This window comes from Fructilactobacillus sp. X2R6C1 (genome assembly GCF_059901295.1).
Genome location: NZ_JBWXUZ010000002.1, coordinates 1 through 362,990 on the forward strand (window position 1 = coordinate 1; position 362,990 = coordinate 362,990).

General features: G+C 36.8%; 361 protein-coding genes, 25 tRNA genes, 1 other RNA gene, 2 pseudogenes, 2 riboswitches and 3 other annotated features. Of the genes and pseudogenes, 170 read left to right on the top strand and 219 right to left on the bottom strand.

Annotated elements, in window-relative coordinates; translation table 11 throughout:
* The first annotated feature begins 2 nt into the window (after positions 1-2).
* The 8 genes from AC6UDF_RS02005 (at position 3) to AC6UDF_RS02040 (ending at position 799) form a co-directional block, all read left to right on the top strand.
* Positions 3-75 (top strand) — tRNA-Val (locus AC6UDF_RS02005).
* Between the two features lie 8 nt (positions 76-83).
* A tRNA-Asp gene (locus tag AC6UDF_RS02010) sits at positions 84-158 on the top strand.
* A 68-nt stretch (positions 159-226) separates the two neighbouring features.
* A tRNA-Phe gene (locus AC6UDF_RS02015) sits at positions 227-299 on the top strand.
* 6 nt (positions 300-305) lie between these two features.
* Positions 306-388, top strand: a tRNA-Tyr gene (locus tag AC6UDF_RS02020).
* Between the two features lie 10 nt (positions 389-398).
* Positions 399-469: transfer RNA gene (locus AC6UDF_RS02025), tRNA-Trp, on the top strand.
* Between the two features lie 14 nt (positions 470-483).
* Positions 484-556 (top strand) — tRNA-His (locus AC6UDF_RS02030).
* A 57-nt stretch (positions 557-613) separates the two neighbouring features.
* A tRNA-Cys gene (locus AC6UDF_RS02035) sits at positions 614-684 on the top strand.
* 30 nt (positions 685-714) lie between these two features.
* A tRNA-Leu gene (locus tag AC6UDF_RS02040) sits at positions 715-799 on the top strand.
* Between the two features lie 188 nt (positions 800-987).
* Here AC6UDF_RS02040 and AC6UDF_RS02045 read toward each other — a convergent pair.
* Positions 988-1,521: an Ltp family lipoprotein gene (locus AC6UDF_RS02045; RefSeq protein WP_500693614.1), complete on the bottom strand. Its 534-nt coding sequence runs from the start codon at positions 1,519-1,521 to the stop codon at positions 988-990.
* Positions 1,522-2,266: 745 nt separating this feature from the next.
* On the opposite strand from AC6UDF_RS02045, the gene AC6UDF_RS02050 reads away from it, so the two are divergent.
* From AC6UDF_RS02050 to AC6UDF_RS02080, 7 genes are all read left to right on the top strand, one after another.
* Entirely contained in the window at positions 2,267-3,631 is a 1,365-nt protein-coding gene (locus AC6UDF_RS02050) for a purine-cytosine permease family protein (RefSeq protein WP_500693615.1), read from the top strand.
* A gap of 1 nt (position 3,632) precedes the next feature.
* Entirely contained in the window at positions 3,633-4,868 is a 1,236-nt protein-coding gene (gene codA, locus AC6UDF_RS02055) for a cytosine deaminase (RefSeq protein ID WP_500710883.1), read from the top strand.
* Between the two features lie 77 nt (positions 4,869-4,945).
* Entirely contained in the window at positions 4,946-6,001 is a 1,056-nt protein-coding gene (locus tag AC6UDF_RS02060; protein WP_500693616.1) for a zinc-dependent alcohol dehydrogenase family protein, read from the top strand.
* 229 nt (positions 6,002-6,230) lie between these two features.
* Complete coding sequence (locus AC6UDF_RS02065) at positions 6,231-7,532, top strand: uracil-xanthine permease family protein (protein ID WP_500693617.1); 1,302 nt, start codon at positions 6,231-6,233, stop codon at positions 7,530-7,532.
* A 314-nt stretch (positions 7,533-7,846) separates the two neighbouring features.
* Positions 7,847-8,626 carry a transporter substrate-binding domain-containing protein gene (locus tag AC6UDF_RS02070; RefSeq protein WP_500693618.1) on the top strand — a complete coding sequence of 260 codons (780 nt, stop codon included), beginning with the start codon at positions 7,847-7,849 and terminating at the stop codon, positions 8,624-8,626.
* Between the two features lie 24 nt (positions 8,627-8,650).
* Positions 8,651-9,367: an amino acid ABC transporter permease gene (locus AC6UDF_RS02075; RefSeq protein ID WP_500693619.1), complete on the top strand. Its 717-nt coding sequence runs from the start codon at positions 8,651-8,653 to the stop codon at positions 9,365-9,367.
* On the top strand, positions 9,367-10,104 hold the full coding sequence (locus tag AC6UDF_RS02080; protein ID WP_500693620.1) for an amino acid ABC transporter ATP-binding protein: 738 nt from the start codon (positions 9,367-9,369) through the stop codon (positions 10,102-10,104). Before AC6UDF_RS02075 ends, AC6UDF_RS02080 begins: the two co-directional genes overlap by 1 nt.
* 37 nt (positions 10,105-10,141) lie before the next feature.
* On the opposite strand, the gene AC6UDF_RS02085 is transcribed toward AC6UDF_RS02080, so the two are convergent.
* Entirely contained in the window at positions 10,142-10,837 is a 696-nt protein-coding gene (locus AC6UDF_RS02085; protein WP_500693621.1) for a hypothetical protein, read from the bottom strand.
* A gap of 105 nt (positions 10,838-10,942) precedes the next feature.
* Positions 10,943-11,024: riboswitch (SMK box riboswitch) on the top strand.
* Here AC6UDF_RS02085 and metK point away from each other — a divergent pair.
* Together metK and AC6UDF_RS02095 are read left to right on the top strand one after the other, a co-directional pair.
* Entirely contained in the window at positions 11,022-12,209 is a 1,188-nt protein-coding gene (gene metK, locus AC6UDF_RS02090) for a methionine adenosyltransferase (RefSeq protein WP_500693622.1), read from the top strand. Its footprint overlaps the riboswitch before it by 3 nt.
* Before the next feature lie 61 nt (positions 12,210-12,270).
* On the top strand, positions 12,271-13,740 hold the full coding sequence (locus tag AC6UDF_RS02095; protein ID WP_500693623.1) for an MDR family MFS transporter: 1,470 nt from the start codon (positions 12,271-12,273) through the stop codon (positions 13,738-13,740).
* Between the two features lie 2 nt (positions 13,741-13,742).
* Here the strand turns inward: AC6UDF_RS02095 and mnmM are convergent, their stop codons facing one another.
* The gene (gene mnmM, locus AC6UDF_RS02100) at positions 13,743-14,312 is read right to left on the bottom strand and encodes a tRNA 5-(aminomethyl)-2-thiouridylate-methyltransferase MnmM (RefSeq protein ID WP_500693624.1); all 570 of its coding nucleotides are present in this window, start codon (positions 14,310-14,312) and stop codon (positions 13,743-13,745) included.
* Between the two features lie 87 nt (positions 14,313-14,399).
* Positions 14,400-14,593, top strand: a binding site (T-box leader).
* Positions 14,594-14,655: 62 nt separating this feature from the next.
* Here mnmM and leuS point away from each other — a divergent pair.
* Positions 14,656-17,073, top strand: a complete 2,418-nt coding sequence (gene leuS, locus AC6UDF_RS02105) for a leucine--tRNA ligase (protein WP_500693625.1) — start codon at positions 14,656-14,658, stop codon at positions 17,071-17,073.
* Between the two features lie 73 nt (positions 17,074-17,146).
* Positions 17,147-18,829, top strand: coding sequence for a putative polysaccharide biosynthesis protein (locus AC6UDF_RS02110; RefSeq protein WP_500693626.1), 1,683 nt, complete (start codon positions 17,147-17,149; stop codon positions 18,827-18,829).
* Positions 18,830-18,873: 44 nt separating this feature from the next.
* Here AC6UDF_RS02110 and AC6UDF_RS02115 read toward each other — a convergent pair whose 3' ends face one another.
* Positions 18,874-19,698, bottom strand: a complete 825-nt coding sequence (locus tag AC6UDF_RS02115; RefSeq protein ID WP_500710889.1) for an NAD(P)H-hydrate dehydratase — start codon at positions 19,696-19,698, stop codon at positions 18,874-18,876.
* 110 nt (positions 19,699-19,808) lie between these two features.
* Between AC6UDF_RS02115 and pepV the strand changes: the two genes are divergently transcribed.
* Entirely contained in the window at positions 19,809-21,212 is a 1,404-nt protein-coding gene (pepV, locus tag AC6UDF_RS02120; protein WP_500693628.1) for a dipeptidase PepV, read from the top strand.
* Between the two features lie 37 nt (positions 21,213-21,249).
* Here pepV and AC6UDF_RS02125 read toward each other — a convergent pair whose 3' ends face one another.
* Entirely contained in the window at positions 21,250-21,882 is a 633-nt protein-coding gene (locus AC6UDF_RS02125; RefSeq protein ID WP_500693629.1) for a deoxynucleoside kinase, read from the bottom strand.
* 169 nt (positions 21,883-22,051) lie between these two features.
* On the opposite strand from AC6UDF_RS02125, the gene AC6UDF_RS02130 reads away from it, so the two are divergent.
* From AC6UDF_RS02130 to AC6UDF_RS02140, 3 genes are read left to right on the top strand one after another with little or no spacing between them, the layout of a single operon-like run.
* Positions 22,052-22,726 carry a CPBP family glutamic-type intramembrane protease gene (locus tag AC6UDF_RS02130; protein ID WP_500693630.1) on the top strand — a complete coding sequence of 225 codons (675 nt, stop codon included), beginning with the start codon at positions 22,052-22,054 and terminating at the stop codon, positions 22,724-22,726.
* Between the two features lie 14 nt (positions 22,727-22,740).
* Complete coding sequence (locus tag AC6UDF_RS02135; RefSeq protein WP_500693631.1) at positions 22,741-23,367, top strand: hypothetical protein; 627 nt, start codon at positions 22,741-22,743, stop codon at positions 23,365-23,367.
* Between the two features lie 3 nt (positions 23,368-23,370).
* Positions 23,371-23,871, top strand: coding sequence for a phosphatidylglycerophosphatase A family protein (locus AC6UDF_RS02140; protein ID WP_500693632.1), 501 nt, complete (start codon positions 23,371-23,373; stop codon positions 23,869-23,871).
* Positions 23,872-23,903: 32 nt separating this feature from the next.
* Here the strand turns inward: AC6UDF_RS02140 and AC6UDF_RS02145 are convergent, their stop codons facing one another.
* A complete protein-coding gene (locus tag AC6UDF_RS02145; protein ID WP_500693633.1) occupies positions 23,904-24,131 on the bottom strand; it encodes an SH3 domain-containing protein in 228 nt (75 codons plus the stop codon).
* A gap of 588 nt (positions 24,132-24,719) precedes the next feature.
* Between AC6UDF_RS02145 and AC6UDF_RS02150 the strand changes: the two genes are divergently transcribed.
* From AC6UDF_RS02150 to AC6UDF_RS02160, 3 genes are all read left to right on the top strand, one after another.
* Positions 24,720-24,956 (top strand): hypothetical protein, encoded by a 237-nt coding sequence (locus AC6UDF_RS02150; protein ID WP_500693634.1) that lies wholly within the window; start codon positions 24,720-24,722, stop codon positions 24,954-24,956.
* 297 nt (positions 24,957-25,253) lie between these two features.
* Positions 25,254-26,525 carry a BspA family leucine-rich repeat surface protein gene (locus AC6UDF_RS02155; protein ID WP_500693635.1) on the top strand — a complete coding sequence of 424 codons (1,272 nt, stop codon included), beginning with the start codon at positions 25,254-25,256 and terminating at the stop codon, positions 26,523-26,525.
* 104 nt (positions 26,526-26,629) lie between these two features.
* The gene (locus tag AC6UDF_RS02160; RefSeq protein WP_500693636.1) at positions 26,630-27,475 is read left to right on the top strand and encodes a glycosyltransferase family 8 protein; all 846 of its coding nucleotides are present in this window, start codon (positions 26,630-26,632) and stop codon (positions 27,473-27,475) included.
* A 111-nt stretch (positions 27,476-27,586) separates the two neighbouring features.
* On the opposite strand, the gene AC6UDF_RS02165 is transcribed toward AC6UDF_RS02160, so the two are convergent.
* Positions 27,587-27,670, bottom strand: a tRNA-Leu gene (locus AC6UDF_RS02165).
* A gap of 131 nt (positions 27,671-27,801) precedes the next feature.
* On the opposite strand from AC6UDF_RS02165, the gene AC6UDF_RS02170 reads away from it, so the two are divergent.
* The 4 genes from AC6UDF_RS02170 to AC6UDF_RS02185 all read left to right on the top strand — a co-directional run bounded on the left by AC6UDF_RS02170 (position 27,802) and on the right by AC6UDF_RS02185 (position 31,994).
* Positions 27,802-28,260 (top strand): MarR family winged helix-turn-helix transcriptional regulator, encoded by a 459-nt coding sequence (locus AC6UDF_RS02170; RefSeq protein WP_500693637.1) that lies wholly within the window; start codon positions 27,802-27,804, stop codon positions 28,258-28,260.
* A 210-nt stretch (positions 28,261-28,470) separates the two neighbouring features.
* On the top strand, positions 28,471-30,018 hold the full coding sequence (locus AC6UDF_RS02175; RefSeq protein WP_500693638.1) for a UDP-N-acetylmuramoyl-L-alanyl-D-glutamate--2,6-diaminopimelate ligase: 1,548 nt from the start codon (positions 28,471-28,473) through the stop codon (positions 30,016-30,018).
* Positions 30,008-31,264 carry a carboxylate--amine ligase gene (locus tag AC6UDF_RS02180; protein WP_500693955.1) on the top strand — a complete coding sequence of 419 codons (1,257 nt, stop codon included), beginning with the start codon at positions 30,008-30,010 and terminating at the stop codon, positions 31,262-31,264. Before AC6UDF_RS02175 ends, AC6UDF_RS02180 begins: the two co-directional genes overlap by 11 nt.
* Before the next feature lie 4 nt (positions 31,265-31,268).
* On the top strand, positions 31,269-31,994 hold the full coding sequence (locus tag AC6UDF_RS02185) for an aspartate/glutamate racemase family protein (RefSeq protein ID WP_500693639.1): 726 nt from the start codon (positions 31,269-31,271) through the stop codon (positions 31,992-31,994).
* Positions 31,995-32,016: 22 nt separating this feature from the next.
* On the opposite strand, the gene AC6UDF_RS02190 is transcribed toward AC6UDF_RS02185, so the two are convergent.
* Positions 32,017-32,352 (bottom strand): DUF1516 family protein, encoded by a 336-nt coding sequence (locus AC6UDF_RS02190; RefSeq protein ID WP_500693640.1) that lies wholly within the window; start codon positions 32,350-32,352, stop codon positions 32,017-32,019.
* A gap of 91 nt (positions 32,353-32,443) precedes the next feature.
* Here AC6UDF_RS02190 and AC6UDF_RS02195 point away from each other — a divergent pair.
* The 7 genes from AC6UDF_RS02195 to AC6UDF_RS02225 all read left to right on the top strand — a co-directional run bounded on the left by AC6UDF_RS02195 (position 32,444) and on the right by AC6UDF_RS02225 (position 41,839).
* A tRNA-Gly gene (locus tag AC6UDF_RS02195) sits at positions 32,444-32,514 on the top strand.
* Positions 32,515-32,734: 220 nt separating this feature from the next.
* Positions 32,735-34,426: an arginine--tRNA ligase gene (gene argS, locus AC6UDF_RS02200; protein WP_500693641.1), complete on the top strand. Its 1,692-nt coding sequence runs from the start codon at positions 32,735-32,737 to the stop codon at positions 34,424-34,426.
* Positions 34,427-34,526: 100 nt separating this feature from the next.
* On the top strand, positions 34,527-36,641 hold the full coding sequence (locus AC6UDF_RS02205) for a transglycosylase domain-containing protein (RefSeq protein ID WP_500693642.1): 2,115 nt from the start codon (positions 34,527-34,529) through the stop codon (positions 36,639-36,641).
* A gap of 53 nt (positions 36,642-36,694) precedes the next feature.
* Positions 36,695-37,042, top strand: a complete 348-nt coding sequence (locus tag AC6UDF_RS02210; protein ID WP_500693643.1) for a YlbF family regulator — start codon at positions 36,695-36,697, stop codon at positions 37,040-37,042.
* Positions 37,043-37,101: 59 nt separating this feature from the next.
* A complete protein-coding gene (locus AC6UDF_RS02215; RefSeq protein WP_500693644.1) occupies positions 37,102-38,313 on the top strand; it encodes a metallophosphoesterase family protein in 1,212 nt (403 codons plus the stop codon).
* Positions 38,303-40,864: an AAA family ATPase gene (locus AC6UDF_RS02220; RefSeq protein WP_500693645.1), complete on the top strand. Its 2,562-nt coding sequence runs from the start codon at positions 38,303-38,305 to the stop codon at positions 40,862-40,864. Before AC6UDF_RS02215 ends, AC6UDF_RS02220 begins: the two co-directional genes overlap by 11 nt.
* A gap of 15 nt (positions 40,865-40,879) precedes the next feature.
* Positions 40,880-41,839 (top strand): 3'-5' exoribonuclease YhaM family protein, encoded by a 960-nt coding sequence (locus AC6UDF_RS02225; protein ID WP_500693646.1) that lies wholly within the window; start codon positions 40,880-40,882, stop codon positions 41,837-41,839.
* Positions 41,840-41,875: 36 nt separating this feature from the next.
* Here AC6UDF_RS02225 and AC6UDF_RS02230 read toward each other — a convergent pair whose 3' ends face one another.
* The 3 genes from AC6UDF_RS02230 to AC6UDF_RS02240 form a co-directional block, all read right to left on the bottom strand.
* On the bottom strand, positions 41,876-42,757 hold the full coding sequence (locus tag AC6UDF_RS02230; protein ID WP_500693647.1) for a peptidylprolyl isomerase: 882 nt from the start codon (positions 42,755-42,757) through the stop codon (positions 41,876-41,878).
* Positions 42,758-42,877: 120 nt separating this feature from the next.
* On the bottom strand, positions 42,878-43,168 hold the full coding sequence (locus AC6UDF_RS02235; RefSeq protein ID WP_500693648.1) for a hypothetical protein: 291 nt from the start codon (positions 43,166-43,168) through the stop codon (positions 42,878-42,880).
* Between the two features lie 3 nt (positions 43,169-43,171).
* On the bottom strand, positions 43,172-43,612 hold the full coding sequence (locus AC6UDF_RS02240) for an HIT family protein (RefSeq protein WP_500693649.1): 441 nt from the start codon (positions 43,610-43,612) through the stop codon (positions 43,172-43,174).
* A 115-nt stretch (positions 43,613-43,727) separates the two neighbouring features.
* Between AC6UDF_RS02240 and AC6UDF_RS02245 the strand changes: the two genes are divergently transcribed.
* Genes AC6UDF_RS02245 through trmB form a run of 3 tightly spaced genes read left to right on the top strand, consistent with a single transcriptional unit; the run spans position 43,728 to position 46,323 of the window.
* Positions 43,728-44,465: an ABC transporter ATP-binding protein gene (locus tag AC6UDF_RS02245; RefSeq protein ID WP_500693650.1), complete on the top strand. Its 738-nt coding sequence runs from the start codon at positions 43,728-43,730 to the stop codon at positions 44,463-44,465.
* Entirely contained in the window at positions 44,458-45,672 is a 1,215-nt protein-coding gene (locus tag AC6UDF_RS02250) for an ABC transporter permease (RefSeq protein ID WP_500693651.1), read from the top strand. The genes AC6UDF_RS02245 and AC6UDF_RS02250 overlap by 8 nt, the downstream gene beginning before the upstream one ends.
* 9 nt (positions 45,673-45,681) lie before the next feature.
* Positions 45,682-46,323 carry a tRNA (guanosine(46)-N7)-methyltransferase TrmB gene (gene trmB / locus AC6UDF_RS02255; protein ID WP_500693652.1) on the top strand — a complete coding sequence of 214 codons (642 nt, stop codon included), beginning with the start codon at positions 45,682-45,684 and terminating at the stop codon, positions 46,321-46,323.
* Here the strand turns inward: trmB and AC6UDF_RS02260 are convergent.
* Entirely contained in the window at positions 46,320-46,652 is a 333-nt protein-coding gene (locus tag AC6UDF_RS02260; RefSeq protein ID WP_500693653.1) for a hypothetical protein, read from the bottom strand. The genes trmB and AC6UDF_RS02260 overlap by 4 nt on opposite strands.
* An 82-nt stretch (positions 46,653-46,734) precedes the next feature.
* Between AC6UDF_RS02260 and AC6UDF_RS02265 the strand changes: the two genes are divergently transcribed.
* From AC6UDF_RS02265 to rpmF, 25 genes are all read left to right on the top strand, one after another.
* On the top strand, positions 46,735-47,058 hold the full coding sequence (locus AC6UDF_RS02265; RefSeq protein ID WP_500693654.1) for a thioredoxin family protein: 324 nt from the start codon (positions 46,735-46,737) through the stop codon (positions 47,056-47,058).
* Between the two features lie 19 nt (positions 47,059-47,077).
* Positions 47,078-47,716 carry a YtpR family tRNA-binding protein gene (gene ytpR, locus AC6UDF_RS02270; RefSeq protein WP_500693655.1) on the top strand — a complete coding sequence of 213 codons (639 nt, stop codon included), beginning with the start codon at positions 47,078-47,080 and terminating at the stop codon, positions 47,714-47,716.
* A 44-nt stretch (positions 47,717-47,760) separates the two neighbouring features.
* Positions 47,761-50,079, top strand: coding sequence for a DNA translocase FtsK (locus tag AC6UDF_RS02275; RefSeq protein WP_500693656.1), 2,319 nt, complete (start codon positions 47,761-47,763; stop codon positions 50,077-50,079).
* 77 nt (positions 50,080-50,156) lie between these two features.
* Positions 50,157-51,488, top strand: a complete 1,332-nt coding sequence (gene murC / locus AC6UDF_RS02280; protein WP_500693956.1) for a UDP-N-acetylmuramate--L-alanine ligase — start codon at positions 50,157-50,159, stop codon at positions 51,486-51,488.
* A gap of 12 nt (positions 51,489-51,500) precedes the next feature.
* The gene (locus tag AC6UDF_RS02285) at positions 51,501-52,202 is read left to right on the top strand and encodes a Bax inhibitor-1/YccA family protein (protein WP_500693657.1); all 702 of its coding nucleotides are present in this window, start codon (positions 51,501-51,503) and stop codon (positions 52,200-52,202) included.
* A gap of 93 nt (positions 52,203-52,295) precedes the next feature.
* Positions 52,296-54,959 carry a DNA polymerase I gene (polA, locus tag AC6UDF_RS02290; protein ID WP_500693658.1) on the top strand — a complete coding sequence of 888 codons (2,664 nt, stop codon included), beginning with the start codon at positions 52,296-52,298 and terminating at the stop codon, positions 54,957-54,959.
* Between the two features lie 12 nt (positions 54,960-54,971).
* Positions 54,972-55,814 (top strand): DNA-formamidopyrimidine glycosylase, encoded by an 843-nt coding sequence (gene mutM, locus AC6UDF_RS02295; RefSeq protein ID WP_500693659.1) that lies wholly within the window; start codon positions 54,972-54,974, stop codon positions 55,812-55,814.
* The gene (coaE, locus tag AC6UDF_RS02300) at positions 55,807-56,400 is read left to right on the top strand and encodes a dephospho-CoA kinase (protein ID WP_500693660.1); all 594 of its coding nucleotides are present in this window, start codon (positions 55,807-55,809) and stop codon (positions 56,398-56,400) included. The genes mutM and coaE overlap by 8 nt, the downstream gene beginning before the upstream one ends.
* A 17-nt stretch (positions 56,401-56,417) precedes the next feature.
* Positions 56,418-56,909 carry a transcriptional regulator NrdR gene (nrdR, locus tag AC6UDF_RS02305; protein WP_500693661.1) on the top strand — a complete coding sequence of 164 codons (492 nt, stop codon included), beginning with the start codon at positions 56,418-56,420 and terminating at the stop codon, positions 56,907-56,909.
* Positions 56,906-58,249, top strand: coding sequence for a DnaD domain protein (locus AC6UDF_RS02310; protein WP_500693662.1), 1,344 nt, complete (start codon positions 56,906-56,908; stop codon positions 58,247-58,249). The genes nrdR and AC6UDF_RS02310 overlap by 4 nt, the downstream gene beginning before the upstream one ends.
* A 2-nt stretch (positions 58,250-58,251) precedes the next feature.
* Entirely contained in the window at positions 58,252-59,178 is a 927-nt protein-coding gene (gene dnaI, locus AC6UDF_RS02315; RefSeq protein ID WP_500693663.1) for a primosomal protein DnaI, read from the top strand.
* Positions 59,179-59,439: 261 nt separating this feature from the next.
* Complete coding sequence (thrS, locus tag AC6UDF_RS02320; RefSeq protein WP_500693957.1) at positions 59,440-61,413, top strand: threonine--tRNA ligase; 1,974 nt, start codon at positions 59,440-59,442, stop codon at positions 61,411-61,413.
* A 17-nt stretch (positions 61,414-61,430) separates the two neighbouring features.
* Positions 61,431-61,555 (top strand) — a sequence feature (ribosomal protein L20 leader region).
* Positions 61,556-61,593: 38 nt separating this feature from the next.
* Positions 61,594-62,100 carry a translation initiation factor IF-3 gene (infC, locus tag AC6UDF_RS02325; protein WP_500693664.1) on the top strand — a complete coding sequence of 169 codons (507 nt, stop codon included), beginning with the start codon at positions 61,594-61,596 and terminating at the stop codon, positions 62,098-62,100.
* Between the two features lie 41 nt (positions 62,101-62,141).
* Positions 62,142-62,336: a 50S ribosomal protein L35 gene (rpmI, locus tag AC6UDF_RS02330; RefSeq protein ID WP_010021583.1), complete on the top strand. Its 195-nt coding sequence runs from the start codon at positions 62,142-62,144 to the stop codon at positions 62,334-62,336.
* Between the two features lie 34 nt (positions 62,337-62,370).
* Positions 62,371-62,727, top strand: a complete 357-nt coding sequence (gene rplT / locus AC6UDF_RS02335; RefSeq protein ID WP_010021582.1) for a 50S ribosomal protein L20 — start codon at positions 62,371-62,373, stop codon at positions 62,725-62,727.
* Positions 62,728-62,830: 103 nt separating this feature from the next.
* Complete coding sequence (locus AC6UDF_RS02340; protein ID WP_500693958.1) at positions 62,831-63,376, top strand: YqeG family HAD IIIA-type phosphatase; 546 nt, start codon at positions 62,831-62,833, stop codon at positions 63,374-63,376.
* Positions 63,376-64,494, top strand: coding sequence for a ribosome biogenesis GTPase YqeH (gene yqeH, locus AC6UDF_RS02345; RefSeq protein ID WP_500693665.1), 1,119 nt, complete (start codon positions 63,376-63,378; stop codon positions 64,492-64,494). The genes AC6UDF_RS02340 and yqeH overlap by 1 nt, the downstream gene beginning before the upstream one ends.
* Positions 64,495-64,506: 12 nt before the next feature.
* On the top strand, positions 64,507-64,818 hold the full coding sequence (gene yhbY, locus AC6UDF_RS02350; RefSeq protein WP_500695713.1) for a ribosome assembly RNA-binding protein YhbY: 312 nt from the start codon (positions 64,507-64,509) through the stop codon (positions 64,816-64,818).
* Positions 64,819-64,829: 11 nt separating this feature from the next.
* Positions 64,830-65,399, top strand: coding sequence for a nicotinate-nucleotide adenylyltransferase (locus AC6UDF_RS02355; RefSeq protein ID WP_500693667.1), 570 nt, complete (start codon positions 64,830-64,832; stop codon positions 65,397-65,399).
* On the top strand, positions 65,392-65,994 hold the full coding sequence (yqeK, locus tag AC6UDF_RS02360) for a bis(5'-nucleosyl)-tetraphosphatase (symmetrical) YqeK (RefSeq protein WP_500693668.1): 603 nt from the start codon (positions 65,392-65,394) through the stop codon (positions 65,992-65,994). Before AC6UDF_RS02355 ends, yqeK begins: the two co-directional genes overlap by 8 nt.
* Before the next feature lie 8 nt (positions 65,995-66,002).
* A complete protein-coding gene (gene rsfS / locus AC6UDF_RS02365; RefSeq protein WP_500693669.1) occupies positions 66,003-66,362 on the top strand; it encodes a ribosome silencing factor in 360 nt (119 codons plus the stop codon).
* 1 nt (position 66,363) lies between these two features.
* Positions 66,364-67,101 carry a class I SAM-dependent DNA methyltransferase gene (locus tag AC6UDF_RS02370; protein ID WP_500693959.1) on the top strand — a complete coding sequence of 246 codons (738 nt, stop codon included), beginning with the start codon at positions 66,364-66,366 and terminating at the stop codon, positions 67,099-67,101.
* A 5-nt stretch (positions 67,102-67,106) separates the two neighbouring features.
* On the top strand, positions 67,107-68,225 hold the full coding sequence (locus AC6UDF_RS02375) for a nucleotidyltransferase (protein ID WP_500693670.1): 1,119 nt from the start codon (positions 67,107-67,109) through the stop codon (positions 68,223-68,225).
* Positions 68,226-68,307: 82 nt separating this feature from the next.
* Positions 68,308-68,862, top strand: a complete 555-nt coding sequence (locus AC6UDF_RS02380; protein WP_500693671.1) for a YceD family protein — start codon at positions 68,308-68,310, stop codon at positions 68,860-68,862.
* A 42-nt stretch (positions 68,863-68,904) separates the two neighbouring features.
* Positions 68,905-69,084 (top strand): 50S ribosomal protein L32, encoded by a 180-nt coding sequence (gene rpmF / locus AC6UDF_RS02385; protein ID WP_010021570.1) that lies wholly within the window; start codon positions 68,905-68,907, stop codon positions 69,082-69,084.
* Positions 69,085-69,170: 86 nt separating this feature from the next.
* On the opposite strand, the gene yidC is transcribed toward rpmF, so the two are convergent.
* Together yidC and AC6UDF_RS02395 are read right to left on the bottom strand one after the other, a co-directional pair.
* The gene (yidC, locus tag AC6UDF_RS02390; RefSeq protein ID WP_500723789.1) at positions 69,171-70,142 is read right to left on the bottom strand and encodes a membrane protein insertase YidC; all 972 of its coding nucleotides are present in this window, start codon (positions 70,140-70,142) and stop codon (positions 69,171-69,173) included.
* 70 nt (positions 70,143-70,212) lie between these two features.
* The gene (locus AC6UDF_RS02395; RefSeq protein ID WP_500693673.1) at positions 70,213-70,497 is read right to left on the bottom strand and encodes an acylphosphatase; all 285 of its coding nucleotides are present in this window, start codon (positions 70,495-70,497) and stop codon (positions 70,213-70,215) included.
* A gap of 86 nt (positions 70,498-70,583) precedes the next feature.
* Here AC6UDF_RS02395 and AC6UDF_RS02400 point away from each other — a divergent pair, with 86 nt between their 5' ends.
* From AC6UDF_RS02400 to greA, 8 genes are all read left to right on the top strand, one after another.
* Positions 70,584-71,351 carry a TrmH family RNA methyltransferase gene (locus AC6UDF_RS02400; protein ID WP_500693674.1) on the top strand — a complete coding sequence of 256 codons (768 nt, stop codon included), beginning with the start codon at positions 70,584-70,586 and terminating at the stop codon, positions 71,349-71,351.
* A gap of 87 nt (positions 71,352-71,438) precedes the next feature.
* Positions 71,439-71,921 carry an HDIG domain-containing metalloprotein gene (locus AC6UDF_RS02405; protein WP_500693675.1) on the top strand — a complete coding sequence of 161 codons (483 nt, stop codon included), beginning with the start codon at positions 71,439-71,441 and terminating at the stop codon, positions 71,919-71,921.
* A 17-nt stretch (positions 71,922-71,938) separates the two neighbouring features.
* Positions 71,939-72,277, top strand: a complete 339-nt coding sequence (locus AC6UDF_RS02410) for a winged helix-turn-helix transcriptional regulator (RefSeq protein WP_500693676.1) — start codon at positions 71,939-71,941, stop codon at positions 72,275-72,277.
* Between the two features lie 262 nt (positions 72,278-72,539).
* Positions 72,540-73,577: a phenylalanine--tRNA ligase subunit alpha gene (gene pheS / locus AC6UDF_RS02415; RefSeq protein WP_500693677.1), complete on the top strand. Its 1,038-nt coding sequence runs from the start codon at positions 72,540-72,542 to the stop codon at positions 73,575-73,577.
* Positions 73,578-73,591: 14 nt separating this feature from the next.
* Positions 73,592-76,003 (top strand): phenylalanine--tRNA ligase subunit beta, encoded by a 2,412-nt coding sequence (gene pheT / locus AC6UDF_RS02420; RefSeq protein WP_500693678.1) that lies wholly within the window; start codon positions 73,592-73,594, stop codon positions 76,001-76,003.
* 13 nt (positions 76,004-76,016) lie between these two features.
* Positions 76,017-77,144 (top strand): endolytic transglycosylase MltG, encoded by a 1,128-nt coding sequence (gene mltG / locus AC6UDF_RS02425; RefSeq protein ID WP_500693679.1) that lies wholly within the window; start codon positions 76,017-76,019, stop codon positions 77,142-77,144.
* A gap of 12 nt (positions 77,145-77,156) precedes the next feature.
* Positions 77,157-77,831 (top strand): uridine kinase, encoded by a 675-nt coding sequence (udk, locus tag AC6UDF_RS02430; RefSeq protein ID WP_500693960.1) that lies wholly within the window; start codon positions 77,157-77,159, stop codon positions 77,829-77,831.
* 63 nt (positions 77,832-77,894) lie between these two features.
* Positions 77,895-78,371 (top strand): transcription elongation factor GreA, encoded by a 477-nt coding sequence (gene greA, locus AC6UDF_RS02435; RefSeq protein WP_500693680.1) that lies wholly within the window; start codon positions 77,895-77,897, stop codon positions 78,369-78,371.
* A gap of 45 nt (positions 78,372-78,416) precedes the next feature.
* Here the strand turns inward: greA and AC6UDF_RS02440 are convergent, their stop codons facing one another.
* On the bottom strand, positions 78,417-81,056 hold the full coding sequence (locus tag AC6UDF_RS02440) for a YfhO family protein (RefSeq protein WP_500723791.1): 2,640 nt from the start codon (positions 81,054-81,056) through the stop codon (positions 78,417-78,419).
* 147 nt (positions 81,057-81,203) lie between these two features.
* Here AC6UDF_RS02440 and AC6UDF_RS02445 point away from each other — a divergent pair, with 147 nt between their 5' ends.
* From AC6UDF_RS02445 to AC6UDF_RS02475, 7 genes are all read left to right on the top strand, one after another.
* Positions 81,204-83,267: a peptidoglycan D,D-transpeptidase FtsI family protein gene (locus AC6UDF_RS02445; protein WP_500693682.1), complete on the top strand. Its 2,064-nt coding sequence runs from the start codon at positions 81,204-81,206 to the stop codon at positions 83,265-83,267.
* Between the two features lie 122 nt (positions 83,268-83,389).
* On the top strand, positions 83,390-83,539 hold the full coding sequence (gene rpmG / locus AC6UDF_RS02450) for a 50S ribosomal protein L33 (protein WP_500693683.1): 150 nt from the start codon (positions 83,390-83,392) through the stop codon (positions 83,537-83,539).
* Positions 83,540-83,594: 55 nt separating this feature from the next.
* The gene (locus AC6UDF_RS02455; RefSeq protein WP_500693684.1) at positions 83,595-84,128 is read left to right on the top strand and encodes a 5-formyltetrahydrofolate cyclo-ligase; all 534 of its coding nucleotides are present in this window, start codon (positions 83,595-83,597) and stop codon (positions 84,126-84,128) included.
* A 10-nt stretch (positions 84,129-84,138) separates the two neighbouring features.
* Positions 84,139-84,813, top strand: coding sequence for a rhomboid family intramembrane serine protease (locus AC6UDF_RS02460; protein WP_500693685.1), 675 nt, complete (start codon positions 84,139-84,141; stop codon positions 84,811-84,813).
* A gap of 36 nt (positions 84,814-84,849) precedes the next feature.
* Positions 84,850-85,077, top strand: a complete 228-nt coding sequence (locus AC6UDF_RS02465) for a YqgQ family protein (RefSeq protein ID WP_010021549.1) — start codon at positions 84,850-84,852, stop codon at positions 85,075-85,077.
* A 1-nt stretch (position 85,078) separates the two neighbouring features.
* Complete coding sequence (locus tag AC6UDF_RS02470) at positions 85,079-86,041, top strand: ROK family glucokinase (RefSeq protein WP_500693686.1); 963 nt, start codon at positions 85,079-85,081, stop codon at positions 86,039-86,041.
* Between the two features lie 20 nt (positions 86,042-86,061).
* A complete protein-coding gene (locus AC6UDF_RS02475; RefSeq protein WP_500693687.1) occupies positions 86,062-86,466 on the top strand; it encodes a rhodanese-like domain-containing protein in 405 nt (134 codons plus the stop codon).
* 43 nt (positions 86,467-86,509) lie between these two features.
* On the opposite strand, the gene AC6UDF_RS02480 is transcribed toward AC6UDF_RS02475, so the two are convergent.
* Positions 86,510-86,686: a DUF3042 family protein gene (locus tag AC6UDF_RS02480; RefSeq protein ID WP_500693688.1), complete on the bottom strand. Its 177-nt coding sequence runs from the start codon at positions 86,684-86,686 to the stop codon at positions 86,510-86,512.
* 92 nt (positions 86,687-86,778) lie between these two features.
* Here AC6UDF_RS02480 and miaA point away from each other — a divergent pair, with 92 nt between their 5' ends.
* The 24 genes from miaA (at position 86,779) to AC6UDF_RS02600 (ending at position 106,162) form a co-directional block, all read left to right on the top strand.
* The gene (miaA, locus tag AC6UDF_RS02485) at positions 86,779-87,699 is read left to right on the top strand and encodes a tRNA (adenosine(37)-N6)-dimethylallyltransferase MiaA (RefSeq protein WP_500723793.1); all 921 of its coding nucleotides are present in this window, start codon (positions 86,779-86,781) and stop codon (positions 87,697-87,699) included.
* The gene (locus tag AC6UDF_RS02490) at positions 87,689-88,210 is read left to right on the top strand and encodes a hypothetical protein (protein ID WP_500693690.1); all 522 of its coding nucleotides are present in this window, start codon (positions 87,689-87,691) and stop codon (positions 88,208-88,210) included. The genes miaA and AC6UDF_RS02490 overlap by 11 nt, the downstream gene beginning before the upstream one ends.
* Before the next feature lie 74 nt (positions 88,211-88,284).
* Positions 88,285-88,358, top strand: a tRNA-Arg gene (locus AC6UDF_RS02495).
* 100 nt (positions 88,359-88,458) lie between these two features.
* Positions 88,459-88,531: a sequence feature (ribosomal protein L21 leader region), on the top strand.
* 16 nt (positions 88,532-88,547) lie between these two features.
* Positions 88,548-88,856: a 50S ribosomal protein L21 gene (gene rplU, locus AC6UDF_RS02500; protein WP_500693691.1), complete on the top strand. Its 309-nt coding sequence runs from the start codon at positions 88,548-88,550 to the stop codon at positions 88,854-88,856.
* Between the two features lie 5 nt (positions 88,857-88,861).
* Positions 88,862-89,182 (top strand): ribosomal-processing cysteine protease Prp, encoded by a 321-nt coding sequence (locus AC6UDF_RS02505; RefSeq protein WP_500693692.1) that lies wholly within the window; start codon positions 88,862-88,864, stop codon positions 89,180-89,182.
* Positions 89,183-89,208: 26 nt separating this feature from the next.
* Positions 89,209-89,505 (top strand): 50S ribosomal protein L27, encoded by a 297-nt coding sequence (rpmA, locus tag AC6UDF_RS02510; protein ID WP_010021538.1) that lies wholly within the window; start codon positions 89,209-89,211, stop codon positions 89,503-89,505.
* 114 nt (positions 89,506-89,619) lie between these two features.
* The gene (gene efp / locus AC6UDF_RS02515) at positions 89,620-90,180 is read left to right on the top strand and encodes an elongation factor P (protein ID WP_039143941.1); all 561 of its coding nucleotides are present in this window, start codon (positions 89,620-89,622) and stop codon (positions 90,178-90,180) included.
* Positions 90,181-90,223: 43 nt separating this feature from the next.
* A complete protein-coding gene (locus tag AC6UDF_RS02520; protein WP_500693693.1) occupies positions 90,224-90,652 on the top strand; it encodes an Asp23/Gls24 family envelope stress response protein in 429 nt (142 codons plus the stop codon).
* Entirely contained in the window at positions 90,649-91,047 is a 399-nt protein-coding gene (gene nusB, locus AC6UDF_RS02525; RefSeq protein ID WP_500693694.1) for a transcription antitermination factor NusB, read from the top strand. The genes AC6UDF_RS02520 and nusB overlap by 4 nt, the downstream gene beginning before the upstream one ends.
* 94 nt (positions 91,048-91,141) lie before the next feature.
* A complete protein-coding gene (locus AC6UDF_RS02530) occupies positions 91,142-92,005 on the top strand; it encodes a bifunctional 5,10-methylenetetrahydrofolate dehydrogenase/5,10-methenyltetrahydrofolate cyclohydrolase (RefSeq protein ID WP_500693695.1) in 864 nt (287 codons plus the stop codon).
* Positions 91,995-93,344 carry an exodeoxyribonuclease VII large subunit gene (gene xseA / locus AC6UDF_RS02535; protein WP_500723795.1) on the top strand — a complete coding sequence of 450 codons (1,350 nt, stop codon included), beginning with the start codon at positions 91,995-91,997 and terminating at the stop codon, positions 93,342-93,344. The genes AC6UDF_RS02530 and xseA overlap by 11 nt, the downstream gene beginning before the upstream one ends.
* On the top strand, positions 93,344-93,595 hold the full coding sequence (locus AC6UDF_RS02540) for an exodeoxyribonuclease VII small subunit (RefSeq protein ID WP_500723797.1): 252 nt from the start codon (positions 93,344-93,346) through the stop codon (positions 93,593-93,595). The genes xseA and AC6UDF_RS02540 overlap by 1 nt, the downstream gene beginning before the upstream one ends.
* Positions 93,582-94,454 carry a polyprenyl synthetase family protein gene (locus tag AC6UDF_RS02545; RefSeq protein WP_500693698.1) on the top strand — a complete coding sequence of 291 codons (873 nt, stop codon included), beginning with the start codon at positions 93,582-93,584 and terminating at the stop codon, positions 94,452-94,454. Before AC6UDF_RS02540 ends, AC6UDF_RS02545 begins: the two co-directional genes overlap by 14 nt.
* A 7-nt stretch (positions 94,455-94,461) precedes the next feature.
* Complete coding sequence (locus tag AC6UDF_RS02550) at positions 94,462-95,280, top strand: TlyA family RNA methyltransferase (protein WP_500693699.1); 819 nt, start codon at positions 94,462-94,464, stop codon at positions 95,278-95,280.
* A 12-nt stretch (positions 95,281-95,292) separates the two neighbouring features.
* Complete coding sequence (gene recN / locus AC6UDF_RS02555) at positions 95,293-96,999, top strand: DNA repair protein RecN (protein ID WP_500693700.1); 1,707 nt, start codon at positions 95,293-95,295, stop codon at positions 96,997-96,999.
* Positions 97,000-97,081: 82 nt separating this feature from the next.
* Complete coding sequence (gmk, locus tag AC6UDF_RS02560; RefSeq protein ID WP_500693701.1) at positions 97,082-97,699, top strand: guanylate kinase; 618 nt, start codon at positions 97,082-97,084, stop codon at positions 97,697-97,699.
* Positions 97,699-97,902, top strand: a complete 204-nt coding sequence (gene rpoZ, locus AC6UDF_RS02565) for a DNA-directed RNA polymerase subunit omega (protein WP_500693702.1) — start codon at positions 97,699-97,701, stop codon at positions 97,900-97,902. Before gmk ends, rpoZ begins: the two co-directional genes overlap by 1 nt.
* Positions 97,903-98,006: 104 nt before the next feature.
* The gene (coaBC, locus tag AC6UDF_RS02570) at positions 98,007-99,212 is read left to right on the top strand and encodes a bifunctional phosphopantothenoylcysteine decarboxylase/phosphopantothenate--cysteine ligase CoaBC (protein ID WP_500693703.1); all 1,206 of its coding nucleotides are present in this window, start codon (positions 98,007-98,009) and stop codon (positions 99,210-99,212) included.
* 20 nt (positions 99,213-99,232) lie between these two features.
* Positions 99,233-101,656 carry a primosomal protein N' gene (gene priA / locus AC6UDF_RS02575; RefSeq protein ID WP_500693704.1) on the top strand — a complete coding sequence of 808 codons (2,424 nt, stop codon included), beginning with the start codon at positions 99,233-99,235 and terminating at the stop codon, positions 101,654-101,656.
* A gap of 10 nt (positions 101,657-101,666) precedes the next feature.
* Positions 101,667-102,611, top strand: coding sequence for a methionyl-tRNA formyltransferase (gene fmt, locus AC6UDF_RS02580; RefSeq protein WP_500693705.1), 945 nt, complete (start codon positions 101,667-101,669; stop codon positions 102,609-102,611).
* Positions 102,598-103,938, top strand: a complete 1,341-nt coding sequence (gene rsmB / locus AC6UDF_RS02585) for a 16S rRNA (cytosine(967)-C(5))-methyltransferase RsmB (protein WP_500693706.1) — start codon at positions 102,598-102,600, stop codon at positions 103,936-103,938. Before fmt ends, rsmB begins: the two co-directional genes overlap by 14 nt.
* A gap of 9 nt (positions 103,939-103,947) precedes the next feature.
* Positions 103,948-104,853, top strand: coding sequence for a ribosome small subunit-dependent GTPase A (rsgA, locus tag AC6UDF_RS02590; RefSeq protein WP_500723799.1), 906 nt, complete (start codon positions 103,948-103,950; stop codon positions 104,851-104,853).
* 2 nt (positions 104,854-104,855) lie between these two features.
* Entirely contained in the window at positions 104,856-105,515 is a 660-nt protein-coding gene (gene rpe, locus AC6UDF_RS02595) for a ribulose-phosphate 3-epimerase (RefSeq protein ID WP_500693708.1), read from the top strand.
* Positions 105,516-105,517: 2 nt separating this feature from the next.
* Complete coding sequence (locus AC6UDF_RS02600; protein WP_500693709.1) at positions 105,518-106,162, top strand: thiamine diphosphokinase; 645 nt, start codon at positions 105,518-105,520, stop codon at positions 106,160-106,162.
* Between the two features lie 62 nt (positions 106,163-106,224).
* On the opposite strand, the gene rpmB is transcribed toward AC6UDF_RS02600, so the two are convergent.
* On the bottom strand, positions 106,225-106,410 hold the full coding sequence (rpmB, locus tag AC6UDF_RS02605) for a 50S ribosomal protein L28 (protein ID WP_500693710.1): 186 nt from the start codon (positions 106,408-106,410) through the stop codon (positions 106,225-106,227).
* A 193-nt stretch (positions 106,411-106,603) separates the two neighbouring features.
* Between rpmB and AC6UDF_RS02610 the strand changes: the two genes are divergently transcribed.
* The 15 genes from AC6UDF_RS02610 to rplS all read left to right on the top strand — a co-directional run bounded on the left by AC6UDF_RS02610 (position 106,604) and on the right by rplS (position 122,040).
* Positions 106,604-106,966, top strand: a complete 363-nt coding sequence (locus tag AC6UDF_RS02610; protein ID WP_500693711.1) for an Asp23/Gls24 family envelope stress response protein — start codon at positions 106,604-106,606, stop codon at positions 106,964-106,966.
* Positions 106,967-106,996: 30 nt separating this feature from the next.
* On the top strand, positions 106,997-108,697 hold the full coding sequence (locus AC6UDF_RS02615) for a DAK2 domain-containing protein (RefSeq protein WP_500693712.1): 1,701 nt from the start codon (positions 106,997-106,999) through the stop codon (positions 108,695-108,697).
* Between the two features lie 76 nt (positions 108,698-108,773).
* The gene (gene recG / locus AC6UDF_RS02620; protein ID WP_500723801.1) at positions 108,774-110,804 is read left to right on the top strand and encodes an ATP-dependent DNA helicase RecG; all 2,031 of its coding nucleotides are present in this window, start codon (positions 108,774-108,776) and stop codon (positions 110,802-110,804) included.
* 15 nt (positions 110,805-110,819) lie between these two features.
* A complete protein-coding gene (gene plsX / locus AC6UDF_RS02625; RefSeq protein ID WP_500693714.1) occupies positions 110,820-111,851 on the top strand; it encodes a phosphate acyltransferase PlsX in 1,032 nt (343 codons plus the stop codon).
* Between the two features lie 12 nt (positions 111,852-111,863).
* Entirely contained in the window at positions 111,864-112,136 is a 273-nt protein-coding gene (locus AC6UDF_RS02630) for an acyl carrier protein (protein ID WP_500693715.1), read from the top strand.
* A gap of 80 nt (positions 112,137-112,216) precedes the next feature.
* Positions 112,217-112,948 (top strand): ribonuclease III, encoded by a 732-nt coding sequence (gene rnc, locus AC6UDF_RS02635; protein WP_500693716.1) that lies wholly within the window; start codon positions 112,217-112,219, stop codon positions 112,946-112,948.
* Between the two features lie 13 nt (positions 112,949-112,961).
* Entirely contained in the window at positions 112,962-116,495 is a 3,534-nt protein-coding gene (smc, locus tag AC6UDF_RS02640) for a chromosome segregation protein SMC (RefSeq protein ID WP_500693717.1), read from the top strand.
* Between the two features lie 2 nt (positions 116,496-116,497).
* Positions 116,498-117,808: a signal recognition particle-docking protein FtsY gene (gene ftsY, locus AC6UDF_RS02645; RefSeq protein ID WP_500693718.1), complete on the top strand. Its 1,311-nt coding sequence runs from the start codon at positions 116,498-116,500 to the stop codon at positions 117,806-117,808.
* Positions 117,809-117,820: 12 nt separating this feature from the next.
* Positions 117,821-118,162: a putative DNA-binding protein gene (locus AC6UDF_RS02650; protein WP_500693719.1), complete on the top strand. Its 342-nt coding sequence runs from the start codon at positions 117,821-117,823 to the stop codon at positions 118,160-118,162.
* A 10-nt stretch (positions 118,163-118,172) separates the two neighbouring features.
* Positions 118,173-119,618, top strand: coding sequence for a signal recognition particle protein (ffh, locus tag AC6UDF_RS02655; protein ID WP_500693720.1), 1,446 nt, complete (start codon positions 118,173-118,175; stop codon positions 119,616-119,618).
* Positions 119,619-119,707: 89 nt separating this feature from the next.
* Positions 119,708-119,986: a 30S ribosomal protein S16 gene (gene rpsP / locus AC6UDF_RS02660; RefSeq protein ID WP_500693721.1), complete on the top strand. Its 279-nt coding sequence runs from the start codon at positions 119,708-119,710 to the stop codon at positions 119,984-119,986.
* 10 nt (positions 119,987-119,996) lie between these two features.
* On the top strand, positions 119,997-120,245 hold the full coding sequence (locus tag AC6UDF_RS02665) for a KH domain-containing protein (RefSeq protein ID WP_500693722.1): 249 nt from the start codon (positions 119,997-119,999) through the stop codon (positions 120,243-120,245).
* 55 nt (positions 120,246-120,300) lie between these two features.
* Positions 120,301-120,816, top strand: a complete 516-nt coding sequence (rimM, locus tag AC6UDF_RS02670; protein WP_500693723.1) for a ribosome maturation factor RimM — start codon at positions 120,301-120,303, stop codon at positions 120,814-120,816.
* A 2-nt stretch (positions 120,817-120,818) separates the two neighbouring features.
* Positions 120,819-121,571, top strand: a complete 753-nt coding sequence (gene trmD, locus AC6UDF_RS02675) for a tRNA (guanosine(37)-N1)-methyltransferase TrmD (RefSeq protein WP_500693724.1) — start codon at positions 120,819-120,821, stop codon at positions 121,569-121,571.
* A gap of 109 nt (positions 121,572-121,680) precedes the next feature.
* The gene (gene rplS, locus AC6UDF_RS02680) at positions 121,681-122,040 is read left to right on the top strand and encodes a 50S ribosomal protein L19 (protein WP_500693725.1); all 360 of its coding nucleotides are present in this window, start codon (positions 121,681-121,683) and stop codon (positions 122,038-122,040) included.
* Between the two features lie 41 nt (positions 122,041-122,081).
* Here the strand turns inward: rplS and yjeM are convergent, their stop codons facing one another.
* Both yjeM and AC6UDF_RS02690 read right to left on the bottom strand, forming a co-directional pair.
* Positions 122,082-123,605: a glutamate/gamma-aminobutyrate family transporter YjeM gene (gene yjeM, locus AC6UDF_RS02685; protein WP_500693726.1), complete on the bottom strand. Its 1,524-nt coding sequence runs from the start codon at positions 123,603-123,605 to the stop codon at positions 122,082-122,084.
* 58 nt (positions 123,606-123,663) lie between these two features.
* Positions 123,664-125,106, bottom strand: a complete 1,443-nt coding sequence (locus tag AC6UDF_RS02690) for a C69 family dipeptidase (RefSeq protein WP_500693727.1) — start codon at positions 125,104-125,106, stop codon at positions 123,664-123,666.
* A 137-nt stretch (positions 125,107-125,243) separates the two neighbouring features.
* On the opposite strand from AC6UDF_RS02690, the gene glpK reads away from it, so the two are divergent.
* Together glpK and AC6UDF_RS02700 are read left to right on the top strand one after the other, a co-directional pair.
* Positions 125,244-126,740 (top strand): glycerol kinase GlpK, encoded by a 1,497-nt coding sequence (gene glpK, locus AC6UDF_RS02695; protein ID WP_500693728.1) that lies wholly within the window; start codon positions 125,244-125,246, stop codon positions 126,738-126,740.
* Positions 126,741-126,755: 15 nt separating this feature from the next.
* Complete coding sequence (locus tag AC6UDF_RS02700) at positions 126,756-128,099, top strand: RsmF rRNA methyltransferase first C-terminal domain-containing protein (protein ID WP_500693729.1); 1,344 nt, start codon at positions 126,756-126,758, stop codon at positions 128,097-128,099.
* Between the two features lie 39 nt (positions 128,100-128,138).
* Here AC6UDF_RS02700 and fni read toward each other — a convergent pair whose 3' ends face one another.
* From fni to mvk, 4 genes are read right to left on the bottom strand one after another with little or no spacing between them, the layout of a single operon-like run.
* The gene (fni, locus tag AC6UDF_RS02705) at positions 128,139-129,164 is read right to left on the bottom strand and encodes a type 2 isopentenyl-diphosphate Delta-isomerase (RefSeq protein ID WP_500693730.1); all 1,026 of its coding nucleotides are present in this window, start codon (positions 129,162-129,164) and stop codon (positions 128,139-128,141) included.
* Positions 129,165-129,173: 9 nt separating this feature from the next.
* Positions 129,174-130,241 carry a phosphomevalonate kinase gene (locus AC6UDF_RS02710; protein ID WP_500701065.1) on the bottom strand — a complete coding sequence of 356 codons (1,068 nt, stop codon included), beginning with the start codon at positions 130,239-130,241 and terminating at the stop codon, positions 129,174-129,176.
* 16 nt (positions 130,242-130,257) lie between these two features.
* The gene (mvaD, locus tag AC6UDF_RS02715; protein ID WP_500693732.1) at positions 130,258-131,253 is read right to left on the bottom strand and encodes a diphosphomevalonate decarboxylase; all 996 of its coding nucleotides are present in this window, start codon (positions 131,251-131,253) and stop codon (positions 130,258-130,260) included.
* 11 nt (positions 131,254-131,264) lie between these two features.
* Positions 131,265-132,197 (bottom strand): mevalonate kinase, encoded by a 933-nt coding sequence (gene mvk, locus AC6UDF_RS02720; RefSeq protein ID WP_500693733.1) that lies wholly within the window; start codon positions 132,195-132,197, stop codon positions 131,265-131,267.
* Between the two features lie 163 nt (positions 132,198-132,360).
* Between mvk and AC6UDF_RS02725 the strand changes: the two genes are divergently transcribed.
* From AC6UDF_RS02725 to AC6UDF_RS02735, 3 genes are all read left to right on the top strand, one after another.
* The gene (locus tag AC6UDF_RS02725; protein WP_500693734.1) at positions 132,361-135,174 is read left to right on the top strand and encodes a helicase C-terminal domain-containing protein; all 2,814 of its coding nucleotides are present in this window, start codon (positions 132,361-132,363) and stop codon (positions 135,172-135,174) included.
* Positions 135,175-135,241: 67 nt separating this feature from the next.
* Positions 135,242-135,745: a cell wall elongation regulator TseB-like domain-containing protein gene (locus tag AC6UDF_RS02730; RefSeq protein WP_500693735.1), complete on the top strand. Its 504-nt coding sequence runs from the start codon at positions 135,242-135,244 to the stop codon at positions 135,743-135,745.
* Between the two features lie 26 nt (positions 135,746-135,771).
* On the top strand, positions 135,772-136,476 hold the full coding sequence (locus tag AC6UDF_RS02735; RefSeq protein WP_500723804.1) for a DnaD domain-containing protein: 705 nt from the start codon (positions 135,772-135,774) through the stop codon (positions 136,474-136,476).
* 141 nt (positions 136,477-136,617) lie between these two features.
* On the opposite strand, the pseudogene AC6UDF_RS02740 reads toward AC6UDF_RS02735, so the two are convergent.
* Together AC6UDF_RS02740 and recU are read right to left on the bottom strand one after the other, a co-directional pair.
* Positions 136,618-138,951 (bottom strand): annotated as a pseudogene (locus AC6UDF_RS02740) (PBP1A family penicillin-binding protein).
* Between the two features lie 12 nt (positions 138,952-138,963).
* Positions 138,964-139,590: a Holliday junction resolvase RecU gene (gene recU / locus AC6UDF_RS02745; protein ID WP_500693738.1), complete on the bottom strand. Its 627-nt coding sequence runs from the start codon at positions 139,588-139,590 to the stop codon at positions 138,964-138,966.
* Between the two features lie 107 nt (positions 139,591-139,697).
* On the opposite strand from recU, the gene AC6UDF_RS02750 reads away from it, so the two are divergent.
* The 5 genes from AC6UDF_RS02750 (at position 139,698) to AC6UDF_RS02770 (ending at position 143,475) form a co-directional block, all read left to right on the top strand.
* Positions 139,698-140,261: an SLOG family protein gene (locus AC6UDF_RS02750; protein ID WP_500693739.1), complete on the top strand. Its 564-nt coding sequence runs from the start codon at positions 139,698-139,700 to the stop codon at positions 140,259-140,261.
* 54 nt (positions 140,262-140,315) lie between these two features.
* Positions 140,316-140,756, top strand: coding sequence for a cell division regulator GpsB (gene gpsB, locus AC6UDF_RS02755; RefSeq protein WP_500693740.1), 441 nt, complete (start codon positions 140,316-140,318; stop codon positions 140,754-140,756).
* A 12-nt stretch (positions 140,757-140,768) separates the two neighbouring features.
* Positions 140,769-141,145, top strand: an RNA gene (gene rnpB, locus AC6UDF_RS02760) — RNase P RNA component class B.
* Positions 141,146-141,213: 68 nt separating this feature from the next.
* Positions 141,214-142,362 (top strand): THUMP domain-containing class I SAM-dependent RNA methyltransferase, encoded by a 1,149-nt coding sequence (locus AC6UDF_RS02765; RefSeq protein ID WP_500693741.1) that lies wholly within the window; start codon positions 141,214-141,216, stop codon positions 142,360-142,362.
* Positions 142,363-143,475, top strand: coding sequence for an NAD(P)/FAD-dependent oxidoreductase (locus AC6UDF_RS02770; RefSeq protein ID WP_500693742.1), 1,113 nt, complete (start codon positions 142,363-142,365; stop codon positions 143,473-143,475).
* On the opposite strand, the gene AC6UDF_RS02775 is transcribed toward AC6UDF_RS02770, so the two are convergent.
* Positions 143,472-143,876, bottom strand: coding sequence for a reverse transcriptase-like protein (locus AC6UDF_RS02775; RefSeq protein ID WP_500693743.1), 405 nt, complete (start codon positions 143,874-143,876; stop codon positions 143,472-143,474). The genes AC6UDF_RS02770 and AC6UDF_RS02775 overlap by 4 nt on opposite strands.
* A gap of 40 nt (positions 143,877-143,916) precedes the next feature.
* Between AC6UDF_RS02775 and AC6UDF_RS02780 the strand changes: the two genes are divergently transcribed.
* From AC6UDF_RS02780 to AC6UDF_RS02810, 7 genes are read left to right on the top strand one after another with little or no spacing between them, the layout of a single operon-like run.
* Complete coding sequence (locus AC6UDF_RS02780; RefSeq protein WP_500693744.1) at positions 143,917-144,312, top strand: EbsA family protein; 396 nt, start codon at positions 143,917-143,919, stop codon at positions 144,310-144,312.
* Positions 144,313-144,323: 11 nt separating this feature from the next.
* On the top strand, positions 144,324-145,982 hold the full coding sequence (locus AC6UDF_RS02785) for a formate--tetrahydrofolate ligase (RefSeq protein WP_500723806.1): 1,659 nt from the start codon (positions 144,324-144,326) through the stop codon (positions 145,980-145,982).
* Complete coding sequence (gene lspA / locus AC6UDF_RS02790) at positions 145,957-146,460, top strand: signal peptidase II (RefSeq protein WP_500693746.1); 504 nt, start codon at positions 145,957-145,959, stop codon at positions 146,458-146,460. The genes AC6UDF_RS02785 and lspA overlap by 26 nt, the downstream gene beginning before the upstream one ends.
* A complete protein-coding gene (locus tag AC6UDF_RS02795) occupies positions 146,450-147,367 on the top strand; it encodes an RluA family pseudouridine synthase (protein ID WP_500693747.1) in 918 nt (305 codons plus the stop codon). The genes lspA and AC6UDF_RS02795 overlap by 11 nt, the downstream gene beginning before the upstream one ends.
* 12 nt (positions 147,368-147,379) lie before the next feature.
* Positions 147,380-147,916, top strand: coding sequence for a bifunctional pyr operon transcriptional regulator/uracil phosphoribosyltransferase PyrR (gene pyrR / locus AC6UDF_RS02800; RefSeq protein WP_500693748.1), 537 nt, complete (start codon positions 147,380-147,382; stop codon positions 147,914-147,916).
* 12 nt (positions 147,917-147,928) lie between these two features.
* Entirely contained in the window at positions 147,929-149,002 is a 1,074-nt protein-coding gene (locus tag AC6UDF_RS02805; RefSeq protein WP_500693749.1) for a carbamoyl phosphate synthase small subunit, read from the top strand.
* A 4-nt stretch (positions 149,003-149,006) separates the two neighbouring features.
* Entirely contained in the window at positions 149,007-151,526 is a 2,520-nt protein-coding gene (locus AC6UDF_RS02810; protein ID WP_500693750.1) for a carbamoyl phosphate synthase preATP-grasp domain-containing protein, read from the top strand.
* 12 nt (positions 151,527-151,538) lie between these two features.
* Here the strand turns inward: AC6UDF_RS02810 and AC6UDF_RS02815 are convergent, their stop codons facing one another.
* The gene (locus AC6UDF_RS02815; protein ID WP_500693751.1) at positions 151,539-153,275 is read right to left on the bottom strand and encodes an Rqc2 family fibronectin-binding protein; all 1,737 of its coding nucleotides are present in this window, start codon (positions 153,273-153,275) and stop codon (positions 151,539-151,541) included.
* A 125-nt stretch (positions 153,276-153,400) separates the two neighbouring features.
* On the opposite strand from AC6UDF_RS02815, the gene AC6UDF_RS02820 reads away from it, so the two are divergent.
* The gene (locus tag AC6UDF_RS02820) at positions 153,401-153,820 is read left to right on the top strand and encodes a MarR family winged helix-turn-helix transcriptional regulator (RefSeq protein WP_500693752.1); all 420 of its coding nucleotides are present in this window, start codon (positions 153,401-153,403) and stop codon (positions 153,818-153,820) included.
* A gap of 14 nt (positions 153,821-153,834) precedes the next feature.
* The gene (locus tag AC6UDF_RS02825) at positions 153,835-154,698 is read left to right on the top strand and encodes a DegV family protein (protein WP_500693753.1); all 864 of its coding nucleotides are present in this window, start codon (positions 153,835-153,837) and stop codon (positions 154,696-154,698) included.
* A gap of 309 nt (positions 154,699-155,007) precedes the next feature.
* Here AC6UDF_RS02825 and AC6UDF_RS02830 read toward each other — a convergent pair whose 3' ends face one another.
* The 9 genes from AC6UDF_RS02830 to parE form a co-directional block, all read right to left on the bottom strand.
* Positions 155,008-155,322, bottom strand: a complete 315-nt coding sequence (locus AC6UDF_RS02830) for a hypothetical protein (RefSeq protein WP_500693754.1) — start codon at positions 155,320-155,322, stop codon at positions 155,008-155,010.
* Between the two features lie 376 nt (positions 155,323-155,698).
* Positions 155,699-156,832: an N-methyl-L-tryptophan oxidase gene (gene solA, locus AC6UDF_RS02835; RefSeq protein ID WP_500693755.1), complete on the bottom strand. Its 1,134-nt coding sequence runs from the start codon at positions 156,830-156,832 to the stop codon at positions 155,699-155,701.
* Between the two features lie 403 nt (positions 156,833-157,235).
* Complete coding sequence (locus AC6UDF_RS02840; RefSeq protein WP_500693756.1) at positions 157,236-158,189, bottom strand: Dyp-type peroxidase; 954 nt, start codon at positions 158,187-158,189, stop codon at positions 157,236-157,238.
* 141 nt (positions 158,190-158,330) lie between these two features.
* Positions 158,331-158,858 (bottom strand): peptide-methionine (S)-S-oxide reductase MsrA, encoded by a 528-nt coding sequence (gene msrA / locus AC6UDF_RS02845; RefSeq protein WP_500693757.1) that lies wholly within the window; start codon positions 158,856-158,858, stop codon positions 158,331-158,333.
* Between the two features lie 30 nt (positions 158,859-158,888).
* Positions 158,889-159,326 (bottom strand): peptide-methionine (R)-S-oxide reductase MsrB, encoded by a 438-nt coding sequence (msrB, locus tag AC6UDF_RS02850; protein WP_500693758.1) that lies wholly within the window; start codon positions 159,324-159,326, stop codon positions 158,889-158,891.
* A gap of 108 nt (positions 159,327-159,434) precedes the next feature.
* Complete coding sequence (locus AC6UDF_RS02855; protein WP_500693759.1) at positions 159,435-160,373, bottom strand: manganese-dependent inorganic pyrophosphatase; 939 nt, start codon at positions 160,371-160,373, stop codon at positions 159,435-159,437.
* The gene (locus tag AC6UDF_RS02860) at positions 160,366-161,397 is read right to left on the bottom strand and encodes a LysR family transcriptional regulator (protein WP_500693760.1); all 1,032 of its coding nucleotides are present in this window, start codon (positions 161,395-161,397) and stop codon (positions 160,366-160,368) included. Before AC6UDF_RS02860 ends, AC6UDF_RS02855 begins: the two co-directional genes overlap by 8 nt.
* Positions 161,398-161,462: 65 nt before the next feature.
* Complete coding sequence (parC, locus tag AC6UDF_RS02865; protein ID WP_500693761.1) at positions 161,463-163,925, bottom strand: DNA topoisomerase IV subunit A; 2,463 nt, start codon at positions 163,923-163,925, stop codon at positions 161,463-161,465.
* A 15-nt stretch (positions 163,926-163,940) separates the two neighbouring features.
* Entirely contained in the window at positions 163,941-165,902 is a 1,962-nt protein-coding gene (gene parE, locus AC6UDF_RS02870) for a DNA topoisomerase IV subunit B (RefSeq protein WP_500693762.1), read from the bottom strand.
* A gap of 172 nt (positions 165,903-166,074) precedes the next feature.
* Between parE and plsY the strand changes: the two genes are divergently transcribed.
* Entirely contained in the window at positions 166,075-166,722 is a 648-nt protein-coding gene (plsY, locus tag AC6UDF_RS02875) for a glycerol-3-phosphate 1-O-acyltransferase PlsY (protein ID WP_500693763.1), read from the top strand.
* A gap of 41 nt (positions 166,723-166,763) precedes the next feature.
* On the opposite strand, the gene AC6UDF_RS02880 is transcribed toward plsY, so the two are convergent.
* The 13 genes from AC6UDF_RS02880 to AC6UDF_RS02940 all read right to left on the bottom strand — a co-directional run bounded on the left by AC6UDF_RS02880 (position 166,764) and on the right by AC6UDF_RS02940 (position 180,375).
* Positions 166,764-167,648, bottom strand: coding sequence for an aldose 1-epimerase family protein (locus AC6UDF_RS02880; protein ID WP_500693764.1), 885 nt, complete (start codon positions 167,646-167,648; stop codon positions 166,764-166,766).
* Between the two features lie 46 nt (positions 167,649-167,694).
* A complete protein-coding gene (hslU, locus tag AC6UDF_RS02885; RefSeq protein WP_500693765.1) occupies positions 167,695-169,149 on the bottom strand; it encodes an ATP-dependent protease ATPase subunit HslU in 1,455 nt (484 codons plus the stop codon).
* A 16-nt stretch (positions 169,150-169,165) separates the two neighbouring features.
* Positions 169,166-169,708: an HslVU peptidase proteolytic subunit gene (gene hslV, locus AC6UDF_RS02890; protein WP_500695638.1), complete on the bottom strand. Its 543-nt coding sequence runs from the start codon at positions 169,706-169,708 to the stop codon at positions 169,166-169,168.
* A 20-nt stretch (positions 169,709-169,728) separates the two neighbouring features.
* Complete coding sequence (xerC, locus tag AC6UDF_RS02895) at positions 169,729-170,655, bottom strand: tyrosine recombinase XerC (protein WP_500693767.1); 927 nt, start codon at positions 170,653-170,655, stop codon at positions 169,729-169,731.
* Between the two features lie 76 nt (positions 170,656-170,731).
* Positions 170,732-172,861 carry a type I DNA topoisomerase gene (gene topA / locus AC6UDF_RS02900; protein WP_500693768.1) on the bottom strand — a complete coding sequence of 710 codons (2,130 nt, stop codon included), beginning with the start codon at positions 172,859-172,861 and terminating at the stop codon, positions 170,732-170,734.
* An 89-nt stretch (positions 172,862-172,950) separates the two neighbouring features.
* Entirely contained in the window at positions 172,951-173,823 is an 873-nt protein-coding gene (dprA, locus tag AC6UDF_RS02905; protein ID WP_500693769.1) for a DNA-processing protein DprA, read from the bottom strand.
* A 38-nt stretch (positions 173,824-173,861) separates the two neighbouring features.
* Positions 173,862-174,638, bottom strand: coding sequence for a ribonuclease HII (gene rnhB / locus AC6UDF_RS02910; RefSeq protein WP_500723808.1), 777 nt, complete (start codon positions 174,636-174,638; stop codon positions 173,862-173,864).
* A complete protein-coding gene (ylqF, locus tag AC6UDF_RS02915; protein ID WP_500693771.1) occupies positions 174,616-175,491 on the bottom strand; it encodes a ribosome biogenesis GTPase YlqF in 876 nt (291 codons plus the stop codon). The genes rnhB and ylqF overlap by 23 nt, the downstream gene beginning before the upstream one ends.
* 17 nt (positions 175,492-175,508) lie before the next feature.
* Positions 175,509-175,730: a YozE family protein gene (locus tag AC6UDF_RS02920; RefSeq protein WP_500693772.1), complete on the bottom strand. Its 222-nt coding sequence runs from the start codon at positions 175,728-175,730 to the stop codon at positions 175,509-175,511.
* A gap of 11 nt (positions 175,731-175,741) precedes the next feature.
* Entirely contained in the window at positions 175,742-176,236 is a 495-nt protein-coding gene (locus AC6UDF_RS02925) for a dihydrofolate reductase (protein WP_500693773.1), read from the bottom strand.
* Between the two features lie 9 nt (positions 176,237-176,245).
* A complete protein-coding gene (locus tag AC6UDF_RS02930) occupies positions 176,246-177,196 on the bottom strand; it encodes a thymidylate synthase (protein ID WP_500693774.1) in 951 nt (316 codons plus the stop codon).
* A 30-nt stretch (positions 177,197-177,226) separates the two neighbouring features.
* Positions 177,227-179,146, bottom strand: a complete 1,920-nt coding sequence (locus AC6UDF_RS02935; protein ID WP_500693775.1) for an ABC-F family ATP-binding cassette domain-containing protein — start codon at positions 179,144-179,146, stop codon at positions 177,227-177,229.
* A 20-nt stretch (positions 179,147-179,166) separates the two neighbouring features.
* Positions 179,167-180,375: a CCA tRNA nucleotidyltransferase gene (locus AC6UDF_RS02940; RefSeq protein ID WP_500706467.1), complete on the bottom strand. Its 1,209-nt coding sequence runs from the start codon at positions 180,373-180,375 to the stop codon at positions 179,167-179,169.
* Positions 180,376-180,489: 114 nt separating this feature from the next.
* On the opposite strand from AC6UDF_RS02940, the gene AC6UDF_RS02945 reads away from it, so the two are divergent.
* Positions 180,490-181,308, top strand: coding sequence for a site-specific integrase (locus AC6UDF_RS02945; protein ID WP_500693777.1), 819 nt, complete (start codon positions 180,490-180,492; stop codon positions 181,306-181,308).
* A gap of 38 nt (positions 181,309-181,346) precedes the next feature.
* Here the strand turns inward: AC6UDF_RS02945 and AC6UDF_RS02950 are convergent, their stop codons facing one another.
* The 17 genes from AC6UDF_RS02950 to dnaE all read right to left on the bottom strand — a co-directional run bounded on the left by AC6UDF_RS02950 (position 181,347) and on the right by dnaE (position 200,011).
* The gene (locus AC6UDF_RS02950) at positions 181,347-182,609 is read right to left on the bottom strand and encodes a tetratricopeptide repeat protein (RefSeq protein ID WP_500706466.1); all 1,263 of its coding nucleotides are present in this window, start codon (positions 182,607-182,609) and stop codon (positions 181,347-181,349) included.
* A 68-nt stretch (positions 182,610-182,677) separates the two neighbouring features.
* Positions 182,678-182,953, bottom strand: a complete 276-nt coding sequence (gene hbs / locus AC6UDF_RS02955; protein ID WP_010021419.1) for a non-specific DNA-binding protein Hbs — start codon at positions 182,951-182,953, stop codon at positions 182,678-182,680.
* A 209-nt stretch (positions 182,954-183,162) separates the two neighbouring features.
* Positions 183,163-184,470, bottom strand: coding sequence for a ribosome biogenesis GTPase Der (der, locus tag AC6UDF_RS02960; RefSeq protein ID WP_500706463.1), 1,308 nt, complete (start codon positions 184,468-184,470; stop codon positions 183,163-183,165).
* Between the two features lie 65 nt (positions 184,471-184,535).
* Positions 184,536-185,756, bottom strand: coding sequence for a 30S ribosomal protein S1 (gene rpsA, locus AC6UDF_RS02965; protein WP_500706461.1), 1,221 nt, complete (start codon positions 185,754-185,756; stop codon positions 184,536-184,538).
* A 64-nt stretch (positions 185,757-185,820) separates the two neighbouring features.
* Positions 185,821-186,522, bottom strand: a complete 702-nt coding sequence (gene cmk / locus AC6UDF_RS02970) for a (d)CMP kinase (RefSeq protein ID WP_500706459.1) — start codon at positions 186,520-186,522, stop codon at positions 185,821-185,823.
* A 30-nt stretch (positions 186,523-186,552) separates the two neighbouring features.
* Entirely contained in the window at positions 186,553-187,215 is a 663-nt protein-coding gene (locus tag AC6UDF_RS02975) for a LysM peptidoglycan-binding domain-containing protein (protein WP_500706457.1), read from the bottom strand.
* A 58-nt stretch (positions 187,216-187,273) separates the two neighbouring features.
* The gene (locus AC6UDF_RS02980) at positions 187,274-188,701 is read right to left on the bottom strand and encodes a RecQ family ATP-dependent DNA helicase (RefSeq protein WP_500706455.1); all 1,428 of its coding nucleotides are present in this window, start codon (positions 188,699-188,701) and stop codon (positions 187,274-187,276) included.
* Complete coding sequence (locus AC6UDF_RS02985; protein ID WP_500706453.1) at positions 188,694-189,761, bottom strand: helix-turn-helix domain-containing protein; 1,068 nt, start codon at positions 189,759-189,761, stop codon at positions 188,694-188,696. Before AC6UDF_RS02985 ends, AC6UDF_RS02980 begins: the two co-directional genes overlap by 8 nt.
* A complete protein-coding gene (locus AC6UDF_RS02990) occupies positions 189,758-190,402 on the bottom strand; it encodes an ECF transporter S component (protein WP_500696664.1) in 645 nt (214 codons plus the stop codon). Before AC6UDF_RS02990 ends, AC6UDF_RS02985 begins: the two co-directional genes overlap by 4 nt.
* A riboswitch (FMN riboswitch) is annotated at positions 190,397-190,517 on the bottom strand. (Overlaps the previous gene by 6 nt.)
* A gap of 6 nt (positions 190,518-190,523) precedes the next feature.
* Positions 190,524-191,249, bottom strand: a complete 726-nt coding sequence (locus AC6UDF_RS02995; RefSeq protein WP_500699459.1) for a pseudouridine synthase — start codon at positions 191,247-191,249, stop codon at positions 190,524-190,526.
* A complete protein-coding gene (gene scpB / locus AC6UDF_RS03000; RefSeq protein WP_500706450.1) occupies positions 191,242-191,814 on the bottom strand; it encodes an SMC-Scp complex subunit ScpB in 573 nt (190 codons plus the stop codon). Before scpB ends, AC6UDF_RS02995 begins: the two co-directional genes overlap by 8 nt.
* Positions 191,814-192,536 carry a segregation and condensation protein A gene (locus AC6UDF_RS03005; protein ID WP_500706448.1) on the bottom strand — a complete coding sequence of 241 codons (723 nt, stop codon included), beginning with the start codon at positions 192,534-192,536 and terminating at the stop codon, positions 191,814-191,816. Before AC6UDF_RS03005 ends, scpB begins: the two co-directional genes overlap by 1 nt.
* Positions 192,505-192,885: a riboflavin biosynthesis protein RibT gene (locus AC6UDF_RS03010; protein ID WP_500706446.1), complete on the bottom strand. Its 381-nt coding sequence runs from the start codon at positions 192,883-192,885 to the stop codon at positions 192,505-192,507. Before AC6UDF_RS03010 ends, AC6UDF_RS03005 begins: the two co-directional genes overlap by 32 nt.
* A gap of 45 nt (positions 192,886-192,930) precedes the next feature.
* Positions 192,931-193,818: a site-specific tyrosine recombinase XerD gene (gene xerD, locus AC6UDF_RS03015; protein ID WP_500693790.1), complete on the bottom strand. Its 888-nt coding sequence runs from the start codon at positions 193,816-193,818 to the stop codon at positions 192,931-192,933.
* Between the two features lie 6 nt (positions 193,819-193,824).
* On the bottom strand, positions 193,825-194,694 hold the full coding sequence (locus AC6UDF_RS03020) for a CvfB family protein (protein WP_500723811.1): 870 nt from the start codon (positions 194,692-194,694) through the stop codon (positions 193,825-193,827).
* 90 nt (positions 194,695-194,784) lie between these two features.
* Entirely contained in the window at positions 194,785-196,545 is a 1,761-nt protein-coding gene (gene pyk, locus AC6UDF_RS03025; RefSeq protein WP_500706444.1) for a pyruvate kinase, read from the bottom strand.
* Between the two features lie 115 nt (positions 196,546-196,660).
* Positions 196,661-200,011: a DNA polymerase III subunit alpha gene (gene dnaE, locus AC6UDF_RS03030; RefSeq protein ID WP_500706442.1), complete on the bottom strand. Its 3,351-nt coding sequence runs from the start codon at positions 200,009-200,011 to the stop codon at positions 196,661-196,663.
* A 125-nt stretch (positions 200,012-200,136) separates the two neighbouring features.
* Between dnaE and AC6UDF_RS03035 the strand changes: the two genes are divergently transcribed.
* Complete coding sequence (locus AC6UDF_RS03035; RefSeq protein ID WP_500693794.1) at positions 200,137-200,313, top strand: YjzD family protein; 177 nt, start codon at positions 200,137-200,139, stop codon at positions 200,311-200,313.
* A 45-nt stretch (positions 200,314-200,358) separates the two neighbouring features.
* On the opposite strand, the gene pepT is transcribed toward AC6UDF_RS03035, so the two are convergent.
* The 14 genes from pepT to rpsU form a co-directional block, all read right to left on the bottom strand.
* On the bottom strand, positions 200,359-201,597 hold the full coding sequence (gene pepT / locus AC6UDF_RS03040; protein WP_500699455.1) for a peptidase T: 1,239 nt from the start codon (positions 201,595-201,597) through the stop codon (positions 200,359-200,361).
* Between the two features lie 11 nt (positions 201,598-201,608).
* Positions 201,609-202,421 carry a Nif3-like dinuclear metal center hexameric protein gene (locus AC6UDF_RS03045; protein WP_500706440.1) on the bottom strand — a complete coding sequence of 271 codons (813 nt, stop codon included), beginning with the start codon at positions 202,419-202,421 and terminating at the stop codon, positions 201,609-201,611.
* Positions 202,408-203,112, bottom strand: coding sequence for a tRNA (adenine(22)-N(1))-methyltransferase (locus tag AC6UDF_RS03050; RefSeq protein WP_500693797.1), 705 nt, complete (start codon positions 203,110-203,112; stop codon positions 202,408-202,410). Before AC6UDF_RS03050 ends, AC6UDF_RS03045 begins: the two co-directional genes overlap by 14 nt.
* 57 nt (positions 203,113-203,169) lie before the next feature.
* Positions 203,170-204,435: an RNA polymerase sigma factor RpoD gene (gene rpoD, locus AC6UDF_RS03055; protein ID WP_500693798.1), complete on the bottom strand. Its 1,266-nt coding sequence runs from the start codon at positions 204,433-204,435 to the stop codon at positions 203,170-203,172.
* Between the two features lie 26 nt (positions 204,436-204,461).
* Positions 204,462-206,282, bottom strand: coding sequence for a DNA primase (gene dnaG, locus AC6UDF_RS03060; protein WP_500706438.1), 1,821 nt, complete (start codon positions 206,280-206,282; stop codon positions 204,462-204,464).
* Positions 206,283-206,327: 45 nt separating this feature from the next.
* Entirely contained in the window at positions 206,328-208,406 is a 2,079-nt protein-coding gene (gene glyS / locus AC6UDF_RS03065) for a glycine--tRNA ligase subunit beta (RefSeq protein WP_500706436.1), read from the bottom strand.
* A complete protein-coding gene (gene glyQ / locus AC6UDF_RS03070; protein ID WP_500696652.1) occupies positions 208,407-209,375 on the bottom strand; it encodes a glycine--tRNA ligase subunit alpha in 969 nt (322 codons plus the stop codon).
* 280 nt (positions 209,376-209,655) lie between these two features.
* Positions 209,656-210,429, bottom strand: a complete 774-nt coding sequence (recO, locus tag AC6UDF_RS03075) for a DNA repair protein RecO (protein WP_500723813.1) — start codon at positions 210,427-210,429, stop codon at positions 209,656-209,658.
* An 8-nt stretch (positions 210,430-210,437) separates the two neighbouring features.
* Positions 210,438-211,346 (bottom strand): GTPase Era, encoded by a 909-nt coding sequence (gene era, locus AC6UDF_RS03080; protein ID WP_500706432.1) that lies wholly within the window; start codon positions 211,344-211,346, stop codon positions 210,438-210,440.
* A gap of 10 nt (positions 211,347-211,356) precedes the next feature.
* Positions 211,357-211,752 carry a diacylglycerol kinase family protein gene (locus AC6UDF_RS03085; RefSeq protein ID WP_500706430.1) on the bottom strand — a complete coding sequence of 132 codons (396 nt, stop codon included), beginning with the start codon at positions 211,750-211,752 and terminating at the stop codon, positions 211,357-211,359.
* Positions 211,736-212,218, bottom strand: a complete 483-nt coding sequence (gene ybeY / locus AC6UDF_RS03090; RefSeq protein ID WP_500696650.1) for an rRNA maturation RNase YbeY — start codon at positions 212,216-212,218, stop codon at positions 211,736-211,738. Before ybeY ends, AC6UDF_RS03085 begins: the two co-directional genes overlap by 17 nt.
* A 2-nt stretch (positions 212,219-212,220) precedes the next feature.
* Entirely contained in the window at positions 212,221-213,195 is a 975-nt protein-coding gene (locus tag AC6UDF_RS03095) for a PhoH family protein (protein ID WP_500706428.1), read from the bottom strand.
* Between the two features lie 116 nt (positions 213,196-213,311).
* Complete coding sequence (locus AC6UDF_RS03100; RefSeq protein WP_500706426.1) at positions 213,312-213,755, bottom strand: GatB/YqeY domain-containing protein; 444 nt, start codon at positions 213,753-213,755, stop codon at positions 213,312-213,314.
* Positions 213,756-213,809: 54 nt separating this feature from the next.
* Positions 213,810-214,007 carry a 30S ribosomal protein S21 gene (gene rpsU / locus AC6UDF_RS03105; RefSeq protein WP_039142968.1) on the bottom strand — a complete coding sequence of 66 codons (198 nt, stop codon included), beginning with the start codon at positions 214,005-214,007 and terminating at the stop codon, positions 213,810-213,812.
* A 143-nt stretch (positions 214,008-214,150) separates the two neighbouring features.
* Between rpsU and AC6UDF_RS03110 the strand changes: the two genes are divergently transcribed.
* A complete protein-coding gene (locus AC6UDF_RS03110; protein WP_500696648.1) occupies positions 214,151-214,969 on the top strand; it encodes a pyruvate, water dikinase regulatory protein in 819 nt (272 codons plus the stop codon).
* Here the strand turns inward: AC6UDF_RS03110 and AC6UDF_RS03115 are convergent.
* From AC6UDF_RS03115 to aspS, 6 genes are all read right to left on the bottom strand, one after another.
* Complete coding sequence (locus AC6UDF_RS03115) at positions 214,950-215,885, bottom strand: deoxyribonuclease IV (RefSeq protein ID WP_500693809.1); 936 nt, start codon at positions 215,883-215,885, stop codon at positions 214,950-214,952. The two genes, AC6UDF_RS03110 and AC6UDF_RS03115, sit on opposite strands and share 20 nt — an antisense overlap.
* The gene (locus AC6UDF_RS03120; protein ID WP_500695604.1) at positions 215,878-217,101 is read right to left on the bottom strand and encodes a CDP-glycerol glycerophosphotransferase family protein; all 1,224 of its coding nucleotides are present in this window, start codon (positions 217,099-217,101) and stop codon (positions 215,878-215,880) included. Before AC6UDF_RS03120 ends, AC6UDF_RS03115 begins: the two co-directional genes overlap by 8 nt.
* Positions 217,102-217,112: 11 nt before the next feature.
* Positions 217,113-217,922, bottom strand: a complete 810-nt coding sequence (locus tag AC6UDF_RS03125; RefSeq protein WP_500693811.1) for an ABC transporter permease — start codon at positions 217,920-217,922, stop codon at positions 217,113-217,115.
* A 27-nt stretch (positions 217,923-217,949) separates the two neighbouring features.
* Entirely contained in the window at positions 217,950-219,017 is a 1,068-nt protein-coding gene (locus AC6UDF_RS03130) for a CDP-glycerol glycerophosphotransferase family protein (RefSeq protein ID WP_500695603.1), read from the bottom strand.
* Positions 219,018-219,174: 157 nt separating this feature from the next.
* Positions 219,175-220,053, bottom strand: coding sequence for a YitT family protein (locus tag AC6UDF_RS03135; protein ID WP_500693813.1), 879 nt, complete (start codon positions 220,051-220,053; stop codon positions 219,175-219,177).
* 101 nt (positions 220,054-220,154) lie between these two features.
* Positions 220,155-221,933, bottom strand: a complete 1,779-nt coding sequence (gene aspS / locus AC6UDF_RS03140; RefSeq protein WP_500706424.1) for an aspartate--tRNA ligase — start codon at positions 221,931-221,933, stop codon at positions 220,155-220,157.
* A gap of 348 nt (positions 221,934-222,281) precedes the next feature.
* Between aspS and AC6UDF_RS03145 the strand changes: the two genes are divergently transcribed.
* Together AC6UDF_RS03145 and AC6UDF_RS03150 are read left to right on the top strand one after the other, a co-directional pair.
* On the top strand, positions 222,282-223,133 hold the full coding sequence (locus AC6UDF_RS03145; protein ID WP_500696642.1) for an N-acetylmuramoyl-L-alanine amidase family protein: 852 nt from the start codon (positions 222,282-222,284) through the stop codon (positions 223,131-223,133).
* Positions 223,134-223,146: 13 nt separating this feature from the next.
* Positions 223,147-223,995 carry a fructosamine kinase family protein gene (locus tag AC6UDF_RS03150; protein ID WP_500693816.1) on the top strand — a complete coding sequence of 283 codons (849 nt, stop codon included), beginning with the start codon at positions 223,147-223,149 and terminating at the stop codon, positions 223,993-223,995.
* Here AC6UDF_RS03150 and AC6UDF_RS03155 read toward each other — a convergent pair.
* The 10 genes from AC6UDF_RS03155 to AC6UDF_RS03200 form a co-directional block, all read right to left on the bottom strand.
* A complete protein-coding gene (locus tag AC6UDF_RS03155) occupies positions 223,984-224,616 on the bottom strand; it encodes an HAD-IA family hydrolase (RefSeq protein ID WP_500706422.1) in 633 nt (210 codons plus the stop codon). The two genes, AC6UDF_RS03150 and AC6UDF_RS03155, sit on opposite strands and share 12 nt — an antisense overlap.
* 1 nt (position 224,617) lies before the next feature.
* Positions 224,618-225,073 carry a D-aminoacyl-tRNA deacylase gene (dtd, locus tag AC6UDF_RS03160; RefSeq protein WP_500706420.1) on the bottom strand — a complete coding sequence of 152 codons (456 nt, stop codon included), beginning with the start codon at positions 225,071-225,073 and terminating at the stop codon, positions 224,618-224,620.
* A gap of 6 nt (positions 225,074-225,079) precedes the next feature.
* The gene (locus AC6UDF_RS03165; protein WP_500706419.1) at positions 225,080-227,305 is read right to left on the bottom strand and encodes a RelA/SpoT family protein; all 2,226 of its coding nucleotides are present in this window, start codon (positions 227,303-227,305) and stop codon (positions 225,080-225,082) included.
* 6 nt (positions 227,306-227,311) lie between these two features.
* Positions 227,312-228,055 carry an RsmE family RNA methyltransferase gene (locus tag AC6UDF_RS03170; RefSeq protein ID WP_500706418.1) on the bottom strand — a complete coding sequence of 248 codons (744 nt, stop codon included), beginning with the start codon at positions 228,053-228,055 and terminating at the stop codon, positions 227,312-227,314.
* The gene (gene prmA, locus AC6UDF_RS03175) at positions 228,056-229,012 is read right to left on the bottom strand and encodes a 50S ribosomal protein L11 methyltransferase (RefSeq protein ID WP_500706417.1); all 957 of its coding nucleotides are present in this window, start codon (positions 229,010-229,012) and stop codon (positions 228,056-228,058) included.
* Between the two features lie 36 nt (positions 229,013-229,048).
* The gene (locus AC6UDF_RS03180) at positions 229,049-229,372 is read right to left on the bottom strand and encodes a hypothetical protein (protein ID WP_500695594.1); all 324 of its coding nucleotides are present in this window, start codon (positions 229,370-229,372) and stop codon (positions 229,049-229,051) included.
* Positions 229,373-229,524: 152 nt separating this feature from the next.
* The gene (locus AC6UDF_RS03185; protein ID WP_500693823.1) at positions 229,525-229,911 is read right to left on the bottom strand and encodes a VOC family protein; all 387 of its coding nucleotides are present in this window, start codon (positions 229,909-229,911) and stop codon (positions 229,525-229,527) included.
* A gap of 97 nt (positions 229,912-230,008) precedes the next feature.
* Positions 230,009-230,371, bottom strand: a complete 363-nt coding sequence (locus tag AC6UDF_RS03190; protein ID WP_500693824.1) for a hypothetical protein — start codon at positions 230,369-230,371, stop codon at positions 230,009-230,011.
* A gap of 20 nt (positions 230,372-230,391) precedes the next feature.
* The gene (locus AC6UDF_RS03195; RefSeq protein WP_500693825.1) at positions 230,392-230,706 is read right to left on the bottom strand and encodes an acetyl-CoA carboxylase; all 315 of its coding nucleotides are present in this window, start codon (positions 230,704-230,706) and stop codon (positions 230,392-230,394) included.
* Positions 230,699-231,997, bottom strand: a complete 1,299-nt coding sequence (locus tag AC6UDF_RS03200; RefSeq protein WP_500706416.1) for a Y-family DNA polymerase — start codon at positions 231,995-231,997, stop codon at positions 230,699-230,701. The genes AC6UDF_RS03195 and AC6UDF_RS03200 overlap by 8 nt, the downstream gene beginning before the upstream one ends.
* Positions 231,998-232,126: 129 nt before the next feature.
* On the opposite strand from AC6UDF_RS03200, the gene AC6UDF_RS03205 reads away from it, so the two are divergent.
* Together AC6UDF_RS03205 and AC6UDF_RS03210 are read left to right on the top strand one after the other, a co-directional pair.
* Entirely contained in the window at positions 232,127-232,576 is a 450-nt protein-coding gene (locus AC6UDF_RS03205) for a sunset domain-containing protein (RefSeq protein WP_500695590.1), read from the top strand.
* The gene (locus AC6UDF_RS03210) at positions 232,573-233,355 is read left to right on the top strand and encodes a DNA/RNA non-specific endonuclease (RefSeq protein ID WP_500706414.1); all 783 of its coding nucleotides are present in this window, start codon (positions 232,573-232,575) and stop codon (positions 233,353-233,355) included. Before AC6UDF_RS03205 ends, AC6UDF_RS03210 begins: the two co-directional genes overlap by 4 nt.
* Before the next feature lie 44 nt (positions 233,356-233,399).
* Here the strand turns inward: AC6UDF_RS03210 and pnuC are convergent, their stop codons facing one another.
* Positions 233,400-234,164: a nicotinamide riboside transporter PnuC gene (gene pnuC, locus AC6UDF_RS03215; protein ID WP_500693829.1), complete on the bottom strand. Its 765-nt coding sequence runs from the start codon at positions 234,162-234,164 to the stop codon at positions 233,400-233,402.
* 294 nt (positions 234,165-234,458) lie between these two features.
* Here pnuC and AC6UDF_RS03220 point away from each other — a divergent pair, with 294 nt between their 5' ends.
* Positions 234,459-234,728, top strand: coding sequence for a hypothetical protein (locus AC6UDF_RS03220; RefSeq protein WP_500701126.1), 270 nt, complete (start codon positions 234,459-234,461; stop codon positions 234,726-234,728).
* An 812-nt stretch (positions 234,729-235,540) separates the two neighbouring features.
* Here AC6UDF_RS03220 and AC6UDF_RS03225 read toward each other — a convergent pair.
* From AC6UDF_RS03225 to rpsB, 24 genes are all read right to left on the bottom strand, one after another.
* Entirely contained in the window at positions 235,541-236,026 is a 486-nt protein-coding gene (locus tag AC6UDF_RS03225) for a GNAT family N-acetyltransferase (protein ID WP_500706413.1), read from the bottom strand.
* A gap of 29 nt (positions 236,027-236,055) precedes the next feature.
* Positions 236,056-237,894 carry a translation elongation factor 4 gene (lepA, locus tag AC6UDF_RS03230; protein WP_500706412.1) on the bottom strand — a complete coding sequence of 613 codons (1,839 nt, stop codon included), beginning with the start codon at positions 237,892-237,894 and terminating at the stop codon, positions 236,056-236,058.
* A 126-nt stretch (positions 237,895-238,020) separates the two neighbouring features.
* The gene (gene dnaJ / locus AC6UDF_RS03235) at positions 238,021-239,166 is read right to left on the bottom strand and encodes a molecular chaperone DnaJ (protein ID WP_500693833.1); all 1,146 of its coding nucleotides are present in this window, start codon (positions 239,164-239,166) and stop codon (positions 238,021-238,023) included.
* 97 nt (positions 239,167-239,263) lie between these two features.
* On the bottom strand, positions 239,264-241,123 hold the full coding sequence (dnaK, locus tag AC6UDF_RS03240; RefSeq protein ID WP_500693834.1) for a molecular chaperone DnaK: 1,860 nt from the start codon (positions 241,121-241,123) through the stop codon (positions 239,264-239,266).
* A 39-nt stretch (positions 241,124-241,162) separates the two neighbouring features.
* Positions 241,163-241,744, bottom strand: coding sequence for a nucleotide exchange factor GrpE (grpE, locus tag AC6UDF_RS03245; protein ID WP_500706654.1), 582 nt, complete (start codon positions 241,742-241,744; stop codon positions 241,163-241,165).
* Positions 241,741-242,784 carry a heat-inducible transcriptional repressor HrcA gene (hrcA, locus tag AC6UDF_RS03250; protein ID WP_500693835.1) on the bottom strand — a complete coding sequence of 348 codons (1,044 nt, stop codon included), beginning with the start codon at positions 242,782-242,784 and terminating at the stop codon, positions 241,741-241,743. Before hrcA ends, grpE begins: the two co-directional genes overlap by 4 nt.
* Positions 242,785-242,874: 90 nt before the next feature.
* On the bottom strand, positions 242,875-243,825 hold the full coding sequence (gene ribF, locus AC6UDF_RS03255) for a riboflavin biosynthesis protein RibF (RefSeq protein WP_500701131.1): 951 nt from the start codon (positions 243,823-243,825) through the stop codon (positions 242,875-242,877).
* Positions 243,826-243,833: 8 nt separating this feature from the next.
* Positions 243,834-244,745, bottom strand: coding sequence for a tRNA pseudouridine(55) synthase TruB (truB, locus tag AC6UDF_RS03260; protein ID WP_500695581.1), 912 nt, complete (start codon positions 244,743-244,745; stop codon positions 243,834-243,836).
* A gap of 62 nt (positions 244,746-244,807) precedes the next feature.
* Positions 244,808-245,161 carry a 30S ribosome-binding factor RbfA gene (gene rbfA / locus AC6UDF_RS03265; RefSeq protein ID WP_500706411.1) on the bottom strand — a complete coding sequence of 118 codons (354 nt, stop codon included), beginning with the start codon at positions 245,159-245,161 and terminating at the stop codon, positions 244,808-244,810.
* Between the two features lie 21 nt (positions 245,162-245,182).
* The gene (gene infB, locus AC6UDF_RS03270; RefSeq protein ID WP_500706410.1) at positions 245,183-247,696 is read right to left on the bottom strand and encodes a translation initiation factor IF-2; all 2,514 of its coding nucleotides are present in this window, start codon (positions 247,694-247,696) and stop codon (positions 245,183-245,185) included.
* Between the two features lie 23 nt (positions 247,697-247,719).
* A complete protein-coding gene (locus tag AC6UDF_RS03275) occupies positions 247,720-248,019 on the bottom strand; it encodes a L7Ae/L30e/S12e/Gadd45 family ribosomal protein (RefSeq protein WP_500693840.1) in 300 nt (99 codons plus the stop codon).
* Positions 248,006-248,308: an RNase P modulator RnpM gene (rnpM, locus tag AC6UDF_RS03280; protein ID WP_500695579.1), complete on the bottom strand. Its 303-nt coding sequence runs from the start codon at positions 248,306-248,308 to the stop codon at positions 248,006-248,008. The genes AC6UDF_RS03275 and rnpM overlap by 14 nt, the downstream gene beginning before the upstream one ends.
* Before the next feature lie 19 nt (positions 248,309-248,327).
* Positions 248,328-249,440: a transcription termination factor NusA gene (gene nusA / locus AC6UDF_RS03285; RefSeq protein ID WP_500695578.1), complete on the bottom strand. Its 1,113-nt coding sequence runs from the start codon at positions 249,438-249,440 to the stop codon at positions 248,328-248,330.
* 13 nt (positions 249,441-249,453) lie between these two features.
* Positions 249,454-249,927: a ribosome maturation factor RimP gene (gene rimP / locus AC6UDF_RS03290; protein ID WP_500695577.1), complete on the bottom strand. Its 474-nt coding sequence runs from the start codon at positions 249,925-249,927 to the stop codon at positions 249,454-249,456.
* A 117-nt stretch (positions 249,928-250,044) separates the two neighbouring features.
* On the bottom strand, positions 250,045-254,355 hold the full coding sequence (locus AC6UDF_RS03295) for a PolC-type DNA polymerase III (protein WP_500706409.1): 4,311 nt from the start codon (positions 254,353-254,355) through the stop codon (positions 250,045-250,047).
* Positions 254,356-254,410: 55 nt separating this feature from the next.
* Positions 254,411-256,117 carry a proline--tRNA ligase gene (locus AC6UDF_RS03300; RefSeq protein ID WP_500695575.1) on the bottom strand — a complete coding sequence of 569 codons (1,707 nt, stop codon included), beginning with the start codon at positions 256,115-256,117 and terminating at the stop codon, positions 254,411-254,413.
* A gap of 18 nt (positions 256,118-256,135) precedes the next feature.
* The gene (rseP, locus tag AC6UDF_RS03305; protein ID WP_500695574.1) at positions 256,136-257,407 is read right to left on the bottom strand and encodes an RIP metalloprotease RseP; all 1,272 of its coding nucleotides are present in this window, start codon (positions 257,405-257,407) and stop codon (positions 256,136-256,138) included.
* Between the two features lie 24 nt (positions 257,408-257,431).
* A complete protein-coding gene (locus tag AC6UDF_RS03310; protein ID WP_500693847.1) occupies positions 257,432-258,220 on the bottom strand; it encodes a phosphatidate cytidylyltransferase in 789 nt (262 codons plus the stop codon).
* Between the two features lie 10 nt (positions 258,221-258,230).
* Positions 258,231-258,968: an undecaprenyl pyrophosphate synthase gene (uppS, locus tag AC6UDF_RS03315; protein ID WP_500723816.1), complete on the bottom strand. Its 738-nt coding sequence runs from the start codon at positions 258,966-258,968 to the stop codon at positions 258,231-258,233.
* 53 nt (positions 258,969-259,021) lie between these two features.
* Positions 259,022-259,435 (bottom strand): hypothetical protein, encoded by a 414-nt coding sequence (locus AC6UDF_RS03320; RefSeq protein WP_500706407.1) that lies wholly within the window; start codon positions 259,433-259,435, stop codon positions 259,022-259,024.
* A gap of 20 nt (positions 259,436-259,455) precedes the next feature.
* Positions 259,456-260,019, bottom strand: coding sequence for a ribosome recycling factor (gene frr / locus AC6UDF_RS03325; protein WP_500693850.1), 564 nt, complete (start codon positions 260,017-260,019; stop codon positions 259,456-259,458).
* 1 nt (position 260,020) lies between these two features.
* Positions 260,021-260,743 (bottom strand): UMP kinase, encoded by a 723-nt coding sequence (pyrH, locus tag AC6UDF_RS03330; protein ID WP_500695573.1) that lies wholly within the window; start codon positions 260,741-260,743, stop codon positions 260,021-260,023.
* Positions 260,744-260,870: 127 nt separating this feature from the next.
* On the bottom strand, positions 260,871-261,752 hold the full coding sequence (tsf, locus tag AC6UDF_RS03335; RefSeq protein WP_500693962.1) for a translation elongation factor Ts: 882 nt from the start codon (positions 261,750-261,752) through the stop codon (positions 260,871-260,873).
* 80 nt (positions 261,753-261,832) lie between these two features.
* Positions 261,833-262,588 (bottom strand): 30S ribosomal protein S2, encoded by a 756-nt coding sequence (gene rpsB, locus AC6UDF_RS03340; RefSeq protein WP_500693852.1) that lies wholly within the window; start codon positions 262,586-262,588, stop codon positions 261,833-261,835.
* A 220-nt stretch (positions 262,589-262,808) separates the two neighbouring features.
* Between rpsB and AC6UDF_RS03345 the strand changes: the two genes are divergently transcribed.
* Complete coding sequence (locus AC6UDF_RS03345; protein ID WP_500701140.1) at positions 262,809-263,507, top strand: HAD family hydrolase; 699 nt, start codon at positions 262,809-262,811, stop codon at positions 263,505-263,507.
* Positions 263,508-263,549: 42 nt separating this feature from the next.
* Here the strand turns inward: AC6UDF_RS03345 and AC6UDF_RS03350 are convergent, their stop codons facing one another.
* From AC6UDF_RS03350 to AC6UDF_RS03360, 3 genes are read right to left on the bottom strand one after another with little or no spacing between them, the layout of a single operon-like run.
* Positions 263,550-264,551 carry a D-2-hydroxyacid dehydrogenase gene (locus tag AC6UDF_RS03350; protein WP_500693854.1) on the bottom strand — a complete coding sequence of 334 codons (1,002 nt, stop codon included), beginning with the start codon at positions 264,549-264,551 and terminating at the stop codon, positions 263,550-263,552.
* A gap of 46 nt (positions 264,552-264,597) precedes the next feature.
* Complete coding sequence (locus AC6UDF_RS03355) at positions 264,598-264,879, bottom strand: GIY-YIG nuclease family protein (protein ID WP_500693855.1); 282 nt, start codon at positions 264,877-264,879, stop codon at positions 264,598-264,600.
* Positions 264,869-265,609 carry a tRNA1(Val) (adenine(37)-N6)-methyltransferase gene (locus AC6UDF_RS03360; protein ID WP_500693856.1) on the bottom strand — a complete coding sequence of 247 codons (741 nt, stop codon included), beginning with the start codon at positions 265,607-265,609 and terminating at the stop codon, positions 264,869-264,871. Before AC6UDF_RS03360 ends, AC6UDF_RS03355 begins: the two co-directional genes overlap by 11 nt.
* Positions 265,610-265,705: 96 nt before the next feature.
* On the opposite strand from AC6UDF_RS03360, the gene AC6UDF_RS03365 reads away from it, so the two are divergent.
* On the top strand, positions 265,706-266,350 hold the full coding sequence (locus tag AC6UDF_RS03365; protein ID WP_500693857.1) for a lysophospholipid acyltransferase family protein: 645 nt from the start codon (positions 265,706-265,708) through the stop codon (positions 266,348-266,350).
* Between the two features lie 12 nt (positions 266,351-266,362).
* On the opposite strand, the gene AC6UDF_RS03370 is transcribed toward AC6UDF_RS03365, so the two are convergent.
* Positions 266,363-266,581, bottom strand: coding sequence for a YneF family protein (locus tag AC6UDF_RS03370; protein WP_500693858.1), 219 nt, complete (start codon positions 266,579-266,581; stop codon positions 266,363-266,365).
* Between the two features lie 69 nt (positions 266,582-266,650).
* Complete coding sequence (locus AC6UDF_RS03375; RefSeq protein ID WP_500693859.1) at positions 266,651-266,902, bottom strand: DUF896 domain-containing protein; 252 nt, start codon at positions 266,900-266,902, stop codon at positions 266,651-266,653.
* 147 nt (positions 266,903-267,049) lie between these two features.
* On the opposite strand from AC6UDF_RS03375, the gene lexA reads away from it, so the two are divergent.
* Positions 267,050-267,685, top strand: a complete 636-nt coding sequence (gene lexA / locus AC6UDF_RS03380; protein WP_500706406.1) for a transcriptional repressor LexA — start codon at positions 267,050-267,052, stop codon at positions 267,683-267,685.
* 12 nt (positions 267,686-267,697) lie between these two features.
* Here lexA and AC6UDF_RS03385 read toward each other — a convergent pair whose 3' ends face one another.
* The 10 genes from AC6UDF_RS03385 to AC6UDF_RS03430 form a co-directional block, all read right to left on the bottom strand.
* Entirely contained in the window at positions 267,698-268,882 is a 1,185-nt protein-coding gene (locus tag AC6UDF_RS03385) for a hydroxymethylglutaryl-CoA synthase (RefSeq protein WP_500706405.1), read from the bottom strand.
* Between the two features lie 46 nt (positions 268,883-268,928).
* Positions 268,929-269,816, bottom strand: coding sequence for a triphosphoribosyl-dephospho-CoA synthase CitG (citG, locus tag AC6UDF_RS03390; RefSeq protein ID WP_500723818.1), 888 nt, complete (start codon positions 269,814-269,816; stop codon positions 268,929-268,931).
* A complete protein-coding gene (citX, locus tag AC6UDF_RS03395) occupies positions 269,809-270,351 on the bottom strand; it encodes a citrate lyase holo-[acyl-carrier protein] synthase (RefSeq protein ID WP_500706403.1) in 543 nt (180 codons plus the stop codon). Before citX ends, citG begins: the two co-directional genes overlap by 8 nt.
* A 60-nt stretch (positions 270,352-270,411) precedes the next feature.
* Complete coding sequence (gene citF / locus AC6UDF_RS03400; RefSeq protein ID WP_500706652.1) at positions 270,412-271,911, bottom strand: citrate lyase subunit alpha; 1,500 nt, start codon at positions 271,909-271,911, stop codon at positions 270,412-270,414.
* 28 nt (positions 271,912-271,939) lie between these two features.
* Entirely contained in the window at positions 271,940-272,854 is a 915-nt protein-coding gene (gene citE / locus AC6UDF_RS03405; RefSeq protein WP_500699429.1) for a citrate (pro-3S)-lyase subunit beta, read from the bottom strand.
* Entirely contained in the window at positions 272,854-273,147 is a 294-nt protein-coding gene (citD, locus tag AC6UDF_RS03410; RefSeq protein WP_500693865.1) for a citrate lyase acyl carrier protein, read from the bottom strand. Before citD ends, citE begins: the two co-directional genes overlap by 1 nt.
* Complete coding sequence (citC, locus tag AC6UDF_RS03415) at positions 273,137-274,189, bottom strand: [citrate (pro-3S)-lyase] ligase (RefSeq protein ID WP_500695568.1); 1,053 nt, start codon at positions 274,187-274,189, stop codon at positions 273,137-273,139. The genes citD and citC overlap by 11 nt, the downstream gene beginning before the upstream one ends.
* 24 nt (positions 274,190-274,213) lie before the next feature.
* Positions 274,214-275,182, bottom strand: a complete 969-nt coding sequence (locus tag AC6UDF_RS03420; RefSeq protein ID WP_500693867.1) for an AEC family transporter — start codon at positions 275,180-275,182, stop codon at positions 274,214-274,216.
* A gap of 11 nt (positions 275,183-275,193) precedes the next feature.
* The gene (locus AC6UDF_RS03425) at positions 275,194-276,384 is read right to left on the bottom strand and encodes an NAD(P)-dependent malic enzyme (protein WP_500706400.1); all 1,191 of its coding nucleotides are present in this window, start codon (positions 276,382-276,384) and stop codon (positions 275,194-275,196) included.
* 161 nt (positions 276,385-276,545) lie between these two features.
* Complete coding sequence (locus tag AC6UDF_RS03430) at positions 276,546-277,334, bottom strand: alpha/beta fold hydrolase (RefSeq protein ID WP_500706399.1); 789 nt, start codon at positions 277,332-277,334, stop codon at positions 276,546-276,548.
* A gap of 118 nt (positions 277,335-277,452) precedes the next feature.
* Here AC6UDF_RS03430 and AC6UDF_RS03435 point away from each other — a divergent pair, with 118 nt between their 5' ends.
* Positions 277,453-277,710 carry a hypothetical protein gene (locus AC6UDF_RS03435; RefSeq protein WP_500693870.1) on the top strand — a complete coding sequence of 86 codons (258 nt, stop codon included), beginning with the start codon at positions 277,453-277,455 and terminating at the stop codon, positions 277,708-277,710.
* Between the two features lie 40 nt (positions 277,711-277,750).
* Here AC6UDF_RS03435 and AC6UDF_RS03440 read toward each other — a convergent pair whose 3' ends face one another.
* On the bottom strand, positions 277,751-279,118 hold the full coding sequence (locus tag AC6UDF_RS03440; RefSeq protein WP_500693871.1) for an FAD-dependent oxidoreductase: 1,368 nt from the start codon (positions 279,116-279,118) through the stop codon (positions 277,751-277,753).
* A 235-nt stretch (positions 279,119-279,353) separates the two neighbouring features.
* Here AC6UDF_RS03440 and arsC point away from each other — a divergent pair, with 235 nt between their 5' ends.
* Positions 279,354-279,782, top strand: coding sequence for an arsenate reductase (thioredoxin) (gene arsC, locus AC6UDF_RS03445; RefSeq protein WP_500706398.1), 429 nt, complete (start codon positions 279,354-279,356; stop codon positions 279,780-279,782).
* A 148-nt stretch (positions 279,783-279,930) separates the two neighbouring features.
* On the opposite strand, the gene AC6UDF_RS03450 is transcribed toward arsC, so the two are convergent.
* On the bottom strand, positions 279,931-280,143 hold the full coding sequence (locus AC6UDF_RS03450; protein WP_500693872.1) for a helix-turn-helix domain-containing protein: 213 nt from the start codon (positions 280,141-280,143) through the stop codon (positions 279,931-279,933).
* Between the two features lie 276 nt (positions 280,144-280,419).
* Here AC6UDF_RS03450 and AC6UDF_RS03455 point away from each other — a divergent pair, with 276 nt between their 5' ends.
* The 8 genes from AC6UDF_RS03455 to AC6UDF_RS03490 all read left to right on the top strand — a co-directional run bounded on the left by AC6UDF_RS03455 (position 280,420) and on the right by AC6UDF_RS03490 (position 284,957).
* Complete coding sequence (locus tag AC6UDF_RS03455) at positions 280,420-281,046, top strand: helix-turn-helix domain-containing protein (protein WP_500693873.1); 627 nt, start codon at positions 280,420-280,422, stop codon at positions 281,044-281,046.
* A gap of 167 nt (positions 281,047-281,213) precedes the next feature.
* Positions 281,214-281,420: a hypothetical protein gene (locus tag AC6UDF_RS03460; RefSeq protein ID WP_500693874.1), complete on the top strand. Its 207-nt coding sequence runs from the start codon at positions 281,214-281,216 to the stop codon at positions 281,418-281,420.
* A gap of 182 nt (positions 281,421-281,602) precedes the next feature.
* The gene (locus tag AC6UDF_RS03465; protein WP_500693875.1) at positions 281,603-281,923 is read left to right on the top strand and encodes a hypothetical protein; all 321 of its coding nucleotides are present in this window, start codon (positions 281,603-281,605) and stop codon (positions 281,921-281,923) included.
* A gap of 129 nt (positions 281,924-282,052) precedes the next feature.
* Positions 282,053-282,865, top strand: a complete 813-nt coding sequence (locus AC6UDF_RS03470; RefSeq protein WP_500706397.1) for a PH domain-containing protein — start codon at positions 282,053-282,055, stop codon at positions 282,863-282,865.
* 166 nt (positions 282,866-283,031) lie between these two features.
* Positions 283,032-283,790, top strand: coding sequence for a hypothetical protein (locus AC6UDF_RS03475; protein ID WP_500693877.1), 759 nt, complete (start codon positions 283,032-283,034; stop codon positions 283,788-283,790).
* Positions 283,791-283,858: 68 nt separating this feature from the next.
* Positions 283,859-284,389 carry an Arm DNA-binding domain-containing protein gene (locus AC6UDF_RS03480; RefSeq protein WP_500723821.1) on the top strand — a complete coding sequence of 177 codons (531 nt, stop codon included), beginning with the start codon at positions 283,859-283,861 and terminating at the stop codon, positions 284,387-284,389.
* Positions 284,377-284,568: a site-specific integrase gene (locus tag AC6UDF_RS03485; RefSeq protein ID WP_500723823.1), complete on the top strand. Its 192-nt coding sequence runs from the start codon at positions 284,377-284,379 to the stop codon at positions 284,566-284,568. Before AC6UDF_RS03480 ends, AC6UDF_RS03485 begins: the two co-directional genes overlap by 13 nt.
* A 146-nt stretch (positions 284,569-284,714) precedes the next feature.
* Entirely contained in the window at positions 284,715-284,957 is a 243-nt protein-coding gene (locus AC6UDF_RS03490) for a tyrosine-type recombinase/integrase (RefSeq protein ID WP_500706396.1), read from the top strand.
* A 250-nt stretch (positions 284,958-285,207) separates the two neighbouring features.
* Here the strand turns inward: AC6UDF_RS03490 and AC6UDF_RS03495 are convergent.
* From AC6UDF_RS03495 to rnz, 5 genes are all read right to left on the bottom strand, one after another.
* A tRNA-Ser gene (locus AC6UDF_RS03495) sits at positions 285,208-285,296 on the bottom strand.
* 72 nt (positions 285,297-285,368) lie between these two features.
* Positions 285,369-285,890: an adenine phosphoribosyltransferase gene (locus tag AC6UDF_RS03500; protein WP_500695562.1), complete on the bottom strand. Its 522-nt coding sequence runs from the start codon at positions 285,888-285,890 to the stop codon at positions 285,369-285,371.
* A gap of 23 nt (positions 285,891-285,913) precedes the next feature.
* Positions 285,914-288,229, bottom strand: a complete 2,316-nt coding sequence (gene recJ, locus AC6UDF_RS03505) for a single-stranded-DNA-specific exonuclease RecJ (protein ID WP_500706395.1) — start codon at positions 288,227-288,229, stop codon at positions 285,914-285,916.
* An 18-nt stretch (positions 288,230-288,247) separates the two neighbouring features.
* The gene (locus tag AC6UDF_RS03510; protein ID WP_500706394.1) at positions 288,248-288,646 is read right to left on the bottom strand and encodes a LapA family protein; all 399 of its coding nucleotides are present in this window, start codon (positions 288,644-288,646) and stop codon (positions 288,248-288,250) included.
* On the bottom strand, positions 288,643-289,590 hold the full coding sequence (gene rnz, locus AC6UDF_RS03515; protein ID WP_500693883.1) for a ribonuclease Z: 948 nt from the start codon (positions 289,588-289,590) through the stop codon (positions 288,643-288,645). The genes AC6UDF_RS03510 and rnz overlap by 4 nt, the downstream gene beginning before the upstream one ends.
* A gap of 106 nt (positions 289,591-289,696) precedes the next feature.
* On the opposite strand from rnz, the gene AC6UDF_RS03520 reads away from it, so the two are divergent.
* Positions 289,697-289,975 carry a hypothetical protein gene (locus tag AC6UDF_RS03520; RefSeq protein ID WP_500693884.1) on the top strand — a complete coding sequence of 93 codons (279 nt, stop codon included), beginning with the start codon at positions 289,697-289,699 and terminating at the stop codon, positions 289,973-289,975.
* Positions 289,976-290,008: 33 nt separating this feature from the next.
* Here the strand turns inward: AC6UDF_RS03520 and obgE are convergent, their stop codons facing one another.
* Complete coding sequence (gene obgE, locus AC6UDF_RS03525; RefSeq protein WP_500723825.1) at positions 290,009-291,313, bottom strand: GTPase ObgE; 1,305 nt, start codon at positions 291,311-291,313, stop codon at positions 290,009-290,011.
* Between the two features lie 18 nt (positions 291,314-291,331).
* Complete coding sequence (gene uvrC, locus AC6UDF_RS03530; protein ID WP_500706391.1) at positions 291,332-293,140, bottom strand: excinuclease ABC subunit UvrC; 1,809 nt, start codon at positions 293,138-293,140, stop codon at positions 291,332-291,334.
* Between the two features lie 119 nt (positions 293,141-293,259).
* Here uvrC and AC6UDF_RS03535 point away from each other — a divergent pair, with 119 nt between their 5' ends.
* Positions 293,260-293,427 (top strand): SPJ_0845 family protein, encoded by a 168-nt coding sequence (locus AC6UDF_RS03535; RefSeq protein WP_500695557.1) that lies wholly within the window; start codon positions 293,260-293,262, stop codon positions 293,425-293,427.
* Positions 293,428-293,462: 35 nt separating this feature from the next.
* On the opposite strand, the gene yihA is transcribed toward AC6UDF_RS03535, so the two are convergent.
* From yihA to rpsO, 7 genes are all read right to left on the bottom strand, one after another.
* Positions 293,463-294,047, bottom strand: a complete 585-nt coding sequence (yihA, locus tag AC6UDF_RS03540; RefSeq protein ID WP_500693888.1) for a ribosome biogenesis GTP-binding protein YihA/YsxC — start codon at positions 294,045-294,047, stop codon at positions 293,463-293,465.
* A gap of 16 nt (positions 294,048-294,063) precedes the next feature.
* Positions 294,064-295,350 (bottom strand): ATP-dependent Clp protease ATP-binding subunit ClpX, encoded by a 1,287-nt coding sequence (gene clpX / locus AC6UDF_RS03545; protein WP_500699412.1) that lies wholly within the window; start codon positions 295,348-295,350, stop codon positions 294,064-294,066.
* Positions 295,351-295,493: 143 nt separating this feature from the next.
* Entirely contained in the window at positions 295,494-296,831 is a 1,338-nt protein-coding gene (tig, locus tag AC6UDF_RS03550) for a trigger factor (protein WP_500706390.1), read from the bottom strand.
* A 166-nt stretch (positions 296,832-296,997) separates the two neighbouring features.
* On the bottom strand, positions 296,998-298,185 hold the full coding sequence (tuf, locus tag AC6UDF_RS03555) for an elongation factor Tu (protein ID WP_500693891.1): 1,188 nt from the start codon (positions 298,183-298,185) through the stop codon (positions 296,998-297,000).
* Between the two features lie 178 nt (positions 298,186-298,363).
* Complete coding sequence (locus AC6UDF_RS03560) at positions 298,364-299,272, bottom strand: hypothetical protein (protein WP_500706389.1); 909 nt, start codon at positions 299,270-299,272, stop codon at positions 298,364-298,366.
* Positions 299,273-299,324: 52 nt separating this feature from the next.
* A complete protein-coding gene (locus AC6UDF_RS03565; protein ID WP_500723827.1) occupies positions 299,325-301,043 on the bottom strand; it encodes a ribonuclease J in 1,719 nt (572 codons plus the stop codon).
* Positions 301,044-301,215: 172 nt separating this feature from the next.
* Positions 301,216-301,485, bottom strand: a complete 270-nt coding sequence (gene rpsO / locus AC6UDF_RS03570; RefSeq protein ID WP_500693894.1) for a 30S ribosomal protein S15 — start codon at positions 301,483-301,485, stop codon at positions 301,216-301,218.
* 236 nt (positions 301,486-301,721) lie between these two features.
* Here rpsO and rpsT point away from each other — a divergent pair, with 236 nt between their 5' ends.
* A complete protein-coding gene (rpsT, locus tag AC6UDF_RS03575) occupies positions 301,722-301,985 on the top strand; it encodes a 30S ribosomal protein S20 (RefSeq protein WP_500695552.1) in 264 nt (87 codons plus the stop codon).
* 12 nt (positions 301,986-301,997) lie between these two features.
* Here rpsT and holA read toward each other — a convergent pair whose 3' ends face one another.
* The 13 genes from holA to AC6UDF_RS03640 form a co-directional block, all read right to left on the bottom strand.
* Positions 301,998-303,032, bottom strand: a complete 1,035-nt coding sequence (gene holA, locus AC6UDF_RS03580; RefSeq protein ID WP_500723829.1) for a DNA polymerase III subunit delta — start codon at positions 303,030-303,032, stop codon at positions 301,998-302,000.
* A complete protein-coding gene (locus AC6UDF_RS03585; RefSeq protein WP_500706387.1) occupies positions 303,029-305,068 on the bottom strand; it encodes a DNA internalization-related competence protein ComEC/Rec2 in 2,040 nt (679 codons plus the stop codon). Before AC6UDF_RS03585 ends, holA begins: the two co-directional genes overlap by 4 nt.
* A 218-nt stretch (positions 305,069-305,286) precedes the next feature.
* Positions 305,287-305,772, bottom strand: a complete 486-nt coding sequence (locus tag AC6UDF_RS03590) for a ComE operon protein 2 (RefSeq protein WP_500706385.1) — start codon at positions 305,770-305,772, stop codon at positions 305,287-305,289.
* Between the two features lie 65 nt (positions 305,773-305,837).
* Positions 305,838-306,521, bottom strand: a complete 684-nt coding sequence (locus AC6UDF_RS03595; RefSeq protein ID WP_500706384.1) for a helix-hairpin-helix domain-containing protein — start codon at positions 306,519-306,521, stop codon at positions 305,838-305,840.
* 42 nt (positions 306,522-306,563) lie between these two features.
* Entirely contained in the window at positions 306,564-307,619 is a 1,056-nt protein-coding gene (locus tag AC6UDF_RS03600; protein ID WP_500693900.1) for a SepM family pheromone-processing serine protease, read from the bottom strand.
* Positions 307,616-308,095: a pantetheine-phosphate adenylyltransferase gene (gene coaD / locus AC6UDF_RS03605; protein ID WP_500706383.1), complete on the bottom strand. Its 480-nt coding sequence runs from the start codon at positions 308,093-308,095 to the stop codon at positions 307,616-307,618. Before coaD ends, AC6UDF_RS03600 begins: the two co-directional genes overlap by 4 nt.
* 11 nt (positions 308,096-308,106) lie before the next feature.
* Positions 308,107-308,661, bottom strand: coding sequence for a 16S rRNA (guanine(966)-N(2))-methyltransferase RsmD (gene rsmD, locus AC6UDF_RS03610; RefSeq protein ID WP_500706382.1), 555 nt, complete (start codon positions 308,659-308,661; stop codon positions 308,107-308,109).
* Between the two features lie 9 nt (positions 308,662-308,670).
* Entirely contained in the window at positions 308,671-308,934 is a 264-nt protein-coding gene (locus AC6UDF_RS03615) for a YlbG family protein (RefSeq protein WP_500696605.1), read from the bottom strand.
* 9 nt (positions 308,935-308,943) lie between these two features.
* Positions 308,944-310,116 carry an FtsW/RodA/SpoVE family cell cycle protein gene (locus AC6UDF_RS03620; RefSeq protein ID WP_500706381.1) on the bottom strand — a complete coding sequence of 391 codons (1,173 nt, stop codon included), beginning with the start codon at positions 310,114-310,116 and terminating at the stop codon, positions 308,944-308,946.
* A gap of 113 nt (positions 310,117-310,229) precedes the next feature.
* Entirely contained in the window at positions 310,230-312,065 is a 1,836-nt protein-coding gene (typA, locus tag AC6UDF_RS03625) for a translational GTPase TypA (RefSeq protein WP_500693905.1), read from the bottom strand.
* A 99-nt stretch (positions 312,066-312,164) separates the two neighbouring features.
* On the bottom strand, positions 312,165-312,959 hold the full coding sequence (locus AC6UDF_RS03630) for an inositol monophosphatase family protein (protein ID WP_500706379.1): 795 nt from the start codon (positions 312,957-312,959) through the stop codon (positions 312,165-312,167).
* On the bottom strand, positions 312,956-313,252 hold the full coding sequence (locus AC6UDF_RS03635) for a UPF0223 family protein (protein WP_500693906.1): 297 nt from the start codon (positions 313,250-313,252) through the stop codon (positions 312,956-312,958). Before AC6UDF_RS03635 ends, AC6UDF_RS03630 begins: the two co-directional genes overlap by 4 nt.
* Positions 313,236-314,168, bottom strand: a complete 933-nt coding sequence (locus tag AC6UDF_RS03640) for a Rossmann-fold NAD(P)-binding domain-containing protein (RefSeq protein WP_500706377.1) — start codon at positions 314,166-314,168, stop codon at positions 313,236-313,238. Before AC6UDF_RS03640 ends, AC6UDF_RS03635 begins: the two co-directional genes overlap by 17 nt.
* Before the next feature lie 187 nt (positions 314,169-314,355).
* Here AC6UDF_RS03640 and def point away from each other — a divergent pair, with 187 nt between their 5' ends.
* The gene (gene def, locus AC6UDF_RS03645; protein ID WP_500693908.1) at positions 314,356-314,916 is read left to right on the top strand and encodes a peptide deformylase; all 561 of its coding nucleotides are present in this window, start codon (positions 314,356-314,358) and stop codon (positions 314,914-314,916) included.
* A gap of 25 nt (positions 314,917-314,941) precedes the next feature.
* Here the strand turns inward: def and AC6UDF_RS03650 are convergent, their stop codons facing one another.
* Positions 314,942-315,436, bottom strand: coding sequence for a hypothetical protein (locus AC6UDF_RS03650; RefSeq protein WP_500693909.1), 495 nt, complete (start codon positions 315,434-315,436; stop codon positions 314,942-314,944).
* Positions 315,437-315,620: 184 nt separating this feature from the next.
* Between AC6UDF_RS03650 and AC6UDF_RS03655 the strand changes: the two genes are divergently transcribed.
* Both AC6UDF_RS03655 and rnjA read left to right on the top strand, forming a co-directional pair.
* Positions 315,621-315,836 carry a DNA-directed RNA polymerase subunit epsilon gene (locus AC6UDF_RS03655; protein WP_500693910.1) on the top strand — a complete coding sequence of 72 codons (216 nt, stop codon included), beginning with the start codon at positions 315,621-315,623 and terminating at the stop codon, positions 315,834-315,836.
* Between the two features lie 2 nt (positions 315,837-315,838).
* Positions 315,839-317,518 (top strand): ribonuclease J1, encoded by a 1,680-nt coding sequence (gene rnjA / locus AC6UDF_RS03660; protein ID WP_500693911.1) that lies wholly within the window; start codon positions 315,839-315,841, stop codon positions 317,516-317,518.
* A gap of 108 nt (positions 317,519-317,626) precedes the next feature.
* Here the strand turns inward: rnjA and AC6UDF_RS03665 are convergent, their stop codons facing one another.
* The 28 genes and pseudogenes from AC6UDF_RS03665 to AC6UDF_RS03800 all read right to left on the bottom strand — a co-directional run bounded on the left by AC6UDF_RS03665 (position 317,627) and on the right by AC6UDF_RS03800 (position 345,073).
* The gene (locus AC6UDF_RS03665) at positions 317,627-318,622 is read right to left on the bottom strand and encodes an aldo/keto reductase (protein ID WP_500693912.1); all 996 of its coding nucleotides are present in this window, start codon (positions 318,620-318,622) and stop codon (positions 317,627-317,629) included.
* 21 nt (positions 318,623-318,643) lie between these two features.
* Entirely contained in the window at positions 318,644-319,603 is a 960-nt protein-coding gene (locus AC6UDF_RS03670) for a ribose-phosphate diphosphokinase (protein ID WP_500706376.1), read from the bottom strand.
* Positions 319,604-319,657: 54 nt separating this feature from the next.
* Positions 319,658-322,114, bottom strand: coding sequence for an SF1B family DNA helicase RecD2 (gene recD2 / locus AC6UDF_RS03675; protein ID WP_500706375.1), 2,457 nt, complete (start codon positions 322,112-322,114; stop codon positions 319,658-319,660).
* A 10-nt stretch (positions 322,115-322,124) separates the two neighbouring features.
* On the bottom strand, positions 322,125-322,856 hold the full coding sequence (locus tag AC6UDF_RS03680; protein ID WP_500706374.1) for a tetratricopeptide repeat protein: 732 nt from the start codon (positions 322,854-322,856) through the stop codon (positions 322,125-322,127).
* Between the two features lie 13 nt (positions 322,857-322,869).
* Positions 322,870-323,526: pseudogene (locus AC6UDF_RS03685) on the bottom strand (histidine phosphatase family protein).
* A 99-nt stretch (positions 323,527-323,625) separates the two neighbouring features.
* Entirely contained in the window at positions 323,626-324,750 is a 1,125-nt protein-coding gene (mnmA, locus tag AC6UDF_RS03690) for a tRNA 2-thiouridine(34) synthase MnmA (protein WP_500693917.1), read from the bottom strand.
* A 108-nt stretch (positions 324,751-324,858) separates the two neighbouring features.
* Positions 324,859-325,203, bottom strand: a complete 345-nt coding sequence (locus AC6UDF_RS03695) for a DUF1831 domain-containing protein (RefSeq protein ID WP_500711114.1) — start codon at positions 325,201-325,203, stop codon at positions 324,859-324,861.
* Positions 325,203-326,363 (bottom strand): cysteine desulfurase family protein, encoded by a 1,161-nt coding sequence (locus tag AC6UDF_RS03700; protein WP_500701165.1) that lies wholly within the window; start codon positions 326,361-326,363, stop codon positions 325,203-325,205. The genes AC6UDF_RS03695 and AC6UDF_RS03700 overlap by 1 nt, the downstream gene beginning before the upstream one ends.
* Positions 326,364-326,376: 13 nt before the next feature.
* Positions 326,377-327,078 carry a 5'-methylthioadenosine/adenosylhomocysteine nucleosidase gene (locus AC6UDF_RS03705; RefSeq protein ID WP_500701166.1) on the bottom strand — a complete coding sequence of 234 codons (702 nt, stop codon included), beginning with the start codon at positions 327,076-327,078 and terminating at the stop codon, positions 326,377-326,379.
* A 19-nt stretch (positions 327,079-327,097) separates the two neighbouring features.
* The gene (locus AC6UDF_RS03710) at positions 327,098-327,466 is read right to left on the bottom strand and encodes a hypothetical protein (protein WP_500699385.1); all 369 of its coding nucleotides are present in this window, start codon (positions 327,464-327,466) and stop codon (positions 327,098-327,100) included.
* 11 nt (positions 327,467-327,477) lie between these two features.
* Entirely contained in the window at positions 327,478-328,023 is a 546-nt protein-coding gene (locus AC6UDF_RS03715) for an NUDIX domain-containing protein (protein WP_500711116.1), read from the bottom strand.
* 54 nt (positions 328,024-328,077) lie between these two features.
* Positions 328,078-328,281, bottom strand: a complete 204-nt coding sequence (locus AC6UDF_RS03720) for a cold-shock protein (protein ID WP_500693923.1) — start codon at positions 328,279-328,281, stop codon at positions 328,078-328,080.
* A 50-nt stretch (positions 328,282-328,331) separates the two neighbouring features.
* A complete protein-coding gene (gene ileS, locus AC6UDF_RS03725) occupies positions 328,332-331,133 on the bottom strand; it encodes an isoleucine--tRNA ligase (protein ID WP_500723832.1) in 2,802 nt (933 codons plus the stop codon).
* 209 nt (positions 331,134-331,342) lie between these two features.
* A complete protein-coding gene (locus AC6UDF_RS03730; protein ID WP_500693925.1) occupies positions 331,343-332,023 on the bottom strand; it encodes a DivIVA domain-containing protein in 681 nt (226 codons plus the stop codon).
* Positions 332,024-332,034: 11 nt separating this feature from the next.
* Entirely contained in the window at positions 332,035-332,826 is a 792-nt protein-coding gene (locus tag AC6UDF_RS03735) for a YlmH family RNA-binding protein (protein ID WP_500711121.1), read from the bottom strand.
* Between the two features lies 1 nt (position 332,827).
* A complete protein-coding gene (locus AC6UDF_RS03740; protein ID WP_500693965.1) occupies positions 332,828-333,103 on the bottom strand; it encodes a YggT family protein in 276 nt (91 codons plus the stop codon).
* 11 nt (positions 333,104-333,114) lie between these two features.
* On the bottom strand, positions 333,115-333,531 hold the full coding sequence (locus AC6UDF_RS03745) for a cell division protein SepF (RefSeq protein WP_500693927.1): 417 nt from the start codon (positions 333,529-333,531) through the stop codon (positions 333,115-333,117).
* 20 nt (positions 333,532-333,551) lie between these two features.
* Positions 333,552-334,835, bottom strand: coding sequence for a cell division protein FtsZ (gene ftsZ, locus AC6UDF_RS03750; protein ID WP_500706367.1), 1,284 nt, complete (start codon positions 334,833-334,835; stop codon positions 333,552-333,554).
* Positions 334,836-334,855: 20 nt separating this feature from the next.
* Positions 334,856-336,211: a cell division protein FtsA gene (gene ftsA, locus AC6UDF_RS03755; protein WP_500723834.1), complete on the bottom strand. Its 1,356-nt coding sequence runs from the start codon at positions 336,209-336,211 to the stop codon at positions 334,856-334,858.
* A gap of 99 nt (positions 336,212-336,310) precedes the next feature.
* Positions 336,311-337,126 carry a cell division protein FtsQ/DivIB gene (locus AC6UDF_RS03760; protein ID WP_500721532.1) on the bottom strand — a complete coding sequence of 272 codons (816 nt, stop codon included), beginning with the start codon at positions 337,124-337,126 and terminating at the stop codon, positions 336,311-336,313.
* A gap of 12 nt (positions 337,127-337,138) precedes the next feature.
* Positions 337,139-338,251 carry an undecaprenyldiphospho-muramoylpentapeptide beta-N-acetylglucosaminyltransferase gene (gene murG / locus AC6UDF_RS03765; RefSeq protein WP_500706363.1) on the bottom strand — a complete coding sequence of 371 codons (1,113 nt, stop codon included), beginning with the start codon at positions 338,249-338,251 and terminating at the stop codon, positions 337,139-337,141.
* Positions 338,251-339,627 carry a UDP-N-acetylmuramoyl-L-alanine--D-glutamate ligase gene (gene murD, locus AC6UDF_RS03770; RefSeq protein WP_500721536.1) on the bottom strand — a complete coding sequence of 459 codons (1,377 nt, stop codon included), beginning with the start codon at positions 339,625-339,627 and terminating at the stop codon, positions 338,251-338,253. The genes murG and murD overlap by 1 nt, the downstream gene beginning before the upstream one ends.
* Positions 339,628-339,651: 24 nt before the next feature.
* Positions 339,652-340,608 (bottom strand): phospho-N-acetylmuramoyl-pentapeptide-transferase, encoded by a 957-nt coding sequence (gene mraY, locus AC6UDF_RS03775; RefSeq protein ID WP_500701174.1) that lies wholly within the window; start codon positions 340,606-340,608, stop codon positions 339,652-339,654.
* Positions 340,609-340,629: 21 nt separating this feature from the next.
* The gene (locus AC6UDF_RS03780; RefSeq protein ID WP_500723836.1) at positions 340,630-342,771 is read right to left on the bottom strand and encodes a penicillin-binding transpeptidase domain-containing protein; all 2,142 of its coding nucleotides are present in this window, start codon (positions 342,769-342,771) and stop codon (positions 340,630-340,632) included.
* Positions 342,768-343,151, bottom strand: a complete 384-nt coding sequence (locus AC6UDF_RS03785) for a cell division protein FtsL (protein WP_500693935.1) — start codon at positions 343,149-343,151, stop codon at positions 342,768-342,770. Before AC6UDF_RS03785 ends, AC6UDF_RS03780 begins: the two co-directional genes overlap by 4 nt.
* 12 nt (positions 343,152-343,163) lie before the next feature.
* Complete coding sequence (rsmH, locus tag AC6UDF_RS03790; RefSeq protein WP_500693936.1) at positions 343,164-344,108, bottom strand: 16S rRNA (cytosine(1402)-N(4))-methyltransferase RsmH; 945 nt, start codon at positions 344,106-344,108, stop codon at positions 343,164-343,166.
* A 16-nt stretch (positions 344,109-344,124) separates the two neighbouring features.
* Positions 344,125-344,550 carry a division/cell wall cluster transcriptional repressor MraZ gene (mraZ, locus tag AC6UDF_RS03795; protein WP_500693937.1) on the bottom strand — a complete coding sequence of 142 codons (426 nt, stop codon included), beginning with the start codon at positions 344,548-344,550 and terminating at the stop codon, positions 344,125-344,127.
* A gap of 133 nt (positions 344,551-344,683) precedes the next feature.
* Positions 344,684-345,073: a DUF3397 family protein gene (locus tag AC6UDF_RS03800; protein WP_500693938.1), complete on the bottom strand. Its 390-nt coding sequence runs from the start codon at positions 345,071-345,073 to the stop codon at positions 344,684-344,686.
* A 96-nt stretch (positions 345,074-345,169) separates the two neighbouring features.
* Here AC6UDF_RS03800 and AC6UDF_RS03805 point away from each other — a divergent pair, with 96 nt between their 5' ends.
* The gene (locus tag AC6UDF_RS03805; RefSeq protein WP_500693939.1) at positions 345,170-345,295 is read left to right on the top strand and encodes a DUF4044 domain-containing protein; all 126 of its coding nucleotides are present in this window, start codon (positions 345,170-345,172) and stop codon (positions 345,293-345,295) included.
* 49 nt (positions 345,296-345,344) lie between these two features.
* Here the strand turns inward: AC6UDF_RS03805 and AC6UDF_RS03810 are convergent, their stop codons facing one another.
* Entirely contained in the window at positions 345,345-347,738 is a 2,394-nt protein-coding gene (locus tag AC6UDF_RS03810) for an FtsK/SpoIIIE family DNA translocase (RefSeq protein WP_500723838.1), read from the bottom strand.
* 18 nt (positions 347,739-347,756) lie between these two features.
* Entirely contained in the window at positions 347,757-348,269 is a 513-nt protein-coding gene (locus AC6UDF_RS03815; protein WP_500693941.1) for a tRNA (cytidine(34)-2'-O)-methyltransferase, read from the bottom strand.
* Between the two features lie 129 nt (positions 348,270-348,398).
* Here AC6UDF_RS03815 and AC6UDF_RS03820 point away from each other — a divergent pair, with 129 nt between their 5' ends.
* Positions 348,399-348,980 (top strand): copper homeostasis protein CutC, encoded by a 582-nt coding sequence (locus AC6UDF_RS03820; protein ID WP_500693942.1) that lies wholly within the window; start codon positions 348,399-348,401, stop codon positions 348,978-348,980.
* Positions 348,981-349,060: 80 nt separating this feature from the next.
* Here AC6UDF_RS03820 and AC6UDF_RS03825 read toward each other — a convergent pair whose 3' ends face one another.
* From AC6UDF_RS03825 to AC6UDF_RS03845, 5 genes are all read right to left on the bottom strand, one after another.
* Positions 349,061-349,858: a MucBP domain-containing protein gene (locus tag AC6UDF_RS03825; RefSeq protein ID WP_500693943.1), complete on the bottom strand. Its 798-nt coding sequence runs from the start codon at positions 349,856-349,858 to the stop codon at positions 349,061-349,063.
* A gap of 72 nt (positions 349,859-349,930) precedes the next feature.
* Positions 349,931-352,465: an SH3 domain-containing protein gene (locus tag AC6UDF_RS03830; protein WP_500723840.1), complete on the bottom strand. Its 2,535-nt coding sequence runs from the start codon at positions 352,463-352,465 to the stop codon at positions 349,931-349,933.
* A gap of 248 nt (positions 352,466-352,713) precedes the next feature.
* Positions 352,714-353,595: an RluA family pseudouridine synthase gene (locus AC6UDF_RS03835; protein ID WP_500723842.1), complete on the bottom strand. Its 882-nt coding sequence runs from the start codon at positions 353,593-353,595 to the stop codon at positions 352,714-352,716.
* Positions 353,588-354,400: an NAD kinase gene (locus AC6UDF_RS03840; protein WP_500693946.1), complete on the bottom strand. Its 813-nt coding sequence runs from the start codon at positions 354,398-354,400 to the stop codon at positions 353,588-353,590. The genes AC6UDF_RS03835 and AC6UDF_RS03840 overlap by 8 nt, the downstream gene beginning before the upstream one ends.
* The gene (locus tag AC6UDF_RS03845; RefSeq protein WP_500693947.1) at positions 354,397-355,032 is read right to left on the bottom strand and encodes a GTP pyrophosphokinase; all 636 of its coding nucleotides are present in this window, start codon (positions 355,030-355,032) and stop codon (positions 354,397-354,399) included. Before AC6UDF_RS03845 ends, AC6UDF_RS03840 begins: the two co-directional genes overlap by 4 nt.
* Before the next feature lie 176 nt (positions 355,033-355,208).
* Here AC6UDF_RS03845 and AC6UDF_RS03850 point away from each other — a divergent pair, with 176 nt between their 5' ends.
* The gene (locus AC6UDF_RS03850) at positions 355,209-355,793 is read left to right on the top strand and encodes a DsbA family protein (protein WP_500693948.1); all 585 of its coding nucleotides are present in this window, start codon (positions 355,209-355,211) and stop codon (positions 355,791-355,793) included.
* Positions 355,794-355,843: 50 nt separating this feature from the next.
* Here the strand turns inward: AC6UDF_RS03850 and AC6UDF_RS03855 are convergent, their stop codons facing one another.
* The 5 genes from AC6UDF_RS03855 to AC6UDF_RS03875 form a co-directional block, all read right to left on the bottom strand.
* Positions 355,844-356,653: an aldo/keto reductase gene (locus tag AC6UDF_RS03855; protein WP_500693949.1), complete on the bottom strand. Its 810-nt coding sequence runs from the start codon at positions 356,651-356,653 to the stop codon at positions 355,844-355,846.
* An 80-nt stretch (positions 356,654-356,733) separates the two neighbouring features.
* A complete protein-coding gene (gene pepF / locus AC6UDF_RS03860) occupies positions 356,734-358,536 on the bottom strand; it encodes an oligoendopeptidase F (protein WP_500693950.1) in 1,803 nt (600 codons plus the stop codon).
* Between the two features lie 15 nt (positions 358,537-358,551).
* On the bottom strand, positions 358,552-359,628 hold the full coding sequence (locus tag AC6UDF_RS03865) for a competence protein CoiA (protein ID WP_500723844.1): 1,077 nt from the start codon (positions 359,626-359,628) through the stop codon (positions 358,552-358,554).
* 52 nt (positions 359,629-359,680) lie between these two features.
* Positions 359,681-360,385, bottom strand: a complete 705-nt coding sequence (locus AC6UDF_RS03870) for an adaptor protein MecA (RefSeq protein WP_500693952.1) — start codon at positions 360,383-360,385, stop codon at positions 359,681-359,683.
* 15 nt (positions 360,386-360,400) lie between these two features.
* Positions 360,401-361,141, bottom strand: coding sequence for an MBL fold metallo-hydrolase (locus AC6UDF_RS03875; RefSeq protein ID WP_500693953.1), 741 nt, complete (start codon positions 361,139-361,141; stop codon positions 360,401-360,403).
* Positions 361,142-361,298: 157 nt separating this feature from the next.
* Here AC6UDF_RS03875 and AC6UDF_RS03880 point away from each other — a divergent pair, with 157 nt between their 5' ends.
* A complete protein-coding gene (locus AC6UDF_RS03880) occupies positions 361,299-361,745 on the top strand; it encodes a hypothetical protein (RefSeq protein WP_500723846.1) in 447 nt (148 codons plus the stop codon).
* Positions 361,746-361,806: 61 nt separating this feature from the next.
* Here the strand turns inward: AC6UDF_RS03880 and AC6UDF_RS03885 are convergent.
* From AC6UDF_RS03885 to AC6UDF_RS03945, 13 genes are all read right to left on the bottom strand, one after another.
* A tRNA-Asp gene (locus AC6UDF_RS03885) sits at positions 361,807-361,881 on the bottom strand.
* A 4-nt stretch (positions 361,882-361,885) separates the two neighbouring features.
* Positions 361,886-361,959 (bottom strand) — tRNA-Met (locus tag AC6UDF_RS03890).
* A gap of 24 nt (positions 361,960-361,983) precedes the next feature.
* Positions 361,984-362,056, bottom strand: a tRNA-Glu gene (locus AC6UDF_RS03895).
* Between the two features lie 8 nt (positions 362,057-362,064).
* Positions 362,065-362,152: transfer RNA gene (locus AC6UDF_RS03900), tRNA-Ser, on the bottom strand.
* A gap of 2 nt (positions 362,153-362,154) precedes the next feature.
* Positions 362,155-362,229, bottom strand: a tRNA-Ile gene (locus AC6UDF_RS03905).
* A gap of 16 nt (positions 362,230-362,245) precedes the next feature.
* Positions 362,246-362,316 (bottom strand) — tRNA-Gly (locus tag AC6UDF_RS03910).
* 19 nt (positions 362,317-362,335) lie between these two features.
* A tRNA-Phe gene (locus AC6UDF_RS03915) sits at positions 362,336-362,408 on the bottom strand.
* Positions 362,409-362,415: 7 nt separating this feature from the next.
* Positions 362,416-362,490: transfer RNA gene (locus AC6UDF_RS03920), tRNA-Asp, on the bottom strand.
* A 4-nt stretch (positions 362,491-362,494) separates the two neighbouring features.
* Positions 362,495-362,568, bottom strand: a tRNA-Met gene (locus AC6UDF_RS03925).
* A 9-nt stretch (positions 362,569-362,577) separates the two neighbouring features.
* A tRNA-Ser gene (locus AC6UDF_RS03930) sits at positions 362,578-362,667 on the bottom strand.
* 66 nt (positions 362,668-362,733) lie between these two features.
* Positions 362,734-362,807: transfer RNA gene (locus tag AC6UDF_RS03935), tRNA-Ile, on the bottom strand.
* A gap of 9 nt (positions 362,808-362,816) precedes the next feature.
* A tRNA-Met gene (locus tag AC6UDF_RS03940) sits at positions 362,817-362,890 on the bottom strand.
* A 25-nt stretch (positions 362,891-362,915) separates the two neighbouring features.
* Positions 362,916-362,989, bottom strand: a tRNA-Pro gene (locus tag AC6UDF_RS03945).
* Between the last annotated feature and the right edge of the window lies 1 nt (position 362,990).

The following is a 362,990-nucleotide window of genomic DNA, read 5'->3' on the forward strand; positions in this document are numbered from 1 at the left end:
TTGGAGGATTAGCTCAGCTGGGAGAGCATCTGCCTTACAAGCAGGAGGTCACAGGTTCGATCCCTGTATCCTCCATAACATATGGTCCGTTGGTCTAGTTGGTTCAGGACGCCTGCCTGTCACGCAGGAGATCACGAGTTCGAGTCTCGTACGGACCGTTTGTTGTGGGTAACCCTTGCAACATTAATTAAATAGTTTTATTATTATAAATGTCATAAAAGACAATGGCTCGGTAGCTCAGTTGGTAGAGCAACGGATTGAAGCTCCGTGTGTCGGCAGTTCGATTCTGTCCCGCGCCATTATATGGAAGGATAGCGAAGTCTGGCTAAACGCGGCGGACCGTAAATCCGCTCCTTCGGGTTCGGTGGTTCAAATCCACTTCCTTCCATTTTATTTATAGGGATATCGTACAACGGTAGTATACCGGTCTCCAAAACCGTTGATGTGGGTTCAATTCCTACTATCCCTGTTTATGATGTTATGGCGGTAGTGGTGAAGTGGTTAACACATCGGTTTGTGGTACCGACACGCGTGGGTTCGATTCCCACCTACCGCCCTTTTGATTGCTTGGTTCCAGTAGGGAAGGGCAGTTGTTAAGGCTTAGTGCCTTTATGGCGGTATAGCCAAGTGGTAAGGCAGAGGTCTGCAAAACCTTCATCACCGGTTCAAATCCGGTTACCGCCTTTGTTTTACTGCTTTAGCAATCATTAGCATGCCGGAGTGGCGGAACTGGCAGACGCGCTGGACTCAAAATCCAGTGATCATTGCGATCGTGTGGGTTCGAACCCCACCTCCGGTATAACATAGTTATATAGCTTATCTTAGCAAATCAAGAACGTTGTTATGGCAACGTTCTTTTTTTATACTCTGATCTTACTGTGTATAGTTTATTTAATTTTTAAGTGGGTCACACCCTTTAAATACGTGTTATAAATAAAATGGCAAAATAAAAAGCCATCGTAAAATGACTTTTTATCTTATTATGTTTTATTGGTTAACTTGACCTAAGTTGTTTTTATTAATGGCATACTTAGCTTGTTCAGGGGTGTATCCCTCAGCTTCAGAAGTTAGCTGATCGTAAACTTGTTGAGCTGATAAATGTTGTTCTTTCGAATAGTTTTTTGCTGATTTAACCGCGTTTTCTTGATAATCTTTATCACTGAATTTATTAACGGCCGATTGAGCCGCTTCTGGTTTAAATTTATTTCCAGATTGTGATGTTAATTGAGTATATAAACGCTTCTTAGACATTGGAACAGATTCCATATAGCTTTTAGCGGTATTGTATGCATTATTGCTCTCAGTGTTTGCGCTATCAGTTGTTGAAATTGCCGACGCCGTTTTAGACGAACTCTCTAGTTTTACTTTTTGGGATGTTTGACTGCTGGATGTGGCAGAACTACTTTTCTTTTTATCACTGTTACTTCCAACAACGAAGATTACTACAAGTATGATGATTGCAATTATGATCCAAACCCAGAATCGTTTATACCATTTCTTTTTTTGTTTTTCCTTTGCCATAACAAACTCCTTATATTAGCTTTTAACGTCAATCGGTTTTGGACGTATTTTATAATCATACTGATTATTTATTATTTAGTGACACCCGAAACACTACCTATTTAGTATATCAAAGTAGCATAAATAAAAAAATCATCAACTTAATCTTTAGTTGCTGACACATAATTATTGATGATAAAGTAGTTTTGTCAAAATAGTTGACGTTCCTTATTCCACCGTACACGCGGCAAAGATTGAGGGAGAGGTCAGGTAATTAAGCTTTCTTCTTGCTAAGTAACACTGATGTGACATATACTAATAATGCAGGGATGAGTCCGGGTACATTAAGGTTCTGTTGATCCTTCATTGTTGTTAATTTATTAACTGCCCGGACTTAGACCTGTTTTTTGATGGCTAAGCTAATTATGATAATTGATGCATTAAGATGAAATAGGGATCACCATTTGGTGATCCCTATTTTCGTTTATTTCGAAGTTTTATTTTTAACTTTCTCAATTTTAATTTTTGTTTCTTAAGCTTTAACTTTTGTTTTTTTAATCGTAACTTTTCACGCTTAAGTCTTGCTTCACGTCTCCCAAGCATATTGATCAACCCCTTAATTGAACTAGTACTTATGATACACTCTTCTTTTTTATAATCCAATCATCATTTTCATAGCTAAATTTAGCTTTTAAATCACTTTAAGAATTACTATAATTGGTTCAATGTGAATTTTGGTTATCATTTTAATTCAAGGGAGGAAAAAATGGAAAACGAAAATAAGTACGAAGTTCATCCCATTCCAAAGAACGAACGCAACATGAGCTATTGGGATATGTTTGCTAACTGGTTTGGAGCAAACGCTAATAATGGAACTTGGTTTATTGGGGGTATTATTGCCGCTTGTGGTTTATGGGGCGGTTTTAGTGCTTTGGTGATTGCCTCAATTATTTCATATCTGTTTCTAAGTTTAATTGGATATGAGGGGTATAAAACGGGTTTATCGACGACAACTTTGAGTCGGGCGACATTTGGAATCAGGGGAAGCATGATCCCATCGGTTGTCAATTTAGTGATGTTTATGGGTTGGACCGCGGTTAATACTTTTATTGCGGCAACTTCATTATCCTATATTTTTAATTCATTCTTTGGATGGCCAATCTTTGGGAAGTCTGGTGGTACGTTCGGTTTAGTTGTTGGAATTCTGGTTATGAGTATTTTACATATTCTTAGTGTTATATCAGGGCAACGATCCATTAGAATTATTGAAAGAGTTGGAATTATTCTAGTTATAGTCTTTGTAATATGGGAAGTCTTGGTAGTGTTTAGAGATGTTTCGTTTACCCAACTTGCTCATTATATGGTTCCCAAAAGGGATCGGATGCCGTTTGGAGCAGCAATTGATAGTCTGGCTGCGTTTAACTTGGCATGGGTTACCAGTGGAGCTGATTTTACTAGATTTACTAATAAAAAGCGTGTTTCAACAAGTGCACCATTTTTGGGAGCTTTACTAGGGGCAGTCAGTTTTGCATCCATCGGATTATGCACTACCATCAGTATTGCCATTACGTCTGGAGTCTATGATCCCAATAATTCTGATCCAAGTACAGTGGCCAATAAATTGGGTCTAGGAATGATTGCAATGATTGTGATTGTCTTAACCAGTATGACTGCTAATGCTGTTAATTTACAGGCGGCTGGATCAGCATTAACGAATATGTATCATAAATTGACATTAAAACAGTCGTTGTTGATTGTCACCGTGGTGGCGATGATTTTAACCTTTACCCCACTTTTAAGTGGAAGCTTTCTTTCTGCTTTTACGGCCTTCCTTGATTATATTGGGATGTTTTTAGGCCCAATCATCTCCATCATGCTAGTAGATTACTTTCTTCTTAATGATCGTGACTACCGTTTGGAATCATTTGGAGATCCGAAAGGAGAGTTTTGGTATAGCCATGGAGTGAATTGGTTTGCGTTTTCACTTTGGATTTTAGGAGTTTTGTTATACTTAATGTTGAAAAATGTTGCAATTGTTAAAAATACCATTGGAGCAACTTTTATTGTAATGGCAATTATTGCTGTTCTCTACTACGTTATCGGTCGGGCGTTAGAAAGACGGGACAAATAAAATGATTATTAAACAGGGATATATTGAGAATTCGACAAAAAAACAAGACATTTTAGTTAAAGATGGAAAGATTAAAGAGATTGGTGATCACATTGATGATCTTAAAGAAGAGGTGATTGACGCGAATGGTAAATTAATTATTCCACCATTTATTGATTCACATGTCCATTTAGATTCGACTCTGACAGCTGGTGAACCCCGGTTTAATGAAAGTGGAACCCTATTTGAGGGTATTTCAATTTGGTCTGAGCGAAAACAAAGCTTATCTGAAAAAGACGTTAAGGAGCGCGCCATTAAAACGCTCAAGAATCAGGCTGAACATGGAATTCAGTTCGTTAGAAGTCACGTTGATACTACTGATCCCAATCTTACCGCTCTTAAAGCACTTCTTGAGGCAAGAGAACGGGTATCTAGTTTTATCGATCTCCAATTAGTTGCTTTTCCACAGGAGGGGATTCTATCATTTCCACATGGCAAAGATTTACTAACAGAAGCTGTCAAAATGGGAGTTGACGCCGTGGGTGGAATTCCCCACTACGAATTTAATCAATATTATGGGCGTGATTCACTAACGTTTTTGATGAACTTAGCTGAAAAATATGGCAAACTTGTTGACGTTCACTGCGATGAAATTGATGATCCCAATTCCAGAAATTTGGAAGTTCTAGCTACTTTGGCGTATGAATCAGGACTAAGTGATCGGGTGACTGCAAGTCATACAACGGCTCTTGGATCGTATAACGATGCATATGCCGATAAGTTGATGAGAATTCTTAAGATGTCAAAGATTAACATGGTAGCCAATCCACTAGTTAATATGCATTTGGGTGGTCGATTTGATACTTACCCTAAACGACGGGGTCTAACGAGAGTCAAGGAACTTTTAAAGCATGGAATCAACGTCTCGTTTGGAGAGGACGATGTAAAAGATCCGTGGTATCCAATGGGGAACGGTAACATGTTGGATGCGCTTTACGTTGGTATTTTAGCGAGTCAATTGATGGGGTACCATCAAATTATGGATTCATATAAATTGGTTACTACCAACGCTGCTAAAACTTTACATGTTAGTGATCATTATGGAATTGAAAAGGGGAAACCCGCTAGTTTCTTAATCTTTGATACAGATAATTTTTATAATGAAATTAACGAAAGAAGAACGCTTTTATACTCGATTAGAAACGGGAAAGTTTTGGTTAAAAAACAACCAGAAGAAGTTCAAACTCATTTTGATTAGGTTTTAGTCAGTGGACTTCACTTTCATTTTCTTTGTGATATGATGAACGTAAAGATTACATTGAGGAGGCAATTATAATGGTAGAAGAAGCTAATACCGAGATCCCTAAAACTATGAATGCTTGGGAAATTGTTAAACCTGGACCGATTAACGGAAGGAAATCTCCCTTAAAATATGTTAGAAAAGACGTTCCAGCACCTGGTGATGGTGAAGTCTTGGTTAAGGTATTAACGTGTGGAGTTTGTCACACGGATTTACACGTTACCGAGGGTGATTTACCAGTCCATAAAAAAGATCTAACTCCTGGACATGAAATTATTGGTAAAGTAGTTAAAAATGGTCCTCATACTCGTCGATTTAAAATTGGTGATCGAATCGGAATCCCATGGTTACGGAAAACATGTGGTGTATGTAAGTATTGTCGTTCTGGCAGAGAAAATCTATGTCCATATTCTAAATATACGGGATGGGATCATGATGGTGGCTATGAGGAGTATACAACCGTTCCAGAGGGATTTGCTTATCGAATTCCAGAACGGTTTAATTCGCTTCAAGCAGCCCCACTGCTTTGTGCTGGAATCATTGGGTATCGGGCTTTTGAACGTGCTAACATTCCAGCTGGTGGTACCCTTGGAATTTATGGCTTTGGTGGGTCTGCTCACATCACCGCGCAATTGGCGATTGATCAGGGAATTGACGTTCACGTCTTTACACGAGGTGAAGATGCCAAACAATTTGCCTTGTCACTTGGGGCAAAATCAGTAAATAACACATATGATATGTCGCCCGTTCCTCTAGATTCATCGATTATTTTTGCACCAGTCGGTGAGGCTGTTCCTAACGCGTTGAAAAGTTTAGCTTCTGGAGGGACTTTAGCATTAGCCGGAATTCATATGACTGATATTCCTCAGATGAGTTACGAAGATCATATTTTTCACGAAAAGAACTTAACGAGCGTTGAAAGTAATACGAGAAGTGATGGCGAAGAGTTTTTGACCTTAGCTGATCGGCTACACATCGAACCTGACGTTACTGAGTTTCCACTTTCAAAGGCGGATGAAGCATTGAAAAGGGTCGCAAAAGGTGATTTGAAAGGTGCGTGCGTTTTAAACGTCGGGTTAGAGAGTGATTAGTTTCTAAATAAAATAAAAGGGATCTACCAATTATAAAATTTTTCGGTTGGAAATTTTATTGACAAACAATCATATAAAATATATCATTTTAACTAAATAAATCTTTAAGTGTGTCCAGTGAGGCAGCAAGATTTCGAATTTTAAAGTGATACTGTGAAACTTTATTTAATCGAAGACTGTTGTCCACTTGGACAGCAGTTTTTTTATTAAAGAAGGGGAGTCAGTATAAATGTCTCAGAAAAAGGACTATGTATTAGGAATTCATGATCGTCCATCACCGTTAAAGTGGGTCGGACTTTCCTTACAACACATGTTTTCAATGTTTGGTAGTACAGTAATTGTTCCATTGTTGGTAGGTTTAAGCCCAAGTATTGCGCTCTTTGCATCGGGAATTGGGACCTTACTCCATGTTCTAATTACTAAGGGGAAAATTCCGGCATATATGGGTTCGAGTTTTGCCTTTGTGACTCCCATGATGGCGTTAATGAAAACGACCGGAATTTCAGGAGTTTCACAAGGAGTAGTTGCCGTTGGTTTAGTTTATGTGGTGGTTGCCACGATTATTTCATTTATTGGATCCGATTGGATTGATAAGATTCTACCACCAGTGGTAGTGGGACCAATCGTAATGGTGATTGGACTATCACTTGCAGGGAGCGCTGCTCAAAATGCAATGATGGATCATGGAAAATATAGTTTGGTTTTCTTTAGCATCGCGATGGCCACCCTGTTTTTAGCAATTTTTTTCAACGTTAAATTAAAGGGATTCTTGGGATTAATTCCGATTTTATTGGCAATTGTCTGCGGGTATTTAATTTCGATGGCGTGTGGATTAGTTGATATTCACGCAATTGCCACTGCTCCATGGTTTAAAATGCCTCCGTTTCATATCATTGGCACCGAGCGAGGCTTCAAGTTTGACTGGAATGCCATCTTGATTATGGCTCCAATCGCTTTTGTTACGATGACCGAACACATGGGTCATTTGATGGTACTCGGCGAAATGACTCACAAGAATTTCTTTAAGAATCCAGGTTTAAATCGAACGCTTGCTGGGGATGGAGCCGCATCGCTTGCAGCTGGAATTCTTGGTGGACCAGCGGTAACTAGTTATGGCGAAAATATTGGAGTCATGGCAATTACCAAAGTTTACAGTGTTTGGGTCATAATCGGAGCAGCGATTTTTGCCATGATCTTTGCGTTCGTGAATAAGTTAAATGTTTTAATCATGCAAATGCCGCTCCCAGTTATTGGTGGAATTAGTTTTCTCCTATTTGGGACAATTGCTGCTAATGGTGTCAAAGTGATGATTGACAATAAATTGGACATGGATAAGAAACGCAATTTAATGATTGCGTCGGTTATCTTGGTAATTGGAATTGGTAATGCATATATTCAAATTGGAAGTTTCCAGTTTACTGGAGTGGCTTTAGCAACTGTGATTGGAATCGTTTTGAATCTTCTCCTACCAAAAGACGAACATGATGATCCAGATCTTGAAGATCAATCTATTGACCCAGTGAAGAAATAGTAATATTATGATTTTATGTTAAAGAACACGAGAGGGGAAACTGACTATGTGTAAACCATGTTGTTGTAAAAAAGATTTGACAAAATCTGACAACACTTTTGGTATGCACTCAAAGGTTTCTCTATAAATGATATTAATTTATTATAATTATGAGAGGACTGGTGGATCCAGTCCTCTTTTTTGTGTTCTTTTGTGATTATTTAGGAGGTAGCATCATGAAAAAGTTACTTGTCTGTTTAAATTTTTAGAGTAAAATAAACATAGCGAGTTAGTTAATTTTGCACAATATATTTTAATGAATGGGGATTTTAATTATGAAGAAAAGATGGCCTTTACTTTTACTAACAGGAGTGGCCGCGTTGGCTCTTACCGTTACCGCATGTGGGAAACAATCTGAGACTAAAAAGCCTGGGACTTTGACGGTTGGTATGGAAGGAACTTATGCTCCGTATTCTTACAAGGATAAGAACGGTAAGTTAACCGGCTTTGAAGTTGATTTGGCTAATGATGTTGCTAAAAAGATGGGGATGAAGGTTCAATACAAGTTAACTGGATGGGATTCATTAATTCAGGGACTCAATTCTAATTCTTACGATGTTATTTTTAACAATATGGCAATTAATCCAGCTAGAAAAAAGCAGTATCGGTTTGCCACTCCATACATTTATTCAAAGGCAATCATGATTACTAAGAAAGATTCACCAATTAAAAATGCTCAAGACTTTAAGGGTAAGAAGGTCGCTGAAGGTACTGGGACTGATAACTGGAATAACGCCGAAAAGCTGCATGCTAAACCAGTTACTTCACCAGACTTTAATACTTCAATGCAAATGATTGATCAAGGTCGTGTTGTTGGTGCCTTAAATGCTCAACCAGCATGGCAAAGTTGGTATGCAAGCCATAAGAATACTGACCTTCAAGCTAAACTAGTTCCAACTAATGTTATTCCACAAAGTCAAATTGCTCCAATGATGAACAAGAAGTCTGCTAAGTTAAATAAACAGATGGACAAAGCAATTAATGAACTTCGAAAAGATGGTACCTTGAAACGATTATCAATGAAGTACTTTGGAGAGAATATTACCGATAAATAATATTAGTTAGGAGCTTAAAGAATTATGTGGGACATTATCATTTCATCATTACCGAGTCTCTTAGAGGCAATGATTAAATACACCATTCCACTAACAATTATTTCATTCTTTTTTGGTTTAATTCTTGCGATTGTTACCGCACTGATAAAGTTTTTAAAACCACATGGGAATGCATTTGTTAGAGTTATGTGGGGCATTTTTAGAGCCATTGCCGACGTATACGTGTGGGCTTTTCGTTCCACTCCATTGTTGGTTCAGTTGTTCATTATTTATTTTGGTTTACCGAATCTGCAAAATTTCATTCCCGGTTTTAATTTTGAAATTCCAGCCTTTACGGCAGCAATAATTGGGTTTTCGTTAAATACTGGTGCTTATGCTTCGGAAACCATTCGGTCAGCTCTGATGTCTGTTCCCCAAGATCAATGGGATGCTGCGTATACTCTGGGTTTTAGCACCACTCAAACCCTGTGGTACATTGTTTTACCACAAGCAGCACGAATCGTACTTCCTCCACTATCTAATGAATTTATTGGATTAGTTAAGGATACCTCTCTTGCAAGTACGATTACCATCACAGAGATGTTTCAGGTTAGTCAACAAATTGCGGCGCACAACTATCAGCCACTACTTATGTACACAGAAGTAGCTGCTCTTTACGCTATTTTGTGTAGTATTTTAACGATCCTTCAACACTATCTCGAAAAGCGTTCTTCAAGATACTTAAAGGGGGATGAAGGCTAATGATTAAGATTGAAGACATTGTAAAAAAGTACGATGGAAAAACCGTTCTGAATAAAATTAGTACGGAATTTCCTGAGGGAAAAACGACCGTAATTGTTGGCCCTTCTGGTTCTGGAAAGTCAACGTTGCTACGTTCACTGGACTTATTGGTTCATCCAGATTCAGGCGTAATTAGTTTTCCTAATTTTTCGTTAAACTACGCGGATAAGATTACCAGTAAACAAAGTAAGGAATTACGAGCACAGACTAGCATGGTCTTTCAAAATTGGAATCTTTTTCCTAATTTACGGGTGATTGATAACATCACAGCTGCACCAATCCATGTTCATAAGATTTCGAAAAAAGATGCGGTTGCTCAGGCAGAAAAATTATTGAAACGGGTTGGTCTTGAAAAATATGCTAATTTCTATCCCGATGAATTATCTGGAGGAATGCAACAACGAATCTCAATCTGTCGGGCATTGGCAGTCAAGCCTAAGTACATTTTATTAGATGAACCTACCAGTGCACTTGATCCGGAGTTAGAGACGCAAGTTTTAGAAATGCTGGAAGAGTTAGCCGATCAGGGACAGTCAATGATTATGATTACTCACAACATTGAGTTTGCTAAATTATCTGCTGATAAAATGTTATTCATCGAAAATGGGGAGAAGATTTTTGATGGATCAAAGGACGAATTTTTTAATAACCCTTCGCCAAGAATCAAAGAATTTTTAGATGCAATTTCTTTACAGTAAATAAAAATGAGGACTTCATATTTTGAAGTCCTCATTTTTATATGAAAGTTGCTAATCCAATAATTATAAATGAAAGTAAACAATTTTCTGGGGTTTCTTTTTCGCTGAAGATTTGAATTCCGTATGAGATTAATACTAAAGTAATTAAAATTGCACATTTTAATAAGGGAAAATTTGCTAGCAGAAGCGCTGCAAAGATTAAAATGAAGATAAAGTTTAATTTAGTTTCAAGTCGGTGATTAAAGAACGGAACAAAGAACAAACAGTATAAGCAAAATAGAATTCCAACGTTTACGAGGACACTTGATTCTAGGTATTGGTTATCGAGATAACAAAAAGAAATGACCGGAGCAATTGAATTTAAAAAGGAAAAGCAAACCAGTCCATAGTAATTTTCGAGTTTAAATTTGGGCATCATTACAATGATGTTGGTGATTCCAAGGATGACAAACAGGATGATTAATAAGATGGGAAACAAGGAGACAATCGCTAATAACACTGGGATGACGTTGAGAAATAAATTGATCCTCGGATCATAACGAATGATGAAAAGTAGAAGGGAAGCCGACCAAAGAAACTCTGATAGGATTAGCACCACCAGTCTGGTATTCCATTGTACTGATAGTAAGTCTACTTGCGAAGCAAAGAGCCATATTAGTGTATTCAAGATGATGAATACCGTAAGAATTAGGGCATGTAAGGTCGTTTGATTTTTTTCAATAAAAGTTTTCATAATATTGTCCTTTTTGTATTAATAAATCCATGTTAATCAATTATGTAAATTTGTTCAATGGAGGTTTTGTGTGCTTTTTAATTACTTGCGAATATGTTATTATTATAAAGTTATGAGCAGATTCCCGATAGGATTCACGAAGAGTGAAGTTGCCTTGTAACCACAAACAATAGGGGGAATAAGAATGTCAGAAAAGCGTTTATTTACTTCTGAATCAGTTTCAGAAGGTCATCCGGATAAAGTTGCCGATCAAATTAGTGATGCAATCCTGGATGCAATTTTAAAAAAAGATCCAGATGCACGAGTTGCCTGTGAAACCTCAGTTACTACAGGGCTTGTATTGGTGTTTGGTGAAATCTCAACTAGTGCCTATGTTAACATTCAAAAAGTTGTTAGAGATACAATTCGTGAAATTGGTTATAATGATCCTAAATACGGATTTGATGCAGACAGTGTTGCTGTGTTAGTTTCACTTGATGAACAGTCACCAGATATTGCGCAGGGAGTTGATGAGTCGGTTGAGACTCGTGGCGGAGACGTCGACCCCCTTGATAAGATTGGTGCTGGGGACCAGGGAATTATGTTTGGTTATGCAGACAGTGAGACCCCTGAGTTAATGCCACTCCCAATCTCATTGAGTCATCATTTAATGCAGAAACTCTCTAAGCTTCGTAAAAATGATTCTATTCCTTATCTTAGACCGGATGCCAAAGCGGAAGTAACGGTTGAATACGATCAAAATGATGATCCTAAGCGTGTTGATACCGTGGTTTTAAGTACTCAGCATGATCCTGATGTTACTCAAGAACAGATTCGAAAAGATGTTATCGAGAAGGTTATCAAAACGACGATCCCATCTAAGTATCTTGATGAGAACACTAAGTATTTAATCAATCCAACCGGAAAATTTGTGGTTGGTGGACCCGTTGGCGATGCCGGCTTGACTGGAAGAAAAATCATTGTTGATACATATGGTGGAGCAGCTCATCATGGTGGCGGTGCTTTTTCTGGGAAAGATGCAACTAAGGTTGATCGTTCCGCAAGTTATGCAGCGCGGTATATCGCTAAAAACATTGTTGCGGCTGGACTTGCGAAAAAGATTGAAATTCAGTTAGCATATGCCATTGGAGTTGCTGAACCGGTTTCAATTTCAGTTAATACGTTTGGAACTTCAAAGGTTTCAGACGATCAGTTAGTCGCTGCCATTAGAAAAGTATTTGACTTGCGACCGGCTGGAATTATTAAGATGCTTGATTTAAAGCGACCAATTTACAAGCAAACGGCTGCTTATGGTCACTTTGGGAGAACGGATGTTGATCTTCCATGGGAGCATACCGATAAAGTAAAAGAGTTACAGAATTATTTTAAATAGGATTTAAATGGCGACCTTCAATGGTCGTTTTTTATTGTATCAAATAGAAAGATGATGAAATATGAAGGGTAAAACAAACGTTAAAGTTGTGACAATTGCATTATTTGTTGCCACATTTATGAGCGCAGTTGAGGGAACCATTGTTTCGACGGCAATGCCCACGATTGTCGGTGATCTTCATGGGGTGTCGTTGATGAACTGGGTTTTCTCAATTTTTCTTTTGACAAATTCAATTGCCACCCCAATTTATGGGAAGTTAGCCGATCAATTAGGTCGTAAATCGGTTTTTATATTTGGTCTGGTGGTCTTTGTTATTGGCTCCATGTTGTCAGGAATGTCCAATAGTATGGGAACATTGATTTTATGGCGAGCAGTTCAAGGAGTCGGTGCAGGAGTGATTATGCCAGTATCATTTACCATTATTGCTGACATGTATTCTTTTGAAAAACGAGCTCAAGTGGTTGGTTTGAATGGATCAGCGTGGGGAATTGCCTCAGTGGTTGCACCATTACTAGGCGGATTTTTGGTTGACAACCTTTCTTGGCATTGGGTTTTCTTCATTAATGTTCCGATTGGGATACTGACGATTATTTTGATTGCATTATTTTTGCACGAACCAAAACGCAAGATTGAAAGTAAGATGGATTTACCTGGTGTCGTCTTGATTGCGGTTCTTTTGTTTTCAGTTATGTACATGTTTCAAGTCTTAAGTGAAGTTCCAATCAATTGGATAATGGTGACTGGATGTTTGGTGGTAGCAGTTATTAGTGGAATCTTATTTTATCGACAGGAGAAAAAAGCGACTGATCCACTAATTCCAATCCAGATGTTTAAAAGTCGAACATTTGTCACCCAGAATTTAATTGCAGCTCTGATTAGTGGTTTTATTTTTGGATATGAGGTTTATTTGCCGGATTGGACCCAGGGTATTTTAGGATTAAAGGCCACCATGGCTGGTTTTGCGATCACACCAAGTTCCGTTCTATGGCTGGTTGGTTCTTTTATTTCGGGAAAAATGATTCTGAAGTACCGGCCACAACAAATTATGAACTTTAGTTTGGCATTTGTTTTGCTAGGAGCAATTTGTATGGTCCTACTTCCGATTACTACGCCATTTTGGGTTTTCTTTGTTCTTTCAGCCGTTTTAGGAACTGGATTTGGAATTACCATTACTACTTCCACCGTTACGGTTCAAAACGAGGTCTCACCAGAACACGTTGGAGTAGCTTCTTCATTCAATACTCTGAGCCGAACTCTCGGTCAAACAATTATGATTTCTATTTTTGGAATTGTGATGAACACCTCGATGGCAAAAGGAGTTAGTGAACATCCAGGGACTAACTTAAAAATGATGAATACACTAATTAATCCCCAGACGGCGGTTAATTTATCCAAAAAAGTTCTGCCCGTACTGCATGAGATTCTTTACAGTGCCATTCATCATATCTTTATTTTGGCTTTATTATTAGTGATTTTATCGTATGTTGTGAACTGGTTTGACCATAAAAACACGCAAAAGAAAACGAACTAACATTACTTAGCTCGTTTTTGAATTGCCACTAGGATTGGTGGATCATTGATTTGATTGATAAATTGATATTTTAAAACGTGGTACCTGTGCTGATTGAGACTACTAGCAAATTTTAAAACCTGTTCCTTTTCCTCTTTGCCGCCAGCGTGACCATAGTACAGTACTAAAATGATGATTCCGTTAGGAGTTAAACATTCAAGAATATCACTAATAGCTTTAATGGTGGTTTTGGGTTTTGTTATGATTCTTTTGTCACCAGTGGGAAGGTATCCTAAGTTGAAAATTGCGGCCACAATTGGACTGTTCTGAACGTATTTCTTAACGTTTTCATGCCCATCAAGAATAACTTGACATTGTTTTTGCTCACCATATTTCGTTAAGCGTTGTTTGGTGGCTAAAACGGCATTCGGTTGAATATCAAAGCTAAAAACATGGCCGTTTTTACCAACGAGTTGAGCTAAATAAAGGGTATCGTGGCCTAGTCCGGCCGTTCCATCGATTACGGTTTCACCTGGTTTAACAATTTGTTTTAGTAGAGTATGGCTAAAATTTAATGCTGATTGTAGTTTCATTTGAAACACCTCACTAATTATTATATCAGTTGTTTGTGATTAACTTGTTTTTTTGGATAAAATTTGGTAGAGTTTATTTAATCATATAATATATCATGTAGGTGAAGTATTAGATTGTTTTATTTTTCAGAAACCAAGTGGGTGATGCAAACTTGGAAATAGAATGATTGAACTTATCATCGAAGTTTTAGCCGAATTAAAAGCTAAACGTTTTTCCGCGTTATGGAATCAAGGGTCTCTTATGAGAAATTTAGGTGGTACCGCGGAACCTCGTCCTATAGAATTGTTTTTCTATAGGCTTTTTTTATGGTGATTTTTAATGAACTAATAAGGAGTGAATTTGATGGCTTACGATCATTCAAAAATTGAAAAGAAATGGCAAAAGTATTGGGATGATCACCAAACTTTTAAAACCAGTGATAAACAAGAGAAAGATAAATATTACGTGCTAGACATGTTTCCTTATCCATCAGGTCAGGGGCTTCATGTCGGTCATCCAGAAGGTTACACTGCCACTGATATCATGGCGCGCTTTAAGCGAATGCAGGGTAAAAATGTCCTTCATCCAATTGGATGGGATGCCTTTGGGCTGCCGGCAGAACAATATGCGTTAAAGACTGGTCACAACCCACGTGATTTTACGAAGAAAAACATTGACAATTTTAGACGTCAGATTAAATCGCTTGGATTTTCCTATGATTGGGATCGTGAAGTCAATACTTCGGATCCTAATTACTATAAATGGACTCAATGGATTTTTGAACAGCTGTACAAAATGGGATTAGCCTATGAAGATGAGATTGAGGTTAATTGGGCCCCTGATTTCATGGGTGGAACCGTTGTTTCAAACGAAGAGGTTGTTAATGGAAAAACTGAACGTGGTGGTTATGACGTTTACAGAAAACCTATGAAACAGTGGGTTTTGAAAATCACTGCCTACGCTGACCGTTTGTTAGATGATCTTGACGATTTAGACTGGCCTGAAAGCATTAAACAAATGCAACGAAATTGGATTGGCCGTTCCGTTGGGGCTAGTATCTCATTTGATGTAAATGAAGAAGATGAAAAGATCGAAGTCTTTACTACTCGTCCTGATACTATTTATGGGGTGTCTTACCTGGTGCTTTCACCAGAAAGTCCGATTGTAGATAAAATTATGACACCAGAACAAAAGTCCGATGTAGAAAACTACCGGGCTAAAATTGCCTCTAAATCAGATCTTGAAAGAACTGATTTAAACAAAGATAAATCGGGAGTATTTACTGGAGCTTACGCAATTAATCCTGTGAACCAAAAGAGAATTCCAATTTGGATTGGTGATTACGTTCTGCCAAGTTACGGAACCGGTGCAGTCATGGCCGTCCCTGCTCATGACCAACGGGATTTTGATTTTGCTAAGAAGTTCGATTTGCCCATCATTCCAGTGATTGAGGGTGGTGATGTTGATGATGCACCTTACACGGGCGATGGGGTTCACATTAATTCCGGTTTTCTTGATGGATTGAATAAAAAACAAGCTATCGATAAAATTATCGAATGGTTAAAGGATCATCATGCTGGTAATAAAAAGGTTAATTATCGATTACGTGATTGGATTTTTAGTCGCCAACGTTACTGGGGTGAGCCCATTCCAGTAATTCACTGGGATGATGGCACAACTTCCTTAGTTCCAGAAGACCAGTTACCATTACGGCTTCCTAAAGCGGCTGACATTCAACCGTCTGGAACCGGAGAGAGTCCGTTAGCCAATCTTACTGACTGGGTGAACGTGACAGATAAGAACGGTCGTCATGGTAAGCGTGAGACTAATACGATGCCACAGTGGGCCGGCAGTTCATGGTACTACTTGAGATACGTTGATCCTCATAATGATAAAATGATTGCTGATCCAGAAAAATTGAAGTACTGGCTTCCAATTGATTTGTACGTCGGTGGTGCTGAACACGCTGTTCTTCATTTGTTGTATGCGCGGTTTTGGCATAAGGTGCTCTATGATTTAGGGGTGGTTCCAACAAAAGAACCGTTCCAAAAATTAGTTAACCAAGGTATGATTCTTGGTACTAATCATGAAAAAATGTCAAAGTCCAAGGGAAATGTAGTTAATCCCGATGACATTGTTAAACAGTACGGTGCTGATACGTTGCGACTGTATGAGATGTTTATGGGACCACTTTCTGAATCTAAACCGTGGAATACCGATGGAATTGTTGGTGCCAACCGCTGGATTAAACGAGTTTGGCGCTTGTACATGAATGATGATGACACGGTAAGTGATGTGATCGTTGATGATAATGACGGAAAGCTTGATAAGATTTATAACCAAACCGTTAAAAAGGTAACTGATGACTTTGAAAACATGCGTTTTAACGTTGCCATTTCTCAAATGATGGTATTTATTAATGAAGCCTATAAAGCACAAAGGTTACCTAAAAAGTACGCGGAAGGGTTCATTAAACTTCTTTCACCAATTACGCCACATGTTGCTGAAGAATTGTGGCAAAAGTTGGGTCATGATCATTCCATTGAACTTGCCAAGTGGCCAGAAGCTGACGAAAGTAAGTTAAAAGAAGACCAAGTTGAACTGGTGGTTCAGGTTAATGGAAAAGTAAGAGGTCACATTAAAGTTAGCGTGGATGCTGGAAAGGACGAGTCTGAAAAAGTTGCTTTAGATGATGAAAATGTTAAATCATTCCTTGATGGAAAGACTGTTAGAAAGGTAATCGTCGTTCCAAAGAAAATTGTTAATATTGTTGCAAATTAAGCTTGAATAAATTTGAAATTATTTTTCGAAATGGTTAAAATTTATATTTGTAACGTGAAAGTAGGGGAAATTTGTGAACAACGATTTCGAACAAGATGAATTAGAAAAAGAAGAAATTGAAGATAGTGAAAGATCACAAGGTAAGATGGTTAAAGGATCAGCCTGGATGACCATTGGAAGCATCCTCTCACGAATTCTTGGTGCCATTTACATCATTCCTTGGCGATTGATTTTTGGAGCGTCATTGTTTCCGCTTGCCAACACGTTGTATACCATGGGTTACAACATTTATAGTGAGTTTTTGACAATTGCCATTGCGGGGATTCCGTCGGCGGTTGCAAAAGAAGTGGCCCATTATAATGCGTTAAATGAGTATGGGGTAAGTGCGCGACTTTATAAGAAGGGAATTACCCTTTCGGTTATTACCGGAGTCGTTTGTGCACTTTTAATCTATTTTTTTGCTCCAATCTTAGCTGGTAGTGGGGGTAAAAATGCGGTTCCGGTGATTCGTTCGTTAGCATGGGCCGTCCTAATTATTCCTGCGATGAGTTTAACTCGTGGATATTTTCAAGGCTTCCAACAGATGGCTCCGTCAGCAATGTCACAATTTGTTGAGCAACTCGCGCGTGTCATTTACATGTTGGCTTCAGCCTTCTTCATTATGATCGTGATCCACGGAAGTTGGGTAACCGCCGTTACCCAGTCAACTTTTGCCGCCTTCATCGGTGCTATTTTTGGTTTTTTAGCACTAGGATGGTATTACTGGCGACGACGTGATCATTTTCAGGGGCTTATTGCTTCAAGTGATAACGCTATTAACGTTAAGACTAACGATCTTTATAAAGAAATTATTAGTCAAGCGGTTCCGTTTATTATTCTTGGTTCTGGCATTACCATTTTTCAATTAATTGACCAATATTCCTTTTTTAGTATTATGCGTTGGGCAACTAATTATACTAATACTAATTTACAGTATATTTATGCTATTTTTGCGGCTAATGCGAATAAATTGATTATGATTGTGGTTTCGTTAGCTTCCGCCTTGGCAATTACCGTAGTTCCGTTGCTTTCTGAAGCCCGAACCAAAGGTGACATTCATTCAATTAGTAAGCAACTTAGTAATGCGTTAATTTTATTTGAATTTGTCATGCTTCCTGCAGCTTTAGGGATGGCAGCTATTGCTGGTCCGATCAACCGAACCTTTTATGGAACCGCCAATATGGATTTAGGAGCGGACATTTTAACGTTTTCTGCTATCATTTCAATTAGTCTAGGCTTGTTTACGGTGGTTACCGCATTAATGCAAGGAATCTCTGAAAATAGACGAGCAGTTAAATACTTTGTGGTTGGAATTGTAATTAAGTTAGTTGCGCAAGTTCCTTTAGTTTACTTCTTTGGAGCTTTTGGAGCCTTAATGGCAACCGCAGTTGGATTTACAGTTGCTAACTATCTGATTGTGCATTCCTTAAGACATGAGTTTGGATTGGAAATGAGTAGTATTAAATCTAATTCTGTTAAAATTTTAGCGTTTGCTTTGATCACATACTTTGTGGCCTTAATTGTAGTTTATGGAGCTAACTTCTTGTTTGGGATGGTAGTCAATTACAATAGTTCACTAATCAGTTTGTTTGTTTCGATTTTGGCTACGTTAGCTGGTGGATTTGTGTACCTATTCTTGGTACTTAAAAGTCGGGTAGCTGATAAGGTCTTAGGAAATAAGATGCAAAGTGTGAGGAAGTTTTTACACATTCGATAAAAAAAGAAGATCCAGTCAGGATCTTCTTTTTTTATAAATTAAATTCATGCTTCGTGTTCATGCATAAAGCGTGGAAGCCGTTGTGAAATTTGATGAGGGAGAACTATATATTGAGTGGCTGCTAGTTCGTCGGCAATTGCACTGTGGGAATAAACGGCTGCTAAAACAGCATCAACCTCGTCGTCAAATTGGGCAACGAATCCACCGATAATTCCTGCAAGAGTATCACCCATCCCTCCAGTTGCTTGAGCAGGCGTCCCAGTCGTGTTTTGGTATACTTCATCTGGGGTATAAACCTGAGTACGATCAGATTTAAGAACGACAATCCCACCAATTTTGTCGCGGGCTTCTCGGTTACGTGCCTCAGTTTGATCGGCCATTTTAATTCCGGATAAACGTTGCCACTCCATTTGATGCGGGGTAAAAATTAATTTGGCTTGTGGTAATTTTAACCCACGTTCAGCGATCATCGTGATGGACGAACCATCAATTAAGAGGATTTGATCGGGGGTGACATTATCAAATACGGTTTCCATAATTTCACAACTATGATCATCGGTCCCAAGTCCAGAGCCAATGGTAATAACTTTCATAGCTTTAATGAGTTGAACCATTTGATCAGTGTCGTTATAGTCTGCAAACATTGCTTCGGGTAGCCAAGAGTGGAGCGCACTTTGATTCGTTGGATCCGTGATAGTAGTTGTGAGTCCAACGCCAGAGTAAACTGCTCCAAGCGAACTCATTATGATTGCACCACCAAAGTTTTCGTTTCCACCAACTAAAGCGATTTTACCGTAAGTTCCTTTAAAACTATTTTTGGGTCGAATGCGGATGGTTTTAGTTAGAATTGATTTATCAATTTTCTTCATTTTGTTCACCTCGGTTGCATTATATCATGCGTTGGTTGAATGTTGTCCAAATGAGTTGTTACTTTCTTGATTATGTTAGAATAAGGAATAACTAAGTAGGAGGGTATAACATGGCAATTGACTGGAAAGATAAAGCACAAAATTACAAAGATGATTACTTAAATGACTTAAAAAAATTGATTTCAATTGATAGTTCGAGGGACTTGGAGCACGCAACGGACGAATACCCATTGGGCCCAGGTCCAGCTCATGCATTACAACAGTTTCTCTCTTTTGGTGATCGTGATGGGTTTACTACCAAAAACATTGATAACGTAGTGGGATACATTGAGTATGGTTCAGGCGATGAAACCATGGCAATTTTGTCACATGCTGATGAGATGCCCGGTGGCGCAGGTTGGAATTCCAATCCATTCGAACTAAAGCTTGAGGGTGACAATGCAATTGGTCGAGGAGTTTCTGATGACAAAGGACCAGGACTTGCCGCCTATTATGGATTAAGAATGCTTAAAGATGCAGGGATTCAGCCGAAGGTCAAAATTCGCTTGATAATTGGAACGGACGAAGAGTGTGACTGGACTGGAATGAAACGCTATTTTGAGGTTGAACCAGATCCTTCATTTGGATTTTCGCCAGACGCCGAATTTCCCTTGATCAATGGGGAAAAGGGTAATGTGACGCTTGAAACGCATTTTGCTTCCAATAAAAGCGATGGTGAGAACACTCTGATGCATTTTAATGCCGGATTGCGTGAAAATATGGTACCACGTGATGCGGAAGCCGACGTTGTTGCTGCGGATGTCTCCAAAATGGCCGATGAATTTGAAAAATATTTAGATAGGGTTCCCGTAACTGGAAGCTATGAAATCGAAGGGAACAATATTAAAATCAGTGTAGTCGGGAAAGCAGCACATGGAATGGAACCTAAGAACGGTATCAATGCTGGAACCTATTTAGCTGACTTTTTGGTTGATTATAGTTTTGATACTAGTGGTGCTAATATCCTGAACTTCATCGACGAAAAACTGCATGATGATTCTCGTGCTCATAAATTGGGGCTTAATTTTACTGATGATGTGATGGGGGAACTAACCATGAACGTCGGTCTAATGAATTTTGATCATGAAAATGGTGGGATGGTCAACACTAACTTTAGGTATCCCAAGGGGATTACGACTGATAAAATTTTAGCTAAAGTTCAAGATGCCGCTGATCGGTTTAACGGGTCAACCAAACAAATTTCGCAAATGGTGCCCCACTTTGTTGATGCAGACGATCCCATTGTAAAAACCTTAATGGGTGTTTATCGCGATCAAACTGATCAGGATGACGCTCAACCAGAAGTTGTTGGTGGTGGGACGTATGCGCGAATGATGAAACGTGGGGTTGCCTTTGGAGCACTTTTCCCAGGAACAGAGGACACGATGCACCAAGCTAACGAATACACACCTGTTAATGATTTGATTTTGGCAATGTCGATTTACGGTCAGTCAATTTATGAATTGTCTAAGTAGAGATAAAAAAACTTTGAACAACGTGTTCAAAGTTTTTTTATCGGATCGTTTTTAATTTTTTATCAATTTTTGCCAATACCTTAGAAACGTTTTGGGGATCTTCTAGATCGTACTTTTGAAGATTAATTTTCATCTTAGGACTGACATTGTATTCGTCATACCATTTTTGGTAAGCTTTCCACATTTTGTAATAATATTCTTCCAGTCCTGGATCGTTGTCCCATTGTTCATAATCACGACCACGCTTTTTGATTCGGTATAAGATGGTGTCGAAATCGCTGTAGGCATAGACTAAAAGGTCGGGACTTGTTTTTGGAAGCTCTTTAAGTTCATCCATCATATTGTCAAGTAGTTTTAAATAAACTTCTAATTCAACGTCAGAAATATTTCCCTCAGCATTATTTTCTTTGGTGAAAAGCGCGTCTTCATAAATAGATCGATCCAACACGTTGTTGTCTTGCTTTAACGCCTTTTTAATCATCGAAAAGCGTTTATTTAAAAAGTATATTTGGAGTAAGAAGCCATACTGTTTTGGATCTTTATAATAAAGTGGCAAAACAGGATTGTCTCCCACTGGCTCGTAGAAGGGCTCTGTTCCATAATGTGCGGCAATTTTTCCCGTTAAGGTTGTTTTACCGACACCAATCATTCCAGCTGTAATAATCACCATGCTTAGCTCCTCTTTTAGTTTAATAACGTCTTTTAGTATATCATTTCGAATCAGTTAGGTTAACGATGGATTTGAACACTAATTTTCCTTCTTTGTTTCAGACCTTATTATTATGGTATTCTATGTTAGTGGAAAAATTTGGAGATGAATTGGATTAATGAAGTGGGAAATGAGTTTAATTAAATTTTTGAAAAGAGCCGTTGTATTTATTGGACTAATTTTTTTGATTTTTGCGGTTCAAGTACCAGTTCAAATGATTGGAATTCACGATTATCATGGATTCAAGGCTTTTCTTTATGGATCCTCTTACATTGTTATTTTTCTTGTCGTAATTAGTTTAGCGCTATGGGCTTATCGAAGTGTGTACAGGCAACGAAGTCATCGGCTTACTGGTCACGATTTAAAGATTATTTTATTGTCAATCTTTAGCTTTTTTGTTATTGAGATTGTGCTTCAAGTTTTAAATAAATTGATTTTTAACCAACTGGGAACAAAGAATAATAATGCCATTTTAAGTCTTTTTCAAAGTAACATGACGGTGTTGGTCTTGATGAGCTTTTCGGCGATTTTTTTATCCCCAGTGTTAGAGGAATTGGTGTTTAGAGGATTTTTTATTAATGCCTTTTTTAATCAAAATGCGTTTTGGCTGCCAATTGTTTTTAGTGGGTTACTTTTTTCTTGTGGTCATATGAGTTCTAACGTGATTAGTTTTATGATTTATGCTATTTTGGGAATGATTTTAGCGTATGTATACAAGAAAACGGGGAAAATTGAAGTTTCGATTGGGGTCCACTTTTTAAATAACCTAATTGCAACCGGATTTATGCTAATGGCAGTCTTATAGTGGTGGAGTGAAAAATGGACGTAGTTGAATTTAATTATTTTAATCAATTAAAGAATCAATTAATGGCGGCTGATGAAGAGTTGGAGCAGCTTAAAAAGCAGTATTTACACTGGATCATGAATCTTGATCAACTCAAAAATGATTATGACGTGAACACAATTGATGAATTAGCTAGTGTTTTAAACGATGGGGATGACGATCAAAAGTCAGCGGATTTAAAAAATGCCCTACTCAATAATGATAAGGATTATTTGTTGAATGGGATGAAAGAGTTGAATAATACTGACTTTCAGAAGTGTAACGTAATTAATCAACGAATTCATAATTTAACTCAAAAATTACGTGAAGTTGAAATATTTTATAAGAATGTCGTTATTCCGATAGTTAACGAGATGAAGAAGAGTAAAATAATAGATGTTATTGGCGTTTCAAGTTCTAGAAATAGTAGTGACGTGGTTTTGAACTTTAGATTTTTATCGAGTTTTGCCGAATTTCAAAGAGATTTTCATAAAGAGATGTATGTTGATGCAATTATAAAGGGTCATCTTAAGGATAAAAGTGTAATGACAATGATGATTACTCAAGATAATTATCCAAACGAATATGATATGACCCTGATGAAAGATATGGAGGAAGATTAACTAATGGTAGATCGAGGAGACTATAAATATCCTGACACTCAGGCGTATAATTTTGTGCTTAAGCGACTGAATGAACATGGAGTAACGATTAAAGATATTGCACAGATTGCAATTGATTTACAGAAAAAATATTCAAATGTTCCTGATTTAGACTATGTTTGTGGGATTGTTAATGATATTTTGCATAAAAGGGAAGTATTGAATAACGCAATGGTAGGGCTTGAACTGGATCGTTTAGCACAAGATGGCGAGTTAGAAGAGCCACTTGAAAGCATTGTCTCCCATGATTTGGGGGTGTTTGGCGTTGATGAAACGTTGGCACTTGGAATTGCTTCAATCTATGGGACGATTGGGGTTACTAATTATGGTGAAATTGACACTAATAAAAATGGAATTGTAAAAGAACTCGATACAAACGGTCAAATTGTCAATACTTTTATTGATGATATTGTTGGAGCTATTGCTGGCGCTACTGCCGCTAAAATTGCACATGATAATGCTTAAAAAAAGGTCCTCACAAAAGTGAGGACCTTTTTTTAGTTTGACTTCTTTACTGCTTTGATGCATTTTGAATTAAACCTGAATTCATCATGAATACTGGTTGATTCACCAACGTCATGTCTCACGACTTTTAACCAATCGTCTTGGTTATCACCTAAGCCAGTTGGGTTAACAAATGTAACTTCGACTAAATCGCCAACTTCATAAGGAAGATTTTTATCGTATTCAACTAAATTATAAGTTTCATAAGCTTTTGTTTTCATATTATTTCCTCCATTGGTTAATTATATCAAATTATGTTTTAATCGCTAAAATTATGCAGTAAATTTTTGTCAATAAAGCGACTGATTGGTTATATTATATAATAATAATTATTATATTATGAGACAAAAGTGAATTAATAATTAGGATAAATACTGATGTCAAGGTATTATAATTATGTTTTGTGAAATTTAAGACTCTATTGTCGTTGTTTTTAATAAAGTTTATAATCTAAATTGTGAAGTAAGCAGTAAGAGATTCATAATGAAATATTGAATGTTGAGATTAAAAATAACTAGACAATTTTGTGAATGCTAATGTAGGAAATAGTGTTCACGTGGTGTTAGAAAGTGTGAGAAGCTTTTAACACCGTAATTAATACTGTCATAAATGATAAGTTGGTGGAAGATAAGTGTTATTGAGTACGTGAAAAATCATTTAATGATAGCCTATGTCTTGTTATAAGATTTGAAATTAAAACAACTATGCGAATTTATTCGTATTTCAATATGATGAATACTCTGAAATACCATTTAGGTCATGCTACTTCGTAGTATGACCTTTTTTGATGGGAAAGGAGGTGAGTCATAATGAAGGAGTTTAAACTAGTAGTTCCAAGTACAGATCGAAGCGTTCGGCTTAGTGGTAGAACTATTTACTATTACAGTATTGGAAATAAAAACAATTACTCCGTTGTTTTTCCATATGATGCCGAATATTTGAACTTACCGAACGGGAAAATGGTTTTTCGCTCGATTACAGACGATTATTTTGGCAAGGCCACAGATGGTAGTTCTTATCACGCTACTATTCGTCTAAACGACTAGTTATTGTAGAGCCAGAAGCTAATACTTCTGGTTCTTACATAGACTCCAATGATTTTTATTGGCATGGTGATAGTTTAATCAATGTTTTTATGGATAGATTATAACTATATAAATCCAATGATATAGATTTATAGAAACTAAAAGAGGGAATAATAACGCACATTATTATTCTCTTTTTACATAATTAATGTAATTATTATGGTATTTTTTTCACATGATAAAGCATAAATGTTGACATGACGGCATTTATGGCCTACTTTAGAAGTGTAAGGAAATATAAGAGAGTGAGATGATCTAATGAAAAAGGTAATTAAGGGAGCATTAATCGCAGGTGTGACCGTTGGTTTATTCTTTGGCTTGCAGATGAATAGTTCAGCAAATCACACTGAAACTACATATGCAGCAGCAACGGATACTAAGGAAATGACCTCACAAGCTAGACCTAGGATTTCTAAATTAAGATATGATAGTGGTACGTGGGGACAGGTCAACTGGAACTATAATGAGATCAATCGGACTTTAACGTTGAGCGGTAAAGATAAAACCTTGGGAACCTATGCATATTCACAACTTGGAGATTTACGTCAGGCTTTAAATGATGCGCAAGTTATTAATATCCAAGATAAGATGTATGCCCCATCAAATTCTGATTATCTTTTTTCTCAATCGGCAGATGATGACCCACTCCACCAGGGCAATCAAGGTTTAAAAAACCTGCAAACTATTAATGGTCTCGATAAATTGGATACATCAAAAGTATCTGGTATGGATTATATGTTTAATGGTGATACAGCACTAAAAAGTATTGATGTCACTCACTTTGACACCTCAAATGTTAATCGTATGAGACTGATGCTTGGTGCCGATATTCTTCTTAAAGACATCGACGTCAGTCATTTTGACACTTCTAAAGTTATTGATATGAGTTCAATGTTTGTTTATGACTATGCTGTTAAAAACATTGCCGGTTTAACGAGTTTTAAAATTAATCCTAATAATCGTAGTTTGAGTAATATGTTTCAGGATGACCATCAGTTACAAAGCCTAGATTTAACTAGCTTCGATACTCAGGCAGCTTCTAAGGGTAAATATAATGGATTGTCCGCTTTCATGAAGGGTGATAATAATCTTCACCAAATTAAGTTAGGTGATAAGACAATCTTAAGGGCTCCTGATGCACCTGGTGCAGGTCCAATTATTCCAGAACCGGTAGTAGGTACCCAGTTTGTATTTGACGGAAAAGATTACACTGTTAAATCACCCAATTGGATGAACATTGATAATAACAATCAATTGCAGAATAATTTAAGTCTTGCAGATGGACAATCACATCCCGGTAATTGGATTTGGGCAACCAATTACAATGTCCCTTCGATTTCCATAACTGAACAAGTTAATTTTGTAAATAAAAAGGGGCAGTACGTGAATGCAACTTCAGTTACTGGTATCCCAGGTGAAAAGCAAACTTTAATTGCTCCAACTGGATATCGATTTGAGAATAATAACGCTACCATTACCATTGGAAGTAAAAATGCGACGGTAAACGTTGTTGTTGTTCGAAATAGATAGGTCATAAAGTGGTCCACTTTTATAAATATCGCTACGAAAATTAGTGATACTTATTTTTACAAGTGGCCAAATAGTTTCAAATATTTTTGAAGGGGATAATGTGTATGATTACAATTGCATCTACTACTGATAACAATATGGCGATACCGCTGGCAGTCAACTATTCGTCAATATTGAACCATAATAAGAATTCAAGTTTCACGTTTTACGTTGTTAATGATCATTTAAGTTCCAACAGTGCTGATTTGTTAAAGGCCTTGGAAAAAGTCTACGACAACTGTAAGACAATTAACTTTTTGCAACCCAACACCGCTGCATATAAGGATGCTAATGTAAAATCTCCGGATAGTGCAATTAAAGAAAACACTTACTATCGAATTGAGATTCCTGAAGAAGTTCATGAACCTAAGATCCTTTATTTGGATGCTGATATGGTATGTGTGGGTGACATTTCGGATCTTTTTAATACCGATCTTGATGGCAACATTGTCGGTGCTGTTGAGGATTCTGGTTACGTTGACCGGTTAAAAAAGATGCATGTTAGTGATGAACCGGGTCAGTATTTCAATGCCGGATTGTTACTAATTGATACGAAAGCTTGGAATGATAATGACACTTCTGAGAAAGTTAGAAAGTTAGCAATTGATAAACCTGATATGCTGAAGTATCAAGACCAAGATGCTCTAAACGCCATTTTTAATGGACACTGGAAAAAACTTGACCCTAAGTATAATTTGCAAAGTCATCTAGTTAAGGGTGAGAGTGGATTAAATCCTATCCCAGAGCGTCGAGCAGCTGAGGCAAATGCACTTAAGCACCCTGTGATTATTCATTACACTAATTTTGATAAGCCATGGATCGTTAAAAATAACCATCTTCATCCATTACGCAATTATTATTACCAAGCTAAGAACCAATTAATTTACGATCTAGGCGATTATATTAGATAAAAAGTAGTGAGAGAGTGGACAATTGTCCACTCTTTTTGTTTACATAATTTAATTACTATTAATGAAAAAAGACGATATCAATAAGCTTGATAACGTCTTGTTAGTAACGAATGCCCGAGATGAGATTCGAACTCATACTCAGTAAACTGAACAGCGACCTGAACGCTGCGCGTCTGCCAATTCCGCCACTCGGGCAATTACTACCTTTCAATCATACAATAAAAATGTCGTAAAATAAACACTCAATTTTGTAGTATCCTTGTATTTATTATTTAATTGTGTAAAATATAAGATAGTACAAGAGTTTTTAGAAAGAAGAGATTATAATGGTTGAACCACGTAAGATTGAAAGCCAATTGTGCTTTGGAATCTATAATACAAGTAAAAAGTTTAGTCGGTACTACCAAATCGTTTTATCTCCATTTAATTTAACTTATCCACAATACATTACCATGTTGGTGTTATGGGAACATGCCCCAATGACCGTTCGTGAGCTTGGATCCTACTTAGACTTAGATAGTGGGACTTTAACCCCGTTGTTGAAACGGCTTGAAAAGCAGGGATGGGTGACAAGAACACGTAGTCATAAAGATGAACGAGTTGTCATCGTTGACACTACAGAATACGCTAAGGAACGTCGTGATAAAGTATATGAACACGTTAATCAATGTTTTTCTGTTTTGGATATGAGCCAGGATGATATTGAAAAATGTTTGAAGATGGTGAATGCAGTTGGTGACCGATTGGATAATGTTAGTGAGCAAAAATTAAAAGATGTTAAGTAGTAAAAAGACATTCTGTGTGAACTGGAATTAATTTAGTTTACGCAGAATGTTTTTTATTATATTAATTTATGTTTTCATTATTGGTTTTGAGTTAGTCATTATCTCTTTCTTTTGGTAGAATTGTCTAGGAGTAAATTAAAAACAAAATTAAAGTCCGAATGATTTATTTGGATTTCCATTACAAAAATTAGCGGAATGGAGCTGAATTTTTTGTCACTAAGCATTCAAGAAATTAAAAATATTCTTCGTGAACATGACTTATTAAAATCAGTTAATCAGACTAATGATAATGATTTTAACTACGTTAGTTATGATTCACGAGACATAAAACCGAAAACCTTATTCTTTGGGAAGGGAAACTTTAAGCCTGAATTTGTTACGTTAGCAAAAAAGGCTGGAGCAACTGGAATCGTGTGTGAAGATCATTTATCTGAAAGTAACGGAATGAATGAGATTTTGGTTACTAATATTCAAAAAGCAATGTCCTTGATCTCTGCTGCATTTTTCAATTATCCACAAGACGATTTGTTCATCATTGCCTTTACGGGTACTAAGGGGAAAACGACCTCTTCATATTTCACTCGGGATGCAATTAGGAGGGCGAGTGGGAATAAAACCGCCTTATTTTCAACTATCAATACCGTGGTTGGTAATGAACTAAATCAAACATTTAAGTCACATCTAACCACTCCAGAATCACTAGATATTTTTAAGAATATGAGATCCGCTGTCGATAATGGGATGAAATATCTCATTATGGAAGTTTCGTCTCAGGCATACTTAAAAAATCGGGTTTTTGGATTAAAGTATAACGTAGGTAATTTTTTAAATATTTCTCCCGATCACATTGGGGAAAACGAACATCCGACTTTTGCAAACTATTTGCACTGTAAAGAACAACTCTTGGTTAATTCAAATAAGTGCATTTTGAATGCCGATTCAGACCACCTGATTGATATTTATTATGCTGCCAAAACCACAACTGATCCCCAAAATATTTATTTGTTTGGTAAAAAGGGGACGACTCCACAACTTGAAATCGACCTTGATTTCACGTACGAGCCAGTTTCAGATAGCTTGACTGATAACGATATTCAATTAAGTTCCATTTCTGATAAAGCTAAAAAGTTAGGCTTAGACGGAAATTATCGCATTGGTATTCCAGGTGATTACAATGAATCAAATGCAACCGCTTCGATCATATCGGCTGGACTTGCTGGCTTTAAACGTGGTGATATGTTAGATGGTTTGGCAGGAGCAAAAATTCCTGGAAGAATGGAAATCTTTAAGTCTAAAAACCATGGGAACGTTCATGTGGATTATGCCCATAATTATGCTAGTATGAATGCATTACTAGGATTTTTAAAACGACAAGACCCTAGTGGAAAAGTTATTGTAGTGGTTGGAAGCCCGGGCAATAAGGGAATTGACCGTCGAGAGGGATTTGGCAAGGCGTTGACTCAAAATGCCGATGTAGCGTTTTTAACTACTGACGACCCCGCTTATGAAGATCCCATGAAGATTGCAAAGGAAATTGATAGTCATATCGATCATGATAAGGTTGACGTTCATTTCGAAATGGATCGTGAAAAAGCCATTAAAAAGGCCATTAATTTTGGTAAACGTGGAGATATTATTGTAGTAGCGGGTAAAGGACGCGATCCTTATCAAAAGATTAATGGTGTTGATACACCTTATCCAACCGATTCGGTTATCGTGGAAGATTACTTGGAGGGTTTAAATGGTAATGACAAATGAGAAAGTTCCAGATTTCACTCCGATCTTACTTGGAAGTGACTTTAATGTGTACGGGATGGCGCGTTCTTTCTACGAGTTGTATGGTAAGCGTGTCAAGGCTTATGCCCAGGAACGATTAGCCCCCACAAGATTTACCAAAATTGTGGATCTGACGTTTATTCCCGGCTTTAGTGAGGATCCAGTATGGTTTGAAGAGATGAAAAAGTTAAAAAAGAAGTATGCCAACCACAAAGAACCGGTCATTTTAATTGGATGTGGGGATGGTTATGCTGAGTTAATTTCTAAACATAAGAAAGATTTAGAAGATGTCTTTGTCTGTCCATACGTTGATTATTCGTTAATAAAACAACTTAATAGTAAAGAAAATTTTTATAAAATGTGTGATAAGTATGGAATGCCATATCCCGGCACCAAGATTATTTCCAAAAGCAATTTTGAAGATAATGACTTTGATCAACCATTTGATTATCCAATTGCACTTAAACCAACCAATAGCGTGGAATGGTTGGATATCCGTTTTAAGGGAAGAAAGAAAGCTTTTACCATTAAAAGTGATGCCGAGTATCGTGACATTGTTTCAAAAATTTATAATAATGGTTATACTTCAGACTTGATCGTCCAAGATTTCATCCCAGGTGATGACAGCAACATGCGGGTCTTAAATGCTTATGTTGACAAGAATCATCATGTTAAGATGATGTGTTTAGGCCATCCACTTTTGGAAGATCCGGCACCGTCTGCAATTGGTAACTACGTCACGATTATTCCTGACTTTGATCAACGGATTTATGATCAGATTCAACAGTTTTTAGAGTCGATTGAATTTACTGGGTATGCTAATTTTGACATGAAGTATGATGTTAGAGACGATACGTACAAGTTGTTTGAAATCAATTTGAGACAGGGACGCAGCAGTTTCTTTGTCACCCTAAATGGATATAACCTTGCTCAATGGGTGGTTCGTGATTACGTTCAAGATGACCTAGCGGACCAAAAGACAGTGTATGCCAATCAAGATCCTAAGAAATATTATTTATGGTTAGGGGTGCCCAATCGTGTTTTTCGTAAGTATGCCAAAGATAATGAAGATAAAAAGAAGGCGGAAGAGCTGATCAAAAAAGGTCAGTGGGGAACGACTTTTTGGTATAAAAAAGATGAAAACTTCATGCGTTGGCTACTTATGAAATGGATGGACCATAATTACGCAAAAAACTTCAAAAAATATTTTCATGTGAATAAGGAATAAGATAATGAAAAAGTTTTTCACAATTATTGGTGGGATGGGGACCCAAGCGACTGAGAGTTATGTTCATTTACTAAATCAACGGACCCCAGCTCACTGTGATCAAGATTATTTAAATTATATATTAGTTAATCATGCGACGGTTCCGGACCGGACGGATTATATTACTGACCCAAAAAATAATCCGAGCCCACTAGTTCCACTTGAAGAAGATATTAAACAACAGAGCAAACTGGGACCAGAATTTTTTGCGTTACCATGTAATACTGCCCATTATTTTTATGATCAGTTACAGAGTATGACGGATGTTCCAATTTTGCATATGCCTAGGCTAGCGGTAGCTGCAATTGCTAAGAAGTTTCCACACGCTAAAAGAGTGGGGCTAATTGCCACTAAGGGAACTCTAAAGGACAAGGTATATGATAAAGAAATTACTAAAGCTGGATATAAAGTTGTGCACCCGACCGCTGAAATTGCGGACGAGACGATGGATTTAATTTATAAAGGTGTTAAGGAGCACGATTATGTCGATCCAAAATTATACCATCATATTTTAAATCAAATGGTTAATGAATTGGATAGCGATGTAGTGATTTTAGGTTGTACTGAGATTTCGGTAGCAGAAGAGCGAGCTGGTAATCATGACTACCCTGTGATTGATGCGCAAGCGGAGCTAGTTGATGAATCAATTCGGTTAGCTGAAAAAATGCAAAAAAATAAATCATCCAAGTGATTGGATGATTTTTTAGTAGTAGTTATTGAATGAAAAACAAAAGCCCAATTGAGATTAAAATCGAAATCAGTGTCAATAAAATTACGTAGGGTTTTAAATTACCTTGGATTTTTCTCTGGTAACAAATATCAATGAAAGAAATCGCGACGATTGTCATTATAAAACTTAAAGAGACCAAATAACGATGCTCGTTAAAGTGATTCAGGGTAAAAACCACTTCACTAATCAACAAAAGAATGTAAAACGCGCGCGTATAGACGACACCCTTAATAATCTTTTTGTCTTGTTTACGCGTGATTCCGATTGTTAGTGAGATTAATAAAAGAATCCATAGTAAAGTAATTATGTAGATTAACATGATGTTTAGCCTCCAATCAAATTTTATCATACGGCTCTGTAGAAGTCTTGATGACAAGGGGTATAATTCATGATATAATTATACACGTATTGCGGGTGTAGTTTAGTGGTAAAATTTAAGCTTCCCAAGCTTACGTCGCGGGTTCGATTCCCGTCACCCGCTTTGGGAAGCTACCAACGATGAGAGTGTAGTACTAATTATAATTTCAAAGCAAATCTAAGTTGATGTGAGTTAGATAAATTGTGATTGGGAAGGCGTCCTTTCTAGGTATACAAATTTAATAATGAGTGGGTATTTCCAAATAGAGTGGTACCGCGGGTGATCTCGTCTCTTGCATTGATTTAATTAATGTAAGAGGCTTTTTATTTATGAGGAGGATATTATGGATTACAGACAACAAGTTGCAGACGTAGTTGCTGATGCAACTAACAACCAAATTTCAACGAGTGATATTTACGGAAAAATTGAGAAACCGAAAACTTCAGATAACGGGGACTTAGCATTTCCAACTTTTATTCTAGCTAAGGAGTTACATAAAGCTCCTCAACAGATCGCAAAGGATATCGTCAATAATGTTGATGGAAGTCAGTTTGATAAAGTCGTTGCCGTTGGTCCTTACGTTAACTTCTTCTTGGATAAAGGAAAAGTTAGTAAGCAAGTCATGTCAGAGGTTCTGACGGATAAAGAGCACTATGGTGATAATTACGATGGCAAGGATCAGACCGTGACCATTGATATGTCTTCTCCAAATATTGCTAAGCCAATGTCAATGGGACACCTTCGTTCCACTGTGATTGGAAATTCAATTTCCGAAATTTTAAGAAAAAATGGATATAAAACAATTAAAGATAATCATTTAGGTGATTGGGGAACTCAATTTGGTAAATTAATTACGGCTTACTTAAAGTGGGGAAATGAAGAGGACGTAAAGCGTCATCCAATTCATTACTTAGTTCAGTATTACGTCAAATTTCATAAGGAAGATCAGAAAAATCCTGAACTAGACGAAGAAGCACGCGAATGGTTTAAAAAACTCGAAGATGGTGATCCCGAAGCTACCAAACTATGGAAGTGGTTTAGGGATGTGTCGTTAGAGGCTTTTAATAATACCTATAAAAAACTGGGCGTTAAATTTGATACCTATAATGGTGAGTCATTTTACAATGACAAAATGGATGAAGTGGTTGACATCCTAAAAAAAGATGGATTGCTTCAGGAATCTCAAGGAGCTCAAGTGGTCGATTTAAGTAACGCTAACCTAAATCCAGCGCTGATCTTAAAGAGTGATGGGGCTTCTCTTTACATTACTAGAGACATTGCAACGGCGTTATACCGTGAACGGACGTATCATCCAGTCATGAATCTCTACGTGGTAGGATCCGAACAAACTAATTATTTCCATCAACTAAAAGCTGTCTTAAAAAAGATGGGCATAAAGAATGCGGACGGTGTTCATCATATCCCGTTTGGCTTAATTACGGTTAATGGAAAAAAGCTTTCAACTAGACGTGGGAATATTATCTTATTAAACAAGGTTTTAGATGATTCAATTACCATGGCAAAACAACAAATTGCTGAGAAGAATCCTGATTTACCGAATAAAGATGAAGTGGCTACACAAGTTGGGGTTGGTGCCATTATCTTTGGTGATCTTAAGAGTGAGCGAATCAATAGCATTGATTTCGTACTTAAAGACCAATTAAAATTTGAAGGTGAGACTGGCCCATACGTTCAGTATGCCCATGCTCGTGCTGAGAGTATTTTGCGGAAGTCGGGTAAAAAAGAATTTGATGAATCAGCAAATGAATTGACTGATGCAGGTGCTTTTGAAGTTATTAAGTTACTTCAGGCTTTTCCAGAAGTTGTAAAACAAGCTCGAAATGAATTTGAGCCTTCCGATATTGCTAAATATTCGCTAAGACTAGCTAAGTCATTCAACAAATATTATGCTCATTCTAAGATTTTAGCGGACGATGATGAGCAAGACGCCCGTCTCGACCTTGTCAAAAGTGTTGCGATTGTATTAAAAGAGTCGTTAAGATTGTTGGGAATTAAAGCACCCGATCAAATGTAGAATAAAGTGGATGTCAATTGACATCCACTTTATCTTTTAAAATCCATTAATGTCCATGTGTTACAATAGCATTTAATGATAAAAGGAGATTTGGACTTTTATGGATAACAACAGCAAAAGTAAGTCAATATTTAAAAGAATTTGGGGTTACTTCAGAAAATTCTGGCGTAGATTTCAAATTACGAGATGGATTATTGTAGTTGTTTTATTCGTTATCTTGGTTTTAAGTAGTTATTTGACGATTGTGGCAAAGACTTCGCACGTTCGTGATCTTCAGTCTAATTTATCAAAATCGACTGTGATTTATGATTCACATCACCAAGAAGCTGGCAAATTGTACGCACAAAAGGGTACTTACGTTCAGATGAATAAGATTTCAAAAAATATTCCTAATGCGATTCTTTCGACGGAAGATCGTAATTTCTATAAGGAACATGGCTATTCGGTTAGTGGTTACGGGAGAGCCATTTTACTTGCAATTAAGAATAGGGTACTTGGTCGTGACTACATTAGTGGTGGAGGAAGTACAATTTCGCAGCAGTTAGCCAAGAACACTTTTCTTTCCCAGCAACAAACTTTAACCAGAAAACTTAAAGAATTATTCATTTCAATTGAGATTGAGAACGTTTATTCAAAGAACCAAATTTTGACGATGTATATGAACAACGCTTACTTTGGTAATGGCGTGTATGGGGTCGAAGATGCCTCGAAGCGATACTTTGGGCAGTCTGCGGAAGATTTACCGGTCCAGGATGCAGCTGTGTTAGCAGGGATGCTATCGAATCCTAGTAATAATCCGATTGATCATCCGGAGGCGGCACGTCAGAGGAGAAATGTGGTTCTTGATTTAATGGCAAAGAACCATAAGATCACTAATTCAGAGGCAAAAAAATACCAGGCCATGCCGTTGAACACTAAAAATTCCTATCGTTCTACTAATGGGTATAAATATCCCTATTATTTTGATGCTGTTATTAATGAGGCTATCTCAAAATATGGATTAACTGAATCTGACATCATGAATCACGGGTATAAAATTTATACGAATCTAAATCAGCAACAGCAGCAAAGCTTTCAGACTGATTTTAAAAATCCTAATTTGTTTCCTAATGATGCTTCGGATGGGACCAAGGTCCAAGCTGCATCAGTTGCTTTGAATCCAAAAAATGGTGGGGTTCAAGCGGTTGTTGGTGGACGTGGTAAGACGGTTTTCCGTGGTTATAATCGTGCGACCGATATTAAACGTCAGCCTGGTTCGACGATGAAACCACTTGCGGTCTATACGCCAGCTCTTGAAAACGGGTATTATTATGATTCTGAACTTGAAAACCAGAAGAAATCGTATGGATCAAACCACTATACTCCGCATAATTACAATGATGTTTATACAGGAAAAGTTCCGATGTACCAAGCTCTGGCACAGAGTATGAACGCGCCCGCAGTTTGGTTATTAAATAAGATCGGAGTAAACAAGGGATACGATTCGGTTAAAAAATTCAACTTACCGGTCACGGATAAGGATAAGAATCTAGCATTGGCCCTTGGGGGCTTGTCCAACGGAGTTTCCCCACAACAAATGGCTGGTGCCTATACTGCTTTTGCTAATAAGGGGAAAATTTCACAGCCGTTCTATATTACTAAGATCGTTGATTCGACAGGGAAGACGGTCGTTGATAATGAACATCCAAGTTCAAAACAAATCATGTCTCCTTCAACGGCACGACAGATGACAAGTATGATGCTTGGTGTCTTTGATAATGGAACTGGTGTTGATGCTAAACCGAGCGGGTATCAAGTTGCCGGAAAAACTGGAAGTACTGAGGCTGATAATACTCCAGATTCCGATGCTACCAAAGATAAATGGATCATCGGATACACTCCTAACGTTGTGGTAGCAACTTGGGAAGGCTTTGATAGTACCAACTCTACGCATCATTTAGAGAATTTGACTGGGACCGACGTTGGTCCGTTGTACAAGACACAAATGCAACAAATTCTTCCGTACACCAAGGGAACCCAATTTGGTGTCCAAGACGCACAAACGGTGGCACGTGATGGTGATGAAGATAATGATACGCAGAATTCTAAACTATTTAAGGGTATTACTAATGATACTGGTAAAGTCGTTAAGGGAATCGTTAAAGAAGGTGCCAGTGGAATTAAAAAGGGTGCCTCAGAAGTTATTAGCGGTGCGAAAGCTTTACTAGGCCGATAGCTTCACGTATGTTAAAATATACACTGTAACAATATTTAAGGAGGGAAATAATTATGGCAGAAAATGATGTAATGAAAGACGCACAAACTTTACAGGATGCACTAGTAAAGACTGATGAATTTAAAGAACTCCAAGCCACATACGATGAGTTAAAGAAGGACAAAGATGCTTTTAAGACATTTAAGGACTTTCAAACTAATCAAAATGAATTAAGACAAAAGCAAATGGCTGGTCAACAAATTTCGCAAGATGATATGAAAAAAGCTCAAGATCTTGCCAATAAAATGAACAGTCTTGATATCATCAAAAAATTGATGGGTAAAGAAAAAGCAATGGGCAAAGTAATTGATGATGCTAATATGTTAATTACTAAGCCTTTACGTGATATGTATGAAGCTTAATTGACCGTTAATCGGAGCGCCCATTGGTGCTCCGATTTTTTTGTATGGGAGAAATTATAATGAAGTTTATTCATGCGGCAGATTTACATTTGGATAGTCCGTTTTTAGGAATCAGAGAGGATGCTACCACTCCGAGTAAGCTGTGGGACATTTTGCACGAGGCTCCATTCGATTCATTAAAGAAGATTATTGATGATGCCATTTTAGATGATGTTGATTTTGTTTTGCTAGTGGGAGATTTGTTTGACAGTAGTCACCAAAGTGTCAAAGCCATTAGTTTTTTGATTAAACAGTTAGAACGATTGGATGAACATGGTATTCCTGTACTTCTTTCGTTTGGTAATCATGATTATCAAAGTGAAGGTGCCAAAAATTTCAATTTTCCGGCTAATGTTTACGTATTTCCCAAAGAAGTGACGACGCACACATTGACTCTTAAAGACGGAAGAACAGTTGCTATTACAGGTTTTAGTTACGCTACTAGGAATATTTCAGATGATATTATCTCTGGATTTCCAGAACGTTCAAACGCTGACTACCAAATTGGGATGGTTCACGGTGCTATTAAGGGTGGCAAAGACTCACAGTATGCACCGTTTACCATTAACGAAATGGAAAATTTGGGATATGATTATTGGGCATTAGGGCATATTCATAAGCGTCAGCAGTTAGGTCATCATCCTTTAATTGAATATCCGGGAAATATCCAGGGCCGTCATAAAAATGAAATGGGTGAAAAGGGGTACTTATTAGTCAGTGATGAGACTAATGGAGGTTTAAACGTTCAGTTTGAACCCACCTGTCCGCTCATTTGGTCAAATCTTTCAATGAATTTACGGGGAACTGACTCAGAAGAAGCGGTCGTTAATCAAATTATGGAGAAAATTGAGTCGAGTGATTTTTCCAAACTTAATTTATTGAGTGTGAAATTAAATATGAGCGAAGAAGCCAATTTTTCGTCAGAAGAATTGCTCGACCGGGTTAAGGAAAAGTTACAATATGATTTTGAACGATTTAATGCTTGGGTTTATGAAATTGACGTTGTTGATAATTCTGGGATGAAATTTAATGATCTAGATCAGAAATTCTGGGATGACACTAAGCATGAAGTTTATAATGAAGAAAACCTTAAAAATTTGGCGAAGAAGCTTTTTAAGCACTCTTACATTCGTGACAACTTTTTAAGTGATGAAGCCATCTCTAAATTACTTGATGAAAGTATGAATTTAATTACTAGTAAAACGAAAGGGAACGTGAAGGATGAGGATTAAAAAAGTTGAAGTATTCGGCTTTGGAAAACTTCATAATTTAACACTGAACTTTAGTGGGTTCCAGGTTATTTATGGAAGAAACGAGGCTGGAAAAACAACCCTCTTAAATTTCATTAAAGATGTTTTATTTGGCTTTCGGGACAGTCGGAGTAAGCGAGACTTCACTCCCAAAGATGACTATAAAATGGGTGGTCGTTTAACGGTTGAACAAAATGGAACTACTTATCTTGTTCAAAGAAATGAAGGTAAAAATGGTGGGTTATTAACCGTTTTTGATCAAAATAAAAATGAATTACCTGCTGGAATTTTGGATAAAATTTTAGGTCCAATCAATCGGGAATCATATGATAACCTGTTTTATTTTGGCAACGTTGATTTAAATGATATTTCGAGATTAAATCGTGAAGAATTGTCAAAACGAATCCAGCGTGTTGGGGTCGTAGGGATTGATAACTGGATTGAACTAGAGGACGAAAATCAGGAAAATGGTGGTAAGATCTATAAGCCGACTGGTAAAAAGCCTGAGTTAAACCGACTTTTAGTTGATCGAGAAAGATTGAACGCGAAAGTACATGAAGCCAGTAATGAATATCCCAAGTACCATGAATTGACCATTCAAGCTAAAAAAGAACAAGAAAAAAAGACTCAGAATCGCAATAAAAGAAATAAATTTTCTGAGCGATTAAATCAGGTTAATCAAGATTTAGCGAACTGGGATAAATATGCTCAATTAAGACAATTACAAGACGATAAATTAGCGGTTAAACACGGCTTTTCTGAGCATGACTTTGAAACATTTCAAGACATCCAAAATAAGATTAGTAATATTCAATTAGATGTTAAGAATGATGAACAAAACATTATTGATTTTAAGAATACGCATCAGGAATCCAATTCTGATTTGAAATTTTACAATGATAATGCTGATTTAATTCGTAATTTATATTTAGAACTGGACGGCCAAATCCAACAGGTCAGACGGATTGAACAGCTTGATCATGATATCAAAACATATCAGACTCGTTTGGCTAATGATGAATTTGATGCTGGTGGAAGTGAAAGTATTCCGTTTAATGATGATGAGATTGACAAAATATCGACCTTAATAGATGAGTATCAAAATGTAAAAGCACAAATAAACTATCAGGTTCATGCGATGCCCACAAATGAGAGCGGAGATAATTCGTTATCATTAATTGCTGATGCGGTTGGTCTAATAATTATTGGAATTGGAATTTTTATGGGTGGAGTAACTCTTCCTATTTTGGTGGTCATTGGGTTATTGTGTATTGGTTTTGGCATTTATCGTTATGTGCAAAAATCGAACCAACCAGTTAAAGAGGAGAATGATACTGACCATTTAAAGCGAAAATTGACTCAGATTGAGCAAGAGTTGGGTCAAATGGGAAACGAGCATCACATCCAGAGTATTCCATTTAACCAATGGACAAGTGCTTTACAAAACTCCATTAAACGACGTGACTTAGATCGTGATAGTTTACAGAATTTCATTGGAAACCAAAAGACAATGAATGAGAAGGTTGAGAGTTACCTCGATCGTTGGAATTTTGCTTCCAGTAAAATTGGTTTAAGTGATTCTGATAATGAAATGGTAGCGTTAAGTAAAATTAGACAGTTCATCTCAAATGTAAATGATCAAAAGCGAAATGCAGAACAGGTGAGCCATGAATTGAGTAGTTTAACTTCAATGGTTGATCGCCATCGTGAGCAGTTGAAAGAAGTAAGTGATCGTCTTGACCATTTCCTAAGGGAACGAAACGTTGCAAGTAGTAGTGATTTTAAAAAATTATACGATGAGCAGCGGATCGCTACGGATAAAAACAAACGTAAAATGGAGTTAGAAAACTCACTTGATCAGACAATTGTTGAAAGATTACAAAAATACGATAATGTTAATCAGTTAAAAAACGTGATTAATGATCTTCAGAAACAAATTGGACAGTTGGACGCAGATTTTTCCGATCAATCTGATCGGTTGGCGCAACTTAACGTGCAAATTAATCACATGGAAAAAGATGGGACGCTTGATTCATTGACCCAGGAATTGGCCAGTATGGATACTAAAGTTAACGAATTGGTTCAAAAGTGGTTGGTTTACCAGTTAACTAATCAGTGGATTGAAAAAGTACTCGATGCCGCTAGTAGTGGAAGAATTCCTAAAGTTAGAAAGGATGCAGCTAAATTCTTTGAAACACTAACGGACGGTCATTATAGTAAAATTGATTATAATAAGAGAAGTATTACGGTTGTTAACTCTGATGGGGTTAAGTTCAAGGTTGAGGAACTTTCAAAAGGAACCATGCAGCAGTTATACTTATCGTTGGTTTTTGCGTTAACGTTGGCTTTTAGTGATGAATATCCAATGCCAATTATGATTGATGATGGTTTTGCTGACTTTGATCACTTTAGAACTGATAAGGCAATTGAATTAATGAAAGCTTTGGCTAAAAGCACGCAGGTGATTTATTTTACGGCTGATGATCGAATTAGACACGATGTAAGTGGCGATCATTTAATTGAATTAAAGTAGTGGAGGTGGAGTCAAATGAGCAAAAAATTGAAAGAATATCAAATGGATGAAGAAATCGATGCGTTTGTATTGGTTAAGTCGGCCGATACTAGAATTGCTAAGAACGGAAAACAATTCATTTCGTTTGTTTTTGAAGATAATTCCGGAGAGATCGGTGGAAAACTTTGGGGTGCCAGTAATGAGGATGTAAAGACTTTTAAAGCTGGGCAGGTCGTTCACATTAATGGCAAACGGGAAGCTTACCAGGGAAGTCCACAAATTAAGATTAATCATCTTCGACAAACAGAATCTGGTGAACCCAGTGATCCATCTAAGTTTATGCAACATGCTCAAATGACTCGTTCTGAGATGGAAGAATATATTGGTCAGACAATTTTCGAAATTATTAATCCAACGTGGAATCGAATTGTTCGGGTGCTTCTTAAAAAGCACCAGGATGAATTCTTTACTTTTCCGGCAGCTAAATCGAATCATCATGCTTATGCAGGTGGATTAGCATTTCACACCATTTCGATATTGAAGTTGGCCAAGGAAGTCGCTAAGCTCTATCCACAAGTTAATTCTTCACTTCTGTGTGCAGGTGCCATCCTTCATGATTTAGGCAAGACTACTGAGCTGTCAGGACCCGTTTCGACATCTTATACTAGTGAAGGTGATCTGTTAGGACATATCAGTATTATTGATGGGGAAATTGTTGAAGCTGCTGACCAACTAAAAATCGATCAGCATTCTGAAGATTTATTACTTTTAAGACATATGGTGCTCTCACATCATGGGATTAAGGAGTATGGATCCCCGGTTACGCCTGAATTGCTGGAAGCGCAGATTCTCCATGATTTAGATGAACTTGATGCTTCAATTAACATGATTACTGGGGCTTTAAATGATACGGAAGCAGGATCATTTAGTAAACGAATTTTTGGAATGGATCGAAATAAGTTTTATAAACCTGATAAAAAAGAAAATGGTCAGTAACTTTTAAGTTACTGACCATTTTCTTTTTATGATTGATTATTTCATTGGTTTTGGAGTTGATGTGTAATCAGCTAAGATGTTTTGTAAGTCTTTGTCTTGGATCTTTACATCTCCATCTTTAAGAACTTTTGAAACGACAGCGTGTAAGACATTACTATCGCTCATGCGTTCAGTTGCCAACTGGTCTTTTAATTCAGCTTTGTGATCCTGATATTTACCCTTGGAAGGGTGGTTGACCATTTGGATTACTTGGTATCCAGCTTTAGTTTTGACAGGTTCTTTGGTGTATTCACCATTTTTGAGTTTAAAGGCAGCATTTTTGAAGTTATTGTCAAGACTTGGATCCATATTATCGAATGGAGCCATCTTGCCGCCGTCTTTCTTGTTAGCCTCAGTTGAGTACTTCTTGGCTAAGTCAGAGAATTTTTGACCGTTTTCTAAGCCAGAAATTACTTTTTCAGCGTCACCTTGATTTTTGGTGGTAATCTCATTAACGGTTACTTTAGGTTGATATTTCTTGAATTGGTTTTGCAAATCTTTGTCAGAGAAACTTGTGTTAGCAATCACAGCTTGCTTTAACAGAAGATTATCTTTGATTTGTTCTTTTAAACTTTTCTCAGTTAAACCTTGTTGACTGAGAAGGGTTTTAAATTGAGAACCATATTGTGACTTGTATTGGTTAAATTGGTCATCAACTTGAGATGATTTAACTTTATTACCATATTCTTTGTTAAGAACTTTGTTCAAAATCATAGTTTGGAGAACTGTTTTACCCTGTGGGGTCTTTTTCATACTATTGTAATATTGACTTTCTGTAATTTTACCACCACTAGTAGTAGCAACTGTTTTACTACCACAGGCAACCAGTGAAACACTTAAAAGTAATCCTGCAACTCCAACGAGCCATTTTTTCTTCATATATTAGCACATCCATTTCTTCAAAATATTAAAGTACTCAAGACATTCAGTACTCCATTTATTTTTAATATAACATATATTTGATGCAAATTAATATTTGGTCGAATAATTTAATTGAAATTAAATGTTATTTATTTCGTTAGATAAAAGATCAATTCTAGGCTTTAGCTGAAATTGGGCTTCCTGTACGTCACGATTAAGACCATCTATTATTGGTTTTGCATCATTTAAAGCTTTTGTGAATTGGTTTAAATTTTGTTTAACTGAACTAGCTGAATGAAAAATGTTTTTAAGGTCGGCAGTGGTTACGTTATCTGTGGGATTAGACTTCCTTTTTAAAAGGAGTAGACCCGTAACAGAAACACCAACTATTATTCCGGCACTAACTAAGCAAGCGGTCTTTTTTTTCATGAGTTAATCCCCCAATTTTTTGGTAATTGAATCGGCAACTTCTTGGTATTTAGTTTCGTCATATTCTTTAGAATTATCAGAAAAGTTAATTGAAAAAGTATCACCCACACTGTAACGGGGAATTAAATGAAAGTGAGCATGTGGAACAGATTGATAGGCAATTTTCCCGTTATCATTGACAATATTCATTCCCTTGATGTTTGGGTTAGAATTTTTGACCGCACGTGCAATTTCTGGTACTTTCGCAAATACTTTACTAGCTGTGGCTGAGTCAAAATGAAAAATATCCTGAATATGTTTTTTAGGAATCACCAGAGTGTGGCCAGGAGTTGTTTGGGAAATATCTAAGAATGCAAGAATTTCGTCATCTTCATAAACTTTATAACTAGGGATTTCACCCTTAACAATTTTACAAAAAACGCAATTTGGATCGTAATCAGTCATATAAATCTCTCCCTTCAAGTTAATCCAATTATACACTAACATTACCCGCATAATAAGTGATAGCAGGCAATTATGGTATACTGATTACAATAATGAAAAGAAATGAAGGGTAAATATGAGTTTGCAAGTAGAAGACTTGACTGGTGGCTACTCTAGTATGCCAGTCTTAAAAAATGAGACTTTTGATGTTAATGATGGCGAATTAGTTTCTTTAATTGGTTTAAATGGTGCTGGGAAGTCAACTACCATTAATCATATTATTGGACTCATGAAGCCATTTACTGGAACCGTTAAAGTCAATGGTTTGCAGATTGGTCAAAACATTGAAAAATACAAACAACAAATTGCATATATTCCGGAAATGCCAGTATTATACAAAGAATTAACTTTAAAAGAACACATTGATACTACTATCATGGCTTATAATTTGGATAAACAAGTAGCGTGGGAGAAAGCTAATCAGTTACTTAAGACTTTTCGGTTGGATAAACGACTTAATTGGTTTCCTGCCAACTTTTCTAAGGGAATGCGTCAGAAAGTGATGATTGTTTGTGCGTTCATTACTAATGCGTCGCTTTATGTAATTGATGAACCATTTTTAGGTCTCGATCCGCTCGCGGTCGATGATCTTTTGCAGTTGATTGAAGAAAAGAAGAGTAAGGGTGCCAGTATTTTAATGTCGACTCATGTTCTTGATACCGCAGAAAAGTATTGTGATCGTTTTGTGTTAATTAACAAAGGTGAGATTCAAACGGAAGGAACGATGGAACAGATTAGAAAAGAGTATCCAAATGATGGGAAGTCACTTTCAGATATTTATCTGTCTTTAGCAAGGGATGATAAAAATGAATAGGATTTTCCAAAAAAGGTTAAGCAATCATTTAATCGAAATGACTAAATACCTTAAATATGTTTTTAACGATTTTTTTGTGATTGCGATTATGTTCTTTGTGGGTGGCCTTGGCTACGCTTACTCTGGATTTTTAAAGCAATTATCAGGCAATTTATGGTGGGAGCGCCCGATTGCAATTTTGATTTTACTAGTGGTGCTTCAACTTGGTGGACTGGCAACTTTAATCAAGTCCGCTGATAAGGTTTTTATGGCCCCTAAGGAATACCAATTTGCTGGTTACTTTAAGGGAGCATTTCTCTATAGTTTGTTTATGGCATTACTGATTGATTTAGTAACGTGGTTTGTACTAATGCCATTTTTAAGTGTTTCGATTGGATGGACAATTTCAGAGTTAATCGGGTTGTTAATCGTAATTTTGCTTTTGAAAACCGGTTGGATGTCATATCAAGTAATCAAACTCTATTTTCAGTTAAATCGACATGTAGTATTAGCCGGTGTAACTGAGTGGGTTATCCCCCTTATTATTCTGGTATTAGCATTGTACTTTAATGTTTTTATAGCTGCACTATTAGCATTAGTTGTGGCTGCATTGTTAATGTATGTCGCTATTCTAACCAAAAATAAGATCTTAAACTGGAATTATGCAATTGAACATGAAGATTCTCGTATGAATCGGATTTATCATTTTTATAGTTTATTCACCGAAGTCCCTGAACTTTCAGGTCGGATTCACCGCAGAAAATACTTGGATCCAATTTTTAAGTTGTTAAAAAAAGATCAAGGTCACGTCTATTCGAATTTGTATCTTCGATCATTATTAAGAGACAGTGGACCAGGTTCACTATACTTTCGCTTAATAATTATTGCCGTTATTTTGGTATTGATTATTCCTAATCAAATTATTGTTTCGTTAATGACAATTATTTTTGTTTATTTAGTCGGATTTCAGTTAATCCCATTTTATGAGCATTTTGAAAGTAATGTGTTTACCCATATTTATCCGGTTAGTCAGAAGATCCAGCTGACGGATTTTCGACAGATCGTTCAAATTTTACTTTTGTTTGAATGCTTTATCCTCCTGATTGCAATGTTAATCGCTCGGATGTCGGCTCCTGTAATCTTAATAACGGTGGTAATTTGGATTGTTGAGGGATATGTCTTAACGATTCCCTATTTAAATAAAAAAGTTAAACAAATTAGAAACTGAGGTTAAATGATGAGAGTTAGAAATAAGCCCTGGGCAAATAAATTTATTTTAGATCATCCTGAATTAATTGTTGATGATCCAGAAAAATACATGGGAAAGTGGGAAACACGTTTTTCTAGAGACGCCCCAATTTATGTCGAAATTGGTTGTGGTAAAGGAAAATTTATTACTGAAATGGCAGAAAAAAATCCCAATATTAATTTTATTGGGATTGAAATTCAAAAGTCAGTAATTGCAATGGCACTAAAAAAAGTCGTAAATAGTCGTTTAGATAACGTTCAATTGATTCATACTGATGGCGGTCTTGTGAACACCATTTTTAAAAAGGGTGAGGTTTCAAAAATTTTTCTAAACTTTTCTGATCCCTGGCCAAAGAAACGACATACAAAACGGCGACTTACCTCGCCGCGTTTTCTTAAGAGTTATCAAGACGTGTTACCTGACCAAGCTAAACTGGAGTTTAAAACTGATAATCGTGGATTATTTGAGTATTCGTTGGTTAGTTTGAATAATTTTGGGATGAAGTTTGAATCCGTTAATCTTGACTTGCATGCTAGCGATGCTGCTAAAGATAATGTAGAAACTGAATATGAAGAGAAATTTAAAGAAAAGGGCCCAATCTATAAGATTGTAGCCCAATTTGTTGATTAACTAATCGACTTTGTGTTTAAAAGTTGAACGTTATCGAGGTTATTTGTGGTCAAATCGAATGTAAATCCATATGATTTAATGTCATGGTTATCATCGTCTAAAATGTTGATTCCGCCAAGGAACTGGCCATCTTCGTTTTGGTTAAAGTCGATCCAGTAACCATACAACTCACTATTATCAAACTTTTTGCTTAATGTATCGGACAAGTGACGTCTAACCCGATCTTGGTCGCGTTCTTGCTTGAATTTAATAAGTGAATACAGCGAAACTCCCGCAATTACGGATCCAGTAATAAAAGCTAGTTTGTGTTTTATGATAATAAAAAGCATCCCTTCGATTGAATTTGTTGAATTTATTATATAACATTTTTAATACGAGTGGGTTATAATATTAATGTTTAGGAGGGATACGATGGAACAATTACCAGTAATGAATCTTAACGAATTAAAGCAAAAAATTAAGCATGGAAAGTACATCCTATTTTTCTCTGCCACATGGTGTCCAGATTGTGCGTTTATCAAGCCTGTTATGCCAGAAATTGTAAAAGATTTTCCAAACTATGACTTTATTGCAGTTGATCGGGATGAAAATCTCGATTTAGCTAAGGAAATGAACATTTTTGGAATTCCAAGCTTCGTTGCCTTTGATAATGGGATTGAGACTGGTCGTTTGGTTAATAAAGATCGAAAAACCAAGGAACAAGTAGAAGATTTTATTAAATCTCTTCCACAATAAATTCGGAGGTGAGCTAAATTTGATGATCGCAAGTTATAATCCAAGCCAAATGGGTGATGTTTTGGTTGTCATTCTTGGAGAAGGATCGGAACCACAGAAAATATCAAAATCAAATGATATTGTTCAGATTAAAGATAAGAAGGGACACGTAGTTGGCTATAATTTTTTCAATGCCAGTGAGATTTTAGGGAACTTAAAATCAGAGAATGGAAAAGTTGATCTTTCAAGTAACGATGTTGAAGTTTTAAATGATGCGTTGAAAGAGGCTGGGTTTAAAACTTTCTTACCTACTAGTACCGAACCAAAGTTTGTGGTTGGCTACGTTGAAAAAATGGAAGATCATCCGAAGTCTGATCATCTTCACATAACTCAAACAAAAGTCCAGAATGGGGAAATGCTGCAACTTGTTAGTGGGTCTCCCAATATGAGACCGGGAATCAAAGTTGTCGTAGCGGAAGTTGGAGCCATGATGCCAAATGGACAAATTATTTGGCCAGGAGAGCTTCGTGGGGTAAAAAGTGATGGAATGATTTGTTCTGGAAGAGAATTAGACATTCCTAATGCACCCGATAAACCAGGAGCTTTAGTTTTACCCGATTCTTATGAAGTTGGGCAACCATTTGATTTTGATAAAGCAAAAAATCTTTTTGACGAATAGTTTCTATTCGTTTTTTTATACATAATTCTTTAAGGGTGATTAAATTGGAACATTATGATGGACCGGCATTTTATCGTAAATACTTTAATGGGAAAGTTCCCTTTAAGAGTAGCGATAAAAAAATCAATGATTTTCATAGAACAACAAAAAAATCAAATCAAGAAATTATCCGTAGTGACGATTCTAATGTTAAACAATCAGCCTATCAGTCTCGTTATCAACCAAAGTATCAGAGCGGATTTCAGTTGCGATTTAAAGATGATAAAAAGCACTATGTTGAGTCCCGAAATTCCTTAGTGGAAAGAACAAAAGAATTTACTCCGCGTTCCCGTAACCAAAATAGTAATTTCTATTCCGTTCATCAGTCAGTCGGAAAACCATATCAAGATGCAGCCGTTGAATTGGAGAAGAATGATGATGATTTTGTTCTTTATCTAAATCCTAAAGATCCAACTGCCGTTCCAGCTGATGATCTAGATTTATGGGAAAATGACGTTCAACCAATTGTTAAAGAAAATGTAAATAAGAATGAAAACATTGTGGATAACTCTAAGCCTGTGGATAACTCTGAAGATGATAAAGAATCTTCAGCCAGTAAACGTGAATTAGGCCACTCGCTCGCAGATATCTTTAAAGAGGAGAGTGGCTTAGCGGCTAATCTAGCTTTGTTTAGTGATGATAGAAGAGATAATGATGATCAAAACGCATCAGGTACGGTATCAAGTAATCCCACTTTAAGTGAATCGGATCCACAAGATAAGTTAAAAGAACCTGATGAAAGAAGCGATAACGAGAAGACGTCTTCTCCAATTGATAGTACTGATAAGCGTCAAGATGAGGAAAAAGCACTTCTTCAACCTGCTAACGAACTTACTGATTCAAAAAGTGAAACCACAACGAATCATAGGCATTTGGCCGACACTTCAAGCAATCAGGAGGGTCAGACTAATTATCAATTTCCTCGTCGTGACCTGCTTAATCCACCAATTTCGACTTCTGATGATGGTTTGAGTGAATGGATTGAAAAGCAAGTTAAAACACTTGATGATACATTAAGGGCGTTTGGGGTTCATGGTCACGTAGTCGATTGGACCGATGGACCGACCGTTACTCAATTTCAAGTTAAGTTGGAGCTTGGTGTTAAAGTAAGCAAAATCACTAACCTAACTGATGATTTAAAGATGGCCCTAGCAGCCAAAGATATTAGAATCGAGGCTCCAATTCCTGGTAAGTCGACGGTTGGAATCGAGATTCCTAATCCAAAGCCTAGACCAGTGATGCTTTCAGAGATTCTAGATTCAAATGAATTTGAATCTAGTCATTCACCGTTAGAAGTAGCATTAGGGATGAGTATTGGCGGCGCTTCTAAGACTGCCGATATTCAAAAAATGCCACATGCTTTGATTGCTGGTGCAACTGGATCTGGAAAGAGTGTGTTCATAAACAGTTTGCTTGTTTCATTGTTGTATCGCAATTCGCCCCGTGATTTAAGGATGATTTTAATTGATCCTAAGGCGGTTGAATTAGCGCCATATAATGGGATTCCACATTTGTTAACCCCGGTTGTTTCAGATCCGAAAGAGGCTTCTGCTGCTTTAAAATGGGTCACTGAGGAAATGGACAACCGTTATGAGCGATTAGCTGCTGCTGGGGTAAGAAACTTAACTCAGTATAATCAAGCGGCACATAAAAATGGCCGTGATGCGGATAAGTTGCCTCAAATCCTAGTTGTGATTGATGAACTTGCTGATCTAATGATGGTTGCATCAACAGAAGTCCAAGATTATATTGTTAGGATTACACAAAAAGCTCGGGCAGCTGGGATTCACTTGATTGTTGCTACTCAAAGACCGAGCGTTGATATTGTAACTGGGACCATTAAGAATAATATTCCAACACGAATTGCCTTTATGGTTTCAAGCCAGATTGATTCAAGAACAATCATTGATCAAAGCGGAGCTGAACGACTACTCGGTAAGGGAGATATGCTTTATCTGGGTAGTGGTGCCAGTCAACCTGTGCGACTTCAGAGTGCTTTTGTTACTAACCAAGAAGTTGAGCGAGTTTGTGATCAAGTTCGAAGTCAGGAAACACCAAAGTACGAGTTTCAGCCCAAATCATTGCTTAAAAGTGCAGAACAAGCTCAACAACATGATGACTTGTGGAAATCAGTTTTGAGTTATATCGCAGACGAAGATGGAATTTCAACTTCAAAATTGCAACGAGTGTTTTCCATTGGATACAATCGAGCTGCTAGTATTATTGATGATTTGGAGCAAAATAATTTTATTTCAGGTGAGCATGGCTCTAAACCGCGAGATGTTTATTTGACGAAAAATGAACTTGCTAAATTGAATATTTAAATTTTTAGATTTTCATTACTTTAATTGGTATTATTAAACCAGACAATAAAAAGGGGAATTCCAACTAAATGACTAACATAAATAAAGACACTACTTATTTTTTTGTAGGAATTAAGGGTACTGGGATGAGTGCGATGGCACTCATTCTCCATGATCGCGGTTGTAAGGTCATGGGTTCTGACATTGAAAAATATACCTTTACTCAGCAAGGATTAGAAAATGCTGGAATTAAGATTGAACCATTCAATCCTGATAATATTAAAAAGGGAATGACGATTATTAAAGGGAATTCTTTCCCTGATACGCATCCGGAGATTGAAAGAGCCGAAGAGTTAGGACTAAAAATTTATAGTTATCCTGATTTCTTGGAAGAATTAATTGAGGGGTACACGAGCATCGGAGTATGTGGTGCTCACGGAAAAACCAGTACCACTGGACTACTTTCTCACGTATTAGGCGGGATCGCACCAACTGATTATCTGATTGGTGATGGATCTGGGAAAGGAACCACTGATGCGCGTTTCTTTGTCTATGAGGCCGACGAGTATCGCCGCCATTTTCTGGCAACTTATCCGGATTATGCCATTATGACTAACATTGATTTTGATCATCCGGATTACTATACCGGAATTGAGGACGTTTTTGACGCCTTTCAAACCTTTGCGAACCAAGTTAAAAAGGCTATTTTTGCTTGGGGCGATGATCAGAATTTACGGAAGTTAAAAGCTTCAGTTCCAATTTATTACTATGGAACTAGTGATGATGACGATTTTCAGGCGGTGGATATTAAGCGAACAACTGCTGGATCGACTTTTCACGTTAAATATGACGGAAAGGACCTAGGGGAATTCAGTATTCCTTTGTATGGAGAACACAATGTCTTAAATTCTTTGGCGGTAATTGCCGTTGCATATTTTGAAGACGTTAATTTGGACGAAATCAGGCGTGAACTTCAAACTTTCAAGGGGGTTAAGCGTCGTTTTTCTCAAGTTAAAGTTGGCGATATGACAATTATTGATGATTACGCACATCATCCCTCTGAGATTAAGGCCACTTTAGATGCCGCTAGACAAGAATATCCCAATAAGGAGATCATTGCTGTTTTTCAGCCCCATACTTTTAGTCGAACGATTGCCTATCTTGATGACTTTGCTAAAACGTTAAGCAAAGCAGATAAGGTATACGTTACTAAAATTTATAGTTCTCCAAGAGAAAAGTCGGGACACGTTAAGAGCGAGGATTTGGTTAATAAAATTACCAAAGATGGTGGATTAATTGAGGAAGAAAACATGTCTCCACTGTTGCAATATCACGATGCCGTGGTAATATTTATGGGTGCTGGAGATATTCAAAAGTACGAAAGAGCCTATGAGGAATTGTTAAGTCATTTAAGTAAGAAGGTTAATTAAAGGAGAATAAAAATGAATAATTTTGATGGAGAAAGTGGTCGTCGGGTAGTTGGCGATAATGCTGGACTCAACGCGTTTTTTACCAAAGTATATGGGATTATGGGAATTGCGGTTTTAATTTCTGCTATTTCTGCGTATTTAAGTAGTGTTTTTATGCCAAACATCAGTAGTGGGGCCTCAGGATTAGTAATTTTAATCGTTTGGTTCATAATTTCCTTTGTGATTTCGGGATTTGCACAAAGTAATCCGACGTTAAGCTTTATCGGATTATTGGTTTTCTCGGTTTTAACAGGGCTTTCACTTAGTTACATTTTCATTGCCTTTAATCTTGGTACCATTGGAGCAGCGTTAGTATCCAGTGCTAGTATTTTCTTGGTAATGAGTGCGATTGGTTTCACTACTCACAGAGATTTAACCAAGTTAAGCACGCAATTGTTTGCAGCATTAATTGCTTTAATTATTGCGATGGTAATTAACTTATTCTTGAGAAATCCATGGATTGAGTTATTTATTTCAGCCGTTGGGATCATTATTTTTACTGCGTTGAGTGCTACTGATACACAAAACTTAAAGAAAATGTACATGCAGTACTCTGGTAACATTAATGTAAACGGACTTGCAATTTCTGGGGCACTTCAGTTGTATCTTGATTTTCTAAACCTATTTACATTTCTTCTTGAGGTCTTTGGTATTTTTGGAAATAATCGAGATTAATAAAAAAACATGGTCGATTGACCATGTTTTTTTTCGCAATTGAACTGATTATAAGTGTTAAAATAATAGTAATTAATTCTAAAGGAGAATTTTATGGCAGACAAGAAATTATTATTAATTGACGGAAATTCTTTAACGTATAAAGCATTCTTTGCGTTATTTACTTCCTTGGAACGTTTTACCAATGAAGACGGATTGCACACCAGTGCGATCTATGGTTTTAATCGAATGCTAGATGACATTTTAAAGGATGTTCAGCCAACGTCAGCTCTTGCCGCTTTTGATGCAGGTAAAACAACCTTTAGAACCAAAATGTACGAAGATTATAAAGCCGGACGGGCAAAAATGCCCAACGAATTACGTGAACAATTCCCGTTTGTAATGGATCTGCTCCATGATCGGGGAATTAAAACCTATGAATTGCAAGACTATGAAGCTGACGATATTATTGGGACGCTTTCAAGGAAAGCGGCTGATGACGGCTATCAAGTTACTATCATAACGGGAGACCGTGATCTTACCCAACTTTGTTCGGATAAAGTTACCGTTGCGATTTCAAAGAAGGGTGTGAGTGAAATTGAGAAATACACGCCAGACTTTGTAAAAGAGACGATGGGAATTACTCCTAGACAGATTATTGACGTAAAGGGTCTTCAGGGAGACAACTCGGATAACTATCCGGGTGTTGAAAAAGTTGGTCCAAAGACCGCGATCAAGTTAATTCAAAAATTTGATAGTATTGATAATCTTTATAATCATATCGATGAAGTTTCTGGTAAAAAATTGAAAGAGCATTTGATTAAGGATAAAGACCAGGCATTTTTGTCTAAAAAATTAGCCACCATTGACTGCAATGCTCCCCTCACAATTTCATTATCAGATTTAAAGTATGATGGTCCCGATAATGATAAGTTAGTTGATTTTTATAAGAAAATGAACATGAAATCCTTTTTAAAGGAAATGGAAGGATCAGAGAGTCAGTCGGCTGAGAAACTTCCAGATGTTAAATATACGATTTTAAATAAAGACAATTTAGCCGAGTTAGATCACTTGTCAGAAGATGTTGTCTTTAACATTGAAATGTTGGATGAAAATTACCATACTGCTCCATTTGTTGGTTTTGTTATTGGGGATAAGGATCATTGGTTTGTAAGTAAGGATATTGATCTTTTAGATGATCCGAAAATAAAAGGCATTTTAGAAAATCACGATATTAAAAAAAATGTTTTCGATGCTAAAGCGCAAATTGTGGCTGCCAATCGCGAACATATTCAGTTAAATAACGTTGATTTTGACATGTTATTAGCTTCATATTTACTGAATACCCTTGATAATAGTAATGATTTGGCTAAAGTGGCTAATCGGCACGGATATTATGGGGTTAAACCAGATAGTGAGGTTTATGGAACTGGAAAGAAAAAACAGCTGCCAGAAAATGATGAGACTTTTTTTGCTCACATTGTCAGGAAAGCATTGGCAATTAATGATTTAAAAGATAAAATGATTGATGATTTAAAGAAACACAATCAATTAGATTTGTACCGTAACATAGAAGTTCCATTGTCTTATGTGCTAAGTGCAATGGAGATTGAAGGAATTACGGTGGACGTAGATACCCTCGAAGCATTGAAGAGTAAATTTACTGAGCATTTATCAGAAATTGAGCAGTCGATTTATCACGAGGCTGGAGAAGAATTCAACATCGGGTCACCAAAGCAGTTAGGTGAAATCCTGTTTGATAAGTTGAAATTACCAGTTGTGAAAAAAACCAAAACAGGGTACTCTACGTCGGTTGATGTGTTAGAAAAAATTGCGGGTCTGAATCCGATTGTCGATAATGTCCTGGCGTACAGGCAACTGTCAAAATTGATTTCAACTTATATTGATGGAATCAAAAAAGACATTTATTCTCGTGATCATAAAGTTCATACCCGTTATCTACAGACCTTAACTCAAACTGGAAGATTGTCCTCGGTTGACCCAAACCTTCAAAATATTCCAGTTCGAACTGAAGAAGGTCGCAAAATTCGTGAAGCGTTTGTTCCTCGTCATAAGGGATGGCAACTATTTTCATCGGATTATTCTCAAGTTGAATTACGTGTCTTAGCTGCCATTTCTGGAGATAAGAACATGCAGGAAGCTTTTAAAAATGGGGAAGATATTCATGCAGCGACCGCACGACGGATATTTGAACTTCCAAGCAACGAGGATGTTACTCCCGAGTTGAGAAGACAAGCAAAAGCTGTCAATTTTGGGATTGTCTATGGAATTAGTGCTTATGGACTTGCTAAAAATACTGGCATATCACGAAAACGGGCTCAAGCATTTATTGATAAATATTTTAAGGAATATCCAGGGGTCAAAAAATACACCCAAGATAGCGTTAAGTTCGCCGAAGATCATGGGTATGCTGAAACCATCATGAAACGTCGTCGCTACCTGCCGGATATTAATTCTAAGCAATTTCAGAAGCGTTCGTTTGCCGAAAGAACGGCAATGAACTCACCCATTCAAGGGAGTGCTGCCGATATTGTTAAAGTTGCAATGATCAGAATGCAAAAAGAACTTAAGAAACACGGTTTAAAGGCCACGATGTTACTGCAAATTCATGATGAACTAATCTTTGAAGCACCAAAAGAAGAGATTCCAATTTTAGAAAAATTAGTTCCAAGTGTTATGGATTCTGCGGTTGATCTGGATGTACCGCTAAAAGTTGAAAGTCATTACGGACCAAATTGGTATGATATAAAAAAATAATGGGGTGTAGGAATGCCTGAGTTACCTGAAGTTGAAACGATAAGAAGAGGGTTAACCAATCTTGTACAGGGTAAAAAGATTGTTTCCGTGGATGCTTTGTATCCAAAAATGTTGAATTTACCAGTAAAAGAATTTGAAGATTTGTTAGCTGGTAAGGATATTTTACAAATTGATCGGAGGGGTAAATACCTCTTAATCCGGCTAAGTGACGATTATACTTTAGTTTCTCACTTACGAATGGAAGGTAAATATGATGTGGTACCTGAGGGTACTGAGAATCAAAAACATACTTACGTTGTTTTTCATTTAAGCGATGGTCGAAAGCTTCGTTACAATGACACAAGAAAATTTGGAAAGATGAATTTAGTTAAGGATTCTCAGGTTTATGATTTGTCAGGATTGAACAAAATTGGACCGGAGCCAACTGAGAATGATTTAACGTTTGATTATTTAAAGAAGCAACTGCATAAGTCTCACCGAAAAATTAAGGCATTTTTATTAGATCAATCTAACATTGCTGGGATTGGGAATATTTATGCTGATGAAAGTTTGTGGTTATCTAAGATTCATCCGGAACAGGCTACTAACTATTTAAGTGATCAGGAAATTGAAACTTTAAGGGAAAACATCATTAAAGAAATTCAGTTAGCCATCAAGGGTCATGGAACAACGGTGTTTACTTATAAAAATGCCTTTGGTGAAGAGGGCAGCTTTCAAAATCATCTTCATGTTTATGGTAAAAAAGGACAACCGTGTGAGCGTTGTGGAACTACTATTGAAAAAATCAAGGTTGCACAAAGAGGTACTAGTTTCTGTCCTCATTGTCAAAAAGTTCATGGTGATCTAAGTGAGTAAAGTTATTGGATTAACCGGTGGAATTGCAACCGGCAAATCGGCTGCAAGTGATTATTTAGTTACTTTAGGGGTTTCTACATTAGACCTAGATTCCATCACACATGAATTGGAACAAGATAATCGTGAGTTAATTCATCAAATTAGTGAGCAGTTTGGCAGTTTAGTGATTAAAAGTAACGGGCAAATTGATCGAGGTGTTTTGGGTAAGATTGTTTTTTCAAATCGTGATGGTATGAAAAAGTTAGTCCAAATTGTTAACCCATACCTTTTTCGTGAAGTTAATACTCGGCTAAACAAGTTACACGATCAACGTTTGGTGATTTTAAACGCTCCCACCCTTTTTGAAAATGGATTTCAGATTTTAACTGATGCTAATCTGATGGTTACGTGTGATCCAGTTGTTCAACTGCAACGGTTAGTTAGAAGAAATGATATTTCAATAAGTCGAGCTAGTAAAATGATTGGTGCTCAATGGGCACAACCAATAAAAGCACGACTGTCTGATTGGTGTATTGATAACTCTGGCACTTTCGATCAATTGAAGTCGTCGGTTAAAGATTGGTATGATTTAGTAATTGTTATGTAATTAGTGAAGGTGAAAAAATGCAATGTCCACGGTGTCATCATATCGGTTCAAAGGTTTTAGAAAGTCGTCGAGTCAAAGATGGTGAAAGTATTCGTCGAAGACGGGAATGTGAAGAATGTGGATTTCGGTTTACGACATTTGAAGTGATTGAATCAAGCCCCTTGTTAGTTGTAAAAAAGAACGGTGATCGAGAAGAATTCAATCGTTCTAAGATTTTGCGTGGAATTGTCAGATCATCTGAAAAGCGTCCAGTTTCGATGGAACAGATGAACCATATTGTTGATAAGGTTGAAAAAATAGCTTATGACGCTGATGATGGCAGCCATGAAGTGGCTAGCCAAACTATTGGTGAGGGTGTTATGAAAGGACTAAAAGAAGTTGACGAAATTGCTTATATTCGGTTTGCAAGTGTTTACCGCCAATTTAAGGATATGTCAGTCTTTTATAATAAACTCAAAGAATTAATGGATGATGAAGACGAAAATAATGAGGATAAGAATAAAGAATGATCAACGGAATTAATCCTAAAACTGATTTTAAAGTTTATCGATCACAGCCCATTAGTGATGTTGAACGTCATTATGTCGATTTGTTGTACATGCCAGTCATTGGTAAAAATGCATATGCCTTATACAATTGTTTATGGTTAATTGATGATGAGAAGCACGTTAATTTTGAATTAATGTCTGATCTTAGCATTGATGCCAAAGAACTAGATGATTCACTTATGAAACTTGAAGGATCGGGTTTGCTTAAGACGTATGTTGATCATTCTTTTGAAATCGACTTGTATGAGTATCAACTTTTACTGCCACTTAATCCTGACCAATTTTTTTGTGATAGTCTTTTGAGTCTGTTATTACTTGAAATGGTTGGTGAAGATCGCTATTTACAACTTTCAGATGAACTCTTACCAGAACATTTTGATTTTAGTGGGTTAGATGATCAAACTCGTAATTTCCTGCAAGTATTTTCAGTTAATAATGAGAAAGTAAATGACCAACCAAGTGTAATCAAGGCAGTTCAAGGCAAGGCTAATGTAAAAAAAGATTCCTTTGATGATAAGCTTTCAAATGATCAGTTTGACTTTAAGCTATTGATGAATATTTTGGATAAGTCCTTTGTCGAAAATGAAAGTGTTAAAAAGTATGAGACACTCTTTAGTAACACCAACCGATTATATGGAATTGGTGAACTTGAGATGGCACAATACATTGAGAAGGCCAGTAACTTGGTTAACAATCGTTTTGACCCTAAAAAGTTTAAGATATTAATTTCTAGACGAAATCAAATAAAGGCTCCAGCAGAAAATCAATCCAAGCAAAACCATGTCCATGAGGCAGACAAGTTACAAAGTAAGCTAACGGCCAAGGAACAGCAATTGGCCCAAATTGCTGATTCTTCCGCTCCAGTAGAATTTCTTGATTCTTTAAAGAGTGAAAAAGGTGGCTTTACTACTTCCGCTGAAGAAAGGATTCTATCTGAACTTATTAATCGCAACACTTTGAGTAATGGAGTGATCAATATCCTTGTTTATCACATCTTGATTGACGAGGGGAAACCTACCATTAATAAAAATTTAATTGACACCATTGCAAATGATTGGGCGCAAAGAAAAATTAATAGTGCATCGAAAGCGATTGACGACATTAAGCACCGTCAGGAACAGGTTACTGAAAGTAAAAACAATCGACAAAGAAGATACCGAAGGCGTACAAATGTCAAAGAAACATTGCCTGACTGGGCTAAGGAAAATAAAAGTCGGGGTAATGAAAAAATTTCGACTACTCAGCGAAAACGAATTGCTGAGAAATTAAATTCATTAAATAAAAAGTCTGGGGATGAGTAATCATGAAGAATGTTAGTGATGAGATGAGCCAATTGATGAAAAAGAAAAATTTGAATCATAATTACCAACAGTTAATGAATTCGGTTTATTCTGATCCAGACGTTAAACAATTTTTAAGTGACAATGAGAGTGAGTTAAGTGATGATGTTGTGAAACGGTCGGCATCAAAACTGTATGAATTTGTCAATGAAAAGAAAAAGTTGGAAGAGGGAAACGCTAACTTTGCTAAGGGATACCAACCAACCTTGGTTTTAAGTGACCATTTGATTGACGTTTCGTACGAACCTACGCAAGCGTTGTTAAACAAGCAGAAGCGAGAACAATTTGCGTCACGCATTAAGTCCATTTCAATGCCCAAAGAAATTAAATCGGCAAATTTAAGTGACTATGAACAGACAGCTGAACGAGCTCAAGCTTTGGAAGGAGCACTTGATTTTATTGGTTCATATGAAAATAATCCTCAGCATTTTCAGAAGGGGTTGTACCTATATGGTCCCTTTGGCGTAGGTAAAACTTATTTACTTGGAGCAATTGCCAATCGTTTGGCCTCTGACGGTTATAGTTCGGTTTTGATTCATTTTCCAAGTTTTGCCGTTGAAATTAAAAATGCAATTGGAAACAATCAAGTTGGCGGTAAGCTGGATGAAATTAAAACTGCTCCAATTTTGATGATTGACGATATTGGAGCAGACTCAATGTCATCTTGGATCAGAGACGACATTCTTGGGGTTGTTTTAGAGTATCGAATGCAAAATGAGCTTCCCACCTTTTTTAGTTCTAACTTTTCCATGGATCAATTGGAACAAGAGCATTTAAAGATTAATGCTCAGGGAGATGTGGAACCACTTAAAGCTAAGCGATTGATGGAACGAATTAAATTTTTAGCAAAGCCCATTGAACTTGATGGTAGGAATCGCAGGAATAAATAATGATTATTCTTGACATGTAACAGGTCGTTGTTTAGACTGTTAATTGTTAAGGACATGAGTGATTACGAATTTCACAGAGAGGATAGGTTTTCTGGAAACTATCTGTTTGGAGTAACTTACTTACCACCTTTATTAAATGACATTAATAAATAGGTTTTAAACGAGATGTCCAAATAAATGGACGAATTTGGGTGGAACCGCGCTAATGGCGTCCCTAGTATTGATTTACTAGGGACTTTTTTTATGAAAGGAATGAGTAAAATGGCTAAATTATCATTTGAGTTTCCAGATGGTAACAAGAAAGAATTTGATTCGGGGGTTACTGCAGCAGATATTGCCAAGTCAATTTCAGTTAGTCTAGCCAAAAAGGCAGTTGCGGCTAAGATTGATGGAAAAGTTGTTGATTTGATGCAACCACTAAAAGATGGTGGCAAGATTGACATCATTACTTCCGGTTCTGATGAGAGTCTTAAAATCCTACGACAGGGTGCTGCTCAGTTACTGGAAACGGCGGTCAAAGAAAAGTATCATGATATTCGCATTGGTGAAATTGCCGCTGATGAAGATGGTTTCTTTGTTGATACTGACAAGGAAGATCGTCAAGTTAGTTCAGATGAACTAGATGAATTAGCTGATAAAATGAAAAAGATCATCAAAAATAACGCTATCGTCGAAAGGGTTTATCTAAGTAAGGAGGACGCTTTAAAAGAAGTTGATGGTGATCCTTATCAAGCACAACTAATTGCCAATATTGATTCTGATAATATTCTTTTTTACAGTATCGATGGGGTTAAAACGCTAGCTCAAGGGGTAGTAGCTCCAAGTTTGAAAGACCTAAAACACTTTAAGCTCTTGTCTGTTGCTGGTGCTTATTGGGAAGGTAAGTCATCCAATCCAATGCTTCAAAGAATTTATGGCACGGCCTTCTTTAAAGCTGATGACCTAGATGAAGATTTGAAGAAGCGTAAAGAGGCTAAAGAACGTGACCATCGTGTTATTGGGAATAACCTTGACTTATTCTTTGTCGATCCAAAGGTTGGAGCTGGTCTTCCTTACTGGATGCCAAAGGGTGCAACGATTCGTCGTACAATTGAGCGTTATATCACTGATAAAGAGATTGCTCATGGTTACCAACATGTTTATACCCCAGTATTAGCTAATTTGGATTTGTATAAGCAATCTGGTCACTGGGATCACTATCGAGACGACATGTTTCCACCAATGAAGATGGATGATGACGAAATGTTGGAATTACGTCCAATGAACTGTCCATCTCATATTCAGATTTACAATCATCATATTCGTTCTTATAAAGAGCTTCCTCTACGAATTGCTGAACTAGGAATGATGCATCGATACGAAAAGTCTGGTGCACTTAGTGGTCTTCAACGAGTTCGTGAAATGACTTTAAATGATGGTCATACGTTTGTTGCACCCGATCAAATTCAAGAAGAATTCAAAAAAATCTTGAATTTGATGATGGAAGTTTATCATGATTTTGACATTAATAACTATACGTTCAGATTAAGTTATCGTGATCCCAAGAATACCGAAAAGTACTTTGACGATGATGAAATGTGGAACAAAGCGCAAACGATGTTAAAGGGCGCTATGGATGACTTGGGCCTTGATTACGTTGAAGCCGAGGGTGAAGCTGCATTTTACGGTCCTAAGCTTGATGTTCAAACTAAGACGGCTCTAGGAAATGAAGAGACGTTATCTACCATTCAACTTGACTTTATGTTACCGGAACGATTTGATCTTCATTATGTTGGTGAAGATGGTAAGGAACACCGTCCGGTTATGATTCATAGAGGAATTGTTTCTACCATGGAACGATTTACTGCTTACTTAATTGAAATGTATAAAGGTGCTTTTCCGACATGGCTTGCACCCGATCAAATTCAAATCATCCCGGTTAGTGATGAAAAACACGGAGATTACGCACGTAAATTAAACGAAAAGTTTCGTGCGTTAAACTTACGTTCCAATGTCGACGAACGTGGTGAAAAGATGGGATACTTGATTCGTGACGCACAAACCAAGAAGATTCCATATACGTTAGTTGTTGGTGATGATGAAATTAAGAATAATACCGTTTCTGTTCGTAAGTATGGTGAAGATGACAGTCGCGATATGTTAATTGATGACTTTATTTCAGAAGTTCTTCATGATATTGCTACTTATTCACGTAACGATGAAGAAGAGTCCAAGCCAGTTGACAAAATTAAATAAAGTTGGTACTATTATGTAGTCAAAAGCAGAAGCTTCCCGCTTCTCGCCTGAGTGATTTTGATCGCTGGGCATTCTACGAATGAAAGTCCTAATGTTTTTAGGTGTAGCGGGTGCTCTGTAGCATCCGCTATTTTTCTGCTTAAAATTACCTGGAGGTGAATTACCATAGCAAGAGATAAGATGGTTAACGAGGGTATCCATGCTCGCGAGTTGAGATTAATCGGTGCTAATGGAGATCAATTAGGAATCAAATCTACTAAAGAAGCTTTGTCAATTGCTGAAGAAGCTAATTTGGATTTAGTTGTTGTTGCTCCCAAAGCAAAACCACCCGTAGCCAAGATTATTGATTACGGGAAATATCGTTTTGATCGCCAAAAGAAAGAGCGTGAAGCTCGAAAGCGTCAAAAAACTGTTAGTGTTAAAGAAATTAGGTTAAGTCCGACAATTGATAGTAATGACTTCAATACCAAGCTTAAAAATGCCAAGAAATTTTTGACTAAGGGCGAACGTGTTCGAGTTTCTATTAGATTTAAGGGACGTGCTATTACCCATAAAAGTATTGGAAGAGACGTCTTAAACAAAATGGCGGAAGCTACTTCTGACGTTGCTGATGTTACTCAACGAGCAAAAATGGATGGCCGAAGTATGTTCTTAATGCTTGCACCAAGTAAGAATGAAAAGAAATAACTCATTTAATTGGGTTATGAATCGATGAGGAGGAATATAATATGCCAAAATTGAAATCAAATCGTGCTGCCGCAAAGCGTTTTAGAAAAACTGCTAATGGTGGTTTAAAGAGTGGTCATGCCTACACTAGTCACCGTTTTCACGGTAAAACTAAGAAACAACGTAGACATTTACGTGGAACACGTATGATGGCTAAGTCAAACTTGAAGACTTACAAAGAATTACTACAAAAATAAGCGAATAATATAGTTTGTATAGGGGGATTTTAATATGCCACGAGTAAAAGGTGGAACTACCACACGTAATCGTCGTAAGCGTGTTCTTAAATTAGCTAAGGGATACCGCGGTGCTAAGCATCGTTTATTCAAAACTGCTAAAGATCAAGTAATGAAGTCACAGGAATATGCCTTTCGTGACCGTCGTGCCAATAAAGGTAATTTCAGAAAGATTTGGATTGCAAGAATTAACGCAGCCACTAGAAATAATGGATTGAGTTACAGTAAATTCATGCATGGTTTGAAACTTGCTAACATCGATATGAACAGAAAAATGTTAGCTGACTTAGCAGTTAACGATGCTGATGCCTTTTCTGCATTAGCGGAAAAAGCCAAAGCAGCATTAAAATAAGCCTAAAAAACTTTCACCGCTCTTGTTTGGTGGAAGTTTTTTTATCGGATTGGGATGCTCCCAATCTATACATAAATGATTTAAAATAGAAACATCAATTCTTATTTACAGAGAGGTCTATATGCTATCATTATTCAAACCGACTTGGATGGTTAACAATATTTATCAAATTTCCCCAGAAAAACTTGAAAGTTACGGGATTAATGTAATTCTGACCGATTTAGATAATACCCTAATTCCGTGGAATAATCCTGAGGGAACCGTAGAACTGCACGATTGGCTCAAAAGAGTTCGAGATCATGGAATCAGGGTGATTGTGGTTTCAAATAATAATCGGGAAAGACTAGAGAAAGCTCTTACTAGTCTTGAGTTACCATTTATTGCCCGGGCTTTAAAACCACTTACTTTTGGGATTTTAAGGGCTCTTAAAACGTATCGTTTAAAACGAAGCCAAGTGGTAATGGTGGGAGATCAAATTTTAACGGATATATGGGCCGCTAATAATACTCGAATTAGAAGTATTTTGGTAAAGCCATTGGTTACTTCAGATGCGTGGAACACACGGATTAATCGTTTCTTTGAAACGTTTGTATATGCACAATTGATGCGAAAGTACAGTGATTTAAAGTGGAAGGATGATATTGATTAATGGATAATGATGAAAATAATGAGCCCTTATATTGCATTGGGTGTGGGGCACAAATTCAAGATACCGATCCGAAACAGGCTGGTTACACGCCTAAATCAGCAATCAAGAAGGGAATTGATTCTGGAAAATTATACTGTCAGCGTTGTTTTAAGCTTCGTCATTATAATCAAATTGAACCAATCAGCATCTCAAATGACGAGTTTGTAAAGTTATTGAGTGAAATTAGCGACACTGATTCGTTAGTAGTATACGTCGTGGATGTATTTGATGTAGATGGAAGTATGATTCCTGGGATTCAGCGCTTTGTTGGTAACAATCCGATTATTTTAGTTGGTAACAAATTAGACTTGTTGCCATCGTCGTTCAACCAGAACAAAGTTAAAGATTGGTTACGTCAAATGGCAAATAAGAATGGAATTAGACCTATTGATATTGAATTAGTATCTGCCAAGACGAATCAATCAGTCGACGATCTGTTAAAAGCCATTTCAAAAAATCAGAAGGGCCGAGATGTCTATGTGGTTGGAGTAACTAACGTTGGCAAATCTACCTTAATTAATCAAATTATCCAACAAAGCACTGGTGAGAAGCAGGTTATTACTACCTCTAAGTTTCCTGGTACTACCCTCGATTTGATCAAAATACCGTTGGAAGATGGAAAAGAGTTGATCGATACACCTGGTGTTGTTCATGAAGATCAGATGGCTCACTATTTAAGTTCTAAAGACTTGAAGTATGTTTCACCGCAAAAACGGATTAAACCCAGGACTTATCAGTTGGATCCAGGGCAGACGTTATTCTTAGGTGCAATTGGCCGGTTTGATTTTATCTCGGGGGAACGTCATGGCTTTACCGTTTATGCTGACAATAATCTGATGATTCATCGAACCAAATTAACAAATGCTGATGAATTTTTTGAGAAACATGCCGGTGAATTATTGACCCCACCAACTGGTAAGGACAACGTCGTTGAGTTAAAACGACATGAATTTAAAATTACTGACAGAAGTGATTTAGTGATTGAAGGACTGGGATGGATTACCGTTCCGAAAGGTTCCACGGTTGCTGGATATGCTCCTAAGGGTGTGTCAGTGTTAGTTAGAAAAGCAATGTTTTAGGAGTATTTAATAATGAATTTAAAGGGAAAACAAAAACGATTTTTAAGAGCAAAAGCGAATCATATGCGGCCCATTTTCTCAGTTGGAAAGAATGGGTTAGATGAGACTTGGATGAATGAAGTTAAAAATGCTGTTGATCACCGTGAATTAATTAAAATTAATCTTCAACAATCTGCCGATGTGGATGTGAGTGACGTTAAACAATTTATTGAGAATAACTCGGACATCCAAGTTGTCCAAACGATTGGTAAGACACTTTTATTGTTTAAGGAATCAAGTAAGGACAATTATCGTAAATTATCGATTGAAGTGGCAAATTTGTAGGAGATTGATTGATGCGCAAAAAGGTTGGAATTTTAGGTGGAACTTTTAACCCCATTCACTATGGTCATTTAATTATGGCTGAACAAGCTTTAACCCAATTAAACCTCGATTTAGTTCTATTTATGCCCGATTATTTGCCACCACATGTTGATTATAAGTCCGCAATTGATGCTTCTGATCGGGTTAACATGATTAATTTAGCCATTAGGGATAACGCTAATTTTAAAATTGAAATGATTGAAGTAAATCGCAAGGGGAAAAGTTATAGCTATGATACGATTAAGGAATTAACTAAAATTCATCCCGATGTTGATTATTACTTTATCATTGGTGGCGATATGGTCGAATATCTGCCAAAATGGTATCGAATTGATGATCTTATTAAAATGGTTAAATTTGTTGGCGTTAATCGTCCGGGTAATTCTGAGTCTTCTAAGTACCCAGTAAGTTTTGTTGACTCACCTGAGATAGCTATTTCATCGTCTTTAATTAGATCACATCTTGAAAAGGGTGAAAGTGTCAGATATTTGTTGCCAGATGCGGTGTTACGGTACATTAAGGAGCATGATTTATATGGATAAAGAGAAAATTAATTATCAAAAATATTCTAAGTATGATCGTGATCAAATTGTTGCCAAACTAAAAGCGACGTTAAAAGAGAAAAGGTTTCAACATTGCTTGCGAGTTGAAGAGACCGCCATTACCTTAGCACGAGAGTTTAATGTGGACGAAACTTTAGCTGGACTTAGTGGTCTGGTTCATGATTATGCCAAACAACGGCCGGATTCGGAATTTATTGACATTATTAAGTCCCATCATTTGAATCCAGAACTACTTAATTATGGAAATGCTATTTGGCATGGCTACGTGGGTTATCTGATTGTGGAATCAGAACTTGGGATTCATGATAGTCGAATTCTAAACGCGATTAAATATCATACGATCGCATCGCCTGACATGGACAAAGTTGCACAGATTACTTATATGGCTGACTACATTGAGCCGGCCCGTGATTTTGATGGGGTTGAAAAAGCTCGTAAGATTACCAATCAAAATTTATGGGATGGTGTTAAATATCAAACTAAAAGTACCATTTCATATTTGGCAAGCAACGGAAAGGCAATTTATCCCGGTGCGATTACAGCTTTTAATGTAATTGTTGCTGGTAAAAAGTAGGGGATTATATGGATAATAATAAGATTTTACAAAATATTGTTGAAACTGCTGATAGTAAACGCGCCCACGATATTGTGGTTTTAGACATTGAAGAATTGTCGTTGGTCGGTCGTTATTTTGTCATTATGGATGCTCCTAGTGTTCGTCAGGTGAAGGCAATCGCAAATGATATTATTGATCGATTGAGTGAGGAGCACGTTGAAGTTTTACGGGTCGAAGGGCTAAATACAGGATCTTGGGTATTAATTGACCTCGGTGATATTATTATTCACGTCTTTAAGAGTGAACAACGTTCCTTTTACAACTTAGAGAAGCTTTGGTCTGACGCTCCTGATCTTGATATAACTGATTGGGTCAGTGAAGACTGATATGATTTATTCTGAGTTTGCGTCATTTTATGATAAATTATTTGACAATCATCTATATCGAAAGTGGTATGAGTTTGTAGCTGATAACGTCCCTAAAGAAAAGCATATTTTAGATTTAGCCTGTGGGACTGGTCGTCTTTTGGTTACTTTAAAAAAAGCAGGTTATGTCGTATCTGGAGCTGATTTATCGGATGATATGCTGGCCATCGCAAATGATCATTTAAATGAAAGCCATGTGTTTGACGTGGCGTTAATTAATGCCAATATGCTAGACCTGGATGGTGTACCCAATTATGGTGCCATTACGTGTTTTGACGATTCGATTTGTTATTTAGAAAATATTGAGCAAGTTAAAACAATGTTTGCTCAGGTTAAAGGACATCTTGTTAAGAATGGTAAATTCTTATTTGATGTGATCACCCCTTATCAGACCGATGTTGTTTATCCAGGCTATATGTTTAACACCAACGATGGTGACCATGCTTTTATGTGGAATACCTTTGTTGGTGATTTTCCTCATTCAGTGGAACATGATCTATCTTTTTTTGATTACAATCGGAATATTAACGGTTTTGATGAATATAATGAAACCCATAAAGAACGAACCTATCCCTTGGTAAAATACACTCAGGCACTGAATGAAGTCGGATTTAATAACGTTAAGGTGACGAGTAACTTTGGAAAAGATAAGGTTAAAGATGATACTACCCGTTGGTTCTTTGTATGTAGTGAGGAATAATCCAAATGAAAGCTGTTGGAATAATAACCGAATATGATCCTTTCCATAATGGTCATCTGTATCAATTACAGGAAGCTAAAAGACGAACTGAAGCGGATGTAACGGTAATATTTATGAGTGGTAATTGGACTCAGAGAGGCGAGCCAGCTATCTATGATAAATGGATCCGCACTCAGATGGCTTTAGATAACGGAGTTGATTTAGTAATTGAACTTTCAATATCGGATGCGGTTCAACCTGCCAGTATTTTTGCAGAGCGGTCGATGAAACTTGTAGAAGCTTTGGGCTGTTCATACTTATCGTTTGGTAGTGAGCACAGTGACTGGAATTTTACGAAGTTGGCATCTATTGACGTTCATCCGTCTGATAATTTTCATAATTATAATTTTTCCTATCCAAAATTATTTCAACGAACAATTAAAGAACAGAGTGGAATTGATTTAATTAAGCCAAATGATACACTTGCGTATTGGTATGCAAAGGCCAATCAGAAGTTGGGTTCCCCTTTAAAGCTAGTTCCGGTTAAGCGGTACAGTAGTGAGCATAATAGTGGAGAGTTGAGTGGAAAAATTGCGAGTGGCAAAGCTATTCGCGCTTCAATTAAATCACAGGATCGTCGTTACCAAAAGTTTATTCCCAATTCTTCTGTCGTCCTAGACAACGAAAAACCAGTTTTCTGGTCAGACTTTTGGCCCTTTTTACGTTATGAATTGACTCAGAGTTCGATAGCTGATTTAAATCAAATTTATCAGATGACTGAGGGATTAGAGAATCGTCTAAAGCAAATGGCGGTTAAAGACACAACCTATCAGGCGTTTATTAAAGATGTTAAGACAAAACGGTATACCTACACTAGGATTCAAAGACTGCTGGTCTATACGTTATTTAAAATAAAGAAAACACAAATGACTAGTTATAATCCGGTTGTCCGAGTTTTGGGAATGAACGATACCGGGAAAAGTTATCTGAATCAAGTTAAAAAAGCAATCCCATATCCGATCGTTGATCGAATTGGAAAAGAAGAATTTAATAATACGTTGGAACTAGAATGCCGTTCTGGAATTCTTTATGGAATGATCAATGGTCGAATGCAAGATAAATTTACTTATCCCATTGTTATATAGAAGACCGTGCTATCAAGGATAGGACCTTGACAATGAATTTTATGGTATGTATAATTAGTCGTGTTGCATTGGAGGTTAAATTATGAAGTGGTCATTTGAAAAACTACTAGGATATAAGAAAGAACCGTTTACAACCCATGAGACAGTGGATTTAAAAGACGATTTAATGAATCGATATCCGAAAAGTATTCTTGATGCCACTTCCTTTGACGTTGATGTATCTGCCACTCCTGACAACGGAGATGTGATTATAGATGCTCACGTCAAAGGTAGTGTAACAGTTCCTTCTTCACGATCGTTAACTCCAGTTAAGTTACCCATGGATTTTAATATTAGTGAGATTTATGTGTTAACTGAAACTGCGTTAAACCGATATGATAATGAAGAAGTAGTGTTAGTTGTTGGTGATGACTTGATGATTGATTTTGATAAAGCAGTTGTCGATAACATAATTGTCAACATTCCGATGCAAGTTCTTTCACCAGAAGAGCAGAAGGGTAAAGCAATGCCTGAAGGAAATGACTGGGAAGTTATTTCTGAAGATGATTTTAATCGACAGGTGGAAGAAGATAAAAATGTTGATCCACGTCTTGCAAAATTAAAGGATTTCAAACCTTCAGACGATGACAAGACTTAAAAATTCACTAGTGGAAATCAAATTAAGAGGAGGTTGTGAATAATGGCTGTACCAAAGAGAAAAACTTCTAAAGCAAGAAGAAACATGCGTCGTTCGCATGACAGTTTATCAGTTCCTGGCATGAGCCCATGTCCTAACTGTGGCGAACTACGTAAGTCACATTTTGTATGTCCTAACTGTGGTTACTATGACGGTAAAGAAGTAGTTGCCAAAAAGGGTTAATTTAAAATAAAGAACTTCAAAAACACCATGGGTTTTTGAAGTTCTTTTTTGTATTAAAAAACCGACAATTTAATTGTCGGTTTTATTTACTCGTTATGATTATGATGCTGTTGTTTGCCCGCATTACGTTTTCGGTTGTTTTCGTGTTCAATCTCAGTCTCGGATTCTCCGGATTTAGAAACTGTATTTTTGGAGCTGTTTGTTGAACTTGGTTCGGCTCCTGTCTTAATCTCTTCTTCTAATTCCTTTGGAATGACAACTTTGGGAGGATTCTTTTTGGCTTTTTCATTAATTTGTTTTCTAATTCGTGGACGGGACAAATTGATGATAAAGGTCTGAACGCAGGCAAATAATCCACCAATAAAGAAGTAAATTCCTAATCCAGCTGGTGATGAAAGGGTAACAAATAGAATCATGATCGGACTAATTAACATCATAATCGCCATTTGTTTTTTCTGTTCTTTAGGGATCCCAACGGTTGAAAGATATCCCTGAAGTGCATAAGCCAGAAATGACAAGACGGCTAATAAGATGCTGGATTGACCTAGTTTAATTCCCATAAAGACGGTATGAGAAACTTCAGGTGAGTAACGAATAGCTGCATACAGAGCAGCAAACACTGGTAACTGGATCAATAATGGCAAGCATCCAATCCCACCTGTCATACTGATTCCGTTGTCTTTATAGAGTTGCATCATCTGCTGATTTAAGGCAACCTGCTGTTCTTTGGTCGTTGCTTTTTTTAGGAGTTGTTGAATCTTGGTCATTTGTGGTTTAACCAAATTCATTTTTTCCTGTTGAATAGTAGATTTTTTCATCTGACTAATCATCATTGGTAAAAGCAAGGTTCTAACAATTACGGTAATTGCAATTAAAGCCCATCCATAGCCACCAACGTATTGTGCTAGCCAATCCATAACGTGTTGCCCGGGAACGGCTAAATAATGATAAACGAATCCAAAGGGACGTCCCTTTGAATCGGTTCTTACACATCCAGTTAAAAAAATGCCAACCATGGCAATAAAACCGAATAAACCTAGTTTCTTAATTTTTTTCATTTAGTTAACTCCTAACTTTTAAGTAACATGTTACATACTAACCTAATAAGAATATTTCAGCAATTTCAAGTTAGATTTTAATTGAAAATGAATTTGGAACTTTTGGAAGTTTAATTGACTGTGTTTTAATGTTTTGGATCTTAGCAAAACTATTAGGTGCAGTTTTAATTGAATGAATAAAATCGTCTAACTCCGATTTAGTCCCATTTGCGATGATTAAAACGGTTCCGTTGGGCATGTTTTGGACACTTCCAGTAATCGAATATTGATCTGCGATTTTTTTAGTACTATATCGAAATCCAACGCCTTGGACAAGTCCTGAAACGATTATTTTGACTGACTGATTGTTTGACAAAATGATTCTCCTTAAAAGCGTTTACCGTAACTGTGATATTATAAGAACAACAATATCAATTCTAATTCATTTTAAGGGGAATATAAATGGAAAGAATTAATTCTAAACAAAACCAAACCATTAAAGATATTAAAAAGTTACATACCAGTAAAGGAAGAAAAAAGAGCGGGGAATATTTAATTGAAAGTTGGCATCTGGTATCCGAGGCAATGAATTATCTTAAAGCAGATCAGTTGGTAACCATCTTAGCAACCGAAGATCAATATTTGGCTCATGGAGATGACCTTTCTGGTGAAAATATCATTGTTATATCAGATGAAGTTGCTACTGAATTAAGTGATACTTCGACAACTCAAGGAATTTTTGCCGTGTGTAAGATTGAAGAACCAAAGATTGATGTTGCTAAAGTTAGCGGAGCTTGGCTTCTGCTTGATAACGTTCAAGATCCCGGTAATATCGGAACGATGGTAAGGACAGCGGATGCCGCAGGTTTTTCTGGAGTGATCTTTGGTGACGGAACTTCTAGTGAATATAACGGGAAGGTTTTACGTGCCATGCAGGGAAGTCAGTTTCATCTTCCGATTATTAAAATGAATCTAGAACATGCCGTTGAGATGTTTAAGAAGCTAAAAATTAAGGTATATGGGACAGAGCTTAATTCCAGTGCCATTAACTATCGAGATGTCCCTTCTAAAAATGATTTCGCTTTAATTATGGGTAATGAGGGGAATGGAATGAGCTCTGGCTTACTAAAATTAACTGATGATAATTTGTATATTCCCATTGAGGGGAAGGCTGAATCTTTAAATGTAGCAATTGCGGCTGCTGTTATCATGTTTCGAATCAAAAATTAAATTGTTTCTTAAAGTGAGTTCTTATGATTGAATGGAACTTATCTAATTGGGTAGAATTAACTTAGAGACGGATTGGAGTAATGTAGTATGGAAACAGAATCGTGGAAAGATGACCCTGAATATGTTTCAATCATTTCTGATTTGTTAGAAAGTCCGCAAATTCAAAAATTAGGTGATTACACCCAACATCACCATTCGACTAGATTGAAGCATTCAATTGCAGTGTCTTATGAGAGTTATAAAATTGCTAAAAAGATGAATTTAGATTATCGAGCGGCTGCCCGTGGCGGATTATTGCATGATCTATTCTATTATGATTGGCGAACTACTAAGTTTGATTTAGGTTCACATGCATATATTCATCCACGTGTTGCCCTAAGAAACGCCAAAAAGATCACTGATATCACTCCGAAGGAACAAGATATTATTCTAAAACATATGTGGGGGTTAACCCTTGCAAGACCCAAGTACATGGAAAGTGTGATTGTTTCACTTGTTGATGATTATTCGGCAGTTGATGAATTTTTCTCACCGATGAAGAAAAAAGTTAAAGGATTATTAAAAAGATAAGTTAGGAGGATATGAGAATGGATTTAACTGATAAAGAAATCATTCATTTGTGTCCTAAATTTCAAGTGGCGTTTCAAATTCTAGGGAAAAAATGGAACGGTTTAATCATTGAATCATTTTTATTAGCCGGACCACTTCGATTTCGCGAATTAGCCAATAAAGTTGAGGAATGTAGTGATCGTGTATTGACCGAACGCTTAAAAGAGTTGGCTAAAGTGGGAATCGTAAAAAGACAAGCTGATAAGAACTCTGGAGTGGTTTATTATCAGTTAACTTCTAAGGGTGAAGAGCTTCGTCCGATTATGAAGGCGGTTCATGGATGGTCTGACAAGTGGTGTGATCCTGATCATGCTTGACCAGTGATAAAAATTGCTATAATATTTATTTAAATACAATGATAAAAGAAGTAGTAGACCGACGAACACAGAGAGTTCATGTTAGCTGAAATTGGACGTTACGGTTGAATTCGCTTTTTGATGTTAGCATTGAATATTAAAATGTTCGGTCGATGTCGTTATTCATCATTATAAGTGCGCACTTTGGTGTGAATTTGGGTGGTAACGCGATGCTTCGTCCCTTTTTTGGGATGGAGCTTTTTTTATGGAATTGGAGGTTAGTATGGCTTTAAAAGAAGATTTAGAACAAATTAAATCCAGTGGGTTGCAGGATATTGAGGCTATTAGTGATAGTAAAGCTTTAAATGATTTAAAGGTGAAACTTTTAGGAAAAAAGGGCTCAATTACTAAAGCCCTTCATGGAATATCATCACTTCCAGTCGAAGAAAGACCGAAGATTGGTAGCTTGGCGAATAAAGTTAGAGACGAACTTTCAAAAAAGATTGATTCCAAAAGATTGGAATTAGATCAAGTCGCTCTAAACCAAAAGTTAAAGGATGAAAAGATTGATGTCACCCTGCCAGGTGACTCGGTTCCAAAGGGGCATCCTCATGTTATCCAACAAATTATTGATGAAATTGATGATATTTTTATTGGAATGGGCTACCAGGTTCTTTCGGGTCCTGAAGTAGAAGAGGAAGTTTATAATTTTGAAATGATGAATCTGCCGAAGAACCATCCCGCAAGAGACATGCAGGATACTTTTTATATTACCAAGGATATTTTAATGAGAACTCATACCTCACCGATGCAGGCACGAGCACTTCAAAAACATGATTTTTCTAAAGGCCCCTTAAAGATGGTTTCCCCGGGCGTAGTTTATAGACGTGATACTGATGATCCAACTCATTCTCACCAATTTCATCAGGTAGAGGGAATTGTGATTGATAAGCACATTACGATGGCCGATTTAAAGGGAACTCTTGAGGTAATGACACACAAATTGTTTGGGGATAAATTTAAAGTCCGTCTCAGACCAAGTTACTTTCCGTTTACCGAGCCATCAGTTGAAGCAGACATTACCTGTTTTAATTGTAATGGAAGGGGTTGCGATGTATGTAAAAATACTGGTTGGATTGAGGTCCTTGGGGCAGGAATGGTTCATCCTAACGTTTTAAAAATGGCTGGAGTAGACAGTAGTGTATATGGTGGATTTGCCTTTGGGGTGGGTCCCGACCGATTTGCCATGCTGAAATACGGAGTAGACGATATTCGAGACTTTTATCTTAATGATCTACGTTTCTTGTCACAATTTGATTAAGGGAGGAAATAAATTTGCTGATATCTTATGAATGGTTGAAAGACTACGTTCAAATTAAGCTTTCTCCAAAAGAACTAGCTAACAAAATTGAAAAAACGTCAGTTGAAGTTGACTCCGTTTTTAAGCGGAGTGATGGATTAAAGAAAATCGTGGTTGGAAAAATCTTGTCCATTAAGGATCACCCCGATGCAGATCACCTTCACATTACGCAGATCGATGTCGGCGAACAAGAACCGATTCAGATTGTTTGTGGTGCGCCAAACGTTCAGGTAGGCAAAAAGGTTATTGTTGCTTTATCTGGAGCGCGAATTGCCAATAACGTTAAAATTAAGAAGTCCAAGATGCGTGGAGTTGAATCAAACGGTATGCTCTGTGCCTTAGATGAGATCGGGTTTGATAAGTCATTGGTACCTGATGAATGGAAAGACGGAATCTATTTCTTACCAGATAATGCCCGAATTGGTGACGAGGTTTATAACTATTTGGGAATGAATGAATCGTTAATTGATTTGGACGTCACTCCTAATCGTGGAGACATGTTAAGTGTTCGTGGAACTGCTTATGATTTGGGGGCGGTATTTAATGAGTCGGTTGACTTCATCGAACATGCTAGTGCTCCAACTGGAACGCACGACAGCGAGAAATTTGTTTCAGCAAAGGCTGATACTAATTTAGCGCCAATTTATAAGCTTAAAGTTGTTAAGGGCGTAAACGTGAAGCCTAGTCCACTTTGGCTTCAAATTAAATTATGGAATTCGGGCATTAAACCAATCAATAATGTCGTTGATATTACTAATTTTGTTATGACTAAGGTTGGACAGCCAATGCATGCCTATGATCTTGACAAATTAAAAACTAATAAGGTTGAGGTTAGAAATGCTAAAGATGGTGAGTCAATTACGACTCTAGATGGCAATGACCGTAAATTAACCGACACGGATGTTGTTGTTGCGGCTGACCAGCCAATTGCTTTAGCAGGACTAATGGGTGGAAAAAATTCGGAAGTTACTTCTGACACTAAAAATATTTTATTGGAGGCAGGAGTTTTTGATCCGGTTAAAACCAGGAAGATGGCACAAAAACAGCTCTTACACACGGATGCCTCACAACGCTTTGAACGGGGAATTGACCATGGAAACGTTGAACAAGCACTTGAGTATGCTTCGGGAATGACCCAAGATTTAGCTCTTGGTCAATCTCAACAAGGGGTTGTTAGTGGGAGTGATGTTGAGGTTAAGCCACGAGTGATTTCAATTTCAACTTCTCACATTAATCACGTTCTTGGGACTAATCTTAGTGACGAGGAAATCATTTCAATCTTTAAACGTCTAGGTTTCTCAGTTGAGGCATCTGGAGACGATCTGACGGTCACGGTTCCTACTAGATGCTGGGACATTCAAATTGATGCTGACTTAATTGAAGAGGTTGCCAGAATCTATGGATATGACAATATTCCGTCAACATTACCAATCACTCAAACGACTGAAGGTGGACTAACACCAAAGCAATTAATGATTCGAAAATCTAGAGAAACACTTGAGGGACTTGGATTAACGCATGCTATGTCATATTCGTTAACTACAAAAGCCAAGGCAAAGATGTTTATGATAAATGGTAGTCATGAAACTAATTTGCAGTGGCCAATGACAGAGGATCATGCCGTTTTACGTATGAATTTAATTTCAGGATTATTGGATGATGTGGCATATAACCAGGCTCGAAACGTGCTTAATGTGCCACTTTATGAGCAAGGTCGTGTTTTTTATAAGCAAACTCCTGATCAGATAAGACCAGACGAAGTGGAACATATTGCTGGTGCCATTTCTGGATCGTTAGTTGCTCCAAGCTGGGACCATAAAGCTAAGTCAGTTGATTTTTATCAAATTAAGGGAATTCTTGAAAAATACTTAGAAAGTCTTTCCTTAAAGGGTGACGTTACTTATGTTGCGACTGATAAAATTCTCGAAATGCATCCAGGTAGAACAGCGCTTGTTAAACTAGATGATCACATCATCGGTTTTGTGGGAGAAGTTCATCCAGAAGTCGCTAAACAATTTAAGATTAAAGAAACCTATGTTTTTGAACTTGACCTTGATTATTTAAATGTGGCTCCTAAGTCTGGACAACAATACCAAAAGGTTGGTCAGTACCCTGCTATTCATCGTGATATTGCTATGTTAGTGGATCGTACCATTACTAATGAGGACATATATAATGTAATTATTAGGAGAGGTGGCGCCTACTTACAGAATGCTACCGTATTTGACGTATATCAGGGGCAAAATGTGCCTGAAGGCAAAAAATCAATTGCCTATTCATTGACTTTTGAAGATCCTAACGCCACTTTGAAAGACGAGACTGTTGATAAAGCGGTCGATAAAATACAAAAACGTTTGACCACTGAATTAAGCGCTGAGATTAGATAAGGGTGGATTCATAATGAGTGAGAGAAAAAGGCATTTGGGTGGTTTTATTTCCAAAATTAAAACTAGTTCATTTGGGAAGAAAATTATTTATTCTGTGATTGCAATTATTGTAATTTTAGTAATTGCAATTGCGTTATTTGGACATCACTATTTTAAAACTTCACTTCAACCACTGGATCCTCATGATAATGAAGTGACTCAAGTTAACATTCCAAGAGGCGCTTCCACCAAAAAGATTGGGGCAATCTTACAGAAGTCAGAAGTAGTTAAAAGTGGGATGGTATTTAATTACTATGTAAAATCACACAACATCACTAGTTTTAAGTCAGGATATTATCAATTAAAGCCGTCAATGTCCCTAGATACGATTGCCAAGAGTTTACAAAAGGGTGGAAGTTTCGAACCCATTCAAAGCACTGATAGTAAAGTTACCGTTCCAGAAGGAGCTAACATCGACCAAATTGCGGATATTGTGGCTAAAAATACCGATTTTTCTAGGGCAGAATTTATTTCCCTGATGAAGAATCGTAATTTCTTTGATGAAATGACCAAGGATTATCCAGAATTACTGGGGTCCGCTAAAGATGCCAAGGGGACCCGTTATCTTTTTGAAGGATACCTTTATCCAGCGACATATCCCGTCCCTAAACATTCGTCGTTAAAGATGATGGTCAGTTTAATGCTCGCTAAAAGCAATCAAATGTATGGTCCATATTATCAAAGAATGAAAGAGCAAAAGCTGACGGTTCAGCAAACTTTAACGTTAGCATCTTTGATTGAACGTGAAGGTGTAAGTCAAAATGATCGTAATAAGATGGCTGGTGTGTTAAGAAATCGCATTGATAAAAAGATGCCACTTCAATCGGATGTGGCTGTTTTGTATGCACTTCATAAAAACTCAAAGACACTTTCAAAACGTGATTTAATGGTTAATTCCAAATATAATCTTTATGTTAATAAAGGGTTTGGTCCTGGACCATTTGATAACCCTTCGGTAAGCTCAGTCCAAGCTGTGCTATATCCAACTGATATGTCTAAAGGATATTTATATTTCTTGGCCGATCCGAAAACTAAAAAGATTTATTACGCTAAAACCTTAAAAGAACAGCAAAATAACATTAAAACTCATATGGATCGATAGTGGAGGATTAAAATAGTGAAAAGCAAAAAAAGACCCGTAATTATTGGAGTTACCGGAGGCTCTAGTAGTGGTAAAACAACGGTAAGTAGGTCAATCTTGAATCGTTTGCTGGGACATTCAATTGCAATCTTGCAGCAAGATTCTTACTATAAGGATCAATCCAATATGACGATGGACGAAAGAAGACAGGTTAACTACGATCATCCGCTTGCTTTTGACACTGATTTAATGGTTAAGCAATTGAAGCAGCTGTTAAACTATGAATCAATTGAGAAACCGGTTTATGATTATTCCAAATTCACCCGGAGTGGTGAAACTGTCACTCAAGAACCACGTGATGTAATTATTGTTGAGGGGATTTTAATCCTTGATGATAAAAGGCTCCGGGACCTAATGGATATTAAAGTTTATGTAGATACTGATGCTGATATTCGCGTCATTAGGCGGATTGAGCGGGATACCAAAGAACGTGGTCGAACGCTTGATTCGGTAATTCAACAATATTTAGCAACCGTTCGCCCCATGCATCTCCAATTTGTTGAACCCACGAAACGATATGCTGATATAATTATTCCTGAGGGTGGCAAAAATCAAGTAGCGATTGACTTACTAGTTACTAAAATTCAGTCAATTTTAAATGACGTTGGTGACGATCCGATTAGTAATGCAATTGATACGACAATATAATTAAGTTGCCAAACTTTAATTTAAATGGTATTTTAATTTTGAATAAAATAGTGAGGTGTAAGAATGGCTGAAGATGAAATGTACCCGATGACTGAAGAGGGGAAAGAAAAGCTCGAAACTGAATTAAAAGATTTAAAGGTCAATCAAAGACCAAAGATTGTTGATCGAATCAAAGTCGCTAGAAGTTACGGCGATTTATCTGAAAACTCTGAATACGAATCTGCCAAAAACGAACAAAGTATGTTAGAGAGCAGAATTGCTACGGTAGAGCACATGTTACAATATGCTCAAGTGGTTGATAAAGAAGAGACCGACGAAGATGAAGTGACCGTTGGAAAAGAAATTCAGTTTAAGGAACTACCTGATGAAGAGCCAGAGACATTTACAATTGTCGGAGCTGCTGAAGCTGACCCGATGAGTGGAAAAATCTCGAATGATTCTCCAATTGCACAGGCTTTGCTTGGCCATAAAGTAGGGGAAAACGTTGATATTGATATTCCTGCTGGCGTAATGCATGTCAAGATATTATCAGTTAAATAATAATTTTAATTTAAAATAGGGCAATCGTCTCAAGTGACGATTGCCCTATTTATTATATCTTTTTTTAAACCAACTTCTTAAAATTAAGGTGAGAAGTGTCAAAGCACTAATGATTATTCCCATATTTAAGAATGGTGGCCAATATGAAAGCTGAATGTGCTTCATTCCTTTTCCAGTTTTAAGTGCAATGAAGTAATGATCCCATTTCGTGATTGAATGTTTCTTTCCGTTTATTTGGGCACTCCAGCCTTTCGAGTACGGGATACTTGAAGCAATTACTGAATTAGAACCGTTTGTCTTTATATCAGCCTTTACCGTTCGTGCGTTTGGGCTGGATATTTTTTTGGTTCCCGATCGAAGTTTTCGATCGGTTTGCTTAAATAAAGAATTATTTAGCTGGTATAAAGTAAAGTTTTCTAACCAAAGTGATGACTTTTTCAAGCTGATTTTTACTTTAATCTTTTTGTTTTTTGCGTTATTGGCAATGTTAATGACCTTAATCGAATTAGATTCAGGACTAAGTGACAGTTGGTTACCATCAACTGACAAATCACAATTACCGTTATTTAACGCTGTTCCCATCGTCAAATAGTAAGAGTCATTAGTTTTTGGCTTAAACGTGAGATCAAGAGAGGCCGGCTGTAAGACGTTGACTTTGTTGAAGATGGTGCCAGTAAGTTGATTGTGTTTGGTTACGTTGTTATATCTAACGTGATTGAAGTTAATGCTCGAAAAGAGGTGGCTTTGGACTTGGTTGTCCCCCGTTAGATTTGACCATAGCTGTGTTTGGTATTGAATGGGATCTGGACTGGCAGCATTTTTGTGGATTGATTGGTCACTGGCTCTAAACATCATTGGTAACGCATACTGATTTTCGTATACTGAAAATCCCTCAGATGATCCCATGTTTTTGTATGAGTTTTGGTCATATCGTTCTGGGAATTCTCTAATACCTGGAACGTCAACTGGAGCTGTGTAGGGACGAGCCAGATGGTATTTCATTGAGAGCAGTGCATCTGAAACCATGGTTCCACTGGAATATTCGATTACGCCATCGCCATTTGGCTGACCAATTTTTCCAACTAGATCAGACATTTTAGGATTCATGACGGATGAAAATAAGGAAGCACCATAAAAATTAAAGTTAAAGGGGTCGTTTTTAGTTCGGGAAAAGTCCTTGCTGATTCGATATGGGCCATCTAAAGAATGATGTTTCAGGTAAGTTGTGACATGATCTAATTTATTTACGTAACCACGGTATTCAGAGTTACTTAAGTATGAGATGTTGTTTAAAGAGAGAATAAGATTAATGGTAATGCCAAAGACAATTAGTGAAAAAACACCCAAATTAAACCATTTTTCATTCCGGAAGTGGGTTAATAAAACGATGATGGCGGCTAAAATCATAAGTCCCTCAATCACAATTGTGAACCATTTAAGATAGTTATATTGAGGCATTCTAATGGTGGTATAAGCGACCATTAGTGCAAGCAATAAAATTATGAGCCACGTTCCAATTTGCTTAAAACTAATTGCCTGAATGTGAGATAAGCTAACTAGCGCGACCATGATGAACCAAAAACATATTACAAACGAAAAACGGTAGGGGTACCAGATTGGAAACTGAAATGCATGCCAAAATAAGTCGAGTGGCTGAAAACACGTTGACAACAGTAAAAAGATGGTCATTACCAAAGTGAAAATTCGAGTTTTTTTGGAGAAGGTTTTATTAACAAAAAAGAACAAAAATAGTACCAAAATCGTTTCTGAAATAAAAAGGTTTGGTAAGCCCTTGGGCATTTGGTCAAAATTAAAGGTCCCAGGAGCAAATTTAGTTACTAAGTCAAGCATTGGATATTCAAATTTAAAGTTCAATTTATCAGAAAATCCCTGGCCCTTGGAGTTAATCAGTGAATAAATGGTTGGCAGAAGAATGAAAGCAGCTAATCCCACCGAAATTAATCCATTTGCGACTAGTCGCAAAAATCCAACAAACATATCTTTGATATTTGAAACATTGATGGCTAAATAGTAGATAGTTAGTGCTACGATAAAAATCGTAATCATGTATGCCATATAATAGTTAATGATCAACATAGCGGTATATGATGTAATGAAAAGTAGTTTTTGGTTGTTTTTTAAGAGTTTAACTAAACCAAGCAAAATTAAAGGAAGTAAAATCATGGCATCGAGCCAAATGATATTTAGGTTATTTGCAATCATCCAACCATTTAATGCATATGCAGTTGCAAATGATGACAGTATGAGTGAAGAATTAGTAAGATGAAGTTTGCGAACTAGAATGGTAAAGGTCAAACCAGATAAGCCAATCTTTAAAAGTAATAGGATGAGAATCCCTGATGGGAGGGATGCATTATTAAAAAAGAGTAAGATAAGGTTTAATGGACTCATTAGATAGTAAGCCCAAGTCCCGATCATTTCATTCCCTAGTCCGTTAGAAAACGAATAAAGAATTGATGAAGGATGGTGCAAGATGGCTCTTCTAAAATATGCAAAAAAATCAATGTACTGTTGTCCTAAATCAACCGTTAGAATCGTATTATTTCCGAAGGGTGCCATATTGCGATATGCTGCGTATAATGCCATAATAACTAGTGGTATTAAAAAGCTTAGGATTAATGCGAAGTTTTTAGATAGGCTCTTTTTTATTTTTTGGTTAAACATTTAATTACCTCATTAATTTATAAAGTAATGAATTATAATAAGATTAGGTTTGTCGTTTTTCTAATAAATAGAGTATCATATATAAATTAAGAAAAGCGCCATAAGTGATGAATTCGAGTTATTAATTAGTTAAGGAGCGTTAGCATCGTGAGAAACTTTTTTGATCGGTTATTTAGAAGAAGGAGTCGGGATTCGAGCCGGCGAAACGGTAATTCCAAAATTCCATTTCGACTGAATTTTATCTTCGCAATTGTTGGAATATTGTTTGCAGTTTTAGTATTTCGACTAGCATACATGCAGATTTTTCAAGGATCAGTTTATAAATCTGATGTTAATCAGAGCGATAATTCAGTTAAGTATGGTAATGTTCCGCGGGGGATGATCTATGACTCAACCGGGAAAGTTTTAGTTGGTAACAAAACTCATCGGGCCATCACCTATACTAAAGGATTAAGCGTAATGCCTCAGGAGATTTATAATGATGCCAATAAACTTGGGAGTTACATCACCCTCCCAACTAAAGGGCTTACTAAAAAGCAGATTGGTGAATATTACTTGGCCGATAAGACTAACCTTACAAACGCTACTAAGGAAGTTCCTAATGGAACAAAGTTAGCGCCACAAGCAGCCTACAATAAAGCTTTAGATATGATCCAGAATGGGAAAATTGTAAAGGTTACTCCTCGAATGAAGAACGCAGCTGCTATTTTTACGGAAATGAGTGGGGCTTATCAATTATCAACTACCAACATTAAAACGGATGGTGTAAGTAACAAAGAAATTGCTGAAGTTGGTGAACATGCTTCTGAAATGCCTGGAGTTCAGGTTGGAACAAGTTGGTCTCGTGATTATCCATCTGGAAACGAGATTCAAAGTATTGTTGGAAATGTTTCATCTAGTAAAACTGGGTTACCTTCTGATCGGGTTAATGAACTTTTAGCTGAAGGGTATTCAAGAAATGATTCAGTTGGACAAAGTAATTTGGAACAACAATATGAACCAATTTTACGTGGCTCTAAGTCTCAGACCGAGGTTAAAGTTGGAGGGGATAACAAGATTGTTAAAGAAGTTAAGAAGTATCCAGGCCAACGGGGCCAGAATCTTCAGTTGTCCATTAACTCTAAGTTTCAAAATAAACTCCAAGATTTAGTTAAAGGTGCAGAGTCTGGGGGCGTTGGTGATTCAACGGGAGCTTATGCCGTTGTTATGAACCCAAAGACCGGTGCGGTAATTGGAATGGCTGGTGTTAACCGTGATCCTAAGACTGGTAAAGTGACACCAAACGAATTAGGAACCATCAACAGTGCCATTGTAATGGGATCGGTTGTTAAAGGTGCGATGGTTTCAGGTGCCCTAATGGATAAGGTTATTACACCGAATAACAGTACAATGGAAGATATGCCAATTGATATTGGTGGAGCTAAAAAGAGTTCTTGGTTTAACAAAAATGGTGAGGCCAATATGCCGGTTAACGCCCAGGGTGCTCTAGAGGTTTCCTCTAACTCTTACATGATGCAACTTGCTATGAAAGAAGGGGGCTTCAGGTATAAAGCGGGAGGATCACTTAACATGAGTCCCAACATTTTTAACATCGAACGAAACTACTTCAATCAATTTGGTTTAGGTGTTAAGACTGGGATTGATCTACCGGGTGAAACTGCTGGCATTCAAGGACCATCAACGTTTGCTAATATTGGGAAATCTTTGGATGAATCATTTGGTAACTATGATTCGTACACTACGATTCAATTAGCCCAATACATGTCCACCATTGCTAATGGCGGATATCGTTTGAAGCCACATGTGGTTCAAAATGTAAGATCAACCAATACCAAGAACGGACAACTTGGAGCTGTTCAGAATACGACGATGCCAACGGTGTTAAATGAAATTCCAATGACACAACAAGAACGAAACGTTGTTACCCAGGGATTGTATCAAGTAGTTCATGGTACCAATAAATATAAAACCGGTGGAGATTTGTCAAGCCTATCTCCCGAAGTATCTGCTAAGACGGGTACTGCCCAAACATTTTACAATGGAAAACCAACTGTTACTCTGAGTTTGGCTTCCTATGCACCATCAAAGGATCCACAGGTAGTGGTTGCATTAGCCATTCCTAATCTCCCGGTTGACGCTGAAAGTAATAATTTGAATCTTGCTAAACAAATTTATCAAGCATACTGGGATGATGTTCAGAATAAGCCATAAAATACTGTTAAGTAAAATTACTTAACGTTCTTTAAATGAGACTGGATATATAGTGCTAAAGATGTTAGTATTATGATTGTTGAATTAGTTATAAAAAACGAATATGTTTGGAGGTATTTGACATGCGTGTTCATATCACTTTGGAATGTACTGAATGCCACGAACGCAATTACTTATCAACTAAGAGTCGTAGAAATAATCCCGATCGCTTAGAATTAGAAAAGTATTGCCCACGTGATAGAAAAGTTACTTTACATCGCGAAACAAAATAAGATTTTGGGTTTTTACCCAAAATCTTTTTTATTATAAAATTAATGGGTGATGTAAATGAATAAAAATAAAGTTAGAGAATTGGTTTTAAAAAGAATGAAAAATGCTAAGCCATCGGATCAATTCTTTTATGGGTTGTATGAAGCGCTCTTTGACCTTCAAGAATGGCAGAACGCCAAGGTGGTTGCCACAACCATGAATACCGCCATTGAGATTCCTACAGCTCCCATAATTTTTGCGGCTTTAAATGATGGGAAAAAGGTGGTGGTTCCTCATACACTTCCTAAGCATCAGATGGAGTTTGTTGAGCTTAGCCATACTTTAAAGTTTCAAAAGACTAAGTTTGGGATCTGGGAGCCCGTTAATGGAAAGACGATCATCAGTAATTTGATTGATTTGATAGTGGTTCCAGGAGTTGCTTTTAATCCTGATAGTAATCAGAGAATTGGTTATGGTGCGGGATTTTATGATCGTTATTTATCTCGATTTGACGGCTATAAGGTTTCACTGGCCCAAAAAGCACAAATCGTTTCTGAGTTAAATTGGAAGCCAGATCCATTTGACGTTAGATTGGATCGGATTATTTTTTAGAGGATTTAAGATGATCAAACAAAAACTTAAAAGAGTCAATAATTATCCCTGGGTAACGTACTTATTACTGTTCATCATGGTAGTTGTATATTTAATGATGACTTTAAGTGGTGGCTCAGAGAATACCGTTAATCTACTAAAGTTTGGTGCACAATATAACCCCTTAGTAAAAGATGGTCAGTGGTGGCGTCTAATTACTCCCATTTTTGTTCATATTGGTTTTCAACATATTTTAATTAATGGAATCACCTTATATTATTTGGGAAAATTAATTGAACCAATCGTTGGTCATTTAAGATATTTTGTCATTTTTATGGTTGCAGGATTTTGTGGAAATTTAATGAGCTTCGCGTTTGGAAGTGGAATTTCAGCAGGATCCAGTACCGCTATTTTTGGATTATTCGGTGCCTTTTTGATGATTGCTTTTCAGTATCGTGGTGATTCATTTGTCAGAAGTACTGCAAAGACGTTTATTCTTTTTGTAGTAATTAACCTTGTATTTGATATCTTTACGCCTGGTATTGATATTTTTGGTCATATTGGCGGATTCATTGGTGGTTACCTGATTAGTTTTGTTGTAGGATTAAAGCACAATATCAATTTAGATAAAATTATGAGATTATTTTATGCAACCGCTTTAATTATTGGTATAATAATAATGTACTATTTAGGTTCTGTTCGTTGACACGTTGTACATAGTTAATTTAGGATGATGATTAAAATGACAACTCTATATGATGTTCAACAACTGTTAAAAAAATTTGGAATATATGTATATGTCGGTAAACGACTTTGGGATATTGAAGTAATGGCCTTAGAACTCGACCATCTTCATGATGCTCATGTAGTTAGTGATCGAGAGTTTACATCCGCAAAACTAGTATTAACACGTGAACACAGGATTGAAGAAAAAAACTTAAAATCTAAAAATGAGACGGGAGGTCTATAGAATGGCAAAGAATTTGATTGGGATTGACTTAGGTGGTACCACTACTAAAATGGCTTTTTTGGACGAAAATGGTGAGGTTCTTGATAAATGGAGAGTACTCACTGATACTAGTGATAAGGGCGCTCACATCGTTGAGAACATTGTTAAGTCAATCAACAAACATATCGAGGATTCTGACAAAACCATTAATGATTTTGTTGGAATTGGAATGGGAACACCAGGAACTGTAAACCGTGAAAAGGGGACAGTTTCCGAAGCTTTTAACCTTAACTGGAAGGATGAACAACCAGTTCGAGAATTGATTCAGAATGGGGTTGGATTACCATTTCAATTAGACAATGATGCCAATGTGGCTTCCTTAGGTGAATACTGGAAGGGTGCAGGTAGTACTGAAGACGACGTAGTCTTTGTTACGTTAGGAACTGGAGTTGGTGGTGGAGTAATTGCTAACGGTAAACTCCTTCATGGTGTTAATGGTGGAGCAGGTGAAGTTGGACACATTGCTGTTCAACCAAATGGTTACCTTTGTACCTGTGGCAAAAGAGGTTGCTTAGAACAGTACGCTTCAGCAACTGGAATTGTTCACGTAGCTAAGGATATGTCTAAAGATTTTAAGGGACATTCACGGTTAAAGGATCTCGAAAATACTGATGAAAAAATCACTTCAAAAATGGTTTTTTACCTAGCAGATAATGGCGACATCTTTGCTAATCAGGTTGTGGATAAGATTTGTTTTTACCTTGGACTAGCCTTATCTGATATTGGAAATACTTTGAACCCAGCAAGTATCATTATTGGTGGTGGAGTTTCTAATGCTGGAAACACTTTGCTTCAACCAACTACTAGATATTTCCAGGAAAATGCCTTTCCATCAATTAGAGATTCAACTAAAGTTAAATTAGCTCAGTTGGGTAATGATGCTGGGGTAATTGGTGCAGCTTCGTTAGCATTACAATTTAGATAAAAGTATTGGAGAGATTTTAATTGAGTAGTGTGATAGTTTCAGTTCTTTATTTTCTGATCACTCTAGGAGTGGTTCTGTTAATTTGGTGGTTATACCATGAATTTACTATTTTAATGGCCAAACGTTATTGTAAGTTTTTAAATGAAGATGAATTTCAAAGTGGGATTCGCAAATCGCAAGTTATTGACTTACGTGAAAGTAAAGCTTTTAATGATGGTCATATTCTTGGTTCAAGAAACATGCCATATTCAACTTTTCGAAGTTTTTATCAAGAACTGAGACCAGATCTACCAGTTTATTTGTACGATCAGAATAAGACTTTGAGTATGAAAGTTGCCAAATTCCTTCATAAAAAGGGTTTTAAAAATATTTCAATTCTTAACGAGGGTTACCAGCGATGGGATGGCAAAATTAAAAAGGGCTAAATAAAAAGAGAACTCGATCGAGTTCTCTTTTTATTATTAATAATTAACTTAAATGAGCTGAATGACTTTTTCTGTTTGCTCTTTTACGGTTTTCATTAATTTTGGACTCTTGTTCCTCCATTGGTTGAACCACCGTTTTCTTGAATGAAAGCCAAACTCCTGCAGCGATTCCAATACATGCTGCAACTCCCGTAGTAAATCCTTGTGTAAATTTACTCATAGTCATTGCCTCCTTTTTTATTATCTACTTGTCTATTATGCGTTATTTGCGCTAATATATCCAGTATAGAACATCATTAATTAGGTGAATTTATGAACAAATTATTAGCGATTGTTGGTCCAACGGCTGTTGGAAAAACGGACTTATCAATTAAAATTGCAAAACAGTTTAATGGAGAAATTATTTCTGGCGACTCAATGCAGGTTTACCGTCATCTAGATATTGGGACTGCCAAGATTTCTCGAACGGAGCAACAGGGAATTCCTCATTATTTAATAAACATCATTGATGTTGACGAACAATATTCGGTGGTTGATTTTGTTGAAGCTGCTGAAAAATTAATTAAGGAAATTACGAATCGAGGGCATCTTCCAATTATTGTTGGTGGCACTGGATTTTATCTTAATTCACTCTTAAGGGGATTAAATTTAGGAAGTAAGAATGATCCTGAAATTAGAGCAACATTGATTAATGAACTTAACGAATTTGGTCCAATGAAAATGTGGGATAAATTAAATCAGGTTGATCCCGTAACGGCATCAAAGACACCTATGCAAAACACACGACGCATTTTACGGGCTCTCGAAGTATACCTTGTTAGTGGAAAACCAATTTCCAAGCAGGATAATCAGGGACAGCAGTATGATGAATTGATTGTGGGACTTAATACGCGTCGTGATGTCCTATACCAGCGGATTAATCAACGAGTAGACCAGATGATGGAAAACGGGTTAATTAAAGAAAATAAATGGCTTTTTGAAAATGGGGGGAGTAAAATTCCTGCTAGTAAGGGAATTGGGTATCGCGAATTCATCCCATATTTCAAGGGTAACGAAAGTTTGGATCGAGTAGTAGAAGATGTTAAGCAAGACTCAAGACACTACGCTAAGAGACAACTAACGTGGTTTAGAAACAAGATGGACGTTACTTGGTATGATTTAGTTCAACATCCCGAAGAAATTACTCAAATTAAACAACAAATTAAGGAGTGGCAAAACAATAATGGATATTAACAAAATGGTTTCGGACACAGTCAACTTATATCGGCAGTTAGATGCTAAGAATCAAACAATTTGGAAACCTGGAACTCATGTTTCAAGTTCTTATGTTTCTTTAGACATTCACTTTTCTGAATTGGCTAAAAATTCTGGGATGCTTAAAACGGACATCACTAGTTCTGAGAATAATCGTGACAACCAGCTCGAAAGTTACATTAGGACTTTCAGGGATTTTTTGCTAATTGCTAACCTACAAAGTTGGGTGGATGTGATTACTGTGGATGATGAGATGTTAAATAAGTTATCAGGAATGAAAAAGACTGACGACCTTAATTCTTTGTATTTGTCGATGCTGAATATGTTACTAAAAAGTTATTATGAGAAAAGCAAGATTGGATATAAGCACGCTTGGACTTTATTCTTAAAGTTCGGCATTGTTGATTTAGGCTTTAGCCCAGATACAATCATCGATAGATTTAATAGTCTACTGCAAGATGATTTAAAGCTGGTTTTAAATGATCATTAAATCAAGCAATGTACTAAAAACCATTGACTTATAGTTCGATATTCAATATAATTATTCTTGTTGTTTGAGTTTATGTCGCAGTAGCTCAGCTGGATAGAGCAACGGTCTTCTAAACCGTAGGTCGAGCGTTCGAATCGCTCCTGCGACATCTCGAAAAAAGGGCACACGCTTAATATCTGGCGTGTCCTTTTTTTATTTGACTTATAACATTAATTTTTATATACTTATGATGTTGTAATTGTGGACTTCCACAGCTACAACCGCTCAGTTTGAGTTTTAAAGCCCAGTGGGCACTTAATACTGGCGAGTCTAAGCAAATTATAAGGAGGTGCACTACATGTACGCAATTATTGAAACAGGTGGCAAGCAATACAAAGTTTCTGAAGGTGAAGCCATCTTTGTTGAAAAACTTGATGCTAACGAAGGTGACAAGGTTACTTTTGATGATGTTGTCTTTGTTAGTGGCAAAACCCCTAAGGTTGGTTCACCATTAGTCGATGGTGCTTCAGTCGAAGGAAAAGTTGATAAGCAAGGTAAGGGTAAGAAGATCCGTATCTTTAGATACAAACCTAAAAAGGGTGCTCAATCAAAGAAGGGTCATAGACAACCTTATACTAAGGTTACTATCAACAAGATTAACGCTTAAGTCGTATGATTAAAGCTACATTTGATTTAAATCATAATTTAATAACTGGATTTAAAGTGACTGGCCACGCTGATTCTGGTGAGTATGGGCATGATATCGTCTGTGCAGCAGTATCAGCGTTAGCAATTTCTTCTGTGAACGGGTTAATTACCGTTTGTGACATTGATCCATATGTAGAACAGGATGAAAAAAATGGAGGATATCTCCAAGTTAAGATTCCGGTTGAACATTTGAATGATGTTAAGGTCCAAACGTTACTTAAAAGCTTTATGAATGGACTTATGGATATTTCAAAACAGTATTCGAATTACGTTGAAGTAAAATAACACTTTTAATTTGGAGGTGTAAACGCATGTTAAAAATGAATCTACAATTTTTCTCTCACCATAAAACCGGTGGTTCATCATCTAACGGTCGTGACTCAGCTGGACGTCGTTTAGGGACTAAAGCTGCTGATGGCTCATCAGTAACAACTGGTACAATTTTATACCGTCAACGTGGAACTCATATCTATCCAGGTAAGAACGTTAAACGTGGTGGAGATGACACATTATTTGCTTTAGTTGATGGGATTGTTCGTTTCGAACGTTTAGGTCGTGACAAACGTCAAGTTTCTGTTTACCCTGAAGCAGAAGTAGCAACTAAGTAAATCCAAAGAGGCCTAGCGTTAATGCAGGGGTCTCTTTTTTTATCAATATCGTAACTTGCTTTTACGTGATCGATATTGATATGATAGGAACATAAATATGTGGGAGGCATGAAAATGTCAATTTCAATTGTAAAAGTAAAAAATGGTATGACCATTCAAGCTGACAATAACATCTGGAAGATTGTTAGTTTTCAACACGTAAAGCCCGGTAAGGGTGGAGCATTTGTTCGTACTAAGTTAAAGAATTTAAGGACGGGAGCCGTTCAGGAAAAGACTTTCAGAGCTAGTGCTAAAGTTGAAAAAGCTAACATTGAAACCAAAAAGATGCAATACCTCTACGATGATGGTAGTGGCCTTGTCTTTATGGACATGGATAATTATGAACAACTAACGATTCCAAGAGAGCAAGTTAAAGAAGAAATGAACTACTTACAAGAGAATATGGAAGTTCAAGTTATTCAGTATGGCGGTGAAACTCTGGGAGTTGAAGTGCCTAAGACGGTCACACTTGAAGTAGCGGATACTGAACCTGGAATTAAGGGTGATACTGCTTCTGGTGGATCAAAACCTGCTACTATGACCACTGGTTTAACGCTTCAAGTTCCATTCTTTGTAAATAAGGGTGATAAGTTAGTGATCAATACTGATGACGGTACTTACATTTCTCGGGCATAATGGTCAGAAGGATCTGATTGTTTAGCCAATTGGGGGTTATATTATGGCAGCAGACGAAAGTTTCATTACACTCGACAATAAGAAATCAGACCTAGGGTCGATTAAAATTGCACCTCGTGTGATTGAGGTCATTGCTGGAATTGCGGCCGTGCAAGTTGAAGGAGTTAACCGGATGCGTGGTAGTTTTTCTTCCAGTGTTAACGAATTATTTGGAAGAAAAGAGCGCGGTAAGGGCATCAGATTAGCAATTGAGAATGGCAAATTGAATGTTGATATTTTTGTATACCTAAATTACGGGGTTTCGGTTCCTAAAGTTGCTTTAGAGATTCAAAATCAAGTAAAACAACAGTTGTTGTTTATGACTGACCTTCGTATCGGTTCCGTAAATGTTCACGTTGAAGGAATGATTCCTCCAAAGAGTACTGGTAAAGTTGATACTGATAAATTATTCGATAATGAGGATAAAAAGTGAAAATAAGTCGACATCAAATTAGAGAGTTAGCTTTTCAAACCTTATTTGCGATGGAAAGTAATGATGCTGTTGAACCAAGTGAATTTTTTGATTATCTTACTAATGAAGATGTAAGGGCACCAGAATATTACTTGGAAATCGTTAATGGGGTAAGAGAGCATAAGAGTGAACTTGATAAGATCATTACGGATCACTTAGCGAATAAATGGTCGATTGATCGAATTAGTAAAGCTGACCTAATTATCTTAAGAATTGCGCTGTATGAAATTAAGTATGAAGAAGCAACGCCAAATAAGGTTGCCATTAATGAAGCTTTAGAATTAGCTAAAAAGTTTTGTGATGATAAGTCACGAAACTTTATTAATGGCGTTTTAGATAGTGCGATTGAAAAATAAGAACCCGTGATGGGTTCTTATTTTTTTACATTTAGCTAGAACAAAAATAATATGCTAAAATTGTACTAATAATAATGTATCGGGAGATGTTTTCGTGGTTAGCATAATTGATGGCAGAAAGGTTGCAAAAGACCTGAACTTAAAAACAAAAAAGCGAGTTTTTAAACTAAAACAAGCTGGAATTACTCCAGGATTAGCGGTAGTAATCGTTGGAAATGACCAGGCAAGTCAAAGATATGTTCGAAGCAAAGAAAAAAAGGCAACAGAGTTAGGCATCTATTCCATTAAGAAAGCTTTACCTGAATCAACCACGCAAGACGAATTGATCCAAATTGTGAGAAGTTTGAATGAGAACCCTGAAATCAATGGAATCTTAGTTCAATCGCCACTTCCTGATCATATTAACGAAGACAAAGTGATTGAGGCAATTGATCCTACAAAAGATGTGGATGGTTTTCATCCCGTTAATGTCGGTAAGTTATTTCTTAATCTTAAGGAGAATTACCCGGTTGCATGTACTCCGAAGGGCATTATGACTTTACTATCGGAGTACCATATTGACTTAGATGGTAAAAACGTTGTGATTGTTGGCCGTAGTTCAATTGTTGGAAAGCCAATGTTAGCTTTGATGCTTAACGCCGATGCAACTGTGATTGACGTTCATAGTCACACTGATGATGTTTCAAAGTACACGAAGCAAGCTGATGTAGTTATTTCAGCGGTCGGCAAGTATGCCATATTAAATGATGATGATTTTAAACCAGGTGCCGTTGTTATTGATGTTGGTCAAAATATGGATGAGAATGGTAAATTGGCTGGCGACGTCGAATACAAATCAAAAAGTGACAATATCGAATATATCACTCCGGTGCCGGGTGGCGTAGGACCAATGACAATCGCAACCTTGATGCAACAAACGGTTGATATGTGTGAATGGAGCAAAAAGAGTGGCAAGTAAATATTTAACTGTATCAGCTTTGACGCAGTATATCAAAAAGAAATTTGACGTTGACCCATACCTAGGACGAGTTTACCTTACCGGTGAAATCTCCAACTTTCGCTTGCGACCAACTCATCAATATTTTAGTTTAAAGGATGACAACTCAAAAATTAACGTTACCATGTTTAAATCGGCCTTCTCTAAGGTTAAATTCATGCCAGAAGAGGGAATGAAAGTCCTTGTTACTGGACATGTTTCCGTGTATGAAAAAACCGGAATGTATCAGTTTTATATTGATCACATGGAACCGGATGGAGTGGGTCAACTTTATGAAGCCTACGAACAGTTAAAAAATAAACTTGCCAAAGAGGGCTTGTTTGAGGAAATTCATAAAAAACCTCTTCCAATGTATCCTAAGAGAATTGCCGTAGTCACGTCTCAAAGTGGTGCAGTTATTAAGGACATCATCACCACCGTTAGACGGAGATTCCCGATTGCTCAAATTGTTTTGTTTCCAGCAGCTGTTCAGGGTGAGAATGCAGCGAGTGAGATCGCTCATCAAATTAACCGAGTCAACGAAATTGGCGGCTTCGATACTCTTATTATTGGTCGTGGTGGTGGTTCTATTGAAGATTTATGGCCATTTAATGAAGAAATTGTCGCAAGAGCTATTTATAATAGTAAAATTCCAGTGATTTCATCAGTTGGACATGAAACTGATACAACGATTGCTGATTTAGTTTCTGACAAACGGGCAGCAACCCCGACCGCAGCTGCGGAGTTGGCAGTTCCTGTGCTTAGTGATGTAATTCTTGATTTAAAGACTAAACAGACTAGGATTTATAATGCCATGGATAACATTTTGGCCCGTTCGAGGTCACAATACGATAAAGTAATGAATTCTTACGTTTTTAACCAGCCCGAACGTCTTTATGAATCCTATGTCCAGCAATTAGATACTTTAAATACCAAACTGGGTACTAACATGAAAGATTTACTAAATCATTACCATAATCAACTTCAAGCTTATTTAGAACAACTAAAATTAAACTCACCGGTTCATAGCATCAATGCAAACCAAAAACAGGTTAATTATTATCTTGAATCGATGAAAAAGTCCGTTCAAGTGATTTTGAAAACAAAACGGAATCAGTTAAATTCAAACGTCAGTGCACTCGATCATCTAAGCCCACTACGTTTAATGAGTTCTGGATATGGGATGGTTACAAACGATCATGATAAATTAGTTAAGTCGGCTAAGGATTTAAAAAGGGATGAACACATTCGTATTCAGTTCAGTGATGGAAGCGCTAGTGCAACCGTTGATCATGTTGGACTTAAAGGAGACTGTAAATAATGGCAGATAAAAAACCAACTTTTGAAGAAAATATGGATAAATTAGAAGAAATTGTTAATCAACTTGAACAGGGGGACGTACCTTTAGAAAAAGCCCTTTCAGAATTTAAAGATGGAGTTGAGTTAAGTAACGAAATGCAAAAGACACTTTCAAATGCACAAAAAACGCTTACTAAAATGATGGATGACAGTGATAATGAAATCCCATTTGATCGTGATCAACAAGGTGGAGACGGTGATGACACCCAATAAACAAACTCTTTCAGAATTTAAAGATAAATATATTCCGAAAATCGATCAAACTTTAGAAACAAACATTGATAAGTCGAGCTCGATAAAATTAATTGTAGATGCCATGAAATATTCTTTGATGGCTGGTGGAAAACGATTACGACCATTATTGACGTTAGCCACCCTAAAAACTTTGAATTACGAAGTTGACGAGTCCACCATTAAAACCAGTTCTGCGGTTGAGTTAGTTCATACCTATTCTTTAATTCATGATGATCTACCAGCCATGGACAATGATGATTATCGTCGTGGTCAACTCTCCAATCACAAAAAATTTGGCGCTGATATTGCAACTTTAGCTGGAGACGGATTGTTGACGTTAGCGTTTAACTGGCTTTCAAGAGCTGATTTGTCAGCTGTAAAAAGAGTTCAATTGATTCAGTTATTGTCCCATGCTGCTGGTCCAGATGGAATGGTAGCTGGTCAAACTGTAGATGTTAGTTCAGATAACCAACATTTGAATCTGGATGAATTAATGCATTTACATAGAAACAAAACCGGTGAGCTGTTTCATTATTGTGTTATAGCAGGGGCGATCATTGCTGATGCTGATAAAGCAAGTCGGGAATGTTTATCTGCGTTTGCTTGGAATTTTGGGCTAGCATTTCAAATATTTGATGATATTAAAGATGCTCCTAACCTTGAAAATCAGGATGATGTTGATAAAAATACGTATGTAAATTTGTTGGGAATTAATGGAGCAATTCAAAAATTAGATGAGACTGTTAGTAAAAGTCAAGAGGCATTAAGTAAGTTGCCGGATGAATTTTCACCCGATTTGTTAGATTCATTTTTATCTTATTTTGTGGTGAAAAAGTGAGGTTATAATGGCAAAGGATAAAGAGCGGGTTGATGTCTTACTTGTCAAGCAAGGATTGTTTGACACACGCGAAAGGGCAAAAAGAGCCGTCATGGCTGGTGAAGTACTTGGAAAAAATGAACAACGCATGGATAAGCCTGGGGTGAAGATTCCAGTTGAAACCAAGCTGCATTTAAAGGGCAATGCACTTCCCTTTGTCAGTCGGGGTGGATTAAAATTAGCAAAAGCACTCAAAAGTTTTAATATTAGTGTTCGTGATAGAATCGTTTTGGACATCGGATCCTCCACCGGGGGGTTTACGGATGTAATGTTACAAAATGGAGCTAAATTGAGTTACGCCTTAGATGTTGGGACAAACCAATTAGTTTGGAAGCTTAGAAATGACCCTCGTGTTGTTGTAATGGAGAATACTAATTTTCGGTACAGTAAACCAGAAGATTTTACTTGTGGAGAACCTAGTTTCGCCTCAATTGACGTTTCTTTTATTTCTCTTAAATTAATTTTAAAGCCCTTAAAATCAATTTTAGCTAAAAATGGGGAAGTAGTGGCATTAATAAAACCCCAGTTTGAGGCTGGTCGTGGAAACGTTGGTAAGCATGGCATTGTAAGGGACAAAAACGTGCATAAACAGGTGATTAATAACGTCATTCAGTTTGCGACTGAGGCTGGTTTTTCTGTTTTAGGACTTGATTTTTCTCCCATCAAGGGTGGTGAAGGAAATATCGAATTCTTGATTTATCTAAAGTCATCTGATGACCCTGAAGTAGGAAACGATGTTGCAGTTGATGGTGTCATGGATCGGGCTTATAAAAGTTTAAATAATTAAGAAGGTGAGAAGTTGTTACAGGAAATTTCAATCAAAGACTTTGCGATTATTGATCAATTGGAAGTTAATTTTTACTCAGGGATGACAGTTCTGTCAGGAGAAACTGGTGCAGGAAAGTCGATTATTATTGATGCCGTTGGTCTACTTGCTGGTGGTAGGGGATCGTCTCACTTTATTAGAAAGGGTGCGAACAAATCAATTTTACAGGGAATGTTTGCTATTCCTAAAGATGGTCTTACTGCTCATGTGTTGGATAAATTTGGGATCGAACATGATGATGATACGGTAATTTTACAGCGTGAATTATATCGTAATGGCCGCAACGTATGTCGCATCAATGGTATATTGGTGAATACAAATACGCTAAAAAAAGTTGGCGAAACTTTGGTTGATATTTATGGACAAAATGAACATCAAGCGCTGATGCAACCTGATAAGCACATTGGGTTACTTGATGAATTTGCTGGCGACAGCCTCAAACCTACGCTTAAGCTTTATCAGGAACAATATGAAAAATACCTTAAATTAAAGAAAGAATTAAATAATAAAAATAAAAATGAAAAAGAATGGGCTCAACGCATTGATATGCTTAAGTACCAGGTAAATGAAATTGAAACGGCTGATTTAACGGATGGCGAAGAAGAAGATCTGATAGCCGAAAGGGATCGTTTAAATAATTTTCAAGCCATTAGCGATAGTCTAGGAAGAAGTTTTAATGATATTAATGGTGATGAAAGTATTAGTCCGATTGATATGATCGGGGATGCCATGAATGCTCTTGAAGATTTAGAACGGTTAGATGATGAGTTTAAGTCAATTTCTGAGAATGTTAAAAATGCTTATTATACGCTACAAGATGCTTCTGGAGAGATTAGTAATCAGATGGATAATTTGGAGTTTGACCCTGACCGATTGAACGAAGTTGAGCAACGCTTAAATACTATTTTTGAGTTAAAACGAAAATACGGTGATTCGATTAAACAGATTTTAAAGTATTACGATAAAATCTCTGGTGAATTAACTGATATGGAGACGGATGAAAAGAGTGGCAATAATTTAGAAGAACGCTTCAATGCTTCCGTCAAAGAATTAAATAAACTTGGGAAAAAGTTAAGTGATATTAGACATCAGCAAGCCGAAAAGTTAACGGCTGAAATTCATCAACAATTATCTGATTTGTACATGGATAAAACGCAGTTCGAAGTTCGTTTTTCCAATTTACCTAAAGATACTTTTAATCGAAATGGAATTGAAGAAGTTGAGTTTTACATCCGAACGAATCCGGGTGAGGACATGGCACCGTTATCCAAAATTGCCTCAGGTGGTGAACTTTCTCGAATTATGTTAGCTCTTAAAACGATTTTTTCCCGCGTCCAAGGAGTAACTTCAATCGTGTTTGACGAGGTAGATACGGGGGTTTCGGGAAGAGTGGCTCAAGCAATTGCTGATAAAATTAGTGCAATTGGTAAGAAATCCCAGGTTTTGTGTATCACCCATCTGCCACAGGTTGCCGCCATGGCTGATAATCATGATTTCATCTCGAAGCATGTTGATTCTAATAATCGAACGGAAACTTCGGTTCAACCCTTATCAGGTGAGCAACGAGTTAAGGAACTTGCTAGAATGTTAGCAGGAACCACAGTTACTAAGTTAACCATGGAACACGCTTCTGAACTTTTAAACTTGGCCAATCAACAAAAAAGACAAAAAATTAAATAGCATTCATTTTATCTCTTATTGATTAATTGATTTATAAATTGCATAATATATATAAAGAAGTTACGAAAAAGGAGCGGTTTAAGTGAGTGAAAGAGGAATGTTAATTGTTCTTTCTGGTCCAAGTGGAGTGGGGAAGGGAACGGTTAGAAAAGCCCTTTTTAATGAGCCTGATGTCGATTTCAAGTATTCAATCTCGATGACTACCAGAAAACCCCGTGAGGGAGAAGTTAACGGGGTTGATTATTACTTTGTTTCAAAGGATCAATTTGAACAGAATATTAAAAATGGTAAGATGCTGGAGTATGCTAAGTATGTTGACAATTACTATGGCACCCCGTTACAATACGTAAACGAGACATTAGATTCAGGAAGAGATGTTTTTCTGGAAATTGAAGTTAATGGTGCCATGCAGGTGCGTGCCAACTGCCCCGATGGAGTTTTTATTTTCCTAACTCCACCTGACATTGATTCACTTAGGGATCGTTTGGTTGGCCGTGGGACTGATGATATTGAAGTTATCAACAAACGAATTGAAAAAGCTTCTAAGGAAATCCGAATGATGCAAAACTATGATTATGCAGTTGTGAATGATAAGGTTTCAAATGCGGTAGACCGAATTAAAACAATTGTTAAAAGTGAACGTTTAAAGGTAAACCGTGTTATGCCAAATTATCTTAATAAATTAGGAGATGAAGTTTAATGTTTATTTATCCACCACTTGAAGATTTATTGCAACACGTTGATTCAAGATATTCGCTCGTTATGTTAGCCAGCAAAAGAGCTGAAGAACTTGATCAAGGTGCGAAACCACTGCTTTCCCATTATAAGTCAGTAAAATCAGTTGGAATGGCGTTGGAAGAAATTGCTGCCGGCGTGTTAACCATCGCTCCAAAAAGTAAGTAAGAAAGGACTTTTGTGATGAATCTCATCACAGGGTCTTTTTTTATTAAATGAATAATAAGGGATGTGTAGTATAATTAATAAGAAATACTTTGGAGGGTATAATTTTGTTAAACGGGAAGCAAATTGTCTTATTTGTATCTGGTAGCGTTGCTGCTTATAAGGCAGTTTATTTATTGAGACTTTTAAAAAAGAATGGTGCTAGTGTCAAAGTTGTAATGACACCGTTTGCCAAACGATTTGTCTCGAAATTAACTTTTCAAGTTTTATCGAAGAATGATGTCTATGATGATCAAAGTTATTTTGATGACTCAACAACGATTAATCATATTGGGCTAGCTAAATGGGCCGATTTGGCAATTGTTGCCCCTGCTACCGCTGATTTTATTTCTAAAACAGCAAATGGGATTGCGGATGATTTTGCAAGTACGACTATGTTAGCCATGGAGTGCCCCAAGTATTTTGCGCCAGCAATGAATGATGTCATGCTAAAAAATCCAGCTACCCAAAGAAATCTTCAAAGATTAAAAGATGATGGTATCGAATTTATTGAGCCACAAGTTGGTCCACTAGCCGAAGGATATTCAGCTCTAGGTCGACTTGCTGAACCAGAAGAAATTTATCAGTTTGTGGTTAGTCAATTAAGTGATCATGATGACCAACCTCTTTCTGGGGTTAATATACTAGTAACTGCTGGTGGTACTAGAGAACCAATTGATCCGGTTAGGTACTTATCAAATAATTCATCAGGAAAGATGGGATATGCAATTGCTGAGGTTGCTAAAGAAATGGGGGCTAAAGTGACACTTGTAAGTGCCAACAGTCAGTGCCAGATTCCAGATGGTGTGAAAGTTATCAAAGTTAGTTCTGCTGATCAACTGGAGCACCAGGTACAACGCTTATTTTCAGATAATCAGGTTTTGATTATGGCTGCTGCAGTTAGTGATTTTAAACCTGCTCATGCGGAAAAACAAAAAATCAAGAAGGATCAAGACCATGATTCTTTAGATCTCCATCTAATTAAGAACGATGATATTGTTGCAAAAGTGGCACAACAGAAGAACCCTAATCAGGTGGTGGTCGGTTTTGCGGCCGAGACCAATGATCCTCTTAAAAATGCTAAGCAAAAGTTGATGAAAAAGAAATTAGACCTAGTGGTATTAAATGATGTTTCCAATTCATTAATTGGTTTTAATAGTGATGATAATCAGGTTTCAATCATCTCAAAGGATGGTTTGGTCAAAAAGACAGAAGTTGAGTCTAAATTAAAAGTTGCTAGTGAAGTGTTAAATGTCGTTGTTGACCTTTTATAGCTAATCTGTAATATGCAAGAATGGAAAGAAGGGGTAATTTGAAAATTGCAAAAGTGATTGTTGATGTTCCGACCATGCAAACAAATGTACCCTATTCATACTTAATTCCTACTGGATTAGAAGATCAACTGAAACGAGGCATGAGGGTCATTGTTCCATTTGGGAATGGAAACAGAAAAGTTGAAGGTTTTGTCGTTGATATTACAGATGAGAAACCGGACCAGCTTAAGCAACTCAAAAAGATTGATAGTACCATGGATTTGAGCCCAGTGTTGAACGACGAAATGATTGAACTTTCTAAGTGGTTGGCTGATACAACTTATTCTTTTCGAATTAGTTGTCTTTTGACCATGCTTCCTAATGCGATGAAGGCAAGATATACAACCTATGTAAAAGCAACTGGAAATCTTGCCGATCAAGAGCTTAATGATAAGTTTAAGGACCAGAGTATGGTTCCGTTTGACAAGGAGCATTTTAATAGTACTGAGATGGGGAAACTTGCTAAGTTACGTAAGAACAATAAAATCCAAGTGATTTACAAAGTTCAAAATGATGCCAAAAAGAAAACGGAAACGGCCATTTTAAATCAATTAAGTGATTTTGGTCAGGCAAAAAAACAACTTCGTAAGAATGCCACTTCTCAATTAAAATTACTTTCTGTATTAGAGCACCATACTGATCAACCAATTATTCAGACCCATCTCGTTAATGATCTTAAAATATCTAATTCGGCGATTAATAGTTTTGAAAAGAAGAATTGGATAAAAAAAGTTCAGGTTGAGAAGTATCGTGATCCGTACAAACATGATATTACAATTGATCAACCAAAAAAGTTAACCGTTGATCAAGCACATGCCGTTCGTGAAATTGATCGTTCCATTGAAGCCCATCGAAATGAAACCTATCTACTTGAAGGAGTAACTGGATCAGGTAAGACTGAGGTTTATCTTCAATCCATCCAAAAGGCTCTGGATTTAGGTGAGACGGCGTTGATGTTAGTTCCAGAGATTTCTTTAACCCCCCAGATGGTTAATCGAGTTAAAAATCGGTTTGGTAATCAAGTTGCTGTAATTCATAGTGGTTTGTCAACTGGGGAAAAGTATGATGAGTGGCGTAGAATTAATAATGGAAAGGCAAAGGTAGTAGTAGGGGCAAGATCAGCAGTTTTTGCTCCTCTTTCTGATATTGGGATTATTATTCTTGATGAGGAACACGATACAAGTTACAAGCAGGATGATAATCCGCGTTATCACACGCGGGATGTTGCCATTTGGCGTGGCAATTATCATCATTGCCCAGTCGTACTTGGGAGTGCAACACCTTCGCTTGAGTCAAGGGCTCGTGCCGGAAAGGGAGTTTATAGATTTTTACGCCTTCCCGATCGCATTAATCAAAGGCGTTTACCAGAAGTTTCAGTTGTTGACATGACCAGAGAGGAAGAGACTCATGATGGAATCTTTTCGCACCAATTACTTAGTGCGATTAAGCAAACAATTGAAAAGCACGAACAAGTAGTGTTAATGCTTAATCGTCGGGGATTCTCGTCTTTTCTGATGTGTCGAGATTGTGGCTATGTTTTAAAGTGTCCCAACTGTGATATTTCTTTGACGCTTCACATGGATTCTCATACGATGAAGTGTCACTACTGCGGATTTGAGGAACCAATTCCTAAGTATTGTCCCAACTGTCACAGTAAAAATATTCGTTACTTTGGTACTGGAACTGAAAGGGTAGAGCGACAATTACATGAACTCATTTCAAAAGCGCGAGTAATCAGAATGGATGTCGATACAACCCGGAAAAAGGGTTCTCATGAGAAGTTACTTCGTGAATTTGGTGAACATCATGCTGATGTTTTACTAGGAACGCAGATGATTGCTAAGGGACTGGATTTTCCGAATGTAACTTTGGTGGGGGTATTAAATGCTGATACTGGATTGGATTTACCTGATTTTCGTTCTAGTGAACGAACGTTTGATTTATTAACTCAAGTTTCCGGACGAGCTGGACGAGCTGATAAGGATGGAGAAGTCATTATTCAGACCTATAATCCAGATAATTATGTGATTCAATTGGCTAAAGACCAGGATTATGAAGCATTTTATCAAAAAGAAATGCATTTAAGACATTTAGCTGATTATTCTCCATACTTCTTTACCATTAAAGTTTCAATTAGTTCACTAAATGAGAGGCAGGCGGCTAATGAATCTTATGAGGTTGCTAATTATCTTAAAAAGTCGCTTGATCAAACTACCATTATTTTGGGGCCAACCCCTAGGCCGATTGCTCGAATGAAAAAACGTTATTATTTCCAAATCATTATTAAGTACAAACGTGACTTAAAGCTCAATGAAAGCTTAAAGCATATTTTACAAATATCACAAAAAGAAGTTAGAAAGGGTTTACGGATCGGGATTGATCCAGAACCAGTCAGTTTTATGTAGGTGAATTATTATGAAATCAATTGTATTTATGGGAACGCCTGAATTTAGTGTTCCAATCCTAAAAGCTTTAAATCAGAACTACAAAGTGTTGGCAGTGGTAACCCAGCCAGATCGACCGGTTGGGCGAAAACATCAAATTGAAGAATCACCGGTTAAGAAAGCTAGTCAAGATTTGGGGTTACCGGTACTACAACCGCAAAAATTAGGTGGAAGTCCCGAAATGGAAGAAATTATTCAAATGAAGCCAGATTTTATTATAACTGCTGCATTTGGCCAATTTTTGCCGACTAAATTGCTTGAAGCAGCGCAAATTGCGGATATCAATGTTCATGGATCTTTACTGCCGAAATATCGTGGTGGGGCTCCGGTTCAATATGCCATTATGAACGGAGATAAAGAAACCGGAATTTCGATCATGTACATGGTCAAAAAGATGGATGCTGGTGATGTTTTAGCTCAACAACCTGTTAAGATTGAAAACACCGACGATACTGATAGTATGTTTAAAAAGTTGAGTTTAGTGGGACGTGACCTTCTCTTAAAGACTTTAAAAGAAGTTATTAATGGAACTGCACATTCCCAAAAACAGGATGAAGAGCAAGTTGTGTTTTCGCCAAACATTAAGCGAGAACAAGAAGAGTTAGATTTTTCTCAACCTGCTAGTTTGGTTGATGCAAAAGTCAGAGCGTTAAGACCCGATCCGACCGCATTTGCAATGGTAAATGGGAAACCAAATAAGATTTGGAAAACAACGGTTATTGATGAGCAGACTGATTTAGATCCTGGTCAGGTGGTTAGTAAAGATAAACACCATTTAAAAATTGCTGCTGGGAACGGAACGGTTTTGGGAATTGAAGAAATTCAACCGTCTGGGAAGTCAAAAAAATCAATTACCGAATATTTGAACGGCAACCAGAAATTAGAAATTGGAGATCAATTTATTGACAGAAAATAACTCAAGTAATCCACGATACTTAGCCGTAAGAACACTAGAGCGTGTTCATGGCGGTGCATATTCTAATCTTCAAATCAACAATGTGATCGATTCTAGCACGATGAGTCCCAAAGATATTTCTCTGTATACTAATATCGTTTATGGTGTGATTCAGCACCGGTTAACGTTAGCTTATTATGTTGACCATTTAGTAAAAAGATCTGACAAACTTGATGGTTGGGTCAAAGAATTACTGTATACGGCAATTTATCAAATGCAGTATTTAGACAAAATACCAGATCGTGCGATTTTTGATGAATCAATTAAGATTGCCAAAAAGCGTGGGCATGATGGTATTAGACGACTTGTTACCGGAGTCCTTCACTACATCCAACGAAATGGATTGCCTCCAATTGATAAAATTAAAGACACTGCCACTTACGACTCAATCTTTTATAGTGTTCCGCTGTGGATTGTAAAGCAACTTAATGAGCAACTTGGTATGGATAAGACGGTTGATATACTTAAAAGTATTAATCAGCCAGCTAAGCAATCAGTCCGGGTGAACCATCGTAAGATTTCTGATGATGACTTAAAGAAGAAATTTTTCCAAGAGGGATATGAGGTTAAGAGTAGTGAAGTAGCTGATCATGCGCTTATCTTATCCGGTAAAAGTGCTAGTGGTAGTCCTCTGTTTAAAGAGGGTTTGTTTACGATTCAGGACGAAAGTGCCATGTTGCCAGTTCAATCCATGGACATTAGAAATGATGACTATGTACTAGATGCTTGTGCGGCTCCTGGTGGTAAAACCACGCAAATTGCTGAATATTTGACTACTGGTAAGGTTGAAGCTTTAGATCTGCACCTCAAAAAATTAACCAAAATTGAGCAAAATGCAGCCCGAATGGGTGTGAAAGATAATATTGAAGTTCATGCCATTGACGCTCGTAATGTTTCTGAATTATTTGGTGAAAGTACTTTTGATAAAATCCTGGTTGATGCTCCCTGTTCGGGACTTGGATTGATGAGGCGTAAACCAGAGATTAGATACGATAAGACACTTGATGACGTTTTACATCTTGTAAAGATTCAAACTGAAATTTTGAATGCTGTGGCACCAACACTCAAAGTGGGCGGACAGTTGGTATTTAGTACATGTACCATCATGAATCAAGAAAATAGTGAGAATGTCGGCAGGTTTTTAGATCAGCACCAAAACTTTAAACCGGTTTGGGTTAAGACAAGAAAAGACCTAAAGCCAAATCGTGATACAGATGCTTTAAAAATTTATCCAGACGACTATGATTCTGATGGCTTCTTTATCGCGGGCTTTCAGAGGATTCAATAGGAGATTAATGTGAGAAAAGGCAAGATTTATCAATCTTTGAGTGGGTTCTATGACGTTGAGTCCGATGAAAAAATGTACCGGACGAGAGCACGAGGGAACTTTAGAAAAAGAAATATTAAACCCATCGTTGGCGACCTGGTTGAGTTTGATGAAACTAATGTGAACGAGGGATACATTTTAAGGGTTTTACCACGGTTTAATCAATTAGTTAGACCACCAGTTGCTAATACTGATCAAGCAATTGTAGTTAATTCAGCCATTGAACCTGCTTTTTCTTTCTCACTATTAGATAAGCAACTTGTGGCCCTCGAAAAGCAGAAGATTATCCCAATTATTTATCTTAGTAAGACTGACTTGTTAACGTCAAAAGTGCAGGTTGATTTTTTTAAAACGGTTGCGGCTGATTATAGGAAAATTGGTTATGAAGCTGTGTTGCCTGATAAAAAAGATGATGTAAATGCAGTGAGCGATGTTTCGAAGTTACTTCCTCACAAACAATCAATCGTAATGGGTCAGACTGGGTCAGGAAAATCAACACTGCTTAACGAAATTGACCCTAAGTTAAAGCTTAAAACTGGAGTCGTATCTAAGTCTTTAAGTCGAGGGAAGCATACCACTAGGAAGGTGTCTTTACTAACGGTAAATGGCGGCTTGATTGCTGACACACCAGGCTTCTCTTCTTTTGATACTTTGGAAATTAAGTCAAATGAATTAAAAAATTATTTTCCGGAATTTGTACGTGCTTCACCCAACTGTAAGTTTCGTGAATGTCTGCATGTTAATGAACCTGGTTGTGCCGTGAAAGCTGGGGTTGAAAGTGGTACAATTCTATCGAGCAGGTATGATGATTATCTGCAAGAATATCATTTATTAAAAGCACAAAAGCCAATTTATAATAAGAAAAGAGGAAATTAAACATGATTAAAGTTGCTCCTTCAATTTTAAGTGCGGATTACGTAAACCTACAAAAAGACATTGAAAAGGTCGATAAGGGTGGTGCGGAATTACTACATATCGATGTTATGGATGGGATGTTTGTTCCAGCGATTGCCTATGGTCCAGGCTGGGTCAAAGAGATTCGCCCCATTACTGGATTAACACTTGACTGTCATTTAATGATTGAGAATCCTGAAAGATATATTGATACTTTTGCTGATGCTAACGCAGATATTATTGGGGTTCATGTTGAATCAACTCCCCATATTCATCGTGCTCTTCAAATGATTAAAGATAAAAACGTTAAAGCTGAAGTGGTAATTAATCCGGGAACCCCAGTGGAGATGATTAAGCCAGTCTTGTACATGGTTGATCAAGTTCTTGTGATGACTGTTAATCCCGGATTTGGTGGTCAAAAGTTTATTCCTGAAACGATTAGTAAGGTTAGAGAATTAAATAAATTACGTGAAGAAAATGATTCATATTCCTATGACATTGAAATTGATGGTGGAGTTAACAATAAGACGGTGGTTGACGCCTATAAAGCTGGTGCAAACGTCGCTGTAGCTGGCTCATATGTTTTTGATGCAGAAGATCCTGCTGCTCGTATTCAGGCTCTTAAGAACGCTACTAATTTTTAGTTATGAATAAGGTAAATGTCGTTGTTGGGGGACCAATTGAGTTATGGCCATCTAACTTAAAGACTAAAAAAATAAAGGGTCCCTTCATTGGGGTTGATCGAGGAAGTTTACGACTAATCAAATTGGGCATTATTCCTGAATACGCTGTTGGTGACTTCGATTCGGTTTCAGATTCGGAATTTAAAATAATATTACAAAAAGCCAAGCACGTTATTCGGGTTGATCCGGTAAAGGATGAGACTGATACTGAATTGGGTATCAGGACCGCTGGCAAGTATTTTCCTAAGAATGAGATCGATATTTATGGCTTTTCAGGCGGGCGTCTTGATCACTTGCTGACCAATTTTTTGATGGTCTTAAAGCCAAATATTAAACCCTATCTTTCAAGGCTGAGACTCATTGATAGTCAAAATGTAATCCGATACTTTCTAAGTGGGTCGTATCATATTAAGAAAATCACTGGAATGAAATATTTAGACTTTTGTCCGCTGTTACCAATGCATTTAACGCTCAATGATGAAAGATATCAATTAAATCATCATTGGGTGGGGTATCCAACTTCTTATTCAAGTAATGAATTTATTGGAGATAGTGCTTCGTTTGTTTTTGATGAAGGAGTATTGATGGTGATTCAAAGCCGAGACTAAAAAACAGTACAACCATTCAATGGTTGTACTGTTTTTTAATTAATTAATTAAAATAATAATGATTATACTCTGGTAATCTTACCAGATTTTAAAGTTCTGGCACTAACCCAAACACGTTTGGGCTTACCATCAACTAAGATGCGTACCTTTTGTAGGTTTGGCTTCCAACTTCTTCTTGATGAGTTTAAAGCGTGAGAACGACGATTGCCGAAATGAGTTCTCTTACCATTAATTTGATCCTTAGCCATAATATCCCTCCTTACTTTGGAATTCTTTTATATTCAATAGTTCACCTAAATAACTTACCATAATACCGTCATAAATGCAAAGTTTCTTTCAAGTAAATGTCCTTGACACCATGATTCATATTTTTGTTTTATAATGGGGTGTGGTAACATTAGATATCGTTATGAGCTCGAAAGGATAAGGGGGATGCAAACGATGGCTGTAAAGTTAAACACTCAATATGGATCAATTGATATTGATAATGATGTAATTGCTACAGTAGTCGGCGGTGCCGCAACTGATAATTATGGAGTTGTTGGCATGGCTAGCAAAAACCAATTTAAAGATAATATGAATGAAATTCTTCGAAAGGATAGTTACTCAAAAGGAGTAGTTGTCAGAGAAGTTAACAAGAAAGTTCAAGTTGACGTCAACGTCATTGTGAGTTATGGAACCAAGATCTCTGAAGTTTCTCGTAATGTTCAGTCAAAAGTTAAATATAATTTGGAATCGATGTTAGGGATTAATTCGGATTCAGTAAACGTAATTGTTCAGGGTGTTAAGGTTATTAACGACTAGTGGTTTGAGTATAAGGAGGATTTGATAATAGTGTCATTAACTAAGATTACTACTAAAGAGTTCGACCAAATGGTTCAAGCCGCCGCGGTCGTTCTTAATAATAATACGGATTTTATTAATTCGTTAAATGTTTTCCCAGTTCCAGACGGAGACACTGGAACGAACATGAGTTTGTCATTATCAAGTGGGGAAAGTTACGTCGATAAATCAAATGATGATACGATTGGCGGTAAAGCTTCTGCACTTGCTAAGGGGCTATTAATGGGAGCTCGAGGTAACTCTGGTGTCATTATGTCTCAGATTTTCCGTGGTTTTGCAAAAAACGTTGAAGGTAAAAAGGATCTTGATGCTCAAGAATTTGCAGATGCTATTATCGCTGGAGCTAAGACTGCTTATAGTTCGGTCATGAAGCCCACTGAAGGGACCATCTTGACGGTAGTTAGACTAGCTGCTAAAGCTGGTGAAAATACTGCTTCAGATACTGATGATGTTATAAAGGTAATGGACTCAATTCTTGATGCTTCTGAGAAAGCTCTTAAAAAAACTCCAGATCTTCTCCCAGTATTAAAGCAAGTGGGAGTGGTGGATTCTGGTGGACAAGGATTGGTATTTGTTTTTCAAGCTTTTGATGATGTTTTAAATGGTCGAAAGATTGAAGACAAAGGTGAACATCAACCTAATTCTGAAGAAATGAACGAAATGATTGATGTTGAGCATCATAAGAGTGCTCAAGGTAAATTAAACCCAGCAGACATTGTTTATGGGTATTGTACCCAAATTATGGTGCGAATTGGGAAGGGAAAGCAGGTTACCCAGAAATTCGACTACGATACTTTTTATAACTATCTGGCGAAATTAGGGGACTCGCTTTTGGTTATTAATGATGATGAAGTGGTTCGCGTTCACGTTCACACGGAGCATCCTGGCAAGGTCTTGTCGTGGGGACAACAATTTGGTGACTTAGCAACCGTTAAAGTTGATAACATGCGACTGCAACAAGAATCAATCATGGAAAGCGATGAAAAAGCTCAAAAGACCGATGATTTAAAGGAAGAAAAAGAGCATAAAAAGCCGCGTGACTTAGCAATTATTGCGGTGGTTGCGGGAGCAGGTTTAGAGAAGCTCTTTAAGAGCTTAGGAGTAACTAACATCATTAGTGGTGGACAAACGATGAACCCTAGTACGCAAGATATTGTTGACGCTGTTAATAACAGTAATGCTAAAAAAGCGATCGTTCTCCCTAACAATAAGAATATTTTCCTATCGGCAGAGCAAGCCCAGGGAATCACAGACATTCCGATGGAAGTTGTCCACACCAAGACAATCCCACAAGGATTAACCGCGATGTTCTCATTTGATCCTGATAATACTTTTAAAGAAAACCAAACCCAGATGGACGACTCTTTAGATACCGTTAAAAGTGGCCAAGTGACGACTGCTGTTCGTGATACAAAGATTAATGGAATGGACATTAAAAAGGGTAGTTACATGGGAATTATTGATGGAGACATTCAGGTCCTTGGTTCTTCTTTAGATGATGCAGCTATTAAGATGCTGAAAAAAATGTTAGATGATGATAGCGAAAACGTTACGATTATTTTTGGAAAAGACGCTGATCAGGATGATGCTGATAAAGTTTCGAATGCTGCCTTATCAGTGGACGATGAATTAGAAGTTGAGACTCATGAGGGGGATCAACCAGTTTATCCGTTGATTATTTCCGTTGAATAGGTAATATTATATAGATAGATACTTAATAAGACTGCTAGTCCTTGTGGATTAACAGTCTTTTTAGGAGGTGAATTTGATGAGTGGGTTAGATGACCATGTGGAAACGCTTAGAGGAGTCGGTCCCAAAAAAGTTGAAGCTCTAAATGATTTGGGGATTGTGACCATTTATGATTTACTGACATACTTTCCATTTCGTTATGAAGATTTTCGAACTAAAGATCTTTCTGAAATTTCTGATCAGCAGGTGGTCACTCTGAAGGGTAAGGTTGCTATCAATCCAACGGTTAATTTTTTTGGAAGACGTAGAAGTCGTTTAACTATTAAGTTACTAGTTGGTAATGATGTGATTCCGGTGTCCTTTTTTAATCAGCCGTGGCTAAAGAAACAGGTTGAAGCCGGGGATGAAATTTTGATTTACGGAAAGTTTGATGCAAATAAAAAATCGATGGCCGGAATTAAAATTTTGAAAGCTGGTGATGGCGAAAAATTTGGTTCAATTTATCCCGCTAACCATAAGATTACCCAGAATACCATTCGCCAATTGGTAACCGAAGCCTATGATCAGTACCAAGGTCAAATTGAAGATTTCATCCCCAATTGGGTTTTAAAAAAGTATAAATTAGAAAATTTAAAAAATGTCATTTTTAACATGCACTTTCCAAAAAATCAAAGAGCAGCAGCACTCGCACGTAGAACCGCAAAGTTTGATGAATTTTTCTTGTTTCAAATGCGAATGCAAACTTTAAAACATCAGAAAAATCAGGCCCCTAATTCTGCGATAACCATTAATCGTGCTAAATTACAGACGTTTGTGAGTTCTCTTCCGTACGAATTGACCCTGGCACAAAAAAAGGTTATTTCAGAAATTTTATCTGATCTAAAGCGTCCATATCAGATGAATCGGCTTTTACAGGGAGATGTTGGGAGCGGAAAAACGGTTGTAGCGGCTATCGCAATTTATGCTGCGGTTCTTTCTGGGAAACAAGCCGTAATAATGGCTCCCACTGAAATTTTAGCCGAACAACATGCTGACGGACTTGCTGAGCTTTTTAAGGATACTAGTGTTAGTATTGGACTACTGACTGGTGATACTTCTAGAGCGGCTCGAAATGAACTTTTACCCCGTATTGAAAGTGGCGAGATTAACTTGGTGGTGGGTACTCATGCATTGTTTCAAAAAGAGGTTAAATACCATAATTTAGGATTAGCTGTCATTGATGAGCAGCATCGGTTTGGAGTTAATCAAAGAAAGGCCATGCGAGAAAAGGGTAAATCAACGAACGTGTTATCGATGACCGCTACGCCTATTCCACGAACTCTATCGATCACAGCGTATGGTGAAATGGATGTCTCGGTAATTGATGAGTTGCCAGGTGGTAGAAAACCAATTAAAACGGCTTGGATTAAGAATCAACAGATTGATGCAATGCTTAATTTTGTCAAAAAGCGCTTAAATCATGGAGAACAAGTTTACGTGGTAGTCCCCCTTATCGGTGAATCTGAAGCAGTGGATATGAGAAACGTGACTGATACATACCAAAACTTTCAGCAAGAACTTGGTGATAAATGCACGGTTGGCTTACTCCATGGTCAAATGAGTGATGAAGACAAAAATAAAGTAATGGATGCTTTTAAGACTAATAAGGTACAAGTTCTAGTTTCTACAACCGTAATTGAAGTCGGAGTTGATGTTTCCAACGCAAGTACCATTGTGATTTATGATGCTGACCATTTTGGGTTGGCTCAACTACATCAACTTCGGGGTCGTGTGGGGCGAGGGGACCAGCAAGCTTATTGTATTTTAATTGCTGATCCTAAAAATGAAACTGGTAGAAAACGAATGAATGTGATGTGTTCATCAACTGATGGTTTCTTTATTTCACAAAAAGATTTAGAATTAAGAGGTCCTGGGGACATTCTCGGTAAAAATCAGTCTGGAATGCCAACCTTTAAAGTTGGAGATCCAGTTGCTGACATTAATATTTTGAGCACAGCGCAGACCGTTGCAAAAGAAATTGTTGATGATGTTAACTGGGAACAGGAACCGCAAAATCGAAAGTTAGTAAAAAGACTTAAATCTTTAAATCAAGATGTTAAGTTTGATTAAGGAGCTTTGCCTATAATGATAAAAATTGCTGTTGATGCAATGGGTGGCGATAATGCACCTGATGAAATTGTCAGAGGGATTGAGCTTGCTCGTGATGAAATGGATCACGTGGAGTTTCAACTCTTTGGTGATTCTGATAAAATCAATTCGTTGTTAAATAACAAAGAAAATATCAAAGTGATTCAATCAGATGAAGTTATTAAAATGGAAGATGAACCCGTTAAAGCAGTAAAAGAAAAAAAGGGATCAAGTCTGGTAATGGCTGCTCGAGCTGTTAAAGATGGAACAGCTGATGCATTTTATTCCTGTGGAAATACTGGTGCCATTCTAGTTGCTGGTTTATTGATAATCGGTAGAATCAAAGGAATTGATCGTCCGGGACTGGTTACTACTTTACCAGTAATTGATAACGATACTGGTTTCACGTTAATTGATTGTGGAGCAAATGCTGATGCTAAGGTTGTTAACGTTTATCAGTATGCACTACTAGGTAAGTATTATGCTGAAAGAGTCTTAAAGATTAAAAATCCACGGGTTGGGTTGATTAATAATGGCACCGAGTCTGACAAAGGAAATAAGATTCATCAAAAAATGTATCGTGCTTTAAGAAAAAATGATGACATTAATTTTATTGGTAACATCGAATCACGAGGGTTGCTGGATGGAGTTACCGATGTAGCGGTAACCGATGGCTTTACCGGTAATGCGGTTTTAAAGAGTATTGAAGGAACTGCATTGTCAATGATTAATATGTTGAAAGACGGCATTATAAATGGTGGAGTGAAGTCCAAAGTGGGTGCTTTATTACTCAAGGATACTTTAAGAAAGATTGCCCACAAGATGGATTACACTAAGTACGGGGGTGCCGTTCTGCTTGGATTAAAGGCCCCAGTGGTGAAGAGCCACGGTAGCAGTAAGGCTAAGACAATTAGAAATACGATACTTCAAATTCAGCAAATTATTAATTCTAATTTTGTTGATTCAGTGAAAGATTATTTTTCTAATCATACTGATGAAATGGATAGTATTAAAAATAGTGAGCAGTAGGAGGGATCACTGATGGATAGAGAAACAGTATTTAAAAAAGTAGCAGAAATCACCTCAAGTCGTTTTAAGGTTCCGGTTGATAAGGTAACGAATGACTTAAACTTTACTAATGATTTAGGCGCTGATTTTATTGATATGGCGGGATTTATCGTTGAATTAGAGGATGAGTTTGGCGATGTTTTCACCAGTGAAAATACTGAGAATATCAGTGATGTCGGCGATCTAGTGAATGTAATTATGCGAGATATTGATCCAAAAACGAAAAAACACATTGCAAAGAAATAGATGATTCGTTGTTATGACGGGTCATTTTTTATTATGCAATTATCGTAATTTAGGCATTAATGATATAATTAAAAGAAAAAATGTTACCTTTGGAGGAAATAGAATTGCAAAAGCAGTTTGATGACTTGTTAAAAGACAAGTTTAATATTAAGTTTAACGATGAAGCACTTTTAGATGAAGCAATGACCCAAGCATCATACGTGAACGAGCATCCCGGTCAAGGATTAAAATTTTATGAACGTCTGGAGTTTTTAGGGGATGCTGTCTATCAATTAGTGGTTTCAGACTACATCTTTAGACGTTTTCCTGAATTACCACAAGGTCGACTGACTAGATTAAGGGCTGCGATGGTTAATGAGCATAGCTTTAGTCGTTTCGCCCGTGAATGTCATTTTGACAAGTATATCCGACTCGGCAAAGGTGAAGAAAAGGCGAATGCCAGACAACGTGACTCACTTTTATGTGATATTTTTGAATCATTTATTGGAGCGGTGTATCTCGATCAAGGAATAGAAACGGTGAGGAATTTTTGTCAGATTGTGATTTTCCCTAAGCTTGATGAGGGTTGGTTTGACGAATTCTTTGATCATAAAACTGAATTACAGGAAGTTGTTCAAGAAAATGGCCCAGTCGATTTAGACTATGAACTAGTTAGTGAAGATGGTCCTGATAATGACCGTAAATTTAAAGTTGCGGTAAAAATTAACGGCAAAGAAATGGGAGTCGGGTTAGGACATTCCAAGAAAGATGCAGAACAGAAAGCGGCAAAGAAAGCACTCAATGAACTGGGAGTAAGCACAAGTATTAAGTAAATGAGGCATTAAGGTGAAGTTAAAATCAATTGAGATTGCAGGATTTAAATCTTTTGCAGATAAAACCACAATTGACTTTCAGGATGGGCTTACTGGAATTGTTGGTCCAAATGGTAGCGGAAAAAGTAATGTCATCGAGGCAATTCGTTGGGTTTTAGGTGAGCAGTCGGCCAAAACTTTACGTGGTAAAAAAATGTTAGACGTCATTTTCTCTGGGTCCAAGGGGCGCAGAGCTCTTAGTCGTGCAGAAGTTAGCATTTATTTTGATAATTCTGATCATTTTTTGGATTCTGATTATACCGAAATTAAAATCACACGTAAAGTTTATCGAAATGGTGATAGTTCTTATTCAATCAATGATAAAGATTGTCGTTTGAAGGATATTAATAATCTTTTTATGGATACTGGATTAGGTGAAGGTTCCCTTTCAATTATTTCGCAAGGGAATGTTGACGAAATTCTTAATGATGATGCTGAAAAAAGGCGATCAATTATTGAGACAGCTGCTGGAGTTTATCGATATAAAAAACAAAAGGTGGAAACTGAACAAAAGTTAGCTGATACTCAAGGAAATTTGGATCGAATCTCAGATATTATTAACGAGTTGGACAAACAAATTGGGCCTCTAAAGGAGCAAAGTGATGCTGCTTCGCTCTATTTAAATAAGAAAAAGTATCTTGATCAATTGAAGTATTCTAGATTAGTGATTAAGATTAAAAATCATGAAAACGTGAAAATGAATCTGGAAAAGGAGCTCAAAAAGCAAAATACTACTTTTACTAATCTAAAAATACAAGTTAAGGAAGTTAAAGAACGCAAACAAGGGTTAACGAGCAAGATTAAAAGTTTAACCCAGAAGCGTGAACAGCTTCAAAATCAACTTTTAAGCGACACTAAATCACTCGAATCAGCTCATAGTGATCAGCAGTTGTCTGAGCAACGACGTGAATTTAATCAACAAAAGATTAACGACTTAGAAAGTAAAGTAAGTGATTTAAAAGAGCAACTGGGAAACGTTAAAAACAATATTACTGATAATCAAAGCCAAATTAGTAAAAAGCAGGCTCTCATTTCCAACTATTCTCATAAGATGAAGCAGCTTGAAACGGCTCCTATTCAACAAAATTTATTGGAAAAGCAAACAGAACTTGAAAATATAAGAAATGATTACATAGATTTGATGCAGTCATTAGCCAGTGCCAAGAATAATTTAAAGTTAATGCAAAAATTATCCAAGCGTAGTGATAGTGAGGTAAAAGAGAAGTACCAGCGGATTAATGCGATTGAAGATCAAAGCAACCTTTTAAAGCAAGAAATCACTTCAGAAGAGACCGAATTATCGAAACTTCAAAACAACCAGAAACAAATGGTGGATGAATTAAAGCAAGTTGATAAGAAGTTGTCAGATTCAAGAGACAAAGAAAAAGAATTAAAGGCAAGCTGGTATGCTGCATTACGTGTTTTTCAGGAGACTAAAACGGAACGAGATAGTATTAAGTCAATCTTGGAAAATCATAATTCGCTTTATCGCGGGACGCGAAACTTATTAAAAAGCAAAGCGAATTTAACTGGTATTAAAGGAACAGTAAGTGATTTTATTGAAGTTCCTGATCGTTATGTTCTAGCCATTGAAACAGCACTGGGAAGTCAGATTCAGCAGGTTATCACCGAGAACGTTAAAGACGCTAGAGAAGCAATTCACTATTTAAGCGAGAAGAAACTGGGAAGAGTTACGTTCTTGCCTATGAATGCCGTTAATGAACGTTATTTATCCTCTAATGTGTTAAATGAGGTAAAGTCGATTTCTGGCTTTGTTGGAATTGCTTCGGACCTGGTCAAAATGCCATCGAATATGACACGGATTAAGAATCACCTGCTGGGTGGTACGATGACTGCGGTTGATTTAAAAAGTGCTACAAAGATCAGTAAGACAATTGGTCATAAGGCTAAAGTGGTAACTTTAGATGGGGATGTCGTTAATGCTGGAGGTGCAATCACCGGTGGATCGAATCGCAACCAGTCCTCTGGCTTACTAAGTCAAAAAGAAAAATTGGTCCACTTAAATCAGCAAGTTGAAGAAATGAGCCAGAAGATGAATGCTGGTGAGGAGACTATCAAAAAATTCCAATATCAGCACACAATAAAGCAGAATAAGCACGATGAACTTCGTCAAAAATTAAATGAATTAAAAGGAGAGATTCAAGCTAAACAAAAAAGCATTAGTATGAATCAAAGTAGTTTAAAGGAGTCTCAAAGAAATGCTGATGCAATTCGATTACAATTAAAAAACACAACTAGTGATGATGGTGTAAATGAGATTGATCTTTCTCATAAGATTAATGATTTAAAAATGCAAATTAAGCAAAATCAGTCTAAGAATACCTCAATCAAAAGTCAGATTGAAAAGATTACTCGGAATGTTAACGAAAATAATATCAAATCATCTGAAATCAAAGAAAAGTTGATTCGCTTAAAGGAACAAAATAGTCAACTCAAGTCCAGTAGGGAAAGTCTTTTAAAACAAAGGTTGAATTTTGAAACTCAATTAAAAAGCTTAGCCAATAGTATAAACGGACTTAAGCAATCAATTAATCAAGAAGTGGTGGCAGTAAAAACTAATATTCCCGAACTAGAACAACAAATCCAAAGTACTAAGCGGGATGTTAACGATCTTAATTCAAAAATTGATAAATTTAACCAAGATGATCAAAAATATGATCAGCAAGTTTCCGATCTTCAGGATCGTTTAATTTCTCAAACAGGAATAGTTCAAAAGCTAGAGTCAAATTTAAAAACAGCTATAGATAACCTTGATTCTGAGCGTTATCAACGTGATAACATGATTAAAGGAACTAGCTCAATGAAGAAGGTGGAACTTGAATTACCCGAAATCGATTCATTGATTAAATCCATCCAATCTGAAATTGACGAGTTGGGTCCGATTAATGTTAATTCAATTGATGCCTATGCAGAAGTGAAAGACCGTTACGAATTTATGAATCATCAACTTGATGATTTAATTGAATCTAAGAGCCAACTGATTGGGATAATGAATGAAATGGATCAAACGGTAAAAGTTAAATTTAGCGAAACTTATGATAAAATTGCAACTGCGTTTAGTCATATTTTTCGCAATATTTTTGGTGGTGGGGAAGCCAAACTAAAAATGGATGACCCACATCATTTACTTACAACCGGGATCGATATCTTGGTAAAACCACCCGGAAAGAAATACCGTAATCTCAATTTACTTTCTGGTGGTGAAAAAGCTCTAACGGCTTTGGCACTGCTTTTTTCGGTTCTTGAGGTAAAACCAGTTCCATTTGTAATATTGGATGAAGCTGAATCTGCTCTTGACCCTGCTAATGTGGATCGTTTTGCGCGGTATATGCAGAGTTTAAAGAATAATACACAATTTATTGTAATTACTCACAGAAAGGAAACGATGGTCTATGCGGATCATCTTTATGGAGTTACAATGCAAGATTCGGGTGTATCTAAGGTTGTTTCGGTCAACTTGGATGAATCTAAAAAGCTAGGAGAATAATTATGGGTTTATTTGATATTTTTAAAAGTAAGAAGAAGGAATCTGACGACAACGAGAACGAAACCAAGCAGTCTAAAAGAGAAGATGAGAAAGCAAAGGCTACTGGTGACGACACCTCTGATCGAGGTGACCACTCTCAACAAACTGAAGAAAATGAAGTTAGTCAGAAAAATGATGGATCAAGTGAGAGTGAGAACGATGGAGCTGATGTTTCTGAAGAACCGGAAGAACAAACGCAAACATCAAAAGATGGTGTTCGAAGCACTGACGATAACAAGTCAGATGAAAAAGGCCAGTCTGTGGTTGATGCAGATCATTCTTCTAATAAAAATGAAGATGTCAAAGAGTCTACTGATGATGTAACTAAGCAGCCTGAATCAACTGAAAAAGCATACGAACATGGTCTGGCAAAATCACGGTCTTCGTTTGGACAAAAATTAAATGCGCTATTTGCTAATTTTCGCTCAGTTGATGATGATTTCTTTGATGATTTAGAAGATACGCTGGTTGAATCCGATGTTGGATTTGAAACTGCAATCCAACTAACTGATGAACTAAAAGAAGAGGTTAAATTAAAAAATGCCAAGAAACCAAAAGAAGTTCAAAATCTAATCGTCCAAAAGATGATCGATTTGTATGATGCACCAAGTGATAAAGATAGTTCAATCAAATTATCTCAAACTGGCCCAACTGTGATTTTATTTGTTGGTGTCAATGGAGTTGGAAAAACGACGACTATTGGTAAGATGGCCAATAATTTTAAAAAGCAAAATAAAAAGGTGCTTTTAGCGGCTGCTGATACATTTAGAGCGGGCGCCATTGAACAATTAGATGAATGGGCTAAACGTGATGGTGTTGATATTGTTAAAAAGTCCGCTGGTAGTGATCCAGCTTCGGTTGTTTTTGAAGCAGTAGATAAAGCCAAAAAAGAAAATTATGATGTTTTATTTGTTGATACAGCCGGAAGATTGCAAAATAAAGTTAATTTAATGAATGAACTTGCTAAAATTGATAAGGTCATTAAGCGTGAAATTCCAGACGCACCTCAAGAAGTATTGCTAGTGATTGATGCAACTACTGGTCAAAATGCTTTGAATCAAGCCAAGATGTTCAATGAAATCACTAACATTACGGGAATTGTTCTAACAAAGCTTGATGGAACTGCCAAGGGTGGAATTGTAATTGCAATCAAAAATAAGCTTAATATTCCGGTAAAGTTCGTTGGACTTGGAGAAACGGTTAATGATTTGCGTAAATTTGATTCTAAGAGCTTTATTGACGGTTTATTTAAGGGATTAATTCAAGACAATTAGTGGTGACTTTAGATGGACATTAAAAAGAATAATCGGATTAATGCTTTGTATGATTTTTATGGTGAATTACTCACTAAGAAACAGGCAGAGTATATTCAAGAATACTATGCAGATGATTTTTCGTTAGGTGAGATTTCAGAAAATTTCAATATTAGTCGCCAAGCGGTTTATGATAACATTAAAAGAACTGAGCAAATTCTTGAAGACTATGAAAGTAAAATGCACCTATATCAATTGTTTGTATTACGCAATCGGCAAACCGATGAAATTAGAGATTACGTTAAGAAGTATTATCCAAATGATGAACACTTAAATGAGTTGGTGGATCACTTAGAAACTACGGAAGAAAATTAGGGGTGAAAAGATGGCTTTCGAAGGTTTAACCGATCGATTACAAAAAGCTTTTAAAAACTTAAGAGGAAAAGGTAAGGTCAGCGAATCTGATTTGCGTGAAACAATGCGGGAAATTAGATTAGCATTACTAGAAGCGGACGTTAACTTTAAGGTGGTTCGTCAGTTTGTAAAGAGGGTTCAAGAAAAAGCTAAGGGCGCTGATGTTCTTGAAGGATTAAATCCGGCCCAACAAATTGTTAAGATCGTTAACGATGAACTGACTAACATGATGGGTGAATCTGCCACTCCGCTAGTTAAATCAGACAAGATTCCTACAGTCATTATGATGGTAGGACTTCAAGGAGCAGGTAAAACTACTTCAGCAGGTAAATTAGCTAAAAGGCTTAAATCTGAAGATAATGCGCGTCCATTAATGATCGCTGCCGATGTTTATCGTCCCGCAGCAATTGAACAGTTAGAAAAGGTGGGCGAACAAGTTGATGTTCCAGTATTTCAAGAGGGAACGGATGTTGACCCAGTACAAATTGTTCAAGATGGTTTAAAGGAAGCTAGCAAGAATAATAACGATTATGTGTTAATTGATACGGCCGGTCGGCTTCAAATTGACGAAAACTTGATGGATGAATTAAAGAATATTAAAAAGGTGGCCAATCCAAATGATATTCTTTTAGTTGTTGATGCTATGACAGGTCAAAATGCAGTTGATACGGCGGTCGGATTTAACGATGCTTTAGATATTACCGGGGTTATTCTAACAAAGTTAGACGGAGATACTCGTGGTGGAGCTGCTTTGTCAATCAGGGCTGTGACTGACAAACCAATTATGTTTGTTGGTCAAGGTGAAAAATTAGATGATTTGGACGTATTTCACCCAGATCGAATGGCTTCTCGAATTTTGGGAATGGGCGACATGCTCTCGTTCATCGAAAAGACTCAGAAAGAGTATGATGAAAATCAAGCTAAGGAATTAACCGAAAAAATCAAGGAAAATTCTTTTGATTTTGATGATTTTGTTGATCAATTAGAACAAATTCAAAAGATGGGTCCAATTCAAGATTTGGTTAAAATGATTCCAGGAATGGCTAATAATCCGGCATTGAAGAATTTAAACGTTAATCCCAAAGATTTAGACCACATTAAAGCGATTATCTATTCAATGACTGATGAGGAACGATCCAATCCGGATGTGTTAAATCCTTCAAGGAGACGTCGAATTGCTCGCGGATCGGCTCAACCGATTCAACAAGTCAATCGACTCATTAAACAATTTGATCAAATGAAGAAAATGATGAACAAAGTGTCTAATGGAAATATGTCGGGTTTGTCAAATATGATGGATTCTGCTGGAATGGGTGGAGGAATGACTGGTAAATTGTCGAATCTCGCCATGAAGCGGATGAGTCGCAAGATCAAAAAGAATAAAAAGAAGCGACGAAAAAATAAAAAAAGACATTAATTTCAGACTGTAAAGAAAAAAACCTTTACATCATTAATATTTATTGGTAATATTAGTAACTGTTAAGAAAACTATTAGGAGGTGTGTTTATGTCATTAAAAATTAGATTAAGAAGAATGGGTTCAAAGAAGCGTCCATTTTACCGTATCGTGGTTGCTGACTCACGTAGTCCTCGTGACGGTCGTTTTATCGAAAATGTTGGTACTTACAATCCATTAACTGAACCTGATCAAGTAACTTTAAAAGAAGAATCAATCATGGACTGGTTGGAAAAAGGTGCTAAACCTTCTGATACTGTTCGTAATATTTTGTCAGATGCAGGTATTATGAAACAATTACATGATGCTAAATTAGCAGCTAAGAAATAAGTGATTGATTATGGTTAATTTTGATAATTTAATTAAAACAATCGTTAAGCCATTAGTTAAATTTCCTGATGATATTAGTATTAATCATCAGGATACTGATCAATTTAGCGAATATATATTGTCTACCAATCCTAATGACGTTGGACGTATTATTGGAAAAAAGGGTCGAGTTGCTCAGACGATTCGAACCATAATTTATAGTGTTCACGTTAATGATGGAAAGCGAATTAAACTCGTTATTGATGATGGCAAAGATTAGCTCTTAGATAAAACTCGTTTTTATTTAAGAGTTTTTTTATAGAAATAGGTGAACTATGGATTACTTAGAAATTGGGAAATTAGTAAATACTCAGGGAATTAAAGGTGAAGTACGAATAAAACCTACTACTGATTTTATTGATCAACGCTTTAAAGTTGGTAATCTTGTTTATGTATTCCCCAAAGACGGAAAAATGGAAGAATTGAAGATTGACGGGGTTAGAAGCCATAAGGGATTTATTCTGTTGCATTTTTCTGGTCGCAATTCCATAAATGATGTTGAATACCTTAAACCTGCCATCCTAAAAATTACGTCGGAGCAAAGAAAAAATACTGACTTACAACCAGGCGAATATTTCTATCAACAAATTATCGGCATGGATGTTATCGATAAAGATGATAATAAAATTGGTGTAATAAGTGATATTATGGATATGCCTGCCAATGATGTCTGGGTAGTGGAGCGTAAAAATAAAGATGATTTGTTACTTCCAAAGATTGATTCGGTCGTAAAAAAAGTGGATATTCCTAATCATAAAGTAGTCGTTGAGTTAATGGAGGGAATGCAGTAACGATGAAGATCGATATATTGAGCCTTTTCCCTAATATTTTAAAGGGCCCTTTGAGTGAATCCATTATCGGTAAGGCCATTGAAAAAGAAATCATAAATATTGATATTACTAATTTTCGTGATTTTTCGACTAATAAACATCATAACGTGGATGATACCCCCTTTGGTGGGGGAGCTGGAATGTTACTTAAGCCTCAACCAATGCTTGATGCTTTTGCGCATTCTCAAGAAGTTTCAGAAAAACAGGGTTATTCATCTGGTAGAGTCATTTTAACTGATCCGGCAGGGAAAAAATTTGATGAAAACGATGCTGCAAATCTTGCCAAAGAGGACCATTTGACCTTTTTATGTGGTCACTATGAGGGCTTTGACGAACGAATTAAATCCGTAGTAACTGACGAGTATTCAATTGGTGATTTTGTCCTGACGGGTGGTGAATTGCCTGCGCTAGTAATGATTGATGCGACCGTTCGACTCATTAAGGGTGTCCTTGGTAATCAAGAGTCAGCTCCAGGAGATTCTTTTTCAAGTGGATTGCTTGAATATCCTCAATACACGCGACCAGCAGACTTTAGGGGATTAGAAGTTCCACCGATTTTAACTAGTGGTGATCATCAAAAAATTGATGATTGGCGACAGAAGGAATCTTTAAGAAAGACATATTTAAGACGACCAGATCTGATTAATTACAATAAACTGTCAAAAAGGCAAAAGGAATTATTGGCGGACGTTAAAATTGAGGAAGAAGATCGGTAAGTATTGAGTTTTTTGGTTTGTATGTTATAATTTTAAGTGGTCTTTTATGGCTAAATAAAACGGTATTCCGCTGTCGAGAAGATAAGAATGCTAGTTAGGAGAAATGATTATGCGTCAAAATAAATTGATTGATAAGATCAATAGTGATCAACTTCGTTCAGATATTCCTGAATTTCGTGTCGGTGATACCGTTACGGTTTCCGTAAAGGTTGTTGAAGGTAGTAACGAACGTATTCAGAAGTTTACTGGTGTTGTAATTAAACGTCACGGTTCAGGCATTCAAGCTACTTACACAGTAAGAAGAATTGCCAGTGGGGTTGGGGTTGAGAGAATCTTCCCATTACATTCACCACGAATTGCTAAGATTGATGTTGTTAGACATGGTTCAGTTCGTCGTGCTAAGTTGTATTACTTACGTGATCGTTCTGGTAAGGCTGCTCGTATTAAAGAAGCAAGTCGTAAGCATTAATTTTATGTAAAAAAAAAGAGTTCGCATTGCGAACTCTTTTTTTATTGGTCATCAACTTCTTTAGCAGTTTTAGTACCTCTTCGACTGTTGTATTCATACATTAACCAACCAACCAATGCAAAAGCTAGTGGTCCCACAATGGTCCAGAAGGCGGTGGTGTAATCATGAGTCAAGATTGGTTGAATAGCAGTAAAACCAATTCCTAACACTAGTACAACCAAGATAATGGTTACCATGATGTTAGTGACAATTCGGTTCTTGTAAAAGACAAAGGGACGAGGAACATTCTTTAGTTTCTTGAAGAATGGAAAAGCTCCAACTAAAAATAAGTAGGGGAAAGTTGTCGAAATATTAGCCATGTCAGTTAAAATTAAGTAAAATTGTTGAGCATTATTGCCACTGAAAGAAATGACAAAGATAACGGCAACAACGACAAATGCTTGAATCCACATTGCAAACCCTGGCATGCCATGTTTGTTTAATTTAACCACTTTTTTAGGCCATAAATCTGGATTGGATCCCTCAATAAATGATTTGATTGGGGAATATATCAGAACAAAGAAAGAACCTAAGTACGGAATAAACATCCCTAAACCGGCTACTCGAGCCATGAAGCGACCAAATTCCATTGCTGATCCGGCTGAAAAGCCAAGGGTTTTAGCGAAAACATAACCAAGGTTATTCATTAAAACGTAAGTGATGTTACCCAAGTTGACCGAACCCTTTCCGACAACTTCATGCCAGTTAGCTGTAATACCAACCAAAAAAATGGATCCAGAATAGATGACTGCCATGATGATTGCCGCAATGATGACCCCACGGGGAAAAGTCTTCGTAGGATTTTTGACCTTATCAACGACTCCACCAATTGATTCCATTCCTCCATACGCAAAAATCGCATAAACAACAAATGACATGATGGCGATTGGAGTTACGAATAATGGATTAGGGGATTGAATGAAACTTTTAGCGCCATTGACTGGCTCAGCAAGTTGGCCCTTATTTAAGACCCAAACAATTACTGATAAGATAGCAAAGATCAGTGGCAAAGCAATTGATAATACTCCACCGATGTTTGCAATCTTAGCAATTGAATCAAAACCATGACTCGCACACAAAGTAATAATTAAAATCCAGGCAATCCCGAGGATTCCAATTGTTTGCATTGGGGTAAAAATTCCGAACAAATGCCATGTTTGGGTTTTGTCCGTTCCGAAAATAATGTTAGAAAATGGGATCCAAACCTTAGAAGAAGTTGAGATCATCCAAATGATCCATGATGATAGCCAGATAAAGGTTCCGATGAAGGCTAAGCGTTCACCAATTGACTCTTTAAGCCAGGAATAAATTCCACCTTTAGCACTACTGAAAGTCGAACCATATTCGGCAAACATTAATGAAACCGGTAAGAAAAATACTAGTGCTCCAAATATGTACCAGATAATACTGGCGTAGCCCATTTGATCATAGGCGACGGTCGTATTACCAAAGCCAAATATCGCAGTGAGTATCATTAAAACTAAAGACATTAAGCCTAATTTACTTTGCTTTTTCCCTTTAGACATAAAGTCACTCTCCTTGATTAAATTTAATGGAAATACTAATAAAGTATACTCTCTTTTTTTATAGATTTAAATCTTGGTGATAGTTGAGAGGAGAGAAGTCCGTTGAGTTTGTAATCAAGTATTGACCAAGGTTCTTAAAGCTACGCAAAGCGAGTTTACTTGCTTTAGAACTGGCCTCATTAGCAAGCTGAGTTAGTTCAATTGAATCTTCAATTGAATCCAAGTCGTGGGCCTCTTGTTCTCCCTGCTGTAAAATTTGTTCGTATTGTTCGATTAAACTTTGTTGCACGTTTTTAAGTTTGTCACCAAATTCAAGGTAATGGGGGTCAACTAAGATTCCAACTAGCTTGAAGATCCAGTAAGCCGATTTAGGATCAAAATCCATCTTGACGTGGTACTTATATGCTTTGGGAGTATCAGAAATTCCCTCAAGAAATGGGACGTAAGTACTCTGAGCCGCTACACCCATAGCAAGCCAGTGAATTCCACCAATTTCAATTGGTAGATTAGGTTTGATTTGGAGCACGTGTGATTCTTGGGTTTTGGCTAAACTAATGGGACGAAATCGAGTTCGATCAGCTTCTTCGCCTGCACCAATAGGATCGAACTGAGTTCCCTGATAGTGTGAACTGAGCAACTTTTGGGCATCGAGTGCCGATATTAATTCTTCACTTTTCCTTGTAAAGGGGAGGTCTTGGGAAGTGGGATCCTGCTTGATTTCTGGGTTAAACATTTTTTGTCCGTACCAAACTCGAGGGGTGTTATAGTAGGTGTCTGATAAGTCATGGGTTCCAAAAATGTGTCTAAAGTTAAAACCAGAACGATCCGGATTTAAATTGTTTTTTGATACAAAGTCCCTAATCCCTGGTGACCACATGAAGTGATCATTATCTTTAAAGTTAACTTCTTCAATGGCCATTTGATTAGCAACGATGGCGTATTCATCGTCAGGAATTCTTTCAGCGATCCATTGGTGTCCGGAACCGATCTCTAAGTACCAAACTTCTTCTTTATCAGACATAAGGACTCCGTTGTTTTCATTGGCCCCATATTTTTCAACAATGTTACCAAGACGTTTGACGGCTTCCTTTGCGGAATGGACATAAGGCAAGACTACGGTTACCATGGCTTCTTCGCCGATTCCATCTTTTACAAGAGGATCATAACCTAGGACACGTGCGTTAGCGTACGTACTTTCAGTTGCACTCATAGCAACCCCATATTCGTTAATACCATCCTCTTCAAATAAACCGTCTTGGTCGGTCCATTCGGGAGTAGCAGTGTATTTTCCCCGTGTTTTTGGTAGCGGCATTTTGAAGCCGTTATCAGTTGATTTGAATTCCTGATCATCCTGATACTCCTTATGTTCATGGACAACAAATCGTTTTGGCCATGATGCTTTAGCATCTTCATTGCGACCAATTAAAGTGCTGCCATCAACCGTGGCATCTTTTCCAACTAAAATGCTGGTACATGCGGAATATTCATTAAAACTTGTCATTTAGATTGCCTCCTATTAAATCACATGTAAGTATTCTACCATATTGCCTTTGTTATGGTATAACTTCACGTTTGGTATGCTAAATTACTTAGGGTATAATTAACACATAACATTTATTTGAAAAAACGAGGGAAAATATGAGTAGCAAGCAATACATAATGGCAATTGATGAAGGAACGACCTCTGCTCGAGCAATGTTATTTGATCATGATGGCCAGATTGTGGGAAAAGTACAACGTGAGTTTAAACAATCTTTTCCTCATCCAGGGTGGGTGGAACAAAATCCAATTGAAATTTGGAATGCCGTTGAATCTGTGATTTCTGAGGTATTGATTAACTCTGAAGTTCCTCCCTATAAAGTGCGAAGTATCGGCATTACTAATCAACGTGAAACGACTGTAATTTGGGATAGACGAAGTGGAAAGCCCATCTACAATGCTGTGGTGTGGCAATCAAAACAGACCAGTGAAATTGCTGATCGGTTAATAACTGATGGTTACGCTGATTTAATTCACCAAAAGACGGGACTGATTGTTGATTCTTATTTTGCTGGTACGAAAATTAGATGGATTTTAGATCATGTAAAGGGATCCCAGAGACGGGCGGAGAATGGAGATTTATTATTTGGAACCATTGATTCATGGTTGCTATGGAATCTGACCGGCGGAACCGTTCATGCCACTGATTATACTAATGCTAGTAGGACAATGTTATATAACATCAACGATTTGAAATGGGATGATGATCTGTTAGAGCTCTTCGATATTCCTAAGAAAATGTTACCTAAAGTGAAACCATCGTCACACTTCTTTGGATATACGAAGGGATATTCATTTTTAGGGGTACAGATTCCAATTGCCGGAATTGCCGGTGACCAACAAGCATCATTATTTGGACAATTAGCATTACAACCCGGAATGACGAAGAATACTTATGGAACGGGTGCCTTTATTATGATGAATACAGGAAAAACGCCAAGGTTTTCTAGTAATGGATTGTTAACCACAATTGCCTACGGATTGAATGGAGAAGTTAAATATGCTTTAGAAGGTAGCATTTTTGTGGCTGGATCGGCAATTCAATGGTTAAAGGATGAGATGGGTTTAATTTCATCGGCTAAGGCCTCTGAGCAAATGGCTTATGATGCCAAAACGAGTGACGGAGTTTACGTAGTGCCAGCGTTTACTGGACTAGGGGCACCATATTGGGATCAGGAAATTCGTGGATCGATTTTTGGCTTGACATCATCAACGACACGTAATCAATTAGTTCGTGCGACCATTGAATCGTTAGGATTTCAAACAAAGGATGTTCTTGATACGATGGTAGAGGAGACTAAGATTCCGGTTAAATCACTAGTAGTAGATGGTGGAGCTGCTAAAAATGATTACTTAATGCAGTTTCAAGCCGATATTTTAAATGATCAAATTGAACGGTCATTAATTTCAGAGACTACGGCACAAGGAGCAGCTTATCTGGCTGGTTTGGCGGTTGGATTTTGGAAGGATATTGATGAAATTAAAAGAAGTAAGCGTGTTGGTACTTTTTTTGAATCACATATGAGTGACGATAAAAGAAAAAAACTATACAAGGGATGGAAGATGGCTGTGAGAGCTGCCAAGCAATTTGAATAATAAGGACTTATCAATATGAAATTACCTGAAGATTTTAAAAGTAAATATCATGATCTGTTAAAAGATGATTATCAAAGTTTTATTGATTCTTTTGATGAAGATTCTTACAACGCCTTTCGAACTAATCCGCTCAAAACTAAAGCTGATGTTCGTTTGGATATGACAAGCCCGATTTCCTATACCCAAAATGGTTATTACGGAAAAATTAGCGGGAAAACCGTCGAGCATCAGAGTGGTTACGTTTACAGTCAGGAACCATCTGCTATGTACGTAGCAGAGGTGGTTGATCCTAGTGTGGGAGATCAGGTATTAGACTTGTGTGCTGCCCCAGGAGGAAAGTCAACTCATTTGGCTGGTATGTTGAAAAACAAGGGCTTACTTGTATCAAATGAGATTGACCAGAGCCGAGCTAAGATTTTAGTTGAAAATCTTGAACGGTTTGGGGTGTGGGATCCTTTAATCTTGAATGAAGATCCAAATAACCTGTCAAAGCATTTTCCAAGGTATTTTGATAAGATCTTGATTGACGCACCATGTTCGGGTGAGGGAATGTTTAGAAAAAATCATGACGCAACAAAATACTGGTCAATTGATTATCCGAAAGAGTGTGCTGTGCGGCAAAAAGACATTGTAAGAGAAGCCGTTAAGATGTTAAAACCAGGTGGACAATTGATTTATTCAACTTGTACTTTTTCACCAGAAGAAGACGAACAGATAATTGCTTGGATCTTAGCTAATTATGATTTTAAGGCTCTCCCGATTAAGAAGTATGATGGGATGATCGACGGAAAACCGGAATGGGCGGATGGAAACGAAGAGTTAACTAAAACGGCTCGTCTGTTTCCTAACTTATTTAAAGGTGATGGGCATTTTATTGCCAAGTTGCAGAGTACAGATGTTGGAAAATCCAAAAAGATTAAGCATCAAATAAGTAACGTCTCAAGTAGTATAAAAAAAGAGTGGAAAGAGTTCTGTACCGTTAACTTTAAGCGCGATTTTTTGACAAAAGATCTTCTAGAATTTGGGAGTACCCTGTATTCATTTAATCCGGCAATCCCCGATTTAGATGGTTTAAAAGTAATGCGACCCGGAACGCCACTTGGAACGATTAAAAAGAATCGGATTGAGCCTTCGTATGCATTGGCATTGGCAATTAATCCTAATGACGTAAAAAACATCGTTAAAATTACTGATCAGCAGTGGCAGAGTTATGTCCATGGTGACACCGTTGCCGTGGATCCCAACTTAAAGAAAGGGTGGTACTTAATTCAATGTCGCGGAATGAGTGTTGGATTTGGTAAAGTCGTGAATGGGACGTTAAAAAACTTTTTCCCTAAGGGATTAAGGTTTAAAGCATGAGAAAATAAAAAGACCTTCGTTTTTTAAACGAAGGTCTTTTTATTTGCGTTGATTTAAGTAACTTTGTAATTCTGGACTGGTTACTGATTCACATTGACGCAGTTCATTAATGTTGTGTGCGCCTAGTGCGGTGAAAATGGACTTAATGCCAATAATCCAATCGTTAATCATTTTCACGGTCTTGTCTTCACCGTCATCAATTAGTTTCACCAAAATCTGACTCGCAATGCCAACAGCATCGGCACCCAAATACAATGATTTGACGATTTCCATGGGATTAGTGATGCCACCAGTTGCTACGATGTTCATGCTAGGAACTTTTTGGGATTCAAAGAGAGATTCCACCGTGGTAATCCCCCAGTCTTTAAAATAGTCCATTTCTTTTTGATGACGACGGAAGTTCTCAATTTGAGCAAAGTTAGTTCCGCCACGACCACCAATGTTTACATATTCAACTCCAAGGTCCAAAAGGGTTTGAATTGATTTAGAACTCATCCCGAATCCAACTTCCTTGACGATTACTGGTACTTTAATATTTTGGACAATGTTTGAAATATTGGATAGCCAGTTAAATGAATTTGATCCCTCGGGCATGATGAGTTCTTGAACTGAATTAACGTGGATCTCTAATGCATTAGCTTGAAGAATATCAATTGCTTGCTCAGCCGCTTTTGGGGTTGTCCCAGCACCAATGTTAGCAAAGATCAGTCCATCTGGGTTTTGCTTTCTAATGATCGAAAAGGTATCGATTAGTTCCGGATGTTTGATTGCTACACTTTCTGATCCCGAAGCCATTGCGATTCCACAGCGCCTTGAGATAGAAGCTAGGTGAAAATTTAATTTTTTGGTATACTCACTGCCACCAGTCATCGCTTCAATGTAAAAGGGGACCCTTAAAGACAGCGAGCCTAATTGAGTCGAGATATCTACATCCTGATATGTCATTTCAGGGAATGTTACTGGCATAAAATGAACCTGATCGAATCCAGCTTCAGATTCCGTATGGTGAAATTTTTTAGCAAGCGAGACGTGTTCATCTTTTCGATGTGACTGTTGGTTAGTCATTTGTTTCTCCTAATTATTATGAATCTTAAGGTCTAGTAGCTTAATTCCATGGCGGTTCCAATCGCTAACAAGATCATCGATATTATCATCCTTATTAATAATGACGATCCCACAATCACCACCACCAGCTCCCGAAGTTTTGGCTGCACCACCAAAATGATCGGCAATGTCAATTAATTCTTTTAGCTTGGGGGTTTCAATTTCAACGTTGGCAAATTCACCGAGTTTTAAAAGGAGTTTGCGGTTGTTTTCAATGTTCTTTTGGATCATTTCCAGATTAGAACTTTTAAAGCCATTAACAATATTTAAGACACACTCCTGACTGAAGTGAAGAAAGTCTTGATAAAGTTCAGAATTTCTGGCTTTTTTTAGCTCCACTCGATCAACTAGATTTGAAGTTGAAGCGGGTGAACCTGACCATCCAATTAATAATTGTAAATTCTTTGGTGCTGTTAGCGGCATAATTTTTAAACTAGGCCACTTTAAATCTAACAGTTCCACTAAATCCACATCTTTACGGGCATTGGCTAACCACTGTCGGTCAAATGAATGGTAAGCAATCCAACCGCCGAATACACTAGCAGCTACATCGCCTAATGAACCATTTCCTTGAACTTCAAAATGAGCAATTGCGGCTAGCTTGAAGAGTTGCATCGTAGAAAGGTTAATGTCGTAGAATTCGCATAAGGCTTTAACGGTTGCAACCGTGACGGCAGCTGAAGAACCTAATCCGTACTTACGTCCATCGGCACTATCGAGTTCACTATTTACGATTATATCGTATGTTTTTAAACTTTTATTGAGAGTTTCAACGTATTCTTCAGTTACTTTAATCGCTGAAATGATGTACTGAAAAGGATTATCACGATTATCGAAGACCATGCGATGGCCTAATCTCTTCCAATGGAGCATATTCTCATCGTACTGTTTCGAATAGATGCTTCCAAAATCTGAACTTGCTTTAATGCCAACCCGAACAAAGCGATCACATGCAGCGATGATAGCAGGGTAGCCGGTCTCAACTACTGCATATTCACCAGCTACGTACAATTTACCCGGTGCTTTTGCGGAAATCATGTAATTAATTACTCCCTTAATTTAAATATTCGATTCCAGGACCTGGAGTGGTAGCAACCACGTTTGATGATCCAAAAGTGCTTTTAAATCGATTTACAACTTGGTTTAAATTATCATGTTGGACTAACACTTTTACATTTGGACCAGCGTCAATTGTAAAATAGCAACTGATGCCATTGTCTCTTAATTCGTGAACAATTTGAATTGCTTTAAGTGTATCTCCATTAAAATATGTAAAAGCTGGATCGGAACTGAACGTGAGGGCGTGCATTTTCATGGCATTTTCCTCAGCAGTGTGGCCCATTAAGTCGAAGTTATGAGTACGAATTGCTTTTCTCATCGTGGTCATGTCATGACTAGTAACTTTTTTCCATGATTGATAGTAAGGGGAGGTGGACTTAGAAATTTTCATACCCTCTCTACTAGAAATCTTTTTTTCGTTTCGATTAATAATAACAGCTACTAGGTTAATGTCCCAATCAATGTCTTCTTCAATTGGAATGGCAAAGGAAGTTTCGTCACTATGACCCTTTTCCCATTTGACGAAACCGCCAAAAATAGAGCGTGTTGCTGAACCTGATCCTCGTCTAGCGAGCCTAGAAAGATCTTTTTTAGAAAGATTCATTCCAATGGCTTTACTAGAAGCGGCAGCGAGAGCAGCAAACCCTGAAGCAGATGAAGCAAGCCCAGCAGCAGTAGGGATATTGTTATTTGTCTTAACATGGGCGTGAATATCAACATTGGCTTTTTTTCGAACGATGTCAAGAAAACTGACAATCTTTTTTCCTTCCGAATCATTAATTAGATGATTGTTAAAAGTGATTTGATCAGAACTTAGAGATGGGTCAAAGCGAACTTCAGTATCGGTATAGAAGTCATTTAAAGTTAAAGACAGGCTACTGTCTTCTGGAATAATGAGTTGACTATTGGCCTTCCCCCAATATTTGATTAGTGCAATATTAGTATGAGCACGAGCCTTCTGGGTTCTATAGATATTAGTATTGTCGGACATAATAAATCTCCTTACTTCATTTCATTTAATGATTGGACCCAAACTCCTTGTGCTCCACTTTGTTTAAGGGTTGTCTTGATTTTTTGCGTGGTGGTTTTAGAATCTGACAGAGCAATAATGCATCCACCGAGTCCGCTTCCCGTTAGTTTAGCACCGAGGGCACCCGCCTGATTAGCAGCATTTACCAGGGTATTAATTTCTGTTGAACTAACTCCCAATTTTGAAAGATCATTTTGGGCCAGATTCATTAATTTGCCGGTTTGTTTGAGTTTATTGTATGTCAGAGAATGTTTAGCTGCTTCAGCTAAATCCCCGAGGTCGTTAATTAAATCATTCGTATTTTGAAAGTTATGGTCCATTTCATCTCTTACCATTGAAACCGCCGTGGAAGTATTACTTGAGATACCAGTATCAGCAATGATGAGATTTCCTGTGCTTGAAACGGGGAAATCATAAAACTGACCTTTTTCAAATAAGATGGGATTAAGTGCGCTGACGGTTTTAGCGTCAATTCCACTTGGATTACCATGAGTTATCTTTTCCTCTACATCGGTAAATTTCTTAAGCTGGTTAGCGTTTAGTTGATGATTAAAGAAATGAAAAAAGGCTCTGGTAACTGCACTAGCGGTTGCAGCGGATGAACCCATCCCTCTCCCCAACGGAATTGCACTATCAATTTTGATATTAATTGGGATGTTATTAGGATTTAATGATTGGTTAAGACGATTAATAAGTGTCTGTAATCCATTCATTGAAGAAGGGAGAGCACTAATTGGACCATGGTAGTATTTACTGAATAGTTGATTGTTACCATCAGAAGTAATGGTGGTTTTCACTTTAATTTGTGGCACAGGAAAAACAATCGCAGGCTTTTGGTAGACGGCACTGTGCTCACCTAAAAAAATTATTTTTGCATGACTCAACCCGGTTGCAGTCGTGTTCATATTTCAATCGCTCACTTTCCAAACATACCTATTTTATCATAATTTAGAACATGACCAATATATTTTAGAATACTTTACTAATGATTAAATGTTGGTTTATATAAATATTAAGATAAATGTAGTAATATTGTAGTGGAATTAGTTTTAAAGGTAGGTGAGACAGGTGCCCAAGAATACAAAATATGCAGTCGTTGACATGGAGACAACTGGAACGGATGTCTCTAATGGTGACCAAATTATTCAATTTAGTTGTACTTTTGTTCAAGGTGGTCAAGTGGTCGATTCCTACTCAACATATGTTAATAATGGTGAAGCGATTCCTAAAGATATCACCCACTTAACTGGCATTAACGCCCAGACAATTAAAGGAGCACCAACGTTTGATCAGGTTGCTCCCCATATTTATAAGATACTGAGTGGTACTGTCTTCGTTGCCCATAACGTTAATTTTGACTTTCCGTTTTTAAATGCGGAATTAGAAAGAGTGGGTTATCCTGAGTTAGATATTAAAGCCATTGATACGGTCACGTTGAGTCAAATCTTTTTTCCGGAATTAACGGGATATCGATTAAAGGACTTAAGTCATCATTTTGGGATTTCACACACCCATCCGCATTCCTCTAAAAGTGATGCTGACGCAACTGCTCATTTACTGTTAACAATCATGAAGAAGATTGAAAAATTACCCTTAGTGACAATTCAGTCTATTCTTAAGGTTCATCCGGATCTCCCTAGAGATACGGTTCAATTTATTGAAGATCGTGAAGAGATTAAGCGGGAACATTTAAAGAATTTGAATTCGCAATATGTGGTTGTAAATGGGATTGCGCTAAAAAACCAAGTACCATCCTATTCAATCTCAGAGCACAATTTGATAAAGTATCCTAGGACTAAGAAGCAGAAAGAACGCCAATTTATGGGTAAGTTAAATTGGCGAAGTTCACAAAGTAAAATGATGAACTTAATTTATAATAATTATCATGATAAAGAAAAACCCACCTATAATTTATTAATTGAAGCACCAACCGGGAGTGGGAAAACCCTGGGATACCTGGTTCCAATGGCTTATTTGGTTAATGAAGGTGAACAGCTGGTGGTCAGTACTTCTACCAATGGACTTCAGGAACAGTTGTATTCTACAATTAAGAGTCAACTAGAACCGTTACTTAATACTAGTTTTGATGTTGCCATGTTAAAGGGTGTCAATCATTATATTAATCTAGAACGGTTTAGCAAAACACTTCAATTTCACGATAAATCTAAACAGTCACAATTCATGAAAGCACGAATCTTGGTCTGGCTAACTGAGACAAGCACGGGTGATCTTGACGAATTAAATCTTCCCAATGAAGTTCCATTTATTGATCAAATTAATTATCAAAATTCTCATGTGGAGACGGATAAGAAGAACTCTTTTCTAGATGTTGACTTCTTACTCGCTCAATTGAAGAGGGTGGAACGTGCTGATATTGTTATCGTTAACCATAATTATCTTTTTGAGAATAGTCGTCAATTAAGTAATTACATGACTTCAAAGCCATACTTAGTGGTTGACGAAGCTCATAAGCTTGCTGACGTTGCGTTTTCATCGCAAGAAAAAGTCATTAAATTCAATACTTTAAAGAAAAATATTGGAAGGGTTAAGAATGATTTATTTCAAACCCACGGATTAAATTTAAATGAAATCTTTTCTGACGATATTGATGAGTTAAATCGACTTAATGGGTTAGATTCCCAGCTAGATGCTATTTTTGATACAAATCAGTTGATTTTACAGGATTTTAGGGTAAAATTCATGAAACCTGTTACTACTAGGCGTTCTGAGTCTTCGATTAGTGCAAAAGAACTACTTCAATTTGTGAAAGACCATCAGGATCAAATAAACCATTTGACTCATATTAACGTAAAATTAGAAGAATTTATAAATACTTTCAAAAAGTTAGTTAAGAAGGAAAAGAACCGTTGGACGATTTCTGATCGAGCTTTGATTGAGAAGTTTGAACGTCATTTACTTACAATTACTGATTACATTGATAGTGTTAACGTGGACCAAGTTAGGCAAAGGGTTAGTGAGCGATCCTCTTTTTACTGGATCTATTATACAGAGGATCTAGATCCTAATCATGTCATCCTCATGACTGGCGATTTTGCTTCCAAAAATAAGTTAAAAGAAAATATCTATCACTATTTTAAGCCAGCAATTTTTACCGGTTCGACGTTGTTTACATCAAAAAAGTCACAGTATATTTTTGATCAGCTTGATTTAAGTCGGAGTGATACGAGAATGAAACGGCTAAAATCTTCTTTTGATTATTCCAAGCAAGCTGAAATGATGATTTCTGAAACGACACCGATGCCACCTAGTGTAGATAATGATGAATATATCTCTTATCTGGCTAACTCAATTTGGAAGCTTATCAACGCTAATGCAGTACCAACGCTAGTACTGTTTAACTCATTGGATATTTTGAAAAAAGTGTACGAAAAATTAGATCAGAACAATAACGATAATTTTATGATTCAAGCCGCCGGTGTTTCTGGGAGTCAAGAAAAAATGATCAAAAGATTTGAGTCAACCAAGGATGCAGTTCCAGTAATACTTGGAGCTAATGGTTATTTTGAGGGTGTTGATTTTTCGGATAATTTACTCAAGCAACTCATTATTACCCGGATACCGTTTGAATCTCCCAATAATCCGGTTGTTTCAAGTCGGGCTAAGTTTTTAAAGGAACAAAACAAGAATCCATTTTATAATTTTGACTTACCAGAAGCTATTATCAAAACTAAACAAGGGGTGGGAAGATTGATTAGAAGCTCAACTGATTATGGTATCATTAACTTTTTGGACAGTCGTTTGATTGACAAACGGTATGGTAAGCAAATCATCGATGCGCTTCCCTCTGATTTACCAATTAAAACGGGGTCGATCGCTAAGATTGTTAAAGATGGTCAAGATTTCTTTAATAAGAGGGATTAATTAATTATTAAACAAGGAAAGTTTGCTATAATGATGCATGTAAAAGCTAAATAAAAGAGGAATTTTCATGTACAGAGAACAATTAAAACGAAAAAGGACTCATCGGATTCGATGGATAACTGTTGCGGTGATCGTTCTAATCATTCTGGGTGTTATTATTTTCTTTCATGTTGCTAAAGCACCCCAATTACGAGCTCGTTCTCATGTCACTACGGTAGCAGAAAATAGTGCTGGATTTCATGATATTAATCATTTCTACTCGTCTAATTTAAATAAGACATACTATTCAGTTGGTGGTTATAATAAACAGAATCAGTATGCGTATGCCATCTTACCTAAGAACGGGAAAAGTATGCAGGTAGTTACCCAAAAGAGTGGGATTACACAACAGGAAGCAGAAAAGACGGCTCAAAAAATTGGGAAAGCCTCTAAGATTATTAACACCGGGCTTGGGATTTATCAGGATCAGCCAGCCTGGGTGGTTTCCTATTTAAATCAGAACAATCGAATGAACTACGTCACGGTAAATTATAAGACGGGCAAGATTGTGCAAACTATTAAGAATTTGTAATGATGAATTATTGAAGGAGGAATAAAATGAGTGAAAATTTAAAGCGCTATTTAGAAAGTGGTTCAATTAGCGTTTCTGGTTTTTTATTGCAGCATTTCTCTGAGTTGGGGATGAGCCCAACTGAATTAGTGGTCTTCTTGGAGTTAGTACTAGCTCGTTCTAAAGGGGATTTGTTTCCAAGTGCTACTGAGTTGTCGAAAGCAACTGGTTTAAAAGAAGACGATATTTATAATTTATTACATCAATTAGTTACTAAAAAGATTATCAACATTTCTAGTACGAAGTCTGGGAAGGACGAATATAAGTTTGATCTTTTAAATCATAAAATGGACAAGTTGCTTGATTCTACATCGTTAGTAAACACTAATAATCATGCTCAAAAAGAGCGTAACAAGCAAAGTAATGATATTAAGGAACGAAAAGGATTATTTAAAAAAATTCAAGAAGAATTTGGGCGACCATTATCTTCAATTGAGTTGGAAACGATCAATCAATGGCTTGAACAAGATCATTACTCACCAAAGATTATTGAGTTAGCACTTAAAGAGGCGGTCCTAAGTCAAGTTTATAGTTTGAAGTATATGGATCGAATTCTTTTGAATTGGCAGCATCGCAACATTAAAACCTCTGCACAAGTTCAGGAAGCCAATGAACAGCGACAGAGAAATTTAAACAGTGATCAACCAAGAAAACCAAAACAAAATATTCCGATTTTTAAAATTAATCAATAGTGCGTAGATAAAAAATATCTACGCATTTTTTTGACTAGGGTGATAAAATTTAAATAAAAAGTTAAAAGTTACTTTAACTTAATCAAAAAACAAAAAAGACCCAAACAACAAAAACGGATAGGTCTTAAATGAATATTTAATTTATTGATTTGGAGTAGAAGTACTTGAAGCTTGGCTATTATTAGGAGATGGGGCGCTCTGACTATTATTGTTATTATCGACATGACTTTCAATATTTTGTTTAGCATTGTCAATAACACTACTGGTCTTTTGATTTGCAGAATCATCGTTAGGCTCTTCAACCTTAGAACTAGACCCCGATGACGTCTGACTTGAACTAGAATTATCGTCAGATGATGATGAACTGTTGGATTCTTTTGAACTTGATGAATTTGAGACAACTGAACGATTCTTGGATGCTTGTCCAGATTGACTAGCATTATTAGCTGAAACCGCGGTTCCCATGTGGCCTTCGATATAGTATTCGTTTACGCCATCTCGTTTGGTTTCAATCACATTATCCGGCTTCTGCCAATCAATATTAGGTTTATTAGCAGATGCCTGTGACATTACTTCTTTGTAGTAGGTTTGAGCAATTCGTGTTTGTGGCTCGGAAATATAGTTTCCAGGTTTGAACTGGTGGTCATATCCGGTCCAAATAGAAAGTGAGAAATTCTTCGTGTACCCACTAAACCATGAATCCATTGATGATTGGTCAGGCACTTTCTTAATCCAATCGTCTGGATATTGGGTAGTACCAGTTTTACCGGCTTGATAAAGTCCAGGGATCTTAGCAGCAGTTCCAGAACCATTAGGGGAAGTCATGACGCCTTTGAGCATGTCATTTATCATAAAGGCAGTATCTGGTGACATGGCTCGATGCCCCTTAGGACTGTATTGCTTTTCAGCTCCGTTGACATTAACTACTTTATTGATTAAATATGGTTTGTAATACGTCCCACCATTTGCAAATGCAGCATACGCAGCTGCTTCCTGCTCTGATGAGATATAGGCACCAATTCCGTTTTGTAGTTCAAGTGGTTTATTAAATGTCATTCCTAATCCAGCCAAAAAGTCTTGTGATCGTTGGATTCCAACCTGTTGAAGGGTCCTGATTGCAGGAATATTACGTGATTCAACAAGTGCTTTTCGCATCGTGATGGTACCTTCATGCTTATTGTCAAAGTCTTGAAGTTCTTTATTTGTTCCGGGATACGTGAAGGGCGTGTCTTGAACGGCTTGATAAGTTGGCCATTTTAAGTATTCAATTGCTGGTCCATAGTCCATTAGTGGTTTCATAGTTGATCCACTTGAACGATCGGTTTGAATTGCACGATTTAATCCAAAGGCAATTTTTTGTTTTCTTGATCCAAGCATCGAAACCACTTTACCGTTATTGGAATTTACCATCGTGGCACCAATTTGGAAGTTATTGTTAGGAAATTGAATGGGTGAGTTGGGATCGTTGGCCAGTTTATACATTTGTTTTTGAGTGTCCATATTCAAATTTGTATAAACCTTATTTCCAGCATTTAATTTGTATCCCTTTTTGTCTAGTTCTTGAACAACTTATTGGATATAGGCATCGGCATACTTCTCATTTTTTGCGTATGGAGACGAATTTGAATTGTGTTGTTTAACCAGACCATCTTGAATACTGGTCTTTTCAGCTTCACTAGCTTGCTCCTTAGAAATCACTTTATTGTTAGCCATTGCTTCTAGAACTTGATTTCTTCGTTCAGTTGCTAACTTAGGATTTGTATAAGGATTATATTGAACAGGAGCTTGAGGTAAACCAGCCAAAAAAGCCGTTTGTGGGAGGTTAATCTTCTTTAATGGTTTATTGAAATAATAATCGGAAGCAGTTTGCATTCCGTAAGCATTATTACCCATGTAAACCTTGTTGATATAAAACTCTAAAATTTGTTGTTTACTATAATCATGGTCGACTTTGACCGCTAACCAGGCTTCTTGAGCCTTGCGTTTTAGCGTTTGGTCCGAGGCCTTAGTCGAAAAGACTGATAATTTGACTAATTGTTGGGTAAGGGTACTGCCACCTTGTAAACCACCTTGGCCACGAAGATTTGAAAAGGCTGCTTCAACAATTCTGGCAGGATCAACCCCATGATCCTTATAAAAATGACGATCTTCAATTGAAATAATCGCATTTTTTAGGTTATCAGGAATCTGATCTTGTTTCACGTAGTCCCGATTTTGGGCACCTAAACGTGAAATTATCTTACCACTTGAATCATATATCGTCGTTGAATTATCACTAGAGAGGGTATTATAAGATATCTTTGGAGCACTAGCTGCATAGTAAGTAAAAAGCCCTGCTCCACAAATAAATATGGCAACGATTACTGCTAAAATCCATAAAATGATTTTTTTCCAAAGTTTCATCTTTTTCCTTCTTGGTCGCTGATGATGCTTAAACCTTTGTACCCTAGAAATATTTTCATCTGAATCAGCCATTAGACTTCTCCTTTACATATTGTTCTTATTATCGATAATTTGATCAACCGCTCTGAGGTATGGAATCAAGGGTTGAAGATGGTACTTAATTTGGTACGCATTCTCCTGAAGCTCTATTTTTGAAATTGACTTTCTTCCGCCCTGATTTTGTCGGTCCCAATAATAGAATAGATTCGGTCCTTCAAGCACAAAAAGTTCATTACTTTTAACAAATTTTATCATTGCAAAGGTGATCCCACCTAATTTGGTGCATTTTTTCATGTGTTCAATTTGATGTTTATGAAAGTTACTAAGAGGAAAAGAAGTGGTACTAGTAGTTTCTTTAGCATCGAAATCAATATATTTGCCCCGATAAATACCATTATAGTCAGTTGTAGAAGCATGCTGGAAATATGCTTCCTTAATAACGGCTGCACTACGTTTGGGGTAATCAACATTTACAATTTGAACTGGAGTAGGTTTTTTATGAACCACTGCAATATCCCTTTCCAAATAATATTTGTTGCTTTCATTTAATTCAGCTTCAAGGGACATCCCCCGATCACCGTACTTAATGGTAGATTTATTTTTTTTAATGATAAGTTTACTTGATTTACTGGTACTTCGATAGGAATTACCGTTAGGATAATGGAAATTCATTGTATAACCTCAATTCATTTATTAAAAATGATCATGTTATCATATACGTAGTATATTATAGCAATTGTAGGTAACTTGGAGAAATAATTATTGAAAGGTGGATAGAAATGAGCCGCGTTTGGGTATCAGGGTACCGGAGTTATGAATTAGGAATCTTTCAAAATGATGATCCTAAGTTAAAAATTATTAAGCAAGCTTTGTTTGATCAACTTTCACAGTTAATTGAAAATGGATGTGACTGGATTATCACCGGCGGACAGCTCGGGATTGAACAATGGACAGCCGATGTTTCTAAGAAACTTCAAAAAAAGTATCCACATGAATTTCAATTAGCAGTAATGTTACCATTTAAAAAATTTGGGTCAAACTGGAATGAAGATAATCAAGCAAAATTAAATCAAGCAGTTTCTAAAGCTGATTTTTCAAATTCAGTAAGTGATCATCCGTATGATTCACCTAAACAACTAAAAAATTATCAACGATTTATGCTCACGCATACAGACCAGTCATTATTAGTGTATGATCCAGAAAATGAAGGTAAAACTAAGTATGACTATCAAGCTATTCACCAGTTTCAAAAAAATCATGCATATCCGATGCAATTGATCGATTTTGATCAGTTACAAGATCTTGCTGATGATTATCAAAGACAGTTAAATGATGACTTTTAGTTTTATTTCTGATAGAATAGAACTATGCGGAAATGATTGGTGAGGTGTGCATTAATGGAAAATATTAATTTTACTCCAAAACAAATTCTACAAAAGGAATTTAAGCAAAAAATGCGGGGTTACGATCCTGCTGAAGTTGATACTTTCTTGGATAGTATCATTAAGGACTATGAGACTTTTCAACGTGAGATTGATCAGTTAGATCAGGAAAATCAAGATCTAAAGTTAAAAGTTGACGAATTATCTCGTCAAGTATCAATGGGATCGAGCACACAAAGTACTCAACGTCCTATCGAACGTTCAAGTGCTCCTCAACGGGCACCAGAAGAAACAACTGCTGAGCCAACTAAACCTGCTGAGGAAGCATCAAAGAATACTGCTTCAAGTCAGCCGGCTCAAGGTCAGAATCCTACTGACATGGATATCTTAAAACGGTTATCCAGCTTAGAGCGTCGTGTATATGGCGAGGATTCAGATAAATCTAATAGGTTTTAAAGACTTGGTGCAGGTCCTGAGTAATCGCGGTCAACAATTGTTGGCTGAGGAAAGTCCACTCTCGCACAAGCTGAGATGCTTGTAGTGTTCGTGCTCGGTGAAAAAATAAGCCGAGGGATCATTGATTTGATTACGGCGAAAGAAAGAACTAAGGCAATTGCTATGCTCTAGTATTTCATAAAGTGCCACAGAAACGACTAATTTGAGAAATCAAATTATTGGAACGCAGTAAACCCCGCGAGCGGGAAACCCAAACTTTGGTAGGGGAGCTTCACACACGGAAATTGAACCAAGTGTGGGGGAAGAACAATTTGTTCTTGAGATAGATGATTACTACTTAACCACTTTTTCCTGAAATTGTGGTTAAGCACAAAACATGGCTTATAGGGGCCTGCACCATTTTTCAGGTTGAGTGGGATCTTCCCACTCTTTTTTTATATAAAAGGGAATGAATAAAATGAAAAAATTTAATTTAATGGCAACTTGTTCTGCTGGTTTAGAAGGCTTAGTAAGAGATGAGTTGCGGGAATTGGGATACGATCCAGAAGTTAAGAACGGAATGGTTCTTTTTACTGGAACGATTACTGACATTATTAAGGCTAATTTATGGTTAAGAACTGCAGACCGAATTAAAATTATTGTGGGTCGTTTTAAAGCGACAACTTTCGACGAGTTGTTTGAGAATACTAAGAGGTTGGATTGGGAAGACCTGATCCCGATGGATGGAAAGTTTCCAGTCGAGGGACGTTCACAAAAATCAGTTCTTCATAGTGTTCCGGACATTCAAGCCATTACTAAAAAAGCAATCGTTGAAAAGATAAGTAAATTTTATCATCGCCGCACCAGATTACCTGAATCAGGGGCACTATATCCACTTGAAGTTCGGGTTAATAAAGACGAAGTTATGGATACACTAGACACTACTGGCTCTAGTTTGTTTAAACGTGGATACCGAGTTGCAAAGGGTGAAGCCCCATTAAAAGAAAATATGGCCGCAGCTCTAATTCTTTTAACAAATTGGCATCCCAAACAAATGCCATTTCTGGATCCAATGTGTGGGTCGGGGACCATCCCAATTGAAGCGGCTTTAATTGCTAGAAATATTGCACCAGGTTATAATCGTGAGTTCGTATTTGAACACTGGGATTGGGTGGATCCAGAACTTGTAAAGAAAGTGCGTGCCGATGCAGATTCAAAAGCTGATTATGACACTGAGTTTGATATCATGGCCTCTGATGTTAATGAACAAATGATTAATTATGCCAAAGTGAACGCTGAGGAAGCTGGTTTACTTCATGACATTCAGTTTAAACAAGTGGCCGTCCAAGACTTTCATACCGATAAACAAGATGGGGTTTTAGTTACTAATCCGCCATATGGTCAAAGAATGGGTAATACTAAAGAAACAGCTCAGCTTTATCATGACATGGGAAAGGTGTTTATTCCTATGAAAACTTGGTCTAAGTATTACTTAACCAGTGATTTAAATTTTGAAAAAGAATATGGCAAAAAAGCCACTAAACGACGTAAATTGTACAATGGACGAATCAGAACGGATTATTTCCAATACTGGGCTGAGCAAACTTTTAACAAGAAGGACAAGTAATTGAAAAGAAAAATTGCGATTATTGGTGGTGGAATAGTTGGTTCCACCATTGCATATTACCTAAGTCAACTTCCAAATGCTGATGAACGAGAGGTAACGATGTTTGACGATAGTTATGGGCAAGCAACCAAAGCAGCTTCAGGAATCATATCACCATGGTTGTCGAAACGTAGAAATAAACAATGGTATAACTTAGCAAAGGCTGGAGCTAAGTTGATTCCTAAAATTGCTGATCAAACTCAAATGAATTCAGCAACTTTTAATAGTAGTGGGACCATCATTACAAGACAAGATAATAACGATTTAGATGACCTCTATGCTTTAGCTAAAAGAAGGGTTCAAACAACTCCTGAGATGGGAAACATAATGAGGTTAGACAAAAAAGAAGTGCAAAATAAAATTCCCATTCTTACGATTACTCACCCAGGAATTTTTGTTTCCGGAGGAAGTCGGATTAATGGGAATCTCTTCTGCAAGTATTTAGTTGCAATCGCCCAAAAACGAAATTTGACTCTTTATAAGGGCAGAGTGATACTTACTAGTGACCATACCATTAGTTTTAAAGATCAACTATTAAGTTTCGATCAAATTGTCATAGCTACCGGTGCTTGGGTAAAAGAAACACTTGCTCCTCTTAACATTAAAGTAAAAGTCAGACCTCAAAAGGGACAACTGGTAGAATTAAAAGTATCTGATATTCCAGCCCATGAGAACATGCCGGTGATGATGCCAGAAGGAGAATATGACTTTATTCCGCTTGGACACGGAAAATTGATTATTGGAGCTACTCACGACGATGAAAAGGGCTTTGATTTAAAAGAGGAACCAAAGGTTAATGATGAATTACTTAATTCAGCCAAAAAATTAATTCCTACCTTGGATTATTCTGATATTATTGGTAGTAGAGTGGGAACGAGAGCTTATACAGATGACTTTGCTCCCTTCTTTGGTTCAGTCCCCAATTACAAAAAATTGTTGATCGGTAGTGGTCTTGGATCGTCGGGTCTAACTACTGGACCAATGATTGGAAAATTATTATCGGATTATATCGTTTTTGGCACTACTAAAGACTGGGATATGTACGAAAAACCAACCTCTAACTACGTTAATTAATTAGAATGAAGAGCTTGAAAAGCTAATTCGTGAGCACCTAGATTTTGAGTGTCTGGAATCCATTTAGTTAACACCATTGCGAAATGATTTTGTAATTTAATGATTTCATCAACGTATTTTTGATAATGTTTAGCGTATTGTTTATTAAGACTGTCGCTTAAAATGGAACTGTCAGTGTAGTACAGGACAGTAATATCACTTGGATGCTTGTTAATACTATTTAAATGATCACAAAGCTCTCTTAGGGCAGTGAGGCATGCTTTGAATTCACCAATATGATTATTCTTTGCTTTACATTGCTTTTTAATTTGAATTTGTTGTTTCTGATGAAGAATTAAAATTCCAATTCCACATTGATTACTTTTAGGTTTAATAGCTGCATCAGAATATAATTTATACATTAATAAATTACTCCATTCGTTTAATAAAGAGGTTTAGACTATGATAACTCAAAAGAGAAAATTTTTGTATCAACCAAATATCACTACTAGTATTATCTGCTGGAGTTGGACGTTTATTATTTTGCTAATTGGGGTGATCATTTGGTTAGAAATAACTCACTTTCAAGAAATTACATTAGGTTTTTTTATTGTTTTTATCCTACTATCATGGATTCAAATTCATTTTAGAAAGTTAATCTTATCAAATAAGACATTAACAGTGCGGAGCGTGTTTCATCCCAAGGGGATTCAAATGAATATTAAGGACATTATTGATATTCATTCCAAAAAATTTCAATTATCTTTCAACTATAAGAATAAAAACTATAATTTTATACTTCCCAACAATTCTATCATCGAATTAAAAGAAGCTTTTAGCACTGAAGTAAAAAAATAGAGGGTGTATGAATGAAAACTGACATTGAAATATCACAGGAAAGTCAATTGGATCCGATTCAAGATATCGCAAGTAAACTTTCGATTCCCAAAAACGAAGTTGATCCATATGGAAAGTACATGGCAAAAATATCAGGTAATACTCGTGATCGACATACTAAAAAGAAACTGATTTTAGTAACTGCTATTAATCCCACTCCGGCTGGAGAAGGGAAATCCACTGTATTAATTGGTCTTGGCGATGCGTTAAATCAACTAAATAAAAAAGTTGCCATTGCTTTGCGGGAACCTTCTATGGGTCCTGTGATGGGAATGAAAGGTGGAGCAGCCGGAGGCGGATTTGCTCAAGTTGAACCAATGGTGAACATTAATCTTAATTTTACGGGAGATATTCATGCTTTAACTTCGGCTAATAATACTTTAGCAGCACTGATCGACAATTCGATTCAACAGGGAAATCCTTTACATTTAGATCCACGTAAAATTCAGTGGCACCGAGCGATGGATGTTAACGATCGTGAACTAAGAAATATGGTGATTGGACTAGGTGGATCTAAGTCCGGCGTTCCTAGAGAAGAGCATTTCGAAATCACAGCTGCAAGTGAATTAATGGCCATTTTGTGTCTATCAACTGATTTAAATGATTTAAAAGAACGTATTAAGAATATTTTAATTGGATACACTTATGATAATGAACCAGTTTTTGTTTCAAATCTGGGGGTTGAAAGTGCTTTAACAATTATTTTAAAAGATGCGATTAATCCTAATCTAGTTCAGACATTAGAACATACCCCAGCGTTTGTTCATGGGGGGCCGTTTGCTAATTTAGCTATGGGGTGTAACAGTGTTCAAGCTACTAATGTGGCTCTTAAAGTTGCTGATTATACGTTAACTGAAGCAGGATTTGGTTCTGATCTAGGTGGTGAGAAATTCATGGATTTGGTATCACCACACTTAAATGCAGATCCGAGTGCAGTCGTTATGGTTGCATCAATTCGTGCTCTAAAATTTAACGGTGGGATTAGTAAAGAAAACTTAACTATACCAAACGTTAAAGCATTAAAATCTGGAGTAAAAAATCTTGATCATCATATTAAGGCAATGAAATCCTTTAACAAACCAATTATCGTCGCCATTAATCAGTTTACTGATGATTCCCCTGAAGAAATTAAGTGGTTAAGTGATCATTTAAAGAAACAAGATGTTGAATTTGGTATTAGTAAGTCATTTCTTGAGGGTGGTAAGGGTTCAATTGACCTTGCTCGAAAATTAATCAAACTTGTTGATAATAATGCATCCATTAATCGAGTTTACAATGACGAGGATTCCTTGATTGATAAAATTAATAAAGTCGCTAAAAAGATTTATGGAGCAAAGGACGTCATACTTTCTGGGAAAGCCATGAAACAATTAAAGGACATTGAAAGAAATGGATGGGATAAACTACCAATCTGTATTTCTAAAACTCAATATTCTTTATCAGATGACCCCAAAAAATTAGGTGATCCAAGTGGGTTCACTTTGCATATTACTGAATTATTACCGAAATTAGGAGCAGGATACATTGTGGCGATGGCTGGAAAAGTAATCACTATGCCGGGATTGCCTAAGCATCCAGCTGCAGCAGAAATGGATATTGATAAAAATGAAAAAATCACCGGATTATTCTAAAAAACAAATCTTGGCATGGATATGTTTTGCACTAATGTTTTTTATTCTCCTGATTTTTGATCAAATTTCGAAATGGTGGATTCGGATTAACATTCCACTTGGAAAAGAAATTCCATTCGTTCCTGGAGTTATATCATTGACTAATATTAATAACACAGGTGCTGCTTGGAGTTTTCTTGCTGGGAAATCTTTCATTTTTGAATTCATCGCCACTGGAGCTGTTTTGGTTTTTATGATATTTATTTACATCGAAAGATATCATATCGGATACTTGTTTGGTTTAACGTTGATGTTGGTTGGAACGATTGGTAATTTGTTAGATCGGCTGTTTTTAGGAGCAGTTACCGATATGATTCAATTAGATTTTATAAACTTTCCAATTTTTAACGTAGCTGATTCGTGTGTAACGATTGGTGTGATTGTCCTGTTCTTAGTTATTTTATTAGCAAAGCCTGAGAGTGAGAAAAATGCAAAATAGAGAATTTAGAGCTGACAATGAAAACGAGCGACTTGATAAATTGGTTTCGGATCACTATGAAGATTTAAGTCGTAGTCGTGCAAATGAATTGATCAAGGATCATTTAATTTTAGTTAATGGTGATACTAAAAAGCCAAAATACAAATCCCAAAATAATGACCTCATTCAAATTTCTATCCCTGAACCTAAACAAATGAATTTAGTACCAGAAAACATTAAGCTGGATATTATTTATGAAGATGATCAGGTAATTGTGGTCAACAAACCACAAGGTATGGTAGTCCATCCAGCTCCCGGTCATCCTGATCATACGTTAGTTAACGCGCTGTTATATCATACAAAATTATCTTCTATTAATGGAACAGTCAGACCAGGAATTGTTCATCGCATCGATAAGGATACTTCTGGATTGTTGATGGTAGCTAAGACCGATATTGCTCATAGATCATTGTCCAAACAACTAAGGGAGAAAACTAATCGCAGAAAGTATTTAGCGTTGGTTCATGGTAATATTAATGAAGAACGCGGTACCATTGATGCTCCGATTGGTAGATCTTTTAAAGACCGCAAGAAACAGGCAGTAATTCCTGGCGGAAGGAATGCCATCACTCATTTCCACGTTCTTGAACGGTTTGGTGGGAAATATACTTTAGTGGAATGTCAGTTAGAAACCGGAAGAACTCATCAAATTAGAGTCCATATGAAGTATATTGGTCATCCACTCGTTGGCGATCCACTTTATGGACCTAAAAATACTATTAAAGGGAAAGGACAGTTTTTACATGCTGCTGAACTGGGATTTAAACATCCAGTTACACATGAAGAACTCAATTTTAAAGTTCCAGCACCACCAATTTTTCAAAAAACAATCGATCAATTAAGAAAACAGTATTCTGATATCAGTTAAGGAGTGACATTTATGGCAAAAGAGAAAGTTGTAGTTGATGGCATGGCCATGCAACGTGCTTTGACACGAATCACTTATGAAATTATTGAGAAAAATAAAGGTATCAACGACTTAGTTTTAGTTGGTATTAAGACTCGGGGAGTTTATTTGGCAAGAAGAATTGCTAAACGCTTGGAAAAACTTGAAAATGCTAAAATTCCGGTTGTGGAACTAGATGTAACCAAATATCGTGATGACTTAAAGAACCGAAAAACAAAGCCTAATCCAACTAATAATGATGGGGTAGACATTAATAATAAAAATGTAATCCTAGTTGATGATGTGTTATACACTGGTCGGACTGTCCGGGCAGCATTAGGAGCAATCAATGAAATGGGAAGACCGAAGAGAATTGGTTTAGCTGTATTAGTTGATCGTGGTCATCGTGAACTACCAATTCGGGCTGATTTTGTTGGGAAAAATATTCCTAGTTCAAAGGACGAAAAAGTTAATGTCTTGGTTTCAGAAATTGATGATCGTGATTCTGTCGAAATCGTTTCTAACAAGTAAGGGACCTTCATTATGACTAAAAGATATTTAATCCTAAATGATGGCACTTCATTTGTGGGAAAATCGATGGGGGCTGAATCAACCGTAACGGGCGAGATTGTTATGAATACGAATCTTAATGGCTACCAGGAATCAATCACAGATCCAATTTATCACAATCAAATCGTGGCATTCACACAGCCTTCAGTTGGAAATATCGGAATCAATCGAAAAAACTATGAGTCTATTTTGACATCAGCTAAGGGTGTGGTTGTTCATCATAGTGAGGATATTTCAACTAGTTACTTAAAAAATATATCTTTAGATACATTTCTTAAGCAACGTAATATTCCGGGGATAACTGCAATTGATACTCGTTATCTTTTGAAATACATTATGGCACATGATATTTCAAAAGCGAGTCTCGTTGATGTTAATGATGAACATGCATTTGATCAGTTAAATGCAGCCGTTTTAAGTAATCAGCAGATTCAACAGGTTGCCACACCCAAACCTTATTTGGTCCCTGGGAACGGCAAAACCGTTGCGGTACTTGATTTTGGCTTAAAAGAAGGGATTATTCGTCAATTATCTCAAAGGAATTGCAATGTAATTGTGCTTCCCTTTGACACTTCATACCAAGAAATCATTGATCTTGACCCAGAAGGAATTATTTTATCAACAGGTCCTGGATCTCCGCACGAAATTGATGAAAGTGTTTTAAAGACGATTGCTAAATTAGAACAGGCACTTCCAGTTTTTGGTATGGGATTAGGGCATGAATTGTTAGCTATGGCTAATGGAGCCAGTGTTTATCGAATGAGACTTGGACACCATGGAAGCAATCATCCCATTCAAAAAATTATTACTAATCAAATTATTTATGCTAATCAAGCTCAGGATTATGCCGTAGATCCAAATTCTATCGACACATCAAAACTAATTGTGACATACATAGACTTAATCAATGGAACAGTTCAGGGAATTAGGCACCGTGACTATCCAAGTTTCTCAGTTCAATTTTCTCCGGATGGGTCTAGTGGTCCAACTGACAGTATTGACTTATTTGATGAATTTCTAGAAAGTATCACAGCTCATGGGAGATAGCCTAATGAAAGACGATATCAAAAAAATACTAATAATCGGAGCAGGACCGTCTGGAATTGGTCAAGAATGTGAGCTTGATTCCGCTGCATTTCAAGCACTAAAGGTTTGGAAGAAACTTGGGATTACTACTTTTCTTTTGGATAATAATCCATACTCAGTAATATTACAGGAAATGAATCCTGATAATATTTCCATTAAACCTGTTAATACTGAAAATGCTAAACATGTTATTGAAACAGAGAACATTGATGCAGTTACCTCAGTTTTCGGCGGAGTTAATGCACTAAAGGTTATTCAACGCTTAAATAAAAATGGAATATTAAAAGAAAATAATGTAAAAATTATTGGTTTAAATGATGATAATATTGATCTGTTTAACAATGAAAATCGATTGAATCAAAGATTAAAAGAATATGGGATTCCCACCCCTGATTATTATATTGTTGATAATTTTGATGATTTAAGGAATGTAATTGATAAAATTTCATTTCCAATTTCTGTTAGACCGTTAGATCCTAAAGTTCGACAACAACGGTTGATTTTTCAAAACATGGAACAAATAACTAACGATGCTGATACCATCTTTGAGGAGTCAAAGTCTAGTAAATGCCTAATTGAACGGGAAATTGTCGGCTACAAAGAAGTTGGAACGGTTTCACTGCGTGATACAATGGGGACAAAATTGATGGTATCTTCTTTAGAAGATATGAATCCAGTCGGAGTGAACTCAAATGATTCGGTCGTTTATACCCCGGCACAAACTTTAAGTGATACCCAGATTCAAATGATGCGATCAATTTCATTTCAGGTCATGGACGTTTTGGGAATCAAGGGCGTTTGTCATGTACAATTTGCTCTGAATACTGAAACAAATGATTGTTTTGTTCTAAAGGTAAATCCTAGTTTTAACATGAGTACTACCTTAGCAGCGAGATCAACGGGATATCCAATTGCCTTAGTTACCTCACAATTATTATTAAATTATCCAATTACTAAAATTAAGTTACCAGCACGTTTTCATAAATTTACGACGGTGCTTCAACCAATCAGTGATCATATCACGGTAAAAATCCCCATCTGGCCGTTTGAGCAATTACCTGATGCTGATTCACGGCTTGGAACTAAAACCAAATCCATTGGATCAGTAATTGGGGTAGGTCGTAGTTGCGAAGCCGCTTTGTTAAAGGCCATTAGAAGTTCGCAATCGAGTCCAAAAGATGTTTTGCCAAGTTATTCTGAACTTTCCGAAGATGAACTAATTTCACAATTAATTCACCCAACCGATATCCAACTCCCAATTCTATTTGAAGCCCTCTCACGTCATTATAGTATTGAAGATTTACAAGAATTGACCAAAATTGATCAATTTTTCTTTGTGATCATGGCAAATATTGATAAGAGTCGATCGTATATTTTTAAACACCAAAATGACGCTAAAGCTTTCAGGTTAGCTCATGAAATGGGATTTGGTGATGGAATGTTGTCATCCATTTGGCATACAGATATCAATCAACTTCGTCAAAAGGATTCTTATAAAACCTATAAAATGATCGAACCAACGGCTGGAGAATTTCCCGAAAAAATTAATTCCTTTTATGCTAGTTATGAAATTGACAACGAATCTAATCAAATCGGGAATAACACCGCACTAGTAATTGGAAAGGGTAGAAATAAAATTGGCCCCAATATTGCTTCTGATTTCTATACTAGTGAAATATTAATTCAACTTAAAAAGATTGGATTTGACACTGTAATTTTAAATAATAATCCTAATTCTGCTTCCTTAGCGCCAATGATGAGTGACAAGCAGTACATTGAACCAATTCAACTGGGAGAAATTTTAGACGTCATTCAAACTGAGAAACCCCAATACGTCTTTCTGCCGGGTAATCGTCACTTCCTAATTCGTGAACTTAGCAAGTATCATGATTTCAAGTTGGTGGTTTTACCACCAAATCAAAAAGATGCAGTTTGGTATGGATCTCATGTTGATTTTGCGTTTGATTTATTAGTAACGGAGAACAAAATAGTTCCAATTTCAACCGTGGGGTTTAAATCCGGTGATGGAAACGATGACGATATCAGTCTTCAAACAGATTATTATGTTCCTTATGGTAAAGATGTTTTGAATGTGGAAGGGCTAGTTGAACGAGCTAAGGTAGCGGTGAAAAATCAAAGTCTTCATGGACTAGTTCAGGTTCTTTTTTACAGGGATCAAGACAAGATTAAAATTACTGGTGTGAGACCACTTCGAATTACCGAGACCGTTCTTTTAAATATGTCCACTGGAATTAACTGGATTGGGGTGCTGGTCAGGATGGCAACCGGACATTTAAATATTGATAAAATTGTAAATACCGTTCCCAAAATTGATTCTTCAACACACTTTACGGTGATGCAGGCTTCTTTCCCATTTAAGCAACTTGGAGTGTACGATTATCAAAAAGACCGATCACTCGAGTCAGGGGCTAAATTATCAATAGGTCATACTATTAACGAAGCAACCAACAAGTTATTGAAGTAAAAAAACAAGATACTAATTAGTATCTTGTTTTTTACTATTCTCTCTTAAATGTTTAACAATTGCTTCCGTTGGCGTTACGTAAATCGTATTTTGCCCCCGATAGGTAACAAAACCGGGTTTCCCTCCATTGGGCTTTTTTACAGCTTTTACTTTAACGTAATCAACTGGCACGTTAGCAGATGCTCGTGCTTTGGAAAAATAAGCAGCCAGTTCAGCAGCTTGAAGAATTGTCTGTTCAGTTGGATTGAAAGATCTAATTATTACATGAGATCCGTGGATATTTTGGACATGAAGCCAAGTATCACGTTTATCTGCTGTCCGAAGGGTAAGTTGATCATTTTGTAAATTATTTTTACCAACCAAAATTATCTCACCATCATCTGAGACAAACTTTTCAGGTTTGCTAACTTTAGTTTTATGATGTTTACTGTTACCTTTTTTTGGCTTCCTAATGTATCCACCATTTTTTAATTCTGTCTTAATGTCATCTAAATCACGTGGATCCGCGATTTCAATTTGGGATTCAATACTCTCAAAATAATCAATTTCATCCTGACATTCCTGGATTTGCTTAACTACATATTCCTTTGCATTTCGCTTTTTATCGTATTTTTTAAAGTATTTTTGAGCATTTTCAGAAGCTGAAAGGGAAGGATCTAGTGAGATAATGATCTCCTTATTATTATTGTAAAAATTGGGTAGTTTAATCTCTTTAGATCCAACTTTAACTTGATTTAAATAAGTCATTAAAATCTCACCTTTAACCCGTAGGTCATCTGCATGCTCAGATTCTTCTAAGGTCTTTTGTAATTTTTTAAGCTTTTTCCGATTCTTTTTTAATTCATTTTTGGTGATTCGAATTAATTGTGACCCTTGTTCTCGAACTCGCTCACGTTGAACCTTAGTTTGGTAATATTCATCTAACATTTCGCTTAAAGTTTTAAATCTTTTATCCGGCTGAATGCCGTTATACTGAAATGCTGAAAATTGTAATTTTCCCTTCATATCATCTCCAATAATAGGTTCTGGATTTTCGAAATGATTAAAAAATTTCCAATATTTTTGTTTTAAAGTTGATCCAGATACATGAAGGGCACTTGCGAGCGCATAGGACGTATCAGTCCCAAGTCCTTGAAGATATTTACGTAATTGAGTAGCAAATACATCTACATTTGGAAACTCACGATTGATTTTTTCAATTTGTGTAAATTCTTTTTCGTTAACTTGAAATGGATCAATCAGATCTTGTTTTGGGGGTTGAATATATTTAGATCCTGGAAGAATGGTTCGGTATCGATTTTGAGCAGATGAAATTCTTCTAACTGAATCAATTATTGATGAATCTTTAGCTTGAACTAAAATGATGTTACTATGACGTGCCATTACTTCAATGACAAGGACTAATTCCTCAATATCACCTAATTCATTCCTTGTATTAAAATGAATGTGAATAATCCGATCATTGTTTACTTGATGAATTTTGCTAATAAAACTTCCACTTAAATGTTTTCTTAACGTCATTGCAAAGTTAGTTGGAACTTTCGGATTTGTAAAAGGGACGTTTGTAATTTGTACTCGAGCGTATGAGGGATTCGCTGATAATAATAACTGATAATTATTATGATTAGAACGAATAGTTAAAATAATTTCATTAGGGTAGGGCTCGTTTATTTTTGAAACACGTCCGTTTAGTAATTTGTTATTTAATTCATGACTCATTGCATGTGTAAATGATCCGTCAAATGACATATATAACACTCCTTTTTGCTTCATTGTCCAGTATAACTTATATTGTTGAGTGGTAGCACATAAATATTAAATCCGTAATCTTGTATTAGGCAATTAATGGTATAATATTTTACGGAGGAATATCAATGAAAAATAGTTTAACTGCTCTTAGAGTTGTTGGGAAAATGCATCAACAACAGCTCCAAGCTCTTACCAAAAAATCAAATCTTACTATTTCAGAATGGCAATTGTTAATTGCCATTGATGATGGCTATACGACCCAAGAATCGCTTTCTAAGTCAATGAAATTAGATACATCAACTTTATCGCGACAATTGAAACGATTAGTTGTAAAAGAAATGATTCAAAAGAAAGCCATTGGGCAGGATAAACGCCAGTTAATATACAGTATTACTGATAAGGGTAAGAAGGCATGTCATCAAATTAGTAATGACTACGAAGATCTTTCCACACAAATTTTTAATCAGTGGACTGATGAAGAAAAGAATCTTTTAAAGATTCTCCTCAATCGATTAGAAACAAGTATGAAGAAAATCCGTAAATAGGTTAGGTGAAAGAAATGAAGACAGCGATTGTTACTGATAGTACATCGTATTTATCTAAGGAAGATATCAAAAAATATAATGTTCATATTATTCCAATCTCCGTAATCTTCAACGGTAAAAGTTACCGCGAAGGAATTGACATTACAAATAAGGAATTCTACCAAAAGCTTAAAGAGTCACCCAAATTACCGACGACTTCACAGCCGCCAATTGGAGCACTAATTGAAGAATATAATAAATTAGCTGACGATGGTTATGATGCAGTGATTAGTATTCATTTAGCTTCAACCATTTCTGGCATGTATCAAGCAGTTTGTAATGTAGCCAAAATGATGGATAACATCAAAATTTATCCTTTTAATTCTGGAATTACTGTTGATCCAATGGCTGCTTTAGTGAAATATGCAGCTAATTTAGCACAAAATAATGTTCCTCCAGAAGAAATTATTCAAAAACTTAAACTTCTTCGGTCAACCATTGATGAGTTAATTGTTGTCGATGATTTAGATAACCTAGTGAAGGGTGGGCGTTTATCAAATGCAACAGCGTTTGTAGGTGGACTATTAAACATAAAGCCCATTTTAACTTTTGATAACCAAACTGATGAGATCGTAGCATTTGATAAGGTTCGTTCTAAGAAAAAGGCACTTAAACGTGTTGAAGATTTATTTTCTCAAGCAGTATCAAAAGCCAATTATCCAATTGAAGTTGCTGTAATTGATGCCAATAACCCCAAAGAAGCTGATGTTTGGCAGAAATCCATTCAAGAAAAATATCCAAATATGAAAGTTACCCGCGGATATTTTGGTCCTGCAATTGGAACCCATTTAGGTAGCGGAGCTCTTGCATTAGGATGGATCAAAGATATTAATAGATAAAATAAGTTGGAAATTAAAGAACACCAAAAATGGTGTTCTTTTTAATATATATTTATAGAGGGGAAGCACTTAATTATTTATTCTTTTTCTAGTTTACATAATATATATTATACGAAGTAGACTTAATTTTAAGAAAAGACCAATTCATACTCATTTTAGATTATCATCATTTGTATAACTTTGAATTGATTTTGCAACTTCATCATTTGGATTCACAATAATTTGATCTGACTGTAGATTCATCTACTTTTAAAAGTTTTCGCGAGTAATTCTTGATCGTTACTATCGTTTCCAAACGCAATCTAGTTTCTAATAGTTTCTATCGGTTATAATTCTTAATGTACTGAATTTGTTAATATTTTGAGCTGTCAGATCAATATTCTTTTCGCCAAAATGACGTATTTTGTTTAATGAATACTGTATTTTATCAATTAAGTCACTATTTATGTCCAATAAAATGATTTTAACGGCTTTTTTGATTGATGAGATAGCTACATTTTCAGCTAATTGATTTGAGTCTAGTTGCTTAAATATTGGATTTAAAGCGCTTACTTTATCACTGTAATTCCAATTATCATCAATTATGTAATTTAAATCGTATTTTTTAATGATATTTTTAGTCAATTGTATATCACAATTACTAATGGGTTTTATTGAATAAGTATGACCATTTCTTGATACAAGCGCCCCGTTTGCACCTACTAATGTCTTATTTTTAAATGTTGGTACGCTTGAAATTAGATATCTGATTGGCCTGGTTTAATCAAAGATAATTTCATTACGTTTTGCTAGTTGTTTAATTGCATTTACAATTTCTGAATTTATTTCAACACCATTAAAGCTCAACGTTCGGTCAACATCAAAGTCTTATTTAAATAGTTTCTATACTCAATGATACGCTAATAATGAGTGCTTTTAAATAACCTTCATTATTGGCTTGCTTTCAAAAAAATAACAACAGCATTTGTTGTTATTTCATCGATTAAATTTTTGATTATTTTCAGTGGTTAAAACGGTCTAATCTAAATGGTTCTAAGTTATAAGGATTTGATTTTCCAAGAGCTTGATCACTTAATAGTTTACCAAGTACACTGGAAAATTTGAATCCGTGTCCACTTAATCCAGTTACAATTTGAATCTTATTCATGGATGGAATCCGGTCAATAATAAAATCACCGTCAGGAGAAAGATCATACGAACATGTACCACCATGGTCAATACCATCAGTCCCTGTCAAATGATGCTTTAGTAATGGATCGATTTCATCTAAATCTTCAGAATAATCGCCAAAATTGCCCCTTTCTTTTCTATTTTTAATCTTTTGACCACCCTGGTGACGTCCAATTTTAATGGTGCCATTACTTCCTGGGAAACCGTAATACTGAATAGCATTTGCAAGTTCTACCGTAAAAGCTGGGAACCCTTCATTTTCATTTAAACCGTTATCGGCGACGTTAAACCATGCAAATACCTTTCTTGTTGGCGTGATTGGTAAATTTGGCAATAGTTGTTTGACCCAGGTTCCTGCTGATAAAATGACATTTTTGGCATAAAAAGTATGATCTTGTGTTTTAATCTCAACAATTCCATTGTCTTGCTGATCAATCTTTCTAACAAAACTATCAAAGCTTTGGGTAACGCCATTATTTTTAGCACCTTCGATATATGTTTTAATAATTTCCTCTGATTCTAAATACCCTGCACCTGGCTCTAAAATCCCTTCGTATTGATCGTTAAAATTCCAGTTATGCCATTGATCGTGAATTTCAGTTGAAGTATAAGGAACAATATCAATATCGTAGTCATTGGCAGACGCTTTGATATTATTTAAAAATGCTGAATCTTTTGGCCCAACGGTCAGAACGCCAGTTTTATGGAAAAGACGTTTGCCCGTCTGTTTCTGGAGTTTATCCCATAATCTTTGAGCTTCTAGTAGTAGCTGGATATACTTCTCTCCCTCACCATAGGCATGCCGGATAATTCTAGTCTGCCCGTGATGTGATCCTAGTGTATGTGGGGGTTTAGCAATATCCAGCTCTAAAATATTGCTATTATTTTGACTGGCGTAATATCCTGCCGCCGAACCAACTGATCCTGTTCCAATGATTGCTAAATCAAAAATATTATCAGACATATTATGCCTCCGTTGTTTTATTATATTAAAAGAAAATACAAAAAAGCCCTTGAAACTTTTGTTTCAAGAGCTTGGACGAATAAACGCGGTACCACCGAGCCTTGATTGTCAGTTTTCTGCCAATCCTCAGTAACATTGCTAATTATATCTAGAATAAATTAAGCAGTGTATAGCGCTCTAATGGACGCCATCCAAATATGACTTGTAAATAACTTGTCTATATATGCTCCAAGACCATTTTCCTAAATGCCAATATGCAAACATCTCAGCGTCGCTTGCTTTCTGTATCATGGTTGGTTCAGTACTCATCTTTTCTTAGCATTTTCTTTAGACAGTACATTATGCTTAACCAACGTTTTTGTCAATGATAATTAATCAATAATTTTTAAAAATTTACTGATGACTAATTCAAATCCCCATCAGCAATTTTTTCAAGCATTGGTCTTGAAGGGATGAAAAAAGTTTGACCAGTTAATAAGGTTGAGAACGTTAACAAGAAATCATCTTCATCAACCATCTGTTGAAGCATGCCCTTAATAACGTGCCAGTATCGTGAATACGCAATAAAGTAAGTTCCTGTATCATTGTTAGCAGGATCAGAATAAGGAACATTCATCCTGACAATTTTTTGTTCAACTCCGTCAACGGATGTGTTTGAAGTTACATTATGGGCATTTTTAAATTTTTCTTCATCCGGTAATTCTAAGTCAGAAAATTTCTCTCTTCCAATGGCTTTATCTTGAGTAGTAGTATCTAGGTGATTCCAATAGTCCATGTTATGATGCCATTTTTGTGCAAAAGCATATGAACCATTGATAAATTCAGGATCTTCATCACCAATAAGCGCGTATGGAGCAACATCTTCAACTTGTGGAACTTCAGTCCCATCAATGAAACCGATAATAGCTCTTCCCTCTAAATATCTAAAACCATGAGTTTCGTTCACTACTTTAGTAAAATCTCTTAAAAAGAGCATGAATTGAGTAGTAACTTCGTATACAACGGCTTCAGTATTAGCACGAATATGAAGAAAGATGTCTCCTTCAGACGATGGCATCGAATAGTTTGGACCTCTAACACCAGTAAAATCTTCTAATTCTTTAGGTTTATTAGCCTTCGGAAACAAGTAGTCCCAAGCTTTGCTACTAAAGCCAATGGCAACTCTAAGGTTTGCTTCAGGTTCTCTAATTCTCATTGATCTAATAATGGATTGTGAACGATCAGCAAAATCTTGGATTCCTTCTTGAGCCGCTTTTTGATCTTTTCTAGTTAATTCTAAAGTAGCAAATTCAACGTTTTCACCAGTATCTTTCCAAACGTCTTGCGATTTATTTGGTCTTATCTTTTCTTCAGCCATTGTAATACCTCCCAGAATATACTCAGTATTAATATGAGATTAGAATTACTTTATTACTAATCTCATACCTCCTTTTATTTTACTACATATAACTAGTCATGAAAAAAGAATGTCAGATTGGCATTCTTTTTGTTGACTTATTTACTTCTTCCAATGATCATCAATGAACTTTTTCCGTCCACCACTCTCTTCCATTGCATAACGAAGTGGATTCTTCTTATAAAAGTCCTGATGGTAATCCTCAGCCGGATAAAATGGTTGAGCATCTTCAATTTTGGTTACGATTGGTTCATCAAATTCACCGCTATTTTCCAGTTCTTTCTTAGATTCTTCAGCAATTTTGCGTTGTTCAGGACTATTAACGTAAATAACGGGACGATAAGAATCACCACGATCTTGGAATTGTCCCATTGCGTCGGTTGGATCAGTTTGATGCCAATAGATTTCAACTAATTTTTTATATGAAATGATGCTCGGATCAAAAGTAATTTTAACTGCTTCTGTGTGACCGGTAGTACCTGAAGCAACTTGCTCATAAGTTGGATTTGGGACATGACCACCTGTGTATCCAGATACAACGGAAATAATTCCTGGCATCTGATCAAATGGTTGGACCATGCACCAGAAACAACCACCGGCAAAAATTGCTGTTTCTTTTTTATCACTCATTAATAAAGACCTCTATTTCAGTTATTTGTATTATTCAACAAACTTTTTGTATTTGCCATACCCTTCTTCGTCCATCTTATCATAAGGGATGAACTTAAGAGCGGCAGAGTTAATACAGTAACGTAAACCACCCTTGTCTTGCGGTCCATCTGGAAAGACGTGTCCTAGATGGGACTTAGAGTCTGCACCACGAACTTCTTGTCTAATCATACCAAAAGAAGTATCAGTATCATTCTTTAATTCGTCTTCACTAATTGGTTTAGTAAATGATGGCCAGCCACAACCAGCGTCATACTTATCAGCAGAACTAAATAATGGCTTACCATTTACAACATCAACATAGATTCCTTTTTTATAAAAATCATCATATTTGCCAGTAAATGCAGGTTCAGTTCCAGCATTTTGAGTTACGTTGTATTGCTCAGGTGTTAAGCGGTTTCTCAAATCATCTTTATTATTTTCAGCCATAATATAAACCTCCTATTTGTTTCTATATTTAATTTATATCTTATCCAATTAAATAGCAAACAATTTGTTTTAAACCAAAAAATCCACAATTAAGTGGATTTTTTATAACTATTCTTTTTCTAATGCATCAGTTAATGGGGGAACAACTTGCTTTTTTCTAGAAACGACTCCAGGCAAATTCATAATGTCATCATCATTGAATTTGTTATCAAAAGCTTGTTCGACCACGCTCTTTGGTTTCCCAACTACAATTAGTTCTGAATTACTATCAAGAATATTGGTTACAAGCACTAAGAATAAATCATAGCCCTTATCCTTAGATTCGGCCTTCATAGCTTTCTTAATATCATCAGCACGTTTGGTAATATCGTCTAAATCGACAACGTTAATTTGGTCGATCCTGACATTCTTACCACCTAACGTAAATGACTTAGCATCTCCGTCAATAAGCTGTTGATCAGTTTTTGCGTCAACGTTAGTCCCGGCCTTAAGCATTTTAACGCCATAATCTTCGTAATCATCGATTCCGGCAATGTCCGCTAAAGCTTTGAGTGCATCGCGATCAAAATCAGTAGTAGTCGGTGATTTTAACAATAAAGTGTCAGAGATAATAGCTGACAACATTAAACCGGCTAATTTCTTGGGAATTTTAATACCCTCTTCTGAAAACATCTTAGTAATAATTGTACTGCAGCATCCATAAGGTGCAGCACGATAATACAAAGGTGCAGCAGTGTTAAATCCATTAATTCGGTGATGATCAACAACATCAGTTACGGTTAATTGATCAATATCACTTACACTTTGTTGAGGTTCGTTGTGGTCGACTAGCATTACTTTATCAACTTCAGGTTTTGCACGTTCAATCACACGTGGTGCCTTAGTATCAAAGTAATCAAGCACATACTTAGTTTCAGCATTGGGATTGCCTAAAGCGACTGCTTCTACATCATACCCGTCTTGTTTCTTCAAATATGCGAGTGCCATTGCAGCCACAATTGCATCCGTATCCGGTACTTTATGTCCAAAAACTAGTTCTTTACTCATGATTCTCTCTCCTCTTTTTCCATATTTCCAAGAGTCTCTGACGATCTCTAACTTCTATATTAATACTACTTAAGTATACATCTTTAGCCTGCTCATATTCTCCTACAAAACCACTAAATTCGTCAAATAATTTATTTAACCGCGGAATACCATCTTTAGTATCACGATAGACGGCAACGGCTTGAAGAGAAAAATCAGGAATAATATCAGTATAATAAGTATTCTTTCGAGCCATTTTAGTTCGATCACGTGTCATCATAAAGGTCTTCGGTAGAATGGTATTTAACCCAGATGATAAAGCAAATTCTATGATTTGCACTGGTCTTGTAAAACATACTTCCATTTTTGGCATTTCATAGCGCTTGGCGCTGTAAATATTCTTTAAAAATTGATTAAAGTAATAACCATTGGGAAAGCCTACCATTGGCCCAACAACTTTTTTAAGATTGATTTTACTTCCAATTTTACTTTTATCATGATGAACATAGCACAAAGTATCGTGAGTAATCGGTTTAATGGCCATTCCCTTCCAATTATGCAATTTCTCGTTTGGTAGGTACATAATGGCTAAATCAATTCTTCCACTTTCAAGATCAGAGATTAATGTTTGTTGAGTCAACATGTACATTTCAATTCGCAAATCTGGATTCTTTTCATAGAAATATAGGGCAAAATTTTCAAATATTTCATCTTCAATTGCAGAAAGAATTCCAACCTTAATTGTTCCACGGATTGAGCTTGAATATGATTCAATTTCATCAGTAGCATTATCAAGGATTCCATATACTTCCTCGGTAGCATTTTTTAAAGTATAACCCGCATCAGTTAAATGAATTTGTTTACCAACAGAATAAAATAAGTTAGCATGGAGCTTATTTTCTAATTTTTTAATTTGTTGGGATAGTGCAGGCTGTGTAATTCCTAAAATACCCGCAGCTTTTGTATAGTTCAGCGATTCAGATAATTGTAAGAAATATACCAAAGCCTTGGATGAAAATAATGATTCCCTCTTAGATTCTCTCAAAACTAATACCTCGCACTAACATTTATTATTATATTGTGTATATTATCACGAAATCACTATATTTACTATAGCAAATTATCAACTTGAGATTGTTTTAAAGTGTCATGAGCAATCAAAATTGGAGTTCCAATCATCTTCGTATTCATTACGGACGATCCGTTTGACAAACGACCAGATGTTCCGTAGTCACCCAAGACCACTTCGTGTGAAGTTGTGTGATCAGTATAAATTTTAAGCGTTTCATCACTAGAATCAATTTTGATAAAATCAGCTAACAGATTACTTTTGGTTTTAAATTCCTTTAAGACTTTAATTCCTTTTCGTGCGCGGCTAGTCACTGGAATGTCGCTTACTCTCATCTTTTTAAAGTTCCCACTTTGGAAAACAACTCCAATTTCAGACTCATCATTTACAAATTGCATGTCAATGACGTGATCATCATCAGCCAAACTAATTGCCTTCACTCCTGTAGTCCTCGGACCATTCAATGAAACTTCCTGTAAGTCGTATCTAAGTGCCATTCCTTTTTCTGTCATCAATAAGACACTACCAGGATCTTCAACCCGATTGTATGAGACATTGACTACTTTTGATAGCGGTTCCTTCAATTTTTCATACATTGCAGCGCGACTTTTATAGGTACGACTGGGAAGTAATTTACTAAATTCAGTGCGCTTAATATGGCCAGCACTAGTTGTAATTACAAATTCACCATCTTGTTTACTTAGATCAGAGAAGTCATAAACCGCAATGATTTTTTCATTGGCATCAAGCCCATTCATTCTTGAGATATGTTCTCCCGTGTCTTTCCACTTAACGTCTTCGACTTCATAAACACGGCGATAAATCATATTACCCTTGTCAGTGAACATAAACAGCGAATCACGAGTGTTTAATTCATTTAGGTAAACAGCATGGTCATCGTCTTTTAAGCCGTTATCAGTGATCTCAGACGCATTAAATGAGCGAAGACTACTGCGTTTTAGATAACCATCATTACTTACCATTACCATTACATTTTCGTCCGGAAGCGTAACTTCCTCACTAACTTCCAGATTTTGAATTTTGTCTTCAATTTTAGTACGACGTGGATTACGGTAACGTTTTGCGATGTCTCTAAGTTCGCTTCTTAAAACAGAGTCAAGTTCATCCGGACTTGCTAAAATAGTCTCATATTCAGCAATTTTAGCTGCCAAATCAGCGTTTTCTTTTTTTAATTCAGTAACATCTGTATTAGTTAAACGATACAATTGTAAGGCAACAATCGCATCCGCTTGTTTTTCGGAAAAATCGTATTCAGAAATTAAATTATTTCGCGCATCTTGTTTATCTTTACTAGCACGAATGGTTTTAATCACCTGGTCTAGGATTGATAATGCCTTAATCAAACCCAAGACAATGTGTTGTCGTGCATTGGCTTTATCTAAATTAAATTTAGTTCTTTTAGATATAACATCGCGTTGATAATCCAAGTAAGCAACTAAGATTTCTTTTAGAGAAAGCCTTTTTGGTGCCATATTGCTAATAGCAACGACATTAAAATTATACGAAATTTGCAGGTCAGTATTTTTAAACAAGTAATTTAAGATACTAGTACTATCAACGTCCCGCTTTAACTCAATTGCAATCGTCAATCCTTCGCGATCTGATTCGTCTCTTACTTCGGCAATTCCATCGATTTTTTTGTTGATCCTAACTTCGTCAATTTGTTTGACTAATTGAGCCTTATTAACTTCATAAGGAATTTCGGTTATCTTGATCATCTGTTTATTTCCACGTAATGCCTCGATTGAAGTTTTAGAACGGATCATGATGCGTCCCTTACCAGTTTCGTAGGCCTGTTTAATTCCGTCAAGTCCCTGAATGATTCCGCCAGTTGGAAAGTCTGGTCCTTTAACGTACTTCATCAGACTATCAAGTGTGGCATTTGGATGCTTTTGTAGATAAATTAATGCATCAATTACTTCACCGAGATTGTGTGGTGGAATTTCGGTGGCATATCCCGCTGAAATTCCAGTAGCACCATTTACTAGTAAGTTAGGAAATCTAGAAGGAAGAACGACAGGTTCATACTCCGTATCATCAAAGTTTAAAACCCAATCAACGGTATCCTTATCGATATCCCGCAACATTTCATCTGATATTTTACTTAAGCGAGCTTCTGTGTAACGCATGGCTGCTGGAGGGTCACCATCCATTGAACCATTGTTTCCGTGCATCTCAATCAACGGTTCCCGTAGTTTCCAGTCTTGACTCATACGAACCATAGCTTCATAGATTGAACTATCGCCATGAGGATGAAAATTACCCATGACGTTACCAACTGATTTAGCTGCTTTTCTAAATCCTTTAGAAGAAGTATTGCCATCCTTATTCATGGCATACAAAATCCGTCTTTGAACGGGTTTAAGTCCATCACGGACGTCTGGCAATGCTCTCTCTTGAATAATTGATTTAGAATAACGACTAAACCGTTCGTCCATAACTTCTGAAAGAGTTAAATCTTTAATTTTAGATCTATGTGCCATTTCATCACCTCCAAGCTAATTTTTCTCAGTATTATCTAAAATACTTCCGTCTTCTTCGAGATTAAATTGAACGTTATTTTCAATCCATTTTCGACGTGGTTCTACTTTATTACCCATTAAAGTTGATACTTGTCGTTCTGCATCAGCTGCATCATCGATTCGAACTCGAATTAAAGTCCTTTTGGCAGGATCCATCGTAGTTTCCCATAATTGATCCGCGTTCATCTCGCCCAAACCTTTGAAACGCTGTAACGAATATCCTGATTTAAAATCTTTAATGTCTTGATCACGTTCTTCATTGGTCCAAGCATATTCTACTTTGGATCTCTTCCCTTTACCATGTTGCAATTTATAAAGTGGCGGTAACGCAATATATACCTTACCTGCTTCAATCATTGGCCGCATATATTTATAGAAGAAAGTCAAAAGGAGGATCTGAATGTGGGCACCATCATCGTCCGCATCTGTCATGATAATAATTTTGTCATAATTTGATTCCTCGATCTTAAAATCAGTTCCTACACCCGCTCCTACTGTGTAGATAATCGTACTAATTTCCTCATTTTTCATAATATCGGGAAGTTTAGCACGTTCAGTGTTTAGAACCTTCCCACGTAACGGTAAAATTGCTTGATGCTTTCGATCTCGTCCTTGCTTAGCGGAGCCTCCGGCCGAATCTCCTTCAACTAGAAATAATTCGTTTTCACTCGTATCTTTTGACTGAGCTGGGGTCAGTTTCCCAGAAAGGAGTCGTTCTCGTTTCTTTTTCTTTTTACCGTGTCGACTTTCTTCCCGAGCCTTTTTAGCAGCCTCACGCGCTGTGCGCGCATTGGTGGCCTTTTTAATCAAAGTTTTAGCAAAGTCACTATTTTCCATGAGGTAATAAAGTAATTGTTCTGAAACAACACTATCAACAACTGACCTTGCAATCGGGGTTCCCAACTTTTCTTTAGTTTGACCCTCAAATTGGAGCAGTTCTTCAGGTACTTTTAACGCTACGACAGCAGTTAACCCCTCACGAACATCGTTTCCCTCCAGGTTCTTGTCTTTATCTTTTAATAAATCAACTTTTCTAGCGTATTCATTGAAGGACTTGGTCCATGCACTCCTAAAGCCGGCTTCATGACTCCCACCGTCCTTAGTTCTCACATTGTTAACAAATGAAAGCATATTTTCGGTATAGCCGTCATTGTATTGAGCAGCAACTTCAACTTCGATGCCATCTTTTTTACCATCGAAATACATAACTTTTCCAAGGGTACTTTTGCCTTCGTTCAGATAGTCAACAAATTCCTTAATACCATCTTTGAACTGAAATTCATCTTCACGAATCTTTCCGGGTCTTTCATCTTTAAGCGTTATTTTAACGCCCTTCAGCAAAAAGGCAGACTCACGAAGCCGTTCTGCCAAGATATCATAATTATAAGTTGTAGTAGTAAAGATGTCCGGATCAGGTTTAAATGTGACAGTCGTTCCAGTATGTTTATTGGTTTTTCCAATTTTTTTTAGGGTTCCAACAGGATGCCCACCATTTTTAAAATCTTCTTGATAAAGAGTACCATTACGGACAATTTGAACCGTTAAATGAGTTGAAAGTGCATTAACAACACTTGACCCAACTCCGTGCAATCCCCCAGAAGTTTTATATCCTCCTTGGCCAAATTTCCCACCAGCATGAAGAACCGTTAAAATTACTTCAGGAGTTGGTTTTCCAGAAGAATGCATTCCAGTTGGCATACCACGCCCATGATCAACCACTGTGATACTATCATCTTCGTGAATGGTAACGTTGATTTCATCACCATAGCCAGCTAATGCTTCATCGACTGCATTGTCAACAATTTCGTAAACTAAATGGTGCAATCCCTTTGAATCAGTAGAACCTATGTACATACCAGGTCGTTTTCGAACTGCTTCTAAACCATGTAAAACTTGAATTGAAGAGTCATCATACTCTTGCTTTTTTGCCTGTGTCATTAGGAAAGACTCCTTCTTTTAGTCATCGTTTTTAATAATAACCTATTTAAACTTGATTGCAAAGACGTTTTAAAGTTAGCTCATTTTTCCAAACTAAATTTTAAAATCATCTTTTTAATGATAAAATAAACTTTTGGGACTTATATATTACATTAATAATACGGAGGAAGATATGGTTAAATTTATTATTCTCCTAATCTTTGCTTATTTATTGGGATCAATTCCCAACGGAATTTGGATTGGCAAAGTATTTTTTCATATCGACATTAGACGACATGGCTCCAAAAATATTGGCGCTACCAACACTTATCGGGTACTAGGATGGTTTGCAGGAACCATTGTGATGATTCTTGATATTGCTAAGGGCGCCATTGCTACTTGGTTACCAATGCAGTTTGGAATCCATTCATGGTACCCACTCATTTTTGGACTGGCAGCGATCTTAGGCCATACTTATTCAATTTTTGATCATTTTCGTGGTGGTAAGGCAGTCGCAACTAGTGCCGGGATGCTTTGGGCATATAACTTCGTCTTTTTCTGCATTGCGGCCGGAACTTGGATTATCTGTATCTTTGTTACTAGTATGGTAAGTCTTGCTAGTATGCTAGGCTTTACCATTATTGTTATTGCATCATTATTTGAAAATGATCCAGCACTGACAATTCTAGCAATTTGTTTAACAATCTTTACTTTCTATCGCCACCGTAACAACATCATTAAGATTATTCATGGAGATGAAAATCTCGTTCCGTTTGGTCTTTATTACTGGTACTTAAAATACGTAAAGAAATCCATTCCTTCAAAAAAACAGCATAAATAAGGGGGCACTCAACGAGTGTCCCTTATTTAATTTAATCTTATTTAGAAGAAAGTAATATCAAAATTAGCATTTAAGCTTTCGTTTGGGTCAAGTTTACTTATATCGGCCTTATCTTTTAAAAATCCAGTACTGCCTTCCTCATCAGCAATTCCCCACCATGGTTCTAAACACACAAAGGGAGCATTTTTAGGATAAGTTGACCAGATACCAATGTACTTACAGTCGTAAGCAGTCAAAGCGACTCCATGCTCGGTGACATCTGATTGGAGCATAACGGTAGTTTGCTCATTATCAGATATATCAAGCACCTTTGCATCATGAATAAATAGGTTACGATTTAACTGTAGTGGATTGTTCAGCGTTTTTTCAATTGGATGTTTAATATTACTGTATCCATTCTGATCAATTCTAACAGTTTTATAGTCATGCTTTGGAGCAATCGAGACCGAATAATCATCAAATGTTTCTTTCTTAGGAAACAATGGGACGTTGAATCCTGGATGAGCTCCTAATGAGAAATACATTGGATCTGGATTGATATTTTCTACTACCATTTCAACCGCAATGGTGTGTTCATCTAGCTCATAGTGAATAGATAAATTAAAGTTAAAGGGATAAATCTTTCTAGTAGCCGCACTCGAATGCAACATAAAATTGACTTCGGTTTGGTTGTGAGATTCGATCTCAAACTCACTATCTCTAGCAAAACCATGCTGATACATATGATAACTGTTTCCATCGTAAATATAATCATCATCTTGAAGTCGACCAACGATTGGAAACAAGATCGGTGCATGACGCTTCCAGTACTTTTTATTAGCACCCCAAATATATTCAGTACCGCTTTGATCCTTAACCGAAACAATCTCAGCACCTTTTTGATTAATTCGAACCGTTAAGTAATTATTTTTTAGTGTAACTGGCAATTTAATCCCTCCCTTTCTTTATATATTATTTCACAAAATGTAGAAACTATAAAATATATCGTGCTATATTTTCATCAGCCGCAAGATTACCAACTTTGTCTTCAACGTATTGTTGGTTAATCGTAATATCACCCATATGCATATCTGGTCCTTCATACAAAATATCTTCAAGTAATTTTTCTAGAATTGTGTGAAGCCGTCTAGCACCGATATTATCAGTATCATGGTTAACAGAATATGCAATATCAGCAATTTTTTCAATTGCTTCCTTAGTAAAAGTTACTTTAATATTATCCGTCCCAATTAATGCTACATATTGCTTAATTAATGCATCACTCGGTTCAGTTAAAATTTTAACAAAGTCATTCTTACTTAGATCATTTAATTCTACTCGAATTGGGAATCGACCTTGCAGTTCAGGAATTAAATCTGAAGGCTTACTATCAGCAAAAGCACCGGAACCGATAAACAAGATGTGATTGGTATTTATGACTCCATACTTAGTATTTACATTTACACCTTCAACGATTGGTAAAATGTCTCGTTGAACACCTTCTCTTGACACTTCTCCACGAGTTTGTTTGTTTCCACCAGTCAATTTATCAATTTCATCTATAAAAATAATCCCGGTATTTTCGGCACGTTTAATTGCTGAGCCATTCACTTTGGCATCGTCAATTAGTGTTTCTGATTCTTGATTGATTAATGCTTCACGAGCTTCTTTTAACGGAAGGACTCTTTCAACTTGCTTCTTTGGCAGCATACTCTCTAATCCCTGCAAGTTAATTCCCATTTGTTCCATTTTGCTGTTGTCCGCGTTTAGTGCAGTCGCTGGGTCATCAATGGAGATTTTAACTTCATGGTCCTCTAACTCGCCATTTTCAATTTGATTTAAAATTTGATCGGCATCATTTTTAATTTTATTCTTTTCGTCATTATCCATGAAGGGATCTTTTTGAGTTAACCAAGATAGATCTATTGGTTTCCCCTTCTTAAATGCTTTATTAAGTTCTTTAACCGTATCTTCTAATTTTTTATCATTATTTGCGATTGTTTCTGGATCATCTACGTGGTTTTCTTCGCGTGAAATGATCTCAGCCAAGTCCTTATTCGCTTTCTTTTCAGCTTCACGTCTAACGTTTTTAAACTCAATTTTCTTTTCCATTTGAACTGAGCTCTCAACTAAATCACGAACCATTGAATTAACATCTCCACCAACGTATCCAACTTCAGTGAATTTGGTTGCTTCTACTTTGACAAATGGAGCGTCTACAATCTTAGCCAAACGACGTGCAATTTCTGTCTTACCAACTCCAGTGGGACCGATCATCAATAAGTTTTTAGGAGTAATGTCCTCTTGCATCTGTGGGCTTAATTGAAGACGACGGTAACGATTACGCAACGCGATTGCTACAGACTTCTTAGCATCGTCCTGTCCAACAATATAATTATCTAATTGGGAAACAATTTCTTTTGGTGTCATTTGTTCTTCTTTTGTCATTAATTAATACCTCGGTTTATAGTTCTTCAGAAATTACATTGTGATTAGTAAAAATATCAATGTCAGCAGCGATGTTAATAGCAGCTTTGGCAATTTCTTCAGCTGACATTTCAGGCGCCTTATGTTTCATTGCAGTGGCTGCTGCTAATGCAAAATTACCACCAGATCCAATTGCTAAAATATCATCGTCTGGCTCAATTACTTCTCCTGAACCAGATACTAAAAGCAAATTATCATGATCGGCAACAATTAGCATGGCCTCAAGTTTTTGTAACTGTTGATCGCCGCGCCATTCTTGAGCTAATTTTACTGAAGCTCTTTTTAAGTTGCCGCTATATTCTTTCAACTTTTTTTCAAACTTTTCTTCTAGGTTAAATGCATCAGAAACACTTCCAGCAAAACCGACTCCAACTTTCCCATCAAAGATCCGACGGATTTTATGTGCGGTTCCCTTCATGATAACTTTTTCTCCCATAGTAACTTGACCGTCACCAGCTAGTGCAACGTGACCATTATGTCTGATGGCGCAAATTGTGGTAGCTTCAAATTTTACTGTCATAATTAAATTCCCTTCAAAAGTTAGTTTGGATTATCTTCATCAGGACGCTTAAAGAACTTCTGGTAGTTCTTAAGTAGTCCTTCTTTAGTAACATGAGTATAAATTTGGGTTGTAGATAAATCAGAATGACCAAGCAATTCCTGAACAGTTCTAAGATCAGCTCCATTATTCAACATTTGAGTGGCAAATGTATGACGAAGCATGTGAGGATGAATTGAACTATTAAGACCACTTCTTTTCATAATTCCATCTAAAATGTATTCAATACCGCGGCTTGACAGTTTATCACCATGCTGATTGATAAATAAGTAAAGATGGTCTTTATGATATTTACGCATAATTGGCGTTCGGCATTTCTCCATATATCGTAAAATAGCACTTTTAGCATACCTTCCAAATGGCAGATAACGTTCCTTGTTTCCCTTACCTAAAACAAGCATGATTCGATTATCAAAATCAATGTCGTTAATATCAAGATTGGAGCACTCACTGACTCTCATTCCCGTCCCGTATAGAACCTCGAGAATGGCACTGTCACGAGTAGCAATTCGTTTGTCCTGATTACTTGCGGCTGTTTTAAAAAGAATGTCTAATTCTTTTTGATAAAAGAATCTTGGTAAATGCTTATTATGCTTTTTTATGTGAACATATTCAAACGGATTGTCCGAAATTAGTTCATTGTTTAGCAAAAAATTAAAAAAAGACCTTAATGAAGAAATTTTACGAGCGATGGTGCTATTCTCATCTCCTCTATCGTGCAAAGTACCTAAGAAAACTTCAACGTCAAAATTGTCGATATTTTTAAAGCTTTTAGCATTTCCTGACGTCTGTAGAAATACATTAAATTCCTCAAGATCGTCTTCGTAAGCTTTAGCCGTGTCTTTTGAATATTGACGTTCGTTTACAATATATTTTACGAATAGTTCGATTAGTTTTTTGTTTTGCATTAGTTTTTCCTAAGTTAAAGTAACTTTTTACATTTTACCTTATAAATAAAACCGTTCCGAGGAACAGCTATTTTAATTATTTCTGAATGTCTTCTTTATAATCGCCGTTTGGACAAATCACTTGCATGCCACCGCGAACCTTTTTTTCAACCAAGAAATGACCACACTTTGGACAATCTCTTCCAATTGGCTTATCCCATGAAACAAAGTCACATTCAGGATAACGTGAACATCCATAAAACAACCGATTCTTTTTTGTTTTACGTTCAATAACTTGGCCTTTCTTACACTTCGGACAAGTTACACCAATTTCTTTGACAATTGCTTGAGTATTGCGGCAATCAGGAAAGCGTGAACAAGCGTAAAACTTGCCATACTTCCCCATCTTTACGACCATCGGCGCACCACATATCTCACAGTTAAACCCGGCTAATTCATCCTTAATTTGAACATCTTCCATAAGCTGTTCCGCATGATCAACTTCTTTTGAAAATGGTTGATAGAAGTGATCTACAACTTCAACCCATTTTTCTTTAGCTTCTTCGATCTCATCCAATTTTCCTTCGACATCAGCCGTGAAATCAACGTTGACAATGTCAGGAAAGTACTCTTCAATAATTTTATTTACAATCTCACCGAGTTCGGTTGGTTCAAATCGTTTTCCAACTAGTTTAACGTAATAACGTTTTTGAATTGTACCTAATGTTGGCGAATAGGTAGATGGACGTCCCACTCCATTCTCTTCTAAAGTTTTAATCAGATTGGCTTCAGTGTATCGAGCTGGTGGTTGAGTAAAGTGTTGGTCTGGATTATTTTTAGATAATTTAACGGTGTCACCACTATTTAAATCAGGCAAGATATTATCTTTCTCTTTCCCATTTGAATAGACTTTCAAAAAACCTTCAAATTTCATCTTTGAGCCGTTAGCACGATACGTTACACCATTTTGTTCAATGGTTACTGTTTCAGTATCCATAATTGCTGGAGTCATTTGACTAGCTACAAATCGTGACCAAACTAAATTGTAAAGTTTATATTGATCCTTAGTAAGATATTGTTTAATGCTTGCAGGAGTCCGATAAACGGATGTAGGTCGGACTGCTTCGTGCGCATCCTGAGCACCCTCTGGCATTTTCCCCTTAATTGGTTTATTAGCAGAGTATTCTGCCCCATACTTTTCATGAAGAAAGGTAGCTGCCTCATGCTTAGCAATTGATGAGATTCTTGTTGAATCAGTTCTCATATAGGTAATGAGACCCTGGCTTCCTTCTTTGCCAATATTAATTCCCTCATAAAGTTGCTGGGCAGCCATCATTGTTCGTCCAGTCTTAAAATTTAATTTCCGGTTGGCGTCTTGTTGAAGAGTACTGGTTGTGAATGGTGCGTTTGGTTGTCTCCGTCGTTCTTTTTTAGTGACTTTTGTAATATCAAAATCAGCTTTTGGATCAATTTGTTTTAAAACTTTTTGCACATCATCATTATTCGCAAGTTTCGCTTTCTTGCCATTAAGACCGTAGAAACTGGCTTTAAACTTTGAACGACCAGACTTAAATTCAGAATCGATTGTCCAGTATTCTTCGGGCTCAAATTTTCTAATCTGACGTTCCCGATCAATCACTAACCACAATGCCACTGACTGCACCCGTCCGGCACTTAAGCCCTTTTTTACTTTTTTCCAAAGCAGTGGAGAAATTGAATATCCCACTAATCGATCCAAAACCCGACGTGCTTGTTGGGCATCCACGAGATTCATATCAATCGTTCTTGGATGTTTGAAAGCATCCTTAACGGTATCTTTGGTAATTTCGTTAAAGACCACCCGATTTTGATCATTAACGTCAAGATTCAATACGTGAGAAACATGCCAGGCAATTGCCTCACCCTCACGATCAGGGTCAGATGCTAAATAAATCATCTTCGACTTCTTAGCCTCAGACTTTAGCATTTTAATTACGTCACCCTTCCCCCTAATTGAAATGTAATCAGGTTTAAAATCGTCTTCAATGTCCACGCCCATCCTACTCTTAGGGAGATCACGAACGTGTCCTTTACTTGCTACGACCTTATAGGTACTTCCTAGATACTTTTGAATCGTCTTTGCCTTAGCTGGCGATTCGACAATCACTAATTTTTTCTTTCTTGAACTTGCTTTACGTTTTTTTGTTTTAGTTGTTTTCTTTGTCTTTGCTACAGAAGTTGTGGCCATTAAAATTATCCTCGTTATTTTTTCTTCATTAATACATGATAATTTCCGTTTAAATTTCTTCCATATCATATTGCAGTTTTAAAGACCTGTCAAACTAAAGAATCTTCCAAAACATCATTATCACTCAAACAAGGACGTGCTCCAGAAGCAATTAGTTGATTACAACCCTTAGAAAGTGGAGAAGTAATATTACCTGGTATGGCAAGGACATCCCGATTTTCAGACAAAGCCAAACTAGCAGTAATTAAACTTCCTGACCTTTGCTTTGCCTCAACAACAATTAATTTTTCGCAAAGACCAGCAATGATGCGATTTCGTTCCACAAAATGGTATTTTAAGGGTTTACTTCCTAATGGATACTCACTGATAACCAGGTTGGTTCTCATCAAATTATCCTGAAGCTGCGTACATTCAGCGGGATAAAAACGGTCGAGGCCTGTTCCAATCACCGCAATTGTACGGCCATCATGTGCTAAAGCACACTGATGACTTAAACAATCAACTCCCTTAGCCAGACCAGACACAATCGTAAACTTTTTAAGTACTGGACGCGTAATAATATCCTTAATTGCTGCGATTGAATAACTTGTACACTGTCGTGCACCTACCACAGAAATCGAACGTGTTGTAAGCAACGACACATCTCCAACGTAAAAAAGCACAATTGGCGCACAATAAATATCAGCAAGTTGTTCAGGATAACCATCATCAAGAATGGTTATCCAATGACACTTTTGGTTCAAACGAAAAGATCGCTCTAACTCACTACTTAAAAATGAATTCTTAAACTTCGTTGTCTGCAAATGATGACGTTTTAATAGATTGATTAATTCACCTTCAACCTCAGATAAAGACATGTTTTCAACTGAAGTCCCCTTAACCCACCGTGCAAGAATTGCTTCGCCTTTAATCCCAATCCCACGACATAACTTGATTCTAAGCAATAATTTCCGTTTATCCATTTTCTACCTCCTGGTTTGTCTATGGATAAATACGTAAATTAATGATTGATTGTTTTTAATACTGGTGAAAAAGTCTTGCGATGAATTGGGGTCGGGCCAAGTTTATCTAAAGCCCGTAAATGTTCTTTGGTTCCATAACCCGCATTTCGTTCGAATCCATATCCAGGATACTTACGAGCGTATTCATTCATTAAATCGTCTCGAAAAACCTTAGCAAGGATACTAGCAGCAGAAACACTAACTGATTTTGAGTCTCCCTTAATCAACCTAGTCTGCGGAATACTGTCATCAATTGTCATTGCGTCCACAATAATATGACCTGGCTGTGGATCTAACTTACTAATTACGTTTTTCATGGCAATTCTAGTTGCTTCATAAATATTGACTTGATCAATCATCTGACTTGAAACCGCAAAATAGTTGTAAGCAATCGCTTCCTTTTTGATTTTTGGAACTAGTTCTCGTCTTTTTTCATCACTTAATTTTTTGGAATCATTGACGTCAATAAGATCAAAGTCAACTGGTAAAATTGCCGCACCAGCGACTACTGGACCAGCAAGCGGCCCTCTGCCCACTTCATCAACGCCAGCAATATACTTCACCCCGCGTTGCCATATTTCTTTTTCATATTTAAATCTGGTTAAAAAATCACGTTTTTTCTCGGTCTGGGTATTAATTCGCTTCAACGTTCTCTTAATAATTCTTTGAACTCCAATTCGTGGATCATCCCCAAAGCGGACAAAAAGCGGATCACTAACATTATCAACGTTAGCAAACCGCTCAGAAATTTCTCTAATCGTCATTACCATACTCATTTCTTTCCACCAGTTCAAGGGAATCTAACGTAAAACGCCCTAATTTTCCCTTTTGAACATCATTAATAATCCTGACGCTGGCTCGGTCGTAATCGTCTTTCATTCCAATCTTTTCAGTAATTTTAAGTAATAACTCAACATCACTTAAGTTTAAATCGGACGGACCCAAATGATAACGTTTCAAGATCTCGTCGCTATGGTGACTACGAAAAAAATGAAGCGCAAATAAAGCAATATCATCAGGATGATAAATACTCTCCTTAATTGCTCCCGTTAACGCTAATTTATCAGCAATCTCTTGATTTTGAAACTTTGGCCACAATATTCCGGGAGTATCCAATAATTCCATCGTTTTACTGGAGGTTAACCATTGTTGACCCTTAGTTACTCCCGGACGATTGCCAACCGCTGCTGATCTCTTACTAACTAACTGGTTCAACAAAGTTGACTTACCAACGTTCGGAACCCCAACACAGACAGCCTTAATGATATCTTTTTTTAATCCCTTTGCTTGCGATTGTTCTAACTTATCCTTCAGAACTTTCCGAGCAGCAGTCTCAATCTTATTTCTGACCCCACGTGATTTTGAATCGATTGAGATGGCCGATAATCCCGTACTATTAAAGTAATCTAACCATTCTTTAGTCATCTTTGGATCAGCTAAATCAGATTTAGTTAAAATAAACAAGCGTGGTTTACTACCTGATACTCGCTTAATCTCTGGATTAATCGATGAATACGGAATCCTTGCATCAACCAATTCAAAAATAATATCAACAACGTGGACATTTTCCTCAAACTGACGAATAGCTTTCGCCATGTGTCCAGGAAACCATTGTATATTACTTCCCATTTACTGCTCCTTTATCGTTAATCGAGGTAGGCAAGATACTCTTTCCATGCATCATCAAAAATTGTCATGGATGGTAAATAACCAGCATTTTCCTCCAAGTACTTAGAAAGCCTTTCAAAATTATCCTCTTGCTTTGGAAATAATTGATCAAAGAACGCATTATTAGCAAACTCCGCAATCGGATCGGAACTCCCTGGATGTCTTCTAGTCATTAAAAATTCATAAAAACTTTTTCTCAATTTCTTACCTCTTATTTCTTACGCTTAAATATCTCAAAAGTATGCGGATAAACATTATGTTCATCAACTTTTCCAGAAATCTTCTTTTCTAATTCAAATTGAGAATAATCAATATCAATCATTTTAACATCCCCATCAAAATCATGATTGATACTAGTGCGATACAGATAATCAACAAACGGCAACAAATCTTCAAATACAGACGTTCCGCCAACCACAAAAATCATTTCATTAGGGTATCTTTTTGCATACTTCAAAAATTCATCAACCGTTTTAAAGGTCACAACCCCACTCGGAAAATCACTCTGCGGGCGGTGAGTCAAAACCAAATTTTTGCGTCTTGGTAATGGTCTTTTAAAACTATCATACGTGGTTCTACCAGCTAGAATTTGATGATCGATCGTATTACGTTTAAAAAATTGCATGTCATCCGGCAAGTGCCAGGGTAATTTACCATCTTTTCCAATGACATGTCCATTTGATTCTGCCCAAATATAAGCTAACATAATAATCTCCTATACTGCCACTGACGCTTTAATTGGCTTGTCATGGTGATAATCAACCACCTTAATATCATCCATATCATAATCAAAAATACTTTCCTTATCGGGATTTAGCCATAGACGTGGAGCTGGGTGTGGCTTTCTCGTTAACTGCTCTTTGACTTGATCAATGTGATTACTGTAAATATGAGCATCACCCAACGTATGGACAAAGTCACCAGGAATTAATCCGACCTCTTTGGCAATTAAACTAGTAAGTAAAGCATAACTTGCGATATTAAATGGAACTCCTAAAAAAATATCACCACTACGCTGATACAGTTGACAACTTAACTTGCCATCGTTTACGTAAAACTGAAACATTACATGACAAGGTGGAAGAGCCATACTAGGAATATCTTCTGGATTCCAAGCACTCACAATCATTCTTCTGGAATCAGGATTAGTTTTAATGGTACTAATAACATTTTTAATCTGGTCAATCGCCTTACCATTGCTCGTTTTCCAGTTACGCCATTGACTCCCATAAACTAGGCCTAGATCGCCATATTTTTTGGCAAAATCATCGTCATTTAAAACCTGCTCACAAAATATTTTTTTCTGCTTTTGGTATTCTTCATTAAATTCAGGATCACTTTGTGAACGCAAACCAAAATTAGTCATATCGGGTCCATGATATTCGTCAGAATTAATCCATTTTTCAAACGCCCATTCGTCCCAAATATGATTATTATGTTTCAGTAAATAACGAATGTTAGTATCACCCCGCAAAAACCAGAGTAATTCTGACTTAATCAACCGAAAAGGAACTGCCTTAGTGGTTAAAAGCGGAAAGCCATCCTGTAAGTTAAAACGCATTTGATACCCAAACGTACTAATGGTTCCGGTACCAGTTCGATCTGACTTTTTATGACCATTCTCTAAAACGTAACGTTCTAGATTTAAATATGCATCCTCTAACATTTTAATCTCTTCCTTTTTTAATAAAAACAACTACTCATCAACGTACTGGCTCAAATATTCCCATCGGTTCATTAATTGATCCGATTTCTGATTTAATTCATCAAGATTTCGTTGTAACTCTGCTAACTTATCGTAATCCGAACTATTTTCTTGCATCTGTTTTTTTACATCTTTAGTCTGTCGATCTAAAGAATTAATCTTGCCATCGATCTTATCCCACTCAATTCTTTCAGCATACGTTAACTTGGTTTTCGATTTCGTGCTTTTTTTCTCGGAAGTGCTATCTTTAGCTTCATCTAATCGGCTATTGGTTTGGTTCTTACTATCATGATGAACCTGTTTCCTTTGCATTTTCATTTTTTGTAGATAATCAGTAAATTGACCAGTATAACGCTCAATCTTAGCATTCCCATCAAAAATCAATAATCGATCAGCCACTTTATCAAGAAAGTAACGGTCATGAGATACTGTAATCGTTGTTCCATTAAAGTGCTTGATGTAATCCTCTAAAACCGTTAAGGTCCCAATATCGAGATTGTTAGTTGGCTCATCAAGAAGCAGCACGTTTGGTTGCTCCATCAATAATTTCAGTAAATAAAGGCGTCTTTTTTCTCCGCCTGAAAGCTTGCGGATCAAAGTTCCGTGCATAAATTTAGGAAAAAGGAACTGTTCTAATAGATTGGTAACGCTGACCTTATTTCCATCCTTATCAACCACATTTTCACCGATATCAGTTAAATAACTAATAACACGTTTGTCTTCCGGGATTTTCTCCATTTTTTGTGTATAATATGCCATTTTGACGGTTTCACCAATATCAATGGTGCCGGACTGAAGTGGAAGCTTTCCAGCAATTGCATTTAAAAAGCTTGACTTTCCAGCGCCATTTTCACCACTAATTCCGATTCGTTCACCGTTCTGAATTAACATGCTGAAATCTCTTAGAATTGGCTTGTGAGCAATTGTTAAATTAGCGTGTTTAATGTCAATCACTTTTTTACCAAGCCGTTTTTGCCCCATTGTAATATCAACATCTTCATCGATTGGATTGCCCTGATCAACATCAGCTTTTAAATCGTTAAATCGGTTAATGCGTGCTTGTTGCTTAGTGGAACGAGCTTTAGCGCCTTTTTTCATCCACTTTAACTCTTGTTTGTAAAGCCGTTGCTGCTTATGAGAGGCAGCCTCTTGCTCTTCATCAAGTTCAGCTTTCCTCTGGACATAATCTTGATAATTACCGGGATACTTATAAAGTTTACCAAATGATAATTCCCATATTTGATTAGCAATTTGATCCAAAAAATAACGATCATGGGTAACAAATACTAAAGCTCCCTTGTATTTACTCAAAAATCGTTCCAACCAGTCAATCGAGTCAAAATCCAAGTGATTGGTAGGTTCATCTAATAAAAGTAAATCAGGTGACTGAATTAAAACCTGAGCTAATCCAACTCGTTTCTGCTGGCCACCCGACATGCTTCCCACCTTTTGATCTAAATCGGTAATTTTCAGTTGATTAAGGATGTTTTTAACGTCCACTTCCGCCGTCCAGGCATCCTCTTCATTCATTTTTGCTTCTGCATTCTCAAACTTTTTTTCAAAATCTGAATTTTCCGGATGCTTAGAGTAATTTTTAAGTGCATGTTCATAGGATCTGATGATTTTAAAAATCTTTTGATCACCAGCAAAAACAGCGTCAATAACGGTTAGGTTTTCATCTAAATCTGGAACCTGCTTTAGGTATCCAATTGTGTATGACTTAGAAGTGGTAATTGTCCCATTAACATCATGATCAATTCCAGAAATAGTATTTAAAAGGGAGGATTTACCACTTCCATTCGTTCCAATTAATCCAATTCGCTCATGTTCATTGATAATAAAGTCAAGATTTTTAAATAAAGTCTTTTCACCATACGTCTTCGTCAAGTTTTCTGCTTTTAATGTTTGCACAATATCTGCTCCAATTATTTTTAATCATTATTTATTTGCTTCGATGCAGAAAGTAGTGAATCTGAATCATTTTTAATTTGGCCACTTATAACGGAACGTTCCAGTTGATTAAGAACATTTCCTAATAATGGACCTGGTTTAAAACCTCTATCAATCAACATTTTACCGTTAATTTTTAGTTCACTTTTACTTTTAATCGGAAGGCGATCATATTCATTTTCTATTTGGTCAATATTTACTACCTTACCTAAGGTCATGGCTACTTGACATGCGTTATCAAGATTGATGCGACCAACTTTATACGACGTTACTGGATCTAAAACATCACTTACAATCTTGTAAGTTGCTTTAACCGTTAGTTTAACGTTCTCGGTTAACCTATTTGATCCCTTCCAACTCTTCATCAGATGTCCAATCTGTTCACTATTTAATTCGCACTGACATGCAATTAAGGACCAAACCTGAACTTCATTATTAATGTATTCTGAAATGGGACGTGACCCTAACCTAGCTATTTCAGAAACATAATCACCCAAGACGGGAACATACTTAATTAAATTCGTTTGGATCATCTGTTTAAGCCCCCTGCCAGGAGCCATCCCTAGCATCATCTTTACAAATTCCACGTTAATTCGTTCCACAGCAATCTTTTTTAATAGATAACTATGTTTACTAATCGCATTAAAAGTGTTCTTTTCAATTGCAAAATTCAGTTTACTAGCAAAGCGAACAGCACGCATCATTCGTAAAGCATCCTCATTAAAACGTTGTTCTGGATCTCCAACAGCCTTAATTAGATGATTTCTTAAATCATTTAAGCCACCAAACAAGTCAATGATTTCACCATTTTCTTTCATGGCAAGCGCATTGATAGTAAAATCACGACGCTTTAAATCATCTTCAAGTGATCGAACAAAGGTAACTTGATCGGGACGCCGATAATCTTGGTATCCTGATTCAGTCCGAAACGTCGTGATTTCATAAGATCGACCATCGTGCACCACCGTGACGGTTCCGTGTTCAATCCCAGTATCAATTGTCTTCTTGAAAATGGTTTTAATTTCTTCAGGATACGCACTACTTGCGATATCAACGTCATGAATTGGTGCATGCAAAATAGTGTCACGGACTGATCCGCCAACAAAATAAGCTTGAAATCCCGCTTCTTCAATTGTCTGAAGAACCCTTCTAGCATCATCAAATTCACTTGGTAAGTTGTCTATTTTCATGATCCACACACCTTCACTGATTTCATTCTACCAAAATTATCATATAAAAGTTAGGCTTGTGTCTGGTTCTTGTGTTATAATTAAGTTAAAGTAACTTATTACAGGAGACAAATCATGAGTAACAATTATCCATATCAAGATCATTTTGAACGTTATCTAAGAAAAAAAGAACTCTCAAATGTAACCATTCGAGAGTATTCCAAAACCTTATCGGATCTTTTTAATTATTTATCTAATTTTAACGTGGGATACCAAGCGGATCACCGAGTTAGTCAAATCTTTGATCGAGACATCGAGCAATATCTAGATATGATCATTTCTAAGCGTAATAACGGAAACAATACCTATAACAAGGTTTTATCTCAGATCAACGTCTATTTTAAATTCTTATTTAACAACCACCTTAATACCCATCTTCCTACAATTAACATTAAAAGTAAGGAAAAAAACGAACATAATTCATACATTACCAAGTGGATCTATTCTTTACCAACTATCCTCGAAGATCCTGAGGTTCACTACTACACTAGAATGACGCTGTTACTTATCAGTAAGGGATACCAATCTTCAGAGTTTCTCTTACCTGGCTTTTATCATGAATTAAACCACGTTGACTTTTCACCTGAAGAAAAATCCTTTTTATCTAATTTTCAAAAATTTGTTACCCCGCTTCAAATTCGTCATCATTCAAAGGACCTCTTTTTAAAGCAAAGAATCGCTTCCAACTGCCATATTACATCTGCAGGTCTTCACAAATACTTAAAGCCAGATAGTGAATACCTAGCAATGAATCTTAATCCCAAATCACTATACCAAGCATTCGTCGTTAACTACCTCAATCAACATCCAAATGATAGTGACAAAACTCTTGCACAGGATTTAAGAATGGATCCAGCGTCACTAATCTATTATCAAAAATTAGCACAAAAATAAGGATCAGAGTATCAAATCCAACTCTGATCCTTATTTTGTTACTCGTAATCTTCTAAATCCTCAAGCATGTATGCCATTTCATCATCAGTCGGGACAAGTTTCACATAATGTTTTAACAATTTAATGGTTTCCTTAATTTGACCATTCTCTCTGAACAATAAAATCGCCTCACGTAAGAAATCAGGATTATCATCAAAGTACGGAAGAGCTCGCTCATAGTACTTTTGAGCATCATCATACTTTTCAAGATGAGCATAAGACACCGCCAAATTCCAGTAAATTTGTGGATCGGTTTCTTCTTTTACGTATGGGCTCAAAAAATCAACATTTTTTTGATATTCACCCTGCTTAACGTACAAATTAGATAACTTAATAACTAATTCCATGTTATCCGGATCAACCTGATGTCCCTTATTAAGATACTTCAGGGCTAGATCTTCTTTTGAAAGTTTAGCAGCAACGTCTGCGGCTTTAATGTACATATTGACATTATACTGATCAACGCTCATACCCTCCTGATAAACCTTTAAAGCATTTTCAGGTTCATTCATTTGAATGTATGCTTCCCCTAAGTAAGGATACATTGAGGCATACTGAGGATCCTCTTCTCGCAACTGCTTGAACATCTCAATCGCTTTAGCGTAGTTCTTCAACTGTAAGTAAGTAAAACCCGTTTCAAATTTGACGTCTGGCGTCATATCAGTGGGCTTAATCTGTTCAAGATATCCAATAGCCTGTTCAAAATGACCTGCATTAGCGTATGCCACCCCTAACCTTTCAACCAAATTAACTGAAGAAATGTTCAAAACACCTTGTTTAATTATTCCCAAGTATATAGGAATGGCTTTATCAAATTGTCCGGTAGAAAAATACAATTCAGCCAGGGCAAATTTAATTACGTTTTCGTCTGGATCAATTTTTTCAGCTTCAAGTAACTTTTGTTCACTAACGTTATACATTTCCTGAGTTTGATAAAGATCAGCTTCAACCATCAAAGCATTAACATAATTTGGTGAATCAGGTTTAATCTCACTTAAATAATTAAGCGCTTTATCAATCTTGCCTTCAGAAATCAAAATATCCGCAATACTTGTTCTTAACTCGTCTTCCTCAGGATATTTTTTTAAAAGATCTTTATATATATCAATCGATTCGTTTAAAAAACCTAATGAATAAAGTTCTTCTGCTAACGAATAAATCATATCATCACTATCATTTACCTTGGCTTTTTTGATGTCATCGTTAAATTGACTCATATCACCCTTTTTTAGGGCGTCTAAGGCTTGCTCTGAATAAGTCATTACACATGTCCTCCTACTAATAAAAAAACCAGTACGCATAAGCGCACTGGTTAAACTATTAAATAAAACTATTTAACAGCTTCCTTTAAAGCCTTACCAGGTTTAAAGGCAGGTACTTTACTTGCAGGGATTTGAATTTCTGCACCAGTTTGGGGGTTACGTCCCTTACGAGCGGCACGATTACGTACTTCGAAATTACCAAAACCGATCAATTGTACCTTTTCACCGTGAGTCAACTTGTCTTGGATTGAGTCAAAAACTGCATCCAAAGCTGCGGTGGCATCTTTCTTAGTTAAACCAGTTGCCTTTGCGACATCATTAACTAATTCTGCTTTGTTGGCCATGTGTATTCACCTCCTGAATAGATGTTTTTTATGTAAAAAACACCCAATAAGTTAAAGATTAAGCCAGGGGAAATGATGTACTACTACATCATTTCTAGTCTTAATTTAGCATAAGAATGGTGTCATTGCAACAAATAATGGAAGTATAATTAACATTTACTAAAAAAATTTTAATATAATTATGATTAGAAGGTTGTTACCATTACTCATTACTTTCGACGCCTTGCTATCAAGTGAATTGGTGTCCCAGCAAAGTCAAAATTTTTTCTAATTTGATTTTCCAAATAACGTTTGTACGAAAAATGAAGTAGTTCTGGATCATTTACAAACAAGACAATCGTTGGCGGTCCAACAGCAACCTGGGTAGCATAGTAAATCCGAAGTCGCTTCCCATTTCTGGTTGGTGTTGGAGTAATTGCGATTGAATCCATGATAACATCATTTAAGGTTGACGACTGGATTCGACGTTGATGGTTTTCGTTAACTCGTTTAATCAAAGATGGTAACTGACTAACATGTTGTTTGGTCGTTGCGGATACAAAAATAATGGGTGCGTAAGCCAAATACTGAAATTGCTCACGAATATCAGCTTCAAATTGTTGTTGCGAGTGATTATCTTTTTTTAAAGCGTCCCATTTATTAACGACAATGATGACACCCTTGCCAGCCTCGTGCGCATATCCAGCAACCCGCTTGTCTTGCTCTCTAATGCCTTCTTCTGCATTGAGAACCATTAATGTCACATCACTTCCATCAATTGCTCTCATAGCTCGCATTACGCTGTATTTCTCGGTCTTTTCATAAACCTTACCACGTTTCCGAATTCCTGCGGTATCAACAATGGTGTACTCTTGACCATCATTTTCAAACTTAGTGTCAATCGCATCGCGAGTAGTGCCAGCTACATTTGATACGATCACCCGATTCTCTCCTAAAATAGCATTGACAAGTGATGACTTGCCAACATTTGGTCGGCCAATCACACTAAATTTAATACTATCATCGTCAGCTTCGTTAGCATTTTCTGGGAAATTCTTAACAACAGCATCTAACAAATCCCCTAAACCAAGTCCGTGAGAGCCCGAAATGGGATATGGGTCACCAAACCCCAAAGCATAGAAATCATAAATGTCGGCCCGACTTTCGGGATTGTCAATTTTATTAACCGCCAATACAACTGGTGTATCAGATCGATACAATAATTGGGCCACTCGTTCATCAGCGTCAGTCATTCCCTGCTTACCATTTACCATAAATATAATTACATCAGCTTCATCAATCGCAATTTCTGCTTGATCAGTAATTTGCTTAATAAATGGTTCATCAGCAACTTCAATTCCACCAGTGTCGATCAAATTAAAATTGTGACCAAGCCAACTCCCATGAGCATAAATACGATCACGGGTCACTCCAGGAGTATCTTCAACAATTGAAATTCGTTCACCAGCAATTCGATTAAAAATTGTTGATTTACCAACGTTTGGTCTTCCAACAATTGCTACAGTAGGTTTTGCCATTTTATATCACCTCTTATTTTGAGAATAAAAAAAATCCTTCATAAATATGAAGGATAATTTTCTAATTACTCATTGTCATCATCATTTAATTCATTTCCAACAATGTCACCTAACGTAAAACCATTCTCTTCTTCAGGAGCATTATTAGTTGAATTATCACTCACATTTTTCTTTGGAGTTTTTTGATCATCTCTGGGGTCTTTTTCGAGAGCTTTCATTGACAATGCTAATCGATGTTCTTCAGGTTGAACGTCAAGGACTTTAACTTTAACGTCTTCGCCAGACTTCAAAACATCACTCGGCTTGTCAATATGCTTATGTGAAATTTGTGAAATGTGAACTAATCCTTCAACACCAGGGAAAACTTCAACAAAAGCACCAAAATCAACTAAGCGCTTAACTTTTCCATCAAGGATACTTCCCTTAGGAGCTTTTTCTTCAATGTCACTCCAAGGACCTGGTTGAGTTTGTTTAATTGATAATGAAATACGATTACGATCAGGATCAACTGAAAGAACTTTAACCTTAACCTCTTCGCCAACCTTCAGAACATCACTTGGTTTGTTAACATGTTCATAAGAAATTTCTGAAACGTGAACAAGTCCATCAATCCCACCAAGATCGACAAAGGCACCAAAGTTAGTCAAACGAGCAACTTTCCCTTCAACAACATCTCCGGGTTTTAGTGTGCTCATAATTCGATCACGAGCTTCTTTACGTTCTGCTTCAGCAATCGCTCTATGTGATAAAATCAAACGATTCTCTTCAGGGACAACTTCAATAATCTTAACTTCGAGTTCTTGACCTTTAAATTGATTTAAATCATCAACAAAGTGATCAGTAATCATGGAAGCTGGAATAAATCCACGAACTCCGTCAGCATTTACCACTAAACCACCTTTTACCGCACGAGTAACAGTAACTTTGATGGTGTCACCCTTATCAGCTTTTTCCTTGATGTCATCCCAAACCTTGAGAGCCTCAAGTCTTCTGATTGAAAGAAGGTAACTTCCACCTTCCTTATCATCACCAATTCGAGATACAACAACAACCTTAACTTTGTCTCCAACTTTGTAGTTTGAAGTTGGGTTATCTTCCCTTTGTGCGGAAATTTCTTTCCTTGGAATAACTCCTTCAACACCAGCGCCTTCGATTCCCACGACTAATTGCTGGTCATCATCAATGGCCAAAATTTCACCATTAACAACATCACCAACGTTTACCTGCTTAATATTATCGAGAGCGGCTAATAAATCTTTGTTTGCATTAGTATCGTTTTCACTCATCAAACATTTCCTCCTTGCAACAACTCTAATTGCTATTTTATCTTAGTTGGAAATAAAATACCAGTTAATCGGCTTTATTATTTGAAAGTTGTTGAATTTTATTTTCGATTAATTGCGAAATTGCCGCAACCACGTCATCAATCGACATTGAAGTGGTATCAATTTCAAAAGCATCAGATGCTTTTTTTAATGGGGATATCTTTCGATGGGAATCCTTATAATCCCGTTCCTCAATATCTTTTTTAAGTTTATTGAGATTAACCGAAATTCCCTTTGCTTGATCCTCTTTATATCTCCGCTCAGCTCGCTCCGTAACACTGGCAATTAAAAAGACCTTTACATCTGCCTTTGGTAGAACCGTCGTGCCAATGTCTCTACCATCCATAACGATTCCACCATCTTTTGCCAAATCCTGTTGTCTTTTAACTAATTCGAAACGAATTGATCCAAGTGCTGAAACTGCTGAAACATTACTAGTTACCTGAGGACTGCGAATATCATTTGTAACTTCTTTACCGTCAACAAAGACCTTTTGAACTGAATCACCCGGTTCAAAAGTAATCGTGGTTTTTTTTAAAAGATCAAGAAGGGTCTTCTCATCATTTAAATCTAATCCTAGTCTAATTGCTTTTAACGTAATTGATCGATACATTGCACCGGTATCACAATATATGTAATGAAATTTTTTTGCAACTAGTTTAGCTACCGTGCTTTTACCCGCTGAAGCAGGTCCATCGATTGCAACTTGTAAGCCGTTCTTACCCAAATGTAATCAATCCTTATCATTTATTTGTAATTATTTAACCCTTAAACTTTGTCCTGGATGAATCTGGCTGGATGAACTAAGTCCATTTAATTTTAATAACTGTTGCATACTAATACCCGCATTAGTAGCTACGCGATAAACTCCCTGACCTTTTTGAACCTTAACGTAATCATTACTACCAGCATTATCAGTGCCATTCGTTGTTTGGGCTGGTTTTTGTTGCTGCGAGTTATTAGCAGTAGATGATGAATCACTACTTGGAGTCGTACTACTTTGGTTACTTCCCGTTTCGTTTTGAACGGATGAAGATGAAGCCTCTTCAGATCCAGCATCAGATGAAACAGTATTATCATTTGTAGTATCCTCACTTTGAACACTACCTGAGTTTGCTTTCGGTTTCTTTGATTTCTGATCTTTATTCTTTTTGAGTTTTTCGTGGTGCATCTTACTACTCTGAGTCTTTTCACTGGTACTCCCATTTCCAACCGCACGTTCCTTAGAAAGCCCAAAAACAAGTGCAACAAGGGCAATAATTACAATAACAGAAACCAGCATAATCACGACTAATGAATTACTACGATGGTGCTTACGATACTCCGTTCTTGAAAGATTTCCATCTGGATCGGTATCATCTGAAAATGAATCATCCCATGGATCATTTTTTTTGTTATCTTTATGTTTGTCGTCCCTCATAAATACATCCCTCCAAAACTTCTATGGTGATTATATCATTTTTTGTGCCTAATTATTATTAAAAAAGTTTGTCCAAAATCTCATACCAAGTACCAGTTAAATTGGACTTTTCACTATTAACGTCTTTTAACAAACCAAGACTCATTAAATCAAACTTTTCACTTCCAAAGTCACAACAATCATCAGTGTGGTCATCAAAGTTCACATCAAATAAAGAAAGCAGAAGTTTTCGCCGACAGCCAGTATGATTAATGTACCGGACAACTTGCTTTAAACTTTGATCCTTTTTAAGGGTGACCTCAGAAAAAATCTGTTTGACGTCATCATTACCATACCCATGATTTAAATAGAACTGAAGGAGTTTCTTATTCTGCTCACTCATTTTAGCTTTGGGATTTGAAAAGAAATTATCAATCTGTTGATCATTAGGAATGGACCTAACAATTAAGCTCTGTGCAATTTGTTCATCACCATTAGAGTAAAGTAACACTGCGATACTCTGTTTACCGTCTCTTCCAGCTCTGCCAATTTCTTGAACATAACTTTCCATATCAGTCGGCATATGGTAATGGACTACAAATCGGATGTCTGATTTATCAATCCCCATTCCAAAGGCGCTGGTTGCACAGATGACCTGAAGCTCATTATCCATAAACTGATGCTGAATCCGATACCGATCATCGTTACTAAGACCGGCATGATAAGCTGCCACTTTGATATCAGTTTGTTCTCTAAGTTTCAAAGCAACTTTCGAAGCCTTATCTCGGCTAGAGAAATAAATTATACCGGGATACTTGAGTTTCTCAATTAAATTAAAAAGATAGGCTTGCTTATCTTTTTCACTTGAACTTTTATGAACCGCAAGGAAAACGTTAGGCCGATCCACATTTTCAATTATTTCTTGAACGTCAGTTAACTTCAAATAATTAATGATATCTCTTTGAACTTTTTTTGAAGCAGTTGCCGTTAGCATTAGCGTTTGCGGATGTCCTAACGTACGAATCACCTGTCTTAATGACAGGTAATCAGGACGAAAATCAAGCCCCCACTTAGAGATACAATGTGCTTCATCAATCACCAATAAGCCAATTTTCAATTGCTTAATTCGGTTAAGCACATCAGAATTAGATAATAGTTCTGGAGAAACAAAAATATAACGAAACTGATCAAGATGCTTCAATAGCCGGTGTCGCTTCGACCAATCGTTCATTGAATTTAAAGCACACACCCGCTTTTCCCCCATAAAGTTCATTCGACCAACCTGATCTTCCATAAGAGAAATAAGTGGCGAAACAATCACAACCGGCCGCTTAACTAAATACCCATATAACTGGTATATTAATGATTTGCCTGCCCCAGTTGGCATGACTGAAAGAACATTTGCGCCATTTAATAGTGCAGAAATGGTCTTATCTTGACCAGGCTTAAAATCACTAAAGCCAAACTTGTTTTTTAATATTTGTTTAGCAAGTTTCATCTTATTCATTATGAATTCCCTGTTTTGTCTGTTTGATTTCAAGTAATCTAAATTGAAAAAAACTAAACTGCTCTAAAACGTCAGTTGGTAATTGATGATAGTCCCAGTCATCAACGTCCGTTCCAAGTAGAATACGCCTAACTTTTCTTTCCATTTGAAGGGAAATGAAATTTCGATAAGGAAACTTGTCATAATCAACGTAAATTGCAACTTCCAGAAGATGTTCTAGGACAGTTGACTCTCGTAGATTTCGCAGTTGTTCAACCTTTTTTATATTACCCAATCGTTCATATTCATCAAAAGTCCTTTTAGCACTACCAGAAATTGGATTTTTGAAAAGACCATTAAGTAATGGAACCATTACAGATTGATCACTTTGCTCAACAAAGTTCGCCAATTTTGCATAATTGATAAAATCAGCAATATAACTTTTGACTAACGATTGGTTTAAATTATGTGCAATCTGCTGGATTGTGAATCCATTAGTACTAAATCCAACTAATCCTTGAGCAAATAAATCAGCGTCATTTAGATCGAGTAAGGATAAAAATCGTTTCAACTCTTTCTTTAAATCTGTGCCAACTTGCTTGCGATCAATCAGTCGATAATATTTTTTAATAAAATCTTTATTCACTCCATCAACATTGACTGGATAATAGTGTCTAACGTTATGGACATGCTCTGAGATAATCTGAACAAACAACTGCAATCGTTGCTTAAAACTAACTAAATCAATCCTTTGAAAAGTATGTAATGAAAAAGAAAGATTAGAATCATCAATCATTTTAACTAATTCTGCTCTTTCTTTTTCTCCTTCAGACGTTAATTTAAACTGACCATGTTCAACTTCTTCCAGCAAGTTCGCACTAATCAGAGACTTAACATCTAATTCGTTTTTATTAAAATATCGTCCAACTCCAAGAAGGTCTAAAAGACCATATCTCATCGCCCAGTATAAGGTGGCTACCGTTTTCTTGCCTAACAGTAAGTTTTCAATTAATCGAGCCCTTCGTTTTTGGGTTGCACTAAAAACGAAAAGACCAAGAGCTTCATTTGTATTATTAATCATTTTTGATAAGATCGCTTATTAATCCATTTCTGCATTTGTTTTGCAATAATCACAAAAATCAATCCAATCACAATACCCTTGATTAAGTTAAAGGGAACTACTCCGTAAAGAATCGTTTTGGCAAGCGAAAAATCTAACTTTAAATTTGTTAGTTTCACATACAGTGGAGTACTAATGAACAAATTGGTAATACTCATGACAATTGTTAACGCCAGCGTTTCAACCAAAACAATCAAAAAGTCAATCCAGTGACTTTTAAATAAATATTTTCTCAAAAAGTAAAACACCAAAATCATTGTTAATGAGGCTAAAAGAGAGGTGGTCAACCCAATTAACTCAAGTGGTGAAAAACCCATCACCATCCAGTAAATAAATAGTTTAAGTATCACAGCTTCAATGGCTGCACCCGGTCCCAATAATAACAAACAAATCAAAATTGGAATATCCGAAAAATCCAATTTCAAATAACTCATGTATGGGATGATTGGAAATGAAATCAACATTAACAAAAATGAGATCGCACCAATCACGGCAGTTATAGTAATTCTTTTAATTCGATCGTTTTTAGCTATCATCACAATTCCTCCAATTAAACGTTCTTCAAAGTCAATTAGGGTAAATTGCGCCATAAAAAAACTCATCTTCTTTATACCAGACTTTACTGTCGGCAATGGGATTTCACCATCTCAACCAATTTTCATTGGGTAGTGGGCTGTAACCACCGATTGGGAATTTCACCCGACCTTGAAGACGTTTTATTAATTATTTAGTTAAAGCATACAAATCTCGTATTTCTCTTTTTCGGAGCCTACGAAACTCACCAGGTTGTAAGTTTTCTAAACCGATCCCAGCAAACTCTTCCCGTTTTAATTTTTCAACAGGATGACCAACTGCTTTCAGCATATCTTTAACTTCATGATTCTTACCCTCGTGAATCGTCAAACGTAGCACCGAATTATTCTTTGAATTACCAGCCTTATAAATCACCTCAACTTCCGCGGGTGCACTCTTATACTTGCCATTAATTAAAACACCCTTTCGAATTTTATTCAACTCATTGTGATCGAGTTTCCCAATCACCTTAACTAAGTATGTCTTTTTTACTTCATATTTAGGATGAGTTAACTGGAAATCAAGCGTTCCGTCGTTAGTTAAAATAATTATCCCACTCGTATCATAATCTAATCGTCCAACGGGGTATATTCGTTCAGGAACCTTTTTTAAAAAGTTCAAAACGGTCTCTCGATCCCTTTCATCCCTCACAGAAGAAATTACCCCACGTGGCTTATACAGGGCAAAATATACTAGATCTTCTTTTCTTAACGATGTTCCATCCACCTCAATCTTGTCAGTGGGTTCAACTTTTATCCCTAACTGATTAACAATCTTACCATTAACCTTCACATGTCCAGTACTAATGAGTTCCTCAGACTTTCGTCTCGAAGCCACCCCATCATGCGCCATAACTTTTTGTAATCTTTCACTCATCTTGCTGATCCTCCAATGGTTTCATTTTATCATCAAACATCTGACCATAATCTTTTGGATCTCTTTCTGCATCTAAAGCTGGTAAATCATTAATGCTTTTAAGGTTAAAAGCGTTTAAAAAAAGGTCGGTAGTAACATATAGCTTAGGTTTGCCTGGTTCATCACGCTCACCCTTGATGGTAATTAAATTTTGTGCCAAAAGATTTCTAATTGAAATCAAACTATTTACGCCCCTCACCTCATCAACCTCAACGCGCGTTATTGGCTGTTTATACGCAATAATCGTAAGCGTCTCAAGTGCCGACTGCGTTAACAACTCTTCATCGGATTTAACAAACTTTTGAATTACTTTTGAATAATCCTTTTTAGTTGTCATATGGATAATGTCACCATTTTGTAAAATGCAGATGCCAAATCGATCACTTGAATAACGCTCACTCAACGAAGCAATACAGCTCCGAATGGTGGAATCATTTGCGGAAGTTAATTTTTTCAACCGTTCAATTGTCATTCCAGACTCTCCCGAAACATACAAGAGAGCTTCAATTTCTGCCATTAAATTCATTAATTAGATTTCCTTAATAAGATTTCTCCGTCATTACTGGTTTGCACAACCATAATACGATGATGTTTAACCATTTCCAAAAGTGCCAAAAAATCGGTCACTAATTCTTCTAAAGGAGAATTGGCCTCAAACAACTTGGAAAAATAGATTTCATGACTACTAGCTCCATTTATTCGTCTCATAATTACTTCACTTTGCTCATTAACGCTAAAATTCCATTCTGAAACTTGTTGAACTGGCGGTTTAGAAGTTAACTGATGTCGCTTAATGATCTTATTCCATGCTTGTTCCAGCAAGCTAATTTCAAACTCATTTTCACCAATTGCAATCTCCGACTTATTAAAAGAACGAATCCTAGAATGATAATGATTTCGTTCTACTTCTTTTTTTTGCAACTTTTTCGACGCTTTTTTATAACGATTATATTCAACCAACTGATCAACCAGATCGTCCCGTGGATCATCATCTAATTCATCATCAGTTTCTTTAGCTAACAACATTTTAGATTTAATTCGCATCAAATTAGCCGCCATTACAAAGAAATCACCAGCAATATCAAAATTTAAACGTTTCATTTCATTTAAATATTTAAAATATTGCTCAGTAATATCCTTAATGTCAATATCATAAATATCCATCTTTGCTTGTTTGATTAGATGCAGTAAAAGCTCTAGTGGACCATCAAAGTCATTAACGTGAATCTGTAGATTGTCTCTGTTCATGACTTAACTCCCATTTACTAATGACATCTTGCGTATTAAACGTTCCCATGATTTTTTTGTCAGGATATTCATTTTCAACACTATCAAGAATTCGAAATTCATTAAAAATATTGTTAGCATCTGGCGTAAGGGTAATCCTTCTAACAACCACGTTTTTCGGGTTGGTTTCAACTCCTACAATTCCAGCCCAATTTCCAAATCGATCCTTCCAAAGAAAAATGTCACGATTGTCAGCATTTCGATACCAATTCATTTCTTCCACAAGATGTTTCGTTTTATCGTTACTTTTAGAAAGTGACAACATCCCCATCACAATCTTTTCATAATCATTTCGATACCTGAATAGCATCGACATCACCTCAATTACTTGCTGTCATTATTATTCCATCTCATTTTATGCTCTTGGATGATATTTATCATACACCTGACTTAACCGCTCGTGGGAAATATGAGTGTAAATTTGCGTCGTGGAAATATCAGAATGTCCAAGTAATTCCTGCACAGTTCTAAGATCTGCTCCATTTTCTAAAATGTGCGTTGCAAAAGAATGTCGTAATGTATGTGGAGTAACGTTCTTTTTAATGCCAGCTAAACTAACGTAACGTTTAATCTTTTCCCAAATGCTTTGTCGACTAATTCGTCCACCATGCGCATTCAAAAAAACGTACGGAGATGTCCGGTGCTTAAGTAACTGTAATCGACTATCATTTAAATACTTAAATAGCCAATTCTGAGCAACTTCTCCAATTGGAACAATTCGTTCCTTATCCCCCTTTCCAATGGTCTGAATCAGATTCATTTCTAAATGAAGATCGGATAACTTTAAATTAATCAATTCAGATACTCGAAGCCCAGTAGCATACATCACTTCTAAAATGGTTCGATCTCTTACCCCATACTTGGTGTTCACATCCGGCATTTTAAGTAATCGATCAACTTCATTAACGGATAAAACATCGGGTAAGTGCTTGCCCTTTTTAGGAGTATCAATCTTGTTCATGGGGTTCTTTTTAATCACCTTAAATTCCATTAAATATTGAAAAAATTTACGAAGCGTTGATACAAATCGAATGATTGTATTACGAGACTTACCACTATTTTTCATTGTTTCCATGTAATTTAAAATTGCATACTGGTCGACATCTTTAAACGAACTGATGTGATTTTTTTTTAAATCCAACTCAAATTCCCTTAAATCTTGTCGATAACTTTTAATGGTATTGTCAGATAATCCTCTTTCTACTAGTAAATAGTGGAGATAATCTTCAATTTGATCATTCACTTACTTTCATCTCGTTTCAGTTAATTTAATTCCATCTGGGGTTTCGGAAATAACATGAGCCTTTAATAAATGCCCCAGGGCTCGTTTAAACTGAGATTTGCTGATTCCAAAGTAATCCTTAATTACTTGAGGGTCACTTTTATCGTTATAAGGTAATTCATTATTAGGCTTATGCTCAAGAATTGTCTGAATCATCTTGGCGTCCTCACCAATCACTTCATAAGATCGTGGTCTAAGTGATAAATAAAGCGTTTTATTGGGTCGGATTCCAATAATCCTAGCGTTTACTTTCTCTCCTAGTCGTGGTTGTTCTTCCTCTTCTGATTTGTCAATGAACCCTAAATTGTAGTGATCCGTTATTACTTGCGTTCCCATCAGTTTAGGGTTAATGACCCAAGCATTAACATCCCGATTTTTCAATTTTGGATCATTAACTGGTTGGGAAATCGCTTTATATATCTGAGGATCAGCTAATTTACCCCAGATTCGATTCTTACTATCCTTTTTTAAAGCAATTAAAAGTTGGTCACCAACTTCTGGCCATAATGACTTAATATCCGGCAAATCATCAAGAGAAACAGCAACATCCTTATCTGGTAAACCGATGTCAACAAAGATTCCCAATCCAAATTTAATTACAACCACTTTTCCCCATGCATAGCTGTCAATTCCAACATCCGGAACGTTTCGCGTGATTTTCATTTGATGCTTTTCATTTTCGTAGACAAATCCTTTAAAATTTCCACCTAATTTAATTGGCTTTTTTAACTCGCCCTTGTTTAAAGAATAGGTAATTCCGTTATTTTGAATGAAATACTCCTTATCGTTTTCATCAGTGACTTTTCCCGTAATTACGGTTCCCAAATCTTCATTCATATTAATTCTCCATCCCAGTGCTTTTAATGAATATTATACCAAATAAAAAAAGCATCCGATAATAATCGAGTGCTTCATTCTTAATAATTATTATTTAGCTTTTGATTGGTTTCCAGCGTAAACAACACCGCGACGACCGTCAACAGTAACTAATTGACCATCTTTGATGTTTTCAACTGCATCAGTAGCACCCACAATTACTGGAATGTTAAGGGAGATACCAACGACAGCAGCGTATGAGGTCAAACCACCGTTTTCAACCACGATTGCACTTGACTTCTTCATTGCTGGTAAGTAGTCCTTGTTTGTATCCTTAACAACTAGAACACCACCATCAATGGCTTTATCGTTAGCTTCCTTAGCATCTTTAGCAACTACTGTCTTGCCAATAACAGTTTCACCACCAACACCTTGACCTTGAGCTAATTTAGTACCAATCAACTTAACGCGAATTGTGTTAGTAGTTCCTTGATCACCTAATGGTACACCTGAAGTAATCAAGATCATGTCGCCCTCCTTAGCAAGTCCAGTTTCAACTGCCTTTTTAGCAGCCAATTCGAACATTTCATCTGGATTTGATGGTTTATCAACTAAGATTGGTTGAACACCATAGTTAACCGTCAAGCCACGACGAACACGATCGTTAAACGTTAAAGCAAGAATATCAGCGTCTGGATGATATTTTGAAATCATTCTTGCAGTGTAACCTGAACCGGTTGCAGCTACAATTGTGTGAATTCCCATATCCTTAGCAATCCGTGCAACTGCTTCACCAAGTGACTCAGTGACGTCACCAGTACCGAACTTAGGACGTGGAGTACCAAATTCAAAGAAGTGTTTGTCAGCTTCGATATCAATCTTGCTCATCATTGCAACTGACTTAACTGGGTAATCACCGTTAGCACTTTCACCTGAAAGCATAGTTGCATCAGTACCATCATAAACAGCATTAGCAACATCAGATACTTCGGCACGAGTAGGTCTTGGTTCTTCTTGCATGGAATCAAGCATTTGAGTAGCAGTGATAACTGGTTTACCTAAATCATTACAGATCTTGATTAAATGTTTTTGAACGGTTGGGACATTTTCTGGTGGAATTTCAACTCCCATGTCACCTCTGGCAACCATCAAACCATCAGATACTTTGATGATTTCGTTAAAGTTGTCGATTCCTTCTTGTGATTCAATCTTAGGAAAAATTTGAACGTCTTCCATATTCTTGCTTTCAAGTAAGGCACGGATATCTAGGACATCTTGTGGCTTTCTAACAAATGAAGCAGAGATATAGTTAATACCATGGTCACATCCGAAAAGGATATCATCAGTATCTTTTTCAGTAATACCAGGTAAGTTAATTGAAACTCCTGGAGCATTAACACCCTTACGTGAGCCCAAGACCCCGTTATTTTGGGCAGTAACCACTAACTCTTTGTTGGCATCATCTTTTTTGTCAATCTTGGTATCCAAAAGACCGTCATCAAACAGAACGTGTCCGCCAACTTTAACGTCGTCATACAAGCCTGGGTAAGAAACAGCAATCTTGTCTTTAGTTCCCTCAAGGTTACCATCCATTGAAATTCTAAATTGATCACCAGTGTGGTATTCAATCTTTCCGTCTTTTTGTACCGTGGTTCTGATTTCAGCACCCTTAGTATCTAAGACAATTCCAACAACCTTACCAGTTTTCTTTTCCGCTTCTTTCACTTTATTCATACGGTCTAAATGTTCCGCATGGTCTCCGTGTGAAAAATTGAAACGAAAAACGTTTGCTCCTGCTTCAATAAGCTTAGTGATGGTATCAACATCAGTACTTGCAGGACCAAGTGTACTTACGATCTTTGTTCTCTTCATAAGTAAAGCCTCTCCTTTTTGCATGGCACACATCTGCGTACCATGCATTATTTGATTTCAAGTGTATTGTATCACTTTTTATAAGGATTGTCGTTAGTTTCACAGGCAAAATTTATCATTGTGTAACAACGTTTCCCACTCCTAAAATGTCACGTAGATCATGCATTAAATCAGAATTAATGGCCACGTTATATGCTTTATCTAATAGTTGCTTTCGATCATCGGAAGCTCGATAAAGCAAAATTGGTGTTGAACCAGGATATCTTTTTATTATCCGGATTAAATCTTGATAGATTGAATCTCGATCATGATCTAACGCAATCTTTAAATAAAGCTTTTTTTGATGATCAACTTTTTTTAAAGACTGATGAACGACATTAGCAGCTGGTTCAATTGAATTTGCCACTAATTGAAGTCCCCGTTGAACCTCAATGTTTCCAGACACCAAAACCACTATTCCACTTTTTATCCATCCACTAATTTTAGCGTAAAGATTAGGAAAAATGGTCACATCAATATCACCAAACTGATCATTACCATCTATGAAAGCCATAAGTTGCCCTTTTTTCGTTCGGATCGTCTTTACATGAGATACAAACAAAATCATTTTCACGTTTTTACTGGGCTCATGAATATCATTAGTAGTTAAAGCATGCACTTGTTCTTGTAAATCAGTATAGTGACCAACTGGATGTCCGGTTAGGTAAGTTCCCAGGTACTCATTTTCCTTGTTTAGTTTCTCCCAATCAGAAAAATCATCAGTTCTTTTAATTTTGGGAGCCAACGCTTGAATTAATTCAATTGAGTTTCCACTTAATTCAGTAGAACTAATAAATTCTGGAATTGCATTAATTAATTCTTTTCGGTTATACCCAAAACCATCAAGCGCCCCTGAATAAGCAAGTGCGTTTAAAAGATCAATTTTTCTAAATCTGGGATCGATTCGACTGATTAATTCCTGTAAATCATGAAAATTACCATTTTGCTTTCGTTCTTCCTCAACATTCTTAATAAAATCGGTTCGTAATCCTTTGATGGTACGAAGTCCAAACCTGATTTTACCATCCTGATAAGTATAAACATCTTTACTCTCATTAATATCAGGACGCTCAACTTGAATACCTGATTCTTTGGCTTCTTGAACGTAATTCTTGGTCTTACGTGAATTACCGATCACCGAATTTAGCAACGATGTAAAAAATGGACCAGGAAAATGAACTTTTAAATAGGCCAACTGAAACGCCATTTTGCTATATGCAACTGCGTGAGACTTATTAAATCCATAGTCGGCAAATCGTTCCATATAGTCAAACGTTGTCTTTGAAACATCTTTAGAATATCCTTTTTTACTAGCGCCATCAATGAACTGGATCTTCATGTTATCCATTTCTTTTTTATGCTTTTTGCTCATCGCACGGCGCAAAATATCAGCTTGTCCCAGTGTAAAACCACCCATTGCCGATGCAAGTTGCATAACCTGTTCCTGATAAACAATAATGCCAAAGGTTGAACCCAAAATGTTTTTAATGGTTTCATTTGGATAGTTAACCGTCTGAGTTCCATTCTTTCTGGCAATAAACATATCAATATTCTTAATGGGACCGGGTCGATACAAAGCATTCACGGCTGCCACCATATCAAAATCATTTGGTTTTAATTTACGTAACACGTTTTGAATCCCAGATGATTCAAATTGAAAAACCCCATTAGTCTTACCAGATTGAAAAAGCTTCAAAGTATCCTGATCATTTAAATTGATGTCAGTTATTTCAAAATTACGATCAACTTTTGAATGAATAATTTCTAAAATGTTAGCCATTGTAGAGAGGTTTCTCAAACCCAAAAAATCAATCTTTAAGAGCCCCACGCTTTCAACATAATACTTGGAGTACTGGGTCATCAACAATCCATCATTTCCGGATTGAAGTGGAGCACGATCAACGATGGGATCTTCACTTAAAATTAAACCAGCAGCGTGAGTGGAAAAATGGCGTGGTAGTCCCTCTAGTTTTTCAGCAATATCAAATAGCAACCGATTGGTTTTACTATCAGCTAATAAATTTCTTAATTTCTGTGATTCTGATTCGGCCTTAGCCAGGGATTCATGAAGCTGATTTGGAATTGCAGATGACCACTTTGCCATTTGAGTTGGAGTCATTCCAAATACCCTGCCAACATCTCGAAGAGCTTGTTTGGCAGCTAACGTTCCAAAAGTCACAATTTGAGCAACATGTTCATTTCCATATTTTTGATGAACATACTGTAAAATATCATCACGCCGATTATCGGGAATATCTAAATCAATATCCGGCATCTGTGCTCGTTCTTCGTTTAAAAATCGTTCAAATAGCAAATTATACTTAATCGGATCCACATCGGTAATTTTTAAAGTGTACGCAACTAATGATCCCGCTGAAGATCCCCGACCAGGTCCAGTTATAATTCCTTGGTGATGAGCAAAATTTAAAACATCCCATACAATCAAGAAATAATCATCAAATCCCATCCGATTAATAACTTTTAGTTCAGAATCTAACCGGTCCTGATACTCATTACGATTAAGATGCGATTCATCCTTCAATCTTTCCTTTAAACCAAGTTCACATAATTGACGTAAATAGTCCTTTGAAGAAAGATTATCTGGAGCTTTAAACGTCGGTAGTTTAGGTTGCTCTTTGGGAATCGCTACGTCAACTTCATCAACCATTTTCTGGTTATTTAAAACCGCTTGATCAAGCCCTAGATTGTGATACTGAGTCTCAATATTATGACGATCCTTCAACCATTTTGTTCCAACCTGGTGCCGTTCTTCCATTGGATTTTTGATCACATCACCAGTTCCAATCGACTTTAAAACTTCATTTGAAAAATAATCATCTGCGTCAAGATATTCAACCGAATTAAGCGCCACTAAATCAACATCAGCTTGGACCCCTAGGTTCTTAAGCTCATTTATAATTATCTTAGTTCGATTTAAGCTAATTCCAACCTTTACTGCATTTGAATCGCTAACGCTCTTTACCTTAGCAATTAAGGTTTTGGCTTCGCTCATTCTTCCTACTTCAATTAGTTTATTTAACTCACTATTCTCTGGAAAAATGACAAATAAATGGTGAAGTTTATCCTTGATTTTTTCAACAACATTAGTTTGATCATTACTCATCAAAAGTGATGAAATTTTCATCAAATTCTTGTACCCGTCCTGATCCTTAGCAATCAAAATCAATTCGGACTTGTTTTCTTTAAAAAACATCCCGTCCAAAACTGCCGTTAAACCAATAATTGGCTTAATACCCTGCTTTTTTGCCTCATTATAAAAAGCTACCGACCCATACATCACATTCCGATCAGTTAGAGCCACACTTTGATAACCACGCGCACGAGCTTTTTCAATTAACTTAGGAACCGTATTGGTACTTTGAAGCAAACTATACGATGTGATGTTTTGTAACGGATTGTATCCCAAAATTTGTCATCTCCTTTCTTAATTCATATTCATTATAGCAAATGGACCCGATAAATTTTATTCGAAGTTTGTAATTGATTTTTTCTACTGTAGTGATAAACTACTGGTATTGAGAGGTGTTAATTATGAAGACGTTTGCTGCTAACTTAACTGGTGCTTTCTGGGGATTTGTATATGGCGAAATTATTGGTTATATTGGATCGGCCTTGGTTGGCGCACCTTATAATTGGATTCAAGTTGGAGTAATCGGCGCTGTTGTTGCCCTTATTGCCTTCAACGGAATTAAACTAATTAGTCGTTAATTAGAAATAAAAATAACCTGCAGGTTGAACCTGCAGGTTATTTTTTTAGTCTTTTGAAACATCCTCTGAAATCTTAATAATTAAATCGACAGCCTTTTCCATCGTTTGAAGCGACACATATTCAAAGCGACCATGCATGTTTTCTGGTCCAGCAAATAGGTTGGGAGTTGGAATCCCAAGAAAAGAAATCTTAGAACCATCAGTACCACCACGAACCGGATAAATATTTGGCTTAATGTTAACTTCATTCATGGCATCCTTAGCAATATTGACGGGTGTCATATCTTTCTTAATGATTTCCGCCATGTTGTAATATTCATCATGCATCTCAAGTTCAACTCTCCCATCACCATATTTATCATTAAACTTATTAACTAAGTTTTGAATGAACTGCTTGCGTTCGTTGAACTTACTCTTATCATGATCACGAATGATGTAATCTAATTTAGCATGATCAGTTACCCCATCAATCGCAAGCAGATAATAAAAGCCCTGACGATCTTTGGTATTTTCCGGTCGTTGGTCCTTTGGTAATTGATTATGAAAATCAATTGCAAGCTGAGAGGCATTTACCATCACACCATAGGCGTCACCAGGATGAACATCAGTTCCGTTGAATTTTATTGTGGCAGACGCCGCATTAAACGTTTCGTACTCTAAGTCTCCAAGTGGACCACCATCAACCGTGTATGCAAAATCAGCACCAAAATCAGTAACGTCAAATTGATCGGCTCCGGTACCAATCTCCTCATCTGGTCCAAACCCAACTACGATATCGCCATGCTTAATTTCGGGATGATCAACTAAGTATTTCATTGCCGTCATAATTTCAGCCACTCCCGCCTTATCGTCAGCTCCTAAGAGAGTTGAACCATCGGTAGTAATTAAAGTTTGACCAGCATACTTTTTAAGGGTTGGAAATACGCTCGGATCCAGCTGGTATTTGCCATCTTTATCAAGTTTAATAATCGATTTTCCATCGTAATTTTTAACTACTTGTGGATTGACGTGTTCTGAATTAAAGTCTGCAGTGTCTATATGAGAGATAAATCCAATCTTAGGAACTTTTTGCTTAACATTACTTGGTAAATCAGCAAAAACATAACCACTTTTTTCATTGGTTCGTACGTTTTCCATCCCAATATCCTTTAATTCATAAGAAAGTTCGTTTAAAAAATCAACTTCTTTAGGATCAGACGGAATTGTGTCAGAATTCGGATTAGATCTCGTATTCACCTTCACATATTTCAAAAAGCGATCCAGTAACTGCTTGCTATCAGCCATAACTATTCCTCCTATATAAACTCAAACGGATCCGTGTTTAGTTGCGATGCAAATACATTGATATCCCAACGATTTTCATCAGACCAGCGCGTAAACATTTCAGCTAACTTATTTTTACATATACTTTCAATATGGTGCCCGGGATCAATCGCAGACAGACCACTTGAAAGCATCTCTTGAGAAGTATGATAATACAAATCGCCAGTAATATAAACTTGAACGCCTTGTTCAATCGCTTGTCGATAGAACTTGCCACCGTCTCCACCTAAGATAGCAATCCGCTTAACACGCTGCTGATCATCATTTGTTACTATTCGTAAACCACTAATTCCAAACACTTGTTTACATAGTCGACCTAAATCAATGATTTTCATTGATTGTTTCAAGTTGCCAACGCGTCCCATCGAATAATTAGTAGGAAAACCCTTAGTATCCAAATGGGGTACCAGTCCAACGGTATTTTGAAGACCGATCGCATCTGCTAGCCAGTCATTCATTCCACCATTTGCATTGTCCAAGTTCATATGAGCCGCATAAACGGTAATATTATGTTTCAAAATATTAGCGTACATTTGATTTTGGGGATCAGCTAAATCTAAATTCTTTGCAGGATGAAACATCACGGGATGATGGGCAAAAATAAAATCAACGTTCTTGTTGATCGCTTCATCAACCACTTCAGGTCTAACGTCTAAAGTGGTCATGACGTTTTTAATACTTCGCTTTTTAGAACCAATTTGAAATCCAGTTGGGTCTTTTGGTTCAGCAAGTGAAAGTGGTGCGAATCGTTCAAATCTAGTAATTAAGTCATTAACGGTTGTCATCTAAAATCTCCTCTAATTCTTCGTTAATCTTTTGGATGTGTTGAATTTTTTCAAGAGGTGGATTAGTAGCATTATGCAGATTATCCAAAACAATCTTATTTTTCCGCATCCGATCAGTCCATTTTGCAATAAATGCTTGTTTTTGTTGTTTTAAAAGAATCGGTCCAAACCTTAGTTCCTGATTAGAATACTTAACCGGATTCGTTGATGGAGTTGCCAAGATCATTTCATAAAAATGACCAGCATCAAAAACAATGTTTTCAATATCGATCTTATACTGATTTGTAACTAACCAACTTCTTACTCGAATTTCATCAACGTTTGGTTGCAGAATTAGGGCCGTTTGTTTAGAAAGTTTCTCTTTGCCACGTTCAAGGATCTGAGTGATTAATTCACCACCCATCCCAGCAATCACAATTGCATTCACGTGGTCACTTGATTTAATCACATTAAGTCCATCTCCCAACCGGGTCACCATTTTATCACCTAAGTGTTGTTCTTTCATTTCCGATGTTGCGTTATGCAGTGGTCCAGGAGCAACCTCACCGGCAATCGCAAACTTAATCAAATTCCGTTTTAACAAATAAGCCGGAACATAAGCGTGATCCGAACCGATATCAGCTATTGTTGCCCCATTAGGAACTAAATCAGAAACTGCTTGTAAACGTGGCGATAACTTTTTTGCCGTCATCGTTTCCCTCCTAATCCAATAAAAAAGCAGCGATCCAGTTGGATCTCTGCCACATCTTTAATCTAAGAAATCTTTTAATTGTTTACTGCGTGATGGATGTCTCAGTTTTCTTAATGCTTTAGCTTCAATCTGTCGAATTCGTTCTCTAGTGACACCAAAGACTTTTCCAACCTCTTCTAAGGTTCGAGTTCTTCCATCATCTAACCCGAATCTAAGTCGTAAAACGTTCTCTTCACGGTCAGTTAACGTATCTAGGACACTTTCAAGTTGTTCTTTTAAAAGCTCATAAGCAGCATGATCAGCAGGACTAGTGGCATCTTCATCTTCAATAAAGTCACCTAAGTGGGAGTCATCTTCTTCACCAATTGGAGTTTCAAGTGAAACTGGTTCCTGAGCAATCTTAAGGATCTCTCTAACCTTTGAAGTTGGCATATCCATCTCAGCACCAATCTCAGATGGTAACGGTTCTCTGCCAAGGTCTTGGAGTAATTGACGCTGAATTCGAATCAGTTTATTGATGGTTTCAACCATATGAACGGGAATTCGAATGGTTCGAGCCTGATCCGCAATGGCTCGAGTAATTGCTTGTCTAATCCACCAAGTAGCGTACGTTGAAAACTTAAATCCCTTACGGTAATCAAACTTCTCAACGGCCTTCATTAAACCCATGTTCCCTTCTTGAATCAAATCAAGAAATTGCATGCCACGGCCAACGTAACGCTTGGCAATTGAAACAACTAATCGCAAGTTTGCTTCAGCTAATTCTTGTTTAGCTGTTTCATCACCCTGCTCGATTCTAAGAGCTAATTGTACCTCTTGATCAGCGGTAAGTAATGGAACTCGACCAATTTCCTTTAGGTACATTCTGACCGGATCATTAATTTTAACTCCCTTTGAACTGGAAGCATTTTTTAGTTCTTTTTGAGTAACTTTTTTAGCTGCTTTTAAAGCTCTGGGATCAGGTTCGCCACTTTCATCAACAATACTTATTCCTGAGTCTTCAACCTTTTCCATCAATTCGTTCATTTGTTTTTTATTTAAACTAAATGGAACCTGGAGTTCTTCCTCCAAGACCCCATAGGTGATGTGACCAACCTTCTTGTGCTTCTTTACAACGGCGTCAAAAACCTTCTTATATCCAGTTTTATCAAATTTTTCTTTACTCGTTGTCTTCTTTGCTCTAGTTGCCTTAGTTTTAGTCGTTTTCTTTGCAGTAGTCTTTTTAGTGCTCTTATTTTTAGGAGCACCGCTCTTTTTGGGAGCTGCTTTCGCAGTCTTATTTGTGGAATTTACTTCATTTTTCTTAATGTCTTTTTCTGCCATAAAAATTGCCTCCCATTACTGTATTCTTATTGATACTTCTTTTGCAGGTCCTGGTATTCTTTACCCAATTGGGCAGCCTTATCAGTATCACCAAGTTTAACTGCATCTAACATTTCTTGATACTTTGATTTAAGGGATACCCCACCAGTTAAAGCCTGCTTTATTATTTTAACACAATCGTCAACTTCTTTTTCACTTGGCTCATTAGATAAAGCAGCCATTTCAATATTAGCGAAAGTTGATTGCAAATCAGATTCCTTCAAAAAGTCACTAAATTCAGCAGGAACGTACTCGTCATGCGACTGAAAATAATGTTGTGCAAGTAAATAAATCGTTTGATACCCATCATGAACAAAACTAAAATCAGGATCATCGGTCACCTTTAGCCAAACATCATGATTATTCAACATTCGTGACAAAAGTAAGCGCTCCGCACTTTCAACTTTAGTAATCTTCTTTGGATTTCGATTCAAAACTTCAGGAGATGAGTCAGTCTTCAACCTACGAATTTGTTTTCTTTGCTGTTTATTGATGAAGGTCGAACGAATTTGTTTACATTGAACCGACAAAGCATTGATATCCAAGTCAAACTCATCAGCTAAATGTTTTAAATAAACACTACGTTCAACGGGTTTGTCAATTTTTGCAATCACATTAACAGCTTCATCTACATAATTTAGTTTTTCTTCATCATTACTTAAATCATACTGCGTTTTAAGAAAATGCAATTCAAAGGAAGTTGTGGTTTCTCGAGCACTTTTGATAGCATCTTTAAACTTGTCATTTCCATTTTTTCGTCGATACTCATCAGGATCAACCCCGTTAGGCATTTGAATCACGCCAACTTTAAACTTACCTTCACTACTTAAAAGGCTAATCGCTCGCTTAGTAGCCTTCTGTCCAGGTTCATCGCCATCATAACAAACGTATATCTGATTCGTTAACTGATTGAACTGATAAATTTGTTCGTTCGTCAAACTCGTTCCCATTGAAGCAACGCCGTTTTTAACCCCGGCCTGAAAAGCAGAAATAACGTCCATAAAACCCTCAAACAGAATTAAATTTTGCTCATTTCGAATACTAGACTTGGCAAGATCGAGATTATAAATAATCCTTCGTTTATTAAAGATGCTAGTTTCAGGACTATTTAAATATTTTGGAAGATCAGGATCTCGATGTAAGATTCTACCGGAAAATCCAATGGTCTTAGAATTAGGATCCCTGATAGGATACATGATCCGATTCGAAAATCGATCATTCAATTCACCACTCGAATTTTCAACAAACAATCCCGATTTTCGTAAAAGTTGAAAATCAGTTTTTTTGTTCTTAAAGAACGGTTTTAAGAGTCTTTGGCTAGGGGCAAATCCTAAGTTAAAAGTTTCAATCATTTCATCCGTTATTTTTCGTTCATGCAGATATTTTAATGCGGGAACTCCAAGCTCAGTGTTAACCAATACATGATGATAGAGTTTACTGGCTTCCTCATGAAGATTAATGAGGCTGTTCTTTTCTGAATTTACTGGAGATTTACTATTATCATTTTGAACTGAGTCAGGAAGAGTAATTCCCTCATCTTCTGCCACAGCAATAACAGCTTCTGGAAAGGAAATTCCTTGCAAATCCATGAGGAATTTAAAAACATTTCCACCGCGTCCACAACTAAAACAATGAAAAATCTGTTTACTTTCTGACACAGAAAAGGATGGTGTTCTTTCCTCATGGAACGGACACAAACCGAATAAATTATTTCCTGACTTCTTTAGATTGACATACTTACTAACAACGTCAGTAATGTTAGTCTTACTTAAGACATCATCAATTACCGTTTCAGGAATTTTTGCCATGAGATCACCATCCTTTCTCGGAAATCTATTCTAATATTAATTTTTTTATTTAACAATTATTTCGTCGACATCAGCAAAGTGATCAATCATTCTTGCTAAATTAGTCAATTCTGCCAGACGATTATTGCGAACTTTCGTGTCGTCTGCCATTACCATGGTTTTATCAAAATACTCATCAATGAGTGGCTTTAAAGAAGTTAATTCATTAAAAGCTTGGTTAGCATTCAATTCATTAAAGTTTGGGCTGATAAGTTTGATTTTATCATTAAAGACTTTCTCTGAATCATTTTCAAACAACTTTTCATCAACTTTAACACTACCAGCTGGAAAATGACCTTTTTGAGCAATCCGAACCACTCGTGTCAGTGCTTCAATTGATTCTTTAAAATTAGGATCATCTTTATGATCATTTAATGTCATTGCGGTTTCAACGTTAAAGTAAATATCACTGTCAGTTGATCCCACCGCCGCATCAATTAGATCATAGCGAATATCTTTCGACTTGAGTTGTCGTTTAATTCTTTCTTTAATAAACGCAACCACGTCAGAAACAATCTTAGTTTGATCTACTTTTGGTAAGACCGCTTTAGCTTTCTCTTCAGCAATCACTTGATTCATTAATGGCATAAGTGGTACTCGCCACTTTTCACTAACAACAATTCTAACAATTCCAGCTGCCTGCCTTCTTAATGCATACGGATCATTTGAACCACTAGGAATCATATCTGCAGCAAAGAAGGTCATCACACTGTCAAGTTTATCTGCCACTGATAAAACAGCACCTACTTTAGTTTTGGGAAGTTCCCCGTCGGATGAAATGGGAAGATAATGTTCACGAATTGCAGTAGCAACTTCCGGATCTTCACCCGCAAGCAGTGCGTACTTTTCACCCATTACTCCTTGTAATTCAGCAAACTCTCCAACCATCCCGGTAACTAAATCAAATTTATAAATTTCTGAAGCACGTTGTAAGTGTTTTAATTGAGTTTCATCTAATCCAACATCTTTCCCAATTATCTGGGAAATAACTTGAACCCGCTGCATCTTATCGTATTCAGAAGAAATCTTATCGTGAAAACTAACTGTTTTGAGCTTATTAACATAATCGTCAATTGATTGCTGTTGATCCTCATTATAGAAGAAATCAGCATCATCAAGTCTAGCAGTCAAAACTTTCTCGTTTCCGGCAACCACGTTATCAAGATGATTCTCATCCCCATTTCTAACGGAGACAAAATAAGGTAAAAGATTACCATCCTGATCTTCAACGTAGAAGAATCGTTGGTGGTTTCTCATTGAAGTAATCAATACTTCACGTGGAATTTTTAAGAAACGGTCGTCAAATTTTCCAGCAAAACTAGTTGGCCATTCCACTAAGTTATTAACTTCTTCAAGAAGATCATTATCAATATTGACCTTCCAATTGTTCTTTTTCGCAATCGCTTCAATCTGTTTACGAATTAAATCTTTTCGCTTGTTAGCATCGGCAATCACGTGTTGGCTGGTTAAAGCTTCTTCATAATCATCGGCATTTTTTAACTCGACGTCTTTTCCAAGAAAGCGGTGTCCCCAGGTGGTCCGTCCAGAATTAACATCAACAATCTGCATTGGGATCACTTCATCGTCCAGTAAAGCCACAATCCATTTAATGGGGCGAATAAATTCAAACTTGTTGGTTCCCCACTTCATTAACGTTGGAAAAGTCATTGATTTTATAACATCATTAAGACCACTTAATACTTCTTGAACTGGTTTTCCCGCTACGTGTTTTTCAACAAAAGCATACTTAGTTCCCTTAACATCCTTAAAGACGATATCATCAGGCGTTAATCCTTGTCCTTTAGTAAAACCAATTGCCGCCTTACTCCAATTGCCATCTTTGTCCTTTGCAATCTTTTCGGCCGGACCTCGAACCTCTTTATCAACATCTGGTTGTTTGTTAACTAAGCCAGTAATTTGAATTGCCAGTCTTCTAGGAGTAGAGAACTTTTTAATTTGGTCATAAGAAATTCTTTGATCTTTTAAATACTGAGCCGCTTTTTCTGCCAATTGATTAACACTTGGCGTCACGACATGAGCGGGCATTTCTTCTAATCCAATCTCCAACAAAAATGTCTTAGCCATCTACTTATCCCCCTTGCCATCATGATGCTTTTTGTTTTTCTTCTTACTATTTTTTGAATCATCTTTTAAAAGCTCTTGTCGTTTTTGCTCATCCTTAATAAGTGGAAAACCACGCTTTTTACGCTCAGCAACAAATGCTTTGGCGATCGCGTGTGCCATTTTTCGAATTCGTGAAAGGTAACCAGCACGTTCAGTGACAGATACGGCTCCTCTTGCATCTAGTAGATTAAAAGTATGACTACATTTCAAAATATAATCATAGGCTGGGTGAACTAGTCCAAGTGATATTAATCGTTTGGCCTCTTTCTCGTAAGCATCAAACATTTCGTGCAACATTTTTTGGTCTGATTCTTCAAAACTATACTTAGAATGCTCATATTCGGGCTCTTTAAAGATGTCACCATACTTAACTCCGTTACCCCATTCCAGGTCAAAAACATTGTTGACGTCTTGAATGTACGAAGAAAGCCGTTCCAATCCATAGGTGATTTCAACCGCAACTGGATCCATAGTTAATCCACCGACAACCTGAAAATAAGTAAACTGAGTTACTTCCATGCCATCGAGCCATACTTCCCATCCAACACCGGCACATCCCATTGATGGATTTTCCCAGTTATCCTCAACAAACCGAATATCATGTTCAAGTGGATTAATTCCTAGTTGTTCAAGCGAATTAATGTACAATTCTTGGATGTTGTCCGGAGATGGCTTCATTAATACCTGAAACTGATGATGCTGATAAAGCCGATTAGGATTTTCTCCATACCTACCATCAGCTGGACGTCTTGATGGTTCAACGTAACAAACATTCCATGGCTCTGGTCCAATCGCACGCAAAAAAGTGTACGGACTCATTGTTCCCGCACCTTTCTCAGTATCATATGATTGCATCCGCATGCAACCAAGCGAACTCCAATATGACTCTAGAGTACTGATAATATCTTGGACTGATAGTTTTTCTGTCATTAACTTCTCCTCCTAATCAATAAGCAAATAAAAAAACCTATGCAAAAGTACAATGACTTTCACATAGGGACGATTTATTCGCGGTTCCACCCTACTTCTGAACTTAATCAGCAACTCGAGATTAAATGGCTCCGAAAGTGCCAATTTATACCCACATTAACCATTTCCCACTAACATGGTTTCACTGAAATGTGATAAGCATAAAACTTCCTTCATCAACACCAATTATTTAACTACTATAATTATAAAATTATCACACAAAACAGTCAACGGTTAACCATCAATTAAGGTTGATTTTCCAATTGTTCATCTGATCTAAAAATTTTTTACTCTTTAAATTTAGTCCAACAGAACTATCGTAAATTTTATCAATCACACTGCGAATTTTCTTTTTAGTTTTGCTATTAACCTGAATGTTACCGATTTTTTTCAGGTCAATCGCAGAAAACAAGCGAAGATAGTAAATTGTTTTTTGGTCGAGATGCATTCGATGAGGATCAAGATGAAAATGATCCTCACAAATAATTCCTCCATACTCTTCTGAATAATCAAACTTTTTATTGGTTTGATGACAAATAACACAGGATTTAAATTCAGGTGCTACCCCAAAAACAGGAAGAAGTTGAACCTCAATGATATTAGTAATTACTTCAGCATCAAAACCACTGTTAATCATATTTAAAGCGTAGTATAAACGATTAAACCAATCGTTTATCTTAACTCCTTCAGGAAATGCCGCATCCACTAACGTCATAATGTAAGTAGCGTATGCATCTAAATAAATATCATTTGCAATCTGTTCAAAATGCTTAACCTCATTACCACTACTAATGTACGACAATCCTTCTGATTTGAGCGTGCCCTCGTACGTACCAAAGCTAAATGGCAAAATATCACCTGCCATTTTAAAGTTCGCTTTATTGGCTCCTCTAATAAAAAACATTTTGAGCCCAGCTTCTGCCGTCAAAAATTTCACCAACATATCGTGCTCGCGATAGTTCTTACGATACAATAAAATTCCATGAAAAGTTTGACTCCTTGGATTTACTGACAAAATATCACCTAGTAACTATCTTTTCGGTATCCTAATTGTCTTAAAGCTGATTCTTTTTCACGCCAACTTGGTTGAATTTTTACCCACAATTCAAGATAAACTTTGCTTCCAAGTAGAGTTTCAATCTCTTTTCTGGCCAATGTCCCAATCTTTTTCAGCAATCCACCATTCTTCCCAATTAAGATCCCGCGTTGGCCCTTTCGTTCAACAATAATATTAGCGTCAATATGAACGTTTCCATTATCTTGGGTCTTCATTTTTTCAACTTCAACTGCAACAGAATGTGGAATTTCTTGCCTCGTTAGTTCTAAAACTTTTTCGCGAATTAATTCGGAAACGATGAAACGTTCAGGATGATCGGTAATTTCATCGTCAGGATAATACTGCGGTCCTTCTGGCAACTTAGAAACCAAAGTAGTCAGTAATTCATCAACATTGTTCCCTTGAAGAGCAGAAATAGGAAACACATCAGCCCATTTATAAGCTCGTTTGTACGTGTCCATGATTGGTAATAAACTGTTCGGATTGACTTCATCAATCTTATTGATAACTAAGTAAACCGGACAATCCACTTTTTTTAATTGATCGATGATGTAATTATCACCAGCACCACGAGTTTCAGTAGCACTAACCATAAAAAGGACTGCATCGACCTCCTTTAAAGAAGAGAGAGCAGCGTCGTCCATATAATCATCCAACTTGTTTTTTGGTTTATGAATTCCGGGAGTATCAATGAAAACAATTTGTGCATCATCAGTGGTATAAATTCCCTGAATTTTGTTACGAGTGGTTTGTGCCTTGTCAGACATAATCGCAACCTTTTGCCCAATCACTCGATTCAAAAAGGTTGATTTCCCAACATTTGGACGTCCTACAATTGCTACAAATCCTGACTTATACTGCGCCTTTTCTGCCATATTTTCCCCTTTAGCTCATTAATTCAATAATTTTTGGAACGAAAACAATTAAACCTACAATGATCGCAAAAATTGCCGTTAAAACAACGCCACCAGCCGCAACGTCTTTAATTACCTTAACTCGTTCGTCGTAATGATGGTCCGCCATAAAATCCATGATCCTCTCAACAACGGTGTTAAGAATCTCACCCACAAGAACTAAAATAATTGCGGTAAACAGCCACATAAATTGTTCCAAACTAATTTTCAAAAGAAACCCAATTATTAGGGTAATAATGGCACTAGTTATATCAAACTTAAAGTTTCGTTCATGAACAAAAACCCATTTAATGCCATCAAACGCATGTCCAAAAGCCTGAAATATATTTTTATTTTTCCCAGTCTGTTTATTATTTTGTAAGTCCATAAGAGTCCATAATCTTTCTTTGAAGTGGGAACATGATGGCTTCATCCTCAGGCTTCATATGGTCATAACCATTTAGATGCAAAAATCCATGTACAACTAAAAAACCAAGTTCTCGATCATTTGAATGATTTAAAAAATCAGCCTGTTCAGCAACTTTATCAACACACACAAAAATATCCCCAATATTTTCAGGAATATCTTTTTTCATTTCATCATTCATGATTACGGGAAAATCATCATCACTCTGATCTTCAATCGCAAAACTAATCACATCAGTGGCCCGATCTACACCACGGTAGTCCCGGTTAATTTCCTTGATGCGATCATTGTTGACCAAAGTAACCGACATTTCGGTATTATTCTTTAAATCAATATACTTAGCGGCATAATTTAGAATATCTCTAATCAAATCAATTTTTTGGGGGTCGACCCCATCCTTAGTTTGATCATATATTTCCAGATCCATATCTATTCCCCATTATCATTTTTTTCGTAGGCATTAATGATTTTAGCCACAACTGGATGTCTAACTACATCATCAGCACTAAAGTTTACAAAATTAATATCATCAATATTTCTCAGGATTTTAGGAGCGGTGACTAATCCACTCCGGATTCTTCCGTTTAAATCAATTTGAGAAATATCACCATTAACAATCATTTTAGAACCAAAACCCAACCGGGTTAGAAACATTTTCATCTGAGCATTAGTAGTGTTTTGAGCTTCGTCTAAAATAACAAAAGAATTATCGAGGGTCCGACCACGCATATAAGCTAATGGCGCAATTTCGATAACGCCACGATCCATTAGCCTTTCAGTGTGATCAGATCCAAGGGTCGAATTCAGTGCATCGTACAGTGGTCGTAAATATGGATCAACTTTTTCTTTTAGGTCGCCAGGTAAAAAGCCTAAACTCTCACCCGCTTCAACAGCTGGTCTGGTTAAGACAATCTTATCAACGTCACCCTTTTTTAAAGCGGCAACTGCCATTACAACTGCTAGATAAGTCTTTCCCGTCCCAGCAGGTCCGATTCCAAAGGTAACATCATTATGCTTGATGGACTGAACGTACTGACGCTGCCCAAAATTCTTAACTCGAACTGGCTTCCCCTTATTATCCTTTAAAAGGACTTGATTATATAATTCTGGGAGAAAACCTAGAGTCCCTTTCTCAGCCATCTTCATTGCCGAAACAAAATCACTACCATTCAAAGTGATCCCAGAATGAACAAGTTCAAGCATTCCATTTAAAATATCAATGGTATTTTGAACCGCTTTCTGAATGTCACCTTCAACCGTAATCTTACCACCAGAATGGCGAATAGAAGTTTCCATCCCTCGTTCTAGAATATCTAAAAAGGCATCTTGAGCTCCAAATAAAGCTGATTCATCATTTGGATTCTTTAACGTTAATTCTTTTTTAAATTCAAAATTATCTGTCAATCAAACAGGTTCCTTTCATATCAACTCAACTTTTACTTAAAATACTAGCATATAATTTGCCACTTACAAAGTAAAAGAACAAAAAGAACCCATTGACCATTCAATGAGTTCCCTTCTTAACTAAGCGCTTTATTAACAAGTTTATTAACAGTGTTGCCATCGGCTTGTCCTTTAACTTTACCCATGACAGCACCCATTACTTTGCCAAAATCGCTCTTGTTTGACGCACCAAGTTGCTTAACCGTTTCGTTAACAATTTTTTCAAGATCAGCTTCTGACATTTGCTTTGGGGCATAATTTTCAAGAATCTTTAGCTCATCTTCTTGCTCCTTCACCAAATCATCCCTGCCACCATCTTTAAACTCAGCAATCGAATCTTTGTGTTGTTTAACTTCTCGATTAACAACAGCCGCTTCTTCACTATCAGAAAGATCATGACCTAATTTAATCTTTTCATTCATTAAGTTCGACTTAAGCATTCTGATAATTGTCAGCTTAGTCTTATCATGATTCTTCATTGCATCTTTTAGATCATTATTTAATTCATTTGATAAAGTCATATTGGACCTCTTTTCGTCAATATAAAAAACGCTCCTGATCAGGGGCGTTTAATATTAGAAGCTGCGACGCTTCTTTTTCTTATTGTTACGTTTACGAGCTGCTTCTGATTTTAATTTACGTTTTACGCTAGGTTTTTCGTAAAATTCACGTTTACGGAATTCCTGAAGGGTACCGCTTTTTGAAACCGTGCGCTTAAAGCGTCGAAGAGCATCATCAAGAGATTCGTTTTTACGAACGACAGTTTTTGACATGATAAAATCCCTCCCTCCGAGCTTAAATGATACCGTCTGTAATCCTTAACGGTCAATATCAATTATACATTATGGCACGGAGCCCGTCAACGAGTCTGAACAAGAAATATGATAAAATGTTAACAAAGTAGGAGGTAAATATTATGGCAACTAATTTTAATGCATTTATCATTTCTGATTCAAGTGGTGCCACGGCAACTTCGATCGCCCGAACCGCTGCTTCTCAATTTCCAGAAGCAAACGCTAATTTTAAACGATACCCATTTACTCAAACGCAATCCATGCTCGATGGAATACTCAAACTTGCTAAAAAACAGGACGCCATCATTTTTCACACTTTAGTTGATCCAAGCCTGAGTAAAATGGTATCTCAATTTGCACTAGAAAATAACCTTTATAGTTTTGACTGCATTCAAAAACCCATTCAAATCATTTCTAAAAAACTTCATGAATCTGCTGCAGAGGTACCTGGCCTAGTTCACAACTTAAATGAAGACTACTTCAAACGGATCTCAGCAATCGAATTTGCGGTAGCTAATGATGACGGAAAACGACCTAATGACCTCAAAAAAGCTGATATCGTTCTTTTAGGAATATCAAGAACATCTAAAACGCCATTATCGCTATACCTTGCCAATCAAAACTTCTTAGTAGCAAACGTCCCAATCGGTCCTACCATCCAATTACCAGAAGAGGTTTATCAGATCGACCACAATAAAATATTTGGTTTAACCAATTCAGTTACCAATCTAAAAAAGATTCGGCAAGAACGGATGATTGCTTATGGGTTAGACCCAAACACTCCATACTCGGACTCAAATCAAATAAAAAAAGAGCTTGACTATGCCAAGCAACTTTATCGAAAACTAAATTGTCTTCAAATTAACGTGTATAACAAGTCAATTGAAGAAACAGCTACCATCATAACTCAAAGTCTTAATATTAACGAACAAGATCATTAATCTTTTTAGCTTGATAATCTTCTTTAATATCCTCAATCATATCAGGATTAAACTTCTGTTCTTTTAACATTTTAATTTCATATTGATGAGGATTAATTTTAACATCCCCAATCTTAACAACCGGCGTCTCTAAAATCTTAGGAACTTGATCAAACTTGGGATACCGGGCTACATAATTTAAAGCATCAAATCCAATGGTCCCGAAACCAATGTTAGTATGACGGTCTTTATGGGATCCCATTGGATTTTTAGAATCATTTAAATGAATCACTTTGATTCGATTAATACCAATAACTTGATCGAACTCTTCCATAACCCCATCAAAATCATTTTTAATGTCATAACCAGCGTCGCTAGTATGACAGGTATCAAAGGTAACCGATAACTTATCATTCAAATTAACACCGTCAATAATCTCAGCAAGTTGTTCAAAAGTCGACCCGATTTCAGTCCCTTTTCCTGCCATTGTTTCAAGTGCAATTTGAATCTTTTGTTCTGGGGTGATTACTTCATTTAACCCTTTAATGATCTGCTTAATTCCGGCTTCAACGCCAGCACCAACATGTGCACCGGGATGCAAAACAATTTGATCAGCTCCCATTGCTTCAGATCGATCAATCTCTTGTTTAAGAAAATCAACCGCAAAGTGGAAACTTTGTGGCTTTTTTGTGTTACCTAAGTTAATGATGTAAGGTGCATGAACTACCACCTCACGTAAATCATGATCAGCCATGTAGTCGTGTGCTTGATCAATTTTAAGATTTGCAATCGGGGTCCTTTTTGAGCTCTGAGGAGCACCAGTGTATAACATAAAGACATTCTCACCATCGCGTTCGGCTTCTTTTGCGGATCCTAACATCATCTCTGGCTTTTTCATTGCAACATGTGAACCAATCAAAAATTCATCATTACTCATGTTTATCCCCCATTACTTTAACAACTTGATTAGAAGCATCTCCATGCTCCCAACTACAAAACTTACCATAAAATTTCTTCATTTTCTGATGATACCCAGCAAACTTACCATTTTCATTAAAATTAGACAACTCTTCATAAAAAGAATTTTGATTTTGAACAATTGGACCAGGAGCATCGCTTAGAAAATCAAAATAAAATCCACGTAGTTCATCCTTATAATGCTTTAAGTCGTAAGTATAAAACAACATTGGCCGTTTTAGATTGGCATAATCAAACATTACTGAAGAATAGTCAGTAATGAGTAAATCTGAAATTAAGTATAACTCATTAATATCACGATCAGCTTCAATGTAAACTCGCTTTTCATACCCAGAAATATCAATTTGGTCCTTGACTAAGTAATGCGGACGAATAATTAAAACAGTGTCACTAGATACATACTTAAAGAAACCCTTTAAAGAAAACGGTAACTCAAAGTTATAACTGCCCTTCTTTTGATAATCATCATCACGCCAAGTTGGTGCATACAAAATAACTTTAGAAGTCGAGTCACCAATAATTTTTTCTTTTAATTTTTTAATCTCACCTGAAGTATTTTTATGATATAAGACATCGTTTCTGGGATAACCAATTCGTAACGGAATATTTCTAAAATCAAAGGCGTGATCAAAGATTCGTTCTGAATACTGATTAGGCATAATTAAATAGTCCCACCGCTTGGCTTCTTTGACAAAATCATCATGGTATTGATTAGTGGAAATACCTGGAATCGCAACGTGTTTGATATCAATTCCTAATTTTTTTAACGGGGTTCCATGCCATGTTTGGATATAGGTGGTCCGCTTATTCTTTTTCCACCACTTCGGAAATCGGGAATTAAAAACCCAAAAGTCTGCCCTAGCAATGTGCCAAACCCACCTTGGAAAAAAACGCCGTAAAATCTTTATGTTGGGATACTTTTCGTGTAATTGTTTGTATTTGGAAGCTTTGACACCAAAATAGGCTTTTTTAGCATCATGAGGATGTTGCTTCACCCACGCAAGGTAAATGGCGGCTGGATTATCGTTTATATCCCTACCATTAAAACTTTCAAACATTACTTCATTTTTTTTAGTTGGTAAACAAATAAACCCATCGTTTAAAACGATGAGCCCAGTGCGAATAGTCAACTTAATCCCATTAATTAACTTGTTTTTAATTTGTTTTCCATTCATGTTATTTTTACCTATACTAAATCAACAAAATGCGATCTAAATTTAAAGTGAAGATGAGATCCAATTAAAAAGAAAAATAACGTCATCAACCAAAAAATCACGGTTAACAGTGGCTTCTCCCAAAACCAGCTACTCGATAACATTGAATCCCTGAATCCTTGAACAATGTAAAAAAACGGATTCAACTCCAAAATTCTGATTAAAAATGGCGGAAATGATGCAGACGATTCAAAGTTAAATAGAACTCCTGAGATGTAGAACAGCATTCTCATAAACGATTGCAACATGACATGATAATCTCGTACCAAGACGGTAATGGTCGAATTAAAAATGCCAAAAGCAATTAACCAAGCAATCATGGCAATAAAGTAATAAATCCACTGGAACCAGAACAAACTCGGTCGAACTCCATAAAGATAACCAATTACAATTGAAAACGCCAACATTGTCCAAAAAGAACTCAAGTTACTGACTAACTTAATCGAAGGTAAAATGCTAATTGGAAACTTCATCTTTGAAACTAACCCAGCTCGTTGATAAATACTCTTAGAGGCGTCTAGTGTAACTCGGTTCATAAAAAACCAAGGAGTAATCCCAATGACCATCCATGGGAGATAACTGCCGTTGTGTCCGGTACTACCCTTTAACCCAACACCAAAGACTAACCAGTAAATTGCAATTTGAATCAGCGGATAAAGATACTCCCAGACTAAGCCCAAATAATGACTTTGATACGTAGCCTTATCTTCATACTTTGAAATTCGAAAAATAATGCCCAAATTTTCAAATTGTTCCTTAAGTAAGGCCCAAACTTCCTTCAAGCTCAGCACTCTCCCTTTTCTGTTTATCTAATTATTTTGTAAAACATACTTTTTAATAACCCGTTCGGTTGCATACCCATCATTATAAGTGTTCCAGTGTTTATTAAAATTAGTAAAATCAATTTTTTGATTATCCACAATGGCTTTATTCAACTGATCAACCTTAGTGATTGGTTTAGATGGTAACCACTGTAAGAAATCCTTTTGAATTCCTGGGTCTTTTTCGTATTGTTCTAAATCAAACATAAAGAAAATCATTGATCGTGCTTGTGGCAATAAACTAAAATCAAAGGCAACTGAAGAATAGTCCGTTACAAGTGTGTCACAAACTGAAAGTAAATCAGACGTTGAAAGTTGATTATAAAAACGAATATTTCCGTTTGAAAACTTTCTAATACGTGCTTCCTGATCCCTGAGTAAGGGATGAAGTTTAACCACTGTAATCGCATTTGGATCGGCGGTCAATGCTTCGCCAATACTTTTTGGAGGTTCAAACTCTAAGCCATCCCGATATGTTGGAGCATACAAAATGACTCTTTTACCCTTTAATTCTGGAGCAACCTGATAAACACGATGTCTGGCAACTCTTCTCCAGCGTTCCTTAAACAATCGATCCGAACGTGGATAGCCTAAATATTTCATTTTACTAGGAACTTCATGATAACTGCGTTCAAAGATCTTTCCCATCGCTTTTGAAGCTACCACAAAGTCATCAAAATGATTGTACACACTTTGAAATCTAAGTCTATCGAAAAACGATCTTTTCTTGGTCGTGGGATCTTCCCATCCAAAACATTTAATGGCACCATCAGCATGCCACAATTGAACAATTCTCATCTTACTCTTTGGTCGTACTAAACCAGCCAAAAATGGGAAGTAATTATCACAGAACAAAACTCGAGCTGACATTAATTGAGGAACGGTAAATAACGCAAATTTAGCGTTTTCATTAAAGGGAATCGTCTTGATTCCAAATGCACTCAAATCAGTTGCTGCAGCTTCAATTTCGGGTTCGTATAATACGACTAATTCTTGTCCAATGGGCGTGTTAGTGGCAATCTGTTTAATCAACCTAAGGTTATTATCGAAACTCATAACATAATATATATTTTTCTTTGGTCGAAAATAAAAAATTGCGGAAACTATTTTAATTAACCATGTATACATGACTTTCACTTAAACCACCATTTTCAATAATTACAATGAGACATTATATCATAAAGAAAAAACCGGGACACTCTAACTTAATAAGCTATTTTCGCTTCTTTTCATAGAAATTCCCTAGTACCTTATCAACATCCACAACCACTCCAAATGAATCTGGATCAGATTCATTTAAAGCCGCTTCAAATTCGGTCATTTCATATCGTGAAATTGAGGTGAACAAAACCGACTTTTTTTTATGGTTATAGGCTCCCTCAGCATTATGAATAATCGTAATACCTCTCCTAAGGTGATTTTGAATACTATCAACCACCGTCTTAGGACGATCAGTAACTACCATTACTTGCACGATTTGTTGCCTTGTATATGCCAGATCCATCGCTTTCGCGTTAACTAGGACTCCAATTGCTGAATAAAAAGCATAGGGCCAACCATAAAAGAATCCCGCTGATAAGATGATAAAAGTATTGAATATCAGATTAATTGTCCCAATTGATTTACCGGTTTTACGTTGGATAACAATTCCTAAGATATCTAACCCACCAGTAGAAATCCCATTTTTAAGCGACAGACCCACTCCAAATCCGTTAATGGCACCACCAAAGATAGCACAAATCAATGGATCCGTTGTCAGAGTCAGTGGCCGTAATATTTTGATCATAACACTGGCAACCACAACGGAAACGAACGTAAACATGGTAAACTGATGACCAATTTGTTTCCAAGACAAAATAAACATTGGAATGTTCAGTAAGAAAAGTCCCAAAGCAGCTGAAATTGTAAATGGAAAATACCGTTCTGTAAGAGTATCCAATAGCTGTGCAAAACCGGTAACTCCTGAAGAATAAATGTGTCCGGGAGTCCAAAAGAAATTCATCGCAATTGAAACCATGATTCCGTACACGAAGGCGGTCGAGAACTTAGATATGTACTGATGTCGCTTTAAAATTTTTTGTACGTCGTCCATTTAAGTAGCCCCTGATCATTTAGAAATTCATAACTAGTATACCATTCCAAAATTTAAAAAAAATAAAAAGTTGTGGGGTTACCACAACTTTTAGCTAATATTTAATTATCCTTTTTATCGACTGAAATGCCTAATTCATCTAACTGTTTGTCAGAAACAGGTGTAGGAGCACCAGTCAATGGTTCAACTGCCTTTGAATTCTTAGGGAAGGCAATTACATCTCGAATATTACCACGATGTGCTAATAACCTAGCAAAACGATCTAATCCAATTGCCAAACCACCATGTGGTGGAAAACCATAATCTAATGCTCTAAGGAAATACCCAAATTGATTCTCCGCACTTTCCTTAGTAAATCCGAGGGCTTTAAACATCTTTTCTTGAAGATCACGTGTATGAATACGAATTGATCCTCCACCAAGCTCCAGTCCATTCAGAATAATATCATAACTTTGAGCATGCGCTTTGTGGGGATCTTCTCCATCATTTAGGTAATGTTCGTCACCTACATTTGGCATCGTAAATGGATGGTGAGCAGCAACCCAACGCCCAGCACCCTCATCATATTCAAATAGTGGCCAATCAACAATCCAAAGGAAATTATACTTGTCTTCTGGAATCATATTTAACTCATTGGCAATGGCAACCCGGAGGTATCCTAAAGTATCAGCCACTACCTTACTCCGATCAGCAGCAAATAATAACAAGTCACCGTCTTTTGCCCCAGTGGCTTTTTTAATTTTACTTACCATTTCTGGATCTTTAAAGAATTTAGCGATTGGGCCAGAGAATCCATCATCAGTGACTTTCATCCATGCAAGTCCCTTAGCGCCAAAACGCTTTACGTATTCACCGTACTTATCAATATCTTTTCTTGAAAATTTTGCTGCACCACCAGGAATAGCAATGGCTTTAACCTGACCACCATCTTTAATTGCTGAATCAAATACCTTAAAGTCGGACCCAGTAACTACGTCCGAAAGATCCTTTAATTCCATCCCAAAGCGAGTATCCGGTTGATCTGTACCAAATCGGTCCATTGATTCCTGCCAAGTAATCCTCTCAAAGGGCAAATTAACATCAACGTCAACCGTATCTTTCATGACTTTTTTAATTAATCCTTCTGTGATTTCCTGAATTTCTTCAGCAGAAAGAAATGAAGTCTCCATATCAATCTGGGTAAATTCTGGTTGACGATCACCCCGTAAGTCTTCATCTCTGAAGCACCGTGCAATTTGATAATAGCGATCAAATCCAGCTCCCATCAGTAACTGTTTAAACTGCTGCGGAGACTGAGGTAATGCATAAAATGATCCCGGATATACTCTTGATGGGACTAGGTAGTCTCTTGCTCCCTCTGGAGTTGAAACCGTTAGATCTGGGGTTTCAATATCGATAAATCCATTTTCGTCAAAATACTTGTGAGTAGACTGTAAGATCCGATTCCGGATCAATAATCCCTTTTGCATCACTGGACGTCTAAGATCAAGATAACGATACTTTAATCTTAAGTCATCAGACGCATTGATATCATTTTTGATTTCAAATGGGGTTTGCTTGGAGGTGCTTAAAACCTTAGCGTCAGAAACATCAACTTCAACTTTTCCGGTATGGATATCCGGATTAATTTCTTTTTCTGCTCTAGCAACCACTCTTCCTTTAATCTGGATAACATACTCATTTTTAACTGATTCGGCTACTTTAAAGGCTTCTTTGCCATTTTTTTCATTAAAAACCAACTGAACGATCCCAGCACGATCACGTAAGTCAATAAAAATAAGACTTCCCAAGTTACGCTTTTTAGCAACCCATCCATCTAAGACTACTTCTTGATCTAAATAATCCTCGTTAACGTTTCCAGCATACGTTGTTCGCTTCATGTACTAATCTTCCTCTCATTTAGTTGAGTCAAAAGCATAAAAAAAGCGCACCATGTAATCACAAGGGCGCAATTAGCACGGTACCACCTTTTTTAGTTTCTTTTGTTTATTCATTTTACCTCGATGCGTCTTTACCATTTATAGGACACGCCCTCTCAGCACTTGGACGTTCTCTTCAGACCACTAAACGGTTACTATTCATCGTCAACAGTATTTTAAATCACTTTAAGACTAATAAAACCCACATAAATTGTCAAGATTCTAGTGAGTATTTTTATTATATGCTTAAACAAAAAGACAAAAAGTTATACTATTATGAGTAATCGTATCATTAATGAGGTCGAAAAGATGAATATAAATTTATACATAAAAAATAAACGCGGTTTTTACACTACTTTGATAATTGTGGGCGTAACCTTGATTATCCTTTTAGTTATGTTAATAAAAAATAATGTCAGTATTGGCTTTAATAACCTGGACATAAAATCCGGTCCAGGGATTGAATATCGTACGGTCAAAACCATTAACCGAGGAACTAGACTTCAAATTCTAAGTGAAAAAGACAACTGGTACAGAGTTGTATATCAAAACCAAAAGATTGGTTGGGTACCTACTTGGTTAGTCAATAATCGTAAGCTTAATAAAGCCACTAAACTATCAGAAACAACCATCGTCTTAGACCCTGGTCATGGAGGAAGTGACTCGGGTGCACTATCAACCAGCGGGCAAAAAGAAAAAAACTACACCCTTAAACTAGCCCAACAAGTCGCAAATAAGCTGCGTAATCGTGGTGCGCATGTTATCATGACAAGGGATTCAGATAAGACGGTTAGCCTATACAAACGACCCGATTTTTCAACTGATAATCATGCCAACCTCTTCGTGAGTTTCCATTTTGATTCATCCAGTACCGATAACACCGCAAGTGGATTTACCAGCTACTACTATCATTCAGGAAAATCAAAACAACTGGCATCTGATATCAATTCCAATATGGATGATGTTCCCCTTAATAATCGTGGTGTCCAAGTTGGTAACTATTTAGTGATTAGGGATGTCTCAATCCCATCGGTTTTACTCGAAATGGGATACATTAATAATGACCATGACTTTAGTAAGATTAAAAATGCTAGTTACCAAAATCTCGTTGCAAATGATGTAACCAATGGAATCAATAATTATGTAAACAAGACTTATTAGAAGGGAGTTTACTATGAAAAAATTAAATCAAGATTGGATTACTCAATTACCATTAAAGAACGTTGAATCGTTAACTCCGGTTTCAGGCGGAGACATCAATGACTCGTACCAAGTTAAAACTCCAGATAAAACTTACTTTATGAAGGTCCAGCCTAATCGTGGAAAAGTATTCTTTGATCATGAAGTTGAAGGAATTCACTTGTTATCGAAAGCGGCCAACGTACCAACGGTAGTAGCATCTGGTGAAATTGATGGTGACGGCTTTTTAATCCTAGACTGGATTGACGTTGGTTCTGGAAACCAATACGATCTTGGCAAAATGGTCGCAAACGTTCATAAAATTCATAACGATCAGTTTGGATTAGACCAAAACTTTGATGCTGGAAAAATACCAAAAAATAACACCTGGCAAGACACTTGGCAAAAATTCTACGTCGAACAACGAATTGATCCGTTGGTAAAAATAGCAAAAGAAAAAGGCCGCTGGAATGATTCCAGAGACCAACATTATCAAGTTATGAGACAACAAATTATTGACTACTACACAAAACATCCCAGTACCCCAAGCCTGCTCCACGGAGACCTCTGGTCTGGAAATGCTATTTTTACAGCTAATCATGAGCCGATGTTAATTGATCCAGACGTTTATTTCGGCGACCGTGAATACGACCTTGGTGTAACAACCGTCTTTGGTGGATTTAACCGCGATTTCTACCGCGGTTACAATGACACCTATCCAATTGAACCGGGTTTTGAAAACCGGGTCGGTTGGTACCGCTTCTATTACTCACTAATGCACGTTGTATTATTTGGGGAGACATTTGGACCCTTATTAGACGGCGTGCTAAGCTCATTTAATTAAACTTAACATATCGTTAAAATCATGAACTACGTAATCTGGGTCTCCTGATTCAGCAATTACGTAGTCAGGATCGAAAAGGATGGTTTTAATTCCTGCATTATGACCTGCATCAACATCCAAACGTCGATCACCAATCATAAAAGTATCAGATCGATCTAAATTCATCTTTTCAATTAAATAATTCAAAGACCCCGGATCAGGTTTCCTTTTAAAAGACTGTTTGCTGGTAACAAAACCAGTAAACAGTCTTTTTAAGTCAAAATGATCAAGTAGAGTTAATGCTTGGTCATCTCTATGAGTTAAAAGTCCGTTCTTTCCATCCGTTTTTAAAACTTTTAACAAAACAGATTGAACCCCTTTAAATGGCTTTGCTAACATAACTTCATCAACTTCAAACTTTTTATAGTCTTTTAGAAATTGATCTCGATTAAGATTAAATTCAGCGCAATATTTGGTCTCAGCTGAGCCCAATGAATGAACTCGCATATCTTCATAGATTGACTCAGGATCAAAGTTAACATCACTCACTCCATTCTCAGCTAACGCCTTACAAAACGAAGTCACCATGTACGGGTAAGTATTAAAAAGTGTTCCATCAAAATCCCAAACTGCATTTGTCATGTTAAATCTTTCCTTTTTTCTGATAATTCAAAATAAATGTGGCAGGACCATGGTTCTCTAAATCAACGTTCATATCGGCACCAAACACGCCAGTTTCAACTTTCAATCCGATCTCTCTGAGTGCGTCATTAAACTTTTCGTAAATGAGTTTAGCGTGCTCAGGATTACCAGCTCCAGTGAAAGTTGGGCGATTTCCCTTTTTGGTGTCAGCAAGTAATGTAAATTGCGAAACAGAAAGAATTGAGCCGTTAACTTGCTGGATGTTTAAATTCATCTTGCCATGCTCATCTTCAAAAATCCTTAGATGAGCAACCTTATGAACAAGATGATCAATTTCATCTTGTCCATCGGATTCTGTAACACCAACTAAGATCATATATCCGTTACCGATTTTCCCGTTTATTTTACCATCAATACTTACGCTTGCATGGTTAACTCGTTGAATCACTAATTTCAATCTTCCTCATCCTTCCGTTCGTTTAACTTCATAAACATCAGGAACAGCACTCACACTATCAATAATGCGATTTAGCTGTTGAATATTTCTTACGCCCACAGAGACTCGGATAGAAACAAGGTCCTCGTGAATGACCTTTCCTTCAACTGAATTCAAATTCTTAGTAGCAGAATTAACTCGTTTTAAGATATCGTTTAAAAGACCACTTCGGTTGTATCCCTGAATCTCTAAATCACTACTATAAGTAATGACATTATTATCAGTTTTACGCCAACTAAGATTAATAATTCGATTATTACCATTCTTTGCTTGAATTAAGTTAGGACAATTACTTCTATGAACTGAGATACCATTTCCCATTGTGATGTATCCTTCAATGTCATCTCCTGGAACCGGATCACAACAACGACTGATATGAACTAATAGGTTGTCAACGCCTTGAATCTTGATGTTATCTTCTGGTTTCTTTCCTTGTTCTGCGTCCTCACTCTCATGTGAGATGGTTTTATGACCTTCTAATACATCACGTTCGGCATCTTTTTGTCGTTTCTTCTCAATTTCATCTTTTTCTGGTTCTAGTAAACGATTAACAACTCCGTTAGGTTGAATATCACCAAACCCAATGGCTGCATATAAATTATCGATACTTGTATAATGCATTTCATTGATAACACGGGATAAATTATCATCAGTTAAAATGGTAGCCGGATCAAATCCAGAATCGACAATTTCTTTTTCAAGTATTTCTCTTCCAGAATTAATGTCATCATCGTGACTACTCCGTTTGAAAAATTGCTTAATCTTATGCTTAGCACGACGCGTTTTAACCATGCCCATCCAGTTTTTGCCAGGACCGTCGGAGCTACTGGAAGTGATAATATCAACAATATCTCCATTTTTAATTTCATAATCTAGGGGAACTAATTTACCATTAACTCGTGCCCCTGTGGTTGAATTACCAACATCCGTATGAATTGAGTAAGCCATATCAATCGGAATTGACCCCTTGGGTAATTCAATAACATCACCTGATGGAGTAAAGGCATAAACTCGGTCGCTAAATAAATCCCCTTGGACACTATCCATGAAATCAGAGGCGTCCTCTGACTCCTCTTGAATTTCAATGATCTTTTTAAAAAGATTGAGTTGAACATTGTTTTTATTACTTTCAACCTCGTCCTTTTTACCTTCTTTATAAGCCCAGTGAGCAGCAACACCATACTCAGCAATTCGATGCATTTCCTCAGTTCGAATTTGAATTTCAAGTGGTTTGCCTTCAGGACCAACAACTGTAGTATGCAACGATTGATACATATTAGGCTTGGGCATTGCAATGTAATCCTTAAACCGATCTGGGAACGGTTTCCATTCAGTGTGGATTGCACCTAAAACTGCATAACAATCCTTTACTGATTTCACAATCACCCGAACAGCCAGTAGATCATAGATTTCTTTAAAGTCTTTATGTTTGTCATGCATCTTCCGATAAATGGAGTAGATATGTTTAGGTCTTCCATATACCTCTCCTTTGATTCCCAGTCCTTTTATCGCTTGTTGCACCTTTTTTACAGCGTTATCAACATAGGCCACTCGCTCATTCCGCTTGGAATTCATCAAATCAACAATTTGATAGTAATCATCAGGCTTTAAGTAACGCAAAGAAAGATCTTCTAATTCCCACTTAATCGTTCCAATTCCGAGCCGATCGGCTAAAGGGGCATAGATATCTAAAGTTTCTTGAGCAATTCGCTTTTGCTTATCTGGGCGAAGAGCATCTAACGTTTCCATGTTATGCAATCGATCCGCTAATTTAACAATCATTACTCGAATGTCTTTGCACATTGCTAGTAATAGTTTCCGGTGATTTTCAGCAAGTTGTTCTTTACTCGATTTATACTTAATCTTACTAAGCTTTGAAACCCCATCAACGATTAATGAAACGTGTTTACCAAAAAGTTCAGTAACATCTTCAATCGTTGCACCGGTGTCTTCAACCACATCATGAAGAAAACCAGCCGTGATCGTTTCTGCATCCATATGAAGATCAGTTAAAATGCCTGCCACCTCAACAGGATGATTAATATAAGGCTGCCCAGAAGCACGTTCTTGCCCCTCATGAGCAATTTTGGCAAATTTATATGCTTTTTTTATCATTTGAACATCACTATCATCAAGATACTCAGAAGCATCACGAAAGATTTCTTGTGGTGTCCATTCTTTAATTTTCGACATTATATCCTACTCACCTTGTTTTAATTCTAATATAGTTGAAACGGCTGATAAAAAATATAAAGGCGCTGATTCAGTTCGCAAAATCCTCGGCCCCAATCCGACGGGAACAAAACCATCTTGCTTTAATTGTTCGATTTCTTTAAGTGAAATTCCACCTTCAGGTCCAAAAAAAGCGGTCAAGCTTTTGCCAGGCTTCATTTTCGACACACATTCATACAATTTACTGTTTTCACCCTGTTTAGCCGATTCCTCATAGGCCACAACTTTTTGATCACTACTAAGTTTTTTTACCGTAGTGATTGAATCGGTGTACTTCACCATTGGAATAACATTTCGGTGAGATTGTTCGGCAGCACTTTGAGCGATTTTTTGAAGTCTCTTAATCTTCTTAGGTGCCTTATTCCCCCATTTAGCAATTGACCACTCAGTAGGCACAAAAATAATCTCACTGACCCCCATTTCGGTTGCCTTTTGCGTGATGAGGTCGGCTTTGCTCGCCTTCGGGATTCCACAAATAATCGTTACTTTAACCGGAAGTTCAGTATTTTGACTAGTTACATCAACAATCTTAATTGTTGAGGACGTTTCATCAACTAATTCCCCAATATAAATAATATTTTGGCTAGAAACAAACTCCGCCTTGGTTCCAGCTTTTGCTCTCATAACCCCAACAAAATGATGTGTAACATCGTTTGGAAGTTTAACAATTTGACCCACTTTTAGTGGCTTATCTAAAAAGTAGTGTTGCAATTAATTAACCTCACTATCTTTCTTTGCAATTACTGATCGCCAATCATCCATACTTAAAACTTGATCAACCTTAAAATGATGTTTTTTTAGCGCGTCAATCACTAGCTCTAATTTATCGGCAATAATACCGGAAGTAATGAACACACCACCTTCATTTAAACATCGTTCTGCTTGCGGGATTAACGGAATGATAATCTCAGCTAAAATATTAGCTACCACAATATCTGCTTTTTCATCGATTCCATTTAACAAATTATTAACACTAACGTTGATTCCCTTCATCCCAGAATTTAATTCAATGTTTTTTTCAGCTGATTTAACGGCCACCTTATCGACATCATAAGCATTTATATTGCCAGCACCAAGTTTCCTCGCTGCAATACATAGCACTCCAGATCCAGTTCCAACGTCAAACACTCTTTCGTTTCCTTTAATAACAATCTCAAGTGCTTGCATGGCAAGTTTAGTAGTAGGATGGGTGCCGGTTCCAAATGCCATTCCAGGGTCTAATTTTACCATCAACTCGTCAGAGCTTTTGACATCATAGTCTTCCCAACTTGGGACAACGGTTAAAAATCGTGTCACCCGTTCTGGATGATAATACTTTTCCCAAGATGTCGCCCAATCCTCATCTTTTACATCATGAACATTTATCACATTTTTACCAGGATTCAAACCGAACCGCGTTAAATCAGCAACTTTTTCATGAATCTTTTTTACGGTCGCATCTACCTCAATATCATCCTGAAAATAAGCACTTACTTTAGCGTTAACTAGATCGTTATCAGCTTTAGAATCTCCCAATTCATACTGATCCCAATTAGATTCTCGTTTTAAAACTTCATAATCATTTCTATCATTAATCTGAACTCCATTTGCTCCAAAGTCCATTAAAATATTAGCGACCGCATCAACTGCTTCGTGACTGGTTTCAACTGAAATCTCGACTAAGTTCATTGTTACCCCTCATTCTTTTTATAAAAAAAGCACCCGTTAATTGGATGCATTATTTTTATTGTCCTCAATTTTTTTAAGCTTCTGCTCGTGTTGTTTCAAATGACCAGCCAAATACTTAAGCAATCCTCGTTCTGTCTTAAAAATCCGAGGATGCTTTTGTTTATGCAATCGAAGATCAATTTCCTTAATTCTTTGTCGCCCTGTCCATCCATGGCCATAACGAATAATGAGCCGATTATTTAAATTATCCTTACCGAAGCGAAATACATAGACGTTATCTGGAGTAATTAACGGTCTGATATATGTTTTTTTGTAATGATATCCTTGATCGCGCAAAAATCTTTTAGTTTGATCTAACATATTCATCCTCCTCTCATATTTTTAATAAAACTCGTTCTTAAAACCTTTAGTCTATATCATAATGGAGATATATTTAATTGGCAAGCATCTAACTTCCAGCAAACAAAAAGACGTGTATCGCCACGTCTTAATATAAACATTCAAACTATAAACTAAACAATTTGACAGAATTCAATTTTTTCGTGGTTAGGCCCATAAATGTTAAAGAAACGGATTCCCTTATCCCAGAATGGACGAGTATCAATTTCATCTTCCTGAACATCTAAGCCCATTTTCTTAGCTTCTTTAAACGCTGCGTCAGCATCAGTAGTGTTTAATGAGATATGGTTAATAGCGCCATCTTTATCAGCAACTGGATCGCCCTCCCATGTCTCAATCATTAAATTGCCATACTTCATAAAAGCACAACGATTTCCTTGATACATGAATTGACCAGCTTTATCAAAACCTAACTTCTTATAAAAATCAATCGTTTCATCTAAATCTTTTGCTGGAATACCAACATGTTGGATGCCGGTAAAGTAATTACTAAGTGCCATAATAATTCTCCTTATGATATATTTTTCACCATATGTGAAATCTCTAACAACTACATTGTAAGACATTAATGATAAATAATAAAGCCATCATCCTAGTTTATTTTATTAATTTAGCACTCACAATTTCATTCCATTTAAGAATTTGGTCTCCCACAATTACTAAGTTCTTATAATACCCTTTCATCCTACCGATAATTTGTTCCACTTTTAGTTCGTTTTTGTCATAATAAGCATACTGTAGTTCCACTCTCAGTCGACTGACAAACGATTTTTGCAGAATTTCATCAATTTTTGAGTGATCCATCTGATCATCTAATTTTCTGGTTTGCTCATTATCCTTTTCTTTCTTTATTTGATTTAGTTTACTGGTATGATCTGATAAAAAATAACCCTGCCATTTTTTAATCCCACGATCATGATAATCAAACTTAAAAAAATCATGTACAGCTTCTTCGTTCATAACGTTCTCCTAACTTTAAGTTAATCTTGAATTTTCTTCTGTGAATCAGGCCAAACCATGTCATCAAAATTACGATAATAAATGGTTAACAGGTTATATTCAGTTACATAGTTAACTACCTTTTCTAAAAGTTCCAAGTCGTAATCAGAAATAACATAGATTGGTTGCGATCGCTCCTGTTGATACTTCTTCTTAGAACTCAAAAACCAATCGTACTCTTTATCAAAAGTGTTATTAACAATCATCATCCAGTAGCGGGTCTTAGGAATTCGCAAAAATAGATGATTAATATGGGATAAAACTTGATTCCCAATAAAAATCACATCATTACTCATAAGAATTGCCTCCATTGTGTCCGCCAACCAAATTAGATCTTGAAATTGCGGTAGCACCGACACACAAACTATTGGCATTTAATAAAGCCGTGTTACCAAACCGTTTTCGAATTTGATCACCGGTTTTATTTAACACATTTTGTTTAATCATATTTTGATTATCCTTAAATAGGTTTAATTGTTCTCCAACCTTATTTGAGAGATGACTGTAGTCAACTCCAATATTTCGCACAACTTCACCGTGCCAGTTCCTTTCAAACAATTCAATTAAATAACGACCAAGGTCATGATCATCATCTGTTGGTTCAACTTTCATTGACTGAGAAAAACCATTGCTACCAATAAGCTGTTTTATTGAAAAAGAAAAGCCAACCCATAACGTCACACATCCGGCTTGCAGTCCATGATTACGAATTCGTGAAGCAACCTGACTCGCAATTTCTCTAATAACAACTTCAATCTCATCCCGCTTAACGTAATCACGTGGAAGTACCTGAGAATTACTGTAACTTTTTTCTTTAGCATGCAGGGGTTGTCTCAAGTTACTTCGATCAATTCCCCATGCAGTGGCAAATAGCTGTAATCCAATGACTCCCATTTTTTCTTTCAACAGATACGGGTTAGCATGCGCCAATTCATACATATTATTAATATGAAGTCGCTTTAGATGGACTTTTGTTCTTTTTCCAATTCCCCAAACATCCGTTAATCTATTGATATTCCAAATCTTATCAGGAACATCTTCGTAATGAATCTCACCAATCAGGTCGTAATCATGCTTTGCATAAACGTCTAACGCTAGCTTAGCTTGAACGGGATTGTCACCAATCCCAACCGTTGTATACAGTCCTAAACGGCTTCTGACCTCCTCTTGAATTTTAAGGGCCACTTCCCTCAAACTACTACCAAACAATCTCCAAGTATGAGTCATATCCAATAATGACTCGTCAATTGAGTATGGCAAAATGTCGTGTTCATCAGTAAATTCAGCAAAAATATCATTAATTTGTAGATTCTTTTTAATGTATAAGTTCATTCGTGGAGGAACAATCAACAACCTTTCATCATCAGGAAGATCACGCTGACGACTAACGTTGCTAATCCCAAATAACTTTTTTGCCATAGGAGAAGCGGCCAGTATTAATCCTCCATTTGTATTAGCTTGTTCCGACATAACCACCAAAATCGAACGAAGTGGATTAAGTCCACGTTTAACACTCTCACAACTTGCATAAAAAGACTTATTATCAATGAAAAAGTAAACACCATGAGGTTCATCATCATAATTCAAAATATCACCTGCCCGAACATCTGTTCGTATTAAATATTACTATCTTTCATTTGCTTTGTAAATATAATTTTTTGCTTTTATTTTTTATGATATTCTAATTATATTAAGTAGAAACGGAGCATAATAACCATGCATCGAATCAAGAAAGCAATAATATTAATCGGCTGTACCTCATTACTATTCACTACTCCGGCAGTAATTCTGTCTGCTTCAAAATCTAGTAGATCAGAATTAATTTCCCAGAAAAAAGCACTCATTGAACAGAATCAACAACTATCAAAACAAATCAATCATACGGAAAATGATCTAAACAGTAGATATGTATCGATTAATCCAGTCTCAAATGTCAAAACAAACGACTCCGATACCTTAAAAACAAAACCTACACCAAATCATCAAGATCAAAGTAATAGCAATGACATCAATACTTCAAACGCTCAGCGAATCGTTGGAAATAAAAATTCACACATTTATCATGTCCCTGGCCAAACGGGTTACAAAATTAACAGCCAAAACGTCATCTACTTTAATTCGGAGGCAGACGCACAAGCAGCTGGATATCGGAGGGCTAAACGATGAAAAAGTTCCTGCTATTTCCAATCATGGTATTATCCTTATTACTTGCTGGATGTTCACAACAAACCAATTCAAAAGAACATAAAAGCCCCCATGATAATGAAAGTACCCAGCAACTTGAAAAAAGCATTAATCAACTTCAAGGGCAAGTTGATACTAAAAGATCAAAGCTTAAAAAACTTCAATACCAATTGAAGCATGCAACAGATTTAAAATTAAGTGATTTAAATTACGACGGAAATCAAGAAGTAGAAGTTGATCATAATAATCCTAATTTTTCTACTGATGAATTGCATAATAAACGCCCCTGGTTACGATTTAGTAACCTTGATCATCTTAACCGAGCCACCGATGCTAACGGTATGTTAAACGTTAAAACAATGCCCACTAAGAAACGTGAACCACTTACCTTTAATCCCACTGGATGGCACCATAAACACACCAACAGTGGTTGGTTATATAACCGAAGTCATCTGATTGGTTACCAACTATGTGGTGAAAACAATAATCCCAAAAACTTAATAACTGGGACAAGAACGTTAAATTCCCCATTAATGCTTTATCATGAGGATGATATTGCTACTTATCTAAAAGAAAATCCAAATAACTACGTTAGATATCAGGTCACTCCGATTTATCGAAATAATGAATTACTTAGTCGTGGTGTCCAAATGAGAGCCCAATCAGTCGGAAGTAATCAAATTCACTTTAACGTGTACATTTTTAACGTCGAGCCAGGATACAATATTAATTATCAAACTGGATACAGTACCAAATCATAAAAAAGGACAGTGACCATCTAGTCACTGTCCTTTCAATTTAAATATTAATGATTGGTTGGTTTCGTATGGAACCATGCAATGTTTTTGTCAAAGAAGCTTAACAAATCATTACATAAGTACAAAATGTAAGTTAAGAATAACGTCCAATTGGCACCACCCTGATATGCAGTAATGCCCCACAGAATAATCGAGAAAATCCCCTGGGCAAGCCAGAAATAATAAGTATCCCGAAACCTTAAAGTCGTAAGTAAAGCACCAGTAATTCCAATTGTGGCCGCAAAACTATCTACAAAAGGACGAGGGCTATCACTGTATCCATGCTCCCAGGCATATAAAGCTCCTAATACTACAACAAAGAAAAGAGCTGTCAACCCCCAATTCATAAACGTTTTTTTTAGGTTACCCTTAACAGTCAATTTCTTAATATGTTCATCAACATTAGTAGCCCAACTAGGAATTAACAAGACCGGAATATCCAAAAGTACAATGTATGTAGTTTGGAGAATAATATCATTGTAATTCTTAGCAGTGAATGCAACATAGATATAAATCAAAGCACTAATCAAACCAAAAATTCCATTTAATGGTTTCGTATTAGTAATTGAAATGGTAGTAGTAAATCCGAGCATCCCCGCTAACATCGTCATAATCGCAATAAACGAAAGTGGTTGTGTGACAGTTGATCCAGCAATGACTCCCAAACCAAATAGGAGCAACAAATAGCTTTTAAAGCTCCAACCTTTCATCTGATTGACATACCAATTAGGCTTTAATATGTCATAAGCCGCAATGTTGTTTTTCTCTGACATAAATAATCATCCCTTCGACAAATTTGAATTCACTTTTCATCATTACACACTTATAATCTCTAAACAAATTTGCTAACAACCCTAACTTTTATAAATTGGCCCAACATTGGTCCATAAAAAAATTTTTTTATTTTTATAGCTTCATTTTTTATTCGATCATAAGAGAGAAATTGATAAAAAAATTCAAAGTGTGACAAATTAAGATAAATGTATCATTTATAAAATATAAAAGATATTGTAAATGCAAACAAAAAATATGTATAATGAATAATGAAGTATAAAGGAGGAAATAACATGCTAGTAAATGTCCCATTTGCAATCAAAGCCGATGGAGTTCATGATCTTAGAAAAGTTACCGTAAAAATGCCATCTGGTGAAAAAGTAGAATTAGACGCCGTCACCCTTGACGATATTGATCGTGATCATGAACATCTTTTAACCATTACGAAAGACGTTAAACATGAATTGGGAGCTCCTGGTGAAAGTATTTCCTTTGATGAATTCGGTGAAAAGAACTCATTCCCATCAAATAATACGGTTGTGTTCATGGCAATTCCAAAATAAAAAGAAGTACTACCTAACAGATAGTACTTCTTTGGTAAATAAGCATCATAATTATGAGAATTCCCTGGTAAAATTTCGTAAAGTGTGATTAAATATAGAGTGTAGATTAGAGAGGTAATAAGTTTCTGTCACATTCTCAACATTCACATCAGCTAAGGCTTTCCACTCCTACTGCTTATTAGTCTTAGACACGTGTGCTCTTTTATTTCATAGATCTTTACTTATTAGATTGTTACTTCTCATAACTATGCTACAGTTCTTGAACCTCTCTAATCGTAGAAAGCACTCTATTTGAGTGCTTTTTTTGTACATTCAAATCCCCTGGCGTGAATTCTTTAATCTTTACCTTACTTTTACAGTATATTATATTAGCTGTTACTAATCAAGTATATAAGTAAAAAATATCAAAATATACTCCTTATAAGAGAACACAAAGACTAATCATAAAGCAATTTTTATCTTATAAAAAATTTTTCTAAGAAATTTTTACAATTATATTGTTTCCCATATCACATATCTTAACACCCATGACAACGGGATTAATAGTGGCAATTCATAATTAAAAACAAAGAACCCCTTCGTTTGATAGTTGGAAAAGTTAGTCATATCACTTCATTAGTGTACTCAATCCAATTGTGTAATCCATAACATTAACTAATGATTTTCATAATCATAATACCGGCATTTCATGAAATTTATTAACAATTAACGGAAAGAATAATATCATTTAAACTAAAAAACCACTATTCTATAATAGTGGTTTTTAGTACTAAATAAAATAATAAATTTTAATTTTTAAAATATCATAATTATTATTTAAAAAGCGGTTCGTGGGCCATATTTACATGTTCAACATTTCCCTCCATGAAAACTTCTCCTTCTGGTCGAAAGCCAAATGAAGCATATAAATTTTCAACGTATTTTTGTGCCTCAATAATAATCTCTTTATGAGGATATTTTTCTTTAATAACCCTCATCACTCTCTGAACTAATTTTGTTCCCAAATGTTTCCCACGTTGTTCGGCAGAAACAGCAATTCTTCCAAAAGTTATATAGTAATCTTGTTTATATATTCGACCATAAGCAATAACGTGATTTTGATCGTTAAGCAAAAAAACATGCCATGCCTTCTTGTCATTATCATCAATATCCTGCAAAGTAATCTTTTGTTCTACTACAAACACCTCGCATCTCAGTTGATAAATATCAAATAATTCGTTCAAAGTTAATTGACCAAATGACTTTACCATCCACATATATTCACTTCCAATCATCAAATTTAACTTATTATAACCCATAATTGTTAGTATCAAAAAAGCGGCAACTACTATTTGTCGCTTTTTTGGTCTTCATCAGTTTGTAAGACAGCCATGAAGGCTTCTTGGGGAATATCAACCTTTCCAACCGCTTTCATCCGCTTTTTCCCACGTTTTTGCTTCTCAAGTAACTTCGCTCTTCGATCAGGGTCACCAGTATGAATTCTAGATGTCACATCTTTTCGATAAGCTTTAATATTAGTCCTAGCAATAATGGTAGCGCCAATTGCTGCTTGAATTGGAATTTCAAAATTTTGTCTTGGGATAATACTCTTGAGTTTTTTAACAATTTCACGACTTCGGCCAGCAGCAAACTGTTTATGGGAAATAAAACTTAAAGCATCGACCTTATCACCGTTCAATAGAATATCCACTTTAACTAGATCACTTTGTCGATACTCAGATAATTCATAGTCAAGTGATGCATAACCATGCGTACTTGATTTTAATTTGTCGAAAAAATTAAAAATAATTTCCGATAATGGCATTTGATAAATGACATTCACTCTGGCATCGTCTAGATACTCCATCGTGACAAAATGACCACGTCGATCTTGACACATTTCCATCACAGCACCAACATAATCGTTTGGCACCATGATACTAGCCTTAACAAATGGTTCCTTAATATCCTTAATTGCTGATACATCTGGCATTTCAGATGGATTTTCAACTTCAAGTGTACTTCCATCATTTAAATCCACATGATAAGTTACTGATGGAGCCGTAGTAATTAAATCCAGCCCAAACTCACGTTCCAGACGTTCCTGAACCACGTCCATGTGAAGTAATCCAAGGAACCCACAACGAAATCCAAAACCCAGTGCTTCAGACGATTCCGGCTCAAATTCAAGTGAAGCATCATTTAATTTAAGTTTTTCAAGTGCTTCCCTTAAATCACCAAACTTCGCATTATCAGTTGGATACAATCCAGCATAAACCATGGGAATCATTTCACGGTATCCTGGTAGAGCTTTATCAGTTGGATTGTTTGCGTCAGTAACTGTATCGCCAACTCGCGTTTTAGTGATATCTTTAATGCTGGCAGTAATGTATCCCACATCCCCAGCCATTAAGTACTTTCGTTGAAGTGGCTTCGGCGAGTTAACACCAACTTCTGTGACTTCATATTCACTTCCACTGTTCATCAAGCGAATTTGATCTCCAGGCTTTACGACTCCATCATACAAACGAACACTTAGTACTACGCCACGATAATCATCGTAAACTGAATCAAAAACCAACGCCTTAAGCGGACCCTCAATATTTCCCTTTGGAGCAGGAATCTTTTTAACAATTTCCTCTAATAAGTTCTCAACCCCGAGTCCAGTCTTGGCACTAATCTCAACCGCATCAGAGGTATCCAATCCAATCACATCTTCAATCTCTTTTTTAGTTTTCTCGGGCTCTGCTGAAGGCAAATCAATTTTATTAATGACAGGAATAATTTCAAGATCATCATCCAAAGCCAAATAAACGTTAGCTAAGGTTTGGGCTTGAACTCCTTGAGTGGCATCAACAACCAGTAAGGCACCCTCACAAGCAGCCAGACTTCTAGAAACTTCATAAGAAAAGTCTACGTGTCCGGGAGTATCAATCAAATGAAATACATAATCAATCCCATCCTTACCATGATAAGTTAACTCAACCGCATTTAACTTGATGGTAATTCCACGTTCCCGCTCCAAATCCATATTATCCAAAATTTGATCTTGCATGTCCCTTTTAGAAACAGTGTCAGTCAACTCCAAAATTCGGTCGGCTAAAGTTGACTTACCGTGATCAATATGAGCAACAATAGCAAAATTTCTCGTCCGACGTTGCTTTTCCTTCATTTTTTTATAATCCACGATATTTTCCTACTTTCATTATTAATTCATTATTAATTCGTCCAAGTCGTTACTATTATTATAACAACCCGATATATGTATAACAAACAAATAAAGGAGCGGTTATTAAACCGCTCCTTTATTTGTTTATTTAAAAGCATCTTTCATTTTATCAAAGAAATTCTTGCCTTCTTCAACATTAGTATCACCACTAGCTTCAGCTAAAGCTTGTAAAGCAACTTTTTGTTTAGAGTTAAGTTTTTTTGGCGTCTGAACCTTAACTTTTACCATTTCGTCACCATTACCATTTCCATGAAGTTTAGGCGCACCCTTTCCTCTTAAACGGAAGACCGTCCCAGTCTGGGTGCCTGCAGGAATTTTCAAGTCAACGTCACCATGAACGGTTTTAACTTTAATTTCTCCACCTAAACCAGCAGTGGCAAATGAAATTGGTTGATCAAAATAGATGGTAGATCCGTCTCTTCTAAAGTACTTGCTTTGAAGAACTCTAAAGATCACGTACAAGTCACCATAAGGACCGCCATTTTCACCGGCATCACCTTGACCCTGCATGTGCATTTGCTGTCCCTCTTCAACACCAGCAGGCACCGTAACTTCAAGAGAATGTTGTTTCTCAACTTTTCCAGTACCGCCGCAGGTTGGGCACTTCTCTTTAATTACTTTTCCAGTGCCGCCACAAACGGGACATGGTTCCTGGGTCTGCATCTGACCGAGCGGGGTATTAACCGTTTTAGTAACATAACCACTTCCATGACAGTTAGAACAAGTCTCTGGTTTAGTCCCGGGCTTAGCCCCAGTGCCATGGCAGGTCGGACAAGTTTCTTCACGATTATACTTAATGGTCTTTTTAGTCCCAAAAACAGCTTCATCAAATGTAAGTGTCATCTGATATTGCAAATCTCGTCCACGACGTGGTGCAGTTGGGTCAGCTTGACGACGTCTTCCGCCACCACCAAAAATATCATTGAAAATATCAGAAAAGTCACCAAATCCGGCACCTTGTCCGCCTGCACCAGCACCGGCTCCGCCACCAAAGCCTCCAAATCCTTGGGGACCATCAGCTGAACCATACTGGTCATAATTGGCTCGTTTCTTTTTGTCACCTAAAACTTCATATGCTTCGGTTATTTCCTTAAACTTTGCCTCTGCATCTGGAGCTTTATTAATATCTGGATGGTATTTTTTTGATAATTTTCGATAGGCATGCTTAATGTCATCTTCACTGGCGCTTTTGTCCACGCCTAATACTTTGTAATAATCTTTATTAGCCATTAGTTCGCCTCCAAGCTCAAATAATACAACAAAAAGCCAAAGCCCATCAAACTGACTTTAGCTTTTCATCAATTGTTAATAGCCTCAATTGCCACAATTATTTGTTGTCATCATCATGGACTTCATGGTAGTCACCATTAACAGTATTATCATCATTTCCATTAGATGATCCACCGTTAGCATTATTTCCACCTTGTTGTCCTTGATCAGCTTGGCCTTGGTTTTGTTGATACAATTTAACTGCTAATGCTTGAACCTTTTCGTTCAAAGCATCCTTTTTAGTCTTCATTGCATCAGTATCGCCATCTTCTTTAGCTTTTTTGAGTTCGTCTTCAGCATCCTGAGCGGCTTTAATCTCATCATCTGAAACTTTGCCTTTAACATCTTTCAATGTCTTATCAGTCTGGAAGATCAATTGGTCAACTTCATTATCTAGATCAACCTTGTTCTTCTTTTCCTTGTCGGCATCTTCATTTGCTTCGGCTTCTTTCATCATCTTATCGATTTCGTCGTCTGATAGACCATTGGAATCTTTGATGGTGATTTTTTGCTGTTTTCCAGTTCCCTTATCTTTAGCAGAAACATTTACAATTCCGTTTTTATCGATATCAAAGGTAACTTCGATTTGGGGAACACCTCTTGGTGCTGCAGGAATGTCAGTTAATTGGAAACGACCTAATGATTTATCATCAGCAGCCATTGGACGTTCACCTTGCAAAACATGAATGTCAACGGCCGTTTGATTATCAGCAGCAGTTGAGAAAGTCTGTGACTTGGAAGTTGGGATGGTTGTATTTCTATCGATTAACTTAGTGAATACACCACCCATCGTTTCAATACCAAGTGATAGTGGAGTAACATCAAGTAAAACAACGTCTTTAACGTCACCAGTAATTACTCCACCTTGAATAGCTGCACCTAAAGCAACAGCTTCATCGGGGTTGATTGAATGACTTGGTTCTTTACCAGTCCACTTTTGAACTTCCTCTTGAACAGCAGGAATTCTAGTTGAACCACCATTAAGAATTACTTGGTCAATATCACTAGCTGAAAGTCCAGCATCCTTCAAAGCATTGTCTAAAGGAGCTTTAGTCTTTTCAACTAAGTCAGAAGTTAATTCGTTAAACTTAGCACGTGTAAGCGTGGTTTGTAAATGAAGCGGACCATTTTCACCAGAAGAAATAAATGGAAGTGAGATTTCAGTTTGAGTTACACCTGACAAGTCTTTCTTAGCTTTTTCAGCAGCGTCTTTCAAACGTTGTAAAGCCATCTTATCCTTTGAAAGGTCAACCCCATTTTCCTTCTTGAAGTTATCGATTAACCAGTCCATGATTCTCTTATCAAAGTCATCCCCACCTAAGTGAGTATCACCATTAGTTGAAAGAACTTGGAAGACTCCGTCACCTAATTCAAGGACAGAAACATCAAAAGTACCTCCACCTAAATCATAAACCAAGATTTTTTCATCTTTATCTTTTTTGTCTAAACCATATGCAAGTGAAGCAGCAGTAGGTTCGTTAATAATTCTCTTAACATCAAGCCCAGCAATTTTACCAGCGTCTTTAGTAGCTTGACGTTGTGCATCATTAAAGTAAGCAGGAACGGTAATAACAGCTTCACTAACAGTGTCACCAATGTAATCTTCCGCATAGCCTTTAATGTATTGAAGAATCATAGCTGAAATTTGTTGTGGAGTATATTCTTTTCCGTTTGCCTTTACTTTGTAACCTTGCTCACCCATGTGACTCTTAATTGATACAACAGTATCTGGGTTAGTAATTTCTTGACGCTTAGCAACTTCACCAACTTGAATCTCACCATCTTTAAAAGCAACTACTGATGGGGTCGTTCTTGATCCCTCTGGGTTGGTAATGATTTTTGGTTCATTACCTTCCATAACGGCTGCAGCTGAATTAGTTGTTCCTAAATCAATTCCAATAACTTTATTACTTGCCATAACTTAAACCTTCTTTTTATATATTTAATAACTATTTAATTACTGTGCCACTACTACCATTGCTGGTCTTAAGACCCGATCAGCAATTTTATAACCGCTTTGAAGTACCGATACTACGGTTCCCTTTGGATGTTCATCACTTGGAGCAACCGTTTGAACAGCTTGATGAAAACTAGGATCAAATTCCACTCCATTAGCATTAATTTCCGAAATATCATTATCCTTCAGAGCTTTTTCAAGATGTTGTTGGACCATTTCGATCCCTTTCTTGAGTTGCTTGCCGTTTTCATCAGATACGTCAACGTCAAGAGCTCTTTTTAAATCATCCATCACAGGCACAACATCTTTAGCAAGATCTTGTGCACCATACTTTGCTAAATCAGCACGCTCTTTTTTGTTTCGATTTTGAATGTTCTGAATCTCAGCTTCTGCTCGTAAGTAGTTGTCTTGAACTGTATCTAGTTGTTGATTTAGTTCATCAATCTTTTTTGCAGAATCATCTTTCTCGTCTGTTTTGACTTCTTGCTCTGACTTACTCGATTCATCAACATTTTCCGTTTTATCATCTAAATCTTTACTTTGCTTTTCCTTATCACTCGCCATTTTGAACCTCCTTTTTATTTATCATAATTATCATAGTATCCATTGATTCGTTTCTGAAGTTCATCTTTAAACGCATCAACTAGACCCAAAACCTTAGGATAAGACATTCTGGTAGGGCCAATTACAGCAATCCTACCAACACCATGAATCCCAACATCATAAGTTCCAGAGATAATACTATAATTTTTCAATAAATCATTTCGTAGCTCAGAACCAATCATAACTGAAATGGGTTTGGATTCATTATCTAAAATTTTTGCCATATTCGAGTTATTTCCAAACATTGAATAAAGTGGCTTAATATTTTTTAGATCGTTCTTATCATCCATTGTATCCAATAAATTCATTCTTCCACTAACAAAGAAATGGTCTTTAAGCGATTTATTAATGACGTATTCAAAGGCTCCAACAAAGTTTTCTGAAGAAGTTAAATAGTGTCTAATTTCGTCAGGAATTGTACTTTTAAGTGCCTCTAAAACTTCCGGAATTGTCTTACCAAAAAGCTTGTCATTAACTAAATTAGTTACTTGAAGTAACTTATCTTCGTCAATTTGGTGATTAGTTATAAAGGGCTGACTTTCAACTTGCCCATCATTCATCACCATAATTGCCATCACTTGGTGATCGGCTAACTTAATTAGTTGAAAATGTTGTAAAGTTTCGGTATTAGTCTGTTCTGGGCTTAAAGTCATCGCGGTATAATCGGTCAAACTGGACAAAATATCAGCAGATTGTTTAACAATATCATCAATTTGTTGAAATGTTCCTCCCAGAGCATTATGAATCAAACTCTTTTCTTCATTGCCAACTAGTACGGGATTAACCAAATTATCAATGTAATATCGATATCCTTCATTTGAAGGAACTCTTCCAGACGAAGTATGAACTTTTTGAATCAAATTTTGACCACTTAAAACCGCCATCTCATTACGAATGGTAGCCGAACTAACATTCATTGGAAGTTGATCAGCCAAGCGTTTTGATCCAATTGGAACACCATTGTTAGTATAGTCATCAACAATGTACTTTAGAATCATATCTTGTCTCTTTGTGAGCATTCTTACCACCTCTTTTAGCACTCTTTATTATCAAGTGCTAACGTACATTTATACCTTACCAAAGGTATTAAAGAACGTCAAGAAATAAGTTTACTGGTGAGAATTAATGTATTTCTTAAAATAAGATCGGGTGTTACTTTCATCAATTTTTAATTGATCAATCAACGGTTTCCGCCCCTGATATTTGACCTCGTCTCTCATTTTCGATAACCATCTAACTCTGACGTGATTACCATAGATATTTTGATCGAAATCCAAAATATTAATTTCTAAAGTAACTGGATTATCATTTCCAAACGTCTCATTTTTGCCAATTGATGCCATCGCTTTGTACCACGTACCATTAACTTCAAGTTGGACCACATACACCCCAAGTTTGGGCAACTGCTGTTTTGCCGAATACTCAACGTTAGCAGTGGGAAAGCCTAATTCACGACCACGAGCAAACCCATGAACAACCACTCCGTCATTTTCGAATTCATATCCCAAAAGATCGTTAACCGTCCGGATGTGTCCCTGTTCAAGATTTCGACGAATCCTAGTAGAACTAACCTTCTTGTCGTCCATTTCATCAGCGGCCACACTGACTACATCAAATCGCTCCCTGGCATATTGAGGGAGCTCCTTCATGCCCGCATTTTGTTCTCCATAAGTATGATCAAATCCTGCTATAACCGTATCAGCATTCAATCCAATCAAATAATTATCAACGAATTCTTGGGGATTTTGATTTTGAAAAGCAAAGTTGTAATTGATGACATAGACCACATCAACCCCCAGTTGCTCAAATAAATGTAATTTACGATTAAGCGGGGTTAAATAACGTTTTTCATTTCCATCCAACTTCTTGTACACTAACGACGGGTGATGATCATAAGTTAAAATTGCCAAAGGAAGTTTTTTTTGTTTAGCAATTTGTTTAGCTTGATTAATCACTTTTTGATGTCCCAGGTGAACTCCATCAAAAAACCCCATGGCAATGACTTGGGGACGATTTTTTTCGTTCTTATCAAGTGGGTATGATAAATAATTGACTTCCATAATTTCCTCTAATCTAAATCAAACATTTTTTTGGGCTTATAATTATTTTCCTGTTCATTTCTATAATACAAAGCTCGATCAATATTATTATACTTTAAAACTATCACTTCATCTTGACAAGCGATCTCATCAATACTTAAAAAACCGCCATTTTGAACACGATTCCACTGCTCTTTATTAATCACAATAGTCTTAAAATCTTTAAGAGCATGTGAAATTGGAAAAACAACTTTATTGATTTGATTAGAATTCATGGCTTCTTTAATATCTTTAAAAGTTACTGTATCGCAAAGATTAAATCCACCACTTTTAGTCCGAGTTAAACTTGACATCACAGCTGGGATGCCAACTTTTTTTCCAAAATCAGTTGCCAAAGTTCTGATATAAGTTCCCTTTCCACACTTCACCTCAAAATTAAAGGTTTGGGTGTGAGTATCACGATTGTAGGAACTCGCATTGATACGAACAAATTGACTAACGTTAATTTGTCTTTTAGGCCGATCAACTTTCATACCAGCACGTGCGTACTCATATAACCTTCTTCCATTCACTTTAACAGCGGAAAACATGGGAGGAATCTGGGTCGAAATCCCCAAAAATGATTTCAAGACTTCGTCAATTTCTTGATCTGTGATTGGCTGAAAATCAAAATTAGTATCAATAATTTCACCATCTAAATCCTCGGTAGTAGTGGAAAAACCTAACGTAATTGACCCACTATAAACCTTCCCTGATTGCATTAAATAATCAACTACTTTAGTGGCATGGCCCAAACAAATCGGTAAAACTCCATCTACATTAGGATCAAGTGTGCCACTATGGCCCACTCTTTTTTGTCCAATAATGTGTCGAATCTTACTCACACAATCAAAGCTCGTCATTCCCCTAGGCTTATACAAAGGGATAATTCCAGTGACCAATTCACTCACTCCTGTACCATATACGCAAAAAAGACCGGAAATAAATATTTCCAGTCAATTTTTTACTTATTTTTTTTATTTAAATTATCAATCAAACGATCAATCTTACTTCCGTATTGAATGGATCCATCCCGTTCAAAATGAATCTCTGGAGTAACGTAGATACTTAACCGATGACCTAACTCGCCTCGAATTAAACCAGTTGCTTTATCCAAGCCCCTTTGAACCCTTTCTTGTTCAGACTTCTTGTCAGATAAACTACTGTAATAAATCGTAGCTTGTTGCAAATCACCAGTAACTTCAACACCAGTAATAGTTACTCCTTGAACTCGTGGGTCACGAACACGCTTAAGTAAAATATCGTCGACTTCTTTTTGAATTTCCTGCTGTAGTCTTCCAACACGATATTGTGCCATGACAATCACTCCTTACGGTATCTACTTAGGTTGGACTTCTTTCATGTGGTATGCTTCGACTTTATCTCCAACTTTAATGTCATTATAGTTTTCAATCGTTAAACCACACTCAAAGCCTTGTTTAACCTCTTTAACATCATCTTTAAAACGCTTTAGACTACCAAGCTCTCCATCATAAATCACAACATTATCTCTAATCAGACGAACTTTGCTATCACTTTTTACGTACCCATCAAGAACCATTCCACCAGCAATCGTTCCAACTTTAGAAGCTTTATAAATTTGTCTTACTTCAATATTACCAGTAACTTCTTCTTCATAAGTTGGATCAAGCATGCCTTTCATTGCAGCTTCCACGTCATCAATGGCGTTATAGATAACTTGATAAAGACGAATATCAACCTTATCAGTTTCAGATTGAGCTTTAGCTTGCGGAGTAGGACGTACATTAAAACCAATGATGATGGCATTACTTGCTTCAGCAAGTGCAACATCACTTTCGTTCACCGCACCAACAGAGGCATGAATAACGTTAACCTTAACTCCCTCAACATCGATTTTTTTGAGGCTTCCAGCTAAGGCTTCCACTGATCCTTGTACATCAGCTTTAATAATTACGTTAACCTGTTTCATATCTTCTTGTTTCATTGAATCAAACAAGTTATCAAGAGTAACACGGTTATTTTGCTTCCGTTCTTCGATTTGGGCTTCTTTAGCTCGTTCTTCTCCAGCAGCACGAGCAGTCTTTTCGTCATTAAAGACAACAAAACGATCACCGGCTTCAGGAACATCATTTAACCCCGTAATTTCAACTGGAGTTGATGGTTTTGCATTCTTGATTTCTTTCCCGTTCTCATTAGTCATGGTTCGAACTCGCCCGAAAGTATCACCAACAACGATTGGATCCCCAACGTGCAAAGTTCCTTGTTGAACCAAAAGGGTAGCAACAGGACCCTTACCCTTATCCAATCTTGCTTCAACGACTGAGCCAGCTCCATTTTGTTTTGGATTAGCCTTAAGTTCAAGCACGTCGGACTGAAGTAAGATCATATTTAACAATTCATCAACATTAGTTCCATTTTTAGCAGAAATATCAACAAAAATCGTATCTCCACCAAAATCTTCAGGAACCAATCCATAGTTCATCAATTGCTCTTTAACATGTTGTGGATTGGCATTCGGCTTATCAATTTTATTAACTGCCACAATAATTGGAGTTCCCGCTGCTTTAGCATGATCAATTGCTTCAACAGTCTGTGGCATAACACCATCATCAGCTGCTACTACCAAAACAGTCACATCGGTAATGTCAGCACCACGAGCTCTCATGGCAGTAAAAGCAGCATGTCCTGGAGTATCAAGGAAGGTAATGGTCTTATCGCCATGTTTTAACTGATAAGCACCGATAGCTTGAGTAATTCCACCGGCTTCACCTGCTGTAATGTGTGAATGACGAAGATAATCTAGTAACGTGGTTTTACCATGATCAACGTGTCCCATGATGGTAACAACGGGTGGACGGCTTTCTTGGTAATCGGTGTTATGCTCTTCTTCATTAAAGAACTTGTCAATATCTGATACATTAACATTTTCTTTTTCTTTAGCTTCGATCCCATAATCGGTGGCAAGAAGTTCAATGGCATCCTTATCCAAGGATTGATTCTGATTAACCATCATTCCCAGCATAAATAATTTTTTAACAATCTCTGCTGGTTCCCGATGCAGTAACTTACCAAGATCCTGCGCATTCATACCATCCTGATAGATTAAAACTTTAGGTAATGGACGACTCTTACGGGTTGGCGCCGCATTCTTTTTGTGATTCTGACGAATTCGTTGATTCTTAGAATACATATTATAACGATTATCGCGACGCTTATTACGCTTCTTGCCCTTTTTATTTTTGTTGCGGTTCAAACTACCACCAAATTTTCCACTTCCGTTATTATGTGGCTTAGAAGTATTATTAACCGGCTTCTTGCTTGCACTATTTGCAGTTGCGGGACGATTACTATTCGCATGGGTCGCACTTTGACTATTATTCGTGTGCGAATGTTGACTATTTTGATGATTGTTGTGATTAAAATGATTACTTGAATTCTGATTCCGGTGCTGACCACTAGTATGAACACCATTGCTATGAGCATTTTCTGGACGCTGATTACTTGTTTTCCCATTATTTTGATGTTTATTTACTTGTTTATGTTCAGAATTACTTGGTCGATGCTGATTGTTAGAATGATTGCTTCTACCAAAATGATTGTTATTCTGACCATTTTCATGTTTTGCAGTATTGTGACCATTACTTCCGTTATGGGAGTCAGCAGTCTTTTTTGCTGGAGCATGCCGTTGTTCACTTCCACTGGTCGCTTTCTGACTATTCTTAAGCGCGCCTCGGACGGTCTTCTCCTGATTTGAATCAAGCGATGACATATGGTTTTTAACCGTAAAACCATTTGACTTAGCAGTGTCAATCACACGTTTACTAGGTATATTAAGCTCTTTGGCTAATTCATAAATTCTTTTTTTGGCCATATAATCACACTCCTTTACTTGTATTATTTTAATTCTTTAAATTTTTTCGAAAATCCTTTATCCTTAATCGCTACGATTGATCGTTTCATCCCAATCGCGTCGCTAAGATCATCTTTAAGCATACCAGTATTAACTGGAACTTCATAGAATTTACTTTTATCGAGAAACTTCTTTTTGGTACTTGCACCACAGTCTGATGCAATAAACAGGTAATTAATCTGTCCCTTTTTAATTGCATTCAAGACAATCCCCTCACCTGAGATTATTTTACCAGCTCGTCTTGCAATTCCCAATAAGTTTAAGACTTTATTATAATTTGTCATTATCAATCAATTCCTGTCGAGCCTGCTTATGGTCGACGTAACTAATAAGTTCATCATAAAAATCATTTGTTAAAGTTACATCAAAAACTTGATCAAGGATTTTATCCCGCTTGGCTTTTTTGGCAATTGTTACGTCAATTTTTACGTAAGCTCCTCGACCAGATTTTTTCCCAGTTGGATCGACTGACACATTACCCTCTTTATCACGAACAATTCTTACTAATTGTCGTTTAGGTGCCATTTCACCCGACACCACATCTTTTCGCATTGGCACTTTTCTTTTTCTCATAACAGTACCTCCTCAAAAATTATTCCTCGTTTTCGTCTTCATTTGATGAAACATCATCAGTAGAATGATTATCTTCACTGTCACTTTCGTCAGTGCCATCCATTTCTGATTCGGATTTAATGTCAATCTTGTATCCAGTCAGTCTAGCGGCTAACCGTGCGTTCTGACCACGTTTCCCAATTGCTAACGACAACTGATCGTCTGGAACAACAACGGTACAAGAACGATCGTCTCCATCTTTAAAAATAACGTCAATAACGTCAGCGGGTTTCAATGCATTGGCAATGTACTCAGCTGGATTCTCATCCCATTGGACAATGTCCATATTTTCTCCACCAAGTTCATTTACAATTGTTTGCACTCTGGTTCCTCTAGGTCCAACACTAGTTCCCACTGGATCAATATCAGAACTATTAGAACGAACAGCCACCTTAGCACGGTCGCCGGCCTCCCTTGCAATCGAGACAATTTCAACTGTTCCATCATAAATTTCGGGAACTTCTTGTTCAAAGAGTCGTTTTAGCATTCCAGGTGCAGTTCGACTTACAAAAATTTGTGGTCCCTTTGAGGAATTTTCAACGTTTGTAACATACACTTTTAACTTGTCCTGTGGACGATAAGTTTCATTTGGCATCTGATCATTTTTAGCCATCACGGCCTCAACTTGACCAAGGTTCATATACACAAAACGACTATCTTGACGTTCTACTTCAGCAGTTACAAGTTCATCTTGATACTTACTGTACTTGTCATAAACGGTCTCACGTTCAGCTTCACGAACCCTTTGAGTAATAACTTGTTTAGCGGTTTGGGCAGCAATTCTTCCAAAGTTCTTTGGTGTAACTTCAAATTTAATTTCGTCACCAAGTTCGTATCCTTTATTAATCTTTAAAGCTTCATCCAAACTAACTTCCAAACGTTGATCTTCCACTTTATCAACGACTTTTTTGACGGCGTATACATGGATACTTCCAGTTTTTTCGTCGAAGTTAACTTCGACGTTCTGAGCCTGATCAAAGTTACGTTTGTAAGCCGAAGACAATGCTGCTTCTAAGGCATCGATCACAACCTCTTTTTTTACGCCCTTTTCTTTTTCAAGTTGATCAAGCGCACTTACTAATTCTTTACTCATTTTAATCTCCTAACTAAAATTCAATTGCTAATCTAGCTTTTGAAATTAATTTTCGCGGAATTTCAAGTTCACTAATTCGCGTTTTATCTTTAATTGCTAACGTTAATTTATCATCATCAACACTTTTGAGGGTTCCCTCAAAAGACTTTTTCCCATTGAGTTTTTGATATAAAGAAACGTGGATATAATCACCAATTGCATTTTGATAATCAGACTCCCGTTTTAATGGCCGTTCGGCACCTGGCGAAGACACCTCTAAGAAGTATGGTTCGTCAAATGGATCTGGATCCAATTCATCAAGTTTTTCACTTAACTGATCACTAACCAAAACACAGTCATCCAAACTAATTCCTTGGTCTTTATCAATATAAACTCGCAAATACCAGCTTCCACCCTCTTGAACATACTCAATGTCATAAAGGTAAAAATTGTTATCATCTAAAATCGGTTGAACGGTTTTAGTAACTCTATCAATAACTTCGCTCAAATACTTTACCTCCTAAAAAATACCAATAAAAAGAGCGAGCATTCCTGCTCACTCATCAGAAGAGTTTATTATTACTGGTATAACTATACCATATAACCCAAATAATATCAAAAAGCCCTAGATATCAAACAGACTTAACTGATTTTCATCGGGTAATTCACTTAAGACTCCATTTTGGGTCATAAATTCAATAATGGTTTTAGAAACTTTACCACGTTTAGCAAGATCTTCCTTTGAAATAAATGGTTTATCTTCTCGAGCCGCCACGATTTGTTTAGCAACGTTTAAACCTAATCCAGGAATTGCTCGAAATGGTGCGATTAATTTTTTACCATCAATTAACCACTCAGAAGCGTCCGAGCGATTAATGTCGACCATCTCAAATTCATAGCCCCGCTCCAACATTTCATTGGCAATTTCCAAAACAGTCAAAAGATTTTTCTCTTTAGTGGATGCTTCGGTCCCTTTATCGTTGATTGCCTTAATGCTTGATTTAACTGCTTCTTTTCCATGACTCATAGCCACAATGTCAAAATCATCAGCCCGAACAGAAAAGTAAGCGGCATAGTAAACGAGTGGAAAATAGACTTTAAAGTAAGCCACTCTTAGTGCCATTAACACATAAGCAGCCGCATGAGCTCGCGGAAACATATACTTAATCTTTAAACAAGAATCAATGTACCACTGCGGAACACCAACGTCTGTCATTTTATCCTGCCACTCATTCTTAATTCCACGACCATGTCTAACTTGTTCCATGACCTGAAATGAGGTTTCTGAATCTAACCCCCAGTTAATCAAGTCGGTCATGATATTATCACGACATCCAATCACATTCGCAATGGTAGCCGTCCCATCCTTAATTAGTTCTTCAGCATTTCCTAACCAAACATCGGTCCCGTGTGACAACCCAGAGATTTGCAATAATTCAGAAAAATTACTTGGTTTAGTTTCTTCAAGCATTCCCCGCACAAAACGCGTCCCAAATTCAGGAATTCCAAGTGTCCCTGTCTTTGAAAAAATTTGTTCAGGACTCACACCAAGAATCTTAGGACTAGCAAACAATGACATCACACCCGGATCATCCATTGGAATCGTTGTCGGATCAACTCCTGATAAATCTTGAAGCATTCTGATCATCGTTGGATCATCATGTCCCAAAATATCAATTTTTAAAATATTATCATGGATGGAATGAAAGTCAAAATGAGTCGTTTTCCATGCCGCATTTTGATCTTCGGCCGGATATTGTATTGGAGTGAAATCATAAATATCCATGTAATCTGGAACAACAATGATTCCTGCCGGATGCTGTCCAGTAGTTCTTTTAACACCAGTTGCACCCTTAGAAAGTCGATCAATTTCAGCATTTCGAAAACGTTTGCCGGTGTCCCGTTCATAAGCCTTTACGTATCCGTAAGCTGTTTTATCAGCAACGGTTCCAATTGTTCCGGCCCGATATACATTCTTTTCACCGAACAGAACCTTGGTATAATTATGCGCAATTGGCTGGTAGTCTCCAGAAAAGTTTAAATCAATATCCGGGACCTTATTTCCCTTAAATCCTAAGAAAGTTTCAAAGGGGATGTTGTGCCCATCACCAACCATAACTGTTCCACACTTTGGACACTTTTTATGTGGTAAATCAAATCCAGAACTATATTCACCTTTAGTGAAAAATTGCGAGTACTGACATTTAGGACAACGATAATGGGGAGGAAGTGGATTAACTTCAGTAATTCCAGACATAGTGGCAACTAAACTCGATCCAACTGAGCCCCTAGAACCTACTAAATATCCATCCTTGTTACTTTTAGAAACTAATCTTTGAGCAATTAAATAAATAACAGAGAAGCCGTTTCCAATGATACTTTTCAGTTCCTTATCAAGACGCTTCTGGACAATTTCAGGAAGCGGATTGCCATACAAACGATGCGCTGTATTCATCGTTCGATCTCTAATTTCGTCCTTAGCACCCTCCATTTTTGGTGTATACAACTTGTCTTTTAAGGGTTTTACATCATCAATTTCGGAAGCAATTTTATTAGTATTATCAACTACAATTTCTTCAGCTTTATCTTCACCCAGAAAATTAAAATCTTTCAACATTTCATCAGTGGTCCGAAAATGGAGATCTGGTAATTCTTGGCGATTCAGTGGGTTAGCTCCACCTTGAGAATTAATCAAGATCTTACGATAAATATAATCATGAGGATCAAGATAGTGAGCGTCACCAGTTGCTACTAACGGAATATCTAGCTCATGGGCAATTTCATACATATTACTAATAATTTCTTGTAACTTACCCCGATCACTAATTAATCCCTGATCGATTAGTGGCTGATACGCTGCTTGAGGTTGAACTTCAAGATAATCGTAAAACTTAGCCTTATCAAGCGCCTCTTTTTTACCCTTTTGCATCATCGCCGTAAACACTTCGCCGCTTGAACAGGCCGATCCAATCAATAGGCCATCCCGAAACTTCTTAAGCTGACTCCTAGGAATTCGAGGAACCCGATAATAATAATCAACATGAGCAAGTGATACCAGCTTAAACAGATTCTTTAAACCAGCTTGAGTTTTCGCCAGGATAATCGCATGGAATGGACGAGCATGCTTATAAGCATCATGCTCCTCCATATGATCATTAAGTTGATCGTGGTACTGAATGTTATATTTATCTTCAGCCTCTTTTAAAAAAAGATAATTTAAATGACCAGTTGATTCTGCATCATAAATCGCACGGTGATGGTGCTCTAATGAAACGTCAAACTTTTTAGCTAACGTGTTTAATCGATAACTCTTAAAATTAGGATACAGAAAACGTGCCAACGTCAAAGTATCAATAATTGGATTACTAATCCTACTCATGTCATGGCGTTCGTAACCAGTATTCATGAACCCAATATCAAAAGTAACGTTATGTCCTACAATGATTGCATCACCACAAAACTCACGGAACAACTTAAAGACTTCTTCTTCAGACTTAGAACCAGCCACCATATCATTGGTAATTGAAGTTAAATTGGTAGTTTGTTCAGACAATGGGAAACCAGGATTAATGAACTCCTCAAACTGTTCAATCACATTGTTATTTTGCATCTTTACAGCCGAAAGTTCGATAACCTTATCGTAAATTGCTGATAAACCAGTGGTTTCAACGTCAAAGACAACGTATGTAGCATCCTTTAAAGCAACATGTTTATCGTTATAAGCAATTGGTTCACCATCATCAACGACATTTGCTTCCATTCCATAAATCATTTTAATATCGTTATCAACTGCAGCATGATAGGCATCCGGAAAGGCTTGCACGTCGTCGTGATCAGTAATGGCAATTGCGGGATGACCCCATTTTTTGGCGCGACTAACATAATCACTAATCGAATTAGTAGCGTCCATCTGGCTCATGTTAGAGTGTAAGTGCAGCTCAACCCTTTTTTTATTTTCAGGGGCAGTATCTTTTCTTTCTTCGTGTTTAATTGGATTAATATCATAAGCATTAAGTGTCAATTCATGAGAGTAGTTATCTTCTTGAATGCTTCCACGAACTTTAACCCAATCTCCTACATTTAATGATGCAAATTCTTGTTCTTCGTCATCATTTTTGGAGAATTTTTTAACAACAATTGACGAAGAATAATCAGTAACCTTTAAAATCATCAATTGGCGGCCAGATCGTAATGATCGAATTTCTTTATCAAAAACATATCCACTAACCACGGCGGAACGTTCCTCTTCGGTTATGTCCACCATCTTAGTAATATCAACATCATCTTTGATTTTCTTTCCAATCATTTTAGAATGCTTACTTGAATGTGATTTGCCTGAGGAATTCTTTAAAGCCTGCATCGCCTTTTGAGCCAACTCAACGTCACGTTGTTGTTTCTTTTTCTTTAAATCATCTATTTTTTCTTGAGATGCTGTAGTATCAATCATGGTATGAATGGAAAATTTAGGAAATCCAACTCTTTGATAAGTTGATTCAATTGGTCCCAAAGCATTACCATTTAGAAAATCTTTGACGATTTCATTTTCAGCAAGAAAGGTAACTCGGTCATCAATCAGTTTTGGTAAATTATTATTACATAATTCATGCGTTAAATTTGAAGTAATTCCAGCGTGATTTACAACCCATTGCCAATAATCACCAAGCTTACGATTATCAAAACCACTATTCTTAGTTTTAATCTCGAAATCTACCTTAGCAATCCCATCGAAGGCCACACCCAAATGATGAAAAAATTCTATAAACTTTTCGTAAGGCATAATCTCTGGTAGTACCAAATGAAAATGCCATCGATTTGATTTCTGATGGACATCGATTTTGTCAATTTCAGCATTTTGAAAGTAAGATTGATCAGCTGAATCTTCTAATTTAATTTGCTGAAGTAATTTACTAAATAATTCTTTTTTATTTAAACTCACTTTGATCCTCTCTTTCATTAGTTTAAAAAAGACCAGTTAAAACCTGGTCTTTAATTTAAATCTCTTTAGACAAAATATCAATTGTATTACTTAAATCATCTTGTTTAGTCTCAATCGTTTCGCCAGTTTTACGAATTTTAACTTCTACAATTCCTTCATCCGCCTTTTTGCCGATTGTAACCCGAATTGGAATTCCAATAAGATCAGAATCAGCAAATTTAACCCCGGCACGTTCCTTACGATCATCAACCAAAACAGATAGTCCTTTTGATTCCAATTCTTTTTCAATTGAAGATGTCATCTCTAATTGCTCATCATTTTTAACATTCGTTGGGATAACATGAACATCATATGGAGCAATTTCTTTTGGCCAAACTAATCCATTTTGATCAGCTTGCTGCTCTGAAACTGCCGACAACAAACGACTGACACCAATTCCATATGAGCCCATGACAACCGGGATATTACGACCATTCTGATCGAGAATATCAGCACCCAATGTTTTGGAATATCGTGTTCCCAATTTGAAAATATGACCAATTTCAATTCCTTTGGTAAACTTCAATACTCCGCTACCATCAGGAGAAATGTCTCCTTCTTTAACTAAATGAAAATCCCCAAAGTCTTTTACTTGGTAATCACGGTCGTAATTAACGTTTTTATAATGCTTCCCGTTTTTGTTAGCCCCAGTAACACCATTACTAATACCTTTAACATACTGATCAGCATAAACAGAAACGTCATCTGGAACATTAATTGGTCCAACCGATCCAGGTTTAACGTCTAAGTATTTAGAAACCTCAGTTGGGCTAGCAAGTTCTGCCGAATCAGCATCAAAATAATTCTTAACCTTTGTTGGATTAATTTTTTGGTCTCCCCGAATCAAAATCATTACTGGCTTACCATCAACGATATAAAGCAAACTTTTAATAATCTGATCTTTTTCAACATCAAAGAACTTACTAACTTGATTAATGTTATTAACATCTGGAGTGTCAACTAATTCCAAATCATTTAATTCTTGATGTCCCTTTTGATCAACAAACATATTCGTTGCCATCTCCAGATTAGCAGCATAATCACTATCATCCGAATAGACAATCGTATCTTCACCAACCGCAGCAGGAGCAGAAAATTCTTTTGAATCGGAGCCACCCATTGACCCAGAATCACCAATGATGGTCCGATAATTTAACCCAATCCGGTCAAAAATTCTCTGAAACGCTGCTTCCATTTGTTTATAAATCTTATCCAAATCATCATCATCTTCAGAAAAGGAATAGACATCGAGCATAATAAACTCTCGACTACGCAACAATCCATAACGTGGCCGATCTTCATCACGATACTTAGGTTGAATTTGATATAAAATTAAAGGAAGCTTTTTATATGATTTGATATTATTTTTAATTAGATCTGTAAAAGTTTCTTCATGTGTAGGACCCAAAATAAAATCCGTATCATGTCGATTTTTAAATTTAAATAGTTCGGGACCATAAGTGTCATATCTACCCGAATCTTTCCATAATTTAGCTGGAATAACTGCGGGCATCAACATTTCTGCTGCATCGGTTTTATCTAATTCTTCACGAACAATTTTTTTGATGTTTTCAAGCACGCGATATGCCAGTGGTAAATATGCATACATACCTGCCGAAACCTGCCTAACGAATCCAGATCGAACTAGCATTTTATGACTAAGAGCTTCAGCTCCCGCTGGATCTTGTTTTAAAGTTGGTATCAATAATTTTGACTGTTTCATTTTATAACCCCTAAAGTTTTATCGAATAAAGTATCGCTCAATATCATTCCAAGTTACCAGTACCATCAATACTATCAGAATGGCAAAACCAATGAGCGTAATGATCGTTTCCGTTTTTTCCGAAACTGGTTTTCTTCTAATTGCTTCCACAATATTTAATAATATTTTACCACCATCCAAGGCTGGAATTGGTAACACATTTACAATGGCTAAATTAATGGATAAAAATGCTAAAAAGCTCAACAGTCCTAAAAAACCGCCCTTGGATGCGTTAGACGTCTCCGCAAAAATGGCAACTGGACCACCTAAGTCATTTAAAGAAAAATGGGTAAACATTGAACCCAACACACCAAACAATTCAGTTGTCATATCCCAGGTTCGAGTAAATCCAGAAAACAACTTAGCTGAAAAACTAGTGTCCATCGCCTGCTGAACTCCAATCATACCAACTTTTTGCTTCTGAATGGTTTTGGCTTCAGTCGTCATTGAAATATTTTTAACTTTTCCATCATGCTTAACCGTTAAAGTTACTTTTTTATCTGGGCGCTTCTGAATCAACGTGCCGATATCATTCCACGTGTTGGTTTTGTGACCATCAACAGCCAAAATATTACTATTATTTTGCAGACCAGCTTTTTTCGCAATTGAAACTTGTGGCGACAGGTTAACCTTGTTTGAGTTATTAGGAACTCCACCTTGCATGAAGGACAAAAGCATAAATGCCAAAATTGCCAAGACAACGTTGTTAAAAATTCCCGCGCAATTTACCAAAAGTCGTTTATACAAAGGTGCTGACTGAAATTGAACGTCAACCGGCGCGATTTGAACCTCGATCCCATCTTTTTCAATAATAGTAGCATCGTGATCAACAGAAAACTTTTTTTTCTCAGAATCATCACCATTTTCGTATCCTTCAATCCAGAGACCCCCTTCTAGATCGGATCCCGACACATCTAGTGGTATTCCTTGAAACAGTTGGCTTTTATTACTCAAATCAATTCTAGTAACAACACCTTTGCTATTAGTTTGAAGCCGAACTGGAGTCCCTGGCTGAATTTCTTCATCCTCATCATCACTACTTCCAGCCATTCGAACATATCCACCAATAGGCAGTAATCGTAGTGTATAAGTCGTGTGATTATGTCGATAGTAAAACAACTTGGGACCCATTCCAATCGAAAATTCACGGACCATGATTCCTGACATTTTAGCCACGATAAAATGACCAAATTCATGAACAAAAACTAATATTCCAAAAATGATTATGAAACTAATGATTGTAATTAACAATAAAGACCCAGTCCCTTCCAGATATTACACAATTCCAAATAAATGTAGTAGTGGTAGAACAAATAATAAACTATCGAATCGATCTAATATTCCACCGTGGCCTGGCAAAATCTTGCCGGAATCCTTAACTCCATAATAACGCTTTAAAGCTGACTCAACTAAATCACCAAATTGACCAAAAATGGAAAGAACAATCGTAATAAAGAACATACTTACAGTACCAATCCCATCAATTGGGAAAAAGCAGACAAAGATTGTACACAAAATGGCTGCTAGTGCTGTACCGCCAATCGATCCCTCCCAAGTCTTATTAGGAGAAATATGAGGTGCCAATTTGTGCTTTCCAAATGCCCTTCCAAAAAAGTAGGCACCAGAATCAGTTAACCACACAATAAATAGAGCGTACAACAGGGTTGTTAATCCATCAGTCCGGGCTTCAATAAAGTAATGAAATCCAAACCCAATGTACAAAATTGCCAAGGTAAAGACTCCAGCGTCATCAAAATTGAACTTATTTTTAGAAAATACGGTAAATAACATCAATAACATTATTAAAATGTAAATTGCAAATGGAGGCTTAATCCACAATGGTAAAAATGATAACCAGTTTGTCGGGATAATCATAGCAATTGTCGCAACAAACGCAATTAGTGTCTCTGGAGACACTAAAAGTCGTTTTTTCATAATAAAAATTTCTGCTAGGGCAATCAAACCTAACACGATAGCGGCTAAATCAATCCATATTCCACCAGCAATGATAATCGGTATAAAAATAATCAAAGCAATAACCGCTGTGATAATTCTCTGCTTCATAATAAATCTCCTATTTTGCGTCCAAACCACCAAATCGACGGTGACGCTGTTGAAATTGTATAATTGTTTTTTCTAGATTGGCAGGTGTGAAATCAGGCCAGTACTGATCAACAAACTCTAATTCACTGTACGCAATTTGCCATAACAAAAAATTAGAAATCCGTTCTTCACCACTAGTTCGAATCAATAAATCAGGATCAGAATATTCACCCAAAAAAGCGGTCATCAAATGATCTGAAATTGTCTGATCAGAAATTTCATCAACATTTATATTACCCCTTTTTACATTTTGCGCAATTTCCTTAACGCCACGCACAATCTCGTCACGACTACCGTAATTTAAAGCAAAATTCAAAACCATCCCGGTACAATCCTTAGTATCATCAATTGCGTCATAAACTGCTTTTTGGGTTCTTTTAGGTAATCCAGAAATGTCACCAATTGTCGTAACCTTAACATTGTGTTTAAGGAGGCTCGGAACAAAATCATCAAAAAATTTAGCTGGCAAACTCATCAAGTAGCCAACTTCCTTTGCGGGTCGCTTCCAGTTTTCAGTAGAGAATGCGTATAACGTTAATACTTTAACCCCAAGATTACTTGCTTTGGTAGTAATATCTTTTACTACTTCCATTCCGCGCTTATGGCCAGCAATTCTAGGTAAGTGTCTTTTTTTTGCCCAGCGCCCGTTTCCATCCATAATTATTGCAATATGATTAGGAATGTTTTTTATATCCAGTTCGTTAGTCATTTGAGTACCTCAATACTTTTACATAAATAAAGGATGAGAGAATCCTCATCCTTTTACTTTACTAATTTCCATTCTCCACGACCTGCGTCAACCAAAGTATTAAAATACTTTAAAATCTTATTAGCGTCTTCTGGGCTCTGTTCCCCGAGTTGATTCAATCCCTCACCGGTTGGGATTGGCTCTGACAGATCTGTAATCTCGTTTCCATTCTCAATCGTCGCTTTTGAGAAAGCAATAATCCAGTCATTTTCGATCAAGGGAGAAACTACAAAAAATAAGTTAAAGTCATCATTAATATAAGCGGGCATCACGTACACATTATCTTGAATTTTCTGTAATTGATTACCATCATAGTCCAGTGCACGCAGGTTTCCTTCGTTAACTGGCTGTTTCAAACGAAATGCCATGTGATCAAACTCAGGTGTGCCCGGTGTTACTTCTTTTTCGTTATCATTATCATCATCCATTAGAAAAACTCCCTATTTTATTAACCATTAAGAATCTCGTCTTCCTTTTTCGAGATAATGTCTTCCACTTCAGAAATTGACTTATCAGTGATTTTTTGAATTTTGTCCTCCAAATTATGAGACTCGTCATCCGTAAAATCACCATCTTTGTTACCCCGTTTAGCAGCGTCCATGCCATCACGACGAACATTTCTAACTGCTACTTTACTTTCTTCACCAGTTGCTTTAACTTTTTTCGCAATTTCTTTTCGACGATCTTCTGTCAACTGTGGGATCACAATTCGAATATTGTCACCATCATTCATCGGATTAATTCCAAGGTCAGCCTCTAAAATACCATGCTCGATGTCCTTTAACGAACTCTTATCATAAGGTGTAATTAAAATTACACGCGGTTCTGGAATTGAGATTGAAGCGACTTGGTTTAATGGCGTGGATGCCCCATAATAGTTAACTCTAACCGGACTTAATAAACTAGCATTAGCACTACCAGCTCGGATGTTTCCAAGTTCCCGCTGTAAGGCTTCCTCTGCTTTTTTCATTTTTGACTTAGTTGTGTCAATAATTTCATTTGAACTAGGCATATTATTTTCCTTCCACGATTGTTCCAATTTTATCACCTTGAACAACCTTCTTGATATTGCCAGGCTTATTTAAATTGAATACCACTAACGGGATATTATTATCCATCGAAAGTGAGCTTGCAGTAGTATCCATAACATGTAAGCCTTTGTTAATGATATCCATTTGCGTTAATTTCTCATACTTTTTAGCATTGGGATCGGTTTTAGGATCAGCTGAGTAAATTCCGTCAACTCCGTTTTTTGCCATTAAAATGGCATCAGCGTCAATTTCAGCAGCACGGAGGACTGCCGTAGTATCAGTTGAAAAGTACGGATTACCAGTACCTCCAGAAAAAATCACAATTCGTCCCTTCTCTAAGTGGCGAACTGCTTTACGCCGAATGTAGGGTTCTGCAATTTGCTTCATTTCAATCGATGTTTGAAGCCTAGTCGGAACATCCACTGATTCAAGGTTATCCTGTAAGGCTAAACCGTTCATAATGGTCGAAAGCATCCCAATATAATCGGCTTGAGATCTTTCCATTCCCATTTCTTCACCAGCTTCACCACGCCACATGTTTCCACCACCGACAACGATGGCAATTTGAATCCCTAAGTTATAAACATCTCTAATTTCTTCAGCAATCGTCTTGATAACGGGGGGATTAATTCCAAATCCTTTATCACCAGCAAGAGCTTCACCGCTTAACTTTAAAACGATCCGTTTGTACTTTAAATCTGCCATCAGATTTCCTCCAACAATATAAATTAACTACGATAATTTTAGCATATATTAACGTATAACAACAGTGCCCTGAAGTTAGGTATAACAAAAAAGCCAGTGCATTTAACACTGACTTTTTGCTGAAATATTATTGATTCATTTGTTGTTTAACTTCATCAGCAAAACTTTGAGTATCTTGTTCAATACCTTCACCAACTTCATATCGAACAAAGCCTTTTAGTTTACCATTATTTGATTCAACATATTGTTGAACAGACATATCAGGATCCTTAACAAAAGGTTGATCAGCTAAACTAATTTGAGCTAAGAATTTCTTTAAACGCCCATCAACCATCTTTTCAACGATCTTTTCAGGTTTACCCTCACTTAGAGCTTCCTTTTTAAGAACTTCACGTTCATGCTGCAACCGATCCGAAGGAATTTCATCTTGAGTTAAGAATTCTGGGTTTTCAGCAGCAACATGCATGGCAACATCCTTAGCAGTATTGTCATCTCCACCTTGAAGTTCAACCAAAGCACCAATTTCTCCACCATTATGAAGATAAAAGCCAAAACTATCATCATCATTTTTATTAAAGGTCTTGAAACGACGCAATTTGATTTTTTCACCAGTAACTTGGGTAGTATTAATGATGGCATCTTCGACGGTTCCATCGTTTAATTCAAGTTTCATTGCTGCATCTAAATCTTTAGGCTGATTTAAAGCAATTGCATCAGCAACAGCATCAATCAAATCCTTAAAGTCATCATTGCTGGCAACAAAGTCCGTTTGCGAGTTAATTTCAACGATCGCAGCCTTGTTATCATGAACAGCAACTCGAGTGAGGCCACTGGCAGCCACCTTTCCACTCTTCTTTTCAGCCTTTGCAACCCCATTTTCTCTAAGAATATCAATGGCTTTCTTTTCATCACCATCGGCGGCAACTAAAGCCTTCTTAGCATCCATCATACCAGCACTAGTCTTGTCACGTAACTCTTTAACTTGTTTAGCAGTTACTTTTGCCATAATTGTGATCTCCTTTGTTTTAATAAAAAACTGACTTAAATTAGGCCAAAAGGGTCTAAACAAAAGTCAGCCTATCACTTTAATTATTTAGTTTCTTCGGATTTTTCATCTTTTTGGTCAGCATTTTTATCAAAATCTTTTTCGCTAACTTCATCTTCACCCTGTTTACCCTCAATAATAGCATCAGCCATTGTTGAAGTAATCAATCTGATGGCACGAATTGCATCATCATTAGAAGGAATAACATAATCAATTCCATCAGGATCAGTATTAGTATCTACCATTGCTACAACCGGAATATTGAGCTTTTGAGCTTCATGCAAAGCAATTTGTTCCTTATGTGGATCAACGATGAACATTACATCCGGAATCTTAGGCATATCTTCGATACCGCCTAAGAATCTTTCAAGTTTGTCGGTTTGCTTCTTAAGCAAAGCAACTTCCTTCTTTGGTAAACGTTCAAAAGTGCCATCTTGAGCCATCTTTTTAAGTTTCTTCAAGTACTTAATTCGTTTTTGAATCGTGTTCCAGTTGGTAAGAGTACCACCTAACCAACGATGGTTAACGTAGTAAACACCAGCACGTTTTGCTTCTTCTTCAATTGAATCTTGAGCTTGTTTCTTAGTACCAACAAAAAGAATTACAGCATCATTTGCTGCTTCATCCTTCATAAAGTTGTAAGCACGGTCAATGCACTTAACCGTCTTTTGTAAATCGATGATATAAATACCATTACGTTCAGTAAAAATGTATTTCTTCATCTTAGGATTCCAACGACGAGTTTGGTGACCGAAATGAACACCAGCCTCAAGTAATTGTTTCATTGTAACTACAGCCATAATTAGCCTCCATATAAAAGTTTTTTCCTCCCTAGAATTATGCAAGGAACTCAAATGAGCACCACCTTACAAAACCTTCTAGGTGTGTATTGGTAATTAACACCAAGGATTAGTATACAAAATATCAACGTAAATAACAATAATATTTTGAGATTTAATCAAATCTTGCGTATAATATTAAAAATGTGTTACGGTTTTATTTATCTGAGGAGGAGTTTAAATGATAAAAGCTGTCGTATTTGACGTCGACGACACATTGTATGATCAAAAGCGGGTTTCAGAAGAGGCCTTTTTTAAGACGTTCCCTAATCATCCAATTATTGACTCAGCTACTTCATTTAAAAATTTTCAAATTCAAAGTCCCTTAGTTTATTCCAATATAATGTCTGGGACTTACAAGCAAAATGAACTAGTTTATCAAAACATCAAAAATGGTGTTAACGATCTTGATCCGGATAAAGAAGAAATTAAACATTTTAAGAAAAACTATCTAACTTGTATTAAAGAAATTTCATCTTATCACGATCTTTTAAAGACAATCCAAATGTTGTCAAATAATTTAAAAATTGGAATTATTGCTAACGGATCCAGTCAATTCTTAAATAACGAACTAAAGATCCTTGGATTAGATGATTACATTGATCCTAATTACATCATTGCTTCAGAGTCAGTTGGCATGTTAAAACCGGATCCTAAAATTTTTACCGTTATGAATCATAGATTAGATGTCAGACCATCCGAAGTAGCTTACATTGGCGATTCATTTACTGGTGACATCATTTCAGCCAAGCGAGCTGGTTGGCATGCCTTTTGGTTCAATCACCGCAAACGATCCGTCCCAGAAACAAACTTTGTCCCAGATCAAACGGTAACTTCTCAAAATGAGCTTTGTGAACTTTTAAAGGCTCTATCAAAATAAAAAGCGCACTTCATATCAAAGTGCGCTTTTTATTTTGAGTTCCTATTTAACTTCAACTGAGTTATCGGACTTACCGTTTTTAATCAATTGAACGTTTGAATCGAGTGCAATTTGAACCATGTTCTTAACCGCAGGCTTCGTATAAAATGCAATGTGTGGAGTGATTAAAACATTATCCCGTTTCATCAAGTTCTTCAATCTGTCATCTGGGATCTTATCAAAACTTCCAAAATCAACATTGAAAATACCCACTTCGTTTTCGTACACATCAAGAGCAGCTCCTGAGATCTTGCCACTGTCAAGGCCACGAATCAAAGCATCAGTATCAATTAAACTTCCACGGGCAGCATTGATAATTTTGATTCCATCTTTCATTTGCGCAATTGAATCATCATTAATCATATGATCATTTTCTTTTAATGCTGGAGCATGAAGAGTTATAATATCAGAATTTGCATACAATTCTTCAGGGGTATCAACGTAAATTCCCTCTTTTTTGAGCTCAGGGTTTGGATAAGGGTCATAAGCAATCACTTTGGCACCAAAACCTTGAAGGATTTTAACAACTTGGCGTCCGATTCTCCCAGTAGCATAGACACCAACGGTTTGCTTGTTCATTTCGTCAGCAATATCTGGAGCCCAGGTCATGTTACCATGGCGTTCCTTATCTTCAAACTTTTTAGTATGACGAAGTAACCGCATCATTTCTGTAACCGCTAATTCAGCAATAGCAGCTGGTGAATAAGCTGGAACGTTAGTGACATTAATGCCATCACGTTTAACAGCATCAGCATCAACATTATCCACCCCAACGTTTCGAAGTGAAAGTGATTTAATGCCAAAACTAGCTAATTTGTCTAAAATATCAGCAGTATAAGGCTTTTGCTGGTATGCAACCACACCATCAAATCCCTTTGCTTCGTCGACAGTGTCATTATCCAATAATTTTGATTCTGCTTTTACTTCAATGTCTGGATGAGCTTTATCCCATTGTTCTAAGTATGGTCGTTCATCGTCTCTAATTCCATATGCAATGATTTTCATAACTTAGTCCCCCTTTTCTTTTCACCATAATTATAACACCCAACCACTAATTACCCCAAAGAGTCGAGTCAATTCCATGGCTAATTAGAAAAAATTCTTTTTTTCTCCGAGTTTGATGCTTAAAAGCGTATTCTGCTTTCATGGCACTCCTTTTATCATTAAATTTTTCGTAGTACAGTAGCTTTAAAGGTCGCCTAGTTTTAGTATATTTGGCCCCTTTCCCAGCTTGATGAACCGCTAATCTACGATAAACGTCATCGGTAAACCCACCGTAAAACGTCCCGTCACAACAAAGTAAGACATACATATAGTAACTTTTACTTTCCATACAACATCTTTTTAACCTCTTTTGAATAACTACCATGGTCATAAACCGTAATCGGGTAATCGACTTTTAAACCAGCATTTTTTCCATCTTTAATTGCAGATACCAAAATCATGTTAGAATTCTTTCCCTCTTTAGGGTAAATAAATTGAATTTGCTTCATTGCTAGTCGAAAGTTAGTCATTAAGTTCATTAATTCATGTAGGCGATCAGGACGATAAACCATGTAAAGTTTCCCACCAGTTTTTAAAAGCTCACTACTAGTTTTAATAACGCTTTTCAAATTAGTTTTTACTTCGTGTCTTGCAATCGCTAAATATTCATTCGGATTTTTTTTACTAGTCGGAAGATTTGAAAAATACGGAGGGTTAACCGTAATAGTATCAACCTCATCTTTGCCAAAAATTGTGGTAGCATTAGCTAAATCATCATTATAAACGGATATCTGATCCTCTAAGCCGTTCAGTTGAACACTCCTAGTTGCCATATCACTTAGACGTGATTGAATCTCGACTTCGGCAATCTTACCATGTGTTTTTTTGCTTAAAAACAAACCAACGGCACCATTACCAGCACATAAATCAACCAAAAGACTATTCTTATTGATCTTAGGCTGAGCAAAATTAGCAAGCATTACGGCATCCAAAGAAAATGAAAACACACTTGGACTTTGAATGACTTTAATGTCCTGACTGTAGAGTTGGTCAATTCGTTCATCACCAATCAAGTTCACCTAGTTCACCACCATTTTTTAAATTTAACTTGTCACTTTTACCGTTAATAATATACTATTAAATTATACATCTTAAAAAAAGGAGCTTAAAATCTTTTGTGGTACTCGTTTTTATTTACAGTTGGCCAATTCATTTTAAGAATTATAAATGGACCAATGAATGTGATGCACAAGAATCGTATCCCAGACGGAAATTACGTGTTAATTGCTCCCCACCGGAGTTGGTTTGATATGATTCTAATTGCAACGGTAATTCGCCCTAAACAGTTGTGTTTCATGGCTAAAAAAGAACTATTCAAAAATCCAATGCTGGGATGGTTTTTGCGGCACGTCAACGTATTTTCGGTTGATCGTTCAAATCCAGGAATTTCAGCAATTAAAATTCCAGTTAGAACACTGAGAAAAACCAATCTATCACTCATGATGTTCCCGTCTGGTACGAGGCATTCCAAAAAACTCAAGGGCGGTGCAGCACTGATTGCCCAACTAGCTGGAGTGCCCCTGGTACCAGTTGTTTATCAGGGGCCATTGACCCTCAAAGAAGTTTTCAAACGCCAGAAAGTTTCAATTAACTTTGGTGATCCAATTTATATCAACAAAAAAGAAAGATTGGATGATAAGAATCAAAAATTAATTGAAAATCAAATGCAAGCCGCCTTTGACAAGCTCGATGATGAAATTAATCCCAACTACGTGTACATTGATGAATCAAAACCGCATAATAAAAAAACGTCGAAGTAATTCGACGTTTTTTTAATTTTGATGATGTTTCATTGCGTTCATCATTTGGTTAAGTTTCTTTTGTGATGGCTTTTGTCCCATCTGAAGCATCATCGCTTTAAGTTGTTCCTGGTTGATTGGTGGATTATCCTTCAAATACTTTTCCATGTACTTACGAGCACCGAAGAAGCCAATTAGTGCACCAGCTAGTAAAGCCAAAATCACTATTAAAATCCAGATCCATGTAGACAAATCATTGACCTCCCTTCAAGCCTTTTATTATTATTTTACACAATTAGCAAGGTTTTGAAAAGATTGGAATCAATCGTCTCGCAAATTTTTCTTTCGCTGAGATTCCTTGACTTTGTCTGAAGTAATTTCGTTCCCTTTTTTATCATAGACCTTAGTCATTTCAATCTGACTTTTAAAATTAGCCTTGAAACGATCTAAGTACTCTTTTCGTAACTTCTTCTGTTCTTCTTTTTCTTCTTCCGATAAACCTTCGTTTTTTGATTTTTTAGATAATTCGTTAATTCTTGGAATGAGTTTTTCTAATTCTTTATCTTCAGCCATGTTAACCTCTCCCTTCATCTGATATCATAATATCACGAAATAAAGCGTGAAAACAAGGATTTGTACACGAACAAACGTTTGCAAAATTCCGTTTTTGTGGTATTCTTATTTTAGCTAAAAACCAATTAGAAAGCACAGAGGTGCCTTATGTCGCAAGCATCACAAACAAAACAACATGATATTCTCGAATACATTTGGAAACAAGTTCGTGATCAAGGATACCCACCAACCGTTCGAGAAATCGGCGAACACGTTGGATTATCGTCAACTTCAACGGTCCATGGTCATCTCGCTCGTTTGGAAAAGAAGGGCTATATCATCAAGGATCCAACTAAGCCGCGTGCCCTTGAAGTTACTTCTGATGGAATGAACTATCTTGGTGTTTCTCAAGAATCAAAGCCGGACGAGATGCCTTTACTTGGAACCGTTGCTGCCGGAGAACCAATTCTTGCGGTTCAAGACGCAACTGATTATTTCCCAATTCCAACCGAACTCCAACGAAATTCTGATTCACTCTTCATGCTTACCATTAGTGGTACAAGTATGATCAATATCGGAATTTTAGACGGTGATCAGGTAATTGTAAAACGCCAAAATACCGCTGAAAATGGTGATATTGTCATCGCCATGAACGACGAAAACGAAGCCACCTGCAAACGATTCTTTAAAGAAAGTGACCATTTCAGACTCCAACCCGAAAACGATGACATGGCACCAATTATTTTAAAAAACGTAGTCATCTTAGGTAAAGTTGTCGGTTTATATCGAATTGGCATTAAATAAAAACCATTCACTTCAAAGTGAATGGTTTTTTTCTTGATTTAAATACTGACGTTTACCTTCTTTAACACCAGAAAAGACAAATTTAGCAGGATCATTACTTAGATCCAATTCATAATTATCATCCAAAAGACTAGGCAAACCATTGAATATTTGTTCATACTCTTCAATTGATAATTTCTTTCGACTGTCTAACAGCTCATTCATTAACTGTTTTCGCTTTTGATCTCTAAAGTTATCTTGTAATATTCCGGTATAAAACTCGCCCTGAGCCCCAGAACCATAACTAAACACGCCAACTTGGTCTCCTACTTTTAAATCTGAAGAATTATCCAGAAGTGAAAGAAGACTTAAATATAATGATCCAGTATACAAATTACCAACTCGTTTACTGTAAACCCGACTAGCCTCAAATTCTCTTAACAATTTCTCCTGTTCCCTAACTGAAACTTCAGGAAGAACTTGGCGTAATGCTTTTAACCCCATCTTAGTGTAAGGTAAATGAAAAACAATTGCCTTTAAATCATTAAAAGTAAGACCATGTCTTTTTAAATAATCATGAACGGTTTCATTAAAAAATTTTTCATAAATATCATTTGAGTAGTGTCCATCCACAAGGGCCTCAGTCTTTCCAATTGGCCGCCAAAAATCCATAATATCTTGAGAATAAACACTACTATCATCGCTTATAGTCATAATACGTGGGTTACTCGACACCGTCATGGCAACTGCTCCACCGCCTTGTGTAACCTCGCCAGCAGTTTGAACTCCGTATCTAGCAATATCAGATCCAACCACTAAAGCCTGCTTATCGGGATGCAAGTGAACATAGTCTTTAGCCATCTGTAATCCTGCAGTTGCTCCATAGCAGGCTTGTTTAATTTCAAATGCTCGTGCGTGTGAACTCAATTTTAACAGGTTTTGAACATAAATTGCTCCCGACTTAGAGTTATCAATTCCACTTTCTGATCCAAAAATAATTAAATCAATCTTATCTCGATTTTCTTGACTTACAATTTGGTCCGAGGCATTGGCTGCCAACGTAACAGAATCTTGGGTGGAGGGAATGACAGCTTGTTGAGTTTGTCCGATCCCAATTAAATACTTGTTTGGATCTTCATCACGCGCTTTGGCTAAATCCACCATATCAATAAAATAAGTTGGGGTATAAAAGCCAATTTTATCAATTCCAACTTTCACTAATACCACTCCATTTTCAATTTAATTTTCTAAACGTCACTCATGTTTAAAAATGATCAGTTATCTTACCAAAAAAGATGGTTAAAATTAATAAATCAGCTGAACCACCTAAGCTTAAATCTTGATTATCAAAGTTTTCACACATTTTTTCCAGTTGTTCTTTAACTAGAGCGGAATTAAAAGCTTCAGTGTTTAAAATTGAAGTAACCTGCCTGTGTACCTTTTCAACGATTTCAGGCGATCCAGCACGTTTAATCAAATTACTATCTTGACTATGAGCAACAATGTTAAGTAACGCTCGAAGGATCTTTTCATTTTTATTTCCATTAAAAGCGACCAAAGCTGGCAAGCCATGACCTGTCACAGTTTTGAATCCAGCCTCGGCTTCTCCACGAATTCCTGTCATCCCATATTCTAAAAATTGGTGCTCACCAGCGGTTAATTTGCTAGCAGATTTTCTTCTCACCTGCGAAAAGTCTGATTTAACGATTCCAGCAGTCATAGCTTTTTCTACATTAATTATATCTCCAAGTGTAAAGGAAGCTTTGGACTGAGAAAGATAGCCTAGTGACGCAACAATAATTCCCATTACGAAGATTGCACCCTTATGGGTATTGACACCGTTAGTCTCCCTAAACATATTTTTTTCAGCTTTAATTCCATCAGGTCGAATCAACTTCAATAATTGACTTAAGTCATCACTTAAAAAATTTTGTCCTCGTAAAAAAGCGGTTTCAAAATAAGGACGCATTGTAATAATGCTGTCAATGAATGTAAAGATATCCATATCAGGATGAGATTTATGAGAAACTGGATCAACCAATCCTGGTTTTGGATTAGAAACAACTTCATCTAACATTGATTCCATCACAGCGTTAACGGTTTTATTTTTTTGACAAATTTTAACTTTCCAATCCATTACCGCATTATTCATATCCGACATTCCTAAAATATATCTCGCTAATTTTTCGTTGCAAATCAGACACGGAATGAGTACGGTTTCTAGCGCATTCTTTAGAATTTCGATCACAAATCAGACATCTTCTGGGTCTCATTTTGACATCAGTCCGGGAGTAATGAGAATGATTATGATCCATTACGTCAATATCAAACAAACGTCCTAAACGATCATAATCTTCAAAATGAATTGCTCGTTTCTTCAAAACAAGCCCATCACCATCAACCACCAAAAACCGTTCTTTTCCCGCATCAGTGTTCCACCCCATTTTATCGATAATTTTCATATTGTACAACTGTGTTTTAAAGAATCGCTTATAGCCAACATCAAATAAGTTCATGATTTGCGGGTTGTTCTTGATGGGACCCGGAATATTTAACTTGATTGACACAATCGTATCCATTGGATACTGCTCCTTTAATTGAGCCTGTATGTGTGCCCGTCTGTCTTTGTTAGCAAGTACAGCTGGGATCCCCTGCACTTTCCCAGTTAAAAAAATATTATCTTCCAACTTATCAAACTCCTTAAAAAAACGGCTCCATCTGCCTTACAGATAGCACCGTCTTTAAAATTAATCTTTTACTTGTCGAATTGAATCAATGATCGTTCCATCCCGATACTCAACCAATCCAACCGTCTTATCAGTATACTTCAGTGGTTCTTCTTTGCCGACGATCTTTTCAGCTTTTTCAGCTAATTCTTGGATGCTGTATACATGCAAACTCGGAACATCCTTAAATTGCTTAATCAGGTCTGGACGATTAGGATTAACGGCGATTCCAAATTCGGTTACTAAGACATCAATCGATTGCCCTGGAGTAACAGCTGTACTAATATGATCTACCACCGTTGGAATGCGACCTCGTACCAGTGGAGCACAGATGATTGTCATCTTAGACGTAGCAGCATCCTGATGTCCACCAACCGCTCCTCTAATTACGCCATCAGAACCAGTTAACACATTAACGTTAAAATCAGTATCAATTTCCAAGGCACTTAAGACCGCAATGTCTAACTGAGCGACCATTGATCCTTTATTATCAGGATCAGCATACCATGACGCATCAATTTCCTGTTGGTTTTTGTTGTTCTTCATTGAATCAGCAGCGGCTTTATCAAAGTCTTGAACATCCATTAACTTATCAACTAATCCCTCTTCAAGCAAATCAACCATTGGTTTAGTAATTCCACCCAAACCAAACGAGGCATGAAGATGATTATCAAGCATTGCTTGTCTTAAGTAACGAGTAACGGCAAGGGCAGCTCCACCAGAGCCAGTCTGAAATGAGAAGCCATCTTTAAAGTACGGTGAATTAACAATCACTTGATTGACCGCTCTAGCAATGGTCAAATCTTTTGGATCCTTAGTGAAACGAGTAGCGCCAGAGCCAATCTTATTAGGATCACCAACTTTATCCACCTTAACGACATAATCGACTTGTGTTTGTCGAATTGAGGCAGGGGTGTTGGGATAGTCCACCACATTATCAGTTAATAAAACCACTTTATTAGCATAAGCTGCGTCCATTAACGCATATCCTAGTGAACCAAATGCGGCTGGACCTTCCATCCCGTTAGCATTACCACAACAGTCAGAATTAGGAACCCCTAAAAAGGCAACATCGATTTTGATATCACCGTTTTCAATGGCACGAGCACGGCCTCCATGGGATCTGAAAATCACTGGATTTTTAAGAATTCCATGAGAAACTTCGTCACCCAATGAACCACGCATTCCGGATGTGGTGATGTTAGTAACGGTTCCATTCTTGATGGCTTTAATTGCCATATCATTCATTACGCCGGTCAGTGAAGAAGGTGCTAAAGTTAGATCTTTAATTCCAAGGTCCATTATCGCCTTCATCACAAGATTAAAGATGTAATCACCATTACGTAAATGGTGATGAAATGAGATGGTCATCCCATCCTTCACGTTATCTTTAACAACCTGCTTTAAATCATCCTTTAATTTATCATGTCCATCTTGAACTTGGACTTTAGGAGCCGTTCTTTGAAAGACCGGGTTACCAATCTTAGTAGTTTCAAATGGTTTAAAGTGCAGTTCATTCATTAATTTATCGGGTAAATTACGACCTAATTTATTTTCCAATGTAATGACCCTCCTTATCAATCAAGCCAGAAGCTTTAGCTAGTTTCATAACTCTCTCAGCTCTAAGTGCAACTGGTCTATCAACCATCTGTCCGTTCATTGAGATAACTCCTGAGCCAGCTTTTCTTGCTTTTTCAATCGCAGCAAGTACATTTTCAGCATTCTTAATTTCATCTTCACTTGGGGCATAAACTTGGTTTACCAAAGGAATTTGGCGTGGATTAATAACTGATTTTCCGTCGTAACCCAACTCATGAATATACTCGGTTTCTGCCAAGAATCCCTTCACATTATCAACATCGGTGTAAACCGTATCAAAAGCGGCGATACCAGCTGCTCTAGCAGCATTTAAAATCATATTTCTGGCAAACTGTAGTTCCAAGCCATTTGGATAACGGTGTGTTTTTAAATCCGTTGTGTAATCTTCCGCCGATAAAGCAATCCCAATCATGCGATCAGAGGCTTTAGCAATCTCAAGTACATTCATGACACCTTCAGCGCTCTCAATTGCGGCCATTAAATGAGTGGTTCCAACTGGAATGTTGAACTCCTTTTCAGCGTCAACAACTAGACTCTCCATCTCTTCAACCATTGCCGCACTTTCAGTTTTAGGAATTCTAATAACATCGATGCCAGCCTTAACCATCATTTTGACGTCAGCTTCAAAGAAGTCAGTGTCGAGTCCATTAGTTCTAACAACTAATTCTGCATCACCATAATCAACCGTTTTTAAAGCCTCATAAACTAAGTTTCTTGCAGAATCTTTTTCCGCTAACGAAACTGAGTCTTCAAGATCAAACATGATTGAATCGGCGCCATAGATCCCAGCATCTTTGATCATCCCTGGATTGTTACCTGGAACAAACATCATCGTTCTTCTGAGTCGTTCACCATTTTCAGCCATTATAGTGCCTCCCATGCTGGTTGTTCGCTGTCGCCCATGGCCCGTTGAATTGCGGTAATCGTTCGAGCTTTAATTACGCAATCTAAAGCTCCCTGGTCAACTGCCTTAATATTGACATTATCTAATTCAAATTTGTTAACAACTTCCTTAATGGTAGCAATAATATCATCACCAAACCGTTTCTTAACATCAGATTCAAGATTAATTTGGATTCCGTTAGTACCCTTACTGACTGTGATCTGAATGTCAGAAGATTCCAGCGTTCCATCCATTGCCGTTTTATTAATTCCCATTGATCTTCATTCCCTTCTTAATTCTTTCCTGTAACGAATCCATATGTTTGGTAATAAACTCGTAAGTTGTTTTTGGGACAATCCCTTTAATTGATGTTAACTCACCATTCTTAATGGCCATCCGAACCGTTCGGGCCGAAATCACTTTTCCGGCTTCATCCTGATCTCGTTTAATAACTTTAACTTTGACTTCAGGCGGGAGAACCTTTTCTAAAATTTGATTATAGATTGAGGTCGTTTTGGAATTTGGCTCCGTTCCAAGAAACCGAACGTTAATGCCAAGATCTTTGGCAATCCAATCTTTAAAGATTAATGCATCAATGGTTGTCTGATACCGCACCTTGTCTGCTTGCGCCCCCAAAAAATACGAAGGAAAAGTGGCATAACTTACTAAGTAATCGCCACCCGGAACAACCATCACATTCTTTAAGTCAGAAACGCCCTCTTGAACAAGTTTTAATCGTTCTTGTGACGTAAACAGTGATTTATCAGTACTTACAACAAATACGTAAACGTTATCACTAACTTCTGACGCTTTTTCAACCAAATATCTATGACCATCGGTAAAAGGATTAGCATTCATGACAATCCCGGCATTATTATCAGTTTTATTAACTTTAGGCAGACTTTTAAGATAATCAGTAATACTATAATCACCGGTCTCTAAAAAGGCCGCATCATCACTTTGAACGAGTTCCTTAAACCCAACGTGTTCGAAACTTTCCGCATACATTGGCTTTGTAAAGACAAAGACATGAAAGACTCCACGTTGTCCCAAACTTGTTAAAAGATTCGAAATTACCTTGTTAAAATAAACCCCATTTTCAGTGTACTTATGACAAACACCAATGTACTTCAAAATGTTTCCAGAATATGAACCAGTACCAACTAATTTATTCCCATCAAAAAGTCCAACGGTATAATCTAAGGGATCAACCTCATCACCAGAAAAATTGGCGATGCCAAGTGATTTCAAAAAATCTCTCCACTGATTAAATTGGTCAGGAACCTCTAAATTAATTTCTCTAGTCTCAATATTCATATCCTCAATAATCTCCCGTTTCTACTAACCCATGATTAACATAATAATCGGAATTACGATGATAAAGAGGACTGAGGTAGATACAACCACGTTTGTAGCAAACTTAACATCACCATGATAAGTTTGTGCCAAAATTGGCAGAACTGCAAGTGAAGGCGTAGCAGCTTGAACAATCAAAGTCTTAGAGAAGGTTGGAACCATTGATGCTCCGAGTTTGAACCCAACAAAAATAATTGCAGCCATGACTAATGGTGAAATCACGAAACGGCCTGCTAAAGTCAAAATGACATCTTTATCAAAATGCATGTTTCTAAGACCAAATGATCTCAACATAATTCCAATATAGATTAATGCAAGTGGGGTAACCAGTGCCCCCAAATCAGTTAAGGTTGTTTGGACAAAATTAACCAATAAATGTTCCTGAAGCCATGGAATATACAAAAATGGAATGGCAACAATGAATCCCCATAATGGAGCCGGAATCAAATGGTGCCAATCAAATTTAGCTTTGGAACCATCTTTAGCGGTTGGATCGTCTGCAGCAATTACCCAAACACCTAAAGTCCAAATAATGATCGTATTTACAATATAGTAAACAAGTAAATAAGGGACTGATATCTCACCAAATAAAGCAACGTTTAAGGGCATTCCAATAAAAACGGTATTAGCACCGTTAATACCGGTCATCATCAGTCCTCTTCGACCCTTTTTAACTCTAAATAACTTAACTTCAATCCATGAAATAACGTAGCCTAAAAGGATAGCAAGCACAACATAGATTAATCCAGTTGACAAATTAGCTAGTTGTTCTGGATGAAAATATTTAAGCATTGCCACAAAAATAGAACATGGTAAAGCAACTTTCATAATAATCTTTGAGATTGAACCGGAAAATGATTCTTTAAACCATCCAAGTCCTTGTGTTACATAACCAACTGCAATCATAATTACAATCGCTAGCACACTCTGGATTGATGTAATAAATATTGCCATAATTGTACCTCTTATCCTTTTTCACCATATTTTATAATTGAATTTGTGACTGTTTTAACAACATTTTCATCAAAAACCCCAGGGACAATTTTATCTGGAGTAGGATCAGGAATCATGCTGGCTAACGCGTCAGCAACGACTTCCTCAATTTGGTATGTAACCTTTTTAATTCCACTCTTTAAAAGTCCTTTGAACAGACCTGGGAAAACCAAAATATTATTAACTTGATTTGGATACTTACTAGATCCAGTCGCAATCACTTTAGCACCACCAGCTTTAGCGTCTTGTGGAAGAATTTCCGGAACTGGATTAGCAAGCGCAAAGACAATCGGATCCTTTGCCATTCTTTTAACTTGACTAGTACTTAAAACATTAGCATCTGACAGACCGATAAAAACATCCTGATCATCAATTACATCATCCAGAGTTTGTCCTTCTTTTCCGTTCAAGGATTGGGCAAGTCCAGTTTGATATGAATTATAGTTCTCACTATTTGGCTTAACCACGCCATCGATATCAACCAAAGTAATATTTTTAATGCCAACATGCTCCAACAACGAGGCAGTAGCGACACCAGATGCTCCAACCCCATTGACGACGATCTTTAAATCTTTCAACTCTTTACCAACTACTTTACTAGCGTTGAGTAATCCGGCCAAAACTACAATAGCAGTTCCCTCTTGGTCGTCATGATAGACCGGAATATCTAATGTTTTACTCAAGATATCCTCTAACTCAAAGCATTTTGGTGCCGCAATGTCCTCCAAATGGATCCCAGCAAAGGTATCTTGAATACTTTTAATGTGAGTGGCCATTTTCTTGGCATCTTCCTGATCAATGGCAACTGGTAACGCATTAACATTGGCCAAGTCTTTATATAACAAAGCCTTCCCTTCAACAACCGGAAGCCCTGCAGCTGGTCCGATGTTACCTAATCCTAGAACTGCTGAACCATCAGTAACAACAGCAAGCAACTTTCCACTCATTGTGTACTTGTCCTTTAAACTAGGGTCTTTTTCAATGGCCTTGGAAATCTTAGCAACACCAGGTGTGTAAGCCTCACTAAGTTCTTCACGGTTTTTTACAGGAAATTCTGATTCCATTTCTAGCATTCCCGTGTGCTTTTCATGAATGGAATAAATATTATCAGCCACGTAAACCCCTCCAATTGTTTTTATTTTCACGCAGACACGATTGCTCATATCCGCTTACATTGTGATTATATTAACCAAAGTGCGTAAAGTCAACCAAGTTAACACTCTTTAACAAACCCAAATAAAAAACGACCTCATTAAAGTGAGACCGCTATTAAAAGGTTAAGTCTAATAATTCACACGATGATATTTCTTACCATTGTGATTTATTATATTCTTTTCACAAACTTCAACAAAATATCGTTAAACACATCTGGCTGTTCAGCCATAATAATATGCCCCGCATCTTCAACAATCTGATAATGACCATTATGAGCCATCCCAGCTGCAACTTTTGCAAAGTGATAATCAAAAAATGGTGATTTTCTTCCCGCTATAATCATCAATGGAACCTTCAAATCACTCAAAATGTCACGCCAATCTTGAAAAGCATGATCCACTAACAACGAATAGTTTAAGTCGGCGTCATATGGATACTCCTGTTTTAACGATTGAATCTTACTATATAAAAGATCATTAATTTTACTATAAGTCGAACGTCCAAATGGCTGCTTCAAAAATTCAGGAAAATTACTCCAGTCTAAAGCCTTAAATCCGTATGGCCATGACCGATCCGCAATCATCTTAGGACTCTGATCAACGTCTACAATGGCCTTAATTCCCTTATCAGTAAACAAAGAAACGTACGCAAACATGGTTGCTGCTCCCATTGAATTCCCAAGCAAGATTGGTTCTTTTAATTTTAGTTCATTCTGAATCTCATATAAATCCATCGCATGGCGCGACATTCGTTCATCCTTACTAGTACGCTCAGACATCCCCTGATTTCTAGCATCCACGTTAATAACCCTGAAACCGCTTTCGACTAATTTTTGGACAGTAAGGGTCCAAATCTCTTTATAGCCCCCAATTCCGGTAAGAATCATCACGGGTTGATTGCTTTTATTTCCCTCATCATCATAGTCTAATTCCACATTATCAGAAGTATAAAATTTCATTATCGCTTCACCATTTTCTTTAAGATTTATTTTATATGTTAGCACTTCTCTTACTACTAGATTCGTACCAATACCAAAAATTAATTGGTAGTATAATAACTACGAAAGAAGGGATGATATGAAACGGATTACTTTAACATTTCCAGCACCTGGAAATTCAGATACTAAAACCATTAAAGTTAACGATGACAATCAGTACGTCATGAAATTAACTACCTTAGATAATCTGGCTCCAGATGGCCATTCACTTGAAATTGAATTTCTTCCTAAGACCAGTGAAGATTTTCCAGAACGAGGTACTACCATTTATCTAAATGGTTTTGATAAAACGTTCAAATTGTCAAATGGTGATATTCTAGTAGCAAAAAGTATGTAATAAAAAGGGTCTGTTGATTAAGTCAACGGACCCTTTGGTTTTATTTGTGATCTAACTTATCTTGTGCTTTTTGAGCTGCGACGTTCATGATATTCCATGGACGGTCAAAACCTGGTTGGAAGAAGAAGTCAGCATATGCCAAGTCATCAACGGTCATGTGTTGTTGAATTGCTAATGAAATGGTATTGATATTAGCAGTTACATCCCGTTTTGACATGATTTGAGCACCTTCAACTTCACGAGTCTTTGGATCAAAAGTTAACTTGAAGTATACTTCTGCATTCAACTTGTCATCATGAACAAACGGAGGAACTGCAGTGTCAACAACAAAGACAGATTCAACGTCAACGCCAGCTTTTTCAGCAGTAACGTCCTTAAATCCAGTTGAAGCAAACTTGTAGTCAAAAACATGAAGTGCTGATGAGCCAGAAACTTCGGTAGTCTTACGCTTCTCATCGTTCAAGTTCATGGCAGCTGAGCGACCTTGACGTCTAGCGTTAGAAGCTAAAGCAATGATTTGCTTCTTGCCAGTAGGTGCAAAGGTAACCTCGGTAGAATCACCAACGGCAAAAATATCAGGTTGATTGGTTCTTTGATATTCATCGGTCTTGATCATGCCCTTTTCGTCGAGATCAACTTTACCTTTAAGCCAATCGGTAGCAGGACGAATTCCGGCAGTTTCAATCACTAGATCAGCATCCCATTGGTCACCATTAGTTGAAATAACTGAAGAAACGTTTTCATCATCGTCACCAACGTATTCCTTAACACTTTGGTTCAATGACAATTTTACGCCGTTCTTTTTAAGCTCAGCTTCAAGAATCTTAGTAAACTCTGGATCCAAGTAAGTAGGAAGAATGGTTTTACCAGTATCAACTAAGGTAACGTGCTTGCCAGCCTTAGCGAATGACTCAGCTGCTTCAATTCCAATGTATCCACAACCAACGACCGTGACGTTGTTGATACCTGGAGTAACTTCAGCTTCCTTCAATTTAATGGCCCAATCACGTCCACGCATTGCGTAGATATTACCTAATTCCTTCCCTGGAACTGGAAGTTGGAATGGATTAGCACCAACACTTAAAATTAATTTATCATATTTTTCAGTGCTCTCTTTGCCATCGTTAACGTTTAAAGCGGTTAATGTGTGAGCTTCAGGATCAATATCAGTGATTTCAGTATTAATGTGAACATTTACACCTAATTTTTCCATGCCTTCTGGAGTTGCATAACTTACAGAGTTAACATCTTTTACGACGTTTTGAAGATATAATTCAATTCCACAAGATAGAAAAGATACAAAGTCTCCCTTTTCGTACCATTCGATGTCAGCATCAGGGAAATCTTTTAAAACTCCTCTGACAGCTTCGAATCCACCATGAGATGATCCAATTACAGCTACTTTCATATCTGCTTCCTCCTTCAATTTTTAAATTGTCGTTCTCTATGAACATTTTTATAGTACCACGCAATTACATAATGAGACTACAAAATGTTCAATATTTAATAAATTATTTGCACACAATTTGATTGAACTACCCATAAGTTAAGCAATTGATAACCTATAAGATAAATTATTAATTGTATCCATAGTCATCATCTTTTGGTATCATGACTTATAAATTACTAAGGGATGAATCAAAATGAAAAAAATCTATTTTTTGTGTACGGGAAACTCGTGTCGAAGTCAAATGGCGGAAGGATTTGCCAAAAAATATTTCCCACGAAACTGGCAAATAAAAAGTGCAGGATTAAAAAAGCATGGTGTAAATCAAATTGCGGTTAAGGTAATGAAAGAACGCAGAATTGATATTTCTCACAATACATCAAAGTTAATTGACAAAAATTATTTAGTTAAGTGTGATTTAGTCGTTACGCTTTGCGGAGATGCTAAGGACAAGTGTCCGGTTACTCCAGAATCGGTTACGAAAATTCACTGGCCACTTAAGGATCCAGCACAAGCGAAGGGATCCAAACCGGAAGTAATCGAAACTTTTAGAATCGTCCGCAATCAGATTGACCAATTAGTAAAACAATTGTCAGTTGATGAAACTAAACAAACTAATTATTAGACGACAAAGGCCTAGATCAACTACTGCAACTGATCTAGGCCTTATTATCACTACACATACTAATACTAATTACAAACGTGAAAACAAGTAGTATTAATACATTTAGTTTATCTCATTGCTCTTTTATCACACGGATAACAAATGAAGATTACGAAACTTTGATATCTAGGTACTTAAAAATTTGCTTCCTAATTCTTTGAGATTTAGGACTCATCTCACCATGAATTGCCCGATTTAATTCAACTGGTGAGACATCAACAATTTTTGACATATCAACTTGAGTCAAGTCCTTGTTAATTAAAGCTACTTTGATCTTTTTAAATACTCTTTGAGCATTACGTTCCAATTCAACGTTAGCCATCATTGATCCCTCCTTTCACAATTTATTAATTAAGTTATTGACTATGTCTATCCTTTGGAATAAAATGTAAATATGATGAAAATAATGGACTGTACTTAAACTATTTTCTTCGTGGGAACTAGTTTAAATACTTTTAACCATTGATATTATTCTGGACTGACTGATCAATTACTTAACTAAATTAATTATCAATCATATAAAATAAAATGTCAATGATTTTCTCTATTATTTGAAATAACTTTTTTAACCACCAATTTCAGAAAAGGAGAAACAATTTTGACAACAATTGAACGAATTAAGAGACTTTCAAGAATGCGTGGATGGTCACTTCAGTTAGTGGCACAGAAGGCTGGGATTGGGATTAACAATATTTATACTTGGAACAAAAAAACTCCTAGTACAAAAAGCCTTGGAAAAGTCGCCAAAGTACTTGGAGTGTCGATCGATTACCTATTAGGAAATACTGATCAACTTAACTATCACAATGATAGTACAAGCGCTAAATCAAAAACTAATGAGGCAATTGATCTTCCTCTTATTGGCAGCATTGCTTGCGGAAAACCAATCTTTGCTGAACAAAACGTTACCGCGTACTTTCCAACCTTAAAAGAAGGACTGCCAAGTGGTGAGAATTTCTGGCTAAAATGTGACGGAGATTCAATGGCTCCTACCATTCAAAACGGATCGTACGTTTTGATTCATTATCAACCAGAGGTGGAAAATGGTGAAATTGCTGCTGTCCTATTAAACGATAACGAGGAAGCTACCCTTAAAAGAATTAGTACTCAAAAAGACCAAACCGTCTTAGTTCCTGATAACAAGGAATACCCACCGATTATCTTGAATAAAGATAATCCAGGTAAAATCATTGGAAAAGCAATCCGGATGCAATCCGAATTATAAGAGCTCAATACAACAAAAGGGCTATCAAAACTTGTGATTTTGATAGCCCTTTTGTTTTGTAACACATATTAAATATTAAAGGAGAGAAGGCATTAGTAGATTACGTAAAAAAGTAAACTACGTCCAATCAATTCTAACTGTAGTAATAAAATAAGGAGTTTCAATTTATGAATGAGTATATAAATACTGTGTATATAACAAAAAAAGACGATCCTCTTCCAATTATGATAAAAAGATATAATAACAATGGCATTTATGTAACTATCAATATCCAGCTTATTGGATTAGAACAAGGAAAACATAACCTTAAAATCGATGCAAAAAATAAAAATGATAAAAGCATAATGGATAATCATGAGCCCGACATTTTTTAATTTGATCTAAAAGATATTAAAGCAAAGCAGATGTCAAACAACTATATTGCAATGTTTGGAATAGCATTCTCGGCGACTCTAAAAGATGTTCAAAATACACCATATATTAATTTTGAAATCCAATTAGATGAAAATGAGAAAAAAAGTAAATTGACTTTATTTCTTAAAAGGGAGAATTCGTAATGGCTGAAAGTAAAAATAATATTATCTATCGGCCTTTTGAAGGAGAAAAAACGAACAATGATATAATTAATTCAAAGCCAAATGATAATGGAGGTAACGGAAATATGAAAAATTATGTAATACATGATGAATTAAATAGTGCCGTTGATAAACTCAGTAGTAAAATTGATTTACTTGGAAAAGACATTGATATTAAATTTGAAAAAGTAAATACTAAGTTTGCTGAACAAAAAACATGGTTAATTACTACTTTTATAGGAGTAGTTGGAACAATTATAGGAATTATTGGAACAATACTATCAATTTATAAATTCTTTTAAAGAGCCACAAGAAACGTGGCTTTTGTTTTACAAAAACGTCTTAAGAAATAATTAGACTATTTTAAACAAACTTAATATGTCCAATTCCTGATTGACTTAAAAAGCTGTTAATTTTTGGAGGATAATACTATGCGTACTTGCCCAATATGTAATAACAAAATCACTTTATTGCAATTTAATATGCTGGTTAAAGACGGCGATATTTGTGATAAATGTTGTAAAAAAATAGGAATAAATGCTAAAAAAGTTGGAATTGTAACGAGCATGGCCGCTCAAAACTTTGTAACTGTGGATATGGTAAAAGATGCCATCGCAAACGGAACTACAATAGACCCACTGAAATTAAAAGATGACTACAAACAAAAGAAACGCGAAGAAAAAGAAAGTAAACAACCAAATGGATCATCGCAAAATTCAGAAAGATTCGAACAAATTAAGCAACAATTAGATGAAGCTGGATTAACTGATACGTTTGGTACTAAACGTGAACTCAAAATGTTACCCGAAATTTTAAATGATGATGAAACCATTAAATATGCTACTTCTGGTTTTACTGAAAAAGATTCTCAAACGGTACTGATGGTTCTAACTGATCAACGTATTATTTTTATAAATAAGAATTTGCTTATTGGAAGTCAGACTTCAGATATTCCTATCTCACAAATAAATGGTGTGTCCAAGCATAAAGGAATGGCACTTGGAAGAATTGTTTTAATGAATGGAGTAACAGAAGTTGGAATAAAAAATATCTACAATAACAACGTAGAGATTATGGCTAAAAAGATTAACGAAGAAATTAATAATTCTAAAACTCCAACTGGTAATGTTGTTCAGTCTATTTCTAACGCAGATGAATTACGAAAATTCAAATCCCTTTTAGATGATGGAATTATTACTCAAGAAGAGTTCGACCAAAAGAAAAAACAACTACTAGGTCTTTAATTTTAATAATAGTAATAAAGGAGATATGAATGATGGATATTGGTCTGTTTAATTATTCTTGTAATCATATACGCAGTAAAAAGTTTTAAAAACACCTTACTGATATAAATGTAAACAACTTACGTCCAATTTCTGATCGACGTAAAAAGCTGTTTGTGGAGGACTTATGTATTTTGTAATAGGTTGGATTTTATTTATTTTTTTAGTTGGTCTCACTATCGGAGGAATCAAGCAATCTCTTGATGAAGCAAATAAAGACAACAAAGGTATGTTTTATGCTTCGTTAGTATTTGGATTAGTTGCAACGATGCTTTTAATCTTTTTATTATCAGTTGAAAAATCACTCGAAATTGTTTTACTTATTCTTCTAATAATTGCTTTAATTGTATCGGTATTAGAAATATTTGCCTCAAAATCAAAAAAGATGTGGATAACTTTAAGTGTTGTTTTTGCTGTGTTTGCTTTGATTTCAATGGGACAAATTAGTGCTTACGATCAACAACAGGCTGCTAAAGAACACGAAACAAAAATGGCCAATAAAAAAGCAGTCAAAGAAGATAAGCAAATTGATAAAGAAGTTAAAAGCAAACCAAATAATAGTGATAAAAATATCAATGGCTACAAACAAGCATTAGCTGATCTACCTAGTCAAACTAACGGAGATATCACTAACGCTAAAGTTGATTCAGCTGGAGAAACGGTTGTAACCTTAAGTGATGCAACAGCTAACTTTAATAGTCAACAATTAGAAAATGTCTCACATTCTGCTTATGATGCAATTGAACGAATTATGCAGCAATACAACATTCAAGATTCATACAGTTCAAAGGTAACTAGTTCAATTAGTATTCAAGATGGTTCTGGTAATCAGATTGCTAAAACATCCCTAACAAATAAATATAAATTTACTGGTCAAAAGCAGTAATATTACCCTACTTGGTAGCATGAAGTCAGTTCAATTCTGACTTTAGGGCTTTAATGGAGGTACATAACATGGCTAATTTTCAAAAGCGTGGCAAAGTCTGGCAAGCCCAGTTTAGATATAAAGGTCCAGATAAAAAATGGCATGCAAAATCTAAATCTGGTTTTTCAATTAAACAAGAAGCACAACTATATGCTTCTAAAATGGAATTGAGTAAAAATGATTTCTCTCTACAAAACAGTAAACCTAACTTATTTTATGAATACTTTTGGAATTGGTTTCAAACTTATAAAGAAACATCAGTAACTGAAAGAACTAAAAAGACTTATTTAAGAACATACGGTATTTTAAAGCGATACATCCCTAATGTTCAGGTCGATGCTATCGACCGTAATATTTATCAAAAACTATTAAATGATTATGGTAAAGACCACGCTAAAGAAACCGTTAGTAAATTAAATACAATGGTTCACTCTTGTGTTAAAGATGGTATCTACGATGGTGACTTTGAAAAAGATTTCGTCCAGCGAACCACAATGGTGTACGACCGAAGTAAGACCAGAAGGATTGAATATTTAAATGTCGACGAATGGAAAGATTGACTAATTATCTGTTAGAGACTAAGAACAAAAACTTTACTTCTAAATATATGATTCTGTTAGCAATTTTCTCTGGGATGCGACTGGGAGAAATTCAAGCACGGATTTGGAAAGATGTTAATTTTAACTTTCGAACTATCAATATTAATAAGTCTTGGAATTCCGTATTAGAAAGTGAATAACCTACTAAAAACGAAAGCTCCAATAGAATTATTCGAATAAATGCTGATATTCTTGAAGTTTTAAAAGAGTTAAAGGAAAATGGCAACAACCATGTTTTTACGAATCAATATAAGACTATACGACTTCCTCAGCCGTCAACAAAACATTGAGGAAATTTTTAAACGAGTTAGGTATAAATTTCTACTCTCTCAGACACACTCACGTAGCTTATTTGCTTGCTAATGGAATTGATAACTACGTCATCAGTAAACGACTTGGTCACTCAGATATATCAACCACAACCCGAGTATATTCATACATGATTGATGAATATCGTCAACAAACTAATGATCAAATCGAAACATCACTAAATAAAATTATCAATAAAAAAAGAGCTACCAGAATTTAATCTGATAGCTCTTTCTATATATCGACCATAAATATTTAGCAGGAGACATCACACCCGGCTTAAATATAAATTTAGTATGGCACACTACTAAAAATTGGTATACCTCCGCTTTTAACCGGTTAACATTTTTTGTTAACAGATTGTTAACGGATTTTTATTTCTCTATAGTTTTCTAACTATCCACAGCTGCTTCTTTTGTTGATATAAAAACGTTTGATAACTATAGGAAACTATCCAAATTGCCCCTAAAAGGCGAGTACAGGATTTGAACCTGCGCGCCGGCTATAAACCGGTTCGCCGGATTTCGAGTCCGGTGCATTACCACTCTGCCAACTCGCCATAATTAACACCACTTAAGTATAATCGTAAAAGAAACGACAATCAACTTGAGAAGTGTGTTCAATTTAAAGCTTAATCATATTTAATCAGACTGAGAATATCATAGTCTTTAATCTTATCGCGACCCTTTAAGTCCATTAATTCGACAATAAAAGCCGTTCCAACTACTACTCCACCGAGATCCTTGACCAACTCAATGGTAGCTTCAATGGTACCACCTGTAGCTAGCAAATCGTCAGTCACAAGAACTCTCTGACCTGGTTTAATCGCATCATCATGCAAATAAAGTGATGACTGACCGTATTCCAAGCCATATGTAGCTTTGACAGTCTTGCCAGGTAACTTCCCTTTTTTTCTTGCAGGAGCAAATCCAATTCCAAGTTCATAGGCAACGGGACATCCCACAATAAAGCCACGCGCTTCGGGACCAACAATCATATCAATGTTCTTGCCCTTAGCATAGTTGACAATTTCGTCAGTAGCTTGACGATATGCTTCGCCACTTTCTAGCAATGGAGAAATATCTCGAAAAGTTACACCTGGCTCTGGAAAATTAGGATAACTTGCTACATAATCCTTTAAATTAAGGACCATAAAAAATACTTCCTTTCTTATTATCAGTTCCCAATCTTATTAATTATTTTCACCAAATCACTTGGGGAAACGTTAAAAAGAGCATCTTCCACCTTTAATTGCTCTTCTCGCAATTGGTAAGTTGGGGAAGTAGACAAGCTTTGCTTGTTTGGATTACTGATACCATTCAAAATTCCATCCCGAATGGTGATAAATCCCAGTTCATTAAATACCTGCAACATGAAAACCAGAATATTGGTTGGAACCTGCAAATGGTTTGCAACCTCACCAACATTCTTTGAAATTTGCACATTTTTATTAGTTTCAACGAACTTAAATAGTTTAGCATACTGTGAACGTTCTGGCATCCCTAAATTTAAAATATGATTCTTTTTATATAAATACAATATAATTTCAGGATTTTGGAAATGATTAACAACGCCCTTTAATTCACCAAGTGTTTCAGGACAATCAACAAGATAAACTACCCCATTCGTAATATCTTTTTTAACATCCGAAGCAAGCATAGCTTTAGAATTCTTACCAACATATGATTTTAATTGTTGATACAAGTTACGATGAAAGAAAATATACGTTCCCGCATTTACAAACATTGACTTAGTTAAGGTAGGGGTCCGTTTGTCAATAACAACGGTTCCGTCAACTTTAAGATCATCAACCATCAACTGAAGATTAGTACGACCCTTCCACTCATTTTCATTCAAGGTCGCTGCTACGTTAATATTAGCTGACAATTTAGAAACTTCAGTAGCAACATCACCCATCCCAAAGTCAATTGCAGAAATCCGTGAATGATTGCCAACAGCTTGAAATTTAAGGTGATCATGGGCTTTCCCAATTGCCTGAACATTAGTTAAAACAATCGGATCAACGTCAAATCGGGGACATTCATTATCAGTCCCAAATGGACTCAAAATTTGAATTTGTTGAAATAACTTTTGATCAATTTCATCTGGAGTAACTTTAAAATCAATTTTTAAAGTTGGCTTTTGTGATAAATCAACCTGCTGTTTTGCTGCTGACCGTTCAAACCGCTCAGCTAGTGTTTTTAAATTATCAGCTGGAACCGTTAATCCAACTGCCATCGCATGTCCACCAAATGCATCCATCAGATCACGTTCACTATCTAAGGCTTTAAAAAGATCAAATCCTTTGACACTTCTTCCGGATCCCTTGGCGATCTTATTTTGGTCATCAACACTGACAACAACCGTCGGCTTATGAAATTTATCTTTAACTCGACTAGCTGCAATACCTAAAACTCCAGTATGCCAATCCTTTCCCACAATTAAAAGGGTTTCTCTCTTCTTATTCTCAGGTGAATCAGCTTGAGCGATTGCCTCGTCCGTAATTGAACTAACCAGTAACTTCCTCTGATCATTTTTTTGCTCAGTCTTCTTAGCTAGTTCGTTAGCTTGATCGTCGTCAACCGTAGTAAGCAGATCAACGCCCATATTGGCGTCACCCATCCGTCCAAGTGCATTTAATCTAGGAGCAATGTTAAACCCAATATCTTGTTCATCAACTTTTTCCAAATCAATTCCAGATCGTTTAATAAGGGCTTTTAATCCAGGTCGCACCGTCAAGTGAATGACATTTAATCCAAACTGAACGAGTGCCCGATTCTCTCCAGTTAACGATACTAAGTCAGCAACCGTCCCGATTGCGGCTAAATCTAGTTTATCTTGAGGAATTTCATCCATTAATGCCGTCGCCAACTTAAAAGATACTCCAGCTCCAGAAAGATACTGAAATGGATATTTAGGATCGCCCAACTGAGCGTGAACGATTGCATAGGCGTTTGGCAACTTTTCTGGTAATTCGTGATGATCGGTAATAATCACATCACAACTCAATTTATTAGCTTCCTCAATTGCATCAAAGCCGGCAACTCCATTATCAACAGTAACAATTAACGAAGTTCCACTATCAATAATTTTTTGAAAGGCCTTCACATTTGGACCGTATCCATCTTTAAACCGATTAGGAATATAATAACGAACTTCCGCTCCCATCTCGACTAGCGTTTCATATAAAATGGCGGTACTAGTAAGTCCGTCAGCATCATAATCCCCATAAACGGTAATTTGTTCACCGTTTTCAACTGCCAATTCAATCCGTTCAACCGCTTTTTGCATATCATGCATTAAAAAGGGATCGTTTAAGTCACTAGTATCCGGGTTTAAGTAATGTTGAATCTTATCGACATTATCATAACCACGTTCAAACAGTAAGCTAACAACTAACGGTTCAAGTCCCAAATCATTAGCTAGTTGATTAACAGCATCTTGGTTAAGATTATTTTGTTTTAGCTTCCAATTATACTTTGAAGAAAGCAAATATGAATCCTCTTTTCACTATTTTTCGTTGTCCTCTTGCTGTTTATTGATTACATTTTCAACGTTTCGATTATCTTGATTAACCTTTTGTTTACTAATTGAATTCTTTAACTGCATCTTTAGAGAATCAACTTGTTTATTTAAATCATTAATTTGTCCCTTTAATCCATCAATGGTTTTCTGTGAATCACGATTTTCTTTTTTCCGTTTGGAACCATTTTTAAATGAACTGATCATTGATAATAAAAACATGATTAAAGCCCCAATTAGTAATGTCAATAATAAGACTAAGATTAACGGCATTTTAACCGTCGTAAAACCAAAGTTAATCTCCGCACTTCCCATATTTAACAAAACAAAAATAGCGACAATCACAATCAAGACCATGCTTAAAATCATTGAAACTTGCTTTTTCATTGGGCATTCTCCTCTCCCTTATTAAAGGGAATATCAATAAAATCAAAATCTTTAACTACCTTGGTATTTGGAAAAACTTGTTGAGCCTGCCTCTGTAACTCATGAGCCATTTTAGCAGTATACCTTGCAGAAATGTGCGTTAATAGCAATCGTTTTACGTTGGCATCCCTGGCGGTATTAGCAGCCTGAATGTTCGTAGAATGATAGTAATTGTGAGCTAATTTTGCTTCGCCCTTTCCAAAAGTACTTTCATGAACTAAAATGTCAGCATTTTGCGCTAACTTATTGATGGTACCAACTTTTCTCGTATCCCCTAAAATGGTAACAATTCTCCCCTTTTGGGAATTACCAATGTAGTCCTTGCCATTAATGACTCTCCCGTCACTAAGCTTAACCGTCTTACCTTCCTTAAGCTTTCCGTACAGTGGACCAGACGGAATATTATCCTCCTGCAATTTATCAACAAGCAGTTCACCCGGATGATCATGTTCAACAATTCGAAAACCCCAACTTTGAACTTGATGATCAAGCTTTTCCGCATAAACTGTAAACTTTTTACCGTCAAAAATCTTACCAGGCTGGTCCAGCTCTACGTATTTTATTTTATACCCTAACTTAGTCTGCGTCACTTGCAAACTAGTCTGAACGTAATTTTTGATTCCAAAGGGGCCATAAATGGTAACCGGATCATCTCCGCCTTGAAACGAACGACTTGATAATAATCCCGGAAGACCATAGATATGATCACCATGAAGGTGGGTAATAAAAATCTTATTAATTTTTCGCGGTTTTAACGTTGATCGCAAGATTTGTTGTTGAGTACCTTCCCCCGCATCAAACAACCACACGGAATTAATCTCATCCAACAATCTTAAAGCGACACTAGAAACGTTTCGAAACTTACCAGGAACTCCCGCACCAGTTCCAAAAAACTCTAATTGCATATCCTATCGTTCCTTTTTGACACTCAAATTTTTACACTCGTGAAGAATTACTATACAATTGTAGCATACCACATTAGCAATAATAAGCTGAATCTAGGTGATAACTTTGAGATTAAACGAATTTTATGTCTCATCCGAAGATTTAAATAATTCATATAAAATATACGTTGAAATTAATAAGGTTATTTTACCAGTTTTTGACATTGAATTTTCGCAAAATAAAATTTTATTAGTACCAAGCAAAAACAAACGGTCACTAACCTTGAATCAATTTAATACCCGGACAAGAGAACTTGATGATCATCTATCACTTTTTTGTAAAACAATTGAAACTCCAAAACTATTCGGTTATCGTTTAAAAAATGATGAGCTTATTTTTGGATAATAAAAGACGATACCACAAGTATCGTCTTTTATATTATTCAACATATGAAAAGGTAAAGTCCAAAATTGATACCAGATCGCCATTCTTAGCGCCGGCATCCCGTAGTGCTTGATCAACACCCATTCCACGTAATTTTCGAGCTAATCTTAACACACCTTGTTCATGTTCAGTATTAGCCATTTGAATTACTCGTTCAATCTGATGTCCAGACAGAACCCAAGTTCCATCTTCATCTTTTGTCAAAGTAAACGGCTTTTCATCCTCATCAGGACGGTAAATGACTTCCTTAGAATCATTAAGCTCGTTAGCACCCACAATTGGAAACTTTGGTGCCTTATCAAGTTCACTACTCGTTTCTCGAATGAGATCATTAAGCCCTGAATGAGTAATGGAAGAAATGGGAATAATTTTGCCATTAACGTGGTCATTATGTTCACCTAATTCACGTTTAAACAACTTAAGATTTTCAGCCGAATCCGGCATATCCATTTTAGAAGCAACGATGATTTGGGGACGTTTCAAAAGACTTTTATCAAAATTAGCCAGTTCATGATTGATTTTTTCATAGTCATCATACGGATCACGTCCCTCAACTCCACTCATATCAACAACATGAAGGATAACTCGAGTTCTTTGAATGTGTCTTAAAAATTCAAAACCTAATCCCACACCCTTGGAAGCTCCCTCAATCAGTCCAGGCAAATCAGCAATCACAAAGTCACTTCCATCATGATTTCGTACAATCCCCAGATTAGGAACAATGGTCGTAAAGTGGTATTGAGCTACTTTTGGTTTTGACGAAGTAATTGCACTTAATAACGTGGATTTACCAGCCGATGGAAAACCGACTAAACCAACATCAGCTAATAACCTTAACTGAAGTTCGATCTCCATTTCTTGACCTGGTTCCCCATTTTCAGCAATTTCTGGCGCAGAATTTTTAGGGGTGGCAAAGTGAACGTTTCCTCTTCCTCCACGACCACCCTTTACAACTACAACTTCATCGTTTGCTTTAGTCAAATCCGCAATTGGCTCGCCGGTCTCTGAGTTATAAATCGTGGTGCCATCGGGGACATGTACTACCAAATCCGGTGCACTTGCACCCGTCATCTTTTTGTTAGCACCATTCCCACCGTTTTTGGCTTTAAATTGTTTTTTATACTTAAAATCCATTAAAGTTGACATTCCAGTATCAACTTTGAAAACAACATTACCACCATGGCCACCATCACCACCAGAAGGTCCACCATTTGGTACATATTTTTCCCGACGAAATCCGACCATTCCGTCTCCACCTTTACCGGCCTTAACTTTAAATTTTACTTGATCTACAAACATAATTTCTCCATTTTCATATTAGTTTTTCATCATCTTGGCCACTGGTGCAACGTTCTCAAAGGTCAATTTTACCGTCTGAGCAACTTTCTTTGAAATACCGACTGCTTGAATGTCTTCGATACTAGCATCCGCAATGTTTTTGGTGGAACCAAATTTTCGCAAAAGTTTATTTCTAGTTTTGGGTCCCACTCCCTTAATACTATCTAATCTAGAAGTCATCGAATTCTTATTATGGAGTTGATGATGATAGTTAATTGCAAAGCGATGCACTTCATCTTGAACCCTTTGGACTAGATAAAAGGCCTGACTTTTCGGATTTAAATTAACGTGATGATCATTACTTCCGTAAAGCAAATCAGCCGTCTTATGTTTCTCATTTTTCACCATTCCAGCTACTGGAATGTGCAGATTAAGTTCATTTTCCAAAACATCGGTAACGGCATTCATCTGAATCTCGCCTCCGTCCATTAGGATCAAATCTGGCATTTCAGCCTGTTCCTTTAATAAACGTGTGTAGCGCCTTCTAATCACTTCGCGCGTGCTGGCTGCTTCATCGGCATGATCAACGGTTCTTAACTTATATTTTCGGTACTTCTTCTTATTCGGTTTCCCATCTTCAAATACTACCATAGCAGAAACCAAATCAGCACCCGAAATATGAGAATGATCAAAAGCTTCGACTCGTCCGAGATGACCAATTCCTAAAACGTCGCCCAATTCATCCATTGCTCCGGTAGTCTTTTTACGATCCATTTCCATTAACTTAAACTGTTCGTTTAAAACCAATCGCGCATTATGCTCTGCCATGTCCAAAAGGGCTTTCTTCTGGCCACGTTGAGGGGTTCTAACTGGCACTCCGATCATCTTCGAAAGAACATCATGGTCGATTGAGTTAGGTACCAAAATTTCTTTGGGTGGAATCCGATCAGAATCGTTATAAAATTGAACAATATAGCTAGTCATCTCTTCATTGGCGGTACTGATAATCGGAAACAATTTTTTCTCACGTTTCATTAAACGTGCCTGCCGAATAAAGAAAACTTGTACAGAAAGCCATCCCTTATCAGCATAAAAATTAAACACATCTCGTGGGGTATTGTCATGTGAAATGATTTTTTGTTTCTCAACGGTCGCATCAATGTAATGCAGTTGATCGCGCAATTCAGCTGCCCGCTCATACTCCATGTTATTTGATGCCGTATTCATTCGTTTAGTCAGTAGTTGTCTAGCAGGTCCCACACTACCGTTTAAAAATGACTTGATTTTCTTGATTTGAGCATCGTACTCTGACTTAGGTACTTTCTTAAAGCAAGCCCCCAAGCACTGTCCCATGTGGTAGTACAAACAAGCTCGTTTTTGATACCCATTACAACGTCTGAGTGGATACATCTTTTGTAAGAAATTCAAGGTTTCATCTGCAGCATAGACGTTTGGATATGGTCCAAAATAATATCCACCATCATTTTTAACGGTATTAGTAATCAACATTCGGGGATCACGTTCATTAGTAATTTTAATGTAAGGATACCCACTGTGTCCTTGCTTTAAACGAACGTTATAATAAGGCCGATGCTTCTGAATCAAAGTGATTTCAAGTAAAAATGCTTCTTTGTCATTTGAAGTAATGATTGTCTCAAAATCAGCAATGTTTCGCACTAATTTGGCTCGTCTCCCATACTGAGTACTCTTGAAATAAGAGCGAACTCGATTCTTTAGGTTTTTTGCCTTACCAATATAAATAATTTTGCCATCTTTATCTTTCATAATGTAACAACCGGGTTGATCCGGAAGTAACGTTAATTTTCGTTCAATTAAATCAGATGCCATAAACTCCCTCCTTTCCGATAAATACTACTGTTACAATTATAATGAATTAGTTACAGTTTGTATAACAAACTGACATGAAATGATTTTTTTGCTATGATGAGTTTAAAGGAGCGATCGATATGGGACTAAAAATTAGAAGAAATGAAGATCTTGATGCCATGTTCAGTAAATTCGCTAAAGAGAATCCGAAAGATCCTAACCGTACCAAGTTTTTGAATCATAAAAACAAAGAAGACCAGCGCGAATCAAAAAAGAATAAAATATTAGATCAAGACAAAACCAAATAAACACAAAATCAGCTGTTCTCACAGCTGATTTTTTATTACTTAATTTGTTGCTCAATCCAGTTCCAAATTTGATCTGCTCCGACCTTGGTTTTAGCAGAGAACATTATCAGCGGTTCATCTGCTTCAAGCTCCAACCCTTTTCGCAACGTCTGTTCTTGTTTCTTGATCTTACTTTTAGGAATTTTATCAACCTTAGTCGCTACATAAAGCACGGGAATTCCATAATACTCTAACCAATCACGCATCTGAATATCGTACTCACTCGGGGCGTGTCTACCATCAATTAAATTGATCACTCCCCGGAGCTGTTCACGTTGCGTTAGATAAGTCTCAATCATTTGAGCCCATTTTTCCCGTTCTGTTTTAGAAACCTTCGCATAGCCATATCCTGGAACGTCAACAAAATAGAGTTCATCGTTAACGCGATAAAAATTCAAAGTTTGAGTTTTTCCCGGTTGGCCAGACGTATGAGCGTAATCCTTCCGGTTAATCAACACATTCGTTAGTGAAGACTTGCCAACGTTAGATCGACCCAAAAAGCCAATTTCTGGATATCCAGTAGTGGGATACTGTTTGGGATCAACTGCACTCATTACAAGTTCAACATCATTTACGTCCATTATTATCTCCGTTTAATTACTTTGTTTCGCTTTTTAAGACCATCTTTGGTTCTTTACCACTATTTACTGAATCTGGGGTAACAATCACTTCTTTAACGTCATCACGACTTGGAAGTGAATACATAATATCTCTCATCACACTTTCAATCATAGAACGAAGACCACGAGCACCCGTATTTCTAGCAATGGCTTTTTTTGCCATGGCCTTAAGTGCAGCGTCTTCAAATTTAAGTTGGACACCCTCGAGTGATAAAAGCTTTTGGTATTGTTTTACTAACGCATTTTTAGGTTGAGTCAGAATTTTGACCAGATCATTTTCACTTAACTTATTCAAAGCGGTCAAAATTGGAAGACGACCGATAAACTCTGGAATTAATCCAAAATTCATCAGGTCTTCAGGAATTACTTTTTGCATAATATCTTCATCAGCAACGTCTTGGGTCTCATGATTATCAACCCCAAAACCAATTGTTTTATCACCTAAGCGTCGTCTAACAATATCTTGAATTCCATCAAAAGCCCCACCAACAATAAACAGAATATTCTTCGTATTAATCTTAATAAACTCTTGGCTCGGGTTCTTTCTACCACCCTTTGGTGGAACATTAGCGGTAGTTCCCTCTAAAATCTTTAACAGAGCTTGTTGGACACCTTCACCAGATACATCTCTTGTGATTGAAACATTTTCGGCTTTTTTAGCAATTTTATCAATCTCGTCAATATAAATGATTCCCTTTTCAGCCCGATCAACGTCATAGTCAGCGTTCTGTAAGAGTTTCAAAAGAATATTTTCAACATCTTCTCCAACATATCCAGCTTCAGTCAACGTCGTAGCGTCAGCAATTGCAAAGGGAACGTTTAAAATTTTAGCAAGTGTTTGGGCCAGATAAGTCTTCCCCGATCCAGTTGGTCCAATCATCGCAATATTACTTTTCTGAATCTGAGCATCATCATAAGCATGTCGTTCTTGGTTACCATCTTCACTTTCATCATCATCTTCAGAATCATTCAAAGCCTTAATTCTCATATAATGATTAAAGACAGCCACCGCTAGCGTTTTTTTGGCTTCATCTTGACCAATCACATACTCATCAAGTTTTTTAACAATTTCACTTGGGGTAAGCACATTGATGTCTTCAACATTGGTCTTGTTTAATTCATCACTCATGATTTGTTCACACAAATCGATACATTCATTACAAATATATACACCGGGTCCAGCAACAATTTTTTTTACTTGGTCCTGTGACTTTCCACAAAAGGAGCAAGTAATGGTCTCATTTTGATTTGAATCATCATACATGGTATCTCTCCTTTTTGTTAATTCGTTGTTAATTCGTCTCGTTGCCTGCAATTTGAAACTATACCATACTAATAGAACCTTTTAAAATAATTTGCTCTACAAAAAAAGACCCGCTCTAACAAGCGGATCCCATCTTGTATAAATTATTTCTTATTTTCTTTACTGGAATCCTTCTTTTCAGAAGCCTTCTTGGTAGTTGATTTTGGTTCTTCTTTAGCACTGTCAACCACAATGTCAACGGCTTTTTGAATACCAATATCATGTTTTAACATGTCATCAGATAATGCATTACGAACGGCTGTTTCTTCCATTCCGTATTGTTTAGCGAGGTTGCTAACTTCTTTTTGAATGTCTTCTTCACTAGGATCAATCTTTTCAGCTTTAACAATTGCTTCTAAGACCAAATTAGTTTTAACTCGACGATCTGCACCATCAGCAAATTGCTTCTTTAAGTCCTCTGGCTTAGTACCAGTGAGTTTGTAGTACATTTCAGCGTTAATACCCTGCTGCTGCATTCCAGCTAAGTACTGGTCCATTTGACGTTGAACGTCATCATTAATCATAACTTCTGGAATATCTTTAACAGTAGCATTATCTACTGCTTCACTAATAGCCGTATTTTCCTTGGCATCGTGAGCGGCTGATTCTTTTTGTTCCTTAAGTTCTTTTTTAACTTTGTCTTCCAATTCAGAAAGTGTATCAACATCTTCATCAACATCTTTAGCAAAGTCATCATCAAGCTTAGGAAGTTGTTTCTCTTTAACTTCATGGAGTTTAACCTTAAAGGTAGCTTCTTTGCCAGCTAGTGACTTTTCTTGATAATCCTTAGGGAAGGTAACTTTTACTTCGACATCATCGCCCGCCTTTTTTCCAATCAATTGATCTTCAAATCCTGGAATGAATGATCCTGAACCAAGTTCAAGAGAATAGTTATTTGCTTTTCCACCTTCAAAAGGCTTGCCATCAACAAATCCCTCAAAATCAATGGTAACAGTGTCACCTTTTTTGGCAGGACGATCAACTAGAACAAGTTCAGCTTGAGATTGACGCATTTTATCAATCTTAGCATCAACGTCTTTCTTGTAAACTCGAGTACTTTCCTTTGGAACGCTTAGTCCTTTGTATTGACCAAGTTTAACATCAGGTTTGACACTAACAGTAGCCTTTAAGACCCAAGGCTTCCCTTTTTCAATTGAATCAACACTAACGTCAGGTTGACCAACGGGTTCAATGCCAGCGTCTTTAATTGCTTCACTGTAAGCATCTGGTAATAACAAATTCAAAGCATCTTGGTATAAAGCTTCTTCACCATACATTTGGTTAAATACTTGTCTTGAAACTTTACCCTTACGGAATCCAGGAACTTTAATATTTTTCTTATTCTTTTTGAAAGCTCGATCTAATCCTTCTTTAATCTTATCAAGACCAATTTCAAAAGTTAATTCCCCATCATTGGTACCTTTTTTCTTCCAATCTGCCATAACATTTCCTCCAACATGAAAAATATTTACACACTTTTCCAAGTAATAGTATTCAAATAATATTCTAACTTAAGCGTCCTCAAAAGTAAACAGCGACGCTAAAACGGCCATAGCAATAAAAAAGAGATTGAAGACATTGTCTTCAATCTCTAAATAAAAATACTAATTAATCATCAATTTCGGTAACAACACCGGCACCAACGGTATGTCCACCTTCACGAATAGTGAACTTAGTACCCTTTTCAATGGCAACTGGCTTAGTTAAGTCAACGTGGAAAGTAACGTTGTCTCCAGGCATTACCATTTCAGTTCCCTTGTCTAATTCGATAACACCAGTAACATCAGTGGTGTGGAAGTAGAATTGAGGACGATAGTTTGAGAAGAATGGAGTATGACGTCCACCTTCTTCTTTGGTTAAGATATAAACTTGACCAGTGAACTTCTTGTGGGTTTGAATTGAACCAGGTGCTGCAAGAACTTGTCCACGAACAACTTGGTCACGATCAATACCACGAAGTAATGCACCGATGTTGTCACCGGCTTCACCCTTGTCAAGAGTCTTTCTGAACATTTCAAGACCAGTAACAGTAGTCTTCAATGTGTCAGGAACTAAACCAACAATTTCAACTTCGTCGCCGACTTTGATGCTACCACGGTCAATACGACCAGAAGCAACAGTTCCACGACCAGTGATGGTAAATACATCTTCAACAGGCATTAAGAATGGCTTGTCGTCATCACGTTCTGGAGTTGGGATGTATTCATCAACAACATCCATTAATTTCATGATGTTTTCTTCTTGTTCTTTGTCACCTTGAAGTGCTTTCAAAGCTGAACCACGAACAACCGGAACATCGTCACCATTGTAACCATATTCTGAAAGCAACTCACGAATTTCCATTTCAACTAAGTCGATCAATTCGTCGTCATCAACCATGTCAGTCTTGTTCAAGAAGACAACAATGTGGTCAACACCAACTTGTCTAGCAAGCAAAATGTGTTCACGAGTTTGTGGCATAGGACCATCAGTTGCGGCAACAACAAGAATGGCACCATCCATTTGGGCAGCACCAGTGATCATGTTCTTAACGTAGTCAGCATGTCCTGGGGCGTCAATATGTGCATAATGACGCTTTTCAGTTTCGTATTCAACGTGGGCAGTATTAATAGTAATACCACGTTCCTTTTCTTCTGGTGCAGCATCGATATCAGCAAAGTCTTCAGCCTTAGCCAAGCCTTTTTCTGATAATACTTTAGTGATTGCTGCAGTTAAAGTAGTCTTCCCGTGGTCAATATGGCCGATAGTACCAATATTAACGTGGGGCTTTGTTCTTTCATAATGTTCTTTTGCCATTTATGAAACCCTCCTGTCATTTTCGTAAGATAAACATCAGCAAAACGCCAATGTCTCTTTATTATTAATTATACTACATTTCCCCTAAAAGGCAAAATTGTCACCTTTTTGGGAATTCACTTTCATATTATATCCACTGACAAATTATTTGTAAACCAGATATAGACAATTTCTTAAATTACTTTAGTAATAAATTCATGATTTTATCAATTTTCACTAACCAATGATCAATTGATTTCATTTTTTCATCATCCACTACCATATTCGGATTAATGATATGCCGATGAATAGCGGTTACCCATTCATCAGGTTCCTTAATCACATCATCAATAAACGGATACAAAATCTGAGCATCATATTCGGCCGCGTTAGAAATTTGCTGATAACGAATTGGATCATTTTGTCCATAGCGTTCCCTAATTTCCTTTTGCATTGCTTGATACGCACTAGAATCCAATTCATCAACAAGCTGTGATGGTGTTAAAGTATACGTTTTTCCATCCATCCAAATATATTTAACTGGTTTATCATACTTTAACTTAGCTAAATTATTAAGTAACTGATTTCTCCATACCGGATTGACGTCTGGATCTACTAGGTTAAACTGTGCACCCTTCAAATATTGCTTATACGGGAGTTCTTCAGCCTTTTCCATTATGTCGCGCTGCTTGATTCCCGTTTGTCCACCCATGTGCATAAAATGCTTCAAGTTAGCCCGGTTAGATTCAGCTTGCTCAGAGTCATTGATTCTCTCTAAAGATTCGATTTTGCTTTTGACATCATCCTTATCTAATACATCAATTGAATCAACAATTATTCGTAATGGGATAAACTTCCGGTTTTTTAAGTAAATATTTATTAATAATTTAACGTCATTTTCAACAAAATAATTAAAGTTATCTTCTAATAATCGATATGATTCAACGTACTTTTTTTCATTAAAGAGCGAGTGTCCCAACAAATCAATCACATTGTAATCGTCAACTTCATCATACAAAGCCAACAATTCCTGTGAACTTTTCTGATAATGTTTTTGCCTAAAGTCTGTTTGTGCTTTTTTTAATCTTGCCTTTTGATGATCATTCAATCTATTATCCTCACATAAGAAAATAAAAAAATTGAGCCGGGGCTCAACTTCTTTAGTCTTCTTGATCGTTTTTATTGTTAGCTTTTTTTCTTCTATGGTGTTGATTGACTTCCATAATAACTGGAAGAATCACTGGTCTTCTCCCAGTCTTTTTGTATAGAAATTGTCCAAGGTCTTCTCTAACATCCTGTTTTAAATGACCCCAGTCAAACTCCTTGTTATTAAGGTTATTCTGGACTGCTTCAGATACAATATCAGCTGCTTCTTTAAGCAAGGATTTATCAGAATTAACGTAAACAAATCCCCGAGCCATGATTTTGGGCTCTGAAATAATTTTTTTCTTCTTACGGTCGATAGTAACAACTGCCACGAAGACACCATCTTCCGATAACACTTTTCGATCTCGTAATACAATGTTTCCAATGTCTCCGACACCAATTCCATCAATCATGGTGTCAGAAGCTGGGACAGCTTCTGACAAAAACATGTTTTCACCATCAAACTCAATTACATCACCTTTAGCCGGTAAAATAACGTGTGATGGTTTTATCCCAACTTCCTCAGCTAGCTCTTTTTGTGCTTCCATTAATCGATACTCACCCTGGATTGGTATTAAGTAATCAGGATGAATTAAATTAAGGAGCAGTTGAAGATCATGCTTGCTGGCATCCCCTGAAATATTCTTTTCATCAGCAATGCTCATGACCTCCCCACCAGCTTTATAGATCATATCGCGAGTCTTAGCCCATGGAGTGTCCATTGCACGGGATGGACTGGTAGCAATCAAGACCAGGTCACCTGGCTGAATATCAACGTCTCTGTCTCGATTGTCAGCCATTCTTTGAAGTGATTCCATTGGTTCACCGTTCTTACCGGTTTGTAGAATCAGAACTTCATGTGGATTCATTTGATTTAACTCTTTTGCAGATTCAATAAACAAATCGTCAGAAGGTAACGTTAACTTGCCAAGTTTCAACGCAGTATCAATAACCTCTTCTAGACCCTTGCTGGTTAGATAGACTCTCCTACCTGACTTAGACGCGGCGTTTAATACTTCTTGAATTCTTAAAATATTATTAGCAAGACAGGCAACGATCACACGACCCTTCTGATAGTGAAGGGTTTCATAGAGATAGTCTCTGATCTCTTTCTCGTCGGTACTCTCTTCCGGATTGTCAGCATTTCTTGAGTCACTTAAAAGTGCCAAGACGTGTTCTTTACCAATATCAGTAAGAGCTGAATAATCCGTTTTGTATCCGTCAGCAGCAGTCTGATCAAACTTAAAATCACCAGTATAGACAATGTTTCCAAGTTCAGTACTAATCACGATCCCAACTGAGTCAGGAATTGAATGGGTGGTATCAAAGAAACTAACCGTGCCATCCTCAAATACAATTTCGCTTTTACTATTAATGACGTGGAAATCATTAAATTTCTTAGTCTTCTTATTATCGGCAACCGCCAACTTTGCCAAACCAATCGTTAACTCCGTTCCAAACACGGGAACGTTAAATTCACTTAAAAAATATGGAAGTGCACCAATTGCATCTGCGTGACCGTGGGTAAGAAAAACCCCGACAATTTTATCGGCGTTATCCCTTAAATACGAAAAATCTGGGATTACAAAATCAATTCCTAACATTTCGTTTTGAGGGTATTTTAGTCCACAATCCAAAATAAAAATACTATTATCATTAATTTCAATGGCATAAAGATCCTTGCCATTTTCTCTCACTCCACCCAGTGGAATGATTTTGATGTTCTTTTTCATAATTACTTGTTCCTCTCAAAAAATTACTTACGATTAAAATTAACTATTTTATGCGAAGCTTGGCCTCTAAACGCTCATGATATCTGTTAACAGTGTAACATATTTATATTAAGCACTAAATTATTTATGTATAAAAAAAGAGCGGAAAAAATCCGCCCTATTAAAATCAAGATTAACGACGTAATCCTAATTCCTTGATTAATTTACGATAACTTTGTACATCATTGTTACGTAAGTAAGCAAGAAGATTTCTTCTGTGACCGATCTTCTTCATAAGTCCACGTTGTGAATGAAAATCCTTTTTGTGGGTCTTCATGTGTCCATTAATTTCATTAATATCAGCAGTCAGTACAGCAATTTGTACTTCTGTCGAGCCCGTGTCACCATCGTGTTGAGCAAACTTTTTAATAATATCGTTCTTTTGTTCTTTAGTTAAAGCCATTATTACATTCCACCTTTCTAATCTAATCCCTCAATCTGAGTAATACGTCAGTGACTCGCAAAACTAAGATTAAGTTACTTATTTAATATAACCTAAAAGAAAGCGTTATTCAAGTTATCATTAAAAAATTAGTCTTGTTTTTAGTGCTATTGCAATTAATCAATGGATTTTGTATAATTAGGAACGTCAAAAGATGTGAATAATTGAATTTATTTCACAAGGTGGAGGTGAACTTAATGCCAGTAATTAAATCTGCTATCGAACGTATGCGAACTAACGAAGAAGCTAGAAAGAAAAACGCATCTCAAAAGAACGAAATGAGAAGTGCAATCAAAAAATTCGAAAAAGCTGAAGCTTCTGGTGCCGATGATTTAGATAGTGTATACCGCAGTGCTGTTGCAGCAATTGACCATGCAAAATCTAAGGGTCTTATCAAAGCTAATAACGCTAACCGTAAGAAGTCTCATTTAGCAAATAAACTTGCTAAAAACGACAACTAAAAAAGAATCCGATTAATCGGATTCTTTTTTTATACTCTGATTTAGTTTAACGGCAAACATTTCAAACAACAATTCTGGATCAATACTCGTACTTTTCAGTTGCTCTTCAATTTCTACCAAACTAATATATGCATCTCGTAGATATTCTCTAGGATACTTGCGATTGTTCCTGATTGCTAACTTTACTCGATACGGATGGACCCGTAAAGAACTTGCTAAATTCCCCTGACTATAGCCAAAATAATCTAAAATTTTAACTTGCAGTAATAATCTGAACTGACTAACTAAAATTGCATTGATTTGAATTGGCTCATGCTTCTGAGAAATTAAATCATGATAAAACTCGATTGCTTGCGTTGTTTTACCACTCATTAAATAATTAATTAAATCAAAAACGTTTTGATCCATCGATTTTGATACTAACGAATCGACCGCATCAAGCGTTATTTTTTTATCATTGATTTTGTATAAAAAGAGTTTATCTAATTCATTCATAACACTAGCCAAATTACCCGAAGTTCGAGAAAGAAGTTCTTCAAGTGCATTTCGATCGATCGAATATCCACTGTTCTTAATCTTACTTTGCACTAACTGCTTAATTTCCCTTTCAGAAAACCGATTTAAGTCGATTACTTCCGCACGTTTTAAAAGCTCCTTACTAACCTTTTTTCTAGCATCTAACTTTTGATATGGAGCAAAAAAAGCCAAAGTTGTTTCATCAGGAGCATTCTTCAAATAATTTATGAGTTCTTCTGAATGATGAACGGTTTTGCTTTTATTTTTTTCACCGGTTAAAAAATACGGATTCTTAATGAAGACTAGTCGTTTTTTCCCAAAAAAAGGAATTGACATCGCATCATTTAGTGCAACGGAAAGCGATGTTTCTTCCATATCATAAGTAGTAAAATTCATTGTCCGTTCATCATTTGGGATCAGAGACTTTAGTTTCTTTTGAATTATATCGATCCAATAATCATCATTTCCAAGGATTAAATAAATTGATTTAGGATCACTATCAATCTGATTAACTTGTTCTACGACACTCAACGACGTGCCACCTTCCACTTTGTTTCAAATTTTCCAATTTTGTTATTATTTTTGAACTTATATCTAATCATACCATTCTTTTTGGTACTGATAATTGCAACATGTTGTTGGTTCATTGTATCAATAGTTTCCTGATTTGGATGATTATAACGATTATGACGACCCGCAGATATCAGAGCAACTTTAGGGTTAATTGCCCTGATAAATCTAGGATCGGATGAAGTCCTACTTCCGTGATGACCTAGCTTGATCACATCAACTCGCAAATCAGGATATTTTTGGATAATCTTAAGTTCTTCCTCTCTGTTCAAATCACCCATAAAAATCCACTTCAAACCGCCAATTTTACCAAAAAGTACCATGGAATCTTGATTTTCACCAGACCCACTTTTCATCGGATGAACAACTTGAAATGGGGAATTTTTAATTCGATTTCCAGTCTTGGCATCAAGCAACTGAAACTGTCCTTGATACGGTCTAATTCGCCTTAAAAAGCTTTGATTATTAGTCATCCCCCACGGAACATAAACCCGATCAACCTTCATTTTACTTAAGAAGGCCGGCAAATCACCAACATGATCAGCATCTTGATGACTTAAACAAACATTATCAAGTTTTGAAATCCCAATGCTTTTTAAATATTGGATTGAAGTATCATTGGCTTGATAAATTTTGGCCCGCTTCTGTTTGCCAAAGAAATTAGGCTTTCCGCCAGTGTCAATCAACGTAATCGAACGATTAAATGGCTCTCTAACAAGAAAACTATCCCCTTGACCAACATCAAATGCATCAACTTCTCCATTCATTGGAAAATGAATCATCACAAAACCAATGCTAAAAAATAACACTAAAAGAATCATTCGCTTCATAGTTACTTTTTCAATGAGTAGTAAAGAAATTATTACCATTAATAAAACGATCCATACGTTTAGTTTCCCGATCACCAAATTTCCTGGAAGCCTTGAAAGAAAATTTAAAAGCTGGTCAAATGTCTTTAAGGTTGTATCAATTAATGAAACAATCAAATCAAATTTTAAAAATGACAGCAAATATCCAATTAACACAATTGGAAATATAAAGGTTGAAAAGAAAGGGACAAATAGCAGATTGGCAAATAAAGATAATGCATGCCATTCATACATATGGTACAAAATAATTGGCACGCTAATTAAGTTAAGTAGGATAGTTTGTTTTAAAAACCCACAGTTTTTCGTCAGGATTAACCCAAGTGATAATAAATATGAAAGCTGACATCCAAACTGAAAAATAAACAATGGATTAATCAGCAAGTTGATCATCACCGCACTGGACCAGATATCTAAGGGAGATATGTCAAGATACACTTTATCTAGACCCAAGCGTTCTTCGGCCATTATAATTGCCCGAAGTAAACTAGCTCCTGCACCAGCAATTACAAAGTAAAATGGAAGAAAAATGATTAAGAATGAATTAACCTGCTCCCTTCTCAATCGCAAAGTCGTCATAATCCACGTAATCAAACCAATTAAATAATAAACGTGCATCCCCGAAATTGTGAATAAGTGGATGAGACCCAAGCGTTGGACCCCGGTCAGTTCTTCTCTAAAATCACTACTCCGACTTCCATAAATGATACCCAAAACGTACATCCGTAGATGTTTAGGTAATTGATCACACGTTTTAATCATTTGAAACCTTAAGTCGTGAACCCGATTACCTAAACCTTGATTGCTACAAATCTGACGGTATTTAATTTGATCACATTTAATTTCACTCACAATTCCCTTAGCGCGATTAAAACTCTTGGAGTCAAATTGAGCAAAATTGGGTGGTGAATCAATCAAACTAAGTTGGCCATCAATAATAAATTCGCTGGTGTGATTAAGATGAAGCAAAGCATCTTTTTCACTCTTATTTTTTACAAACCCATAAATTAATACCCGCTGTTTTAGCCGGGGAATTTCTACAACTCCACTATACGTATCTCCATGAAGCTGTAATTCATCTGGATGGACCTTAGCTATCCAAGTCGAAGTCGTTTCTGTCTTAGGTATCACCCTAGCTTGTCGGTTAATGTGATTTTGCCAAATTCCAAAAAATATCAGTGGAATTAGCAGTGAGATGACACTTTTTGAAAAGAAACGGGGAATTCTTAAAAGAAAGATACGAATCAACCATAAAATTAATAAAACAATTCCAATTACGTGATTTCCAAAAAATGCGAATGCACCAAGCACCCACAAAATGGATGTAAAAACCAAAAAATTCTTTTTAATTATTTATCGACGGATAAGAATGATTCAAACGGTAGAATATTAACATCATTTTGATTAACATCAACTTTTTCTAAAGAGACATGTTTCATGTCCAATAACTTTTTAGCATACTCACTGTTATGATAATTTCTTAAATACTTGATTTTAATGATCCCGGCCTGAAGTAACATCTTTGTACACTGCAAACAAGGTACATCAGTGACGTATAACTCAGCATTATCAGTTGACTCACCAAACTTAGCACATTGTAGAATGGCATTCATCTCGGCGTGGATTGTTCTTTGACAATGACCATCTACTAAATAACACCCTTCGTCAATACAATGGACATCTCCTGATACTGAACCGTTATATCCACAAGCAATTACTCGCTTATTTCGCACCAATACCGCACCGACAGATCGTCGATTGCATGTACTTCTGGACGCAACTAACATCGCTTGCAACATGAAATATTGGTCCCACGGAATCCTTTTCTTTTTCATAACTGTCATCACCTTCACTAGAATAGTTAAATCTAGTATACCAATATTTATCTATCACAGTTGCTTCAAACAGTAATCGAACTTTTCAAATTTGCAACGGTCTTATCACCAAATCCAGGAACGTTTTTCAAGTCCTCAGGCTTTTTAAATGGGCCACTTTGTTTCCGATAAGCAATTATTTTATCAGCCTTCTTATCACCAATCCCATTTAGCTGTTGAAGTTTAGCTTTATCTGCTTCATTAATATTAACCTTTCCGCTATCAGAACCCTTATCACTTCCAGCCGAATTGCCTGATGAATCACTAGCAACTTGATTGGTCTTTGGTAATCCATTAATTTCTCCACGAATTGGGACATAAACAACCTGTTGATCAGACAATTTTTGCGCCAAATTAATGTGTTTAGCATCCGCTGAACGATTAAAACCACCTGCTAATTCAACTGCATCAGAAACACGCATGTTTTTACCAACCTGATAAACTCCTGGTTTATTAACTGCTCCCTTTACATCAACATACACTTGTTGGTGATCATCATTCCCATTGCCTGCCGAATTCTCTGCGGTTGATTTAGTAACGTTTTTTCTGCGATTTGCTTTGGCTGTTGTTTGCAAATTAGTCCGTGGTGCTTGCTCGCTACTATTTTGAGATGCAAAAACACAATATCCCAGCAGTCCTACCACAATAATTATCAATCCTCCAATAATTCTGTACTTGTATTCCTCAATAAATTCATATAACTTATCCATCTTTCTCTCCTTTCACATTTAAATACGAAAAAAACACAGCTTTTAGCTGTGTTTTTGATTTAAATAATTCAAAGCGTCATCAAAAGATGTGACCGGAACAATTTTCATTTTAGGGGCATACCTTTTGGCAGTTGCTTTAGCCACTTGGTAATTAGTCTTATGACCTTGCTCCATTCTCAAAATTGGCTCAGTCGGTTTAACGTATGGACAAAAGAAAACCTGTGCGCCACTCTTATTAGCAGCAATTATTTTCTTATCCACTCCACCAATTTCGCCCACTTGACCATTGGCGGCAATCGTCCCAGTTCCTGCAATTCGTTTGTAATCGTAATTCGTATGTTTTAATTCACTATATACTTGCAGGGCAAACATCAGACCACCAGAGGGTCCACCAATTTTTCCTGGGTTAATATTGGCCTTAGGATCAGTTTTAACACTCATATCATCAATCATTCCGATTCCAATCCCATAAAACCCCTTGACCAGTTGTTTCTTTGTGCCGATCGCCTGTTTATCTTTTCCATTCCGTTTAAAAGTAATTTTAAGTTGCGCATGCTTGGGTAAACTTTGAATGTACTTTACATATTCGGGACCCTTATATAATTTTTTTCCATTTATTGATTCAACCAAATCACCAGGCTTCAATTTATTAGCGAAATCGGATTGCGGATAAACGTTTAATACATACACACCATGATAACTTTGCTTAATTTTACCATGAGCTTTGTGGTAGCCAACATAAATTGCATTATTGATAGCCGTCTTCATATAAATATCTTGTACGTTATCATACTCTTGATTACTTTGATTTCCCATCACATCTGACGTTTTCTCAATTGAAACATGGGGATTCACTTTTGAATACAAGTAAGTGATTGGTCTAGCCTGCGACATTGAAACTGCAGTGATCATAAACTTATTCTTCTTATTTGGTTTAATTCCTTGAATTTTAACCATTGGTTGAATGTTAACGGCTTCACCAGGCGCTTCAATCAAAGCATTAAGCGGCCAAAAAAGGAACCACAATATAAAAATAATGATCCCTAGGAAAATCAAAAAATATCGGTTATGTTTAATCCATTTCCAGATTGTCTTCACTGATTTCTCTTCTCCTTTAATGCCTCACACACAACGTTAGGAACAAATTTTGATACATCTCCACCAAAATGATTAATCTCTTTAACCATTGAAGACGAAATCAATTCATAATCATGGTTGGCAAACAACAACACGGTCTCAATTTGCGAATCCAACATTTGGTTTAAACTAGCAATTTCCTGTTCGTTTTCAAAGTCTTTAGTATCCCGAATCCCTCGGATCAGGATATTGGCATGTTCTGCTTTTAAGAAATCAACCGTTAAATTAGAATAGACCTTAACAGTAACGTTTGAATAGCCAGCCACACACGTTTCAACCATTTCTTTCCGTTCTTTAGGGGTAAACAACCCCACTTTACTCGAATTGTCGCCAATGGCAACGACAACTTCGTCAAATAGTTGCGTTGCTCGCTTAATAATATTCAAATGTCCATTGGTAATGGGGTCAAAGCTACCCGGATAAATGGCTTTTCTCATAATTTTTCCCTTTACTTTAAAATTTGATAGATAGATATTACCGTTAAACCATAATCTTTTTGTTTAATGAGGCGATAGTTTTTAACATCATCAGACATATCAGTTTGATTGTCAGTCTCACAGATTACCATCCCATTATGACTTAACAAACCACTATTGCTAATTTCTTCTAGTTGTTTAACCATCTGTTGCTTTTTATATGGGGGATCCAAGAAAATATAGTCAAAGAAATGACCTTCTTCTTTCAATTTAACCAGTGCTGATTCGGCATTCATTTTCCACACAGAAAAATCAGCAGCATTCGGATCAATCGCAACGTTCTGTTTAATAGTTTTATACGCAGCATACTGTTTATCAATTAAAACGGCATGATCCATTCCCCTAGAAATGGCCTCAAGGGAGACGGCTCCTGATCCGGCATATAAATCCAGAAAATTACCGCCATCAAAGTATGGTCCGATCATGTTAAATAACGCTTCTCGCACTTTGTCGGTTGTTGGGCGCGTCCGATTCCCAGGGACTGGTTTAATTTTACGTCCTCCAAATTTTCCTGAAATTATTCTCATTTTTGTTTCCTACTCTTCAACGTTATTTTCAGCATTAATCTCACCAAAGGCAAGTGCCAAGTCAACGGTTGGAGATACCCCAACCTTTTTAACAAACCTAAGTTTACTAATTTCTTGGATAGTCGTATCTAAATCAGAACTATCAACAAAAATAATAACATAATGCATCTTTTTCGATACAAATCGAATATCACCAAATCTCTTTAGGTTTTTAATTTGACGAATCGAGTATGTTGAAACAATCAATTCCGTTCGGTCAGTTAATTTGGCCATGATTTCACCTTACTTCACTTTTTTATTACTACGTTCTCTTTTTTCCACTCTACTAATATAAAGGACTAGTCCAAGACAAATGGAAAGTGCCATTATACTTGAACCCCCGTAACTGATAAATGGAAGTGCAACTCCAGTTAAAGGAATCATACCGACCGCACCACCAGCATTAAATAAGGTCTGAATAAAAATGTAAGCTGCAGTTCCATAACAAATCGTACTATAAAAGGTATCGTTAGTTCGACTACCAACTGCGATGATTCTTAAAACAAGATACAACAAGAGTCCCAAAACAACTAAAATACCAACGATCCCGAGTTCCTCACCAATAACTGCAATTATAAAATCAGTATTTGGCTCTGACAAGTAACCCATCTTTTGAATACCGTTACCAATCCCGACACCAAACCAACCACCGTTACTAATTGCATAATAAGAATTCACCAATTGATGCCCGGTAGTCTGAATGTACTTAAAGGGGTCGGAAAAACTAATTAATCGTTGAAACTGGTAACTATGAAGATGATCTAAAATTCCATCAAAGGGTTTAATCCAAATCCTAAAACCTAAAATAAAGATGCCAATTACAACAATCCAAATTCTTGAAGCCTTAAAGTTACTTCCGGCTGCCAGAATCATCATTAAAATAATGAATAAGTTAATTGCAAAACCACCGGTATCAGGTTGGAAGAAAATTAAAACGAGCATGATAATTGGAAGTAGGCTTGGCTTAGCAACAGTTCTAAACTCTTTAAATAACCCAACGTTCTTAAAGAATGGTCTTTCGTGTGCTAAAACATTTGCGTAATACAAGATGAATAACGGCTTACAAAATTCAGCCGGTTGAATACTAACTGGTCCAATTCTGATCCATCCGGCTGCCCCATTCGTACTAGTACCAAAAAACTTCAAAAACACTAAAACAACGGCCATAAAAACCATTGCTAACACATAGAACTTTAAGTTACCCTCAAGCAATTTACTTCTTAGCCTTGAAAAAAACAACAGAACAATAAAACCAACAAACACAAATATCGATTGCAGAATCAGATAACGAAACGCCATATTAGTATGAGCGCTTAGCCCTTCACTAGATGAAAAGACCATGACAATTCCAATCAAACTCAGTAATAGGTACGGTACCATAATGTACCAGTCTAGCTGTTTTAAGTATTTAATCATATTAATCTCCAACTGAATATGTAAAATCCATGAATTAATACCTCTCATTATACTAGTATCACCAAATAAAAAAAGACTATTTAGCAATGGTTAAATAGTCTTAATTATTTTAATTAATTGTGACGACGCTTCTTAGCTGCCTTTTCACGTTCATTAGTATTTAAAATTCTCTTTCTCAATCTGATATGATCCGGAGTAACCTCACAAAGTTCATCCTCATTTAAGAATTCAAGTGATTCTTCAAGGGTCATATGAACTGGTTCCTTAACCTTCGCAATATCTTCGGATCCAGCCGCACGAACGTTGGTCTGATTACGACCACGGGTAATATTAACCGAAATGTCATTATCTCGTGCGTTTTCACCAACAATCATACCTTCATAAACATCGGTACCAGGATCAGTGAAAATCTTACCACGGTCTTGGACAGCCATGATGGCATAAGTAGTCACTTTACCGGAATTAATTGAAACCAAGGTCCCATTACGACGACCAGGATTCCAATTTTTGATAGCTGGAAGGTATTGACTGAATGAATGGTTCATAATTCCGTATCCACGAGTCAATGACAAGAATTGGGTGCTGTATCCAATTAACCCACGTGATGGAACTAAGAAAGTCATTCGAACCTGACCATTTCCAACGTTTTCCATGTTTTTCATCTCACCCTTACGTTGTGACAAGGTATCAATGATTGAACCAGAATATTCTTCTGGGGTATCAATTTGAACGGATTCAAATGGCTCACACTTAACTCCGTCAACATCCTTATAAATAACTTCAGGACGAGAAACTTGAAGTTCATAACCCTCACGACGCAAGGTTTCAATCAAGATTGAAAGATGAAGTTCCCCACGTCCAGAAACAACCCAAGCACCTGGATCATCAGTGTCTTCAACTCGAAGAGAAACATCCGTATGAAGTTCCTTCTTCAGACGATCGCCAAGTTGACGAGCAGTCAGATACTTCCCGTCTTGACCTACAAATGGTGAAGTGTTGGTTCCAAAAGTCATCCGAAGGGTTGGTTCGTCAATTCTCAAAACAGGAAGTGGTTCCTGCTTATCAGGGCTAACAACGGTTTCACCAACGTTAATGTCTTCCATTCCAGAGACAGCAATTAAATCTCCGGCCTTAGCCTCATTGATTTCAACTTTTTGAAGACCAATGAATCCCATCAATTTAGTAACACGAAACTTCTGAGTGCTCCCATCAAGTTTCATGAGAACAACATTATCCCCAACCTTGATCTTACCTCTGAAGACACGACCAATACCAATTCGACCAACGAAATCGTTATAATCAAGCATTGCAACTTGGAATTGTAATGGATCGTCTGAATTATCGATTGGTGAAGGGATGTTTTTGATAATGGTATCAAAAACCGGCTTCATAGTGTGTTCCTGCTTTGAAACGTCAGGATCATAACTTGAAGTTCCGTTCATAGCAGAGGCATAAACCACTGGGAATTCCAGTTGTTCTTCATCAGCACCTAATTCAATGAATAAATCAAGAACTTCATCAACAACTGCTTCAGGTCTTGCACCAGGCTTATCAACTTTGTTGATTACAACGATTGGAGTCAAATGTTGTTCCAAAGCCTTCTTTAAAACAAAACGGGTCTGTGGCATTGTTCCTTCGGCTGCATCAACAACTAAAAGGACACCATCAACCATTCGCATGATACGCTCAACTTCTCCACCAAAGTCGGCATGTCCTGGAGTATCCAAAATGTTAATTTGTTTGTCGCCATATTTAACGGCAGTATTTTTTGACAGAATGGTAATTCCACGCTCACGTTCAATCGCGTTAGAATCTAACGCACGATCTTGAATCTCAGTGTGATCATTCAATGTGTCAGATTGCTTTAATAATTCATTAACCAAGGTCGTCTTACCATGATCGACATGGGCAATGATGGCAATGTTTCTAATATCGTCTCTTGTTTTCAAAAATGTTTCCTCCTCAAAAAAGCAATTCAAAAATTTGCAATTTGATAAGTTAATAACCCAACTTCGATAAAAAAGCTGTGAGTCCATCACAGCTTTTGATTAACGCTTCGTCGAAATTTTCAGAATATCTTTTTGCGCCTTTTTTGTCGCTAACAAAACTGTGTTTGATGATAGCATATTTATGGGCTTGCCGTCAATAGTAGAAACGGTCATCCCAAGCGTTTCAGCAAGAACACGACCAGCAGCAATATCCCAAGGCCTTAAATGCGAAATATAACCGATTGTCTCCCCGCAAAGAGCAGCAACGATTTCGATCCCAGCACTACCATAAATTCGATAACCAGAACTAGCCTCTGCAATTTCTTGCATATGATAAACATCCCTAATAACAAGCGGACCACTCATTCCAATCAACCCATCTTCAAGAGAACCGTTAACTGGAGGATTCATTGTCTCAGAATTAACATAGATACCAATATCAGGGCCACCATGATACAACTTGTTATTTATAACATCATAAATGAACCCGAGGGTTGGTACGCCATCGACATAATAGGCAATCATCATTGCGAAGTGATTACGTTGCTTTACAAAATTCATCGTTCCATCGATTGGATCTACAATCCAAACCCGTCCGTTTAAATTGTCAATTTTGTCACCTAAGCCCTCTTCACCGAGAACTTTACTGTCAGGTTTAAGTGCTTTTAGCTGTTTTACAAAAAACTTTTCGTTGTCTTTATCAATGTTTGTAACTAAATCTTTCCTTCCAGTTTTTTCATCTACGTCTAAATGACCATTTAATCTTTCCATGACAAACGCCCGTGCGGTTTTTAAGACTTGGCAAACATCTTGATCAATTTTATTTAAATCATCTACTGTTGTGATGGAAATCATTCCTTTCGCTTAATGGTCTTTAAATCCGAGTTTTCTTTTGCTAATTTAACAACATGATACACATCTAAACCAGACTGCTTTTCAAAATCTCTTTGTAAATTATTTTGTTCGACTCTTGCCGGATTAATCTCACAGAAGCGTCGATAACTATCCATTAGCTTCTTTCGATTAACTCCCTTATTATTATAAGCCATTTCAATATTTTCAAAGAAATGACAAACATCAATTAATTCTTTTCGACTCCAATCATCAACAATGGGATAAGAATAACTATCATTAGTTTTTCGAGGCATTTTTTCCTCCATTAATCACGGCTGCAATAATATTATTGGCCCATTCAACGTCTGAGTTTAACTTTTTTTGTTCGTCCTCTGAAAGCTGAAGTCGAATCGATTGAGCTGCTCCATTTCGATTAATTAGTTTGGGGCTAACATCCAGCTTTAGCTCATCTTTTTCTTTATCAACATTTACAACTGAACAAATTAACGACTGGCCTTCATACATCGAAAAAAGTAGTCGGACAATAGCTTTACTTTGAATCATTTCATTAATAACAACCCCCTGATCATCAATCACTTCCTGAACTTGAGTAATGATGTCACTACTATAGTTGTTACTATCATCAGCCAGGTATGAAAGCAAGGTTGCAGGACCAATGTAAACCCTACTCCACGCGACTAAATTATTAGTATTTAATCCTAAGACATTGACATTAATATCATCAGCACTAACGTCAAAATTCCTCTGGAGCTCATTCTTCAGTAGCATTTCTTGGGGAAGAGTTCCAACGCCAATGATATTTTGATTATCAAGTCCAGAAAAACTTGCTGCAAAATACGTAAAAACTTCATCATGTGGGGCATCAATAACTATTTTACCGCGAAATCCATTTGAGACACAGTCATTGATTAAATTCCTTAGTTTATCAATTTCCGGTCTCAAGTCTTCTGCAATTTGAGTAGCATCCGTCAACTTGGGATTATAGAAATCAATGTTTGGCAAATACAATAATGCATCGAAATTATTTAATTCTGGCTTACTTGCAATCTGGATTGACAAGTTATGACACATCTTACTAGAAAAGACGGTTGATCGAACTTGTTCACTATCGTCTACTTGGATGGTAACGGGAAAGTCTAAAACAATTAAAGCGTTCAAAAGTGATAAGATCCTGGTTATGCTTCCTTTAATTAATATTTTTGGTTGCATTCCAATTCCTCCATTCTTTGTTTTTAAAGAATTTATTAATTTTTTGCTTGTTAATAAAATACCATTTCAAATTTCTTTTTGCACATAAGAGTAAATTAAAATACTGAAATACCATGAAATTAACTGGTTTTGCGATTTATGATAAAATAACTGGTAGAAGTTGACATGAATTAGGAGGTAAAACGTTATGTACTTAATGAAAGACATAACTCGAGAGGGAAATCCTGTGTTACGGGAACAAAGTCAACCCGTTAAATTTCCACTTAGCGATGAAGATCGTAAATTAGGCGAAAAAATGATGAATTACTTGGAAGTTAGTCAGGATCCTGAACAATGTAAAAAGTACCATTTGCGAGCAGGAGTTGGTTTGGCAGCTCCACAAGTTGGACAATCCAAATCAATGGCTGCTGTTTTAACCCCACCAGAAGGCGAAGACCAAAAATCGCCCTTCAAGGCAATTATGATAAATCCAGTTATTATCTCAAACTCCGTTCAACGTGGTGCATTAACTGAAGGTGAAGGATGCTTATCGGTCGATCGTGATGTCCCTGGTTTTGTTCCGAGGGCAGACCGTGTTACGATTAAATATCAAGATTTGAGCGGTAAAGTTCATCAAGTCAGGTTAAAACACTACCCAGCCATCATTGCTCAACATGAAATTGATCATCTTCACGGAACTCTGTTTTACGATCATATCGACAAAGATGATCCATTTTCCAAAACCGAAGATGAAGTATTTTTTGATTAATATTGTTTTTTTGTGGGAGACGTTACTACGTCTCCCTTTCTTTTTCATTTAACTTATCCAAATCACTTAAATATTCATGAGTTGCAGGATTAATAACATTGGCTACATCAAAAACCATTACGCTTTTGTTCAACCAACAGTCAGTCACAATCAACGTTTTTTTATGATTGGAATCAATAAAACCATCTGAAATGGCATATTCAGATAGTTTTTGATTAAAAAGGTCCCGTAAGAGATCCGCATCATCATAGCCCTCTTTTACAACGCAACGATATTCAAAAACCATCACTCCCCTACCCCAGAAATCAGACAGTACTTGTGACCCAACGTAACTTTGCACAATTTCACGTTTGTCTTCAACCTCAAAGTATTTGACCACTTTATAGATTTCGCCATCAACGCTATGCTTCATTTTTAACTGATACCTTTTGGTCGGTAAAGTGACAAAAAAATAGTGCAAACAGTTATAAATTAAAAAAGCAACGACAATTGCAACGACCAATTCTAAAAATATTTTCACTGTTCTTCTCCCATTATTGATTATTAGGTAAATTTATAGATCAATTCTAACATGAAACATGTTTGTCGATTCACATGATTCTATACTTATTTACCATAATATGCTAAAATATGATTAATTGTTGCGTTCCTGCAACCTAATGTACGAAAAATAACATTAAATCAACAAAAAAGGAGTAATTATATTGATTTACAAGGTTTTATATCAAGATGAAAATAATTCTAACCCTAAACGTGAAGCAACTAAAACGATTTACTTAGAAGCTAAAACCGTTGCTGACGTTAGAACTAAACTTGAACAACACACAAAGTACAACATTGAATTCATTGAACCGCTCGAAGGGAAGCACCTTGAATTTGAAAAAAATGATCCCGGTTTTAAAATTACGGAGTTTAACTAGTTATGAAGAAATTAAACATCAAAAATAACGAAACTGCTATTTATGGTGTTGGTGGACTCGGAGAAATTGGTAAGAATACTTATGGTGTACAATTCCAGGATGAAATCATCTTAATTGATGCTGGAATCAAGTTCCCAGAAGATGATCAATTGGGAATTGACTATGTCATCCCAGATTATCAGTACTTAATTGATAATAAGGACAAAATTAAGGCACTTGTAATCACCCATGGTCATGAAGATCATATCGGTGGTGTGCCCTTTCTTTTAAAGGTTCTCAACGTTCCAATTTACGCTGGCCCGCTAGCATTAGCATTAATCAAAAACAAATTGGAAGAGCACGGCTTGTTAAAACAGGCTGAACTTCACGAGATTAATGATAAGTCAGTTTTGAAATTCAAAAAGACGAGTGTTTCTTTTTTTAGAACCACTCATTCGATACCAGATACAATGGGAGTCGCTGTTCATACGCCTGACGGTGTCATTGTGGAAACGGGAGATTATAAGTTCGATCTCACGCCTGTCACTAATCAGCCGCCTGATTTACAAGCCATGGCCAAACTGGGTGAGGAAGGTGTACTCTGTTTGATGGCTGACAGTACCAATGCCGAAAAGCCGGTTTGGACTAAGTCAGAAAAATGGGTTGGAAAATCCGTTCGTCATATTTTTGACGAAGTCAAGGGCCGTATTATTTTTGCTACCTTTGCTTCCAACCTCTCAAGAATTAAAACGGCTATTGATACGGCACTAGCTCATGATCGTAAAATTGCTGTATTTGGTAGAAGTATGGAAGCAGCCATTGTCAATGGTAGAAAACTTGGTTATCTAGACGTTCCCGACAGTGCTTTCGTCGATGCTCAAGAGTTAAAGCACTTACCGGCAGATAAGGTTATGATCCTGTGTACCGGCTCTCAAGGTGAACCAATGGCTGCTTTGGCTCGAATTGCTAACGGAACTCACCGACAAATTTCGATTCAACCAGGTGATACGGTTGTCTTTTCAAGTAACCCAATTCCAGGTAACACATTAAGTGTCAACCGGGTCATTAATGAGCTTGAAGAAGACGGCGCTAAAGTCATCCACGGTAAGATTAATAACATTCATACTTCTGGACACGGTGGCCAAGAAGAAGAAAAACTAATGCTTCGTTTAATGAAGCCAAAGTTCTTTGTTCCGATCCATGGTGAATACCGAATGTTAAAGATCCACACTAAACTTGCGCAAGAATGTGGGGTCCCTGCCGACCATTGTTTTATCCTAAAAAATGGCGAAGTACTTGCTTTAACAAAAGATAGTGCTCGTGTTGCTGGATACTTCAATGCTGGTGATGTTTATATTGATGGTAATGGCGTTGGAAATATTGGAGACAAAGTCCTAAGAGATCGTCAACTTCTTTCAGAAGAAGGTTTAGTAGTGGTGGTTGCTACCATCAACTTAAAGAACCAGGAAATCCAATCTGGTCCTGACCTTCTCTCACGTGGATTCGTTTATATGCGCGAATCAGGTGAATTACTTGATGAAGGACGAAAGTTAGTCTTTAGAACCATCCGTCGTGCCATGAAGAATAAAAATGCAGACGAAAAATCAATTAGTAAAGCAATTGTCAATGATTTATCAAACTTCTTATATGAAAAAACACAAAGAAGTCCCCTAATCTTGCCAATGCTAATCATGAACAATTAACAATAAGGGCTGAATCCAATTGTTTGGATTCAGCCCTTATTTTAGTCTCATATATTATTATTAGTCTTAATAACAAAAAGGTACGCTTAGTAAGCATACCTTTTTTAATTATTTATACTTAACGATTTTGTCAATTTCATCTAATTCATCTTGAGTAAAGTCAAGATTATCTAATGCTTTCAGGTTATCATCTAAATGATCGACTTTTGACGCACCAGTGACCACACTGGCAATCGTTGGATCGTGTAATAGCCATGCTAATGACATTTGGGCAAGTGTCTGGTCACGATTCTGTGCAATATCGTTTAATTTATTTAGTTTATTAACAGCACTTTCATCACCATTAGCCAAAATAAACTTGTTAGTCTTATGCAATTTAATGTTACTTGGAATCCCCTTTAGATACTTACTAGTCAAAAGGCCCTCTGCCAAAGGACCGTAAGCAATAAAGCCATCATGATTATCTGCTAAGGTCTTAAGGGTCCCATCATCTTCCGGCTCTCGATTAAGCATATTATATGAACTCTGGTTAACTACAAACGGAGTCTTCAGTTCCTTAAATAATTTAATCATTTCAGCAGTCTGATGGCCATCATAATTAGAAATTCCAATGTAAAGTGCTTTACCTGCACGAACTAATCCATCAAGGGCTTCAGCAGTCTCTTCTAATCGAGTATTAGGATCAAATCGATGGGTATAATAAATATCCACATAATCAAGTCCCATTCTTTGAAGACTTTGATCTAGCGCAGTAACGAGGGTCTTCTTTGAAGAATAGTTACCATAAACACCTGGCCACATATGAAATCCAGCTTTAGTGGTGATAATTAATTCATCACGGTAAGGCTTTAAATCGCGTCGATAAACTTGGCCAAACATTCTTTCAGCAGCACCTGAACCGGGCCCATAGTTATTAGCTAAATCAAAGCTAAAGATTCCCTTGTTGAAAGCATGGAGCATTACCTTTTCACTATCTTTAAAATTAGCATCGTCACCGAAGCTGTGCCACATTCCAAATGATAATGCGGGTAACTGCAGTCCCGTTGTTCCTGCACGTCTTACTTTCATATTATCGTAACGATCATCTTTTGCTCTAAATACCATTAGAATCCCTCCAAATTTATATTACTTAAACAATTTACTTGTTGATTGTTCGTTCTCAATTAATTTTAAGGCATCACCAATCAGCTTGCCAACTGAAACGATCACCATTTTATCAATTCTCTTATTCTGTGGAACGACAATTGAATCGGAAACGATCACCTGTTTAATGGCTGGATCGGAAAGGTTTTGTCTCGCTTCTTCAGTAAGAACAGGATGAGTAGCAACTACATAAACCGCTTTTGCTCCCGCATTCATAATCGCTTGAGCAGTGATTTTCATCTTCTCACCCGTCACAATCATATCATCAACAACAATTGCCTTTTTACCCTTTACATCACCAATAATCGTACTAGGAACCTGACTTAGATCCTCAGGATTTCGATTATCAACAATTGCAATCGGAAGGTTCAAGTAGCCAGCCATTCCTCGTGCCTTGGCGACACTATTATAATCGGGTGAAACCACAACGGCGTCATTACTAATATCATGTTCTTTTAGGTAATTACCCATTAACTCAAGTGACCGTAAGTGATCAACTGGGATATCAAAAAATCCCTGAATTTGTGCCGCATGCAAATCAAGAGTAATCACTCGATCTACCGCACTAGATTCAAGAAAGGTAGCAATTAATTTTGCAGTAATTGGTTCTCTGGAACGCGCCTTTCGGTCAGATCTTGAATATCCATAGTACGGGATTACCACGTTAATAGCATGGGGACTAGTTCTTCGAACCGCATCAATCATAATCATCAGTTCCATCAAATTATCATTAACAGGATCAGAAAGCGATTGAACGATGTACACATCATCTCCACGAATACTTTCATCAATTGAAATTTGAATTTCACCATCACTAAAATGATTAATGGTTGCTTTACCAAGGTCCATTCCACTATATTCAGAAATCTTTTCTGCTAACGGATGATTCGAATTCAACGCAAATATCTTTGCCGACTTTTTTTCTTTTTTTGTTTTCACCATCAAGTTTCCCCTCATAACCAACTAATTACTACCTACATTATAATCGAATTTAATTCATTTATCATTATTAAAATTTTGAGGGGTAATTCCCTGCATCCCAATCATGGGATCAATTGTATTTTCAATAATCTGATCCTCCGATAAAATAAAATCTGAGGGAGTTTTCTTTTTAAAAGTCGGTCTACCCTTTTTTGAATTTCCAATTACCTTTGGAGTAAACTCTTCGTCAATCACGTATTGTAACCGTTGCTTCAAAGTCGTTTTCCGATTAACCGATTCATTTTCAATACATTCTTCAAATGAATTTGGATCTCCAATCATAATCAACATTTTCGAAGCTCTAGTAACTGCAGTATACAATAAATTCCTTTTAAGCATCCTCTTATACTGAGGAACAATCGGTAAGATAACCATTTCGAACTCACTACCCTGAGCTTTATGAATCGAGGTACAGTAGGCAAGTGTTAACTGATTCCAGTCATTTCGAGTATAGGTAACCTCATTTTGATCAAACGCAATGACCAGTTTATCTAGATAATGCTTATTATCGCTATTAACTTCAATTCCAACGACTTTACCAATATCACCGTTAAAAATGTTATTCTCAGGGACATTTACAAGTTGAAGAACCTTATCGCCAATTCGATAAGTGGTTCCCCTAAAGTCAACTTCTTTCTGAGAGTCAGCCGTTTTAGGATTCATAATGTTTTGAATCTCAACGTTTAAACGATCAATCCCTGCAGTTCCACGATACATTGGAGCCAGTACTTGTACATCCGTAGAACTAAATCCTTTCGTTTTGGCCTTATTAACAATCTGCTTAATTACCGAATCAACTTGTTGGGTATTACAATTAATAAAGCTACGATCCCTTTGGTTTTTTAAAAGTGTTTTGGGCATCTCACCATTCTTGATATCATGGGCTAATTCTACAATGGTTGATCCGTCATTTTGACGATGAATTTGGTTTAATTCCACGCTAGGAATTGTGTGAGAACGGAGTAAATCATAAAAAACCTGACCGGGACCAACCGACGGTAACTGATCTTTATCACCAACAAAGATCACCTTCATACCGTTTGGAACCGCCTGGCATAAAATTTTAAATAAGTCTGTATCCACCATCGACATTTCATCAACGATTAACAAACCACCCTCCAAATCATTGGCAGCTTCTTCATCGCCATGACCAGTAAGACCTAGCAAGCGATGAATGGTACTGGCAGGAATTTTAGTTGACTCACTCATTTTCTTGGCAGCTCGCCCAGTAGGAGCTGCTAATAATACTGGATATGCTTGTTCTTTATAGTCATTAATATCTAAAGATAAATCATTAGCTTTGGCAAACGTTCTAACAATTCCGTTGATAATAGTCGTTTTCCCAGTTCCAGGACCACCAGTAAGCAAAAATGCAGGGTTTATCATTGCTTCATTAATGGCTTTTTTCTGAGAGTCGTCATACTCAATTCCGACCTCACTCTCAACTTTGCCAATTATCTTAGAAAAATCATTAGGTTGATCCTCCGCCTTTTTGCCACCCTGCTCAATTCGCTTGATGTTTTCAGCAATGCGTATCTCGTCATCGTATAGATTTTTTAAATAAATTTTATCTTCATCAACGACAATTTTTTGGTCTTTAGCTAAATCATACAATTCTTCACCTAACTTCTTATCGTCAATACTCTGCGTTCGATCGGTTTCAAGAATTCGAGTGCTTTCTTGCATCAATTCTCTAGTGTCAGAATACGTATTACCACTTTTAATGGATAAAGAGTCAAGAGCTGTCAGTAATCCGGCACGCAACCGTCCTTTATCGTTGTAATCTACTCCAACCTTATTCGCAATTCGATCAGCACGCTTAAAGCTAATTCCAGAAATATCTTCAACGAGTTGGTAAGGATTATTCTTAATGACTTCTAAAGCCTGCTCTTTATACTTTTTAAAGATGGCAGAAGCTAAGCTACTGCCGAAGCCATAACTATTCAGCCCAACGATGGTTTGTTCAACCCCATTATTTTCGTGAATTACTTTTGTAATTACATCCTTTTGCTTCTTGGTTAATCCAACTGAATTTAAAACCGCCGGGTTTTCTAAAACCTTCTCAATTAAATTCGTTCCCAATTTGTTAACAACTTTTTCGGCAGTCTTCGGCCCGATACCAGTAAATTCATCACCTGATAAATAATTAACCAAACCCTTTTTGGAAGTTTGACCAACCCGCTCGTAGTTTTCAGCTTGAAATTGCTTTCCATACTTGGGATGGTCAACCAACTTACCAATAAAACGATAGGTGATATCATCACTAATATCCGCAAAGTTACCAGTGATAACAATTTCATCTTCATGCCAATCTACATTGGTTTCATTAACCTTTACCAGCAAAACTTTGTAGAAACTATCTGAACTTTCAAAAAAAGTTGTCTGAACTTGTCCCTTCACAAATGGTTGCTCGTTTTGAGATGAATTATTCAATTTTTCGTTCGTTTGAAATAAATCCATGGATTCAGACAATTATTTTCTCCTATTTTTTGGAATCATTTGGTTTCGAGTCATCAGGGTGCTCATTTTTTTGTTTATTTAATTTAACGACTTTTTCAATGTCTTTTATCTGACTTTGTTTGGCATCAAAATTTTTCTTATCGTACTTTTCGGCTTTCTTGAAATAATCATCAAATGGTTCACCAATCACCATCGCAATTAATCCCCGATCGAAATTAGCTTTCCCATCATTTGGATTACTTTTTAGAACTCGATCGTAAAAATCGGCTGCTTGATCGAAATCACCAAGTGCCATTAGGCACTCCCCCATCATTCGATTAATTTCAGAATCTTGCTTTGCTAATTCTTGAGCCGTTAATAAAAACACTAAAGCTCTCTTATAGTCCTTTTTCCCCATATAACTTTGAGCCAACATCACGTAAGCGTCTTTTTTTAACTCAGGATCATTCACCTGCTGAAATTGTTGAATGGCTTTTTCATATTCACCAGCAGAATAATATACGTTACCTAAACCATATAACAGCGTGCTTTTTGCTTTTTTATTTGAATCGCCAAATAAACCCAAAGCCTTCATTAATAACTCTTCAGCCTGGGTATAACTTTTAAGCTCAACTAAAAACACACTTAAATCATAGTAAGTTCGGTAGTCCTTGGGGTGATCATCAATATCTTTTACTAACTTATGAAGTGTTTCCCCCGCTTGCTTTTGACGGGGATCTTCCGTTGGTTTATTTTCTCGTCCATTATCTGTCATAGCCTTACTCCTATTACACTAAATCTGATTTTTCAATTTCCCTATCTAAATAACTGGTGTCATTCCAATCCACCAATCGATACGTTTTGCCATGATTACTAGTTTCAATAACGGTAGTACTTGTATTAGCCAATCCACCACGTTTCCGTAAATCTCTCAGAGGGATTCCTAATAATGAATTAATCAAAGCATTTAGAGCTGCTCCATGACTAACAATTAAAATATTATCGTTACTATTGTAATTTTGCGTAATTTCACCAATTTTACTTTGCATTCGTTTAATTAATGCAGGGAAATCCTCCCCACCAATTGCTTCAGGACGATATTGATCTGGATGGTTACGAAAGGCATCAAATTCTTCTGGGAATTTCTTTTGCACATCAGTAAATTTCATTCCTTCCATCTTACCGAGATGAAACTCTTCCAAGCGACTGTCCAGTGAAATGGAGACTGGAGATTTTAACCATTTTTGAATATGGAAAGCGGTAATTCATGCTCTTTTGATAGGGCTTGCATAAATATGTGCAAATTGAACACCCGAAAGAAATTTACCCGCTTGATCCATTTCATGGTAACTTTCGTCAAGAAGCGGTGAATCACCTCCGGCACCTTGATACCTACTTTCAAGATTCCATTCGGTCTTCCCATGTCTCACAAAATAAAGTCTCATTTAAATCCCTCACACACATTGATATAGCTTTATTATGCCAGTTTAGAATTAAATTATCAAAAAAGTCCGACTCAAAACGAGTCGAACTTTGTTTAAATATTATACATATTGTAGTTCATGATCATTTTTAAACGCGGCATCAATCGTAGCGGTTCCTAAACATTCTTGACCGTCATAAAAAACCACTGCCTGTCCGGGAGTAATTGACCGAACTGGTTCATCAAAAGTTACCTTAACATGATTATTATCGTCATCAATATGAACGGTAACCCCAGTATCCTTTTGACGATACCTAAACTTAGCCGTGCAGTGAAAATCATTTCCTCGCGTATTGGAATCAATCCAAGAAAGACCAGAAGCAGTTAAATAATCAGCATATAAATGTTCATTGTCATAACCCTTTCCAACGTACAGAATATTCTTAGAAAGATCCTTACCAACAACAAACCAAGGTCGATTATCATAACCATCTCCACCAATACCGAGACCTTTCCTCTGACCAATTGTATAATACATCAGCCCATTATGATGACCCTTAACTTCACCATCAAAGGTCATCATTTTACCTGGTTTAGCAGGAAGGTATTTGCTAAGAAAATTATTAAAGTTGTTTGGACCAATGAAACAAACTCCCATTGAATCCTTTTTGTCGGCTACCCAAAGGTTAGCTTCTTTAGCAATTTTTCTAACCTCAGGTTTAGTCATTCCACCAACTGGAAACATTACTCGATCCAATTGATCCGCTGAAAGTTGACTTAAAAAGTAAGTTTGATCTTTATTAAGATCTGTGGAACGTAATAAGTGGTTGTGTCCTTCTTTATCACGTTTCAACTGAGCATAATGCCCCATTGCAATATAATCGGCACCAAGATCCATTGCATACTCGAGAAAAGCTTTGTACTTAATCTCAGTATTACAAATTACATCAGGATTAGGAGTACGTCCGCGTTTGTATTCCGCTAAGAAATACTTGAAGACTCGGTCCCAATACTCATGTTCAAAGTTAACAGAATAATATGGGATGCCGATTTCGTTAGCAACATGAGCAACGTCCTTGTAGTCTTCAGTAGCGGTACAAACACCATCAGCATCGGTGTCATCCCAGTTCTTCATGAAGACTCCAACAACATCGTATCCCTGTTGTTTTAAGAGGTAGGCGGCAACTGAAGAGTCAACACCACCACTCATACCAACAACAACACGTGTTTTACTGTTATCTTGCATAACATCACCATCATTCTTTAGATTCTGAAAATCTACGATTTGAAGGTCGCAATTCCAGTATTTACTATCATACTCTACTAACTAACATTCCTGCAACTTTTCACTCTTCTACACTTTTTGGAATACTTTTCTTAAAATCATATTCTGCATAATGAAATTAAACTGATCACGTTCTTCTTGATGATTATCATTAGAAAAGATATCCACATCACTCATTTCATTACCATCAACGACTGCCATCTTAAATTCACTCATATCAGAATTAATTGTAATCTTAAGCTTGATCGCCCTTTTATTGAATGGAGACTCTGGGTCAATGGATTTCTTATAGGAAAAATTACCACTTTTAGTGGTGTTAAAACCAAGGTCAAGTAAAGTGTATTGTTTGATTTCTGGGTTTAACTCATATTTGTCAGTTCCACCCTTTAACTGGACTACCTTTGAAAATGCCATTACTTCTTGTTTCCCTTCTTCAAGCGATGAACAATCGCCGTAATCTCAGTAACTAATTTTTGAATGTCTTCATCAGTGGTATATGCCCCAAAACTAACTCGAATGGATTCTGAAAGTCTAGGACTATCTTTTCCAAACATTGCAGTTAAAACATGAGAAGGTTCTAAACTACCAGCGGTACATGCTGATCCACCCGACACGGCAATCCCCGCTAAATCTAAATTAGTCTGCATAACATAGGTAGAAATTCCTTTGATCCAAATGTTTAAGACATGTGGCAGGGTATTATCACTCATCGATCCGTTTACGTCGATGTCAATCCCGTTATTAGTTAATCCATCAACCACTTCGCGCTTAAATCGCCTAAAATCTTCTCTTCGTTGCTTTTTCTTTTCACTAGGAAGGTTTCTAACAGCCGTAGCAAATCCTGATATTTGGGGAATATTTTCGGTTCCAGCACGTCGTTTGTCTTCCTGATCGCCACCCATAATATAACTGGTAAAATTAATTCCATTTCGTCGATACAAAAAACCAATCATTTTTGGACCATTTAACTTATGAGCCGATGTAGATAGTAAATCAATATGATCCCTTTTGACATCAATATCAAGTAGACCATAGGCTTGCACAGCATCCGTATGAAACCAAGCCTGATGATCTTTAAGTAGTTCCCCAATTTCGTGAATCGGATTCTTACTACCCACTTCATTATTTCCCATCATGATTGAAACCAAAATCGTGTCATCATCAAGCGCATTCTTCAGATCAGTTAAAGAAATATTACCTTGCTTGTCAACCGGCAAATAAGTAACTCTAAATCCATGATCTTCTAAATATTTCATTGGTTTTAAAATTGCTTCGTGTTCAATCGAAGTTGTAATAATGTGATTACCAAGACTCTTTCGAGCCTCAGCTGTTCTAATTACTGCCGTGTTATCACTTTCGGTTCCACCACTTGTAAATACGATTTCGTTATCGTCCGCATTAATACTTTTAGCAATCACATGTCGACTATCTTCCAAAATTTCTTTGGATTGTCTCCCAAGCTGATATAGAGTTGAAGCATTTCCAAAATTGTTTTTAAACTTATCATACATATCATCCAGCACTTCGCTGGAGACTGGTGTGGTTGCGGCGTTATCTAAATAGATCTCACCCAATTAAATCATCCCTCTAAGCTTCTTTAGTATTCTTAAATAAATTTAATAGCATCTGTGCCGAACGTTTCCCGGCGTCAACAACAAACTCGTCAAAACTCTGATTAGCGTTTTCATCACCAACATCTGACATCGCTCTAATAACGACGTACGGAATATTAAACTGGTGGGCAACTTGTCCTACTGCGGCGCCTTCCATCTCAGCCGATAAGGCATCTGGAAAATTTTTCAGAATTTCATTGATCATTTTTTGTCCAGCAATGAATTGATCTCCGGTAACAATCAAACCCTTTTTAGGGTTAATTCCGGTATCTTTTGAAGCATCGGTAATTTTATTAATCCAAGTGTTAGAAGCGTCAAATCGAGCTGGCTGACCGGGTAATTGACCGTATTCATATCCTGCAGCAGTAGCATCAACGTCATGATAAGCAGTTTGAGTAGAGATTACTAAGTCCCCAACGCTCAGTCCTTCCCCAATGCCAGCTGCTGATCCAGAATGAATGATTACATCAACATCAAAATTCTCAAGTAAAAGGGCCGCTGTAATTCCTGCTTCAACTTTGCCAATCCCGGATTTTACTAAGACAACTTTTTGACCATCGATGGTCCCTTCATAAAACTTGATGCCATTAATATCTTTTTCTCTCTCATTTTTTAATGCTGATTTTAAAGATTTAATTTCTTCATCCATTGCACAAATAATTCCAAATGTTTTCATTTTCCCAAATTCTCCTAAATTATCCAACGAATCTCATAATTGCTAGCACGAGCACAATTAATAACAATAATAATAATATAACGACATTCAATCTTCTTCCGAGTCGTTTACGTTTGTACTCAGAAGCATCTTGTCTTTCTCTTTCATATGAGTTCGGTTGATCGGTATAATAATTCCCCGAAGATTCATCGGATTGACCCTTATTAGCACGATGAAACAATCGGTCAAACCAGCTTCGCTTTTTCAAACGGGCATGCCGAGTCTCTTGATTTTCTGATTCATTATCATAACGAGTACGGGGATCTCTTCTCCCGCTATCACCATACATGCGCTGATACTCAGATCTAGTCATTTCAGACCGATCTTTTTCCCTATCATTAACTACCATATATTGACCGCCTATTTCTGCATCAATTCCCAGTATTGGATTGCCATAATTGTCTTAGCATCAATGATTTTGCCACTTTTCATCATTTGTTTGGCTTCATCTAGCGTATACTCATTAATTTCTAAAAATTCACCAGGATCTCTAGGTAACTTTGTCTTCACTGGGGTTAATCCCTCCACTAAGTACAAATACATATACTCATCAGAAATTCCAACTGATGGATAAAATGAATAAAGCTCTTTAATTTCCTTAGCGTTATATCGAACTTCTTCATTTAATTCCCTTTTAACGGCATGAATCGGTGAATCATTGTCGCGATCATCCAATTTACCTGCAGGGATTTCAATCATCACTTGTTTTGCTGGGGCGCGCCATTGTTTCTCTAAAATCATTTTATTGTCTGAGGTGATTGCAAGCATTGCTACTGATTTACAGTGGTGAATAATCTCTCTAGAGGCCAGGTGTCCATTTGGAAGCTTAACTTGCTGTTCTTCTACTTGAGCAATTGGTCCATTATAAACCGGTTTACTACTAATTACTTTTTCTTCAAAATCCATAATAATCACCTTCCAAAAATAGTTTAACCATAATATAACCCCAATGCAATTGCTTTAATCTTGATGTAAAACCACCTTAGCAGCCTGAAAGCCGTGTTGTCCCATGGCTTTCACAAAATCAACTTGATCACCGGGCTTAATTTGCTTTGGATTTCCAGAAATAATCCCAGTAATATGCATGAAAATGTCATCAGAATTAGGAACCTCAATGTACCCAAATCCCTTATCCCTTTCGTAACTTTTAATCGTACCTTTCATTTCGTTTTACCCCTTTGTTAATAAAAAATCGGGATCAAATCCCGATTCCATTACTTTTCTTCAAATCCGTCTGTTGCTGTTTCTGGAAACTCTTCTTTAACAATCTTAGCACAACGACCACAGAACTCTGGGTAATCTGGGTCAGAACCAACATCCTGCTTAATGAGACGACAACGAACACAGGTCTCACCTTTGGCATGCTCTACTTTAATTGCTAAGTTATCATCAAATCGATCCGCATCCGAGTCAACTTCATCAATTGATTTAACCTCTAATTGAGAAACCATCAAGATTTGAGCAATATCCACGCCTAAATCGTTAAAAAGCTTCTTAGTTGCATCATCAACATACAAAGTCAATTTAGCTTCAGACGGCTTACCAATGACTTTACCATCTCGAGCCAGTTCCATGGCTTTCAACACGTTCTTTCTCAACTTCATAAATTGATCCCACTGATGACTAATTTCATCTTCATTGTCAAAGTGCTTAACTTCTGGCATTTCAGCCAACTGAACAAATTCTTCTGGTTCATTTAAGAAATTCCAAATTTCCTCGGTCGTGTGGGGGATGATTGGAGTCATTAATTTCGTTAAAGCAACTAGGACCTCGTATAAAACCGTTTGCATTGAACGGCGTCTGTGACCATTCTTAGGATCAATGTACAAAATATCTTTTGCAAAATCCAAGTAGAAAGCCGACAAATCACTAGTAATAAATGACAGTAACTCCTTGTTAATACTCATGAAATCGTACTTGTTGTAGTCATCTTTAACGTTTTTAATTAATTGATTCAAGCGAAGCATCATGTACTGATCAGCATGGTTCATGTCTTCATACTTAACCGAATCTGATTCTGAATCAAAATCACTTGTATTAGCTAACATATACCGAATTGTATTTCTGATCTTTTTATAACTATCAGAAACGACCTTAAAATTACCCATTGATACCCGCACGTCAGCTGAAGTATCAACAGTGGTAACCCACAAACGAACAATGTCAGCTCCCATTTGCTTGATAACATCACTTGGGGCGATCGTATTTCCAAGTGATTTACTCATTTTGTGACCTTTTTTATCCAGGGTAAATCCTTGTGATAAAACATGTTTGTAAGGTGCAATGTCGGCATAGGCAACACTTGTAATCAGACTAGAGTTAAACCAACCACGGTATTGATCGGATCCTTCAACAACGAGATCAGATGGATACGTCAATTCAGGGCGTTCAGCCAAAACGCCCTGATGAGAAGTACCAGAATCGAACCAAACATCCATAATGTCATTTTCTTTGGTAAACTTACCATTTGGTGAATGCTCACTAGTAAATCCGTCTGGTAAAAGATCATTGGCTTCCCTTTCAAACCAAATATCGGAGCCATATTTACCAAACAAACTAGCAACGTGTTCAATCGTCTCATCAGTAATGATTGGTTCTCTATCTTCACCATAGAAAATTGGTAGTGGAACTCCCCAAACTCGCTGTCTAGAAATGACCCAGTCACTACGATCACGAATCATGTTATAGAGTCGCTTTTGGCCCCAATCAGGGTTAAATCCAACCGTATCGACGGCATCCAAGATTTCTTTTCTAATCTTATCAACTGAGGCAAACCACTGTGGGGTAGCACGATAAATGACCGGCTTTTTGGTTCGCCAGTCAAAGGGATAACTATGTTTATAAGGCATGTAATGAATTAACTGTCCCTGTTTTTTTAACTTATCCAAAGCAATTTGGTTAGCATCCTCATAAAAGACACCTTCAAAATCAGGACCAGCTTCTTTAGTGAGGTATCCTTTAGCATCTACAGGAGCAAATACATCTAAACCGTATTCCATCCCAATGTTATAGTCGTCCTCACCAAATCCAGGAGCAGTGTGAACTAACCCAGTTCCGGAGTCATTAGTAACAAAATCGCCGTTCATTACAACCAGTTGACGGTCTTTATCAAACGGATGTTGGGCTTTAATGTTGTTTAAATCCTTTCCTTTGACCGTCTTTAAGGTTTTGATGTCTTCCCATCCGAACATTTCTGCGTCTTTATCAAGTAAATCGGTTCCGATAACATATTTTTTCGGGTCATCATCGTGTTGAATAATCGAATAGTTAAAGTCGGGTTCAACGGTAATTCCCTCAGAACCAGGAATCGTCCAGGGCGTCGTAGTCCAGACAACCATATAAGTATCATCATCTAAAATTCCATTTCCATCAATCACTTTTTCAGCAAAAAATGCCGACGGAGAAGTCACATCATGATACTCAACTTCTGCTTCCGCTAGTGCGGATTCCGATGACCAAGACCAAATTACCGGCTTAAGTCCTTTATAAATCAAGCCTCGATCAGCCATTTTACCAAAAACACGTACTTCAGCCGCTTCATATTCGGGCATTAAAGTAAGGTATGGATTATCCCAGTCCGCTGAAACACCTAAACGTTTGAATTCATCACGCTGTTGGTCAACTTGTTTTAAGGCATAATCGTGACAAAGTTTACGAAAATCATTCGTAGACATCTCTTTGCGATTATAGCCCTTCTTTTTAAGTTGCTGTTCAATTGGTAGTCCATGAGTATCCCATCCCGGAACATAAGGAGCACGGTATCCATTCATGGATTTAAATCGAACAATAATGTCTTTGGTGATTTTATTCATGGCGTGTCCCATATGGATATCACCATTAGCATACGGAGGTCCATCGTGTAATACAAACGATGGTTTGCCTTCATTCAGTTTTTGCCGTTGTTGATAAAGTTGATTATCTTCCCATACTTTTTCCCGTTCAACCTCTTTAACGGGAAGATTTCCTCTCATTTTAAACTTAGTTTTACCCAAGTTTAGCGTATCCTTAATTCTCATAGTATCCTCCTCAAAATAAAAAGACCTCGCCCTAATAGGGACGAAGTCTTCGTGGTACCACCCAAATTCAAAATTAACAACCGTTAATTTTCTCATTGCATCATAGACTATTAACGAAGTGATCTTTTGCTAATAATTACTTTTTTAGGCTCACACCAACCCTAATTCGCTGAAAAGACCATTAGCAACTTTCTATCTTCAATCTATCATTATTTATGTAGCTTATCATTGGGATAAATTTCAACTGTCGGATCCGTGTATGGTCCTGAAACCGACTCTACAACAAATTGATCACCCTTTGAAGAATCATTACTAGATGAGTTTACACTGCCAATAGCCTGCTTGTCAAGATTCTTCACAGCATCTTGAATCTCATCATAATTGCTAAAATTACTTGAATCGAGTAATTTATTCCAATCTTCACTCTGGGCAAAGTCTAACTGACTTTTAAGCATTCCAATCATCTTTTGACGGAAATCCTTCACACTATTTCTAAAATCATCAGTCGCAATCGAAAGACTTTGAGCCTGTTTCGAAGTGTTACCCATGATTTCATTTGATTGAGCAGTAGCTTCAGTTAAAATAGAATCGGCTTGCTCTTGAGCCTTTTGTTTGATTTCATTTGCATCACTTTCTGCGTCCTTTTTAACCTTATCAGCTGCTTCTTGGGCAACTAAAATCGATTGGTTCAAAGAATTTTTTAAATCATCATAGTAAGTGAGGTCTTTTTTGGTTTTCTTTAATGATCTTTTAAGCTCCTCATTCTCATCTTGCAGAATTTGGTAATCTTTAGTGAGTTGATCTAAAAAGTCATTGACTTCATCAATGCTGTATCCCCTCATTTTTAGTGAAAACTTTTTATCATGAATATCTTGAGCCGTTAGCGTCATAATATCCCTCCTCATTTATTTTTTATTACGTTTAATTCAGCTTTTAATTTTCCCTTTTTCGAGTGGCCATTGTATCCCACTACCTTTATTCTACCGTATCCTCTGACAGAAATCATATCAGAAACTTTAATTTCATAATTTGATTTAGTAAACTCAAACCAATTTAAGCGAACTTTTTCATGCTCGATCAGACTCTTAGCCATACTTCTAGAGATATGAAAACCAATCGAAATAACAACGTCTAAACGAAATGATGGTAAAGTAACAAAATCTACTATCCAGTCATCTTTTTGCTGAACAATTTGACTAAAATTAATTTGGCTTAAATCAACCTTTACTTTACCAATACGATCAACTGATCTTATCAAATACTTAGCCATTTCATTCTCACAAATAAATTGCCAACGTTCCCCATCAGTTAGAATATCACCAAGAACCTTACGTTCAATCCCACTCCCAATTAAACTTCCAAGAACTTGATTGTGATGGATAGACGCAAATTTTTCAGGATATTGAATCTCAATTAGTGATAATTCATAATCATCAAACTTCGGCACAAAATAGTCTGGATAAATCAGACCTCGTTTCATCTCAGCATTTTGATATCCACCAAACGTCAACAGCTTCAAACTAGGATAACGATTTACCAAAGTCTGAAGTAAATAGCACTCCCTTGAGTTGAGAAAACTAGTAAGAACTGGACGATACTCAGAATTCGCACTATCAATCCAATCACTTGCAGTTTGAAGGAACGGTAATTCGGATTTTCTAAAATGTTGTTCAATATTTTTTTCAACACCCATTTTATGCGACCAAACTTATGATAATATTTCCAATGTAGGTTACCCCAAACTGTAAAAGTTGAAGTACAACTAAGGCCAATATTGGCCCAAATCCTAACATCCCAATGTGAGCAAAATTAAAGTAATCTAAAAAGGGATTCACGATCCGACCCAAAAACTGGCCAAATCGAGATTGTGAGGCACCTGGAAACCATGTCAGTAAAGCATCGATTACGATTGCCAACATATAAATCTGAATTGCATAATTAATAATCTGTGCAATCCAAGTAATTACCATTACCAATTAAATCATCCTAACCTACTATTGAACTTTTCGTCCATTGCGCCATCAATATCAAAATTGTTAGGAGCACAGAGAAAAATTTTCTCATCAATTCGTCTTATTTTTCCATCAATAGCGTAAATAGTCCCATTTAAAAAATCAACGATTCTTTTGACGGACTCATTACTAACCCCGTCCATTTTAACAATTACAGCATTCCCACCAATTAATTTACTGGCAATACTTTTTGCGTCAGCATAAATTCGGGGTTCCATAACAGCAATTTTACTATTAGAAATATCACTTTTACTCATTGATACGACCTTACGCGGATTATTTTTTACAGATCGAACGCTATCAACATTATTTTGGTTTGAGTCGTCGTCTTCATAAGTCTCGTTATTATCATCGAGACCAAAAAAACGCTTAAAATTATATGACATTACTAGCTCCTCTCCGAATACTATTGCTTATTATTTCGGTTCCGATATCTGAAGAATGGAGGGACATTATCATTGTCGTTTCCACTATCATTATTATTTGAATCAGAATTATTTCCAGCTTCAAATGGTTCAAAGTCTTGCTTTTCCACGTTCGAAAACTTGTCATTATCTGATGAATCAGCATTTCTAACTTCGTTTTGGTTATCACTAATGTCCCAGTTGTGAAGCGGATCATCATTACTAGAATCAGCTGAATTATCTTTAGTAGCATTATCAGTCTTGGGACTAGCAAAGGTACTCGAACGATTCTTCCTAGTTAGTGCTGGGCTAGCAGAACGGTCTGGATCCCCAGTCTGAATTCCAGTAGCAACTACTGAAACTTTAACTTCATCCCCCATGTTTTCATCGATCGAAGTTCCAAAGAAGATATTAACATCATTTGACGTTGCATCAGATACGATATTAGCTGCATCTTGTGCCTCAGCAAGTGATAACTCTGGTCCAGCAGTTACATTCAGCAAAACTTGTTGAGCTCCGTCGATTGAAACTTCCAATAATGGTGAATTAATGGCCTTTTTAGTTGCTTCTTCAGTTCGGTTTTCACCGGTTGCTGCACCCACTCCCATAAGAGCGGATCCTTGATTCTGCATTACACTTGTTACATCAGCAAAATCCAGATTAACAACCCCGGGACTAGTAATTAAATCAGTGATTCCTTGAACACCCTGACGTAAGACATCATCGGCATCCTTAAAGGCTTCCATCATTGGAGTCTTTTTATCCACCATATCTAGTAAACGATTATTTGAAACCACCACTAAAGTATCAACGTTTTGCTTAAGGGCTTCAATTCCTTCAGTAGCGTTATGATCACGTTTTGGTCCCTCAAAAACGAAGGGACGAGTCACAACTCCAACTGTCAACGCACCAGCATCTTTAGCAATTTTGGCAACAATCGGAGCTGCCCCAGTTCCAGTTCCTCCGCCCATTCCTGACGTAACAAACACCATGTCAGCATCGTGTAAGGCATCAGTAATGGCTTCTTCACTTTCTTCAGCTGCTTTTGATCCAACTTCTGGGTTTGATCCAGCTCCTAATCCTTTGGTGAGCTTGGGTCCAAGATTAATCTTAGTTTCTGCTTTAGAACTTCCTAAAGCTTGTAGGTCGGTGTTAGCGGCAATAAATTCGACTCCTTTAACGCCCTCTTCGATCATTCGATTAACGGCGTTTCCACCACCGCCACCAACTCCAATGACCTTAATTGTTGCACCATTATTTTTATTTGCATCCATTGAATAGTCCATATTTTATCAATACCCCCGCGTTACTCGAAAAAGTGGTGTACAATGCCACTTAATTTTTCGCCTAAATTCTTATCACTCTTTGGTTTCTTTTCACGTTTTTGTTTTGCAGTTTTATTCTGACGTTTTTGCTTAAAGGGAATGGATCCAGATACGCTTGGTTTAGATTGAGGTTCAACTTCTCTGGCATTTCCGTTGTCATCATAGGCGAATTCACCATGGTCAAATGCTGAACGTACTAACCGTTCAATTTGACTTAAATTACCACCATAATTAACTAATGATAATGCTAACGATAGTGAGGGATGTCTTAAACCAATTTGGTCGGGAATATAAACCCTGACATTAACACCAAAGGTATTAGCGGCTAATTCAGCAATCCCTGGCATAGAAGCTACTCCACCAGTTAGCACAATCCCACCAGGGAGACTTAATGCATCAATTCCATCAAGATCATCTTTGAGTCTGCCAAAGATTTGATCAATTCGTGCTTCGATAATTTCAGCTAATAATTTTTCACTTACATTAACTGGTTGTCCTTGGCCAACAACTTCGACTGGAAACTCATTATCTTCACTAGCTTGATCAACATCAGCATATCCATATCCCCGTTTCAACTTTTCAGCGTTAGCGGCAGAAGTGTTTAATACTGAAGAAATATCTTTAGTTATGTATTGTCCACCCTCAAGATCAACATTGGCGTATTTGAGTTCAAAGTCATGAATAACCGCAACCGTTGATTGTCCTCCACCTAGGTCAATCAATATTGTTCCAAACTCTTGCTCTGATTCACTTAAAATATATTTTCCTTCAGCCTGGGGATCGACAACCAATGCCTCAATATTCAAGCCAGCATTAGTAACGGCTTTTTTAATATTATGAATAATAGTCTTAGGCCCACTAATCATTCGGCCATTCATTTTCAGACGATTTCCAACCATGCCCCGTGGATCTTGGATACCGTCAAAGCCGTCCACCATGAATTCATCTGGAGTTAGATCGATCACTTCACGTTCAGGTGGAAGGTTGGTGTCAATAGCAGACTCAGAAACGTCAACAACATCATCGTTTGTGATTTCCTCAGACTGGTCGGGGAGTTCAATCATCCCAGAACATTTATCAATTTTAATCTGATCAGCTGGGATGCCCACAATTACATTGCTAATTTTGACACTTGCCTTTTCTTCAGCCTGACTAACGGCCCGCTCAATAGCATTTGAAGCCTTATCAATATCAACAATAACTCCACGACTAACACCAGTTGATTTTTCATTACCAACTCCGATTACATTCATTTGACCATTAGCTTTTTCAGCCACAATCACTTTAATCGAAGTAGTTCCAATATCTAAACCAATGTACAAATTTGAATCGTTCATTATCTGGAACCTCCATATAAGGTCTATTGAAACAGATTATCCAATATACCATAATCTCACTTAATTTTAACACACATGATGAACGTTAATAAAGAGCTCTCATTCCCCCAAAGGATAGGAATATGCTCCCACTTCCATGTTAACCACGCTCTTTTGTTTCAGGCTCTTCGCAATTGCAGGATAGTAAGCCATCTTATCTGCCATAGTACTGATTTTGACGTAAATCTCATTTCCATCTTTCATCAAAATTTGAATCCGCTCCGGATTGCTTTTAGTATTAGCATTTTTTAACTCTTTAATCTGATTCCTAATTGATGGACTAATCTTTTTGTATTGCTTTAACACATTTCTAATTTCATTTCCTGGCTTAAATCCAGAAACAGTGCAGATATTGTTAGGATCATTAATTTTCACTGCTTCATCGGAGATATGACCTGATGGGTAGACGGGATAATACTTCCCAGCTTTAAAAATGTACTCCGGATTCGAATATCCATCTACCCTTACCATCAATTGATTATGCTTTTTAAAAGAAAAATCAACGTGTTTAACCTGCGCATTATGAGCTAACACATAACTTTGGGCTTTAGCTTTGTTTCTCTTTACCATTATCAGCGAATCCCCGACTTGAAATGGAATCTGATCTTTAATGTTTTCGCCCTTGAGTTGATGATTAGTTCGAATGTTAATCGATGAAACCCGACTGTATGGCAGTACCAAATAGAGCGAAACTAAAGCTACTACTATAAACAATAATAAGATTGGCAAAAATCCTCTAATTAATTGTTTGCGTTGTTGCTTTCTAATCCCAGGAATTTTGTGTCCAACTCGATACCGACTATTCTTCCTTTGTTTTCTCTCCTGGTACTTCTCCAACCGACCTGATGAATTGGAATCATTATCGCTAGTTTTCATTAAGATCACCCGTTAAGCTTTTTTATGATGCTTCTCAATTGCCTGCTCACAAACGCCTAAAAGTTTGTCAGCGGCATCACGAACTCCCATATCATATGAGTTAGTAGCCATTTGCTTTCTTAATTCAGTGTTATGCATTAAAGAATCGACTTTTGTCACTAAAGATTGCCCATTCAAATCTTTTTCAGTCAAAATCATCGCGGCATTATTTTTTACGAGACTCATTGCGTTCTTAGTTTGATGATCCGCGGTAACATAGGGACTTGGAATTAAAATGGCCGGAATCCCAATGGCAGTTATTTCTGCAATACTAGTGGCACCAGCACGTCCAACAATTAAATCAACTTTAGGCAGAACCGCTGGCATATTTGAAATATAAGGTAAAACGGCGATATTGTCGTTAATTTTAACGTTTTTTAAATCATTTTTAACACCTTGATATCGCTTCTGGCCGGTAACAAAAACAACTTGGTATTTTCGTCGGTCAAATTCAGGGATCGCTTCTACCGTTGATGAATTAATTTTTAGTGCTCCCTGGCTTCCACCAAATATCAACACCGTTGGAACATCATCTTTTAAACCAAACTCACTCCACTTAAAATCGCTTTTCATATTAGCCACCTGCTGCGCCCGTGGATTGCCAGTGAAAATAACTTTATTTTCGGGAAACTGTTTTCGAGCATCGTCAAAAGCAATGGCAATTTCATCTACATAACGACTCAAAAAGCGATTAGTGAGACCAACAACACTATTTTGCTCATGAATAACGGTTGGAATTCCTAACTTAGCTGCAGCATATACTACAGCTCCACAAACATACCCACCGGTGCCAACCACAACATCAGGTTTAAACTTTTTAATGATTTTTTTTGATTCTTGGACGCTTTTTAAAAACAACCAAATCGTTTTAAAATTATACAGACTAAACAACTTCCGTTTGAATCCTTGAATTTTTAAGGCATCAAATTTTATTCCCCTTTCTGGAACAATTTTACCTTCCAATCCGCGATCGGACCCAACGTACAAAACCTCTGAATGAGGCTTTTGAGCTTTTAACGCGTCAATTAGGGCAAGTGCTGGATAGATATGTCCACCAGTTCCTCCCCCGGATACAATCATTCTCATTATTTAGTCTCCTTTTTACCAGTTAACTTCTCTACATCTTTGATGAATTCATCCCCACGATCACGATAAGTTGCAAATTGATCCCAACTTGCGTTAGCCGGTGACAGCAATATGATATCACCTGGTTTACTCATCTTAACCGCCTCTGGTACGGCTTCATCAAGGTCTTTAACTTTTTTAATTTGTGGAACACCGGCTTTTTTGGCAGCATCTTCTAACAAGTCAGCGGTTTCACCAAATAAAACAATTCCCGCTAAATTAGATTTAAAATCAGGAACCAGTTTATCAAAAGTATAGCCACGATCTAGCCCACCTGCTAACAAAACGATCGGTTCATCAAATCCTCTTAGAGCCATTTGGGTGGCCTCAATGTCGGTTGCCTTAGAATCGTTATAGAACTCACGATCGTCAGCAGTTAAAACGTATTGAACACGATGTCTAACTCCACCAAAATTCTTTAATACTGAAACAATCGCTTCAGTAGAGATTTTATACAGTTTAGCTACCGCAATTGCGGCTAAGGCATTTTGAACGTTTTGTTCACCCGGAACCCGAATGTCTTTTTTGTGCATAATAAATTCATCTTTAAAGTAAATATCGCCATTAGAAACGTAGGCTCCATTTTTGTACTTATCAGTGAGTGAAAATGGAACGATTTGAGCTTTACTACGCTTGCTTAATTCTCGCCATTCAGCACTATCAAAATTCATGACAAGAAAATCATCTTTGGTTTGATTTTTAGTAATCTGCATCTTAGCATTTACGTAATTTTCACGTGTTTTGTGGTAATCCAAATGGTTGGAAAAAATATTAGTAATGACAGCAATATGCGGATGAAGTTTAGGAGTCCCCAGTAACATAAAACTCGAAATTTCTAATACTAAGACATCATTCTTATTAACTTCTTGAGTTACCTTGGTGGCAGGAATTCCAATATTTCCACCATCTAGGGCCCTTCCATCTCTTTTGCCCGCTTGCAACATTTTAGTAATCATGGTGGTAGTGGTGGTTTTTCCGTTACTACCCGTGACCCCAACAATCGGAGCATCTGAGATTTCTGCTGCAAGTTCCAATTCCACAATGATCGGAATGTTTTTATCTTGAGCGGCTTTAACCAAATCATTATCGTATGGAATGCCAGGATTTTTGACCATTAGATCAATTCCATCTAATAGGGAAAGAGGTGATTTACCTGCTACTACTCTTACACCATCTGCTTTTAATTCATCATATTCTTTAATTTGATCAGCTGGTTTTGCATCGGTTAAAGTGACATTTGCTCCCAGCTTAACCAATAGTTTAGCAGCATTGGTTCCACTCATGCCAGCCCCAAAAACTAAAATATTTTTATCTTTATAATTGTCCACGTTTTTCATAATTAAAATTAAGCTCCCTAAAAATTAAATCATTGTAATAACGCCAGTGATCGCAGTAAACAAACCTACTAGCCAAAAGACAATATCAATCTTCCATTCACTCCAGCCCATCAACTCAAAGGTATGATGAATGGGAGTCATCTTAAAAATTCTTTTTCCAGTTAGTTTAAATGATGTAACTTGTAAGATGACACTGGCAGTTTCAACAACGAATACTAATCCAACCCATAATAACGAAAGTTCATGGTGAAGCAAAATTGAAACGGCAGCTAAAGCACCACCCAATGCTAGGGAACCCATGTCACCCATAAAGATCTTGGCAGGCTTGTGATTAAAAAGCAGAAATGCGATAAGCGCACCTGCAACTGCCATGCAAAAAATTTCAACCTCAAACTGGTGTTGGAAATGAGCGACAACGGCATAAGCTCCAAAAGCTATAATTGATAATCCACTTACCAATCCATCCAATCCATCCGTGAGGTTAACGGCGTTAGAAAAGCCCGCAAGCCAAAAAATGATAAACAAAACATAGAAATACCCTAATGGAATCTCGCCGAGGTTAAAAAAGCGAATTGACATTGGAAATCCATCAGCATAGTAAACCCAAGCAAACACCAACGCTCCAATGACTTGAAGCAAGAACTTTTGCCAAGCTTTAAATCCTTCATTTTGACGCTTAAACAGTTTAATTGAGTCATCCCACATCCCAATTAGTCCATAAAACACAAGAACAAAGATTAAAATGAGCAGCGTTGACTTCAATTGGCTAACTACTAATCCATAGATCAAGCACGTAATGACGATTGCAATTATGAAACCTAATCCTCCCATTGTGGGCGTTCCACTCTTACTTTCATGCCAGCTGGGACCTTCCTCCCTGATCATCTGACCTTCATGCTTTGATCTAAAATAACTTATTAATACTGGCGTTAGTCCCAGTGTAATAATAAATCCTCCAATTAGTGGAATTAACCAATCCATCACTTTTCATCCTCTCAAAATTTATTTTAATTTAACTGTCAACGTAGTTTTGGGGGTAATTCTTTGACCTACATTGATACTCTGACTTTCTACTTTTCCTTTACCGCTGGTATTTAATTTGATACCCAATTGATCACTAAGCGTTTGAACGTCTTTTTCGCTCCAACCTTTAAGACTAGGCATCTTTAATACTCCACTAGTGATCAAAATAACGTGATTATCTCCTGAGCCAGCACCGATCGCCGTTGGACTTTGCTTAGTAACCGTGTCACCATCACCAATCACAATTGGCTCCAGATGACTTTTACTAAGTTGCTCTTTAGCCCCATCAGTCTTTTGACTAACGACATCTGGAACTTGCGCATCATCAGCTGTATTTTGGGTTAATGCCCGCTGCATAACTGGATTGAAGATTTGCGCCATCAATTGGGTAGCGGTCTTTCCACCATTTAAAGTGGGTTGTTTCATACTTACGTACATAATGTATCTTGGGTTTGAAGAAGGTACCATTCCAGCAACCGAATACAAGTAACTATCGTCACCATTCTCATAACCGCCAGATCCATTACTTACCTGAGCAGTACCAGTCTTTGCAGCTACTCGATATCCAGGAATCTTGTAATCTTGACCGATCCCATATGGCTTATAAACAACATCTTCCATATGCTTTCGAACAGCTTTAGCAGTTGAGGGTTTAATGGGATGTCCCAACGTTTCTTCCTTATAATTCTTAACCACCTTATTGTGATCATTGGTTATATCATCAACAAACCTTGGCTTGATCATTTTGCCGTTATTAGCAACTGAAGTCATGGCTTGCACCATCTGCAAAGCAGTTACTTGAATACCTTGACCAAAGGCAGTATTAGCCTGTTCAATTGGCAACTTAAATTGCATATTCCCCGAATCATCATCACCAAAAACTGAATTAGTATTCTTCAGAAACTGAAACCGATTAATGTAATCTTTCCAAGTATTTGGCCCCATCTGTTGTTCCAAATGTGCCATGGCAACGTTACTAGACAAGGCAAATCCCTTATTATAAGTGATCATTCCCCATCCTGTTGGTAGCCAATCGGGCACAATCTTACCATCAATATCATATTTACCTGATAGATAACGCTCATTTCCATGGAAATTACCGCTATCAATTGAAGCGGCTAGCGTAAAAATCTTCATGGTTGAACCTGGCTCAAAAGCATCTTGGGTTAATGTATTCCGCCAAATGCCACCTAATCCCTTGCCAGTTGTAGCATTGAAAGTTGGTCGTTGAGCAGCGGCTAAAACTTTCCCAGTCTTAGCACCAATCAGCATGGCATTCATACTCTTTGGATGAACCTGTGATTGGACCTCACTCATCTGGTTTTCAAGCAGAAATTCTAATCGAGAATCAATTGTGGTATGAACACTATTCCCGTTAACCACTGGTCGTTCCTTTTTATTATCATCAGGTACTTCGTAACCATAATTATCATGTCTTACTTCTTCATACCCATTTGTCCCACTCAGAACTTTATTAAATGACTTTTCAAGGCCCATTTGTCCCACTAAGTTTGTCTCCTTAGTCTTGTTATTGGTAACTGGAGAAGCCAACCCAACAATGTGAGATGCAAAGACCCCATTTGGATATAATCGACTCTGTTGTTGAACAAATTTGATGCCGGGCAAATGATGAGAAACAATTTTTTGTTTATCAACTAAAGAAATGTTTTTTCCCGGATTTCCAAATTCAACCTGAAAGGCTTGTTTCTTTGGTTTAAGGGTCTTAAGGGCATCTTTGTAACTAATCGGCAAGTTTTCAGAAAGGACCCTAGCGGTTTTTTCAGGATTAGTTACGTAATCTGGTTTATCATCTTTAGTCTTTTGCGACTTGTTTAAAATAGCATAAATCGAGTAAGTACTGGTATCCTCAGCCAACGCTTGGTTATTGTTATCATAGATGGTTCCACGTTTAGACTTAATCACGTTAGTTTGGGCATACAAACTCTTTGTTTGCTGTGCCAAATTAACGTGATTCGCACTTTTGAAAATTGCTTTTTTAAAAAAAAAGCCGAAAATCAACAGGAAAACTACAATTACTAAAATCCGAAAATACATCCCAAATTTTTTTCGATTAGCAATCGCATTTTTCCGATTTTTTATCTGCTCTTGTTTTTTATTCATTTTGTGACGTTCCTTATTTGATCATTTGAAAGTTTTAATCCCGATCCTTTAGCAACCTTATCTAAACGTGAACTACTTTGAAGTTCATCAATCTGTTGCTTAAGTCCGGTATTGGTATTATGTATTCTTGTTGATCGACTCTCAGTATCTTGCAACGTTTGCTCGGCACCTGAAAGTGAAATTCTTGTCCAAACCAATGCGACCGACATTAAGAATATCATCGCACATCCAACTACTAAAATTGTAATTTCCAGCTTAGGACTGAACTTATGTTCTCTTTGGGGAGTAGTAACTCGCTTTGAATTGATCTGATTTCTTCGATATGTTTCATACGCGTTTCCATTTGAATATTCTTTTTTTGCTAGACCATTTTGTGCCAAAGTTCCCACCTCCTATTTAATTTTCTCAATGATTCTGAGTTTGGCACTGTGCGATCGATGATTTTGACTAAGTTCATCAGCACTGGGTAAAATTGGTTTTCTTTGGACCATTTTAAACTTTGGTTGCATTGAATCCGGTATGACCGGTAAATCATGGGGTAAATCTTGAATGGTGGTTTTTTCTTTAAAAATCCCCTTTACCAAACGATCTTCAAGCGATTGAAATGTGATTACACTAATCCGACCATGAACATTTAACATGTCTAACGCCTGCTCAAGTGAATCTTCTAAAGCGCCTAACTCATCATTAACGGCAATTCGTACGGCTTGAAAAACGCGCTTAGCTGGATTACCACCATGTCTTCGTGCTGGAGCTGGAATGGCATTCTTAATGATTTCAGCTAATTGACTTGTAGTATCGATTGGATGATCAGCTCTATTTTTTTCAATACTACGAGCAATTTGCTTAGAAAATTTTTCCTCACCATAACGATAAAAAATTTTCACTAACTTTTCATACGACCAGTGATTAATAACTTCCCAAGCATCTAGATCATTTCTTTGATCCATCCGCATATCAAGACGAGCATCTTTTTGATAACTAAAGCCCCGCTTGGCATCATCCAATTGTGGTGAAGAAACTCCTAAATCATAGACAACCCCATCAATTCCAACGACATCATAACGTTTCAAATCACGTTTAAAATTTCTAAAATTATCATGAATAAAAGTAATTTCATTATCTTTTAAGAACTTTTCTAAATGGGTTTGATTATAATCGATGGCAACTTGATCTTGATCAAAAGCGTATAAATGGCCATTTTTTAGTTCCGACAAGATCTTAGAACTATGGCCTCCGCCTCCAAGAGTACAATCAACATAGATTCCATTGGGCTTAACATCCAGACCACGAATAGCCTCATTTAATAAAACCGTTTGATGTTTAAACGTAGACATTAAAATTCACCTCAAGTTAGACATCAAGTAAATTTTCAGCAATATCGCTGAACTCACTCGAAGCCTCATCCGTATAACTATCCCACTTAGAAGCATCCCAAATTTCAAACCTAGTCGATACTCCAGCCAAAACACAGCTTTTGGTCAGGTCGGCATACTTACAAAGAGCGGTCGGGATATTGACTCGGCCTTGTTTATCAATATCACATTCAGTGGCCGCAGAAAAGAAAAAACGTGCAAACATTCGCGCATCTTTTTTGTTAAAGGGCAGTTCATTAATCTTATCCTGAACTTTTTGCCATTCATTCTCGGTATACCCAAAAAGACAGCCATCTAAACCACGAGTAATGACAAATTTATCTCCTAATAAATCTCTAAATTTAGCGGGAATGATGAGACGTCCCTTGGCATCGATGTTATGTCGATATTCGCCCATGAACATAATTCATCATTCCCTTCTCCCCTAAATATAAATTTAGTTTACCACAATAAACCACTTCCTACCACTTTGCCTCCATAAAAATCCACAAAAAATAAAAGCACTCCGGAAAACAAATCCCAGGAATGCTTTTATATCAGTGTATTATAATAATTTTTACAATCAAAGAAAATATAAAAATAATTATCCAATAAATGTCACTTATTCGCCAAAAATTAACTAAAAATTGTTTTGGCAACAACTGTCCTTCATCGATCACTCGGTAAAACAAAAAGATAATCCCAATTATCATCCAAGCCAAAATGAATAATGGCAAAAACGAAAATCCATGACTCGTCATAGTAATGACATGAACTAACCAAATTCCAATGATTGGAAATGAATCAAGAACACTCAGCCGTTGAAACATCCGATTTTTAGTAATGCGCTTAAAAAAAATAATAATAAAACCAATAATAATGAAAAGGAGTAAGGGCTTAATTAATGACTCCACTAATAAATGTAGATTAGATATATAATTGACCATTTTTAACCTCGTAAATTAGGTATAATAAGTGATTTGCAATATTTTTAGTTCAAAGTTAGAATTGTGACAGTATGAATACTGAAAGTGGTGGATACTTTGAATAAATGGAAAGATAAAACAACGTTTCAAAAGATCTTAATGATCTTTGTTTGGTTAATGATTATTGCAACCATTTTATCAGTGGTTGCTGGATCAGCAGCTGCTTTCTTTGGTGGCATGTAAATTAATAATATCGTTTTAGGGCATTCTGAAGCAAATTCAGAGTGTCTTTTTATTTTTCATCATCAGAAGAAGGCTTCTTATAGACGTCTCTAGGTTTACTTCCATGCTGTGGTCCAATATACCCACGTTGTTCCATATCATCAACAATCCGAGCCGCCCGATTATAACCAATTCGAAACTGACGTTGAATCATCGACGTACTGGCTTTTTGTTCTTTTACAACAAATTTCAGAGCATCATCAAATAGATCATCCTCATCATCGTCTTTTTCTTCTTCTTTAATTTCAGCATCAGTAACCATCATTGAGTCATCATATTCTGGCTCAGCTTGTTTCTTGACAAAATCAATCACGTTTTCAACATCACTATCAGAAATAAAGGAACCTTGGACACGCGCTGGAATGTTTTGATCGATCGGGAGATACAGCATATCACCCCTCCCAAGTAATTTTTCAGCTCCATTCGTATCTAAAATTGTTCTTGAATCAACTCCACTTGATACCGCAAAAGCGATTCTTGATGGGACATTAGCTTTAATCAATCCGGTAATAACATCAACTGACGGACGTTGAGTTGCCAAAATCATATGAACCCCAGCTGCTCTTCCCATCTGAGCTAGTCTAATGATGGCACTCTCCACTTCATTTGAGACCGTCATCATTAAATCAGCTAGTTCATCAACAACCACTACAATGTATGGGAGAGTTGGAAGAGCCGTACCTTCAGTCCGATTCTTTTCTTGAATATACTTATTATATCCACTAATTTTACGTTGACCTGTCTGGGCAAACATCTCATAACGATGTTCCATTTCATCAACCACTTTATGAAGAGCGCGAGCGGCTTTCTTAGGATCTGAAACCACTGGGCTTAAAAGATGAGGAATCCCATTATAAACACCCAACTCAACTTTCTTAGGGTCAATTAACATAAATTTAACCTGGTCGGGAGTAGCTTTTAAAAGAATACTAGTGAGAATTGAATTAATTGCAACCGACTTACCACTTCCAGTTGATCCCGCAATTAACAAATGAGGCATCTTGGTAATATCGCAAGAAACAACGTCACCGTTAACGTTTTTACCCAAAGGAACATTTAGAATACCATGGTTGTTACCAGTCTGATTTTCAAATACATCCCGAAACGAAACGGTCGAAATTGCTTTATTAGGAACTTCGATCCCAATTAAAGATTTGCCTGGAATTGGTGCTTCAATCCTGATGTCTTTTGCTGCTAATGCAAGTGCAATATCATCACTCAAATTGACAATTTTAGAAACTTTTACACCAATTGCTGGATGCAACTCATATTCGGTGACCGATGGTCCTAAGCTTACATTTTTTACCTCAGCATCAACCCCGAAACTCTTTAAAGTCTTTTGTAGAATTTTCGTATTTTTATCGATCGCATTATATTCTGCAGTCTGATCTTGCTCTGGCACTTTAGTAAGGAGATTAGTTGAAGGAAGTTGATAGTGGTTACCAGAAGAATTATTTTCAAAAGTTGGTAAACTCGTTTTGGTTTCATTATCAAAATGATTCCGTTTAGGCTTCTTACTTGCAACCGTTATGTGAGTAGTATTCTCATCTTGTTTAACACCAACATGTTCCGTTGGCTTATTGACTGGAACAGTTGGTGAATTAACGGATGCTTGAGACCGCGAACTGTTCTTCTCATTTTCTTTTTGATGTCCTAGATAATCTTGAAACTGATTTGTCTTTGCTGATTGCTGCTTTTGTAATTTTCGATTATTTCGTCGCTCTTGATTATTCAGGTGCGCCCGATTAAATGACGCAATAATCGCAGTAAACCACTTAGCTGACCAAGTCAAAAAGCTTTTGAGCCACTTAATAACTGGTAGTTTAAAGAAGATGATCGCTCCAACGACCATTAAACTGTAAGCAAGGATCAAAGTCCCAACTAACGAGATAAGGGTATCGAAAAAAGATAATAACGTAGCGCCAATCATCCCACCCCCAACGTTACTAGTAGAGACACCGTTAGTAATATCAGAAAGTAACGCATTGAAGGTGGTGGACACAAAGTTAACATGGGAATTTAAAGAATTCGAAAAGGTAATGGATAAGTTTAAAATCCAACCAATAAATGCTATCAAAAAACCCAAAATATAATGGTAATCGATTCGAGGAATCTTAATTCCTAGAAGCAATAAGATGCCAAAAACACCTAGAAAAATTGCCAAAACCTGGTAGGCGTTCCCAACCACTAACCGAAATACATTAGCAAACAGGGTCCCCGCCATTCCTAAGCTGAAAAAGCCTAAAACGGCGATCAACATAAAAATCAAACCAATGATATTTAATTTCTTTTCACCGCAAAAGTTCTTTAATTTGTTCCAAACAGAATTTCTTTTTTTCCTTGGACGACGTTTTCTCGTTATTTTACGCTTTGTAGTTTTACGTTTTGTTTTTCGTTGAGCCAACTAAGGCACCCCTTCGCATTATTTTAATTTATCATGCTCATAAGTATGAGTCACTTCAAGTCCAGCAAATTTCTGTTGCCTTAAAGCCTCATACATTACAATCGCACAAGTGTTCGATAAATTCAATGCTCGAATATGAGAATCATCTTGAGGAATTCTAATAGCTTGTTTGGAATACTGACGTTCAAAGTTTTCGGGCAATCCCGTCGTTTCTTTTCCAAACAAAAAATAATAATCCACGTTATCATCACTATAATTAGGATCTGTATACACCTTTTTCCCAAACTTTGAAACCAAAAACAACCTTTGCTTGTCTGGAATGGTTTTTAAAAATTCAGGAAGATTCTCGTGATAATTGATCTTAACCTTATCCCAGTAATCTAATCCAGCTCTCTTTAAGTGTTTATCATCAACCGAAAAACCCAATGGTTTAATTAAATCAAGAACGGTATCAGTTCCCGCACATGTTCTTGCAATATTGCCAGTATTAGCTGGCATTAATGGTTCAAATAATGCAATATGATTAGTCATTTACATCCTCCAATAATTCGTTCAATAACTTTCTTTTTCAATTATATCACGCGTCTAATTCCATTTAAGCGCAAAATCGATGTCAATTCAGATCTATAATAGTTATAATTGTTGCAGGAGGTAGTTTATATGACAATCGTTGAACCACTTGTATCAAAATTTAGAGAGGTATCTGCTGAACTTGAAAGTTCTCAATTAAAAATTGCAATTAATCAGGAAATGATGACCCCTAGTCGTGGATTTATCGCAGAAGCATGTAAATATGCTCACGAAAAAAAGCGAAGCCTCGACGTCTTAATTTCATCAAATAATAATACTAGTACCTTTAATGATTCTGAGATAAAAATCATGGAAGATGATCTTTTCCAATGCCAAGAGTTAGGTGTTGATGGTGTCATTATTGGTGCTTTAAATGACCAAAATAAAGTCGACTTAGAGGCCATGGAAATTTTGATGGCAGCAGCAGGCGGCATGCAACTGTATTTTTCACCTGCATTTGATCAAATAATTGAAAAAAAATGGACTGATACTCTGAACTGGATTGATAACAATAACTTTGCTGGAGTAGTTGCATCAACCAGAATAGAAAGTTTATCTGCAAAAATAAAAAATTATCAGAATCTTCAGTTAATTCCACTCGTAGAGTCCAAAGATGAATTGGATAAGGTCCAAAAGATTGCTGATCCCAATATTATAATTAACAAAAAATAGCTTCAGCTATAAAAATAATCCCGTAACGCTAAAAACTAACGTTACGGGATTATTTGTTTTTCTCCAATCAATGAACTTTTTTAATGCTCAAAATGACGTGGTCCTCTGAACTTGTGCCATAGAAAAGCACCAACTCCAGCAACTACCACCACAATAATTCCTCCAACTACCCAGGGAGTAATGCTCCCATCTTTTTTCTCGTGCTTAGCATCATTTTTGTCATGATCTTTTTTTGCCTTTTTATTTTTCTGATTCTTCTTATCAGATTGATTCTTTTTATCCTTGGCATTCTTATCAGCATTGGGTTTTTGGGAATTATCTTTGGCCTTTGATTGATCCTTGGCTTTTTCATTTGTCTGATTATTACTAGTAGCATTTTTCTGGGTACCAGTAGCTGAACTATCACTAGTCCCGTTACTATTTTTATTCTTACCATTAGTCTGACTACTATTACTACCATTGGAACTCACACCAGCATTAGCACGGTTAGGTTGTTTATTATTTGCCGTACTGTTACCAGTTGATGAATAAATAATCGTCATTTCCATAATATCTGTCGAACTATCACTACCACCAAATGTCATTTGGGGGCCATTACTATTATTTTGTCCATTTTGAATACTAGAATACTTGTATCCAGGAATGTTAGGAATCGACGCAATATAGGTACTACCAGTTGCTCCCATGGCGGTGGTTGCAGGACGAATTACGTGACCATTTTGATCAACGTAGTGAACTACAATCTCCCCTTGACCACTATTACCCTGCGCAAATTGAGTAGTTTGCGCATTAACATGTCCCACATTAGGCACAAACACTCCAATGGTGACCACTGCAAAACTAATTAAAATTAGTGAGGTTACTTTCTTTAAGTTCATAATCCATACTCCATTTCATTTATTTGAAAATGTTTAAGGGTGTTTCTAAAAATTATTTTCACCTAATTAATTTTAGTTCAAGTCGGCAACGTAACGGTAAGCACCTGAAGCTGCTCGGTATCTTAACCAAGTGTATCCATTAGCAATTACTTTGCCATCATAAACAACACTTTCTCCAGCATCATATTGTCCCACAACTTGTGAACTAGTACTTGGTGAAGTTCTAATGTTAGTAGCGTGTCTGAAAGTAAATCGGCCAGAAGTGGGAGTAACGTCTGATTGGTTATTACCAGAAACAGAACCATTTCCTAATTCAGCAACATAACGGTAGGCACCTGATCCACCACGATATCTTAACCATGTGTATCCATTAGCAATTACTTTGCCATCGTACACTACTCGTTCACCGGCATTATATTGGCCTACAACCTGTGAATTAGTACTTGGTGAAGTTCTAATATTAGTAGTTTGACCAAATGTATAAGTACCTGAAGTTTCAGTGACATTTGGTTGGTTATTTGGAGTTGAAGTATTGTTATCTAGTTTGGCAACGTAACGGTAGGCACCTGAAGCTGCCTTATATCTTAACCATGTGTATCCACCGGCATTAACAGTACCATCATAAACAACTCGCTCACCGGCATCGTACTGTCCCACAACTTGTGAACTAGTACTTGGAGCAGTTCTAATGTTGGTAGTTTGATTAAAGGTATACATCCCTGATTCTTGCTTAACGTTTGCATCTGGGTTAGGTGCGGGAGTAGAAGTATTGCTTAGTTTAGCAACGTAACGGTAAGCACCTGATCCACCACGATATCTTAACCACGTGTATCCATCAGCTTGGACAGTCCCGTCATAAACAACTCGTTCACCAGCATCATATTGACCTACAATCTGAGAACTAGTACTTGGAGCAGTTCTAATGTTAGTAGTTTGACCAAAAGTATAGGTTCCAGAAGCTGGTGTGACATTTGACTCTGGCTTTGAGGCTGGTACGTCGCTTACCTTAGCAACATACAAATCATCACCAGAATATGATTTGTATCTTAACCATGTATATCCATCAGCATCAACAGTACCATTGTAAACGACACTTTCTCCAGCCTTATATTGTCCTACAACTGGAGCACTTAGGCTTGGTGAAGTTCTAATATTGGTGGTTTGACTGAAGGTATAAGTACCAGAAGCTGGCTTAACATCAGGAGCTGGTAGTGGATTACCTTCATCTTGAAAGGCGATTTGATCGATGCTAGTTAAATTATAGTTACGGACACAATTAATAAGTGTCTGAGCATAACTAGGATCAGTCGCATATCCATCATTTTGTAAAGCATAGGCTACACTCACGTAATCTCTTACGCCAAGTAAGTTGCTGTAACGTGGGTTGTCTCTTAAGAAAGCACCATGGTCTTCAATGCTTGCAGCCCAGCTTGGATATAATCTAAAGGCTGCTTGAACAGTAACCCAGTGTCCATTGATGTATTCTTGAGTTGGAAAGTAGATTGATTGACCGTTATAAGAACCTTTGATTCCAAATAAATTGTTACCCTTAACGGCTAATCCAGATCTCCCCCAACCACTTTCAATGATGGCCTGAGCGATTGAAATTGATGGTAAAACACCATATTTCTTCCATCCAGCAATTGCACCAGGAGTCACCTTATTGATAAAGTCCTGAGTATAACTGGCAAAATTAGTGTTATTTGAAACATTAAAATTAGTATATTGTGATGGGCGTTGCACGTTTTGATTTACGTTGTTTTCAACGCTTGAATCATAATAACCAGGACCAATCTGCTTATCTGGAGTGGCAACGTCAGCCTTTAAGTTCACGTTTTGATTTTGATCTACATTCTGTTGATGCTCATTATTATTTTCAGAAACTTTGTTCTCGTTTTCAGCATTATCCGTTACCTTAAGAGCAACTTCAGAGTCCTGTGCTGATTGTTGACTGGCATCAGCTTTTGGAGCTTTTGTTACTTGCTGTTGATCACTAGTCTTTGAAACTTTTGGTGATTGTTGCTGTTCATTAGAATCATTCTGATCTTTGACATTATTAGTCTCAGTCGATTTTGAAACAGCATTACTATCATTTAATGAGTTAGTTTGAGCTGACTGATCAGTCTTAGTTGGTTGTTGATTATCAGTAATAACTTCATTTTCGTTCTGAGATTGTTTAGAATCACTTGATTGTAATGTTGGTGTATGTACATTTGTTTCAGAAGCATTGCCTGCTTCTTTATCTGTCTCACCATTTACTGATTCTGCTTGTTGTAACTGTGTGGCAGTCTTATTAGTGTTTCCCATTTGGGTTGAGCCACTATCGTTTTGGGTTTGATTAGTGTTTGCAACTGTTGGTTGTTCTTGAACAATTTCCTTCTTTGGTTGAACATTTGAAGCCGGTTCACTTTCAGAAACTGGGACAGTGCTTACCTTATCAGCATTTACTGAACTATTTAAGTTAAACGTGAACAATGCTGCACTGGCAAAGACCGTACCCATAGCTACTTTCATCCAGCCCTTTTTGGTTTTCACCAATTTGTTACGGCGTTTAGTCTCTCCAGTACTAAGAGCCATTTGGTTGTGCTTCTTAATGAGCTTCTTCATCAATTATCTCTCCTTTTCAAAACTGTAACATCATAATTAAGTATAACATCTAACGATCAAAAATTAATAAAAATATAAACAATATTAATAGTAATTATTCTAAAGTGAAATCTTAAAAATGTCTACCCCAATTTACTTAATTATTTATTTTGGCTCATCTTTAACTCATGAAAAAATAAAATTCTAGGACACCAGTGTCCTAGAATTATACGTTTTAGCTAACCAAATATTATAAAAATCAATAAATCTTAATTCAACAACTCTTTAAAATCACTAGGAATTTGGGATTCGACTTTGACGTCTTTTTTTTCAAACGGATCAAAAAAAATTGTCTGATAACAATGTAATTTTTGCCGTTTATTGCTGTGTTCGTAAGGATTGTATAGCCAGTCTCCCACAAGCGGATATCCAATTCTTGCAAAATGAACCCGAATTTGATGTGTTCGCCCCGTATACAACCTAATTTTGACCAACGACATTCCATTATTAACCTTCAATGTCCAAAATTCAGTTCGACAATATTTGCCGTCATTTCTGACTTCTCGTTCGATAAATGATCCTGGCTTTCTACCAATTGGGAGCACAATCTGTCCGTGCTTGATGTTAAGTTCACCTAACACAACGGCAATATAATATTTTTTTATCTGCCGGTCTTTCAGTTGCTTATCAAGTACCGAATGAGCTAAATGATTCTTAGCAAAAATAACCGGACCACTCGTATCACGATCAAGCCGATTAACGATGTGAACCTTCTTACTTGGATAATCATTACGAACATAATAACCTAAAACACGATTTAAAATTGTGTCATTAGGATAAATATGTGAAGGAACTGAAGCAACTCCGACCGGCTTATCAATTACCAGAAAATTATCATTTTCAAATAAAATCTTAATCGGTAAATTTGAAACCTGTAAAAAATCATTTTGTTCTTCAGGTGGCAAAATGACCTTAACTCGATCACCACGTGATAATTCAAAACTAGTATAAACATCCCTACTATTCACCATCAAGTGACCACCATGATAACGAATACTTTTAAGTAGCGATCTGGTAACCCCATTTTTCATCACAAACGTTCTGACTTTCATGGGTTTATATTCATCATAAATCCAATCAAAACTAATCATCGTCAAGGGTTTCCCCAATGAATGAATTACTTACCCGCTGCCAAAAATGAGTGTGACGATATTTGGCAAAATAAATTCTTCGTTTGGAAATTTTGAATTTAATGGACTTAATTGGACGATCTTTAATTAATAACTGGTCGTATGTTAGAACGTTATGGAGTGATACCTCCGGCACAATCGTAATAGATTCAGTTGGTGGAATAATGATCGGTGAACCAATCGTTCGAAAAACCCGGTTATTAATTGAAGCCATCTCAGCCACTTGAATTGAATTGAACTTAGGCGAAATAATTGCTCCCCCTACTGATTTATTGTATGCGGTTGATCCAGTGGGAGTTGAAATACATAATCCATCGCCACGAAAGTTTTCAAAAAGTTCTCCTTTGATGAAGACTTTGGCCACCATCGTTCCGAACAGTTTTTTAAAGGTAGCCTCATTTAGCGCAATCATATAATCTGGTTGGCCACCATCAGCATAATCTACTTCGATATCTAATAAGGGATAGCTAACACTTTGACCATTATCATGCTTCAAACTTTCAACCAACTGGGTCACTTCAGTATCACGCCAGTCAGTATAAAATCCCAAATGACCCGTGTGAATTCCAACGAACCTAATCTTGTCAGTCAAATCATCGTAATGATGAAAAGCAGAAAGTAACGTACCATCTCCACCAACGGAAATTACAATTTCAGGATTAAGTTCATCAATTTCTAAATCTTTTGCATTTTCAATCTCTTTTGATAATTCCGATGCAATTCGACTCGAGGTCTCACCATCGTTACTATAAATTGCAATTTTCATTTTTGGTCCCTCGATTCGTGTTTATCGTTTTGATCCTTAAGATCTCGATCTAACTCTTGTTTAATCTCTAACATTTCTTCATCCAACTTATAAGCGGTTTCCGATGCCCCCTGTAACCTCTTATGAACTTCAGGAGGAAAAACATCAGGATGCTTATAATTTAAAGAATGTTCAATGGTAGCCCAAAAGTTCATTGCTAAAGTTCTAATTTGAATTTCAGCCAGAATATCCCTTTGCCCATCGACTAACTGCAAGGGATAACTAAATACAATGTGGTATGAACGGTAGCCACTGGCTTTCTCATTATTAACGTAATCCCGTTCTTCTAAAATATTAATGTCATTTCGTTTTCTAAGAATGTCTACTACCGTGTAAATATCATCAAGAAATTCACACATAATGCGCAACCCACAAATATCTTCCATGTCTTCAGACAAACGTGATTCTTCAATGTGACGTCGCTGCATCTTTTCCTTGATACTATCGATTGGCTTAATTCTACTAGTAACAAACTCAATTGGTGAGCGTTCACCACGTTCTAAGTACTCGGAGCGAATCCCACGTAATTTTAATTTTAATTCATTTGAAGCTTCTTGATATGGAAATAAAAAGTCATCCCAATTCTTCACCATAAAACAACAATCTCCAGTCTGTCATATTGTTCCAGAAACATAATACCACACTTAATTATCATCCCAGTATAATAAGAGTACTAAAACAAATTTATTGAATTTTTATAAAAAAATGATAATCTAGTAAGTGCGTCGTTATAGAAGAGAAAGATAACAAACTAGGAAAGGAAAAAGTTATGATTGAACTATATTTATTTGTAGACCCAACTTGCAGTGATTGTGCTGAATCTGAACAAACTATTGATCGTTTATCAAAGCAATTACCCTGTAAGACATCATTTCGAATCATTCCGATCATGAACCTTAGCGTTATATCAGGTAATAAGGAAGCTCACTCACAACTTCTTCCATATAAACTAATCCTTGATTATAAAGCAGCACTATTTCAAGGAGCAAAAAAGGGTCGAACCTTTTTGTTTGCACTACAGCACGACATTCTAAAAAGAAACATGACTTACTGTGATAGCTTAGTTTACGACATTGCCCAAAAAGCTAATCTAGACTTGGAAATGTTTAAAGAAGACCGTCGTTCAAAATTAACTGAGAGCACCTTTCAATCTGATCAACAAATGATTTCAGAAATGAATATTTCAAATCATGGTAATTTAGTAATATTTGACTGTGATTCTTCAGACAACGGTTTACTAATTGATAAAGTTGATTACCAAGAATTATTTGATATTTGTAATCACATAATTCAAAAGGAATCAAGAGAGCTTGATGGTAAAATTAAACAAACAAATAATCTTCGAGTTCTCTAGAATAAAAAGGGTTTCACACTTTTAAAAGTGTGAAACCCTTTTTTTGACTATTAAAGCCAACCAAATTGACTCTTTTCAGTATCTAGTTTATTAATTTCTTTCATTTCATCGGGTGTTAACTCAAAATTGAAAATATCCAAATTACTTTTAATCCGATCTGGTTTAGTGGATCGTGGTAAAACAATAATTCCATTTTGAATTAAGAAGCGAAGGCCCACCTGACCAATGGTCTTATCGTGAGCTTGAGCAATCTTTCCCAACGTTTCATTGGTAAAGAAGCCGTTACGACCTCGTGCAAATGGTGACCAAGCTTCCAGTCGTAAATCATCTTTTTTAGCAACCGGCAAAAAGTCCCTTTGTTGCCGAAATACGTTAGTCTCAACTTGATCGACAACTGGTTTAATGGTTGCACTCTTCAAAATGGTACTGAGATCATCACCATAAAAGTTGGACAAACCGATGCTCTTTAGTTTACCAGCCTTAACGGCATCTTCCATTGCTCTGTAAGTTTCCGTTAAATCACCTGCAGGCCAATGATACAACATTAAATCAATATAGTCAGTTTGTAATTTTTCTAATGCTTCATCAATCATTTTAGTTGCTTCATCATAAGATTCTGGGCTTTCAATCTTAGTGGTCAGAAAAATATCATCACGGTTAACATCACTGTTCTTGATTGCATTTCCAACTTCACGTTCATTTCCATAATCACGTGCAGTATCGATCCCAGGATAACCATCTTTTAATGCTTGATCGACACTCTTTTCCGTCTCTCTAGCTGGAATTTCATAGGTTCCAAAAAAGATCTGTGGGATTTTAATCCCATTATTTAAAGTAAATGTTTCATCTTCAGCTGTCATGCAAACACCCCTCCTCAATTAATTACAAGTACAGCATATTCCTCTCACATAATATTTCAAACATTGTGCTCACCGTATATTTAAAGCATTTTTTCCAGTTCATCTAAGCGTCTTTCAAACTTATCAAAGGCTTGATTTAAATAATCCGGTTTAGTCATATCAACTCCAGCTGCTTTCATAATAGTAATAGGATCCTTACTACTTCCTGATTTTAAATAGTTCAGATACGAATCAATCTTTTTAGGATCTCCACTCATAACTCGATCCGCTAATGCGGAAGCAGCCGCAAAACCAGTTGCGTACTGATAAACGTAGAAATCATAGTAAAAATGGGGAATCCTAGACCATTCAAGTCGAATCTCAGGATCAGAAACAACGTCTTTTCCATAGTACTCTTGGTTCAAATTAAAGTAATATTTGTTCATAAATTCCGCAGTTAATGACTTTCCTTCTTGTTCTGATTGATGGATAAACTCTTCAAATTCAGCAAACTGGGTTTGCCGAAAAATTGTTCCCTTTACTCCATCTAAGTAGGAATTAAGGATGTATTTGCGAACCTCTGGATCAGAATTATTTTTAAGTAAGTAATCAGTCAAGATATTTTCGTTAGTAGTTGACGCAATTTCGGCCACAAAAATTGAATAATCGCCGTACTGGTATGGTTGGTTATGAGAAGTATAGTAACTGTGCATACTATGTCCTGTTTCGTGCACCAAAGTGTATAAATTATCAAGATTATCTTGCCAATTAAGCAAAACAAATGGATTCGTATCATACATCCCAGATGAGTATGCTCCCGTTCGTTTCCCTTTATTTTCAACTACATCAATCCAGCGATTATTAAATTCTTCTTTAACGTGTTTAACGTAATCCGGACCGTAAACGCTCAGTGCCTTTAAAGCTTCATCCTTCGCTTGCCCAAAGGAATACTTGAGACTTGGTTTTCCACTTAATGGCACGTACATATCATACATGTGTAATTCAGAAACATTCAAAGCTTTTTTTCTGAGCGCAACGTACCGATGAAATAACGGTAAGTGATCATGAACACTTTTTACTAAGGTTGTATAGACAGTTTCAGGAATCTCATTTTCACTCATTGCCATTTGTCTTGCTGAATCATATTTTCTCGTCTGTGCTTCAAAGTTATGAACAGATACTTCTGCTGACAAAGTTGAAGCAAGCGTGTTTTGAAATTGATCAAAGGTTGAGTAAAAGGATTTGAAAGCATTCTTTCTCACTTTTCGATCTTGCGACTCCAAGAGTAAACTATAAATACCGTTAGAAAGCCGTACTTTTTTACCCGACCCATCATTCACCTGAGGAAATTTAAGGTCAGAACTATCTAAGATTCCAAATGTCTTTTCGGGTGCCTCAAAAATTGTTGAAGCCCTAGCCATCAACTTTTCTTGGTCCTCAGGTAAGACATGATCCTGATTAACTAAAATCTTATCAAAAAATCTTCGATATTCTTCTAACTTTGGATTTTCCCTAATAAACTGTTTGATGCTTTCAGACCCTAAGGAAATGATTTCGGGCTCTAACCAAGACTGTGCCTGACCAACTTTGCTTCCTAATTTATTAACCCGGTCCATGTCACTCTGTAATTCATTATTAGTAGTATCAACATCACTAGCTGACTGAGCATAAACATATAACTTTTCATATTTTCGATTCAAGTCCAATACTTGCCTAATTACATTTAAAAGCGACTCACTATTTAAGCCAAGTTGCCCCTTTAATTGACTAACCTTTCCAACTAAATCATTAGCTTCACTATATGCTCGTTCGAACTCCGCATGATCCTTATACACAGTAGTCAAATCCCAAGTTAATTCTTTTGGAACCTCGTTTCGATTTGGCAAATCATTTATCTTTGACATTTTACAATCTCCATTTCATGAACGTTTCTTAATCATGCTTATCTTAGCATAAACATCTCTATACCACGTAAATTCTTCAACTCGTTCAATCTTTCCATCATCAATCACCAACAGCTTATTATGAATCAAACAAGCCACAAACCTTTGAATATAAGCCTTCCTTACATTTTCAACATTGGTTAGAAAAACAAATTGATCATTTGGATCAGCAAAATGGCTTTCTTGATATACTTTATCCATAAATTGAAAAATACTTTTACCAACCCACTTTTTTAGTTCACAGACGAAAATTATTTCCCAAGTCAACCACTGGTGACCGAAAACTGGAGGCAACATCCGATAATGATGACAAATAAGTGGACATCCAGTCACCGTCTTGCCATTTAGGTAGCAGTATTCCTGTAAAGCCATCATCCCCTGATCACGATAGCGAACTTTCTTCTCAATTTGTTTACATACCTTGATTAAATTGGGCTGCCTTAATTTATCAGATTGCTTTTTGTTAAAAAATTCAAACATTGAATACCAGCGTTTAAATGACTTCTCTCGGTAACGATAGACCCCATCAACTTGATGAATTTGGTAGCGGATAAAATATCGTGATCTAAAAGAATTCATATAAACAAGATAGTACCCCGTGTTTTTATGATATCTAATGAATTGAAGTACTGAAGGACTTGAAACCTTCTTTTTATAATATTTCATTCCCAAGATCCAAGAAGATTCTAGACCAATTGAATGGTAACCAGCTACCCGCTTACTCAACTGTTGAAAGCTAATAGGGCTGCATTGATACTCAATTGCCATATTACTCAAAAGAATATCCGCTCGTTGTTTTAAAGCTGGTAAATATACCTCTACATCAGCATCACATGGTAACGAGTTTAATATGATGTCTTTGCCAAGTGTATGCGCATAAGATTCACCGGCTCCCGTTTTACACTTCGAATTTGCTTGATGAGCAAAATGTGGAATTTTATTAATACCCTTTTTCAAAACCACCAATTCACCACAATCACAGCAATAATATTTATGATTCCTTTTGGCATCTCGTGCCATAATAAGCTTTCCATTTTCTAAAGCCATTAACATAAAAAAGACCCTTCGCAATATACGAAAAAAGATTCGCTAAATGCGAATCTTTTTACTTAAAATAATATGCAATTGTTTCAAGTGCATCACCAACCGTAATTTGCTTACCATACTTCTTTAATTTGTCTTCAGTCAGTGGCGCAATTTTCCCATACTCATAAACAATTCCCATTTCATCATTAATCATATGATTAAGGTCATCAAGATTAGAATTACCCTCACTATCGTACTGACCATTCAAATAGTATCTGAACATAATAATATACGAATTTTGATATTGATACAAATCAGTTTTTAATTCTACTGAATGGCGGGGAGTAACTTCCTTCCATTTATTGGCAAGCCCAATTAAATCATCAAATGAATTGAATTTGATTGGAATTAGTCGTTTACCAGTCTTTTTATCAAAGGTATCATACATCTTGCGAATATCATTAACGTTTTTGCTGGTTCTTTGTTTTCCATTTTCATTTAATGGAGGTAACATCCCACCATTATCGCCAATTTGATTCGAAATATTCTTATCTTTACTAATAAATAACTCTAATCCATCTTGGCTAGGAAGAATTTGAAACAAAACCGTATCTGTATCCGTAAAGTCTTTTTCAACGTCAGCTTCATCAAGAATGCTATAGAAAAATTGTTCACATTTTTCTCGATTCCCTAAAAGATCAAGCATCCCAATTCCATGCTTTTTTAAGTCTTCCTTGTTAATCAGTACACGGATTGTATCTTTGTTAACACGATGGAATTTCATAAAACAAATCGCCTCCTAAATCCTAATTGCCTTTCTTATTTTAGGCAATTCAACATTAACCTTTTTGCCAGCGGCTTGTTGTGCTTGCTGTAACAATTTTACGTGACTACCATTTTGAGGAAGATGACTTATTAACAGGTTCTTACTATCTGACAATCGAGCTAAGTGACCAGATTGTTTAGAGGTCATATGCCACAATTTACCATCTACGTCCTCAAAGAAATTCGTATCTGATATTAACATATCAGAGTTCTTAACAAAATTAATTAGACCATCAAAATAACGTGTATCAGCTGTGTAACTCAATACTTTTCCAGATGATCGTTCAACAATCTTCATCGCAAAGGCTGGCACGGGATGAATCGTCTTTAAAAATGTGACTGTAAATGGTCCCACTTCAAGTTCACTATCAGCACTAAAGGGTTCTTTCTCAGTCGAATTGGGCCAATCTAACTGGTTGTAATGAATCTGATCGGTTGTATTTCCGTAAATCGGTAAAACATCTGTATCATAGCGTTTATCATGTAACTGCCAATAGTACTGTAACACCCCAACATCAGCGATGTGATCTGCATGATAATGTGACAAGATAATTGCATTTAATTTTAGTGGGTCTAAGACCTTCTCTAATGAGAGCATTATTCCGCTCCCACAGTCAATCAACAAATTAAAGTTACCGCTAGTAACTAAATATCCACTAGTACCAATTCCATCATAAGGATAACCACCATAATCACCTAAAACCGTAAGTTTCATTTTTATCCCCCATTTCCAAAAATTAGGACATTTTCCTTTTAACTCATTAGGATTTATTCTAAACTAATTATGAAGCAATTTACATCAAAAGGAAGTTAATAATATGATAAGACAAATTTCTGTAACATTTGGCACGAAGAATGTATTAGTGCACATCATGAAAAGTAATCCTGAAAGAGATTTAGCACTATTCTCTACCAACAATAACGATTCAGGCCTCCAGCTCCTGGATTACAGTGGAAAGGAATCAATTTTCAAAAGTCCCATCACTTATGACGTCCTTTCACACGTTGGCGAAGACAACTGGAGTTATTTCATTAATTATGTGGAACTTTCACCATCAGATGACCAACGTAAAGTTTTAGATGCAAACATGAACACCTTCATGAGCAGTCCTGAATTACCAAGCGGAATGTTTTCGGGGTATTATATGTCAGATTCAAAGGATCATACTAAGCGTATTATTCTCACTTTATGGCGTGGAGCATACGCATACAATGATTGGGCTAATCGTCCTGAAAGTATTGTTTCTAAATTTAAAAACGATCCTAACATTGATTACCGCTCAGCCAGTTATCAACGGGTTGCACCAACAAATAATTAATAATTAATAGATATAAAAAAAGAGATGAATAATTCATCTCTTTTTTTATATGATAATGATACGGTTCGTACGAGACTCGAACTCGTGATCTCCTGCGTGACAGGCAGGCGTCCTGAACCAACTAGACCAACGAACCAAAATTGCGGGAGCTGGATTTGAACCAACGACCTCCGGGTTATGAGCCCGACGAGCTACCAGACTGCTCTATCCCGCGATAATTATATAGTAAAAATAATGATGACCCGTACGGGATTCGAACCCATGTTACTGCCGTGAAAGGGCAGTGTCTTAAACCACTTGACCAACGGGTCATAATAAACGGAGAAGGAGAGATTCGAACTCTCGCGCCGCTTGCGCGACCTACACCCTTAGCAGGGGCGCCTCTTCAGCCACTTGAGTACTTCTCCAATGGGTCTAGGTGGACTCGAACCATCGACCTCACGCTTATCAGGCGTGCGCTCTAAACCGACTGAGCTATAGACCCAAATAAAACAAATAAAAGCGGGTGACGAGAATCGGACTCGCGACAGTAGCTTGGAAGGCTACGGTTTTACCACTAAACTACACCCGCATAAAAATATTAAATTAAGTGGCGCGGGACAGAATCGAACTGCCGACACACGGAGCTTCAATCCGTTGCTCTACCAACTGAGCTACCGAGCCATTTAAGCGGTTCGTACGAGACTCGAACTCGTGATCTCCTGCGTGACAGGCAGGCGTCCTGAACCAACTAGACCAACGAACCAAAATTGCGGGAGCTGGATTTGAACCAACGACCTCCGGGTTATGAGCCCGACGAGCTACCAGACTGCTCTATCCCGCGATAATATAAAGGAGGATGAGAGATTCGAACTCTCGCGCGATTTGACTCGCCTGACGGTTTTCAAGACCGTTCCCTTCAGCCAGACTTGGGTAATCCTCCAAAAACAACAAAGTAATTGTAACATATAAGTCAATAAACCTCAACGCCCACCAAACAGCGTTCGGATGGACCTTGTAGGACTCGAACCTACGACCGGACGGTTATGAGCCGTCTGCTCTAACCAACTGAGCTAAAGGTCCAAGACCTAATCGCGGCAGAGGGGATCGAACCCCCGACCTCCCGGGTATGAACCGGACGCTCTAGCCAGCTGAGCTACACCGCGATTTAAGATACATAAAAGTATCTAATCGGGAAGACAGGATTCGAACCTGCGACCCCCTGGTCCCAAACCAGGTGCTCTACCAAGCTGAGCTACTTCCCGA

What these genes read in the sequence shown, in the direction of transcription:
- AC6UDF_RS02045 (WP_500693614.1), bottom strand. Translation starts at nt 1,521, where the DNA reads ATGGCAAAGGAAAAACAAAAAAAGAAATGGTATAAACGATTCTGGGTT.
- AC6UDF_RS02050 (WP_500693615.1), top strand. Translation starts at nt 2,267, where the DNA reads ATGGAAAACGAAAATAAGTACGAAGTTCATCCCATTCCAAAGAACGAA.
- codA (WP_500710883.1), top strand. Translation starts at nt 3,633, where the DNA reads ATGATTATTAAACAGGGATATATTGAGAATTCGACAAAAAAACAAGAC.
- AC6UDF_RS02060 (WP_500693616.1), top strand. Translation starts at nt 4,946, where the DNA reads ATGGTAGAAGAAGCTAATACCGAGATCCCTAAAACTATGAATGCTTGG.
- AC6UDF_RS02065 (WP_500693617.1), top strand. Translation starts at nt 6,231, where the DNA reads ATGTCTCAGAAAAAGGACTATGTATTAGGAATTCATGATCGTCCATCA.
- AC6UDF_RS02070 (WP_500693618.1), top strand. Translation starts at nt 7,847, where the DNA reads ATGAAGAAAAGATGGCCTTTACTTTTACTAACAGGAGTGGCCGCGTTG.
- AC6UDF_RS02075 (WP_500693619.1), top strand. Translation starts at nt 8,651, where the DNA reads ATGTGGGACATTATCATTTCATCATTACCGAGTCTCTTAGAGGCAATG.
- AC6UDF_RS02080 (WP_500693620.1), top strand. Translation starts at nt 9,367, where the DNA reads ATGATTAAGATTGAAGACATTGTAAAAAAGTACGATGGAAAAACCGTT.
- AC6UDF_RS02085 (WP_500693621.1), bottom strand. Translation starts at nt 10,837, where the DNA reads ATGAAAACTTTTATTGAAAAAAATCAAACGACCTTACATGCCCTAATT.
- metK (WP_500693622.1), top strand. Translation starts at nt 11,022, where the DNA reads ATGTCAGAAAAGCGTTTATTTACTTCTGAATCAGTTTCAGAAGGTCAT.
- AC6UDF_RS02095 (WP_500693623.1), top strand. Translation starts at nt 12,271, where the DNA reads ATGAAGGGTAAAACAAACGTTAAAGTTGTGACAATTGCATTATTTGTT.
- mnmM (WP_500693624.1), bottom strand. Translation starts at nt 14,312, where the DNA reads ATGAAACTACAATCAGCATTAAATTTTAGCCATACTCTACTAAAACAA.
- leuS (WP_500693625.1), top strand. Translation starts at nt 14,656, where the DNA reads ATGGCTTACGATCATTCAAAAATTGAAAAGAAATGGCAAAAGTATTGG.
- AC6UDF_RS02115 (WP_500710889.1), bottom strand. Translation starts at nt 19,698, where the DNA reads ATGAAGAAAATTGATAAATCAATTCTAACTAAAACCATCCGCATTCGA.
- pepV (WP_500693628.1), top strand. Translation starts at nt 19,809, where the DNA reads ATGGCAATTGACTGGAAAGATAAAGCACAAAATTACAAAGATGATTAC.
- AC6UDF_RS02125 (WP_500693629.1), bottom strand. Translation starts at nt 21,882, where the DNA reads ATGGTGATTATTACAGCTGGAATGATTGGTGTCGGTAAAACAACCTTA.
- AC6UDF_RS02130 (WP_500693630.1), top strand. Translation starts at nt 22,052, where the DNA reads ATGAGTTTAATTAAATTTTTGAAAAGAGCCGTTGTATTTATTGGACTA.
- AC6UDF_RS02135 (WP_500693631.1), top strand. Translation starts at nt 22,741, where the DNA reads ATGGACGTAGTTGAATTTAATTATTTTAATCAATTAAAGAATCAATTA.
- AC6UDF_RS02140 (WP_500693632.1), top strand. Translation starts at nt 23,371, where the DNA reads ATGGTAGATCGAGGAGACTATAAATATCCTGACACTCAGGCGTATAAT.
- AC6UDF_RS02145 (WP_500693633.1), bottom strand. Translation starts at nt 24,131, where the DNA reads ATGAAAACAAAAGCTTATGAAACTTATAATTTAGTTGAATACGATAAA.
- AC6UDF_RS02150 (WP_500693634.1), top strand. Translation starts at nt 24,720, where the DNA reads ATGAAGGAGTTTAAACTAGTAGTTCCAAGTACAGATCGAAGCGTTCGG.
- AC6UDF_RS02155 (WP_500693635.1), top strand. Translation starts at nt 25,254, where the DNA reads ATGAAAAAGGTAATTAAGGGAGCATTAATCGCAGGTGTGACCGTTGGT.
- AC6UDF_RS02160 (WP_500693636.1), top strand. Translation starts at nt 26,630, where the DNA reads ATGATTACAATTGCATCTACTACTGATAACAATATGGCGATACCGCTG.
- AC6UDF_RS02170 (WP_500693637.1), top strand. Translation starts at nt 27,802, where the DNA reads ATGGTTGAACCACGTAAGATTGAAAGCCAATTGTGCTTTGGAATCTAT.
- AC6UDF_RS02180 (WP_500693955.1), top strand. Translation starts at nt 30,008, where the DNA reads ATGACAAATGAGAAAGTTCCAGATTTCACTCCGATCTTACTTGGAAGT.
- AC6UDF_RS02185 (WP_500693639.1), top strand. Translation starts at nt 31,269, where the DNA reads ATGAAAAAGTTTTTCACAATTATTGGTGGGATGGGGACCCAAGCGACT.
- AC6UDF_RS02190 (WP_500693640.1), bottom strand. Translation starts at nt 32,352, where the DNA reads ATGTTAATCTACATAATTACTTTACTATGGATTCTTTTATTAATCTCA.
- argS (WP_500693641.1), top strand. Translation starts at nt 32,735, where the DNA reads ATGGATTACAGACAACAAGTTGCAGACGTAGTTGCTGATGCAACTAAC.
- AC6UDF_RS02205 (WP_500693642.1), top strand. Translation starts at nt 34,527, where the DNA reads ATGGATAACAACAGCAAAAGTAAGTCAATATTTAAAAGAATTTGGGGT.
- AC6UDF_RS02210 (WP_500693643.1), top strand. Translation starts at nt 36,695, where the DNA reads ATGGCAGAAAATGATGTAATGAAAGACGCACAAACTTTACAGGATGCA.
- AC6UDF_RS02215 (WP_500693644.1), top strand. Translation starts at nt 37,102, where the DNA reads ATGAAGTTTATTCATGCGGCAGATTTACATTTGGATAGTCCGTTTTTA.
- AC6UDF_RS02220 (WP_500693645.1), top strand. Translation starts at nt 38,303, where the DNA reads ATGAGGATTAAAAAAGTTGAAGTATTCGGCTTTGGAAAACTTCATAAT.
- AC6UDF_RS02225 (WP_500693646.1), top strand. Translation starts at nt 40,880, where the DNA reads ATGAGCAAAAAATTGAAAGAATATCAAATGGATGAAGAAATCGATGCG.
- AC6UDF_RS02230 (WP_500693647.1), bottom strand. Translation starts at nt 42,757, where the DNA reads ATGAAGAAAAAATGGCTCGTTGGAGTTGCAGGATTACTTTTAAGTGTT.
- AC6UDF_RS02235 (WP_500693648.1), bottom strand. Translation starts at nt 43,168, where the DNA reads ATGAAAAAAAAGACCGCTTGCTTAGTTAGTGCCGGAATAATAGTTGGT.
- AC6UDF_RS02240 (WP_500693649.1), bottom strand. Translation starts at nt 43,612, where the DNA reads ATGACTGATTACGATCCAAATTGCGTTTTTTGTAAAATTGTTAAGGGT.
- AC6UDF_RS02245 (WP_500693650.1), top strand. Translation starts at nt 43,728, where the DNA reads ATGAGTTTGCAAGTAGAAGACTTGACTGGTGGCTACTCTAGTATGCCA.
- AC6UDF_RS02250 (WP_500693651.1), top strand. Translation starts at nt 44,458, where the DNA reads ATGAATAGGATTTTCCAAAAAAGGTTAAGCAATCATTTAATCGAAATG.
- trmB (WP_500693652.1), top strand. Translation starts at nt 45,682, where the DNA reads ATGAGAGTTAGAAATAAGCCCTGGGCAAATAAATTTATTTTAGATCAT.
- AC6UDF_RS02260 (WP_500693653.1), bottom strand. Translation starts at nt 46,652, where the DNA reads ATGCTTTTTATTATCATAAAACACAAACTAGCTTTTATTACTGGATCC.
- AC6UDF_RS02265 (WP_500693654.1), top strand. Translation starts at nt 46,735, where the DNA reads ATGGAACAATTACCAGTAATGAATCTTAACGAATTAAAGCAAAAAATT.
- AC6UDF_RS02285 (WP_500693657.1), top strand. Translation starts at nt 51,501, where the DNA reads ATGAATAATTTTGATGGAGAAAGTGGTCGTCGGGTAGTTGGCGATAAT.
- polA (WP_500693658.1), top strand. Translation starts at nt 52,296, where the DNA reads ATGGCAGACAAGAAATTATTATTAATTGACGGAAATTCTTTAACGTAT.
- mutM (WP_500693659.1), top strand. Translation starts at nt 54,972, where the DNA reads ATGCCTGAGTTACCTGAAGTTGAAACGATAAGAAGAGGGTTAACCAAT.
- nrdR (WP_500693661.1), top strand. Translation starts at nt 56,418, where the DNA reads ATGCAATGTCCACGGTGTCATCATATCGGTTCAAAGGTTTTAGAAAGT.
- AC6UDF_RS02310 (WP_500693662.1), top strand. Translation starts at nt 56,906, where the DNA reads ATGATCAACGGAATTAATCCTAAAACTGATTTTAAAGTTTATCGATCA.
- dnaI (WP_500693663.1), top strand. Translation starts at nt 58,252, where the DNA reads ATGAAGAATGTTAGTGATGAGATGAGCCAATTGATGAAAAAGAAAAAT.
- thrS (WP_500693957.1), top strand. Translation starts at nt 59,440, where the DNA reads ATGGCTAAATTATCATTTGAGTTTCCAGATGGTAACAAGAAAGAATTT.
- infC (WP_500693664.1), top strand. Translation starts at nt 61,594, where the DNA reads ATGGTTAACGAGGGTATCCATGCTCGCGAGTTGAGATTAATCGGTGCT.
- rpmI (WP_010021583.1), top strand. Translation starts at nt 62,142, where the DNA reads ATGCCAAAATTGAAATCAAATCGTGCTGCCGCAAAGCGTTTTAGAAAA.
- rplT (WP_010021582.1), top strand. Translation starts at nt 62,371, where the DNA reads ATGCCACGAGTAAAAGGTGGAACTACCACACGTAATCGTCGTAAGCGT.
- yqeH (WP_500693665.1), top strand. Translation starts at nt 63,376, where the DNA reads ATGGATAATGATGAAAATAATGAGCCCTTATATTGCATTGGGTGTGGG.
- yhbY (WP_500695713.1), top strand. Translation starts at nt 64,507, where the DNA reads ATGAATTTAAAGGGAAAACAAAAACGATTTTTAAGAGCAAAAGCGAAT.
- AC6UDF_RS02355 (WP_500693667.1), top strand. Translation starts at nt 64,830, where the DNA reads ATGCGCAAAAAGGTTGGAATTTTAGGTGGAACTTTTAACCCCATTCAC.
- yqeK (WP_500693668.1), top strand. Translation starts at nt 65,392, where the DNA reads ATGGATAAAGAGAAAATTAATTATCAAAAATATTCTAAGTATGATCGT.
- rsfS (WP_500693669.1), top strand. Translation starts at nt 66,003, where the DNA reads ATGGATAATAATAAGATTTTACAAAATATTGTTGAAACTGCTGATAGT.
- AC6UDF_RS02370 (WP_500693959.1), top strand. Translation starts at nt 66,364, where the DNA reads ATGATTTATTCTGAGTTTGCGTCATTTTATGATAAATTATTTGACAAT.
- AC6UDF_RS02375 (WP_500693670.1), top strand. Translation starts at nt 67,107, where the DNA reads ATGAAAGCTGTTGGAATAATAACCGAATATGATCCTTTCCATAATGGT.
- AC6UDF_RS02380 (WP_500693671.1), top strand. Translation starts at nt 68,308, where the DNA reads ATGAAGTGGTCATTTGAAAAACTACTAGGATATAAGAAAGAACCGTTT.
- rpmF (WP_010021570.1), top strand. Translation starts at nt 68,905, where the DNA reads ATGGCTGTACCAAAGAGAAAAACTTCTAAAGCAAGAAGAAACATGCGT.
- yidC (WP_500723789.1), bottom strand. Translation starts at nt 70,142, where the DNA reads ATGAAAAAAATTAAGAAACTAGGTTTATTCGGTTTTATTGCCATGGTT.
- AC6UDF_RS02400 (WP_500693674.1), top strand. Translation starts at nt 70,584, where the DNA reads ATGGAAAGAATTAATTCTAAACAAAACCAAACCATTAAAGATATTAAA.
- AC6UDF_RS02405 (WP_500693675.1), top strand. Translation starts at nt 71,439, where the DNA reads ATGGAAACAGAATCGTGGAAAGATGACCCTGAATATGTTTCAATCATT.
- AC6UDF_RS02410 (WP_500693676.1), top strand. Translation starts at nt 71,939, where the DNA reads ATGGATTTAACTGATAAAGAAATCATTCATTTGTGTCCTAAATTTCAA.
- pheS (WP_500693677.1), top strand. Translation starts at nt 72,540, where the DNA reads ATGGCTTTAAAAGAAGATTTAGAACAAATTAAATCCAGTGGGTTGCAG.
- mltG (WP_500693679.1), top strand. Translation starts at nt 76,017, where the DNA reads ATGAGTGAGAGAAAAAGGCATTTGGGTGGTTTTATTTCCAAAATTAAA.
- greA (WP_500693680.1), top strand. Translation starts at nt 77,895, where the DNA reads ATGGCTGAAGATGAAATGTACCCGATGACTGAAGAGGGGAAAGAAAAG.
- AC6UDF_RS02440 (WP_500723791.1), bottom strand. Translation starts at nt 81,056, where the DNA reads ATGTTTAACCAAAAAATAAAAAAGAGCCTATCTAAAAACTTCGCATTA.
- rpmG (WP_500693683.1), top strand. Translation starts at nt 83,390, where the DNA reads ATGCGTGTTCATATCACTTTGGAATGTACTGAATGCCACGAACGCAAT.
- AC6UDF_RS02455 (WP_500693684.1), top strand. Translation starts at nt 83,595, where the DNA reads ATGAATAAAAATAAAGTTAGAGAATTGGTTTTAAAAAGAATGAAAAAT.
- AC6UDF_RS02460 (WP_500693685.1), top strand. Translation starts at nt 84,139, where the DNA reads ATGATCAAACAAAAACTTAAAAGAGTCAATAATTATCCCTGGGTAACG.
- AC6UDF_RS02465 (WP_010021549.1), top strand. Translation starts at nt 84,850, where the DNA reads ATGACAACTCTATATGATGTTCAACAACTGTTAAAAAAATTTGGAATA.
- AC6UDF_RS02470 (WP_500693686.1), top strand. Translation starts at nt 85,079, where the DNA reads ATGGCAAAGAATTTGATTGGGATTGACTTAGGTGGTACCACTACTAAA.
- AC6UDF_RS02480 (WP_500693688.1), bottom strand. Translation starts at nt 86,686, where the DNA reads ATGAGTAAATTTACACAAGGATTTACTACGGGAGTTGCAGCATGTATT.
- miaA (WP_500723793.1), top strand. Translation starts at nt 86,779, where the DNA reads ATGAACAAATTATTAGCGATTGTTGGTCCAACGGCTGTTGGAAAAACG.
- AC6UDF_RS02490 (WP_500693690.1), top strand. Translation starts at nt 87,689, where the DNA reads ATGGATATTAACAAAATGGTTTCGGACACAGTCAACTTATATCGGCAG.
- rplU (WP_500693691.1), top strand. Translation starts at nt 88,548, where the DNA reads ATGTACGCAATTATTGAAACAGGTGGCAAGCAATACAAAGTTTCTGAA.
- AC6UDF_RS02505 (WP_500693692.1), top strand. Translation starts at nt 88,862, where the DNA reads ATGATTAAAGCTACATTTGATTTAAATCATAATTTAATAACTGGATTT.
- rpmA (WP_010021538.1), top strand. Translation starts at nt 89,209, where the DNA reads ATGTTAAAAATGAATCTACAATTTTTCTCTCACCATAAAACCGGTGGT.
- efp (WP_039143941.1), top strand. Translation starts at nt 89,620, where the DNA reads ATGTCAATTTCAATTGTAAAAGTAAAAAATGGTATGACCATTCAAGCT.
- AC6UDF_RS02520 (WP_500693693.1), top strand. Translation starts at nt 90,224, where the DNA reads ATGGCAGCAGACGAAAGTTTCATTACACTCGACAATAAGAAATCAGAC.
- AC6UDF_RS02540 (WP_500723797.1), top strand. Translation starts at nt 93,344, where the DNA reads ATGGCAGATAAAAAACCAACTTTTGAAGAAAATATGGATAAATTAGAA.
- AC6UDF_RS02545 (WP_500693698.1), top strand. Translation starts at nt 93,582, where the DNA reads ATGACACCCAATAAACAAACTCTTTCAGAATTTAAAGATAAATATATT.
- AC6UDF_RS02550 (WP_500693699.1), top strand. Translation starts at nt 94,462, where the DNA reads ATGGCAAAGGATAAAGAGCGGGTTGATGTCTTACTTGTCAAGCAAGGA.
- rpoZ (WP_500693702.1), top strand. Translation starts at nt 97,699, where the DNA reads ATGTTTATTTATCCACCACTTGAAGATTTATTGCAACACGTTGATTCA.
- priA (WP_500693704.1), top strand. Translation starts at nt 99,233, where the DNA reads ATGGAAAGAAGGGGTAATTTGAAAATTGCAAAAGTGATTGTTGATGTT.
- fmt (WP_500693705.1), top strand. Translation starts at nt 101,667, where the DNA reads ATGAAATCAATTGTATTTATGGGAACGCCTGAATTTAGTGTTCCAATC.
- rpe (WP_500693708.1), top strand. Translation starts at nt 104,856, where the DNA reads ATGATTAAAGTTGCTCCTTCAATTTTAAGTGCGGATTACGTAAACCTA.
- AC6UDF_RS02600 (WP_500693709.1), top strand. Translation starts at nt 105,518, where the DNA reads ATGAATAAGGTAAATGTCGTTGTTGGGGGACCAATTGAGTTATGGCCA.
- rpmB (WP_500693710.1), bottom strand. Translation starts at nt 106,410, where the DNA reads ATGGCTAAGGATCAAATTAATGGTAAGAGAACTCATTTCGGCAATCGT.
- AC6UDF_RS02610 (WP_500693711.1), top strand. Translation starts at nt 106,604, where the DNA reads ATGGCTGTAAAGTTAAACACTCAATATGGATCAATTGATATTGATAAT.
- recG (WP_500723801.1), top strand. Translation starts at nt 108,774, where the DNA reads ATGAGTGGGTTAGATGACCATGTGGAAACGCTTAGAGGAGTCGGTCCC.
- plsX (WP_500693714.1), top strand. Translation starts at nt 110,820, where the DNA reads ATGATAAAAATTGCTGTTGATGCAATGGGTGGCGATAATGCACCTGAT.
- AC6UDF_RS02630 (WP_500693715.1), top strand. Translation starts at nt 111,864, where the DNA reads ATGGATAGAGAAACAGTATTTAAAAAAGTAGCAGAAATCACCTCAAGT.
- rnc (WP_500693716.1), top strand. Translation starts at nt 112,217, where the DNA reads ATGTTACCTTTGGAGGAAATAGAATTGCAAAAGCAGTTTGATGACTTG.
- ftsY (WP_500693718.1), top strand. Translation starts at nt 116,498, where the DNA reads ATGGGTTTATTTGATATTTTTAAAAGTAAGAAGAAGGAATCTGACGAC.
- AC6UDF_RS02650 (WP_500693719.1), top strand. Translation starts at nt 117,821, where the DNA reads ATGGACATTAAAAAGAATAATCGGATTAATGCTTTGTATGATTTTTAT.
- ffh (WP_500693720.1), top strand. Translation starts at nt 118,173, where the DNA reads ATGGCTTTCGAAGGTTTAACCGATCGATTACAAAAAGCTTTTAAAAAC.
- rpsP (WP_500693721.1), top strand. Translation starts at nt 119,708, where the DNA reads ATGTCATTAAAAATTAGATTAAGAAGAATGGGTTCAAAGAAGCGTCCA.
- AC6UDF_RS02665 (WP_500693722.1), top strand. Translation starts at nt 119,997, where the DNA reads ATGGTTAATTTTGATAATTTAATTAAAACAATCGTTAAGCCATTAGTT.
- rimM (WP_500693723.1), top strand. Translation starts at nt 120,301, where the DNA reads ATGGATTACTTAGAAATTGGGAAATTAGTAAATACTCAGGGAATTAAA.
- trmD (WP_500693724.1), top strand. Translation starts at nt 120,819, where the DNA reads ATGAAGATCGATATATTGAGCCTTTTCCCTAATATTTTAAAGGGCCCT.
- rplS (WP_500693725.1), top strand. Translation starts at nt 121,681, where the DNA reads ATGCGTCAAAATAAATTGATTGATAAGATCAATAGTGATCAACTTCGT.
- yjeM (WP_500693726.1), bottom strand. Translation starts at nt 123,605, where the DNA reads ATGTCTAAAGGGAAAAAGCAAAGTAAATTAGGCTTAATGTCTTTAGTT.
- AC6UDF_RS02690 (WP_500693727.1), bottom strand. Translation starts at nt 125,106, where the DNA reads ATGACAAGTTTTAATGAATATTCCGCATGTACCAGCATTTTAGTTGGA.
- glpK (WP_500693728.1), top strand. Translation starts at nt 125,244, where the DNA reads ATGAGTAGCAAGCAATACATAATGGCAATTGATGAAGGAACGACCTCT.
- AC6UDF_RS02700 (WP_500693729.1), top strand. Translation starts at nt 126,756, where the DNA reads ATGAAATTACCTGAAGATTTTAAAAGTAAATATCATGATCTGTTAAAA.
- fni (WP_500693730.1), bottom strand. Translation starts at nt 129,164, where the DNA reads ATGACTAACCAACAGTCACATCGAAAAGATGAACACGTCTCGCTTGCT.
- AC6UDF_RS02710 (WP_500701065.1), bottom strand. Translation starts at nt 130,241, where the DNA reads ATGATTTCCGCAAAAGCACCGGGTAAATTGTACGTAGCTGGTGAATAT.
- mvaD (WP_500693732.1), bottom strand. Translation starts at nt 131,253, where the DNA reads ATGTCCGACAATACTAATATCTATAGAACCCAGAAGGCTCGTGCTCAT.
- mvk (WP_500693733.1), bottom strand. Translation starts at nt 132,197, where the DNA reads ATGAACACGACTGCAACCGGGTTGAGTCATGCAAAAATAATTTTTTTA.
- AC6UDF_RS02730 (WP_500693735.1), top strand. Translation starts at nt 135,242, where the DNA reads ATGTACAGAGAACAATTAAAACGAAAAAGGACTCATCGGATTCGATGG.
- AC6UDF_RS02735 (WP_500723804.1), top strand. Translation starts at nt 135,772, where the DNA reads ATGAGTGAAAATTTAAAGCGCTATTTAGAAAGTGGTTCAATTAGCGTT.
- recU (WP_500693738.1), bottom strand. Translation starts at nt 139,590, where the DNA reads ATGAATTTCCATTATCCTAACGGTAATTCCTATCGAAGTACCAGTAAA.
- AC6UDF_RS02750 (WP_500693739.1), top strand. Translation starts at nt 139,698, where the DNA reads ATGAGCCGCGTTTGGGTATCAGGGTACCGGAGTTATGAATTAGGAATC.
- gpsB (WP_500693740.1), top strand. Translation starts at nt 140,316, where the DNA reads ATGGAAAATATTAATTTTACTCCAAAACAAATTCTACAAAAGGAATTT.
- AC6UDF_RS02765 (WP_500693741.1), top strand. Translation starts at nt 141,214, where the DNA reads ATGAAAAAATTTAATTTAATGGCAACTTGTTCTGCTGGTTTAGAAGGC.
- AC6UDF_RS02775 (WP_500693743.1), bottom strand. Translation starts at nt 143,876, where the DNA reads ATGTATAAATTATATTCTGATGCAGCTATTAAACCTAAAAGTAATCAA.
- AC6UDF_RS02780 (WP_500693744.1), top strand. Translation starts at nt 143,917, where the DNA reads ATGATAACTCAAAAGAGAAAATTTTTGTATCAACCAAATATCACTACT.
- AC6UDF_RS02785 (WP_500723806.1), top strand. Translation starts at nt 144,324, where the DNA reads ATGAAAACTGACATTGAAATATCACAGGAAAGTCAATTGGATCCGATT.
- lspA (WP_500693746.1), top strand. Translation starts at nt 145,957, where the DNA reads ATGAAAAAATCACCGGATTATTCTAAAAAACAAATCTTGGCATGGATA.
- AC6UDF_RS02795 (WP_500693747.1), top strand. Translation starts at nt 146,450, where the DNA reads ATGCAAAATAGAGAATTTAGAGCTGACAATGAAAACGAGCGACTTGAT.
- pyrR (WP_500693748.1), top strand. Translation starts at nt 147,380, where the DNA reads ATGGCAAAAGAGAAAGTTGTAGTTGATGGCATGGCCATGCAACGTGCT.
- AC6UDF_RS02805 (WP_500693749.1), top strand. Translation starts at nt 147,929, where the DNA reads ATGACTAAAAGATATTTAATCCTAAATGATGGCACTTCATTTGTGGGA.
- AC6UDF_RS02810 (WP_500693750.1), top strand. Translation starts at nt 149,007, where the DNA reads ATGAAAGACGATATCAAAAAAATACTAATAATCGGAGCAGGACCGTCT.
- AC6UDF_RS02815 (WP_500693751.1), bottom strand. Translation starts at nt 153,275, where the DNA reads ATGTCATTTGACGGATCATTTACACATGCAATGAGTCATGAATTAAAT.
- AC6UDF_RS02820 (WP_500693752.1), top strand. Translation starts at nt 153,401, where the DNA reads ATGAAAAATAGTTTAACTGCTCTTAGAGTTGTTGGGAAAATGCATCAA.
- AC6UDF_RS02825 (WP_500693753.1), top strand. Translation starts at nt 153,835, where the DNA reads ATGAAGACAGCGATTGTTACTGATAGTACATCGTATTTATCTAAGGAA.
- solA (WP_500693755.1), bottom strand. Translation starts at nt 156,832, where the DNA reads ATGTCTGATAATATTTTTGATTTAGCAATCATTGGAACAGGATCAGTT.
- AC6UDF_RS02840 (WP_500693756.1), bottom strand. Translation starts at nt 158,189, where the DNA reads ATGGCTGAAGAAAAGATAAGACCAAATAAATCGCAAGACGTTTGGAAA.
- msrA (WP_500693757.1), bottom strand. Translation starts at nt 158,858, where the DNA reads ATGAGTGATAAAAAAGAAACAGCAATTTTTGCCGGTGGTTGTTTCTGG.
- msrB (WP_500693758.1), bottom strand. Translation starts at nt 159,326, where the DNA reads ATGGCTGAAAATAATAAAGATGATTTGAGAAACCGCTTAACACCTGAG.
- AC6UDF_RS02855 (WP_500693759.1), bottom strand. Translation starts at nt 160,373, where the DNA reads ATGAGTAAAGAACTAGTTTTTGGACATAAAGTACCGGATACGGATGCA.
- parC (WP_500693761.1), bottom strand. Translation starts at nt 163,925, where the DNA reads ATGGCACATAGATCTAAAATTAAAGATTTAACTCTTTCAGAAGTTATG.
- parE (WP_500693762.1), bottom strand. Translation starts at nt 165,902, where the DNA reads ATGACACAGGCAAAAAAGCAAGAGTATGATGACTCTTCAATTCAAGTT.
- plsY (WP_500693763.1), top strand. Translation starts at nt 166,075, where the DNA reads ATGGTTAAATTTATTATTCTCCTAATCTTTGCTTATTTATTGGGATCA.
- hslU (WP_500693765.1), bottom strand. Translation starts at nt 169,149, where the DNA reads ATGACAAAAGAAGAACAAATGACACCAAAAGAAATTGTTTCCCAATTA.
- hslV (WP_500695638.1), bottom strand. Translation starts at nt 169,708, where the DNA reads ATGACAGTAAAATTTGAAGCTACCACAATTTGCGCCATCAGACATAAT.
- xerC (WP_500693767.1), bottom strand. Translation starts at nt 170,655, where the DNA reads ATGCAAAACAAAAAACTAATCGAACTATTCGTAAAATATATTGTAAAC.
- topA (WP_500693768.1), bottom strand. Translation starts at nt 172,861, where the DNA reads ATGGCCACAACTTCTGTAGCAAAGACAAAGAAAACAACTAAAACAAAA.
- dprA (WP_500693769.1), bottom strand. Translation starts at nt 173,823, where the DNA reads ATGGATAAACGGAAATTATTGCTTAGAATCAAGTTATGTCGTGGGATT.
- rnhB (WP_500723808.1), bottom strand. Translation starts at nt 174,638, where the DNA reads ATGAGTATGGTAATGACGATTAGAGAAATTTCTGAGCGGTTTGCTAAC.
- ylqF (WP_500693771.1), bottom strand. Translation starts at nt 175,491, where the DNA reads ATGGGAAGTAATATACAATGGTTTCCTGGACACATGGCGAAAGCTATT.
- AC6UDF_RS02925 (WP_500693773.1), bottom strand. Translation starts at nt 176,236, where the DNA reads ATGTTAGCTTATATTTGGGCAGAATCAAATGGACATGTCATTGGAAAA.
- AC6UDF_RS02930 (WP_500693774.1), bottom strand. Translation starts at nt 177,196, where the DNA reads ATGTTAGAGGATGCATATTTAAATCTAGAACGTTACGTTTTAGAGAAT.
- AC6UDF_RS02940 (WP_500706467.1), bottom strand. Translation starts at nt 180,375, where the DNA reads ATGAAAATAGACAACTTACCAAGTGAATTTGATGATGCTAGAAGGGTT.
- AC6UDF_RS02945 (WP_500693777.1), top strand. Translation starts at nt 180,490, where the DNA reads ATGAGTAACAATTATCCATATCAAGATCATTTTGAACGTTATCTAAGA.
- AC6UDF_RS02950 (WP_500706466.1), bottom strand. Translation starts at nt 182,609, where the DNA reads ATGACTTATTCAGAGCAAGCCTTAGACGCCCTAAAAAAGGGTGATATG.
- hbs (WP_010021419.1), bottom strand. Translation starts at nt 182,953, where the DNA reads ATGGCCAACAAAGCAGAATTAGTTAATGATGTCGCAAAGGCAACTGGT.
- der (WP_500706463.1), bottom strand. Translation starts at nt 184,470, where the DNA reads ATGGCAAAACCTACTGTAGCAATTGTTGGAAGACCAAACGTTGGTAAA.
- rpsA (WP_500706461.1), bottom strand. Translation starts at nt 185,756, where the DNA reads ATGAGTGAAAACGATACTAATGCAAACAAAGATTTATTAGCCGCTCTC.
- AC6UDF_RS02975 (WP_500706457.1), bottom strand. Translation starts at nt 187,215, where the DNA reads ATGAGGGACGACAAACATAAAGATAACAAAAAAAATGATCCATGGGAT.
- AC6UDF_RS02980 (WP_500706455.1), bottom strand. Translation starts at nt 188,701, where the DNA reads ATGAATAAGATGAAACTTGCTAAACAAATATTAAAAAACAAGTTTGGC.
- AC6UDF_RS02985 (WP_500706453.1), bottom strand. Translation starts at nt 189,761, where the DNA reads ATGATTAATAATACAAATGAAGCTCTTGGTCTTTTCGTTTTTAGTGCA.
- AC6UDF_RS02990 (WP_500696664.1), bottom strand. Translation starts at nt 190,402, where the DNA reads ATGAGTTTTTTTATGGCGCAATTTACCCTAATTGACTTTGAAGAACGT.
- AC6UDF_RS02995 (WP_500699459.1), bottom strand. Translation starts at nt 191,249, where the DNA reads ATGAGTGAAAGATTACAAAAAGTTATGGCGCATGATGGGGTGGCTTCG.
- scpB (WP_500706450.1), bottom strand. Translation starts at nt 191,814, where the DNA reads ATGAATTTAATGGCAGAAATTGAAGCTCTCTTGTATGTTTCGGGAGAG.
- AC6UDF_RS03005 (WP_500706448.1), bottom strand. Translation starts at nt 192,536, where the DNA reads ATGAACAGAGACAATCTACAGATTCACGTTAATGACTTTGATGGTCCA.
- AC6UDF_RS03010 (WP_500706446.1), bottom strand. Translation starts at nt 192,885, where the DNA reads ATGCTATTCAGGTATCGAAATGATTATGAAAAGATTGTGATGGGGATG.
- AC6UDF_RS03020 (WP_500723811.1), bottom strand. Translation starts at nt 194,694, where the DNA reads ATGAATGAAGATTTGGGAACCGTAATTACGGGAAAAGTCACTGATGAA.
- pyk (WP_500706444.1), bottom strand. Translation starts at nt 196,545, where the DNA reads ATGAAGAGAACAAAGATCGTAAGTACACTTGGTCCTGCAAGTACTGAT.
- AC6UDF_RS03035 (WP_500693794.1), top strand. Translation starts at nt 200,137, where the DNA reads ATGAAGACGTTTGCTGCTAACTTAACTGGTGCTTTCTGGGGATTTGTA.
- pepT (WP_500699455.1), bottom strand. Translation starts at nt 201,597, where the DNA reads ATGGCTGATAGCAAGCAGTTACTGGATCGCTTTTTGAAATATGTGAAG.
- AC6UDF_RS03045 (WP_500706440.1), bottom strand. Translation starts at nt 202,421, where the DNA reads ATGACAACCGTTAATGACTTAATTACTAGATTTGAACGATTCGCACCA.
- AC6UDF_RS03050 (WP_500693797.1), bottom strand. Translation starts at nt 203,112, where the DNA reads ATGACGGCAAAAAAGTTATCGCCACGTTTACAAGCAGTTTCTGATTTA.
- rpoD (WP_500693798.1), bottom strand. Translation starts at nt 204,435, where the DNA reads ATGGCAGAAAAAGACATTAAGAAAAATGAAGTAAATTCCACAAATAAG.
- dnaG (WP_500706438.1), bottom strand. Translation starts at nt 206,282, where the DNA reads ATGGCAAAAATTCCTGAAACGGTAATTGATGATGTCTTAAGTAAGACT.
- glyS (WP_500706436.1), bottom strand. Translation starts at nt 208,406, where the DNA reads ATGGCTAAGACATTTTTGTTGGAGATTGGATTAGAAGAAATGCCCGCT.
- glyQ (WP_500696652.1), bottom strand. Translation starts at nt 209,375, where the DNA reads ATGACAGAAAAACTATCAGTCCAAGATATTATCAGTACTCTAGAGTCA.
- era (WP_500706432.1), bottom strand. Translation starts at nt 211,346, where the DNA reads ATGGCAGAAAAGGCGCAGTATAAGTCAGGATTTGTAGCAATTGTAGGA.
- AC6UDF_RS03085 (WP_500706430.1), bottom strand. Translation starts at nt 211,752, where the DNA reads ATGGACTTACAAAATAATAAACAGACTGGGAAAAATAAAAATATATTT.
- ybeY (WP_500696650.1), bottom strand. Translation starts at nt 212,218, where the DNA reads ATGGATCTGGAAATATATGATCAAACTAAGGATGGGGTCGACCCCCAA.
- AC6UDF_RS03100 (WP_500706426.1), bottom strand. Translation starts at nt 213,755, where the DNA reads ATGACTTTATCAAATGAATTAAATAATGATCTAAAAGATGCAATGAAG.
- rpsU (WP_039142968.1), bottom strand. Translation starts at nt 214,007, where the DNA reads ATGTCAAAAACTGTCGTTCGTAAAAACGAATCTCTTGATGATGCTCTT.
- AC6UDF_RS03110 (WP_500696648.1), top strand. Translation starts at nt 214,151, where the DNA reads ATGGCAACTAATTTTAATGCATTTATCATTTCTGATTCAAGTGGTGCC.
- AC6UDF_RS03115 (WP_500693809.1), bottom strand. Translation starts at nt 215,885, where the DNA reads ATGAGTAATGATGAATTTTTGATTGGTTCACATGTTGCAATGAAAAAG.
- AC6UDF_RS03120 (WP_500695604.1), bottom strand. Translation starts at nt 217,101, where the DNA reads ATGAATGGAAAACAAATTAAAAACAAGTTAATTAATGGGATTAAGTTG.
- AC6UDF_RS03130 (WP_500695603.1), bottom strand. Translation starts at nt 219,017, where the DNA reads ATGAGTTTCGATAATAACCTTAGGTTGATTAAACAGATTGCCACTAAC.
- AC6UDF_RS03135 (WP_500693813.1), bottom strand. Translation starts at nt 220,053, where the DNA reads ATGGACGACGTACAAAAAATTTTAAAGCGACATCAGTACATATCTAAG.
- aspS (WP_500706424.1), bottom strand. Translation starts at nt 221,933, where the DNA reads ATGAAGCGAACAACGTATGCTGGAAACGTTAACGAGGATTATTTAGAT.
- AC6UDF_RS03145 (WP_500696642.1), top strand. Translation starts at nt 222,282, where the DNA reads ATGAATATAAATTTATACATAAAAAATAAACGCGGTTTTTACACTACT.
- AC6UDF_RS03150 (WP_500693816.1), top strand. Translation starts at nt 223,147, where the DNA reads ATGAAAAAATTAAATCAAGATTGGATTACTCAATTACCATTAAAGAAC.
- AC6UDF_RS03155 (WP_500706422.1), bottom strand. Translation starts at nt 224,616, where the DNA reads ATGACAAATGCAGTTTGGGATTTTGATGGAACACTTTTTAATACTTAC.
- AC6UDF_RS03165 (WP_500706419.1), bottom strand. Translation starts at nt 227,305, where the DNA reads ATGTCGAAAATTAAAGAATGGACACCACAAGAAATCTTTCGTGATGCT.
- prmA (WP_500706417.1), bottom strand. Translation starts at nt 229,012, where the DNA reads ATGAACTTAGTCGAGATTTCAGTTGAAACCAGTCACGAAGCAGTTGAT.
- AC6UDF_RS03180 (WP_500695594.1), bottom strand. Translation starts at nt 229,372, where the DNA reads ATGTTAGATCAAACTAAAAGATTTTTGCGCGATCAAGGATATCATTAC.
- AC6UDF_RS03185 (WP_500693823.1), bottom strand. Translation starts at nt 229,911, where the DNA reads ATGGCACTTAGTAATTACTTTACCGGCATCCAACATGTTGGTATTCCA.
- AC6UDF_RS03190 (WP_500693824.1), bottom strand. Translation starts at nt 230,371, where the DNA reads ATGAACGAAGAAGCTGTACATGATTTTTTTAAGTTTGATTATCATGAT.
- AC6UDF_RS03195 (WP_500693825.1), bottom strand. Translation starts at nt 230,706, where the DNA reads ATGAGTAATGATGTGATTTTTATTGGGAATCAAGTTTTATCCCATATT.
- AC6UDF_RS03205 (WP_500695590.1), top strand. Translation starts at nt 232,127, where the DNA reads ATGCATCGAATCAAGAAAGCAATAATATTAATCGGCTGTACCTCATTA.
- AC6UDF_RS03210 (WP_500706414.1), top strand. Translation starts at nt 232,573, where the DNA reads ATGAAAAAGTTCCTGCTATTTCCAATCATGGTATTATCCTTATTACTT.
- pnuC (WP_500693829.1), bottom strand. Translation starts at nt 234,164, where the DNA reads ATGTCAGAGAAAAACAACATTGCGGCTTATGACATATTAAAGCCTAAT.
- AC6UDF_RS03220 (WP_500701126.1), top strand. Translation starts at nt 234,459, where the DNA reads ATGCTAGTAAATGTCCCATTTGCAATCAAAGCCGATGGAGTTCATGAT.
- AC6UDF_RS03225 (WP_500706413.1), bottom strand. Translation starts at nt 236,026, where the DNA reads ATGGGTTATAATAAGTTAAATTTGATGATTGGAAGTGAATATATGTGG.
- dnaJ (WP_500693833.1), bottom strand. Translation starts at nt 239,166, where the DNA reads ATGGCTAATAAAGATTATTACAAAGTATTAGGCGTGGACAAAAGCGCC.
- dnaK (WP_500693834.1), bottom strand. Translation starts at nt 241,123, where the DNA reads ATGGCAAGTAATAAAGTTATTGGAATTGATTTAGGAACAACTAATTCA.
- hrcA (WP_500693835.1), bottom strand. Translation starts at nt 242,784, where the DNA reads ATGCTCACAAAGAGACAAGATATGATTCTAAAGTACATTGTTGATGAC.
- ribF (WP_500701131.1), bottom strand. Translation starts at nt 243,825, where the DNA reads ATGGAAGTCAATTATTTATCATACCCACTTGATAAGAACGAAAAAAAT.
- rbfA (WP_500706411.1), bottom strand. Translation starts at nt 245,161, where the DNA reads ATGGCACAATATCGTGTTGGAAGACTACAGCAGGAAATTCAAAAAGAA.
- infB (WP_500706410.1), bottom strand. Translation starts at nt 247,696, where the DNA reads ATGGCCAAAAAAAGAATTTATGAATTAGCCAAAGAGCTTAATATACCT.
- AC6UDF_RS03275 (WP_500693840.1), bottom strand. Translation starts at nt 248,019, where the DNA reads ATGACAAATTATAATAAAGTCTTAAACTTATTGGGAATTGCAAGACGA.
- rnpM (WP_500695579.1), bottom strand. Translation starts at nt 248,308, where the DNA reads ATGAGAAAAAGAAAAGTGCCAATGCGAAAAGATGTGGTGTCGGGTGAA.
- nusA (WP_500695578.1), bottom strand. Translation starts at nt 249,440, where the DNA reads ATGAGTAAAGAATTAGTAAGTGCGCTTGATCAACTTGAAAAAGAAAAG.
- AC6UDF_RS03300 (WP_500695575.1), bottom strand. Translation starts at nt 256,117, where the DNA reads ATGAAACAGTCAAAATTATTGATACCAACTTTAAAACAAGATCCAGCG.
- AC6UDF_RS03310 (WP_500693847.1), bottom strand. Translation starts at nt 258,220, where the DNA reads ATGAAGCAGAGAATTATCACAGCGGTTATTGCTTTGATTATTTTTATA.
- uppS (WP_500723816.1), bottom strand. Translation starts at nt 258,968, where the DNA reads ATGACTAACGAACTGGATATAAAAAACATTCCTAATCATATTGCAATA.
- AC6UDF_RS03320 (WP_500706407.1), bottom strand. Translation starts at nt 259,435, where the DNA reads ATGGATGATGATAATGATAACGAAAAAGAAGTAACACCGGGCACACCT.
- frr (WP_500693850.1), bottom strand. Translation starts at nt 260,019, where the DNA reads ATGCCTAGTTCAAATGAAATTATTGACACAACTAAGTCAAAAATGAAA.
- pyrH (WP_500695573.1), bottom strand. Translation starts at nt 260,743, where the DNA reads ATGGCAGATTTAAAGTACAAACGGATCGTTTTAAAGTTAAGCGGTGAA.
- rpsB (WP_500693852.1), bottom strand. Translation starts at nt 262,588, where the DNA reads ATGGCTGTAGTTACAATGAAACAATTACTTGAGGCTGGTGTTCATTTC.
- AC6UDF_RS03345 (WP_500701140.1), top strand. Translation starts at nt 262,809, where the DNA reads ATGATAAAAGCTGTCGTATTTGACGTCGACGACACATTGTATGATCAA.
- AC6UDF_RS03350 (WP_500693854.1), bottom strand. Translation starts at nt 264,551, where the DNA reads ATGAAAATCATTGCATATGGAATTAGAGACGATGAACGACCATACTTA.
- AC6UDF_RS03355 (WP_500693855.1), bottom strand. Translation starts at nt 264,879, where the DNA reads ATGGAAAGTAAAAGTTACTATATGTATGTCTTACTTTGTTGTGACGGG.
- AC6UDF_RS03375 (WP_500693859.1), bottom strand. Translation starts at nt 266,902, where the DNA reads ATGGCTGAAGATAAAGAATTAGAAAAACTCATTCCAAGAATTAACGAA.
- lexA (WP_500706406.1), top strand. Translation starts at nt 267,050, where the DNA reads ATGTCGCAAGCATCACAAACAAAACAACATGATATTCTCGAATACATT.
- citG (WP_500723818.1), bottom strand. Translation starts at nt 269,816, where the DNA reads ATGAATAATGCGGTAATGGATTGGAAAGTTAAAATTTGTCAAAAAAAT.
- citF (WP_500706652.1), bottom strand. Translation starts at nt 271,911, where the DNA reads ATGAATGAACTGCACTTTAAACCATTTGAAACTACTAAGATTGGTAAC.
- citE (WP_500699429.1), bottom strand. Translation starts at nt 272,854, where the DNA reads ATGGCTGAAAATGGTGAACGACTCAGAAGAACGATGATGTTTGTTCCA.
- citD (WP_500693865.1), bottom strand. Translation starts at nt 273,147, where the DNA reads ATGGGAATTAATAAAACGGCAATGGATGGAACGCTGGAATCTTCTGAC.
- citC (WP_500695568.1), bottom strand. Translation starts at nt 274,189, where the DNA reads ATGAATATTGAGACTAGAGAAATTAATTTAGAGGTTCCTGACCAATTT.
- AC6UDF_RS03420 (WP_500693867.1), bottom strand. Translation starts at nt 275,182, where the DNA reads ATGGCAATATTTATTACATCAATCCAGAGTGTGCTAGCGATTGTAATT.
- AC6UDF_RS03425 (WP_500706400.1), bottom strand. Translation starts at nt 276,384, where the DNA reads ATGAGCAATCGTGTCTGCGTGAAAATAAAAACAATTGGAGGGGTTTAC.
- AC6UDF_RS03430 (WP_500706399.1), bottom strand. Translation starts at nt 277,334, where the DNA reads ATGAAATTTTATACTTCTGATAATGTGGAATTAGACTATGATGATGAG.
- AC6UDF_RS03435 (WP_500693870.1), top strand. Translation starts at nt 277,453, where the DNA reads ATGAAACGGATTACTTTAACATTTCCAGCACCTGGAAATTCAGATACT.
- AC6UDF_RS03440 (WP_500693871.1), bottom strand. Translation starts at nt 279,118, where the DNA reads ATGAAAGTAGCTGTAATTGGATCATCTCATGGTGGATTCGAAGCTGTC.
- arsC (WP_500706398.1), top strand. Translation starts at nt 279,354, where the DNA reads ATGAAAAAAATCTATTTTTTGTGTACGGGAAACTCGTGTCGAAGTCAA.
- AC6UDF_RS03450 (WP_500693872.1), bottom strand. Translation starts at nt 280,143, where the DNA reads ATGGCTAACGTTGAATTGGAACGTAATGCTCAAAGAGTATTTAAAAAG.
- AC6UDF_RS03460 (WP_500693874.1), top strand. Translation starts at nt 281,214, where the DNA reads ATGAATGAGTATATAAATACTGTGTATATAACAAAAAAAGACGATCCT.
- AC6UDF_RS03465 (WP_500693875.1), top strand. Translation starts at nt 281,603, where the DNA reads ATGGCTGAAAGTAAAAATAATATTATCTATCGGCCTTTTGAAGGAGAA.
- AC6UDF_RS03470 (WP_500706397.1), top strand. Translation starts at nt 282,053, where the DNA reads ATGCGTACTTGCCCAATATGTAATAACAAAATCACTTTATTGCAATTT.
- AC6UDF_RS03475 (WP_500693877.1), top strand. Translation starts at nt 283,032, where the DNA reads ATGTATTTTGTAATAGGTTGGATTTTATTTATTTTTTTAGTTGGTCTC.
- AC6UDF_RS03480 (WP_500723821.1), top strand. Translation starts at nt 283,859, where the DNA reads ATGGCTAATTTTCAAAAGCGTGGCAAAGTCTGGCAAGCCCAGTTTAGA.
- AC6UDF_RS03485 (WP_500723823.1), top strand. Translation starts at nt 284,377, where the DNA reads ATGGAAAGATTGACTAATTATCTGTTAGAGACTAAGAACAAAAACTTT.
- AC6UDF_RS03500 (WP_500695562.1), bottom strand. Translation starts at nt 285,890, where the DNA reads ATGGTCCTTAATTTAAAGGATTATGTAGCAAGTTATCCTAATTTTCCA.
- AC6UDF_RS03510 (WP_500706394.1), bottom strand. Translation starts at nt 288,646, where the DNA reads ATGAAAAAGCAAGTTTCAATGATTTTAAGCATGGTCTTGATTGTGATT.
- rnz (WP_500693883.1), bottom strand. Translation starts at nt 289,590, where the DNA reads ATGCAATTAGAGTTTTTTGGAACTGGTGCGGGAGTTCCTGGTAAGTTT.
- obgE (WP_500723825.1), bottom strand. Translation starts at nt 291,313, where the DNA reads ATGTTTGTAGATCAAGTAAAATTTAAAGTTAAGGCCGGTAAAGGTGGA.
- uvrC (WP_500706391.1), bottom strand. Translation starts at nt 293,140, where the DNA reads ATGGCATCTGATTTAATTGAACGAAAATTAACGTTACTTCCGGATCAA.
- AC6UDF_RS03535 (WP_500695557.1), top strand. Translation starts at nt 293,260, where the DNA reads ATGGGACTAAAAATTAGAAGAAATGAAGATCTTGATGCCATGTTCAGT.
- yihA (WP_500693888.1), bottom strand. Translation starts at nt 294,047, where the DNA reads ATGGACGTAAATGATGTTGAACTTGTAATGAGTGCAGTTGATCCCAAA.
- clpX (WP_500699412.1), bottom strand. Translation starts at nt 295,350, where the DNA reads ATGTATGATGATTCAAATCAAAATGAGACCATTACTTGCTCCTTTTGT.
- tig (WP_500706390.1), bottom strand. Translation starts at nt 296,831, where the DNA reads ATGGCAGATTGGAAGAAAAAAGGTACCAATGATGGGGAATTAACTTTT.
- tuf (WP_500693891.1), bottom strand. Translation starts at nt 298,185, where the DNA reads ATGGCAAAAGAACATTATGAAAGAACAAAGCCCCACGTTAATATTGGT.
- AC6UDF_RS03565 (WP_500723827.1), bottom strand. Translation starts at nt 301,043, where the DNA reads ATGAAAAAGAACATCAAAATCATTCCACTGGGTGGAGTGAGAGAAAAT.
- rpsO (WP_500693894.1), bottom strand. Translation starts at nt 301,485, where the DNA reads ATGGCTTTAACTAAAGAACAAAAGAACGATATTATTAAAAAGTTTGCT.
- rpsT (WP_500695552.1), top strand. Translation starts at nt 301,722, where the DNA reads ATGCCAGTAATTAAATCTGCTATCGAACGTATGCGAACTAACGAAGAA.
- AC6UDF_RS03590 (WP_500706385.1), bottom strand. Translation starts at nt 305,772, where the DNA reads ATGAAAAAGAAAAGGATTCCGTGGGACCAATATTTCATGTTGCAAGCG.
- AC6UDF_RS03595 (WP_500706384.1), bottom strand. Translation starts at nt 306,521, where the DNA reads ATGGATAAGTTATATGAATTTATTGAGGAATACAAGTACAGAATTATT.
- coaD (WP_500706383.1), bottom strand. Translation starts at nt 308,095, where the DNA reads ATGAGAAAAGCCATTTATCCGGGTAGCTTTGACCCCATTACCAATGGA.
- rsmD (WP_500706382.1), bottom strand. Translation starts at nt 308,661, where the DNA reads ATGAGAATAATTTCAGGAAAATTTGGAGGACGTAAAATTAAACCAGTC.
- AC6UDF_RS03615 (WP_500696605.1), bottom strand. Translation starts at nt 308,934, where the DNA reads ATGGCCAAATTAACTGACCGAACGGAATTGATTGTTTCAACATACTCG.
- AC6UDF_RS03620 (WP_500706381.1), bottom strand. Translation starts at nt 310,116, where the DNA reads ATGATTAAATACTTAAAACAGCTAGACTGGTACATTATGGTACCGTAC.
- AC6UDF_RS03630 (WP_500706379.1), bottom strand. Translation starts at nt 312,959, where the DNA reads ATGATTTCCATCACAACAGTAGATGATTTAAATAAAATTGATCAAGAT.
- AC6UDF_RS03635 (WP_500693906.1), bottom strand. Translation starts at nt 313,252, where the DNA reads ATGCCTCGAAAAACTAATGATAGTTATTCTTATCCCATTGTTGATGAT.
- AC6UDF_RS03640 (WP_500706377.1), bottom strand. Translation starts at nt 314,168, where the DNA reads ATGCAACCAAAAATATTAATTAAAGGAAGCATAACCAGGATCTTATCA.
- def (WP_500693908.1), top strand. Translation starts at nt 314,356, where the DNA reads ATGTACTTAATGAAAGACATAACTCGAGAGGGAAATCCTGTGTTACGG.
- rnjA (WP_500693911.1), top strand. Translation starts at nt 315,839, where the DNA reads ATGAAGAAATTAAACATCAAAAATAACGAAACTGCTATTTATGGTGTT.
- AC6UDF_RS03665 (WP_500693912.1), bottom strand. Translation starts at nt 318,622, where the DNA reads ATGGTATTTAGAGCAAAAGATGATCGTTACGATAATATGAAAGTAAGA.
- AC6UDF_RS03670 (WP_500706376.1), bottom strand. Translation starts at nt 319,603, where the DNA reads ATGGTGAAAACAAAAAAAGAAAAAAAGTCGGCAAAGATATTTGCGTTG.
- AC6UDF_RS03680 (WP_500706374.1), bottom strand. Translation starts at nt 322,856, where the DNA reads ATGACAGATAATGGACGAGAAAATAAACCAACGGAAGATCCCCGTCAA.
- mnmA (WP_500693917.1), bottom strand. Translation starts at nt 324,750, where the DNA reads ATGCAAGATAACAGTAAAACACGTGTTGTTGTTGGTATGAGTGGTGGT.
- AC6UDF_RS03695 (WP_500711114.1), bottom strand. Translation starts at nt 325,203, where the DNA reads ATGGCATTTTCAAAGGTAGTCCAGTTAAAGGGTGGAACTGACAAATAT.
- AC6UDF_RS03705 (WP_500701166.1), bottom strand. Translation starts at nt 327,078, where the DNA reads ATGAAAACATTTGGAATTATTTGTGCAATGGATGAAGAAATTAAATCT.
- AC6UDF_RS03710 (WP_500699385.1), bottom strand. Translation starts at nt 327,466, where the DNA reads ATGGTAGTTAATGATAGGGAAAAAGATCGGTCTGAAATGACTAGATCT.
- AC6UDF_RS03715 (WP_500711116.1), bottom strand. Translation starts at nt 328,023, where the DNA reads ATGGATTTTGAAGAAAAAGTAATTAGTAGTAAACCGGTTTATAATGGA.
- AC6UDF_RS03720 (WP_500693923.1), bottom strand. Translation starts at nt 328,281, where the DNA reads ATGAAAGGTACGATTAAAAGTTACGAAAGGGATAAGGGATTTGGGTAC.
- ileS (WP_500723832.1), bottom strand. Translation starts at nt 331,133, where the DNA reads ATGAGAATTAAGGATACGCTAAACTTGGGTAAAACTAAGTTTAAAATG.
- AC6UDF_RS03730 (WP_500693925.1), bottom strand. Translation starts at nt 332,023, where the DNA reads ATGACGCTAACGGCTCAAGATATTCATGATAAAAAGTTTTCACTAAAA.
- AC6UDF_RS03735 (WP_500711121.1), bottom strand. Translation starts at nt 332,826, where the DNA reads ATGGGTGTTGAAAAAAATATTGAACAACATTTTAGAAAATCCGAATTA.
- AC6UDF_RS03740 (WP_500693965.1), bottom strand. Translation starts at nt 333,103, where the DNA reads ATGGTAATTACTTGGATTGCACAGATTATTAATTATGCAATTCAGATT.
- AC6UDF_RS03745 (WP_500693927.1), bottom strand. Translation starts at nt 333,531, where the DNA reads ATGTCATATAATTTTAAGCGTTTTTTTGGTCTCGATGATAATAACGAG.
- ftsZ (WP_500706367.1), bottom strand. Translation starts at nt 334,835, where the DNA reads ATGGACTATTCAATGGATGCAAATAAAAATAATGGTGCAACAATTAAG.
- ftsA (WP_500723834.1), bottom strand. Translation starts at nt 336,211, where the DNA reads ATGAACGATTCAAATTTGTACATTGGTTTAGATATTGGAACTACTTCG.
- AC6UDF_RS03760 (WP_500721532.1), bottom strand. Translation starts at nt 337,126, where the DNA reads ATGAAAACTAGCGATAATGATTCCAATTCATCAGGTCGGTTGGAGAAG.
- murG (WP_500706363.1), bottom strand. Translation starts at nt 338,251, where the DNA reads ATGAGAATGATTGTATCCGGGGGAGGAACTGGTGGACATATCTATCCA.
- murD (WP_500721536.1), bottom strand. Translation starts at nt 339,627, where the DNA reads ATGAAAAACGTGGACAATTATAAAGATAAAAATATTTTAGTTTTTGGG.
- mraY (WP_500701174.1), bottom strand. Translation starts at nt 340,608, where the DNA reads ATGGATTGGTTAATTCCACTAATTGGAGGATTTATTATTACACTGGGA.
- AC6UDF_RS03780 (WP_500723836.1), bottom strand. Translation starts at nt 342,771, where the DNA reads ATGAATAAAAAACAAGAGCAGATAAAAAATCGGAAAAATGCGATTGCT.
- rsmH (WP_500693936.1), bottom strand. Translation starts at nt 344,108, where the DNA reads ATGTCTACGTTTAAACATCAAACGGTTTTATTAAATGAGGCTATTCGT.
- mraZ (WP_500693937.1), bottom strand. Translation starts at nt 344,550, where the DNA reads ATGTTCATGGGCGAATATCGACATAACATCGATGCCAAGGGACGTCTC.
- AC6UDF_RS03800 (WP_500693938.1), bottom strand. Translation starts at nt 345,073, where the DNA reads ATGGTCAATTATATATCTAATCTACATTTATTAGTGGAGTCATTAATT.
- AC6UDF_RS03815 (WP_500693941.1), bottom strand. Translation starts at nt 348,269, where the DNA reads ATGACTAATCATATTGCATTATTTGAACCATTAATGCCAGCTAATACT.
- AC6UDF_RS03820 (WP_500693942.1), top strand. Translation starts at nt 348,399, where the DNA reads ATGACAATCGTTGAACCACTTGTATCAAAATTTAGAGAGGTATCTGCT.
- AC6UDF_RS03825 (WP_500693943.1), bottom strand. Translation starts at nt 349,858, where the DNA reads ATGAACTTAAAGAAAGTAACCTCACTAATTTTAATTAGTTTTGCAGTG.
- AC6UDF_RS03830 (WP_500723840.1), bottom strand. Translation starts at nt 352,465, where the DNA reads ATGAAGAAGCTCATTAAGAAGCACAACCAAATGGCTCTTAGTACTGGA.
- AC6UDF_RS03835 (WP_500723842.1), bottom strand. Translation starts at nt 353,595, where the DNA reads ATGATTAGTTTTGATTGGATTTATGATGAATATAAACCCATGAAAGTC.
- AC6UDF_RS03840 (WP_500693946.1), bottom strand. Translation starts at nt 354,400, where the DNA reads ATGAAAATTGCAATTTATAGTAACGATGGTGAGACCTCGAGTCGAATT.
- AC6UDF_RS03845 (WP_500693947.1), bottom strand. Translation starts at nt 355,032, where the DNA reads ATGGTGAAGAATTGGGATGACTTTTTATTTCCATATCAAGAAGCTTCA.
- AC6UDF_RS03850 (WP_500693948.1), top strand. Translation starts at nt 355,209, where the DNA reads ATGATTGAACTATATTTATTTGTAGACCCAACTTGCAGTGATTGTGCT.
- AC6UDF_RS03855 (WP_500693949.1), bottom strand. Translation starts at nt 356,653, where the DNA reads ATGACAGCTGAAGATGAAACATTTACTTTAAATAATGGGATTAAAATC.
- pepF (WP_500693950.1), bottom strand. Translation starts at nt 358,536, where the DNA reads ATGTCAAAGATAAATGATTTGCCAAATCGAAACGAGGTTCCAAAAGAA.
- AC6UDF_RS03865 (WP_500723844.1), bottom strand. Translation starts at nt 359,628, where the DNA reads ATGTTAATGGCTTTAGAAAATGGAAAGCTTATTATGGCACGAGATGCC.
- AC6UDF_RS03870 (WP_500693952.1), bottom strand. Translation starts at nt 360,385, where the DNA reads ATGAAATTCCATCGTGTTAACAAAGATACAATCCGTGTACTGATTAAC.
- AC6UDF_RS03875 (WP_500693953.1), bottom strand. Translation starts at nt 361,141, where the DNA reads ATGAAACTTACGGTTTTAGGTGATTATGGTGGTTATCCTTATGATGGA.
- AC6UDF_RS03880 (WP_500723846.1), top strand. Translation starts at nt 361,299, where the DNA reads ATGAAAAGTAATCCTGAAAGAGATTTAGCACTATTCTCTACCAACAAT.